Annotated in this window: 451 protein-coding genes, 4 pseudogenes and 2 riboswitches (1 of these 457 only partly in view); of the genes and pseudogenes, 253 read left to right on the forward strand and 202 right to left on the reverse strand. The window is 72.9% G+C overall.

Features of this window, described 5'->3' with window-relative positions:
- Positions 1-291: 291 nt before the first annotated feature.
- Positions 292-1899: a PucR family transcriptional regulator gene (locus tag ACIRVF_RS07325; protein ID WP_402815010.1), complete on the reverse strand. Its 1608-nt coding sequence runs from the start codon at positions 1897-1899 to the stop codon at positions 292-294.
- Between the two features lie 398 nt (positions 1900-2297).
- Between ACIRVF_RS07325 and ACIRVF_RS07330 the strand changes: the two genes are divergently transcribed.
- The 5 genes from ACIRVF_RS07330 to ACIRVF_RS07350 all read left to right on the forward strand — a co-directional run bounded on the left by ACIRVF_RS07330 (position 2298) and on the right by ACIRVF_RS07350 (position 9175).
- The gene (locus tag ACIRVF_RS07330) at positions 2298-3185 is read left to right on the forward strand and encodes an FAD binding domain-containing protein (RefSeq protein ID WP_402815013.1); all 888 of its coding nucleotides are present in this window, start codon (positions 2298-2300) and stop codon (positions 3183-3185) included.
- Complete coding sequence (locus tag ACIRVF_RS07335; protein WP_402815016.1) at positions 3182-3664, forward strand: (2Fe-2S)-binding protein; 483 nt, start codon at positions 3182-3184, stop codon at positions 3662-3664. The genes ACIRVF_RS07330 and ACIRVF_RS07335 overlap by 4 nt, the downstream gene beginning before the upstream one ends.
- Entirely contained in the window at positions 3664-6030 is a 2367-nt protein-coding gene (pucD, locus tag ACIRVF_RS07340) for a xanthine dehydrogenase subunit D (protein WP_402815018.1), read from the forward strand. The genes ACIRVF_RS07335 and pucD overlap by 1 nt, the downstream gene beginning before the upstream one ends.
- A 355-nt stretch (positions 6031-6385) precedes the next feature.
- On the forward strand, positions 6386-7870 hold the full coding sequence (locus ACIRVF_RS07345) for an NCS2 family permease (RefSeq protein WP_402815021.1): 1485 nt from the start codon (positions 6386-6388) through the stop codon (positions 7868-7870).
- Between the two features lie 120 nt (positions 7871-7990).
- On the forward strand, positions 7991-9175 hold the full coding sequence (locus ACIRVF_RS07350; RefSeq protein ID WP_402815023.1) for an XdhC family protein: 1185 nt from the start codon (positions 7991-7993) through the stop codon (positions 9173-9175).
- 17 nt (positions 9176-9192) lie between these two features.
- Here the strand turns inward: ACIRVF_RS07350 and ACIRVF_RS07355 are convergent, their stop codons facing one another.
- The 12 genes and pseudogenes from ACIRVF_RS07355 to ACIRVF_RS07410 form a co-directional block, all read right to left on the reverse strand.
- A complete protein-coding gene (locus tag ACIRVF_RS07355; RefSeq protein WP_402815026.1) occupies positions 9193-9816 on the reverse strand; it encodes a LysE family translocator in 624 nt (207 codons plus the stop codon).
- Between the two features lie 34 nt (positions 9817-9850).
- Complete coding sequence (locus tag ACIRVF_RS07360) at positions 9851-10153, reverse strand: type II toxin-antitoxin system VapB family antitoxin (protein ID WP_402815029.1); 303 nt, start codon at positions 10151-10153, stop codon at positions 9851-9853.
- Positions 10154-10251: 98 nt separating this feature from the next.
- Positions 10252-12000: an SDR family oxidoreductase gene (locus tag ACIRVF_RS07365; protein WP_402815030.1), complete on the reverse strand. Its 1749-nt coding sequence runs from the start codon at positions 11998-12000 to the stop codon at positions 10252-10254.
- A complete protein-coding gene (locus ACIRVF_RS07370) occupies positions 11997-14006 on the reverse strand; it encodes a M24 family metallopeptidase (protein WP_402815033.1) in 2010 nt (669 codons plus the stop codon). Before ACIRVF_RS07370 ends, ACIRVF_RS07365 begins: the two co-directional genes overlap by 4 nt.
- A 166-nt stretch (positions 14007-14172) precedes the next feature.
- Entirely contained in the window at positions 14173-15087 is a 915-nt protein-coding gene (locus tag ACIRVF_RS07375) for a metal-dependent hydrolase (RefSeq protein WP_402815034.1), read from the reverse strand.
- Between the two features lie 245 nt (positions 15088-15332).
- Entirely contained in the window at positions 15333-16112 is a 780-nt protein-coding gene (locus tag ACIRVF_RS07380) for an IclR family transcriptional regulator (RefSeq protein ID WP_402815037.1), read from the reverse strand.
- Between the two features lie 355 nt (positions 16113-16467).
- Complete coding sequence (locus tag ACIRVF_RS07385) at positions 16468-17928, reverse strand: catalase (RefSeq protein WP_402815040.1); 1461 nt, start codon at positions 17926-17928, stop codon at positions 16468-16470.
- Between the two features lie 297 nt (positions 17929-18225).
- Positions 18226-19317 (reverse strand): annotated as a pseudogene (gene alc / locus ACIRVF_RS07390) (allantoicase); the annotation flags it as partial.
- A gap of 57 nt (positions 19318-19374) precedes the next feature.
- Entirely contained in the window at positions 19375-20754 is a 1380-nt protein-coding gene (gene allB, locus ACIRVF_RS07395; RefSeq protein ID WP_402815042.1) for an allantoinase AllB, read from the reverse strand.
- Positions 20755-20922: 168 nt separating this feature from the next.
- Positions 20923-22065: a glycerate kinase gene (locus tag ACIRVF_RS07400; protein ID WP_402815045.1), complete on the reverse strand. Its 1143-nt coding sequence runs from the start codon at positions 22063-22065 to the stop codon at positions 20923-20925.
- A 498-nt stretch (positions 22066-22563) separates the two neighbouring features.
- Positions 22564-23457 carry a 2-hydroxy-3-oxopropionate reductase gene (locus tag ACIRVF_RS07405; protein ID WP_402815048.1) on the reverse strand — a complete coding sequence of 298 codons (894 nt, stop codon included), beginning with the start codon at positions 23455-23457 and terminating at the stop codon, positions 22564-22566.
- A gap of 83 nt (positions 23458-23540) precedes the next feature.
- Positions 23541-24383 (reverse strand): TIM barrel protein, encoded by an 843-nt coding sequence (locus ACIRVF_RS07410; RefSeq protein ID WP_402815051.1) that lies wholly within the window; start codon positions 24381-24383, stop codon positions 23541-23543.
- A 218-nt stretch (positions 24384-24601) separates the two neighbouring features.
- On the opposite strand from ACIRVF_RS07410, the gene ACIRVF_RS07415 reads away from it, so the two are divergent.
- The 7 genes from ACIRVF_RS07415 (at position 24602) to ACIRVF_RS07445 (ending at position 30772) form a co-directional block, all read left to right on the forward strand.
- Complete coding sequence (locus ACIRVF_RS07415; protein ID WP_402815750.1) at positions 24602-24847, forward strand: thiamine-binding protein; 246 nt, start codon at positions 24602-24604, stop codon at positions 24845-24847.
- Positions 24844-25227: a helix-turn-helix domain-containing protein gene (locus ACIRVF_RS07420; RefSeq protein WP_402815053.1), complete on the forward strand. Its 384-nt coding sequence runs from the start codon at positions 24844-24846 to the stop codon at positions 25225-25227. The genes ACIRVF_RS07415 and ACIRVF_RS07420 overlap by 4 nt, the downstream gene beginning before the upstream one ends.
- A gap of 224 nt (positions 25228-25451) precedes the next feature.
- On the forward strand, positions 25452-25946 hold the full coding sequence (gene uraD, locus ACIRVF_RS07425) for a 2-oxo-4-hydroxy-4-carboxy-5-ureidoimidazoline decarboxylase (RefSeq protein WP_402815056.1): 495 nt from the start codon (positions 25452-25454) through the stop codon (positions 25944-25946).
- 106 nt (positions 25947-26052) lie between these two features.
- Positions 26053-26388: a hydroxyisourate hydrolase gene (gene uraH / locus ACIRVF_RS07430; protein WP_030282979.1), complete on the forward strand. Its 336-nt coding sequence runs from the start codon at positions 26053-26055 to the stop codon at positions 26386-26388.
- Between the two features lie 30 nt (positions 26389-26418).
- On the forward strand, positions 26419-27339 hold the full coding sequence (pucL, locus tag ACIRVF_RS07435) for a factor-independent urate hydroxylase (RefSeq protein ID WP_402815059.1): 921 nt from the start codon (positions 26419-26421) through the stop codon (positions 27337-27339).
- 321 nt (positions 27340-27660) lie between these two features.
- The gene (locus ACIRVF_RS07440; RefSeq protein WP_402815060.1) at positions 27661-29175 is read left to right on the forward strand and encodes a nucleobase:cation symporter-2 family protein; all 1515 of its coding nucleotides are present in this window, start codon (positions 27661-27663) and stop codon (positions 29173-29175) included.
- Between the two features lie 211 nt (positions 29176-29386).
- The gene (locus ACIRVF_RS07445; protein WP_402815063.1) at positions 29387-30772 is read left to right on the forward strand and encodes an 8-oxoguanine deaminase; all 1386 of its coding nucleotides are present in this window, start codon (positions 29387-29389) and stop codon (positions 30770-30772) included.
- Positions 30773-31049: 277 nt separating this feature from the next.
- Here the strand turns inward: ACIRVF_RS07445 and ACIRVF_RS07450 are convergent, their stop codons facing one another.
- Positions 31050-31451, reverse strand: coding sequence for a gamma-glutamylcyclotransferase (locus ACIRVF_RS07450; RefSeq protein WP_402815065.1), 402 nt, complete (start codon positions 31449-31451; stop codon positions 31050-31052).
- A gap of 145 nt (positions 31452-31596) precedes the next feature.
- Positions 31597-33249: a malate synthase A gene (gene aceB, locus ACIRVF_RS07455; RefSeq protein ID WP_402815068.1), complete on the reverse strand. Its 1653-nt coding sequence runs from the start codon at positions 33247-33249 to the stop codon at positions 31597-31599.
- Positions 33250-33449: 200 nt separating this feature from the next.
- Between aceB and ACIRVF_RS07460 the strand changes: the two genes are divergently transcribed.
- Entirely contained in the window at positions 33450-34247 is a 798-nt protein-coding gene (locus ACIRVF_RS07460; protein ID WP_402815070.1) for an IclR family transcriptional regulator, read from the forward strand.
- Between the two features lie 186 nt (positions 34248-34433).
- Positions 34434-35018, forward strand: coding sequence for a hypothetical protein (locus ACIRVF_RS07465; protein ID WP_402815072.1), 585 nt, complete (start codon positions 34434-34436; stop codon positions 35016-35018).
- Between the two features lie 55 nt (positions 35019-35073).
- Here ACIRVF_RS07465 and ACIRVF_RS07470 read toward each other — a convergent pair whose 3' ends face one another.
- The gene (locus tag ACIRVF_RS07470) at positions 35074-36507 is read right to left on the reverse strand and encodes a hypothetical protein (RefSeq protein WP_402815074.1); all 1434 of its coding nucleotides are present in this window, start codon (positions 36505-36507) and stop codon (positions 35074-35076) included.
- 2 nt (positions 36508-36509) lie between these two features.
- Positions 36510-36631: riboswitch (cyclic di-AMP (ydaO/yuaA leader) on the reverse strand.
- A 255-nt stretch (positions 36632-36886) separates the two neighbouring features.
- Positions 36887-38185: an esterase/lipase family protein gene (locus ACIRVF_RS07475; protein ID WP_402815077.1), complete on the reverse strand. Its 1299-nt coding sequence runs from the start codon at positions 38183-38185 to the stop codon at positions 36887-36889.
- 224 nt (positions 38186-38409) lie between these two features.
- On the opposite strand from ACIRVF_RS07475, the gene ACIRVF_RS07480 reads away from it, so the two are divergent.
- Positions 38410-38739, forward strand: a complete 330-nt coding sequence (locus ACIRVF_RS07480) for a MoaF-related domain-containing protein (RefSeq protein WP_046386777.1) — start codon at positions 38410-38412, stop codon at positions 38737-38739.
- 76 nt (positions 38740-38815) lie between these two features.
- Here the strand turns inward: ACIRVF_RS07480 and ACIRVF_RS07485 are convergent, their stop codons facing one another.
- Positions 38816-39976 carry an alpha/beta hydrolase gene (locus ACIRVF_RS07485; RefSeq protein WP_402815080.1) on the reverse strand — a complete coding sequence of 387 codons (1161 nt, stop codon included), beginning with the start codon at positions 39974-39976 and terminating at the stop codon, positions 38816-38818.
- Positions 39977-40113: 137 nt separating this feature from the next.
- The gene (locus ACIRVF_RS07490; protein WP_402815082.1) at positions 40114-40743 is read right to left on the reverse strand and encodes a TetR/AcrR family transcriptional regulator; all 630 of its coding nucleotides are present in this window, start codon (positions 40741-40743) and stop codon (positions 40114-40116) included.
- A gap of 117 nt (positions 40744-40860) precedes the next feature.
- Here ACIRVF_RS07490 and ACIRVF_RS07495 point away from each other — a divergent pair, with 117 nt between their 5' ends.
- The gene (locus tag ACIRVF_RS07495; protein ID WP_402815085.1) at positions 40861-41625 is read left to right on the forward strand and encodes an SDR family NAD(P)-dependent oxidoreductase; all 765 of its coding nucleotides are present in this window, start codon (positions 40861-40863) and stop codon (positions 41623-41625) included.
- Between the two features lie 236 nt (positions 41626-41861).
- Here ACIRVF_RS07495 and ACIRVF_RS07500 read toward each other — a convergent pair whose 3' ends face one another.
- From ACIRVF_RS07500 to ACIRVF_RS07515, 4 genes are all read right to left on the reverse strand, one after another.
- Positions 41862-42827, reverse strand: coding sequence for a phosphotriesterase (locus ACIRVF_RS07500; RefSeq protein ID WP_402815088.1), 966 nt, complete (start codon positions 42825-42827; stop codon positions 41862-41864).
- On the reverse strand, positions 42824-43393 hold the full coding sequence (locus ACIRVF_RS07505; RefSeq protein WP_402815090.1) for a carboxymuconolactone decarboxylase family protein: 570 nt from the start codon (positions 43391-43393) through the stop codon (positions 42824-42826). Before ACIRVF_RS07505 ends, ACIRVF_RS07500 begins: the two co-directional genes overlap by 4 nt.
- 14 nt (positions 43394-43407) lie before the next feature.
- A complete protein-coding gene (locus ACIRVF_RS07510; protein ID WP_402815093.1) occupies positions 43408-44064 on the reverse strand; it encodes a DUF4865 family protein in 657 nt (218 codons plus the stop codon).
- Between the two features lie 80 nt (positions 44065-44144).
- On the reverse strand, positions 44145-44714 hold the full coding sequence (locus tag ACIRVF_RS07515) for a TetR/AcrR family transcriptional regulator (RefSeq protein ID WP_402815096.1): 570 nt from the start codon (positions 44712-44714) through the stop codon (positions 44145-44147).
- A gap of 288 nt (positions 44715-45002) precedes the next feature.
- Here ACIRVF_RS07515 and ACIRVF_RS07520 point away from each other — a divergent pair, with 288 nt between their 5' ends.
- Positions 45003-45995 carry an aldo/keto reductase gene (locus ACIRVF_RS07520; RefSeq protein ID WP_402815099.1) on the forward strand — a complete coding sequence of 331 codons (993 nt, stop codon included), beginning with the start codon at positions 45003-45005 and terminating at the stop codon, positions 45993-45995.
- Between the two features lie 157 nt (positions 45996-46152).
- On the opposite strand, the gene ACIRVF_RS07525 is transcribed toward ACIRVF_RS07520, so the two are convergent.
- The 5 genes from ACIRVF_RS07525 to ACIRVF_RS07545 form a co-directional block, all read right to left on the reverse strand.
- Positions 46153-46881, reverse strand: a complete 729-nt coding sequence (locus ACIRVF_RS07525; RefSeq protein WP_402815102.1) for a winged helix-turn-helix domain-containing protein — start codon at positions 46879-46881, stop codon at positions 46153-46155.
- Between the two features lie 810 nt (positions 46882-47691).
- A complete protein-coding gene (locus tag ACIRVF_RS07530; RefSeq protein ID WP_402815751.1) occupies positions 47692-48228 on the reverse strand; it encodes a GTP-binding protein in 537 nt (178 codons plus the stop codon).
- A 103-nt stretch (positions 48229-48331) separates the two neighbouring features.
- A complete protein-coding gene (locus tag ACIRVF_RS07535; protein WP_402815105.1) occupies positions 48332-48778 on the reverse strand; it encodes a DUF742 domain-containing protein in 447 nt (148 codons plus the stop codon).
- Positions 48779-48909: 131 nt separating this feature from the next.
- A complete protein-coding gene (locus ACIRVF_RS07540) occupies positions 48910-49329 on the reverse strand; it encodes a roadblock/LC7 domain-containing protein (protein ID WP_402815108.1) in 420 nt (139 codons plus the stop codon).
- Positions 49326-52385, reverse strand: a complete 3060-nt coding sequence (locus tag ACIRVF_RS07545) for a nitrate- and nitrite sensing domain-containing protein (protein ID WP_402815111.1) — start codon at positions 52383-52385, stop codon at positions 49326-49328. Before ACIRVF_RS07545 ends, ACIRVF_RS07540 begins: the two co-directional genes overlap by 4 nt.
- Before the next feature lie 501 nt (positions 52386-52886).
- Between ACIRVF_RS07545 and ACIRVF_RS07550 the strand changes: the two genes are divergently transcribed.
- The 3 genes from ACIRVF_RS07550 to ACIRVF_RS07560 all read left to right on the forward strand — a co-directional run bounded on the left by ACIRVF_RS07550 (position 52887) and on the right by ACIRVF_RS07560 (position 57499).
- Positions 52887-54713 (forward strand): AMP-dependent synthetase/ligase, encoded by a 1827-nt coding sequence (locus tag ACIRVF_RS07550; protein WP_402815113.1) that lies wholly within the window; start codon positions 52887-52889, stop codon positions 54711-54713.
- 261 nt (positions 54714-54974) lie between these two features.
- Complete coding sequence (locus ACIRVF_RS07555) at positions 54975-56141, forward strand: polysaccharide deacetylase family protein (protein ID WP_402815752.1); 1167 nt, start codon at positions 54975-54977, stop codon at positions 56139-56141.
- Between the two features lie 467 nt (positions 56142-56608).
- Positions 56609-57499: a nitroreductase/quinone reductase family protein gene (locus tag ACIRVF_RS07560; RefSeq protein WP_402815116.1), complete on the forward strand. Its 891-nt coding sequence runs from the start codon at positions 56609-56611 to the stop codon at positions 57497-57499.
- Between the two features lie 132 nt (positions 57500-57631).
- Here the strand turns inward: ACIRVF_RS07560 and ACIRVF_RS07565 are convergent, their stop codons facing one another.
- From ACIRVF_RS07565 to ACIRVF_RS07580, 4 genes are all read right to left on the reverse strand, one after another.
- Positions 57632-58429, reverse strand: coding sequence for an SGNH/GDSL hydrolase family protein (locus tag ACIRVF_RS07565; protein WP_402815118.1), 798 nt, complete (start codon positions 58427-58429; stop codon positions 57632-57634).
- A 148-nt stretch (positions 58430-58577) separates the two neighbouring features.
- Entirely contained in the window at positions 58578-59375 is a 798-nt protein-coding gene (locus ACIRVF_RS07570; protein ID WP_402815121.1) for an SGNH/GDSL hydrolase family protein, read from the reverse strand.
- Between the two features lie 323 nt (positions 59376-59698).
- Positions 59699-60337, reverse strand: coding sequence for a hypothetical protein (locus tag ACIRVF_RS07575; RefSeq protein ID WP_402815122.1), 639 nt, complete (start codon positions 60335-60337; stop codon positions 59699-59701).
- A 190-nt stretch (positions 60338-60527) separates the two neighbouring features.
- Entirely contained in the window at positions 60528-61448 is a 921-nt protein-coding gene (locus ACIRVF_RS07580) for a hypothetical protein (protein ID WP_402815125.1), read from the reverse strand.
- Positions 61449-62190: 742 nt separating this feature from the next.
- Here ACIRVF_RS07580 and ACIRVF_RS07585 point away from each other — a divergent pair.
- Positions 62191-63360 (forward strand): exonuclease SbcCD subunit D, encoded by a 1170-nt coding sequence (locus ACIRVF_RS07585; RefSeq protein WP_402815128.1) that lies wholly within the window; start codon positions 62191-62193, stop codon positions 63358-63360.
- Positions 63357-66401 carry an AAA family ATPase gene (locus tag ACIRVF_RS07590; protein ID WP_402815131.1) on the forward strand — a complete coding sequence of 1015 codons (3045 nt, stop codon included), beginning with the start codon at positions 63357-63359 and terminating at the stop codon, positions 66399-66401. The genes ACIRVF_RS07585 and ACIRVF_RS07590 overlap by 4 nt, the downstream gene beginning before the upstream one ends.
- Positions 66402-66452: 51 nt before the next feature.
- On the opposite strand, the gene ACIRVF_RS07595 is transcribed toward ACIRVF_RS07590, so the two are convergent.
- Positions 66453-66686 carry a hypothetical protein gene (locus ACIRVF_RS07595; RefSeq protein ID WP_402815134.1) on the reverse strand — a complete coding sequence of 78 codons (234 nt, stop codon included), beginning with the start codon at positions 66684-66686 and terminating at the stop codon, positions 66453-66455.
- A 147-nt stretch (positions 66687-66833) separates the two neighbouring features.
- Here ACIRVF_RS07595 and ACIRVF_RS07600 point away from each other — a divergent pair, with 147 nt between their 5' ends.
- Entirely contained in the window at positions 66834-67391 is a 558-nt protein-coding gene (locus ACIRVF_RS07600; RefSeq protein ID WP_402815137.1) for a DUF1990 family protein, read from the forward strand.
- A gap of 19 nt (positions 67392-67410) precedes the next feature.
- Here the strand turns inward: ACIRVF_RS07600 and ACIRVF_RS07605 are convergent, their stop codons facing one another.
- Together ACIRVF_RS07605 and ACIRVF_RS07610 are read right to left on the reverse strand one after the other, a co-directional pair.
- Positions 67411-67866: a YjbQ family protein gene (locus ACIRVF_RS07605; RefSeq protein WP_402815140.1), complete on the reverse strand. Its 456-nt coding sequence runs from the start codon at positions 67864-67866 to the stop codon at positions 67411-67413.
- Positions 67867-68078: 212 nt separating this feature from the next.
- The gene (locus tag ACIRVF_RS07610; protein ID WP_380609447.1) at positions 68079-68348 is read right to left on the reverse strand and encodes a hypothetical protein; all 270 of its coding nucleotides are present in this window, start codon (positions 68346-68348) and stop codon (positions 68079-68081) included.
- Between the two features lie 844 nt (positions 68349-69192).
- Here ACIRVF_RS07610 and ACIRVF_RS07615 point away from each other — a divergent pair.
- Positions 69193-71397: a CDP-glycerol glycerophosphotransferase family protein gene (locus ACIRVF_RS07615; protein ID WP_402815145.1), complete on the forward strand. Its 2205-nt coding sequence runs from the start codon at positions 69193-69195 to the stop codon at positions 71395-71397.
- 123 nt (positions 71398-71520) lie between these two features.
- Here ACIRVF_RS07615 and ACIRVF_RS07620 read toward each other — a convergent pair whose 3' ends face one another.
- Positions 71521-71733 (reverse strand): EF-hand domain-containing protein, encoded by a 213-nt coding sequence (locus ACIRVF_RS07620; protein WP_030283062.1) that lies wholly within the window; start codon positions 71731-71733, stop codon positions 71521-71523.
- A gap of 176 nt (positions 71734-71909) precedes the next feature.
- Between ACIRVF_RS07620 and ACIRVF_RS07625 the strand changes: the two genes are divergently transcribed.
- Positions 71910-72578: a lysophospholipid acyltransferase family protein gene (locus ACIRVF_RS07625; protein WP_402815148.1), complete on the forward strand. Its 669-nt coding sequence runs from the start codon at positions 71910-71912 to the stop codon at positions 72576-72578.
- Between the two features lie 94 nt (positions 72579-72672).
- Here ACIRVF_RS07625 and ACIRVF_RS07630 read toward each other — a convergent pair whose 3' ends face one another.
- Together ACIRVF_RS07630 and ACIRVF_RS07635 are read right to left on the reverse strand one after the other, a co-directional pair.
- A complete protein-coding gene (locus ACIRVF_RS07630; RefSeq protein ID WP_402815151.1) occupies positions 72673-74511 on the reverse strand; it encodes an ABC transporter ATP-binding protein in 1839 nt (612 codons plus the stop codon).
- Positions 74512-74678: 167 nt separating this feature from the next.
- Positions 74679-75452: an SDR family NAD(P)-dependent oxidoreductase gene (locus tag ACIRVF_RS07635; RefSeq protein WP_402815153.1), complete on the reverse strand. Its 774-nt coding sequence runs from the start codon at positions 75450-75452 to the stop codon at positions 74679-74681.
- Positions 75453-75556: 104 nt separating this feature from the next.
- Between ACIRVF_RS07635 and ACIRVF_RS07640 the strand changes: the two genes are divergently transcribed.
- A complete protein-coding gene (locus tag ACIRVF_RS07640) occupies positions 75557-76276 on the forward strand; it encodes a serine hydrolase domain-containing protein (protein WP_402815156.1) in 720 nt (239 codons plus the stop codon).
- On the opposite strand, the gene ACIRVF_RS07645 is transcribed toward ACIRVF_RS07640, so the two are convergent.
- Positions 76167-76847, reverse strand: a complete 681-nt coding sequence (locus ACIRVF_RS07645; RefSeq protein WP_402815159.1) for a LysE family translocator — start codon at positions 76845-76847, stop codon at positions 76167-76169. The two genes, ACIRVF_RS07640 and ACIRVF_RS07645, sit on opposite strands and share 110 nt — an antisense overlap.
- A gap of 97 nt (positions 76848-76944) precedes the next feature.
- Between ACIRVF_RS07645 and ACIRVF_RS07650 the strand changes: the two genes are divergently transcribed.
- Entirely contained in the window at positions 76945-78270 is a 1326-nt protein-coding gene (locus ACIRVF_RS07650; protein WP_402815162.1) for a PLP-dependent aminotransferase family protein, read from the forward strand.
- Between the two features lie 135 nt (positions 78271-78405).
- Here ACIRVF_RS07650 and ACIRVF_RS07655 read toward each other — a convergent pair whose 3' ends face one another.
- From ACIRVF_RS07655 to ACIRVF_RS07665, 3 genes are read right to left on the reverse strand one after another with little or no spacing between them, the layout of a single operon-like run.
- On the reverse strand, positions 78406-79311 hold the full coding sequence (locus ACIRVF_RS07655; RefSeq protein WP_402815165.1) for an SDR family oxidoreductase: 906 nt from the start codon (positions 79309-79311) through the stop codon (positions 78406-78408).
- Positions 79308-80321, reverse strand: coding sequence for an alpha/beta fold hydrolase (locus ACIRVF_RS07660; protein WP_402815168.1), 1014 nt, complete (start codon positions 80319-80321; stop codon positions 79308-79310). The genes ACIRVF_RS07655 and ACIRVF_RS07660 overlap by 4 nt, the downstream gene beginning before the upstream one ends.
- Positions 80318-81925: a flavin-containing monooxygenase gene (locus ACIRVF_RS07665; RefSeq protein WP_402815171.1), complete on the reverse strand. Its 1608-nt coding sequence runs from the start codon at positions 81923-81925 to the stop codon at positions 80318-80320. The genes ACIRVF_RS07660 and ACIRVF_RS07665 overlap by 4 nt, the downstream gene beginning before the upstream one ends.
- A gap of 236 nt (positions 81926-82161) precedes the next feature.
- On the opposite strand from ACIRVF_RS07665, the gene ACIRVF_RS07670 reads away from it, so the two are divergent.
- A complete protein-coding gene (locus tag ACIRVF_RS07670) occupies positions 82162-82938 on the forward strand; it encodes a MerR family transcriptional regulator (protein WP_402815174.1) in 777 nt (258 codons plus the stop codon).
- A 163-nt stretch (positions 82939-83101) separates the two neighbouring features.
- Positions 83102-84067 (forward strand): ABC transporter substrate-binding protein, encoded by a 966-nt coding sequence (locus tag ACIRVF_RS07675; protein WP_402815176.1) that lies wholly within the window; start codon positions 83102-83104, stop codon positions 84065-84067.
- A gap of 39 nt (positions 84068-84106) precedes the next feature.
- Here ACIRVF_RS07675 and ACIRVF_RS07680 read toward each other — a convergent pair whose 3' ends face one another.
- Entirely contained in the window at positions 84107-84772 is a 666-nt protein-coding gene (locus ACIRVF_RS07680; protein ID WP_402815178.1) for an NADPH-dependent F420 reductase, read from the reverse strand.
- Positions 84773-84870: 98 nt separating this feature from the next.
- Between ACIRVF_RS07680 and ACIRVF_RS07685 the strand changes: the two genes are divergently transcribed.
- Positions 84871-85299: a winged helix-turn-helix transcriptional regulator gene (locus ACIRVF_RS07685; protein WP_402815180.1), complete on the forward strand. Its 429-nt coding sequence runs from the start codon at positions 84871-84873 to the stop codon at positions 85297-85299.
- A gap of 373 nt (positions 85300-85672) precedes the next feature.
- Here the strand turns inward: ACIRVF_RS07685 and ACIRVF_RS07690 are convergent, their stop codons facing one another.
- From ACIRVF_RS07690 to ACIRVF_RS07710, 5 genes are all read right to left on the reverse strand, one after another.
- Complete coding sequence (locus ACIRVF_RS07690; RefSeq protein WP_402815183.1) at positions 85673-87313, reverse strand: M4 family metallopeptidase; 1641 nt, start codon at positions 87311-87313, stop codon at positions 85673-85675.
- 507 nt (positions 87314-87820) lie between these two features.
- The gene (locus ACIRVF_RS07695; RefSeq protein WP_402815185.1) at positions 87821-88087 is read right to left on the reverse strand and encodes a glutaredoxin domain-containing protein; all 267 of its coding nucleotides are present in this window, start codon (positions 88085-88087) and stop codon (positions 87821-87823) included.
- Entirely contained in the window at positions 88084-90057 is a 1974-nt protein-coding gene (locus ACIRVF_RS07700; protein WP_402815187.1) for a protein kinase, read from the reverse strand. Before ACIRVF_RS07700 ends, ACIRVF_RS07695 begins: the two co-directional genes overlap by 4 nt.
- Positions 90058-90161: 104 nt before the next feature.
- Entirely contained in the window at positions 90162-91085 is a 924-nt protein-coding gene (locus tag ACIRVF_RS07705; protein ID WP_402815189.1) for an alpha/beta fold hydrolase, read from the reverse strand.
- Positions 91086-91350: 265 nt separating this feature from the next.
- Positions 91351-92112 carry a dienelactone hydrolase family protein gene (locus ACIRVF_RS07710; protein WP_402815191.1) on the reverse strand — a complete coding sequence of 254 codons (762 nt, stop codon included), beginning with the start codon at positions 92110-92112 and terminating at the stop codon, positions 91351-91353.
- 92 nt (positions 92113-92204) lie between these two features.
- On the opposite strand from ACIRVF_RS07710, the gene ACIRVF_RS07715 reads away from it, so the two are divergent.
- Positions 92205-92570 (forward strand): DUF6191 domain-containing protein, encoded by a 366-nt coding sequence (locus ACIRVF_RS07715; RefSeq protein ID WP_402815193.1) that lies wholly within the window; start codon positions 92205-92207, stop codon positions 92568-92570.
- 32 nt (positions 92571-92602) lie between these two features.
- Here the strand turns inward: ACIRVF_RS07715 and ACIRVF_RS07720 are convergent, their stop codons facing one another.
- Complete coding sequence (locus ACIRVF_RS07720; RefSeq protein WP_402815195.1) at positions 92603-93511, reverse strand: iron-sulfur protein; 909 nt, start codon at positions 93509-93511, stop codon at positions 92603-92605.
- Positions 93512-93743: 232 nt separating this feature from the next.
- Between ACIRVF_RS07720 and ACIRVF_RS07725 the strand changes: the two genes are divergently transcribed.
- From ACIRVF_RS07725 to ACIRVF_RS07770, 10 genes are all read left to right on the forward strand, one after another.
- Complete coding sequence (locus tag ACIRVF_RS07725) at positions 93744-94709, forward strand: FecCD family ABC transporter permease (protein ID WP_402815753.1); 966 nt, start codon at positions 93744-93746, stop codon at positions 94707-94709.
- A gap of 80 nt (positions 94710-94789) precedes the next feature.
- On the forward strand, positions 94790-95803 hold the full coding sequence (locus ACIRVF_RS07730; protein ID WP_402815754.1) for a FecCD family ABC transporter permease: 1014 nt from the start codon (positions 94790-94792) through the stop codon (positions 95801-95803).
- A complete protein-coding gene (locus ACIRVF_RS07735; RefSeq protein ID WP_402815197.1) occupies positions 95803-96645 on the forward strand; it encodes an ABC transporter ATP-binding protein in 843 nt (280 codons plus the stop codon). Before ACIRVF_RS07730 ends, ACIRVF_RS07735 begins: the two co-directional genes overlap by 1 nt.
- Before the next feature lie 48 nt (positions 96646-96693).
- A complete protein-coding gene (locus tag ACIRVF_RS07740; protein WP_402815199.1) occupies positions 96694-97692 on the forward strand; it encodes an ABC transporter substrate-binding protein in 999 nt (332 codons plus the stop codon).
- 139 nt (positions 97693-97831) lie between these two features.
- The gene (locus ACIRVF_RS07745) at positions 97832-99031 is read left to right on the forward strand and encodes an acetyl-CoA carboxylase biotin carboxylase subunit family protein (protein WP_402815201.1); all 1200 of its coding nucleotides are present in this window, start codon (positions 97832-97834) and stop codon (positions 99029-99031) included.
- On the forward strand, positions 99028-100734 hold the full coding sequence (locus ACIRVF_RS07750; protein WP_402815203.1) for an IucA/IucC family protein: 1707 nt from the start codon (positions 99028-99030) through the stop codon (positions 100732-100734). The genes ACIRVF_RS07745 and ACIRVF_RS07750 overlap by 4 nt, the downstream gene beginning before the upstream one ends.
- Positions 100731-101918: an MFS transporter gene (locus ACIRVF_RS07755; RefSeq protein WP_402815205.1), complete on the forward strand. Its 1188-nt coding sequence runs from the start codon at positions 100731-100733 to the stop codon at positions 101916-101918. Before ACIRVF_RS07750 ends, ACIRVF_RS07755 begins: the two co-directional genes overlap by 4 nt.
- A complete protein-coding gene (locus tag ACIRVF_RS07760; protein ID WP_402815207.1) occupies positions 101915-103666 on the forward strand; it encodes an IucA/IucC family protein in 1752 nt (583 codons plus the stop codon). The genes ACIRVF_RS07755 and ACIRVF_RS07760 overlap by 4 nt, the downstream gene beginning before the upstream one ends.
- Positions 103663-104913, forward strand: a complete 1251-nt coding sequence (locus tag ACIRVF_RS07765; RefSeq protein WP_402815209.1) for a type III PLP-dependent enzyme — start codon at positions 103663-103665, stop codon at positions 104911-104913. Before ACIRVF_RS07760 ends, ACIRVF_RS07765 begins: the two co-directional genes overlap by 4 nt.
- Positions 104914-105073: 160 nt before the next feature.
- On the forward strand, positions 105074-105871 hold the full coding sequence (locus ACIRVF_RS07770; protein WP_402815755.1) for an inositol monophosphatase family protein: 798 nt from the start codon (positions 105074-105076) through the stop codon (positions 105869-105871).
- A gap of 119 nt (positions 105872-105990) precedes the next feature.
- Here the strand turns inward: ACIRVF_RS07770 and ACIRVF_RS07775 are convergent, their stop codons facing one another.
- The 7 genes from ACIRVF_RS07775 to ACIRVF_RS07805 form a co-directional block, all read right to left on the reverse strand.
- Positions 105991-107508, reverse strand: a complete 1518-nt coding sequence (locus ACIRVF_RS07775) for a pyridoxal phosphate-dependent decarboxylase family protein (RefSeq protein WP_402815211.1) — start codon at positions 107506-107508, stop codon at positions 105991-105993.
- Entirely contained in the window at positions 107505-109016 is a 1512-nt protein-coding gene (locus ACIRVF_RS07780; protein ID WP_402815213.1) for a diaminobutyrate--2-oxoglutarate transaminase, read from the reverse strand. Before ACIRVF_RS07780 ends, ACIRVF_RS07775 begins: the two co-directional genes overlap by 4 nt.
- Before the next feature lie 261 nt (positions 109017-109277).
- Positions 109278-110000: a response regulator gene (locus ACIRVF_RS07785; protein WP_402815214.1), complete on the reverse strand. Its 723-nt coding sequence runs from the start codon at positions 109998-110000 to the stop codon at positions 109278-109280.
- Complete coding sequence (locus tag ACIRVF_RS07790; RefSeq protein ID WP_402815216.1) at positions 109997-111769, reverse strand: ATP-binding protein; 1773 nt, start codon at positions 111767-111769, stop codon at positions 109997-109999. The genes ACIRVF_RS07785 and ACIRVF_RS07790 overlap by 4 nt, the downstream gene beginning before the upstream one ends.
- A 132-nt stretch (positions 111770-111901) precedes the next feature.
- Positions 111902-113479, reverse strand: a complete 1578-nt coding sequence (locus ACIRVF_RS07795; protein ID WP_402815218.1) for a recombinase family protein — start codon at positions 113477-113479, stop codon at positions 111902-111904.
- A gap of 84 nt (positions 113480-113563) precedes the next feature.
- Entirely contained in the window at positions 113564-113881 is a 318-nt protein-coding gene (locus ACIRVF_RS07800) for a hypothetical protein (protein ID WP_402815220.1), read from the reverse strand.
- A gap of 49 nt (positions 113882-113930) precedes the next feature.
- The gene (locus tag ACIRVF_RS07805) at positions 113931-114350 is read right to left on the reverse strand and encodes a transcriptional regulator (protein ID WP_402815222.1); all 420 of its coding nucleotides are present in this window, start codon (positions 114348-114350) and stop codon (positions 113931-113933) included.
- Positions 114351-114620: 270 nt separating this feature from the next.
- Here ACIRVF_RS07805 and ACIRVF_RS07810 point away from each other — a divergent pair, with 270 nt between their 5' ends.
- The 24 genes from ACIRVF_RS07810 to ACIRVF_RS07925 all read left to right on the forward strand — a co-directional run bounded on the left by ACIRVF_RS07810 (position 114621) and on the right by ACIRVF_RS07925 (position 127061).
- Complete coding sequence (locus ACIRVF_RS07810; RefSeq protein ID WP_402815224.1) at positions 114621-114857, forward strand: helix-turn-helix domain-containing protein; 237 nt, start codon at positions 114621-114623, stop codon at positions 114855-114857.
- A complete protein-coding gene (locus ACIRVF_RS07815; RefSeq protein ID WP_402815226.1) occupies positions 114854-115120 on the forward strand; it encodes a hypothetical protein in 267 nt (88 codons plus the stop codon). The genes ACIRVF_RS07810 and ACIRVF_RS07815 overlap by 4 nt, the downstream gene beginning before the upstream one ends.
- Before the next feature lie 127 nt (positions 115121-115247).
- Positions 115248-115787 (forward strand): hypothetical protein, encoded by a 540-nt coding sequence (locus ACIRVF_RS07820; protein WP_402815228.1) that lies wholly within the window; start codon positions 115248-115250, stop codon positions 115785-115787.
- A complete protein-coding gene (locus ACIRVF_RS07825; protein ID WP_402815230.1) occupies positions 115787-115975 on the forward strand; it encodes a hypothetical protein in 189 nt (62 codons plus the stop codon). The genes ACIRVF_RS07820 and ACIRVF_RS07825 overlap by 1 nt, the downstream gene beginning before the upstream one ends.
- Positions 115972-116352: a hypothetical protein gene (locus tag ACIRVF_RS07830; RefSeq protein WP_402815232.1), complete on the forward strand. Its 381-nt coding sequence runs from the start codon at positions 115972-115974 to the stop codon at positions 116350-116352. Before ACIRVF_RS07825 ends, ACIRVF_RS07830 begins: the two co-directional genes overlap by 4 nt.
- Positions 116352-116699, forward strand: coding sequence for a hypothetical protein (locus ACIRVF_RS07835; RefSeq protein ID WP_402815234.1), 348 nt, complete (start codon positions 116352-116354; stop codon positions 116697-116699). The genes ACIRVF_RS07830 and ACIRVF_RS07835 overlap by 1 nt, the downstream gene beginning before the upstream one ends.
- The gene (locus ACIRVF_RS07840) at positions 116699-116851 is read left to right on the forward strand and encodes a hypothetical protein (protein WP_402815236.1); all 153 of its coding nucleotides are present in this window, start codon (positions 116699-116701) and stop codon (positions 116849-116851) included. Before ACIRVF_RS07835 ends, ACIRVF_RS07840 begins: the two co-directional genes overlap by 1 nt.
- A complete protein-coding gene (locus tag ACIRVF_RS07845; RefSeq protein WP_402815237.1) occupies positions 116848-116988 on the forward strand; it encodes a hypothetical protein in 141 nt (46 codons plus the stop codon). The genes ACIRVF_RS07840 and ACIRVF_RS07845 overlap by 4 nt, the downstream gene beginning before the upstream one ends.
- Positions 116988-118031, forward strand: a complete 1044-nt coding sequence (locus ACIRVF_RS07850) for a YqaJ viral recombinase family protein (protein ID WP_402815239.1) — start codon at positions 116988-116990, stop codon at positions 118029-118031. Before ACIRVF_RS07845 ends, ACIRVF_RS07850 begins: the two co-directional genes overlap by 1 nt.
- Positions 118028-118813 (forward strand): hypothetical protein, encoded by a 786-nt coding sequence (locus tag ACIRVF_RS07855; protein ID WP_402815241.1) that lies wholly within the window; start codon positions 118028-118030, stop codon positions 118811-118813. The genes ACIRVF_RS07850 and ACIRVF_RS07855 overlap by 4 nt, the downstream gene beginning before the upstream one ends.
- Before the next feature lie 81 nt (positions 118814-118894).
- Positions 118895-119644, forward strand: coding sequence for an exonuclease domain-containing protein (locus ACIRVF_RS07860; RefSeq protein WP_402815243.1), 750 nt, complete (start codon positions 118895-118897; stop codon positions 119642-119644).
- A gap of 124 nt (positions 119645-119768) precedes the next feature.
- On the forward strand, positions 119769-119900 hold the full coding sequence (locus ACIRVF_RS07865) for a hypothetical protein (RefSeq protein WP_402815245.1): 132 nt from the start codon (positions 119769-119771) through the stop codon (positions 119898-119900).
- Complete coding sequence (locus ACIRVF_RS07870) at positions 119890-120357, forward strand: hypothetical protein (protein ID WP_402815247.1); 468 nt, start codon at positions 119890-119892, stop codon at positions 120355-120357. The genes ACIRVF_RS07865 and ACIRVF_RS07870 overlap by 11 nt, the downstream gene beginning before the upstream one ends.
- A gap of 112 nt (positions 120358-120469) precedes the next feature.
- Entirely contained in the window at positions 120470-120598 is a 129-nt protein-coding gene (locus tag ACIRVF_RS07875) for a hypothetical protein (protein ID WP_402815249.1), read from the forward strand.
- Positions 120591-121223 carry a hypothetical protein gene (locus tag ACIRVF_RS07880; RefSeq protein ID WP_402815251.1) on the forward strand — a complete coding sequence of 211 codons (633 nt, stop codon included), beginning with the start codon at positions 120591-120593 and terminating at the stop codon, positions 121221-121223. The genes ACIRVF_RS07875 and ACIRVF_RS07880 overlap by 8 nt, the downstream gene beginning before the upstream one ends.
- On the forward strand, positions 121220-121492 hold the full coding sequence (locus ACIRVF_RS07885; RefSeq protein WP_402815253.1) for a WhiB family transcriptional regulator: 273 nt from the start codon (positions 121220-121222) through the stop codon (positions 121490-121492). The genes ACIRVF_RS07880 and ACIRVF_RS07885 overlap by 4 nt, the downstream gene beginning before the upstream one ends.
- Positions 121493-121645: 153 nt before the next feature.
- Positions 121646-122122 carry a single-stranded DNA-binding protein gene (locus ACIRVF_RS07890; RefSeq protein WP_402815255.1) on the forward strand — a complete coding sequence of 159 codons (477 nt, stop codon included), beginning with the start codon at positions 121646-121648 and terminating at the stop codon, positions 122120-122122.
- A 55-nt stretch (positions 122123-122177) separates the two neighbouring features.
- Positions 122178-122543 (forward strand): hypothetical protein, encoded by a 366-nt coding sequence (locus ACIRVF_RS07895; RefSeq protein WP_402815257.1) that lies wholly within the window; start codon positions 122178-122180, stop codon positions 122541-122543.
- Positions 122544-122612: 69 nt separating this feature from the next.
- Positions 122613-123194, forward strand: coding sequence for a hypothetical protein (locus ACIRVF_RS07900; RefSeq protein WP_402815259.1), 582 nt, complete (start codon positions 122613-122615; stop codon positions 123192-123194).
- A complete protein-coding gene (locus ACIRVF_RS07905; protein WP_402815260.1) occupies positions 123191-124249 on the forward strand; it encodes a hypothetical protein in 1059 nt (352 codons plus the stop codon). Before ACIRVF_RS07900 ends, ACIRVF_RS07905 begins: the two co-directional genes overlap by 4 nt.
- A 64-nt stretch (positions 124250-124313) precedes the next feature.
- On the forward strand, positions 124314-125342 hold the full coding sequence (locus ACIRVF_RS07910; protein ID WP_402815262.1) for a hypothetical protein: 1029 nt from the start codon (positions 124314-124316) through the stop codon (positions 125340-125342).
- Positions 125339-126049, forward strand: a complete 711-nt coding sequence (locus ACIRVF_RS07915; protein WP_402815263.1) for a hypothetical protein — start codon at positions 125339-125341, stop codon at positions 126047-126049. Before ACIRVF_RS07910 ends, ACIRVF_RS07915 begins: the two co-directional genes overlap by 4 nt.
- A 275-nt stretch (positions 126050-126324) precedes the next feature.
- Positions 126325-126639 carry a hypothetical protein gene (locus ACIRVF_RS07920; protein WP_402815265.1) on the forward strand — a complete coding sequence of 105 codons (315 nt, stop codon included), beginning with the start codon at positions 126325-126327 and terminating at the stop codon, positions 126637-126639.
- Positions 126640-126659: 20 nt separating this feature from the next.
- Positions 126660-127061 carry an SLOG family protein gene (locus ACIRVF_RS07925; protein WP_402815267.1) on the forward strand — a complete coding sequence of 134 codons (402 nt, stop codon included), beginning with the start codon at positions 126660-126662 and terminating at the stop codon, positions 127059-127061.
- Between the two features lie 65 nt (positions 127062-127126).
- On the opposite strand, the gene ACIRVF_RS07930 is transcribed toward ACIRVF_RS07925, so the two are convergent.
- A complete protein-coding gene (locus tag ACIRVF_RS07930; RefSeq protein WP_402815269.1) occupies positions 127127-127360 on the reverse strand; it encodes a hypothetical protein in 234 nt (77 codons plus the stop codon).
- Positions 127361-127525: 165 nt separating this feature from the next.
- Between ACIRVF_RS07930 and ACIRVF_RS07935 the strand changes: the two genes are divergently transcribed.
- The 22 genes from ACIRVF_RS07935 (at position 127526) to ACIRVF_RS08040 (ending at position 136992) form a co-directional block, all read left to right on the forward strand.
- Positions 127526-127855 carry a DUF6011 domain-containing protein gene (locus tag ACIRVF_RS07935; RefSeq protein ID WP_402815271.1) on the forward strand — a complete coding sequence of 110 codons (330 nt, stop codon included), beginning with the start codon at positions 127526-127528 and terminating at the stop codon, positions 127853-127855.
- Between the two features lie 9 nt (positions 127856-127864).
- Positions 127865-128203 (forward strand): hypothetical protein, encoded by a 339-nt coding sequence (locus ACIRVF_RS07940; protein WP_402815273.1) that lies wholly within the window; start codon positions 127865-127867, stop codon positions 128201-128203.
- Between the two features lie 84 nt (positions 128204-128287).
- Positions 128288-128740 carry a hypothetical protein gene (locus tag ACIRVF_RS07945; RefSeq protein WP_402815275.1) on the forward strand — a complete coding sequence of 151 codons (453 nt, stop codon included), beginning with the start codon at positions 128288-128290 and terminating at the stop codon, positions 128738-128740.
- Between the two features lie 88 nt (positions 128741-128828).
- Positions 128829-129113 carry a hypothetical protein gene (locus ACIRVF_RS07950; RefSeq protein ID WP_402815277.1) on the forward strand — a complete coding sequence of 95 codons (285 nt, stop codon included), beginning with the start codon at positions 128829-128831 and terminating at the stop codon, positions 129111-129113.
- 44 nt (positions 129114-129157) lie between these two features.
- Entirely contained in the window at positions 129158-129694 is a 537-nt protein-coding gene (locus ACIRVF_RS07955) for a hypothetical protein (protein ID WP_402815279.1), read from the forward strand.
- A 188-nt stretch (positions 129695-129882) separates the two neighbouring features.
- The gene (locus ACIRVF_RS07960; protein ID WP_402815281.1) at positions 129883-130221 is read left to right on the forward strand and encodes a hypothetical protein; all 339 of its coding nucleotides are present in this window, start codon (positions 129883-129885) and stop codon (positions 130219-130221) included.
- Between the two features lie 62 nt (positions 130222-130283).
- Positions 130284-130466 carry a hypothetical protein gene (locus ACIRVF_RS07965; protein ID WP_402815283.1) on the forward strand — a complete coding sequence of 61 codons (183 nt, stop codon included), beginning with the start codon at positions 130284-130286 and terminating at the stop codon, positions 130464-130466.
- Positions 130467-130476: 10 nt separating this feature from the next.
- Positions 130477-130659: a hypothetical protein gene (locus ACIRVF_RS07970; RefSeq protein WP_402815285.1), complete on the forward strand. Its 183-nt coding sequence runs from the start codon at positions 130477-130479 to the stop codon at positions 130657-130659.
- Between the two features lie 10 nt (positions 130660-130669).
- Positions 130670-130909, forward strand: a complete 240-nt coding sequence (locus ACIRVF_RS07975) for a hypothetical protein (protein WP_402815287.1) — start codon at positions 130670-130672, stop codon at positions 130907-130909.
- The gene (locus ACIRVF_RS07980) at positions 130906-131145 is read left to right on the forward strand and encodes a hypothetical protein (RefSeq protein WP_402815289.1); all 240 of its coding nucleotides are present in this window, start codon (positions 130906-130908) and stop codon (positions 131143-131145) included. Before ACIRVF_RS07975 ends, ACIRVF_RS07980 begins: the two co-directional genes overlap by 4 nt.
- On the forward strand, positions 131142-131684 hold the full coding sequence (locus tag ACIRVF_RS07985; RefSeq protein WP_402815291.1) for a hypothetical protein: 543 nt from the start codon (positions 131142-131144) through the stop codon (positions 131682-131684). Before ACIRVF_RS07980 ends, ACIRVF_RS07985 begins: the two co-directional genes overlap by 4 nt.
- A gap of 104 nt (positions 131685-131788) precedes the next feature.
- Positions 131789-133510 carry a DNA cytosine methyltransferase gene (locus tag ACIRVF_RS07990; protein ID WP_402815293.1) on the forward strand — a complete coding sequence of 574 codons (1722 nt, stop codon included), beginning with the start codon at positions 131789-131791 and terminating at the stop codon, positions 133508-133510.
- Positions 133507-133689, forward strand: a complete 183-nt coding sequence (locus ACIRVF_RS07995; protein WP_402815295.1) for a hypothetical protein — start codon at positions 133507-133509, stop codon at positions 133687-133689. Before ACIRVF_RS07990 ends, ACIRVF_RS07995 begins: the two co-directional genes overlap by 4 nt.
- Positions 133690-133748: 59 nt before the next feature.
- On the forward strand, positions 133749-134018 hold the full coding sequence (locus ACIRVF_RS08000) for a hypothetical protein (RefSeq protein ID WP_402815297.1): 270 nt from the start codon (positions 133749-133751) through the stop codon (positions 134016-134018).
- On the forward strand, positions 134015-134695 hold the full coding sequence (locus ACIRVF_RS08005) for a hypothetical protein (RefSeq protein WP_402815299.1): 681 nt from the start codon (positions 134015-134017) through the stop codon (positions 134693-134695). The genes ACIRVF_RS08000 and ACIRVF_RS08005 overlap by 4 nt, the downstream gene beginning before the upstream one ends.
- Before the next feature lie 63 nt (positions 134696-134758).
- Entirely contained in the window at positions 134759-135031 is a 273-nt protein-coding gene (locus tag ACIRVF_RS08010; protein ID WP_402815301.1) for a hypothetical protein, read from the forward strand.
- Between the two features lie 88 nt (positions 135032-135119).
- Positions 135120-135311, forward strand: a complete 192-nt coding sequence (locus tag ACIRVF_RS08015; protein ID WP_402815303.1) for a hypothetical protein — start codon at positions 135120-135122, stop codon at positions 135309-135311.
- The gene (locus ACIRVF_RS08020; protein ID WP_402815305.1) at positions 135308-135460 is read left to right on the forward strand and encodes a hypothetical protein; all 153 of its coding nucleotides are present in this window, start codon (positions 135308-135310) and stop codon (positions 135458-135460) included. The genes ACIRVF_RS08015 and ACIRVF_RS08020 overlap by 4 nt, the downstream gene beginning before the upstream one ends.
- The gene (locus tag ACIRVF_RS08025; RefSeq protein ID WP_402815307.1) at positions 135457-136233 is read left to right on the forward strand and encodes a hypothetical protein; all 777 of its coding nucleotides are present in this window, start codon (positions 135457-135459) and stop codon (positions 136231-136233) included. The genes ACIRVF_RS08020 and ACIRVF_RS08025 overlap by 4 nt, the downstream gene beginning before the upstream one ends.
- Positions 136230-136379: a hypothetical protein gene (locus ACIRVF_RS08030; RefSeq protein ID WP_402815309.1), complete on the forward strand. Its 150-nt coding sequence runs from the start codon at positions 136230-136232 to the stop codon at positions 136377-136379. Before ACIRVF_RS08025 ends, ACIRVF_RS08030 begins: the two co-directional genes overlap by 4 nt.
- The gene (locus ACIRVF_RS08035; RefSeq protein ID WP_402815311.1) at positions 136376-136801 is read left to right on the forward strand and encodes a DUF6221 family protein; all 426 of its coding nucleotides are present in this window, start codon (positions 136376-136378) and stop codon (positions 136799-136801) included. The genes ACIRVF_RS08030 and ACIRVF_RS08035 overlap by 4 nt, the downstream gene beginning before the upstream one ends.
- Complete coding sequence (locus ACIRVF_RS08040) at positions 136798-136992, forward strand: hypothetical protein (protein WP_402815313.1); 195 nt, start codon at positions 136798-136800, stop codon at positions 136990-136992. The genes ACIRVF_RS08035 and ACIRVF_RS08040 overlap by 4 nt, the downstream gene beginning before the upstream one ends.
- A 160-nt stretch (positions 136993-137152) precedes the next feature.
- On the opposite strand, the gene ACIRVF_RS08045 is transcribed toward ACIRVF_RS08040, so the two are convergent.
- The 15 genes from ACIRVF_RS08045 to ACIRVF_RS08115 all read right to left on the reverse strand — a co-directional run bounded on the left by ACIRVF_RS08045 (position 137153) and on the right by ACIRVF_RS08115 (position 144258).
- Positions 137153-137485 (reverse strand): hypothetical protein, encoded by a 333-nt coding sequence (locus ACIRVF_RS08045; protein WP_402815315.1) that lies wholly within the window; start codon positions 137483-137485, stop codon positions 137153-137155.
- A 52-nt stretch (positions 137486-137537) separates the two neighbouring features.
- Positions 137538-137690 carry a hypothetical protein gene (locus ACIRVF_RS08050; RefSeq protein WP_402815317.1) on the reverse strand — a complete coding sequence of 51 codons (153 nt, stop codon included), beginning with the start codon at positions 137688-137690 and terminating at the stop codon, positions 137538-137540.
- Positions 137680-138855, reverse strand: a complete 1176-nt coding sequence (locus ACIRVF_RS08055; protein WP_402815319.1) for a radical SAM protein — start codon at positions 138853-138855, stop codon at positions 137680-137682. Before ACIRVF_RS08055 ends, ACIRVF_RS08050 begins: the two co-directional genes overlap by 11 nt.
- A gap of 212 nt (positions 138856-139067) precedes the next feature.
- Positions 139068-140321, reverse strand: a complete 1254-nt coding sequence (locus ACIRVF_RS08060; protein ID WP_402815321.1) for a transcriptional regulator — start codon at positions 140319-140321, stop codon at positions 139068-139070.
- 111 nt (positions 140322-140432) lie between these two features.
- Positions 140433-140831 (reverse strand): hypothetical protein, encoded by a 399-nt coding sequence (locus ACIRVF_RS08065; protein ID WP_402815322.1) that lies wholly within the window; start codon positions 140829-140831, stop codon positions 140433-140435.
- 20 nt (positions 140832-140851) lie between these two features.
- Complete coding sequence (locus ACIRVF_RS08070; protein ID WP_402815324.1) at positions 140852-141109, reverse strand: hypothetical protein; 258 nt, start codon at positions 141107-141109, stop codon at positions 140852-140854.
- Complete coding sequence (locus ACIRVF_RS08075; protein WP_402815326.1) at positions 141106-141537, reverse strand: hypothetical protein; 432 nt, start codon at positions 141535-141537, stop codon at positions 141106-141108. The genes ACIRVF_RS08070 and ACIRVF_RS08075 overlap by 4 nt, the downstream gene beginning before the upstream one ends.
- Positions 141530-141772, reverse strand: a complete 243-nt coding sequence (locus ACIRVF_RS08080) for a hypothetical protein (protein ID WP_402815328.1) — start codon at positions 141770-141772, stop codon at positions 141530-141532. Before ACIRVF_RS08080 ends, ACIRVF_RS08075 begins: the two co-directional genes overlap by 8 nt.
- On the reverse strand, positions 141769-142137 hold the full coding sequence (locus ACIRVF_RS08085; RefSeq protein WP_402815330.1) for a hypothetical protein: 369 nt from the start codon (positions 142135-142137) through the stop codon (positions 141769-141771). Before ACIRVF_RS08085 ends, ACIRVF_RS08080 begins: the two co-directional genes overlap by 4 nt.
- Positions 142134-142523 carry a DUF6205 family protein gene (locus ACIRVF_RS08090; RefSeq protein WP_402815332.1) on the reverse strand — a complete coding sequence of 130 codons (390 nt, stop codon included), beginning with the start codon at positions 142521-142523 and terminating at the stop codon, positions 142134-142136. Before ACIRVF_RS08090 ends, ACIRVF_RS08085 begins: the two co-directional genes overlap by 4 nt.
- Positions 142524-142691 (reverse strand): hypothetical protein, encoded by a 168-nt coding sequence (locus ACIRVF_RS08095; RefSeq protein ID WP_402815334.1) that lies wholly within the window; start codon positions 142689-142691, stop codon positions 142524-142526.
- The gene (locus ACIRVF_RS08100; protein ID WP_402815336.1) at positions 142688-142876 is read right to left on the reverse strand and encodes a hypothetical protein; all 189 of its coding nucleotides are present in this window, start codon (positions 142874-142876) and stop codon (positions 142688-142690) included. Before ACIRVF_RS08100 ends, ACIRVF_RS08095 begins: the two co-directional genes overlap by 4 nt.
- Positions 142873-143340 (reverse strand): hypothetical protein, encoded by a 468-nt coding sequence (locus tag ACIRVF_RS08105; protein ID WP_402815338.1) that lies wholly within the window; start codon positions 143338-143340, stop codon positions 142873-142875. The genes ACIRVF_RS08100 and ACIRVF_RS08105 overlap by 4 nt, the downstream gene beginning before the upstream one ends.
- Before the next feature lie 74 nt (positions 143341-143414).
- Entirely contained in the window at positions 143415-143621 is a 207-nt protein-coding gene (locus ACIRVF_RS08110) for a hypothetical protein (RefSeq protein WP_402815340.1), read from the reverse strand.
- A gap of 40 nt (positions 143622-143661) precedes the next feature.
- Positions 143662-144258 (reverse strand): hypothetical protein, encoded by a 597-nt coding sequence (locus ACIRVF_RS08115; RefSeq protein ID WP_402815342.1) that lies wholly within the window; start codon positions 144256-144258, stop codon positions 143662-143664.
- Between the two features lie 96 nt (positions 144259-144354).
- On the opposite strand from ACIRVF_RS08115, the gene ACIRVF_RS08120 reads away from it, so the two are divergent.
- On the forward strand, positions 144355-144543 hold the full coding sequence (locus tag ACIRVF_RS08120; protein WP_402815344.1) for a hypothetical protein: 189 nt from the start codon (positions 144355-144357) through the stop codon (positions 144541-144543).
- A 151-nt stretch (positions 144544-144694) separates the two neighbouring features.
- Here ACIRVF_RS08120 and ACIRVF_RS08125 read toward each other — a convergent pair whose 3' ends face one another.
- The 6 genes from ACIRVF_RS08125 to ACIRVF_RS08150 all read right to left on the reverse strand — a co-directional run bounded on the left by ACIRVF_RS08125 (position 144695) and on the right by ACIRVF_RS08150 (position 148923).
- Positions 144695-145489 carry a hypothetical protein gene (locus ACIRVF_RS08125; RefSeq protein ID WP_402815346.1) on the reverse strand — a complete coding sequence of 265 codons (795 nt, stop codon included), beginning with the start codon at positions 145487-145489 and terminating at the stop codon, positions 144695-144697.
- Between the two features lie 88 nt (positions 145490-145577).
- Complete coding sequence (locus tag ACIRVF_RS08130; protein ID WP_402815348.1) at positions 145578-146969, reverse strand: replicative DNA helicase; 1392 nt, start codon at positions 146967-146969, stop codon at positions 145578-145580.
- The gene (locus ACIRVF_RS08135) at positions 146966-148078 is read right to left on the reverse strand and encodes a MarR family transcriptional regulator (RefSeq protein ID WP_402815350.1); all 1113 of its coding nucleotides are present in this window, start codon (positions 148076-148078) and stop codon (positions 146966-146968) included. Before ACIRVF_RS08135 ends, ACIRVF_RS08130 begins: the two co-directional genes overlap by 4 nt.
- 94 nt (positions 148079-148172) lie before the next feature.
- The gene (locus ACIRVF_RS08140; RefSeq protein WP_402815352.1) at positions 148173-148370 is read right to left on the reverse strand and encodes a hypothetical protein; all 198 of its coding nucleotides are present in this window, start codon (positions 148368-148370) and stop codon (positions 148173-148175) included.
- A complete protein-coding gene (locus ACIRVF_RS08145; RefSeq protein WP_402815354.1) occupies positions 148367-148576 on the reverse strand; it encodes a hypothetical protein in 210 nt (69 codons plus the stop codon). The genes ACIRVF_RS08140 and ACIRVF_RS08145 overlap by 4 nt, the downstream gene beginning before the upstream one ends.
- Before the next feature lie 113 nt (positions 148577-148689).
- Positions 148690-148923, reverse strand: a complete 234-nt coding sequence (locus tag ACIRVF_RS08150; protein ID WP_360328148.1) for a helix-turn-helix transcriptional regulator — start codon at positions 148921-148923, stop codon at positions 148690-148692.
- Positions 148924-149088: 165 nt separating this feature from the next.
- Between ACIRVF_RS08150 and ACIRVF_RS08155 the strand changes: the two genes are divergently transcribed.
- Entirely contained in the window at positions 149089-149508 is a 420-nt protein-coding gene (locus ACIRVF_RS08155) for a helix-turn-helix transcriptional regulator (RefSeq protein ID WP_402815356.1), read from the forward strand.
- Positions 149509-149678: 170 nt separating this feature from the next.
- On the opposite strand, the gene ACIRVF_RS08160 is transcribed toward ACIRVF_RS08155, so the two are convergent.
- Positions 149679-149957 carry a helix-turn-helix domain-containing protein gene (locus tag ACIRVF_RS08160; RefSeq protein ID WP_402815358.1) on the reverse strand — a complete coding sequence of 93 codons (279 nt, stop codon included), beginning with the start codon at positions 149955-149957 and terminating at the stop codon, positions 149679-149681.
- A gap of 194 nt (positions 149958-150151) precedes the next feature.
- On the opposite strand from ACIRVF_RS08160, the gene ACIRVF_RS08165 reads away from it, so the two are divergent.
- The 38 genes from ACIRVF_RS08165 (at position 150152) to ACIRVF_RS08350 (ending at position 179557) form a co-directional block, all read left to right on the forward strand.
- Complete coding sequence (locus ACIRVF_RS08165; protein WP_402815359.1) at positions 150152-150304, forward strand: hypothetical protein; 153 nt, start codon at positions 150152-150154, stop codon at positions 150302-150304.
- Positions 150301-150471, forward strand: coding sequence for a hypothetical protein (locus ACIRVF_RS08170; RefSeq protein ID WP_402815361.1), 171 nt, complete (start codon positions 150301-150303; stop codon positions 150469-150471). The genes ACIRVF_RS08165 and ACIRVF_RS08170 overlap by 4 nt, the downstream gene beginning before the upstream one ends.
- Positions 150471-150629: a hypothetical protein gene (locus ACIRVF_RS08175; RefSeq protein ID WP_402815363.1), complete on the forward strand. Its 159-nt coding sequence runs from the start codon at positions 150471-150473 to the stop codon at positions 150627-150629. Before ACIRVF_RS08170 ends, ACIRVF_RS08175 begins: the two co-directional genes overlap by 1 nt.
- Before the next feature lie 81 nt (positions 150630-150710).
- The gene (locus ACIRVF_RS08180) at positions 150711-151820 is read left to right on the forward strand and encodes a hypothetical protein (RefSeq protein ID WP_402815365.1); all 1110 of its coding nucleotides are present in this window, start codon (positions 150711-150713) and stop codon (positions 151818-151820) included.
- Complete coding sequence (locus ACIRVF_RS08185; protein ID WP_402815367.1) at positions 151820-151984, forward strand: hypothetical protein; 165 nt, start codon at positions 151820-151822, stop codon at positions 151982-151984. The genes ACIRVF_RS08180 and ACIRVF_RS08185 overlap by 1 nt, the downstream gene beginning before the upstream one ends.
- Before the next feature lie 126 nt (positions 151985-152110).
- Complete coding sequence (locus ACIRVF_RS08190) at positions 152111-152791, forward strand: hypothetical protein (RefSeq protein ID WP_402815369.1); 681 nt, start codon at positions 152111-152113, stop codon at positions 152789-152791.
- Positions 152792-152811: 20 nt separating this feature from the next.
- Complete coding sequence (locus ACIRVF_RS08195) at positions 152812-153234, forward strand: hypothetical protein (protein WP_402815371.1); 423 nt, start codon at positions 152812-152814, stop codon at positions 153232-153234.
- A 56-nt stretch (positions 153235-153290) separates the two neighbouring features.
- Positions 153291-154073 carry a hypothetical protein gene (locus tag ACIRVF_RS08200; protein WP_402815373.1) on the forward strand — a complete coding sequence of 261 codons (783 nt, stop codon included), beginning with the start codon at positions 153291-153293 and terminating at the stop codon, positions 154071-154073.
- Positions 154055-154345, forward strand: a complete 291-nt coding sequence (locus tag ACIRVF_RS08205) for a hypothetical protein (protein ID WP_402815375.1) — start codon at positions 154055-154057, stop codon at positions 154343-154345. The genes ACIRVF_RS08200 and ACIRVF_RS08205 overlap by 19 nt, the downstream gene beginning before the upstream one ends.
- 121 nt (positions 154346-154466) lie before the next feature.
- Entirely contained in the window at positions 154467-154730 is a 264-nt protein-coding gene (locus tag ACIRVF_RS08210; protein ID WP_402815377.1) for a hypothetical protein, read from the forward strand.
- A 3-nt stretch (positions 154731-154733) separates the two neighbouring features.
- Positions 154734-154967 (forward strand): hypothetical protein, encoded by a 234-nt coding sequence (locus ACIRVF_RS08215; protein ID WP_402815378.1) that lies wholly within the window; start codon positions 154734-154736, stop codon positions 154965-154967.
- 72 nt (positions 154968-155039) lie between these two features.
- A complete protein-coding gene (locus ACIRVF_RS08220) occupies positions 155040-155234 on the forward strand; it encodes a hypothetical protein (RefSeq protein ID WP_402815380.1) in 195 nt (64 codons plus the stop codon).
- A gap of 574 nt (positions 155235-155808) precedes the next feature.
- Positions 155809-157494, forward strand: a complete 1686-nt coding sequence (locus ACIRVF_RS08225; protein ID WP_402815382.1) for a TROVE domain-containing protein — start codon at positions 155809-155811, stop codon at positions 157492-157494.
- Between the two features lie 57 nt (positions 157495-157551).
- Complete coding sequence (locus ACIRVF_RS08230) at positions 157552-157983, forward strand: DUF6221 family protein (RefSeq protein WP_402815384.1); 432 nt, start codon at positions 157552-157554, stop codon at positions 157981-157983.
- 28 nt (positions 157984-158011) lie between these two features.
- On the forward strand, positions 158012-158206 hold the full coding sequence (locus tag ACIRVF_RS08235; RefSeq protein WP_402815386.1) for a hypothetical protein: 195 nt from the start codon (positions 158012-158014) through the stop codon (positions 158204-158206).
- Positions 158207-158295: 89 nt separating this feature from the next.
- A complete protein-coding gene (locus tag ACIRVF_RS08240) occupies positions 158296-158994 on the forward strand; it encodes a hypothetical protein (RefSeq protein ID WP_402815388.1) in 699 nt (232 codons plus the stop codon).
- A gap of 449 nt (positions 158995-159443) precedes the next feature.
- The gene (locus tag ACIRVF_RS08245; RefSeq protein WP_402815390.1) at positions 159444-159650 is read left to right on the forward strand and encodes a hypothetical protein; all 207 of its coding nucleotides are present in this window, start codon (positions 159444-159446) and stop codon (positions 159648-159650) included.
- Positions 159651-159683: 33 nt separating this feature from the next.
- A complete protein-coding gene (locus ACIRVF_RS08250; RefSeq protein WP_402815391.1) occupies positions 159684-159989 on the forward strand; it encodes a hypothetical protein in 306 nt (101 codons plus the stop codon).
- A 2-nt stretch (positions 159990-159991) separates the two neighbouring features.
- Positions 159992-160561, forward strand: coding sequence for a hypothetical protein (locus tag ACIRVF_RS08255; protein ID WP_402815393.1), 570 nt, complete (start codon positions 159992-159994; stop codon positions 160559-160561).
- An 18-nt stretch (positions 160562-160579) separates the two neighbouring features.
- Positions 160580-162178: a hypothetical protein gene (locus ACIRVF_RS08260; RefSeq protein ID WP_402815395.1), complete on the forward strand. Its 1599-nt coding sequence runs from the start codon at positions 160580-160582 to the stop codon at positions 162176-162178.
- 18 nt (positions 162179-162196) lie between these two features.
- Positions 162197-164554 (forward strand): phage portal protein, encoded by a 2358-nt coding sequence (locus ACIRVF_RS08265; protein WP_402815397.1) that lies wholly within the window; start codon positions 162197-162199, stop codon positions 164552-164554.
- An 86-nt stretch (positions 164555-164640) separates the two neighbouring features.
- Positions 164641-165270 carry a phage minor head protein gene (locus tag ACIRVF_RS08270; protein ID WP_402815398.1) on the forward strand — a complete coding sequence of 210 codons (630 nt, stop codon included), beginning with the start codon at positions 164641-164643 and terminating at the stop codon, positions 165268-165270.
- A 10-nt stretch (positions 165271-165280) separates the two neighbouring features.
- Positions 165281-165658: an XkdF-like putative serine protease domain-containing protein gene (locus ACIRVF_RS08275; protein ID WP_402815400.1), complete on the forward strand. Its 378-nt coding sequence runs from the start codon at positions 165281-165283 to the stop codon at positions 165656-165658.
- Positions 165658-167238: a hypothetical protein gene (locus ACIRVF_RS08280; RefSeq protein WP_402815403.1), complete on the forward strand. Its 1581-nt coding sequence runs from the start codon at positions 165658-165660 to the stop codon at positions 167236-167238. Before ACIRVF_RS08275 ends, ACIRVF_RS08280 begins: the two co-directional genes overlap by 1 nt.
- An 82-nt stretch (positions 167239-167320) precedes the next feature.
- A complete protein-coding gene (locus tag ACIRVF_RS08285) occupies positions 167321-168820 on the forward strand; it encodes a hypothetical protein (RefSeq protein ID WP_402815405.1) in 1500 nt (499 codons plus the stop codon).
- A gap of 899 nt (positions 168821-169719) precedes the next feature.
- Complete coding sequence (locus tag ACIRVF_RS08290) at positions 169720-169932, forward strand: HNH endonuclease signature motif containing protein (protein WP_402815407.1); 213 nt, start codon at positions 169720-169722, stop codon at positions 169930-169932.
- Positions 169933-169995: 63 nt separating this feature from the next.
- The gene (locus ACIRVF_RS08295; protein ID WP_402815409.1) at positions 169996-170436 is read left to right on the forward strand and encodes a hypothetical protein; all 441 of its coding nucleotides are present in this window, start codon (positions 169996-169998) and stop codon (positions 170434-170436) included.
- 53 nt (positions 170437-170489) lie between these two features.
- Positions 170490-170840, forward strand: coding sequence for a hypothetical protein (locus ACIRVF_RS08300; RefSeq protein WP_402815411.1), 351 nt, complete (start codon positions 170490-170492; stop codon positions 170838-170840).
- A gap of 46 nt (positions 170841-170886) precedes the next feature.
- Positions 170887-171816, forward strand: coding sequence for a hypothetical protein (locus tag ACIRVF_RS08305; RefSeq protein ID WP_402815413.1), 930 nt, complete (start codon positions 170887-170889; stop codon positions 171814-171816).
- Positions 171817-171902: 86 nt separating this feature from the next.
- Positions 171903-172223: a hypothetical protein gene (locus ACIRVF_RS08310; RefSeq protein ID WP_402815415.1), complete on the forward strand. Its 321-nt coding sequence runs from the start codon at positions 171903-171905 to the stop codon at positions 172221-172223.
- A 10-nt stretch (positions 172224-172233) separates the two neighbouring features.
- Positions 172234-172611, forward strand: coding sequence for an HK97 gp10 family phage protein (locus ACIRVF_RS08315; protein ID WP_402815417.1), 378 nt, complete (start codon positions 172234-172236; stop codon positions 172609-172611).
- Positions 172612-172623: 12 nt separating this feature from the next.
- Entirely contained in the window at positions 172624-173124 is a 501-nt protein-coding gene (locus tag ACIRVF_RS08320; RefSeq protein WP_402815419.1) for a hypothetical protein, read from the forward strand.
- Between the two features lie 11 nt (positions 173125-173135).
- Positions 173136-173306 carry a hypothetical protein gene (locus ACIRVF_RS08325; RefSeq protein WP_402815421.1) on the forward strand — a complete coding sequence of 57 codons (171 nt, stop codon included), beginning with the start codon at positions 173136-173138 and terminating at the stop codon, positions 173304-173306.
- Complete coding sequence (locus ACIRVF_RS08330) at positions 173303-174016, forward strand: hypothetical protein (protein WP_402815423.1); 714 nt, start codon at positions 173303-173305, stop codon at positions 174014-174016. Before ACIRVF_RS08325 ends, ACIRVF_RS08330 begins: the two co-directional genes overlap by 4 nt.
- Before the next feature lie 82 nt (positions 174017-174098).
- On the forward strand, positions 174099-174689 hold the full coding sequence (locus tag ACIRVF_RS08335) for a hypothetical protein (protein WP_402815425.1): 591 nt from the start codon (positions 174099-174101) through the stop codon (positions 174687-174689).
- 129 nt (positions 174690-174818) lie between these two features.
- Complete coding sequence (locus ACIRVF_RS08340) at positions 174819-175118, forward strand: hypothetical protein (RefSeq protein WP_402815427.1); 300 nt, start codon at positions 174819-174821, stop codon at positions 175116-175118.
- A 26-nt stretch (positions 175119-175144) separates the two neighbouring features.
- Positions 175145-175432: a hypothetical protein gene (locus tag ACIRVF_RS08345; protein ID WP_402815429.1), complete on the forward strand. Its 288-nt coding sequence runs from the start codon at positions 175145-175147 to the stop codon at positions 175430-175432.
- A gap of 3 nt (positions 175433-175435) precedes the next feature.
- Complete coding sequence (locus ACIRVF_RS08350) at positions 175436-179557, forward strand: hypothetical protein (protein ID WP_402815431.1); 4122 nt, start codon at positions 175436-175438, stop codon at positions 179555-179557.
- A gap of 42 nt (positions 179558-179599) precedes the next feature.
- On the opposite strand, the gene ACIRVF_RS08355 is transcribed toward ACIRVF_RS08350, so the two are convergent.
- Positions 179600-179989 (reverse strand): hypothetical protein, encoded by a 390-nt coding sequence (locus tag ACIRVF_RS08355; protein WP_402815433.1) that lies wholly within the window; start codon positions 179987-179989, stop codon positions 179600-179602.
- Between the two features lie 372 nt (positions 179990-180361).
- Between ACIRVF_RS08355 and ACIRVF_RS08360 the strand changes: the two genes are divergently transcribed.
- The 11 genes from ACIRVF_RS08360 to ACIRVF_RS08410 all read left to right on the forward strand — a co-directional run bounded on the left by ACIRVF_RS08360 (position 180362) and on the right by ACIRVF_RS08410 (position 190092).
- Entirely contained in the window at positions 180362-181609 is a 1248-nt protein-coding gene (locus ACIRVF_RS08360) for a hypothetical protein (protein WP_402815435.1), read from the forward strand.
- A gap of 25 nt (positions 181610-181634) precedes the next feature.
- Positions 181635-182711, forward strand: coding sequence for a hypothetical protein (locus ACIRVF_RS08365; protein WP_402815437.1), 1077 nt, complete (start codon positions 181635-181637; stop codon positions 182709-182711).
- Positions 182708-183913 (forward strand): hypothetical protein, encoded by a 1206-nt coding sequence (locus ACIRVF_RS08370; protein ID WP_402815439.1) that lies wholly within the window; start codon positions 182708-182710, stop codon positions 183911-183913. Before ACIRVF_RS08365 ends, ACIRVF_RS08370 begins: the two co-directional genes overlap by 4 nt.
- Before the next feature lie 24 nt (positions 183914-183937).
- Entirely contained in the window at positions 183938-184243 is a 306-nt protein-coding gene (locus ACIRVF_RS08375; RefSeq protein ID WP_402815441.1) for a hypothetical protein, read from the forward strand.
- A gap of 16 nt (positions 184244-184259) precedes the next feature.
- Positions 184260-185429: a GDSL-type esterase/lipase family protein gene (locus ACIRVF_RS08380; RefSeq protein ID WP_402815443.1), complete on the forward strand. Its 1170-nt coding sequence runs from the start codon at positions 184260-184262 to the stop codon at positions 185427-185429.
- Between the two features lie 13 nt (positions 185430-185442).
- Positions 185443-186699, forward strand: coding sequence for a hypothetical protein (locus ACIRVF_RS08385; protein ID WP_402815445.1), 1257 nt, complete (start codon positions 185443-185445; stop codon positions 186697-186699).
- A 151-nt stretch (positions 186700-186850) separates the two neighbouring features.
- Positions 186851-187390 (forward strand): phospholipase D-like domain-containing protein, encoded by a 540-nt coding sequence (locus ACIRVF_RS08390; protein ID WP_402815447.1) that lies wholly within the window; start codon positions 186851-186853, stop codon positions 187388-187390.
- Positions 187387-187800 carry a DUF1003 domain-containing protein gene (locus ACIRVF_RS08395; protein WP_402815449.1) on the forward strand — a complete coding sequence of 138 codons (414 nt, stop codon included), beginning with the start codon at positions 187387-187389 and terminating at the stop codon, positions 187798-187800. Before ACIRVF_RS08390 ends, ACIRVF_RS08395 begins: the two co-directional genes overlap by 4 nt.
- Positions 187800-189452 carry a GH25 family lysozyme gene (locus ACIRVF_RS08400; protein WP_402815451.1) on the forward strand — a complete coding sequence of 551 codons (1653 nt, stop codon included), beginning with the start codon at positions 187800-187802 and terminating at the stop codon, positions 189450-189452. Before ACIRVF_RS08395 ends, ACIRVF_RS08400 begins: the two co-directional genes overlap by 1 nt.
- The gene (locus ACIRVF_RS08405; RefSeq protein WP_402815453.1) at positions 189452-189826 is read left to right on the forward strand and encodes a hypothetical protein; all 375 of its coding nucleotides are present in this window, start codon (positions 189452-189454) and stop codon (positions 189824-189826) included. The genes ACIRVF_RS08400 and ACIRVF_RS08405 overlap by 1 nt, the downstream gene beginning before the upstream one ends.
- Positions 189827-189852: 26 nt before the next feature.
- Positions 189853-190092: a hypothetical protein gene (locus ACIRVF_RS08410; RefSeq protein WP_402815455.1), complete on the forward strand. Its 240-nt coding sequence runs from the start codon at positions 189853-189855 to the stop codon at positions 190090-190092.
- Between the two features lie 53 nt (positions 190093-190145).
- Here the strand turns inward: ACIRVF_RS08410 and ACIRVF_RS08415 are convergent, their stop codons facing one another.
- The gene (locus ACIRVF_RS08415) at positions 190146-190676 is read right to left on the reverse strand and encodes a hypothetical protein (protein ID WP_402815456.1); all 531 of its coding nucleotides are present in this window, start codon (positions 190674-190676) and stop codon (positions 190146-190148) included.
- Positions 190677-190800: 124 nt separating this feature from the next.
- Here ACIRVF_RS08415 and ACIRVF_RS08420 point away from each other — a divergent pair, with 124 nt between their 5' ends.
- Positions 190801-190998: a hypothetical protein gene (locus ACIRVF_RS08420; RefSeq protein WP_402815458.1), complete on the forward strand. Its 198-nt coding sequence runs from the start codon at positions 190801-190803 to the stop codon at positions 190996-190998.
- Here ACIRVF_RS08420 and ACIRVF_RS08425 read toward each other — a convergent pair whose 3' ends face one another.
- Both ACIRVF_RS08425 and ACIRVF_RS08430 read right to left on the reverse strand, forming a co-directional pair.
- Positions 190999-191187 (reverse strand): hypothetical protein, encoded by a 189-nt coding sequence (locus ACIRVF_RS08425; protein ID WP_402815460.1) that lies wholly within the window; start codon positions 191185-191187, stop codon positions 190999-191001.
- Complete coding sequence (locus tag ACIRVF_RS08430; RefSeq protein WP_402815461.1) at positions 191166-191414, reverse strand: hypothetical protein; 249 nt, start codon at positions 191412-191414, stop codon at positions 191166-191168. Before ACIRVF_RS08430 ends, ACIRVF_RS08425 begins: the two co-directional genes overlap by 22 nt.
- A 57-nt stretch (positions 191415-191471) precedes the next feature.
- Here ACIRVF_RS08430 and ACIRVF_RS08435 point away from each other — a divergent pair, with 57 nt between their 5' ends.
- Positions 191472-192131, forward strand: coding sequence for an HAD family hydrolase (locus tag ACIRVF_RS08435; protein ID WP_402815463.1), 660 nt, complete (start codon positions 191472-191474; stop codon positions 192129-192131).
- On the opposite strand, the gene ACIRVF_RS08440 is transcribed toward ACIRVF_RS08435, so the two are convergent.
- Positions 192112-193377 (reverse strand): transcriptional regulator, encoded by a 1266-nt coding sequence (locus ACIRVF_RS08440; protein ID WP_402815465.1) that lies wholly within the window; start codon positions 193375-193377, stop codon positions 192112-192114. The genes ACIRVF_RS08435 and ACIRVF_RS08440 overlap by 20 nt on opposite strands.
- Positions 193378-193516: 139 nt before the next feature.
- On the opposite strand from ACIRVF_RS08440, the gene ACIRVF_RS08445 reads away from it, so the two are divergent.
- A complete protein-coding gene (locus ACIRVF_RS08445; protein ID WP_402815467.1) occupies positions 193517-193765 on the forward strand; it encodes a hypothetical protein in 249 nt (82 codons plus the stop codon).
- 195 nt (positions 193766-193960) lie between these two features.
- The gene (locus ACIRVF_RS08450) at positions 193961-194479 is read left to right on the forward strand and encodes a hypothetical protein (protein WP_402815469.1); all 519 of its coding nucleotides are present in this window, start codon (positions 193961-193963) and stop codon (positions 194477-194479) included.
- Positions 194480-195022: 543 nt separating this feature from the next.
- On the opposite strand, the gene ACIRVF_RS08455 is transcribed toward ACIRVF_RS08450, so the two are convergent.
- On the reverse strand, positions 195023-195265 hold the full coding sequence (locus tag ACIRVF_RS08455; RefSeq protein WP_402815471.1) for a helix-turn-helix domain-containing protein: 243 nt from the start codon (positions 195263-195265) through the stop codon (positions 195023-195025).
- Positions 195266-195455: 190 nt separating this feature from the next.
- On the opposite strand from ACIRVF_RS08455, the gene ACIRVF_RS08460 reads away from it, so the two are divergent.
- Together ACIRVF_RS08460 and ACIRVF_RS08465 are read left to right on the forward strand one after the other, a co-directional pair.
- Positions 195456-196586 carry a hypothetical protein gene (locus ACIRVF_RS08460; protein WP_402815472.1) on the forward strand — a complete coding sequence of 377 codons (1131 nt, stop codon included), beginning with the start codon at positions 195456-195458 and terminating at the stop codon, positions 196584-196586.
- Between the two features lie 408 nt (positions 196587-196994).
- Positions 196995-198407, forward strand: a complete 1413-nt coding sequence (locus tag ACIRVF_RS08465; RefSeq protein ID WP_402815474.1) for a cation:dicarboxylate symporter family transporter — start codon at positions 196995-196997, stop codon at positions 198405-198407.
- A 186-nt stretch (positions 198408-198593) separates the two neighbouring features.
- On the opposite strand, the gene ACIRVF_RS08470 is transcribed toward ACIRVF_RS08465, so the two are convergent.
- Positions 198594-199559, reverse strand: a complete 966-nt coding sequence (locus tag ACIRVF_RS08470) for a hypothetical protein (protein ID WP_402815476.1) — start codon at positions 199557-199559, stop codon at positions 198594-198596.
- Between the two features lie 91 nt (positions 199560-199650).
- A complete protein-coding gene (locus ACIRVF_RS08475; RefSeq protein ID WP_402815478.1) occupies positions 199651-200244 on the reverse strand; it encodes an RNA polymerase sigma factor in 594 nt (197 codons plus the stop codon).
- Between the two features lie 239 nt (positions 200245-200483).
- Between ACIRVF_RS08475 and ACIRVF_RS08480 the strand changes: the two genes are divergently transcribed.
- A complete protein-coding gene (locus ACIRVF_RS08480; protein ID WP_402815480.1) occupies positions 200484-200855 on the forward strand; it encodes a hypothetical protein in 372 nt (123 codons plus the stop codon).
- Positions 200856-200992: 137 nt separating this feature from the next.
- Here the strand turns inward: ACIRVF_RS08480 and ACIRVF_RS08485 are convergent, their stop codons facing one another.
- The 7 genes and pseudogenes from ACIRVF_RS08485 to ACIRVF_RS08515 form a co-directional block, all read right to left on the reverse strand.
- Positions 200993-201634: a GTP-binding protein gene (locus tag ACIRVF_RS08485; RefSeq protein ID WP_402815482.1), complete on the reverse strand. Its 642-nt coding sequence runs from the start codon at positions 201632-201634 to the stop codon at positions 200993-200995.
- Positions 201615-201962: a DUF742 domain-containing protein gene (locus tag ACIRVF_RS08490; protein ID WP_402815756.1), complete on the reverse strand. Its 348-nt coding sequence runs from the start codon at positions 201960-201962 to the stop codon at positions 201615-201617. Before ACIRVF_RS08490 ends, ACIRVF_RS08485 begins: the two co-directional genes overlap by 20 nt.
- A gap of 161 nt (positions 201963-202123) precedes the next feature.
- Positions 202124-202534 carry a roadblock/LC7 domain-containing protein gene (locus tag ACIRVF_RS08495; protein ID WP_402815483.1) on the reverse strand — a complete coding sequence of 137 codons (411 nt, stop codon included), beginning with the start codon at positions 202532-202534 and terminating at the stop codon, positions 202124-202126.
- The gene (locus ACIRVF_RS08500) at positions 202531-205422 is read right to left on the reverse strand and encodes a nitrate- and nitrite sensing domain-containing protein (protein WP_402815485.1); all 2892 of its coding nucleotides are present in this window, start codon (positions 205420-205422) and stop codon (positions 202531-202533) included. The genes ACIRVF_RS08495 and ACIRVF_RS08500 overlap by 4 nt, the downstream gene beginning before the upstream one ends.
- A gap of 294 nt (positions 205423-205716) precedes the next feature.
- A pseudogene (locus ACIRVF_RS08505) lies at positions 205717-206481 on the reverse strand (MHYT domain-containing protein); the annotation flags it as partial.
- Positions 206482-206758: 277 nt separating this feature from the next.
- Complete coding sequence (locus ACIRVF_RS08510; protein WP_402815487.1) at positions 206759-208123, reverse strand: cytochrome P450; 1365 nt, start codon at positions 208121-208123, stop codon at positions 206759-206761.
- Between the two features lie 104 nt (positions 208124-208227).
- The gene (locus ACIRVF_RS08515) at positions 208228-209295 is read right to left on the reverse strand and encodes an RNA ligase (ATP) (protein ID WP_402815489.1); all 1068 of its coding nucleotides are present in this window, start codon (positions 209293-209295) and stop codon (positions 208228-208230) included.
- 478 nt (positions 209296-209773) lie between these two features.
- On the opposite strand from ACIRVF_RS08515, the gene modA reads away from it, so the two are divergent.
- From modA to ACIRVF_RS08530, 3 genes are all read left to right on the forward strand, one after another.
- Complete coding sequence (gene modA / locus ACIRVF_RS08520) at positions 209774-210628, forward strand: molybdate ABC transporter substrate-binding protein (RefSeq protein WP_402815491.1); 855 nt, start codon at positions 209774-209776, stop codon at positions 210626-210628.
- Positions 210629-210750: 122 nt separating this feature from the next.
- The gene (locus tag ACIRVF_RS08525; RefSeq protein WP_402815757.1) at positions 210751-211617 is read left to right on the forward strand and encodes an ABC transporter permease; all 867 of its coding nucleotides are present in this window, start codon (positions 210751-210753) and stop codon (positions 211615-211617) included.
- Between the two features lie 44 nt (positions 211618-211661).
- Positions 211662-212810: an ABC transporter ATP-binding protein gene (locus ACIRVF_RS08530; RefSeq protein WP_402815493.1), complete on the forward strand. Its 1149-nt coding sequence runs from the start codon at positions 211662-211664 to the stop codon at positions 212808-212810.
- Positions 212811-212929: 119 nt separating this feature from the next.
- On the opposite strand, the gene ACIRVF_RS08535 is transcribed toward ACIRVF_RS08530, so the two are convergent.
- Together ACIRVF_RS08535 and ACIRVF_RS08540 are read right to left on the reverse strand one after the other, a co-directional pair.
- Entirely contained in the window at positions 212930-213541 is a 612-nt protein-coding gene (locus ACIRVF_RS08535) for a response regulator (protein WP_402815758.1), read from the reverse strand.
- A 92-nt stretch (positions 213542-213633) separates the two neighbouring features.
- A complete protein-coding gene (locus ACIRVF_RS08540; RefSeq protein WP_402815495.1) occupies positions 213634-214863 on the reverse strand; it encodes a sensor histidine kinase in 1230 nt (409 codons plus the stop codon).
- Positions 214864-215104: 241 nt separating this feature from the next.
- Here ACIRVF_RS08540 and ACIRVF_RS08545 point away from each other — a divergent pair, with 241 nt between their 5' ends.
- From ACIRVF_RS08545 to ACIRVF_RS08555, 3 genes are read left to right on the forward strand one after another with little or no spacing between them, the layout of a single operon-like run.
- Positions 215105-216022 carry an ATP-binding cassette domain-containing protein gene (locus ACIRVF_RS08545; protein WP_402815759.1) on the forward strand — a complete coding sequence of 306 codons (918 nt, stop codon included), beginning with the start codon at positions 215105-215107 and terminating at the stop codon, positions 216020-216022.
- Complete coding sequence (locus tag ACIRVF_RS08550; protein WP_402815497.1) at positions 216019-216759, forward strand: hypothetical protein; 741 nt, start codon at positions 216019-216021, stop codon at positions 216757-216759. Before ACIRVF_RS08545 ends, ACIRVF_RS08550 begins: the two co-directional genes overlap by 4 nt.
- A 23-nt stretch (positions 216760-216782) precedes the next feature.
- A complete protein-coding gene (locus ACIRVF_RS08555) occupies positions 216783-217529 on the forward strand; it encodes a hypothetical protein (RefSeq protein WP_402815499.1) in 747 nt (248 codons plus the stop codon).
- Between the two features lie 105 nt (positions 217530-217634).
- On the opposite strand, the gene ACIRVF_RS08560 is transcribed toward ACIRVF_RS08555, so the two are convergent.
- The 3 genes from ACIRVF_RS08560 to ACIRVF_RS08570 form a co-directional block, all read right to left on the reverse strand.
- Positions 217635-218363: an aminoacyl-tRNA hydrolase gene (locus ACIRVF_RS08560; protein ID WP_402815501.1), complete on the reverse strand. Its 729-nt coding sequence runs from the start codon at positions 218361-218363 to the stop codon at positions 217635-217637.
- A gap of 136 nt (positions 218364-218499) precedes the next feature.
- Positions 218500-219090, reverse strand: coding sequence for a hypothetical protein (locus ACIRVF_RS08565; protein WP_402815503.1), 591 nt, complete (start codon positions 219088-219090; stop codon positions 218500-218502).
- Between the two features lie 69 nt (positions 219091-219159).
- Entirely contained in the window at positions 219160-220089 is a 930-nt protein-coding gene (locus ACIRVF_RS08570) for a hypothetical protein (RefSeq protein WP_402815505.1), read from the reverse strand.
- 124 nt (positions 220090-220213) lie between these two features.
- Between ACIRVF_RS08570 and ACIRVF_RS08575 the strand changes: the two genes are divergently transcribed.
- Together ACIRVF_RS08575 and ACIRVF_RS08580 are read left to right on the forward strand one after the other, a co-directional pair.
- The gene (locus tag ACIRVF_RS08575; protein WP_402815507.1) at positions 220214-220585 is read left to right on the forward strand and encodes a YbjQ family protein; all 372 of its coding nucleotides are present in this window, start codon (positions 220214-220216) and stop codon (positions 220583-220585) included.
- A gap of 175 nt (positions 220586-220760) precedes the next feature.
- Entirely contained in the window at positions 220761-221888 is a 1128-nt protein-coding gene (locus ACIRVF_RS08580; RefSeq protein WP_402815509.1) for an NAD(P)-binding domain-containing protein, read from the forward strand.
- 176 nt (positions 221889-222064) lie between these two features.
- Here the strand turns inward: ACIRVF_RS08580 and paaE are convergent, their stop codons facing one another.
- The 9 genes from paaE to ACIRVF_RS08625 form a co-directional block, all read right to left on the reverse strand.
- Entirely contained in the window at positions 222065-223246 is a 1182-nt protein-coding gene (paaE, locus tag ACIRVF_RS08585) for a 1,2-phenylacetyl-CoA epoxidase subunit PaaE (RefSeq protein WP_402815511.1), read from the reverse strand.
- 2 nt (positions 223247-223248) lie between these two features.
- Positions 223249-223743, reverse strand: a complete 495-nt coding sequence (gene paaD, locus ACIRVF_RS08590; protein ID WP_402815760.1) for a 1,2-phenylacetyl-CoA epoxidase subunit PaaD — start codon at positions 223741-223743, stop codon at positions 223249-223251.
- 170 nt (positions 223744-223913) lie between these two features.
- Positions 223914-224849 (reverse strand): 1,2-phenylacetyl-CoA epoxidase subunit PaaC, encoded by a 936-nt coding sequence (gene paaC / locus ACIRVF_RS08595; RefSeq protein ID WP_402815513.1) that lies wholly within the window; start codon positions 224847-224849, stop codon positions 223914-223916.
- On the reverse strand, positions 224833-225126 hold the full coding sequence (paaB, locus tag ACIRVF_RS08600; RefSeq protein ID WP_030234269.1) for a 1,2-phenylacetyl-CoA epoxidase subunit PaaB: 294 nt from the start codon (positions 225124-225126) through the stop codon (positions 224833-224835). Before paaB ends, paaC begins: the two co-directional genes overlap by 17 nt.
- 2 nt (positions 225127-225128) lie before the next feature.
- On the reverse strand, positions 225129-226127 hold the full coding sequence (paaA, locus tag ACIRVF_RS08605) for a 1,2-phenylacetyl-CoA epoxidase subunit PaaA (protein ID WP_402815515.1): 999 nt from the start codon (positions 226125-226127) through the stop codon (positions 225129-225131).
- A 335-nt stretch (positions 226128-226462) separates the two neighbouring features.
- Positions 226463-227812, reverse strand: a complete 1350-nt coding sequence (locus tag ACIRVF_RS08610; protein WP_402815517.1) for a M20 family metallopeptidase — start codon at positions 227810-227812, stop codon at positions 226463-226465.
- A 649-nt stretch (positions 227813-228461) separates the two neighbouring features.
- The gene (locus ACIRVF_RS08615; RefSeq protein ID WP_402815518.1) at positions 228462-229121 is read right to left on the reverse strand and encodes a response regulator; all 660 of its coding nucleotides are present in this window, start codon (positions 229119-229121) and stop codon (positions 228462-228464) included.
- Positions 229118-229519 (reverse strand): ATP-binding protein, encoded by a 402-nt coding sequence (locus ACIRVF_RS08620; RefSeq protein ID WP_402815520.1) that lies wholly within the window; start codon positions 229517-229519, stop codon positions 229118-229120. The genes ACIRVF_RS08615 and ACIRVF_RS08620 overlap by 4 nt, the downstream gene beginning before the upstream one ends.
- The gene (locus ACIRVF_RS08625; protein WP_402815522.1) at positions 229468-230427 is read right to left on the reverse strand and encodes a sensor histidine kinase; all 960 of its coding nucleotides are present in this window, start codon (positions 230425-230427) and stop codon (positions 229468-229470) included. The genes ACIRVF_RS08620 and ACIRVF_RS08625 overlap by 52 nt, the downstream gene beginning before the upstream one ends.
- A 286-nt stretch (positions 230428-230713) precedes the next feature.
- On the opposite strand from ACIRVF_RS08625, the gene ACIRVF_RS08630 reads away from it, so the two are divergent.
- From ACIRVF_RS08630 to ACIRVF_RS08645, 4 genes are all read left to right on the forward strand, one after another.
- Positions 230714-231496 carry a class I SAM-dependent methyltransferase gene (locus tag ACIRVF_RS08630; RefSeq protein ID WP_402815524.1) on the forward strand — a complete coding sequence of 261 codons (783 nt, stop codon included), beginning with the start codon at positions 230714-230716 and terminating at the stop codon, positions 231494-231496.
- A gap of 224 nt (positions 231497-231720) precedes the next feature.
- Entirely contained in the window at positions 231721-232734 is a 1014-nt protein-coding gene (locus tag ACIRVF_RS08635) for an aldo/keto reductase (RefSeq protein WP_402815525.1), read from the forward strand.
- A gap of 84 nt (positions 232735-232818) precedes the next feature.
- Positions 232819-233406, forward strand: a complete 588-nt coding sequence (locus ACIRVF_RS08640; protein WP_402815527.1) for a TetR family transcriptional regulator — start codon at positions 232819-232821, stop codon at positions 233404-233406.
- Positions 233407-233605: 199 nt separating this feature from the next.
- On the forward strand, positions 233606-234511 hold the full coding sequence (locus ACIRVF_RS08645) for an ADP-ribosylglycohydrolase family protein (RefSeq protein WP_402815529.1): 906 nt from the start codon (positions 233606-233608) through the stop codon (positions 234509-234511).
- Positions 234512-234650: 139 nt separating this feature from the next.
- Here the strand turns inward: ACIRVF_RS08645 and ACIRVF_RS08650 are convergent, their stop codons facing one another.
- A complete protein-coding gene (locus ACIRVF_RS08650; RefSeq protein ID WP_402815531.1) occupies positions 234651-234917 on the reverse strand; it encodes a GlsB/YeaQ/YmgE family stress response membrane protein in 267 nt (88 codons plus the stop codon).
- 185 nt (positions 234918-235102) lie between these two features.
- Here ACIRVF_RS08650 and ACIRVF_RS08655 point away from each other — a divergent pair, with 185 nt between their 5' ends.
- Positions 235103-235513: a glycosyltransferase gene (locus ACIRVF_RS08655; RefSeq protein ID WP_402815533.1), complete on the forward strand. Its 411-nt coding sequence runs from the start codon at positions 235103-235105 to the stop codon at positions 235511-235513.
- A gap of 51 nt (positions 235514-235564) precedes the next feature.
- Here ACIRVF_RS08655 and ACIRVF_RS08660 read toward each other — a convergent pair whose 3' ends face one another.
- The 4 genes from ACIRVF_RS08660 to ACIRVF_RS08675 form a co-directional block, all read right to left on the reverse strand.
- Positions 235565-237160 carry an NCS1 family nucleobase:cation symporter-1 gene (locus ACIRVF_RS08660; RefSeq protein ID WP_402815535.1) on the reverse strand — a complete coding sequence of 532 codons (1596 nt, stop codon included), beginning with the start codon at positions 237158-237160 and terminating at the stop codon, positions 235565-235567.
- 27 nt (positions 237161-237187) lie between these two features.
- Positions 237188-238201, reverse strand: a complete 1014-nt coding sequence (locus tag ACIRVF_RS08665) for a TIGR03842 family LLM class F420-dependent oxidoreductase (RefSeq protein WP_402815537.1) — start codon at positions 238199-238201, stop codon at positions 237188-237190.
- Between the two features lie 113 nt (positions 238202-238314).
- Positions 238315-239745: a dihydropyrimidinase gene (gene hydA, locus ACIRVF_RS08670; RefSeq protein ID WP_402815539.1), complete on the reverse strand. Its 1431-nt coding sequence runs from the start codon at positions 239743-239745 to the stop codon at positions 238315-238317.
- An 11-nt stretch (positions 239746-239756) separates the two neighbouring features.
- Positions 239757-240599, reverse strand: coding sequence for a nitrilase-related carbon-nitrogen hydrolase (locus ACIRVF_RS08675; protein ID WP_402815540.1), 843 nt, complete (start codon positions 240597-240599; stop codon positions 239757-239759).
- A gap of 459 nt (positions 240600-241058) precedes the next feature.
- Between ACIRVF_RS08675 and ACIRVF_RS08680 the strand changes: the two genes are divergently transcribed.
- From ACIRVF_RS08680 to ACIRVF_RS08730, 11 genes are all read left to right on the forward strand, one after another.
- Entirely contained in the window at positions 241059-244175 is a 3117-nt protein-coding gene (locus ACIRVF_RS08680) for a hypothetical protein (RefSeq protein ID WP_402815542.1), read from the forward strand.
- Positions 244176-244330: 155 nt separating this feature from the next.
- The gene (locus ACIRVF_RS08685; protein ID WP_101948289.1) at positions 244331-244408 is read left to right on the forward strand and encodes a putative leader peptide; all 78 of its coding nucleotides are present in this window, start codon (positions 244331-244333) and stop codon (positions 244406-244408) included.
- A gap of 184 nt (positions 244409-244592) precedes the next feature.
- The gene (locus ACIRVF_RS08690; RefSeq protein ID WP_402815544.1) at positions 244593-245264 is read left to right on the forward strand and encodes a cysteine dioxygenase; all 672 of its coding nucleotides are present in this window, start codon (positions 244593-244595) and stop codon (positions 245262-245264) included.
- Positions 245258-245635: a rhodanese-like domain-containing protein gene (locus ACIRVF_RS08695; protein ID WP_402815546.1), complete on the forward strand. Its 378-nt coding sequence runs from the start codon at positions 245258-245260 to the stop codon at positions 245633-245635. The genes ACIRVF_RS08690 and ACIRVF_RS08695 overlap by 7 nt, the downstream gene beginning before the upstream one ends.
- Before the next feature lie 284 nt (positions 245636-245919).
- Complete coding sequence (locus ACIRVF_RS08700) at positions 245920-247104, forward strand: ABC transporter ATP-binding protein (protein ID WP_402815548.1); 1185 nt, start codon at positions 245920-245922, stop codon at positions 247102-247104.
- Entirely contained in the window at positions 247094-247762 is a 669-nt protein-coding gene (locus tag ACIRVF_RS08705; protein WP_402815550.1) for an ABC transporter permease, read from the forward strand. The genes ACIRVF_RS08700 and ACIRVF_RS08705 overlap by 11 nt, the downstream gene beginning before the upstream one ends.
- Entirely contained in the window at positions 247759-248436 is a 678-nt protein-coding gene (locus ACIRVF_RS08710) for an ABC transporter permease (RefSeq protein WP_402815552.1), read from the forward strand. Before ACIRVF_RS08705 ends, ACIRVF_RS08710 begins: the two co-directional genes overlap by 4 nt.
- Before the next feature lie 51 nt (positions 248437-248487).
- Positions 248488-249435 carry an ABC transporter substrate-binding protein gene (locus ACIRVF_RS08715; RefSeq protein ID WP_402815553.1) on the forward strand — a complete coding sequence of 316 codons (948 nt, stop codon included), beginning with the start codon at positions 248488-248490 and terminating at the stop codon, positions 249433-249435.
- Positions 249436-249635: 200 nt separating this feature from the next.
- On the forward strand, positions 249636-250202 hold the full coding sequence (locus tag ACIRVF_RS08720) for a hypothetical protein (protein ID WP_402815554.1): 567 nt from the start codon (positions 249636-249638) through the stop codon (positions 250200-250202).
- 188 nt (positions 250203-250390) lie between these two features.
- On the forward strand, positions 250391-250555 hold the full coding sequence (locus ACIRVF_RS08725; protein ID WP_402815555.1) for a hypothetical protein: 165 nt from the start codon (positions 250391-250393) through the stop codon (positions 250553-250555).
- A 437-nt stretch (positions 250556-250992) separates the two neighbouring features.
- Entirely contained in the window at positions 250993-253047 is a 2055-nt protein-coding gene (locus ACIRVF_RS08730; protein WP_402815556.1) for a glycosyl hydrolase family 18 protein, read from the forward strand.
- A gap of 163 nt (positions 253048-253210) precedes the next feature.
- Here the strand turns inward: ACIRVF_RS08730 and ACIRVF_RS08735 are convergent, their stop codons facing one another.
- The 6 genes from ACIRVF_RS08735 to ACIRVF_RS08760 all read right to left on the reverse strand — a co-directional run bounded on the left by ACIRVF_RS08735 (position 253211) and on the right by ACIRVF_RS08760 (position 259234).
- Positions 253211-254569 carry a Bcr/CflA family efflux MFS transporter gene (locus ACIRVF_RS08735; protein WP_402815557.1) on the reverse strand — a complete coding sequence of 453 codons (1359 nt, stop codon included), beginning with the start codon at positions 254567-254569 and terminating at the stop codon, positions 253211-253213.
- A 222-nt stretch (positions 254570-254791) separates the two neighbouring features.
- Positions 254792-255262, reverse strand: coding sequence for a hypothetical protein (locus ACIRVF_RS08740; RefSeq protein ID WP_402815558.1), 471 nt, complete (start codon positions 255260-255262; stop codon positions 254792-254794).
- 468 nt (positions 255263-255730) lie between these two features.
- Complete coding sequence (locus ACIRVF_RS08745) at positions 255731-256609, reverse strand: alkaline phosphatase family protein (protein WP_402815559.1); 879 nt, start codon at positions 256607-256609, stop codon at positions 255731-255733.
- Positions 256610-256772: 163 nt separating this feature from the next.
- Positions 256773-257576, reverse strand: coding sequence for an ATP-grasp domain-containing protein (locus ACIRVF_RS08750; RefSeq protein WP_402815560.1), 804 nt, complete (start codon positions 257574-257576; stop codon positions 256773-256775).
- A complete protein-coding gene (locus ACIRVF_RS08755; protein WP_402815561.1) occupies positions 257573-257950 on the reverse strand; it encodes a hypothetical protein in 378 nt (125 codons plus the stop codon). Before ACIRVF_RS08755 ends, ACIRVF_RS08750 begins: the two co-directional genes overlap by 4 nt.
- A 96-nt stretch (positions 257951-258046) precedes the next feature.
- Entirely contained in the window at positions 258047-259234 is a 1188-nt protein-coding gene (locus tag ACIRVF_RS08760; RefSeq protein ID WP_402815562.1) for an acyl-CoA dehydrogenase family protein, read from the reverse strand.
- A 141-nt stretch (positions 259235-259375) separates the two neighbouring features.
- Between ACIRVF_RS08760 and ACIRVF_RS08765 the strand changes: the two genes are divergently transcribed.
- A complete protein-coding gene (locus ACIRVF_RS08765) occupies positions 259376-259690 on the forward strand; it encodes a hypothetical protein (protein WP_380413341.1) in 315 nt (104 codons plus the stop codon).
- 98 nt (positions 259691-259788) lie between these two features.
- On the opposite strand, the gene ACIRVF_RS08770 is transcribed toward ACIRVF_RS08765, so the two are convergent.
- On the reverse strand, positions 259789-260097 hold the full coding sequence (locus tag ACIRVF_RS08770; protein ID WP_402815761.1) for an AzlD domain-containing protein: 309 nt from the start codon (positions 260095-260097) through the stop codon (positions 259789-259791).
- A complete protein-coding gene (locus tag ACIRVF_RS08775; protein WP_402815563.1) occupies positions 260097-260858 on the reverse strand; it encodes an AzlC family ABC transporter permease in 762 nt (253 codons plus the stop codon). Before ACIRVF_RS08775 ends, ACIRVF_RS08770 begins: the two co-directional genes overlap by 1 nt.
- Positions 260859-261023: 165 nt before the next feature.
- On the opposite strand from ACIRVF_RS08775, the gene ACIRVF_RS08780 reads away from it, so the two are divergent.
- On the forward strand, positions 261024-261614 hold the full coding sequence (locus ACIRVF_RS08780; RefSeq protein WP_402815564.1) for a helix-turn-helix domain-containing protein: 591 nt from the start codon (positions 261024-261026) through the stop codon (positions 261612-261614).
- 180 nt (positions 261615-261794) lie between these two features.
- On the opposite strand, the gene ACIRVF_RS08785 is transcribed toward ACIRVF_RS08780, so the two are convergent.
- Positions 261795-263765: a cholesterol oxidase substrate-binding domain-containing protein gene (locus ACIRVF_RS08785; protein ID WP_402815565.1), complete on the reverse strand. Its 1971-nt coding sequence runs from the start codon at positions 263763-263765 to the stop codon at positions 261795-261797.
- 359 nt (positions 263766-264124) lie between these two features.
- Here ACIRVF_RS08785 and ACIRVF_RS08790 point away from each other — a divergent pair, with 359 nt between their 5' ends.
- Together ACIRVF_RS08790 and ACIRVF_RS08795 are read left to right on the forward strand one after the other, a co-directional pair.
- Positions 264125-264877: a carbon-nitrogen hydrolase family protein gene (locus tag ACIRVF_RS08790; RefSeq protein ID WP_402815566.1), complete on the forward strand. Its 753-nt coding sequence runs from the start codon at positions 264125-264127 to the stop codon at positions 264875-264877.
- A gap of 223 nt (positions 264878-265100) precedes the next feature.
- Positions 265101-266507, forward strand: a complete 1407-nt coding sequence (locus tag ACIRVF_RS08795; protein ID WP_402815567.1) for a class II fumarate hydratase — start codon at positions 265101-265103, stop codon at positions 266505-266507.
- 90 nt (positions 266508-266597) lie between these two features.
- Here the strand turns inward: ACIRVF_RS08795 and ACIRVF_RS08800 are convergent, their stop codons facing one another.
- The gene (locus ACIRVF_RS08800; RefSeq protein WP_402815568.1) at positions 266598-267095 is read right to left on the reverse strand and encodes an SPW repeat protein; all 498 of its coding nucleotides are present in this window, start codon (positions 267093-267095) and stop codon (positions 266598-266600) included.
- A 186-nt stretch (positions 267096-267281) separates the two neighbouring features.
- On the opposite strand from ACIRVF_RS08800, the gene ACIRVF_RS08805 reads away from it, so the two are divergent.
- The 7 genes from ACIRVF_RS08805 (at position 267282) to fahA (ending at position 276461) form a co-directional block, all read left to right on the forward strand.
- Positions 267282-267884: a PadR family transcriptional regulator gene (locus ACIRVF_RS08805; RefSeq protein WP_402815569.1), complete on the forward strand. Its 603-nt coding sequence runs from the start codon at positions 267282-267284 to the stop codon at positions 267882-267884.
- Positions 267885-268068: 184 nt separating this feature from the next.
- The gene (locus tag ACIRVF_RS08810) at positions 268069-269769 is read left to right on the forward strand and encodes an acyl-CoA dehydrogenase family protein (protein WP_402815570.1); all 1701 of its coding nucleotides are present in this window, start codon (positions 268069-268071) and stop codon (positions 269767-269769) included.
- 357 nt (positions 269770-270126) lie between these two features.
- Positions 270127-271497, forward strand: a complete 1371-nt coding sequence (locus tag ACIRVF_RS08815) for a phosphoribosyltransferase family protein (RefSeq protein WP_402815762.1) — start codon at positions 270127-270129, stop codon at positions 271495-271497.
- Positions 271498-271766: 269 nt separating this feature from the next.
- Positions 271767-272981 carry a 4-hydroxyphenylpyruvate dioxygenase gene (gene hppD, locus ACIRVF_RS08820; RefSeq protein ID WP_402815571.1) on the forward strand — a complete coding sequence of 405 codons (1215 nt, stop codon included), beginning with the start codon at positions 271767-271769 and terminating at the stop codon, positions 272979-272981.
- Between the two features lie 137 nt (positions 272982-273118).
- Entirely contained in the window at positions 273119-274321 is a 1203-nt protein-coding gene (locus ACIRVF_RS08825) for a homogentisate 1,2-dioxygenase (RefSeq protein WP_402815572.1), read from the forward strand.
- A complete protein-coding gene (locus ACIRVF_RS08830; protein WP_402815573.1) occupies positions 274318-275244 on the forward strand; it encodes a hypothetical protein in 927 nt (308 codons plus the stop codon). Before ACIRVF_RS08825 ends, ACIRVF_RS08830 begins: the two co-directional genes overlap by 4 nt.
- The gene (gene fahA, locus ACIRVF_RS08835; RefSeq protein WP_402815574.1) at positions 275241-276461 is read left to right on the forward strand and encodes a fumarylacetoacetase; all 1221 of its coding nucleotides are present in this window, start codon (positions 275241-275243) and stop codon (positions 276459-276461) included. Before ACIRVF_RS08830 ends, fahA begins: the two co-directional genes overlap by 4 nt.
- A gap of 160 nt (positions 276462-276621) precedes the next feature.
- On the opposite strand, the gene ACIRVF_RS08840 is transcribed toward fahA, so the two are convergent.
- The gene (locus ACIRVF_RS08840; RefSeq protein WP_402815575.1) at positions 276622-277302 is read right to left on the reverse strand and encodes an SDR family oxidoreductase; all 681 of its coding nucleotides are present in this window, start codon (positions 277300-277302) and stop codon (positions 276622-276624) included.
- Between the two features lie 59 nt (positions 277303-277361).
- On the opposite strand from ACIRVF_RS08840, the gene ACIRVF_RS08845 reads away from it, so the two are divergent.
- The 3 genes from ACIRVF_RS08845 (at position 277362) to ACIRVF_RS08855 (ending at position 279734) form a co-directional block, all read left to right on the forward strand.
- Positions 277362-278429 carry an enoyl-CoA hydratase/isomerase family protein gene (locus tag ACIRVF_RS08845; RefSeq protein WP_402815576.1) on the forward strand — a complete coding sequence of 356 codons (1068 nt, stop codon included), beginning with the start codon at positions 277362-277364 and terminating at the stop codon, positions 278427-278429.
- A 98-nt stretch (positions 278430-278527) separates the two neighbouring features.
- The gene (locus ACIRVF_RS08850; RefSeq protein WP_402815577.1) at positions 278528-278872 is read left to right on the forward strand and encodes a GntR family transcriptional regulator; all 345 of its coding nucleotides are present in this window, start codon (positions 278528-278530) and stop codon (positions 278870-278872) included.
- Between the two features lie 76 nt (positions 278873-278948).
- A complete protein-coding gene (locus tag ACIRVF_RS08855) occupies positions 278949-279734 on the forward strand; it encodes an enoyl-CoA hydratase (RefSeq protein ID WP_402815578.1) in 786 nt (261 codons plus the stop codon).
- Positions 279735-279886: 152 nt separating this feature from the next.
- On the opposite strand, the gene ACIRVF_RS08860 is transcribed toward ACIRVF_RS08855, so the two are convergent.
- Positions 279887-281761, reverse strand: a complete 1875-nt coding sequence (locus tag ACIRVF_RS08860) for an NAD-binding protein (protein WP_402815579.1) — start codon at positions 281759-281761, stop codon at positions 279887-279889.
- Between the two features lie 148 nt (positions 281762-281909).
- Here ACIRVF_RS08860 and ACIRVF_RS08865 point away from each other — a divergent pair, with 148 nt between their 5' ends.
- Complete coding sequence (locus ACIRVF_RS08865; protein WP_402815580.1) at positions 281910-282509, forward strand: HdeD family acid-resistance protein; 600 nt, start codon at positions 281910-281912, stop codon at positions 282507-282509.
- A 51-nt stretch (positions 282510-282560) separates the two neighbouring features.
- Here the strand turns inward: ACIRVF_RS08865 and ACIRVF_RS08870 are convergent, their stop codons facing one another.
- The gene (locus ACIRVF_RS08870) at positions 282561-283199 is read right to left on the reverse strand and encodes a DUF6461 domain-containing protein (RefSeq protein WP_402815581.1); all 639 of its coding nucleotides are present in this window, start codon (positions 283197-283199) and stop codon (positions 282561-282563) included.
- Between the two features lie 117 nt (positions 283200-283316).
- Complete coding sequence (locus ACIRVF_RS08875; protein WP_402815582.1) at positions 283317-284759, reverse strand: CoA transferase; 1443 nt, start codon at positions 284757-284759, stop codon at positions 283317-283319.
- 197 nt (positions 284760-284956) lie between these two features.
- On the opposite strand from ACIRVF_RS08875, the gene ACIRVF_RS08880 reads away from it, so the two are divergent.
- Positions 284957-285649 (forward strand): N-acyl homoserine lactonase family protein, encoded by a 693-nt coding sequence (locus tag ACIRVF_RS08880; RefSeq protein ID WP_402815583.1) that lies wholly within the window; start codon positions 284957-284959, stop codon positions 285647-285649.
- A 68-nt stretch (positions 285650-285717) separates the two neighbouring features.
- On the opposite strand, the gene ACIRVF_RS08885 is transcribed toward ACIRVF_RS08880, so the two are convergent.
- Positions 285718-286977, reverse strand: coding sequence for a cytochrome P450 (locus tag ACIRVF_RS08885; RefSeq protein ID WP_402815584.1), 1260 nt, complete (start codon positions 286975-286977; stop codon positions 285718-285720).
- A gap of 226 nt (positions 286978-287203) precedes the next feature.
- Here ACIRVF_RS08885 and ACIRVF_RS08890 point away from each other — a divergent pair, with 226 nt between their 5' ends.
- Entirely contained in the window at positions 287204-288133 is a 930-nt protein-coding gene (locus tag ACIRVF_RS08890) for a hypothetical protein (RefSeq protein WP_402815585.1), read from the forward strand.
- Positions 288134-288464: 331 nt separating this feature from the next.
- Here ACIRVF_RS08890 and ACIRVF_RS08895 read toward each other — a convergent pair whose 3' ends face one another.
- A complete protein-coding gene (locus tag ACIRVF_RS08895; RefSeq protein ID WP_402815586.1) occupies positions 288465-288731 on the reverse strand; it encodes a zf-HC2 domain-containing protein in 267 nt (88 codons plus the stop codon).
- Positions 288732-288825: 94 nt separating this feature from the next.
- Here ACIRVF_RS08895 and ACIRVF_RS08900 point away from each other — a divergent pair, with 94 nt between their 5' ends.
- The 4 genes from ACIRVF_RS08900 (at position 288826) to ACIRVF_RS08915 (ending at position 293596) form a co-directional block, all read left to right on the forward strand.
- Positions 288826-289389, forward strand: coding sequence for a sigma-70 family RNA polymerase sigma factor (locus ACIRVF_RS08900; RefSeq protein WP_402815587.1), 564 nt, complete (start codon positions 288826-288828; stop codon positions 289387-289389).
- A gap of 320 nt (positions 289390-289709) precedes the next feature.
- Positions 289710-291005 (forward strand): MFS transporter, encoded by a 1296-nt coding sequence (locus tag ACIRVF_RS08905; RefSeq protein ID WP_402815588.1) that lies wholly within the window; start codon positions 289710-289712, stop codon positions 291003-291005.
- Between the two features lie 42 nt (positions 291006-291047).
- Complete coding sequence (locus ACIRVF_RS08910) at positions 291048-292508, forward strand: cytochrome P450 (RefSeq protein WP_402815589.1); 1461 nt, start codon at positions 291048-291050, stop codon at positions 292506-292508.
- Positions 292509-292609: 101 nt separating this feature from the next.
- Complete coding sequence (locus ACIRVF_RS08915; RefSeq protein WP_402815590.1) at positions 292610-293596, forward strand: L-tyrosine/L-tryptophan isonitrile synthase family protein; 987 nt, start codon at positions 292610-292612, stop codon at positions 293594-293596.
- Here the strand turns inward: ACIRVF_RS08915 and ACIRVF_RS08920 are convergent.
- Genes ACIRVF_RS08920 through ACIRVF_RS08930 form a run of 3 tightly spaced genes read right to left on the reverse strand, consistent with a single transcriptional unit; the run spans position 293581 to position 296591 of the window.
- Positions 293581-294423 carry an ABC transporter ATP-binding protein gene (locus ACIRVF_RS08920; protein ID WP_402815591.1) on the reverse strand — a complete coding sequence of 281 codons (843 nt, stop codon included), beginning with the start codon at positions 294421-294423 and terminating at the stop codon, positions 293581-293583. The two genes, ACIRVF_RS08915 and ACIRVF_RS08920, sit on opposite strands and share 16 nt — an antisense overlap.
- A complete protein-coding gene (locus ACIRVF_RS08925; protein ID WP_402815592.1) occupies positions 294420-295511 on the reverse strand; it encodes a FecCD family ABC transporter permease in 1092 nt (363 codons plus the stop codon). The genes ACIRVF_RS08920 and ACIRVF_RS08925 overlap by 4 nt, the downstream gene beginning before the upstream one ends.
- A 3-nt stretch (positions 295512-295514) precedes the next feature.
- Positions 295515-296591, reverse strand: a complete 1077-nt coding sequence (locus ACIRVF_RS08930; RefSeq protein ID WP_402815593.1) for an ABC transporter substrate-binding protein — start codon at positions 296589-296591, stop codon at positions 295515-295517.
- 153 nt (positions 296592-296744) lie between these two features.
- On the opposite strand from ACIRVF_RS08930, the gene ACIRVF_RS08935 reads away from it, so the two are divergent.
- Complete coding sequence (locus ACIRVF_RS08935) at positions 296745-297578, forward strand: helical backbone metal receptor (RefSeq protein ID WP_402815594.1); 834 nt, start codon at positions 296745-296747, stop codon at positions 297576-297578.
- A 57-nt stretch (positions 297579-297635) separates the two neighbouring features.
- Positions 297636-298658, forward strand: coding sequence for a transglycosylase SLT domain-containing protein (locus ACIRVF_RS08940; protein WP_402815595.1), 1023 nt, complete (start codon positions 297636-297638; stop codon positions 298656-298658).
- Between the two features lie 112 nt (positions 298659-298770).
- On the opposite strand, the gene ACIRVF_RS08945 is transcribed toward ACIRVF_RS08940, so the two are convergent.
- From ACIRVF_RS08945 to ACIRVF_RS08955, 3 genes are all read right to left on the reverse strand, one after another.
- On the reverse strand, positions 298771-301041 hold the full coding sequence (locus ACIRVF_RS08945) for a hypothetical protein (protein WP_402815596.1): 2271 nt from the start codon (positions 301039-301041) through the stop codon (positions 298771-298773).
- Between the two features lie 205 nt (positions 301042-301246).
- Positions 301247-302881: a lipase maturation factor family protein gene (locus tag ACIRVF_RS08950; RefSeq protein WP_402815763.1), complete on the reverse strand. Its 1635-nt coding sequence runs from the start codon at positions 302879-302881 to the stop codon at positions 301247-301249.
- Positions 302882-303196: 315 nt separating this feature from the next.
- A complete protein-coding gene (locus ACIRVF_RS08955) occupies positions 303197-304273 on the reverse strand; it encodes a GAF domain-containing protein (RefSeq protein WP_402815597.1) in 1077 nt (358 codons plus the stop codon).
- Between the two features lie 429 nt (positions 304274-304702).
- On the opposite strand from ACIRVF_RS08955, the gene ACIRVF_RS08960 reads away from it, so the two are divergent.
- The 5 genes from ACIRVF_RS08960 (at position 304703) to ACIRVF_RS08980 (ending at position 310147) form a co-directional block, all read left to right on the forward strand.
- A complete protein-coding gene (locus ACIRVF_RS08960) occupies positions 304703-306058 on the forward strand; it encodes an acyl-CoA dehydrogenase family protein (RefSeq protein WP_402815598.1) in 1356 nt (451 codons plus the stop codon).
- Positions 306059-306473: 415 nt separating this feature from the next.
- Positions 306474-308678, forward strand: a complete 2205-nt coding sequence (locus ACIRVF_RS08965) for an ATP-binding protein (protein ID WP_402815599.1) — start codon at positions 306474-306476, stop codon at positions 308676-308678.
- Complete coding sequence (locus ACIRVF_RS08970; protein WP_402815600.1) at positions 308678-309112, forward strand: roadblock/LC7 domain-containing protein; 435 nt, start codon at positions 308678-308680, stop codon at positions 309110-309112. The genes ACIRVF_RS08965 and ACIRVF_RS08970 overlap by 1 nt, the downstream gene beginning before the upstream one ends.
- Positions 309109-309492, forward strand: coding sequence for a DUF742 domain-containing protein (locus tag ACIRVF_RS08975; protein WP_402815601.1), 384 nt, complete (start codon positions 309109-309111; stop codon positions 309490-309492). Before ACIRVF_RS08970 ends, ACIRVF_RS08975 begins: the two co-directional genes overlap by 4 nt.
- A gap of 79 nt (positions 309493-309571) precedes the next feature.
- Positions 309572-310147 carry a GTP-binding protein gene (locus tag ACIRVF_RS08980; RefSeq protein WP_402815602.1) on the forward strand — a complete coding sequence of 192 codons (576 nt, stop codon included), beginning with the start codon at positions 309572-309574 and terminating at the stop codon, positions 310145-310147.
- 39 nt (positions 310148-310186) lie between these two features.
- On the opposite strand, the gene ACIRVF_RS08985 is transcribed toward ACIRVF_RS08980, so the two are convergent.
- The 6 genes from ACIRVF_RS08985 to ACIRVF_RS09010 form a co-directional block, all read right to left on the reverse strand.
- Positions 310187-310639, reverse strand: a complete 453-nt coding sequence (locus tag ACIRVF_RS08985) for a MarR family winged helix-turn-helix transcriptional regulator (protein WP_402815603.1) — start codon at positions 310637-310639, stop codon at positions 310187-310189.
- Positions 310640-310845: 206 nt separating this feature from the next.
- Entirely contained in the window at positions 310846-312918 is a 2073-nt protein-coding gene (locus ACIRVF_RS08990; protein ID WP_402815604.1) for a hypothetical protein, read from the reverse strand.
- Positions 312915-316649, reverse strand: coding sequence for a DUF5682 family protein (locus tag ACIRVF_RS08995; protein ID WP_402815605.1), 3735 nt, complete (start codon positions 316647-316649; stop codon positions 312915-312917). The genes ACIRVF_RS08990 and ACIRVF_RS08995 overlap by 4 nt, the downstream gene beginning before the upstream one ends.
- Positions 316650-316651: 2 nt before the next feature.
- On the reverse strand, positions 316652-317815 hold the full coding sequence (locus ACIRVF_RS09000; RefSeq protein WP_402815606.1) for an AAA family ATPase: 1164 nt from the start codon (positions 317813-317815) through the stop codon (positions 316652-316654).
- On the reverse strand, positions 317812-322881 hold the full coding sequence (locus ACIRVF_RS09005; RefSeq protein ID WP_402815607.1) for a hypothetical protein: 5070 nt from the start codon (positions 322879-322881) through the stop codon (positions 317812-317814). Before ACIRVF_RS09005 ends, ACIRVF_RS09000 begins: the two co-directional genes overlap by 4 nt.
- Positions 322878-323735, reverse strand: coding sequence for a DUF4132 domain-containing protein (locus ACIRVF_RS09010; RefSeq protein ID WP_402815608.1), 858 nt, complete (start codon positions 323733-323735; stop codon positions 322878-322880). The genes ACIRVF_RS09005 and ACIRVF_RS09010 overlap by 4 nt, the downstream gene beginning before the upstream one ends.
- Positions 323736-323890: 155 nt before the next feature.
- Between ACIRVF_RS09010 and ACIRVF_RS09015 the strand changes: the two are divergent.
- The 4 genes and pseudogenes from ACIRVF_RS09015 to ACIRVF_RS09030 all read left to right on the forward strand — a co-directional run.
- Positions 323891-324466 (forward strand): annotated as a pseudogene (locus ACIRVF_RS09015) (alpha/beta hydrolase); the annotation flags it as partial.
- A 39-nt stretch (positions 324467-324505) separates the two neighbouring features.
- On the forward strand, positions 324506-325321 hold the full coding sequence (locus ACIRVF_RS09020) for a Scr1 family TA system antitoxin-like transcriptional regulator (protein WP_402815609.1): 816 nt from the start codon (positions 324506-324508) through the stop codon (positions 325319-325321).
- Complete coding sequence (locus ACIRVF_RS09025) at positions 325318-325515, forward strand: DUF397 domain-containing protein (RefSeq protein WP_402815610.1); 198 nt, start codon at positions 325318-325320, stop codon at positions 325513-325515. Before ACIRVF_RS09020 ends, ACIRVF_RS09025 begins: the two co-directional genes overlap by 4 nt.
- 46 nt (positions 325516-325561) lie before the next feature.
- Positions 325562-325629, forward strand: a riboswitch (guanidine-III (ykkC-III) riboswitch).
- A gap of 12 nt (positions 325630-325641) precedes the next feature.
- Positions 325642-326499, forward strand: coding sequence for an MBL fold metallo-hydrolase (locus tag ACIRVF_RS09030; RefSeq protein ID WP_402815611.1), 858 nt, complete (start codon positions 325642-325644; stop codon positions 326497-326499).
- A gap of 6 nt (positions 326500-326505) precedes the next feature.
- Here the strand turns inward: ACIRVF_RS09030 and ACIRVF_RS09035 are convergent, their stop codons facing one another.
- From ACIRVF_RS09035 to ACIRVF_RS09045, 3 genes are all read right to left on the reverse strand, one after another.
- Positions 326506-327054, reverse strand: coding sequence for a Uma2 family endonuclease (locus tag ACIRVF_RS09035; RefSeq protein ID WP_355206288.1), 549 nt, complete (start codon positions 327052-327054; stop codon positions 326506-326508).
- A gap of 387 nt (positions 327055-327441) precedes the next feature.
- Positions 327442-327987 (reverse strand): GNAT family N-acetyltransferase, encoded by a 546-nt coding sequence (locus tag ACIRVF_RS09040; RefSeq protein WP_402815612.1) that lies wholly within the window; start codon positions 327985-327987, stop codon positions 327442-327444.
- 29 nt (positions 327988-328016) lie between these two features.
- Positions 328017-329150, reverse strand: a complete 1134-nt coding sequence (locus ACIRVF_RS09045; RefSeq protein WP_402815613.1) for a CapA family protein — start codon at positions 329148-329150, stop codon at positions 328017-328019.
- A 307-nt stretch (positions 329151-329457) separates the two neighbouring features.
- Here ACIRVF_RS09045 and ACIRVF_RS09050 point away from each other — a divergent pair, with 307 nt between their 5' ends.
- The 4 genes from ACIRVF_RS09050 (at position 329458) to ACIRVF_RS09065 (ending at position 333431) form a co-directional block, all read left to right on the forward strand.
- Positions 329458-330273, forward strand: a complete 816-nt coding sequence (locus tag ACIRVF_RS09050) for a universal stress protein (RefSeq protein WP_402815614.1) — start codon at positions 329458-329460, stop codon at positions 330271-330273.
- Positions 330274-330411: 138 nt separating this feature from the next.
- Entirely contained in the window at positions 330412-331641 is a 1230-nt protein-coding gene (locus ACIRVF_RS09055) for a M48 family metalloprotease (RefSeq protein ID WP_402815615.1), read from the forward strand.
- 68 nt (positions 331642-331709) lie between these two features.
- Positions 331710-332132 carry a MarR family winged helix-turn-helix transcriptional regulator gene (locus tag ACIRVF_RS09060; RefSeq protein WP_402815616.1) on the forward strand — a complete coding sequence of 141 codons (423 nt, stop codon included), beginning with the start codon at positions 331710-331712 and terminating at the stop codon, positions 332130-332132.
- Positions 332133-332285: 153 nt separating this feature from the next.
- Positions 332286-333431, forward strand: a complete 1146-nt coding sequence (locus ACIRVF_RS09065; RefSeq protein ID WP_402815617.1) for a PP2C family protein-serine/threonine phosphatase — start codon at positions 332286-332288, stop codon at positions 333429-333431.
- Between the two features lie 48 nt (positions 333432-333479).
- Here ACIRVF_RS09065 and ACIRVF_RS09070 read toward each other — a convergent pair whose 3' ends face one another.
- The 3 genes from ACIRVF_RS09070 to ACIRVF_RS09080 all read right to left on the reverse strand — a co-directional run bounded on the left by ACIRVF_RS09070 (position 333480) and on the right by ACIRVF_RS09080 (position 335868).
- On the reverse strand, positions 333480-333917 hold the full coding sequence (locus ACIRVF_RS09070; protein WP_402815618.1) for an SMI1/KNR4 family protein: 438 nt from the start codon (positions 333915-333917) through the stop codon (positions 333480-333482).
- A gap of 92 nt (positions 333918-334009) precedes the next feature.
- On the reverse strand, positions 334010-334786 hold the full coding sequence (locus tag ACIRVF_RS09075; RefSeq protein ID WP_402815619.1) for a GNAT family N-acetyltransferase: 777 nt from the start codon (positions 334784-334786) through the stop codon (positions 334010-334012).
- Positions 334787-334938: 152 nt separating this feature from the next.
- Positions 334939-335868 (reverse strand): NADP-dependent oxidoreductase, encoded by a 930-nt coding sequence (locus ACIRVF_RS09080; protein WP_402815620.1) that lies wholly within the window; start codon positions 335866-335868, stop codon positions 334939-334941.
- Between the two features lie 164 nt (positions 335869-336032).
- On the opposite strand from ACIRVF_RS09080, the gene ACIRVF_RS09085 reads away from it, so the two are divergent.
- From ACIRVF_RS09085 to ACIRVF_RS09095, 3 genes are read left to right on the forward strand one after another with little or no spacing between them, the layout of a single operon-like run.
- Complete coding sequence (locus ACIRVF_RS09085; RefSeq protein ID WP_402815621.1) at positions 336033-337367, forward strand: LuxR C-terminal-related transcriptional regulator; 1335 nt, start codon at positions 336033-336035, stop codon at positions 337365-337367.
- A 38-nt stretch (positions 337368-337405) separates the two neighbouring features.
- Positions 337406-338245 (forward strand): SDR family NAD(P)-dependent oxidoreductase, encoded by an 840-nt coding sequence (locus tag ACIRVF_RS09090; RefSeq protein ID WP_402815622.1) that lies wholly within the window; start codon positions 337406-337408, stop codon positions 338243-338245.
- 8 nt (positions 338246-338253) lie between these two features.
- On the forward strand, positions 338254-338739 hold the full coding sequence (locus ACIRVF_RS09095; protein WP_402815623.1) for a protein phosphatase: 486 nt from the start codon (positions 338254-338256) through the stop codon (positions 338737-338739).
- Here the strand turns inward: ACIRVF_RS09095 and ACIRVF_RS09100 are convergent.
- Genes ACIRVF_RS09100 through ACIRVF_RS09110 form a run of 3 tightly spaced genes read right to left on the reverse strand, consistent with a single transcriptional unit; the run spans position 338694 to position 340594 of the window.
- A complete protein-coding gene (locus tag ACIRVF_RS09100) occupies positions 338694-339047 on the reverse strand; it encodes a hypothetical protein (RefSeq protein ID WP_402815624.1) in 354 nt (117 codons plus the stop codon). The two genes, ACIRVF_RS09095 and ACIRVF_RS09100, sit on opposite strands and share 46 nt — an antisense overlap.
- 22 nt (positions 339048-339069) lie before the next feature.
- Positions 339070-339666 carry a DUF2867 domain-containing protein gene (locus ACIRVF_RS09105; protein WP_402815625.1) on the reverse strand — a complete coding sequence of 199 codons (597 nt, stop codon included), beginning with the start codon at positions 339664-339666 and terminating at the stop codon, positions 339070-339072.
- A gap of 25 nt (positions 339667-339691) precedes the next feature.
- Positions 339692-340594 (reverse strand): NmrA/HSCARG family protein, encoded by a 903-nt coding sequence (locus ACIRVF_RS09110; protein WP_402815626.1) that lies wholly within the window; start codon positions 340592-340594, stop codon positions 339692-339694.
- A 67-nt stretch (positions 340595-340661) separates the two neighbouring features.
- Here ACIRVF_RS09110 and ACIRVF_RS09115 point away from each other — a divergent pair, with 67 nt between their 5' ends.
- Entirely contained in the window at positions 340662-341144 is a 483-nt protein-coding gene (locus ACIRVF_RS09115) for a MarR family winged helix-turn-helix transcriptional regulator (RefSeq protein ID WP_402815627.1), read from the forward strand.
- On the opposite strand, the gene ACIRVF_RS09120 is transcribed toward ACIRVF_RS09115, so the two are convergent.
- The 10 genes from ACIRVF_RS09120 to ACIRVF_RS09165 form a co-directional block, all read right to left on the reverse strand.
- A complete protein-coding gene (locus ACIRVF_RS09120) occupies positions 341145-342095 on the reverse strand; it encodes an urease accessory protein UreD (RefSeq protein ID WP_402815628.1) in 951 nt (316 codons plus the stop codon).
- Positions 342092-342712, reverse strand: a complete 621-nt coding sequence (gene ureG / locus ACIRVF_RS09125) for an urease accessory protein UreG (RefSeq protein ID WP_402815629.1) — start codon at positions 342710-342712, stop codon at positions 342092-342094. Before ureG ends, ACIRVF_RS09120 begins: the two co-directional genes overlap by 4 nt.
- Before the next feature lie 26 nt (positions 342713-342738).
- Positions 342739-343443, reverse strand: a complete 705-nt coding sequence (locus tag ACIRVF_RS09130) for an urease accessory protein UreF (RefSeq protein WP_402815630.1) — start codon at positions 343441-343443, stop codon at positions 342739-342741.
- Positions 343440-345164 (reverse strand): urease subunit alpha, encoded by a 1725-nt coding sequence (ureC, locus tag ACIRVF_RS09135; RefSeq protein WP_402815631.1) that lies wholly within the window; start codon positions 345162-345164, stop codon positions 343440-343442. The genes ACIRVF_RS09130 and ureC overlap by 4 nt, the downstream gene beginning before the upstream one ends.
- The gene (locus ACIRVF_RS09140) at positions 345164-345592 is read right to left on the reverse strand and encodes an urease subunit beta (RefSeq protein WP_402815632.1); all 429 of its coding nucleotides are present in this window, start codon (positions 345590-345592) and stop codon (positions 345164-345166) included. The genes ureC and ACIRVF_RS09140 overlap by 1 nt, the downstream gene beginning before the upstream one ends.
- 23 nt (positions 345593-345615) lie before the next feature.
- Entirely contained in the window at positions 345616-346614 is a 999-nt protein-coding gene (locus ACIRVF_RS09145; protein ID WP_402815633.1) for a cobalamin biosynthesis protein CbiX, read from the reverse strand.
- Positions 346615-346617: 3 nt separating this feature from the next.
- Complete coding sequence (locus ACIRVF_RS09150) at positions 346618-346923, reverse strand: urease subunit gamma (protein WP_033349169.1); 306 nt, start codon at positions 346921-346923, stop codon at positions 346618-346620.
- 97 nt (positions 346924-347020) lie between these two features.
- Positions 347021-348013, reverse strand: coding sequence for an urea transporter (locus ACIRVF_RS09155; protein WP_402815634.1), 993 nt, complete (start codon positions 348011-348013; stop codon positions 347021-347023).
- Positions 348014-348435: 422 nt separating this feature from the next.
- Positions 348436-349227: an alpha/beta hydrolase gene (locus ACIRVF_RS09160; protein ID WP_402815635.1), complete on the reverse strand. Its 792-nt coding sequence runs from the start codon at positions 349225-349227 to the stop codon at positions 348436-348438.
- Between the two features lie 291 nt (positions 349228-349518).
- Positions 349519-350277 (reverse strand): alpha/beta fold hydrolase, encoded by a 759-nt coding sequence (locus ACIRVF_RS09165; RefSeq protein ID WP_402815636.1) that lies wholly within the window; start codon positions 350275-350277, stop codon positions 349519-349521.
- A gap of 94 nt (positions 350278-350371) precedes the next feature.
- On the opposite strand from ACIRVF_RS09165, the gene ACIRVF_RS09170 reads away from it, so the two are divergent.
- The 3 genes from ACIRVF_RS09170 to ACIRVF_RS09180 all read left to right on the forward strand — a co-directional run bounded on the left by ACIRVF_RS09170 (position 350372) and on the right by ACIRVF_RS09180 (position 352507).
- Positions 350372-350935, forward strand: a complete 564-nt coding sequence (locus ACIRVF_RS09170; RefSeq protein ID WP_402815637.1) for a GNAT family N-acetyltransferase — start codon at positions 350372-350374, stop codon at positions 350933-350935.
- 100 nt (positions 350936-351035) lie between these two features.
- Positions 351036-351569, forward strand: coding sequence for a SigE family RNA polymerase sigma factor (locus ACIRVF_RS09175; RefSeq protein WP_402815638.1), 534 nt, complete (start codon positions 351036-351038; stop codon positions 351567-351569).
- Positions 351566-352507 (forward strand): hypothetical protein, encoded by a 942-nt coding sequence (locus tag ACIRVF_RS09180; RefSeq protein ID WP_402815639.1) that lies wholly within the window; start codon positions 351566-351568, stop codon positions 352505-352507. The genes ACIRVF_RS09175 and ACIRVF_RS09180 overlap by 4 nt, the downstream gene beginning before the upstream one ends.
- A gap of 250 nt (positions 352508-352757) precedes the next feature.
- Here ACIRVF_RS09180 and ACIRVF_RS09185 read toward each other — a convergent pair whose 3' ends face one another.
- Both ACIRVF_RS09185 and ACIRVF_RS09190 read right to left on the reverse strand, forming a co-directional pair.
- Positions 352758-353963 carry a glycosyltransferase gene (locus ACIRVF_RS09185; RefSeq protein ID WP_402815640.1) on the reverse strand — a complete coding sequence of 402 codons (1206 nt, stop codon included), beginning with the start codon at positions 353961-353963 and terminating at the stop codon, positions 352758-352760.
- A gap of 168 nt (positions 353964-354131) precedes the next feature.
- The gene (locus ACIRVF_RS09190) at positions 354132-354944 is read right to left on the reverse strand and encodes a nucleotidyltransferase domain-containing protein (RefSeq protein WP_402815641.1); all 813 of its coding nucleotides are present in this window, start codon (positions 354942-354944) and stop codon (positions 354132-354134) included.
- A gap of 127 nt (positions 354945-355071) precedes the next feature.
- On the opposite strand from ACIRVF_RS09190, the gene ACIRVF_RS09195 reads away from it, so the two are divergent.
- Both ACIRVF_RS09195 and ACIRVF_RS09200 read left to right on the forward strand, forming a co-directional pair.
- The gene (locus ACIRVF_RS09195) at positions 355072-355542 is read left to right on the forward strand and encodes an HIT family protein (protein ID WP_402815642.1); all 471 of its coding nucleotides are present in this window, start codon (positions 355072-355074) and stop codon (positions 355540-355542) included.
- A gap of 197 nt (positions 355543-355739) precedes the next feature.
- Complete coding sequence (locus ACIRVF_RS09200) at positions 355740-356165, forward strand: DUF5959 family protein (protein WP_402815643.1); 426 nt, start codon at positions 355740-355742, stop codon at positions 356163-356165.
- A 185-nt stretch (positions 356166-356350) separates the two neighbouring features.
- Here ACIRVF_RS09200 and ACIRVF_RS09205 read toward each other — a convergent pair whose 3' ends face one another.
- Positions 356351-357304, reverse strand: a complete 954-nt coding sequence (locus ACIRVF_RS09205; RefSeq protein ID WP_402815644.1) for a LysR family transcriptional regulator — start codon at positions 357302-357304, stop codon at positions 356351-356353.
- 99 nt (positions 357305-357403) lie between these two features.
- Between ACIRVF_RS09205 and ACIRVF_RS09210 the strand changes: the two genes are divergently transcribed.
- From ACIRVF_RS09210 to ACIRVF_RS09225, 4 genes are all read left to right on the forward strand, one after another.
- Positions 357404-358294: an NAD-dependent epimerase/dehydratase family protein gene (locus tag ACIRVF_RS09210; protein ID WP_402815645.1), complete on the forward strand. Its 891-nt coding sequence runs from the start codon at positions 357404-357406 to the stop codon at positions 358292-358294.
- On the forward strand, positions 358291-359187 hold the full coding sequence (locus tag ACIRVF_RS09215) for an aldo/keto reductase (RefSeq protein ID WP_402815646.1): 897 nt from the start codon (positions 358291-358293) through the stop codon (positions 359185-359187). The genes ACIRVF_RS09210 and ACIRVF_RS09215 overlap by 4 nt, the downstream gene beginning before the upstream one ends.
- A gap of 166 nt (positions 359188-359353) precedes the next feature.
- A complete protein-coding gene (locus ACIRVF_RS09220; RefSeq protein WP_402815647.1) occupies positions 359354-359725 on the forward strand; it encodes a hypothetical protein in 372 nt (123 codons plus the stop codon).
- An 89-nt stretch (positions 359726-359814) separates the two neighbouring features.
- Entirely contained in the window at positions 359815-360777 is a 963-nt protein-coding gene (locus ACIRVF_RS09225) for an SDR family NAD(P)-dependent oxidoreductase (protein ID WP_402815648.1), read from the forward strand.
- 413 nt (positions 360778-361190) lie between these two features.
- On the opposite strand, the gene ACIRVF_RS09230 is transcribed toward ACIRVF_RS09225, so the two are convergent.
- On the reverse strand, positions 361191-361820 hold the full coding sequence (locus ACIRVF_RS09230; protein ID WP_402815649.1) for a hypothetical protein: 630 nt from the start codon (positions 361818-361820) through the stop codon (positions 361191-361193).
- A gap of 281 nt (positions 361821-362101) precedes the next feature.
- On the opposite strand from ACIRVF_RS09230, the gene ACIRVF_RS09235 reads away from it, so the two are divergent.
- Together ACIRVF_RS09235 and ACIRVF_RS09240 are read left to right on the forward strand one after the other, a co-directional pair.
- On the forward strand, positions 362102-362791 hold the full coding sequence (locus ACIRVF_RS09235) for an alpha/beta fold hydrolase (protein WP_402815650.1): 690 nt from the start codon (positions 362102-362104) through the stop codon (positions 362789-362791).
- 170 nt (positions 362792-362961) lie between these two features.
- Positions 362962-363345: a VOC family protein gene (locus tag ACIRVF_RS09240; RefSeq protein ID WP_402815651.1), complete on the forward strand. Its 384-nt coding sequence runs from the start codon at positions 362962-362964 to the stop codon at positions 363343-363345.
- Positions 363346-363721: 376 nt separating this feature from the next.
- On the opposite strand, the gene ACIRVF_RS09245 is transcribed toward ACIRVF_RS09240, so the two are convergent.
- The 4 genes and pseudogenes from ACIRVF_RS09245 to ACIRVF_RS09260 form a co-directional block, all read right to left on the reverse strand.
- Positions 363722-364213: a hypothetical protein gene (locus ACIRVF_RS09245; RefSeq protein WP_402815764.1), complete on the reverse strand. Its 492-nt coding sequence runs from the start codon at positions 364211-364213 to the stop codon at positions 363722-363724.
- 12 nt (positions 364214-364225) lie between these two features.
- Positions 364226-364642: pseudogene (locus ACIRVF_RS09250) on the reverse strand (peptidoglycan-binding protein); the annotation flags it as partial.
- 297 nt (positions 364643-364939) lie between these two features.
- Positions 364940-365425 (reverse strand): YbaK/EbsC family protein, encoded by a 486-nt coding sequence (locus ACIRVF_RS09255; protein ID WP_402815652.1) that lies wholly within the window; start codon positions 365423-365425, stop codon positions 364940-364942.
- Positions 365422-367227 carry a 2-isopropylmalate synthase gene (locus ACIRVF_RS09260; protein ID WP_402815653.1) on the reverse strand — a complete coding sequence of 602 codons (1806 nt, stop codon included), beginning with the start codon at positions 367225-367227 and terminating at the stop codon, positions 365422-365424. Before ACIRVF_RS09260 ends, ACIRVF_RS09255 begins: the two co-directional genes overlap by 4 nt.
- 169 nt (positions 367228-367396) lie before the next feature.
- Here ACIRVF_RS09260 and ACIRVF_RS09265 point away from each other — a divergent pair, with 169 nt between their 5' ends.
- The 6 genes from ACIRVF_RS09265 (at position 367397) to ACIRVF_RS09290 (ending at position 374091) form a co-directional block, all read left to right on the forward strand.
- Positions 367397-368083 (forward strand): FadR/GntR family transcriptional regulator, encoded by a 687-nt coding sequence (locus tag ACIRVF_RS09265; RefSeq protein WP_402815765.1) that lies wholly within the window; start codon positions 367397-367399, stop codon positions 368081-368083.
- Between the two features lie 431 nt (positions 368084-368514).
- On the forward strand, positions 368515-371331 hold the full coding sequence (locus ACIRVF_RS09270) for a nitrate- and nitrite sensing domain-containing protein (RefSeq protein WP_402815654.1): 2817 nt from the start codon (positions 368515-368517) through the stop codon (positions 371329-371331).
- Positions 371328-371774, forward strand: a complete 447-nt coding sequence (locus tag ACIRVF_RS09275; RefSeq protein ID WP_402815655.1) for a roadblock/LC7 domain-containing protein — start codon at positions 371328-371330, stop codon at positions 371772-371774. Before ACIRVF_RS09270 ends, ACIRVF_RS09275 begins: the two co-directional genes overlap by 4 nt.
- A 119-nt stretch (positions 371775-371893) precedes the next feature.
- Complete coding sequence (locus ACIRVF_RS09280; RefSeq protein WP_402815766.1) at positions 371894-372265, forward strand: DUF742 domain-containing protein; 372 nt, start codon at positions 371894-371896, stop codon at positions 372263-372265.
- A 57-nt stretch (positions 372266-372322) separates the two neighbouring features.
- Entirely contained in the window at positions 372323-372961 is a 639-nt protein-coding gene (locus tag ACIRVF_RS09285; protein WP_402815656.1) for a GTP-binding protein, read from the forward strand.
- Positions 372958-374091 (forward strand): FAD-dependent monooxygenase, encoded by a 1134-nt coding sequence (locus ACIRVF_RS09290; RefSeq protein WP_402815657.1) that lies wholly within the window; start codon positions 372958-372960, stop codon positions 374089-374091. The genes ACIRVF_RS09285 and ACIRVF_RS09290 overlap by 4 nt, the downstream gene beginning before the upstream one ends.
- A 174-nt stretch (positions 374092-374265) precedes the next feature.
- Here ACIRVF_RS09290 and ACIRVF_RS09295 read toward each other — a convergent pair whose 3' ends face one another.
- Together ACIRVF_RS09295 and ACIRVF_RS09300 are read right to left on the reverse strand one after the other, a co-directional pair.
- Entirely contained in the window at positions 374266-375027 is a 762-nt protein-coding gene (locus ACIRVF_RS09295; RefSeq protein ID WP_402815658.1) for a serine hydrolase, read from the reverse strand.
- Between the two features lie 133 nt (positions 375028-375160).
- Entirely contained in the window at positions 375161-375889 is a 729-nt protein-coding gene (locus ACIRVF_RS09300; protein ID WP_402815659.1) for a helix-turn-helix domain-containing protein, read from the reverse strand.
- A 242-nt stretch (positions 375890-376131) separates the two neighbouring features.
- Between ACIRVF_RS09300 and ACIRVF_RS09305 the strand changes: the two genes are divergently transcribed.
- On the forward strand, positions 376132-377361 hold the full coding sequence (locus ACIRVF_RS09305) for a serine hydrolase domain-containing protein (protein ID WP_402815660.1): 1230 nt from the start codon (positions 376132-376134) through the stop codon (positions 377359-377361).
- 154 nt (positions 377362-377515) lie between these two features.
- Here the strand turns inward: ACIRVF_RS09305 and ACIRVF_RS09310 are convergent, their stop codons facing one another.
- The 3 genes from ACIRVF_RS09310 to ACIRVF_RS09320 form a co-directional block, all read right to left on the reverse strand.
- On the reverse strand, positions 377516-379108 hold the full coding sequence (locus ACIRVF_RS09310; RefSeq protein ID WP_402815661.1) for a hypothetical protein: 1593 nt from the start codon (positions 379106-379108) through the stop codon (positions 377516-377518).
- Between the two features lie 79 nt (positions 379109-379187).
- On the reverse strand, positions 379188-379949 hold the full coding sequence (locus ACIRVF_RS09315) for a leucyl/phenylalanyl-tRNA--protein transferase (RefSeq protein WP_402815662.1): 762 nt from the start codon (positions 379947-379949) through the stop codon (positions 379188-379190).
- The gene (locus ACIRVF_RS09320) at positions 379946-383353 is read right to left on the reverse strand and encodes an amino acid adenylation domain-containing protein (RefSeq protein ID WP_402815663.1); all 3408 of its coding nucleotides are present in this window, start codon (positions 383351-383353) and stop codon (positions 379946-379948) included. Before ACIRVF_RS09320 ends, ACIRVF_RS09315 begins: the two co-directional genes overlap by 4 nt.
- Before the next feature lie 246 nt (positions 383354-383599).
- Between ACIRVF_RS09320 and ACIRVF_RS09325 the strand changes: the two genes are divergently transcribed.
- The 3 genes from ACIRVF_RS09325 (at position 383600) to ACIRVF_RS09335 (ending at position 387754) form a co-directional block, all read left to right on the forward strand.
- A complete protein-coding gene (locus ACIRVF_RS09325; protein ID WP_402815664.1) occupies positions 383600-386713 on the forward strand; it encodes a putative bifunctional diguanylate cyclase/phosphodiesterase in 3114 nt (1037 codons plus the stop codon).
- A 133-nt stretch (positions 386714-386846) separates the two neighbouring features.
- Positions 386847-387320, forward strand: a complete 474-nt coding sequence (locus ACIRVF_RS09330; RefSeq protein ID WP_402815665.1) for a hypothetical protein — start codon at positions 386847-386849, stop codon at positions 387318-387320.
- 92 nt (positions 387321-387412) lie between these two features.
- Positions 387413-387754 (forward strand): hypothetical protein, encoded by a 342-nt coding sequence (locus tag ACIRVF_RS09335; protein ID WP_402815666.1) that lies wholly within the window; start codon positions 387413-387415, stop codon positions 387752-387754.
- A gap of 123 nt (positions 387755-387877) precedes the next feature.
- Here the strand turns inward: ACIRVF_RS09335 and ACIRVF_RS09340 are convergent, their stop codons facing one another.
- Entirely contained in the window at positions 387878-388849 is a 972-nt protein-coding gene (locus ACIRVF_RS09340; protein ID WP_402815667.1) for a DUF4331 family protein, read from the reverse strand.
- Between the two features lie 193 nt (positions 388850-389042).
- Here ACIRVF_RS09340 and ACIRVF_RS09345 point away from each other — a divergent pair, with 193 nt between their 5' ends.
- Together ACIRVF_RS09345 and ACIRVF_RS09350 are read left to right on the forward strand one after the other, a co-directional pair.
- The gene (locus ACIRVF_RS09345) at positions 389043-389402 is read left to right on the forward strand and encodes a hypothetical protein (protein ID WP_402815668.1); all 360 of its coding nucleotides are present in this window, start codon (positions 389043-389045) and stop codon (positions 389400-389402) included.
- 202 nt (positions 389403-389604) lie between these two features.
- Positions 389605-390828, forward strand: coding sequence for an alpha/beta hydrolase family protein (locus ACIRVF_RS09350; protein ID WP_402815669.1), 1224 nt, complete (start codon positions 389605-389607; stop codon positions 390826-390828).
- 67 nt (positions 390829-390895) lie between these two features.
- On the opposite strand, the gene ACIRVF_RS09355 is transcribed toward ACIRVF_RS09350, so the two are convergent.
- Together ACIRVF_RS09355 and ACIRVF_RS09360 are read right to left on the reverse strand one after the other, a co-directional pair.
- Positions 390896-391636 carry a hypothetical protein gene (locus ACIRVF_RS09355; protein WP_402815670.1) on the reverse strand — a complete coding sequence of 247 codons (741 nt, stop codon included), beginning with the start codon at positions 391634-391636 and terminating at the stop codon, positions 390896-390898.
- A gap of 274 nt (positions 391637-391910) precedes the next feature.
- Positions 391911-393953: an FAD-dependent oxidoreductase gene (locus ACIRVF_RS09360; protein ID WP_402815671.1), complete on the reverse strand. Its 2043-nt coding sequence runs from the start codon at positions 393951-393953 to the stop codon at positions 391911-391913.
- Positions 393954-394167: 214 nt separating this feature from the next.
- Between ACIRVF_RS09360 and ACIRVF_RS09365 the strand changes: the two genes are divergently transcribed.
- Complete coding sequence (locus ACIRVF_RS09365) at positions 394168-395457, forward strand: monooxygenase (RefSeq protein ID WP_402815672.1); 1290 nt, start codon at positions 394168-394170, stop codon at positions 395455-395457.
- Between the two features lie 57 nt (positions 395458-395514).
- Here the strand turns inward: ACIRVF_RS09365 and ACIRVF_RS09370 are convergent, their stop codons facing one another.
- Positions 395515-396090 carry a TerD family protein gene (locus ACIRVF_RS09370; protein WP_355672404.1) on the reverse strand — a complete coding sequence of 192 codons (576 nt, stop codon included), beginning with the start codon at positions 396088-396090 and terminating at the stop codon, positions 395515-395517.
- Between the two features lie 252 nt (positions 396091-396342).
- Here ACIRVF_RS09370 and ACIRVF_RS09375 point away from each other — a divergent pair, with 252 nt between their 5' ends.
- The 3 genes from ACIRVF_RS09375 (at position 396343) to ACIRVF_RS09385 (ending at position 397278) form a co-directional block, all read left to right on the forward strand.
- On the forward strand, positions 396343-396636 hold the full coding sequence (locus ACIRVF_RS09375) for a hypothetical protein (RefSeq protein ID WP_402815673.1): 294 nt from the start codon (positions 396343-396345) through the stop codon (positions 396634-396636).
- A gap of 71 nt (positions 396637-396707) precedes the next feature.
- On the forward strand, positions 396708-396899 hold the full coding sequence (locus ACIRVF_RS09380) for a ribbon-helix-helix protein, CopG family (protein ID WP_402815674.1): 192 nt from the start codon (positions 396708-396710) through the stop codon (positions 396897-396899).
- A gap of 1 nt (position 396900) precedes the next feature.
- A complete protein-coding gene (locus ACIRVF_RS09385) occupies positions 396901-397278 on the forward strand; it encodes a VOC family protein (RefSeq protein ID WP_402815675.1) in 378 nt (125 codons plus the stop codon).
- Between the two features lie 106 nt (positions 397279-397384).
- Here the strand turns inward: ACIRVF_RS09385 and ACIRVF_RS09390 are convergent, their stop codons facing one another.
- Positions 397385-398941, reverse strand: a complete 1557-nt coding sequence (locus tag ACIRVF_RS09390) for a glycerol-3-phosphate dehydrogenase/oxidase (protein WP_402815676.1) — start codon at positions 398939-398941, stop codon at positions 397385-397387.
- Positions 398938-399528 carry a TetR/AcrR family transcriptional regulator gene (locus tag ACIRVF_RS09395; RefSeq protein ID WP_402815677.1) on the reverse strand — a complete coding sequence of 197 codons (591 nt, stop codon included), beginning with the start codon at positions 399526-399528 and terminating at the stop codon, positions 398938-398940. Before ACIRVF_RS09395 ends, ACIRVF_RS09390 begins: the two co-directional genes overlap by 4 nt.
- Before the next feature lie 20 nt (positions 399529-399548).
- On the opposite strand from ACIRVF_RS09395, the gene ACIRVF_RS09400 reads away from it, so the two are divergent.
- A complete protein-coding gene (locus tag ACIRVF_RS09400; protein ID WP_402815678.1) occupies positions 399549-401171 on the forward strand; it encodes an FAD-binding oxidoreductase in 1623 nt (540 codons plus the stop codon).
- Positions 401168-402076, forward strand: coding sequence for a diacylglycerol kinase (locus ACIRVF_RS09405; RefSeq protein ID WP_402815679.1), 909 nt, complete (start codon positions 401168-401170; stop codon positions 402074-402076). Before ACIRVF_RS09400 ends, ACIRVF_RS09405 begins: the two co-directional genes overlap by 4 nt.
- 263 nt (positions 402077-402339) lie before the next feature.
- On the opposite strand, the gene ACIRVF_RS09410 is transcribed toward ACIRVF_RS09405, so the two are convergent.
- From ACIRVF_RS09410 to ACIRVF_RS09420, 3 genes are read right to left on the reverse strand one after another with little or no spacing between them, the layout of a single operon-like run.
- Positions 402340-402798 carry a hypothetical protein gene (locus ACIRVF_RS09410; RefSeq protein ID WP_402815680.1) on the reverse strand — a complete coding sequence of 153 codons (459 nt, stop codon included), beginning with the start codon at positions 402796-402798 and terminating at the stop codon, positions 402340-402342.
- Between the two features lie 37 nt (positions 402799-402835).
- Positions 402836-403753 carry a DUF6891 domain-containing protein gene (locus tag ACIRVF_RS09415; RefSeq protein ID WP_402815767.1) on the reverse strand — a complete coding sequence of 306 codons (918 nt, stop codon included), beginning with the start codon at positions 403751-403753 and terminating at the stop codon, positions 402836-402838.
- 50 nt (positions 403754-403803) lie between these two features.
- A complete protein-coding gene (locus ACIRVF_RS09420; RefSeq protein ID WP_402815681.1) occupies positions 403804-404166 on the reverse strand; it encodes a DUF6193 family natural product biosynthesis protein in 363 nt (120 codons plus the stop codon).
- 292 nt (positions 404167-404458) lie between these two features.
- Between ACIRVF_RS09420 and ACIRVF_RS09425 the strand changes: the two genes are divergently transcribed.
- Together ACIRVF_RS09425 and ACIRVF_RS09430 are read left to right on the forward strand one after the other, a co-directional pair.
- Positions 404459-405628, forward strand: a complete 1170-nt coding sequence (locus tag ACIRVF_RS09425; RefSeq protein ID WP_402815682.1) for a Cmx/CmrA family chloramphenicol efflux MFS transporter — start codon at positions 404459-404461, stop codon at positions 405626-405628.
- 474 nt (positions 405629-406102) lie between these two features.
- A complete protein-coding gene (locus ACIRVF_RS09430) occupies positions 406103-406243 on the forward strand; it encodes a hypothetical protein (RefSeq protein WP_402815683.1) in 141 nt (46 codons plus the stop codon).
- On the opposite strand, the gene ACIRVF_RS09435 is transcribed toward ACIRVF_RS09430, so the two are convergent.
- Complete coding sequence (locus ACIRVF_RS09435) at positions 406212-406964, reverse strand: helix-turn-helix domain-containing protein (RefSeq protein ID WP_402815684.1); 753 nt, start codon at positions 406962-406964, stop codon at positions 406212-406214. The genes ACIRVF_RS09430 and ACIRVF_RS09435 overlap by 32 nt on opposite strands.
- Positions 406965-407050: 86 nt before the next feature.
- Here ACIRVF_RS09435 and ACIRVF_RS09440 point away from each other — a divergent pair, with 86 nt between their 5' ends.
- On the forward strand, positions 407051-407992 hold the full coding sequence (locus ACIRVF_RS09440) for an LLM class flavin-dependent oxidoreductase (RefSeq protein WP_402815685.1): 942 nt from the start codon (positions 407051-407053) through the stop codon (positions 407990-407992).
- Here ACIRVF_RS09440 and ACIRVF_RS09445 read toward each other — a convergent pair.
- The 7 genes from ACIRVF_RS09445 to ACIRVF_RS09475 all read right to left on the reverse strand — a co-directional run bounded on the left by ACIRVF_RS09445 (position 407970) and on the right by ACIRVF_RS09475 (position 415202).
- On the reverse strand, positions 407970-409328 hold the full coding sequence (locus tag ACIRVF_RS09445; RefSeq protein WP_402815686.1) for a DUF2252 domain-containing protein: 1359 nt from the start codon (positions 409326-409328) through the stop codon (positions 407970-407972). The genes ACIRVF_RS09440 and ACIRVF_RS09445 overlap by 23 nt on opposite strands.
- 121 nt (positions 409329-409449) lie before the next feature.
- Positions 409450-411018, reverse strand: a complete 1569-nt coding sequence (locus ACIRVF_RS09450; protein WP_402815687.1) for a multicopper oxidase family protein — start codon at positions 411016-411018, stop codon at positions 409450-409452.
- Positions 411015-411488 (reverse strand): hypothetical protein, encoded by a 474-nt coding sequence (locus ACIRVF_RS09455; protein WP_402815688.1) that lies wholly within the window; start codon positions 411486-411488, stop codon positions 411015-411017. The genes ACIRVF_RS09450 and ACIRVF_RS09455 overlap by 4 nt, the downstream gene beginning before the upstream one ends.
- Positions 411489-411745: 257 nt before the next feature.
- The gene (locus ACIRVF_RS09460) at positions 411746-412534 is read right to left on the reverse strand and encodes an aminotransferase class IV (protein WP_402815689.1); all 789 of its coding nucleotides are present in this window, start codon (positions 412532-412534) and stop codon (positions 411746-411748) included.
- On the reverse strand, positions 412527-413558 hold the full coding sequence (locus tag ACIRVF_RS09465; RefSeq protein WP_402815690.1) for a GNAT family N-acetyltransferase: 1032 nt from the start codon (positions 413556-413558) through the stop codon (positions 412527-412529). Before ACIRVF_RS09465 ends, ACIRVF_RS09460 begins: the two co-directional genes overlap by 8 nt.
- Before the next feature lie 131 nt (positions 413559-413689).
- A complete protein-coding gene (locus ACIRVF_RS09470; protein ID WP_402815691.1) occupies positions 413690-414262 on the reverse strand; it encodes a hypothetical protein in 573 nt (190 codons plus the stop codon).
- Entirely contained in the window at positions 414252-415202 is a 951-nt protein-coding gene (locus tag ACIRVF_RS09475; protein ID WP_402815692.1) for a DMT family transporter, read from the reverse strand. The genes ACIRVF_RS09470 and ACIRVF_RS09475 overlap by 11 nt, the downstream gene beginning before the upstream one ends.
- Positions 415203-415319: 117 nt before the next feature.
- On the opposite strand from ACIRVF_RS09475, the gene ACIRVF_RS09480 reads away from it, so the two are divergent.
- Together ACIRVF_RS09480 and ACIRVF_RS09485 are read left to right on the forward strand one after the other, a co-directional pair.
- Positions 415320-416198 (forward strand): LysR family transcriptional regulator, encoded by an 879-nt coding sequence (locus tag ACIRVF_RS09480; protein WP_402815693.1) that lies wholly within the window; start codon positions 415320-415322, stop codon positions 416196-416198.
- Between the two features lie 246 nt (positions 416199-416444).
- Positions 416445-417746, forward strand: coding sequence for a carbohydrate-binding protein (locus ACIRVF_RS09485; protein ID WP_402815694.1), 1302 nt, complete (start codon positions 416445-416447; stop codon positions 417744-417746).
- A gap of 92 nt (positions 417747-417838) precedes the next feature.
- Here ACIRVF_RS09485 and ACIRVF_RS09490 read toward each other — a convergent pair whose 3' ends face one another.
- From ACIRVF_RS09490 to ACIRVF_RS09500, 3 genes are read right to left on the reverse strand one after another with little or no spacing between them, the layout of a single operon-like run.
- Complete coding sequence (locus ACIRVF_RS09490) at positions 417839-420817, reverse strand: hypothetical protein (RefSeq protein WP_402815695.1); 2979 nt, start codon at positions 420815-420817, stop codon at positions 417839-417841.
- On the reverse strand, positions 420817-422703 hold the full coding sequence (locus tag ACIRVF_RS09495; protein WP_402815696.1) for an HSP90 family protein: 1887 nt from the start codon (positions 422701-422703) through the stop codon (positions 420817-420819). The genes ACIRVF_RS09490 and ACIRVF_RS09495 overlap by 1 nt, the downstream gene beginning before the upstream one ends.
- A 34-nt stretch (positions 422704-422737) precedes the next feature.
- Positions 422738-423754, reverse strand: coding sequence for a hypothetical protein (locus ACIRVF_RS09500; protein WP_402815697.1), 1017 nt, complete (start codon positions 423752-423754; stop codon positions 422738-422740).
- Between the two features lie 220 nt (positions 423755-423974).
- Between ACIRVF_RS09500 and ACIRVF_RS09505 the strand changes: the two genes are divergently transcribed.
- Positions 423975-424301 (forward strand): hypothetical protein, encoded by a 327-nt coding sequence (locus ACIRVF_RS09505; protein WP_402815698.1) that lies wholly within the window; start codon positions 423975-423977, stop codon positions 424299-424301.
- 11 nt (positions 424302-424312) lie between these two features.
- On the opposite strand, the gene ACIRVF_RS09510 is transcribed toward ACIRVF_RS09505, so the two are convergent.
- From ACIRVF_RS09510 to ACIRVF_RS09520, 3 genes are all read right to left on the reverse strand, one after another.
- Positions 424313-424849 carry a hypothetical protein gene (locus ACIRVF_RS09510; protein WP_402815699.1) on the reverse strand — a complete coding sequence of 179 codons (537 nt, stop codon included), beginning with the start codon at positions 424847-424849 and terminating at the stop codon, positions 424313-424315.
- A gap of 653 nt (positions 424850-425502) precedes the next feature.
- A complete protein-coding gene (locus tag ACIRVF_RS09515; RefSeq protein ID WP_033349113.1) occupies positions 425503-426945 on the reverse strand; it encodes a glyceraldehyde-3-phosphate dehydrogenase in 1443 nt (480 codons plus the stop codon).
- Positions 426946-427679: 734 nt separating this feature from the next.
- On the reverse strand, positions 427680-429035 hold the full coding sequence (locus ACIRVF_RS09520; protein ID WP_402815700.1) for a tetratricopeptide repeat protein: 1356 nt from the start codon (positions 429033-429035) through the stop codon (positions 427680-427682).
- A gap of 125 nt (positions 429036-429160) precedes the next feature.
- Here ACIRVF_RS09520 and ACIRVF_RS09525 point away from each other — a divergent pair, with 125 nt between their 5' ends.
- From ACIRVF_RS09525 to ACIRVF_RS09535, 3 genes are read left to right on the forward strand one after another with little or no spacing between them, the layout of a single operon-like run.
- A complete protein-coding gene (locus ACIRVF_RS09525) occupies positions 429161-430213 on the forward strand; it encodes an NAD-dependent epimerase/dehydratase family protein (protein WP_402815701.1) in 1053 nt (350 codons plus the stop codon).
- A 17-nt stretch (positions 430214-430230) separates the two neighbouring features.
- Positions 430231-431286 (forward strand): NAD-dependent epimerase/dehydratase family protein, encoded by a 1056-nt coding sequence (locus ACIRVF_RS09530; RefSeq protein ID WP_402815702.1) that lies wholly within the window; start codon positions 430231-430233, stop codon positions 431284-431286.
- Positions 431283-432422 (forward strand): DegT/DnrJ/EryC1/StrS family aminotransferase, encoded by a 1140-nt coding sequence (locus ACIRVF_RS09535; RefSeq protein ID WP_402815703.1) that lies wholly within the window; start codon positions 431283-431285, stop codon positions 432420-432422. The genes ACIRVF_RS09530 and ACIRVF_RS09535 overlap by 4 nt, the downstream gene beginning before the upstream one ends.
- 24 nt (positions 432423-432446) lie before the next feature.
- Here ACIRVF_RS09535 and ACIRVF_RS09540 read toward each other — a convergent pair whose 3' ends face one another.
- The gene (locus ACIRVF_RS09540) at positions 432447-433322 is read right to left on the reverse strand and encodes a glycosyltransferase family 2 protein (protein ID WP_402815704.1); all 876 of its coding nucleotides are present in this window, start codon (positions 433320-433322) and stop codon (positions 432447-432449) included.
- Between the two features lie 28 nt (positions 433323-433350).
- On the opposite strand from ACIRVF_RS09540, the gene ACIRVF_RS09545 reads away from it, so the two are divergent.
- The 4 genes from ACIRVF_RS09545 to ACIRVF_RS09560 all read left to right on the forward strand — a co-directional run bounded on the left by ACIRVF_RS09545 (position 433351) and on the right by ACIRVF_RS09560 (position 436264).
- Entirely contained in the window at positions 433351-434097 is a 747-nt protein-coding gene (locus ACIRVF_RS09545) for a hypothetical protein (RefSeq protein ID WP_402815705.1), read from the forward strand.
- A 9-nt stretch (positions 434098-434106) separates the two neighbouring features.
- On the forward strand, positions 434107-435441 hold the full coding sequence (locus ACIRVF_RS09550; RefSeq protein WP_402815706.1) for a hypothetical protein: 1335 nt from the start codon (positions 434107-434109) through the stop codon (positions 435439-435441).
- A 381-nt stretch (positions 435442-435822) separates the two neighbouring features.
- Positions 435823-436077: a Scr1 family TA system antitoxin-like transcriptional regulator gene (locus ACIRVF_RS09555; RefSeq protein ID WP_402815768.1), complete on the forward strand. Its 255-nt coding sequence runs from the start codon at positions 435823-435825 to the stop codon at positions 436075-436077.
- Positions 436070-436264, forward strand: coding sequence for a DUF397 domain-containing protein (locus tag ACIRVF_RS09560; RefSeq protein ID WP_402815707.1), 195 nt, complete (start codon positions 436070-436072; stop codon positions 436262-436264). The genes ACIRVF_RS09555 and ACIRVF_RS09560 overlap by 8 nt, the downstream gene beginning before the upstream one ends.
- Positions 436265-436312: 48 nt before the next feature.
- Here the strand turns inward: ACIRVF_RS09560 and ACIRVF_RS09565 are convergent, their stop codons facing one another.
- The 4 genes from ACIRVF_RS09565 to ACIRVF_RS09580 are packed head-to-tail and all read right to left on the reverse strand — an operon-like array spanning position 436313 to position 444600.
- Positions 436313-437698, reverse strand: coding sequence for a TIGR02679 family protein (locus tag ACIRVF_RS09565; protein ID WP_402815708.1), 1386 nt, complete (start codon positions 437696-437698; stop codon positions 436313-436315).
- Positions 437617-441732 carry a TIGR02680 family protein gene (locus ACIRVF_RS09570; protein ID WP_402815709.1) on the reverse strand — a complete coding sequence of 1372 codons (4116 nt, stop codon included), beginning with the start codon at positions 441730-441732 and terminating at the stop codon, positions 437617-437619. Before ACIRVF_RS09570 ends, ACIRVF_RS09565 begins: the two co-directional genes overlap by 82 nt.
- Complete coding sequence (locus tag ACIRVF_RS09575) at positions 441729-443003, reverse strand: TIGR02678 family protein (RefSeq protein ID WP_402815710.1); 1275 nt, start codon at positions 443001-443003, stop codon at positions 441729-441731. The genes ACIRVF_RS09570 and ACIRVF_RS09575 overlap by 4 nt, the downstream gene beginning before the upstream one ends.
- Entirely contained in the window at positions 442996-444600 is a 1605-nt protein-coding gene (locus ACIRVF_RS09580) for a TIGR02677 family protein (RefSeq protein WP_402815711.1), read from the reverse strand. Before ACIRVF_RS09580 ends, ACIRVF_RS09575 begins: the two co-directional genes overlap by 8 nt.
- A gap of 150 nt (positions 444601-444750) precedes the next feature.
- Between ACIRVF_RS09580 and ACIRVF_RS09585 the strand changes: the two genes are divergently transcribed.
- On the forward strand, positions 444751-445218 hold the full coding sequence (locus ACIRVF_RS09585) for a GreA/GreB family elongation factor (protein ID WP_402815712.1): 468 nt from the start codon (positions 444751-444753) through the stop codon (positions 445216-445218).
- Between the two features lie 257 nt (positions 445219-445475).
- Positions 445476-446330, forward strand: coding sequence for a formate dehydrogenase accessory sulfurtransferase FdhD (gene fdhD, locus ACIRVF_RS09590; protein ID WP_402815713.1), 855 nt, complete (start codon positions 445476-445478; stop codon positions 446328-446330).
- Positions 446331-446392: 62 nt separating this feature from the next.
- On the opposite strand, the gene ACIRVF_RS09595 is transcribed toward fdhD, so the two are convergent.
- A protein-coding gene (locus tag ACIRVF_RS09595) for a YhgE/Pip domain-containing protein (protein WP_402815714.1) crosses the window boundary here: on the reverse strand, positions 446393-446984 show its end. It continues 707 nt past the right edge of the window; only the last 592 of its 1299 coding nucleotides appear in the window; the start codon falls outside the window, past its right edge; it ends in the stop codon at positions 446393-446395.

Raw genomic sequence — 446984 nt, forward strand, 5'->3', positions numbered from 1 at the left:
TGACGGGTATAAGCCGGTCTCTGTGCCCGCGGTTCCCGCCGGGGGGGTTCCCTGCCCGCCCCGACCCGCCGGGGGCCCCGCCGGGGGGGGGGGGGGGGGCCCCTCGGCCGTTTCCGGCTTTGCCGGGATCTTCCCAGGAACTGTCCGGACACGATCAGGATCGACCGGGACCCGAGCGGCACCGACAGAAATCCACCAGACCGCCAGTCAGACCGCCAGTCAGACCGTCGGTCAGACCGTCGGCCGGACCGCCAGTCAGACCGCCGGTCGGGCCCCCGCCCGGCCCGGCGGTCAGGCCAGTTCCAGCGCCAGGTAGAAGTCCACCCGGTCCTCCAGCCGGGACAGGTCCCGGCCGGTCAGCTCCTCGATCCGGCCGATCCGGTAGCGCAGGGTGTTGACGTGGACGTGCAGCTGCCCGGCGCACCGGGTCCAGGAGCCGTCCGAGCGCAGGAAGGCCTCCAGGGTGCGGACCAGGTCCGCCTGGTGCTCGATGTCGTACGCGATCACCTTGTCCAGCAGCCGGCTGCGGAAGGCGCGGCGGACCTCGTCCGGGACGGCGGCCAGCAGCAGCACGTGCGAGGCCAGCTCCTCGGGGCCGGCCACGCAGACCCGGCCGACCCGGGCGGCGGCGATCCGGCGGGCGTGCCGGGCCTCCTCCAGGGCGCCGCGCAGGCCGCCGGCCTCGGAGGCGGGGGCGGAGACGCCGAGGGTGATCCGCCCCTCCGAGCCGAGCCCGGCCTCCAGCGGGGCGAGGAGTTCGCGCAGGGAGTCGGCGGGCACCGGGGTGTCCAGCACGGGCAGCACCACCACGGCGCCGTTGCCGGCACCGGCGACCAGGGCGCGGTCGGTGGTGCCGCCGAGCGCCTCCTCCAGGACGGCCCGCACCGTGCCCTCCGGCAGGCCGGTGCCCTCGGCGCTGAGCACCAGCCAGGAGGCCTCCTGCACATGGGTCCTGGGCTCGGGACTCTCGTAGCGGGCGGCCATCGCGGAGGACGCGTACAGGGTGCGGCTGATCTCGGCCGGGTCGGCGTCGCGGCGCAGCAGGGCGAGCAGTTCGTCGGCCAGCCGGCGGCGCAGCCGGCGGCCCTCGTCCCGGCGGTGGCGCTCGGCGGCGACCAGCCGGGCCAGGTTCTCGGCCAGCTGCTGGCGCTTGGTGGTCCACTCGGTGACGTCGCCGGCCACCGCGAGCACCCAGTCGGCCAGCAGCGAACCGGTCTGCGGCGCCTCGGGTCCGGCGGAGGCGCCGGCGGGCAGCAGCGAGTAGGCGCCGCCGGCCAGCCGGGCCCGGTGCGGGGGGCGGCGGCGCTGGCGCTGGGCGGCGAGGTGGGCGCGGACCAGCTGGTCGCGGTCCTCGGCGGTGAGCCGGTCGGCCGGGCCGGCGATCACCGCGCCGGTCGGGGCGAGCACCCAGCAGTCCAGGTCGAGGTCGCCGCCGAGCAGGTCCAGCACCGCGTCCAGTCCGCCGCCGCCGGCCGCCGAGACCAGCAGCCGGTGACGGTCGACCAGGGCGGCGAGGTCGGCGGCGCGGTCGGCGGAGACCTGACGGCCGATGAACTCGGTGACGGTGCCGAAGGCGATGTCGTCGGGGACGGCCAGCAGCGGCATCCGGTGGCGGCGGCAGGCCTCGACCAGGTCCTCGGGCACCGGGCCGACCTCGGCCTCGCCGGCCGCCAGGGCGACCGCGCCGCCGGCCGCGATGGTCCGGACGAACCGCTCGGAGTCGGCCGGACCGCTCCGCCAGAGCATGCCGGTGAGCACCAGCTCGCCACCGTGCAGGTAGCGGCCGGGGTCGTGCAGATCCGTGGTCATCACGCCGCTGACCTGCCGGTCCAGCTCCTCCTCGGCCGCGAGCAGGCGCAGTCGCGGGGCGCCGGGGGCGAGCAGGTCACGGACACGCATCCGCGGACTCCTAACGGGGGGTGGGCCAAAGGGGTGGGCCAGGGGCTGGAAACGGGATCTGGAAACGGGACAGGGGGCCGGATCGAGGGGGTGGGTGGAGGACGCGCGGTCCGGGGGTGACAGTGTGCCCGAACATCAGTGCTCGGCGTTACGTACCAGCGGGTCACCGGGTCACGGGGCCGTAGCCCGCGAATCACGACCGGATTACGGTCGTAGGTAGCACCCGGCGAACACCTGGGCTGCGGGATTCTCCTGCTTAGAGGAACGTACAGGATGCCGGGCGGGCTCACAGCCGGGGCTTCATGCCATCGGTGACTGCCAGTGGCCCCGGTCACAGGAGTTCACTGGGCGAAACGCCGCCGGACACCCGGTCGGCGAAGACTTGAGGAGACACCCGCATGGAGTTCCTTCGGCCCGCCACCTGGGACGAGGCTCTCGCGGCGAAGGCTGAGTACCCGACCGCGTTGCCCATCGCGGGCGGCACGGACGTCATGGTCGAGCTGAACTTCGACGTGCACCGGCCATCCGCGATTCTCGACCTGAACCGTGTCACCGAGCTCACCGAATGGACGAACGACGGCAGCGTCGTCCGGCTCGGCGCCTCCGTCCCGTACGCCCGGATCATCTCGGAGCTGTCCGCGCCGCTGCCCGGGCTCGCGCTGGCGGCCCACACCGTCGGCTCGCCGCAGATCCGCAACCGCGGCGGCGTCGGTGGCAACCTGGGCGCGGCCTCCCCGGCCGGTGACTCCCACCCGGCGCTGCTGGCGGCCGGGCGGGACGTGTACGTCGAGGCGGCCTCGGTGCGCGGCACCCGGCTGATCCCGATCGACGAGTTCTACGTCGGGGTCAAGCGCAACTGCCTGGAGGCGGACGAGCTGATCCGGGCCGTGCACGTGCCGGTCGCGGACGGCCCGCAGCAGTTCTCGAAGATCGGCACCCGCAACGCGATGGTGATCGCGGTGTGCGCCTTCGGCTTCGCCCTGCACCCGAAGAACGGGACCGTCGGCACCGGGATCGGTTCGGCTGCCCCCACGCCGCGCCGCGCCGTCGAGGCCGAGGAGTACCTCCGGGGAGTGCTCGCCGAGCGCGGGCTCTGGGAGAGCGGGGAGCTGCTGGGCACCGAGGTGGTCCAGCGCTTCGGCGAGCTGGTGAAGGCCGCCGCCTCCCCGATCGACGACGTCCGGGGCACCGCCGACTACCGGCGGCACGCGCTGGCCGTGATGGCCCGCCGCACCCTCACCTGGTGTTGGAACGACTACAGCAAGCAGATCAGGAGCGCGGCATGAGGGTCACGTTCACCGCCAACGGCAAGCCGGTCGAGGCCGACGACGTGTGGGAGGGCGAGAGCCTGCTCTACGTGCTGCGCGAGCGCGTCGGCCTGCCGGGTTCGAAGAACGCCTGTGAGCAGGGCGAGTGCGGTTCCTGCACCGTCTACCTGGACGGCGTTCCGGTCTGCTCCTGCCTGGTCGCGGCCGGCCAGGTGCAGGACCGAGAGGTGCGCACCGTCGAGGGCCTCGCCGAGGAGACCGGCGAGCTCGGCCTCGTCCAGCAGGCCTTCATCGACGCCGGGGCCGTCCAGTGCGGCTTCTGCACCCCGGGCCTGCTGGTGCAGACCGACGCCCTGCTGGAGAAGGACGCCCAGCCGAGCGACAACGACATCCGCGAGGCGCTGTCGGGCAACCTGTGCCGCTGCACCGGCTACGAGAAGATCATGGACGCGGTGCGGCTCGCCTCGGCCCGCAAGTGCGCCGGGGAGGCGTCGTAATGGCTACCCGCACCATCCAGGGTCAGAAGAACCTGCAGAACATCAACCAGGCCTCCAAGGACGGCATCGGCGGCTCGCCGCTGCGCCCGGACGGCAACCTGAAGGTCAAGGGCGAGTTCGCGTACTCCTCCGACCTGTGGCACGAGGACATGCTCTGGGGTATGGCGCTGCGCTCGCCGCACCCGCGGGCGAACATCCTCTCGGTGGACATCTCCGAGGCGCTCAAGGTGCCCGGCGTCTACGCCGTGCTGACCCACGAGGACATCCCCGGCTCCAAGTACTACGGCCTGGAGATCCAGGACCAGCCGGCCCTGGCCATCGACAAGATCCGGTACCACGGCGAGGCGATCGCGCTGGTCGCCGCCGACCACCCGGAGACGGCCCGGCGCGCGGTGAAGAAGATCAAGGTCGAGTACGAGGTGCTCACCCCGATCGTCACCGAGGAGCAGTGCCTGGACCCGGAGACCCACGGGTACGTCCACGAGCCGCACGAGTACAAGTCGCACGCGTACGGCAACATCTGCCACGAGCAGAAGCTGGTCTCCGGCCTCGGCGTGACCGACGAGGTGCGGGCGATGGCGGACGTCATCGTCAGCGGCGACTACGAGGTCGGCATGCAGGACCAGGCCTTCCTCGGCCCCGAGTCCGGCCTGGCCGTGCCCGCCGAGGACGGCGGCATCGACCTCTACATCGCCACCCAGTGGCTGCACGTGGACCGGGAGCAGATGGCCCCGGTGCTGGACCTGCCCGAGGAGAAGGTCCGGCTGACGCTGGCCGGCGTCGGCGGCGCCTTCGGCGGCCGCGAGGACATCTCGATGCAGATCCACGCCTGCCTGCTGGCCCTGCACACCAACAAGCCGGTCAAGATCGTCTACTCCCGCGACGAGTCCTTCTACGGCCACGTCCACCGCCACCCGGCGAGGATGCACTACGAGCACGGCGCCACCCGCGACGGCAAGCTGGTCTTCGCCGACTGCCGGATCGTGCTGGACGGCGGCGCGTACGCCTCGGCCTCCCCCGCCGTGGTCGGCAACGCGGCCTCGCTCGGGCACGGCCCGTACGTGATCCCGAACGTGAAGATGCACGCCATCGCGCTCTACAGCAACAACCCGTCCTGCGGGGCGATGCGCGGCTTCGGCGCGGTTCAGGCGGCGTTCGGCTACGAGTCGCAGATGGACAAGCTGGCCGCCGAACTCGGCATGGACCCGGTGGAGCTGCGGCAGCTGAACGCCATGTCGGAGGGCGACTTCATGCCCACCGGCCAGCAGATCGACTCCCCCGCACCGGTGGCCGAACTGCTGCGCCGCGCCAAGGAGATGCCGCTGCCGCCGCCGCTGGACACCGAGCACCTGGACGTCCGCGCGCTGCCCGGCGCGCTGTCCAACACCTCGCACGGCGAGGGCATCGTGCGCGGGGTCGGCTACTCGGTCGGCATCAAGAACGTCGGCTTCTCCGAGGGCTTCGACGACTACTCCACCGCCCGGGTGCGGCTGGAGGTCATCGGCGGCGAGCCGGTCGCCATGGTGCACACCGCGATGGCCGAGGTCGGCCAGGGCGGCGTCACCGTGCACGCCCAGATCGCCCGCACCGAGCTGGGCGTCGAGCAGGTCACCATCCACCCGGCCAACACCGAGGTGGGATCGGCCGGTTCGACCTCGGCCTCGCGCCAGACGTACATGACCGGCGGCGCCGTCAAGCTGGCCGCCGAGGCCGTCCGGCGGGCACTGGTCGAGAAGGGCCGGCGCCGCTACGGCTGGACCCACCAGGACATCACGCTGGCCGGCGGCAAGGTCGTCTCGGAGAGCGCCGGCGTGCTGGTGCCCATCGTGGACCTGCTCGGCGACGAGGCCATCGACCTCACCCGCGAGCACCACCACCGGCCCACCCAGGCCTTCGACAAGGAGACCGGCCAGGGCTTCGGCCACGTCCAGTACACCTTCTGCGCCAACCGCGCGGTGGTGGACGTGGACGTGGAACTGGGCCTGGTCAAGGTGGTCGAGCTCACCGCCGTCCAGGACGTCGGCAAGGCGCTCAACCCGCTCTCCGTGGTCGGCCAGATCCAGGGCGGCTGCACCCAGGCGCTCGGGCTCGCGGTGATGGAGGAGATCATCGTCCGGGACGGGAAGGTGCGCAACGCCTCCTTCACCGACTACCTGATCCCCACCATCCTGGACACCCCGCCGATCCCGGTGGACGTCCTCGAACTGCCCGACCCGCACGCCCCGTACGGGCTGCGCGGCGTCGGTGAGGCGCCGACCGTGTCGGCGACCCCCTCCATCGTGGCGGCCATCCGCAACGCGACCGGTCTCGCGCTCAACCGGATCCCGGTCCGGCCGGAGCACCTGACCACCGAACAGCCCGGCTGACGCCGGGAGTTCGAACCGACGGAACAGCCGGACGGCAGGAGCTGAACGGCAGGACCGAAGAGCACAACCGAAGAGCACAACCGGACAACAGATCCGAAACAGCACATCGATCAGCACGACCGAGCAGTACTTCCCGGGGCGGCGACGAGTCTTCCCCGCCGCCCCGGGGACCCCCACCCGCTGCCCTCCCACGCCGGGGTTCCGCAGTGGTGCGCACCACCCTCAACTGCACCGCTGGCACTCCCCCCGACGAGTGCCCCCCAGTGAGCCGATCCCGTCCCCCTGTGCCAACTCCGTTGACTGGCAGTCAGGTCGGCTCGCCCACCCCAACCCCCATTGACACTTGGGAGTGGACATGACCAGGATCCCCACGGAGCCCGGCACCACCGAAGCAGACAGACCCACCGAGGACGCGACCCACCCCTCGCCCTCGGTACCAGGACCGAAGGGCGCGCTGGACGCGTACTTCAAGATCTCTGCCCGCGGCTCGACCCTCGCCAACGAACTCCGCGGTGGCCTCACCACCTTCATGGCGATGGCGTACATCATCCTGCTCAACCCGCTGATCCTCAGCGGCGCGGACGTCACCGGCGTGAAGCTCGACCACGCCGCGCTGACCACCGCCACCGCCCTCGCGGCCGCCGTCACCACCATCCTGATGGGCCTGGTCGGCAACGTGCCGCTGGCCCTGGCCGCCGGACTCTCGGTCTCCGGCGCGGTCTCCGCGCTCGTCGTACCGCACACCACCTGGCCGCAGGCCATGGGCCTGTGCGTGATCTACGGCCTGCTGATCGTGCTGCTGGTGGTCTCCGGCCTGCGCGAGAAGATCATGAACGGCATCCCGCTGCCGCTCAAGCACGCGATCACCATCGGCATCGGCCTGTTCGTCACGATCATCGGCCTCTACAAGGCCGGTTTCGTGCACACCGGCGGCCCCACCCCGCTCTCGCTCGGCCCGTTCGGCGAACTCTCCGGCTGGCCCGTCCTGATCTTCTGCCTCACCCTGCTCACGATCTTCGTGCTGATGGCGCGCGGCGTGCGCGGGGCGATCCTGATCGGCATCGCCGGCGGCACCGTGGTCGCGATCGTCGTCAACAAGCTCGCCCACGTGCCCGCCAAGGCCTGGGCCAACTCCGTCCCGGTCTGGCCCGGCAGCCCCGTCGCCGCCCCCGACTTCGGCCTGTTCGGCCACGTCGACCTGTTCGGCGCCTTCGGCACCAAGGGCATGGGCGCGATCAGCGCCTCCGTCGCGGTGTTCACCCTGGTCCTGGCCGGCTTCTTCGACGCCATGGCGACCATCATCGGCGTCGGCACCGAGGCCGGACTGGCCGACAAGCAGGGCCGGATGCCCGGCCTGTCCAAGGCCCTGTTCATCGACGGCGCCGGCGGCGCGGTCGGCGGCCTGGCGGGCGCCTCCGGCCAGACCGTCTTCGTCGAGTCCGCGACCGGCGTCGGCGACGGCGCCCGGACCGGCCTCGCCTCCACCGTCACCGGCGCCCTGTTCGCGCTGATGCTGTTCTTCTCGCCGCTGGCCGGCATCGTCCCGGTCGAGGTCGCCTCCGCCGCCCTGGTGGTGATCGGCTCGATGATGATGAGCCAGGCCCGGCACATCGACTGGTCCGACCGCGAGGTCGCCATCCCGGCCTTCCTGACCTCCGTGCTGATGCCGTTCACCTACAGCATCACGGCGGGCGTCGCGGCCGGCGTGATCTCCTACTCGGTGATCAAGGCCGGACAGGGCAAGTGGCGCGAGCCCGGGCTGCTGATGTGGATCCTCACCGGGGTGTTCGTCCTGTACTTCGCGCTCAGCCCGATCAAGTCCTGGCTGGGCGTGCACTAGCCGGTCCTACGGCACCTCCGGCACCGCCGCCGCCTTTGTGCACCACCGCCGCCGTACGGGATCGTTTCCCGTACGGCGGCGTCTCCCGCTACTGTCGAAACCGTGTAAGGAGCCTCCGACATGCAGGACATCGCCGAGCAGTTGCAGGCCTGGCACGCGTCCGGGCGCTCCTTCGCCGTGGCCACCGTGGTCGGCGTCTCCGGCAGCGCCCCGCGCGACCCGGGGGCGGCCCTGGCCGTCGACGCCGCGGGCGAGGCGGTCGGCAGCGTCTCCGGCGGGTGCGTCGAGGGCGCGGTGTACGAGCTCTGCCAGGCGGCCGTCGAAACCGGCGAGCCCGTGCTGGAGCGCTTCGGCTACAGCGACGAGGACGCCTTCGCCGTCGGGCTGACCTGTGGCGGGATCCTCGACGTGTTCGTCCAGCCGGTCGTCCCCGGGGCCGACCCCGGAATGGACGCCGGCCTCGCCCACATCGCCGACGGCACGCCCGTCGCCCTCGCCCGGGTGATCGCCGGACCGGCCGGGATGATCGGCGCCACCATCGCCGTCACCGCCACCGGCCAGCACGGGGCGCTGTCCGTCGGACCGTCCACGGTGGGCGCCCTGGAACGCTCCCTGGTCGCGGAGGCCCGGGCCATGCTGGACGCCGGAAGCACCGGGCGGATCGTGCTCGCCCTCGACGGACGGCCCTGCGACGAACACGGGCAGGGCACGGTCACCTGCTTCGTCGAGTCCTACGTGCCCGCGCCGCGGATGCTGGTCTTCGGCGCCATCGACTTCGCCGCCGCCGTGGTGCGGATCGGCAAGTTCCTTGGCTACCACGTCACCGTCTGCGACGCCCGGCCCGTCTTCGCCACCACCCGGCGCTTCCCCGAGGCCGACGAGGTGGTCGTCGACTGGCCGCACCGCTACCTGGACTCCCAGCTCGGCCGGATCGACGGGCGCACCGTGCTGTGCGTGCTCACCCACGACGCCAAGTTCGACGTCCCCCTGCTGGAACGCGCCCTGCGGCTGCCGGTCGGCTACGTCGGCGCGATGGGCTCCCGGCGCACCCACCGCGACCGGCAGGCCAAGCTGCGCGACGCCGGACTCACCGACGCCGAGCTCGCCCGGCTGCGCTCCCCCATCGGGCTGGACCTCGGCTCCCGCACGCCGGAGGAGACCGCCGTCTCCGTCGCCGCCGAGATCATCGCCCACCGGCGCGGCGGCAGCTGCCTGCCGCTGAGCGCCGGGGACGGGCCGATCCACCACGACGCCGCGGCGCCCGTGGCGGAGCCGCGGGCCGCACGGCGGACCCACGCCGCCTGAGCCCCGGAGCGGCACCTTCAGTCGGCCAGCGCCAGCTTCAGCCCGAAGCCCACCACCACCGCGCCGGTCACCCGGTCCATCACCCGCCGGGCCGCCGGGCGGCGCAGCCAGCCCCGCAGCACCCGGGCGAAACCGACCAGCACGGTCGACCAGAGCAGGCCCTCCACGACGTGCACGCAGGTCAGCGCCACGCCGACGGCGAAGTGCGGGGCGCCAGCGGGGACGAACTGCGGCAGCACGGCCACGTAGAACACCCCGACCTTGGGGTTGAGCAGGTTGGTCAGCGTGCCGCGCCGCCAGCCGTGTCCGAAACCACCCTCGGCCGACTCCTCCTGCTCGGCCGCGGCCTCGGCGCCGCGCTTGCGCAGCATCCCGACACCCATCCAGACCAGGTAGGCGGCGCCTCCCCACCGCAGAACCTCGTACGCCACCTGCGAGGCGGTCAGCAGGGCCGTCACCCCGGCCGAGGTCAGCGTCCCCCAGATCAGCGTCCCGGTCTGGATGCCCAGCACCACTCCCCAGGCCTGCCGTCGCCGGCCGAGCGCGGAGGTCCGCAGGATCAGCGCGGTGTCGAGCCCGGGCGTGAGGGTGAGCAGCCCCACGACGAGGGCGAAGGACCACAGGGCGGTTGTCATCTCCATGGGCCCCGATGCTCCCACAGGCCCGATGAGCTGCTCAGTCCGCCGTCCCCTGGGGCACGACCCACTCGGTCGGCTGGCCGGTGACGGCGGCGATCATGTCGTAGTCGTCGTCGTAGTGCAGCACGGTCGCACCGTGGCGCTCGGCGGTGGCGGCGATGACGAGGTCCGCCACGGACAGCGCCCGCCGGTTGCCGGCGGCGGTGAGGAGGGCCTGCACCTCGATGGCCCGGACATCCTCAAGGGCTGCGTTGACAGTAGCGACCTTGGTCGTCGTGCCGAGGATCTCGGCGGCCTCGGCCAGGAGTGCGTCGTTGACGTCTATCACGGTGCGAGCCATGGCTGACCTCCCGAAGGACCACGGGTCTCTGATATCAAAATCAATGCTGGTCGATATCGCAGGCTTGAAACCGGGCCGATCGGGTGACATCCACCTGATCAGGTGACGTTGAGACGGGCGGCGAGGCGGAGGAGGCCGGGGCTGAGGCGGGAGAGGAGGCGGGCGGCCTTGGCCTCGGGGGTGACCGGGACGACGGGCTTGCCGGTGCGGACCGCGGTGAGGATGGCGGTGGCGACCTTCTCCGGGGGGAAACCGCGGCGGGCGTAGAGCTTGGCGGCGCGGGCCTGTTTGGCGGACTGCTCGGCCGCGGTGCTGGCGGAGAAGGTGGAGGTGCGGGTGATGTTGGTGTTGACGATGCCCGGGCAGATCGTGGAGACGCCGATGCCGTGGCCGACGAACTCGGCGCGCAGGCAGTCGGAGAGCATGAAGACCGCGGCCTTGCTGGTGGCGTAGGCGGTGAGCGCCTTCGAGGGCAGGTACGCGGCGGCCGAGGACACGTTGACGATGTGGCCGCCCTGGCCGCGGTCGGCCATCAGGGCGCCGAAGGCGCGGCAGCCGTGGATCACGCCCCACAGGTTGACGTCCAGGACGCGTTGCCACTCCTTCTCGGTGGTCTGCAGGAAGGTCCCGGAGTGGCCGATGCCGGCGTTGTTGACCAGCACGTCGGGCACACCGTGCTCGGCGGCGACGCGCTGGGCGAAGGCCTCCATCGCGGCGCCGTCGGAGACGTCCACCTGGTAGGCCTGCGCCTGCGGGCCGATCAGCGAGGCGAGTTCGGCGGTGCGCTCGGCGGCCGCGAGGTCGAGGTCGCAGACCACCACCCTGGCGCCGTCCTCGGCGAAGGCGAGCGCGGTGGCCCGGCCGATGCCGCTGCCGCCGCCGGTGACGACGACCAGGCGGCCGTCGCCGTCGGCCTCCCGGGACCGCCCCGCCTCGATCCGGGTGGTGAACTCGCGGACCATTCCGGCCACGGTGGCTCCCTTCTCCAGCAGCGCCGACCAGTGGCCGGCGTGCAGTGTGCGTCGGGTCAGATCGGGCACCCAGCGCTCCAGGCCCTCGGAGAGGTAGGTGCCGACGTAGCGGTCCCGGGTGAGGGTGATCAGCTGGACCGGGACCTCGGTCCGCCGCTCGCGTGGACTGCCCATGGTGGGGCGGAAGTTGGCCCGGTACAGCTCGATGCCGCGGACCGCGTCGCGGCGCAGGGTGCGCTGCGGGTGGTCGGCGCGCGGGGTGACGTGCTCCAGGTCGCGCAGCACCCGCGGCCAGGCCCGGGCGAGGCCGAGGCGCCAGGCGGCCGGGGCGAGGTAGGGAAGGTGGAAGGCGGTGATGTACCAGGAGTGCAGGCCCTGGTGGACCAGCTGCTTGAGGTGGCGCGGGGTGGGGCGGCGCAGCCGGTGGCGCAGCCAGAAGCCCATGTGGTCCAGGCTGGGGCCGGACAGGCTGGTGTAGGAGGCGATCCGCTGCCGGGCGCCGGGGTCGGTGACGGCCTCCCAGGACTGGATCGAGCCCCAGTCGTGGGCCACCAGGTGCACCGGCCGGTCGGGGCTGACGGCCTCGGCGACGGCGAACAGGTCGTCGGCGAGCCGCTCCAGGCGGTAGCCGTCGCGGTCCGCCGGGGCGGCCGACTCGCCTGCGCCGCGCACGTCGTAGCGGACCACGTGGTGGTCGCGGGCGAGGTCGGCGGCGATGTCGTCCCAGACGGTGTGGGTGTCCGGGTAGCCGTGCACCAGGAGGACGGTGGGGGCCTGCGGGTCGCCCTGCTCGAAGACGGCGAGCGGGAGGCCTCCGGAGTGGACGGTCCGGCGGCGGACGGCGGGCGTCGGTCCGGGCGTCGGTGCGGGCGTCATCGGGTGGCCTCCAGGGTGGTCCGCTCGGCGGTGGGCTCGGTGGTCGCGGCGGTCGCGGCGGTCCAGCGGCGGACGTGCGGGAGGTCGTCGTCGAGCCAGTAGGCGTCGTCCTCGGTGACCACCAGCAGTTCCTCGAACTTGATGCCCACGCCCCGGAACCCGATGTGCGGCTCGACCGCCCACAGGCCGGGGGTGGGCACGTGCCGGGACGACCGGCCGTCCGCCCACAGCGGCGAACGGCCGTGCAGGCGCTCGGAGATGAGCTCCCGGGCGAGGGTCTGCAGGGTGCGCACGCCGAAGCCGAACACGTTCACCCCGGCCGGGCCGCGCACGGTGGTGCGGGTGACCTGGTGGCCGATCACCCGGCCCGGGTAGACCTGGTGGCGGTTGTCGTAGCCGTGCGCGGCGATCTGCGCGTCCACCGCCGCGTACACCTCGTCGAGCGGCCGACGGGCACGCACCTCGGCGAGGATCAGCTCGCGGTACACCTTGAGGTCGGCGGCCAGCCGGTCCCAGACCCGGTTCTCGCCGATCTTGCCGCCGTAGCCGATGTCGGCGGTGTAACCGTCCACGATGGGCGCGCAGTCCAGCACGTACGGCATGCCCTCCTCCAGCCGGCGGTTCCCGGCGAAGAACTGCAGCGGGGTGTGGAAGTGCCGGAAGGCCGTGCGGTCGCCGAACCAGGCGAAGGGGACGTGGAAGAAGTCCTGGACCCCGGCGGCGACCAGGCGGCGGCGCAGTTCGGCGGTGGCCTGCCGCTCGGTGACGCCCGGTTCGATCCAGGCGGCGACCTGTTCGGCACAGTGGTAGGCGAGTTGCTGGGTCTCGCGGAAGCGGGCGAGGTCGCGCTCTGTGTACGGGAAGGCGGGCGCCGCTTTCACCGTCGGGGCCGTCGGGGGCATCGAGGGGCTCTCCTTCCAGATGTCGAGCACGAGGGTCTCACCCTCGGCGGCCCGGGAGACGCAGGGCAGCAGGGCGCCGGCGGCGCGCTGCTCGGGAGTGAGGCGGCGGTCCCGGTGGTCGGGCCGGCCGGCCAGCAGGCGCACCTCGCAGGTGCCGCAGAAGCCCTGGTGGCAGGAGTACGGGAGGTCGGGGCGGGCCTCGCGCAGCACGTCCAGGGCCGAGCGGTCGGCGGGGACGTCCAGGGTCGGGCCGTCGGCGCCGAGCCGCACGGCGAAGGGCTCGCCGTCGGTGACCGGGGCGGCGCCGAAGCGCTCGAAGTGCAGGGCGGTGGCGGGGGAACCGTCCAGTGACCGTTGGACGGCGGCGAGCATCGGGGCCGGGCCGCAGCAGTAGACGGCGGCGCCGCGCGGGGCGTGGGCGAGCAGCTCGGGGCCGGTGGGGACGCCGCCGTGCTCGTCGTCGGTGCGCAGCACGACGCGGTGCGGGTCGAGGGCGCGCAGCTCGTCCGTGTACGGGAGGGTGTCGGCGCTGCGGCCGACGTGCACCAGGCGCCAGTCGAGGCCGTGGCGCTGCGCCTCTCGGGCCATCGGGAGGAGCGGGGTGATGCCGATGCCTCCGGCGAGCAGGAGCACAGCGGGCTCGGCGCAGAAGGCGAAGCCGTTGCGCGGGCGACGGGCGGTCAGGCGGGCGCCCGGGTGCAGGGTGTCGTGGACCTCGACCGATCCGCCGCCGCCCTCGGGCAGTCGCCGGACGGCGATGCGGTACCGGTGGCGGTCGGCCGGGTCGCCGCTCAGCGAATAGTGGCGCTCCCGGCCGGAGGGCAGGGCGAGGCGCAGATGGGCGCCGGGCTGCCAGGGCGGCAGCGGGCCACCGGATGGGTCGGCGAAGGCCAATTCGACGACATCGGGAGCAAGTTGGCGGCGGGCGGCGATCACCAGCTGCAGCGGCGGGGTGGGGCGGCTGAGCGGACGCCGGGGGTTGCGGCGCAACAGGGGGGCGCCGAGGGCCGGGGAGTAGCGGTCACCGAAGGCGGTGAGCCGGCGGATGAAGGCGTCGGCGCGGGGGCGGCCGTAGAGATCGGGGGGTGGGGTGGACAGGTCCATCCGACGGGGTCCTTGGCGTGGGAGAGGGGACGGGCGGCGGGGTAACGGGCGGGGGAATGCGGGCGACGGGATTCGGATACCAGCGAACAGATGACGCCATCTGAAATCTGTTCACTGAAAGTTGTTCGCTGAAATCTGTTCGCTGAAAGTTGTCAGCTGTCAGCTGTCAGCCGTGCGCCGCCGCGCGGGCGGCCGGTGAGGTGGCGAGGTAGCCCAGCGCCTGACTGGAGGAACCTTCCTGGGTCGGGTGGTAGCCCGGCCGCAGGTAGCGCAGCCCGGAGCGGATGGAGCGGACCGGGTCGGGCAGCAGCCCGCGCTTGGCGATCCGGCTCGCCTCCCGCCAGGTGGGCTTGAGCCGCCCCTCCAGCGTCGGGTCGGCGGCGAGCAGGAAGCGGGCGCCGCGCACCCACAGGTGCACCAGCAGCGGCCCCGACAGCGCCATCCCGCGGACCCGCCGGAGGTAGCCCGGGTCCAGGTGGACCATCAGGTCGAAGGCGACGCTGCGGTGCTCGACCTCCTCCGCGCCGTGCCAGCGCAGCAGGTCCAGCATCGTCGGGTCGGCCTCGGCCCGGTCCAGCCCCGGGGAGTTGAGCGCCCAGTTGCCCAGGAAGGCGGTGAAGTGCTCGATCGCCGCGACGAAGGCGACCCGCTCGATGACGTTCTCCCGCCGCCGGGCGGCCGTGAGGCCGGGCTTGTCGCCCAGGACGCGCTGGAAGAGCCAGGAGACCTGCCGGACGTACGGACGGGGGTCGAGCCCCTGGCCGAGGAGGTGGTCGAGGACCTCCTGGTGGGCCTCGGCGTGGATGGCCTCCTGCCCGATGAAGCCGAGCACCTCCTCGCGCAGCTGCTCGTCCCGGATGAGCGGCAGCGCCTCCTTGAACACCTTGACGAACCAGCGCTCGCCCTCGGGCAGCAGCAGGTGCAGCACGTTGATCACGTGGGTTGCCATCGGCTCGTCCGGGATCCAGTGCAGCGGCAGCCGGGCCCAGTCGAAGTGGACGTCCCGGGGCTCCAGGACGAGGCTCTCGTGGACCCGCGCGGCGGGGGCGGCAAGGGCGGGGACGGGAGTGGAGCGGGGCATGGCAGGCCCTCCTGACCTGGCGGCGGCGGCTCGACTCCGGGAAACCTACTCGCCGGTAGAGACCGCGACAAGGGTTTGGACAACTCTTATCGACATCGAGTCTAATAAGTGACGCGCCCGGAGCAGGGCCCCGGCCCCCGGAACGGGCCGCCTCCGGAAACACCCGGGCCCCGCCGGACGTGACGCGTCCGGCGGGGCCCGTCAGGAGCGGCCTCGGCCTCGGAACACCGGGGCTCGACAGCCCCTCAGACCGCCATCGCCAGCATCAGCGGCGCCGCCCGGGACGCCAGCAGCTCGGCGGCGGCCTTCAGCTTGTGGATGTTGCCCACCGGCATCGAGGTGGCCAGGCAGCCGACCGTGCTGCCGGCCGTGATCGGCACCGCCGCGCAGACCGTGCCGAGCGCGTACTCCTGGATGTCCAGCACCGGCACCGTGGCCGGCTGGCGCTCCAGCCGGTGCATCAGCTGGTCGGCGTCGGTGACCGTGCGGGAGGTGAGCCGGGCGACCGGGTGCCGGGAGAGGTGGTCCCGCCGGCCGTCCGCGTCGAGCTGGCTGAGCAGGCACTTGCCGATCGCGCTGGCGTGCGCGGTGGCCCGGAAGTCGACCCACTCCTGCACGGCGGGCGCGTAGTCGGCCGCCGAGACCGCCTCGACCGTCAACTCGCCGTCGTGGTAACGGCCGAAGTACACCGCAGCACCCAACTCGTCCCGGAGTTCGGCGAGTTTGCGGTTCAGCCTGGCCTTGACGAGCTGTTCGCGGTTGTACTGCCCGAGCAGGGCGAAAGTGCCGCCGAGCACCCAACCGCCGTCCTGGCACTGGAGGTAGCCCTCGATCTCCAGGATCTCCGCGAGCCGCCGGACGGTCGGCAGTCCCAGCGAGGTCTCCCGCGCGAGGGCGACCAGGGTGGCGCCGTCGGGGTGCCGGTCGACGGCCTCCAGCAGTCTGAGGGCGTGCTGCAGGGAGGTGAACGGGCCCGTCGGGCCCTGGTCCAGCGCGGCGTGACGACCCGGGGCTGGTGTCGACATGTCGTCCCCTTCCGATGTCCCCCCACGGAGCGACCGCGGGCGGTCTCCAGCCTATCCACCCCGGGCCCCGGTCGACTGCCGTCCGTGAATATCCGTGAACATTCCGTGGAGCAACCGCCGGTCGCCTGGTAGAAGGGGCGCATCGGCCCGTACCGTCCGCGCCCCCGAGCCGCGCGGAAGGCGCCCCGACCCGCACGCCACGCCCCACGCCCCGGAACGCCCCCACGTCCCCGGAACGCCCGACGGGCCCCTCCCCCACTGCCCAGGGGGGAGAGGCCCTTCGTACGGCCGCCGGGGTGCGGGCACCGGCGGCCCCGAGGGTGCGGACAGGTCGTCCGGCGCAGGAACCGGGGCGTCAGCCCTCGTCGCCCGCGCGGAGCTTGGCGACGGCCGCTTCGAGCCGGGCGCCGTACTCCTCGTCGGCGGCGTGGAAGTGGGCGAGGTTCTTCTCGACCACGTCGTCCCGGGTGACCTGCGCGAGGAAGCCCGCGAGGTTGTTGATCAGGCGGGTCTTCTCCTCCTCCGACATCAGCCGGTAGAGCTCGCCGGCCTGGAAGAAGTCGTCGTCCTTGGTGTGGGCCGGCGTGGTGTAGGTGCCGGTGTGGCCGTCGAGCTTGAGCGGCGCGGCGAGCGCGTCGTCGGTCTGGGCCGGCCCGTCGTACGAGTTGGGCTCGTAGTTCTTGCCCCGGCCGGCCGGGTTGAGCGCGTTGTAGCCGTCGCGCCCGTAGTTGTTGACCTCGGTGGCGCGCGGGGCGTTCACCGGCAGCTGGGTGTGGTTGACGCCGAGGCGGTAGCGCTGGGCGTCGGCGTAGGCGAACAGGCGGCCCTGGAGCATCTTGTCCGGGGACGGGCCGATGCCGGGCACGAAGTTGTTCGGCGAGAACGCGGACTGCTCGACGTCGGCGAAGACGTTCTCCGGGTTCCGGTTGAGCACCAGGCGGCCGACCTTGACCAGCGGGTAGTCGGCGTGCGGCCACACCTTGGTGAGGTCGAAGGGGTTGAAGCGGTAGTCCGCGGCCTCGGCGACCGGCATCAGCTGGACGTAGAGGGTCCAGGACGGGAACACTCCGCGCTCGATGGCCTGGTGGAGGTCGCGCTGGTGCGAGTCCGCGTCGGCGCCGAGCACCTCGGCGGCCTGGTCGCTGTCCAGGCTGCGGATGCCCTGGTTGGTCTTGAAGTGGTACTTGACCCAGTAGGCCTCGCCCTCGGCGTTGACCCACTGGTAGGTGTGCGAGCCGTAGCCGTTCATGTGGCGGTACGAGGCCGGGATGCCGCGGTCGCCGAAGAGCCAGGTGATCTGGTGGGTCGAGGCCGGCGAGTGGGCCCAGAAGTCCCAGACGTTGTCCGCCTCCTGCACGCCGGTGTACGGGTCGCGCTTCTGCGAGTGGATGAAGTCGGGGAACTTGATCGGGTCCTTGATGAAGAACACCGGGGTGTTGTTGCCGACGAGGTCGTAGTTGCCCTCCTCGGTGTAGAACTTCACGGCGAAGCCGCGCGGGTCGCGCACCGCGTCGCCGGCGCCCAGGTTGCCGGCCACGGTGGAGAAGCGCAGGAAGACCTCGGTGCGCTTGCCGACCTCGGACAGGAAGGCCGCCCGGGTGTACTTCGACACCTCGTCGGTGACCTCGAAGTAGCCGTACGCGCCGGAGCCGCGGGCGTGCACGACGCGCTCCGGGATGCGCTCACGGTTGAACCGGGCCAGCTTCTCCAGCAGGTGCTGGTCCTGGAGCAGCAGCGGGCCGTACTCGCCGGCCGAGGCCGAGTTCTGGTTGTCGGCGACCGGGGCGCCGGACTCCGTGGTCAGGATCTTGGACATGGAGGGTCCTTCAGGTGTCGATAAGGCGGTGCGTGGAGAGGTTGAGCGGGCGCGCGGGCCGGCAGCGGGGTGTCAGCGGGGTTGTCAGACGCCCAGCAGGCGCCACAGTGCCGAGCGGCGGCGGGCGGAGTGCTCACCGTCCGGGCCGTCGGCCGGCTGGAGGCCGGCGACCGCGGCGGTGGCCGCCGCCGGGTCCGCCAGCGGGCGGGCGGCGGCCAGCGCGTCGGCCTCCTCGGCGGTCAGTCCGGCGTCGGCGAGGGCGGCCGCGGCCTCGGCGGCCGGGACCGCGTTGAACCAGCGCAGCGCGAGGGCCGCGCGGCCGGCCTCGGTGAGGCGGCCGGTGAGCCGGAGGCGGGCGAGCCCGCCGTCCGGGTAGACGTTGATCCGCACATGGGTCACCGGGCGGCCGACGTCGAGCCGGAAGCGGTGCCGGGTGTCGGGCTGGAGGCGGGTGCGGGGCAGGATCTCGAACCATTCGCCGTCGGCCGGTGGCTGTGAAGTCGCAGCCTGACCGGTCGAGGCGTCGAAGCCGATCAGGTCGGCCCAGCCGGGGGCGTTGGCGACGAAGTGGGTGGTGTCCACCTCGGCGGCCAGGACCTCGCCGCCCCCGGCCAGGGCGATCTGCACCCAGTCGTTGGCCTTGTCGCGCCGACGCCGGGTCTCCCAGCCGTCGCCCATGACGGAGGCGCGACCGGGAGCGTTCAGGTTGTGCGGGGAGGAGAAGTAGCGGTCGGACGCCGCCTCGGCCACGCCGCCGTACTCCTGGGCGGCCAGGTCGAAGGTGAGGCCGTCCAGTTCGCGCGGATCGGGCAGCACCTCGCCGTGCACCCGCAGCCGGGCGACGCCACCGTCCGGGAAGATGCTGAGCCGCACGTGGGTGTAGCGGGTGTCGTCCTGGACGGCGAACTCGTGGGCGGTGTCGCCCCGGAGCGGGGTGCGCGGCACGATGACGGTCCACTCGGCGTCCCGCAGTTCCTCGGGCGAGGGGTGCCCGGGTACGGAGGCGGCCTCGACCGAGGCGCTCTCCGGGTAGTTGCCGGTGAAGTGGGCGGTGTCGACGATCACGCCGCGGATCACGCCGCCGACGCCGAGCCGCACGATCGTCCAGTCGTGGTCCTGGTCGGTGGGGTGCGGCTGCTCGGCGGAGACGCCGCGGCGGCGCTTGGACTCCCAGCCGTCCATGATCTGGCCCTTGTGGCCGAAGGTGTGCGGGCGGAACTCGGCCGGCTTGGCCACCAGCAGGTTCTCGGCGTCCGCGAAGGTGTCCTCGTTGGTGGCGACGACGCCCGCGCCGAGCAGTCGGGAGGCCAGGTTGACCAGCTCGGTGAAGGGAGCGCTGGGGGTGTCGGCAGTGGTCACTGACTCTCCTCGGAAGACGTGTCGGTTCAGAAAGCGGTGTCGGCGCGGAGGCCACTGCGGCTCTTCGGCCCGGGGAGCGGCTCCGGCTCAGGAAGCGTGGTCGGGAAGGGACCCGGCGGGCCGGGTGAGCTGCCGGCCGAAGGGCTCGGCGCCGGTGTCCACCGCGCGGCCACGCAGCCAGGTGGTGCGGACGGCACCGGTCAGCGTCCGCCCCGCGTACGGGGTCACCGGGTTGCGGTGGTGCAACTCACCGGCGTGGACGGAGAATTCGCCGTCGGGGTCGAAGGCCACCAGGTCGGCGTCGCAGCCCGCCGCGATGGCGCCCTTGGTGCCGGTGAGGCCGACCAGTTCGGCCGGTCCGGCGGACATCCAGCGCACCACGTCGGAGAGGGTGTGGCCGCGGCGGCGGGCCTCGGTCCAGATGGCGGGCAGGCCCAGCTGCAGCGAGGCGATGCCGCCCCAGGCGGCCGCGAAGTCGCCGCTGCCGCCGTACTCGGGCAGCAGCTTGAGGTCGGGGGTGGACGGCGAGTGGTCGGAGACGACGGCGATGAACTCGCCGTCGGCCAGGGCCTGCCAGAGCGCTTCCCGGTTGGCCTCGTCGCGGATCGGCGGGCAGCACTTGAAGGCGGTGTCGCCGTCCGGCACCTGCTCGGCGGCGAGGGTCAGGTAGTGCGGGCAGGTCTCCGCGGTCACCCGTACGCCGTCCTCGCGCGCCCGGCGCAGCAGCGGCAGCACGGCGGCCGAGGAGACGTGCAGGATGTGCACCCGGGCGCCGGTGCGCCGGGCCGTGCGGAGCAGGTTGGCGACCGCCGCGGTCTCCGCGCCGGAGGGGCGGGAGGCGAGGAAGTCCCGGTAGTGGACGCCGGGTTGCTGGGGTGCGGCGGCGAGCACGGCCGGGTCCTCGGCGTGGATGATCGCCAGCGCCCCGATCCGGGCCTGCTCGGCCAGGGCGGCCTCCAGGTCGGCGGCCTCGACGTGCGGGAACTCGTCGACGCCGGACGGGGCGAGGAAGCTCTTGAAGCCGAACACGCCCGCGCCGTAAAGGGGTTCGAGGTCGGCGACGTTGCCGGGGACGGCCCCGCCCCAGAAGCCGAGGTCGACCCAGGTCTGGCCCTCGGCGGTCTTCCGCTTGACGGCCAGCCCGTCGAGGGTGGTGGTGGGCGGGATCGAGTTGAGCGGCATGTCGATGATCGTGGTGACGCCGCCGGCCGCGGCGGCCCGGGTGGCGGTGGCGAAGCCCTCCCACTCGGTGCGGCCGGGCTCGTTGACGTGCACGTGGGTGTCGACCAGGCCGGGCAGCAGGGCGGTGTCGCCGAGGTCGACGAGCTCGCTGTCGCCGACCACCAGCGATCCGTGGGCGGCGACCTGCTCGATCCTCCCGTCCCGGATCAGCACGTCCGCGGGGCGCTCTCCGGCGGGCAGCACGGCCCGGCGGGAGCGGATCACCGCTGGCTGGCTGAACGGCATGGGAACCTCCGAAACCTGGAACTGGGGGGATGTGGGTACGCGGGGCCACACCGGACCACGCGGCCCGGGGAGGCGCTCGCCGGGTGGTCGGAGTGGGTGGGAACCGAAGGATTGCCGGGAGCCTAGGGCCGCCTTCAACAAAACGTCAATGGAGGAACGTACGAGGGATCAGCCCGGCAGCAGCGCTCCGGCCAGCCGCTCCCCCGCCAGCTCGGCCAGCTCACCGGCCCTGGTCATGCTGTCTCCGGGCTGTTCGGCCAGGTCGGTGAGCGCGATCGCGGCGGTGAAGCCGGCCGCCCGCCACTCCGGCTCGGACAGCTCCAGTCGACCCGCCACGGCGGCCACCCGAACCCCCGCCCGAGCGGCCGCCGCGGCGACTCCGGCGGGGGCCTTGCCGTGGAGCGTCTGAGCGTCCAGGCAGCCCTCACCGGTGACGACGAGGCGTGCCCCACGCACGGCCTCGTCGAAACCCAGCAGTTCGAGCAGCAGCTCGATACCGGGTCGCATGGTGGCGCCGAGCAGGGCGAGGGCGGCGAAGCCCACCCCGCCCGCGGCCCCGGCGCCGGGGGCCTGCCGCACGTCCCGTCCGGTCGCCGCGGCGACCTGGTCGGCGAAACGGGTCAGCCCCGCCTCCAGGACCACCAGGTCGTCCCCGTCGGCGCCCTTCTGCGGGCCGTACACGGCGGTGGCGCCGCGCGGGCCAAGCAGCGGGTTGTCCACGTCGCAGGCGACCACGACCTCGACGCCGGTCAGCAGCTCGGCCAGCGGGCCGGGATCGATCCGCTCCAGACGGCGCAACGCGGCTCCGCCGGGCGGCAGTTCGACGTCGTCGGCGTCCCGCAGCCGGACCCCGAGCGCCTGCACCATGCCGGCGCCGCCGTCGGTGCAGGCACTGCCGCCGAGACCGAGGACGATCCGCTTGGCGCCCAGGGCCACCGCCCGGCCGATCAGCTGGCCGACGCCGTAGGAGCCGGCCGCGAGCGGGGCGGTCCGGCCGCCGGGCAGCCGGGCGAGTCCGGACGCCTGGGCCAGCTCGACCACGGCGGTGTCGCCGCGGACGGCGAGCGCGGCGTCCACCGGCAGGCCGGTCGGACCGGCGACCTTGGCCGGGACGCGGTCGAAGCCGGCCGCGAGCGCCGCGGCCAGGGTGCCCTCGCCGCCGTCGGCCACGGGCAGTTCGCGCACCTCGATGCCGGGCGCGGCGCGCCGGATGCCGGCGGCGATCCGGGCGGCGACCTCGGCGCCTTCGAGGGTGCCCTTGAACTTGTCCGGCGCTACGACCACGTGACCCTGGTGGGGGGTGGGGGGCATCGGTGGTCCTCACTTCCGTACGGGGTCTGGCGGTGGTTCGACAAGCATGTGTCCGGTGCCCGGGGAAGGCGACCCCCGCCCGGGTGGTGAGGCCCGGGCCGCGGGAGGTGGTGCGACCCCCTCCCCGCCGTTCCCCTCGTCCCGCTTCCGACGTACGAGGGGCTCCCCTCGGCGGGGAGGGGGCCAGGCGACACGCAGCAGGCACGACCGAAGTGCCCCCGGGGGAGGGTGTGCGCGTCACCGGCTTGGGTCGACCGGCGTGCGGGCGGATGAGCCCCTGCCCGCACGCCGGTCGGGTCTGGCCTCCTGGCGGCGCGGGCACGACCGGATCAGGTACACGCCGCCAGGAGGAGTCTGTCGGGGCTCCGGGCCCCTCCGGTCACCCGACCACTCGGGTCGGGTGACCTCTCGGACCACTCGACCTCGCGGGTCGGGTGATCTCGCGGACCACTCGACCTCGCGGGTCGGGTGATCTCACGCGTCAGGCGACCCGGCGGGTCACTTGACCTCGCGGCCGGAGAGCCGCTCGACGCCGCGCAGGAGCGCCGAGTGGTCGAGCGAGCCGTCGCCGTTGGCCCGGGCGGAGGCGACCAGCTGGGCCACCACGGCGCCGACCGGCAGCGCGGCGCCCACGGCGCGGGCGGCGTCGGTGACGATGCCCATGTCCTTGTGGTGGAGGTCGATCCGGAAGCCGGGCGCGAACTCGCGGTTCAGCATGTTCGCCTTCTTGCGGTTGAGCACGGTGGAGCCGGCCAGGCCGCCGCCGAGCACGTCCAGCGCGGCCGCGAGGTCGACGCCGGCGTTCTCCAGGAACACCACGGCCTCGGCGAGCACCTGGATGTTGACCGCGACGATCAGCTGGTTGGCGGCCTTGACGGTCTGGCCGGCGCCGTCGGGGCCGACGTGGACGACCGTGGTGCCCAGCGCGTCGAACAGCGGCTTGGCCTCGGCGAAGTCCGCCGCCTCGCCGCCGACCATGATCGACAGCACCGCCTCGATGGCGCCGGCCTCGCCGCCGGAGACCGGGGCGTCCAGGGTGCGCACGCCCTTCTCGCGGGCGGCCTTGCCGACCTTGATGGAGGTCTGCGGGGTGATCGAGGACATGTCGATCACCAGGGCGCCGGCGCGGACGTTCTCCAGGACGCCGCCCTCGCCGAGGATGACCGCCTCGACGTGCGGGTCGGCCGGGACCATGGTGATGACGACCTCGGCGTCCTTCACCGCGTCCGCGATGCTGGCGGCGCCGTGGCCGCCGGCCGCGACCACGGTGTCGATCGAGGCCTGGGAGAGGTCGAAGCCGGTCACGTGGTGGCCGGCCTTGACCAGGTTGACGGCCATGGGCTTGCCCATGATGCCGAGGCCGACGAAGGCAATCTTGCGGGAGGCGCTCATCGCGTCGGGTTCCTTACGTGTGCGGGTGGGAGGGGTGGCTTGCCGGCGGCCTTCGGACGCCGCCTCGCCTCGCGCTGCCGGGGCTACCGGGCCGCGCGCAGCTCACGCGGCAGCCAGCCGAAGCTGTCGGCGCTGACGCCGGGGGAGGGGCGGTACTCCAGGCCGATCGAGCCGGTGTAGCCCGCGGCGCTGAGCCGGGCGAACAGGTCCTCGAAGTCCAGCTCGCCGGTACCGGGCTCGTTGCGGCCCGGGTTGTCGGCGATCTGCACGTGACCGATCCGGTCGGCGTGGGTGTCGATGACCGCCGCCAGGTCCTCGCCGTTCTTGGCCAGGTGGTACAGGTCGCAGAGGAACCTGGCGTTCCCCAGTCCGGTGGCGGCGTTGACCTTGTCGACCACCTCGACCGCGGCGGCCGCGGAGACCAGCGGGTAGTCCGGCGACTCGGCCTTGTTGAGGGCCTCGATCAGCAGGACCGCGCCGATCCCGTGCGCCGCCTCGGCGGCGAGCACCAGGTTCTCCAGCGCGAGGGCGTCCTGCTCGGCCGGGTCGACGCCCTCGATCCGGTTGCCGTACAGCGCGTTGAGCGCGGTGGCACCGAGCGAGGCGGCGAGTTCCGCGGCGACCGGGACGTTGGCGCGGAACCGGTCCCGCTCGGACGGGACCGAGGCGGTGCCCCGGGCGCCCTGGCTCAGGTCGTCCAGGAAGTTGAGGCCGCTGAGCCGGACGCCCGCGTCGCCGAACGCCTTGCGCAGCGCGTCCAGTTCGGCCTGGCTCGGGTCGTGCTCGGCGCCGAAGGGCCACCAGAGCTCGGCGGCCGTGAAGCCGGCCGCCGCCGCGGCCGCGGGGCGCTCCAGCAGCGGGAGTTCGCCGAACAGGATCGACAGGTTGACCGTGAAGCCGTGCTTGGCAGCCGCCGTCACGTCCATCACCTCTCACTCTCTCTTCCTTCATCCGCAACTTCCACGATCCGGAAGAGGGATTCTGTGTGGTGGAAGCATCTCCGGCCCGGCGAGGGAGTGTCAAGGCTGCCGCAACATTTTGTTGAAGTAGCCCGGAAGGGGCCGCCACCAGTGCCCGCGGCTGTTCGATCGCCCAGCCCCTGCCCCCGCCCACCCCCGCTCGATACAGTGAGCACGTGCGATTGATGGTGGAGTTCACGACAGAACCGTTCGAACTGGACACGTTCCCGGAGCACGCCGCGGCGGCCCGCAAGGTCGTCGACGAGGCCGGCCTGGACGTGTCGGTCGGCCCCTTCGGGACCGGCGCCGAGGGCGAGGCCGAACAGGTCCTCGCCGCGGTGACCCGGCTGCTCCGGGAGACCCTGGACGCCGGGGCGACCCGGATCTCGGTCCAGGTCAGCCTGCTGGACGAGGAGGGCGGTACGCCGTGACCGAGCAGCACGTGGAACACCCGCTGGCCGCGGCGGTCAAGCCGCTGCTGGCCGCCGTCGGCGCCACGCCCGTCCCGCTGGACGAGGCGAAGGCCGAGGATGTCGTCCTGGAGTGGGAGGGCACCCCGGCCCTGGCCGTCCGGCTGCCGCACCTGAGCAGTGCGCTGGACCGACTGCTGGCCGAGATGACCCGGCAGTTCGACGGCCGCCCGCTGGCCGAGCTGGACCGCTGGGAGAAGCAGCGGGTCGTCGCCCTCCTGGAGGAGCGCGGCGCCTTCACCGTCCGCCACGGGGTCGAGACGGTCGCCTCGGCCCTGGGCGTCAGCCGCTTCACCGTGTACAACTACCTGAACCGCCAGGACGGCACGAAGCCCTCCTGAGCGGCCCCGGGCCGCCCCGGGCGGTCCGCCGAGCGGGTGACCCCGCCGGTGCCGAGCAGTCTGGATCGGCCCACGGCGGGGCACACTTGGCGAATCGCACACGAAAGGGCCCCGCACCGGGGGCCGGTTCAAAACGTAACCACCAACCGTTCAACAAACTGTTGACGGCTGGGTGGGGCCGATCTAGCTTTTCCGGGTGGCACCACTCTTCAGGAGGTCCACCCGTGACCAACCACCCCCACGCCCTTGACGCGGCCGATGCCGCGGAACTCGAAGGGATCCTGCTGGAGGTATGCTCCAGCCCCCGTTGGGCCGCCGCCGTCGCGGAGGCCAAGCCCTGGTCCAGCCGCGAGGCCCTGCTCGCCGCCAACGCGGCGGCGATGGCCGGACTGACCGACGCGGACCTGCGCGACGCGATGGCCGGACACGCCCGGATCGGACAGCCCAAGGCGGGCGACGCCACCTCCGAGCGCGAACAGGCCGGCATCCAGGGCGTGGACCAAGCGGTCCTCGACGAACTGCACGAGGCCAACGCCGCCTACGAGGCCAAGTTCGGCCACGTGTTCCTGATCTGCGCGACCGGCCGCACCGCGGCCACCATGCTCGCCGCCCTGCGCGAGCGCCTCCCCAACGATCCCGCCACCGAGGCGGAGATCGTCCGGGGCGAACTGCGCAAGATCAACGACATCCGGCTCAACCGCCTCCTCGACGCTTCCTGACGCAGCGTCAAGAATGCTTCGTGGGCGGCCCCGGACCGTCCGTGCGTCGCCTCTCCCTTCTCACCGACGCACCATCACCTCTGCCATCAGTAAGGTCACCTCACCCATGACTGGCATCTCCACCCACGTGCTCGACACCAGCCTCGGCCGCCCGGCCGAGGGTGTCCCGGTCGAGCTCGCACTGCACACCGAGGGTGGCTGGCAGGTGCTCGGCACCTCCGCCACGGACTCCGACGGCCGGGTCAAGGACCTGCCGGCCGTGGAGGCGGGCTCGGTCGTCCGGCTGCTCTTCGACACCGCCGCGTACTACGCGCGCAAGTCCGAGGAGCCGCCGTTCTTCCCCGAGGTCTCGATCGTCTTCACGGTCGCGCCCGCGCAGCACCACTACCACGTGCCGCTGCTGCTGAACCCGTTCGGATACTCGGTCTACCGCGGAAGCTAGTAGACCGACCTTGAAGCTTAGGAGCCTGTCATGGCCCACGTGCTCGGTCAGAACCAGTACGGCAAGGCGGAGAACCGCATCGTCCGGGTCTACCGCGACTCCACCCGGCACGAGATCAAGGACCTGAACGTCTCGGTCTCCCTCCAGGGCGACTTCGAGGACGTCCACCTCACCGGGTCCAACGCCAACTGCCTCCCCACCGACACCACCAAGAACACCGTCTACGCCTTCGCCAAGGAGTACGGCATCGACTCGGCCGAGGCCTTCGGCATCCTGCTGGCCCGGCACTTCGTCGACGACACCGAGCGCGGCGTCGTGCACAGCGCCCGGATCCGGATCGAGGAGTACGCCTGGGACCGGATCAAGACGCCGGACAGCTCGGCCCGCTTCATCGGCTCGGAGGAGGTCGGCCACTCCTTCGTCCGCAACGGCCAGGAGACCCGCACCACCGAGGTCGTCTACGACGGCGAGAAGGTCCAGGTCATCTCCGGCCTGAAGGACCTGATCGTGATGAACTCCACCAACTCGGAGTTCTGGGGCTACATCAAGGACAAGTACACCACCCTCCAGGAGGCGTACGACCGCATCCTCGCCACCCAGGTCACCGCCCGCTGGAAGTACGGCTACAGCGGTCGCGACGGCGAGGCCCAGCCCAACTGGAACCGCTCCTACACCCACGTGAAGCGGCACATGCTGGAGGCGTTCGCCGAGACCTACTCCTACTCGCTGCAGCAGACCCTGCACTCGATGGGCACCCGGGTCCTCAACAACCGCGCCGAGGTCGACGAGGTGCGCCTCGAACTGCCCAACAAGCACCACTTCCTGGTCGACCTGGAGCCCTTCGGGCTGAAGAACGAGAACGAGGTCTACTACGCCGCGGACCGCATGTACGGCCTGATCGAGGGCACCGTGCACCGCGAGGGCGTCGTACCGGTCATCCCGGTGGTCTGACCTCCCCCACCGCGCCACCCGCGCCACCGCTCCACCCCCGCTCCACCCCCGCTCCACCCAGCTCCACCCAGCTCGCCCCACGGACTCCGCCCGGAGTCGCCGCACCTCCGGTCCGCACGGACCGGTCGAGTCCTGGCGGATCGCACCACCCGCACCACCTGTTTCTCCACCCCCACCAACCGGAGTTCGTGTCTGCCTCACGGCGGCCGGCCCGGGGCACTGGAGAAGCGCCCCGAGGGATCCTTGCTCCGCCGTCCCGCCCTCGGGGGGTCTCCAGCGCCACGGGCGCGCCGGGAGCCACGGGCACAAGAGGGGCTCGACATGGCACCCAGCAACACCAGCAGTAACGACGGCGGTTCCACCCCAGCAAGAAACCCAGGTCCGGACGGCGCCTCAACACGCCTCCCCGGCAAGCCGTCCGGGTCCGGGACCCGTCCCGGTACCCACCCCGCTATCCACCCCGTGGACGAGGTGCTGCCCCCGGTGAAGCTGTTCTCCACCGGGCTCCAACACGTCGCCGCGATGTACGCGGGGGTCGTCGCACCCCCGCTCATCGTCGGCGCCGGCGTCGGACTGTCCGCCGCCGACCTCGCCCTGCTCATCTCGGCCAGCCTGTTCACCGCCGGACTGGCCACCCTGCTCCAGACCCTCGGCGTCTGGAAGATCGGCGCGCGGCTGCCGTTCGTGAACGGCGTGTCGTTCGCGGGCGTCGCGCCCATGATCGCCATCGCCAAGGGCTCCATCGAAAGGACAGGGGGACCGAAGGACGCCCTCCCGGTGATCTTCGGAGCGGTGATCGTCGCGGGGGCCCTGTGCTTCCTCGCGGCGCCGTACTTCTGCAAGCTCATCCGGTTCTTCCCACCGGTCGTCCAGGGCACCGTGATCACCCTCATCGGGGTGTCCCTGCTCCCGGTGGCGGTGAACTGGGCGCGCGGCGGCTCGCCGGGCGCCCCCGGGTACGGCTCCATGCGGGCCATCGGCCTCGCCGCGATCACCCTCGTCGCGGTGGTGCTCTGCAACCGGCTGCTGCGCGGCTTCTGGCAGCAGCTGTCCCTGCTCATCGGGCTGGCGTTCGGCACCCTGATCGCCTTCCCGCTGGGGCTGGCCGACTTCGGCGCGGTCCAGGACGCGAAGGTCTTCGCGCTTCCGTCCCCGTTCCACTTCGGCGCGCCCGCGTTCGACGCCGCCGCCATCGTCTCGATGTGCATCGTCATGGTGGTCTCGATGACCGAGTCCACCGCCGACATGCTCGCCCTCGGCAAGATCGTCGAGCGCGAGGCCGACGAACCCACCCTCGCCGCCGGCCTCCGGGCCGACGGACTGGCCACCGCGCTCAGCCCCGTCTTCAACGGCTTCGCCGCCAGCGCCTTCGCCCAGAACATCGGGCTGGTGGCGCTGACGAAGATCCGCAGCCGCTTCGTGGTCGCGGCCGGCGGAGGCATCCTGATCCTGCTCGGGCTCTTCCCGGTGCTCGGATCGGTCGTCTCCCTCGTGCCGCAGCCCGTCCTCGGCGGCGCCGGGATCGTGCTCTTCGGCACGGTCGCGGCGAGCGGTATCCGCACCCTCGCGGAGGCCGGCATGGAGTCCAGCGCCAACACCATCCTGGTGTCGGTCTCGCTCGGTGTCGGCATCATCCCGATCGCCGTGCCGAACTTCTACGACTCCTTCCCGGAGGCCGTCCGGACCCTGATGCACTCGGGGATATCCGCCGGCTGCGTGATGGCCGTCCTGCTCAACCTGCTCTTCCACCACGTCGGGACCACCCGCCGGTCAGGATCGGAATCCCTACCCGGCCAGGCCCCCGGCGCGACGGTGCCGACGGCGACACCGTCCTGACCGGTCCGGGCGGGGGGGGGGGGGCCCCCCCCCCCCGCCCCCCCCCGCCCCCCCCCCCCCCCCCACACACCCCCCCCCCCCCCCCCCCCCCCCCCCGGCCCCGCCCCCGGGCGCGCGGGGGCCGAGGGCGACCCCGTCCTCCCGGGCCGGGGGGGGGGCGCCCACCCTCGGGGGCGCGCCCTTCCTGGCCCTCCCCCATAGGAGTGACACCATGGCAGTCCAGCCCCCACCCGCCGACCAGCGGATCGTGATCGAGAACGTCGCGATCGCCACCGTCGACGCCGCCGACACCGAGTACGCCCGCGGCCACGTGGTCATCCTCGGCAACCGCATCGAGTCGGTCGGGGACGGCCCCGCCCCCAACTGGCTGGACAACGTGGTGCGCCGCATCAACGGCGAGGGCCACCTGATCACCCCGGGCCTGGTCAACACCCACCACCACTTCTACCAGTGGATCACCCGCGGGCTCGCCCAGGACGACATCCTCTTCGACTGGCTGGTCGCCCTCTACCCGACCTGGGCCCGGATCGACGAGAATCTCGTGCACGCCGCCAGCCAGGGCTCGGCCGCCGCCCTGCTCAAGTCCGGCTGCACCACCGCCTCGGACCACCACTACGTCTTCCCCAAGGACGGAGGCGACGTCCTCGGCGCCTCGATCGAGGCCGTCCAGGAGCTCGGCCTGCGCTTCACCGCGCTGCGCGGCTCGATGGACCGCAGCAAGAAGGACGGCGGACTGCCGCCGGACCACGCCGTCGAGGAGCTCGACGACATCCTGGCCGCCTCCGAAGCCGCCGTGGACCGCTACCACGACTCCTCCTTCGGCTCGATGCTGCACGTGGCGATCGCGCCCTGCTCGCCGTTCTCGGTCTCCACCGACCTGCTCCGCCAGTCCGCCGAACTCGCCCGCCGCAAGGGCGTCCGGCTGCACACCCACGGCTCGGAGACGGCCGAGGAGGAGCAGTTCTGCAAGGAGCTGTTCGGCATGGGGCCGACCGACTACTTCGAGTCGGTGGGCTGGCTCGGCGAGGACGTCTGGATGGCCCACTGCGTCCACATGAACGACTCCGACATCGCCAAGTTCGCCGAGACGGGTACGGGTGTCGCGCACTGCCCGTCCTCCAACGCCCGCCTGGCCGCCGGTATCGCCCGGGTGCCCGACATGCTCAAGGCCGGCGTACCGGTCGGGCTCGGCGTCGACGGCACCGCCTCCAACGAGTCCGGCGAGCTGGGCACCGAGCTGCGCAACGCGCTGCTGATCAACCGCCTCCACGGCTCCCCGACCGCGCTGACCGGGCGCCAGGCGCTGCGTCTCGGCACCATGGGCGGGGCCCGGGTGCTCGGACGGCAGAACGAGATCGGCTCGATCGAGGCCGGCAAGCTGGCCGACCTGGCGCTCTGGAAGATCGACGGCGTCATGCACTCCTCGATCGCCGACCCGGTCGCGGCCCTCACCTTCGGCGCGCTGCCGCCGCTGGCGGTGCTGTTCGTCAACGGCAACGCCGTGGTGGAGAAGGGCGAGCTGACCAGCGTCAACGAGGACCGGATCGCCCGGGCCTGTGCCCGCGCGGCCAAGGAACTCGCCGCCCGGCCGGTGTGACGGTCCGACACCGAAGACTCCGGGGCGCCCAGGGACGGTGCGTGACCCGGACTCCGTAGGCCCGGCAGGGTGTGCGGACTGCGGCCCCGAACCCACGGCGAGGGTTCGGGGCCGCGGCGTGGGCGGGAACAGACTTCAGCGAACAGAGTTCAACCAACAGATTTCAGCGAACAGATTTCAGCTGACAGACTTCAGCGAACAGATGACAACTTTCATCATCTGTTCGCTGAAGCCTGTTTGCCGGCCGTCCGGCTGTCTCCGTCGGGCCGGCAGGCCGTCAGGCCGTACGCCCCAGCGTCGCCAGGTAGGCGCGCCAGCCGCCGTGGTGGGTGATCTCGCGGTGCACCCCGCGCTCGACCTCGCCCCGGGCGAGCAGCATGGACAGGCACGGCGAGCCGTCCTCCAGCTCGATCACGCCGAGCTCCAGCTCCCGGGGCTCACCGGGCAGGATGACGTCCCGCAGACGCTCCAGGCTGATGTCGTACAGCTCGCCCTCGATCGCGCTGTCGACGCCCGGGTCGGCCAGCAGCCCCGGGCAGACGTCCGTACCGCCGCTGTGGTCGATCGAGAAGAAGCGGTAGCCGGGCGCGGTGCGGACCGGGCCGATCAGGGCGTCGGCGACCTTGCCGTGGAACGGTCCGCCGACCATCGCCTGGCCGTTGAAGAAGATGCGCGCCATCAGTGAACTCCTCACAAAGAAAAGACCGTTCCGCACGACGACGAGAGGACAGGTGGATTCGTCGCCGTACGGAACGGAGCAAACGGGGGCGGAACTGCTACAGCCCGGCAGGCGGCAGCGGTGGCGCCGGTGGATAGATTGGTGCTCAGCCCAGCAGGGGAAGCGCGGGGAGGGTCAGGAAGTCCGCGAACTCCTCGGCCAGGGCGACCTGTTCGAAGAGCTGGGCGGCCTCGCGCCAGCGCCCGGCCTGGTAGGCCTCGGCGCCGAGCTCGGCACGGAGCTCGGCCAGTTCGGTGGCGACCAGGCTTCGGACCAGTTCGGCGGTGGCCTTCTCGCCGGTGTCGGACAGCACGACCCCGTTGTGGATCCACTGCCAGATCTGCGAGCGCGAGATCTCGGCGGTGGCGGCGTCCTCCATCATGTTGAAGATGCCGACCGCCCCGAGCCCGCGCAGCCACGCCTCGATGTAGCGGATGCCGACCTGGACGGCGTTGTGCAGCCCGGCGTGGGTGCAGGTGCCGCCGGCGCCCGCGATGTCGAGCAGGTCGGCCGCGGTGACCGGCTCCGACGGGCCGGGGTTGTCCTTCTGGTGGGGCCGCTCGCCGAGCACCGCGTCGAAGGAGGCCCGGGCGACCGGGACGAGGTCCGGGTGGGCGACCCAGGAGCCGTCGAAGCCGTTGCCGGCCTCGCGGTCCTTGTCCGCCTTGACCTTCTCCAGCGCGGCCGCGTTGACCTCCGGGTCCTTGCGGCTGGGGATGAACGCGGCCATGCCGCCGATCGCGTGGGCACCCCGCTTGTGGCAGGTCCGCACCAGCAGCCGGGTGTAGGCGGCCATGAACGGCGAGGCCATGGTGACGCTGTTGCGGTCCGGCAGGATGAAGTGCTCACCGGCGTCGCGGAAGTTCTTGACGATCGAGAACAGGTAGTCCCAGCGCCCGGCGTTGAGGCCGGCCGCATGGTCGCGCAGCTCGTAGAGGATCTCGTCCATCTCGAAGGCCGCGGTGATGGTCTCGATCAGCACGGTGGCCCGGATGGTGCCGTGCGGGATGCCGAGTTGGGCCTGGACGTGGGTGAAGACGTCGTTCCAGAGCCGGGCTTCGAGGTGGCTCTCGGTCTTCGGCAGGTAGAAGTACGGGCCGGAGTTGGGGTCCTCGGCGCCCTTGGCGAGCAGCCGGGCCGCGTTGTGGAAGAAGTACAGGCCGAAGTCGACGAACGCGCCGGCCACCGGGACGCCGTCGACCAGCAGGTGGTTCTCGTCCAGGTGCCAGCCGCGCGGGCGGACCACGACGGTGGCGAGTTCGGCGGCGGGCTTGAGGGTGTAGGCCTTGCCGGCCGAGCTGGTGAAGTCGATCCGGCCCTCGAAGGCGTCGATCAGGTTGACCTGGCCGCTGACCACGTTCTCCCAGGTCGGGGAGGTGGCGTCCTCGAAGTCGGCGAGCCAGACCTTGGCTCCGGAGTTGAGCGCGTTGATGACCATCTTGCGGTCGGTGGGGCCGGTGATCTCGACCCGGCGGTCCCGGAGCGCGCGCGGCGCCTCGGCGACCTTCCAGTCCCCGGCCCGGACGTCGGCGGTCTCGGGGAGGAAGTCCAGCGTGCCGGTGCGGGCGATCTCGGCCCGTCGGGTCTTCCGCCTGGCCAGGAGCTCCTGCCGACGCCCTTCGAAGGCGCGATGGAGGCCGACGACGAAGGCGACCGCCTCCGGAGTGAGCACCTCCTCCGCCCGGTGGACGCGCGGACCGGCGACAGTGACGACCGGAGCGGCGGGGGAGGCGCCGACGGGCCCCTGATCTGCAGCCATGAGCAGGACACTCCTAAGACGGTTGAGCCTGGCAAGGGAGCTCCGGTGGGAGCTTCCTCGGGAACTTCCTCGATCGTTACCCGCCTGTCGGCGAGTTCGATTCTGTAAAGTGGAGACTAGTTTCCGCGATACAGAATTTCAACGGTTTGTTGAAGAGGTCGCCGGGACTCTACTCCTCCCCGACAGCGAAGGGAACGCCGGTGGTTGCGACCCCCGACACAGCATCGACGACAGGCGCCGACCGCGCGAGCGGCGGCGTGCAGTCCGTCGAGCGCGCCTTCCAACTCCTGGAGGCGCTGGCCGACTCCGGCGGGGTGGCCACCCTCAGCGAGCTCTCCAGCAGTTCCGGCCTCCCGATGCCGACCATCCACCGACTGGTACGTACCCTCGTCCAGCAGGGTTACGTCCGCCAGGACACCGCGCGCCGCTACACCCTCGGCCCCCGGCTGATCCGCCTCGGCGAGACGGCCGGACGCCTGCTCGGCAGCTGGGCCCGCCCCTACCTGGCCGAGCTCATGGAGGCCACCGGCGAGACCGCCAACCTGGCCGTGCTGGAGGGCGGCGAGGTGGTGTACGTCGGGCAGGTGCAGTCGCGGCGCTCGATGCGGATGTTCACCGAGGTCGGACGGCGGGTGCAGCCGCACTGCACCGGCGTCGGCAAGGCGCTGCTCGCCCAGCTCCCCGAGGACGAGGCGCGCGCGATCCTGGGCCCCAACCCGCTGCCCGCGCACACCGAGTACACCGTGACCGACCCGCAGGAGCTGATGGACCAGCTCGCCGAGGCGCGCGAGCGCGGGTACGTGGTCGACGACCAGGAGCAGGAGATCGGCGTCCGCTGCATCGCGCTCGCGGTACCGGGCGCGCCGACGCCCACCGCCCTGTCGGTGTCCGGCCCGGAGGCCCGGGTCCGGGCACTGGAGGAGCAGGCGGGGGCGTCCGCGCTGGTGCCGGTGATGCACCAGATCGCCTCCCGTCTCGGGCAGGTCCTCGCGCCCTGACGGTCCGTCAGTCGCCGTGACCGGCCTGCTGAGTGGGGAGGCCATCGGATCCCTCCCGCACCGTCCTCCGTTCGACGGACGCGTGGGCGGGTTGCGCCGGGCCCGCGGGGCCGGTGCCACCACCCTGGTGCGGACGCGGCCCGCGCCGGAGCGGGCCGCCGGAGCGCGAGGGAGCGGTGAGCGGCGATGGCACGCGGGCAGGACAGGCGCAGGGAGCTTCGGGTCGGATCCGGTGGGGCGGCGTTCACGGCGGGGACGGCGGCGGGTTGCGCGGTCGCCCTGCTGGCCGCGGGGCCGTCCTGGGCGGCCCCGCGCCCCGCGACCCGGCCGGAGCCGCGGGTCGCGTCGGTGGGAGCGGCCGCCGGGCGGTCCGACTCCGACCTGGAGGTGGTCCGGCAGGATCCGGCGGCCGCGCCGCCCGGCGGCACCACCACGATCCGCGCCTTCGTCGCGAACCGCGGCCCGGACACCACGGGCTCGCCGTTCACGGTGGTCGTCGCCCTGCCGCAGGGCGTGACGCCGCAGGGCCCGTACTTCCCCTCCGACTGCGCGGTACTGGGGGGCGGGCGTACGGTGCGCTGCGTCTTCGGGGCCGGGCTGAAGCAGGGGCGCAGCGCGACCGCGCTCGTCCCGGTGCGGATCTCCCCCGACGTGCCGCTGGGCGTGCTGGAGGGCGGGGCGGTCGAGGTGCACAGTCCGGACGACCGGGACGGAAGCAACAACCGGCAGCCGTTCGACATCGAGGTGGTCGAGACGGCTGCCGGTTCCTGAGAGCGGCTGGTCTGTGGGCTGCGTGCGCTCGGCCTCCGCGGTCAGCGGTCAGCGGTCAGCGGTAGACGCGCACGTAGTCGGCGGCGAAGGTGATCGGGGTGTTCCCCTGCGGCGCCGGGTGGTACTTGCCGGCACCGACGGAGAGGTTGAGGATCAGGTACGCCGAGAAGTCGGCGCCCACGCCCTTGCCGTCCGAGAACACCTTGACGCCGTTGACGTACCAGTCCACCGAGTCGGCGCCGTAGTAGGTGCCGATGGTGACCCACTGGTCCTTGGCGACGGCATTGGCGTCGGTGTAGTAGTCCGCGTTGCCGGGGTTGACGTGGTTGGTCAGCTCCAGCAGGTCCGGGTTGTCGGGGTGGTACTCGAAGGAGTCGACCTCCCCGTTGCCGTTCTTCCAGGTCCACAGGGCGGGCCAGGCGCCGGTGCCCGAGGGCAGCTTGACCCGGGTCTCGGCGTAGTCACCGGTCTTGACCTGGAAGCCCTCGGCGGAGCCCTCGGTGGTCAGGAAGCCGGTGTTCCAGGACTGCCGGCCGTTCTCCAGGGTGGGGCCGCCGGGGGTGGCGGTGAAGGTGGCGACGCCGTTCGCGACGCTGACGTTGTTCTTGTTCAACCAGTCGAGCTTGTTGTCGTCCGGGTTGTGGTTGCCGTACTTGTACGCGGTGCTCTTGTCGCCGACCCACCGTCGGCCCCAGTCGATCGGGCCGTTGAACTCGTCGGACCAGGTCAGCGACTTCCCGGCGATCGGGGAGGCCGGCGCCGGGGTGCTCGGGCTCGCGGTGGCGCTGGGGGTGGAGGTGGCGCTCGGGGCGGAGGTGGCGCTCGGGGCGGACGTGGCGCTCGGGGTGGAGGTGGCGCTCGGGTTCGCGGTCGGCGCCGTGGTGGGCGCGACGGTCGGCGCCGTGGTGGCGGTGGCCGTCGGGGCCGGCTCGGCAGTGGGGGCGGCGGCGGTCGGCGTGGTGGTGGGCGACGGCTTGGCGGTGGAGGTGGCCGTGGGGGCCGGGGTGGGCGTCGACGTCCCGGCGCGGGAGACCACCAGCTGCTGCGAGGGCAGGTTGTGCCAGCCGCCGCCGAGGTCCTGCCAGAAGCCGAACTGGGTGTAGGTCCCGGCGGGCAGGGTGCGCGCGCCGCTGGTGAAGGAGAACCCGCTCGGGCAGAGCTGCACGTTGCCGGCGTTGCCCGGGAAGTCCAGGTTGGTGCCGTGCGCGTCGCGGACGCCCACGCCGACGGTCCTGGCGACGAAGCAGGACGAGGAGTGCAGGCTCAGCGAGGCGGTGGTGGCCTTGCCCGCGACCATGGTGGCGGGGGCGAGCCGGTCCTGGGTGACGGTCGGGCCGGTGGTGGCCTGGGCACCGGCGACGGCCGGCAGCCCGAACAGGCCGGCGCCGCTGATGGCGAGTGCCCCGGTGGCGGCGAGGGCGGCGTTGCGTCCGCGGTGGGACGGACGGGCGTGGCGGGGCGCGCGACGGCGCCCGGCAGGCTGGGGCATGGGAGTCCTCTGCGACGCCTGCGAGGTGAGCTGTCGGATTCGGGCTGCAGTTGCCCGGCCGCCTGCGGAGCGGCTTCACCCCTAGCCGCAGCCCGCACGCTGGTGCGTACGGGCCGGGCGCTGACCTTGGTTCCCCCGCTCCCGTCCGCTGTCGTGCTCGGCTGCCCGCCGACGGGTGGACAGGAATCGGCGTCCCGGCGGCGGAGTCCGCGAGGGCGGACGACCCGTTGCAGGCTAGGCAGGCTGTGCGTGAACGGACAACTCCATCCGGCCGGTTGTCGCGCAGCTCACAGTGGTGTCGATCAACGACGCTGCGTGGCCGCCGAGTTGATCAATCCCGGCGCCGCGGCCGGGGGTTCGCGGGTCGAGGCCCGGAGGTTCAGCCGAGCCAGGCGGCCACCTGGCTCTCGGCCTCCGGCGACCAGGCCAGTTCCAGGTGGTTGAGCCCGCTGAGCAGCCGGGTGCCGCCGACGGTCGTGATGCCGGTGGTGTCCAGGGCGCTCGCGGTGAACACGATGCTGTCGCTGGGACCGCGGTTCTCGTCGAGCACGCCCGGGATGTCGGCCGAGCCGCCCGCGAGGAGATAGGTGGGCACCGGGGCCGGGGTCCCGGCCCGCTGGAGCGGGGCGATCAGCGAGCCCGCGTCGACGGCCGCCTGGATGCCCTGGCCGGAGGTGCAGAAGCCCTGGCCGCCGTAGTACGTGGTCCACCAGTCCTGGGCGGTGGTGTCCACCCCGTAGACGGCGTCCCAGCGGGCGAGCAGCTGTCGCTGGCCCGGATAGCAGTCGCTGCCACCGGTCGGCAGCACTCCCAGGCAGGGCTGGGCGGTGTACGTGCCGTAGCAGGTCATGTACAGGTGCGGGGACGGCGCGTTGGCGGTACCGCCGCAGGCCGGCCAGGTGGCCAGGTCGAAGTCCCAGCCGTGCGCGTAGACGTAGTCGAGCCCGCCGTTCGGCCCGCCGAGGGTGACCAGGCGGCGCACGTCGCCCGCGTACGGCCGCCCCCAGGAGGGGCGCACCGAGGACACGTACGCGCGGGCGGCGACCTCTCCCTTGCTCCAGGCCACCACGTCGACCTGGGGGACGCCGAGCCGGGCCCGGATCAGCGTGATCGCGTCACCGACTGCCTGGGCCTGGAGCAGGTTGTCGCCGTGCTTGTGGGCGAAGCCGACGGCGAACACCCGGTGGCCGCTCCCGGCCAGGTACTGGGCGAGGCCGGTGGACGGGCAGCTCGCGGCGCCGCAGGTGCCCCCCTCCCCCGGGTTCGCCCAGGCGCGGTCGGCGTTGTCGTTGGCGCCGTGGACCAGCAGGACGGGGGTGCCGGTGCCGCCGGCGTCCCAGCCGGAGGCGGAGTAGAGCAGGAAGCGGCCGGAGTACGGCTCGCCGGTGCCGAAGTAGGTGCGGCGGGGGCCGTCCTGATCGCCGCGGCCGTCGGCGGGGAACTGCTCGGTACGGAAGCCGGGGGTGGGGTCGAGGTAGCGCTCGACCTTGGCCCAGCCGTCGCCGGGGGCGGGGAAGGTGGCTTCGAGGGCGAGGGGGGCGGCGGCCGTCCCGGTGGCGGCCGCCGTCGCGGTGGCGGCCGCTCCGGCGGCGGGGGCGCCGAGGAGGAGGGCGGTGAGGGTGAGGAGAAGGGCCGAGAGGGCGGCGGGGACGCGCCGTCGGGTGGGGGTACGTCTCATGGGCGTGGACGGTAGGGCCGGCCCGCGGTCGCGCCCATGTGCCGGCCGCACACCGCGAGCGGCGCGACGGTGGCGGACCGCACCGTGGCGCGGGGCCGCCCGAGTCCGCCCGGTCGGATAAATTGGAACCCTGGCATTTTCCGCGGTGCACAAGTGCGCCGACTCCGGTGTTGCCCGGTCCGTACGGTCCGTCCCACGCTCCCGAGAAGAGGTTCCGCCCCACCATGACCGCGTCCCTGCCCGCCTTCGCCGGCCGTACCTACGTCTTCCGGGTCGACAACGGCGCGGCCTTCCGCAACACGTACTCGGCCGACGGCGCGCGGCTGCGCTGGGAGGGCCTCGGCGAGTCGGCGGGCCAGTGGGAGGACGTGCGGCTGCACGTCGCCGAAATCGCTCCGGGGATCTACTTCGTCAGCTGGACGGAGCAGAGCGGGATCACCGTCAGCCATGTGATGGACCTCAACGCACTGACCGTGCGGGCCTTCTGGACCTTCGAGGGCGAGGGCGGCCGGGTCGGCCAGCTGCACACCGGGACGCTGGAGCGGGTGGCCTGAGCGGTGTGACGACGCGACGAACCCCCCGGGGGCGGTCCCGGGGGTTCCGTGCGTTCCGGTCCGACGGAGTCGTCCGTCAGACGCTCTGGCCCGGCTGGCCCGGCTGGTCCGGGACCTTGAGGTGCTGGGACAGCCACTCCAGCGAGGAGGGCAGCAGTGCGCTCCAGGTCTCGAAGTTGTGGCCGCCGTTCTCCAGCATGCTGTACGAGACCTTCATCGGGCTGTGCACCGCGTCGATGAACGCCTCGGTGTCCTGCTTGTAGTTGCCGTCGCCCTTCTTGGTGCCGGCCAGCAGGAGCGAGACGTTCGGCTGCGGCAGGTTCTTCAGCCGCCACATCAGGTTGGCCTCGTCGCGGCGCTGCCTGCTCCCGCCGAAGAGGTCACCGGTGGTCGGGTCGTCGGCGGCCTCGTAGTACCCGGAGAGGGCGACGGCGGTCGGGAAGACGTCCGGGTGGCGCATGGCCAGCTTGACGGCGCAGTAGCCGCCGGTCGAGTTGCCCATGAAGGCCCAGGCCTTCGGGTCGGTCGAGACCCGGTAGCTCGCCTCGATCGCCGAGGGGACGTCCTTGGTGAAGTACGTGTCGGACTGGGCACCGCCCGGGATGTCCTCGCACTCGGTGTCCTGCGGCAGGGCGGGCGAGGGACGCACCAGGACCATGACGGTCGGCTGCATCCGGCCCTCCTGCAGCAGCTTGAGGGCGGCGCCCGGGTAGTTGAAGCGGGTGATCAGGTTCTCGGCGATTCCTGGGAATCCGGTGCTGACGATCACGGCCGGGAACTGCTTCTGCGCGTACTCCGGCTGGAAGTACTGCGGCGGCAGGTAGACGTACCCCTCGGTCGACAGCCGGCTCTCCTTGCCGTCGATCCGGACCTTGCGGATCTCGCCGGACCGGCTGGGCTCGCGGCCCATTGCGCCGCCGCCCTTCACCGAGGCCCGGCCGATGGTCTCGACCACAAGGCGCCCGGAGGCGTCCGCCTTGTTGTGGATCACCACCGGGCCGGTGCTGCCGGTGCCCAGCAGGTCGTCCCAACTGCTGTAGAACGCGAAGTAGTTGTTGGCCACCAGGCCGAGTGCGGCGAGCACCGCGACCTGGGTGGCGAGCAGCGCGCCTATTCGGCCGAGCACCGCCTGCCAGCTCTTCCTGGCGAGTCTGGGCCACAGCCAGACCGTGCCGACCATCATCACGACCGCAAGCAGTACGGCCAGTGCCAGCACTTTGTGGCTCGTCAGACCCATGTCCCAGTTGCTCCCACGCCTCGAACTCCGCGCCCCCTCCGCTCAGGGACATTCCAGGAGGTCACCCCGGTTCCCCCACCGGGGCGCGAGGACCAACCCTAGCGGGAGCTGTGAGGCAGCTGACCGGCGGCTGGGGGTCAGGTGAGGAGCCGCAGCCCCGCCGTGAGCTCGCGCATGCAGCGGGCAGCGAGGTCCTGCGGAGAACCCGGGCCGGCGACCGGGGCGTCCGAGCCGGCCCACTGCTCCAGGGCCACCCGGATCGCCGCCGTGGCCGCGGCGGCGGCCAGCCGGATCTCCAGCGGGTCGGCGCCGTCCGGGCAGCGGGCGGCCAGCACGGACCGCAGCCGCTCCTCCGCTCCGGCGTGGACGCGCTGCCAGGTGCCGTCCAGCCGCGGGTCGCGCAGCAGGCTGCGGGTCCAGTGCATGGCCTCGACGGCCTCGTCGTCGGCCGGGGTCAGCGACTCGACCGCCGAGCGCTCCAGCGCCTCCCGCAGCGGGAGGTCGGTCCGGCTCGCGGCCAGCAGGTCCACCCAGCGCTGTCCGCCCGCCGCCAGCAGCGGGGCGACGGCGTCCTCCTTGACCGAGAAGTAGCGGTAGAAGGTGCGCAGCGAGAGGCCCGCGGCCGCGGCGATCTCCTCGGCGGTGGTCGCCTCGGCGCCCTGCTCGGCGAAGAGCGCGGCGGCGGTGCGGGCGATCTCCAGCCGGGTGGCGTCACGGCGGCGCTGGGTCAGGGTCGGGCGTCCGGTCACGGGGATCAGCGTACGCATCCGCGTGCCGCCTCGGCACATTCCGCCGGGATGGCACATCGATGCTTTTTGGCACGACGTGCCAGGTAGGCGTACCGTGCCCCTGAGGCCGAAAGGCTGCGAACGAAGGAGACCACCATGGAGCGCTTCAGCGGACGGAACGTCCTGATCACCGGCGGCGGCTCTGGCATCGGCCAGGCCACCGTGCACCGGATCCTGGCCGAGGGCGGGAAGGTCGTCGCCGTCGACGTCAACGAGGACGGCCTGAAGAGGACGCTGGACCGCGCGACCACCGACGGCACCGCCGACCGCCTGACCCTCCGGGTGCTCGACATCGCGGACGAGGCCGCCGTCGTCACGGGCGTGGCCGAGGCGGTCGCGGCGCTGGGCGGTCTGGACGTCCTGGTCAACGCGGCCGGCATCCTCCGCTCCTCGCACACCCACGAGACCACCCTGGAGTTCTGGAACAAGCTCCTCGCGGTGAACCTGACCGGCACCTTCCTGATGACCCGCGAGACGCTCCCCGCGCTGCTCGCGACCGGCCGGGGCGTGGTGGTCAACTTCAGCTCCACCTCCGCGGCCTTCGCCCACCCCTACATGGCCGCCTACGCCGCGACCAAGGGCGGCATCCAGTCCTTCACCCACGCGATCGCCTCGGAGTACTCGAAGCAGGGCCTGCGCGCGGTCTGCGTCGCACCGGGCAGCATCGACAGCGGCATGACCAACAACCCGGGTCTGCCCGCCGACGCCGACTTCAGCCTGCTCGCCAAGCTCTCCCCCGCCCTCGGCCAGGGCTTCGCCGGCCCGGAGACGGTCGCCGGCGTGATCGCCATGCTGGCCTCCGACGACGGCGCCTTCGTCACCGGCACCGAGCTGCGCATCGACGGCGGCACCCATATGTGACCCCTCCGCCGGTCCGGTCGGGCGCGGGGCCTGTGCCGTCCCCTGTACGGCACAGGCCCCGCGGGCTCTCCCCGCCGCGGCGGTCCCCGTTCGGACCGCACGCGGCGGGCGCCGGGTGACCGCTCGCGGCCGACGGGGATCAGCCGCTGCCCGGCGGGCGTCCTCCTCGGATTCGAGCCCCGGTGGGCGGGCCCGCTCACAGGACGGGTCGGGGCGGCTTCCCGGCCGGACCCGTTCTAGGGGTTGCGCCAGTCCACGGCGAAGGCCGCCGCCGGGTTGGCGACCAGCAGTCGGTCGCGCAGCTCGGGCCCGAAGGTGCGGGCCAGCCGCGGGGCGAGGTCGGTGATCAGCCGGACCGGGCCGCCGAGCTCCCGGGCCGTACGGGTGGTGGTGTCGGCACCGAGCAGCAGCCGGTCGGCGAGGCCGGCCTCCACCAGGTCGGCGATGACGTCGAAGGCCTGGAGGTCGGCGGGGTGGCCGATCCGGGAGGGGCTGTCGAGGGCGAGGAACACGCCCTCGGCGGCGAGGCTGCGGTGCAGCGCCCGGTCGGTGAAGCGGGTCAGGTGACCGAGGACGATCCGGTCGGGGCGGACGCCGTGCCGCTCGTGGAGCCGGCGCAGGACGCCGTGCGGGTCGCCGTCCGGTTCGAGGTGGACGGCGATCGGGGCGCCGGTGGCGTGGTGCGCCTCGGCCGCGGCGGCCATCGTCCGGCGGGTGTGCCCGGTGAGCGGGCCCGCGTCGTCGGCGATCTTGATCAGGCCGGGTCGGACACCTTCCGGGGCGCCGGGGAGCCCGGTGGTGAGCTCGGTGACGAAGCGTTCGGCGAGGTCCGCGTACGGGGCGGTGAGGCTGAGGCCCTGGGGCGGGACGTCCGAAGCAGGGAAGCGGCCCGGGGCGTAGTGGGCGGTCTGGTGCGCGCCGGTGGCGGCGACGACGTGGACGCCGCTCGCGCGGGACAGCTCGGCAAGGGCGTCCGCGCCCCGGCCCATGCCCCACGGGGTCCACTGGACGAGGGTGCGGCCGCCGACCGTGGCGTAGGCGCGCAGCACGTCCGCGGCGGCGGCCGGGTCGTCCAGCTCCTGGCCGGGGAAGCGGGGGCTGCGGATGAACAGGTGGTCGTGGGAGTCGGTGACGCCCAGGCGGGCGGGGTCGATGTCGCCCAGGACCGTCCGTACCGTGCGGGTGGCGGGGGCGGTGGTCATGCGCGGGCCTCCGCCCGGGTGTCGGCCGCGGTGGGGGCTTCCGTCGTCGGGGTGTCGGTCGCCGTGAAGGTGGCGGTGGCGACCCGGAGGCCGGCCAGGGCCTTGGGTACGCCCACGTACGGGGCGAGGTGGACGATCACCTCGGTGATCTCCTCCCGCGTCATGCCGATCCGCAGGCTGTTGCGGACGTGGTCGGCGAGCTGGGGCTCGACGCCGCCCAGGGCGGTGAGCGCGGCCAGGTTGGCGATCTGGCGGTCGCGCAGGGCGAGGCCGGGGCGCTGGTAGGTGCCGCCGAACAGGCTGGTGACGATCCAGTCGGCGAAGCCGGGGGCCAGCCCGTCCAGGCCGCCTAGGGTGGCGGCGGCGACCGGGCCGGCGAGTTCGGCGAGCAGGGCGTAGCCGGCTTCGCGGTCGAGCGGGGCGGGGGTGAGGTCGGCGGGGCGCACGGCGGTGGGGGGCGTGGCGGTGCGGGGCACGGCGGTGGGGGGCGTGGCGGTGGGGGTCATCGTGGCGGGGGGCGTGGGAGCGGGGGGCGTGGTCGCCGTGGTCACGGTGGCGCGGGTCATGGCGGCTGGGCCTTTCACCAGTGGCGACCGGCCGGCAGCCGGTCGAGTTCGGGGCGGGACAGGTGCAGCACCTGGTACCGGGTGCCGGGCGCGTCCTCGGGGGCCGGTCCGTGCCAGAGGGCGAGGGTGAGCAGCTCCCAGCGGCTCGGGTCCACGGCGACGGCGGCGGTGTGCAGGGCGGACCGCCGGGGGCGTCCGGGAATCCCGGCGGGTCCGGCGGCGTCGGCGGGTCCGGCGGGTTCGGCGGGTTCGGTGAGCCGGGCGAGTTGGGTGAGTCCGGCGACGGCCTGTTCGACGGCCTCGGCCGGGTCCGCGGTCTCCGGGAGCCGTGCGGTGGCGCGGGTGGCGGTGGTCGGGGCGTCGGTCCGGGCGCCCTCGACCAGGCCGGCGCCGAGCCAGTGGTGAACGGCCGGGCGGCCGAAGTCGGCGCTCAGTCCACGGAATCCCGGGCCCCAGAGGAAGCCGTTCATGCCCTCGGCGGTGCGCCAGAGGTAGAACGGCGCGTACTGGTTGACCGGCGAACCGTCCTGGCCGCGCTCGCGGACCAGGTACGCCTTGAGGCCGAGCCCGGGGTGGGCGTCGAGCAGGTGCCCCTTGTCGGCCACGCGCTTGCGGATGATGCCCATGTCGTAGTCGGCGGGGAGGGTGATCTCGTACTGCATGGCGTGCACGGCGGAACTCCTGGACTCGGACGTCTGATGGCCCGCAACGGGCGCGGGGGTGCTGCGCGGTGGACGCCGGACGTCGTCCGTCAGGCCTGCCGGCGGTGGACTGCGAGCAGGCCGAGGGCACCGCGGACGGCCTGGTCGAAGGGCGCTGCGCTGTCCGCGGCGCGGGCCAGCACGTAGCCGCCCTGAACGACGGCGACCACGGCGGCGGCGGTGTCCGCCGGGTCGAGGCCGGGGGCGAACTCGCCGTGGGCCTGGCCCTCGGCGATCAGTTCGGCGATCCGGCCGCGCAGCCAGTCGAAGGTCTCCTCGACCGGGGCGCGCAGCTGCGGGTCGGCGACCACGTCCGGGTCCTGGGCCATCCGACCGATCCGGCAGCCGCGCAGCACCTCGCGGTCGCGGTTCAGGTAGGCAGCGATCCGGTCGTACGCGGTACCGGGGGCTGCGAGGTCGGCCTCGGCGGTGCCCCGCATCTGCTCGGCGCTGCGGCGCAGGGCGGCGGCGGCGAGGTCGGGCTTGCCGTTGAAGTGGTGGTACATGCTGCCCTGGCCGACGCCGGAGCGCTGCTGGATGGCCTTGGGGCTGGTGCCGACGTAGCCGCGCTCCCAGAGGAGGGCCTGGGTGCTCTCGATGAGACGGTCCTGGGTGCTCATGCGGATCACTGTACATACCAGTAGGTACAGAGGGGAAGGAGTTTCCAGGATCAGGAATGACCGACGCCGGAGGACTGAGGGCCGTGCGCCGCCCCCCGGCGGCCACGGCCCCTCGACCGTTCGTCATCCCCCTTGCCGGCATTGGGCATTCCGCCACGGCCGGTGGCGCGCGTCACGTCACGTACGGTGGCGGGCATCACGCGGGACAGGGGGTGCGCGGCGCGTTGCGCGGGCGGGCGGCCAGGGGAGTTCGCGCCGGACGCCGGGGCGGCTGGCAAGATGTCCGCCATGAGCTACCTCGCCGCGGATGACCGCTATGCCTCGATGACCTACCGGAAGGCCGGCCGCAGTGGCGTGCAGTTGCCCGCCGTCTCGCTGGGCCTCTGGCACAACTTCGGTGACACCCAACCGCTGGACGTACAGCGGGCGGTGCTGCGCCGGGCCTTCGACCGCGGCGTCACCCACTTCGACCTGGCGAACAACTACGGCCCGCCGTACGGCAGCGCGGAGCGCAACTTCGGCTACCTGTTCGCGCAGGACTTCCGGCCGTACCGCGACGAGCTCTTCATCGCGACCAAGGCAGGCTGGGACATGTGGCCCGGCCCGTACGGCAACGGCGGCAGCCGCAAGTACCTGCTGGCCAGCCTCGACCAGTCGCTCGGTCGGATGGGCCTGGACTACGTCGACGTCTTCTACTCGCACCGCTACGACCCGGACACCCCGATCGAGGAGACGATGGGGGCGCTGGACAGCGCGGTGCGCTCGGGCAAGGCGCTGTACGCCGCGATCTCCAACTACCCTGCGGAGCAGCACCGCGAGGCGGCGGCGATCCTGCGCGAGCTGGGCACGCCGGTGCTGTTGAACCAGTCGGCGTACTCGATCCTCGACCGGCGCGTGGAGGAGGCGGGCGTGCTGGACGCGGTGGGCGACACCCAGACCAGCCTGATCGCCTACTCCCCACTCGCCCAGGGCCTGTTGACGGACCGTTACCTTTCGGGCGAGGTGCCCGCCGGGTCGCGGATGTCGGTCGGGAAGTTCCTGACCGAGGAGGTGCTGACCGCTCCGAAGCTGGAGCAGCTGCGGGCGCTCAACAAGGTCGCCGAGGGGCGCGGGCAGAGCCTGGCGCAGCTGGCGCTGTGCTGGGTGCTGCGGGACCCGCGGGTGGTCTCGGTGATCATCGGGGCGAGCAGCGTGTCCCAGCTGGACCAGAACCTCGACGCGCTGGCCGGCGGGCCGCTGACGGAGGAGGAGCTGGCGGAGATCGACCGGCTGAGCGCCTGAGGGCGACCGGCGACGACCGACGGCGGACGGCGGACAGATGACAGCCGACAGGTTTCAGATTTCAGACAACAGATGACAGATAACAGCTGACAGATTCTGAAATCTGTCAGCTGTCAGCTGTTCTCTGTTGCCCGTCGGCCCGGATCCGGTCCTCCGGTCAGTGGACCGGCGTGTACTTGTAGCCGACCCGACGCACCGTCACGATCGACTCCCGGTAGGCCGGTCCGAGCTTGCGGCGCAGCCGGGCGACGTGAACGTCGACCGTGCGGCCGTCCCCGACGTGACCGTAGCCCCAGACCGCCGAGACCAGGTGATCCCGGGTGTGCACCCGCTGCGGGTGCTCGGTGAGGTGGGCCAGCAGCTCGAACTCCAGGTACGTGAGGTCGAGCAGCCGCCCGTCGACGTAGGCGTTGCGCCGCTCGGAGTCGACGGTGATGCCTCGTCCGGCCGGCCGTACCGACCGGACGGCGCCCGGTGCACCGGCGCCGGGCAGACCGACCGGCCCCGGCGCCGACGCCGGGTTCTCGGCCGGCACCAGCACCAGGTAGCCGATCATCGGGTGGCCCGCGGCCCCGCCGGGCTGCGCGGCGTACTGGGCGAGCAGTCCCTGCGGCAGCGCGCCCTGCGGTAGGGCGGCGACGACGGTCGCCCCCTCCGGCAGCGCGGCGAGCAGCGAGGCGGGGGCGGGCGGGAGGACCGCACCGGGCTGCGGCCCGGCGGCCGGGACCGGTCCCGGCCGGCCCGATCCGACCACCGGCGAGCCGGACGGCACGGGGACGGTCGGGACGGTGGACGGAATCGAGGAGACGGAGGGGACGGACCGGACCGCGCGCAGGTGCGGGGTCGCGGTGGGCAGGGGCAGGGTGGCCGTGGAGGAGGAAGACATGGTGTGCCGCTCATTTCGCGCGTGACGGACGGGGTGGAGTCGTCTGCGCGTCGACCGGGCGTACTGCCGGAGCTGGACCGGGTGAGTCGGGCTCAGCGGGCGGAGGGCCGGGACGCGCTGGGCGAGCCCGGACACGTCTGGTCGAAGAGGTGCGGCTGCCGGGACGGCCAGAACGGTTCGAGGTCGTGGCGACGACGTCGGCGGTCCGGGTCGGGACCGGTCCGACCGGTGCGACCGGTGGGACTGCTGAGGCGGACGGTGTTCACTGGTGGTTTCTCCGCGGAACGGGGCCGGTTGAGGCGGGCCGCGGGTGCACCTGACGGGCGATCCGCTGCGGCCTGGTCGACGGGTTCGGTGGTACGCCGGGCGGCGGCCGGGTGTGGGCCGGAGGTACCGGGGACGTACCGGGTCGGGGCTGGACCGGTCAGCGACAACAGGCGCTGCAGATCAGCGCGTGGTCGATGTAGCGGCGGGCGGTGAGCACCGGCATGACGGGACCGGGCACGGCTGCGATGCGTCGCTGGTCGACGGTCATCCCTGCTGCCCTCCCCCTTCGTCCTGCTTCGTTCCGACAGCCCGTGTGAGGGCACGGCCGGAACGGCTTCCGTCCACAGAGCCTTCCACGCCCGAGCCGGTCTAGGCAACCTTCCGAACGCCGAACGTCCGCCATGTGGACAGCTGGATGAGACACCGGGTGCACGGAGGGCCCCTGACCAGCGCAGATCCCACGGCCCCTCAGGTCGAGGCCCTGGCCGGCCCCTCAGGTCGATGACCGGCTCGGCCCCTCCGGCCGGCCCCTCAGGTCGAGACTCAGGCCCGTCGGCGGAGTGCGGCGGCGTGCTCGACCAGCGCCACCAGCATTTCCTTACCGTCCTCCCGAAGCCGCGCGTCGCACAGCACGACCGGGATCCCCGGGTCGAGGTCCAGCGCGTCCCGGACCTCGTCCGGCGCGAAACGCTCGGTGCCCTCGAAGCAGTTGACCGCGACCAGGAACGGGATGCCGCGCTGCTCGAAGAAGTCCACCGAGGGGAAGCAGTCGGCCAGTCGCCGGGTGTCGGCGAGCACCACGGCGCCGAGCGCGCCGCGCGCCAACTCGTCCCAGACGAACCAGAACCGGTCCTGCCCGGGCGTCCCGAACAGGTAGAGCGCGAGGCCGGGCCGCAGGTCGATCCGGCCGAAGTCCATCGCCACCGTGGTGGTGCGCTTGGCCTCGACGCCCGAGGTGTCGTCCACCGGGCGGCCCAGTTCGCTGAGCTCCTCCTCGGTGCGCAGCGGACGGATCTCGCTGACCGAGCCGACCAGCGTGGTCTTGCCCGCGCCGAACCCGCCCGCCACCAGGATCTTCACCGCGACGCCCGGACCGCCCCGCCAGCGCGGGTCGCCGGCACTCCCGGCCGGTTTCGGCGCGGCACCGCCGGGAGCGTTCCCGGATGTGCTCGGCGGGGCGGGGTCAGAGCGCACGGAGTCCATTGATCACGTCTCGCAGCAGGCGCTCGTCCGGCAGCTCGGCGAGCGGAACGGGTCGGGTGACGCTGATCAGGTCGGCGTCGTAGAGGTCGCCGAGCAGGACGCGCACCACGCTGACCGGCAGGTCGGTGTAGGAGCCGAGTTCGGCGACGGACAGCGGCTCGTGGCGGCACCAGGCCAGCAGGGTCTGGTGCTCCGGGTCGAGGACGTGCGCGGGCACGGCCCCCGCGTCCGGCCCGGGGTCCTTGGCGGTGACCAGCGAGATCAGGTCGAACAGGCCCTCCTCGACCGGCCGGGTGCGGCCCCGGGTCATCGAGTAGAGCCGCACCACCGGGCCGGCCTCGTCGTCGAACCACCGGTCGTCGACCGGGGTGCGCGGCTGGAACAGGTCGACCTCGGGTCCGTCCGGGGACCCCGGTGCCTGCTCCACGCCGTCCGCCCCGGCCGGACCCCCCGGTGTCACCGAGCCCTCCGGTGCCCCGGGGCCGTCCGGTGTCGCCGAGCCCTTCGGTGCCGCAGGGCCGTCCGGCCCGTCCGCCTTCGGATCCGCCATCGGACCGCTCAGCCCCTCGGCGCGGCGGTTTCGGTGCGCGGCTCGGCGGCCAGGTGCTCGCCGACCCGCTTGACCAGCAGGGCCATCTCGTAGGCGATCTGGCCGATGTCCGCCTCGGCCTCGCTCAGCACGGCCAGGCAGCTGCCGTCGCCGGCGGCCGTGATGAACAGGAACGCCTCGTCCAGCTCGACCATGGTCTGCCGGACGCCACCGACCTTGAAGTGCCCGCCGGCGCCCTTGGCCAGGCTGTGGAACCCGGCCGCGACGGCGGCGAGGTGCTCGGCGTCCTCCCGCTCAAGGTCGCGCGAGGCACCGGTGGCCAGTCCGTCGCTGGAGAGGATCACCGCGTGCCGCAGGGCCGCGACCCGGCCCACCAGGTCGTCCAGGAGCCAGTTGAGGTCCCCGGACGGCTGCGTCGAAGTGGTCATGAATCAGTTCCTTCCGCTGGAGCGGGTGGTGCGGGTACTGCCGGTGCTGAGGGTCCTGCGGGTCCTGCGGGTCCTGCGGGTGCTGCGGGTCTCACTTGAGGTACGGGCGAGCCGCCCGCAGGGTTCCGCCGCACCGGCTGGCCGGGCCGGATCCGGCGGGCGAGGGGTGCCCGGTCGGCGTCCTCGGGGGCGGGACCGGACAGCGCCGCCGGGGCCGGGGCCGGGCCGATCGCCCGCCGGGACTGGTCCGGCGGCTGCCAGGCCGGTACGGCCGTGGGGCGGGTGCCGGGCGCGGCCGGCCGGTTCGCCGCAGCCGGGGCGTCGGCGGCGGCACGGCCCGGAGCGTTGCCGTCCTGGTTCCGTGGGGCGGCGGTGGTTCCGCGTCCACGGGTGAAGCCGCGCTGGAACGAGGCGAAGGCGGCCCGGGCCTCCTCCGGCGAGCGTTCCCGGGCGTCCCGGGCGTCCGGGAGGTCGGCGGTCCCCTCGGCCGACGACCCGCCGGCGCGCTCCTCGGCCCCGGCACCACCGCGGAGCCGCTCCTTCGCCTGCTCCTTGAGCTGCGGCGCGAGGTTCGCCTGCCGGACCCGCCGGGGCAGACCGCCCGGAGTCCGGGCAGCCGACTCCACCGGAGCGGCCTCCACGGCGGCGGTTTCGGCCGCGACGGTTTCGGCCGCGACGGCGTCCACCGGAACGCGGCCCACGGGAGCGCGGTCCACCGGCGCGACGTCCACCTGCCCGCCGAGCGCCGCGGCCTCCGCCGCCTCCCGCCGGTGCCGCCCCGTTCCCGGCGCGTCCTCGGCATCCGGTCCGGGCGCTGGTACCAGGACCGGCCCGCCCTTGGGCCGCGCTGCCCGGCGCGGCAGCCCGTTGGCCGTACGCCCCGCCTCCGGCACGGACGGCCGCGGGCCGCCGCTCCCCCGGTGCCGCCCGCCCGCAACCGCCGAGCCCGCCGAGCCCGCCGCCGCATCCGCGCCGGAGGAAGGGACCGGGTTCGCTCCGGCGGGAGCTCCCGCCGGAGTGCCCGGTGCCGTGCCCGGGGCCGGGTCCGGCACCGCGACCAGGTCGCGCCGCCCCGCCGTGCGTCCCGCCGTGCGCCCCGCCGTCCGGCCGGCCGGACGGCGGGCGCCCGCAGCGGCGGCGGGCGGCTCCGGCAGGCCGTCCGGCGCTTCCGCCAGCAGCTCGCGCGGGATCAGCACCACGGCCGTCGTCCCGCCGTACGGTGAGGGCCGCAGGTGGACCCTGATGCCGTGCCGCCGGGCGAGCCGACTGACCACGAAGAGTCCCAGCCGGTCGGTGTCGGCGAGATCGAACTCCTGCTCCACGGCCAGGCGTTCGTTGATCTCGGCGAGCAGCTGTTCGCCCAGTCCGAGCCCGCGGTCGTCGATCTCCAGCGCGAAGCCGTGCGCCACCACCTCGCCCTGGACGGTGACTTGGGTGTTGGGCGGGGAGAACACCGCGGCGTTCTCGACGAGTTCCGCGATCAGGTGGGTCACGTCGGCGACGGCACTGCCGAGCAGGCCGGTGCCGGGGAACGGCCGGACGATCACCCGGGCGTAGTCCTCGACCTCGCCGACCGCCGCGCGGACCACGTCCACCATCCGGACCGGCTTGCGCCAGGCACGGCCGGGCGAGCCGCCGGCCAGGATGATCAGGCCCTCGGCGTGACGGCGCATGCGGGTGGTGAGGTGGTCGACCTTGAAGAGGTCCTCCAGCTCCGCCGGGTCCTCGGTGCGGCGCTCCATGGTGTCGAGCAGGGTGAGCTGGCGGTGCAGCAGCACCTGGCTTCGCCGGGCCAGGTTGACGAAGACGGCCGAGACGCCGCGGCGCAGTTCGGCCTGCTCGACGGCGGCCTCGACGGCGGCCCGCTGGACGGCGTTGATGGCCTGGCCGACCTGCCCGATCTCGGCCTGTCCGAAGTGCAGTTCGGGCGCCTCGGCGGCCACGTCGACCGCTTCGCCGCGGCGCAGCCGCAGCATGACGGCGGGCAGCCGGGTGGAGGCGAGTTCGTTGGCCGCGTTGCGCAGGTTGATCAGCTCACGGGCCAGGCCGCGGCCGATCCGGAAGGAGATCATCACCGACAGCACGACGGCGATCAGGCCGATGGCACCGGCGATGCCGCCGCGCCACAGGGCCGCGATCGCGGCGGAGCGGCCGCGATCGTCCAGGCCGGCGGCGATCCGGGAGTTGATGGAGGAGAGGTCGCCGAGCGAACGGTCGGCGGTCTCCCGCCAGTTGTCGACGTTGAGCGCCTGGACCACCCGCTCGGGGCCGCCGGCGCCGACGAAGTCCGCCTCGGCGCGGGCCAGCGCGGCCCAGGCCTCGCCGCCGCGCAGGGCGATGTAGTCGGCCTGGTCGGCGGGTTCGAGCTCGGCGATGTAGACGGTGAACAGCGCCTGCTGGTTGTGCAGGGCGTCCAGCGCGGTCTGGTACTGCTCGGGGGTGGGCTTGGTCGCGCCGGTGCGCAGGCCCTCCATCGCCGCGTCCTCCTGGGAGAGGTACTCGCGGGCACGCACCAGCTCGATCAGGATCGTCCCCTGGCGCGGCAGTTGACCGCTCTGCCGGGCGACGTAGGCGGACCGGAAACCGAACACCGGCCGGACCAGGTCGCTGTACTGCCCGAGCGCGAACTCCCAGTTGAGCGCCAGCCGGCCGACCTGGGCCCGGAGCGGGCCGATCTGGTCGGCGGCGGCGATGATCTGCATCAGGCGGGCCCGCTGGGCGGTGGAGAGCCGGTCGCCGGCCGCGTCCTTCTTCTGCCGCAGCACCGCGAGGCTGCGGTCGGTGGCTTCGGTGGCGCGGACGAAGGCGTCCCGGGCGACCGGCGAGTTCGGGTCGGCCAGGTGCTGGACGGCGGCGCGGCGCTCGTTCTGCAGGTCGCCCGCGTACTGGTCCACGGCCGTTCCGTAGTCCTTGTACGTACGGCTGATCGTCAGCTGGTTCCAGGCGTCCCCGGTGGTGGCGATCGTCGCGTACGCCCACAGGGCGATGAGCGCGACGATGGGCACCAGGAGCAGCGCGATGATCTTCGCGCGGATCGAGCTGCTGCGCAGACGCATGGAGTCCTCGGTCGGGAAGTGCCAGGCGCGGACGGGGAGCGGTACGGAGGGGTTCCGGGGTGCTGGGGAAGGCGGGTTCGGCGGGACTTGGGGAGGCCTGGGAGGGAAGCTGGGGAAGCCTCCCGGCCACAGGTCTGCGAGACTCTACTACGCCCTGACCACACGTTCGAGGGTCGAACCATTCCGCTTCTCCACCTTGCCCCGGACACGTCAGAAGCCGGTCCCCGTCCGGCCGGTACCACCGGCGCACCACTCGCGCGCCACCGGCGCTCCGTCGACCACCGGGCAGCAGCGCCCCCGGGCGGGCCTCCCCGGTTCCTCCGCAGTTGCGACACCATTCCCGCGGACCGGTGCCGATCTCGTCGCGCCACCGTCACAACCCTGGGCAGTGACAGGCCGATCCGATAGTTTCGCTCCACCCGCACGACCGGGCGCCGCCGCCCCGGTGCCCGTGCGCCGGGACCGGCGGACTGCGCCGCGAGACGCGAACTGGGGAGGACCGTGCGCGAGTTCACCACCCCTGCCCCGGCCGGGCCCGAGGCCACCGGAGGACTCGCCGACTCCCTCTACGACACCGCCGAACGCACCCCCGACCTGGTACAACTGTCCCGGCGAACCGGCGACGGCGACTGGCAGGACGTCACCGCCCGGGAGTTCCGCGACGAGGTCCTCGCCCTCGCCAAGGGCCTGCTGACCCACGGCGTGCGCTACGGCGACCGGGTCGCGCTGATGTCCCGCACCCGCTACGAGTGGACCCTGTTCGACTACGCGCTGTGGTCGATCGGCGCGATCACCGTCCCGGTCTACCCCACCGCCGCGCCCGAGCAGGTGCGCTGGATCCTCGCCGAAACCCAGGCGGTGGCCTGTCTGGTCGAGGACGAGGACGCCGCGATGACCGTCGGCGCGGTCTGCGACGCCCTGCCCGACCTGACCGGAATCTGGCAGCTCGACCGGGACTGCGTCGCCGCGATCACCGAGGACGGCCGGGACGTCCCCGACGCGCTGGTGCACCGCCAGCGGCTGGGCGTCGCGGCCGCCAACGTCGCCACCGTGGTGTACACCTCGGGCACCACCGGCCGCCCCAAGGGCTGCCTGATCACCCACGCCAACCTGGCCGCCGAGGCCGACTCGCTGCTGGCCGGCTGGGGCGAGGTGCTCCGCGACACCGGCGGCGGCCAGCCCGCCACCCTGCTGTTCCTGCCGCTGGCGCACGTCTACGGGCGGGCCGTGCAGATCGCGGCCGTCCGCGGCGGCTTCCGGATCGGCCACATCCCGGAGGTGTCCACCGACGCGCTGCTGCCCGCCCTGGCGAGCTTCCGGCCGAGCTTCCTGCACGCCGTCCCGTACGTCTTCGAGAAGATCTTCCAGCGGGCCAGGCGCGCTGCCGAGGAGGCCGGGCGCGGCGAACTCTTCGAGCAGGCCCGGCAGGTGGCCGTCGACTGGGCGGCCGCCCGGGAGCAGAAGTCCTTCGGCCGCGGGCCGGGACCGGGAGCGGCACTGCGGCTGCGCCACCTCGCCTACGAGCGGACCGTCTACCCCCGGCTCCGCGCCGTGCTCGGCGGCCGGGTGCGCACGGTGATGTGCGGGGGTTCCGGGCTGCGACGGGAGCTGGGCCTGTTCTTCACCGGCGCCGGACTGCAGTTGTACGAGGGCTACGGCCTCACCGAGACCACCGCCGCGATCACCGCCAATCCGGCCGGGCGGCAGAAGCTCGGCACCGTCGGTCAGCCGGTGCCGGGCGCCTCGGTGGCGATCGCAGACGACGGCGAGGTGTGGGTGCGCGGCGGCTCGGTCTTCGGCGGCTACCTCAACCACCCGCAGTGCACGGCCGAATCACTGGTCGAGGGCTGGTTCGGGACGGGCGACCTGGGCCGTCTGGACGAGGACGGCTACCTCACCATCACCGGTCGCAAGAAGGACCTGATCGTCACCAGCAGCGGGAAGAACCTCGCCCCGGCGGCACTTGAGGAGCGGGTCGAGGCCCATCCGCTGGTCTCCCAGTGCCTGGTGGTGGGTGACGACCGCCCGTACGTGGCGGCGCTGATCACGCTCGACCCGGCCGCGCTGGCGCACTGGCTGAAGACGCGCGGGCGCGAGCAGCTGGACGCCTGGACGGTGCTCACGGACGAACAGTTGCACGTCGAGATCCAGCGTGCGGTGGCGGCGGCGAACACCGCCGTCTCGCGGGCCGAGTCGATCCGCGCCTTCCGGCTGCTGCCACGGGAGTTCAGCCTGGAGCAGGGGCTGCTGACGCCCTCGCTCAAGCTGCGGCGGACGGCCATCGCGGAGTACTACGCGACGGACATCGAGGAGCTCTACCTCTCCTGAACTCTCTTGAACACGGCGGCCGGAACGGCCTTCTGACGTCACGTCTTGTCCCCATGACGGACGGATCGTTCGCTGCCCGGTTCACCTGCCGTTCCCTTGACGGGCCGATTGGTCCAGTCCATCGTTGCTCTTCGGTCCGCGTGCGGCGCACCGGCACCATCCGCTCCCGCCCCTCCGGGAGCGCCCCGGTTCCACGGTCCAGATTCCCGTTCGCGCCCTCCCCACGGGCGTGCCCCCACCTGCTGGAGTCCTCACGTGTCGATGTCCACGCGCCTGTCCGCGCTGGCCGCCTCCGTCGCGCTGCTCACCGCCCTCGCCGTTCCGGCGGCCTCCGCCGACCCGGGAGGCCTGGGCGGTGCTGGCAGTACGGGCGGTGCGGACGGCGTGGCCGGTTCCGGCGCCCCGACCGTCAACCTGACCACCAACCCCGGCTTCGAGCTGCCCTCCCCCGACCTCGCCGACTGGGACAGCATCCCCGGCTGGAGCTGCACGGGAGGCCCGGCCGAGGCGGCCGTCACCACCACCGCCGCCCACTCGGGCACCTCGGCGCTGACCGTCACCCCGGCGAACGCCGACTCCACCGGCGAGTGCGCGCAGACCGTCGCCGTCCAGCCCGACACCACGTACACCGCCTCGGCCTGGGTGCGCGGCGACTTCGTCCACCTGGGCGCCACCGGCACCGGCCACGACGTCGCCCCCGCCTGGACCGAGACCACCTCCGGCGGCTGGCAGCAACTGACCACCCGCTTCACCACCGGTCCGAGCGCCCACAGCATCCGGCTCTACGTGCACGGCTGGTACCAGCAGGGACCGTTCTCGGTGGACGACGTGCGGGTGGACGGCCCGGCCCCCGCCCCGGCGGTCGCGGCCGGTTCGATCCCGACCACCGACAAGGTCGTCTTCTTCACCGTGGACGACGGCTGGCAGCGCACGCCCGAGGCGGAACGGTTCATCGCCGAGCACCACCTGCCGATCACCGCCTTCCCGCTGCCCATGCCGGCCGGCACCGACCCGGACTTCTTCAAGCGGGTCACCGCCGTGCCCGGCTCCTCCGTCCAGGACCACAGCGTCTCGCACTCCGACCTCAGCAAACTCCCGCTGGAGCAGCAGCAGGTGGAGATCTGCGACGCGCGCGACGCGATGACCCGCCTGTTCGGCACCCCGCCCGTGGTGTTCCGCCCGCCGTTCTTCGCCTGGAACGCCGACACCCTGCGGGCCGCCGCCAACTGCGGCATCCGCACGGTGCTGACCGCGGACGCGGACTTCAGCTGGGGCGCCTCCAACATCTGGCACCCGGGACTGCTCCAGCCCGGCGACGTGGTCCTGATGCACTGGACCGACACCCTCGCCACCGACCTGCCCCGCGCCCTCGCGGCCGCCGAGGCCGCGGGTCTCAAGCCTGCCGGGCTGGTGGACCACCTGCGCTGACGGCCCGGCGGGCGGACGACCGCGGGTCGCGGATGACAGGTGACAGCTGACAGCTTTCATCGTCTGAAATCTGTCAGCTGTCATCCGTCATCTGTGATCTGTGACCTGTTCGCGGCTCGGCCGTTCACGCTCCGCCGTTCACGCTCGGCCGTTCACGCTCGGCCGTTCACGCTCGGCCGTTCGCGCTCCGCTGCTCACGCGCGCCCGTTCACCGGTGATCTTGCCCGTTGACAGAGCGTCCACGGCGTGACTCTAATGGGGACGTGCAGCGCGGCGTCGGCCACAGAGCAGTGGGCCGGCCGGCAGCCGAGCCAGCACCTGATATCCAAGGGGACGATGCGCGATGAGTACTTTCTCCGCTGCCCTGATCTGATGTAGGCGGTCACCGCGGTGTTCGCCGACTGTTTGCGTGCACCCGCGTGTGGCCGCGAATCCCCCGAATTCTCAGGAGACTTCACCACACACGCATGCCCATGTCCTTCAATCTGAACGTCATCGAGGAGTTCCGCGCGAACGGCGGCCGGGTCGGCGGCCCCTTCGAGGGCGGCGACCTGCTGTTGCTGACCACCACCGGAGTGCGCTCCGGTCGACCCCACACCGTGCCGCTGGGGTTCGTCCGATCCGAGGGGCTGCTCCTGGTCGTCGCCTCGGCGGCCGGGGCGCCGGAGCACCCGCAGTGGTACCGCAACCTGCTGGCTCATCCGGTGGTCCGGGTCGAACTCGGCACCGAGGCCTTCGACGCGATCGCCGTGCCCGCCGAAGGCGACCGCCGGAAGCGGCTGTTCGAGGCCGTCGTCCGAACGGCACCCGGGTACGGCGACTACCAGGCGCACACCGAGAGGGAGTTGCCGGTGGTCGTGCTGGAACGGCCGGAGGCGCCACCGGGCCTGCCTCGCGAGGTGCACAGCCTGGCCGACAAGCTGCTGGAGACGCACACCTGGTTGCGGGCCCAGCTGCGCCACGTCCGGGCCGAGGCGCAGGCGCACACCCCCGGCCGTGCGGCCGGACTCGGGCTCCAACTGCGCCAGCACTGCCTGGCGTTCTGCGCGGGGTTGACCCACCACCACACCGGGGAGGACTCCGCGATCTTCCCCGCCCTCGCGCGCAGCCGGCCCGAGCTCGCCGGAGTACTGGAGCGACTCGGCGAGCAGCACCGGGCGATCGGGCGGATCAAGGAGGAGCTGGTGGCTCTGCTCGACGGAATCGAGATCTCCGAGCCGGACCGGCTCGGGCTCGAACTGAACCGGATTTCAGCCGAGTTGGAGGCGCACCTCGACCACGAGGAGGCGGAGCTGCTGCCGGCGCTCGCCGGGATCCCCTTCCCGCCGGTGCTGCCGGGGCCGCCGACCGGGTCCTGACACGACGGCGCCGTCTGCCCCTCCCACGGCGAGGGAGGGGCAGACGGCGCCGGATGTCACGCCGGTTGTCACACCGGATGCCACGTCAGGGGTTCGGTGGGACGGTGCGACCCGGCCGGGACGGGCCCGGCCTCAGGACTGGCTGAAGACCGGGAGGTAGCCGTCGGCCTGGCCGGACGAGTTCGGGTGGTAGCTCTCGTCGATCGGCAGGGTGGTGCTGTGCAGCCAGGTGTCCAGCCCACCGCAGATCTCGTGCCCGGCGAAAGCGTCGCGCACGTCGGCGAAGGTGAAGCCGGCGTTGGCGACCTCCTTGGCGATGACGCCGTCGAGCGTGTCGGCGGCCTCGTTGATGGCGGCGCGCTTGGTGTCGCCGATGCCGAAGAGGCAGTAGCCGCCGATCTGGTAGAGGTGCGGGTAGCCCATCACCACGACGTGGGCGCGCGGCGACTTCGCCTTGACCGCCGAGTAGACCCGGTCCAGCTGGCCCGGCAGGGTGTTGGTCGCGTAGTTCTCGGCGGTGTTGACGGCGTTGAGGCAGTCGCTGTCGGAACCGAGCACGCAGGTCTGCATGGTGCTGGAGAACCCGGCGTCGTTGCCGCCGACCGTCAGGCTGACCAGCGTGGTGGAGCTGTTCAGGGCGGAGATCTGGCTGTTGAGGATGTCACCGGTTCTGGCGCCCGAACAGGCCACGAAGGAGAAGGAGGACGGGGAGTTCGCGTTCGACCACAGGTAGGCGTAGGCGTTGGTGCTGCGCTTGCAGCTGCCGCTGTCGCTCAGGTAGCTGCCGGCCCCGACGCCGGCCGAGTAGGAGTCCCCGAGCGCAACGTAGTTGACGCCGGCGGCGTTGGCCGACGACGCCGTGAAGAGCGTCGTCATGGCGAGGACGGCCGCTGTCGCGGCGACGGAGAGAGCACGAGCTGGGCGGAACATCGCACCTCCAGGTATGACGCGGTTCGCGAAGAGAGATACCAAGCGGTAGTCGAACGTGGAAGCTTGCTCGTCAAGCGATCTGACTGGCAGTCAGCGGCATCCGGCGGACGACCCGCCGGCGACCGGGCGACCGTCATGGCCGAGCCGCTCAGGAGCGGCTGAAGACCGGGAGGTAGCCGCCGGCCTGGCCGGACGAGTTCGGGTGGTAGCTCTCGTCGATCGGCAGGGTGGTGCTGTGCAGCCAGGTGTCCAGGCCGCCGCAGATCTCGTGCCCGGTGAAGGCGCTCCGCACGTCACCGAAGGTGAAGCCCGCGTTGGCGACCCGCTTGGCGATCACGCCGTCGAGCGCGTCGGCCGCGCCGTTGATCGCGGCGCGCTTGGTGTCACCGATGCCGAAGAGGCAGTCGCCGCCGACCTTGTACAGGTGCGGGTAGCCCATCACCACGACGTGGGCGCGCGGCGACTTCGCCTTGACCGCCGAGTACACCCGGTCCAGCTGGCCCGGCAGGGTGTTGGTCGCATAGCTCTTCGCCGCGTTGACGGCGTTGAGGCAGTCACTGTCGGAGCCCAGCACGCAGGTCTTCATGGTGTCCGCGAAGCCCGCGTCGTTGCCGCCGACCGTCAGGCTGACCAGCGTGGTGGAACTGTTCAGCGCAGAGATCTGACTGTTGAGGACATCCCCGGTTCTCGCGCCCGAACAGGCCGCGAAGGTGAAGGAGGACGGCTTGTGGGCGCTCTTCCACAGATAGGCGTAGGCGTTGGTGCTGCGTTTGCAGCTACCGCTGTCGCTCAGGTAGCTGTCGGCACCGACACCGGCCGAATAAGAGTCCCCGAGAGCAACGTAGTTGACGCCGGCCGCGTTGGCGGCTGACGCCGTGAAGAGCGTCGTCATGGTGAGACCGGCCGCTACGGCGGCGACGGACAGGGCGCGAGCAGGGCGGAGCATTGAACCTCCTGGTATGACGCGGGTCACAGAAGGGATACCAGGCGGTAGCCGAACGCGGAAGCGCTCATGCCAAGGACATTGACGGACGGTCTGATAGCGGAGACGTGAACTCGCTTTGACGGAACGTGAGTTCACGCAGGTGGGTGCGGGTGTATGTCGACGCGCGTCGGTCATCGCGTGTAGACAAAAAAGTTTCGAGAAGTCAGCTCCCCGTCAGCCGGCGGTCAGCACGCGGCCGCCGGTGCGTCAGCTCCCCGGCGCGGAAGGACACCTGCGCGGAGGAGTCTGCGCGGAGGAGCCGCGCGGTGTTCCGAGGGTGCGGTTCAGCGCCCCGGGGCGCGCCCGCCGCCCGGGTACACGGGGCCGGGGAAGACCGTGCAGCCCTCGACCGGCAGCTCCTCGATCGTCTCGTTCGCGGCGGCGGGCACACCGAGCCAGTGGACGGCCGTGGCGACCGCCGCCCGGGCCTGGCGCAGCCCGGGAGCACCCCAGCCCAGCAGCTCGACCGCGAGTCCGGGCGCGACCAGCAGCCGCCGGTAGTGCCGGCCCGAGGCCGGGTCGGCCTCGCTCGGCCCGACCGCCCGCAGCGCCGCCGCCATCCGGACCCGCGCGCACTCGTGCCCGCCGTTCGCCGAGCCCACCCGGTCGTAGAGGTAGCCGAGGTAGTACGGCCGGCCGATCACGGCCTGGGCCTCCTCGCCCGCCTCCCTGGCCAGCGCGGCCGCGGGGTCGCCGTCGTCCTCCGGCTCCAGCGAGCCGCCGGGCAGCGAGCAGATCCCGTCCCTGGGGTTCACCAGGGTCAGCACCCGTCCGTCCGGGGCGAAGAGCCACCCCCAGGACTGCTTGGTCGGCAGCCCGTCCGGCACCTGCTCGCCCGGCCGCCACGGCCAGCCCGCCGTGGGACGTCGGCGCACCTTCCCGAGCAACTCGGCGATCTCCGCCGTGAACTCGATCCGGCCCATGCCGCACGTCCCCCCTCTCGCTGTCGGGCTCGCCGGACCTGCGGAGCACGGTTCGGAACGGAGCGGCCGGAGCGGCGGCGTGGGGTACCGCGCGCTCCTGCTGTTGATCTTCTCCGATCTTCCCCGAACAGGCGGTCGATGAACAGTCCCCAGCGCCGCATGGTGGATGCGGTGGCCGCGAACGCCCTGATCACCCCAGCGGCCCACCCCCGCCCCCGGCATCCGGGAGGCCCGGCAGCCGGAACCCCGGCTGCGGGACCACGCCGGGCGGGAAGGGCAGCCCCCGCGCCGCGTCGTCGGCCAGCTCGTCGAACACCTCGTGGGCGGTCATCGGCCGCAGCCGCCCACCGGCCAGCGCCCAGCCCCGCACCCGCGGCCCCGGCCTCGCACCGCCGGGCGGCCCGCCCGAGGTCCCGTCGGGTGACCTCTCGGGCGGCCCTTCGGGCGGCGCGTCTCCGGACGTCGTGGCCGGATCGCCGTGCAGCAACAGCGCACCCTCGCCGCCGGAGGCCACCCCGGCCGCGAGCGTGACGCAGAACGCCTCCGCGTCCCGCCCGGCGGGGTGCAGGCGCCCCCGCTCCACGCAGACGTCCACCGCGGAGGTGAGCTCCTCGCCGTCCTCCGGACCGTGGCAGCGCAGCGTCAGCAGGTGGCAGCCCTCCCCCGCGCCCTCGGCCAGCGCCAGGTAGACGGAGGTCACGTACCGCATCACCGCCGCCATCCGCCGCTGCCCCGCCGGGTCGTCGCCCACCGCGCCCAGCAGCGCCGCGCAGGCCACGGACATCCGCACCCGCGCCCGGTGGTCGTCCAGCAGCACCGGCACGAGGTCCGCCAGCGGCTCCCCCGCGTAGACGAAGGGCTCCCCGGCCAGCTCCGGATCCCCCGCGTACGCGACCCGGGCGGCCGGGGCCCGGGGGTCGAGCCCGAGCGCCGAGCAGTAGTCCTCGAAGTCAGCCGCCTCCAGCACGCGCAGGTGCACCTCCAGCCCCTGCTGGTACAGGCCCGTCAACTGCTCCTCCACCCGCAGCAGGTACTCCTGGTGCCCGAGCGCGCCGAACAGCCCGTACTTCGCCAGCCCGGCGAAGTCGGCCGCCTCCACGGCCAGCGCCACCGCCACCGGCTGCGGCGGCGCGCCCCTGGCCCGGCCACCGCGTCGGCGCCCGCGGGCGCCGGCCCCACCGGATCCGCCGGCCCCACCGGCCCCACCGGATCCGACGGCCCCGACGGCCCCGACGGCCCGTCCGCCCGGCGGTCGTCCCCCTCCGGGCGGCGCCGCCCCGCCGGGCCCGCCGACCGGCAAGCCGCCGGCCCCGGCCCCGCGGCCGCCGGACAGCAACGCCCGCGGGCCCCGAGCCGCCCTCGGCGCCGTGAACGCCTGTGCCTCCCGCAACGACCGGCGCCGCACCACCACGACACCCAGCACCTCGTACACCGACTCCCGCACAGCCATGGGTTTCCTCCCGTTCACTCGACCGGCACGACAAAGCACGGAGCAACACGAACCAGCACCGACCGCCCCGACTCCCCGGAGCCGCCGACGCCACGGAACCTACACAGAGCCACTGACAATCGACCCCCAGTAATCGAATACCGGCGGCCGACGCCACTCCGAGGAACAAAGTTGGCCCCCGGCCCACCCGAACCGTCCCTGCCCACCCCCTCCCCATGCAGGAGCACAATGTGCCCCTCCTGATCGACGGTCCGTCAGCTGACGCCGACGCGGACCCGCCCCCTGCACCCCGGCCCCCACCCCGGCCCCCACCCCGGCGCCCCCAGCGCCCACCGGTCCCCGGCGCCCCCGTGACCACTGAGCCGTCCGGGATTGTCAGTAGCGGGCGTTAGGGTCGGGGACCATGCGACTGCTGCATACCTCCGACTGGCACCTCGGGCGCTCGTTCCACCGGGAGAGCCTGCACGACGCCCAGCGCGCCTTCCTGGACCACCTGGTGGCGGTGGTCCGGTCCGAGGGCGTGGACGCCGTGCTGGTCGCCGGGGACGTGTACGACCGGGCACTGCCCGGGCTGGACGCGGTCGCTCTCTTCGACGACGTGCTGCACCGGCTGGCCGCCCTCGGCGTGCCGACGGTCTTCATCAGCGGCAACCACGACTCGGCCCGCCGCCTCGGGGTCGGCGCCGGGCTGATCGGCCAGGCAGGGATCCACCTGCGGACGGACCCGGGCGAGTGCGCCGAGCCGGTGCTGCTGGCGGACGAGCACGGCCCGGTGGCGGTGTACGGGCTGCCGTACCTGGAGCCGACGCTGGTGCGCGAGCGGTTCGGGCTTGCCAGGGGCGGGCACGCGGCGGTGCTCGGCGCGGCGATGGACCGGGTCCGGGCCGACCTCGCGACGCGCCCCGACGGGACGAGGGCGGTGGTGCTGGCGCACGCCTTCGTCACCGGCGGCGCGCCGAGCGACAGCGAGCGGGACATCGCGGTCGGCGGGGTCGCCGCCGTGCCCGCCTCGGTGTTCGACGGGGTGCACTACGCCGCGCTCGGCCACCTGCACGGCTGCCAGACCCTCGCCCCGCACCTGCGCTACAGCGGCTCCCCGCTCGCCTACTCCTTCTCCGAGGCCCGCCAGCGCAAGACCATGTGGCTGGTCGACCTCGCCGCCGACGGCTCGGTGGCGGCCGAGCGGGTCGACTGCCCGCGACCCCGCCCGCTCGCGACCCTGCGCGGCACGCTGGAGGCCCTGCTCACCGACGAGGAGTACACCGAGCACGAGCAGTCCTGGGTGCAGGTCACGCTCACCGACGCGGCCCGTCCCGGCGAGCCGATGGAGAAGCTGCGCCGCCGCTTCCCCCACACCCTCCAACTGCTGTTCGACCCCGAGGACGGCGGGGCCGAACCGTCCCGGTCGTACGCGGCCCGGGTCAGCGGCCGGGACGACCTGGAGATCGCCGAGGGCTTCCTGCGGCACGTCCGCCCCGGTGCCGAGCCGGAGCCGGACGAGCTCGGCTGGCTGCGCGAGGGCTTCGAGCGCGTCCGCGAGGGTGCCGACCGGAAGGCTGACCTGCCCCGATGAGGCTGCACAGGCTCACCGTCACCGCCTTCGGCCCGTTCGCGGGCACCGAGACGGTGGACTTCGACGCGCTCGCCGCCGGCGGGCTGTTCCTGCTGCGCGGCGCGACGGGCGCGGGCAAGAGCAGCGTGCTGGACGCGGTCTGCTTCGCCCTGTACGGCGAGACGCCGAACGCCCGCCGGGCCAACCGGCTGCGCAGCGACCACGCCGACCCGGGGCGGCTGACCCAGGTGGAGCTGGAGCTGACGCTGGGCGGGCGGCGGCTGCAGATCACCCGGCTGCCGGAGCAGCGCCGGCCGAAGAAGGTCGGCACCGGCACCACGGTCGAGCGCCCGCAGACCCTGCTGCGTGAGTGGGCCGCCGACGCGGGCGACGGCACACCCGGCTGGCGGCCGGTCAGCAAGTCGCACCAGGAGGCCGGGGAGGAGATCCACCGGCTGATCGGCATGAGCCGGGAGCAGTTCTGCCAGGTGGTGCTGCTGCCCCAGGGCGACTTCGCCCGCTTCCTCAAGGGCGACTCGGAGGAGCGCGGCAAGCTGCTGCGCCGCCTGTTCGACACCGAGCGCTACGGACTGGTCGAGTCCTGGCTCGCCGAGCAGCGCCGCACCCAGGAGATCGCCGTCCAGTCCGGCCGGCGCCGGCTGCGCGACCTCGCCAGCAGGGCCGAGCAGGCGGCCGGGCCCGCGGCCGAGCCACCCGGGGACTGGGTGCCGGCCGAGGACGGCGACGCGGACCTGACGGCCGGGGTGCTCGGCTGGGCGGCGATCCTGCGCAGCGGCGCGGCCGAGCAGCTCGCCGTCGCCGAGGCGGCGCTCGCGGGTGCCGAGGCGGCGCAGCGGACGGCCCAGCACGGTCGCGAGGCCGCCGAGGAGCTGGCCGGGCGGCAGCGCCGGCACCGGGAGGCGCTGGCCGAGGCCGAGCGGCTGGCCGGGTTCGAGCAGGCCGCGGCCCGGGACCGTCGGCGCTTGGCTGCCGCGCAGGAGGCGGTCGGTGTGGAGTCGGCGCTGCGGCTGCGGGACGGCGCGGCCGAGGCGCTCGGCCGGGCGCGCCAGGCCGAGCGGCGGTGCCTGGAGGCACTCGCCCGGGCGGACGGCGACGGGCAGCTGCCGACCGGGGCCGGAGCCGACGCCGCCGAGCTGGCCGAGGTTGAGCTGCGGCTGCGCGCCGAGGTGGTCCGGCTGGAGGCGGCCCGGGAGGACGAGCGGCGCTGCGCCGAACTCGCCCGCGAACAGCGTGACCTGGCGCGGGACCGGCGCGGCGCCGAGGACCTGGCCGAGGAGGCCGAGGACTGGCTGGCCGAGTTCGACGGAGAACTGGGCCGCCTGGAGGAGCAGCAGACGCGGGCCCGGACGGCGAGCGCCCGGGTCGAGCAGCTGGACTCCCAGCGCCGCGAGTTGGCCTCCCGTCTGAACGCGGCCCGGGAGCGGGACGGTCTGCGGGCGCAGATCGCCGCCGCCGAGCCGAAGGTCGCCGAGCTGCGCACCGCCGCACTGGACGCCCGCGAGTTCAGCCTGGACCTGCGGGACCGCCGCCTGGCGGGCATGGCCGCCGAGCTGGCCGAACAGCTGCGCCCGCACGAGGCCTGCCGGGTCTGCGGTTCGCCGGAGCACCCGGCACCGGCCGAGGCCGCCGAGGGCGAGCGGGTGAGCGCCGAGGACGAAGAACGGGCCGGCCGGGCCCAGGCCGTCGCCGAGCGGCTCCGGGACGAGGCCGACCAGGCGCTGACCGCGCTGCGGGTGCGCGAGGCGGCCGCCGCCGGTGCGGCCGGGCCCGACAGCACCGAGGTGCTCGCACGATCGCTCGCCGAGCTGGAGCGCGAGCACCGCACCGCGCTGCACGAGGCGGAGGCGCTCGGCCGGGTCGGGCAGGAGATCGCCCGGCTGTCCGAGGATCGCGCACGCCGGCTGAGGGAGCTGAACGAGGCCAGGGAGCAGGCCGCCGTACTCACCGACCGGCTGGCGAAGCTGGACGAGGAGCGGCGCGAGCTGGGCGCCAGGGTCGCGGCCGCCCGGGGCGAGGCCGCCTCGGTGGCCGACCGGGCCGCGTCTCTGACCGGGCTCGCCGAGGCGGTCGCCGCGGCCGCCGCGGCCGTCCGGACGGTGTCGGAGGCCCGGGCCCGGTTCGACGCGGCGGAGGAGGAACTCGGCGGGGCCGCCGCCGCTTCCGGCTTCCCGGACGCCACGGCGGCGCTCGCGGTGCTGCTGCCTCGCGAGGAGCGGGAACGGCTGGAGGCCCGGCTGGAGCGGCACCGCGCGGAGTCGGCCGCCGTCCGGCACGAGCTGGCGCTGCCCGAACTGGTCGAGGCCGCGGCCCTGCCGCCGGTCGACCTGCCCGCCGCCGCGGCCGCGCTCTCCGCCGCCACCGACCGGCTCGGCCGGGCGCACGCGGTGCGGTCGGCGGCCCAGGAGCGTTGTGCGGCACTCGCCGGGATCGGGCGGCAGCTGGGCGACCTCGCCGCCGAGCTGGCCCCGGCCCTGGAGCGGTACGGGCGGATCAACCGGCTCGCCGCGCTGGCCGCCGGCACCTCCACCGAGAACCGGCTGCGGATGCGCCTGGAGTCGTACGTGCTGGCGGCCCGGCTGGAGCAGGTCGCGGCGGCGGCCAGCGACCGGCTGGTCCGGATGTCCGGGGGCCGCTACACCCTGGTCCACAGCGACGACCGGGGCACCGGCAACAAGCGCTCCGGCCTGGCCCTGCGGGTGGTCGACGCCTGGACGGGCACCGAGCGGGACACCGCGACGCTCTCCGGCGGCGAGAGCTTCTTCGCCTCGCTGTCCCTCGCCCTCGGTCTGGCCGACGTGGTCACCGACGAGGCGGGCGGGATGCCGTTGGACACCCTGTTCATCGACGAGGGCTTCGGCACCCTGGACGAGCAGTCCCTGGAGGAGGTGATGGACGTCCTCGACGGCCTGCGCGAGCGGGACCGCGCGGTCGGCATCGTCAGCCACGTCGCCGATCTGCGCAGCCGCATCCCCGCGCAGCTGCTGGTCCGCAAGGGGCGGCGCGGCTCCACCCTCGCCCTGGCCGGACGGGAGGACGCGTAGCGGCGGAAGAACGCCGTCGGTCCCGCCGGGCGCCCCGGGCCCCCGGGCGCCTCAGCCCGAACAGGCGATCCGCTGGGCCTGCTGCCAGGCGCAGGTCGGGCACAGGGTGCTGCCCGGCTGATCGGCGGGCAGCACCGTCGGTTCGCCGCACAGCACGCAGTCGGCACGCGGCCCGGTAGCGGCCGGATCCTCGCGCAGCGCCGCCTCCGCCGAGTCCGCGGGCGCCACCTCGCAGACCACCGCGTCCTCGTAGGAAGCGCCGTCGTTCGTCGCGGAATCGCTCATCCCGCCTTCCTACTCCCCGCCGCCACCCCACGGCAAGCCGCCCCCGGCCGGGCCGTTCACCGTACGGGCCCCGACCGTTCCCGGCCCCCGCCGCCCCCGCCGCCCCCGCCCGAAGCGCTCTCCCGGTCCCCGGCTACCGTGGCCGCCATGGTTGGCGATCTTCCACAGCGACTGCGAGCCGCCCGGGCCGCCGAGCCCACGTACTCGGAGGTCGGGGCCACCCGCCGCGGCCGACTGCCGGGCGGGTACGCGCACCTGCGGCGGCGGGTGCACCTCGGCCACGGGCCGGAGGTCCTGGAGCAGGCCGGGCGGTACGTCCTCGGGTGGGGCAGTCAGCTGGGGAGCGGGTTCGCGGTGTACCCCGGCGGCCCCGCCCGGGAGGGGGCCACCGTGCTGCTGCGGGTGAGCCTGCCGGGCACCCGGTGGCCACGGCTGGTGATCCCCTGCCGGGTGGCGTGGACGGTGGCCGAACCGGACCGGATCGGCTTCGCCTACGGGACGCTGCCCGGCCACCCGGAGTGCGGCGAGGAGTCGTTCCTGGTGTCGATGGACGCCGAGGGCGAGGTGTGGTTCGAGGTCGCCGCGTTCTCCCGGCTGTCCGCCTGGTACGCCCGGCTGGGCCGCCCGGTCGCGCTGCTCTGCCAGCACCTGGCGATCGAGCGCTACCTCGCCGCCGTGGCCGGCCACGTCGCCGGCGACCGCTGACCGCCGGCCGCGGCACCGCTCAGCCGAGGAAGGACAGCCGGACGGTGCGGCGCGGGTTGTCCCCGTTGGTGTCGATCAGCACCACCGACTGCCAGACGCCGAGCGCCAGTTGGCCACCGAGCACGGGCAGGGTGGCGTGCGGGGCGACCAGGCCGGGCACCACGTGGTCCCGTCCGTGTCCGGGGCTGCCGTGCCGGTGGCGCCAGCGGTCGTCGGCCGGGAGCAGGTCGCGCAGCGTGGCGAGGAAGTCCTCGTCACTGCCCGAGCCGGTCTCCAGGACGGCGATCCCGGCGGTGGCGTGCGGGACGAAGACGTTGAGCAGTCCGTCCCGCCCGGGCGCCCGCTCGTTGAGGAACGCGACGCAGCGGTCGGTGATGTCGAGCGCGACCTCGCGGTTGCCGGTGGTGATCTCCAGGGTGGTGCTGTGGAAGGCGCCGGTCGACCCGGCCGACGTGGAGTGGTTGTTGTCCGCCATGGCGCCATCCTGACCCAGGTCAGCGGGTCGGGCGTACTGCCTCGCCGACTGCCCCCGCCAAGGTACCGAGCTCGCATAGGGTGAGAGGTTCAGACCAAAGTGGCGGTCCCGGTCCCCGGATACACCGACGACCCGACGGACCGGATGGTCCGACGGGTCGTTCAGGGACCGGCCACTGGGCCCGGGGCACACCCCGCCCCCGGGACCGGGTGCTAGCCGCGCCCGCCGAAGAGGCTCCGCCGCAGCCGGCGCAGCGGCGCCAGCAGCGAGACGCGGGTGTGGCGACGGCGGGCCGCCGCCGGGGCGTCGGCGCCGCGCGGCGTCAGCTCCCTTATCAGCCCGAGCGCCTCGGCGGTGTCCACCGCCGAGAGCGCGGGCGCGCCGAGCACGGCCAGGTGTCGGTCGATCCGGCGGCCGGTCGCGCCGACACCGCACTGGATCGCCGGCACACGGGGCCGAGTCCGCACTTGCATGTGTTCCATCAGTTTTCCCACCCCTACGAGGCGCCAGGGCCGTGAGGCGAAGACTATCCGTGAGGGACGGCCTTCGCGCAACCGTCCTTGGTGTTGTGCCACCGTACCGTGCGACGCCAACTGACGATGCACCAGGGGCCGCCAGGGCGGTCACGACTAGGCATCAATGATGGTGCACGACCGGCCGTCCGTCATCGGGGCCGGGAAGTGCGGGCCCGGCACCCGCCCCCCGCGGTACGCGCCGGGCGCACGGGGACGGGCGCACGGCGCGCCCGCCGTGTCGACGAATCGCCTCCAGGGAGCACCGCCGGGAAGCCCGTGGCACCGCCGGCGCCGGCCCCCGCGCACCCCTCCCGAAGCCCGTTCCGCGGCCCCTCCCTCAGCCCGCCCCGGCCCCGCCCACCGCCCCGGCGCGACTCCGGCACGGCTTCCCATATAGGGGACAGCCGCCACATCGACAAAGCGATCACCGCGTCACCGTACGACTTCATGAAGTGAACGCATTCGGGGGATTGACTCACGTCAATCCTCCAAGCAATATCTGATGCACACGCCCGGGTGCCCGCACCGCACCCATGCGCGTGTTCGAGTGATGAACGACTCGATGAGTAACTCCGGCTCCTGCGGGCCACTGCCCGGCCACCTCGACGCTGCGGTGGCCAGGCCCGCACGGTGCCCGGACCGGCGGCCGGCCGTAGAGGGTCGGCCGGGCCGCCACCAGACTGCCGGTGCCGCCCCGCTCGGGGCCCGGCACCGGCGGTTCCGGGCCGGCCGCACGCCGATCGCACCGCCCGGCCTCCGCGGCCGGACGTCCCCGCAGGTCGCACCCCGTGGATCGGTAGACTCGGCCAGCGTGTCCCTCCTCCTCAGCATCGTGCTCCCGGTCCACGGCGTGGAGCGGTACCTCCCGCGCTGCCTCGACTCGATCCTCGGCGAGACCCCCGCCGCCGAGACCCGCTTCGAGGTGATCGCGGTCGACGACCTCTCCCCCGACGGCTCCGGCGCGATCCTGGACGCCTATGCCGCCCGCGACCCCCGGCTGCGCGTGATGCACCTCACCGAGAACCAGGGCCTCGGCGGCGCCCGGGCCGCGGCCCTGCCGCAGGTGCGCGGCGAGTACGTCTGGTTCGTGGACAGCGACGACTGGCTGCCCGAGCGGACGGTCGGCGTGATCCTCGACGAGCTGGCGCAGGAGCGCCGCCGCGAGGTACCCGCCGACGTGCTGCTCACCGACTTCACCCACGTCTATCCGGACGGCGGGAGCGAGCCCAACCCCTGGCGGCACGTGCTGGTCGGCTCCCCGCTGGTCGAGGGCTGCACCCTGGCCGAGCACCCGGCGCTGTTCCAGACCGTGATGTCGGTGTGGAACAAGGTGTTCCGCCGCGCGTTCCTGGAGGGCCTCGGCGTCGCCTTCGGCCGCGGCTACTACGAGGACATCTCGGTCACCTACCCCGCCCTGCTGGCCGCCGAGCGGCTGCGCTACCTGGACCGCCCCTGCTACTTCTACCGGCGCGGCCGGGACGGCGCGATCACCGCGACCCCCTCCCCCAAGCACGCCGACGTGTTCGCCCAGTACGACGCGATCTTCGCCTTCATCAACCGTTCCGACCGCCCCGGCAGGCCCGTCCCGGAGTCGCTGCGCACCCTGGTCTTCGACCGGACCGTCCGCCAGGCGCTGAACATCTACGACACCCCCGGGCTGGTCCCCGTCGCCCGGCGCAAGGACTACTTCCACCGGATCGCCCTGCACTTCGAGCGCCACCGCCCGGCGGACTACCGCTTCCCCGGCGGGGTGCGCGGCGTGCAGTACCGGCTGGCCGCCCGCGGTGCCCGGATCGCCTACGCCGAGCTGCGCCGGACCGGCCGGCTGCCGCGCGAACTCAAGCGCGGGGCGAGGGCGGTGGCGCCCGCGGTGAAGAAGGGCGTGCGCAGCGGCGCCCGGTTCACCGCGTACAACGCCTTCCGCCGGCTCCCGCTGGACGAGCACCTGGCGGTCTACGCCGCGTACTGGCACCGCGGTTACGCGTGCAGCCCGGCGGCGATCTACGAGAAGGCGAAGGAACTCGCCCCGCAGATCCGCGGCGTGTGGGTGGTGGAGAACCGCCGGCAGGCCGACACCATGCCGCCCGGCGTCCCGTACGTGATCGTCAACACACCCGCCTACCTCAAGGCGATGGCGACCGCCAAGTACTTCGTCAACAACGTCAACTTCCCGCGCACGATGGCGAAGCGCCAGGGCACGGTACACGTCCAGACCCAGCACGGCACCCCGCTCAAGGCGATGGGCATGGACCTGCGGGGCCGCCCCGAGGCGGCCGAGGGGATGGACTTCGACCGGCTCCAGGAGGCCATCGACCGCTGGGACTTCCTGGTCTCCTCCAACCCGCACACCAGCGAGCACTTCGCCCGGGCCTTCCCCGGCCGGTACGAGATGCTCGACACCGGCTACCCGCGCAACGACCGGCTGGCCAACGCCACCCCGGAGGAGGTCCGGGCGATGCGCGAGCGGCTCGGGCTGCGCCCGGGCACCACGGCGGTGCTGTACGCGCCGACGCACCGCGGCGGCAAGGGCGGCTACGTGCCGCTGCTGGACGTGGCGGAGCTGGCCCGGCGCCTCGGCCCGCGCTTCACGCTGCTGGTGCGCACCCACTACTTCCACACCGGCGGCCCGGGCGACCTGACGACCGGTGAGGACGCGGCGCGGATCGTCGACGTGTCGGCGCACCCGGTCGTGGAGGACCTCTACCTGGCGGCGGACGCACTGGTGACGGACTACTCGTCGATGATGTTCGACTACGCGGTGCTGGACCGGCCGGTGGTGATATTCGCCCCGGACTGGGAGGAGTACCAGCGCGAACGCGGCGTCTACTTCGACCTGTTCGCCGAGCCGCCGGGCGCCGTCACGGTGGACGTGGACGGGCTGGCGCGGGCGCTGCGCGCGGGCGATCCGGAGCCGGGGGCCCGGGAGCGGTTCCGGGCGAAGTTCTGCGTCTGGGACGACGGCGGGGCGGCGGAGCGGGTGGTGCGCCGGGTGTTCCCGGTGGGCCCGGCACGGTAGCGGACCGGCCTCCCGGCGGGGCCGGGGCCACCGACGGGCGGGGCCGGACCGCCGACGGGCGGGGCCGCCGATGGACGTGGCCGACGCCGCCGGTGGGGCGGCCCCGGCCACGTCCGCGCGGACTCAGCGCTGGCGGGCGGCCAGGAACTCCTCGAAGTCCAGGAAGCCCTGGTGACGGGTGTCCATCGCGTGGATCAGCGCCTCGGCCATCGAGATGGTGACGCTGTGGTCGCCCATCTCGTTGGCGGCCAGCGCGTACTCGGCAGCGGTGATCTTGCCGTCGCCGTTCTTGTCGAAACGGTCGAACATCTCCTTGATGGCCTCGACGCTCTCCATCGTTTCCTCCTGGGCACTGCGGGGTCTTGCTCGGTTGGGACGGCCGTACCCTACCCGGCCGTGGTGTGCGCCACGGTGTCCGGGAGTGGACGAGCGCCGGGGTGGGTGTCGTAGTCTGCGGGTCTGATTGCTGACCCGGGCTCCTCCCGGGCGGTCGTTCGTCCAGGGAGGGAACCGTGCTCGACCTCGCCACCAGGCTGGTGCTGAAACCCGTTTCGCGCGGGATCTGGCGCCCGGTCATCGAGGGCATCGAGAACGTGCCGCGCAAGGGCGGAGTGATCCTGGCCAGCAACCACCTGTCCTTCATCGACAGCGTGGTGATCCCGCTCACCGCCCCTCGCCGGGTGCACTTCCTCGCCAAGGCCGAGTACTTCACCGGTACCGGGCTCAAGGGCCGGGTCTCCAAGGGTTTCTTCGAGGCGATCGGCGCGGTGCCGGTCGAGCGCGGCACCTACCGTTCCGCGCAGGCCTCGCTGGAGTCGGCGCTGGAGATCCTGGAGGCCGGAAAGGCCTTCGGCATCTACCCCGAGGGCACCCGGTCGCTGGACGGCCGGCTCTACCGCGGCAAGACGGGCGTCGCCTGGCTGGCGCTGACCGCGGGCGTGCCGGTGGTGCCGGTGGCCCTGGAGGGCCCGGAGCACATCCTGCCGATCGGCAAGCGCGTCCCGCGGATCAAGAAGGTCACCGTCCGCTTCGGCGAGCCGCTGCACTTCGACGAGCTGCACGGGCAGGCCCGTTCGCTGAAGGCCCGTCGGCAGGTGACCGACGAGGTGATGGCGGCGATCCAGCGGCTCTCCGGCCAGGAGGTCGTGGAGAGCTACAACGAGATCCCGAAGGCGGCCTGACCGCCCTTCGGGCCGTTCAGGCGCGGCCGACGGCCCGCGCGGTCACGCGCCGCCGGTGTCCGACGGGGTCGGGCACGCCCGGGACCCCGCGGGGTCACGCGTGGCCGAGCGCCGCGGCTTCCGCCAGGGCCGCGGCCTCCGGTGCCTCCCGGCGCAGCAGCGCCGCGTACCGGCCGTCCAGCTCCACCAGCTCCTCGTGGGTGCCGAGTTCGACCACCTCACCGTGATCGAGCACGGCGATCTGGTCGGCGGAGCGGACGGTGGAGAGCCGGTGCGCGATGGTGATGGTGGTGCGGCCCGCGGCCAGGGTGTCCACGGCCTGCTGGACGGCGCGTTCGGTGCGGTTGTCGAGCGCGCTGGTGGCCTCGTCCAGGATGAGCACCGGGGGGTTGCGCAGGATGGTGCGGGCGAGCGCGAGGCGCTGCTTCTCGCCGCCGGAGAAGCGGTAGCCGCGTTCGCCGACCAGGGTGTCGTAGCCGTCCGGGAGGGCGGCGATGGTCTCGTGGATCTGTGCGGCCCGGGCGGCCTCGACCAGTTCGGCGTCGTCGGCGCCGGGCTTGGCGAAGCGCAGGTTGTCGGCGACCGAGGCGTGGAAGAGGTAGGTCTCCTGGGAGACCACGCCGACCGCGCGGGCCAGGGTGTCGAAGGACAGCTCGCGCACGTCCACGCCGTCCAGGGTGACCCGGCCGCCGGTGACGTCGTACAGCCGCGGCACCAGGTAGCTGAGGGTGGTCTTGCCGGAGCCGGTCTCGCCGACCACCGCCAGTGAGGTCCCGGCCGGGACCTTGAGTTCGACGCCGGCCAGGGTCGGGCGCTCCTGCTCGGGGTCGTAGCGGAAGTCGACGGCCTCGAAGCGGACCTCGCCGCGGATGTCGGTCAGCTCGACCGGCCGCGGCGGTTCGGCGATCTCCACCGGCAGGTCGAGGTACTCGAAGATGCGCTGGAAGAGCGCGAGTGAGGTCTGCACGTCCACGCCGGTGGAGAGCAGGCCGACGGTCGGGCGGAACAGGCCCTGCTGGAGGGTGACGAAGGCGACCAGGGTGCCGACCGAGACGATCGGGGCGCCCGCGGCCGAGGTCAGGCCGGCCGCCCAGTAGATCAGCGCGGGCATCGCGGCCATCACGATCATGATGGTGTTCATCCGCCAGCGTCCGGCCATGCTGGCCCGCACCTCCAGGTCGGCGAGCTGGTCGGACTGCTCGGTGAACTCCCGGGCGAGCGAGTGGGAGCGGCCCATGGTGCGGCCGAGCAGGATGCCGCTGACCGACAGCGACTCCTGGACCGCCGAGCTCATCGCGGCCAGCTGCTTCTGCCGTTCGGTGGTGATCTTCTTGCGCTCCCGGCCGACCCGCCGGCTGATCCAGACGAACAGCGGCAGCAGGAGCAGCGAGACGACGGTCAGCCGCCAGTCGAGGGCGACCATGGCGACGATCGAGGCGATCACCGCGGTGAGGTTGGAGACCAGGCTGGTCGCGGTGGAGGTCACCGTGGACTGCATGCCGCCGATGTCGTTGGCGATCCGGGACTGCACCTCGCCGGTGCGGGTGCGGGTGAAGAAGGCCAGTGACTGCCGCTGGAGGTGCCCGTAGACCGCCGTGCGCAGGTCGTGCATGACCCGCTGGCCGACGGTGGTGGAGATCAGCGTCTGCAGCACGTTGAAGATGCTGTTCACCACGGCGGTGAGGATCATCCCGAGCGCGAGCAGGCTGAGCAGCCCGGTGCGGCCCTGCGGGATGGCGGTGTCCAGCACGGCTCTGAGCAGGAACGGCGAGACCACGGACACCACGGCCGAGGCGGCGACCAGCAGTCCTACGGTGGTGAGGCGGCCCCGGTACGGGCGGAACAGTGCGAGGATGCGCCGCCACTGGGCCGGCGGGCGGGGGTCGCCCTCGGTGCGCTCGGGCGGGGTCCAGTCGATGGCGGCGGGCCTCAAGAACGGGCCTCCCTGGATCGGGCGCGCGGGGGCGTGGCCGCGGCGGCGGGCTTGGCGGTCGGTCGGGTGTCAGCATAGCGAGAGTAGCTCATAGTTAGGCAAGCTAATAGTGAGGGTTACTCTATTCCCGCGTCGCCGTGCCGCCCCGGGCCGACCGCCGTTGCGCCTCAGTTCGTCCGGTAGGTGCGCGCAGCCTTCGAGGACAGGCCGCCGAGCTTGCCGGACGGCAGCACCCGGGCGATCGCCACGGCGAGCTTGTAGCGCTTGCCCGGTACGGACACCGAACGGCCGCGGGCGAGGTCACGCATCGCCTCGTCCACCACCCGCTCGGCCGACAGCCAGGACCAGGACGGGATGTTGCCGGTGCCCATGCCCGCCCGCTGGTGGAACTCGGTCCGGGTGAAGCCGGGGCACAGCGCCATCATCCGCACGCCCGTCCCGCCGAGGTCGCGCAGCACGCCCTGGGTGAAGCTCACCACCCACGCCTTGCTCGCCCCGTAGGTGCCGCGCGGCAGGAAGGCCGCCACCGAGGCGACGTTCACGACCGCGCCCCGGCCGCGCTCGCGCATCCCCGGGAGGGCGGCCGTGGTCAGCCGCAGGATGGCCTCGATGTGCACCTTCAGCATGTCCAGCTCGTCCTGGAGCGGGACGGTCCCGAAGGCGCCCTTGTTGCCGAACCCGGCGTTGTTGATCAGGAGGTCCACCGGGCGCTCGGCGTCGGCGAGCCGGGCCTCGACGGCGGCGATGCCCTCGTCGGTGGCGAGGTCGGCGGTCAGCACCTCCGCCTCGGTGCCGTACCGGGCGTGCAGGTCCGCGCTCGCGCGCTCCAGGCGGTCGGTGTCCCGGGCCACCAGGACGAGGCGGTAGCCGCTGCGGGCGAGCCGGCGGGCGAAGGCGGCTCCGATGCCGGCGGTCGCGCCGGTGATCAAGGCTGTGGTCATGCCCCTGACCGTACCCACTCACCCGCAGCCAGGCCCACACCCAGGGCGACTCACCTGGTCAGCGGGCTGCGGGTGCCGGCCGTCCCGGCCTGGCCCGAACCCTGGTGCGCAGCCGACCCGGTAGCCGGTACGGCTACTCCAACTACGGGCTCGGCCTGCTCGGGCGCGTGCTCGCCGAGGCGGCCGGGCTGCCGTACGGGGAACTGCTCGCCGAGCGCGTGTGCGGACCGCTCGGGCTGCGGTCCACGACCTGCGCTCCGGATGCGCCGCGCCTGGCCGTCGGACACCGCCGCGGACGGCCGCTGCCGCCCTGGCGCATGCCCGGGCTGCCGGGCGCGGGCGCCCTGCGGACGTCCGGCGCCGACCTGCTGCGCCACCTCGGCGCCCACCCGCGTGGCGCCGAGGGCGCATTGGGGGCCGCGCTGCGGGACGTCCAGCGACCTCGACTGCGGCTGCCCCGCTCGGCCGACCGACTCGGCCTGGTCCGGATGCACCGCCGCTCGGGCGGCCGTGGCCTCTCCTTCCACTCCGGCGGGACCCGCGGATTCACCAGCTCCGTCGGCTTCTCGGCCCCGGGCCCGTCCGCCGTCGCCGTCCTGGCCAACACGGCACCGGCCAATGGACGGGCGCCTCGTCGATGCCGGGTACGACCTGCTGCGGGCCGCCGCCCGGGGCGGCTGAGGGCGCCGCCCGGGACAGTCCTGGACCGCCGCCCTAGACCGCCACCGCCTTGGCGCGGTCGGCGGCGATGCGGACCGCGAGGCCGGCCAGGACGGTGCCCATCACGTAGCGCTGGACGCGCAGCCAGGCCGGGCGGCGGTTGAGGAAGCCGGCGATGCTGCCCGCGCTCATCGCGATCAGTCCGTTCATGCCGACCGCGATCGCGATCTGGGTCAGGCCCAGCACCAGGCTCTGCGCCGCGACGTGGCCGCGCTCGGGCACCACGAACTGGGGCAGCAGCGAGATGTACATGACGGCGATCTTGGGGTTGAGCAGGCAGGTCAGGAAGCCCATCGTGAACAGGCGGCGGGGCGGGTCCGGGGGCAGTTGCTGCGGGGCGAAGACCGCCGTACCGCCGGGCTTGACCGCGTTCCAGGCCAGCCAGAGCAGGTAGCCGGCGCCGGCCAGCTTGATCGCGGTGTAGAGGACGGGCACCACCGAGAAGACCGCGGCCACCCCGGCCGTCACCGCGACCAGGTAGACCAGGAACCCGGCGGCGACGCCCGTCAGCGACACCAGTCCTGCGCGGCGGCCCTGGGATATCGAGCGCGAGACCAGGTAGATCATGTTCGGCCCCGGCGACAGCACCATGCCCAGCGCCACGGCCGCGATGCCGAGCACCGCGTGGCCGTCCACCGCGTCCAGGGCGTCCGCGGCGTTCATCAGCTCGTCCATGCGTCGAGGCTAGGGTGCGGGGTGATCTCGATGCAATGATGGCTTTGCGCTCGGTGCAATGTGTTCGGGTCCCAGGTATGTGAGGAGTTGGCTCCCGATGGACGACTACCGGCAGATCGCGGACGAGGTCGCCGCCGACATCACCGGTGGACGGCTGCGACCGGGCCAGCAGCTGCCCACCCAACGCGCCTTCGCCCGCAGCCGAGGCATCGCCGTCTCGACGGCGGGGCGGGTCTACCGCGAACTGGTCCGGCGTGGGCTGACCGTCGGCGAGGTCGGGCGCGGCACCTTCGTCCGGGCCGGGCGGTCCGCGGAGGACGGGCGGATCGCGCTCGCCGAACCGGCCGCAGCGCCCATCGACCTGGAGCTCAACTACCCGAGCGCGCCCGGGCAGGCGGAGTTGCTGGCCGGCGGACTGGCGCCGCTGCTACGGGCCGACGCGCTGGGCCAGGCGCTCCGGCCGGTCGGCGCGGCCGGGACGGACGCGGCGCGGCAGGCCTTCGCCCGGCTGCTCGCCACGGGCGAGGGCGGCTGGGAGATCGACGCGCGGGGGCTGCTGTTCGCGGGCAACGGCCGGCAGGCCGTCGCCGGGGCTCTCGCCGCGCTGGTGCCGCCCGGGCAGCGGCTGGGAGTCGAGGCGCTGACCTACCCGGTGGTGAAGGCGGTGGCAGGGCGTCTGGGCATCCGGCTGGTGCCGCTCGCGATGGACGAGCACGGGCTGCGGCCGGACGCCGTCGCGACGGCCCACCGGGCGGCGCCGCTGAGCGCCGTGTACGTCCAGCCCCGGTTGCAGAACCCGCTGGGTGTCAGCCTGCCGCCCGAACGGGCCGCCGCGCTGGCGGCGGAGCTGCGGCGGCTGGACCTGCCGGTGGTCGAGGACGCCATCTGGTCCTTCCTGCGCCCCGGACCGGCGCCGCTCGCCGCGCTCGTGCCCGAGCGGACGGTGCTGGTCGACAGCCTCTCCAAGCGGCTCGCGCCGGGACTGACCACCGGGTTCGCGGTCGTCCCGGACGGGCTGCGCGAACGCGTCGCGGGCGCGCTGCGGACCGGCGGGTGGACGCCGAGCGGCTTCGCGCTGGAGGCGGCGGTGCGCTGGATCGGGGACGGGACGCTGGCGGCGGTGACGGCGGCGAAGCGGACGGACGCGGCGGCCCGACAGGCGCTGGCCCGGGAGGCTCTCGCGGGCCAGCGGGTGCGGGCGGACCCGTGCTCGTACTACCTGTGGTGGGAACTGCCGGGCGCATGGCGGGCGGAGACCTTCGTCGCCGCGGCGGCGCGGGCGGGGATCTCGGTGACGCCCGCGTCAGCCTTCGCGGTGGATCCGCGGAGCACGCCGTCCGCGGTGCGGGTGGGGCTGGCCTCGCCGCCGCTGCCGGTTCTGGCGTGGGCACTGCGGGTGCTGACGGGGATCGCGAACAGCTGACAGCCGACGACTGACAGATGACAACTGACAGATTTCAGCTTTCGAAATCTGAAATCTGTTCGCTGTTATCTGTGAGCTGACATCTGCTCGCCGCCAGTCGTCAGTCATCAGCCGTCAGCCGTCAGCCGTCGCTCCTCACCCGTCCGTCCCCGACCGGCTTCCGCGCGCGGCCGTGTCCGCGGCGCCGCCGGCCCCGACGGCACGCAGGCGGGAGGCGGCGGTGGCCGCCAGCTGCGGGGCGAGCTTGGCCACGTCACGGGAGCCGACCACCGCGATCAGGCTGGGCAGCAGCCAGCGGACCGGCTGCATGCCGCGCAGCCAGGCCTGGGCGTACACGTGGGCGGACCGTCGGGCGATCCCGGCGACGATCCGGTCCACCGCGGGCTCCAGCGGATAGGTCTTGTTGGCCGGCCACGGCAGCCGGCCACGCATCTGCTTCAGCACGGTGTCCTCGTCGGCACCGCGCACCATGTCGGTGTCGGTCCAACTCAGGTACCCCACACCGACCTTGACCCCCTGGTAGGCGACCTCGGCACGGATCGAGTGGGCGAAGGCCTCCACCCCGGACTTGCTGGCGCAGTAGGCGCTCATCAGCGGTGCGGGCGTCAGCGCGGCGAGCGAGGCGATCTGCAGCAGGTAGCCGCGGCTCTCGACGAGCGCCGGCAGGAAGGCCCGCGCGGTGGCGACGCTGCCGAGCAGGTTGACCTCGATCACCCGGCTGAAAGCCCGGTGGTCGCTGTCGGCCAGCGGTCCGCCGATCGCGATCCCGGCGTTGGCGACCACGGTGTCGATCCGCCCGTAGTGCTCCTTGATCCGGCCGGCGGTCTCGTCGAGCGCTTCCAGGTCGGTGACGTCCACCTCCCAGGCGGTGGCGTCCGCGCCGCACTGCGCCGCGACGGCCTTCAGCTCCTCCGGCTCCAGGCCCAGCAGCGCGACCTTGGCGCCGCGCCGGGCCAGCTTGCGGGCCAGCGAGGCGCCGACCCCGCGGGCGGCACCGGTGACGACGACGACCTGCGCGGACAACGGCGGGATGGCGTTCATGCGGCAGTGGTCCTCTCGACGACGACAGCGGGGGCAGGGACTGAAGCGGGGGCTGAAGCGGGGACGGGAGCCGGGACGGAAGCAACCGCGGGGGCGGCGCCGCTCAGGTGCGCGGCGGCCATCCGGTGGATCTCGGCGGCGACCTCCTCCGGCCGCTCCAGCGGAGCCATGTGCCCGACGCCGGGCAGAAGCAACAACCCCTGGGGGTCCGCGAGTTCGGCGACGATCCGGTGGGCGTGCACCGGCGGGGTGAGCCGGTCCGCGGTGCCCACCACCACGGCGGTGGGCGCGCTGATCCGACCGAGGCCGGCCCGTACGTCCAGCCGGTCGAGCACCCCGGCCCAGTGGAAGCGGACCCCGGTGGGGCAGGCGTGCACGATCCGGGCCGTCGCCTCGACCTGTCCGGCGGGTGAAGTCGGCCCCATCGTCGCGTACTTGAGCGCCGCCCGGCTGACCGCCGAGACCGGGCCGAGCGGCAACCGGGAGCGCAGCAGCTGCCGGTGCAGGAAGCGCCGCAGGCCCGGGGCACGGAGGGCGTCCGGCAGGACGGTGAGTTCGGCGACCAGCTCGCTCGGGCCGGTGGAGATCAGGACGTTGGCAGCGGTGCGCTCGGCGACGTCGGGTCGGCCGCCGGCGGCCATGATGGTCATCCCGCCCATGCTGTGCCCGGCCAGCACCGCCCGCTCCCCCGCCGGAACGGTCCGGGCGAGCACGGCGGCCAGGTCCTCGGCGAGCGCCCGGGTGGAGTAGCGGGCCCGGCTGGGCGGGACCTCGCTGTGCCCGTGGCCGCGCTGGTCGTAGGCCACCACCCGGTAACGGTCGGCGAGTCGGCGGATCACCGGGGCCCAGAACGCGGTCGAGCAGGTCCAGCCGTGGGAGAGCACCACGGTGGGCGCTCCGGGCCGGCCGTGCACCTCGACGTGCAGCCGGATGCCGTCCGCCGAGCGGATGCTCAACTCCTCGACGGGCGTGGGCGGTACGTACTCGGCGGGGAGCTGGACGGAGCTCATGCGGTGGCCTCCTGGACGGTTCGGGCGGTGGTCGGGGCGGCGCGCATGATCAGCTCGTACTCGCCGAGGTCGACCTTGCGGGTGGCGCGCCGGAAGGAGGTCGTGGAGCCGGGCCAGAGCACGGTGTTCTTGCCGCTCGGGTCCAGGTACCAGCTGCGGCAGCCGCCGGTGGTCCAGACGGTGCGGTCCATCCGGTGCTGCAGTTCGAGGTTCCACTGCCGCTGGGCGCGGACGGTGGGCTGCATGGCGGCGGCGCCGATCGAGTGGAGCGTGGTCAACGCATCGACCATGTAGTTCAGTTGGGACTCGATCATGAGGATCATCGAGCTGTTGCCGAGGCCGGTGTTGGGGCCGATGACGAAGAAGAGGTTGGGGAAGCCGTGCACGGTCGAGCCGCGCAGCGCCTCCATGCCGTCCTTCCACTCCTCCGCCAGGCTCGTCCCGTTCGCCCCGAACACCCGGGCGCCGATGGGCATGTCGGTGACGTGGAAGCCGGTGCCGAACACGATGGCGTCCACCTCGTGCTCGCTGCCGTCGGCGGCGACCAGGGTGGAGCCGCGCAGCTCGCGCAGGCCGGCGGAGACGACCTCGGTGTTGGCGGCGGCGAGCGCCGGGTAGTACGTGTTGCTGAGCAGGATGCGCTTGCAGCCGATCCGGTAGTCCGGGGTGAGCCTGGCGCGCAGCTCCGGGTCGGGGACGCCCTGGGCGATGTGGCGTTCGGCGAGTTGCTGGACGAGGCGCAGCAGTCCGGGGCGGCGCACGAAGGCGTCCACCTGGAGCTCGCGGAGCGCGAACAGGGTGCCCCGGCGGATCTTGGCGGTGACCGGCAGCCTGCCGTGCAGCCACTTCTCCAGCTGGGTGATCTCCCGGTCGCGGCGCGGAAGGACCCAGGCCGGGGTGCGCTGGAAGACGGTCAGCTTTCCGGCCTTCGGCTGGATCGACGGGATGATCTGGGCGGCGGAGGCACCGGTGCCGACCATGGCGACGCGCTTGCCGGTCAGGTCGTAGTCGTGGTCCCAGCGGGAGGAGTGGAACACCTTGCCGGGGAAGGTGCTCAGGCCGGGCAGGTCGGGGATCTGGGGGTCGGCGAGCGGTCCGGCGGCGGAGACGAGGGCGTCGGCGGTCCACCGGCCGGCCGAGGTGGTGATCCGCCAGTGGGCCCGCTCGTTGTCCCAACGGGCCTCCAGAACTTCGGTGTTGAAGTGCAGGTGCGGGCGGAGCCCGAAGACGGTGGCGACCTTCTCCAGGTAGGCGCGGATGTCCGGCTGGCCCGAGAAGCTGCGCGGCCAGTCGGGGTTGGGCGCGAAGGAGAAGGAGTAGAGGTGCGAGGGCACGTCGCAGGCGCAGCCGGGGTAGCTGTTGTCGCGCCAGGTGCCGCCGACGGAGTCCGCGCGCTCCAGGACCACGAAGTCGGTGATCCCGGCGCGGCGCAGCCGGACGGCCGCTCCGAGGCCGCCGAAGCCGGAGCCGATCACCGCGACCCGCACGTGGGGTACGACCTCCGTCACGGCGCCGGTGTCCGCCGCGGCGCCGGTGTCGGTCGCGGCGCCGGTGTCGGTCGCCGCGGACGCGCCGGAGCGGGGGCGCTTGCTGCTGGATGCCATGCGGCCTCCTCCTGAAGGGTGGGGCGGTGGTCGTCACGCTCTTCCGGGGGTCGCGGCCCCGGAGCCTCCTGGACCGTCCTCGGAACCCTGCCAATCGCGCCAGTAATCACTGGCGCGATTGGCAGGGTAGCCCTTGCTGACACCGGATGGAAGAAGCGCGACGGCCCGGATTCACCGGAAGTCGCCCGAGCTACCGCAGGCTCCTCCGTCGGGGTGACGGACCTATGCTGATCGCCGTGGACAAGGTCAGAGCTGCTGCGGGCGACAGAAAACGCGAGTACCGGGTGGAGGAACTGGCCGAAGCGGCCGGGATCACCACCCGCACCCTGCGCTTCTACCGCGAGCGCAAACTGCTCCAGCCGCCCCGCAAGGAGGGCCGGATCGCCTGGTACGGCGAGGAGCACCTGGCCCGGCTGCGGATGATCGGCGAGCTGCTCGAACGCGGCCACACCCTCGGCGGGATCGCCGAACTGATCGGCGCCGGCGAGAGCGGCCGGGATGTCGCCGGGCTGATCGGACTGGAGGCCGCGATCGTCGCCCCGTGGTCGGACGAGACCCCGGTGCGGCTGGACTGGGAGGAGCTGAGGTCCGCGTTCGGGGACCAGCTCACCGAGGAGAACACCGCCGAGGCGATCGCCCAGGGCTACATCTCGATCGAGGACGACGGCATCACCCACGTCAGCCGGCGGCTGATGGACGCCACCACCGAGCTGGTCGCCGAGGGCGTACCGCTCGCGGCCGTACTGGACGCCAGCCGGCGAACCGGGGAGTACGTCGACGCCATCGCCGAGATCTTCATCGAGGTGGTCAGCGAGCACCTGCTCAGCGCGTTGTCCGGCGACGCCCCGCTGCCGCCCGGCGAGGCGGCCCGGCTCACCGAGCGCATCCTGCGGGTCCGGCCGCTCGCCCGTACGGTCGCCGACGCCCAGTTCACCCTGGCGATGGACCGCCGGGTGCGGGCCGAGTACGCCGAACTGCTGCGCCAGCGACGGGAGCACGGCTCCGAGGCGTAGCCGGGCTGCCGGGCGGGCAGGGTTCCGGCGCCCCCTTTCGGCGGTCGGCGGGCCACGCCCCACTCGTGGCGGGCGACCGCCCGCGGTGGTGTCCGTCCGCCGGGGTGACCGTCCGCCGGGGTGACCGTCCGCTGGAGGTGTCCGTCCGTTGGAGGAGGCGCCGGTGCCCCGAACACTCAGCCGCCGTGCCGCGCTCGGCCTCGCCGCCGGGCTCGCCCCGGGCCTCACCCTCGCCGGCTGCGGGTCCGGCTCCCCCGCGCCGGACGGCACTCCGTCCGGCGCGGGGGGCACCCGGACGGTCCGGCACGCGCGCGGGGAGAGCGCCGTACCGGCCCGGGCGAGCCGGGTGGTGGTGCTGGACACCGACGCCCTGGACTCGGCGGTCACCCTCGGGCTGAGCCCGGTCGGCGCCACCACGGTCAGCGAGGGCGCTCCGTTCCCCGGGTACCTGCCCACCGAGCGGCTGGCCGGGACGAAGGCGGTCGGCGCGATCGGCCGGCCCAGCCTGGAGGCGATCGCGGCGCTGCGGCCGGACCTCATCCTGAGCAACCAGGTCCGCGACGACAAGCGGTACGACCAGCTGTCCGAGATCGCGCCGACGGTGCTGTCCACGACCACCGGGCCGGCCTGGAAGGAGAACGTCCGGCTGCACGCGGAGGCGATGGGCCGCCAGGACGAGGCCGCGGCGGCGGACGCGGCGTACCGCTCGAAGCTCCGGGACGTGGTCACCGCGCTGGGCGGACCGGCCAGGGCGGCGGCCACCCGGGTCGAGATGGCCCGCTTCCTGGCCGGCGCGCCCACCCGGCTCTACCTCGACGACACCTTCGTCGGCTCGCTCTTCAAGGACCTCGGGCTCGGCCGCCCGGCCAACCAGGACAGGTCCGGGTTCTCGCTGGAGATCAGCCCGGAACAGGTGGACCAGGCGGCGGCGGACGTCATCTTCTACTCGGTGTACGGGGACGAGGCGAAGTCCGACCGCGGCAGGATCACCGGCGGCGCGCTGTGGAGGAACCTGGACGCCGTCCGCAACGGCCGGGTCTTCCGGGTGGACGACAACCTGTGGATGCTCGGCATCGGCTACACGGGGGCCGGGCTGATCCTGGACCGGATCCGGACGGACCTGGCGTGACGGCGGGCGTCATCCGCCACCCGGCCCTCCTGTGCCCCCCTATTTCACGTCGTCCACCGCCCCCGGCGCCAGCGCCGGCGAGGGAAAGAGGTGCCGGGCCTCACCGCCCGACCACCACACCCCGATCGCGAACACCGCCGTCGCCTCCAGCAGCCCGGCCCGGTCGAGGCCGCCGCAGTGCACCGGAACGCAGCCCATCGAGCCCACCAGCTCGGCGGTCAGGTCGGCGGCGACCCGGTCGTCCGCGCAGTACGGCACCCCGAGCGGCGCGCCCTCGAAGCCCGGCCGCGGCAGCGACCAGATGCTCTCGTGGCAGAGACCGAACACCTTCACCACCCGCGCCGCCGGAGCCGCCGAGGCGAGCTGCCGGGCGACGGAGTCCGTCGGCCCCGCCGTGGTCAGGGCCGGCCCGTCCGCGCCCGGAGCCATCGGTACGGTGCAGTCCAGCACCACCCGTCCGGCCAGTTCACCGGCCAGTGACCCGACCACCGGCACCGCCGCCCCGGCCGGCAGCGCGACCAGCACCGCCTCCCCGAAGCGCGCGGCCTCCGCCGCCTCGCCGCCGCCGAGCGCGCCGATCTCCGCGGCGCGCTTCCGGGCCGCCGCCGCGTCACGGCCGCCCACCCGCACCTCGTGCCCGGCCCGCACCCACGCCCCGCCGAGTGCGGCCGCCATGGAACCCGTACCGAGAATGCCGATCCGCATGGTCCATCCACTCCTCATCACGTCCGATGTCGTGCTCCGGACGCTAGACGGGCCGATGCACACCGCCCGGTAGGCAACGGATCGGGCAGGATGGACGCATGCGGACCGAGGACGTCATCGAGGACCGGACGGACGGCGACCCGGGCGGCGACACCGGCGGCGACCCGGGCGGCGGGCTGTTCGCCGCGGACTGCCGTGCCCGGCTGGCCTTCGAGGTGATCGCCAACCGCTGGGACAGCGTGGTGGTGTACGTCCTCGGCGAAGGCGGGCCGATGCGCCCCCGGGCGCTGCTCGACCGGATCGGCGGGCTCAGCCCGAAGGTGCTCAACGAGACGCTGCGCCGGCTGGAGTACAACGGCCTGGTGGAGCGCCGCCGTTACGCCGAGGCCCCGCCGCGCGTCGACTACACCCTGACCGGGGCGGGCACCGCCCTGCTCGGTCCGATCCGCGCCCTCGGCGCCTGGGCGGCCGTGCACGGCGACGCGGTCCTGGCCGCCCAGGACCGCCATGGCGACAGCGCGGGTTGATCCGCCCCGTACCGATCCGGGATGTCCTGATGTCCTGATGTCCTGACCGGTCCTGGACGAAGGGCGGCGGGGGGGGGGGGGGGGGGGCCCCCCCCGCCCCCCCCCCCCGGCCCCGCCCGGGGGGCCCCCCCCCCCCCGGCCCCCCCCCGGCGGCGGGCCGGGTGTTGCCCCCCCCGGCCCCGCGCGGGTTGGTCGGGCTGCCGGTGGGCCCTCCCGGGGCGCGCCGGTGGGGGGGGGGGGGCGCGGGGGCCCCCCACCCGCCCCCCCCCGCCGTCAGGTCCGGCCGTTCGGCACCCACAGTCCGGCCGGGCCCCGCTCGGGCGCGTTCCGGGCGGGCCCGCCCAACTCGGGCCCGGCCCGGTTCGGGCCCGAGTCAGTTGACGTTGACCGCGGTCCAGGTGGCCGCGACCGCGTTGTACTCGGCACTGTTCGCGCCGTACAGGTCCGACGCCGCGCTGAGGGTGGCCGCCCGGGCGCCCGCGTAGTCGGTCGTCGAGGTGAAGTACACGGTCAGCGCGCGGTACCAGATCTGCGCGGCCTTGTCCCGGCCGATGCCGGCGAGCGAGGAGCCGTCGGCCGTCGGGCTGTTGTAGTCGAACCCGTTGATCGACTTCGCGCCGCTGCCCTCGGACAGCAGGTAGAAGAAGTGGTTCGCCACGCCGGACGAGTAGTGCACGTCCAGGTTGCCGACGTTCGCGTCCCAGTAGTCCGCCGAGGATCCGTCCTTGCTCGGCTGGTCCATGTAGCGCAGCGGGCTGCCGTCGCCGCGCAGGTTGATCAGCTCGCCGATCCAGTAGTTCGGCGGGTTGGAGGGCAGGTTGGCGTACCACTCGACCATCGTGCCCATGATGTCCGAGGTGGCCTCGTTGAGGCCGCCGGACTCGCCCGAGTAGTTCAGGTTGGCGGTGGCCGCGGTGACGCCGTGGCTCATCTCGTGGCCGGCCACGTCGATCTCGGTGAGCGGCGCGCTGTTGTTGTTGCCGTCGCCGTACGACATGCAGAAGCAGTCGTCGCTCCAGAACGCGTTCACGTAGTTCGAGCCGTAGTGCACCCGGCTGAGGGCGCCGACGCCGTCGTTGCGGATGCCGTTGCGGCCGAAGGTGTTCTTGTAGAAGTCCCAGGTGGTGGCGGCGCCGAACTGGGCGTCCACGGCGGCGGATTCGCGGTTGTTGTTGGTGCCGTCACCGAAGCTGTTGTTCGGGTTGGCGAACAGCGACCCGCTGCCCGACTCGCCGTTGCTCATGTCCGTGGTGGACTGGCCGCCGCGGCTGGTGTCCTTGAGCTCGAACTGCCCGCCGTTCTCGTTGGTGTTGAGCGGGACCTGGCCGACGAAGATGCCCTTGCCGGTGCCGGCGGCGGTCTCGATCTTCTCGTGGGTGGAGAGCACCTGGCCGTTGGCCGCGTCGGTGACGAGGATCTGCGCGCTCGGGGTGCCGTCGGCGCGGGTGCCCTCGACCGTGGTCCGGTAGGCCAGTCGCGGGTTGCCGTCGGTGGCCCAGACGACCAGCTGGGCCTGGCCGGTCTGGTGGACGTTCACCAGCGGGGACTCGTCCGAGTCGATGGTCTGGCCGACGGTGGCCTTGACCGCGCCGGAGGCCTGGTCGGCGGCCTTGTCCGCCGGGATCTTCGGGGTCAGGCTCGGCAGCGCGAGCCGGGCGGAGACCGCCTTGTCGACCGACTTGACCGCGCCGTCGGCCTTCTGGTGCACGACCAGGTCGCCGCCGATGACCGGCAGGCCGCCGTAGGTGCGCTCGAAACGCAGGTGCCGGGTGCCGTCCTTGTCGACGACGGCGTCCTTGGCCACCAGCTTCTCCTGGCCGCCGAGGCCGAGCGCCTGGGCCAGCGGGGCGGACTGGCCGTTGGCCACCGCGAGCACGGCCTCGTGCTGCTGGGCGGCCTGCGCCTGCAGCGAGGGGGCCGCGGGGGCCGCCTGGGCGGTGGTGGCGACCTGGATCACACCGGTCAGCATGGCCGTGGCCGAGAGCACGGCGACAGCAGCGAGCTTTCGCTTCACGTACGAGTCCTTCCGGGAAACCGCGTGTGGGCGCGGTCGCACCGCGTCCCGGGGGCCGGGGTCGGCACCTGTGGGGCGGAACGGGCGCTGACGTGCTGGAACCCCGCGCGGTCGAGCGGCTCGCCACCGAGGGGTGGGGGTGGGGGGCTACCGCTGGGGGGTGATCAGAAGCATGACAATCCAGCAGGTGAATTGACAGGTCTGCCTCAGTTATTGGCCAGGTCCCGCCAGAAGGTAAAGGGATTCAAATGGCGGTCAAATCGGGGCAATCCAACCGGCCTTGCACTGGATTTCCGGTCGAACCAGGGCCGACCGCCTGCGCTGACGGCCGATCGACCGACAGGCATCGCCCCGCCGATCGGAATCGATCACCGGCCGATCGGCTTTTACATCTCTGTAGAAGTTTCCATACACACCCTTGACGCCCGGTTGGCGAGGTCCCGCCACCGACCCCCCTTGCCCGGCGGGCGGCGGTCTGCTAGCGCCGCCCGCCCGGTGAACGGCTGCTTACGCGCCGTATTCCCTTGCGGCGTCCAGCAGTTGGCGGAGCGAGGGGTTCACCATCGGACGGCCGGCCACGGTCACCGTCGGGACGGTCTCGTTGCCGTCGGCGACCGAGCGGACGAAGGCGGCGGCGTCCGGGTCCTTCCAGATGTTCACCCGGGTGAAGCGCCGGCTGTAGCGGAGCCGGGTGAAGAGCAGGCCGAAGCGCAGCTTCATGCAGTAGGAGCACAGGGGGCGCCAGTAGAGCACCACGCCCTCGTTCCGGGTCATTGCTGGAACCGCCATTCCTGGGCAGCGTTTCCGGGCGTGCACGTGACCATGGTGATCTCGTTGCCGGGCCCGTTGTCGGTCATGCAGGACTGGTTCTGGTAGTCGGCCAGCGTGTACGAGCCCGCGGTGCTGCCGTTGCGGACCGTCCACCTGGTGAGAAAGCTGAAGCCGTTGCTCAGCACGACCTTGCCGTCCATGGTCTGCACGAGCTGCGGGCCACCGTTGTTGCAGGCATTGAAGAGGATCCAGCTGCCGGGATCGGTCGAGCGCACCCAGCCGTACTGGTCGACACCGCCGAGGACGATCGGGTTGTCGCCGTTCAGGTTGTCGTTGCGCATCCCGATCGGACGGCCGTCCTTGACGCTGACGATGCGGGCCCAGCTGTTGCCACCGCAGGAGCCCGGCCGGGCCGGGGTCTGCGGGGCGGGCGGGTTGCCGCCGGAGGACGACCCGGCGGAAGTGCCGCCCGTAGAGCTGGAGTTGCCGGGCTTGGGCGGCGACTGGTCGGCCCCACCGCCGCCGCCACCCCCGGACTGGTTGGCCTGCCCACCCGCGGAGCTCCCCGAGGACCCGCCCGACGAGCCACCGTTCGAGCCGCCCGAGGAACCGCCGTTCGAACCCCCGCCGCCGTGGCCCTGGGCCGCGCCGTTCCCGCCGTTCCCGCCGTTCCCGCCCTGGGCCGGCACCACCGGTACGGGCGGCTGACCGCCCGACGGCAGGTCGGCGGCCGGGGTGCCCGACGGGGTGTCCGTCGGCTGCGCCGAGGCGGGCGTGGTGGCGGCCGGGCTGGTGGTGCCCGGGGTCGCCGGGACGGTCACCACCACGGTCGGCTGGGCGGCGGGCGGCGCCGCCGCGCCGGAGTCGCCGGGGCTGCGGTCGATCAGCAGCGCGGTCGCCGTACCCAGGGAGATGACGACCGGGACGACGATCGGCAGCAGCAGGGTGCGGCGCGAGCGGCGTCCACCCGGCTCGGTGGCCGCCTGCGGGTCCACCTTCACCAGCTGTTCGGGCGTGCCCGGAGCCCCCGCGGCCACGGCCGCCGCGCCCGCCCCCGGCCGCAGGTCGATCGTCCCGCTGTCCGCCGCCCGCCGCGGCGCCCCCGGCAGGCCGATCGCCACGCGGGCCGCCGCCGCCATCCCGGCGGCGCTCTCGAAGCGGTCCTCGGGCCGCTTGGCCAGGGCGGTGGCCACCAGCGCCCGCACCGCCGCCGGGAAGGTCTCCGGCAGTTCCGGCACCGGCTGGTTGACGTGCTTGAGCGCGACCTGCAGCGGTCCCTCCCCCAGGTACGGGACCTGGCCGGCCAGCAGCTCGTAGCAGACCACCCCGATCGAGTAGAGGTCGGAGGCCGGGCCGGTGGTCTCCCCCGAAGCCTGCTCGGGGGACATGTAGGCCGCGGTGCCGATGATCGCGTACGGCGCGGTGAGTTTGGTGCTGGCGACGGCCCGGGCGATGCCGAAATCGGTGATGACCACCCCGCCGTCCTCGCGCACCATCAGGTTGGAGGGCTTGATGTCGCGGTGCACGATCCCGCGCCGGTGGGCGGCGTGCAGGGCGTCCAGGGCGTCGGCGAGCAGGCCGAGGGCACGCTCGGCACTCATCGGGCCGTCCTCCTTGAGCACCCGGTCCAGCGGACGGCCCTCGATCAGGTCCATCACGATGTACGCGCAGCGCTCGTCACCGTCCGCGCCGTCCGCGCCGGCGTCATCGCCGCTTCCGCTCCCGCCGCCGCTCTCGCCGTAGTCGTGGACGTCCACGATGCCCGGGTGGTCGATCGCCGCGACCAGCTGGGCCTCGCGACGGAAGCGCTGGACGGAGGTGTCGTCCTCGAACAGGTCCGCACGCAGGATCTTGACGGCGACCGGTCGCGCCAGCACCTCGTCGTCGGCCCGCCAGACCGCGCCCATCCCCCCGCCGCCGATCTTCTCGACCAGCGTGTACCGTCCGCCGAGCACAGTGCCCGCGCTGCTCATCCGCCCGCCCCCAGGTGTCATGACCCTCCCCGCCGGGTCGTCGGCACACAGTGTGCCAGAGCGTGCCGCGGGCCCAGCAGGTGCTGTACGGCAGGGGGTTGGGCTCAATGTCCGGCGTTCCGGGCGATTCGGGCGGGGTCGGACACCTCCCGGACGGCTGCGGCGACCACGTCCGGCCGGTCGGCGTGGATGTAGTGGCCGGCGCCGGGCACCACGGTGTGGACGGCCCCGGCAGCACCGGCCGCGATCCCCGCCTGCGCGGCGGTGAACCGGGCGCGCAGCGCGCGGGGCAGGCCCTCGGTCGCACTCAGCACGGTGACCGGCACCCCGGGCAGCGGGGCGGCGGCGCGCCGACGGCGCAGCGCCGGGGCCGCGAGAGCGGTCAGCCGGTGCTCGGCGAGCACGGCCCGCCGCTGGTGGGGACGGGCGACGGCGGCCGCCCCGGCACGGCCGAGGGCGTCGCCCGGGGCGGGTGCGGCGGGTGCCAGTGCCGTCCGGAGCAGCGAGAGCCGGAGCAGCGCGGCCTCGGCGAGGGCGATGGCGCGTGGGCGGAACTCCTCGTGCGCCGGATCGACCAGGACCAGTCCGGCCACCAGTTCCGGCCGCTGCCGGGCGAGGAGTTGGACCAGCTGACCGCCCCAGCTGTGCCCCACCAGTACGGCCGGTCCGGCGTCCAGGTGCCGGATCAGGGCGGCCAGGTCCTCGACCTGCGCATCCAGCGTCGGGCGAGGGGCGCGGTCTGGTGCGCTGGCGCCGAGCCCGGCCCGGTCGTACGCCACGGCCCGGCCGAGCTCGGCGAGTTCGGGCAGCAGCGGGGCCCAGGTGAGCGAGCACTCGCCGCAGCCCGCGACCAGGACGATCGGCAGCCCCTCGGCCGGGCCCGTCTCCACCCAGCGCAACGCCCTTACGCCGCGGTGGAGTTCACCCGGCCGCACCCCGCCGGGAGTGCGCTCGGCCAGCGCCTCGGTGATGAGCGCCCGTACGCCGCCGGGCGCGCGGCCCGTCCGGCTGTTCCCCTTGTTCGGCATGTCCTGCTTCCCCCCGTGGCCTCGTCGACGGGCCCGTCGCTCCGGTGCGACCGGACACCCGGTCGCACCGGAGCCCGGTCGTTCGGCGCCCGGTCGTTCGGCGCTCCGCCGTTCGGCGCCCTGGCATCCCGACGCGCCGTCGTTCCCGCGCCCGGTCGACCGGGCGAGCGCGTCGCCCCTCCCGGCACCCCGGACGGCACCCGCGGGCCCGGCCCCACTCTACGGCCGGTGGATCGGGGACCAACAGCCCGTGTTCCGGCCGGGGTTACGCGGAGAGGGTGCGCTTCAGCAGGTCGAACAGGGCCGCCCAGTGCCGGGCGTCGCCGATCGCGTCGTAGCGGGTGGTGTCGGCCTGGGTGAAGCCGTGCCCGGCGCCCTCGTACACCTCGGCCTTGTGGCGGACGCCGGCCGCGGTCAGGGCCTCGTTCAGCCGGGCGACCTGCTCGGGCGGCATCGCGTCGTCCTGGTCGGCGTGGCCGAAGTACACCTCGGCGCTGATCCGTCGGGCGCCCAGGTGCGGGCTGTCCGGACGGTCCGTGGCGAGGTGGCCGCCGTGGAAGCAGGCCACGGCGGCGACCCGGTCCGGGTGGCTGGTGGCGGTGCGCAGGCCGAGGAAGGCACCGAGGCAGTAGCCGGTGACGCCGATCGGCCCGTCCTGGACCAGCGGGGAGCCGTCGAACCAGGCCAGGTAGGCGTTCGCGTCGCGGGCGGCCACGTCCGGCGCGGTGGCGGTGACGAGCAGCGGGCCGAGCTGGGCGTAGATGTCGGCGCACTGCTCGACGTCGATCAGCTCGGGCAGTTCGACCAGTGGCGCGCGGCCCTTGCGGTAGTAGACGTTGGGGACGAGGACGGTGTAGCCGGCCTCGGCGATCCGGTCGGCCATGGCCTCCAGGTGGGGCCGGAGGCCGAAGGCGTCCTGGTACAGCAGCACGCCGGGGTGGGGGCGGCCGTCGTCGGGGTGGGCGAGGTAGGCGTCGGCGGTGCCGTCCGGTGTCGGGATGTCCACGAGGGTTCCGCGCACGGTCATGGGTGAGAGCTCTCCTTAGGGTCCGTGGGCAGCCTAGCCGGTGGCCCGGAGATCGGGGAACGCCCGTGCGGCCGTGCCGCGTTGGGCTGGACATGGGGTTCATCGTGGGTGTCGGGTGCGTGGTCGCGGCGGTGATCGGGCTGGTGGTGCTGGCGAGTTGGCAGGTCCGGTCGGAGTCCTCGCCGCGCCGTCGGGAACGCGCGCCCGGGGTCGGAGTGGGCGGCGGCGGCGGACTGGACGAGCTGCACGCGCTGTTCAGCCCGTGCAAGCGGATCCAGGTGGAGCAGCGTCGGGAACAGGCGACGCGCCGGGACGACACCCAGGCCGGGGCGCCGCCGCACTTCGGGGTGGACCTTGAGCGGGGCGTGGCGGTGCTGCGGCGCGACGGGGGCAGCGGGGACGGCGGGGGCGCCGGGAGCAGCGGCGACGACGGGAGCAGCGGGGACGCGCGGACCTAGGAAGGGGCCGCTCGTCGGAAAGGGACCGCTCGTCAGAGCCGCCGCAGCCGCCGCAGCCGCTCCTCGTCGCCGGTGCGCGGGCAGGTCAGGCAGGCGAGGGCCTCGGGCTTGACGGCGTAGTAGAGGCAGCAGCCGAGCCGGGTGCGGGTGTGGTGGTCGCGGCCGTCCGGGGTGCGCAGCCGGCGGAAGTCGGCGGCGCCGGGCAGCGGCTGGGTGCCACCGGGCAGCAGGGCCCCGGCGGCGCTGACGGCGGCGTCCTCCTCGACAGCCCGCCCCTCAACGGCCCGCCCCTCAACGGGCCGCCCCTCGGCGACCGTGCCGTCCCCCGCCTCGACGGACGCGCCGGCCCGGGCGTCGAGCATCCGGCCGAGGTACCAGACGGCGGAGGCGAGGTCGTCGGTCACCATGCCCCAGAGCGCGCGATCGCGGCGCCGGGTCGGCCCCGCGAAGGCGGCGAGCACCGGTTCGAGGTGGGCGACCAGGGCGGCCCGCAGTTCGGCGCGCAGTTCGTCGTCGCCGGGGCGGGTGACGTGGCCGCGCGGACGCAGCGCCAGTTCGCCGGTGGGGGCGTGCAGCCAGAGGTCGCCGGAACCCAGGGCGGGGACCCGCCGGTTGAGGTGCCAGGGCCCGGCGATGAGCAGGCAGACGGACCAGACGTAGTGGTGGAGCAGTCGGGAGGCGGTGACGTGGGGGCGCGGCGCTCGGCCGTGCTCGGCGGCGATCCGGGACTCCTCACCGGCCAGGGCGGCGGCCAGGGCCCGTTCGTCGGTGGCGAGTTGGGCTCCGGACCACCAGTCGTCGGCGTTCGACGGGTCGGGTTCGGCGGAGTCGAGCAGACGCAGTCGGAGCGCCGGGCAGAGCCCGCGCAGCCGCTCGTAGTCGCCGGTCAGGGCGACGGACCGCCTCCGGAAGAGGGCGGGCAGGGGTGTTCCGGGGACCATCGGCGCTCCCGAGATCGACTCCGAGTGATCGATTAAGGTGAGCCTCACCTTACAATGCCTCAAGGGGTACACCAACCACCCTTCCGCGCGAACGGGCCACCCCGCTCACCCGGCGGACCCCGCCTTGACGAACTTAGGTAAACCTAACCTAAGATATCGACTCGTGCTGAGAACCGATCCGCCGACGACCACCGCTCCGGCCACGCCTCGTTCCTCGGCGGTCCAGCGGCCCCTGCTGCTGGTCGCCGGTGCCGGCGTGCTCGTGCTGTGCGCCGCCCTGAGCCTGGCGCTGGGCTCCCGATCCATCCCGCTGTCCACCGTCGTCGACGCCCTCACCGGCACCGCCCACGGTGGTGACGCCGACGTGGTGACGGGCCTTCGGGTCCCGCGTACGCTCATCGGACTGGCCGTCGGGGCCGCGCTCGGCGTCGCCGGGGCGGTCGCCCAGGGCGTCACCCGCAACCCGCTGGCGTCACCGATCACCCTCGGCATCAACTCCGGCGCGAGCCTCGCCGTGGTCGCCGCGATCTACGCGCTGAACCTCTCCCGCCCGTCCCAGTACGTCTGGTTCGCCTTCGCCGGAGCGGCCGTCGCCGCGGTCGCCGCGTATGCGATGTCCCGGCGCGGCGGTGACCTCGACCCGGTCCGGCTCGCGCTCGGCGGCACCGTGCTCACCGTGGTGCTCACCTCCTGGACCTCCGCGCTGATGCTGGCCAGTCACCGCACCCTGGACGAGGCCCGGTTCTGGCTGGCCGGCTCGATCGCGGGGCGGCACCTGGACACCCTCACCCCGGTGCTGCCGTTCCTGGTGCTCGGCCTGGTGGCCGCCTTCACGATCTCCCCCGCGCTCAACGCGCTGGCGCTGGGCGACGAGACCGCCCAGGCCCTGGGCGTGCCGGTGGCCCGGATCCGGGTGGTCGGCGGACTGGCCGTGGTGCTGCTCGCGGGCAGCGCGGTCGCCGTCTCCGGACCGGTGGCGTTCGTCGGACTGGCGGCGCCCCACCTGGTCCGTCCGCTGCTCGGCAACGACCACCGCTGGCTGCTGCCCGGCTGCCTGATCTCCGGGCCGCTGCTGCTGCTCGCCGCCGACGTGCTCGGCCGGCTCGTGGTGCAGCCCTCCGAGATCGAGGTCGGCATCGTGACCGCCTTCCTCGGCGCTCCGCTGCTCGCCGTGCTGGCCCGAAAGGTGGCCAAGTGACCGCGCCCACCACCCCGACCACCCCGACCACCCCGACGACCCCCACCACGCCCACCGCATCGGTCGGCCCGACCGCGCCGATGGGCGCGATCGCCCGCCGCCGGGCCGTGACCGCCACCTGGTCGCTGCTCGCCGTCGCACTGCTGGTGCTGCTGACCGGTGTCGCCCTCGGCACCGGCCAGGTGAGCATCTCCGCCTGGGACGCGCTGCGCGCCCTGTTCGGCCAGGGAGAGCCCGGCAACGTCCTGGTGGTGCAGCAGTTCCGGGCGCCGCGCGTGGTGTCCGCGCTGATCGCGGGTGCCGGACTGGCGATGGCCGGGGCGACGCTGCAGCGGCTCTTCCGCAACCCGCTGGCCGCCCCCGACACCATCGGCATCACCGGCGGCGCCTCCTTCGGCGCGGTGCTGATGCTCGCCACCGGCGCCTCGCAGCAGCTGATCCCGCTGGCCGCGGTCGGCGGCGGGCTGCTCGCCGCGCTGCTGCTCGGCGGCTTCGCCTGGCGCTCGAAGATGGCCGTCACCCGGCTGGTGCTGGTCGGCCTGGCGGTCCAGCAGGGCCTGGCCGCCGCCGTCAACCTGATGATCGTACGGTTCCCCGCCGAGCTGGCTTCCTCCGCGATGCAGTGGACCACCGGCTCGCTGTACGGACGCAACTGGACCGAGGTGTGGATCGGCGGCACCGCCATCGCGCTGACCGCCGGGGCCCTGCTGCTCTGCCAGCGGCGGCTCGCGGTCCTCGACCTCGGCGACGACTCGGCCGGCGGTCTCGGCCTCGACCCCGCCCGGGACCGCCTCCGGCTGCTGCTGCTCACCATCACGCTCGCCTCGCTGGCCGCCGCCCTCAGCGGGCCGGTCGCCTTCGTCGCGCTCGCCGTCCCCCATCTGGTCCGGCTGCTCGCCGGGCCGCCCACCCTCGGCACGCTCGGGCTCACCGCGCTCACCGGCGCCGTGCTGCTGCTCTCGGCCGACCTCCTCGTGCTCCACGTGATCCCCGTCCACGGCCTGCCGGTCGGTGCCGTCACCGCCACCCTCGGCGCGCCCTGGCTCCTGGTGCTGATGATCCGCCAGGGCCGGCTTCCCCAGAGGAGCAGCTGATGACCAGCGCCACCGACCTCAACCGGCTCGCCGCCCGCGGTCTCGGGCTGCGCTACGGCGACCGCACCATCGTCGAAGGGCTCGACCTCGAACTGCCCGGCGGCGCCGTCACCGCGATCGTCGGACCGAACGCCTGCGGCAAGTCGACCCTGCTGCGCGGCCTCGTCCGGCTGCTCGACCCGGCCGCCGGCACCGTCACCCTGGACGGCGCCGACATCCACCGGATGCCCGCCCGGACGCTCGCCAAGCGGATGGGCCTGCTGCCGCAGCAGCCGGTCACGCCCGAGGCCGTCACCGTCGAAGCTCTGGTGCGGCTCGGACGCTACCCGCACCAGCGGATGCTCAGCCCGTGGTCCAGGGCCGACCAGGCGGCGGTCGAGGAGGCGCTGGCCCGGACCGGCACCGCCGAACTGCGCGACCGGCAGGTCGACCGGCTGTCCGGCGGGCAGCGCCAGCGGGTGTGGATCGCGCTCGCGCTCGCCCAGGAGACCGACCTGCTGCTGCTCGACGAACCGACCACCTTCCTCGACCTGCGGCACCAGCTCGACGTGCTCGACCTGGTCGCCGACCTGCACGCCGAGGCCGGGCGCACCGTCGTCATGGTGCTGCACGACCTCGGGCAGGCCGCCCGGTACGCCGACCACCTGGTCGTGCTCAAGGAGGGGCGGCTCGCCGCGGCCGGTCCGCCCGCCGAGGTGCTGACGGCCGAACTCGTGGAGTCCGTGTTCGGTGTGCCGTGCCGGGTGGTGCCCGACCCGGAGACCGGGACTCCGCTGGTCGTACCGCGGGCGCGCGTCCGGACCGCGGCGGCCCCTGCCTCCTCGACCGCCGTTCCCGCCTGAACTTCCCTCCCCCGTCCCCCCGTTCGACCCAGATCCAAGGAAGCCCCGATGAACCGCCGACTCCCCGTCGCCGTCCTCGCCGTCACCCTCTCCGCCTCGCTCCTCGCCGCCTGCGGCAGCAACGGGGACACCACCGCGTCGGGCGGCGGCTCCGCGTCCTCCGGCACCTCGGCGGGCACCACCGCCGGGTTCCCGCGCAGCGTCAAGCACGCCGCCGGGACGGCCCAGATCAAGTCGCAGCCCAAGCGCGTGGTGGTGCTGGACAGCGGTGAGCTGGACGACGTCACGCTGCTCGGCATCACGCCGGTCGGCGCGGTGTCCCCGCACATGAAGACCGAGGGCGGGTTCCCGAACTACCTGAAGGACAAGATCAAGGACACCAAGGACGTCGGCCCGATGAACGAGCCGAACCTGGAGCTGATCGCCTCCCTCAAGCCCGACCTGATCCTGTCCTCCAAGGTCCGGCACGCCAAGGTGTACGACCAGCTGAACGCGATCGCGCCGACCGTGCTGGCCGAGACCACCGGCTTCCCGTGGAAGGAGAACCTGGCGCTGTACGCCCAGGCGCTCGGCAAGGAGGACGAGGCGAAGAAGGCGCTGGCCGACTACGAGGAGCGGGCGCACAAGCTGGGCGAGGAGATCAAGGCGAAGTACGCCGGGAAGATGCCGACCGCCTCGGTGGTCCGCTTCGTGGCCGGCCCGACCCGCCTGTACGCCAAGGCCTCCTACAGCGGTGTGGTGCTCAAGGACGTGGGCCTGGCCCGCCCGGCCTCGCAGGACGTGGACAAGAACATCGTCGAGGTCAGCGCGGAGCAGATCAGCCAGGCCGACGCCGACCTGGTGTTCGTCACCACGGCCGACGACCCGTCCAAGACCAAGGAGAGCGAGGTCCAGCAGACCCCGGTCTGGCAGGGCCTGAACGCCGTCAAGGAGAACAAGGTCTTCACCGTGCCGGACGAGACCTGGATGTCCGGCATCGGCGTCCAGGCCGCGGACGCGATGCTCGTCGACATCGCGAAGGCGACGGGCGTGGACGCTCCCAAGTAGCACGCCGAACGACTGACAACTGGCAACTGACAACTGACGGCGAACAGATAACAGATGACAGCTTTCGAAATCTGTCATCCGTCTTCTGTCATCTGTTCGCCGTCCTTCGTCCGTCAACCCCGCCCCCAAGGACACTCCCATGCGGCTCTACCTGCTCGCCCTCAACCCCACCGACTCGGTCACCCTCGGCTTCCTGCCCGCCGCCGCCCGGCTCGGGCTCGACGTCACCGTCCTCACCGACCACGTCGAGGCCCACCAACGCGCCTGCGCCGAAGCCGGGTTGGCGTGCGAGGTGGTGGAGTGCGACGTCCAGGACTTCCGCGAGGTGATCGGGCTGATATCCCAACGCCGGACACCCGCCGCGGTGTTCAGCAACAGCGACCACCTGCAGACCCAGACCGCGCTGGTCGCCGAGTACTTCGGCCTGCCCGGCAAGGACTGGAAGGCCGCCCTGCGGGCGAAGAACAAGGGCGAGCTGCGCCGCCACCTCGCCGAGTGCGGGCTGGACCGGGTCTGGTCCGCCGAACTGGCCCCCGGACAGGACCCGACCGGCCTCACCCCGCCGTACCCGTGCATCGTCAAGCCCCGCGAGGGCGTCGCCAGCGAGGACGTCACCCTGGTCGCCGACGCCGCCGAACTCGCCCGGCGGGTGGAGGAGATCCAGCGCCGCCGCCCCGGCGCCACCCTGGTGGTCGAGGAGTTCCTGACCGGCGAGCTGTGCACCCTGGAGACCCTCGGTGACGGCCGCGACCGGCACGTCCTCGGCGGCTTCCGTACCCGGCTCTCCCCGCCCCCGGACTTCATCGAGGAAGTGCTGACCTTCGTTCCGGAACACCCCCGGCCGGTGGTCGACCAGGTGCTCGACCAACTCGACGCCCTCGGCGTCGGACTCGGCGCCTGCCACACCGAGTTCGTCCTCCAGCCGGACGGCCGCGCCCGCATCATCGAGGTCAACTACCGCGCCATCGGCGACCAGTGCGACCTGATGCTCGCCGAGATCCTCCGGATCCCCTACTTCGAGCTGGTGCTGCGCACCCACCTCGGCGAGCCGCTGCCCGCCGACCTCGGCGCGCGCACCGACCAGCGGGCCCGCCACGAGCGCGTCTGCGCCGAATCGGCCGGCACCCTGACCGCCGCCCCCGAGCCCAGCTTCGAGCGACGGGCCGACGGCGTCGTGCTCTCCTACCGCCCGGTGCGCGAACTCGGCGCCCGCCACGAGCTCTACCGCACCAACCGCGACTACCTGGGCATCGTCTGGGCGGTCGGTCCGGACCAGGGCGCGGTGGACTCCGCCGTGGCCGAGTTCATCGCCGCCAACCGCTGGGAGATCGCCTCATGACCCCGGTCCAGGCCGCCGCCCCCGGCAGCGCGCCCGTCGACGGAACCGCCGCCGATCGGCTGACCGTGCGGGTCCTGTCCGCACTGCTGCGCGAGGACGTGCTGGGCCTGCGGGCCAACGGCGTCCTGGAGCAGCGGCCCGACGGCCCCTGGCTGAGCGACGGCACCCTTGCCCTCCCCGTCACCCTCGATGGCTTCCAGGCCGACCACGCCGCCCGGCTGCCGGAGTTGGAGGTGAACGGGACCCGCCTCACCGACCTGCCCGCCGTCCTCGCCCACCTGGCCGACCGCGCCGATCCGCTGGACCGCCCGGGCCACCTGGCCTTCGCCGAGGAGTGCCGGCAGACCCTCGCCACCATGGAGCTCCACGACCGGGTGCTGCCCGAGGTGCACACCGACCTCGCCGAGCGCTACGGCAAGGACGTGGCCGACTGGACCGGCCCGCGCGCCTCCCTCGGCTTCGAGGCGCTGGCCGCCTTCCTGGACCACCCGGTGTACCCGACCGCCCGCGGCCGCGCCGGCCTTACCGAGCCCCAACTGCACTCCTACGCGCCCGAGTTCCACCCAACCTTCAAGTTGCGCTGGCTCGCCGTCCCGGCCGGGCTCCTGACCGTACGCGGCGACGGCCCGCTGCCGGCCTGGTGGCCGAGCGCCGAACGGCTCGGCGTACCCGGCGAGTTCCTGACCGTCCCGGTCCATCCGCTCACCGCGGCGGAGGACTTCGGCCGGATCGCGCCGGGCGCGGTACTCGCCCCCGAGCCGTACCTCGACGTGCTGCCGACGCTGTCCATGCGCACCGTCGCCGTCGCCGAGGACCCGGCCTGCCACCTCAAACTGCCCCTGGCCACCGCAACTCTGGGCCTGCGCAACCGGCGCACCATCAAGCCGGTCACGCTCGTCAACGGAGCCGTCGGACAGCGCCTGGTGGAGGCCGTGGTCGCCCGCGAACCGCGCTTCACCGGGCGGGTGCTGCACGCCGACGAGCAGCGCTACGCCCACGCCGGCGACGAGCTGCTCGCCGTCCTGCTGCGCCGCTACCCGGCCGGCCTGGACGGCGCCGTCACCGTGCCGCTGGCGGCCCTGCTCGCCCAGGCCCCCGACGGGCGGCTGGTGATCGACCACCTGGCCGACCGCTTCCACCGCGGCTCCGTCCTCGCCCTGTACGAGGACCTGCTGCGGCTGCTGGTCGACTGGCAGACCACCCTGTTCGGCCACGGCATCGCCCTGGAGTCGCACCAGCAGAACACCTCACTCGTCCTCGACGGCTCCGGCCTGCGGCTGCTCTACAAGGACAACGACGGACCGCGGATCAACACCGCCCGGATCGGCGAACTGGCTCCCCTGGCAGCCGAGTTCCGCGACCCGCGGATCCTCGGAGACCGGGACCGCGCGCTCACCGACCTGTTCACCACCATCACCGGTCACCTGTGCACCGCCTCGCTCGCCTTCGGCCTCGCCGCGCACGGCCGGGTACCGCTGGAGCGGAGCCTGGATCTGCTGCGCAGCACCCTCGCCGAGGCCGTCGACCGCCTCGGCGAGGCCGGACAGCCGCTGCGCACCGACCTGTTGGACGCCGAACGGCTGCCGGTCAAGGCCATGGTGAGCGCCGGCACCCTGCTCAGCAAGGAGCGCAGCGGCGCCGCCGACATCAACAAGCACTACACCGACGGCCCCAACTACCTGCTGCCGAAGGACCGCTCATGACGACAGTGGAGCCGGTGACGCGCGTGGCCGGAGCGGTCGGACTGGACCGGCGCCAGGTGCACGCGGTGGCGGCCTGCTACTTCGTCGCCTCCTTCGCCGCCCTCGGCCTGCCGCCCTACCTGACCGAGATCCTCCCGGGCCTCGGCGACCACGACGGGCACTGGGCCGGCCTGCTCTACATCGTGCCGACCGTCTTCACGGCCCTCGGCGCGCCGCTGTGGGGCCGGCTGGCCGACCGCTTCGGCCAGAAGCGGCTGCTGCTGCGCGCCCAACTCGGCCTCACGGTCTCCTTCCTGCTCGCCGGGGCAGCCGACAGCCTGCCCGCCTTCACCGTCGCGCTGGTCCTCCAGGGCTTCCTCGGCGGCACCTTCTCCGCCACCAACGGCTACCTCGCGGCGGCCCTGGACGGCTCCCAACTGTCCAGGGCACTGACCCTGATGCAGGGCAGCGCCCGGGCCGCCCTGGTCGCGGCACCGATCCTGGTCGGCGCGCTGTCGCCGTGGATCGACCCGCACCGGCAGTACCTGGTGCTGGCCGTGCTGCCGCTGACCGCCGCCGTGCTGCTCACCTTCCTGCCGGAGCCGGTCAGTCCGGCCACCGCCCGAACCGGCGGTGACACCCCCGAGACCGCTCCGCCGGGCTCGCTCAGGCTGCTCTACACCTTCGAGTTCGCCTTCGTCTTCGCCACCATCATCTCCTTCCCGTACCTGATAACCCTGGTCCAGCAGCGGCTGCCGGGCGTCAACGGGACCGTCGCGGGCCTGCTGTTCGCGCTGCCGCACCTGGTCTACCTGGTCGGCGCCGGGCGGGTGCACGGCGCCGTCGAGGCACGCCCCCGGACCGGACTGGCCGTGGGCTTCGTCCTGGTCGCCCTCGGACTGGCCGGCCACGCCCCGGCCCACTCCCTGCTCACCTTCGCCCTCACCCGGGCGGTGCTCGGACTCGGCATGACCTTCGGCCTGGTCTGCCTCGCCGTCCTCGCCGCCGAAGCCGCCCGCGGCCGCGCACCCGGCCGGATGTTCGGCACCCGCGAAACCGTCTCCAAGTGCGGTGCCGTCGCCGCCGGACTCGCTGCCGCACTCGCCAACGGCAGCGGCGGCCCGGCCGCCCCGGTGGTCACCGGCACCGTCGCCGCACTGGCCGCCGCCCTGCTCGCCCTCCTGACCCGTAGGAGCCCCCGATGACCGCCCGGCCCGCCACCCTCCCCGCCGCCGCGCCCGACACGAACGCCCAACTTCCCGGCGCCGACGAGGCGGTGGCCCACACCCTGCTCAACTGCCTGCTGCGCGAGGTCTCCGCACCCGAGCACCAGACCGCCGTCGACGACGGCCGGCTGCTGCTGCGCCTGCCGCGCCGCGGCACCCTGCTGCGGGTCGCCCTGCGCCGCACCTCCCTGCTCGGCGCGCACCGCTTCACCGGCCCGGTGCACGAGGAAACCCAGGACGGCTGGCGCGAGGTGGGCTGGCGCGAGCTGGCCGGGTACGCCCAGGACGAACTGGAGCTGCGCACCGGCACGGTGAACGAGGAATTCCTCGACCAGGTGGCCTCCAGCCACCACGGCGTCGGTGCGGGCCTGGCCGAACGTCCGGCCGCCGGGCCGGACCGCTACCTGGAGTCCGAGCAGGCCCTGCTGTTCGGCCACCGCTTCCACCCGGCCCCCAAGTCCCGCTCCGCCGCCCGCGGTGACTGGCGCGACTACGCGCCCGAGTCGCGTGCGGCCTTCCCGCTGCGCCACCTCGCCGTCCGCGCCGAACTGCTGGCCGAGGAGTCCGCGGACGGGGCCGCCGGTACCGTACTCGACGGCCTCGGCGAGGTGCCGGACGGCTACCGGCTGCTGCCCGCCCACCCCTGGCAGTACCAACTCATCGGCGACCACCCGCTGTTGCGCGCTGCGCTGGCCCGCGGCGACGTCCTCGACCTCGGCCCGCGCGGCGAGGACTTCGCCGCCACCGCCTCGGTGCGCACCCTGTACGGCGCGGACGCCTTCCTCAAGTTCAGCCTCAACGTCCGCATCACCAACTGCCTGCGCAAGAACGCCGCCTACGAACTCACCGGCGCCGTCGCACTCACCCGGCTGCTCGACCCCGCGCTCACCGACCTCGCCCGGCGCTTCCCCGGGGCGGCGATGCTGCGCGAGCCCGCCTTCCGCACCCTCGCCCTGCCCGGCCCCGACGGCCACCCCGACCGGGCGCTGTACGAGGGCTTCGGCCTGATCCTGCGCGAGGGGTTCGGCGGCCTGCTGCGGCCCGGCGTGACCCCGCTGCTCGCCGCCGCCGTCGCCGACGAGCACCCGACCAGTTCTGCGCACATCTCCCTTCTGCTGGACGGCGGTTCGGACGGAACGGCGGCGCTCGACTGGTGGCGCCGGTACCTGCGGCTGCTCCTCCCGCCCGTGCTGGCCGCCTACTTCGACCACGGTGTGGTGCTGGAGCCGCACCTGCAGAACGTGCTGATCGGCGTGGACGCCGAGGGCCGTCCGACGCAGGTGCTCTTCCGCGACCTCGAAGGCACCAAGCTCGTCCCGGAGCGGAACGCCGACATCCTGGCTGCCCTGCCGCCCGAGGTGGCCGGACCGATGACGTACGACGCCGAGCGCGGCTGGGACCGGGTGGTCTACTGCCTGCTGGTCAACCACGTCGCCGAACTGCTCGCCGCCCTCGCCGACCGCCACCCCGACCTGGAGTGCGCGCTCTGGCAGACCGTCCGGGACGTCCTGGAGGAGTACGCCGCCGCGCACGGCCGCCCGCCCCGCCTGCGGGCGCTGCTGGCCGGCGTTCCGCTGCCCGCCAAGGCCAACCTGCTGACCCGCTGGGAGCGCAAGGCCGACCGCGAGGCCGGGTACGTCCGACTGCCGTCCCCGCTGGCCGGTTCGGTGCTCGCCGAGGCCGCCCGCATGACCGCCCACCGGCCCGCCGGGAGCACCACCCGATGACCACCACCGTGAAGGGCACTGTGAACAGCACCGCCAACAGCACCCTCGACAGCCCCGTCCACCGCCATGTCGCCTCGCTCGCGGCCGACGAACTTCCCGCTTATGTCTACGACTTGACCGCACTGCGCGAGCACGCCGCCGCCGTACGGGCCGCACTGCCCGAGCGGGTCGAGCTGTACTACGCCGCCAAGGCCAACCCGGAGGCGCCGCTGCTGACCGCGCTGCGCGACATCGTCGACGGCTACGAGGTGTCCAGCGGCGGGGAGTTGGCGCACGTGCGGACCACCGTTCCGGACGCACCGCTGGCCTTCGGCGGGCCGGGCAAGACCCCGTCCGAGATCGCCGCCGCCGTGGACGCCGGGGTGCACCGCTGGCACGTCGAGAGCGAGCAGGAGCTGCACCGGCTCGCCGCCGTGCTGGCGGAGCGGCCGGGGGCTGCGGTGGACGTCCTGCTGCGGGTCAACCTGCCGGTGGTGACCGACGCCCTGGACGCGGTGCCGCTGGCCATGGGCGGACGGCCGACCCCGTTCGGGCTCGACCCGGAGCAGGCCGAGGAGTGCGTCCGGCTGCTCACCGGGGGCGGCCCGCTCGGCCGGCAACTGCGCCTGCGCGGGGTGCACGCCCACCTGGCCAGCGGGCTGGCGGCGGCGGAGCAGCTGGCGGTCGCCGAGCAGATCGTCACCTGGTCGGCCGAGCTCGCCGAGCGGACCGGCTTCCCGCTCACCGAGGTCAACATCGGCGGCGGCATGGCGGTGGACTACGACGACCCGGCGCGGCGCTTCGACTGGACGGCCTTCGGCAAGGGCCTCGCCGAGCTCCTCGACGCCCGCCCCGGGCTCACCCTGCGGATCGAGCCCGGCCGCGCGCTGACGGCGTACTGCGGCTGGTACGCCACCGAGGTGCTGGACGTGAAGCGGAGCCACGGCGAGGACTTCGCGGTGGTCCGCGGCGGCACCCACCACCTGCGCACCCCCGCGACCCGCGGGCACTCCCAGCCCTTCGAGGTGCTCCCGGTGGACGCCTGGCCGCACCACTGGGCCCGCCCCGCCGTCGGCACCGGCCGGGCCACCCTGGCCGGGCAGCTGTGCACCCCGAAGGACGTGCTCGCCCGGGCGGCGGGCGACGCGGCCGGTCTGCGGGCGGCGGACCGGGTGCTGTTCGCGATGGCGGGCGCCTACGGGTGGAACATCTCGCACCACGAGTTCCTGATGCACCCCCGCCCGGGATTCCACTACCTGGGCGGCTGACGGCGAACAGCTGACAGGTTTCAGATGGCAACTAACAGATTTCAGCTGACAGAATTCGTCATCTGTCAGCTGAAATCTGTTTGCCGTCACCCGTCCGCCGACACCACGTTCGCGCACTCGTGCGAAAGTGGTAGTCGGCGAAGGGAGCGCGAACGTGCTGATGGACAAGGTGGCGGAGATACTCGCCGAGGCTTCGGCCCAGGCGGTGGAACCGCGCTTCCGGGCGTTGACCGCCGGCGAAGTGATGGAGAAGGCGCCGGGCGAGATCGTGACCATCGCCGACCGCGAGGCCGAGGCGATCATCGCCCGCCGCCTGCACGAGCTGCTCCCCGTCCCGGTGGTCGGCGAGGAGGCGGTGGCCGCCGAGCCGTCGCTCGCCGAGGCCATCCACGACGAGCCCGCCGTCTGGCTGGTCGACCCGGTGGACGGCACCTCCAACTTCGTCGCCGGCCGGCCCGACTACGCCGTGATGTGCTCCCTGGTCCGCACCGGCCGGACGGTCGCCTCGTGGATCTGGCAGCCCGCCACCGCGATCGGCTACCGCGCCGAACTGGGCTCCGGCGCCTGGCGCGACGGCGAACGCCTCTCCCGCCCGCCGGCACCGGCCGACGCCGGGGAGCTCACCGGCATCCTGAAGAGCCGCTTCCTCGCCCCGGACGACCGGCGCCGTCTGGAGTCCGGCTGCTCCGCCTTCGGCGAGATCTCCCCCGGCCGCAGCGCCGCCGGGATCGAGTACCCGGACGTCGTCGAGGGCCGGACCGACTTCATCTTCTACTGGCGCACCCTCCCCTGGGACCACGCCCCGGGATCGCTGCTGCTCACCGAGGCCGGCGGCGTCGCGGCTCGCCTGGACGGCACCCCCTACCAGCCCGAGGCCCCCGGCTGCGAGGACGGGCTGCTGGTCGCCGCCGACGCCGACACCTGGGAACGCACCCGCGGCATCCTGCTGAACGCCTGATCCCTCCCCGAGGCCGCGCCCCTGCCCACACCCCGAGGCCCGCGCCCCCGCCCCGCCCCCGTCCCGGGGCCCGCGCCCTTGCCCCGCGCACTGGGGCCACGCGCTGGGGCCACGAGCCGCTACCCCGCCCGCTCCCCGGCGACCTTGCGCCCCGCCCCGACCACCTCCCGCAGCAGCGCGCCCACCTCCCCCACCGTCGTGTGCGGATTGAGCAGCGTGAGCTTCAGCCGCACCCGCCCCGGCCCCTCCCCCGGCAGCTCGGTGCGCCCGACCACCGCGCGCCCGGTGCGCAGCAGCAGTCGGCGCAACTGCCCGTTCAGCTGGTCCACGGCGGCCTCGTCCGTCAGCCCGGGCGGCCGGTAGCGGAAGAGCAGGGCGGTGAGGACCGGCTCGGCGTGCAGTTCCAGCGAGGGTTCGGCGCGGACGCCGGCGGCCGCGGCCAGCGCCAGTTCGTGGCAGGTGTCCACCAGCCGGCCGAGCCCCTCCCGGCCGAGGGTGCGCAGGGTGACGGCGATTTTGACGGCGTCGGCCCGCCGGGTGGTGCGCAGCGAGCGGCCGAGCAGGCTGGGGTAGCCGGCCTGCTCGTCGTCGACCGGGTTGAGGTACTCGGCGCGCCGGGCGAGCGAAACGTACGTCTCCGCCCGGCGGACCAGGAAGATCCCGGCGGCCGACGGCTGCCAGCCGAGCTTGTGCCAGTCGAGGGAGACCGAGTCGGCGCGGGCGATGCCGTCGAGCAGCGGGGCGAGCCGGTCGGAGAGCAGTGCGCCGCCGCCGTACGCGGCGTCGACGTGCAGCCAGGCGCCGTAGCGCCCGGCCAGGTCGGCGGCGGCGTCCAACGGGTCGATCGCGCCGGTGTCGGTGGTCCCGGCGGTGGCGACGACGGCGACGGGGGTCCGCCCGGCCCAGCTGACCTCGGCCAGTGCTCGTTCCAACTCCTCGGGAGGCATCCGGAGTTGGCGGTCGACGGGGACGGCGACCACGGCTCGTTCGCCGAGGCCGAGCAGGGCGGCCGAGCGTTGGACGGAGAAGTGCGCGGCCTCCGAGGCGAGGATGCACGGCCGTACGCCCGGCGGGATCCCGTCCAGTTCCACGATGCCGTCGAGCTTCTGGTCCCGTGCCAGCATCAGGCCCATCAGGTTGGACTCGGTGCCGCCGGAGGTGAGCACCCCGGCGGCGCGGGCCGGATCGTAACCGACCAGCGCGGCGAGTTCGGCGATCAGCGCCGTCTCCAGGGCCGTCGCGGCGGGGGCCTGGTCCCAGGAGTCCTGGGAGGGGTTGAGCGCGCTGACCGCGAGGTCGGCAGCGGTCGCGACGGCGAGCGGCGGGCAGTGCAGGTGGGCGGCACAGGCCGGGTCGGCCGGGTCGGCCGCGCCGTAGGCGAGCAGTTCGGTGAGCCGGGCCAGCGCGCCGCGCCCGCTGGTTCCGGACAGCCCGTCCGCGACCAGGGCGGCGATCTCGGCCGGGCTCCCGGCGGGCAGCGGTCCGGAGCGCAGTGCGGTGCCGGTCTCCAGCGCGTCGAGGACGGTGGCCAGCAGCGGTCCGAGCGCCCGGGGACCCCCGGCGCCGCCCGCGAGCGCGTCCAACGGGACGTCCTCTCCGGGTAGCCCGGGCACCGGCCCGGACACGTCGGCGGTCATGCGCCGCCCCGGGCGGTCGGCGCGGCCCCCGACGGAGCCACGGCCGACGCCGACACCAACCCCGACCCCGATCCTGCACCCGACCCCGACCCCGACCCTGCCCCTGCGGCCGACCCCGCCCCGGACGCCGAGGCCGCCGCGATCGCGTCCGCCAGCCGGTCCAGCACCGCGGCGACCTGCTCGTCGGTGATGGTGAGCGGCGGCAGAAGCCGCAGCACCGCGTCGTGCCGCCCGCCGAGTTCGACGATCAGCCCGCGCGCCAGGCAGGCCTCCCGGACCCGTACGGCGAGCGCCGGGTCGGCCGGCCGGGCGCCGCAGACGTCGGGTTCGGCGGCCGGGTCGACCAGTTCGACGCCGATCATCAGCCCCCGCCCGCGGACGTCGCCGATCGCCGGCAGTTCCGCGGCGAGTTCGCGCAGCCGGGCGGTCATCCGGGCGCCGGCCGTGGCGGCCCGCTCGGCCAGTCCGTGCGCGGCGACGTACCGCAGGGTGGCGGCGCCGGCGGCCATCGCGAGGGTGTTGCCGCGGAAGGTGCCGGTGTGGGCGCCGGGCCGCCAGCCGTCGTAGTCCTCGCGGTAGACGACGACGGCGAGCGGAAGGCTGCCGCCGATGGCCTTGGAGAGCACCATCGCGTCCGGGACGATCCCGCTGTGCTCGACCGCCCACATCGCGCCGGTGCGCCCGACGCCGGTCTGCACCTCGTCCACGATCAGCGGGATGCCGCGTTCGGCGGTGATCCGGCGCATCTCGCGCAGCCAGCCGTCCGGTGCGGGGACGACCCCGCCCTCGCCCTGGACCGCCTCCAGGATCATCGCGGCGGGCGGCACCACGCCGCCCGAGGGGTCGTCCAGCAGCCGTTCCACGTAGGTCGCGCCGAGTTCGGCGCCTGTCTCGCCGCCGACACCGAACGGGCAGCGGTAGCCGTACGGGTAGGGCAGCCGCACCACCTCGCCGCCACCGGGCAGCGGCTCCTTGACGGCGACGTTGCCGGTGAGCGCGAGTGCGCCCGCGGTCATGCCGTGGTAGGCGCCGGTGAAGGCGAGCGAACCGGACCGTCCGGTGGCGGTCTGCATCAGTTTGAGCGCGGCCTCGACGGCGTCCGTACCGGCCGGTCCGCAGAAGTGCACCCGGGCGCGGGCGGCGAACTCGGCGGGCAGGCTCTCGAACAGCGCGCTGGTGAAGTCGTCCTTCTCGGCGGTGGCGAGGTCGAGCAGGTGCAGCGGGGCGCCGCTGTCGAGGGTGCGGCGGATCGCCTCCAGCACGACGGGGTGGTTGTGGCCGAGGGCGAGCGTCCCGGCTCCGGAGAGGCAGTCCAGGTAGCGGCGCCCGTCGGCGCCCTCGACGGTCATGCCGTGGGCCCGGACCGGGACGATCGGGAAGGAGCGGGCGTACGTCCGGGCGGCGGACTCGCGGACGCGCTGTCGGCGCAGGATGGCGTCACGGGAGGGCGGGGCCGCGCTGGCGGTGGCCCCGGAGGCGGCCGGGGAGGGTACGGCGGCGAGCGACAAGGCGAACCCCCAAAAGAAGTTAGGTAAGCCTAACTTTATCCCCCTTGACCTGGCGGAACGTCTCGGGGCACCCAGAACCACCCGAGCGAGTGAACCTCCCTCGGTACCACCCGCGCCACCCCGGCCAGCCCAACGACCGACCCGCCGAAAAGTCACACGCCCGACCGCTCCGGACCGCTCCGGACCGCTACCGACCGGTCCCGACCGGTCCCGACCACTGCCGACTGCTTCCGGCCGGTTCCGCCAGGGCGGGCCGGGACGTCACCTCCCCTTCCACCGGTAGCAGAGCTCCGGCCGCCCCACGCTCCCGTACTGCGGCTCGCGCACCGCCCGCCCGGTGTCCACCAGGTGTTCCAGGTAGCGCCGCGCGGTGATCCGGGACACCCCGGCGGCGGCACCGGCGGCCGCCGCCGACAGCCCGGTCGCGGCCTCCCGCAGCACCGAGGCGACGGTGTCCAGGGTGGGCGCGCTCAGTCCCTTGGGCAGCGAGCTGCGCTCGGGCGTGCGGAGCAGGGCCAACGCCTGGTCGACCTCGTCCTGGCCGGTCGCCTCCCCGGTGCGTCCGAGGCTGTCCCGGTAGCGGGCGTAGCGCTCCAGCCGGTCGTGCAGGGCCGCCGCGCTGAACGGTTTCAGCAGGTACTGGACGACGCCCGCCGAGACCGCCTGCCGGACCATGGCGAGGTCACGTGCCGAGGTCACCGCGATGACGTCGGTGCCGTGCCCGGCGGCGCGCAGCGTGCGGCACAGCTGGAGGCCGTGACCGTCCGGCAGGTAGAGGTCGAGCAGGGTGAGGTCGACGGGTGCTCCGGCGCCGCGCGCCCGCTCCAGGAAGCGCAGCGCGTCCGCGCAGCTGTGGACGGTGCCGACGGCGTGGAAGCCGGGCTCGCGCTCGACGTACAGGGTGTGCGCGGCGGCGGCCACCGGGTCGTCCTCCACGACCAGGACGGAGATCCCATTGCGGGCCCCGTCGGCGGCGCCGGTCACGCCGGGGCCCCTTCGCGCTCCCGCACCTGTCCGGCCAGCGGCAGCCGTACGGTGAGCACCGCGCCGCGCTCGCGCCCGACCTCGACGGTGCCGCCGTTGCGCCGGGCGGCCTGGGCGACCAGCGCCAGCCCGAGGCCGTGCCCGCGGCCGTCCTGCTTGGTGCTCCAGCCACGCCGGAACACGTCCTCGACGGCGGAGGGGTCGATGCCCGCCCCGGTGTCGGCGACCCGCAACAGCAGGCAGGCACCGTCCCGGGCGGCTCCTCCTCCGCCACCACCGTCACCGCCGATGCCGACACCGATGCCCCCGACGCCGATGCCGCCGACGCCGACGCCGGCGCCGTCCCGCGGATCCTCGATCCGCGCGGTGACGGTGACCTCCGGGGCGACCGGGCTGTGCGCGGACCCGGCGATCGCGGCGTCCACCGCGTTGTCGATCAGATTGCCGAGGACGGTGATCAGGTCGCGGGGGGCGAGCCCGGGCGGCAGCACTCCGTCGTCGATCCGACTGTCCTCGGTGAGGGTCAACTCCACGCCCCGCTCGGCGGCCTGGGCCGCCTTGCCGAGCAGCAGCGCGGCCAGCACCGGCTCGCTGACCGCGGCGACCACCCGGTCGGTGAGCTGCTGGGCGAGGGCGAGTTCGGCGGTGGCGAACTCCACCGCCTGTTCGTGGCGGCCGAGTTCGATCAGCGAGACGACGGCGTGCAGCCGGTTGGCGGCCTCGTGCGCCTGAGCGCCGAGCGCCTCGGTGAAGCCGCGCACCGAGTCCAACTCACCGCTGAGCGACTGCAGTTCGGTGTGGTCGCGAAGGGTCACCACCCGACCGAGACCGGTACCGATGGTGGAGGTGTTGAGCACCACGACCCGCTCGGCGGTCAGGTGAACCTCGTCCCGCACCGGCACCTCACCGAGCACGGCCGCCACCAGCGCCTCCGGCAGCCCCAGAGAGCCCACCGGGCGGCCGTCCAACTCACCCTCCAACCCGAGCAGTTCGCGGGCGGCGTCGTTGCACAGCACCACCCGGTGCGCCCGGTCGAGCAGGATCAGCCCCTCGCGCACCGAGTGCAGGGTCGCCTGGTGGTACTCGTAGAGGTGGCTGAGCTCGTCCGGTCCCATGCCGTGGGTGTGCCGCCGCAGCCGGGAGTTGGCGAGGTAGGTGCCCGCCCCGCCGAGCGCCAGGGCACCCACCGCGACCCCGACCAGGGCGAGCAGCGGCCCGCTCAGCTGGGCGGAGATCGACTCCAGGGTCAGCCCCACGCTGACCAGCGCGACCACCCGGTGCCGGTCGTCCCACACCGGGGTCACCACCCGCACGGACGGGCCGAGCGTTCCGGTGTACGTCTCGCTGCGGGTCCGGCCGGCCAGCGCCCAGTCGATGTGCCCGAGGTACGGCTTGCCGATCTGCTCCCGCAGCGGGTGGGTCCAGCGCACCCCGTCGGTGTCCATGACGGTGATGAAGGAGACCCCGGTGTCCTGACGCACCTGCTCGACGTACGGCTGGAGCACCGCGGTCGGGTCGGGTCCGCCGACGGCCGAGCGCACGGTCGGCGAGTCGGCGACGGCGTGGGCGACCGAGGTGACCTCGCGGCGGGCCGCGTCCTCGGTGCGCTCGGCGGTGAACAGGTACGCGAGCACCGCGCCGCCCGCGACCACGGCGGCGACGATGACCACCTGGACGACGAACAGCTGCCCGGCCAGGCTGCGGACCAGCCGGTGCGGCAGGGGGAACCACCGGTGACGCGAGCGGGTGGGGGCGGTGCTCACGGACATGCCTGCCAGTGTGCACCACGGCCCGGGCCGCCCCCAGGGGCCGGACCGCGTCCCCAGGGGCCGGACCGCGTCCGCAGGACCCCTGGCCGTTCCCGTCGCGCCGTGAACTCTATGAATGAAAACTTCTCCAAACTAGACGACGTCGAGGCCATCGCGGTGCGCCTCCCAGACTGGAACTACGTCCACGATGCCACCCGGCCTCAGCTCGATCCGGTCGATCAACCGCCTGAGCATGGCATTCGTGCGCTCGGGCGGCATGGAGTCCCACTCTGCCACGAGCCCAGCCGCGACTGGCGCTGCGGCGGCCTTCATGGAGGCCACCTGCGTTTCACCGGGAGTCTCGTCCAGATCCGCCAGCCGCGCGGATGCGGCCGCCTTCTCAGCCCGAAGATCGCTCAGTGTCGCGAGGTATTCACGCTCCAGCGTTCCATCGGGATCTTCTTCTTCGCTCATGGCGTAGACCCGCATGTGTTTCGCCACGGCCCGCTCCAGTCTCTCGACCTCGCTCTTGGCCGCGGCGCGCTTCTCCTCCAGAGTCGAGCTCAGTCGGCGCAGTCGCGACTCGGCGGCCGGCTCGCTGCCTGGATCGGCGTCAATCTCATCGGCGAACCGGGCCAGCCACTTCAGCACGCCGGACTCCACGTCTGCCGCGGGCGTCCGAACACCCTGGCACACCGAGGCGCCCTTCTGGTGCCTCGTGGTGCAGGAATAGGCTGCGTAAGGTCGCTGGCCCGCTACACGGAGCGCGGCGCCCTGGCAGAGTCCGCACCGGGTGAGCGCGCTGAGGGGGTACTTGGCTTTACGCGAGTGGGGGGCCGCGGTCTTGGTGAAGCCTCGCCTGGCCTGGTACATCTCCCAGAGCTCGTCGCTGATGATGGCGGGATGCTGCTTGGTCGGGTGCCTGATGAGCTTGTGGGCCGGGCAGTTACTCCGGTAGGGGATCTTGCAGGCGGGATCGTGGACGCGGAGGTAGCCGGCGGCGAAGCCGGAGTCCATGTAGAGGCAGACTGTCCGGTTGCTCCAGAGCGAGCCGAGCGCGTTCGGGATCCCGGCTTCGTTGAGGAGGGCCGCGAGATTCCCGAAGCCGGTCCCGGCGACGTAGCGCTCGTAGAGGTCCTTCACGACGTCTTGCAGGGCCGGGTCCGGCTCGTACCGCTCCTGCTGGATCGTGATCGTGCCGTCTGGGGCGTAGACCTTCCGGGGGTGCCAGATGTAGCCGAAGCGGCGCCCTCCCTTGTGCGGGAGTCCCTCGTCCCGGCGGAGCTGGTGGGTCTCCTTCCACTGTTCGCCGGCGCGGTCGGATTCGAAGGCGTTGAACTCCATGATCATGCCGCGTTGGAAGCGGCCGATCGCGGTGCGCGCGTCGACTTCCTCGGTCGCTGAGAGGAGTTGGCCGCCGACCTTTTCGACGCGGGCGAGGTTGGCGGGGACGCCGGTTCGGGTTCGCCCGAAGCGGGAGAACTTCCATACGGCGATCACGCGCGCTTCTCCCGATTCGACGCGTTCGATCGCCCGCATGATCTTTCGCTTGAAGTTACGCCCGGTTTTGTCGGGGTCCTCGACCCAGTCGATGATGCGGTGGTTGGTCCGCCGGGCCCAGTCCTGGATGGCCCTTCTCTGGATTTCGGGGGAGATCATCTCCTCGCGGGCCATGCTGACGCGGGTGTATCCGATGGCGGGGGTTGGCTCGTTGAGGTCGTGACCACTCATAGGGCTCTCCGAGGAAGTGCGAACGCCGCCCGGCAGCTGGCCGTTCAGGTCGGCTGCGAGCCGTCTCCGGTGCAGCTACAGATGCTACGAGCGGTCTCGGACAGCGGGGTTGGATTCCCCGTCTCCGTCGGATGTCCCGGTGAGCTGGCCGTCGCGCCACAACCCGATGGCCATGGCGAAGGCTTCGGCTTGGGTTTTTTCCCGGAGGGCTATGACCTCGGCGCGGCTCAGCCATCCGCGTGCCACGGAGGCTAGGAGCGGCACCAGCGTGACGGTCAGGAGGGCCAGGCTGGTGAGTTCGACCGGCCGGTCGCGTTCGAGGGCGCCGCACAGGGTTGCGGTCAGCCCGATGGCCGTCGCGAAGGCGAGCGCGGGGCGCCACTTCGGGAGGGTTGACGGCACGGCATACCACCTCTATCGCACAGGGTGCCCACCCGTTTGCGATCGGGGCCTACTTTAGCGGTTTCTTGTCGTCCGCGAACGTGTTTGCGACCGCTTCAACGCTTTTGACGAAGAGGTGGGCGCGCTCCGGGGGGATTCCGTACTTGGCGGCGACGGCGTAGAGGTCGATGTCGGTGGCCGGCGGTGGGGGTTGCTCGTCGGGCTGGGGCAGGTCTTCTTCGAGGAGTGTGCCGGAGCGGATGAGCATGTCGCGGAGGGTGACGCGGACGCCGCGGCTCTTGAGGACTTCGACGAGGCGGCGTTGGGTTTCGATGGCTGGGGCGGTGCCGCTGAGGGCTTTACCGATGACGGAGGGGTCGACGCCCATGTCGGTGGCGAGTGCGCTTCGGCCGCCGCGGTGTGGGGTGGTGTCGTAGCCGGCGGCGAGGGCGAGTTCGGCGAGCCAGGCGGGGAAGCTGGCGGTTGTCATGGGTGCCTCCGTCGTGGTGTTGCTCGCTCGGCACGCCAGGATAGCGATACCTCGGGGCTGGTCTACGCGCGTCTCGCGGGGTTGGAGTCGTGCGTGTGACCCCGGGCCGCCCACGACTCGCGCGACCACGGTCAAACGCTAGCAGCGACATCCCGGCGAGATAAGTCGAAACTTTGGCTTGCAAGCCAAATCGGCCAGGCGTACTTTGGTTGCCGAGCCAGCAAGTTGGCTCGTGAGACAAAGCCCCCTGTTCAGCAACGGAGGTGAACTATGTCCAGTTTTAAGCTCAACGTCACCGAGCTACGTCGCGCCGCGGAAGCCCGAGGTGACCGGCGCCAGAGTGACATCAGCAGGCGCACGGGCCTCCACGAGAGCGTCGTGTCGCGGCTCATGAATGGCCGAGACCTGTCGCTGTTCGCCCTCATGCGACTCTCCACCACCTACGGCGTCAACGCCACCCTCCTCGCGCAGGAGAACACGGACGTATGCGACGAGGCGGCGGCGTGACAACCCAGCGGGAAGACATCCGGCGGGAAGCCATATCGGCCGCAGCACTGATCTCCGGGCAGGCCCGCGCCGAGCGTGACGCCCGCACCCCCCGCGAAGCCGCAGAGGCCGCCTATTACCCGGGGCACCGGCTCGGCTCCGTCGAGGCGATCGAGGCGCTGATCGTCAGGCAGCGCGCCGAGGCCGAGGAGCAGTGGCGCAACGGCACCCACCCCTACCAGCTCCGCCGGCGCCAGGCCCCGGCCGGCCGGGCCGCCGCCTAGCCGCAGAGCACTGCCGTGCGCGGCCGGACGCTCGCCCGGCGACAAGACCAGGTCGGGCCGTCCCTCTGGCGCCAACCAGGGACGGCCCCGGCCCACCGATCAACTCATCACATGAAGGAGGCAGGCCGTGATCACACAGCCTACCCAACGTTTCACCCCGGTCATCTATCCGCCGATCCCCGCCCGCGTCCAGGTGCTGGCGGAGGTCACCGACCTGCCGCAGTGGTCGCCGCGGACCGAGGACCTGCTGGCGGACTACCAGCTCAGGCAGGCGCTGGGGGCGCTGGTCGCCCGGGTGCCGAACGCGGTGGTCACGGAGGCGGTCGTCTCGCCGGACCGCTCCGCCGTCGACCTGTCCGTGGCGTCGGTCGCCGACCTGAGCGTCTGGTACGACACGATCCCGCAGGCCGTGACGTCGGCCGCTTCGCGCTGCGAGCGCCGGATCGACGGTCAGCTGTACGCGCTCGGCGGGATGCAGTGGAAGGTGTCGTGGTCGGAGCTGGCCGGCCTGCCCGGCGTTCGCCTGACGGTGTCCGCTCTGAGCGGTGAGAACGAGGAACTGCCGGACACCCAACTGGTCCGGCATCTGTGCCCGTACGAGGCCCGTCTGCGGCAGATCCGCGTCCGCGAGGCGGCGGTCGCTCTCCAGATGGGCTGGGTGGCGTGATGACCGAGTACTCGCCGGAGGAGCGGTCGCCCGCGTTGGCGGCCGGCGAGAACTGGTCGGAGACGGACCCGGAGCTGTTGTTGATGGGCCGGTTCATCGACGACCACGGGGACCCGTCGGAGTGGTCGCAGGCGACGGCCGCCTTGTACGTGGCCGAACACAACAAGCTGATGGGAGAGGGCCGGTGAGCGCCCAGGACGGGATGCTGCATGCCCGCATCGACCCGATGTGGATGAGCGTGCTTCTCCGTAACCGGGAGGTCCGCTACGGGACGTTGCGGACGTTGGCGGAGGCGTGGGGCGAGGACCGGCAGCGGGTGATCGAGGCGCTCGATCTGCTCGCCGATGTTGTCGGGCAGGGCGGAGAGGCGTGGGACGCCGCGGTCTACGACGTCGAGGCGAACCTACAGATGGACGAGGCGGAGACCGTGCTGACGCACGTGGACGCCTATCGGCTGGCGGACGAGCTGCGCGCGGCAGCGCCGTTGACGATGTCCGCCCGCCAGGAGGCCCGTCGGCCGGCCGAGGTCATCGCGTTCCCCCACCAGCAGGGGGAGGTGGCGTGATGGCCGAGCTGTCCGAGATGGAGGTCGAGGAGCTGCTGTACGCGGTCGGTCTGCGCCGCGGGAGCAGCAAGAACCTGGCGCCGCACGGCACCTACAACGCTTACCTGCGACACCTGCGCCACCAGGACGAGCCGTGCGAGCCGTGCCGGAAGGCGAACGCCGAGTACAAGCGCAGCCGGCAAGGCCGCGCAACGCCCACGCCGGGTCTCCGCAAGCCGATCGCCCACGGCACCCTCGCGGGCTACCAGCAGCACCGGTACCGCAAGCAGGACGCGTGCGACGACTGCAAGCGGGCCGCACGCGACTACCAGCGGGCCCGTAAGTGTGGCCGGAAGGACGGTGCCTGATGGGGGTCTTCCTGATCGTCGCCGCGCTGGTCGGGTTCGGGTTGCTGGGCTGGTTCGACTGGTCGGCGCGTCGCCGGGTCCAGTCGGTCCGGGCGACCAAGGCGGAGCGGTTCCCGTACGCGACGTTCCACACCGAGGAGGACGGCCAGTGACCCGCCGTCTCCGCGCCCTCGCCAGCTTGCGCATCCGCCGCTGTGACTGGCCGTTCCGCGCGCTGGAGCTCGTCCGGCCCGACGGCCGTGGCTGGCTGCTCTTCCCCCTCACCCTCGACTTCCACTCGGAGGACTGATGACCGTGACCGAGCTGCCGGGGCCCACCGCCCCGGCCGCCGGGCGGCGCGTCACCCCGACCGCCCGGCTCATCCTCCCCGCCGACGCCGACCGTGACGCGTGGCTCCTCGCCCGCCGCAACGGCATCGGCTCCAGCGACATCGCCGCCATGCTCGGCCTGTCCAAGTACGGCAACGAGCTGACCGTGTACTACGACAAGCGAGGCGAACTGCCCCTCGACGACGAGGACTCCGAGCCCGCCTACTGGGGACGCAGTGTCGAGGAGAACATCGCCCGCCGCTGGGCCGCCAGCAACCGGACCTCGGTCCGCCGCATTGGTCTGGTTGCCAACGTCGACAGGCCGTGGCAGATGTGCACCCTCGACCGTCGCGTCAACACCTGCCCGATCGAGCCTGGCGTGGTGTGCGCGCTGGAGATCAAGCACCGCCACCAGATGAAGGCACCGTTGTTCCGCCGGGGCTGCCCGGATGACGTCCTCGCGCAGACCCTCCACCAGGCGGACGTATGCGGGTTCGAGCACATGCACGTTGGTGTGCTGATCGGCTCGTGCGACTACCGGCATTTCACCGTCCGCGTTGCCGACCACCAGCAGCTGGTGCTCGACCTGCGGGCCGCCGCCGCCGAGCTGTGGCAGCGCATCGTCGACGGCCGGCCGCCTGTGCTCGCCGCTGACGCCGATCCCGACCCGCTGATCGACCTGTACCGCCGCCTGCACCCCGACCGGTCCGGCGTGGTCCACATCGACCGCGACGGCGACGCCCAATCCGCCCTCGACGACTACCTGCAGGCCACCGCCGATGTCACTGCCGCGAAGAACCGGCAGAAGGCAGCGAAGGCCCGCATGCTCGCCGCGCTCGGCGCCGCCGAGATGGCCGTGATGGGCGACCGCCCCGCGTTCTCGATCGAGCAGCGCAGCAAGGAGACCGCGGACATCGCGGCCCTGCGTGAGCGGTGGCCCGAGGCGTACGCGGACTGTGTCGAGGACCGGCCGTACGACCAACTCACCATCCCCAACGATGTCCGGAAGAGGCACGCCGCATGACCCAACCCACGCTCGCCGAGCGGGCCGCCGTGAAGGCCGGCCGCGCCGAGCCCGCCCCGGCCACCGAACCGGAGACCGCTGTCCCGGCCGACACCACGGACACCCTGCTGAACGACCCCTGCATCCCCGAGCCCGGCCCCGACGGGCCCGACCAGGTCCCGGTGCACGTCGCCTGGTCCCGCGTCATGGGCACCGTTCGAGGCATCGGCAAGGGCGCCTGGTACGGCGACCCTGGAGCACGAGGCAGCTACCGATTCCGGGGCGTGGACGCCGCGCTCAACGCCTTCGGCCCGGCCTGCCGCCTACACGGCGTGCTCGTTCTCCCCGTCAAGACCGACGCCAGCTACCGAGACGTCAAGACCAGCACGGGCAAGAACAGCCGCGAGTGCACCGTCACCGTCACCTACCGCATCATCGGCCCGCGCGGCGATCACCTCGAAGTGCAGTCCGTTGGCGAGTCGATGGACTATGCCGACAAGGGCACCGCAAAGGCCCTCTCCACCAGCCTGCGCTCCCTGCTACTACTCGGCGGCCTGGTCCCGACCGACGACCCGGAACCCGATTCGGTGAACGTCGAGCGCGGTGAGGCACCGGTGCGGCCAGCCATCTCCTACCTGGACGAGATCACGGATCCGACCACCAGCGTCGGCCGACTCCGGCAGATCCATCACGAACTGCAGCAGAACCGCCAGGCCAACTCACTGGTGACGAACGAGGTCGGCGATGAGGAGCCGATCGGCGCGATGGTTATCCGAATCGGCAAGGAACGCGCCTCCAGCTGAGGCACCTAGCGGGGCCGTGCCCGCTCGTAACAGGCACGGTCCCGCTCCCCCAGTATCTCCAGCCTTCGATCGGAGACACCCGTGTACTTCCTCAAGGTCCGCCGCGGCGGATTCGACACCGAGACCACCGGCCCGTACCCCGAGGACGCGCGTATCGTCACCGCCGCCCTCGTCCTGCGAGGTGGTCACAACCAGGCGAGCGAGACCCGCACCTGGCTCATCAACCCCGGCGTGGCGATCCCTGACGAAGCGGCCGCCATCCACGGCATCACCACCGAACAGGCTGTGGCCCAGGGAAGGGACCCGAAGACCGCCCTGGAGGAGATCGCGAGTCTGCTCGCCGGGGCCCTCAACGCGGGCGTGCCCATCGTCGCGTTCAACCTGTCGTTCGACTGGAGCGTGCTGCACGCCGAGCTGATCCGCCACGGTCTCGCCCCGATGTGTGAGCGCCTCACCGCGACCCACCCGGCACTCATCGACCCGCACGTCATCGACAAGCACGTCGACCGCCACCGCCGCGGCACCGGCATGCGCAAGCTCAAGCCCACAGCCGAGCACTACGGCGTGCGCATCACCGACTGGCACACCGCCGAAGCTGACGCGCTCGCCGCCCTCTACATCGCCGAGGCCCAGTTCCAGCAGTTCGCGTGGCTGAACGCCCTGGGCCCGGCCGGCTTGCATGGGGCGCAGCAGGCATGGCGTGCCGAGCAGCAGGCCGGTCTGCAGGAGTGGTTCCGCACGAAGGCGACGGCGGAGCAGGGCGGGGCACCGGACAAGGTGATCGACGGCTCGTGGCCGCTCCTCCGGCTGCCGGTGGCGGTGGCGTCGTGAGCAAAAGGTACGCGACCGCGAGAGCCCTCTTCTCACCGCGGTTCAGTCGGCCGTTCTCCTCGGACACGCCCGCGGCGAGCAGCCCTCCCAGATCGCCGACCGGCTGCAGATCGGCGTACGCGACGTGCGGCTCCACCTGCGAGCCGTCCTCGTCGCCCTCAAGGCGGTCAACGCCACCCACGCCGTCGGCATCGCCTGCGCCCGCGGCCTGATCGACTCCAGCGACATCCTCCAGGGAGACACCCATGTTCGGTAGATCGCGGCGCCGCATAGCCGACCTCGAAGAGCGCAACACCTGGCTGGAAAGCCGGGTCCGGCAGCTCAACATGGCGCTCGGCGCCACCCGCAACGAGGCCACCGTCAGCTTCGGCCGGTCCGAGCGCTTCGCCGATGACATCAAGGCGGTCACGAACAAGCTGACCGTCGCCCAGCTCCAGAACGCGTCCCTCGTGGTGGGCAGCGCCACCTGGTCCGGTCTCGCCGTCGACCACGCCGAACGCCTCGGCCGCGCCCTTCGGGCCTGCGCCCGCTACCGGGCCGAGATCCGCCGGCTCCAGAACCTGCTGCGGCACGAACGCCAGGACACGACCGAGCGTGTCCGCAAACTCGAAGACCGCAACGCCGCCCTCCAGGACGTCAACGAGCAGCACTACCGGGAACTCGCCGAGAAGGCCGGCTCCACCGCCGCCACCGCGGGGCCGCTCGCCGCGTGACCCTCGCCCAGGTCCTCGCGCTCGCCTGGTGCGTCCACACCGGCATCCAAGGCCTCCAGCTCTACCACCACCTCCGCCCCCGCGAACACCGCGGCTCCGACGAAACCCCCCTGTGATCCGCATCCTCCGCCTCATCACCGGCGACCACGCCTGGGCCGGACTCGGCCTCGCCGTCCTGGCCACCACCGCGACCGCCTTCATCGTCCTCGCCGTCACCGCCTGGAGCACCCGAGATGACTGACACCGCGCTCCTCCCGCCCCCGGGAGGCACCCTCACCCACGGACCGACCGTCATCGGCCTCGACCTCGCCATCGGCAGCCAAAACTCCACCGGCACCGGCATCGCCTCCTCCCGCGGCTGGTGCGAAGCCGTCGGCTACCCCGACCGCAAGAAGAAAGGCCGGGAGCTCAGCAACCTCCCTCACCCCGAGCGGCTCCGCGCCCTCGTCGAACTGCGCGACCGCATCACCCAAGGCGTCGGCCACCCGGACCTCGTCGTCCTCGAACTCCCCGCGCCCTCCCGCACGGGAGGGGCCAGCCACGAACGCGCGTGGCTGTGGTGGGAGGTCTACCGCCGACTTCAGTCCAGCGGGATCCCGGTCGCTCTGCTCACTCCCAACCAGCGCGCCCTGTACGCCACCGGCAAGGGCACTGCCGCCAAGAGCGCAGTCGTCGACGCGGTCGCCCGCCGGTGGACCGCCTGGTCGACCGACGGCGACGACAACCTCGCCGACGCCGTGACGTTGATGGCCGCCGGTCGGGACTACCTCGACCACCCGATCACCGTCATGCCCGCCACCCACCGAGCCGCGTTGACCAAGGCCGTGTGGCCCGACGGGATCCGCGGCACGGGGGCAGTCCGATGAGGTGGGGAGCCCTCGGCGCCTGCTGTGACAAGGAAATCGACGGCGACCTCTTCTACCCCGTCTCCTACACCAGCCCCGAAGGCAGGGACCAAGTCGAGGAGGCCCGCAAGGTCTGCGGGCGCTGCCCCATCGCCGCCGCCTGCTTGCAGGACGCCCTCGACAGGGAGGGCCAGAAGGACACCAAGGGCCGGCACGGGATCTGCGGCGGGCTCACCCCCCGTGAGCGCTACCTCCTCAGCAAGACCCGGCGCTTCACGCCCGCAGCATGACCGTCCTGGCCTGGGGCGACCGCTCCCACTGGGCCACCCAGGCCAAACCCTGCAGGCACTGCGGCGACCTCACACACCTCCGCGATGAGGATCGCCGCCCCTCCCACAAGGTCTGCGCCGAGCAGGCCCTCACCCTCGACCCGAAGGACGGCCATGGCCGGAGAGACCCTGATCACCCTCGTCGGCAACCTCGTCGACGATCCTGAGCTGCGCTTCACCCAGTCCGGTGTCCCGGTGGCCAAGTTCCGCATCGCGTCGACGCCGCGGACGTTCGACCGCCAGACGAACGAGTGGAAGGACGGTGAGGCGCTCTTCCTCACCTGCAACGTCTGGCGACAGCCGGCGGAGAACGTCGCCGAGTCCCTGACCAAGGGCATGCGCGTCATCGTGCAGGGCCGGCTCAACCAGCGCTCGTACGAGAAGGACGGCCAGAAGCGCACCGTCTTCGAGATCGAGGTCGAGGAAGTCGGCCCATCCCTGCGGGGCGCCACGGCGAAGGTGACCCGTGCGAACCGCGGACAAGGCGGGGCGCAGCAGGCGGCTCGGAGCGACGACACGTGGGCTTCCTCGGCACCGCAGCGAAGCAGCTGGGGCGCGCCGCAGCCGAGCAGCTCGGAGCCCCCTTTCTGATCACCGTCGAACACGCATCCCCCCGACAAGTCGCCCTCACAGAAAGCAGCGCACCATGACCACGCCCGCCAGCACCTTCGATCTCGACGCCGCCAACAAGACCATCGGCAACGCCATGCTCGGCCTCATCAAGCTCATGCTCCCCGTGCCCGGCCAGGAGCCCCCGACCCCGGAGCACGGCCAGGAACTGATGAAGCAGATCACCGACGCCATGGCTACCGGCTCGCGCGCCTGCAGCGAAGTCAACCGCCTCCGCGAGGAGTTCGCTCACCTCCGCGACCGGCACCGCCCCCAGCCGACCACCGACCCCACCAAGCCCGGTGTCATCTGCTCCGCCTGCTCCATCCACGGCGCACTCATCCCCTGGCCCTGTGATCCCTGGACCACCGCCGAGAACTCCCTCTCTCACGGCCAGAGCTGACCTGCCCGGCCCGGCCGGACTACTCCGCCGGCCGGGCGCGTCTCACCCCGCCAACCGCAAGGAGTCACCGTGGAAGACGACTTCAACCTCCGTAAGCTGATCCGCGAGGTCCTCAACACCAGCACCATGCCAGACCCCCACGATGTCGCTCGTGAAGTCCTTCGCCGGATCCACGATGACGACCTCCGCACCGCCCTCAGTCAGTGCCTCAGCGACGTCGTTCGGGAGCAGATCCGCGCCGGTCGGAACGGAGACGGCGGCGGGCCGCCGCTGCCTCCCATGCCGACGCCGGCGGCCGGCCGCCCGCAGACCCCGACCGTGCGCCTGGTCGATCCGGCACCCATCAACACGGCCAAGGTGCCGCAGGCCCAACGGTCGGCCAAGGTTGCTGCCTACCGCGCCTTCGGCCAGCAGTGGCTACGCGAGCGCATGTACGTCTCTGGCGACCCACGCGGGTGGAAATTCATGGGCGACTGCACCTTCGACGACCTGATGTTCGCTGCTGCCCAGCGTCGCGACCAGGCCGCGAGGACGACGGCGGTGGCTGAGCGATGTGAGCGCCTGGCTGCTCTTCTCCACACCCACGGGGTCACGCTCGTCAAGGAGTTGCCCGCCGATGTCCTGAGCGGCATTGAGGACGTGGCCGCGTGAACGACCTAGACTTCACGGCAGGCGCTAACAGCGGCCACGACTTCTATGACTCCCAAGCTGGTGTCGCTGCTGTTGGTGCCGCAGACTTCCCCGGCGGCCATGGCCGCTGCGAGGCCCAGCCAGGGCACGCCGCCGGTGAGCACAACCCGCCAGCACCGGCCAGTGCCGAACCGACGCCCATGGGGTCTCCGCCGGTGCTGGCGCCCAATCCCTGGGCTAGCAGCAACAACACACTCCTCTCGCTTCTCGCCGATGTCCTCGACGATCTCGAACGCACCCGCATAGCCAACGAGAACCGGCTGCGCCAACTCACCCGCCAGGAGGCCGACTCTGACGGCGAAGTGCGAGGCTTCGGCTTTACCTTGGAGATGCCCCAGGTTGCCGCCGTTGACGATCTCGTCTCCGCTCTCGGCAAGTTGGAGCACGCCGCCACCCTCAACCTTCGTCGGGCCCTGCGAAAGCACCCGCTCGGCCCGTGGGTGAAAGCAACCGTCGGCGTGGGCGAGAAGCAGGGCGCCCGGCTCATAGCCGCCATTGGCGACCCGTACTGGAATACGCTGCACGACAGGCCGCGCCTCGTCTCTGAGCTGTGGGCGTACTGCGGTCTCCACGTTCTCCCCGTCGCCAGCCATGTGTTGCACGGCACCCGTGAGAAGGTCGCTGGCGACGGGGGCAAGCAGGGCGACCCCGGCCATTGCCGAGACGCCATCCAAAGATGGTCCGCCGGGGTCGCCCCCACTCGCGCCCGCGGCCAGAAAGCCAACTGGTCCGCCGCCGCGAAGATGCGCGTCTACCTGGTCGCCGAGTCCTGCATCAAGCAGGCCCGCAGCCCCTACCGATCCGTGTACGACGCCGGCCGCGCCAAGTACGCCGAGGCCACCCATGAGACCGAGTGCCGCCGGTGCGGGCCATCCGGCAATCCTGCCCGAATCGGCACAGCAATCTCCGCCGGGCACCAACACGCCCGTGCGATGCGCCTCGTCATGAAGGAGATCCTCAAGGACCTCTGGCGCGAATCCCGCCGCCTTCATGGTGCCCCCGACTCCCCCGCCTGATCCCTCGTGCGCCCTACACAGCGTTTCCACGCACCTGAACTGACCATCGGAAAGAAGCCGCTCCATGCCATGGTTCAAGATCGACGACGGGTTCCACTGCCACCCCAAGGTGCTGGCAGCGGGCACCGCGGCGGTCGGGCTCTACGTCCGGTGTGGGTCGTGGGCCGCCCAGCAGGCCAGCGAAGGAGTCGTCCCGAAAGCCGTGGCCCGCATGTACGGCACACCGCGCATGATCAAGGCGCTGGTTGACGCCGGCCTGTGGCACGCCCCTGGCTTCAACTGCGAGTCGTGCAAGGAGTGGCACCCGGTCGCTCCGAAGGACGCCTACCTGATCCATGAGTACCTGGCGTTCAATCCGTCGAAGGAGGCCGTCGCCACTGCCCGGGCGGCCAAGGCGGAGCGGCAGCGGCGGTGGCGCGAAGGCCGGCAGGGCAAGGCGTCCGACGCGAATTCGGAGGGCAACTCGCATCGAGTTGACGCGAATTTGGAAGGCAACTCGATGCGAGTTGGCGTCGAGTTGGACTCGACTTCGGGTGCTGACTCGGAACAAATTCCGGGCCAGTGCGACACGGACTCGCAGCTCAGCGGGCGTCCCGCCTCTGATGTAGACGCGTCTACACGAGCGTCGCGTGCACACCACGGAGACGCTGCCCCCGTCCCAGCCCGTCCCAGCCCGTCCCTTGTACCTCCTACGGAGGTACAGCTAGCTAGCTGCGACGGCGCCGAACACCTGCCGACGATCGGGCCCCAGCCTCGGATCCCCGCAGCAGTTCGCCCGCTGGCCGAAGCCCTCACCAGCGCCCAGATGGCCGTCGGCTGGGGCGAGGACACCAACTGGCTGATCATCGAGGCGCTCATCAAGCGGTGCGGCATCCCCATGCTCGTTGACCACGCCCGCGGCCAGTGGCAGCGCGCCAAGACCCGACCCCAGGGCGCCAATTACTTCATCCCCGGCTGGCGGGACCTGCTCGACGCCCCGCAAGCAGACCAGGCCTCCGCCACGCCGCCCCAGATCGGCCCCATGACCCGCAACCAGCAAAAGCGCAGCCTCCTCGACGAGGCCGCCGCCCGCATCGCCGGAGGCACCGAATGAACCCCGCCGAGATCGGCCCGTTCCTCAAGCGCGCCGCCCTTACCGACGACCGCATCCTCCCCAACGACCTCGAAGAAGCCATCGCCTCCACCGCCCTGTGGGCCGTCGCCCTCACCGACGTTCCCTTCGAGTTCGCCGTCAACGCCATCGCCGCCCACTACGCCCGCTGCCCCTGGCAGATCCGGCCCTCCGACATCGCCGACCAGTGGAAGACCCACGCCCGCCGAGTCGCCGAGCACCACATCGACCCGATCCCGGACACCGATGACCCGGCCGAGTATCGGCGCCAGATCGTCGCCGGCCGCCGCGAGGCAGCCATCGGCGGACCATCGCCCTTCCCCCGCGCAATCGCCGCCCTCGGCCCAGCCCCCGCCCCCGCCCGCGGCATGGCCGACCTCACCGAGGACGACGTCCGCGCCCTGCGTCAGCAGCAGGACCTCGCCCGGATGCTCAAGGACGGCAACGCCCGGGCGAAGGCCGAGTGTGAGCGCCGCAAGCGGCTTGTCCTCGGCTACGAAGACCTGGCCGAAGACCTCACCAAGCCTCCGCTGTCCTTCGCCCGGCCCGACCAGTGGAACGGCGGCCTCGGCAGCGGGCTCGACTCGAACGGCCGGCCCAACCGGTCGCCGACCTACCTGCAGCTGGCCCGGATCTGCGAGGAAGCCGAACGCCGGGCCGCTGGCCACGTCATCCGGTCGGCTGCCTGATCCGGCGGGACGTCGTGACTGTTGCGGCGTGTGTCGAACGGTCATGACGTGGCTGCTCGGCGACGGCTGACTGCTGCCCGGATTGCCAAAACGGCCTCAGAGGCCCCCCTAGGCGGCCTTGATGGCCCACAAGGGGAATCACCCCACCCGACCCCGCAAGGCCCGTTCTTGCCCCCTTTTCTCCCCGATTTGGAGCCATCATGGCGAACAGCGCCACCGTAGTTCCGAAACCGGCGGCCCCTGTGGCTGCTCCCCCGCCGTCGGCGTCCCGTCTCGTGGAGCTTCTCGACGCCGCCGAGCGACGGCGCCTGACGCCGGTCGAGGCGGCCGAGCTCCGGCGGGGTGTGGAGCACCTGAAGCGCTGCCTGTCGGGTGCTGGGGCGGAGTTGCGCCGACTGGTTGACGAGGCGGAGCGGGTGCGGGATGAGCACGCGCAGGAGTTGCTGATGGTGCGCCAGCCGGGCCTTGAGGCGTCGTGCCGGGTGTGCGGGGCGGCGGCGGGTGTGTGGTGCCGGCCGGTGCACGGCGGCGGTGTGATGCCGCGGACGTTGCATGTGGCGCGGCTGGTGGACGCGGGGGTGCTGTCGTGACGGGGCCTTCTCGGATTCTGGTGACCGGTTCGCGGGCCTGGTCGGATCGGGCGCGGGTGGAGTGGGCGCTCGGGGTGGCGTTCAGGGCGTTCCGGCCGATCGTGGTCGTGCACGGGGGCTGCCTGACCGGGGCGGACAAGTTCGCGGCCGAGTGGGCCGACCGGGCCGGGATCACCGTGGACCCGTTCGAGGCGGACTGGGACAACTGCGGGCCGGAGTGCCGGCCGGGTCATCGGCGTCGCCAGCGCGATGGGTCGGAGTTCTGTCCGGCGGCTGGTCCGCGGCGGAATCAGGCGATGGTGGACGCGGGGGCGCGGTTTGTCCTCGCTTTCCTGCTGCCGGGCAGTCGCGGGACCGAGGACTGTGCGCAGCGCGCAGAGGCGGCTGGCATACCGGTGCGGCGCTTCTGGGCTGAACGATGATCGGGTTCGGGCAGCACGAATGGCCGCTCGGCGCAGCGGGCCGGCGGCTTGCGGGGTGGGGCGGGTCAGTTCTGGGCGGCGGGCTTTTCGTCGGCGTCCTTCGGTGTGGACCAGGGGCCGGCTTCCGGGCGGGGTGGGAGCTTGGCGCCGGGGCGGCGGAGGTACCAGCGGATGAAGTCGCGGACGACTTCTGCGCGGCTTGCTTCCTGGCTCTTGGTGGCTTCGCCGAAGGGGAGCCATTCGTCGTCGGGGATGCGCATTTGTCGTGGCGGGGTGTGGGTGGCCTTTACGGGTGTCATGTGCGCAGGGTATCGGGGCGTAGCTACACGGGCAATGGGGCCAACTCTCGAAATGTAGCTACACGAGTTCCGCCGAAACGCTTGCCGTGTAGCTACACATAGGTCTACTGTGTAGCTACACGGAACGGCGAAGTGCCGAACCAAGCAACCCGCACGGAGGCCCCCATGAACGAGCACACCAACTGCCTCCGCTGCGGCCGCAAGCTCACCAGCAAGACCAGCATCGCCAAGGGCTACGGCCGGGGCTGCGCCGCCAAGGTCCGCCAGGCCGAGCAGGCCGCCGCCGACTACAGCCCCGCCCAGATCGAGTCCGCCCGCGAGCTCATCGAGGACGGAGCGATCGTCCAGATCCGCCCCCGCGTCTGCCGCTCCGTCAGCAGCGACGGCTCCGAGCTCTACCTCACCGCCGTCACCGGCCAGTGCAACTGCCCGGCCGGCCTTAAGGGGCGCCGCTGCTACCACGCCCTCGCCGTTTCCCTCCTCCTCGCCGCCTAGGAGCCTGCGATGACCGACGACGAACTCCGCGCCGCGTTCGAGAACGTCACCACGGACGACGAAGCCCGCACGGTGGTCGAACGGATCCTGGCCGACCAGCGGCGGGAGCAGGAGGAACGCAGCGCCGCCTCGCTGGCCAGCGAGGTCCACATCCGTAAGCGCATCGCCCGGAAGCGCGGCAACACCTTCTACCGGGTGAAGTACAGCGCCAGCGAGAACGGCTCTCAGACGCTGTGCGGTGCTCCGGCTGGCAACGACCGGACGTGGGCGGAGACCCGGTTCGCGAAGCACCTCGCGGACGTCACCTGCGAGGCCTGCAAGCAACTGCGTGCGGCCCTGCAGGCCTGACCGCACAGCACCCCATAACTGGCTTGGCGGCCGTGTCCACGCCGGCTGCCAAGCCCGCCAACCACTCACACGGAGGAGACTTCGATGACCAACACCACCGCCCTCGCCGAGCGTCTCGCGCGGACCGCCGCCGGAACGTGGGGTGAGGAAGCCGCGATCTGGCTGCTCACCGAGCATGGCCACTGGATCGAGGAACTCGACCGGCTCGGCCTGATCGGCGAGCAGCCCATGGCCGGTGGCGGCACCGCCACGCTCATCCGCTGGCGCCAGTTCACCGAGGATCTGCGGCCGGTCGGTACCGGGTCGGAGATCCAGGTGCTGAACATCGCCCGCGCACCGGCGTGGCCCGACGCGGCGACGACGTTCCGCAGCCTGGCCTCGCTGGACGAGACCAACCGCCGCCTGGTGCTGCACGCGATCGCCTGGGCCGCCGGCGGCCAGGGCTGGGCGAAGTCGCTGCGGCTGCTCGGTGACAAGGACGGCTGCGTGTGCCCGGCCGAGGCCGACTGGCACCAGTACGGGTGCCCGCACTTCTGATCCCGTGGCTGGCTCGGCGGCCGTGACTGTATCGGCCGCCGAGCCCACCAATCGCCGTCCGCGCACCTACCGCAGGAGGGACGCTCACATGACCCCCGTCCAGATGCTCGCCGCCGCGATCGTCTACGTCTGCACCCCCGGCCCGCACGACGGCTGGGACCACGACATCCAGGAGTTGCTGGACAAGCGAGACGCGGCCGCCGTCGCCGAGAAGGCCACCGAGCGGGGGAGCCGCGAACACCGGGAGGCCGCCGTCGCCCGGATCGGCGCGGAGTGTCGCCTCGCCCGGGCCTTGGACGTGCCGGCCCGAGTGGCCGAGCCCATCGACTACGACCCCTGGCCCATGGACCTGTTCGCCGACCTCACCGCCTAGGAACGCCTCATCCGACCACCTGCCTCGCTTCCTCGGAGCACGCCGTGACACCACGCTGCGAGAACGTCGCCCTCACCTACAAGTCCCGCCCCGGTGGCGGCGAAGAACTCGACGACATGATCCCCTGCACCGCCGACGCCACCACCACACGATGGATCAGCCGAGGCACCAGCCGCGAGAAACTCCTCAACTTCTGCCAGGAGCACGCCGAACAGGGCGACGCGTTCACGCAGAGGCTGCGGGACGGCCTGGTCCGGGCCTACGCCGACCGGGGCGAGGAGCCGATCGTCCACCACACCCAGACCCGGGTGCGCGTGATCGCGACCGGCCAGGTCGGCACCGTTGTTGGCCTCCCGTCCCAACACTGGGGCAACGAGTACTTCGTCCACATCGACGGCGCCTCGTATGACAAGGCCATCGAAGTCGCCGCGGCTGGTCTGGAGGCCGTCGACGAACCGCATGCGGCGCCGGCGGAGCGGTACAGCCGCCGGAGGCTGGCCCCCTCGCCGCCGCGCGAACTGCCCGCGCCCACGCAGGCCCCGCGCATGGTGACTATCCGTCCGGCTGCCGAACTTCTCTAACGCGCCCAGGAGGCCCAAATGAGTGACGCATCCGACGAGCAGACCGCTCTGGATGCCCTGAACGAGAGCTTCATGCGGAACGGAGCGTGCTGTCAGGACTGCATTGACCGGGTCCTCGGACCACTCCTTTCCGCCTACCGGTCCGCGATCTTGCGTACCGCCCGCGCCCAGCAGTGAGGAGCAGCATCGTGAACCCGAACCCATCCGACGCCGAGATCGAACTCCTCCTCGCCGCGTGCGGCCTGCGGCTTCCCCGCGAGTTGAAGCCCTGCGGCACGCAGGCCGCCTACCACCGGCACCTCGACAACGGCGAGACCCCGTGCGAGGCGTGCACGGTCGCGAATCGCGAGTACGGCCGGCAGTTGCGGAAGCGTCCGCACACCCGGCTGCGCCCGATCAAGCACGGAACGCCCGGTGGGGCCGATGCGCACCGCTACAGGGGCGAGGGTGCATGCGCGGCTTGCGCGGAGGCGTACCGGGCGGATCGCCGTCAGCGTGCTGCTGCTCGTCGAGCGGCTACGGCGTGACAGCCATGGCAACTACCGCTTGTCGCCGAACCATTGTTCATCCCGTCACCCAGGAGCACCTCATGGAACGCACCCACGACAGCGTCTTCGTCAAGGGTCAGCGCGTCATCGTGTGGAGCCGCGCCGGCGTCGAGACCGTTGCGACGGTCTTGTACCCGTACGGCGTGAGCATCGGGGTCAGGTACCCGGACGGCACCACGCACTGGCACTACCCGTGCACGATCTCTGCCCGCCCCGCCGCCTGAGGAGACCCCGATGCCCACCATCCTGCTCGACGCCCAGCCGCCCGCCAACATGCCGGTCTGGGCCCGCCTCCAGCTCATCGCCCGCGATCTGCCGTTCACCGACGTCGCCGAGTGGCACTACGAGCGGGCCGGCCTCATCTCGATCATCACCATCGACGGCGGCTGGACCGTCGTCACCCGACCCGCCGCCTGAGGAGACCACCGTGACCAGCAAGCCCGCCGAGTGGGTCCTGACGCCCGAGAACCTCTACCGCCTGTGGACGGCCATCGGCCACGGCAAGGTCCACAACCGTGTCGACGAGACCGGCCACGTCGTACCCGACGGCCTCACCATCTGGGCCCACAACGGCCTGCCGAGGACCTGGGCGCGCTACGGCGACACCATCACCCACCAGCCCGACGGCACCTGGACCGTCCAGCACGCCGAGGAGACCGCCCGATGACGAACCTGACCGCCGAGCAGTGGAACGACCGCTACCCGATCGGCACGCCCGTGACCGCCTACCCCGGCGTCCGGCCCGAGCACCGCGCCGTCGAGCTCTGCACCGTGCTGACGACCCGCACCCGAAGCCGTGCCTGGAACCTCGGCCACGGTGAGCCGGTCGTCGCCGTCGAGGGCTACGCGGGCGGCATCAGCCTCGAACACGTCGACCTGCGCATTGAGGAGGCCACCCGATGAGCACCCAGCCCGCTGACCGCCTCGCCAACGTCGAGTCCCTGATCGACGCCGCCGAGACCCGCCCGCTCACCGCGTGGGAGGCCGAGGAGGTTCGGTCCGCGCCTCGGGCCGTCCGCGGCGCCCAGCGCCTCGGCTTCCGCCGGGAGGCTCGCCTCCAGCGCTACCTCACCGCCTGGCGCTCCGCCCGCCTTCGCGCCACCAGGCTCCGCGAGCACCTCGACATCGCCGAGCACGGCCGCGACCGCGCCGTGGAGGCCGCCGAGCAGCTGCAGGCCCGGGTCCGGGAACTGGAGGCCAAGTTGGTCACCGAGCGCAAGGTGAACACCCACCTCACCGAGAAGCTCCAGGCCTGGCTCACCGCCTCCGACGAGTGGGCGGACGAGCGAGCCACGTTCCTCGCGGAGAACGAGCGGCTCCGCGCCGAACTGACTGCCCTCCGCCAGCCCGCCACCGTCGTCCTGCCTGCCAGCTTCATCACCAACGCCATGGCCCGCATCCCGGACGCCATACCGCCCAGCGGCCCCACGCGGCACGTCTGACCGCCCGCCAGCCCCGCGCCGGACCACCGGGGCCGACCGGCGCCCGCGAAGGCGCCCAAGGCCCCGCCACGACCACCACCTGACCAAGCGAGAGGAACCGCGCCGTGGGCAAGTCCACGACCATCCGCCGCACCGCCACACACCGGCCGGCCACCAAGCGCCGCCGCTTCCGCCACGACGAACTCATCGCAGTCGACCTGTTCTCCGGCTTCGGCGGCCTGACCCGTGGCATCGAAATGGCCGGCTTCACCACGATCATGGCCGCCAACCACAACGCCTACAAGGTCGAAGTCCACGAAGCGAACCACCCCAACGCCGAACACTGGATCGCCGACCTGGTCGACCCCGCAGCTGCGGACTACCACTCCGCCCGCGACCTCCCCGCAGCCGACCTCCTCGTCGCCGGCGTCTCATGCGTCAACCACTCGCAGGCCAACACCCAGAAGGCCTACGAGCAGCGCATGTCCCTCTTCGACCTCGACGACCCGGACTACGAGGCGCGGGTCACCAGGTCCGAGCGCGACCGAGCCACCGCGAACTGCGTGCTGCACTACGCAGCCCAGCACCACCCCCGTTTGATCCTCGTCGAGTGCACCACCGAGCTGACCTCGTGGGGCCCCGCGATCCCCGGCCGACCGAAGGTCGGAGACGGCTCCACCTACCGGTGGTGGCTCAAGCAGTTCGACCTGCTCGGCTACCGCCACAAGGTCCTGTACCTCAACTCGATGTTCTTCGGCGTGCCGCAGTCCCGCGACCGGGCCTACTGGGCGTTCTCGGACAAGTCCCTGCCCGAACCCGACCTCGACCACAGGCCTGTGGCACGGTGCCACCGCTGCGACAAGGACGTCGAGGCCGTGTGGTCGTGGAAGACGGGACTGCCGCCCACCGGATCGGTGCGCTACGGCAAGCAGTACGAGTACCGCTGCCCGAGCTGCCTGCGCCCGGTCGTCCCGCCGATGACGCCGTCGCTGGCCGCCCTCGACTTGAGCGTCCTCGGCACGCGCATCGGTGACCGGCCCAAGCCCCTCGCCGCGGCCACGATGGCCCGTGCAGAGCGGTGCCGACGGCGGTTCGCCGAGTTCCCCGCCGTCCTCATGCCGGCCAAGGCCGTGCACGGCAGCGAACGGCACCCGTGGCAACCCATGGCGACACAGACCAGCCAGCAGGAGACCGCGATCCTGTCGACCGGCACGGTGATAGCCGCGCACCGGCACAACGGCGACGGGCAGCACATCACCCTGCCGATGGACACCGTCACCACGACGCACGAGAAGGCGATCCTGCTGGCGGTCAACAACTTCCAGGGAGGCCCGCGGGGCGCTCACGAGCCTCTGCCGACGCAGGGCGGCTCGGAGACGCTCGGGCTTCTGTCTGCTGGTGTGGTGCCGTACCGGAAGAACACGCTGCCCGCGTTGCACGCCGAGGCCATGCCGACGGTCACCGCGGAGCAGATCCCCGGTCTGCTGTTCTCCGGCTGGTACAAGCAGAACGGTTCGACGGGGAACGAGACCGCCCCGCACCCCATGACCGACCCGCTCGGCACCCTGACGGCGCACGACACCACGGCGCTGCTCATGGCCGAGTGGCGGGCCGCGCTCGCCAACCTGCCGTTGGAGGACTGCTACTTCCGCATGATGCGGGAGTACGAGATCGGCCGCGGCTGCGGCTTCGACGTCAACTTCCCGGGCTACGAAGGCACATTCGTCGTGTGGGGCAGCGCGCGCGACCAGGTCGACGGCTTCGGAAACGCCGTAAGCCCGCAGGTTGGCGCCTGGATCGGATCCCGGCTGCGCGCCGTTCTCCACCCCGCCGGCGCCGCCGCGTGAGCTTCTACATGATCCCGATCGTCCACTGCGACGCGCCCGACTGCGAGAAGCCCGAGATCCACCACCCCGAGGCCCGCACCATCGCCGACGTCCGCCGCCTCCGCAAGGCCGACGGCTGGCGTCAGCGCCCCGGCGGCCGGGACATCTGCCCCGACTGCTGGACCGCCGGCCACCGCTGACCCACCCCCGGGCGGCCGGCACCTACCGGCCGCCCACCACACACACCACGGAGACCGACGTGACCCAGCCTGCCGACCTGCTCGCCGATCGCATCGCCAACGCCATCACCGCCGTCAATCGGCAGTGGGACGACATCCTCAGCCACACCGCCATCACCGCCCTCACCGCCGCAGTACTCGCCGCCGTCGAGCCCGAACTCGACGCCGCCCGCGACCAGGCCACCGCGGCCGCCCGCGACCGTGTCGCCGCGCTGGCCCAGGTACCCGGCGAGGACATGATCGGCTGCACGCGCCGCCAGATCCTCGCCGCCGCCGGCGGTGCCCGGTGACCAACACCCCGCGGCCCAGCCTCGCCGAGCGCATCGCCGACGCCGCCCGCGCCATCCGCATCCGCCCAGGCCACAACAGCCTCGCCATCATCAAGGCTGGCGGAACGGTGACGCTCTCGGGCAACGAGGCAGACCGCGTCGCCGACGCCGTGATGGCCGTCATCCAGCCCGAACTCGACCGCCGCGACGTCGAGATCGACCGCCTCACCACTGAGATCGCCGAGGGCATCGCCAACCAGACCATGCTCAAGGGCCTGAACGTTCAGGACGGCCGGGTCTGCCTGGAGATCGAGCCCGCCCGCGAGATGCTCCTCATCCTGGTCGCCTCGATGCGCGAGATGCTCGACGACGCCGGAGCCGAGAACTACCTCACCACCGAGGCCACGTTCCCTCCGGCGGTCAGCCTTGACCTCCAAGACGGCCAGCACCCAGAGGACTCGTACACCCTCACCGTCCAGCGCCGGCATCGGCCCACCGCCCACGACTTCCGGCGCCGGGCCGAGGCCGAACGAGATGAAGCGCGCGCCGAGATCGACCGGCTCCGCACCGCCGCCCAGTCCGCCGCCACCCTCCTCCGCTCCACCCACGACAAGGCCATCACCGGCCAGCCCCTCGACCTCGACACCCTCCGGCACGCCGCCAACGCCCTCAACCACACCACCGCCACGACCAGCTGACGCCCCCTGACGCCCGTCAACGCCGCCCGTGACCGCGGGCGGCCCAACCCCGAGGAGCACACCGTGGACGCTGACCCTCTCGCCGACGCCATCAACAACGGCATCGAGCACGCCCTGTGGCAAGACCTCGCCGACGCCCTCAACCGCCTCGAAGCGTTCGGCATCTGCCCCCTCGACGGCATCGCCGACCAACTCGGCGTCAACGCCATCACCATCCTCGACCCGCCCACCATGTGCGGCAGCAGCGCCCGCGGCACTGGCCACGCAGTCCGCTGGGACCCCGAGCTCACCGACTGGATTGTCACCGACCACACGCCCCCGGCCAGCCAACGGTGACGGTCAGCCCCTGGCTGGTCCTGGCCGGCGCCCTCTACGGCGCCGGCCTCACCGCCACCCTCCTCGCACTCCACCCCCGGAGACGCACATGAGCACCGCCCTCGTAGTCCTCGCCCTCGCCGGACCCGCCGCCATCGCCAGCATCTGGGCCGCCCACCGCATCAGCCGCGAATGGACCGCCGCCGCCCACGAGACCGACGTACTCGCCGACCTCGAAGGCCAGTTCGCCGCGGCCGACCAGTTCGCCGACCTCATCGCCCAACTGGAGCGCCAGCCGTGACCGCCGAGCACGCGCCGCGGCCCGGCCGCACCTGGGAGACCACCGTGGCCCGCGTCGAGGTGGCCGTTCCCGACGACGCACCCGACCCCCGCCCCAACCGCGCCACCCGCCGAGCCCTCGCCCGCACCGCCAGGAAGGCCGCCCGATGACCCCCACCGCCGAACAGCTCGACCACCTCATCGGCCACACCGACCACCGCCCGCTCACCGCCGACGAGCACGCCGCTCTCCGCGCCGGCGTCCGGCAGCTCCGCGACCTCGCGGGCAGGCTGGCGCTCGCCTACGTCGCCGACGCCAGCACCAGCGAGCAAGCCGAAGCCCGCATGGCAGCCATCCGGGCCCACGATGCGCTCAAGGCCGCCGGTCCGGTCCCGCCTCCGGCTGCGAACGCGAAGGCGAACGCGAACACCACCACCCATTACGGCGCCCCCTCCAGCGCCTACCACCAGCAGGTCGTAAAGCAGCTCGCCACCGCCGAGGACGAACTCGGCAAGCGCCGTACGCAGGTCGCCCGGCTCACCGAGCAGCTCGCCGAAACCCAGCAGCGGGCCGACCGGTACGAGCAGGCGTACGACTTTGAGGCGGCCAACACAGCCGTCGTCTTCCACGAGTACTACCGGCGTTGGCAGTCCACGATCGTCGAGGCCCGCAGGCAGGCCGCCCGCGCCGACCGCATCCTTGCCGCGGCCAAACGAGGCTGCGACGACCTGGGCGCCATGGCCCACGACGCGCTGAACCGCGCCGAGCAGGCCGAGGCCCGTGTCGCCGCCGTCCGGGAACTCCACCAACCCCGCGACCACGGCGGCTGGATCATCTGCACCGGCTGCTCCAAGCTCGGCCACGTCACCGCTCCGTGGCCCTGCCCGACCGTCGCCGCCCTCGACGAGGCCGCCGACAGCGTGCCGGACGAGGCCCGGCTGTGACCTGCCCCGACGACGAATGGGACGGCTGGGAGGACGCCCTGCTCGCCGACCTCGACCCCGACGACTGGGACCTCCTCCCGCCGCCCCGCCCCATCCGCGACGTGATCCGCGACCTCGCCGACTACCAGCCCAGGAGGGCGGCATGACCGACAAGCACCGGCAGCCCGAACAGCCGGGTACCGACATGGTGACCTGGCTGCACGCCGAGTTGGACCGCGTGGAACAGCTCGCCCGGGCGACGATCGTGCACCAGCCGTACGACGAATGGGACGCCGTCGGAGTCGACCGCGACGACGACAGCGCACGGTCCTGCTGGGAAGTCGCGCTAATCGCGCGGCCCGCGAGGCGCTCATCCTCCGCGCGGTCACTCATGGAGCACATCGCCCAGTGGGACCCGGCAGCGGTCCTGCGCCGAGTAGCCACCGACCGGCGAATCCTCGACCACCACCAGCCCGTCTGGAGGGATGCGTGCACCACCTGCGGCACGGCCGAGGAGTACCCCGTGCCGTGGCCGTGCCAGACGGTCCGACTGCTCGCTGAGGGCTACGGCTGGGAGGAGCCGCGGTGAGCCGCGAACTCCGCCACGTCGAGGTGACCGTCACCGTCCTCGACTGCGACCACCTCCCCGAGAAGGACGGCCGGCAGATGTACGCGGACGACGTCATGGACGAGATCCGGGATGTCGTCGCCGCCGCGCTCACCGGCTGGTACGAGCAGCGCGGACATGACCTCCTCGCCTGCGAGCCCGACCTCTTGTAGGCGCCTCGTTGCCGCCGGGCGGTTCGGTGGATGCGCCGGGATGCGCACCGAATGCGCCGCAGGTCAACGGCATGAAGCGGCCCCACCCGGATGCTCGGGTGAGGCCGTGATGCGTCGAAGCCGACGACTTGGCGTGGCCCAGTTGAGCGGGCGCAGGCTGTCATGGCAGGAGCCGGCTGGCTCCGAGGTGCCGGAGGATGCTGCTGGTGCGGGAGGACGCCTGGTTGCAGATGTCGACGGCGGCGGCCTGGATGTCGGGCACGTCATCGGAGACGGTGAGGTGCTTGCGGGCCTCGAAGGCGTGGCCGCGTCCGTCCAGGTCGATCACGACGTCCCAGAGATGGCCGTCGTTCACGCCGTCCGGGTAGGCGACCGTTTCCCCTTCCGCCGTCTGGGTAATCCGGCCGACCCGCCAGAGCCGTCGGCGCCCTTCGGTGACGATGGCTCCCAGCAGGTGGTTTTTCGGTCCGGTCACCAGGACGTAGTAGGGCACGGTCGCCTCCTCGGTTGTTGTCCCCCTGTCTATCGGTTCAGTGTCCCGTGGGTCACGTGGACTTGGAGAACCCGTTGTCGGCGTAGTTGGTGAAGTTGGTGGCTCCGGTGCCGGGGTCGGTGGAGATGTAGGTGTCCAGGACGGCGGTGACGTCGCGGGCGGGCTCCTGCTCGTCGGTCTTTTCGGGGGTCGGTTCAGCGGTCACGGAGTGCTCCTTGGGTGAGCGTGTCGATGGTGGTGATCAGGTCGTGGTCGGTGTCCGGGTCGGCGGTGTCGAGCACGGCCAGGACCAGGGCCTGGCGGGCTCCTTGGCAGTGCTGCGTCTCGGTGATGTCGAAGCGCCCGGTCTCGCAGTAGCGGTTCGAGCCGTAGCCGCCGTAGCAGGTGGCCCAGAACGGGCAGTCGTTCTTGCACATCGTGAGGCCGCGTTCGAAGTCGGCGACGTACGGGACGCGGTGGTGGCGGGTGAGGACTCCTTGGATCGTTTCGTGGCGGATGTTTCCGACGACGAAATCGTGGTGCTCCGGGGAGGCGACGCCGGCCAGTTCGGGGGAGACGAGGATGATGTCGCCGTTGAACATGACGGTGGGCAGCACGTCCCGTCCGGGAACGTTGCCCGGCCGCAGGTAGCGCGAGAGGCTGCCCAGTTCGCGGATGTTCGGTGCCTTCTCGGCGGAGCGGCAGTATCCGATGACGTCGCGCCAAAACTGCCGGGCGGCCCCCATGGTCACCATGGGGCGTTCGGTGTTGGCTCCTTCGGTCTCCTCCAGGTTGAAGCCGATCTGGCGGAAGCCGAAGCCGTCCAGGTAGGCGGTGATCTCCCGGCCCCGGTGGGCGGTTTCCGGGGTGATGACCGCGATGACGGAGGTGTCGACCCCTGCCGCGATCAGCCTCTGCGCGCCTGCGGTGATCTGATCGTGGACCGATCGGCCCGCGAGGTTGACGCGAGCGCTGGCGTCCTTGGGGCCGTCGATGCTGACGCCCACCTGGACGTCGTATTCGAGGAACAGCTCGCACCACGTGCTGTCGATCAGCGTGGCGTTGGTCTGGATGCTGTGCCGGAGCTTTCCGGCGGCGCGTAGCTGCTCGAACGGGGCGACGAGTTCGCGGAACCTCGCGGGACCCACCGCCGTGGGCTCGCTGCCGTGCCAGAGGACGACGACCTGGTGTTCGGCGTTCTGTAGGGCGATATCGGCGGCTACGGCGGCGGCAACGCCCGGTTGCATGGGGTGGCGTTCCTTGCGCAACGTCAGGTAGCAGAACGGGCAGTCGAGGTTGCAGAAGGTGTCGGGCTGGACGACCACCATGTGGTACTGGTCGGACACTCGCGTCGGGTCCGGCGGTGACGGGGTCGGCGCGATGAGCGTCAAGATCGTTCCTCCTTCCGTGTGTCCGGAGCAAGGTGCGGCGGCCCATCGGCGACGGGGGGCGCCGACGGACCGCCGCGGGGTGCCGCTCCACATGCCCCAGGGCCGAGGTGTCCCGGCTCATTCCTGCGGAGCGACCCGAACACGAAGTTACGCACCGTCAGCCGACGATCACAGTGCCGCAGCGTCTTCCAAAACGTCTTCCAGGGCGGACGTCAGGCTTCCCACTGGACCAGGACCTCGGCGGCCTCGGGCACTTCTCGGTACCGGCGCAGCGCACCGATGACAGCCTTGGAGCGGTCCTGCGCACGGGACGACGGGACGCCGGCAAGTACCTCGAACATGCGGTGAGCGGTCTTCGCGGCCTCCTCCGGCTCATTCGCGTCGGCCAGCGCCACAGACAGCCAGGAGGCATAGAGAGCGAACTCGCGGGCGTGGCTGGCGTCATAGGTCGCGAGCACCTTCCGCAGCAGGGGAACGGCCCGCAGCGGGCGGCGCAACTGGGTGTAGACGCGGGCCTGCATGACCTCCTGCTCGTCCCGGTTCACCCAGTACAGCCACAGCCGGGGGTCAGCCATGGCAGCCATCTCCTCGTCGGCCGCGTCGATCTGGTCCATGGCAGTATCGATCGCCGTCAGGGCGGCGCGCTGGTCTCCGGCGAGGGTGGAGACCCAGGCGACGCGAGCAGCGGTGAGGGATCGGGCGCGGACCGGTCCCCCCGCGGCCTCGTGCTCCGCGGCACGCACGAGGCCGAGGCCGCGTCGGATATCGCCGCGGTTGGCCTCCCAGTACCCCCACGACCCCAGCAGATGCGCGGCAAGGGGACCATCCCCGGCCTGCGTGGCCGCGGCCACTCCGGTGCGGAACAGTGGCACGGGGTCGGCCTTGCCTGCGGAGTCGGTCGCGACCCATCCGGCGAGCTGCGCGAGTTCGGCCACGCCGGTCAGCAGCTGGCGTCCGACGGCTTCGGTGTGGCTCGTGTCGTTGTGCAGGCGCACGGCCGAACGCAGTTCCCGAATGACGGTCTCCACCAGGTCTCCGCCGGCGAGCACGTCGTCCGCGAGGCGCAGCCCGTGGACGCGGCGAAGCAGGGCCTCGGCGTCGGCTGAGCCGACCGTGTTCCCGGTGCTGGTGCCGAGCGGCGAGAACTCGGTGTCGGCCGGCAACAGGCTGGCGATCACCTCGGCGGAGGAGACCGGGGCCTGCACCCGGAACCGGCGGGCGGCCTTCGTGGCGGCGCGGGCACGGCGCAGCCGCGCCTCGTCCAGCTCCAGCACCTTGGCCAGGTGGGGCAGATACTGGGGGCTCGGTGTGCGTCCTTCGTATTCGGTCTCCCATCGCCATACGTCGGTGCGGGTGGGGGTGTAGCCGCTGGTGTCGGCCAGCTTGCGTGCCACGTCCTCCTCGGACAGTCCAAGGAATCGGCGGCGGGTGGCGATCAGGTCTCCGATGCGTTCCTCGTAGCTCATGCTCGTCCCCCTGTTCTGGGCGCCCCTGCATGTGGGACCGTACCTGCCCGGACAACGTGCCGCAGGCGGTCCGGGAAACGCCCTTCTTCTTCGGTGTTGGGGTCGGCGGCGTCAGGCCCGGGCCGCGTCTGACTCCGGTACCGCGGTGAGCATCCTGTGGCCCTCGAAGCCGTCACGGGCGAACAGCTCGCCCTGCCCGGGTGGCGTCGGGATCGGCCGCGGGTCGGCCGGCCCGTCGTCTTCGTGCCGGTACTCGGTGCACGTGTACTGGCTGGCGATGGAGTAGCGGCCGTTCTCGTCGCGCGGGCCGTCGAGCCACTGGGCGGGGGTGCGGCCGACGAGGGCAAGGACGATGAGGGGGCAGCCGTTTCCTTCGTCGCCGTGGCGGGCGGGCCGGTCGTGGATGCAGGTCTCGCAGTTCGCGGCGAACCAGCCGTAGCCTTCGGTCCCGTTGGCGAAGGGGCGCTGGTCGCGGGACTCGTCGTAGAGCTGGTCGTGGTCGCTGTTCACTGCTGCTCCTTCCCGGTGTCCTACCGCGGGGCGAAGTCCAAGGTGGCGTGCCACATGTCGGCCGGGTCGAGGCAGTACTCGACCTCGGCGACCCGGTAGCGGGTGTCGCGGTTGCCGTTCTGCAGGAGCAGGTAGTCACCCTGCTGGATGCGGGCGCCGCCCGGGCCCCAGCCGGAGGCCTTGAGTTGCTGGCCGCCGTCGATGGTGCGGGTGATGGCGTAGTCGTGGCCCCAGATCCGCTTCCCGGGACCGTAGTCGTGCGTCGTCGCGGCTCTCATGCCTGGCCCCCGATCCGCGCACGGATTGCGGCCACCTCGGCCTCGCTGCAGGCGGATTCGATCTCGACGACGCGGCGCGCCACCTCGAAGGCCTCCTGCAAGGTGTAGCGGTAGGCGTTGGCGCGGCCGATGTCGCTGATGTACTGCCATCCGGAGCCGGCGGTCCAGCCGTCGGCCTCCGTCCAGGCTCGGCAGCCGCTGAAGGCGCCGTCGGTGACAGCCCACTTGTCGTGGTAGAGGTCTTCTCCGCGTTGGATGGTGATCTCGCCGTAGCCGCCGACGGTGTTGGTGAGCGGGAGGCGGAACTGCGAGGCGTACTGGAGGATGGCACTCGGGTGGTGGTTTCGGAGGTACTCGCGTGCGAGGTCGTGGTGCTGCTCGGGGATCAGGCTGAGGATCATCTCGACCGCCGCGTAGGGGTCACTCATCGTCCGGCCTCCGATCACCGGGTTCCGCCAGCATGGCGTTCTTCACGTACTGCACCTCGTTGAGGCGTTCACGGAGCCGTTGACGCCGCGCGGCCTGCCGGCGGCTGCATCCGTGGTCGGGCAGGGTCTCCAAGGTCCGAGTGGGGACCATGGTGTGGCAGTCGGAGCAGCGGATACGTCCGGTGCGCCGCCACTCGGCTTCCTCGGCGGCGATCTGCTCGCGGTCGGTGTTCACTGCTGCTCCTTCGTGGCTGCCTCGTAGCAGCCGTAGCAGTCGTCGCGGTTGCCGTTCTCGCAGGCGTGCTGGTCGAGCGGGGTTCCGGTGTCGGCGTGAAGCCGGTACTCGTCGAGCAGGTCTTCCAGCAGGTCATAGGCGAGCGTGCGGGCTGGGGTGCGGTCACGCTTGGCTTTGAGCCACTGTTCGACTTGATCCCCGCGTGCCGGCCGGGACAGCTTCTCGCGGTATGCGGCTTTGAGGGCGTGTTGGTGGCGGTCAATCAGTTCGTCGGCGCGCTCGCCGGCGAGGGTGCCGCGTACGCCGCGGAGCAGCGCGGTGCGCAGCTGCTCCTTCGCCTCCCGGAGCTCACCCATGGCGGTCACTGCTGCTCCTCGCTGTCGATCCAGGTGGTCTTCGGCACCTGCCGGATCACGGTGCGGTCGCGGACGATGTACCGCCACGGGTCGCCGCCGGGGTCTTGGGGCCGGGCTTCGATGGCGCCAGCGAACTGGTGCTCGGGGAAGCCGTCGATGATGGCCTGCAGTTCGGTGTGGATGTGGTGCCCGCCGTAGGCGCCGTACTCGGTGAGCGGGACGATGGCCTCGCCGATGACGGTGGTGACCTTGCCGGTCGGGGTGTGGTCGACGGTCTCGGCGGTGCCGATGCGGAGGTCGTTGAGCGGGCCCGCCGTGCTGTTCCTGATCTGCGCCCAGGTGAGGGGCGGGGCGATGGTGATGTGTCCGGTGAAGTACGAGTCATAGGCGCCCATTCAGGCCTCCGTGGTCGAGTTGTCGCAGCCGATCTGGTGGTCGCCGCCGGTGCCGTCACACACCGGGCATGCGTCGTTGCGCGACCATGCCTCGTGGCGCAGCGCTTCGAGCTCTTGCGGGTCGCGGCTCTTCATCCGCTCGATCAGGGCTTCGGCGTCAGTGGTCACTGCTGCTCCTTCGGGGGCCAGGTGCCGGCGTCGCGTTCGCGGGTGCGGCGGTCGAGGAGTTCTTCGAGGCGTGCGATGTCACGGTCGAGGCGGCGTCGCTGGGCGCGGGCTTTGCCGAGGCTTTCGCTGATGGATTCGGGCGCTGCGCTGGCTTCGTAGAGGGGCCAGTCCTTGATGATCGTCACGGCTGCTCCTCGGCCGGGCGGATCGCGACGCCTTGGCCGTCACAGGCCGAGCGCCCTTTTCCGGTCCGCGCTTCATACGCGGCCTCGAACGGCTTCTCGTGCTCGCGGATTGCGGCGACGACCAGGCTGGCGATGTCGCTGGTTCCGTGGTCGTACGAGTCGGCGTCCTCGGCCTTGCTCAGCGCCTCGAAGGTGCGGTCCAGTACGGGCGATCCGCCGACGCCGAGCCCGAAGCTGACGTAGACGCCGATCTCGTCGTCGGTCGGCCCGGGGTAGACGTCGATGTTGTAGGTCCGGGTGTCGCGGGTCGGGTTGTCCGGGTCGTTGTACTCGACGGAGCCGGTCATGTGGTCGGGGATGGTGTGCGGCGCCTCGGCGTCGAAGGGATGCATCTCGATGCCGATGCCGGCGGCTTCGAGTTCGGCGGAGGTGGTGATCAGGGCGTGGGCCTGGCGGAGTCTCACTGCTGCTCCTTGTGCTGCTCGTAGGCGGCGATGATGGCGGGCAGGTTGGTCACGGCTCGCTCCGGGTTTGGTGGTCAGCAGCCGACGCGGACGACGTCGATCTTGGCGTGTTCGCCGAAGTCGGCGCAGGTGGTGGCGAGGTGGCGGTGGCAGACCCACAGCCAGTTGCGGGGTGAGGTGTCGCCGTGTTCGCGGGCCCGCCAGTTGGGCCGGCGGGGGCAGTTGGTGCGGGTGCCGCCTCGGCAGGTGGGCGGGCAGGTGAGACCGGGCTTGTCGCTCATGTGGGGTCCGATCTTGTGGGCGGTGCAGGGTGATGGTTGATCAGACGAGCTGATTGGGGGCGATGCCGAAGAAGCGGTGCGGCAGGTTCTCGTCGGAGAAGACCCAGGCGTCGAATGCGACCGGGTCGCGCTGTTCCAGTTCGCCCATGAGCCAGCCGCGGACCATTGGGACCGCGGGGTCGGTGACGGGCATGCCGTCGGTGAGTGCGAGGTCATAGCAGAGCTGTTCGGTGGAGCGGGCGGCGATCTTGCGGCGCATGTCGGCCGCAGCGGTGGCGGCCCTCTGCTGGGCGGTCTCGGCGTCCTTCTCGTGGCCGGTCTCGTCCTGGTGGGCGTCGAGGAGTGTGGTGCTCTCGAAGACCTGACCGCAGGCGAGGCAGAAGTGGGTGCCGTCCTCGGTGGTGGCAACCGCTTTCATCGGGCAGCGGCGGGACCAGTCGGCCAGTCGAATGGTGGCGCGGTCACCGAGGAGGTTGCGGTCGCAGTCGATGGCGATGGTCTTGGCTGTGACCTTCCGGACCGTGCCGGTGCGCCAGACCTCGCCGAGGCCGCCGTATCCGTTGTCGTTGGTCCAGAAGCGGATGCGGTCGCCGGGCTGGAAGTCTTTGAAGGCGGCGAACTCAAAGTCCTCGGACATCGTCGATCATCCAATCTTTACAGATCAGGGGTGGTTGACCACCCATAGCTAAGCACCTTCTGGACAGGTGGTCAACCACCCTGCGATGATCTGGCCATGGCCAACATGCACAAGCACCCAGTCCGCGGACTCCGCGGCATCGAGCAGCAGCTCTGGGACGACTTCGAGCAGTCCGCCAAGGAGGTCGGCGCCGACCGCTCCGCCCTGCTCCGCCAGTTCATGGAATGGCACACCAGCCGCCCCGACGCCGAGCTGCCCAAGCGCCCCAAGCCGCCCACGCCCTGACCCGCACCGCCCCGCAGCCGCCGGCCGACGCCGCGCGGCGTTTCGCGCTGCCCGGCCGGCGGCGCGGATGTGGCCGCACCTCCGGCGGGACGGACGGGAAGAGTTCACCTCCAGCGGCCCCCTGCGGCCCCTGATGCCACCATGAACGGCCTCACGCGGCGTCACCCTCCCCCAGTGGCAACGCCGGCTGTTCGGCGCTTGCAGGGGCCCCCAGGGCAATCCACTGACCCCGGTACGCATCCACCCAGTGAGCACACTCCCCGCGGGCATGAAACCGAGCCGTACCCGCCGCAAGATCTGGCCGCCACAAGTTCGGCCCCGGGAACCGCACCGACTTCTGCCGCGAGCTGATCGCCTCGCCGCAGCCCATGCAGTTCCCCGCCGGAATCGCCAGCAGCCGCTCCGACTTCGCGAGCTGCGCACTCACCACCCGGTCCAGCTCCTCCTCCCGGCACGGCGGCAACTCGCCACACGACCGGCACACCGCGTAGTGCTCCGGCAGCACCGGCCAGTCATGCGACGCCGGCCCGATCATGTGTCGTTCCTCGCCCCCGCCGTCCGGAGTGAGGACCACGACCACGGGCCGGTCTCGCCACGTTTCCCTGGTCGGCTCGGGGCGGCTGCCGGGGTTGGCGGCCCACAGGTCGTGGTGCAGCCGCCAGTAGTGCTCGAACTTCTCCGGCCACAGGTCGTGCGGCTGCTCGCGGATCTCGACGATCCGGTAGGGCGCGCGGTCGCGGATGACCAGGGTGCCGGGCTGGAGGTGGACATTGTGTTCGCGGCGCCGCCGGTCATGCTCGGCTTCTTCGACGCGGCCGGCAACGGTGCTCGGCCCGTTGTTGCCGATACGGGTCTCGGACATGGGCCGCCAGTTCGGCGGGTCGATGTGGCCGCTACGAGTGGGCGTTCGAGAGCGCCAGCGGGCGGTGGGCAGGGAGTTGCTCATGGGCGAAACCTCCTGGTGTGTGATGAATTGTTCCAGTGTTGCGGGCGTGCGGGTAGCCCGCTGACGTGACGAAATGCGTTCAACTCGCCTATCGGGGCGGCGTTTGCGTCGTAAGGTTGCGCAGCGACGCGTACCGGCCCTCGAACTGCAGCCAGGTCTCCACGCCACGCTGCCCGTTCCGATTCTTCGCGATGATCACCATGACCTTGCCCGCGTTCGCCCCGGTGTCATTGCCCTCCTCGTCGAGCTCGCGGTGCAGCAGCAGCACCGTCGAGGCGTCCTGCTCGATCTGCGACGAGTCCTTGAAGTCCGACACCAGGGGCTGCCGGCCGACCGCGCCGCGGTTGAACTGCGCCAGCAGCAGCACCGGGACCTCGAACTCGTCGGCGATCTCCTTCATGCCGATCGAGATGTTCGCGACGTCCTGAGTGCGGTTCTTGCCCGCGTTCGGGCCGTGCGGCTTGACGATCTGCGCGTAGTCGACGACCACCAGGGCGGGCTTGCGGTCCTGGGAGACCATCCACCGGATCCGGGAGCGAATCTTCGGAATGGTGATGGACGGCGAGTCGTCGATGACGAAGTTCGCAGCCTCCTCGGAGGTCATGCGGTCGCTGATCCTCGCGATCTTCCGCCACTCCAAGTCATCGAGCTTGCGGCGCACCAGCTTGCTCAGCTCGATGTTCGCCTCCGACGACGTGATGCGCCCGAGCAGCTCGTTGCCGCCCATCTCGATCGAGAACACCACCACCGGCTGCCTGCGGCGGAACGCCACGTGCGCAGCCTGGTTGATCGCCAGCAAGCTCTTGCCGCCCGACGTGGCGGCGCCGACCACCGTGACCTCCTTCGGCTTGAACTGGATGTGCTCGTTCAGGTCCGGCCACGGCGTGTCCAACGCCGACGGGTCGTCCTCCTGCTCCAACTCGTCAACGAAACCCTCCCACCGCTCCGCCACCGACAGCTTCTCGACCTTGCCGCCGGCACCGTTGCCGAACAGCGCCTGCACCTCCGCCAGGACCGCCGCCGCGACCTCGTCCGGCGACGCCTCCGGCATCCGGGCCCGCACCGTGAGCCGGTGCCCGATCTCGTACATGCGGCGCAGCTGCCACACCTCGTGGACGATGTCGGCGTAGTCGACGCCGTTCGCCGCGGTCGGGACCGCCGAGACGCAGGTGTGCAGGTAGGTCTCGCCGCCAACCAGGAGCAGCTCGCCGCTGGTGCGCAGCGCCGCCGCCACTGTGATCGGGTCCGCCGCCACCCCTCCCGGGTTGTCGTGCAGGCGCAGCACCGTCTCGTAGATCTTCGCGTGGGCCGGGTGGTAGAACGCCTCGCCGTCGCCGAGGACCGGGGCGATCTCGTCAACGGCCCTGCGGGACAGCAGCATCGCCCCGATCACGGCCCGCTCGGCGGCCAGGTCCCGCGGTCTCGGGTCGGCGTCCTGCTCGCCCTCCGGCGGCTCATCGCCGTACGGGTCCGGGTTCATGCGGCGTCCTTCCGGGTCGCAGAGTCGGGGTGGCAGTCCGGGCACGGGCCGGTGTACGTGAAGCCGCGGTCGTCGGTGACCGCGCGGCGGCGGGTCTCCCGGTCGCAGTCCAGGTCTTCGCACCAGGCCGGCAGGTCGGTCAAAGGCGCGGGCACTGCAGGGCGGCGGCCGCTGGCCGGGGCGGTGACGGCGGAGCGCAGCGGCAAGTCGTCGATGCGCAGCGCCAGGACGCGGCTGAAGCTCTTGATTCCGTCCGGGTTCTTCGTCAGCTCCGCGACGAGGACCTGGCCGAGGTCCCAGCCTTGCTCGGCGGCGGCTTCCAGGAGCTTCGGAGCGAGCCGGGCCGCGGTACGGCGCCCGGCCGCCCACGGGGCGGGCAGCTGCTGGAGGAACAACTCGGCGGCCGCGGTCTCCTCGGCGGTGAAGCCCGCCTCCTCCTCCCCCGCCGGCGCAACCGGCTGCGTGAGGGGGTTGGGGGAGGAGGTATCCACCTCCTCCGGGGGGTGTGGGGGGAGAGCCTCCATTCGTTGGCTCCCAACGAATCGGCCCCGACGTGCGGAAACGCGACCCTCACCATTCGTCGGCTCCCAACGACTGGTGCCCCATTCGTTGACTCCCAACGAATGGCTCTGACCAGCTGATTCGTTGGCTCTCAACGAATGGTCCGTCTCCATCTGCTGGCTCCCAACGAATGGGCGCGAGCTGGGAAGTTGTCCGTCGACCGAGCCGACGTACTTCTGGTTGTTCGCGGGGTTGCGGTACACCGAGAACACCCAGTCGAGCTGACCCGAGACCGGGTTGTGGACGCGGTCCTGCTGGATGTGGCCGGCTGTCTTGAGGCGCTTCACGATGCCGCGCATCGCGTACTCGCTGATCTTCCAGCCTCGCTGCCGGCACTCGGCGGCGAGGGCCGCCACGCTCGACGGAGCGCCAGGGTTTCGCAGCAACAGGTGGGCGAGGACTCCGATGTCCTCCGGCTGAAGTCCGGGACCGTCGATGAGGTAGCGCGGGAAGACAACCTCTTCGGGTGCCTCCCAGGCCCTCTGGATCAGGCTTCCGGAGAATTCCGGGCCAGTCGGGACCCCGGATCCGGCAACGGTGGTGTTCACGTGGGATGGTCTCCGCGTGTCGTCGCCACGGCGTGGGTGGCGGTACAGGTGAGGGAGAGGAGGGCCGCCCAACACGGGGCGGCCCGTGGGCGTGTCAGCGGCCGAGAATCCGGTCGACCGTCCGCTGCGTCGACTCAGCCGGCAGCTCACCAGAAACGGTGTGGTAGCCGGTCTGCGGCTCGTAACGGGTCTCGACGTTCACGTAGCCGAGCGTGCGGGCGTCGTCGGCGGTGGCGGCGATCCGGGCCGCGGCGCCGTACGTGCTGTCGGGGAGGGCGGCGAGTTCGGTCACTGGGTCACCGCCGCGAAGTCGGGGGTGACGTCGAACAGGTCGCCGAACAGGTCGAGGAGGAGCTGCCAGGCGGAGGGCCGGTCGAGCTGTGCCTCGGAGTACGCGGCGACAATGCCCTCGGGGATGCGGTGGATGCGCAGCGGGCAGGCGGCATCATCGGGCAGGGCCGGCGTGAGCGCCACGGGGGTGGGCCGGGTCTTGGGCATGGCAGTGGAAGGTGCCATCATGGTGAGGCTCCAGTTCTGCGCCCTCGGCTTTCCGGGCTTGGCGGGCGCGTTGGTGTGGGGGCCCGGTGTTAGCGCACCGGGCCCTTCTTCGTTCAGGCCGCGAGGTTGGCCGGGGAGTCGAACGGGCGCAGCAGCGATTCGACGGTGACGCCGTAGCACGTTGCGAGTCGCATGACGTTCGTGACCGAGGGTTCGACGCGGCCGTTGACGAGGCGCGAGAGGGTGGCACGGGCCAGCCCTGAGCGCTTCGCGATGCGGTAGTCGGTGGTGTCTCCTGCGCGGGCGGCCACCTTGCGGAGGCTGTCGGCGTTCAGTCGGTGAGCCATGGGAGGGCCTTCCGGAGAAGTGTGGTCTCTGGTGCTTCCAGCCTAAGCACTAAGTGCCATTCACGCAACTAAAGCCGTGAACGGAATCTATGGAGCGGTGCCCGCGCGCCAGAGATTGCATCCATGCGACCATTTGCCCAACCGGAACAACCCACGGAGGCCGCCATGACCTCAGCCCCCCGCTTCGCCGCATGGCTCAAGCAAGCCATGCGCACCGCCGGCCTCGACGTCGACAGCCAGCGAGGAGGCGGCCGCGCCAGCCTCGCCGACGCATGCGACGTCTCACGCAGCACGGTCGGCCGCTGGCTCGACGGCGCGAGCATCCCAAGCCCGGAGCACTTCAAAGCCATCGCGCGCACCGTCGGGGTATCCGTCGCGGACCTCCTGATCGGCACGGGGATCATGGATCAGAGCGACATCGGCGCGCCCACCACCACGTCACCAGCCGCCGATCTCACGGCCGAGCTCGGCCAGCGCTGGGGCGTACCCGACGACCGGCTGCCGCTGCTGCGCACCTCCATCGAAGCCCTTGCGGCAGGCCTGGCGGCCACCAAGGACCAGTCGGCGCCGAACGACGGCGAGTAGCTACCCGCAGCGATCCTGCCGTGCGGGCGCTCAGAACCCGCGCGGCCGTCCGCTCCACCTCATCCGCCGCCTGGATGCGGCGCGAATGCGCATCGAATGCGCCGCAGGTCAACGGCATGACAACGGCCCCACCCGGGACGCTGGGTGGGGCCGTGATGCGCGAGGATGCGTCAGGCTGAAGACGGGTCGGCGGCCGACTTCTTCGGCCGGGTAGTACCCGATCCGGTGTAGCCGCGAAACACGTCCTGCACGGTGCTCAGCCTGATACCCAGACGGTCGGCGATCGCCCGGTAGGAGTGACCCTCGCCATGTAGACGCTCGATCAGTTCCTTGCGCTCCTGTGCCCATGCTCGGTTGCGCTTCACCTGGTCGGCCATGATCTGGCTCTTGGTGCGGACTCGCTCCTCCAGGTCGGGGATTCTCTCGACCGCTTCAAGGGCGTCGGTCACCTGCCGTACCTCCTCTTCGCCCATTTCGGCCCCTTCTCGTAGCGGCCGCTTGCCTTAACTGTAGGGGACCCCTACAGTGGAGGCAATGCGGCACTCACAGTGCTTGCAGCAACACAAAGGCCCCGGCCGGCGCTTGCGACGCCACATGGCCGGGGCCAGTCCCACCCTCCACCGTCAAGCACGAGGACAGGACCATGCCCGATCGTAGTGTCACCGCCGCCACCAGCGACACCACCCCGCCGCTGCCGTCCCGCGACACCAGCACGTCGACGTACCCCGGCAGCCCGCGCCACCACACCGTGCCGGCCACCACCCGCGCCCCGCAGCCCAATGGGAGCCCCCAGTGACCGGACCCGACGACCCCACCCAGGCCACCGCCGAGGACACCGCCGACCCGCGCGAACCCGAACCGTCCGCGCCCACCAGCTTCCTCGGCGCCCCCCACATCGGCCTCGACTGGTTCGACCCCACCGCGCGCCCCGCGGCGTGGCGCGCCTTCGGCGAGGACGCCTAATGGACGACGACCTCGTGCGGTGCAACGCCTGCCCCGACCGCGTCCCGCACCGCGACATCCGCGAACACGCCGGCCAGCCCTTCTGCCTGGACTGCATCGACAACGTCCGGCAGCGCGACGACAAGGCCCTCACCCGGCGACTCGCCTACGCCGCCTAACACCCTCCCGGACCGGCCGGGCCCGCCCCCCAGCACGGGCCCGGCCACCCCGCCACACCCCAATCCCCGGAGCGCACCACCATGACCACCACCCCGCCCGACGACACCGCCGACCCCATCGGCTGGACCGCGGCCATGAACCTCGTCCGCACCGCCGCCGCCCTCATGGCCGCCTGGTCGTTGTACGTCGTCGCCCGCCACTACGACGTCCCCATGCTCCTCGCCATCGCCGCCGGCCTCGTCTACGACGGCGTCGCCTACGTCTGCCTCAAGCTCGCCACCGACGCAGTCCGCGACGACCGCTCCGCCGCCGCGCCCGTCCTCGCCACCCTCGGCATGGTCGCCACCAGCATCTACCTCAACGTCGTCCACGCCCGCTTCACCGGTGGCGGCCGACCCGCCGAAGTCCTGTACGCCTCCCCCGCCGTCGCCTTCCTCATCGTCTCCGCCCTCTCCTGGGCCGCCGAACGAGCCGCCTGCCGAACCGCCCGAGGCGAAACCCCGATGCGCATGCCGGCCTACGGCTTCCTCGGCTGGACCCTCGCCGGCGGCAAGGCCTACCGGGCGCTCAAGAACCAGGCCGTCAGCCACGTGACCAGCGGCGCATCCGTGCCGCATCCGCCCGCATCCGCCGTCGAGCGCAAGGACCACCGCGCCCTGCTCCGCGAGAAGTTCAGCAAGATGGACCCCGCCGACGCCGTCGAGATCGCCGCCGCCTCCCACCCCGACATGAGCCACGCCGAGATCGCCGAGATGCTCGCCGTCTACGGCATCACCGTCTCCACCCTCGACGTCGCGCTGATCCTCGGCGAAGCCGCCGTCCCCACCATCACCCTCAACCGCGTCCCCCAGCCCCCGGTAGCGCCCGCTCCCGCCATCGGCGCCCAGATGCGCCCGAATACGGCACCGAATGCGCCGCAGGTCAAGGGCATGACCAAGGCCGACGCCATCACCACCATGGCCACGCACCTCGGCGGCCTCGACACCCCCGCCAAGGCCATCGCAACCGCCCTCGCACAGCAGGGCCGCCCCGCCGACACCGCCTACATCCGGCACCGGCTTTCCCTGGAGAAGAAGAAGGCGGCCAAGGCAGCTGCGGAGGCCAAGAAGAAGGCCGCCGAAGCCACCGCCCAGACCGAGCAGCAGCGCGCCGAGTACGAGCGGCGCCACGGAAACGGCGGGTACGCGTGATGTTCGGCCGCACCCCCAAACCCGCCACCTCCCGCCAGCAGCGCCGAGCCGCCGACGTCCGCGACGCCGACCGCAAGGGGAACGCCGCCATGGACGCCAAGTCCCGCCGGCGGACCGCCCTCGAAGCCGACCCGCCCCCGCGCTCCTGGTGGCGCTCCTCCTAACCCGCCCTGCCCGAACTGGAGAAAACACATGATCTGGGAACTGATCTGGCGGGGCCTGCTCCTGGTGGACGCGGGACTGACCTGGTACTTCATCCGCCAGCTGGCCCGCCGTGGGGGGTGGAACCGGTGACTGTCCCCCCGCCCCCGACCGCCCCGCCCACCATCGGCGCGCCCGACGCCCAGCCCGAACCCGAGTGGTGGCGCAAGAACGGCCCCTGGAACCCCAGCACCAGCAAGCCGGGGCCGGTCGACCTGGGCAAGCCCCGCCAGCCCGCCGACGACGCCGAGGAGCAGGCCGAGCAGCACAGCGAGCCCTGGGTCCGCCGAGTCCGCCACAACCTGCACGGCCTCATCAGCCAGACCCCGCAGGAGCAGGCCGCGAACGCCCGGCGCCGCCGCGAGGACACGTACCAGGAACAGGGCGAGACCCCGGAGGAACGCGAGGCCCGGCACCAGCGCGAACGCCGCTCCGCCGAACGCCACGCCTCCATCCTGTGGCGCCAGCCCCAGACCGAACGCGCCCGCCGCTTCCGGCGCTGGTGCATCCTCACCGCCGCCTCCGCGGCCGCCGGCTACCTCCTGCACCTGCCCCAAGCCCTCACCCACCTGCCGCTCCCGGTCGGCGTCGGCGCCGTCTTCCTCAGCTGGTTGCTCGACCACAAGATGCGCGGCGGCGGCCACGTCCGAGTCACCCAGGTCCGCGGCCCCGCCGTGCTCTACCTGTGCCTCGTCCGCGTCCCTCTGGCGTCCGCCCTCTTCGCCGTGCTCGGCCTCACCCCCCTCTTCGCCCTCACCACCCACCACTGACAGCAAAGGAGTCGAGCACCATGACCGAGCTCTTCGGAGCCTTCGGATCCGGCGGAATCTGCCTGGCCATCGCGGTGTGGGTGATCATCGGCCACCGAGGCAAGGGCAAGCTCGCCGAGAAGCACGAGGACCACCACACCGCCTGGTGGATGATCCTCTTCGGAGTCTTCGCCGCTGGCGCCGGCCAGGCCTTCAGCGCACCGAGCACGGTCGGCGGCGCACTCACCCACGCCTTCACCTCACAGAGCCAGGCGTTCGGCAACGTCGGCGTCGGTGCTGTCGCCGCGATCCTGACCATCATCCTGTTCGGCACCAAGCCCCGGCCGATCCTGGACAGCATCCTCGGCCCCACCCTGCCCAGCGTGTACGCCGCGGCTGGCGGGCTGTGGGCTCTTCCCCTTGCTGTGATCGGCTCCGTACTCAAGTCCCTGCTGGGTGCCTGATGAAGCACTACCTCGAAGGCGTCTCACTGACTGCCATCGGCCGGGGAAACCGGCGCATGCTGGCCCCGCTCAAGGCCCGCCACAAGGAGGCCAAGGCGAGCCACGCCGAGGCCCTGACGACATGGAAGGAACGCCGCGCCAAAGCCGGGGAGATCAAGGACCCCGAGCAGCGGGCCAAGGCCCTGGACGAGCTCAAGGGGGAGCGGCCCACCCATCCACTCCTGGTCGCCGCCGGAACCGCAGTGGTCGCGGCCGTCATCGTGTGGCCGATGCTCCACGGCCACCACGCGGCCATCCTCACCGGAGGACTGACCCTCTGGGTCCTCGCCGCCCTCGTCCTCGGCAACACCATCCCGCGCACCGAGTCGGCCAAGGGGACCGTCCCGGAGCAGGACGGTCACCCGGCAGCGCCCCAAGCGACCAAGGAGCCCGACGAGGCCGACGAGCAGACCGAGTTCCTCGCCCTCCTCCACGAGCTGATGCCCGGCACCGAACCCGGCAAGAACGACCGCATCCACCTCGTCCAGATCGCCGCCGCATGGACCGGCGAAGAGGGTGCTGACACCGCCCCCATCCGGGCCCTCCTCGCCACCCTCAACATCCCCATCACCGACTGCCGAGTACCCGGCCGCGGCCCCTCCAAGGGCATCTACCTCCGCGACGTACCCCCACTCCCCGACCCCGACCGCAAGCCCCTCGCGGGCGTTGTTGCCGGTCCTGACCAGCAACAACAACAGCAACAACGCTCGGAGGCCGCCGCCCAGACAGGGTTCTGGCCCAAGGCAGACCCGACCGATCCCGACCGCTCCACGATCATCGAATGGGAGAACGCGTCATGACCGTCATCGCCCGCTACCTGACCGTCGCCGGCTCCGGCATCTCGGACCGCGAGCTGACCGTCGACATCGTCGACGAGGCCCTCAAGCGGGGCCGCCTCAGCCTCATCTGCCGCGGCTGCACGTGGGACCACTGGCACGGAACCGGTAGCTACTACTCCGACACCGACGAGCAGACGGCCCAGCGAATCGCCGAGACGCTCCCGGCCGCCCGCAAGTCCGCGCAGGAGCACGCCGAGGTGTGCCGCGCGCTGCCCGTCGACGACAGCCGATGAGCCGCTCCATCCGTACCGCCGACCACCATGCAGAGAGGACCGCAGCGATGACCATCGCCGAGCAGCTCGCAGCAGCCGAAGCCCGCCTGTCCACCCACCAGCCGGCCTGACCCCTGCCCTGATGAGCCAACTGATCGAGAGGACCACCATGCAGTACACCCTCACCCCCGGCTACTACGACGTCGACAGCTACGGCTGGGAACTCGTCTCCGACGACCGCGAGATCAGCGAGGTCCACCCCACCTTCCACGCCCCCCAGGCCGACGACATCCGGGCCGCCCAGGCCTGGGCCGCCCAACTGCTCGGCCGGACCGTCACCTGGACCCGCGTCGAGGACCCCGGCCACGACGGCGCCTACGGCCACCACTACACGACGGAGGCCTGACCGATGCCGACCCACACCCTCACCTCAGGCAGCGTCGGCCCGGAACGGCGCTGGGGCTGGCTCCTCTCCACCGACGGCAGCCAGATCGGCTACCACGACGGGCCCTTCGACCCCGACCCGGACACCGACGCCCTCACCGCCCGGCTCTGGGCGGACGACCTAACCGGGGCCACCCGGTCCTGGACCCCCGGAACCTGGTCCGCCCACGGGCCGCGCAGCTACACCACCGAAGCCTGACCCCGCCCCGGGGCGGTCGCACCTCGGCCAGCCCACACCGTTCCGCCATCGAATGAACCAAGGAGAAGACAGATGACCAGCACCCAGCGCTACGAGGCCCAGGTCGACATCCGTACGACGTCCGGCGAGCAGGTCACCGTGCAGGCCGACGGCGTGGGCCCCGCCGGCGTCAGCGGCGACCAGCTCCTGTCCGGCGTCGAGGCCGCCGCCCAGGCCCAGTACCCCGGCGCCACCATCGAGGGCTCCCGGGTCCGCACGGCCCACTGACCACGCCCCGGGGCGGCCGCCACGCCTGCCAGCAAGCCGACCGCCCCGGGCCCTCCACCACCCATCACAGAGCAGGGAGACGCCCATCATGGCCTACGCCAACGGCAACGGACAGCAGCCCCAACCCACCCCCGCACCCGAACCGCCGACCGAACCCAACCGCTGACCAACCGACACGCCATCAACTGGGATGCGAAATCCCTCGTTCGGAGTACATTGGTCATCGCCTAGGTGCGCAGGCAACAGGTACTTCTGTCTCCAAAACACACCCCTGTTGCCGAACTCGATCTCTGGGCACACAACTTCATGCACCTCCCGGTGCGCAGGACCGCGGCTACTTCTTGGAATGAATCACGCCGCCGTCCGCATTGATCTCGGGAGGCACAGCATCCGGGATGCCCGGTGCGCAGGACACGGCTACTTCTCCTGTCAAGAGGGAGACGCGGGTTCGAATCCCGCCGCCAGCCTCACAGCTGGTGTCGTCTAGCGGCCCAGGACGCCTTGTCGCCGTATCCGCCCTCGATCTCGGGCATCCCGATGCTGAAGCCTCCCCTCCACAGTGAGGGGTTTTCTCTTGTCCCGCTTCAACACCCGCAGCACCCGGCCCGCCTCGACGTCGCCCGTGACCACCACCGGCGCGACCACCCGCACCGCCGAAGGCGCCACCGGCCACCTCCGCGACGACCGCAGCGAACTTTTCCTCCTCGCCGTCGCCAACACCGTCGGCACCGACACCTTCTACGAGAAGGCCGGCGACCGCGACGACCGCTACCGGCAGCTCGTCCGCAAGCTCGCCGTCGAAGACCCCGACTGGACCGCCAGCCTCCTGCGCTGGCTGCGCACCGAAGGCAACCTGCGCACCGCATCCCTCGTCGGCGCCGCCGAGTACGTCCACGCCCGCCTCGCCGCAGCCGGCAGCCGCACCCCCCGCCAGCACGAGACCCACGACCGTGCCGGTCAGTGGGAAGGCGACGCGCTGTCCTACAGCACCTCCACCAACCGGGCCGTCATCGCCTCCGTCCTCCAGCGCGCTGACGAGCCCGGTGAGCTCCTTGCCTACTGGACCAGCCAGTTCGGCCGCAACGTGCCGAAGCCGGTCAAGCGCGGCATCGAGGATGCGATCGGGCAGCTGTACACCGAGCGGGCGCTCCTCAAGTACGACAGCCCGTCGAAGGGTTTCCGGTTCGGTGACGTCCTCGAACTCACCCACCCCAGCCCCAAGGCAGCCTGGCAGGGCGACCTGTTCAAGCACGCCCTCGACCGTCGGCACAACCGCGACAATCCGATCCCCGAGGGTCTCGGCGTCCTGCACGCCCGGGCGTTCCTCGACACCATCCCCGCGGGGGAGCGCCGGGCCTACCTGAAGACCGCCGGGGCGCAGCTGGCGCTGAAGGACGCGGGCATGACGTGGGAGTCCCTCGCGGGCTGGCTGCAGGGACCGCTCGGCGCCACCGAGTGGGAAGCCGTGATCCCGTCGATGGGGTACATGGCGTTGCTGCGGAACCTGCGGAATTTCGACCAGGCTGGCGTCTCCGACGCCGTTGCCGAGCAGGTCGCGGGCCGCCTCGCCGACCCGGCCGAGGTGGCCCGCTCGCGCCAGTTCCCGTTCCGGTTCTGGGCCGCGCACAAGCACGTCACGTCGCTGCGCTGGGGCCACGCCCTGGAGAAGGCGCTGACGGCGTCGCTGTCGAACGTGCCTTCCCTGCCCGGCCGGACGCTGATCCTCGTCGACCGGTCGCCGTCGATGTTCCCCGGTTACCACTACTCGACGGCCAACACCTCGGACATCTCCCTGGCCGAGCAGGCCGCGCTGTTCGGGTCGGCGCTCGCCCTGCGGGCCTCCGACGCGACGCTGGTGGAGTTCGGCGGATCCAGCCGGCAGATCGGGGTGCCGCGAGGCGGAAGCGTGCTGCGGCTCATTCAGGCATTCGGGCAGGACGGCGGCACGGACATCCCGTCGGCGGTCGCCAAGCACTACCGCGGCCACGACCGCGTGCTGATCGTCACCGACGAGCAGACCCGGCCGGGCTACCTGCCGTCGAACATGTCCAGCTACGGCGGGGCGCGAGAGACCGCGATCGACGACCTGATCCCCAAGAACGTGCCCGTGTACATGTGGAACATGGCCGGGTACAAGGCCGGTGCCATGCGGTCCGGGTCGGGAAACCGGCACACCCTGGGCGGCCTCACGGACTCCGCGTTCGCGCTGATCCCGCTCCTGGACGCGGGCCGCAACGCGGACTGGCCCTGGACGAAGTAGCCGGAGCGCCCGCCCCAGGAACTACCCGGGGCGGGCGCTCCCGCGAGAGGATGAGGCATGACCGACGCCCTGGTGCAGTTTCTCCGCGCCCGTCTCGACGAGGATGAGCAGACGGCGCGCATCATCAGCTGTGGTGGCTTCGCGCCCGAGGTGTGGCGCGCCGAGCCAGTACGCAGCCGTCGGTGGATGCAGATCGTCCCATTCGAGCGCGGGCTACTCGAACCTCCCGGGTCCGAGTACCGTGCGAGCGACAGTCCGACCGTCCTCGTCGCCAACAACCGGGCCGAGTGGGCGCACATCGAACGGTGGGACCCGGCACGGGTAGTGGCCGAGGTCGACGCCAAGCGGCGCATCCTCGACGAGTGTGAGGGCGCGGTCAACCACGACAGCCGAGGCATGATGTCGATGGCCGACAGCGTCCTCAGCCTGCTCGCCCTGCCGTACGCCGACCACCCCGACTACCGGCCCGAATGGGCACCGGGCGCCTGACTTATCCCACCGCGCGAGAGAAGCCGCCATGCCCAAGCAGATCAAGCACACCGCCAGCAACAAGCACATGACCCTCGACGAACTCGGGGCGTTCGTCGCCGACGCCCTCCGCAGCGGCGCGAGCGGCAGTGAATCCGTCAGCGCACAGATCACCATGGGCGGCAAGCTCAAGAACGTCGCCACCGAGGTCGTAGCCGCGGCAGCGGCCGACTTCCAGAAGTAGCGGCCCGGTTGCCGGGTCACCGGACGGGCAAGGCACGCCCGGTAGGTGCCACACTGGGCTGATCACCCCGCCGCCCCGGGAGGACCAGCATGCACACCACCCCCACCGACATCGACCCCGACGCCCCCCGGTGCACGCACTGCCCCCGACTCCTCCGCCACGACGAACTCGACCGGCACGCCTGCCGCATCTGCGAGGACCGCGCAACCACCCAACTCCGCGCCCTGCCGGGCCTCTACGACCAGCTCGGCGACAAGCTCACCCCCGCCGCATCTGCGAGCAACACCGGCCGCATCACCGGCGCATCCGGTACTGCACCGCTCCCTGTCGCCCTCACCCCGCTCGACCTCCGGGGCCCCGGCGGAATCGTTTCCTCACTCCTCGGCATCGAGCAGCGCTGGCGCATACACCTCGACTGGGAGCCGCTCCCGTTCCGCGGCGACTACGAGCACAGCCTCGCCGGCTGCGTCACCATGCTCACCAACAACCTGCCGTGGGCGTGCGAGAACTACGCCGACATCGCCGCCGAGCTGAAGCTGATCAACGCGCTTCACTCCCGCGCCGAATCTACGGTCACCGGCCAGTGGGAGCAGCGAGTGCCGATCGGCTGCTGCCCTGCCGGGGCGGACGATGGCGGTCTCCCCTGCGGCGAGCGACTGAAGGTCTCGCCCTGGGCCCTGGAGATCAAATGCGGCGGATGCGGCACCACATGGCCGCGAACGAGCTGGCTGGCCCTCGGCGCAACCATGCGCGGCTCCGACACGCCGCCCATACGGAGCGCAGCTTGACAAGCCACCCGACCGAAGCGACTATCTGATCAACTAGAACATCTGTCGAAAGGGCCACCCAATTCGGGTGGCCCTTTTCGCGTTTCCGGCAAGGCGGTGCACCCGGTGGAGCCCATACTCGTCACCGCTCGTGAAGCCGCCTTGTGGACCGGTCGCCCCATCGGCACGATCTGGCGGTGGGCGTCGGAGGGACGAATCGCCCGCCACGAGACGCCGCGCGGCACCAGGTACGACCTTCGCGAGCTGCCGGCCGCCACCGACGCCGGCCCCGGGGCCGTCCCCGTGCTGCCCGAAGGTTGCCGCGCCGCCTGATCCCCGCGAACTCCCCGCCGTGTGCCGCCCGCGCGAGCCGGCCGGCGGGGACGGCCCGCCCTGAGGGCGGCGGGCCCGGCTCGCGGCCTGGCACCCCACCGTCCCGCCAGGCCGCGAGCCCCGAACCGGAGGTGCACTTGGACCCCAAGACGTGGCGCGCCCTCGACGCCCCGTTCACCGACCCCAGCCGCTGGGACCCGATCCCCGGCGTCTGCTCCCGCTGCGGCCGCCCCGCCTGGCTCGGCGAACGCCGCTGGTGGCACGACGGGCCGCCCTGCCGAGCCCGCCACACCGACCGCATCACCGCCCCCGTGACCGCCGAGTTCATCCCAGCCCCTCGCTGAACAGCCACCGCCCTCACTGCAAGGAGATCCCGTATGTCCATCGCCAACGACTTCCACGCCCTCGTCGTCAAGCTCCAGAACGAGGGCCACCACCTCGCCGACGAGGCCCACAAGCTCTGGGACCGTCTCCGCGGCGACGAGACCGCCCTCGCCACCGAAGTCGGCGCCGACACCCGGAAGATCGCCGTCGATGCCGGCCCGCTCGTCGCCGAGGTCAAGGCCGACGCCGCCTCCATCGGTGGTGACGTCGCCCAGGAGGCCAAGGCCATGGGCGCCGAAGCCGTCGCCGACGCCAAGGCCGCAGCCGCCGACATCCAGAAGCCCGCCCCGCAGGCCTGACCATGACCGCCGGCAACAAGCCCATCTGCGGAGCCAAGACCCGACAGGAAGAATCCGCCGAGTACTGCGGCCTGCGCGCCGGCTGGGGCACTTCGCATCCCGGGACGGGGAGATGCCGCCTCCACGGCGGCAACACCCCAGGTCAGAAGGTCAGGGCCGCGCAGGACATCGCCGAGCAGGAGGTCCGCGCCGTGCTCGCCGAACTCGATGTCCAACCCGTCGACGACCCCCTCACCGCCCTCATGCAGCTCGCCGGCCAGGTCGTCGCCTGGCAAACCGCCACCGCCACCCTCGTCAACCGCATCGGCGACGAGATCCGCTACGAAGGCGGCGCCGGCGCAGAACAGCTCCGCGCCGAAGTCCAGCTCTACGAACGAGCCATGGACCGGGCCAACGCCGTCCTCTCTTCGATCGCCAGGCTGAACATCGAGGAACGCCTCGCCACGATTTCCGAGGCCCAGGCCGAACGGATCCTCGGCGCGATCGACGCCGTCCTCGCCCACCTCGGCGTCACCGGCGTCCAGGCCGCGGAGGCCAAGACCATCGCGGCACGACACCTGCGTTCCGTGTAGGCCGCAAGGAGGTGGCCTGTGCGGGCCGACCCCCTCGTTCTCGCAGCCCGGAGGCTCGAAGAGCACGGTGCGCAGCATGCTCGGGTCGACGAGTACGCCGCCAACCCGGCGTTGTGGGCGCGGGAGAAGCTCGGCGAACACCTGTGGTCAAAGCAGGTCGCGATCGCCTCCTCGGTGCGGGACCACCGCCTGACCGCCGTGCAGAGTTGCCACGGCGTCGGCAAGTCGTTCGTCGCCTCGCGCCTGACCGCCTGGTGGCTCGACACCCATCCGGCCGGCGAGGCACGGGTGGTCACCACCGCCCCGACCGGCGACCAGGTCAAAGCCATTCTGTGGTCGGAGATCAACGCGGCGTTCTCCACCGCTGCGGCACGCGGCACCCCACTACCCGGGCGGATCAACGAGACGGACTGGAAGCTCGGCAAGCGGCTCATCGCCTTCGGCCGCAAACCGAGCGACTACAACCCGCACGCGTTCCAGGGCATCCACGCCAAATACGTCCTGGTCATCCTCGACGAGGCCTGCGGCATCAACAAACAGTTCTGGACCGCCGCAAACGCCATCGCCACGGGCGAGCACTGCCGGATCCTCGCGATCGGCAACCCGGACGACCCCGGCTCCCAGTTCGCGCGGGTCTGCGCCAACACGGACCGGTGGAACGTCATTCGGATCTCGGCGTTCGACACCCCGAACTTCACCAGCGAGTCTGTGCCGGCCGAGCTGCGACCGATGCTCGTCTCCAGTGCGTACGAAGCCGACATGCGCGCTGAGTTCGGCGAGCAGTCCCCCACCTACATCTCCAAAGTCCTCGGCGAGTTCCCCTCCGATGCCGAGGACGGCGTCGTCCGGCTGTCCGCGATCCGGGCCTGCGCGCTCCCCCCAGAGCAACCACTCAAGTACACGGACCTCGCCCCAGTCGAACTCGGCGTCGACCTTGGCGCCGGCGGCGACGAAACCGTCATCCGGGAACGCCGCGGCACGCGGGTTGGCCGAGAGTGGCGCAGCCGCGAGAAAGACCCCACCAAGGTCGTCCACGCGATCGTCGCCGCGATCCGCGAATCGAAGGCCACCAAGGTCAAAGTCGACAGCATCGGCATCGGCTGGGGCATCGTCGGGACACTCCGGGAGCGCCGGGCCCGCGGCGAGCACGATGCGGAGATCATCGGCGTCAACGTGTCCGAAGGCAGCAGTGAGCCGGCGAAGTTCGCCCGGCTTCGGTCGCAGATCTGGTGGCAGATCGGCCGCCAGCTGTCCGAAGACCGCGGCTGGGACCTTTCCGAACTCGACCCGGACGACCGGGAACGGCTCGTCTCCCAGCTCACCGCGCCGAAGTACTCGATCGACGCCGCCGGCCGGATCGTCGTGGAGCCGAAGGCCGAGACGAAGAAGCGCATCGGCCGCTCACCCGACAACGCCGATGCCCTGCTCCTGGCGTTCTTCGACGGCAGCGGCCTGGATGCGCACGCGTGGCTCGCCTACGGGCGCCGCAAGGCTGCGGAGGCTCAGCCGTCCGACGCCGAGATGAAAGACGCCCCGGGCCCTGCACCGGAGCCAGACGACCCCGCCGCAGCGCGCAAGAGAGCGCGCGATGCCGCGATCCGCCAACAGCGCCAATAACCCCTGACGGGAGGCGGCGTGGGCATCCGGGATCGCATCGCCAAGGCCTTCGGGGCCGGCAATCGGGTGCCCGCACAGATCGAGGCGGCCGAGCAGGCCGCCCAGATGACCTCCCAGACGCCGTTCGCGCCGGGCACCCCGCAGATGCCGTTCGACGGCTACTCGCGGCAGCCCCGCAGCCGGGACTTCCAGACCGGCGTCAACATCGCCGCCCGGCCCCGCCTCCACGAGCGCGTCTCCTTCCACACCCTGCGCGGGCTGATCGAGTCCTACGACGTCGCGCAGGCCTGCATCTGGCACCGGATCGACTCGATCCGAGCGCTCGACTGGTCCCTGACGCCGGCGCCGGGCTTCCACGGCGACGCCGAGGCGGCCATCGCCAAGGGAATGGCCGTCCTCGCCAAGCCCGACCGGCAGACACCGTTCGCGAACTGGTTGGCCACATGGCTGTACGACGTCCTGGCGTACGACGCGGGCACCCTGTACCGGCTGCGGAACCGCCGCGGTGACGCCATCGGCCTTCGAGTCGTGGACGGCACCACCATCGCCCCGCTGCTCGACTACTGGGGCAACATCCCCGAGCCGCCCGCCGAGGGCTACGTCCAGTACGTGCAGGGCCTCCCCTGGAACTGGCTCACCAGGAACGACCTCATCTACCAGCCGTTCCGGCCACGCGCCAACAGCCCGTACGGCACCGCCCCGCTGGAGACCGTGTTGTTGAATGCCAACACGGACCTGCGGTTCCAGGCCCACTTCTTGGCGAGGTTCACCGAGGGCAACGTGCCGGAGGCGTTTGCGTCCGCCCCCGAGACCTGGACCCCCGACCAGATCGAAGAATGGCAGTCCGTATGGGACGCCATGATGCTCGGCGACCAGGCCGCCAAGCACCAGATCAAATGGATGCCCGGCGGATCCGGCATCACCTGGAGCAACGAGAAGGACTTCTCCGACACCTTCTCCCTGTTCCTGATGCGCAAGACCTGCGCCGCCTACCACGTCGTCCCGTCGGACCTCGGGTTCACCGAGACCGTCAACCTGTCCTCCTCCGAGTCACAGGGAGACGTCCAGCACCGCGTCGGCGACCTCCCGCTGATCGCCTACATCCAGTCGGTCCTCAGCGGCTTCCTGCAGGACGACCTCGGTCTCCCGATTGCGTTCAGCTTCGACACCGGGCAGGAAAAGGAGGACCGCCTCCAGCTGGCGCAGACGTGGCAGGTCTACATCGAGACCGGCATGGCCTCCGCCGACGAGGCGCGCGAAGCCCTGCTGGGCCTGCCCGCCGACCCCACCCGGCCCACCCCCCGCTTCTTCAGCACCCCCCGCGTCGGCCCGATCCCGCTCCTCGCCATCGACGGCATCGCCGGCAAGGTCGACCCCGAGACGTACGGCCCGGCCAAGGACCAGCCCGTCCTGGCCCAGCCGTACGTGCCACCGCCCGGAACCGTGCCGGCCCCCGGCACCACCGACCAGGCCGCTTCCGCCGCCGCCGAGGATGCCTACCAGGCGCAGTACAACGAGCTCGTCCACGCCTCGGACGTGGCCAAGGACGCGGAGGCTGGCGGCGCAGTGACGGAACCGCCGGGCCCCACCGCGGGCATCAGCTCGGCCACCGGCATCACCGGCTACGACCTCGTACGCCCCATCGACGACGAGGAAGAAGAGGACGACCGGGCGCAGCTGGCCAAGCAGGAGCTGCGGGCGTTCCACCGGTTCGCCCGCACCCGACGCCGCGACGGCCACTGGCGTAACTTCACGTTCCAGCACCTCGACCCGTCCCAGGCCCGGCGCCTCAACCAGACGGGCCGCCTCGCCGTCCGCAAGGCAGCTGGCGAGGTCGCCGTCGCCGGGCTCGCGGTGCAGGCCGTTGACACCGGCCGGGTTCTGATGATCCAGCGGGCCCTCGACCCGGACGACCCCGCGGCTGGCATGTGGGAGTTCCCCGGCGGCCACCTCGAAGGCGCCGAGACGCCCCTTCAAGGCGCGTGGCGAGAGTGGGCCGAGGAGACGGGCTGCATCCCTCCCCCCGGATCCTCCGCAGGCTCGTGGGTCAGTGCGGACGGCATCTACCAGGGCCTCGTGTGGGTGGTCGACTCCGAGGACATGGTGCCCGTCGCCAGCGGCCGCGACCAGGTCGACAACCCCGACGACCCCGACGGCGACCACATCGAGGCGATCGCATGGTGGGACCCGGCGCTCCTTGCTGGCAACCCCGCGGTGCGGCGGGAGCTTCTGGCCAGCCTGCCCGACGTCCTTGCCGCACTCGGCCAGAACGAGCAGGCAGACGTGGCGAAGGCCGGTGATGCCGGCCCAAAAGCCCTGACGGCTGGCCCGGCTGGGAGCAGGATGAGCGCACCGCCCGCTACTGGGCGCCGCTGATCGCCGCCGCGCTCGGCACGGCGCTCACCGCGTCGGCATCCACCCGGCTTGCCCGTACCTTCAGTGCGGGCAACAGCGGTCGGGGCGTGGACCAGCAGGCCCTGACCGTGGCCGCCGTCACCTGGCTCGCCGGGCAGGGCATCACTGCCGGGCCCGCGCTCACGGATGCACTCACCGGCCTCTACACCGACGGCTACCTCGTCGGCACCGCGTCCGCCGCGGCCGTGACCGGCAGCGAGTCGGCCGGCCTCGACGGCTGGGCGCCCGGCGACCGGGCCGCGGCCCAAGACCGCATCGACAGCCACGGCGCAGGGCCGGCCCTCACGGTGCTGACCGCCGGGGCCGCAGCCGCCGCGGCGACGCTGACCGCGTCCCGCATCAAGGACGCGGCCAAGGCCCTCGCCGCCGGAGTCATGGCCGGTGATGCGCCGCGCACCATCGGCACAGCCATGCACGCGGCAATGACCGACCCAGACCGGGCCTACGCCGCCGTCATCACCGAAACCACCCGCGGCATCGCCGCCGGCACGGCCGACAACTACCGGCGAAACGGGATCGCACTCGGCCAGTGGCAGACCGAACCCGACGGCAACGTCTGCCCGGTCTGCGACGCCAACGCCGCCGCCGGACCGATCCCCATCGGCCACGCCTACCCCAGCGGCGACACCACACCTCCCGCCCACCCCCGGTGCCGCTGCGCCGTCCTCCCTGCCTAGGAGGTGCCCCGTGCCCGAGCAGCGCTACGTCCTGGGCATTGCGTACCAGGCAGGCCCGGACCCCCGCATTCAGCGCGGCGCCGACGGCGGCCGCGACTTCTTCACGCCAGCCGAGTTGGAGAAGGCCGCCTGGTCGTTCCTCCAGGACGGCGGCGCCCAGGTCGGCATCGGTCATGTCGACGGCACCACCGGCGCCGCGACGGTCGTCGAGTCGTACATCTGGCGCGGCCCGGACTGGGACCTCGGCGACGGCACCGTCGTGAAGGCCGGCGACTGGCTCGTCGGCGCGATCCTCGACGAGCCCGCCTGGCAGCTCTACAAGTCCGGCCGGATCACCGGCTTCTCGCCGCAGGGCATGGCGCGGCGCATCCCCAACCGGAGCAGCTGATGACCACACCCGACGACGAATTCACCGAGCTACGCGACGCGACCATCCCCCGGGTGGACCTGGTCGACAAGGCCGCCAACGGCACCACCTTCTTGATCGCCAAGCACGCCGCCGACAGCCGAGGCCTCATGGACCCCGGCTTCGTACGAGACCTGATCGGCAAGACCGCCGAGTCCCAGGAGGAGACCGTGACCATGACCGGCAGCCCCGGGGCCATCGCCAAACTCATGCACGAGGCCGCGCAGCGCGCCCGCGGCCGCGACGACGTCGCCAAGGACACCGGCATCGGCGCCGACCTCGACGACTCCGAAGACGGCCTCGACCCCACTATGGTGCTCGCCGCACCCGATGACGACGCGCCCGGCGACCCCAACGACCCCGGGTCCCCCGCCTGGGAGGCCATCGACGCCGCCACAGCCCAGAAGTGGACGAGCATCGCCGTCCGACTGCGGAACGCCCTCGGCGTGATGGCCGAACGGGAACTGCTGGAGGCAGCCAGCGCCGACCCCGACGATGCCGAAGCCGCGTGGGATCTCCAGGACGCGCAGTGCGCTCTGGACTACGTCATCGACACCCTCGCCTCCTTCGCCGTCGGCGAGCAGGCCGAGGCCGAACTCTGCGGCGAAGCCATGGCCCAGGTCGGCAAGGCCCTCGGCGGCTTCGACCCTGCCGCACTCGACACCGTCGAAGCCCTTGGCCAGGTCGCGAAGGCCGGCCGGGTCCTGTCCGCCGCGAACGAGACCGCGATCCGCACCGCCACCGAGCACCTCCAGCGGGTCCTGGCGTCACTGCCCGAAGCCCCGGTCGCCAAGACCGCCCACGAGGAGCCCGACATGGCCACACCCACCCCCTCCGAGAACGCCGCCGAGGTCGAGAAGACCGACGCGCCTGAGACCGACAGCGAGCCGTTGGCCAAGGCCGACGGCGACAAGCCGCCCGTGGTCGTCGTCTACGACCAGAAGGGCCGCCTCATCGGCATCGTCGACCCCGCGGACGTCACCCCGGTGGCCAACGCCGAGGCCGAGCCGGACGACATGGACACGGACTCCGACGACAGCTCCGACGACACCTCTGCCCCGGCCGCCGCCGACAACACGCCCGACCTCGAACCGCAGCCCGCGGCCGAGGCCGGCACCCCCGCCAACGCGCCGTCGCCCGACGACGATGCGGTCACCAAGACCAACCAGACCGACGACACCACCTTCTCGGAGATGTTCAAGAGCAGCCTCCTGGCTGCGGTCGAAAGCGTCCTGACCAAGCACAGCGCCGACCAGGAAGAGCGGATCGCCAAGACCGGCGATGCCGTCCTGGAGCTGGCGGACCTCGTCGAGACGCTCAAGGGCCGCGTCAGGGTGCTGGAGGAGCAGCCCGCCACCCCGAAGGTGTTCACCAACGGAGCGACCCCGCCGCGTGAGCAGCTGCGCGGCCAGGACCACGGCGCACCCGCGGCCGTCGACGTCGCCAAGGCCCGCCAGCTCAAGGGCGTCCTCTACCGAGGCACCGCTGTTGAGCAGAACCAGGCCGCCACCGACATGCAGACCGCCGCCATCGCCGCGCTCCAGGCGATCCACCAGCGGTAGCCCCACCCGCACCCACAGACCCCGCAGCCCCCGGACGAGCGCCAAGCGCCCCGGGGGCTTTCGCATGCCCAGGAGGCACCCCTTGAGCGCACCGCTCGCCAACGTCACCGAGGACACGCTCGCCGCCATCAGCAAGGCACAGACCAGCGGCATCCTCAACAACACCGGCATCTGGTCCTACGACCTCTCCGAGCTCGTCTCCCTCATCCCGGTCGTCACCCCGTTCCGCGACATCGTCGCCCGTGTGATGAGCCCCAACGGCAACCCCTACGCCGTGTGGCGCGCCATCATGAACCTCACCAACAGCCAGCCCTCGCCCGCGATGGGCTTCGACTACGCCGCCAACGAAGTCGCCTTCCAGGAGCAGGACTTCCAGGCCCGCTACAAGCCCACCGGGTTCGCCGGCCTCGTCACGCAGGACGCCTACGACCTGGCGCACGGCTACGGCGACCCGTTCGCCATCGCCACCTTCCAGGTCCTCAACCAGGTCCTCATCGGCGACGACCGGCAGCTCATGGGCGGCCAGTCGTTCCCGCTCGCCCGCCCCGCCGCCCCCACCCTGACCACGTCGACCAGCGGCGGCACCATCGCCGCGACCACCACCGTCTACGTCGGCGTCGCCGCCCGCACCGGAACCGGCTACTACTACGGCAACGGCAACAGCCAGGGCAACTCGGCGAGCATCGCCACCGGCGCCGGCAGCACCAACACCGTGTCCGCGACCGTCGCCTCGGTGCGCGGCGCGGTCTGCTACGACTGGTTCCAGAGTTCCAACGGGACGACCTGGTACTACTACACGACCACCACGGTCAACACGGTCACCATGACCAAGGTCATCAGCTCCAACCAGGCGCTGCCCGCGCTCACCGCGGCCCCCGACCTGTCCACCTCCTGGCAGGGCGCCGCCAACGCCTCCCCGACGTACAACGCCGCCGCCGACAACGGCTCTGCCGCGCCCGCCGAGTACGACGGCTTCCTCGCCTCCCTCGCCGGCGACTACAACGGCGCCGGCCAGTGGTCCCAGCCCGGAACCGGCACCCCGAACCCGTCGATCAACAACTCCCTGAACGGGGCGGCGCTCACCCTCACCGGCGGATCGATCACCGAGATCGAGAACCTGCTGTTCCTGCCGCTGTGGCAGCAGGTCAAGTGCTCCCCGACCGCGATCATGGTCAACGCGAGCCAGGCCCAGGAAATCGCCAACCTCATCCTCGGCTCGTCGTCGGCGACGACCTACTTGAACACCGACGCCTCCGGCCGTGTCTCCGTCACCGCCGGCGGCCGCGTCGGCGAGATCGTCAACGCCCCCGCGGGCGGCGTCACCGTGCCGATCGAGGTCCACACCTCCCTCCCGCCGGGCACCATCATCGCCCGCACCGACCGCGTCCCGTTCCCGCAGGCCAACATCAGCTCCGTGCTGGAGTACCGGGCCCTGCGCGACACCGCCCAGTTCGACTACGGCATCTCCCGCATCGCCAACACCGCAGGTGGCGGTCCGCGTCGTGAATTCGAAATTCGCAGTGTGGGTGCCTTCTTGAATAGGGCGCCAGTCGCAATGGCCTCCCTCCAAAACGTGGCCTGAACAGCGCAGTTGTACTGAGAAATTGCGCTAGTCGGAGCTCAACTCGGCGTATCCTGATAGGAATTCACCTCCTACTAAGGGGCGCCATGACGTTGGATCCCGACCGGACGTGCACCATCCCCGAATGCGGTGCCAAGAAGGTCGGCCGGGGATGGTGCGCGAGGCACTACGGCATCTGGCGCAGCTATGGGGATCCGCTTCATCCCGTTCGGCGGTACGTCCGTCAGGAAAGGGAGTGCACACACCAAGGGTGCAACTCCAGGCCCCAGCGCCGTGGCCTGTGCAACAAGCACGCCAAGCGCGAGGAGGCCCACGGTGAAACAACCGATCCGCGCGAGCGCCGCTTCTGGGCTCAGGTCAACAAGAGCGGCCCCATACCCAGGGAGCGCCCCGACCTTGGACCCTGCTGGGTCTGGACCGGGTACATCCATGCCGCCACAGGCTACGGCCAGTTCGGCGCCGGGACCGGCACACGCCTCCCTCACCGAATCGCCTACCAGTACCTGGTCGGTCCGATCCCCAAAGGCCGCCACCTCGACCACCTTTGCCACACGGCTGACCTCAAGTGCGCGGACAGCGTCCAGTGCCCACATCGACGGTGCTGCAACCCCGAGCACTTGGAGCCCGTCACCCCACGCGAGAACATTGCCCGCGGCAGAGGAGGCGACTCCTGGGGCTATGTACCTGAGCCCATACTTCAACGGCCCAAGCCTTTGACGCCTGAGCGCTGCACAGAGTGCGATGGCGATGAGCCGATCTACAAGCGGACCCTGTGCAGACCGTGCTACCGCAAGTGGCTCAGGGACCCCAGCGTCGAGCGGCCATCACAGCGGACCCCGGAACGGCGATTCTGGGCGAAGGTAGAGAAGACCGATTCGTGCTGGTTGTGGACGGCAAGCGTGCACAGCAAGACCGGCTATGGGCGCTTCGCTGCGAAGCATGGCCAGATGATCGACGCCCACAGGTACTCGTACTTCCTCGCCCACGGCGCCATACCCGGAGGCTTGGATGTGCATCACACCTGTCATGTTCGGCGCTGCGTCCGCCCCGAGCATCTGCGCGCTACGAGCCGCTCGGAGAACCTCTCAGAGCGCAAGGTCCGCCGCTACTGATAGCTCCCGGCCGAGGGCGCCCCGCCCTCGGCCCTCGTTTGCCCTGACACCGAGGAGGTCCGGATGCCGCCGGCACGTGCGGGTGTCCCCTACCCGAACTTCACCGCCACGCAGGAGCTGTTCCGCGCCGACGGGCTCACGCTGACCGGCAACTCGGACACCGTCTCCGCGAACATCACCAACCAGGTCAACAACGCTACCGGCGGCCTGATCGACGTCTCGTCGGTGTCCAACGGCCTCCTGGTCGTCAACGTCGCGAACGCCCCGACCGGCACCTCACCGGGGCTCGCTGTGTTCTTCGACGTCCGTGACGCGTTCGGGAACTGGGTCCTTACCTCGAATGCGACCGCGATCTCCGGTGCTGTTCTCAACTTCGCCGGCACGGTCGCGGGCAACATCTCGACCGGTTACAACCTGACCTACAACGGCAGGATCCGATGGGCCGTCAGCGGCACCGGGAGTCCGACGTTCACCGGCGTCAGTTTCAGCCTGTTCGGCCGCTGATCTACGCCGGTCCGGCGGCCGAACCCGTTCCTTCACCCTCAAGGAGAGCAGGCATGCGCCTCTACTCGCGTACGGGCGCAACCGCGCTCGACGACCCCCGCCACGGCCGCATTGAGGCCGACCCCGACCATGGCGGCTTCGACCTGCCGGAGGAACTGGCCGAGGAACTGCGCGGCTTCCCGGCCTGGGAAACCGACGTCGAGCGCCAGCAGCGCCTCGTCATCGAGGAGATCGAACGCCGCAAGGACCCGGCCACACTCCTCGACGCGGTGCAGCAACTGGTGCGGGCCGCACAGACGGTGAACGCGGCCAAGCAGGCCTCCACTGCCGACGAGACCCCGGCAAAGGCTTCCCGTGCCCGCAAGGCAAGTGCTGCTCGACCGGATGGATCCAGCGCCGAGTAGACAGTTCCGGTTCGACCCGCCACGCCACTCCTGGGGGTGATTGCGCATGGCCACGCCCTACATCACCCCCGGCATGCTCCTCGCGCAGCCGGCCGGGATCTCCTGGAAGGTGATCCCGACGCTGACGGCGGACACCCCGTCGCAGCTCGCCCAGATCCAGCAGGTCTGCTGGAGCGCGACCTCTGTCGTCGACTCCTACTGTCGGCAGCCACTGCGGTCGGTGGTCGTCACGGAGACGCACTCGGGTCCCGGCGGGCCGCGGGTCGCCGTCGACCGGCACACGCAGCTCGGCACACTGATCGCGAGGCACCGGCACCTGTCGGACGTCTGGGCGGTACTCGTCTCGCCGTCCCGATCGTTCCCCGCCGCCTGGGTACCGGTGCCCGCCGGTCAGTTCCGGCTCCGCACACCGGTGTCGTTCTCCGGCCCCGTTCCGGCGACGGGCCCGTCGGGCGGCAGTGTCATCGACGTGGCCCGCGGCTGGATCGACTGGCGCCAGGGCCGCCGCGGCTACCAGGTGCAGACCTCGTACTCGTCGGGGTGGGCGCACTCCGGCCTCACCGCAGCAGCTCCGATAGGGGCAACGGTGATCAGCGTGGATGACGTGACCGGCTGGGGCGGGCCGCACGGGGTGGCTGGGTTCTGCTACGACGGGGCCGCCACGGAGACCATTACCGTGAGCAGCGCCGCCGCCACCACGCCGACGATCCTGCCGAACACCACGACCGCAGTCCAGACCGGGCCTGGCACGATTCAGCTCGCGCAGCCGCTCACGCAGTCCCACCCCGTGGGAGCGGTGGTGTCGGCGCTTCCGGCGGACGTCATCCACGCTGCGGTGCTGGCCGCCACGGTGGAGGCGCTGGAGGGTATCGACGCCATCGCTACGCAATCCCTGTCCGGGCAACTGGCGGGCGGGACCGGGGCGCTGGCGACGGAGGTCGAGATGCTACTCGACGACTACCGCCGGGTCGTCTGATGGCCCGCCGGCGGCCCAGCTTCGGCGGTGGGGGAGCGACTGGAGCGACTGGAGTTCTACGGTTCTGGAACCGCACCGTCACCATCATGCGCGGCACCAGCGTCAACGCCTACGGCGATGCGACGGACGTGGGCGTGCCCACCTACACCGGTGTTCCCGCCGCCCTGGCGGAGACCGAGCAGACCGCCTTCGACGCGGCAACGCAGCGCCAGCAGATCATCCGCTCCATCACCTGCGTCGTGCCGAACTGGGCCGACGTACGGACCACGGACACCATCCGCGATGAGACGACCGGCCACTACTTCATGATCGAGAACATTCAGGAGCAGCCCGGCATCGGCTACTACCCGCCGCCGAAGACGCTGACGCTGCGCATGCGCTCCGGTGTCACCACCGGCTCCGACTGAGGAGGTGCCCGTGACCCGCGTCGAGACCGACGGTTCCTGGGAGGACGAAGTCGCCACTGCCGTGGCCCGGCTGTTCACGGAGAAGCTCGGCCCGGCAATCGCCGCTGACGCCGCCCGCTACTGCCCCGAGAACACCGGGGCGCTCGCCGCCAGCATCGAACACCACCTGGAAGGCACCGACCTGGTCGTCTCCGCGACCGGCGGCGCCGATGGCCGCACCTACGCCGCCTACGTCGAGCTCGGCACCGGCCCGCACGTCATCCGCCCCAACGGGAAGCAGGCCTTGCACTGGGAAGGCGCCGCCCACCCGGTCCGAGAAGTGCACCACCCCGGGACCCGGCCGCAGCCGTTCCTGCGCCCGGCCCTGCTCCAGCAGCGCGGCGAGTAACTGGAGTCCACGGTGACCACTCCTGTGCTGCCGCTGGACGGCACCGATGAGCTCGTCGCAGCCGCATGGATCGCCACCATCCCCGGGTTCACCTCGGCCATGGTCGGCACCACCCTGCCCCCCGACGTCAACGCCGACGGCAGCCCGGCCCCGTGGGTCGCCACCGGGTTCGTCACTGTGGCCGTGGTCGGCGGCGGCCCCGACCCACAGCTGCCGGTCAACCGGCCAGTGATTCAGCTCGACTGCTGGGCCACTGTCCCGGGTAGCAACAAGCCGCCTTGGAACCAGGCCGCGGCCCTGGCCGGCGCCATCCGCCGAGCCACCTGGGACCGGCGAGCCATCGCCCGGCCCCTTCAGATCAGCGCCAACGGGGTCGCCTACCCAACGGCGGCCGTGCAGAGCGCGTACCTGGCCACCGCCTTTCGCCGTCTCTACGACGACCAAGGCGACTACGCCCGGTACCAGGCGGACCTGGCGCTGTCCTGGGTGACCGTCAACGACCGTTTCTACTGAGCGAGGACGTCATGCCTCTGGTCCGCACGACCTTCTTCCCCGACCCTGTCGAGGTCCCCGATGACGAGGTGCAGGTGCTCCGTGCGCAGGGCCTCCTAGTCGAGGAGACCGCCCCGCAGCCCGCCGTGGATCCCGCACCCGCCAAGCAGGCGCCCAAGCCGAAGGAGGACGTCGTCGCATGACCCGTCTCAGCCTGACCGCGACCACCCAGCCGAAGACCGGCTCCGCATCGCCGCTCAACCTCACCTCGCTGCTGGGCGCCACGACGCTCGGCGCCAACACCGGGGTGTCCTTCACCAACACCGGCCGTGAGGTGCTGCACGTCCAACTCGGGCAGCTCACTGCACCCGCCGCACCCAGCGTGTCCACCGCGGCCACCGGCGGCACCGTCGCCGCCGGCACCTACCAGGTCGAGGTCTCCTACACCAACACGGCCGGCGAGACCGTCGCCTCCGCATCCTCCAGCGTCACGACCACCGGCTCGACCTCCACCATCACGGTCACCTCCCCGGCTGCCGCGGGCAACGCCACCGGCTGGTACGCCTACATCACCCAGGCCGGCGGTGCCAGCTACACCCGCCAGCAGACCGCCGGGTCCCCGACCGCGATCGGCACCAACCTGACGCTGACCGCCCCGCCCACCAACAGCGGCCTCGCCCCGCAGTCCAGCAACACCACCGCGGGCAGCAGCACTGTCATCGTCAACATCGGGACCACCATCGAAGGGCAGCCGGTCTCCCCGATCACGGCCTCCCTCGCCACAAACGCGACCAACATCGTCGGCCCGTTCCCCACGGACGAGAACCAGCCCGGCGGGGCGATGTTCGTGGACTTCGGCACCCCGGCAAGCGTCACCGGCGTCGCGCTGCTCCAGAACGCTGGCGTGTTCTAACCCGCGCTGCACCGCGCAGTTCCCGGCCCGCTTCGCGCGGGCCTTTCTCATGCCCGCACCCATCACGTAGGGGATGATCCCTGTGGCAGTGAATGCCGCCAACCTGGTCCTCGGACCGGCCCGCCTGTACGTCGCCGCCTTCGGCAGCACCGAACCCCTCGACTCCGCCGTCACTCCCAACGGCCCCACCACGCCGCCCGGCGCCCCCTGGACCGATGTCGGCGGCACCGACGGCGGCGTCACCTGGGAGGTCGACAACACCTACACGGGCCTCCAGGTCGACCAGATCACCATGGAGGTCGGCGCGCGGCTCACCGGCATGAAGATGACGGTGACCGCCAAGTTGGCCGAGATGACGCTGACCAACCTGCAGACGGCGCTCAACAACATCGGCACCCTGGCCACGAACAGCGGCTACTCGACGCTGGACATACCCGTCACCTCGGCGTCCACCCAGCCCAGCTACGCGGCCCTGATCATCGATGGCTGGGCGCCGATGCTCTCCACCGGCCAGCCAGCGCTGCGACGGGTCATCGTCCGCAAGGTGCTGTCGCAGGTAAAGGCGCAGCTCGCCTACGACAAGAAGACGCAGCAGTCCTACGACTGCACCTTCAGCGCGTACTACGTGAGCAGCAGCATCCCGCCGGTTCACATCGTCGACCAGACGGCGTGAGCAACTCCCTGACGTTTCCCGCCCGTAGGAGAGGACCCTGTGGCCGCTAAGGTGACCGCGAGCAAGAAGCCGTCCAGAGGGGCGCTCCCGCCCTCCGCGCCGTCAGCCTCCGCCGAGCCTGCTTTCGAGGTGCTGCGTCTCACGACCACGCCGCAGGTGGACGAACAGCGGGTGCCGCTGTTCTACATCGACGACGTCGAGTACACGATCCCGGCCCGGCCGCGAATGAACGTCGCCCTGCAGTACATGCACGTCGCCAAGGACCAGGGGGACGCCGTCGCCGCGGACTTTCTCCTCAGCAGTCTCCTCGGCGAGGAGGGCTACCGGGCGCTGCGCGAGTACGACCAGCTCACCCCGGAGCAGTTCCAGCACATCACTGACATCGCCACGCGGCAGACCATGGGCGCTCTGGAGCTCCCAAAAGCGTAGTCGACCGGATCGTCCAGGTCGGCTGGGTGCTGGACCATCTCGACGACCTAGCTTCGGACTTCAGCGTCTTCCATCGCATCGCGGACATCACGCTCCTCGACGGCCCGACGTTCTTTCGGCTCGCGTGGCGGATGCCCGCTTATGAGGGCGTGATGCGCGTCCGGGCCACCGCTCAGCAGGGCGACGGCGACACCGCGGGCATGCCACATATGGCGCCCGGCCGCTACGAGGAGATCAACCCCGGGACCCGTACAGCCCTGGCAGCCGATCCCGCCTTCGCAGGCCTGTTCAGCTACGGATCGCCCGGGGGGTGAATCGTGCCCGAAGGCTTCCGTATTGCCAGCGCGTTCGTGACGGTGTCCCCGGACGCCGAGGGGTTCCGCGAGGAGCTGCAGGCCAAGCTGGAGGAGGCCACTGCCGGGGCCCATGCCCGGGTGCGGGTTCAGCTCGACACCGGGGAGCTCGACGCCGGCGCCGAGAGGGCGCGGGCCACGGTCGACGAGCTCGGCGCGCGCACGGCCCGGCCGAGTGTGCGGCTGGAGGACGGCGAGGCCAGCGCGAAGATCGGCGAGATCCGCGAGCGCCTGGACGCCCTGTCTTCTACCGACCCGTCGCCACGGGTGCGCGCAGACATCTCCGACGCACAGGCCAAGGTCGAAGCGATCGAGGCGAAGATCGACCGGCTGAACTCGGTCATCGCCCGGCCTGCGGTCACCCCGCAGATGGCGTCGGCGCAGGCCCAGATCGACGCGGTGACGGCGAAGCTGGAGGAGCTGAGCACCAAGGAGGCGACCCCGAAGGTCACCGCCGACATCGCGAAGGCGCAGAGCCGGCTGGAGATCCTGCGCGCGCGCCTCGACGAGCTGCAGACCCGGGACGCGCAGATCCGCGTCCAGGCGTCGGCGGGCCTGACCCGGGCTATGGCGGACCTGGACCGTCTGCTGGCGAAGCTGGCCGAGCTCGACTCGAAAGAGGCCAAGGCTCGCCTCAACCTGGACGACGGCGAGTTCAACGCGAAGGTCGACCGGGCCGAGGCGCGCCTCAAGAAGCTGAACTCAGAGTCCGCGAAGCCCCACGTCGGCGGCTCCGGCGGCGAGGGCGGACTCGGCGGCCTGTCCGAGTACAAGATGCCGCTGGGGATCGTCGGGGGCATCACCAGCCTCCTGCCCAGCATCGGCGGCGCCGCCATGGGCGGCGGCCTGCTCGCGGGCGCGGGCGCGCTGTCGCTCGGTCCTGTCGCCAAGGCTCTGGGGGACGCTCACCAGGCCGCTTTGAACATCGGCATGTTGCCTCAGCAGACCGCTGCGATCCAGTTCTCGAACTCTGTGCAGCGGCAGGGGGCGCAGGAGCAGGTCACCACCGCCCGCATGCAGCAGGCGCAGGACGCGATCACCTCGGCCCGCAGTATCGAGTCCGCGCAGATGAACCTGGCGTCGGTGGAGCGTTCCGCTGCCGCGCAGCAGGTGCAGGCCCTGCAGTCGGTGGTGCAGGCCGAGCAGGGCGTCCAGCAGGCCAACTACGCGCTGTCCGAGGCGCAGTACAACTTGAACCAGGCGTGGGAGCGGGCGCGGGAGAACCTGCGGGAGCTGGACGACCAGCTCGCCGACAGCAAGCTGAGCGTGCAGGAGGCCCAGCTCGGCATCCAGCAGGCGATCTACCAGCAGAAGCTGGTCGACGAGAACGCCTACTCGACGCAGTTGGACCGGCAGCAGGCCGCGCTGGCGGTCGAGCAGGCCCAGCAGCGCCTCGTGGACGCGCAGGATCAGCTGACCGCCTCCCAGTACCGCGCGAACCTGGCTAACCAGGAGGGCATCGACGGCTCTCAGGAGATCATCAAGGCTAAGCAGGCCGTCGTCGCCGCACAGTACGGGCAGACCGACGCGCAGGCCCAGTACGCCATCGCGCAGCAGAGCTTGACGAACACGCAGCTCAACAACGCTTCCCAGATCAAGGAAGCGCAGATGCAGCTGACGGCGGCCGAGCAGGAAGCCGCCTACCAGCGACAGATGGACGCCCGCAGCGTCGCCTTGGCGGAGCGCAACGTCTCCAACGTGGTCCAGGAGCAGCAGCTCCAGTGGGCCGCGATGAAGGCGACGGAGAACGAGGCCGCCAACCAGCTCGCCAAGGACTTGTCGCGGATGACTCCGGCGATGCGGGCCGTGGTCGAGCAGATCCTGGGGATGAATGGCGCGCTGACCCGCATGAAGGAGGCCGCGCAGAACGCGGTCGCCCCGGGCTTGGCGCAGTTCGTCACGGGTCTGTCGCAGTCGATGCCCGCGCTGACGGCGGGCGTTGCGGCGATGGGCGCGGAGATCGGCAAAGTGTTCTCCACGGTCGGGTCGGCGCTGCAGTCGCAGGCCGGGCAGGACGTCCTCAAGGGGCTGATCGACAACGGCCTGAAGCTCGCCCAGACGGTTGCCCCGGCTGTCCAGAACCTCGTCGGTGCGCTCGCCAAGCTCGGGGCGCAGAAGGGCGCCGCTGACGGTCTGGGTGGCGCGGTCGCCGGCATCGCCAACGGGCTGACGGCCGTGGTGAAGGCGCTCGGCCCGTTCGTCGGACCACTGTCGTCCGGGCTGTCCACCCTGGGGCAGGCCTTGGCGCCGATCGGCACGCTACTGGGATCGGTGGTCGGGCAGGCTGCGCAGGCGCTCGCGCCTGCGCTCGCGGCTCTGCTGCCAGCCGTGACGACGCTGGCTGGCGCCCTCGGCGACGGGCTGAAGCCGATCTTTCAGGCGCTCGGGCCGTTGCTGCTGCCAGTGGCGCAGGCGATCACCGGCGTGGTCGAGGCGTTTTCCCCGCTGCTGCCGGTGGTGGGGCAGATCATTGGCCAGATCGGCCAGGATCTGACGCCTCTGTTCCAGGCGCTGGTGCCGGTTGTTCTGCAGCTCGCGCAGTTCCTGGCGAAGGATCTCCAGGTCGGGCTGGTTCAGACCCTTCAGGCGCTCCTGCCGGTGATACCGGCCGGTGTCAGGCTGATCGAGTCGCTGCTGCCGCTGGTCAGCTTGGTGCTCCGGCTCGGCGGGATCCTGGTCGAGTTCGCAGGCAAGCTGACAGGGCCCGTGATCGGCGCGATCGTCGAGGTGGTCGCGGCGATCCTCGGCTTCGTGAGCCACTGGCGCGAGGCGGTCGACTGGATCGAGCAGCAGGCCAGTCGGCTGTGGCACGGCGTCTTCGAGCCGATGTGGTCCGGCATCAAGCAGGGCGCCGTGGCCTTCGTCAATGAGCTCAAGCAGGTCTGGAACACCCTGGGTGCGATCTTCAAGGATCCCGTGGCCTTCCTGGTCAACACGGTGTACGACAACGGGATCGCCAAGTTGTGGAACCAGGTCACGGGCGCGCTCGGTATGCACAGCCTGGACCTGCCGATCATCACGGGTTTCGCCACGGGTGGCGTCGTGCCCGGCTATGCCCCCGGGCAGGACACCGTTCCGGCGATGCTCTCGCCCGGTGAGGGTGTGCTGGTGCCGGAGGCAGTGCAGGCGATCGGCCCGAGTGCCGTCCTAGCGCTGAACGCGGAGTATGGCGGCGGCCGGCAGTCCGTCGGCAACCACTTCTCGGGTGGCGGCATCCTCGGCGGCATCAAGGGCTTCGTCGGTGGTCTGATCGACAAGGGCTGGGACCTCGCGAAAATCACCGCAGCGATCGCCACGGGCAATGGCGAGGCCCTGACCAACGCGCTGGCCGCGCTCATCGGGACCCAGGGCGCCAGCGGCAACTACGCGAAGTTGATGCTCGGGATCCCGACGTCGCTGATCCACAGCATGGTTCAGGCGATCCTGGGCGCACACCACTCCGCTCCCAGCGGCGGCGGTGGCGGTGGCGGGGGCCCCATCCCCACCGGTGATCACCTGTCCATCATCGACGCGGCGCTCCAGGCCGCGGGCGTGCCCCCGCCGGGCACGCAGGATGAGTGGCGCGCTGGCCTCAACACGCTGATCGAGCGTGAGTCCGGCTGGAATCCCCGGGCCATCAACAACACCGACATCAACGCTCAGAACGGGGACCCGTCCCGCGGCCTGGCCCAGACGATCATGTCGACGTTCCTGTCGAACCACGCGCCCGGCACGAGCACCGACATCTACGACCCGGTCGCCAACGTTGCCGCAGCGATCCGCTACATCGTGGGCCGCTACGGCAGCATCAGCCGCGTCCAGCAGGCCAACCCCAGCCTGCCGCCCAAGGGCTACGACCAGGGCGGGTGGCTGATGCCCGGCACCATGCCGGTCAACGGGCTCGCCAGGCCCGAGGCCGTGCTCACCCCCGACCAGTCGGAGGCGTTCATCGCCTTGGCTCGACACCTTGCCGCGCAGGGCCCGCAAGCCGCCACGGCGGGGCGGCATGTCACGGTTGAGCAGCACTACCACGGCACTCAGCTGCCCACGGTGGAGCAGCAGGCTGACATGCAGCGGCGGCTCACGCTGGCGCTGAGCGGTGCCTGACCGGTGCGGGCGCCAGCGTGAGGCTGCTGGCCCCGTGCGCGGTCACGCCTTGGCGATCCGGGTGACCCCCATCCAGAGCTGCTCTACCTGGGCGGTGGTCAGGGTCGATCGGGGCGCGACGTTGACGTCGAACTTGATCGACCGCCCGGGCTGGATGGGTGCCGTTGTCGCGTCGACTCCAGGCCCGCCGGATGACCCGGTAGCGCTGCCGATTGCCTGGGTGACGTGGAAGGAGTACCTGACCGGCGCCTGGCAGGGGTTGGTGAACTCGAACGTCACGATGACCACATTCACGTCGGCGTGAGCATCGAGGAGTTGGGCCTCGTTGCCGGAGTCGTCGGCGGGGATTCCGCAGGGGTCGGCAGCGGTCTTCAGGATCTTGACGTCGTCGAGTGCGGGGGCCCCCTCCGCCGGCTTGTAGGGGAGCCGCACGGCGGGAATTGCTGTCTCCAGCTGCCCAGTCGGATCCGCTGCACGGCTCGATGTGGCGGCTGTCGTCGGGCTCGGCGATGGCGTCGCCGTCACTGTCGTCGGCGAGCTGGAGGCCGCAGTTACGGCCGCTGCGAGGGACGCCGGGGTTGGCGCCCCGGCCGATGGCGGGGCCGCGGGCGTTGCCGTGGTGGTGCTGGCGCACGCGGCGGTCAGCAGGACAGCGGCGAGAGCCGCATGGACGCGACGCACAGGACCCCTCCCAGGGGGTGTGGCGGTTTGGGTGCCGCCAGTGTGGCAGCGCCTAGATCACACCTCGTGGGGCTTTGCCCGACCGTGACCGATACCAGCGCAGGACACCGGGGGTGATGGCGGGTGGCGCAGGCCATCGCGGGGCAGCCGTACACGCTGAGTCTGAACTTCTACGACGAGACAACGGGAAAACTCGCGGACCCGACCTCGGTGCAGCTGGACATCACCTACGGGCAGCAGGTCGGCTTCGTCCCGGACACAGCCGGGCCATACACCTACCAGGGCGCCTCCACGGTGACATCCGCCCAGGTGTGGCGCACCGGCCCAGGTCAGTACTCCTGCGTGTGGAACGTGCCGGCCACCGCGGCGCAGGGCGTGTACGTCGCCAACTGGACCTGCGCTTACGGCGGTTCGACGTGGCTTGGCGTTGAGGACTTCAACGTCATGGGCGGCCTCCACGTGCCGGTGCCCGCCAGCGATGTGGGGTTCTGGACCGGTGGCCTGGTCTACGGCGGCCTGGACATCGAGTTCGGGACCGTGGATGCCAACGGCATCGCCTGGCTGTGGCAGAAGCTGGAGGGCTGGGACGGGCCCGACGTTCAGGGCGCAGGCGTCATCGCGCGTGCCGGCGACCATGGTGGCTGGGCCTCCCCTCAGTTCTATGCTCCCCGCACCTTGACCTGGACCGTCACCGCATCCGCGCCAACCCAGGCGTTGCGGGATCAGGCCCGTGCGCTGCTGCAGCAGGCCGTGCCGATCAGCGACCTGGCGATGCTGCGGGTCGATGAGCCGGTCCCGAAATTTGCGTGTGTGAGGCGGTCCGGGAAGCTCACCGAGGCCTACCCGACCCTGACGGATGTCACCTTCACCATCGGACTGGTCGCCCCGGACCCGCGCAAGTACGCCACCGCACAGCGGTCGTTGACGATCGGCCTGACGCCCTCCGGGGGCGGCGGCGGAATGGTCGCGCCGTTCACGGTGCCGTTCACCCTGGCAGCATCCGCGCCGCCAGGCGCGGCGGCCGCCACCAATGCGGGCTCGTTTCAGACTCCACCAGTGGCGGTCGTGTCGGGGCCCATCGCGGGGCCGACGCTCACGAACCTGGCCACCGGCCAGACAGTTTCCTGGTCCGGGCTGACGCTCAACGCCGGCGACACCTTCGTGGTGGATTTCCTCAACCGGCAGGGCTTCGTCAACCCGACCACGGCCTCAACGTCACCCGGCCTGCCGTCCACGGGCGGCACGTACTGGCCGTCCGACATCGCCTCGTCCTGGTGGCAACTCGGGCCCGGCACCAGCCAGATCGCCTTCGGCGGCTCAGCCGGATCCGGGGCCACGACCACGTACTACTGGCGGGATTCCTGGGTCTGAGCCCATCGCGCCGTGAGGAGAACCGATGGCAACCCAGATCACCACGTCCGTGCCGCTGTGGCTCACCGGAAAGACCTACGACGCCAACAGCGGCACCGACCTGCGCAACTCCGCTGTGACCGCCTACTTCTACGACCCCGGCATTGCAGGCGGCAGCAACATCGGCGTCCTGGGTGGCGTCGTCGGAGGTACCGGTCTCGCCGTGACCGCCGGCACCGGAATGGCCGTCAACGTGCAGCCCGGCTCGTTCGTCGTGCCGAACACGGCCACGCCGACAGCTGGCGGCTACGTCTCAACCCTCCCGTCGTCCGGGACTCTGACGGTCCAGACCGCGGACCCGTCCAACTCGCGGATCGACATCGTCGTCGCGTACGTGTCCGACGTCGGCACGTCGTCCAGCTTCGGCGCGGTCCAGATCATCACTGGCGTAGCGGCGCCGACTCCGTCCGTGCCCGCGGCACCGGCGAACTCCATCACCCTGGCGAAGGTCACCGTGCCGGCTGCCGCCAGCTCCATCACCAGCGGCATGATCGCCGATCAGCGGCCCTTCACCACCACGACCGGCGGCATCCTCGTCGCCCCGAAGGGCACCGTCACCGGCTACCCGGGACAGGTCGCCTGGGACAAGCCGAGCGGCAGCTTCTACCACAACAACAGCACGGGCGCCCAGCAGATGAAGGTACTCCCGTGGCCGCCCTTCATCTCCACACTGACCTACAACTTCAACTGGTACGGCGCCGAGACGACGGTCACCAGCGGCACCATCACGACCGACGGCGCCACCGACATCCAGGTCTTCTTCAAGTGGGCCGCGGTCTCCTCCAACAACCCCTCGACGCCCAACTTCAACGTCCAGTTCCGCATGTACATCGACAGCACGGTACTGGACAACTTTTTCACGCCCAACTGCCCCACGGACAACGGCATCTACGCCGGCGGGTCCTGGTCCTACTACACCAGCAGCGCAACCGGCGACACGCCATCTGCCGGGACCCACACCATCAAGGTCACGGCCCAGAACATGGTCGGCACGAGCAACTGGACGACGGTGGTCGGGCAGAACAGCCGCATCATCCTCCGGGTGCAGCCGGTCACACTGTGAGCACCTACACCTACGCCGCGACCGACCTGATCAGTGGAGCCGTCCTGGCAGACCGTCTGTCTCTGACCGTCCAGTCGTTCGGGATGCAGCTCAACGGGTCGGGCACCCTCACCGGCTCCCTCGCACTCAGCGAGGCATACGCGGTAAACGCCCCGGCAGTTGCGGCACTTGAATGCCGCCGGGCCGTCCTGTGGGTATTGCAGGACGGCTACCCCGTCTGGGCCGGGATCGTCTGGGACTGGCCCGACCAGGGTCGCAAACAGGGCACCCTCCCGATCTCGGCGCAGACCCTCGACACGCTGTGGTCGCACCGGCTGATCACGGACACGATCATCTACCAGCAGGTCGACCTGTTCCAGGCGTTCATCGACCTGGTCCGCTACGGCACGTCCAAGCAGTCCGGCTACATATCATCCGTGTCCCCGCCCGCGACCCGAACCCCCGCCTACCTGTCGATGGTCGCCCGAAACGGCGCCGTCTCCCGACTGGTACTCCCGCAAGGAGCGGCCGCCATGGCCGGGGTCCCGTGGACGGCGTCCTACACGTACTCCGACCTCGCCCAGGTCAGCAGCGCCTGGCAGGACATGTGCGCATCCGGCAACCTGGAGTACGCGTTCGTCCCCGGCATCGACTCCAGCGGCCAGTTGGCCGTCTTCCTGCGCCTCGCCTACCTGAGGATGGGCCGCCCAGCCCCATCCTCCGGCTACACCCTCACCTACCCGGGCAACTTGATCGACTACGGCTACCAGCGCACCGGCAGCCAGAGCAGCAACGTCATCTGGGCAACCGCACCGCCGAACGGCGCGGCACTGCAATGGCAGTCCGCCTACCCGCACGGCTCCGACACCCGGGACCTGTCCGCTGGCTACCCGCTGATGGAGTCGTCCATCTCATGGCAGGGATCCTGGGTGACCACGCAGGCGCAAATCAACGCCTTCGCGGACGGCGAGGTCCAGCTGCGTACCCAGGCGATGACCAACCCGGTCGTCACCATCGGCGGATCTGGCTACCCGCGGCTGCGCGACATCGTCCTCGGCGACACCACCACCCTGGTCGCCACCTCGCCGCTGCACCCGCCCACGTCCACCGGCGCCCCCGGGCTTCAGCAGCAGGTCCGGGTCGTCGGATGGACGTGCTACCCGCCTGGCCCGCAGCAGCCCGAGACCATTCAGCTGCAGACCTCCGGTGTCATCACCGGATAGCCCCCGAAGGGCCGGTGACCGCCGATGCCTCTGTACCCGCGCCCGCTGGAGCAGCGCTTCCCAGCCGAACTCCAGGCCATGCAACTGCGCTTGAGCCGCCTCGAAACCCGAACAGCGGGCATCGACTCCGGCTGGCCGCTCGCGGCGCTCCCCGCGGTCATCGACCCGGCCTACACCACAGGCCAGCCCAAGGCGTTCCTCAACGGGGCCACTACGCTCACCGGCCCCTACCAGCGGCTGTCGTCCTACACGCCCACCGCGGGCGACCACGTCCTCGCCGTGCCGGTCGGCGCGCAGCAGACCTACGTGATCCTCGGCAAACTGATCTGACCAGGAGAAACCCGCCTTGACCGCGAACGTGTACGGCATCGCCAGCACCGGCAAGGGGATCTACATCCCGCCCGGATGGGGCACGAACTGGAAAGCCAAGCTGACCGCCGCACAGGCCGGTACGGGAACGGCTGTGGCAGCTGCCATGGGCGGGTCCTCCACTCAGGGCTACTACGCCTCCGACCTGCGCTTCAAGGGCTGGTTCGGGCTGCTGCGGAGCTCGCTGCAGGCCATATGCGGTGCCGGCGGATCCGGGTTCCGTTCCTCGTCCATGACGGCGCTGTTCCAGTCCGCGAATGGCGTCCCGACGGCGGCCACGAGCGCCTACAACGCCGTGGGCAACCTGGCCACCCTCGGCGGCGCCTGGAGCGCCGGGGGCAACGCGTATGGCCCCGGCGGCTACTACGTCTACACGCAGGCGTCCGGCGCCACATGGACCCTGTCCGTGACAGGAACCACCATCAAGATCTTCACGGTCGACGGCGGTGGCAACCACGCCAACTGGACCTACTCGATCGACGGCGCCGCCGCGGTCACCGTGACCGACTCAGGCTCTGCCCAGGCCACAATCCGCACGACGGCCATCACCGGGCTGGCCACGGGGCCTCATCAGGTCGTCATCACCTACGCCGGCAACGGCAGCAACTTCCTGTCGGTGGTCGGCATCGCCGGGGAGAACACCGCCGGGGTCATCTTCAACGACTTCTCCCGCTACGGCAGCAGGGCAGGCGACTACGCCCTCGCCGACCAGACCCTCGCCACCCCGTTCAACGCCGGCGCGTCCTACCCGGCCGACCTGGCGATATTCGCCCACGGCCCCAACGACGCGGCGCACGGCGACACCGGCGACACGTGGGCCCGCAACACGCGGCTGCTCATGCAGAACGTCCGGGACGCCAATTCCAACGCCGAGCTGATGATCGTGCTGCCGAACGTCGGCAACTTCGACACCGCGAACTACCTCTACCAGGACTACGCGGGCCCCGCCCGTGGACTGGCAGAGGCGTTCGGCGCCGCGCTCGTCGACTTCTGGGCGATCGGCAACAACACCTGGAACTACTGGAATTCACTCGGCTACTGGGCCTCGGCGTCCAACCCCGGCGCCGCCGGCTCCGACACCGTCCACCCCTCCGACGCGGGCCACCAGTTCATCGCGAACACCCTGCTGCCGTACCTGACGGTCTGACAAGGAGGGGGCCATGACCTCCATTCCCACCCCGACCTACACGACCACCGGCAACGCGGTCTACACCGGCAACATCACCGCCCAGGGCGGCACCCTCGCCGTCACCAACTCCAGCACCCCCCACACGGCCGCCCTCAGCGTCGACGGTGCGATCACGGGACTCACCGAATCCCTGAGCGCCGGGGCATCCGGTGGCAACGTACTCCAGGTCACCAACACGACTTCCGCGCCGACCAGCGCGAATGTCAACATCACCTCGAACGCGGCAGCGGACAAGACGCTGGCTGTGCAGGTGGCAGGCGACACGCAGCCCAGGCTCACCGTGGACTCCAACGGAAAGCACGGCTGGGGCCCCGGCGGGTCAACCGCGACGGACACCACCCTCTACCGGTCCGCAGCAGGAACCCTGACCACGGACGGGTCCATGGCGGTCGGCGCCAACCTGTCGGCCGCAGGAACGTCGACCCTCACCGGGAACGTGACCGCCGGCGCCAACCTGTCCGTCGCCGGAACATCCACCCTCACCGGGGCCGCCACCACCACCGGAACCCTCGGCGTCGGCACCAACCTGTCGGTCGCAGGAACATCCGCCCTCACCGGGACGGTGACCGCCAGCGGCGCCGTCAACATCGGCACCAACCTGGCGGTCACGGGCACCTCCACGCTCACCGGCAACGTGACTGCCAGCGGAAGCCTGACCGTCGCGGGCTCCGCAACCGTCGCCGGCGTCCCCTTCCCGGCCGGGGTCTACTTCCCATCCGATCACGGCTTCGCGGCATGGACCTACGACCCGACCGGCGCGGTCAACACCACACAGACCAACAGCGGAACCCTCTATCTCGCCCGGGTGCCGATCAGGTTCGCCACCACGCTCACCAAGGCGTACCTCAGCATCGCCACGGCGGCGTCCGGAGTCACCGCCAACCAGAACTACGTCGGCCTCTACGACTCCGGCGGCACCCTGCGCGCATCCACAGCGGCCGGCTCCATCGACGCCAGCATCACCTCTCCCGGGCTTCTCACCGCGACGTTCAGCGCCTCGTACAGTGCCCCGGCGGGCATGTACTGGATCGCGTTCGTCAACAACGCCACCACACCCACCACCCTCGGGCGCACAGGCACGTTCCTGGCGACGCCGAACGCGAACCTCGCCGCATCGGCCTACCGCTTCGCCGTGAACGGCACCGGCCTGACGAACGCACCATCGACCATCACACCTGGCAGCAACACCCTCAGCGGCCTGATCACCATGTGGGCTGCTGTGGGCTGACAGCCCGGAGCAGCCCCCACGCAAGCACCCAAGCCGCGAGCTGCCGTGGATCCCCATGGCGTATCCCCTCGCGCCGCAGCGATGCACCCGACCTCCGCCCCCCCCCCCCCCGCAGGCACTGTGGGGGCTTCTTCATGCCCGGAGACCATCCATGGCCCTGCCCAACCTCGACGTGCTCGACAAGCACAAGGTCGGCGGCTTCCCACCCGGCTACCCGACGAACGTCCGCACCTGGTACTCACCGGTCGACGACGTCCACGCCGTCCTGGTAGACCTCATCAAGTCCGCAACCCAGAGCCTCGTCCTCGCCCAGTACGGCTTCGACGATGACGAAATCGCCGACCTCCTCAAGGAGAAGCTCGCCGACGAGCACGTCTTCGTGCAGCTCAGCCTGGACTCCTCGCAGGCCGGCGGCGTTCACGAGCGGGAGATCCTCGCCCGCGAGGCGTACCCGGCGTCCAGCATCGCGATCGGACGCTCCGAGAGGGGCGCCATCCAGCACATGAAGCTGCTGGTCGTCGACGGGCTCGACGTCGTCACTGGCTCGACGAACTGGTCGCATTCCGGTGAGGCTCTGCAGGACAACCAGCTCACCGTCATCCGTGATCCGCTGGTGGCCGCCGAGGCTCGGGCGCGGATCGATGCCGTTCACCACCACATGCTCAGCGCTGCCCAGGGAGCTGCCTCGTGAACGGCGGCTCGGCTGGGAACGATCAGCTGCATCGACACCCTGCGAATCAGGCCCGGCACGATGACCGAACCCTCGGCGACCGCATAGCCGACAGCCTCGCCTCGGGCATGGGCAGCTGGCGGTTCATCATCGGCCAGGCGGTGTTCACGGCGGGCTGGATCGCGGCGAACACGGTTCACGGGTGGTCCCGGTGGGACGAGTACCCGTTCGTTCTGCTCAACCTCGTCTACTCATTCCAGGCTGGCTTCACCGGCCCGATCCTCCTGCTCAGCCAGAACCGGCAAGCCGAACACGACCGGCTTCGAGCAGAGCACGACTACGACGTCAACGAGGAATCACTCGCCTGGAACAGGGCTATCGCTGCGCACCTCGGCGTGAACGAACCGGCAGGCGAAAAGGAGGACAGCTGATGGCGAATGCAATCGGCTACGACGTCAGCGACTTCCAGGACAGCATCCCCGCCGACGCCCAGTACGTCTTCGTGAAGGCGACGGAAGGTGGTCACACCGAGCAGTCTGGTTACTCGGCGAAGGTTGCTGCGGCCCGCGCCCGGGGCCTTCCGCTCGGCCACTACCACTTCATCCACTGTGAGAATCCGGTCGATCAAGAGGTGGAGCACTTCTGTCGGGTCGTCGGGCAGGTACCTGCTTCGGATCTGCTGGCGCTGGACTTCGAGCCGTACGGGCAGGGCGTGAGTGACGCGGCTTGCACGGCGGCGAAGAATCAGTGGCTTGCCGCTGTGAAGCAGCGCTACCCGAACAACCAGGTTGGCATGTACGTGAACCTGGATTGGTGGCACCGCACTGACGACGACTGCGGGGACTTCTTGTGGGTCGCAGACCCCGCCCACCCGGCCGGGCAGCCTGCGGTGCAGCACCCATGGAGGTTCCATCAGTACGTGCAGTCGCCGCTGGACGCGGATGTCTTCAACGGCAGCGTCGCCGATCTTCAGGCCTGGGTCGGCGATGCGACTTCGACGCCCGCGCCCGTTTCCGTGCCGAGCCAGACAGGGCCGTGGGTCTCCCCGGGCCGGGTGACGCGGGATCAGTGGGGCGCGGTGGCTCCGTCGGGCGCGTATACGCCGATGACCAACGCCGCAGGTGTGAAGATCCACTACCTGGGCAGCGCCTACACCTTCGGTGACCACTCCACGTGCGCCGCCTACATCCGGCGGATCCAGGCCTCCCACATGGCCGACCCCGTCCAGCACTGGGTGGACATCGCCTACAACGAGCTGGTGTGCGAGCACGGTTACCGGTTCGAGGGCCGCGGGCATGCCGTGCGGTCCGGTGCGAACGGTAACCAGACCCTCAACGCCCAGCACTACGCGATCTGCGCGCTGCTCGGATCGACCGGCTCCACGACGCCGACCGACGCCCAGCTGCAGGGTCTGCGCGACGCGATCGAGGACTACCAGCACAACGCAGCCGCCGGCTCCGAGATCAAGGGCCACCGGGACGGCTACTCCACCGACTGCCCCGGCGGCCCCCTGTACACGTGGGTCCAAGCCGGGGCCCCACGACCACAGGAGGACGACATGCCGTTCACCGAACAGCAAATCCGCCAGTTCATCAGGGAAGAAGCATCCGGACAGGTCGTCCGCGACGCCAACGCATACGCGGTCTTCTGGTGGCTGACCGCCGCACTCACCGGCAACCTCCCCGCGGGGGCAACCGGCGACTGGCAGACCATGCTCCAGACCGCTCACGACAACATGAACGCCGAGAGCGTCGCCGCCGCGGTGTGGAACCACCCGGTGCCCGACTGGGGGCTGGACTCTCAGGGCAACGCAGTTGCCCTCGGCACCAGCAAGTCCGTGTTCTGGCACGCCGTCTGGGGTGACGTCGACGCCGCGAAGCAGCAGGCCATGGGGGAGAAGATCCTCGCCGCGCAGTCGGCCGCGATCGCCGCGCTCGCCGCCCAGATCACGGCCCAGCATCCCAGCGTCGACACTGCCGCGGTCGTGGCGGCGGTGCAGCAGGCGATCGCCTCCGCGACGGTGCACGTCAAGGTGGACGTGGCTGGCGCCCCGGCCCCCGGCAATGGGCAGGTGGCCTCGTGATGACGAAGTTGTTCGGACGGGAACCGGCGCTGTGGGCGACTCTGGCCGCGGTTCTGGTCAAGATCGTCGCGGCGTTTGGGCTGCATTTTTCCGGCGATCAGCAGGCCCTCGTTAATGCCGTGGTGGCGGCCGGCGTCGGCCTGGCTGTGGCGGTGATGACGCGAGACGGGGTGTCCGCGGCAGCGATGGGTGCCGTGCAGGCGGTGCTCGCGCTTGCCGTGGGGCTCGGCCTGCATTGGAGCGCCGAGCAGCAGGCCACGGTGATGTCTCTGGTGGCGGCGGCGGTCGGCATGTGGACCCGCACTCAGGTCACTGCCCCGGTCCCGGCCGCCGCGCCCGTGCCGTCCAGTCCGCCGGCTGCGAGCCGCGAGTGACCGCCCCGACCCCTACCCCGACGACAGTGGACTTGCTGGTGGTGCTGACCCGACTTGAGACCAAGCTGGATACGGCCACCGCGGGGATCGCCGACCACGAGACACGGATCCGTGTGGTTGAGCAGTCCGCTGTCGTCGAGTCGGACATCGCCCAGTTGCGGGCTGACGTCGAGTCGTTGAAGCGGGCCCGCTGGCCGCTGCCGACGATCTCGGCCATCGCCGCTGTTGTCGCTGTCGTCGCCTCGGTGGTCCCGCTCATCCACTGAACCACCGCGCCCCCGCTCGGCCACGTGCCGGGCGGGGGCGCTTCGTCTTGCGGTCAGATGGCGGCCTGCAGCGCCTTTGCCTGGTCGGGCGTCAGCAGCTTCGACACCCTGACCAGCACCGGGCCGTGCACGTAGTCGTACTCCATCAGCGCGGGCATGCCCTTGACGATGCCCTGGATGTACTCGGAGCGGGCTTTCGCGTCGGCCTCTGTGGCGAAGACCTCGATGGCGCCGCCGCGGTTCACGGAGTCTTCCTTCTCGCCTTCGACGTCGGCGGCCTTGATCCGCGAGTCCGAGAAGGTCACCTTCGATGTGTACTGCCCGGGGCGGCCGAGGAGGTGGTTCGGGTCGTTGTCGGCGGTCACCTGCACGCCGGTCTTCACGGTCTTCACGGCCGCGGTGAGCTTCGCGAGGACGGCGGATGCATCGGCTGCCTGGTCGGCCGGCTGTGCCGGGCTGGCGGCTCCGGCTGGCTGGGTGGCGGCTGTGCCGGCGGCGGCCGGCTTGTCCGTGGTGCTGCTGGAGCAGGCGGCGGTTGCGGTGAGCAGGCCGACGGCGAGGAGGGTGAGGGTGGTGCGGCGCATGGTCCCCCCTGGGACGTGGTGCGGGTGGTGGGGGGACCGTATCGGCGCGACGGCGCTGCTTGGGAATGGTTTGGCCGATCTGTGACCAAACGACCCCGAACTGGTCGGCCGTACGGTGGGGGGCATGAATGAGGCCACGATGGTGTGCGAGGCCTGCGGGCAGGTTCGCCCGTGGACGCCCTATGGCCGGTGCAGCTGGGAGTGCTTCGACCAGCCACGGGCCACATCGGAGGAGATGCAGGCTGCGATCGATGCCGCCCCGGGGGCCCTGGCGTTCGTCATGGGGTTGGCGCCGGGCGAACGTGTCGACGACCCCGGGTGATCAGGGAGTGTCGCCGGTCCAGCGCCACACACCGGACTCGTCCGGGCGGTACCAGGACCGGCCGCCGGGCCCGTACGCGGAGTGCGGGCTGGCCAGGGCCGTGCCCGGGTCGGGGTCGGCCACGTTTACCACGGTGCTGTAGCCGTCCAGTGGGCCGCCGTGGAGCTCTACTGTCTGCCAGTTCTCCATGAGGCCATGATGCCGGAGGTCAGGCCGCCGCTTGCCCGCCGTCGAGGTGGGCCTTCGCGGCGTCCATGGCGGTGTGCGCGCAGGCTGAGCGCCGCGGTGACGTAGGCGTCCCGGGCTGCGTCCACGTCGCCGCCAGCCTCGCGGGTCGCGGTCATCGCCCGGTCGGCCTCGACCGCGGCGGCGTGGAGGGACAGCAGGTCATCGGGGAGCGGCAGCGGGTTGGGCATGCCGCCATCCTATTGGGGGACGCCGACAGGACGTCCTCCCACCACTAGGCTGCGGACATGATTCGTGCTGTGGTGTTCGATGTCGGTGAGTGCCTGGTCGATGAGACCCGGGAGTACGGCACCTGGGCCGACTGGCTGGGTGTGCCCAGGCACACGTTCGTGGCCCAGTTCGGTGCGGTGATCGCCCAGGGACGGGACTACCGGGAGACGTTCCAGGTGTTCCGGCCCGGCTTCGATCTGTACGAGGAGCGCGAGCGCCGCGCCCAAGCCGGCCAGCCGGAGCACTTCGGCGAGGAAGACCTCTACCCCGATGTCCGGCCCGCGTTCGCCCAGCTGCGAGCGGATGGCCTGTGGCTGGCCATCGCCGGGAACCAGACCACGAGGGCCGGCGGGATTCTGCGCGAGCTGTTCACGCGCGACGTGGACCTGATCGGGACCTCGGACGACTGGGGCGCGAGCAAGCCGGACCCCGCCTTCTTCGAGAGGGTCGCTGAGGCCACGCCGGCCGCGCCGGGCGAGATCCTGTACGTCGGCGACCGGCTCGACAACGACGTGCTGCCCGCCGCCCGGGCGGGGATGCGGACGGCGCTGATCCGGCGGGGCCCGTGGGGCTGGATCCAGCAGCACGACCCGGCCACCGCCGAGGCCACGTTCCGCATCGACTCGCTTGGGGAGCTTCCGGAGCTGATCGCCAAGTTCAACGCTGGAGCGAGCTGAGGGTCGCCGACCAGGAGTAGAGGCGGTCGTCTACACGCCGGACGGCCGCCGAGTCCTGCCACGGGTTGAGCGCCCGCCTGGCGTCCCGTACCCGCTCCATGCCGGTGGCGTACCAGGTCACGGCCAGCTGGTCGAGTGCCTGCTCCAGCAGAGCACACGCGAGGTCGGGCTCCCCGGCAGCGGCTTCGACAGCGGCCAGGTCCGCGAGGACGACTGTCCGCTGTTTTCCGTCGGTGTCGGGGAGGTCGGCGAGCGTCTGCTCCAAGGTGGTGCGAGCCTGGGGAATCAATCCGGCGACCAACTCGGTGTTGCCACGGAACGCGTGCAGGCGGACTGCCGAGAACCAGGTGAACCAGCCGGGCGAGACCACGTCGCTACCGGCGACGAGGACATCTTCGGCGTGGCGGAGCAGGGCGAGTGCCCCACGATGGTCGCCGCAGCGGGTGAGGCACTCAGCCTCGACCGCGTCGAGCCACGCAAGGACTTCAGCTGAGGCTGGCGCCCGTCGGGCGTAGGTGCGAGCGGCGTGCATGCGCTCGCGGGCGGCGTCGAGGCGGCCGTCCCAGCCGGGCACGAACGCCGAGTGGGCGAGAATCGCGGCGCCAAGGAGGTGGTCGTCGGCCTCGCCGGCCGCCTGGAGGGCGCGGACGAAGGTCGCGTCGGCGGCTGCGGGATGGCGCAGGTCGAAGAACTCGATGCGGCCGAGCAGCAGCAGGGACTCCGCGAGGGCCGCGGCCAAGACGCGGCGGGCTACGCCGGACGTCTCGCCGAGCAGTGCGGTGCCGAGGCCTGCGTGTTCGGCGACGGCCCGGTGGAGGGCGGCGGGAGCTACGGAGGCGTAGAGGCGGCGGTGGGCCTGGGTGACTATGGCGTAGTCAGCGCCTACGGTGCCGGGTTGTGTGCCTGCGGAGCCGTACGGTCGGGGGAGGGTGCCGCGAAGAGCGGTGGGTGCTGCGGCCGTTGTCGGCGGCGTTGGTGCGGCGGGCGCGGCCGGGCGGGCGCGGTCCCACGGGGCGCGGAAGCCGAGGTCCTCGACTGGCTGGTGGAGGACGTGCACGAGGAGTCGCTGATAGTCCTCGCCTGGCCAGGGTGGGGTTTTGGACTCCCACCGGCGGACCTGCCGGACGCTGACCTCGATGCCGCGCATGCCGAGTTGGCGGGCCGCTTCCGTGAGTGCGTCGGCGAGGGCCTGCTGCGTGGCATAGCCAGCGGCCTGCCGGGCTGCCTTGAGCGCAACGTTGGGCACGGTGTCCTCCGCACGAGCTGGTGATGTGCCAACAGTACGGTTCAAGAGGACAGTTCGGGGACCCGAGCGGCATATGACTGGGCCAGAAGTCCTCCCCGTGTCCTCCAAGAGTCCTCCGTGAGACCTTCAGGACGTCCGCTTGAGCGACGACGATTCACCCATGACGGACATGACGGTACTGGTCGAGTACCGACCGCTCGACGGTGAGCCCCGGGAAATCAGGGTGACGGGTGAGCAGTTGCACGCCCGGGCCTGCATCGTGGGCTCGTCGTGCTCTGGCGACGTTCTTGTTGACGCCGGCCACGTACACACAACTACCGGCGAGCGCTCTGCCCCGCTCGGCTGGGCCGTGGTCGCCCATCCCGAGTGCCTCGCGGACGAGTCATGAGTACCGCCGACCTCGCGAGCATCGACCCGCGCGGTCGCCGTCGGCTGCCCCACCGGGATTCCCAGCACCACGCCGCTGCCGCCGCGGCACGGATGCTGCTTGACGAACACCGCAGCACAGGCGGCCAGTGCGTGCGCTGCGACACCCCGTGGCCCTGCACCGTCGCGGCGGCCGCGCTGAATCAACCTTTCCACGATGCTGCAGGAGGACCAGGGCATGAAGGACGATGACCCGGTGACAGTCGCGGTGGACGGCCACCTGGACCGCACCACCCTCCCAGCGTTGGAGGCCCTGGACGTCCTGTGGCAGACGGTCCGCCGGCTGCCGGTGAGCGCGTACGAGCTGCAGGCGATGGAGTGGCTACTCGGCTCCGGCAGCACGGGCGACCTGGAGCGCATGATGGACGGTTCCGGGGTCGTCGACTGGCCCCTGGGGCTGGACGGCGGCGGCCAGGCGATCGTCCGTGTGTGGCACGGGGATGGCCTGACGCGAGCTCAGCGCGTTGGTGCCCGGTACACCGCCGAGCCGCTGCCGCCGGGGCCTCGCGGTGGCCGCTCGTGGGCCGTCCGCGACGCCGAGACCGGAGCGCTGGTGCAGGACGACGAGGGCACGCTGCGCAGGTTCTCCATGGAGTCGGGCGCCCAGGAGTGGATCCAGCGTCAGGGCTACATCGCCGGCTACCGGGGCTTGCCCGGGCGGGAAGTGGCTCGGTGAGCGCCGCCGGTGAGGCGCCGGTCGTGCCGGAGGGCGAGGAGCAGACCGAGCTGGGCCGGTGCACTGTTTGCGGGGCCTGGGTCCGCGGCCGATTCGTTCAGGACCTCACGGCCTACGTAGCCGAGGTCGAGCACTGCCCGCCTCCTGACGCCGACCCGCGCGCCGGCCAGTGACTGGATCGCGCCCCGAGCGTCCTGTGCCAGAGCCACGATGGTGACCCCCAGCAGCACGAGGAGGACAACGTGAGCGGAGCGGTGCCCCCGGGCGCCCAGGGCCGGTGGCGCGGTCAGCGCGGCCGCGCTTCCCGAGGCCCCACCCGGACGCCCCTGCATCCCCCCATGCCGCTGCCGGACGAGGTCCCGGCGGCCGAGGAGCACGAGGAGGAAGAGATGAGCGACGACGCTCAGCGGAAGTCGTCCGGCAACCCTGGGGGCATCGGCGGCCCGCCGCCGCCGGCGCCAGGGCCGTCCAGCCCGCCCCCACCAACACCGCCGCCGACCGAGTAGCGGCGCCCCTGGCGGGCCGTACTGGGGTACGGCCCGCCTATTCATCACGGAACAGCCTCCACAACGGCACGCCGATCGCTCGTGCAACAGCGCTCAGCTGATCCAGCGTGGGCGCCACGAGCCCGTTCTCGATACGGCCGATCGTTCGACGGTCCATTCGAACATGCTCACCCAGTTGCTCCTGCGTGAGATTCGCCTGCCTCCTGAGTGAGTACAGCCTCGCCCCCACATCCCGGCGGTCACGGAGCTGCTGGTCATTGGGGCGGTAGGGCGTGGGCACCCCTTGACCGTCACGGCTGCATGATCAAAAGTCTGTACCGATCACGGCGCCACTTTTCGATCACCAGTTCGGGTTAATATGCACGCCGCCCCACCAGCGAACTACCCTCAAACCCGCCCCAACCACCCTGGCTCCGCCCTCCTGACCCTCGACCCCACACAGGACGCCCCAGCCAGAAGGACCAAGCACCATGCCCCACCCCGACCCCCACACCGCCAACGACCGCCTCCGCGCCGCCACCCTCCAACTCGCCATGACCGGCCACGCCAGCGACTTCCGGCGCGTCGCCGAACTACTCCTCAAACCCGGTGCCCTCAACACCGACACCTACCGCGTCTACATCGCCCACGGCCCCGCCCCCCAACGCGACCACCTCCTCGACCGCTGCCAGGAAGCCGTCGGCTCCGACGCGTTCGTCGCCCGCTGCCTCGCCTACGACACCGACATCGTCATCATCGCCCCGCTGCCCCCACTCGACGTCACTGTCGGCTGGGACTCCACCGGCACGCGCCTCCGACACCTCATCAACCCCCACCACGACTGGCACCTCGGCGGCAGCGGCATCACCGACCTCAACCACATTTCCCAGGCCTACGCCGACGCCTCCAACGCCCTTCTCGGCGCCCGCTACACCACCGACCGGGCAGCCCTCTACAGCTCCGACCTGCGCCTCGCCTCCGTCGTCGACGACCGCGCACCGGCGTGGGCCGCGGCCCTCCTCGCCCCGCTGCTGAACCAGCCCGCGGCCCGCGCCGAACAGCTCCGCAAGACGATCCGCTTCGCCCTCGTCTTCAACCACACGGTCGCGGCCAACCTCCTCCTCACCAGCCGCAACGTCGTCGCACGGCGCATGCGCCACGTCAGCAAGCTCCTCAGCCTGGACCTCAACCGCATGCGGGACCGGGCCATCCTGGACCTGGCCATCGAGGTATGCATGCTGGCCGACTGCGGCATCGTCCCCACCGGCGACGTGCCGACGCTGCCCGACCTGCTGTCGACCACCGAGGTCCACAGCTGGGCCACCTCACTGCTGGGGCGACTCGACGCCGACTCCCGGCCCCTGCGTCGCAGCCTCCTCGCCTGGCTGACGCATGACGGGCATGTGGACGCTGCCGCGGGGGCGCTCGGCCTGCGGCCGGCGGCGGTGCGTCAGCACCTGCGGGCGGCGGAGACTCTGCTGCACCGTCGGCTTCTCGGCTCGCAGCCTCACGACCGGGAGGAGGCGATGGGGGTGGTCGGCAGCGGCGGTGTCTATCTGGCTGCCGTGGCGGTGGGCGAGATCGAGGTGGGGAAGTGGCCGGAGGCGAGGCCCCGGCTGTGATGATGGCCAGACAAGTGGTGCAGATGTTGTGCTCGGCCAGCAAAACAGGAGCACTTCTTCCGTTTCGCGCCACCGGCGAACGTCTTACCGTAGTCCTCTCCCAAATGGTCGGCGGCGCCCCAGAGGGCGTCAGCCGCCCCTGACCTGCCGCCCCCTGATGAGGCCTCCTGCCCACCCGTGCCTCATCTGGGGGCGGCATAGTCCAGCGTGACAGCACCTCCGGCCGCTACCTCACTGCGCCCCGACGAGGAGAGCCCGCCCCAAGCTCACATACACAACCCAGGAGGCCCGGTCGAAGTTCTTGGAGAACTTTATGAACGCAAACGTGACCTCCGTCACGCCCGACCCCCATAGTCGGAGCGGCCCACCACCCGGGGCCGCCAGGACTGCAGGGCGAAGGAGCCGCAGATGTCGATCACCGAGACCGCCACGGCGGGGGGACCCAGACGCAAGGATCGGACCCACTACCTCTACCTGGCGGTGATCGCCGCGGTGGTCGCGGGCGTGGTGGTCGGGTTGACCGCCCCCGGTTTCGCCGTGGAGCTGAAGCCGATCGGCACCGGGTTCGTCAATCTGATCAAGATGATGATCAGCCCGGTGATCTTCTGCACCATCGTGCTGGGCATCGGCTCGGTCACCAAGGCCGCGAAGGTCGGCAAGGTCGGCGGCCTCGCGATCGGCTACTTCCTCGTCATGTCGACCATCGCGCTGGCCATCGGCATGGTCGTCGGCAACCTGCTGGAACCGGGCGGCGGTCTGCACCTGACCGCCGCGCTCGCCAAGTCCGGCCACGCCCAGGCGGCCGCCGGCGGTGCCCAGTCGACCACCGACTTCCTGCTCGGGATGATCCCCGACACCCTGTTCTCGGCCCTCACCCAGGGCAAGGTGCTGCAGACCCTGCTGGTCGCGCTGCTGGCCGGCTTCGCACTGCAGGCGATGGGCCCGGTCGGTGCCCCGGTGCTGCGCGGGATCGAGCACCTCCAGCGGCTGGTGTTCCGGATCATGTCGATGATCATGTGGGTCGCGCCGGTCGGCGCCTTCGGGGCGATGGCGGCGGTGGTCGGGGCGACCGGCGTCGACGCGCTGAAGAGTCTCGCCGTGATCATGATCGGCTTCTACGTGACCTGCCTGCTCTTCGTCATCGTGGTGCTCGGCGCGCTGCTGCGCCTGGTCGCCGGGATCAACGTGTTCGCGCTGCTCAAGTACCTCGGACGCGAGTTCCTGCTGATCCTCTCGACCTCCTCCTCCGAGAGCGCGCTGCCCCGCCTGATCGCCAAGATGGAGCACCTCGGCGTCAGCCGCCCGGTCGTCGGCATCACCGTGCCGACCGGCTACAGCTTCAACCTGGACGGCACCGCGATCTACCTCACCATGTCCTCGATCTTCATCTCCGAGGCGATGGACAAGCCGATGTCGATCGGTGAGCAGCTCTCGCTGCTGGTGTTCATGGTGATCGCGAGCAAGGGCGCGGCCGGGGTCACCGGCGCCGGGCTGGCCACCCTCGCGGGCGGGCTGCAGTCGCACAAGCCGGCACTGGTGGACGGGGTCGGTCTGATCGTCGGCATCGACCGGTTCATGTCGGAGGCCCGCGCGCTCACCAACTTCGCGGGCAACGCAGTCGCGACCGTGCTGATCGGGCACTGGACCGGCGAACTGGACGCCGAGCGGGCCGGCCGGGTACTGAACGGCGCGCTGCCGTTCGACGAGCTGACACTGGTCGACAGCCACGGCACCGCCCGCCCCGCGCCGGAAGCCGAGCCCGCGCCGGGGAACGGCCCCGCGCCGGAGGCCGTCCCGGCCGCGGCGACAACCACCAGCTGAGCAACCACCAGCTGAGCAACCACGAGCTGAGCGACCACCCCGCACTCCCCCGGTCCGGCGCCGTCACCAACCCCGGAAAGGCGCCGGACCGGGGGTTCCCCGTTCGGCCCGTTCGGCCGGGGAGCACCGTGCGCTCCGGCCCCTGTCCGGGCCCCTCGTCCGGGGCCCGTCCCCGTCCACCGCGGTTCACTGCTCCTGCGAGCCGCTGACCGCCCAGGCCACCCCGCTGGCCGGATCCTCCAATGCCACGTGCAGGTGGCGCAGCCCGGCGGCCGGCTCGTGCCAGGTGAAACAGCGCATCCGGGCCACCAGGGCGTCCACCTCGGAGCGGTCCGGGCCGTTCGCGCCGGCCATCGCGCCCAGCGCGCGCCAGAGGCGCACCCGCCCGTGCGCACAACCGTGCGTCCGGCCCACCGCGGCGGCCTGCACCAGCGCCGGGTAGACGAGCGCGAACGGCAGGAACCCGCCGAGCACCCGCCGGGTCCGGGCCAGTACGGCGGCCGCCTGCGGAGCCGGGCCGCGGACGCAGACCACCTCCGCCCAGGGCACCAGTGCGGCGAGCTCGGCGAGGCCCCGGGTGACCCGCTGCCCGCCCGGCCGGGCCGCCGCCTGCGGAAGTCCGACCTCCCCCAGGCCCTCCCGGCTGGCCGGCAGGGTCAGCACCGCACTGCGCGCGCCCCCGCCCGGCAGGTACTCGCGCACCCGCGAGGCCTCGTCCCAACCCGCCTTCTCCCAGGGCTCCAGGCTCAGCGGCACACCCTCCGGGTCGGGCTCCGCCCCGTACGAGAGGTCCTCCCCGAGCAGCACCCGGGTATGGGCGACCAGACGGCGCACCGGCGCCGGACCGAGCAGCGGCGCCAGCCGCAGCCAGGAGTGGCGGGTCGCCAGCACCTCCCAGAGCGGACCGGCGTCGTGGTCGGCCACCCCGGCGACCGTCCCCTCGCCGCCGTCCGCGTCGAACAGCCGGACGGCCAGTTCGGGCGGCGCCGCATAGGCGATCAGGTGGCCGAGCGGCGCGGTCAGGGCCACCGCGGCCTCCTCCCCGGCCTGCGCGACGGCAGCCGCCCGGCCCTGCCGGTAGGCGGCGAGCAGCTCGGGCCAGCGACCGTCCTCGGCCAGGGCGCGGAGGCTGTGGTCCTCGTACGTGATCACGATTTTCAATGTACGGGCCGGGGTCGCGCATCAGCCGACTTGCCGTCGGCTCGGTGCGTCGGGCCGCCGGTCTCCGGGCGGCCGCCGGTCGTCAGGGGTCGTGCCGTCGCTCGTGCTCCAGGACGGCGCGCAGCCGGCGATGGGCGCGGCGGCGGGTGACGGCCAGGGTGCTGCGGTGCAGGCCGAGCAGTTCGGCGGCCTCGTCGACGGAGTAGCCGTCGAGGTCCACCAGCACCACGACGCGGGCCTGCTTGACGGTCAGGAAGCCGAGCAGCCGGACCACCTCCCAGCGCGCCTGGAGCTCGGCCATCCCGCCGTGCGGCGGATCGAGCGCGGCGCGGCCGGGCTCCACCGCCTCGGCCGGCTCGGGCACCTCGGACAGCACCACCCGGCGGCGCTCCCGACGCCACTGGTCGCGCAGGATGTTGGCCATGGTGGTGAACACATAGGCATACGGCTGCGGATGGCTGAGGAAGCGCTCGGGGCGGCGGGCGATCCGCAGGTACGCGTCGTGGACGATGTCGCCGGCGGCGAGCGGACTGCCGGTGAGCATCGCCGCGGCCTGGTGGAGTCTGGGCAGAAGATCCGTGAACACCCGGTTGAAATCGTTGGATTGGCGGTCCGTGGGCTCAGGGCCGAAGTCCTTGCGCCGTCCGCCCGCGTACCGTCCGCTGCATTCCGCCATGCCGTTCTCCCCGGAAATCGGCATTCCGAACGCCCGGTTGGGGCTGGCCCCAGCCCCAACCGGGCAGGTTGTGACACAGGTCACATCATAGGTCGTCCTCTCACCGTGCGCAGTCATTCGTGTGCAATTCGTCATCGGCCGGACGGGAGGCGGGAATTCACCCTCCGCAGACCGTCGACCCGGCCGGGGACACCGGGGGCATTCCGCCCGATGGAACACGTTGAGCGAGGGGAACCGCCATGCGAGGCTGCATCGCCAGGAAGATCGCCACGTTCGGGATGGCCGCCGCGGCCGCCCTGGGCGTGCTCGGGACCGCCACCCCGTCGGCCGCCGCGGCGCCGGCCGACGACCAGAGCATCACCCCGGGTGCGGCCGCGGCCTCGCCGCACGTCGCGGCCACACCCTACCGCTGCGTCATCACGGCCAACTACGGGTGGCGCTGGGAGGGTTACTGCAACGTCTACTCCGGCCAGCTGCGCACCATCACCTACTGCGCCAACGGCAGCTACTCCGTCGGCCTGTGGATCGGCGCCCGGCGGGAGGCCTGGGCGGTCTGGGGCAACTGCCCGGGGTCGACCTGGACGAAGATCGTGTTCCAGTGGCACAGCTGAGCAGGTAGCGGCAGCGGGAGCGACGACGAACAGCTGACAGCGGACAGATTTCGAAATCTGTCCGCTGTCAGCTGTTAGCTGTTCGCTGTTATCTGTTCGCTGTCATCTGTTCTCCGGCACGCGCCTGCCGTAAGCCGTCAGCGGACCGGCGAGACCTCCGCCAGCAGCCGGGCCGCATGCATCCGGCCGGCGTGCTCGACCAGGTTGATCAGCACCTCCTTGCCGGAGGCACGCTGCCGGGCGTCGCAGAGGACCACCGGCGTACCGGGGTCCAGGTCCAGCGCGCGGGCAACCTCCTCGGGGCCGTACTCGCGCGTCCCGGCGAAACGGTTCACCGCGACGACGAACGGAATGCCGCGGTGCTCGAAGAAGTCCACGGCCGGGAAGCAGTCGGTCAGCCGACGGGTGTCCGCCAGCACCACCGCACCGAGCGCGCCCTGCGCCAGTTCGTCCCAGAGGAACCAGAACCGGTCCTGGCCCGGGGTGCCGAACAGGTAGAGGGCCAGCCCCTCGCGGATGGTGATGCGGCCGAAGTCCATCGCCACGGTGGTGGTGGTCTTGCGTTCCACTCCGTCCAGGTCGTCCACCCCGCGCCCGGCCTCGGTCAGCCGTTCCTCGGTGCGCAGCGGGCGGATCTCGCTGACGGCACCGACCAGCGTCGTCTTGCCGACCCCGAAACCGCCCGCCACCAGGATCTTGAGCGCGAGCACGGAGTCGGCCGGGTCCACCGGGTCGGACGGCCAGCGGTCGGACGGGTGGTCAGAGTGCACGGAGCCCATGGAGGACCTCCTGGAGGATGCGCTCGTCGGGGAGCAGGGCGGGCGGGACGGGGCGGCTGACCCGGATGAGCCCGGCCGCCAGCAGGTCGCCGAGCAGCACCCGCACGACCCCCACCGGCAGGTCGAGGTCGGCGGCCAGTTCGGCCACGGACAGCGGAGTGCCCCGGCAGAGGCCGAGGATGCGCGCCTGCTCCGGGCCGACCGGCGGCTCGGGCGCCCCCGGTCCGAGCGCCGGGTCCGGGAGGTCGGACACCACCACGGCGATCAGGTCGAACTGCTGCTCACCGGCACCGGTCCGCCCCCCGGTCACGGTGTACGGGCGGACCAGCGGCCCGGCCTCGTCGTCGTACCAGCGGGCCCGGTGAGCAGCAGCGAGCGGATTCCGGGGCGGCCGACCGGGGTCGGCCCGCGGATGCTCCGGGTGCCGCTGGTGGTACGGATGGAACGCGGGCTCCGACCGGTACGGGCGGTCCGGGTGGGACACCGTCCTCACCCGCCGTGCACCGTACGGGGCGGGGCGCTCAGGTGCTCGCCGACCCGGCGGACCAGTCTGGCCATCTCGTACGCGATCAGCCCGAGATCGGCCCGGGCGCTGGCGAACACGGCGAGGCAGGTGCCCTCCCCGGCCGCGGCGACCAGCAGGTAGCCGCCCTCCAACTCGACCAGCGTCTGCCGGACTTCACCCGCGCCGAAGTGCCGGCCGGCGCCCTTGGCGAGGCTGTGGAAGCCGGAGGCGACGGCGGCCAGGTGCTCGCCGTCCTCGCGTTCCAGACCGGCCGAGGTGCCCATGGCCAGACCGTCTGCGGAGAGCATCACGGCGAAGCGGACCTCGGGGGAACGCTGCACCAACTCGTCGAGGAGCCAGTTCAGTTCCCCCGTGCGGTGGGTGGTGCCGATCACGGCCGGTCTCCTTCGGGTCGGACTTCGAGGTGGGCGTCGGGTCGGTGGTCGGATCGGACATCCGGTCGGTGGTCGGATCGGGGGTCGATTCGGTGGTCGAATCCGTGGCCAGGTCGGCAGTCGACGAGGCCCTCGGGTCGGGCGGAGGTTCGCTCATCGAATCGCCGGTCGGGTCGCAGGCCGCGCGCCCAGCCGCTCTGGAAGGCGGACATCGCCGCCCGCGCCGCCTCCGGGCTGCGGGTCGCGGGCCCCGCGCCCGCCCCGGTGGCGGCCGTACGGCGGCTGCGCGGGGCGGCGTCGGCCGGAGTCTCCCGCAGCTGCGGCACCAGGCTCGCCTGGCGCACCCGGCGCGGCAACTCCGCAGCGCCGTCCACCGATTGGCGCTCGCCCGGCGGCGGCGCGGTCGCCGTGCGGTGCGGCGGCGGCGAACCGGGCTGCGGGCGGGAGGCGGCACCCGGGTCCCCGTCCGCAGCCGGTCCGGCCGTCCGGGCGCCAGGGGCCCGGACGGGGGTGCGGCGCACCGGCCCGGGGGCTCCGCCCCGGGCGCCGAAGGGCAGCAGCGCCCCGCCCTCCGGCGACGGCCCACCCGCCGCCGAAAGCTCGATCTCCGTCTCCCCGCCTTCCCGGAAGGCCGGGGCCGGGTCGGGCTGAGGCCACGCCGCGGGGCCCGGAACGGGCGCCGCGATCGGAGCCGTAGCCGAAGCCACAGCCGGAGCCGGAGCCGACGTCACAGCGGGAGCCGCAGCCGGAGCCGGAGTCAGAGCGGGAGCCGGCGCCGGCGCCGCGCCCACCGCCGGTCCGTCCGGCACGTAAGCGGCATCCAACTCCGGTACCACGTCGAAGCTTTGCCCTCGCTCCTCCCGCCCGTCGGCCAGCAGCTCGGTGGGCAGCAGGACCACCGCAGTGGTTCCGCCGTACGCCGAGGTCACCAGCGAGACCCGTACGTCGTGCCGGCGGGCGAGCCGGCTGACCACGAACAGGCCGAGCCGGTCGCTGTCGAACAGGTCGGTCTGCTCGGCGGCGGCGATCCGCCGGTTGGCGGCCGCGAGCGCGCTGGGGCCCATCCCGAGGCCGCGGTCCTCGATCTCCAACGCGTAGCCGTTGCCGACCTGTTCGCCGCGGATGTGCACCCGGGTGTGCGGCGGGGAGAACCCGGTGGCGTTCTCCACCAGTTCGGCCACCAGGTGGGTCAGGTCGGCGACGGCGTGGCCGACGACGGCGGCACGCGGCAGCGGGTGCACCTCCACCCGGGCGTACTCCTCGACCTCCGAGACGGCCGCCCGGACCACGTCCACCAGCGGGACGGGCCGGCGCCAGGCCCGGCCGGGGGCGGCCCCGGAGAGGATGATCAGCCCCTCGGCGTGGCGGCGCATGCGGGTGGTGAGGTGGTCCAGCCGGAACAGGTCGGCGAGCTCGGACGGGTCCTCGGTGCGCCTCTCCATGGCGTCCAGCAGGGTGAGTTGCCGGTGCACCAGGACCTGACTGCGGCGCGCGAGGTTGACGAACACCCCGGACACCCCGGACAGCACCTCGGCCCGTTCCACCGCCGCCGTGACGGCCGCCCGCTGCACGGTGCCGAGCGCCCGGTGCACCTGGCCGATCTCGTCGTCGCGGCCCGCCGGACGCGGCGCCTCGGTCTCGATGTCCACCTCCTCGCCGGCATGCAACTTCCGCATGGTGGCCGGGAGTTTGCGACCGGCCAGGTCAAGTGCCGCATTGCGCAGGCCGGTCAGCTCGGTGACCAGGCCGCGGCCGATCTGTACCGAGATCACCAGCGAGGCGACCACCCCGAGCAGACCGAGCAGCACGGCCATCCCAGCCGGGGTGAACAGGCCCAGGGCGTAGGGGTTCTGGCGCTCGGCGGCGAGTCGCCCGGCCCGGTCCTCGATACCGCGCAGCCCGTCGGTGACACTCCCGGCCACCACCGCCCACCGGTCCGGTGGCACCGCGGCGACGGCGGCCCGGCCGTCGGCGGCGGTACGGACCTTCTCCTCGTAGCCGACCAGTTCGCGGTGGTCCGGCCCGGCCGCCAGGGCGAGCAACACGTTCCGGTCGGCGGAGCCCAGGTCGGCGGCCGCGCCCTGCTCGAACGTGCGCCGGGCGAAGGCAACTCCGGAGAACTCGCGCAGCTGGTCGTCGCCGAGCTCGCCGGAGAGCTGGGCGGAGCGCAGCAACGCGTCCTCGCGGGCGAGGAGTTCGCGGGAACGGGCCAGGTCCAGCAGCATCCGGGTGTCGGTACCGGCGTGACCGTCCTGCAGCGGCGCGACGGCACCGGACACGGCCAGCGCCCGGTCCACCGCCTCGCCGTACGCGGCGTACGCCTCGGACCAGCCGACGCTCCGGGCCAGCACCCTGCCGCGCAGCTCGGGCAGGGCGGCGAGGGAGTCGCCGAGGGCGTCCAGCCGGGCAGCGGCGTCGGCACCCAGGCCCTGGGCGTCGGCACGGTTGTAGCCCTCGCCGGGGTGGCGGGGGTCGGGGAACAGCGGGGCGAGCGCCCGGTCGGTGGCGGCGGCGGCCTCGCGCAGGGCGCTCTCCCGGCCGGCGGCGGGCACGGTGCCCGGGACGAGACCCGGCCCGGCCAGCAGCTGACCGGCGGCCGCGCGCTCGGCCTGCAGGCCGGCGACCGTGTCCGCGACGGGGGTGAGCACGGTGCGCTGGGCGTCGCGCAGGCGCAGCAGGTCCCAGACGCCCTGGGCGGTGGTGACGGTGGCGAAGCCCCAGAGGGCGATGACGGAGACGACCGGCACCATCAGCAGGGCGATGATCCGGGCGCGGACGGTCCGGGGGCGCAGCCCGCGCAGCCAGGGGCCGGGGCGCGGCGCACGGGCGGGCGGCCCGGCATGGGCACCCCGGCGGGTGCCGGGGGCGGTACCACGGTCTTCTCGCATGGGTGTGGGGCCTTTCGGGCGGGGCGTGCAGAGGCGGGGCTCGGGCCGGACGGGGCTCGGGCCAAGCGGGACTCGGGCTGGACGGGGCAAACGGCCGGGCTAGGGCAGACCGGATGGGCCGAGGCGGCACAGCCCTCAGGCGGCGCGGTCCCGGCCGTGCGGGCCGACGCCGTACGGACCGACGCCGTACGCGCCGACGCCGTGCGGGTCCCGGCCGTACGGGTCCCGGCCGTACGGGTCGCCGGGCGCCGCGTCCGGGTGGTCGGCTTCCGGGCCGTCGGCCGGCCCGGGGAACTCCTCGACGGCCGGCTCCCCCGCCGCCAGGTCACCGGCCCGCTGCTGGGCGGTCGGGGAGAGCGCCACGAACGCGGAGGCGAGGAAGAGGAACGAGCCGAGGCCGACCGCGAGCGGGAAGACGAACTCCATCGGGCTGGCGCCGCCGAGTTCGGTACGGGCGGGGTCCAGCTGGACGTGGACGGCGGCCATGCCGATGTAGTGCATGCAGCTGACGGCGAGCCCCATGCCGAGCGAGGCGGCGCCGGCCGCGTACAGGTTGCGGATGGTGACGGCGGCCCAGAGTGCGGCGGTGGCGGCGCCGATCGCGACCAGTACGGACAGGGCGACCGTTCCCGCGTCGTAGCGCAGCCCTCCGTGCATCCGGACGGCGGCCATGCCCAGGTAGTGCATCGCGGCGACGCCGACGCCGGTGGTGACGCCGCCGCCCAGCAGGGCGAGGCCGCGGTGCCGGCCGTAGCAGACCACGGTCAGGCCGAGGCCGGTGACCACCACCGCGACCAGCAGGCTCAGCACGGTCAGCAGCACGTTGTAGCGCAGCTCGGTGCCGTCGACGGCGAAGCCGAACATGGCGACGAAGTGCATCGTCCAGATCCCGGAGCCGATCGCGGCGGCGGCGGTGAGCAGCCAGTTCCGGCGGGTGGCACCGGTGGCGGCCAGTCCGCGCAGGGTGCAGCGCAGACCGAGGGCGGCGCCGGCGCAGGCCATGGCGTACGAGAGGACGGGTGTCAGCCAGCCGAAGCTGAAGTGGTTGAGGGTGCCCATGGGACCTCCGGTCGACCGGTCGGGCCCGGGGCAGTCAGCAGTGCGCCCGGGCACCCCCGGTCGGGCGGACTGCACGTGGCAGGCATATGCCAGTCACATGTGCGCTTCCGACCTGGGGTGCGTGGGACGCTATCGAGCGGCTGGAATCGCTCAGACGAAGATCTGAAAAGCTGCACACGCGGCCGGGGCGATGTGTTCGAATGAGCCGGTCGTGTGCCCGGAGGGCCGTCCGTCCGTCGGCGAACGACGACCGGCGGCGCCTGCCTTCCGCCGCCCGTCACCCCGCCGGCGAGACCCGCACCCGCATGGCGCCGACCGCCCGGAGGGTGATCCCCTGCGCGAGCGCCACCCGCCGGTCCACCACGTCCAGCTCGAAGTCCCGCAGCAGCACCCCGAGGGTCAGCACCGACTCCAGCATCGAGAAGTGCTGCCCGATGCACGCCCGCGGGCCGCCCCCGAACGGGAACCAGGCGTACCGATGGCGCGCCCTCTCCACCTCCGGCAGGAACCGGTCCGGGTCGAAGCGCTCCGGATCCACCCAGTGGTCCGGGTGCCGGTGGGTCACCAGTGGCGCGACCACGAGCTGCGCCCCCGCCGGGATGAGGTGGCCGTCGATGACCGTCTCCTCGACCGCCCGCCGCCCGAACAGCGGCGCCGCCGGGAAGAGCCGCATCGCTTCCTTGAGCACCCGGGTGATGTAGGGCAGCCGCTCCAGGTCCGCCGCCGTCGGCGCGCGCCCGGCCAGGACGGTCCGCGCCTCCTCCTGGGCGAGCTCGCGCTGCTCCGGGTGCTTGGCCAGCAGGTGCAGTGCGAAGGCCAGCGAGGTCGCCGTGGTCTCGTGCCCGGCGAGCAGGAACACCAGGACCTGGTCCCGGAGTTCGTCCGGATCCAGCCGCTCTCCGTCCTCGCCGCGCGCCCGCCCGAGCTGGGTCAGCAGGTCGTTGGCGTCCTCGTCGCCGCCCCCGCGGGCGGCCCGCTCGGCGATGATCCGGTCGCAGACCTCGTACAGTGCCCGCTGCGCCGCCAGGCCGCGCCGGTTGCTCGGCGTCGGCCAGGTGCGCGGGAGCCGGACCGGCGTGAAGCCGCGCTCCATGAGGTACGCGCCGAGCACCGGGAAACTGCGGTTCACCACCTCCACCGCCTCGTCCACGTCGGCGCCGAAGAGGATTCGCGCGACCGCGCGCAGCGCGAACCGCGACATCTCCTCCGCCGCGTCCACGACCCCGTCCGGCACCGCCCGCCACCGCTCGGTGAGCGCCTGCGCCTCCTGGGCGAGCGCGTCCGCGTAGCCGTCCACCCGGCGCCTGGTGAACAGCGGCTGGATGAGTCGCCGCTGCCGCTGGTAGACCTCGTCCTGGCTGGTCAGCAGCCCGTTGCCGACGCTGGTCCGCAGCTCGTCGTAGAAGTTGTTCTCCTTGCGGAAGTTCGCCGCCTCGCTGCCGAGCACCTGGTGGACGCCCTCCGGCGAGAACACCCCGTAGAACTCGACGCGCAGGCCGGGCGGCCCGGCCAGGAAGCGCACCACGTCGCCGTGGTCGCGCCGGGCCGCCAGGTAGGTGCGCAGCGGGCGTCGGGTGAGGTCGAAGAGCGAACCGACCAGGGGGTTCCCGGCCGGTCCGGGTATGGCGGGTGCGGTGGTCATCGGCACTCCTTCTGGACCTTCCGGCGTTCCGGATCGGCGCCGGCTGCGCTCGGTGACTCCCAACCTTACTGACGGGTACTCAGTGGAGGAAGCCGCTCAGCCGCTCACTCGTACTCGGTGCCGCCCTTGCGGGTCAGATAGGCGTCGCTGACCACCTTGGCGATCGCCCGCCCGCCGAGCAGCGGACTCCACCGCTCCACCACCGGCCGGACCACCACGCCCTCGCGCAGGTGGAGTTCGCGCCCGGAGTGGGCCTCCCTGCCCTGCGCGTACGCCAGCACCGTGGCGGTGTCGAACGGTCCGCGCCACAGTTCGGGCACCAACGGCAGTTCGCCGTCGAGGAGTTCGGCGGCCGGCAGCCAGCTCAGCTGCCCGTCCACCACGGCCGACACGTCGAACGCGGCGTACCCGGGGCGGTCGGTGCGCGCGGAGACCCCGTACGTGAGGTCCTGCACGCCCTCGCCGAACACCTCGCCGAAGATGCCGACCCGCTCGGCGCCCAGCCGTTCGGCCAGCCGGGCCGCCACCGCCGGGAGGTCGTACGCGCGCACTGCCCGCCAGTACAGGTTGCGCTCGTCCTCCACCAGCGCCAGGCCCTGCGCGCCGATCCCCTTGGAGGAGACCTGCACCTCACCGGTGGCGGCGGTGTAGGTGACCAGGCAGCAGCTGCCGTGCAGCTTCTCGGTCAGCACCACGGGCTCGCCGGACTCGAAGACGTCGGGGTGGCGCTTGAGGTTCTCGATGTCCACCCAGGGCAGCAGATCCGGCGCTCCGACCACCTCGCCGCTCATCGAAGTCGGCACCGGGGGCTGCCACTTGACGATCCCGAGCAGCTCGGCGAAGTCCTCGCCCCGCTCGGCGGCCCCGGCCAGGTCGGTCTCCGAGAGCGCCGCGGGCCGGCAGACGATGCCCTGCGACAGCTCTCCGCGCAGCCGTACCGCCTTCACCCGGTTCGCCGCGCCGCCGGCCAGCTTGCCGGTCAGTCCGAGCTCCCCGATCAACTCGTCCGGCAGGACGGCCTGTTCGGGGATGTAGACGGCGTGGTCACCGGTCCGGTACACGCCCTTCGCGACCACCGCCCGGTAGAGCCCGACCTGCGCCAGCTCCAGGGCGTCGGCGTTCGGGTGCTCCAGGATGACCAGCCTCTCGGCGGTGACTCGCAGCGTGGACATGGACGGACTCCTCCCCGTGGATCCGTGTGGATCGACCGTTGGGCCCGGCCGGCCGACGTTCGGCCGTGTCTCCGGGCTGCGACCACTCTGACCCCTTCTCCCGCCCGGGTGCGACGCATTTTCCGCCGGTTCCGGCCGGAGCCCTCGCGCCGCCCTCCCACCGCCCCGCACGCCTTCCTCGCCGCCCCGGACTCCAGCCGCCATCACCTCGCCCGCCCGCATCCACCGCCCGAACCGAAAGCGGAAGCAGAACCGGAACCGACACCGGCACCGGAACCGACACCGGCACCGGCACCGGAACCGTCCGTGCACGTTTGAGCCTTCGCACAGCGGCCCCGAGGCCCCCGCCCCGCCCCGCCTGTGCGAAGCGACAGGGGATTTATCGCTCGCATCTGCGGCACTATGATCGCCGTAATGGCCGCACCTGCGGCCACACCTCCGCGCCTCTTCCGGCGCGCTCCCTGGAGGGGAAGCACCGATGAACACCCGCAGCACCGCCACTGGCAGACTCGCCGTCGCCGTCGCGGCGGCCCTCGCCCTCAGCCTCGGGGTCACCGCCTGCGGCAGCAACGGCGGTAAGTCCTCCGGCTCCGGCTCCTCCACGGCGACCGCCACCACCGCGGGCGGCGACGCCGGCACCGGGAACGCCCCGAAGGCCAAGGGCGCCGTCACCGTGTTCGCCGCCGCCTCGCTCAAGGAGAGCTTCACCGAGCTCGGCAAGAAGTTCGAGGCCGCCAACCCCGGCACCAAGGTCACGTTCAACTTCGGCGGCAGCTCCGCGCTCGCCAGCAGCATCAACTCCGGTGCCCCGGCGGACGTGTTCGCCGCCGCCAGCCCGGCCACCATGAAGACCGTCACCGACGCGGGCGGTGCGAGCGGCGAGCCGAAGACCTTCGTCAGGAACACCCTCACCATCGCCGTACCCAAGGGCAACCCCAAGCACATCGCGGGCCTGAAGGACCTCACCGGTTCCGGCACGAAGGTCGCGCTGTGCGCGAAGGAGGTGCCCTGCGGCGCCGCCGCCCTCGCCGCGCTGAAGGCCGCCGGAGTCAACCTGACTCCGGTCACCCTTGAGCAGGACGTCAAGGGCGCGCTGACCAAGGTCGAGCTCGGCGAGGTCGACGCCTCGCTGGTGTACCGGACCGATGTGAAGGCCGATGCTGCGAAGATCGACGGCGTGGACTTCCCCGAGGCCGACAAGGCCGTGAACGACTACCCGATCTCCGCTCTCGCCAAGGCGCCGAACAAGGACGGCGCGGCCGCCTTCGTCGCCTACATCCAGTCGCCCGAGGCCAAGCAGGTGCTGACCGCGGCGGGCTTCCAGGCGCCGTGAAGGACCGCACCACCGCACCCGGCAGGGACGGCGGCGACGAAACCGGCCGGAGCCGTGCCACCGGCACCGGCCCGGACGGCGCCGCCGCTGCCACCGGGGCACCGTCCGGACCCGAGAAGGCCCTGCCGCACCACCGGGACCCGGGCCGCCCGGGCGCGCGCCGCCACCTCGGCAAACGCCGCCCCCAGGGCCCGCGCCGCCATCCTGCCCCGCGGCGCGTCCCGGTCACGCTGCTGCTCCCGGCACTGCTCGGGCTCGCGTTCCTGACCCTCCCGTTGGTCGGGCTCCTGGTCCGGGCGCCGTGGAGCGGCCTGTCCGAACAGCTCACCAGCAGCGCCGTCTGGGACGCCCTGCGGCTGTCACTGATCTGCGCAACGGCCGCCACCGCGATCTCGCTGGTCCTCGGCGTCCCGCTGGCCTGGCTGCTCGCCCGTACCGAACTGCCCGGACGCCGGCTGGTCCGGGCTCTGGTCACCCTGCCGCTGGTGCTGCCGCCGGTGGTGGGCGGCGTGGCGCTGCTGCTGGTGCTCGGGCGGCGCGGGATCGTCGGCTCCTGGCTGGACTCGGCCTTCGGCATCACCCTGCCCTTCACCACCACCGGGGTGGTGATCGCCGAGGCCTTCGTGGCGATGCCCTTCCTGGTGATCAGCGTCGAGGGCGCGCTGCGGGCCGCCGACCCCCGCTACGAGGAGGCCGCCGCGACGCTGGGCGCCTCCCGCCTGACCGCGTTCCGCCGGGTCACCCTGCCGATGATCGCCCCGGGGATCGCCGCCGGGGCCGTCCTGGCCTGGGCCCGGGCGCTCGGCGAGTTCGGTGCGACGATCACCTTCGCGGGGAACTTCCCGGGCCGCACCCAGACCATGCCGCTGGCCGTCTACCTCGCCATGGAGTCCGACCCGGAGGCCGCGATCGCGCTGTCGCTGATCCTGCTGGTGGTCTCCGTCGCCGTCCTCGTCGGACTGCGCGACCGCTGGATGTCGACCCCGTGACCCGGACCCCTGATCCGGACCTCGTGACCCAGGATGCCGAGCCGATGAACCCCCCGCACCGTACGAGCCCCGCGACGTCGGGCACCGTGACCCCGGGCACCGCGACCCCGGGCACCGCGACCCCGGGCGCCACCGCCGGGCCCGCCCTCGACGCCCGCCTTCGGATCGACCGCGCCGCCTTCGCCCTCGACCTGGCGCTCACCGCCGCCTCCGGTGAGGTGGTCGCGCTGCTCGGCCCGAACGGCGCCGGCAAGTCCACCGCCCTGCGCGCCCTGGCCGGACTGCTCCCGCTCACCGGCGGCCACCTCCGGCTGGACGGCCAGGTCCTGGAGGATCCGGCCCGGCGCCTCCACACCCCCGCCGAACAGCGGCCGGTCGGCGTGGTGTTCCAGGACTACCTGCTCTTCCCGCACCTCAGTGCGCTCGACAACGTCGCCTTCGGCCCGCGTTGCCAGGGCCGCCCCAGGCGCGAGGCCAGGGCCGAGGCGGCGGCGTGGCTGGAGCGGATGGGCATGGCCGAGCACGCCTCGGTGCGCCCGGGCCGGCTCTCCGGTGGTCAGGCCCAGCGGGTGGCGCTCGCCCGGGCGCTGGCCGTCCGCCCCCGGCTGCTCCTGCTGGACGAGCCGCTGGCCGCCCTGGACGCCCGCACCCGGCTCGACGTACGGGCCCAACTGCGGCGCCATCTGGCCGAGTTCGAGGCCGTGGCAGTGCTGGTGACGCACGACCCGCTGGACGCGATGGTGCTGGCCGACCGGCTGGTGGTGATCGAGGACGGCCACGAGGTGCAGACCGGCAGCCCGGCGGAGGTCGCGCGCCGGCCGCGCACCGACTACATCGCCCGGCTGGTCGGCCTCAACCTGTACCGGGGCCGGGCCGAGGGCACCCGGGTGACCCTGCCGGACGGGACCGTCCTGACCACCGCCGAGGAACTGTCCGGACCGGCGTTCGTGGCCTTCCCGCCCTCCGCCGTCACCCTGTACCGGGAGCGGCCGCAGTCCAGCGCCCGCAACCTGTGGCAGGCCGAGGTCACCGGCCTCGACCTGCACGGCGACCAGGTGCGCGCCGAACTCTCCGGCGCCCTGCCGATGGCCGCCGACCTCACCCCGGCCGCCGTCGCCGAACTGGGGCTGGCACCGGGCTCGGCGGTCTGGGCCTCGGTCAAGGCCACCCAGACCCACGCCTACCCGGCCTGACCCGCCGACCCGCCCTCACCGCACCACGCCGCACGCCGCAAGCCGCAAGCCGCAAGCCGCACCCCACCGCCCGACGCGCCCGCCCGCTCCCACAACTGCTCCGGCGGCTACTCCTACGGCTACTCCGACGGCTCGACGAACCCCGACTCGTACGCGGCGATCACCGCCTGGGTGCGGTCCCGCGCGCCGAGCTTCGCCAGCACACTGCTGACGTGCGTCTTCACCGTCTGCACGCCGAGGACCAGCTGCCCGGCGATCTCCCCGTTGCTGAGCCCGCGCGCCATCAGCCGCAGCACCTCGGCCTCGCGGCCGGTCAGGGCCGCCCGGTCCAGGGCCGCGCGGGCGGCGGGATTGCCGTGCCCGACGGCCAGGCGGCGGATCGCGGACGGGAACAGCAGCGACTCACCGGCCGCCGCCAGCCGTACGGCGTGGGCGATCTCGGCCGGGCGGGAGCGCTTGAGCAGGAAGCCGTCGGCGCCCGCGCGCAGCGCCTGGTAGACGTAGTCGTCGTTCTCGAAGGTGGTGACGACCAGGATCCGCGGCGGCCGCTCCCCCGGCGCGCCGGGGCGCAGCAGTTCGCGGGTGGCGGCCAGGCCGTCCAGGACGGGCATCCGGACGTCCATCAGCACCACGTGCGGGCGCAGCGCGCGGGCCAGGGCCACCGCCTCCGCGCCGTCGGACGCCTCGCCGACCACCCGCAGGTCGCCCTGGGCCTCCAGGACGGCCCGCATCCCGGCCCGGACCAGTTCCTCGTCGTCGGCGAGCAGGATGTCGGTCACGCCCGTGCCGCCCGCCGTCCGGCCACCGCCTGCAAGATCGTTCGTCACGAGCCCAAGCGTAGGGGCAGCCGGACGTCGAGCACCCACTCCCCGTCCCCGTCGGCGGGCGACCCCGTCGACGGCCCGACGGGGTCGGCCCGCCCGGCCGAGGCCGCGCCGCCGAGCAGCACGGCGCGCTCGCGGATCCCGCGCAGCCCCTTGCCGCCCCTGCGTCCGGCGCCGCCCCGACCCGGCGCCGTCACCAGGCGGTTGGCGCAGCGTAGCTCCAACTGCCCGTCCCGGACGGCGATCTGGACGTCGACCGGCTGACCGGGCGCGTACTTGAGCGCGTTGGTGACGCCCTCCTGGACGATCCGGTAGGACTCGCGCGAAAGCACCCCGGGCAGCACTCCGGGCGGCACCTCGATGCTCGCCTCGACCGGGCTTCCGGCCGCGCGGACCGTTTCGAACAGCGCGGGCAGCTGGTCGATGCCGGGCTGCTCGGTGGCCACCACGTTCCGCGGCGCGCCTCCCGCCGAAGCGCCGGGCGCCGAAGCCCCACCCGCCGGGGTTTCGCGCAGGAGGACGAGGGTGCGTTCGAGGTCCTCCATCGCCTGCCGCCCGGTCTCCTCGATCACCTCCAACGCCTTGGCGACGAAGGCAGGGTCACCGACCTCGCGCGCCGCTCCTGCATGAAGGACCGTCACCGTCAGCGCATGGCCGATGGAGTCGTGCAGCTCCCGGGCCAACCGGTTGCGCTCCAGCAGCCGTTCGGCCCGCAGCTCCGCCTCCGCCAGCCGCTCCGCCGGGGACGGCCCCAGCAGCCTGACGGCCATGGCGAGTTGGAGGCGTCCCGCCCAGACCACCAGCCAGCCGTAGCCGAGTGCCGACACCGGCACGAGCGGGAGGTACCGGAGGGCGTGCGGACCGGTCAGCAGGTCGAAGACCGGGGCGAGGCCGAAGACCGTCGCGAAGCCGACCGCCGAACCGAGCACCACCCGCCCGATCAACCAGGCCGCCGTGCGGCGCCGATCGGCCCAGGTGCCGGAGGGTTCGACGCCGATGTCCTCCTCGCGGTCGGGCACCAGCAGCAGCCGGGCCTGCACACCCTCCGCACGCCGCATCGCCGGGATGAGGGCGACCAGTGCGAGCAGCACGACGTCCAGCGAAACGGCCCGCGTCAGGATCTCACCGAGGCCGGTCCGGTACGTCCCCGGGTAGATCATCAGGATGACGCCCGCGAAGATCCACCCGACCAGCAGGTGCAGCAGCCGGGCGTAACTGGCACCGGCCACCAGCGGCGCGAACATTGTGGTCGCTCGGCTCCGGATCCGGAGCGCGGTCATTCTTGGCACCGCCCCATCCTGCCAGCTCAGCGGGCGACTCCGGCTCCCCCGCGGGGCCGCCGTCGCCTCCCTCCCGGGAGGGAGGCCGGTCCCCGCTGCGGCGGGATCCGCCCAGCCGGTCCGCTCCGGTCGAATGGAACCACCGTCCGGAGCACGGACGGCGACCAGCTACCAGGAGGGGAAGGCGACCGTGATCGAGATCCAGGGCCTGACCAAGGAGTACGACGGCCGGCGGGTCGTCGACGACCTGTCGTTCGAGGTCCGGCCCGGCGTGGTGACCGGCTTCCTGGGGCCGAACGGCGCCGGGAAGAGCACCGCCATGCGGCTGGTCCTCGGCCTGGACCGCGCCACCGCCGGGCACGCCCTGGTCAACGGCCGCCCGTACGGCGAACTCGCCGACCCGTTGCGGCAGGTGGGCGCGCTGCTGGACGCCCAGGCCCTGCACGGCGGGCGGACGGCCCAGGGCCATCTGCGCTGGCTCGCCGCGAGCAACGGCCTGCCCGCGCGGCGGGTCGGCGAGGTGCTCGCCCAGGTCGGACTGGCGGAGGCCGCCGGGCGACGGATCCGGGGCTTCTCCCTCGGGATGCGCCAGCGCCTCGGGGTGGCCGCCGCGCTGCTCGGCGACCCGCCGGTACTGCTGCTGGACGAACCGGTCAACGGCCTGGACCCGGAGGGCATCCGCTGGATCCGCACCCTGCTGCGCGAACTGGCCACCGAGGGAAGGGCAGTGCTGGTCTCCTCCCACCTGATGACCGAAATGGCGCTCACCGCAGACCACTTGGTGGTGATCGGCCGCGGCCGCCTGCTCGCGGACGCCGCCACCTCCGAGTTCATCGACCGCCACGGCCGCACCAGGATCCGGGTCCGGGCGGTGGACGGCGGCAAGTTGGCCGCACTGCTCGGCGGGACCGGCCACGGCTTCGACGCCGTCGAGGCCGAGGGCGGCGCCTGGGAGGTGACCGGCGCCGAACCCGAGCGGATCGCCGCCCTGGCCGCCGAGCACGGCGTGGTGCTGTACGAGATCGCGGTCCAACAGGATTCACTGGAGGAGGCGTTCATGCGCATGACGGCGGACAGCGTCGAGTACCGCGCGGAGGCCGTCGCATGACTTCCGTGACGCAGGCCCTCCGTGCCGAGCGGGTGAAGCTCACCACCCTCCGCTCGCTGTGGGTCACACCGCTGCTCGCCGTGCTGCTCACCGCCGGGGCCACCACGGCCGTCGGCGCGGCACTCGGCGGCAAGGAGCACAGCATCACCGACGACCCCGGCGTCGGCGTCTTCTACGGGCTCAACTTCGGCCAGGCGGCCGTGGTCGCCTTCGGAGTCCTGCTGATCGGGCAGGAGTTCAACACCCGGATGATCGACGTCTCCCGCGCCGCCGTCCCCCGGCTCGGCCGGCTGTACGGCGCCAAGCTGGCGCTGGCCGCCCTGATCGGCCTCGGCGCGGGGGCGGTCGGCACGGCCGGCGCCTATGCCGGGTACGCGGCCACCGTCCCCGCCGACTGGCACGGTCCGGCCTTCGCCCGCGCGGCCACGGCCGGGGTGCTGTACCCGGCGTTCCTGGCGGTGTTCTGCCTCGGAATGACCGCGGTGTTCGGCAACCTCACCGCCACCATGGGCCTGTTGACCCCGACCGTCTTCCTGCTCTCCCCGCTGCTCGGCGGTGTGCCCGGCCTGCGCGAGGTGTTCCAGTTCCTCCCCGACCGGGCCGGCCAGTACGCGCTGCACTACGCCGACGACCCGCAGCTCGCGTACGGACACTGGACCGGACTGGCGATCATGGCGCTGTGGACGGCACTTGCCGCGTACGGCGGGCTGCGCGCGATGCAGCGGCGTACCAAGTGACTGCGAGCGGAAGAGAGTTGAGCGTGAGCATCGGCAACGCCCTGCGCGCCGAACGGATCAAGTTCACCACGCTGCCATCGCAGTGGGCGGCACCGCTGACCGCCGTGGCGCTGACCGTCGGCGTCACCGCGGCCGTCAACGCCGCTTATGGAGCGAAGGACCACACTCCCGGTGAGGACCCGGCCGGCGGGATCTACTACGGCCTGTTGTTCGGCCACGTCGCCCTGGCCTGCCTCGGGATCCTGTTGGTCGGGCAGGAGTTCAACACCCGGATGATCAGCACCTCGCTCACCGCCGTCCCCCGGCGCGGCCGGCTGTACGGCGCAAAGCTCGCGATCGGCGCCGGGCTGGGCCTGCTGGTGGGACTGCTCTCCACGGTCGGCTGCTTCCTCGCCGTCGAAGCCACCGTCGGCCTGGACTTCTCCACCCCGGGGCTGGCCCGCAGCTTCCTGGCCGGCGTGCTCTACCACCCGATGATGGTGCTGATCTGCCTCGGACTGACCGCGATGCTGGGCAACTTCAGCGCGGCGCTCGGCCTGCTCACCCCGATGGTGTTCCTCGGCACCACCTGGCTGGCCGCGATCCCCGGCGTCCGCGAGGTCGGCCAGTTCCTGCCCGACCGGGCCGGCCTGTACGCGATGCGCACCCAGACGGAGGCGGGGATCCACTACGGCCACTGGACGGGCCTGATGATCATGGCGCTCTGGACGACCGCGGCTGTGCTGGGGGGCCTCCGCGCGATGCGGCGCTACCAGGCCTCGGGCGAGTAGGAGGTAACAGATAACAGCGAACAGATGACAGATTTCGAAATCTGTCATCTGTTCGCTGTTATCTGTTACCTGTTCGCTGTTTGTCGTTCCGCGCCTGCTGCCCCGTCACCGCAGCGCCGGGTGCTCCGCGATCACCGTGCAGCTGCCCGGCGCGATCTCGGTGAAGCCCGCGTCCTGGACCACCGGCAGCCCGCTGCGTACCAGTTCCTCCCACGCCTCCGGCGCAGCCGTTCGGACCGCGAGTGCGAAGCCCGACTCCGCCCACTCCTTGCGCTGCGCCTCGTCCAGCCGCCACCAGGCGAGCTGCGCCGCGTGCCCGGTCTGGGCCATCGTCTTGCCCGCGCTCATCTCCAGCTCCGGGTTCAGCCACAACACCGGCACCCCCGGCTCGGGCGCGCCGACCTCGGCGTTCTCCTCCAGATCCGTCCCGGAGACCTGCAGTTTGGCCAGTTCCTTCGGCCAGCCGTCCAGCGGGATCGGCGGGAACACCCGCACCTCCGCCTCCCGCCCCCGCACGGTGATGCCGGGCAGCTCCCCGGCCCGGCGCCACTCCCCGCCCCGGGCCCGTCGGACGACCTTGCGGATCCGGGCATCCTCCCAGGCCGCGACCCGCTCCGCCCACTCGCCGTCCACCTCGGTCACCCGGGGGTCGGCGAGCAGCGTCAGCACCGCCCGCGCCGAGGTCTCCAGCGCGTCCGTCCGCCCCGGCGGCGTCGCCCGCTCCACCCGGACGACCAACGGCAGCACGTACTGGGGCAGTGCGTCGCGGTCCGCGGAGTCGGGTACGTCGTCGGAGGCGGGAACGGCGGCCGGGGCATCGAACGGAGAAGTCACCCGTCCAGCATGCCAGCCCCGCCCCCACCGCCCCGGCCCGCCCCCGGCCCACCGCCCCGGCCCGATCCGGCCCGCCCCCGGCCCGATCCGGCCCAGTCCGAAATGCCCCAGCGACCGCGCCGCCCCGAGGGCCGAATCAGCGCAGCCGCTGCCGCAGCTCGTCCACCGCCGCCCGGATCCCCGCGCTGTACGCGTCCTCCGGCAGCGCGTCCAGGCTCCGCACCGCCCGTTCGAGCTGCTCGCGCGCGAGGTCGGGCTCGCCGAGCTTGAGGTGGTCGGAGGCCAGGTTGAGGTGCAGCGAGGGGTAGAACGCCCGGACCTGGAGGGCGGACTCGTACGTCGCGGCCCGCTCGGCGGTCAGAGAGTCGGCCGCCGCGAGGGCCCGCCGGTCCCACTCCAACTCGGCCCGGGGGTCGTCCTGGAGGTCGGCCAGATAGTGCGCCAGGACACAGCGGTGGAAGACGTCCCGTTCCCCCAGTTCCTCCCACAGGGCCTCGAAGCTGGCCCGCGCCTCGGCGGTCCGCCCGAGTTGCGCCGCGAGTACGCCGTCCAGCCCGAGCGCGATCCGACCCAGCGCCGGCTCCTCCGCACCGGACTGCTCCGCACCGGACTGCTCCGGGCCGGCGGAATCGGGCCCGGCGCCTCCTGGCCTCCCCGGCCCCGGCCCCGGCCCCGGCCCCGCCGACTCCCCCGAGGGCACACCTCTCATACCAGACACATCGGACATGCCCCGCAGCCTAGCCGCCCGCCCACCGCCCCGCCCGGACCGCGAGCCGCAGGAGGGCCCGACGTCCGCTCAGCGACGGTACCCGCGCTGCGGGTCCCGCTCCTCCGCGTCCTCGTACATCAGGAACCACCCCTCGGGATGCGTGGCCGCCAGCAGCAGTTCGGTGCGCTGCTCCGCGCCGAGCTCCGGGTCCCCGTCGTCCGGCCCGTACACGCCGAACAGTTCGTCGTGGCAGCCGTCCCAGTCGTAGTCGTACAGGTCGGCCGGAAGGTCGCCCATCATGTCGGCCACCGACTCGGGCTGGGAGCCGAGCAGCGTCCGGGCGTCCACCAGCGCCATCCGCAGCGCGAGCTCCTCGGCGAGGCAGCGCGGCAGCGGCCACTCGCCGAGGGCGAGGTCGTCGGCGAGGTCGTCGAAGGTGCGGGCCATCGCGCGCCGCCAGCCCCGGTGGAGCCGCCAAGTGCGTTGGGGCAGCCTGGCGAAGACCGTCCAGTCCACGTCCTCTCCGTCCACGACCGGATCGTCCCCGTGCTCGTCGAGGTCGTCGTAGGCAGCGTCGGCCAGGCCGAGCAGCTGGGCGTGGAGCAGGCAGGCGGTGCGCGGCGTGAGGGTCCAGTCCGCGCCCGCGCCGCCGTCCTCGTCCTCGCCGTCCAGCGGGAACAGGTCGGCGAAGTCCGGCGTGAAGTCCTCGGTGACACTGATCTCCAGCGTGCCGCCGATCGCCTCGACGCCGGGGATCGCGGCGACCAGCCGGTCGGGGTGCAGCAGCGCGCCGAGCGCCGCGTTGGCGTCCTCGGCGACCTCGCGCAGCAGTTCGCGGCGCTGGCCGGCCGGGTCGATGCCCTCGAAGTCCAGTTCCTCGACGGCCCTGATCGCGGCCGCGCGCAGCGCCGGCCAGTCGGTGATCCGCAGGCCCAGCACCACGGTCGCCTCGATCTCCGGCGCGCCGGAGTACTCCGCCGCGCCCGGCCCCTGCGGATGATCGCTTCGCTCGCCCATGGGGCTACGGTACGGCTTTTCCGCCGCCCGATCACCGGTCTGAACCAGCTTCCGGAGACCTTCTCGGCCACCTCCCCGCCGCGCCTCTGTCACTCGGACGCACCACCCCGGCAGGATGGGCCGCATGGCTGACATCAACGAGTTCGGCGGCGGGCAGGGCCCGAACGCCGACGTCCTGGTCGTGACCACCAACGACGTCCCCGGTTTCCGGGTCGACCACGTGATCGGCGAGGTCTTCGGACTGACCGTCCGCAGCCGGCACATCGGCAGCCAGGTCGGTGCCGGGCTGAAGTCCTTGATCGGCGGCGAGCTGCGCGGCCTGACGAAGACCCTGGTCGAGAGCCGCAACGAGGCCATGCAGCGGCTGATCGAGCAGGCCAAGGCGCGCGGCGGCAACGCCGTCCTGATGATGCGCTTCGACGTGACCGCGGCGGCGGACGTCGGCACCGAGGTGTGCGCGTACGGCACCGCCGCGGTGATCTCCCCGATCGGCTGAGGCCCACCGCCCCGCTCCCGCCGCCGGCTCCCACCGCCCCGCTCCCGCCGCCGGCTCCCACCGCCCGCCGCCCCCTCCCGCCGCCGGGGACAGCCGCCCGCCCGGCACCGCCGCCGGCCGCCGGCTCCCACCGCCCGCCGGGGAACAGCCGCCCGACCCCCGATGTTTCACGGGCGTGACTGTTTACGGTGCAACCAACGAGGCTGGACAGCGGCGCGTGGACGTCCTGGTGGTGGGCGCCGGGCAGGCGGGGCTGTCCGCCGCCTACCACCTCCGCCGCCGCGGCTTCGCCCCCTACCGGGAGGGTGTCGACGGCGGTTTCGTCGTCCTCGACGCCAACGCCACCCCCGGCGGCGCCTGGGCGCACCGCTCGCCGTCCCTGCGGATGGCCACCGTGCACGGCTTCCACGACCTCCCGGACGCCGAGCTCCCGGCACCCGACCCCGAGGCCCGCGCGCGCGAGGTGGTGCCGGGGTACTTCACGGCGTACGAGGCCCGGCACGCCCTCCCGGTCGTGCGCCCGGTCGCGGTTCGCGCCGTGCGCGCCGAGTCCGAGCGCCCCGACTCCCGGCTGCTGGTCGAGACCGACCGCGGCACCTGGTCCGCCCGCGCGCTGATCAACGCCACCGGCACCTGGACCCGCCCCTTCCTCCCGCACTACCCGGGCCACTTCGCGGGCCGCCAGCTGCACTACGCCGAGTACCGCGGCCCCGAGGAGTTCGCCGGGAAGCGCGTGCTGGTGGTGGGCGGCGGCGCCTCGGCGATCCAGGTGCTGTCGGAGGTCGCGGCGGTCGGCGAGACGATCTGGGTCACCCGCTCCGAACCCGTCTACCACGAGGGTCCGTTCACCCCCGAGTACGGTCGCGCGGTGGTCGCCAAGGTCGAGGAGCGGGTCCGTCAGGGGCTGCCGGTACGCAGCGTGGTGAGCGTGACCGGCCTCGGCCCCTCCGTCGCCTACCGCCGGGCACGGGAGTTGGGCGCGCTGCACCGCCGGCCGATGTTCGACCGGCTCACCGAGCACGGGGTGGCCTGGGGCGACGAGGAGTCGGCGGTGGACGCGATCGTCTGGGCGACCGGTTTCCGTCCCGAGGTCGGCCACCTCGCCCCGCTCGGCCTGCGCTCCCCCGGCGGCGGCATCGCGCTCACCGGCACCCGTGCCACCGCCGACCCGCGCGTCCACCTGGTCGGCTACGGCCCGTCCGCCAGCACCATCGGCGCCAACCGGGCCGGACGCGCCGCCGTCAACGATCTGGTCAAGCTGCTCGGGGACCCGGCCGAGCAGCCCGCCCCGGCCACGGTCTGACCGTCGGCGCCGGCCCGACCCACCGGAGCGGGAACGACCCGCTTCCGGCAGTCGCACCGGCTGGTCCGGCATCGCGGACGTCGGCGCCGCCCGCCGGGCTGCTCGGGCGGGAGCCGGCGACGTTCACGGACTTCTCAGCCGTCCGCCCACCGCACCGCCCGGCGGATGAAGGCCGCTCAGCGGTCGTAGTCCACGGTGACCCGGTCGGTGAGCGGGCGGGCCTGGCAGGTGAGGACGTAGCCGGCCGCCAGCTCCTTCTCCTCCAGGGCGAAGTTGCGGCGCATCTCCACCTCGCCCTCGGTGACCAGGGCCCGGCAGGTGCCGCAGACGCCGCCCTTGCAGGCGAACGGCAGGTCGGGCCGGGAGCGCTGGGCGCCGTCCAGGATCGAGCGGTCGCGCGGGAGGGTGAGGGTGCTGCCGCGCCCGTCGAGGACGACGGTCACCTCGCTGCGCTCGCCGGTCGCGCCCTCGGCGGCGCTGTCCGCGCGGTCCGTACGGTCCCAGTCCTCGTCGCGCTCGGCGAGCGGCTCGTCCTCGGCGTGGAACAGCTCCTGGTGCACCCGCTCTGCCGGCACCTCCAGTTCGGCGAGCAGCTCCTTCGCCCCGGCGACCATGCCGAACGGGCCGCAGAGCCACCAGTGGCCGACGCCGCCGACGTCCACCAGGGCCGTCAGCAGCGCCCGGACCCGCTCCGGGTCCAGCCGTCCGCTGAGCAGTTCGGCGTCCCTGGTCTCCCGGGAGAGCACGTGCACCAGCTGGAACCGGCCGAGGTAGCGGTCCTTCAGGTCGGCCAGCTCGTCCGCGAACATCACGGTGTCGCTGCGCCGGTTGCCGTAGAGCAGGGTGACGGTGGACCGGCGGTCGGCGGCCAGCACCGAGGCGGCGATCGACAGCATCGGGGTGATGCCGGAACCGGCCGCGAGCAGCACGTGGTCGGCGGAGACGCCGAGTTCGGGGGTGAACAGGCCGGACGGGGTCAGCACCTCGACCTCCTCGCCGGGCCGGGCCTCGCGCACCAGCCAGCGCGAGAACAGCCCGCCGGGCACCTCGCGGACGGCGATCCGCAGCGGCCCGCCGACGGGGGCGCAGATCGAGTACGAGCGGCGCTCGTCGGCGCCATCCACCACCTTGCGCAGGGTCAGGGTCTGCCCCGGCCGGAACGCGTAGGCGGCCGCCAGACCGTCCGGCACCGCGAAGGTCACCGCCACGGCGTCCTCGCACAGCCGCTCCACCCGCTCGATCCGCAGCGAGTGGAAGGTCGGACGCCGGGCCGGGCGGACGGCCTCCGTGGAAACCGCGGGATCGGCGGACGCCGTGGCATCCGTGGCTGCGGCGGGTGCGGGCGAGGCGGCGGGCATTCTCAGATCTCCTTGACGCGTTCGAACGGCTCACGACAGGCGCGGCAGCGCCAGAGCGCCTTGCAGGCGGTGGAGCCGAAGCGGGACAGCTCCTCGGTGTCGGTGCCGCCGCAGTGCGGGCAGGGCACGGGGGCAGCGGCTCCCGTGCGGGTGGGGCCGAGGGTGAGCGGAACGGGCCCGAGCGGAACGGGCCCGAGCGGCACGCGCCCCGGTCCGGGCGCCACGGCCGAGGTCGGGCGCGGCGGGGCGATGCCCGCCTCGGCGAGCTTGCGGCGGCCCTCGGCGGTGATCAGGTCGGTGGACCACGGCGGGTCCAGCCGCAGCCGCACCCGTACGTCCGGGTACCCGGCGGCGCGCAGCCGGCGGTCGACGTCGGCGGCCATCTCGGCGACGGCCGGGCAGCCGGAGTAGGTCGGGGTCAGCCAGGCGGTCACCGCGCCGCTGCCGCCGTCCACCTCGACCGCGGCCAGTACGCCCAGGTCGGCCAGGGTGAGCATCGGCAGCTCCGGATCCGGGACGGCCGCGGCTACCGACCAGGCCAGGTCGCGGGCACTGCCGGTGGAGCCGGCCGTCCCGGTCGAGCCCACGGTCCCGGTCGAGCCGACGGTCCCGGTGGTCGCCGGAGAGCCCATGATCCCGGCGGTGCCGACCGTCCCGGCCGTGCCGGTCACCACGTCGCCCCCGGGTGTGCGCGGGCCACCACCTGCAACTCGGCGAGCAGCGGGCCGAGCGCCTCGGTGTGCACCCCGTCCCGGCCGGCCCGGCCCAGCACGGTGGCCAGCGGCGGGACGTCCGGCACGGTCAGCCCGGCCTCGGCGATCACGGCGGCCAGCTCGCGCAGCACCGGCTCGCGCAGTGGCGCCGGGTCGACGCCGGCCCGCAGTTCCACCGGGTGCGCGGTGAACAGCTCCTCCAGCAGCGGCCAGACCGCGTCCAGCCCGGCCTGCATCCGCTCCGCCGAGTACGGCGTGCCGTCGCCGAGCCGCAGCGTCCAGGCGGTGGCGTACTCGCGGTGGTACGCCAGCTCCTTGACGCCCCGGGCGGCGACCGCGGCCACCACCGGGTCGGGGTGCGAGCCCAGCGCCTCGTACAGCGCGCCGCGGGCGGTGGAGAACAGCAGCAGCCGGGCGATCGAGTACGCGAAGTCGCCGTTCGGGGTCTCCACCAGCCGGACGTTGCGGAACTGGTGCTCCTCCCGCCAGTACGCCAGGTCGTCCTCGGTGCGGCCGGAGCCGTCCGCCTGGCCGGCCCGGGTGAGCAGCAGCCGGGCCTGGCCGAGCAGGTCGAGGCCGAGGTTGGCGAGCGCGACCTCCTCCTCCAGCTCGGGCGCCCGGGTGCACCACTCGATCAGCCGCTGCGCGAGGATCAGCGCGTCGTCGCCGAGCATCTGGCAGTAGGCGGCGAGGTCGTCGCCGTCCAGGCCGGCGGGCAGGGCGGTGTCCACGCCGAGCAACGGGTCGGCGAAGCCCGTCCCGTACGCCCAGCGGCCCTCGCCCTCGGGGCCGGGGGTGGCTCCGGCGAGGCTGAGGTAGACGTGGTCGTCCTCGGTGGTGGACGTGGTGTGGTCGTGCACGGTGGCTCCCCCGTCAGATGTGCGGGACATCCTCGGGGATGTCGTAGAAGGTCGGGTGGCGGTAGACCTTGTCACCGCTGGGCTCGAAGAACGGGTCGCGCTCGTCCGGGGTGGAGGCGGTGATCGCGTCCGAGCGGACCACCCAGAGGCTGACGCCCTCGTTGCGGCGGGTGTACAGGTCGCGGGCGGCGAGCAGGGCCATCCGGTCGTCGGAGGCGTGCAGCGAGCCGACGTGCACGTGGTTCAGGCCGCGCCGGGGGCGGACGAACACCTCGTACAGCGGCCAGCCGGCCTTGGACTCGGTCACGTTCAGTTCTCCTGTTCGGGGGTCGGCCGCTCGGCGGGTGCGGCTTGTTCGGCGGCGCGCTTGGCGGCGTAGGCGACGGCCGCCTCGCGCACCCAGGCGCCGTCCTCGTGCGCGGCCCGGCGGCGGTCGACCCGCTGGGCGTTGCACGGGCCCTGGCCTTGGATGACCCTGGTCAGCTCGGACCAGTCGGGCTCGCCGAAGTCCCAGCCGCCGCGCTCCTCGTTCCAGCGCAGCTCGGGGTCGGGGAGGGTGACGCCCAGGTGCTCGGCCTGCGGGACGGTCATGTCGACGAAGCGCTGGCGGAGCTCGTCGTTGGTGTGGCGCTTGATCCGCCAGGCCATCGAGCGGGCGGTGTTCGGCGATTCGGCGTCCGAGGGACCGAACATCATCAGCGACGGCCACCACCAGCGGTCGACCGCGTCCTGGACCATCCGGCGCTGGGACTCGGTGCCGCGCATCAGGGTCATCAGGAGCTCGTAGCCCTGGCGCTGGTGGAAGGACTCCTCCTTGCAGATCCGCACCATCGCGCGGGCGTACGGGCCGTAGCTGCAGCGGCAGAGCGGGACCTGGTTGCAGATCGCGGCGCCGTCCACCAGCCAGCCGATCACGCCGACGTCGGCGAAGGTGAGGGTGGGGTAGTTGAAGATCGAGGAGTACTTCTGGCGGCCGCTGATCAGCTTCTCGGTGAGTTCGGCCCGGTCGACGCCGAGGGTCTCGGCGGCCGCGTACAGGTAGAGGCCGTGGCCCGCCTCGTCCTGGGCCTTGGCCAGCAGGATGGCCTTGCGACGCAGCGAGGGGGCCCGGGTGAGCCAGTTGCCCTCGGGCTGCATGCCGATGATCTCGGAGTGGGCGTGCTGGGCGATCTGGCGGATCAGGGTGGCCCGGTAGGCGTCGGGCATCCAGTCCCTGGGCTCGATCCGCTGCTCGGCGGCGATCACCGCGTCGAACCGGTCCTCCGGCGTCTGCGCCGGGACCGCCTCGGCCACCTCTGCTGTCACCACGGTCCCCTCTCGTGTCCCTGCTCTGGCTCCCTGCGCCGGCTCGGCGCACCGACTCAGTGCACCGACTCCGTGCACTGGCGCCGGGGCGCCAACCGACTGACCGTTCGGTCGGTACCATTCTGCGCGGCGGGACGGAGGGATGGCAAGGGAGTGGGGAAACGGATAACAGCTGACAGAAACTGAAATCTGTCAGCTGTTATCCGTCATCTGTTATCTGTTCGCTGTCTTCTGTCCACTGCCTTGCGCTTCCTGCTTCCTGCCTCCCGCCTCCTGTCGCCTGTCAGCCGCCGGCCGTCAGCCCGCGTCCGCCGGCCACCCTCAGCCGGCCGCCCGGCTCACCCCTCCCCGCGGTCCCGCAGCCGGGGCAGCGGAACGGCCAGCAGCGCCGCCAGCAGGGCGATCCGCGGAGCGAGCTGGTCCAGCCGGATGTACTCGTGCCGGGCGTGCGCACCGGCGCCCACCGCGCCGAAGCCGTCCAGCGTAGGCAGACCGCGCGACCCCGGCAGATTGGTGTCCCCGGCCCCGCCCGCCGGGGCGCCGTCCACCTGCTGCCCGAGCACCGCCGCGAGCGAACGCACGTGCCGCAGCAGCGGGTTACCGGTCCGCTCGGGCCAGGCCGGACGACTGGACAGCACCTCCGTACGCACCCGGGCGCCCGGGCGCAGCGCCGTCAGCCGCGCGAGGTTGTCGAGCGTTCGACGCTGGGCCTCGACGGTGGAGAACCGCAGGCCGAGTTCGGCCTCGGCCCGTCCGGCGACCACGTTGGCCCGCGAACCCCCGTTGATCCGACCGGCGTTGAGTTCCGTACCGGGCTGGCCGGCGAGGCCGCGGACGAGCACCAGCTGGTCGACGAGCTCGTCCACCGCCGACACCCCGTCGTGGGCGTCGTTGCCCGCATGGGCCTCCCGACCGGTGACGGTGAGGCGCACCCGGGTACTGCCGCGCCGCGCGGTCTTCAGCCGCCCGTCCGGATGCGGTGGCTCCAGCCCCAGGACGGCAGCCGCGCCGCGCAGTTGGCGCTCGACCAGGCTCCGCCCGTCCGGACTGCCGACCTCCTCGTCGGACACCACGACCAGCCGCACGGTGCGGTGCGGCCGCTCCCCCAGGTCCGCGAGCAGCGCCAACGCGCCCTCCAGGACCGCGAGTCCACCCTTCATGTCGACCACTCCGGGCCCGGTGAGCCGCCCGTCCTGCTCGGTCACCGGCCAGTCCGCCAGAGTGCCGGCCGGCCAGACGGTGTCGTGGTGGCCGACGACCAGCAGGTGCGGCAGGGACTCGTCCCGCCCCTGCCACTCGATCACCAGGTGGTCACCGGCCGGACCGGGCTCACGGCGGGCGATGGCCCCGGTGGCGCGGAACCCGGCGGCCAACTCCTCAGCGAGCGCGTCGAGTCGGGGAGCGTCGCCACTCGGCGACTCCATCCGGGCCAGGTCCGCGCAGCGCCGCCGGACGGCACCCGCGAGGGTACGGGCCCGGGCGCTGAGCGCCTGCGGCAGTCCGGGCAGCGCGGCGGTGGTACCGGAGGCGACGGCGCCCGCGACAGGAGTGGCAGCCGGACCCGCCGCAGGACCGGCAGCGGCGGCCGGGACCTCGCCGTCGGCGGCGGCCGGGACCGCCACGGGTACGCGGTCGGGCTCCGCGGCAGCACCCGGCGCGGCCGGCGGCCCGACGATCTGGGGACTCAACGCTCGCCTCCGCGGCCGCAGCCGGTATTCAGCGGCCGGACCGGCCGACCGCTCCCGCCCGGGTACCAGGCCCGGCCGGAGCGCACCGGCCGGCCCGGAGGCCGGACGGCCCGTCGGAACGGCCCGTCTGGCCCAAGTGCGGTGGAACGGCTGGTCGGCGTGCTTGGCATTGCGTCCTCCTCGCTCGATCCGGTGCCCCGGTCCGCCCGGAGCCCCGTGCACGGCGGCTTCCTCGCGGCGGGCGCAGTGGCCGGACCGCCGCAGGGAAGCCGAGATGTGAGCCTAGAAGAACCGTTCGGTTCCCTGCGAGGTGGCCCTGTTCCCAGCGTGCCGGTACGGGCCCCGGCCTCGGTCACCCGTCGGAGGAAGCGGCGGGCGCTCGGCGCGCGGGCCTGGATCGGCGCGCGGGCGCGGTCGCCGGATCACGCCCATCTCCACCATGGACCCGCCGCCCGGGTTCGGCAGCGCAAACCGGCAAGGCACGGCATTTCCACGCCGGATGGGTGACAACGGCTCAGCGGGCGGTACCAACCGGAGGCACGCGACGGCTCAGGGAAGCCCGCACCGCGGCCCGAACCGACCTCCGGAGAACGTCCGAGTGAACACCGTCCGACGCTGCGCCCCGCCCTGCCCTCGCGAGCGCCCGCCCTCACGCACCGTCCCCGACCAGCCCCGCATCGCGCGCGAGCAGCGCGGCCTGGACCCGGTTGGCCACCGCGAGCGCGGTCAGGATCCGGCTGACGTGCGCCTTGACGGTGCTCTCCCGCATCCCCAGCACGCCCGCGATCTCGGCGTTGGACAGCCCGTCCGCGAGTTCGCGCAGCACGTCGGTCTCGCGCGGGGTGAGCTCGGCGATCCGGCTCCGGGCGGCCACCGCCCGGGGCGCGCCGACCCGGTGGTACCGGTCGATCAGCCGCCGCGCGGCCGCCGGGTGCAGCATCCCCTGCACAGGGGCGACCACGTGCACGGCCCGGGCGATCTCCGCGGGCGGGGTGTCCTTGAGCAGGAAGCCGTCCGCTCCGGCGGCGAGCGCCTGGTACACGTACTCGTCCAGGTCGAAGGTGGTGAGCGCGATCACCCGGGGGGCGTCGGGGAGTTGGCGCAGGCGGCGGGTGGCGGCGATCCCGTCGAGCCGGGGCATCCGGATGTCCATCAGCGCGACGTCGATCCGGTGGCCGCGGGCGAGCTCGACGGCCTGCAGTCCGTCGGCGGCCTCGGCGACCACGGTCAGCGCCGGGTCCTGGGCGAGGAGGTCGACCAGTCCGAGGCGTACCAGCGCGTCGTCGTCGACCACCATCGTGCGGATCATGCGGCGTCCTCCGGCTGCGGGGGCTGGGGGTGAGGAACCTGCGGGCGCGAGGACTGCGGACGCGGAGGCTGGGGGCGCGGAGGCTGGGGGCGCGGAGGCTGCGGACGGTCCGGCGCGGGCAGCCGGGCGGAGAGCCGGAAGCCGCCGCCGTCCGGGCCCGCGTCCAGGTGCCCGCCGAGTGCTCCGACCCGTTCGCCGAGCCCCACCAGCCCGTACCCGCCGCCGGTGCCCGGCCCGTTCGGCGGGGCGTCGCCGGGGCCGTTGCGGACCTCGACGGTGGTCGCCGGTGCGCCGTAGCCGACCCGGACGCTGACGGGCGCGGCGGGCGCGTGCTTGCGGGCGTTGTTCAGCGCCTCCTGGACAACCCGGTGGACGGCCAGCCGGTGGGTGGTCGGCACCGTCTCCGGGTCACCGGAAAGGGCGAGTTGGACATGCTGCCCGGCCTGGTTCGCCTCGTCGACCAGGTCGGTGAGGTCGCGCAGGGCGGGCGCCGGGACGCGCGCGGGCGGGGTGGGCACCGGCCCTGCGGGCACGAGCGGTCCCTCCCCGTCGGCGGGCCGCTCCGGGGTTCGGCCCGCAGGGCCCCGAGCACGTCGCGCAGGTCGTCGAGCGAGCGCGCGGCGGTGGTGCGCAGCAGTTCGAGCCGATGGGTGAGCCGGTCCTGATCGGCGAGGACGGTACCGGCCCGGGCCTGGTCGCGCAGCACTCCTGCGTGCAGCACCAGCAGGCTCAACCGGTGGGCCAGCACGTCGTGCATCTCCCGGGCGATCCGGGCGCGTTCGGCGGACCGGGCCTGCTCGGCCCGCAGCTCCCTCTCCCGGCGCAGGTTCTCGACCTGGGCGTGCAGGGCGCGGATCAGCGCCCGGCGACCGTGGAGCCACAGGCCGAAGGACAACACCGCTACCTGCAGGAGCAGTTGGGAGCCGGTGGTGCCCGCCCAGCCGGCCAAGGAGTCGGCCCTGGCCGCGCTGACCAGCACGATGACCGTGCCTGCGGCCACCGCCGGGCCGGTGCGGCCGAGGGAGGCGAGGTGGGCGACGCTGAACAGGCCGGGAAGGGCCCGGTTGAACAGGCTGCTGGTGAGCACGGGCAGGACGGCCGAGGCGGCCGGGTAGCGACGGGCGGACAGGAGCGAGAGCGCGGCGAGCGAGGCCACCACGGTCCGGTACGGGCGCAGCGGGCCGTCGGCGTGCAGCCACTGGAAGAGGCCCTCCTCGGCGGTGAGCACGAGGATGCCGAACATCAGCAGACTGTCCAGCCACGGCCGGCTGTCCGGGCCGTACCAGCCGAGCAGACCCGCGCACATCGAGCTCTCCCGTTCGCTCGAACCCAGCCCGTTTGAACCCTGCCCGTTGACGCCGGTTCGTGCCCGTCCGTACCCGCTCCTGTCCGTTCGCATCCCCTTCCCCTCGCGTCCGTTCGCATCCACTCGTGTCCACTCGTGTCCACTCGCATCCGCTCGCTCGATGCTACGGGCGGGCGCCGGTCCGGTGCCCCCTTCTCATGGGCAGCCACTCCCTCGACTTTCGTCGGGGGTCGGCGCCGCTCACCGGCCGGTTCCCGGGCGCCGCGGCCTCCCTAGCGTCGACGGCATGACGACCGAGCAGCTCCGCCCCGCCCCCGACTCCCCTCCGCAGCAACAGAGTTCGCGCCCCTCTCGGTACGGCGGGGACCGCCTGCTGTTCCTCGCCGAGGCGCTGCGCACCTTCCACGACACCGGTGCGCTGGCGCCGAGTGGGCCCGACCTGGTGAACGCGCTCGTGGCACCGGCCACCAGTCGCCCGAACAGGCCGATCTCGGTGCTGGAGGTCGGCGCCGGGACCGGCGTGGTGACCCGCCGGCTGGCCCGGGTGCTGCGCCCGGGCGACCGGCTGCACGTGGTCGAGGCGAACCCCCGGTTCGCCGACCGGCTGCGCGAGGACCCGGTCCTGGCCGCGCGCCACCCGGGGGTGGGGCTACGGCTGTCGGCGTGCCGGGTGGAGGACCTTCCGGAGGCGACCGAAGGCGCGGACCAGGACGGCCAGGGCGACCGGGGCAGCCAGGCCGGCTGGCACGGCCAGGACGGCGCGGGGCGGTACGACGTCATCGTGTCCGGGCTGCCGTTCACCAACTTCGAGCCGGCCCTGGTCCGGGACATCCTCGACCTCTACCTGCGACTACTGACTCCCGGGGGCGAGCTGACCTACTTCGGCTACCTCGGCACCACCACCGCGCGCACGCTCGCCTCGGGACCGCGCCGCGGAGCCCGCCACCGGGCGGTGGTGCGACTGCTGCGCCGCTTCGAGGCCATGTACGGACTGGGCGAACGCACGGTGTGGCGCAACCTGCCACCCGCCCGGGCGTACCTGCTGCGCTCACCCGGGCCGTACGCCTGACGCGGAAGCCGCCCCAGGCAGCGGAAGCGTCCGCGGCAGCAGAGGCACCTCCGCGACGGAAGCATCCCGGCGGCGAAAGCCGCCCGTCCCCGGCGATGCTCCGGTGCGAACAAATGACAAAAGACAGAAAACAGATTTTGAAATCTGTTCGCCGCCGTGCCATAGTGAGACCCGGGTCACATTGCCCTCCGCCACCCGGCGCCGCACTCGCCCCTGGAGTTCTCATGGCCTCGACCACCCGCCCCGCCCAGCGCCGCCTCGGCGCCTCCGGGCCGGTCACCTCCGCCCTCGGCCTCGGCTGCATGGGCATGTCCGACCTCTACGGCCCCGCCGACGAGGCCGAGAGCATCGCCACCGTTCACGCCGCGCTCGACGCCGGGATCACCCTCCTCGACACCGGCGACTTCTACGGCATGGGCCACAACGAGCTGCTGATCCACGAGGCCCTGCGCGGCCGCGACCGCGAGAGCGTGCAGATCAGCGTGAAGTTCGGCGCCCAGCGCGGCCCGGACGGCCAGTGGCTCGGCTACGACGGCAGTCCGGCCGCCACCAAGACCGCGCTCGCCTACACCCTGCGCCGCCTGCGCACCGACCACGTGGACGTCTACCGCCCGGCCCGACTCGACCCGAAGGTCCCGATCGAGGAGACCGTCGGCGCCATCGCGGACCTGGTCAAGGCCGGCTACGTCCGCCACATCGGCCTGTCCGAGGTCGGCGCCGACACCCTGCGCCGCGCCGCCGCCGTCCACCCGATCAGCGACCTGCAGATCGAGTACTCCCTGCTCACCCGCTCGATCGAGGCCGCCATCCTGCCCGCCGCGCGCGAACTGGGCATCGGCATCACCGCGTACGGCGTGCTCTCGCGCGGTTTGCTCAGCGGCCACTGGAGCCCGGACCGCTCGCTCGCCGGCACCGACTTCCGCGGCGACAGCCCGCGCTTCCAGGGCGACAACCTGGCCCACAACCTCGCACTGGTCGAGGCCCTGCGCACGGTCGCCGACGCGAAGGGGGCCAGCGTGGCCCAGGTGGCCATCGCCTGGGTCTCGTCCCGCGGCGAGGACGTCGTCCCGCTGGTCGGCGCCCGCCGCCGGGACCGGCTGGCCGAGGCCCTCGGCTCGCTGGACGTCACCCTGACCCCGGCCGACCTCGCCGCCATCGAGGCCGCCGTCCCCGCCGGTGCCGCCGCCGGCGACCGGTACGCTGCCGCGCAGATGGCGCGCCTGGACAGCGAACGCTGACCCGGCCCACACTGCCCCGGCCCCACGCCGACCAGCGGAAACCCTCAGCGCCACCCCGACCGCACGACCCTAAGGACGGCCCCCGTGACCACGGACACCGCACTCACCGCCGAGCAGATCCTCCTCGCGGCGGAGGAAGTCCTCCGGCGGTTCGGCCCGGCCAAGGCCACCGTCGTGGACGTCGCCCGGGAACTCGGCGTCAGCCACAGCAGCGTCTACCGCCACTTCCCCAGCAAGGCGGCCCTGCGCGAGGCGGTCACCCAGCGCTGGCTCAACCAGGCACAGGGGGAGCTGAAGTCCGTCATGCACGACGGCGGCAGCGCCACCCAGCGCCTCGAACGCTGGCTGACCATGCTGTTCGCGGCCAAGCGGAAGAAAGCTCTGGACGACCCGGAGCTGTTCGCCACCTACATGGTGCTCGTCGAGGAGAACAGCAGCACCGTCGAGGCGCACATCGACACGCTGGTCGGGCAGATCGCCGAGATCTTCCAGGAAGGCGTGGACGCCGGGGAGTTCAAGCTCGCCCACATCCTCAGCACCGCCCGCGCGGTCTTCGACGCCACCGCCCCCTTCCACGACCCCGCCTACGCGTCCACCTGGTCCGAGCCGACCGCGGACGAGCGTTTCAGGGCCGTCTGGAAGCTCGTCCTCGGCGGACTGAAGGCCAAGTAGCCGACCCGATCCGGCCCGCCGAATCGGATCGTCGAATCGTCGGGTCGACGGGTCGACGGGTCGACGAATCGTCCGGTCGACGGGTCGGATCGTCGGATCGAGTCATCGAGGCGCCGGCGACCGGAGCGTAATCCGGTCGCCGGCGCCTCGCCGCCTCCGGCAGACTGCCGCCCACAGTTGATCTCACCTGGAGGATGACATGCGTTCGGCCGGCCCGGTCCTGGACAGCCTTCGGGGGCTCGCGCTCGGCGACGCCTTCGGCGACCGGTGGTTCTCCGTCCCCGTCGACGAGGCCCCCGCCGACCTGGCCGCCCGCCTCACCCGCCCGGCGCCCTGGCACTGGACGGACGACACCGCGATGGCCCTCGTCCTGGTCCGCCACCTCGCCGTCCACGGCGAAGTCCGGCAGGACGCGCTGGCCCGGGAGTTCGCGGCCGAGTACGCCCGGGAGTACCAGCGCAAGTACGGCCCCTCCATGCACCGGGTACTGCGCGGGATCGGCACCGGCGGGGACTGGCGCGCCATCACCTCGGGCCAGTTCGAGGGCCAGGGCTCGTACGGGAACGGTGCCGCGATGCGGGTGGCCCCGCTGGGTGCCTGGTTCGCCGAGGACCTGGACGAGGTCACTCGGCAGGCCGAACTCCAGGCGTCCACCACCCACTTCCACCCGGAGGCGGTGGCCGGGGCGGTGGCGGTCGCGCTCGCCGCTGCACTCGCCGCCCGGAGCCGGGGCGAGCGGTCGCCCGGCCGGGCCGAGCTGCTCACCGAGGTCGCCGAGCGGCTGCCGGACAGCGACGTCCGCTCCGGACTGCGGACCGCCGCCCGGCTGCCGGAACACACCAGCATCCGGCATGCCGCCACCGTGCTCGGCTCGGGATCGCTGATCTCCGCCCCGGACACCGTCCCGTTCGCCCTCTGGTCCGCCGCCGGGCAACTGGACTCGCTGCCCGAGGCGATCTGGCAGACCCTGGAGGGCTGGGGCGACATGGACACCACCTGCGCCATCGCCTCCGGCGTGGTGGCCGCCCGCACCGGCCTCGCCGACGTCCCGGCCCCCTGGCTCACCGCCTGCGAGGACCTCCCCGACTGGGTCGCCGGGCTGTAGGCGCCGAGGCGAGTACGGCCTTCCGGGACACGCCGGACCGGAGCACGCCACCGCCCGCCCGCCGTGCGCGGATGGCGGCCCGTCCCCCCGGGCAGCCGCCCCAGGGCACCGGCCCGTACAACGTCTCCCGACGCCGCCGTCAGCGGCGCGAGTTGCCGAACAGCAGCCGGTAGACGATCAGCAGCACCAGCGCACCGCCGATCGCGGACACCCAGGTCGGCCCGTCGAAGAAGCGGGCGTTGATGGAGCGATGCATGAAGTGCGACGCGATCCAGCCTCCGACGAAGGAACCGGCGATCCCGATCAGGGTCGTCACGATCAGGCCGCCCGGGTCCCGCCCCGGCAGCAGCAGCTTGGCCAGGGCTCCGGCCACCAGACCCAGCACGATCCACGCGATGATGCTCATCCGACCCATCCCTCCCGTCCGTGGCGCGACGGCCCCGTCCCGCACGCCCTGCTCCGAAGGACGCCGTCCCCCATCGGCCCGGTTCCGGCCGGCCGAGCCGAGCGGTGCGATCCGGCCAGCCGGAACCGACCGGTCCGCGCGGGGCGCCCTTCCGGACCGGACGTAACCGCCGAAATATCGCGGCCATGCGCATCCTGATCGCCACCGCCGGCTCCCGGGGCGGCGTGGACACCTTCGCCGGTCTCGGCGTCCGCCTGCGGGCGGCCGGACATCAGGTGGCCGTCGCCACCCACGCCACCTCCGCCGACTCGGTACGGGCCGCCGGTCCGGAGTCCCGCCCGCTGCCGGGGGACCCGCGCACCGAACTCGCCTCCGACCAGGGCCGACGGCTGCTGCGGGCGGCCAGCGGGCCCGCCACCGTGCTGCAACTCCTTCGTCTCGCCCGGAGGTGGTTCATGCCCGCCCTTGGCGACGGCATCGCCGCCGCCACTGCTCTCGGCACCGACCTGCTGCTCACCACCAGTACCACCAGCGCGCTCGGCCGGGTCGCGGCCGAGGCGGCCGGCATCCCCACCATCACGGCGGCGAACAGCTGACAACTGACAACCGACGGATAACAGCTGACGGATAACAGATTTCATCATCTGTTATCCGTCAGCTGCTACCCCGACCCGGCCCCCGGCCCGGCCCCCGCCCCCGCCCGCCGCGCCAGTCCGCTGAGCCAGTCCGCTGAGCGCCAGGTACACCACCGAGGCGGAGGCGAAGCCGACCGCCCAGCCGTAGTCGGCGAGGGGCTTGAGGAAGGGGATCACCCCGTCGACCGGGAACGGGCCCTGCTTCGCGCCGCGGTCGTCGAGGGCGGAGTACGAGCCGCCGATCGCCAGCAGACCGCCGACCAGCAGAGCGGTGACCGCCCGCCAGTTCCAGCCGCCCGAGTACCAGTACGCGCCGAACGGCCGGTACAGCTCCACGAGTTGGAGGCGGGTGCGGCGCAGCACCCAGTAGTCGGCGATCAGCACCCCGGCGACCGTTCCGAGCAGGCCGCCGACCACGCCCAGCCAGACGTAGATGTAGACGTGCGGGTCGGCGGTCAGCTTCCAGGGGAAGATCGCGATCCCCACCACGCCGGTGATCAGCGCCCCCGTACGGAAGTTGATGAACCGGGGCACCAGGTTGGTCAGGTCGTAGGCCGGCGAGACGACGTTGGCGGCGATGTTCACCGAGAGCGTCGCGACCAGAACGGTCAGCAGCGCGAACAGCACGGCGGCCGGGCTCTCCATCTTGGCGGCGAGCTTGATCGGGTCCCACACCGGCTCGCCGTACACCGCCTCCGACCCGGAGGTGACCAGCACGGACAGCAGCGCGAAGAGCGTCATCGTCGTCGGAAGGCCGAGCGCCTGGCCGCGGATCTGGGCGCGCTGGGTGCCGCCGAAGCGGGTGAAGTCGGGGATGTTGAGCGACAGCGTCGACCAGAAACCGATCATCCCCATCAGCGACGGGAAGAAGACCTTCCAGAACCCGCCGCCCCAGCCCAGCCTGGACGGCTGGTCGAGCAGCGGCCCCAGGCCGCCCGCCTTCACCGCGATCCACCCCAGCAGGGCGAGCGCGCCGACGATGACGAACGGCGCCGCCCAGTTCTCGAAGCGCCGCAGCGCCTCCATCCCCCGGGCGATGATGACCATCTCGACCAGCCAGAACAGCAGGAAGGAGGCCCACTGCGTCCACGGGTATCCGCCGAACTCCGTGGCCGTGCGCCAGGATTCGCCGACCAGCTTGCCCGCCAGCAGGAAGATCCCCTCACCCCCGATCCAGGTCTGGATGCCGAACCAGGCGCAGGCCACCGCCGCCCGGATGAGCGCGGGCAGGTTGGCGCCGCGCAGTCCGAACGAGGCCCGGGCGAACACCGGGAACGGGATGCCGTACTTGGTGCCCGCATGCCCGGTGAGCAGCATCGGCGCGAGCACGATCAGGTTGGCGAGCGCGATGGTCAGCACCGCCTGCTTCCAGTCCATGCCGATCGCGACCAGGCCCGAAGCCAGCGTCCAGGACGGGATGTTGTGGGCCATGCCGACCCACAGGGCGAGGAAGTTGTACGTGGTCCAGGTGCGCCGCCGCACCGGGACCGGCCGGAGGTCCTCACTGGTGAAGCCGTTGGACGGCAACGCCCCGTCGACCGGGTCGAGTTCGACCCGGCCGTCGGGGTGCTGCCGCTGTCTTCCGCCGCCGGTCGCGGTGTCGGTCATGGGCAATTCCCGTCTGCCGCAGGGGGGTCAGAGGTGGGGGATGACGTCCGTTCCGTACGCGTCGATGGTGGGCTCGACCGCGTCGTGCATGGCGTAGACGGCGAACTGGTCGACGCCGAGCGAGCGGAGTTCGGCGAGCCGGGCGCGCTGGGTCTCCACCGGCCCGATCAGGCAGAAGCGGTCGACGATCTCGTCCGGGACGAAGGCCGTGTCGGGGTTCCCGGCGCGGCCGTGGTGGCTGTAGTCGTAGCCTTGGCGGTTCTTGATGTAGTCGGTGAGGGCGTCGGGCACCAGGCCGGAGTGTTCGCCGTAGTGGCTGACCAGGTCGGCGACGTGGTTGCCGACCATCCCACCGAACCAGCGGCACTGCTCGCGGGCGTGGGCGAGCGCGGCGGGCGAGTCGTCCGCCGTGACGTACGCGGGCGCGGCCACGCAGATGGTGACCGAGGCCGGGTCCCGACCCGCCTCGACCGCCGCCTCCCGGACCGCCTTGACCATGTACTCGGTGAGGTACGGATCGGCCAACTGCAGGATGAACCCGTCGGCCTGACGTCCCGTCAGGGAAAGGGCCTTGGGCCCGTACGCGCCCATCCAGATCGGCAGGGAGGCGCCGGGAGCGACCCACGGCAGGTGCATCTCGGTGCCGTCCACCTCGACGGTGCGCCCTTCGGCCAACTCCTTGACGGCGTGCATGGCTTGGGAGAGCCGGTCGAGGGTGGCGGGCCGGCGTCCGGCGACGCGCATGGCGGAGTCGCCGCGGCCGATGCCGCAGACCGTACGGTTGCCGTACATGTCGTTGAGCGTGGCGAACAGGGAGGCGGTGACCTCCCAGGTGCGGGTGGAGGGGTTGGTGACCATCGGGCCGACGGTCAGGCGCTCGGTCTCGGCGAGGATGCGGCTGTAGATGACGAAGGGCTCCTGCCACAGCACGCAGGAGTCGAAGGTCCAGCCGTGGCTGAACCCGGCCTGTTCGGCGCGGATCATCCGGTCGATGAGCAGGCGGGCGGGCGGGTCGGTCTGCAGGACGAGGCCGATGTCCATGGATGGCTCCGGGGAGGGGGTCGGGAGGGCGGCCCCGGGGTCGGCCCGCACGGCGCGCGGCACGGCCCCGGGCCCGGGCACGGGGGAAAGGACGGAGGACGCGGGGAGCGGGGTCAGGTCAGGTACTGGCAGGTGTCGCGGCGCAGGAAGGTGCCGTGCCCGGGCCGGCCGAGCCAGCGGCCGTCGTCCAGCACCACGGTGCCGCGTGAGAGCACCGTCCGCGCCCGGCCGGTGAGTCGGCGGCCCTCGTAGGCCGAGTAGTCCACGTTCATGTGGTGGGTGGCGGCGGAGACGGTCTGCACGGCGGTGGGGTCGTAGACGACGAGGTCGGCGTCCGCGCCCGGCGCGACGGTGCCCTTGCGCGGGTGCAGCCCGAACATCCGGGCCGGGGTGGTGCAGGCGATCTCGACCCAGCGGCGTCGGCTGATGTGCCCGTCCACCACGGCCTGGTGGAGCAGGTCCATCCGGTTCTCCACGCCCGGGAGGCCGTTGGGGATCTTCGAGAAGTCGCCGCGGCCGAGCTCCTTCTGCCCGACGTAGCAGAACGGGCAGTGGTCGGTGGAGACCACCTGGAGGTCGTTGGTGCGCAGGCCACGCCAGAGCGCCTCCTGGTGCTCGCGCGGCCGCAGCGGTGTGCTGCACACGTACTTGGCGCCCTCGAAGCCGTCCGCGCCCTGCTCGGCGAGGTTGTCGGTGGAGAGGAAGAGGTACTGGGGACAGGTCTCGCCGAAGACGTTGAGCCCGGTGTCGCGGGCCCGGGCGATCTCGTCGAGCGCGGAGGCGGCGGAGACGTGCACGACGTAGAGCGGGCTTCCGGCCACCTGGGCGAGCTTGATCGCCCGGTGGGTGGCCTCGGCCTCCAGCAGTTCGCGCCGGACCTCGCCGTGGAAGCGCGGGGCGGTGTGCCCGGCGGCGAGGGCCTGTTCGACCAGGACGTCGATGGCGATGCCGTTCTCGGCGTGCATCATGATCAGCCCGCCGTTGGCCGCCCCGCGCTGCATGGCCCGCAGGATGCGGCCGTCGTCGCTGTAGAAGACGCCGGGGTAGGCCATGAAGAGCTTGAAGGAGGTGGACTCACCGGAGTCGACCAGCGTGTCCATCTCCTTGAGGACGGCGTCGTTGACGTCCGAGACGATGGTGTGGAAGGCGTAGTCGATCGCGCAGTTGCCCTCGGCCTTGGCGTGCCAGGTGTCCAGGCCCTCGCGCAGCGCGCCGCCGACCGGCTGGACGGCGAAGTCGACGATGGTGGTGGTGCCGCCCCAGGCGGCGGCGCGGGTGCCGGTCTCGAAGGTGTCGGAGGCCGCGGTGCCGCCGAACGGCAGCTCCATGTGGGTGTGGGCGTCGACGCCGCCCGGGATGACGTAGTGGCCGTCGGCGTCGATGACGGTGTCGGCGGTCCAGGCCTCGGCGGCGGCGCTGCCGGTGGCGGCCAGGGCGGCGACGCGCTCGCCCTCGATCAGGACGTCGGCGTGGAGTTCCTCGGTGGCGGTGATGACGAGGCCGCCGCGGACGACGGTGCGCTGCTGCGGGTCGCGGGTGGTCATCGCGGTGCTCCTCAGGCCTCGGCGAGCGGTCCGTAGGCGTCGGGCCGGCGGTCGCGGTAGAACGCCCACTGCTGGCGGACCTGTTCGATCAGCCCGAGGTCGAGGTCGCGGACGACGAGTTCCTCCTCCTTGTCGGAGGCGACGTCGCCGACGAACTGCCCGCGCGGGTCGACGAAGTAGGAGGTCCCGTAGAAGTCGTTGTCACCGTACTCCTCGGTGCCGACCCGGTTGATGGCGGCGACGAAGTACTCGTTGGCGACGGCGGCGGCGGGCTGTTCGAGCTGCCACAGGTAGGCGGACAGGCCGCGGCTGGTGGCGGAGGGGTTGTAGACGATCTGCGCGCCGGCCAGGCCCAGGGCGCGCCAGCCCTCGGGGAAGTGCCGGTCGTAGCAGATGTAGACGCCGACCTTGCCGACGGCGGTGTCGAAGACGGGCCAGCCGAGGTTGCCGGGCTTGAAGTAGTACTTCTCCCAGAAGCCCCTGACCTGCGGGATGTGGTGCTTGCGGTACTTGCCGAGGTAGCTGCCGTCCGCGTCGATCACCGCGGCGGTGTTGTAGTACACCCCCGTCTGCTCCTCCTCGTAGACCGGAACGACGATCACCAGGCCGAGTTCGCGGGCGAGGTCCTGCATCCGGCGCACGGTCGGGCCGTCCGGGACGGCCTCGGCCCAGCGGTAGTGCTCGGGCTCCTGGACCTGACAGAAGTACGGGGAGTTGAAGACCTCCTGGAAGCCGATGATCCGGGCTCCCTGGGCGGCGGCCTCGCGGGCGTACCGCTCGTGGAGCGCGATCATGCTCTCCTGGTCACCGGTCCAGCGGGTCTGGACGAGCGCGGCACGGACGATCTGCGACATGGGTACCTCCGCAACTCCGCGTCCCGGCCGGATGGCCGGGCCCGCGGTCTGAGGGTTGACGGGGCGGGTCTCGCCCTGCGGATCCGCTCGGGAACCGCAGGGGTCCACAGGATGGGTCTACGTGCGTAGAAAGCGATCTGTAGACGGTAGGCCGGGCCTCGGTGGCCTGACAATACGTTGGCGGTAACGCGTCTGGGGCGATCTCGTTACGCGGACACGCGATCAGTCCTGAGTGGGATGAAACGCTCATCTACCCCGGACGCGACCTCCTTACTCATTCGAGTGAAAGCGGTCACCGGGAGTGCGGAACCGGCCACGGCAGGGTAAGACGCGCGTGAGCGCCTCGACGGACCGTCATCTGACGACTTGGAGGCGACACTTCGGGGACCAAAGGGATCGTTCGCGGATCAGGCGCAGGGGTCGGCGGTCGGCAGGAGGCCGAACCGGGGGGTGGTACGGATGGCAGCGGTCGAGGGGCACGAGGAACGTACGGCGGGCACCACGGCACCGACGGGCGCGTCGGCGCCGGACGGAACGGCCGGGGCGGCCGGGGCGGCCGGTACCTCCGGACCGGCCGGGACGGTCCCGACGCCCGGAGGCGCCGGCCCGGCGCGGCAGCCGCCGGCCCTGCCCGCCTGGGCGGGGCTGCTGCTCTCGCTCGCGGCCCTGCTGCCGCTCGCCCTCGGCCTCCTGCTGAGCCGGTCACCGGTGCCGCGGACCGGTCTGACCGCCCTGCAGCTGGCCGGTTCCCGGGCGGCCGCCGAGGCGGTCGCGGGCGAGCGCCCCTCCGCGTACCGGGCCGCCCTGCGCGCCGAACCCTGGCTGGTCGGCGGCTACGGGCTGACGCTGGCCGCCGCCGCACTGCTGGGCGGGTACGTGCTCGGGCGGCGGCTCCGGCTCGCCCCGGCGCTCGCGGTCGGGGCCGCGGGTCTGCTCGCCGCGGGCTGCGACCTCGCGGCGAACGTCCTGCTGCGCCTCGGACTCGACCACGGCCGCTCCGACACCCCGTTCGCGGTGGCGGCGGCGCTCGCCACCGTCGCCTGGCTGCTGCTCCTGCCCGCCGGAGTGGCCGGCGCGGGCCTGCTGGCGGTGACGGCCGCCCGGGCGGTGCGCGGCCTCCGGCCCCGGGCAGCGAAGCCCGCCGACGACGCCGACCCGCAGCGCCCGGCGCTGATCCCGCCCTGGCCGGTGGCCCCGCGGCACGGCCGGCCGCGGCGCGGAACTCAGCAGGACGCACCGGTCGTCGACGCCCCCGGCGCCCACACCCACTGGCGCGACGCCGGCCGGGTGCCGCCCGGCCGCGAACCCGCCGAGCTGGGCTTCTGCGCCTCCGGCGGCGGCATCCGCTCGGCCTGCGTCACGCTCGGCGCGCTGCAGGCGCTGCGCCCGTGGCTGAAACGCGCGCGCTACCTGGTCTCCGTCTCCGGCGGCGGCTACACCGTGGGCGCGCTGCAGCTCGCGCTCAGCGACTCCGCGCCCGGCAGCCCGGTGCACGCGGTCTCGGGTCTGACCGCCGACACCGTGATGGAACCCGGTTCCCCGGAGGAGGACCACCTCCGCCGCCACAGCAAGTACATCGCCGACGGCGCCGGCGAATGGCTGGTCGCCCTCGGGACGCTGCTGCGCGGCCTGCTGTCCGCGCTCACCCTGCTGCTGGCCGCCGTCCTGGTGCTCGGCCTCGGCCTCAGCCGCTTCTACCACGCCGTCCCGCTCACCGACCTGGACGCTCTGGCGGCCGCCGGCCTGCGCCACCCGGGCGCCGTACCGGGCGCCCTGGCGTTCCGGACGCCCGCGCTGGCCGCCCTCGGCGCACTGCTGGCGGCCGCCGCCGGGTGCTGGCTGCTGTGGCTGCTGGCCTTCCCGCCGCTCGGCTGGCAGGCGCTGCTGCCGCGCGCGCTGCGCCGGCTCAACTACGCCGCGCTCGCGCTGGCCGGACTGCTGGCCGTCGGCGTGCTGGCCGTGCCGGGCCTGGCCTGGGGCGCGATCCGGCTCCAGCAGGCGCTGGCGGCCGGCCCGCAGCTGACCGGCGCCGGGCTCAGCCTGACGGTCGTGCTCAGCTACGTCGCCCTGCTGCTCGGCATACTGTGGCGCGACCGCCGGGCGATCGGCCGGGGCGCGGGCGTCCTCGGCGGGGCGCTGCGCGGCGCGGGCCGCCTCGGCGGCGGGCTGGCCACCGACCTCCCCCAGTACCTCGTGGTGTGGGCGGCCCTCGCCGCACTGACGGCCGGCGCGCTGCTGGCCCTCGGCTGGGCGGTCGCCACCGGGTACGCCTGGCCGACGGCCGTCCAGGTGCTGCTACCGCTGGTGCTCGGCGCGGTCGGGCTCAATCTCGACCAGACCTGGATGAGCCTGCACCCGTTCTACCGGCTGCGCCTGGCCTCGGCGTTCGCCGTCCGCCGGGTCACCGAGGGCGGCCGCACGCTGGCCCGGCGGTACGACTTCCACCGGGAGCAGACCTGGCTGAGCCACTACGCCGCCCGGCACCCCGACTTCCCGCAGGTGATCTTCTCGGCCGCGGCCAACCTGTCCGGCAACTCCCGCACGCCGCCCGGCCGTCGGGCGGTCTCCTTCTCGCTCTCCCACGACTACGTGGGCGGTCCGGACGTCGGGTACGCCCGCACCGACCTGCTGGAACGGCGCACCCGTCGGCACATCGCCCGGGACCTCACCGTCCAGTCGGCGATGGCCGTCTCCGGTGCCGCCTTCTCCTCCGCGATGGGCCGCCAGTCCCGCGTCTACCAGGGGCTGTTCGCGGTGACCAACGCCCGGCTCGGGACGTGGCTGCCCAACCCGGCCCAGCTCGGCCCGGCCTGGTCCGGTACTCCCGACTGGCGCCGCGCCGGGGAGCCCGCCGTCCGTCGGCTCCCGTACCAACTGCGGGAGCTGACCGGCCGGTTCCCGGTGGACGACCGCTTCCTGCTCACCACCGACGGCGGGCACTACGAGAACCTCGGCCTGGTCGAACTGCTGCGGCACCGGGTGCGGACGGCGGTGAGCATCGACGCCAGCGGAGACTCCGGCTACGCGGGCAACCTCGCCGCCGCGATCACCCTGGCCCGGGAGGAGCTGGGCATCGTCATCACCCTGCACCGGCCGGAGCGGCTGATCCCCGGCAGCGCCACCGCCGACCGGGGCACGGACACCCCACCCCTGCAGGGGCTGGCGACCCAGCTCGCCGACCGGCTCTCGGCCCGGGGCGTGGTCACCGGGGACATCCACTACCCGGCCCTCGACGGCGAGCCGGACTCCGAACGGCAGGGCACGCTGATCGTCCTCCAGGCGGTGCTGACCGCCGACATGCCCTACGAGCTGCACTCCTACGCGGTGGCCAACCGGGCCTTCCCCAACGACGGCACCAGCGACCAGTGGTTCGACCACCAGCAGTTCGACGCCTACCAGACGCTCGGCCGCTACCTGGGCGAGCAGGCCGGGCCGGTGATCGAGCAGGCCCTCGCGGCCACTGCGGACGGCTCCGCGCCCTCCGTTCCCGCGCAGCCACCGGAGGGCCCGGCCCCGACGGTGCCCGGCCAGTCGGCGTCGACCCCACCGACGCCACGGCGTCCTGCGGAGGGGTGAGCCGGAGCCTCACCTCGCGGCCGGGCCCGCGAGCGGGCAGGCGGTCGAGCGGGCGGGCGAGCCGGGGAGTCAGGGAAGTCAGGGGAGTTAACAGGGCGCAACAGGCGGGCGCCCCGGCTTGACTTCGTCCGACCGGCTCGGAAAGGATCCGGTGCATGGACTCCGGCACCACTCTGGTTTGCCGCCTGCACGTCGATCTGCGACGCCAGGCGAGTTCCATCTGTGCCTGTTGACCTCGCTCCGCTCCGCCGGTCCCGCCCTGTGACCTCTGCCAGGGCCCGTACCGCGCACCCGCACCCGCAGTTCTGAACCCGCCCGCCCGGCGGCACCCGTGCGTGCCGTGACCGGTCGCTCCGCAGCCACGCCACCGGCCCGGGCGCACCCTGCCGACGTTCCCGCCGCACCCGAGGACGCCCCATGAGCCCGGACCTCGTCTCCGAGACCCCGCCGCACGCCCTGCACGCCCCGAGCACCCCCCAGACCCCGCAGACCCCCCAGACCCCGCAGACCCCCCAGACCCCGCAGACCCCGCAGACCCCCCAGACCCCGCAGACCCCCCAGACCCCGCGGACCCCGCGGACCCCGCACGACGCTGACGCCCCGCACAGCCCGAGCACCGCGGGCACCACGGGGACCGCGCTGAGCCCGAACGCCCTGCGGACCGTCGTCCGCGAGCTGGCCGAGCGGCCCGAGCAGTGGATCCACCTGGTCCGGCTCTCCACCGATGAGCGCTGGTACCAGCGGCTGGTCGCCGAGGACGACCACGAGGTCTGGCTGATCAGCTGGCTGCCCGGCCAGTCGACCGGCTTCCACGACCACGGCGGCTCGCGCGGCGCGTTCACCGTCGCCCTCGGCGAGCTGGAGGAGCTGTCCCTCGGCGGCCCGGACCAGGGCCTGCTGATCCGCCGGATCCCGGCCGGAACCGCCCGCGCCTTCGGCCCCGAGTACGTGCACGACGTCCGCAACACCGCCTCCGGCCCGGCCGTCACCCTGCACGCCTACTCACCCCCGCTCAGCTCGATGGCGCACTACGACCTGCGGGCCGGCGGGCTCGTCCGCACCTCGGAGGAAGGACCGGAGCAGTGGTGACCACGATCGACGACCTGGTGGAGCGGGCCCGCGAGGGAGTCCACCGCCCGCGCGCCCGGGAGGCCTACCAGGCCCAGCTGGACGGCGCGCTGCTGGTGGACATCCGTCCGGCGGCACAGCGGGCGGCCGAGGGCGAGATCCCCGGCGCACTGATCATCGAGCGCAACGTCCTGGAGTGGCGGCTCGACCCGACGGGCAGCCACCGCATCCCCGAGGCCTCGGGCTACGACGTCGAGGTGATCGTCGTCTGCTCCGAGGGCTACGCCTCCAGCCTGGCCGCGGCCTCGCTGCGCGAACTGGGGTTGCACCGGGCGACCGACCTGGACGGCGGATTCGTCGGCTGGGCGGCGGCGGGACTGCCGACCCGTTGACACCCGCTCCGGCGGCTGAGACGGCGTCACGCCGCGTGCCGGGCCGTAAATCAGGGACAGGAGATGATGCAGGTCATAGTCTGATCAGAGTTTCCGCCGGTCCGAAGCTGGGCAGCCACGCGGGCGGAAGAACGCCCGGGCGGTGCAACCGCCGCCAACCGAACAAAAGAGCCACGAGCCGAAAAGCCACGAGCCGAACGAGCTTCAAGAGCCAGACGAGCCGATCGACCGACGACAGACACAGGCGCCGCCTCGCAAGGGGCGCCCTGACGAGGAAACACTCAGTGATCAGATTCGAGGGCGCCGGCAAGCGCCACCCCGACGGCACCGTCGCGGTCGAGGGCCTGGACCTGGAGGTCCCGACCGGTCGGATAACCGTCCTGGTAGGACCGTCCGGCTGTGGCAAGACCACCCTGCTGCGCATGGTCAACCGGATGGTCGAGCCCACCTCGGGCCGGGTGCTGCTGGACGACACCGACGTCGCGAAGCTGGAGCCCGCCAAGCTGCGCCGCGGCATCGGGTACGTGATCCAGCAGGCCGGGCTGTTCCCGCACCGCAAGGTGATCGACAACATCGCCACCGTCCCGTACCTGCTCGGCTGGGACCGCAAGAAGGCCCGTGCCCGGGCCGCCGAACTGCTCGAACTGGTCGGACTCGCACCGGAGACCGCCAAGCGCTACCCGTTCCAGCTGTCCGGCGGCCAGCAGCAGCGGGTCGGCGTGGCCCGGGCGCTGGCCGCCGACCCGCCGGTACTGCTGATGGACGAACCGTTCAGCGCCGTCGACCCGGTGGTGCGGGCCGGGCTCCAGGAGGAGCTGCTGCGACTGCAGTCCGAGCTGCACAAGACGGTGCTGTTCGTCACCCACGACATCGAGGAGGCCGTCCGGCTCGGCGACCAGGTCGTGGTGCTGCGCGAGCACGGCCGGATCGCCCAGCTCGCCGACCCGCACACCCTACTGACCGCGCCCGCCGACGAGGGCGTGGCCGCCTTCCTCGGCCGCGACCGGGGCCTGCGCGGCCTCGGCCTGCGGCCCGCGAAGGCCGTCGAGCTGCGAGCGGTCGGCGACGGACTCCGCGAAGCCGGCTGGGAGTTGGCCCTGGACGACGAGCGCCGCCCGATCGGCTGGATCGACCGCGGCGCGGGCAGCACCGAGTTGCAACCCGCCGTCGGCTTCCGCCCGGACACCGACACCCTGCGCGCCGCCCTGGACGCCGCCGTGCTCTCCCCCGCCGGGGTCGCGGTCGCGCTGGACGCCGACGGGCGGGCGATCGGCACGGCGAGCCGCGAGGCAGTCCTCGCCGCGCTCACGCCGACCGACGGCGGACCCGTCAGCGTACGGAAGCCGGGCCCGGCCGAAGCAGCAGGAACGGCCGACGCAGTGGACCCGGCCGACGCGGTGGAAGCGGCCGACGCGGTGGGTACGGCGGACGCGGTGGGTACGGCGGACGGAGCCGACGGTGGACGATGAACCGATCGTCCGCTGGTACTGGATCGGGGACCACCTCGGCTACCTCGGCAACCTGCTCGGCGACCACGCCGTGATCGCCCTGGTCCCGGTGCTCATCGGCCTGCTGCTGGCCGTTCCGCTCGGCCTGGCCTGCGCCCGCTTCCCCCGGCTGTACCAGCCGCTGTCCGCCGTCTTCAACATCGTCTACGCGCTGCCCTCGCTGGCCGTCTTCGTCGTGCTGATCCCGTACACCGGGCTCGCCACCCAGGCGACGGTGATGATCCCGCTCACCTTCTACGCCCTCGCCGTCCTGCTGCCGACCACCGTGGACGGCCTGCGCGCCGTCCCGGACGCCGTCCGGCAGGCCGCCACCGCGATGGGGTACGGGCCGTGGCACCGGCTGACCGCCGTCGAACTGCCCGCCGCCGTGCCGTACCTGATCGCCGGGCTGCGGGTCGCCGCCGTGTCCAGCATCTCGCTGGCCAGCGTCGGCGCGCTGGTCGGGCGCGGCGGGCTCGGCTACCTGTTCATCGACGGCTTCCAGCGCACCTTCCCGACCCCGATCGTGGCCGGGATCGCACTGATCGCCGTCCTGGCGCTGGCCGTCGACCTGCTGCTGGTGGCCGCCCGCCGGCTGCTCGCGCCCTGGGCCGTCCGGGAGCAGGGGGCGGGCTCGTGAACTGGCTGAACTGGCTGAGCGACTTCTTCTCCGACCCGGACCGCCGCAGCGGCCCGGACTCGATCGTGCACCGGGTCTCCGAGCACCTGCTGCTCTCCGGTGAGGCCCTGCTCTACGCGGCGCTGCTCGCCGTCCCGCTCGGGCTGCTGATCGGCTACACCGGGCGTGGTGTCACCGCGGTCACCGCGCTCGCCGGGGCCGCCCGCGCGCTGCCGACCCTCGGCCTGGTGACGCTCGCGGTGCTGCTCGCCGGGGTCGGCGACAGCGCCGTACTGTTCCCGCTGGTCGCGCTGGCCGCGCCGCCGCTGCTGGTGGCTGCCGTCGAAGGGGTGCGCGGGACCGACCCGGACGTCCGGGACGCGGCGCGCGGGATCGGGCTGACCCACCCGCAGGTGCTCCTCCAGGTCTGCCTGCCCTCCGCCTCGCCGACCCTGTTGGCGGGCTTCCGCACCGCGACCGTCCAGGTGATCGCGACCGCCACGGTGGCCGCGTACGTCGGGCTGGGCGGCCTCGGCCGCTACGTCATCGACGGGCTGGCCACCCGGCAGTACGCGGTGACCGTGGGCGGTGCGCTGCTGGTGGTGCTGCTCGCGGTCGGCGCCCAGCTGTTCTTCGCCCTGCTCGCCCGGTTCGCGCTCCCGTCCGGGGTGCGCGCCCAGACCCGGGCCCGCTGAGGCCACTCCTCTCCCATCCGTTCCGGAAGGACAACTGTCACCATGTCGACAATGAAGAGAAGCAGGCGCGCCGTCCTGCTCGGCACCCTCGCCGCGCTGGCCCTGGGCGCCACCGCCTGCAGTTCCTCCGCGAGCAGCAGCAACCCGCTCGGCGGCGGGCCGAGCGCCACGGCCTCCGGGACCGGTTCCGCCGACAACGGAAGCGGCTCCGGCGGGACGGTGGTCGTCGGCTCGGCGAACTTCCCGGAGAACGTCCTGCTCGGCTCGATCTACTCCCAGGCGCTCAAGGCCAAGGGCGTCAAGGTCGAGGAGAAGTTCAACATCGGCAGCCGCGAGGTCCTCTACGGGCAGTTGCAGAGCGGCAACCTGACCGTCCTGCCCGAGTACAACGGCGCGCTGCTCGCCTACCTGGACGCCAAGAACACCGCCGTCACCACCCAGGACGTGAACGCGGCACTGGCCAAGGCGCTGCCCTCCTCGCTGGCGATCCTCGACTCCTCCCCTGCCGAGGACAAGGACTCGCTCAGCGTCACCCAGGAGACCGCCGACAAGTACAACCTCAAGAGCATCGCGGACCTCGCCGCCAAGGCCGGCGAGTTCACCATCGGCGGGCCGCCGGAGTTCAAGTCCCGCCGCGAGCAGCAGTTCAAGGACGTCTACGGGCTGACCTTCAAGGAGTGGAAGCCCACCGCCGACACCACCGCGAACGCGCTCAAGGACGGCGGCATCCAGGTCGGCAACGTGTTCACCACCGACCCGAAGATCGTCCAGTACAAGCTCGTCCCGCTGACCGACCCGAAGAACGTCTTCGGCGCGCAGAACATCACCCCGCTGGTCAACAAGGCGGGCGTGGACGCCACCGCGACGGCGGCGCTCAACGCGGTGTCGGCCAAGCTCGACACGGCCGGGCTGACGGGGCTGATGAAGCGCGTCTCGGTCGACAAGGAGGACCCGTCGACGGTGGCCAAGGACTGGCTCAAGGCCAATGGGCTCGCCTGACGGCCAACGGGCTACGGCCGCCGGGCCCGCCTGACGGCCTGACCGGCTGCGGCGGGCAACGAGCGGCGGGCAGCGGACGGCGGCGCGCGGAGGGGAGCCTTTCCGCGCGCCGTCGTTCGGCGTTCGCCGCGCCCGGGGCCGCGTGACGCCCGCCGCAGGGGACCTTCCCTTCCGCGCCGCGAACATGACAGTGTGACGCCATGCGCACTCGACTCCTCGCCGCCTCCCTCACGGCACTCGCCGCGGTGAGCCTCGCTGCCTGCTCCAGCTCCGGTTCGAGCTCCGCTTCGGGCTCCGCTCCGGGCTCGGACCGGGCCACCGCCGCAGCCGGCTCCCCCACCGTCGCCGCCACCACCGCCCCCGGCACCGGCACGGCCGGCTCGACCGGTTCGGCGCCCGCCGCAGCCGGCACGCCCGCGCCGTCCGACCCCTCGGCGCCCGGCGCGGACGGGTCGGCCCCGGCCAAGCCGGCCCCGCCCGCCGACGCCGGACTGCCCGCCAAGCCGGACTCCGACCTGACCGGCAAGGTGGTCGCCGCACTGAACGCGATCGACCCGGCGATCGTCGGCGGCAAGCCCGACCAGGCGGTGGAGCAGGCCCGCAAGCAGTGCCAGGCCATGTACCAGTTCCCCAAGGACACGGCGAAGCTGGTCGAGCTCGCCGACCAGCACTTCACCTCGCCCGACCACCCCCAGGGCTTCGGCCCGGGCACCTCGGCGAAGATCAACGACGCGCTGCGCGCCACCCTGTGCCCGCCGCAGCGCTGACGCCCTCCGCCGCACCCCCGAACCGCCCGGTGTCCTGAGCTCCGGGCAGCCGTGGCCGCGCCCCGCCCGCCGGGTGCGCGGCCATCGGCGTCCGTGGACGACGGTTCACCGAACTCCCGTACGAGAGGGGCGGGAGCCGGGCATGGTCGCGGGAAGGCCCCGTCCGCCACATCCTGGCGCTCCGCTTCGTGCTGACGCACGTCTCCTGCGAGCACCGCAGCGAACTCCCAGGTGACGAAGCCCGGTTGACCTGGCCCGTCGGCGAACTCGCGCCGCTGCGCCGCCACCAGGAGACCACCGCCCTGCGCATGGTCGAGGAGACGCTCGGCGACCTGCGTCGCCGCTCCGGCTGACGCCCTCGCCACAAGTCCGCGACGCCCACCCGCAGCGCGCCGACCCGCCTCCGCCACCACCCGCAGTGCCCCACCCACCGATCAGCCCCCTTCCGCCGACGGGGCCGTATGCTGACGAACTGTTAGGTCTCTTGACAGACCAGTGGTCTAGTCCAAACATAAGCATGTCGATCCGACCGGGATGCACTGTGGGGGTGTGACCACCGGCGGCTGAGGCACCGCCCTGCCCTGCTCCGCACCACCCCCGCTCCGTACGGCGCGCGCACGCTCGCACCCTCGCCCGCCTCCGCGCGAGTCGGTGGGTTCCGCACGCCCCCGTGTCCGCACCGAACGCTCCGGACCAGGGCCCGCGCGGCCGACCCCACACGGCCGCCGACGCCCCGGACCGCCCAGCACATCCCCAACGTCCAGACCCCACCACCTCCGTTGGAGAATCCATGCGTCTTCGCAGAACCGTCCAGGCCGCGTTGACGGCCTGTGCCACGCTGGCCGCCTCGGCCGGTCTGGTCTCCGCCGGGACGGGCTCCGCCCAGGCCGCCACCCCGCTCCCCAGCCGGGTCTTCGCGCCCTACTTCGAGTCCTGGACCGGCCAGAGCCCCGCCACCCTGGCCGCGCAGTCCGGCGCCAAGTACCTCACGATGGCCTTCCTGCAGGCCGCTACCAAGGGCTCCTGCACCCCCTACTGGAACGGCGACACCTCCAAGCCGGTCTCCTCCTCGACCTTCGGCGCCGACATCGCCACCATCCGCGCCAACGGCGGGGACGTGATCCCCTCCTTCGGTGGCTACACCGCCGACAACACCGGCACCGAACTGGCCGACAGCTGCACCGACGTCAACCAGATCGCGGCCGCCTACGAGAACCTGATCACCACCTACGACATCAGCCGGATCGACCTCGACATCGAGGACAACTCGCTGACCAACACGGCCGGCATCGACCGCCGCAACAAGGCGATCAAGACCGTGCAGGACTGGGCCGCCGCCAACGGGCGCACCGTCCAGTTCTCCTACACGCTGCCGACCACCACCAGCGGGCTGGCCGACAGCGGCCTCGCGGTGCTGCGCAACGCGGTCAGCAACAACGCGCGGATCGACGTCGTCAACATGATGACCTTCGACTACTACGACAACGCCACCCACGACATGGCGGCCGACACCCAGACCTCTGCGCAGGGCCTGTACAACCAGCTCGCCAGGCTCTACCCGTCCAAGACCCCGGCGCAGCTGTGGGGTTCGATCGGGATCACCGAGATGGTCGGCATCGACGACTTCGGCGCGGCCGAGACCTTCACGGTGGCCAACGCCACCACCGTGTACAACTGGGCGGTGTCGAAGGGCATCAACACGCTGTCGTTCTGGGCGCTCCAGCGCGACAACGGCAACTGCGCGGGCAAGGGCGGGGACGACTCCTGCTCGGGCATCAACCAGAACACCTGGGACTTCACCCACATCTTCGCCCCGTTCACGAGCGGCTCGACGGTGACCAACGACTTCTCGGTCGCGGTGAACCCGAACTCGGCGACGGTGAACGCCGGTTCATCCGCTTCGGCGGCCGTCGCCACGGCGGTCACGGGGGGTTCGGCGCAGAGCGTCAGCCTCTCGGTCAGCGGCGCCCCGGCCGGGGTCACCGCCACCGTCACCCCCGGCAGCGTCACCGCGGGCGGCAGCGCCACCCTCAATGTCACCACCACCTCCTCGGTGGCGCCCGGGAGTTACCCGCTGACGGTCACCGGGAGCGCGCCCTCCGGAAGCCACAGCAGCGTCTTCACCCTGAACGTCAAGGGCACCCAGCCCGGAAACGACTTCTCGGTCGCGGTGAACCCGAACTCCGGCACGGTGGCGGCCGGTTCGTCCGCCTCTGCGGCCATCGCGACGGCGGTCACGGGGGGTTCGGCGCAGAGCGTCAGCCTCTCGGTCAGCGGCGCCCCGGCCGGGGTCACCGCCACCGTCACCCCCGGCAGCGTCACCGCGGGCAACGGCGCGACCCTGAACATCGCCACCACCTCGGCCGCTGCGGCGGGCACCTACCCGCTGACGGTCACCGCCACCGCGCCCTCCGGCACCCACACCGCGACCTACTCGCTGACCGTCACCGGCACGGCCCCGTCGACCGGCCTGGTCAACGGCGGCCTGGAGACCGGCAGCCTGGCCCCGTGGACCTGCCAGAGCGGCGGCACCGTGGTCTCCACTCCGGTCCACTCCGGCTCGTACGCGCTGCAGGCCGCGGCCTCCGCGAGCCAGACCGGCGAGTGCACCCAGACCGTGACGCTGAAGTCCAACACCAGCTACACCCTGAGCGGTTGGGTACAGGGCAACTACGCCTACCTGGGCGTCAGCGGCGCTGCCACCGCGAGCACCTGGACCAACTCCTCGGGCTGGACCCAGCTGTCCGTCCCCTTCACCACCGGCGCCTCCGGCACCGTCACGGTGTATCTGCACGGCTGGTACGGGCAGGGCAGCGTGTACGGGGACGACTTCTCGATCGCCTGAGGGCGGGGACGGCCGAGGGCCGACAGCGCACAGGCGAACAGATCAGGGGCAAACAGATCACAGGTGACAGGTAACAGATAACGGATAACGGATAACGGATAACAGCTGACAGATTTCATCATCTGTCAGCTGTTATCCGTTCGTCGTCAGGCGTCCGCTCCCCTCACCCCGCCGCCTCCCGCAGCCGCCCCGGCCGGCACAACGTCAGGTACGCCGTCAGCGCCAGCGCCCCGCAGCCCAGCACCACCACTGCCAGCAGCACCGCCGACGGCCGTCCGCCGAGGCTGCTCAGCGGCGCCACCACCGCGCCGCACAGGAAATTGCCCGTCCCCAGCAGGGCCGAGGCCGTCCCGGCCCTCTGCGGCTCGACCAGGCTCAGCGCCTGCGCCGCCGTGTTCGGCAGCACCACCCCGAGGCTGCCCATCAGCACGAACAGGGGCGGGCAGAACCCGGCCAGCCCGAAGTCCCACACCGTGGTCAGCAGCACCAGCGCCACCCCGGCCGCGACCGCCGCCCCGAGCCCCGCCAGCATCAACGACCGCGCCGCGAAGCGCGGTGCCAGCACCCGCCCGTTCACCTGGGTCATCACCACGATGGACACCGAGTTCAGGCCGAACAGCAGGCTGTAGGTCTGCGGCGAGACCTGGTACACGTGCTGCAGCACCGTCGACGACCCGCTGATGTACCCGAACAGCGCACCGAAGGCTAGCGAGCTGGTCAACGCCAGCCCCAGGAAGGGCCGGTGGCGCAGCAGCCGCCCGATCGTGCGCAGTGCCGCGCCCACCCCGCCGCCGTTCCGGGCCCGCGGCGGCAACGTCTCCCGCAGCGCGCCGAACGCGGCCAGGGCGAGCAGCAGTCCCAGCCCCGTGAGCGCGCCGAAGGTGCCCCGCCAGGAGGTGAACCGCAGCAGCTGCGCCCCGATGATCGGGGCGAGGATCGGCGCCAGCCCGGATATCAGCGCGATCGAGGCGAGGAAGCGCAGCATCGCGACGCCCTGGAAGCGGTCCCTGGCGACGGCGCGCCCGATGACCAGTCCCGCCGACCCGGCGGCGCCCTGGACGAACCGGGCGGCGATCAGCACCGGGAGGTTCGGTGCGAGCACGCACACCACGCTGGACAGGGTGTAGACGACCAGCCCGGCGAGCAGCGGCGGGCGGCGCCCGAAACGGTCGCTGAGCGGCCCGAAGAGCAGTTGCCCGGCCGCGACCCCGAACATCGAGAAGGTCAGGGTGAGCTGGACGGCCGCCGGCTCGGCGGCCAGGTCGTCGGCGATCGCGGGCAGGCCGGGAAGGTAGAGGTCGGTGGTGAGGGGGCCGAGCGCGGCGAGGCCGCCGAGGACCGCGATCGTGGCCCGGCTGGCGGCGGGTGCCGGGCCGGCGGACGGGGTCGCGGCGCTGGTCGGGCCGGTGGCGCTGGTCGGGCCGGTGGCGCTGGTCGGGTCCGTGGCGCTGGTCGGGGCGGAAGCAGTCGAGGCGGAAGCGGTCGGCGTGTCATCGGCGGGGCCGACGGTCGGGCCGGGCATGGGTCTCCTCACGGACGCGGTGACGTGGTGTTCGTTCGCGATCCGTCCTATCGCAGCCCGGTGGGCGCGGACGACGGCAGGGGTGCACCGGGACGGATCCGTCCACCGGCCGATCCACAGCACGCGCACGGCGGCGGCCCGCCCGCACCTTCCGGTGCCCGGCGGGCCGTTCGTTCCCTGGTCAGGACGGCTGATCCGCGGTCAGCGCCCGAATCAGCACCCTCAGTGCTTGGTGACGTGCTCGGCCCGCAGGGCCGCCTGCAGCGTCGCGCCGTCCTGCCACGCGTAGAGCTGGTTGCCGGTGAGCGTCACATTGTAGTGCCCGCAGGTCCCGACGGCCTTGGACGCGATGCCCTCCGGGAACCAGCCCGCCTTGAGCGAGACCGGCAGCGGGTGCGGGCCCCGGGCCGCCACTCCGGTGCTGCAGCCGGCGGGCAGCCGCCCCTCGGGGAGCGTGGCCCGCAGCAGCCGGTCGTCGCCCGTGGTGGACATCAGGTACTTCACCGAGGAGGCGTTGTCGGGCAGCCAGGCCGGTACCGAACGGCGCTCGGCCTTGGCCTGCGAGCCGGTGTCGTACGAGGCCTGCTCCTGATGGCGCCCGTCGTACCACTCGGACACCCGCGGGCCGATTGCCACGGCTGCCACGGCGACGGCCATGCCGGTGCCCGCGACTCCCAGCGCGACCTTGCTCACGATGCCCTTCATTGCCTGACTGCCCTCTCCGTGTCCGTTTGCCGATGAGACCGTTGCCGGTCCGTCCGTTGCGTCCGTCGTCGTGCGTCCGTCGTCGTTGCGTCCGTCGTCGTTGCGTCCGCGGCCCTCCGCGGCCCGTCCGTGCGGGCGGTCCGCCGGTCGGGTGTAACCATGGTGGCCCGGGCCGCCCTGCCGGAGCGTCACCACGAGGTCGCGATCTTGCATCCGACCCACGGGGTACGGTCTCCACCTTCCGGCGTATGTCCACGGGCCCGATCCCCGAGGTACGTGCCGCTCCGGCGCCGAGGCCGACACGCCCGTCCCGCGTCCGCTCCGAGCCCCGATCGAGCCTGACTCAACCGGCGCTCCGCCGCAGCCCGGCGTGCTGCACCCGGGGCATCGGCGGGCAGCGGGGGTACGGAAGGGGCGGCGCGGAACCGGGCGTACGGGGCGGGTGACGAGCAGCCGTCAGACGGCGGCGGGCACCGGACGGGCGACCGGGAAGGGGCGGCCGTCGAGGGTCCAGTGCGGGTCGATCGGGCGCAGCAGCGAGGCGTATACCTGGGCGGCGACGTCGGGGTGGCGGATCTCGCCGGTCGGCGGGCCGGCCGGGATGCCGTGCCCGGCGCAGGCGACCCACGCGGTCCGCTCCTCGACGGTGCGTCCGCCGTGGCCGCCGGCATCGACGTGCCCGTGGTCGGTGACCACGATGACGGTCCACTGCTCCTCGGCGTGGGTCGCCCGGCCGCGGACGGCGTCGAGCAGGCGGCCGAGGCGCTCGTCGGCGGTGCGCATGGCGGCGCGGTACTCCTCTCCGCAGCCGAGGAAGTGGGCGGTCTCGTCCACGGCGCCGAGGTAGACGAAGGAGGCCTCGGGGTCGGCACTGCCGAGGACGTGGACGGCCTCGCGGGTGACCTCCTCGTCGACGGTCTCCCAGGCCTCGGGGGTGTCCTCGGCCGGCGCGATGTAGGAGAGCCGGCCGGGGGCGCGGAAGAGCGGGCCGCCGGACTCGTTGATCATCAGCGGGTCCCAGCCGGCCGCGACGAATGTGCGGCGGCGGTCGCCGCGGTTGAGGCGGGTGGCGAAGTCGGGGAAGACGTCCAGCCGGTTGCCGCCCAGGTGGTTGCCCCAGACGCCGTGCTTGGCGGGCTCGACGCCGGTCACGATGGTGGCCCAGCAGGGGCCGGACATGGTGGGCGTGGTGTCCGCGACGGTGACCGGCACCAGGAACCCGGCCTCGGCGACCTCCTGGAGGCGCGGCATCGGCACCTGCGCCAGGTAGTCGTGGCGGACTCCGTCGATCCCGACGACGAGCACGCGGGGGCGGGGCCACTGGGCTGCGGACATGGTGGGGCTTCCTTTCGGTCGTGCACACCCGGCCGCGCCCGCCGAGGGCGCCGCCGACCGCACCATGCTTCACGGCCCGCCGTACCGTTCGGCGTCCGGCCGTCGAACGGCGGGTGTCCGCGAGGTGTCGGGGGGCCGACCGGTCGCGGGAGCCCGCCCGTCGTCAGCCGATCGTACGGGCCGTCCGGACGAAGCGGCGGTCGGGCCCGGCGAGTTGGGCGGCCGGCCCGGCCGCGCGCAGCACGACGTCCAGGACCCGGTCCGGGTCGGCGGCGTAGCAGTGCGCGAACCAGGGCAGGTTGGCCTCGACCACGGCCCAGTGCTCGGCCGGGTCGTACGGGTCGGCGATCGGGCCGACGTCCAGGGCGACGGCGCTGGGCAGGGTGTCCCCGACGGCGTCCAGCAGACGGCGGGCGAAGGCGGTGGCGGCGGCGGTCAGCGGCGCCGGGTCGAGCCGGCCGAAGCGGGCGTAGCGGCTGCCGGTGAGGACCTCGCCGTCGAGCAGGAACAGCCGGTACTCGGCGGCGAAGGTCACCGGCTCGCTGACCAGGACCGGGGTGTCCGGGCCGATCCGCTCACCGGTGCGGGGCAGCCGGGAGCCGTCCGGGTAGACCGCGGGCGGGAGCGACTTGTCGGCCGGCGGCTTGACGAAGGCCGGGTGGCGCAGCGTCCAGGCCTCGGCGAGGGTGGTGAGTTCGATCCGGCGGCGGGTGAACTCCTGCGGCAGGCGGGCGAGCCAGTCGTCCTCGGGTTCGAGCAGGGCGAGGCCGAACGGCGCGGCGATCCGGGCCGCGGCGAGCGGGCCGCCGTACCAGTGGACCGGCCGCCCGGCGAGCGTCTCGACCGTGGCCGGGCCGGTCAGCACGGCGGTGGCCAGGCCGCGGCGGGCGGCAGCTCCGGTGAGCAGGGCGGTGGTGCTGGTCGACTGGGCGGAGGTGAGCAGGACGGGCGGGCGCACGGCGCTCACCGCTCCGGCCGGAACTCGTGGACGACCTCGATGCGCCCCACGATGTGCCGGTTGAACTCCTCCAACTCCTCGGCTGGTACCCAGAGTTCGAGGATCGTCCGGCCACCTGCCCGCTGCACGGGGTAGCGGGCGAGGAAGTCCGTCTCCACCTCGAAGCGGGTGACGTAGCCGACGCCGGAGGCGGGCACGTTCCAGTCGCGGGCGATCCGGATCGCGTAGTCCTCGTTGAGGACGGGGTAGAAGATCGGCTGCTCGGGAAGCCGGGGCGGCCAGGCACGCCGGTCGGCGGCCTCGACCAGGGCCAGCTCCTGCGGGCCGGTGGGGCGCCAGAGGGTGGTGGTCGGGGGCGGCGGCTGGACGGACTGGCTGGTCATGGCAGGGACGGTAGCCGGGCCGCGACGGGCCCGGCCACCGGATTTCGCCGGCCCTCCCACTCCGGTTCCACCATGGCGACGGAGCCGGACGGGCCGTCAGCGGTAGGCGGGTTCGCCGGTGATGGCCTCGCCGAGGACGAGGGTGTGGATCTCGCTGGTGCCCTCGTAGGTGAGCACGGACTCCAGGTTGTTGGCGTGCCGCAGCACCGGGTACTCGGTGGTGATGCCGTTGGCCCCGAGGACGGTACGGGCGCTGCGGGCGATCTCCAGCGCGGCGCGGACGTTGTTGAGCTTGCCGAAGCTGATGTGCGGCGCGCGGGCCTCGCCCCGCTCCTTCAGCCGGCCGATCCGCAGCGCCACCAGGTAGGCCTTCTCGACCTCCAGCATCATCTCGACCAGCTTCTGCTGGGTGAGCTGGAAGCCGGCGATCGGGCGGTCGAACTGGATCCGGGTCCTGGCGTAGTCGAGGGCGGCGGTGTAGCAGTCGCGGGCGGCGCCGACGGTGCCCCAGAGGATGCCGTAGCGCGCCTCGTTGAGCGAGGAGAGCGGGCCGCGCAGGCCGGTGACGCCGGGCAGTACGGCGTCGGCGGGCAGCACCACGTCGTCGAAGGCCAGCTCGCTGGTGACGGAGGCACGCAGGGAGAGCTTGCCGTGCACGTCGGTCGCGGTCAGGCCGCGGGTGCCGCGTTCGACCAGGAAGCCGCGCACGCCCTCCTCCGTCTGCGCCCAGACCACGGCGACGTCGGAGATGCTGCCGTTGGTGATCCACATCTTGGTGCCGGACAGCACCCAGTCGCCGTCCTTGCCGCCCTTGCGGACCGCCCGGGTGCGCATGTTCGCCGGGTCCGAGCCGAAGTCCGGTTCGGTCAGGCCGAAGCAGCCGATCAGCTCGCCGGCCGCCATTCCGGGCAGCCAGCGCTGCTTCTGCTCCTCCGAGCCGAAGGCGTGGATCGAGCGCATCGCGAGCGAGCCCTGGACGGAGACGAAGCTGCGCAGCCCGGAGTCGGCCGCCTCCAGTTCCATGCAGGCCGCCCCGTACGCCACGGCGCCGGCGCCCGCGCAGCCGTAACCGTCGAGGTGCATGCCGAGCACGCCGAGGGCGCCCAGTTCGGGGGCGAGTTCGCGGGCCGGGAAGACGCCGCGCTCGAACCAGTCGCCGATGTGCGGGCGGATCCGCTCCTCGGTGAACCGGCGGACGGTGTCGCGGATCAGCCGCTCCTCGTCGGAGAGGAGGTCGCCGACCGCCAGCAGGTCGGACGGGTCGATCCGGGTCGGCTTCGACATTGAAGCTCCTTGTAGTCTCGGCGGGACACCGGCGAGTATTCCGCAACCCTCCCGGGCTCGGACCGACGGGAACGAGTGAGGAAGGCGACATGTTGCGCCCGCGGGGACCGCCGGAACGGGACACGGAAGGGGAGGCGGGGCATGGCGCGTTGGGCCTTGGTCGTCGAGGAGACGGTGGGCGTCGGCAGGGACCGGACCTGGGGCAGCAAGGTGCTGGGCGAGGTCGAGGGCACCCGCGAGGAGGCCGTCGCGGAACTGCGGAAGATCGTCCCGACCTTCACGCCGGAGCACCCGATGAGCAGCCGGCGGCAGACGCTCCTCCGGGACGGGGACACCTACCTGCTGATCTCGCAGGGGAGCATGCGGGATTACCACTGCGTGTTCAAGGTGTGGGAGATGCTGTGGGACAGCAAGCGGCCCGAGGTGCAGGCGGAGCGGCTGGGCGAGGACGGGTGACGGTAGCGGGTGGCGGTAGGGGGCGACGGTAGCGGGTGGCGGCCGGCGGTTCTCGGCGGAGGAACGAGGGGTGACGGCGGGCGGCTGCCCGCCGTCGTTCAGACCACCCCGCACAGCCGCAGGACCGCCGTGGTCGCCGCACCGGCGACCACCACCGCCGGAAACGGCGCCCGGCGCCACGCGAGCAGCCCCGCGACCAGCACGCCCGCCGGTCGGGCCCACCCGACGAAGCCGTGCCCCTGGGTCAGCGCGCCGGTGGCCACCAGCGCGACCAGCAGCACCGCCGCCGCGACGGCCAGCAGGTGCCGGAGCCGGTCCGAGAGTGCCAGCCGGTGGCCGAGCAGCGGTCCGGCCACCCGGTAGGCGTACGTCCCGGCGGCCAGCAGCAGTACGGCGTACAGGGGCATCATCGGACTTCCTCCTTCACGGACGGGACGGCGGCCTCCGGTTCACCCGGCCGCGTCGCGGCCGCCTTTCCCGCCTCCTCGGTCTGCGGCGACGCCCCCGGCCGTCCGGCGAACAGCAGCCCGACCAGGGCGAAGAGCACCGGCAGCCCGGCCGGGACGAACGGGGTGACCGCGACGGCCACCGCCGCACCCGTCAGCGCCGCTGTACGCGTCCCGCGGTCCCTGAGCGAGGGCAGCACCAGCGCCAGCAGCACCGCCGGGAAGGCCGCGTCCAGGCCGAGCGCGTCGGTGTCCCCGATCAGCCCGCCGGCGAGGCCTCCGAGCAGCACGGCGAGGTTCCAGACCACGAAGAGGGCGACCCCGCAGATCCAGAAGGCCGCTCGGCGCCGACGCGGTTCGTGCTGCTGCAGCGCGAAGGCCGCGCTCTCGTCGGTGAGCAGCTGCGCCCCCAACAGCCGCTTCCACCAAGGTCCTTGGAGCACGTCGGCGACGGCGAACCCGAACGGCAGCAGCCGGGCGTTGAGCACCAGCCCGGTGACGACGGCCGCGAGCGCGCTCCCGCCCGACAGCACCACGCCGACGGCCGCGAACTGCGAGCCGCCCGCGAACACGAGGAGGGAGAGGGCCATCGGCACCCACAGCGGCAGGCCGCCGGACACGCTGATCGCGCCGAAGGAGGCGCCGACGAGCGCGTCGGCGACACAGACCAGGGTGATGTCGCGGAGGGTGGCGTGCTCCAGTGTTCGAAGTAGCGAACGCATGTCCACCAGAGTGAACCCGAGAGATGGGTTCGTCAAGGCGAACGGGACGACCGATAGACCGAACGAGCTTCGCCCCGCCATTGCGGGAGCCGGACCATGGCAGCATGAACGGCACCTGCAGTGGGGAAGCCGGCCGAAGGAGCCTGGGAAGAGTGAGTGGCGAGCATGAGTGACCGGACCGCCAGGCCCGAGGGCGCCAACGGCAACGGCGTGGAACTGATCGGCCAGATCGCCGCGTCCATCCGGCGCGAACGGGAACGGAGCGGGGTGTCGATGGCCGAGCTGGCCCGACGCGCCGGGATCGCCAAGTCGACGCTCTCGCAGCTGGAGTCGGGCGCCGGGAACCCCAGCGTGGAGACGCTCTGGGCACTCGGGGTGGCACTGAACGTGCCGTTCAGCCGGCTGGTCGACCCGCCGCGCCCGACCGTCAAGGTGCTGCGGGCCGGGGAGGGTCCGGTGACCCACTCCGAGCAGGCCAACTACGCGGCCACCGTGCTCTCGTCCTGCCCGCCGAACGCCCGGCGCGACATCTACCGGATCGAGGCCCAGCCCGGCGAGACCAGGGCCTCCGACCCGCACATGCCCGGCACCGTCGAGCATGTGATGATCGGCTCGGGCCGGGCCCTGGTGGGCCCGAGCGAGGCGCCGGTCGAGCTGGGCCCGGGCGACTACATCAGCTACCCGGGCGACGCCCCCCACGTGTTCCGCGCGTTGGCGGCGGACACCCTGGCGGTGATCGTGATGGAGCACATCTGACGCCCGCTGCTCGGCGCTCGGCACCCAACGCCCGCTGCTCGGCACCGAGCAGCGAACAGATGACAGGCAACCGATGGCAGGTAACAGATAACAGATGACAGCGAACAGATTTCATCATTTGTTCGCTGTCATCTGTTCGCTGTCACCTGTTCGCCGTGCGCCGTCGCCCCTCCGGAGCGCCTACTTCAGCAGCCCGTCGAGGAAGGGGTTGCCGAACACCCGGTGCGGGTCGTGGCGGTCCAGGACGGCGACCGCCTCGTCCCAGCCGGGTCCGCCTCCGGCGCGCAGGCTGTCGGGGATGACCCGCCCGATCAGGTCCTGGTCGGACCAGGCCGCGTCGGCGGTGTAGGCCCAGCCCTTGGACCACTCGACCCGCATGCCCGCCCGGGTGCCGTCGAAGGTGCGCAGCAGCCACTGCTCCAGATCCCGGGCGAAGCGCTCCAGCCCGGGCGTACCGGGGAAGGCCAGGACGTCGAGCCAGACCGCGGTGTCCCACTCCGGCCGGTCGGCCCGCGGTCGCAGCGCGGACAGCAGCGGCGGCCGGGCGCCCGGGACGCCGGAATAGGACGGGTCGTCCAGGCCGGTGACCCGGATCTCCACCGCGCCGTTCACCGGGAACTCGCCCCGGGCCTGGTACTCGGCGAGCAACTGCCGGTAATAGGCGGCGAATTCGCTGACCACCCACTGCAGGTCGGCGCGCTTGGTCAGGATGGCGTAGCCGTTGGCGGTGACCCGCAGCGTGGTGGGCCGCACGTACTGCAGCACGGTGCGTGAGGGACCCCAGAGGTCGGAGCGCAGGCCGCCGGCGAGCAGGTGGGTGATCAGGTCACCGGAGAGCAGGTCGTGCAGCACTCCGCCGGAGAGCAGCACGTCGGTGAGGTCGCCGGTGAGCGCCACCTTGGCGACGAGGTACTGGAGTTGGCCGAACAGCGGGGCCGATCCCCAGGCGCCGGAGACGATTTGGCCGGCCAGTCGGGCGACGGGTTCCGGAACGCTGTCCGAGAAGGGGTAGTTGTAGGGCTGGTCGACGGCCCGGGAGGCGAGCGGCTTGGTCGGGCTGACGGTCCAGGTCTTGAGCCACGGGTAGTCGGTGTAGGCGAACCAGATCGCCTCGACCCGGCCGTCGCGCTCGACGAACTCGGTGAGGGTGCGCGGGCCGTCGCCGCCGCCCAGCAGGCCACCGAGCAGTCCGCCGCCGCCCGTGGCGGTCCCGGGGCGGGCGAAGAGGTCTTTCGCCGGGATGTCCAGTCGGCTGACGCAGCGAAGCGGCCGGTCGGCACCGGCACGCAGCACGACCTCGGTGACGAAGGCCCGGCCCAGGTGCACCAGGAAGGCGGCGCTGTCGGCCTCGGCGCGGTCGAAGGTGCGCAGCGCGTAGCGGCCGGTGGCCGGGTCGAGGACGACAGCGGTGAGCCGTACCACCTGGTTGCTGACCGAGCCGTAGCCGTGCCCGTCCGGCCGTGGTTCGCCGCGTGCCGGGGTGGCGGTGCCGTGGCCGCCGATGGCGAGCACGCCGCCGACGGTGAGGTCGCCGGGCGCCGGGCAGGCCGCCAGGCCGAGGCCCCGGTCCGCCAGGTGGGCGAGCAGCGCCTCCATGGCGGCACCGGTCTGCGCCCGGACGGTGGTGGGCGAGTCGGCGCTGATGGCGGTGAGGTAGCGGCTGGTGTCCACGATCAGGACGCGGGCGCTGTCCGCGGTCCCGTTGGCGACGGTGAGCGGTGCCCAGGTGTGCCGGTAGCCGGAGGCGCGCAGCCGCCAGCCGTTGGCGTGCGCCCAGTCGGCGAGGGCCGGCACCTCTTCCGGAGTGCGCGGCGCGCAGGTCCACAGCTGGTCGGTCCGGATCTCTCCGGACCAGTTCTCGAAGACCCGTTGGTAGAGCTCGGTGCCGGCGGGCAGGCCGGGCGGCACCGGGGTGGCGGCCTGCGCGCTGTCCGGGCCGATGGTGCCGCGCAGCAGCCAGGCCGCGCCGCCGAACGCCGCAGAAGCGCCCAGCAGTTGGCGCCTGGTCAGCCCGCGTCCGGCGTCACGCCCGCTCCCCCGGCGGCCCGGCGCGCCGTTCACGTCGTTCGCGCCGTTCGCGCCGTTCACGCCGTTCGTGGGATTCGCGCCGGCCGCGCCGTTCGTACGGTGGTGGTCGTGTGCTGTGGTCATCCGGTCCGCCCCCCTGCGTCGGTTCCCCGGGCCGGGCCGCGGCGCTCCGGGGCGGTCGGTGTCCACCCGACCCGGTCAGGAGCGTACGAAGTGCCGTACGACCGTTTGAAGCGATCCGGCCAGGATCTCACTCGTTCGAGTGATCACGGCCCGAACGGCTGAAGAACGTCCACTCCGTCCGTGCCCCCGCAGTGGCAGGGCCGGGCGGGGGCGGCATCGTCGCTGGTCGCGCCGTCCCGGTGGGGGCCGGTGAGCGGTCGGCCGGCGCGGCGGCACCCGGGTCCGGACGCTTGCCCGGCTCTTCGGCGGCCGCATAGGTTGATCTTGACCACGGACCCCCAACGACCGGAGGCCCCGCCATGCCGTCGTCCGCACCGCTGACCGTCGCCGTCGCCCAGCCCCTCTGCGCCGAGCGCGGCCGCCCCGACACCCTGGCCGTGAACGTCGAACGGCACGCCGAGGCCGTCCGGGCCGCGGGGACCCGCCTGGTGGTGTTCCCCGAACTGTCGCTGACCGGCTACGACCTGGCCGCCCCCGCCGTGGACCCGGCCGACCCGCGGCTCGCCCCGCTGGTCGAGGCCTGCGCCGCCACCGGCACCCTGGCGCTGGCCGGCGCGCCGGCCGCGGAGGCCGACGGCCGCGAGTCCATCGCCACCCTGGCGGTCACCGGCGAGGGCGCCACCGTCGTCTACCGGAAGATGCGTCTGCACGGCGAGGGCGAGCCCGACCGCTTCACCGCCGGCGAGAAGCCCGTCGTACTGGAGCTGGACGGCGTGCGGCTCGGCCTCGCGGTCTGCGCCGACGTCGCCGACCCGACGCACGCCGAGGAGACCGTCCCGCTGGGCATCGACGCCTACGTCGCCTCCACGCTGTACGGCCCGGGCGCCGCGCAGGCCGAGCGCCGGGACGGCCACTGCCGGGACCGGGCCACCACGCACGGCGTCTGGGTCGTACTGTCCACCTCCGCCGGGCCCACCGGCGTGTTCCCGGACAGCTCGGGCGGCTCCGGGGTCTGGGCGCCCGACGGGTCGACGGTCGTCCAGGCGGGCACCGAACCGGGCGAGCTGGTCCGCGCCGAGTTGAACAGCGCCCGGCCGAACGCGCCTCGTTGAACCGCGCCTCGTTGAACCGCGCGGCCGGGTACGGCGCGGCCGGGTACGGCGCCGGATCCGGCCGCGCCGAGCACCCCCGGCCGTAACCGTGCTGCACCCCGTAGCCCTCCCCGTTCGGGGATCAGCGGCCCCGGGCGGAAATACCCGGGGCCCGTGCGCGGCTGTCGTGATCGGAAGACCGGTGACCGGGCCGACCGGGCCCGTACAGGAGGTGCAGCGCACGATGGGTGACGAGCGGGAGAAGCCGCAGGAGTACCGGATCGAGCACGACTCGATGGGCGAGGTACGGGTGCCGGCCGCCGCGAAATGGCAGGCGCAGACGCAGCGGGCGGTGGAGAACTTCCCGGTGTCCGGCCAGCGGCTGGAGCGCACGCACATCGCCGCGCTCGCGCGGATCAAGGCGGCCGCGGCGCGGGTGAACGCCCGCCTCGGGGTCCTGGACGAGGAGACGGCCGGGGCGATCGCGGCGGCGGCCGAGGAGGTCGCGGAGGGCCGTTGGGACGATCAGTTCCCGGTGGACGTCTTCCAGACCGGCTCGGGCACCTCGTCCAACATGAACGCCAACGAGGTGATCGCGACCCTGGCCGGCGAGCGGCTGGGGCGGCCGGTCCACCCGAACGACCAGGTGAACGCGAGCCAGTCGTCCAACGACGTGTTCCCGTCCTCGATCCACATCGCCGCCACCGCCGCCGCCACCCATGACCTGATCCCGGCGCTGGAGCACCTGGCGGAGGCGCTGGAGCGCAAGTCCGTCGAGTTCGCGCAGGTGGTCAAGTCGGGCCGCACCCACCTGATGGACGCCACGCCCGTCACGCTCGGCCAGGAGTTCGGCGGCTACGCGGCCCAGGTGCGGCACGGGCGGGAGCGGCTGCTGGCCACGCTCCCCCGGGTCGCCGAACTGCCGCTCGGCGGTACGGCGGTGGGCACCGGCATCAACACTCCGCCGGGCTTCCCGGCGGCCGTCATCGAGGAGGTGGCCCGCGCCACCGGCCTGCCGCTGACCGAGGCCCGCGACCACTTCGAGGCGCAGGGCGCGCGGGACGCGCTGGTCGAGCTGAGCGGCCAACTGCGCACGGTGGCGGTGGGGTTCACGAAGATCGCGAACGACCTGCGGTGGATGGGTTCCGGCCCGCGCACCGGGCTGGGCGAGATCAACCTGCCGGACCTGCAGCCCGGTTCGTCCATCATGCCGGGCAAGGTGAACCCGGTGCTGCCCGAGGTGGTGCTGATGGTCGCCGCCCAGGTGGTGGGCAACGACTCGACCGTGACCCTGGCCGGCGCGAGCGGCAACTTCGAGCTGAACGTGATGCTCCCGGTGATCGCCCGCAACGTGCTGGAGTCGGTGCGGCTGCTCGCCAACAGCGCCCGGCTGCTGGCGGACCGGACGGTGGACGGCATCACCGCGAACGTGGAGCGGGCCCGCGAGTACGCGGAGTCCTCGCCGTCGGTGGTGACGCCGCTGAACCGGTACATCGGGTACGAGGAGGCGGCGAAGGTCGCCAAGCAGGCGCTGGCCGAGCGGAAGACGATCCGTCAGGTGGTGCTGGAGCGCGGCTACGTGGAGCGGGGCGAGCTCACCGAGGAGCAGCTGGACCGGGCGCTGGACGTGCTGCGGATGACCCACCCGTAACCCGGTACCCGTCGGGACTTCCCTGGACACGTGCCGGGGCGCGGCGGCCGCACGTGCCCGCCGCGCCCCGGACGCGGGCTGCGGGGAAGATCAGCCCTTGGCGCGGCCTGCGCCGCCGACTCGTTCAGCCCGGCCGGCCCGGCCGAGCCGCATCGCTGCTCCGTTCGACGTGATCGTCGCCATCGAGAGCGCCGCGAGGCCGAGCAGGAACATCACCGCACCGACGATGACGCAGGTGACGATGTTCTTGCCGTGCGCGACGGAACCCGACACGAGCCAGGGAGAGATGATCGTCCAGACACCGAGCGCGGCGGCGGCCCAAGCCCGCGCGTGGGTGCGCTCGTAGGCCGACCCGTAGCCGGCCATCAGTACCGTGTAGGCCAGCCCGACGATCAGGCAGGTCACGGTCAGGGTGCTGAACGCGGTGAAGCCGACGATCCAAGGCGATGCCGCCAGGAAGAGACCGGCCAGTATGGCCAGGGCTTCGATGCCCTGGGCGCGGGGGGTCGAGGTGACCCGCTCGTAGTGTTCCCGGAGTTCGACGATGTCCGGGTGGTGCTCCATGCCCGTGGGCAAGTGGGTTGCCACCGATACCACCTCCTGTGGTTCCGGACCATGGAATGGGGCGTACCCCGTACCTATTGTGCCCTTCTCAAAGGTTTTACACCCGATTGTCCGCATTAGCCGATAACCATCCGATCACGCCGGTGACCTGCGTCTCAACACTCCCGAGGGACGTTGCCTATGCAACTCGTTGCATAGCAGGATGCGGGCATGGCACTGGAGCACGCGATCCTCGTCTCGCTGCTGGAGCAGCCCGGTTCCGGGTACGAACTGGCCCGGCGCTTCGACCGTTCCATCGGCCGCTTCTGGACCGCCACCCACCAGCAGATCTACCGGGTGCTGCGGCGGATGGAGGCGGACGGCTGGGTCGCCGCCGAGGAGGTCACGCAGGACGGCCGCCCGGACAAGAAGGTGTACTCGGCGGCCGGACCCGGACGGGCCGCGCTGGCCGACTGGCTGCGTGAACCGGTCGAGCCGGAGACCGTCCGGCACGAGCTCGCGGTCAAGATCCGGGCCGCCGCCTTCGACGACCCGGCCGCGCTGACCGCGCTGATCTCCGAGGTCGAACGGCACCGCGAGAGCCATGCCGCCCTGCTCGCCCGCTACCTGCACGGTGAGCAACGGGACTTCCCCGACCTCGACGCGCTGGACGTCCAGCAGGAGCTGCAGCACGTGGTGCTGCGCGGCGGCATCGAGTTCGAGCGGATGAACCTCGCTTGGCTGGACGACGTGCTCACCACCCTGCGCCGACTCGCGGACGGACGGGGGCGGGGAGCCGCAGACGGCGAACAGAAACCGACTGACAGAGTCTGAAATCTGTTATCTGAAATCTGTTCGCTGAAGTCTGTTCGCTGAAATCTGTCTTCTGTTCGCTGAACTCCGTCCTCGGCCCCGCCCGCTTCGCCGTGCCCTCACGCCTCGAAACGCTCGAACTCGAACCCGCACTCCTCCTCGAACTCCTCGAACTCCTCGAAACCCTCGACCCCAGGGAGCCCTGATGCTCTTCAACCCGCGCACCTACGACCCCGCGCAGTTCGACGAGCCGACCCGCCGTCTGCTGCGCGCGACCGTCGACTGGTTCGAGTCCCGCGGCAAGAAGGCGCTCATCGACACCTACATCGACCGTGCCTGGTACGCCGACTTCCTCGAATTCGCCGCACAGGAGGGCCTGTTCGCCGAGTTCCTGACCCCGTCCGCGGCGGACCCGGACAAGCGCTGGGACACCGCGCGGATCGCCGAGCTGAACGAGATCCTCGGCTTCTACGGCCTCGGCTACTGGTACACCTGGCAGGTCACCATCCTGGGCCTCGGCCCGGTCTGGCAGAGCGAGAACGAGGCCGTCCGGGCCCGCGCCGCCAAGCTCCTCGCCGAGGGCCACGTGATGGCCTTCGGCCTGTCCGAGCGCACCCACGGCGCCGACATCTACTCCACCGACATGATCCTCACCCCGGACGGCGAGGGCGGTTTCACCGCGACCGGCTCCAAGTACTACATCGGCAACGGCAACGTGGCCGGTCTGGTCTCGGTCTTCGGCCGCCGCTCGGACGTCGAGGGCCCCGAGGGCTACGTCTTCTTCGCCGCCGACAGCCGCCACGAGGCGTACCACCTGGTCAAGAACGTGGTGAACGCCCAGATGTACGTCAGCGAGTTCCGCCTGGAGGACTACCCGGTCCGGGCCGAGGACGTGCTGCACACCGGCCAGGCCGCCTTCGACGCCGCGCTGAACACCGTCAACGTCGGCAAGTTCAACCTCTGCACCGCCTCGGTCGGCATCTGCGAGCACGCGATGTACGAGGCCGTCACGCACGCCCACAACCGGGTGCTGTACGGCCGCAAGGTCACCGACTTCCCGCACGTGCGGCGGGAGTTGACCGACGCCTACGCCCGCCTGGTCGCGATGAAGCTGTTCAGCGCGCGGGCCGTCGACTACTTCCGCACCGCCTCCCCCGAGGACCGCCGCTACCTGCTCTTCAACCCGATGACCAAGATGAAGGTCACCACCGAGGGCGAGAAGGTCATCGACCTGATGTGGGACGTCATCGCGGCCAAGGGCTTCGAGGCGGACACCTACTTCGACAAGGCCGCCAAGGACATCCGCGGCCTGCCGAAGCTGGAGGGCACCGTCCACGTCAACCTGGCGCTGATCCTCAAGTTCATGGCCAACTACCTGTTCGCGCCCGCCGACTACGCTCCGGTGCCGACCCGGCTGGACGCCACCGACGACGTCTTCCTGTTCCAGCAGGGCCCGGCCCGCGGTCTCGGCGCGATCCGCTTCCACGACTGGCGCACCGCCTACGACAAGCACGCCCACCTGGCCAACGTCGCCCGCTTCCGCGAACAGGCCGACGGCTTCTGCGAGTTGCTGCTCAAGCACGCGCCGAGCAAGGAGCAGCAGGCGGACCTGGATTTCCTGCTGGAGATCGGCCAGCTGTTCGCGCTGATCGTCTACGGCCAGCTGGTGCTGGAGCAGGCCGAGCTGACCGGCCTGGACGCGGACGTCCTGGACCAGATCTTCGACGCGCTGGTCCGCGACTTCTCCGCGCACGCGACCGAACTGCACGGCAAGGCGTCCACCACCGAGGAACAGGCCGCCTGGGCGCTGGCGAACGTGCGCCGCCCGGTGGTCGACGCCGAGCGCGCCGCGAAGGTGTGGGCCCGGGTCGAGGCGCTCTCGGGCGCGTACGAGATGCAGCCGTAGGTCCGGCCGGCAAGACCCCGGGGGTGCCGGTCGGCGGACCGGCACCCCCGGACCACTTCAGCACCGGCGGGGGCTGCTCGTAGGCGGAGAGCCGGCGCACGGCCTCCAGTCCGGGGCCGTCGGGCAGGGACAGGTCCTGATCACCACACTGGGGCGGTGCCGGGCGACCACCTCCGGCACGTCGGCGACCCGTTCGGCCTCGGCCACCACGCAGACGCCCTCGGCGCTCTCCAGCGCCGCCTTGAGCCCCTCGCGGAAGAGGGGGTGATCGTCGACGATCAGTACCCGCACGGGCGCCGCAACGCCCCCGTACCGACCCGCCGCGACCGGCGTACGGTGGAACTGGGAGGCCGTGTCATGCACGTCACCGGAACCCATTTCACCGACCGCACCGAGGCGGGCCGCCGGCTGGCCGCCCGCCTCGCCCACCTCGCCGGCCCCGACACCGTGGTGGTCGCCCTGCCCCGCGGCGGGGTGCCGGTGGCCGCCGAGGTGGCGACGGCCCTCGACGCGCCGCTGGACATCTGCGTGATCCGCAAGCTCGGTGTGCCGTACCAGCCCGAGCTGGCCATGGGCGCGATCGGCGAGGACGGCGTCCGGGTGCTGAACGAGCAGGTCCTGCGGCTGGCCGGGGTCGGCGACGAGCAGCTGGCGCAGGTGGAGCGGCGCGAGCGCACCGAGCTGGCGCGCCGGGCCCGCCGCTACCGGGGTGACCGTCCGGCCTCCGACCTGCGCGGGCGCACGGTGATCGTGGTGGACGACGGCATCGCCACCGGCTCCACGGCCAGGGCGGCCTGCCGGATCGTCCGGGCGCGCGGCGCGGCCCGGGTGGTGCTCGCCGTGCCGGTGGCGCCCCGGGACTGGACGGACCGGCTGACCGAGGTCGCCGACGAGCTGGTCTGCGTCGACACGCCGTCCCCGTTCTTCGCGATCGGCGAGTTCTACGCCGACTTCTCGCAGACCGGCGACGAAGAGGTGCTGCGACTGCTGGCCGAGGCCCGGAGCCGGGAGGGGCACGGGGGCGGAGGGCCCGAGGGCGGAGGGCCCGGGGACCCGCCGGAGGACGTCGACCGCGAGCTGCTGCTGTCCGTCGCCGGGGTCCGCCTGGCGGGCCGGCTGACCGTGCCGGCCGGGGCTCGCGGGGTCGTGGTGTTCGCGCACGGCAGCGGCAGCGGCCGGCACAGCCCGCGCAACCGGCACGTCGCCCGGTACCTGAACCGGGTCGGGCTGGGCACCCTGCTGTTCGACCTGCTCACCGAGGCGGAGGAGCCGGACCGGCGCAAGGTGTTCGACGTCGGCCTGCTCGGCTCCCGGCTGACCGCCGTCGCGCGGGAGCTGGAGCGCACCGACGGGGCGCGCGGTCTGCCGCTCGGCCTCTTCGGTGCCAGCACCGGCGCGGCCGCCGCGCTGTACACCGCCGCCGAGCTGGGCCCGGCGGTGCGCGCCGTGGTCTCCCGGGGCGGGCGCCCGGACCTCGCCGGGCCCGACGTCCTGGGCCGGGTGGACGCCCCGACGCTGCTCGTGGTCGGTGCCCTGGACACCACCGTGCTCGACCTCAACCGGCAGGCGCGGGCCCGGCTGCGGGGCCGGAGCGAGCTGGCGGTGGTGCCGCACGCGAGCCACCTCTTCGAGGAGCCGGGCACCCTCGACCAGGCCGCTGAGCTGGCCGGGGACTGGTTCCTGCGCCACCTCCCGCCCACCGACGGCCCCCGTGCCGACGACCGCTAGTCACCGGTTGCGCAGATTTCGTGCGAGCACCGCCCTGGGGCAGCACATATTGTTCAGCCCGGGCCGGGAATTCCTGATCAGCTTGTACACATTGAGCAGTGAAAAATCGACCTGTTGCCCAACCCTCACGACAGGAGCAAGCTCTCCGCAACCGCACCGCCCACCCGTTCGCCGTGCGGCAGCGATCCACGCGATCCGACCGGAAGCCCCAAAGCCCCCGGAAACCCCCGGAAGCCTCAACGCCGAGGCCCTGAGTGGAGGAACGAGCGATGACCACGCAGTCCCACGCCCTTGAGCTGACCCCCGAGGAGCGCGAGGCCGGCCTCGACGCCGACCAGCTGCGCCGCCTCGTCGGACTCGTCGAGCACGACCAGGCCTCCGACCCCTTCCCGGTCACCGCTCAGGACGCGGTCGTGTTCGTGGTCGGCAACGCCACCCAGACGGCCCAGTTCTACCAGGTCGTGTTCGGCATGGAGCTGGTCGCGTACTCCGGCCCGGAGACCGGCCGCCGCGACCGCAAGTCCTACGTGCTGCGCTCCGGCTCCTGCCGCTTCGTGATCAAGGGCGGCGTCCAGCCGGACAGCCCGCTGCTGGACCACCACCGCCGTCACGGCGACGGCGTGGTCGACCTGGCCCTGGAGGTCCCGGACGTCGACAAGTGCATCGAGCACGCCCGTGCCAGCGGCGCCACCGTCCTGGAGGAGCCGAACGACGTCACGGACGAGAACGGCACCGTGCGCCGCGCGGCCATCGCCACCTACGGCGAGACCCGCCACACCCTGATCGACCGCTCCCGCTACAGCGGCCCGTACCTGCCGGGCTACGTCGTCGCCAAGAGCACCGTCACCCACCCGGAGGGCTCGCCCAAGCGCCTGTTCCAGGCCCTGGACCACGCCGTGGGCAACGTCGAGCTGGGCCGGATGGACGAGTGGGTCCAGTTCTACAACCGGGTCATGGGCTTCGTGAACATGGCCGAGTTCGTCGGCGACGACATCGCCACCGAGTACTCCGCCCTGATGTCCAAGGTCGTCGCCAGCGGCAACCACCGGGTGAAGTTCCCGCTCAACGAGCCGGCCATCGCCAAGAAGAAGTCCCAGATCGACGAGTACCTGGAGTTCTACACCGGCCCCGGCTGCCAGCACATGGCGCTCGCCACCAACGACATCCTCACCACCGTGGACGTGCTGCGCTCCCGCGGCGTGGAGTTCCTCAACACCCCGGACGCCTACTACGACGACCCGGAACTGCGCGAGCGCATCGGCAAGGTGCGGGTGCCGATCGAGGAGCTGAAGAAGCGCGGCATCCTGGTCGATCGCGACGAGGACGGCTACCTGCTGCAGATCTTCACCAAGCCGATCGGCGACCGTCCGACCGTCTTCTACGAGTTCATCGAGCGGCACGGTTCGCTGGGCTTCGGCAAGGGCAACTTCAAGGCGCTGTTCGAGTCCATCGAGCGCGAGCAGGACCGTCGCGGCAACCTGTAACGTCGGGAACCCCTGACAGGCGGTCGGGCACCCTGACGGACGGTCGGGACACCTGACGGGCGGTCGGCCAGCGGACGGTCGGCTCACGGTCGGCTCGCGGACGGTCGGCTCACGGACGGTCGAGGAGGAGCACGGAGATGGCGTACTACCGGCAGCTGGGCAACATCCCGCCCAAGCGGCACACCCAGCACCGCACACCCGAAGGCGGGCTGTACTACGAGGAGCTGATGGGCGAGGAGGGGTTCTCCTCCGACTCGTCGCTGCTCTACCACCGGGGCATCCCCTCGGCTGTGGTCGACGCGGCCCCCTGGGAGCTGCCCGACCAGTCCACGGTGCCCAACCATCCCCTGCTCCCCCGCCACCTCAAGCTGCACGAGCTGTTCGCGGACCAGGAGTGGAAGTCCGCGGACGGCGTCGGCAGCCGGCGCCTGGTCCTCGGCAACGGCGACGTGCGGATCTCGTACGTCGCCGCCGGGGCCCCCAGCGAGCTCTACCGCAACGGGCTCGGCGACGAGTGCGTGTACGTGGAGTCCGGCTCGGGCACGGTCGAGACGGTCTTCGGCTCGATCGAGGTCGGCCAGGGCGACTACGTGATCATCCCGCGCGCCACCACCCACCGCTGGGTGCCCTCCGGGGACGAGCCGCTGCGCGCCTACTGCATCGAGGCGAACAGCCACATCACCCCGGTCAAGCGGTACCTGTCCAAGTACGGACAGCTGCTGGAGCACGCGCCGTACTGCGAGCGGGACTTCCGCGGACCGGTCGGGCCGCTCGTGGTCGACACCCCCGGGGACGTCGACGTACTGGTCAAGCATCGTGGCCCCAACGGGGTTTCGGGCACCCGCTACACCGTGCCGCACCACCCGTTCGACGTGGTCGGCTGGGACGGCTGCCTCTACCCGTACGCCTTCAACATCCGGGACTTCGAGCCGATCACCGGGCGGATCCACCAGCCTCCGCCGGCCCACCAGGTGTTCGAGGGCAACGGCTTCGTGATCTGCAACTTCGTTCCCCGCAAGGTGGATTACCACCCGCTGTCCGTCCCGGTGCCGTACTACCACGCCAACGTGGACAGCGACGAGGTCATGTTCTACTGCGGCGGCGACTACGCGGCCCGCAAGGGCTCCGGCATCGGCCAGGGCTCGATCTCGCTGCACCCGGGCGGGCACACCCACGGGCCGCAGCCGGGCGCGTACGAGCGCAGCATCGGCGTGGACTTCTTCGACGAGCTGGCGGTCATGGTGGACACCTTCCGCCCGCTGGAACTCGGCGAGGGCGGACGGGCGAGCGAGGACTCCAACTACGCCTGGACGTGGGCGGGTCGGGGGCCCGGGCGATGAGTTCCGGCACTCCCGCGTTCCCGCCCTCGGGGCCGTCCAGGGGCTCCTCCGAGGGTTCCTCCGAGGGCTCCTCCGAAGGTGCCTTCACCGTCCCGGAGCTGTTCCGGGGGCTCTTCGACGACGCGGCGGTGTTCCCGCCGGGGAACCTGCCGGTCGTCGAGGCGGTGCCCGCGCACCGCGCCCACCGTACGGCCTGGTACGCCGACGCGGTCGGCCCGTTCCTCTGCGGGGCGGGCCGGTTGGGCGAACTGGCCGCAGCGGTGGAGGGCACCGGGCCGCTCAGGGTCGGGCTCGTGCTGCCGGGGGGCAGCGCCGAGCTCGGGCCGGCGCTCGCCGCCGCCGCACCCTTCGAGCTCGCCGGGGTCGAACTGGCCACCCGGGACGCCGCCGAGGCGGTCGCCGAGCTGGACCGGCTGCTGCCCCCGGACGTCCCCGCCGCCGTCGAACTCCCGCGCGAACTCCTGCGCGGGGACGGACTGGACGAGACGCTGGACGTCCTGGTCGACAGCGCCTACCGGGCGAAGTTCCGCACCGGCGGGGTCGTCGCGGAGGCGTTCCCGGACGAGGACGAGCTGGCCGCCTTCCTCACCGGCTGCGCCCGGCGCGGCCTGCCGTACAAGTGCACGGCCGGGCTGCACAACGCCGTCCGGCACACCGATCCGGAGACCGGCTTCGAGCACCACGGCTTCCTCAACGTGCTGCTGGCCGCCCAGGAGACCGACCGGGCCGCGGCCGCCGAGGTGCTGGCCGAGCGCGACGGCGAGGTGCTGGCCAAGGCCGTCCGCGCCCTGAGCGGGCACCAGGTTACGGTGATCCGCAACTCGTTCACCGCGTTCGGCACCTGCAGCGTCGCCGAGCCCCTGGACGACCTGGCCGCGCTCGGCCTGCTGTCGCCCAGTCCACTTGTCCAGGAGGACCGTTGAGCACCCCCCGCAGCTGGCTCACCAGCGCCCAGGACTCGCCGTTCGGCGTGCACAACCTGCCGCACGGCGTCTTCACCGCGGCCGACCGGCCCGGGCAGCGCCGGATCGGTGTGCGCATCGGGGACTTCGTGCTGGACGCCGGGACGGCAGCCCGCGCAGCCGGCGCGCCGTCCGTGCTGCTGGACGCGGACTCGCTCAACCCGCTGATGGCGGCCGGGCGTTCGGTCTGGACGCAGGTGCGGGCCGACCTCACCACCTGGCTGACGGACGAGTCCTTCCGCGAGGTGCTGTCGCCGGCGCTGCTGCCGGCCGGCGAGGTCGAGCTGCACCTGCCGTTCGAGGTCGCGGACTACGTCGACTTCTACGCCTCCGAGCACCACGCCACCAACCTGGGCCGGATCTTCCGCCCGGGCTCGGAGCCGCTCACCCCCAACTGGAAGCACCTGCCGATCGGTTACCACGGCCGGGCGGGCACGGTCGTGGTGTCCGGCACCCCGGTGGTGCGTCCGCACGGACAGCGCAAGGCGCCCGCCGACGCCGCGCCGACCTTCGGGCCGTCGCGTCGGCTGGACATCGAGGCCGAGGTCGGCTTCGTCGTCGGCACGCCGTCCGAGCTGGGCCGGCCGGTCACGCTGGAGGACTTCCGCGAGCACGTGTTCGGCGTCTGCCTGGTCAACGACTGGTCGGCGCGCGACATCCAGGCCTGGGAGTACGTGCCGCTCGGGCCGTTCCTGGGCAAGTCCTTCGCGACCTCGGTCTCGCCGTGGATCGTGCCGCTGGACGCCCTTCAGCACGCCCGGGTCACCCCGCCGCAGCGCGACGTCGAACCGCTGCCGTACCTGGACGACCGCGGCGGCGAGCCGTGGGGCCTGGACCTGGCGATGGAGGTCCGGCTGAACGGGCACCTCGTCTCGCGACCGCCGTTCGCCGGGATGTACTGGACGGCGCAGCAGCAGCTGACCCACATGACCGTGAACGGCGCCTCGCTGCGCACCGGCGACCTGTTCGCCTCGGGCACGGTCAGCGGGCCGGAGCCGGACACCCGCGGCGCGCTGATCGAGCTGACCTGGAACGGCGAGGAGCCGCTCAAGCTTCCGGACGGGACGACCCGGACCTTCCTGGAGGACGACGACGAGGTCGTCATCACGGCGACGGCCCCGGGGCCGGACGGCGCGGTGATCGGGTTCGGCGAGGTCTCGGGGCGGGTGCGGGGCTGACGGGGCCGACTCGTCGCCGGGCGTCGACTGACGACCTACGGCTGACGGCTGGCGGCTGGCGGCTGGCGGCTGACAAGTAACGACTAACGGATGACAGCTGACAGATTTCATCATCTGAAATCCGTCAGCTGTCATCCGTCTTCCCACCACCCGTCGACGCCTACAGCCCCGCGCCGCCCGTGGCGTCGATGACCCGCCCGGTGACCCACCGTGCGTCGTCCGAGGCGAGGAACGCCACGATGTCGGCGATGTCCTCCGGCCGCCCCACGCGGCCGAGCGCGGCGAGCGACGCCGCGTACACCTCCGCCTCCGGGTTGCCGTGCAGCCAGCCGGCGTTGACGTCGGTGTCCACCACGCCTGGCGCGACCGAGTTGGCCGTGATCCCGCGCGGGCCGAGCTGCTTGGCGAGGTTGAGCGTGAAGGTGTCCAGCGCGCCCTTGGTGGCGCCGTAGGCGATGATCTCCGGCATCGCGAGCCGGGCGGCACCGCTGGAGATGTTGATGATCCGCCCGCCGTCCCGCAGGCGCTCCAGTCCGTGCTGCACGACGAAGAACGGCGCCCTGACGTTCACCGCGAACACCTCGTCGAAGTCCTCCTCGGTCAGCGTCGCGAGGTCCGAACTGCGGCCGATCCCCGCGTTGTTCACGATGATGTCGACCCCGCCGCCGTCCGCGTGCGCCCCGACTGTCGCGTCGAAGGCGGCCCACAGCGCGCCCGCGTCGCCGTGCCGTCCGAGCCGGCCGCGCAGCGCGAAGGCCCGCCCGCCGTCGGCCCGGATCCCCTCGACCACCTCCCGCGCCGCCGCCTCGGTGATCGCGGTCCCGCGATCACGGCCACCCACGCGCCCCGGTACGGTGGAGAGCGGAAGGCGAGATCACCGAGGGAACGGGAGCGGTTCCGATGGGCGCAGAGCTGGCGGAGGTCCGGACGGTCCTGGACGGAGACGGCGACGGCGGTCTCGGACGGATCGTGCTGAACCGCCCGCGGGCGCTCAACTCGCTCACCCACGGCATGATCACCACCATCCGCGCCACCCTGGACGACTGGATCGCCGACGACCGGGTGCGCGCCGTCGTGCTGACCGGCGCCGGTGAACGCGGACTGTGCGCGGGCGCGGACCTGCGCGCGATGCACGACGAGGTCAGGGCCGGCGGGGCCGGCACCCGCGCCTTCTTCCGCGACGAGTACCGGCTCAACGCCCTGATCGCCCGCTACCCGAAGCCCTTCGTGGCGCTGATGGACGGCATCACCATGGGCGGCGGCATCGGGCTGTCCGCCCACAGCGCCCTGCGGGTCGTCACCGAGCGTTCCACGATCGCGATGCCCGAGACCCGGATCGGCCTCGTCCCGGACGTCGGCGGCAGTCGCCTGCTCGCCCGTGCACCGGGCGAGTTGGGCACCCACCTCGGCCTGACCTCCGCCTCCATGGGCCCCGCTGACGCCCTGCTGTGCGGCTTCGCGGACCACTTCGTCCCGTCCGCGCGCCTCCCCGAACTGCTCGACGCCCTCGCCCGCAGCACCGACCCGGCCGCGACCGTCGCCGCCCACGCCGAGCCCGCGCCGCCCGCCGGACTCGCCGGACTCGCCGGACAGCGTGACTGGATCGACGCCTGCTACGCGGCCGACACCGTCGAGGAGATCGTCGACCGGCTGCTCAACTCCGGTGTGCCGGAGGCCAAGGAGTCCGCCGAGCTGGTGCTCGGGAACTCCCCCACCGCCGTCAAGGTCACCCTCGCCGCACTGCGCCGGGCCCGTACGCTGAGCTCGCTGGAGGCCGTGCTCGACCAGGAGTACCGGATCTCCTGCGCCGCGCTGGACGGCCACGACCTGGTCGAGGGCATCCGCGCCCAGGTGATCGACAAGGACCGCAGTCCGCAGTGGTCGCCGCGCACGCTGGGCGACGTGACGGAGGCCGATGTCGCGCGCTTCTTCGCCCCGCGCGAGGGTGACGAGCTGTCTCTGGCCTGACCGGACCCCGGCCGATCCCGAAGGCGCCGGAAGCGGCAGGGCCCCCGCCGCAGGGCGGGAACGGCGATCCACTGTTCCGGGTCCCGCTCGGCGAGCAGGTGGGCCGGCTGCTGCTGGAGGACCTGCCCGGCGGCCGCCGGCAGCCCGGTGACCGGCTCGTCGAGCGGCGCGTGGCGGCCGAGTTGAGCGTCAGCCGGGTGCCGGTCCGCGAGGCGCTGCGCTCGCTCCGGACGGGCCGGCTGCTCACCGCCGAACCCACCCGGGCGCCCGGGTGCGCGAGATCGGCCCGGCCGAACTGCGCGAGGTCCACCAGGTGCGGGCGGCGCCGGCGCGACGCCGGCAGACCGGTGCGGCGGTGGCCGACCAACCGGTGGCCGACCGGGAGCCGGCTGGTGACCGGCGTCTCGCATGTCAAGACTGGCGCGAGGCGGGGCGCGTCGTAGATCGTTGGGTGGTCAGGGCGCGCCCGCGCGGCGCCGAGCAGTGGAATGGCCGAGCAGCGGATTGGAAGTAACGGCGATGACCGAGACCGAGACCTACGAGACGATCCTGGTCGAGCGCAAGGGCCGGGTCGGGCTGATCACGCTCAACCGGCCCAAGGCGCTCAACGCGCTGAACACCCAGCTGATGAACGAGGTCGTGGCGGCCGCCACCGCCTTCGACCGGGACCCGGAGATCGGCTGTCTGGTGATCACCGGTTCGGAGAAGGCCTTCGCGGCCGGAGCCGACATCAAGGAGATGCAGGACAACCGGTTCCCGGACGTCTACCTGGACGACTGGCTGGGCCCGTGGGACCGCATCGGCGCGCTGCGCAAGCCGGTCGTCGCGGCGGTGGCCGGGTTCGCGCTGGGCGGCGGCTGCGAGCTGGCGATGATGTGCGACATCCTGCTGGCCGCGGACACCGCGAAGTTCGGGCAGCCGGAGATCAAGCTCGGCGTACTGCCGGGCATCGGCGGCTCGCAGCGGCTGACCCGGGCGATCGGCAAGGCGAAGGCGATGGACCTGTGCCTGACCGGCCGGATGATGGACGCCGAGGAGGCCGAGCGGGCCGGTCTGGTCGCCCGGATCGTCCCGGCCGACCAGCTGCTGACCGAGGCGCTGGCCACCGCCGAGACCGTCGCCGCGATGTCCACCCCGGCGGCGATCATGCTCAAGGAGAGCGTCAACCGCTCCTTCGAGACCACGCTGGCCGAGGGCGTCCGCTTCGAGCGCCGGCTGTTCCACTCGGTGTTCGCAACGGCGGACCAGAAGGAGGGCATGGCGGCGTTCGCCGAGAAGCGGGCGGCGAAGTTCGAGAACCGCTGACGGGCGAGGGATGACACCTGACAGCTGACAGCTGACGGATTTCAGATGATGAAATCTGTCGGCTGTTATCTGTTGGCCGTTATCCGTCCGCTGTCATCCGCTACCCGTCCCGTCAGCCGTTCCGCGCGCCGGCCCCCGCCCCCGCCCTCCCGTCAGCCCTCCTCCACGAGCACCGTGTTCAGCCGGGCCAACCCGCTCCGGGTGGCGGCCACCACGATGCGGTCGCCCGGGGCCAGCCGCCGGGTTCGGTCCGCGAAGCCCCACTGCAGGTGGCTGCTGCGGGCGAAGCGGGCGGCGATCACCCGCACGCCGCCCGGGTCCTCCAGATCGTGCCGGTTCAGGCCGATGAGGCCACTGCCGTCCTCCACCGTCAGCTCGGCGATCAGCAGCACGTGCCGGAACACCGACAGCGTGCCGCGCACCTCGCTGCCCATCAGGGCGGCGGCGAAGGCGGGCGCGGCCAGGTAGGAGACCGAGCGGGAGGCCGCGTTGTCCAGCGTCCGGTAGAAGTGGCCGGCGAAGTCGTCGTCGAACAGCCGGACCACCACCCGGACGTCGGGGTTGCCGTGGCGGGCCTCCAGTGCCGCCTCCAGGTTGGTGGCGTCGTCGCCGCTGAGCGCGATCACCGCCCGGCTGTGCTTCAGCCGGGCCCGGCGCAGCTGGTCCTCGAACGGCCCGTCGCCCAGTACGACGGGAATGCCGAGCGCCCGGACGGCGGCGATGCCGCGGGCCTGCGGGTCGCGCTCCACGCAGACCACCGGCACCCCCATCTCGTGCAGCTGAGTGGCGACCCGGGTGCCGACGTTGCCCAGTCCGACCACGATCACGTGGTCCCGGGTGCCCGCGCTCGGGTTGCGCGGCAGCCCGCGCCGCCCGGAGCCGAGCACCTCGACCGCGATGGCGGTGGCGACCGGTGCGAAGGTGATCCCACAGATGGTGATCACCACCTGGGCGACTCGTTGCCAGACCCCGCCCGTGCCGGTCCCGGCGGCGATGTCGGCCTGCTGGTCGGGCTGGGCGGCGCCGGCCAGGTCGAGCAGGGAGATGTAGACGGTCCAGCCGAAGTCCCGGTTGAGGTACCAGAGCACGGCGAAGGCCATCAGCACCGCGGCGAGCGCGATGAGCAGCACCACCCGCAGCCGGGCGCTGGTGAGGAAGCGCATGGTGTCGAGGACCCGCCAGCGCAGCCGCCGTACCCAGCTGATCGGTTCCCGGGGCTCCATCCGCAGCGCCTGCAGTGCCGCGATCCCGCCCGGCGCCACCTCCGGCTCTGACTCGGCCTCGGCCTCCGGCTCGGCAGCGGTCTCGACAGCGGGCTCGGATTCGGCAGCGGGCTCCGGCACCGGTGCGCGGCGCAGCCTGCCCGGCCGGACCGGTCCGTCGTCGCCGAACTCCCGGGCGAGCCGGACGAACTGGGCCGAGTCGCCCTCCTGCTCCGGGAGCAGGCGGATCTTGCTGAGGTCCTGCCGGTCGATGTGGTCGGCGACCACGCAGATCCGGTCCGCGGTGATGGCGTCGTCGAACGCGATGTGCAGGTAGCGGCCGTCGATCTCGACCGAGTTGGGCCGGCCCAGAGCGGCGGCGGCGAAGGCCGGGGCGGCGGTGGCGGAGCCGGAGAGCGCGGCGCCGTTCCTGAGCAGCCGTTCGATGTTCTCGCCCAGGCGCTGGTTGAACATCCGGAACACGATCCGGATGTCCGGGTTGTGACCCTGGGCGCTGAGCGCGGCGTGGATGTTCTCCTGGTCGCTGCCCTCGACCAGGGCGAGGCCGCGGGCGGTGTCGATGGACACCGCGCGCAGCGCCTCCTCGGTGACGTTCGGGTACTCGACCACGGCCGCGACGCCCGTGATCTGCTCGATCTGTGGCGCGTGGTCGCGGGTGCGGTCGGCGACCAGGACGACGACCGGGACTTCGTAGTGCTCGACGAGCTCCAGGACCAGCCGGTGGGCCAGTGCGTTGCCCCCGCAGACGACGTAGTGCTGGCTGATCGGCTCGACCGGAGGGGTCCCCCACCCTTCAGAAGTCATACCGCCGGATGGTATCGACGACAGGTGGCCGGAGGATGTCGTTCCGGCAGCCTGGGTGACTCGAACGGACGTACCCACCGTGCGGGCCGACGGCGGTACGAAGAGGCTTGGGTTCATTCTCCACCCCCGACCCGAGGAGTACGCCGCCGTGGCCCCTCCGATCATCACCCCCGAAGGCTCCCCGGTTCAGGGCCCGCTCGGCCTGCTCGCCAAGGCCGCCTGGCAGGTCCTGCTGGCCGCCGGCGTGGCCTCGCTCGGCCTCGGGATCGTCGTCTTCGTGTGGCCGCGCGAAACACTGCTGGTGGTGGGTGTGCTGTTCGGCCTCTACCTGCTGGTCATCGGCGTCGTGCAGCTGGTCGCCGCGTTCGGCACCCACGCCACCACCGCGCTGCGGGTGCTGGCCTTCATCAGCGGCGCGATCTGCGTGCTGCTCGGGCTGCTCTGCTTCCGCAGCGCGGCGCAGTCGCTGCTGCTGCTCGCCCTCTGGATCGGGATCGGCTGGTTGTTCCGCGGCATCACCCAGCTCGCCGCCGCGATCTCCGACCCACTGATGCCCGCCCGCGGCTGGCAGGCCTTCGCCGGCGTGGCCAACACCCTGGCCGGCGTGCTGCTGATGGTCTGGCCGGTCGGGTCGATCGCCGCGCTGACCGTGCTGGCCGGCTGCTGGCTGGTGATCCTCGGCGTGGTGGAGATCGTGACCGCCGTCCAGGTGCGCGGCCGGGCCAAGCAGATCCCGGCCGGGGTCTGACGCGGCGCCATCGCCGCGTCAGACCGTCACCGTCCGGGCCCTGCCCCCCTACTACGGCCGGGAGGCGTAGCCGAGCCGGAAGGTGGCGGCCTCCAGCCGTTCCGGTCCGAGACGTACGTCGGTCAGCCGCTCGGCGAGCGCGAAGGCCGCCTCGGTGTGCAGCGCCTGGCGCTCGCCGTCCGGCCGGAAGCCGCAGGCGGTCAGCAGCTCGACGGTGCCGGGGGCGTCGGCGTCCGAGCCGTGCCGCTGGTCGGGGAAGAGCGGCTCGAACTGCAGCCGGCAGGAGCCGTGCTCCCACCAGTTGAAGTGGTCCACCGCGTTGGCGTTCCGGAAGTGCGAGACCAGCCGGGTGCCCTCGGCGAGCCGGGGGATGACCTCGTGCAGGCTGCCGAGGTAGCCGTACGGCTCGACGGCGAGCGCCCAGCCGTCGAGCTCGGTGACGGCGACGAGCAGCCGGTCCTCGTCCAGGTCGAAGAGCGCCTCGGCCTCCTCGTCCTCCCCGTCGTCGAAGGTCTCCCACGCCGCGATCACCGCCTCCAGGCCGGTCACCTCCCGGCCGGTCAGGGCGTCGAAGCGGCGGAGCAGTTCGTCGGTGCCGATCCCCTGGACCTGGGTGAGGCAGTAGGCCTCGTCCAGGACTGGGTAGCGCTGGTCGAACCAGGTGTAGTCGGTGGCGTGTGCGGCGGTCATGCCCAGGATGCTGCCAGACCCTTCTGACACCGCCCGCCGCACCCCCGGCCGTCCTGGCCGCGCCGCGCCGGCCCGCCGCCACTCCGCCGCTGCCCGGTCCGCCGCCCCGTCCGCCGATCAGAGCCAGACCGGCGCGTCCGTCCCCCAGCGCCCGGGCGGGCGTGCCCAGTCGGCGGGCGCGCCGTCGTAGCCGATCGGCGGCCGGGCGTACCGCAGCCGTCCGTACGCGGAGTCGGTCTCGGTGAGCCAGTGCGCCGCTTCGTACGGCTCGGTGTCCGGGCCCGGCGCGGCCGTCGGCTCGGGCGGGATGCCGTGCAGCAGCCACGCGGCCGTGCCGGCCAGGGAGAAGCGCAGGTGGCGGCCGCCGGGGCGGTGGGTGCGCTGCTCGGTGAGGGCGCGCAGGACGGCGGCGGCGAGCAGGTAGCCGGTGCCGTGGTCGAGGGCCTGGGCGGGCAGCGCACCGGGGCGGCCGTCGGGCGACGCCTCGTGGGCGGCGATGCCGACGCCGGCCTGGACCAGGCTGTCGAAGCCGCGGCGCCCGGACCGCGGGCCGGTCCAGCCCCAGGCGCAGAGCTGGGCGAGGATCAGGTCGGGACGGCGGGCGAACAGCGCTTCGGGGGCCAGGCCGTGGGCGTCGAGCGAACCGGGGCGGTAGGCGCTGACGACCACGTCGGCGGTGTCGAGCAGGCTCTCGAAGGTGGCCCGGTCGGCCGGGTCGGCGAGGTCCAGACGGGTGGATCGCTTGCCGAAGCCGGTGTCGGTGTGGGCGTCGTCGGCCTCGGGGAGCCGGGGTGAGTCGATCCGCAGCACATCGGCGCCGAGCAGGGCGAGCGTGCGGGTGGCGACCGGTCCGGAGATCACCCGGCTGAGGTCGAGGACCCGGATCCCGGCGGCGGGCCGGTCCACCGGGGCCGCGGGAAGTGGCCGGACGGGCGCGGCACCGACTTCCCGGCACTCCATCAAGGGGTGCACGGCCTTGCTCACCGGCGTGACCGCCACGGCGAGCGCCCCCGCCTCGTACGCGCGCTCCTGGACCTGCTCGGCCGGCAGCTTGTCGAGCGCCTCGGCGAGCTGCTCGGGCCCGGCGTCGGAGGCGAGGCCGAGAACGGCGAGCAGCCGGGCGCGGTGGTGCGGGTAGTTGGCGTGGGTGCGGACCCAGCCGTCGGCGGTGCGCCAGAAGCCGGACAGCGGGGCGAAGCTGACGGGTTTGCGGCCGTCGACCTCCAGGTGCCGCTCGCTGACGAAGGAGGTGGCGACCGCGCCCTCGTCCACCCGCACCGCGGGAACCGGCCCGCCGCCGCGGTGCGCGGCGAGTTCGGCGGCGGCCAGCGAGCAGGCGGCCACGGTCGCGCGGGCCAGTCGGCGCACCGGCAGGCCGGAGGGCAGGCCGTCCTGCGGGCCGTGGAAGCTCACCCGGTCCAGCAGTTCGGCCGGTCCGCCGAGGGCGGCCCAGACGTCGGCGGTGGGGCGGTCGGCGGTGGGGCGGTCGGCGGTGGGGCGGTCGGCGGGGCCGGCGGTGGGCCGGGTCGCGGCCTCGGGCGGTGTCGGACGATCGATCATGGCGGCATTGTGCTCCGCATCCGGACCGCTCGCCGTGACGCGGGCCACCGCCCCGCCCCTTCCCGCGAGTTGCCCGCTGACCGGCCCCTGCGGCAGCAGGTCCGAGGGACCGTCCGGGCGGTTGCCGACCGACGGGTAGGGTGCGAAGGAGCGGCCGTCGCGGCCGGTGCACGGGGGCTGAGTGACAAGGGGGAAGCATGCACACGATCCGCCGTCTCGACCTGGGATACATCGTCCGGCCGGCCTCCGAGGTGGGCGGCCCCGAGCCGCGGGTGGAGCCGGTGCTCGCGTACCTCGTCCGGGGACCGCAGGGGCTGCTGCTGTTCGACACCGGGATCGGAGCGGGCTCGCCGGAGACCGAGGCGCACTACCGCCCCGTCCGCCGCCCGCTGCCCCAGGCGCTCGCCGCGGCCGGCGTCTCGGTCTCGGACATCGACCTGGTGGTCAACTGCCACCTGCACTTCGACCACTGTGGCGGCAACCCGCTGTTCGCCGGGACTCCCGTCCTCGTCCAGTCGAGCGAGCTGGCCACCGCCCGGCGCGGTGACTACACCATCGACGGCCTGGTCGACTTCCCCGGCGCCGTCCACCGCGAGCTCGACGGCGAGACCGAGATCTGGCCCGGCGTCCGGGTGCTGCCCACCCCCGGGCACACCGACGGCCACCAGTCGCTGCTGGTCGAACGACTGGGCGACTGCACCGTGCTGCTGGCCGGGCAGGCGTACGACTTCGCCACCGAGTACGGGCAGGCGCTGCTCGCCCGGCAGGCCGTCCGCGAGGGGGTGGCCGCGCCGCTCCCCGGCTACCGGGCCTGGCTGGACCGGGTGGCGGAGTACGCGCCGCGCCGGGTGCTCTTCGCGCACGACCACGCGGTCTGGGAGCCCGCCTGACGGACCGCTGGGCCGCAGGCCTTTCAGAGAACTCGGGAGGTCGGCGCGTTCGGAGGCCGTCAGAGGGCTCAGAAGGTGAAACGCAGCGCGCCCACCCGGTGGTCGAAGCTGGACGGGACGAGCACCGGCTCGCCGAGCGACCGCACCTCGGGCAGCCGGGTGAACAGTTCGCGGAACAGCGCAGTCATCTCCTGCCGGGCCAGGTACGCGCCGAGGCAGTAGTGCGGGCCGCCGCCGCCGTAGCCGAGGTGGGGGTTGGGGGTGCGGCTGATGTCGAAGGCCTCGGGGTTGGGGAACACCGTCTCGTCCCGGTTCGCCGAGCCGTAGTACAGCGCGACCTTCTCCCCCGCCCGCAGCAGCGGACCGCCCAGGCCGCCGAGTTCGTGGTCGACGGCGACGGTGCGGCGGAACTGGACGATCGGGGTGGCGTGGCGGACGATCTCGTCCACCGCGCCGTCGACCCGTCCGTCCAGGTCGGCGAGCAGCAGCGCGCGCTGCTCGGGGTGGGCGGTCAGCAGGTGGAGACCGTGGGCGAGCGCGTTGCGGGTGGTCTCGACCCCGGCGACCAGCAGCAGGCTGAAGAATGCGCCCAGCTCGCGGCCGGTCAGCCGGCGGCCGTCCACGTCGGCGGTGACCAGCGCGGAGATCAGGTCCTCGGCGGGCCGGCGGCGGCGCTCGCGGCCGATCGCGGCCACGATGCCCTGCATCCGGGCGAGTGCCGCCAGCCCGCGCCCGGGCACCCGGATCCGGCCGCGCGGCGTCCGGGCCACGCCGGTGCCCTCGGAGGTGCGGTTGACCAGGTCGAGGATGGTGCGGCGGGGCCCCTCGGGGATGCCCATCATGGAGCAGATCACCTGGAACGGGAGCTCGGCGGCCACCGTGCCGACGAAGTCCTCGGGCCGGTCGCGTTCGACCTCGTCCACCAGGGCGGCGGCGATCCGGCGGACGTCCTCCTCGATCCGGCCGAGCAGGCGCGGGGTGAAGGCCCGGGAGACGATCCGGCGCAGTTGGGAGTGCCGGGGGTCATCCAGGTTGACCATCGAGTCGCCGAACAGCAGCCGGACCCACCGGGGCGGTTCCGGGGTGGTCACGCCGGGGCCGGAGCGGAAGACGGCGGGGGTCCGGCTCGCCTCGACCACGTCGGCGTGCCGGACCAGGGCGTGGAAGCCCCGGCCGGTGGCGCGGTCGCCGAAGTAGACCGGGGCGGGGCGGCGGCGCAGCTCCGCGAAGGCCGCGGCGCGGTCGGGTGGCGGCAACCGCCAGAAGCGGGGGTCGGCGAGGTCCGGGGTGTCCGCGGCCGGGGCCGGGACCTCCGTCGGAGTGTTCATGGCCGCGCCTCCTGCTTCCGATCGGATCGTCTTGACACGTACGTTCTGTGCTGGAGTGTGCACATGTAGTGAGCGGAAGGCGCGCGTGTCAAGCCGGTTGGGCGACCGGGTGGAACCGTGCTAAAAGCCGTTGATCGGTCGACCTGACGGGCCGGGCATGGTCTCACGGGCCGGATCCGGCCATGACCGGAGGGTGCGGTCCGGCCGGGAGGCGGTGGGTGCGACGATGAGTGCCATCGTGATGACCGACCGGATCCGCCTGCTGCGCGCCGCGGTCTTCGCCGCGCTGTGCGTGGCGATGGCCGCCACGGCGCACGTCACCATGGCCGGGGCCGGAGTGTCGCCGCCCGTGCTGCTCGGCGCGTTCGGGGCCGTCCTCGGCCTGACCTGGTTGCTGGCCGGGAAGCGGCGCGGAATCGGTGTGATCGGCGTCTGGATGGTCGCGGCGCAGAGCGCGCTGCACCTGCTGTTCCAACAGGCCGGGACGGTCGGCCGCGGGGGCGCCGGTCTCGCCCGGTTCGCCGGCACGGACTGGGCCGCCCTGCTGCTCTGCAACCCGGACCGGGCCGGCGGCGGGATCTCGCCCGTCGAGCTGGCGCGGATGGCGGGCATCGACCCGGACGTCGCGCCGGCCGGCGGCAGCCTGCGGCCCATGGCGGGGATGCACCACGGGGCGGCGGGACCGGTCGACGGGACGGCCGTGGACATGGGCCTGTCGGGGGCGACGGGCATGCCGGGGATGACCGGAATGCCGGGCATGCCCCCGGGCGTGCCGCACCAGATGTCCGGCGGAATGTCCGGCCACATCTCCGGTCAGATGGCCGGCGGGATGTCCGGAGGGATGTCCGGCGGGATGTCGCACGGCATGTCGGCCGGGATGGCACTCGCCCACGTCGTGGCGGCGCTCGCCTGTGCGCTGTTGCTCTGGCGCGGTGACGCCGCGCTGGTCCGGGTCTTCGAGCTGCTGGCCGCGCTCGGGACGGTGGTCGCGGGGGCGCTGCTGCTCCCGCTGCTGGCACTGTTCGCCCGCCCCCTCGGGTACCGGCCACCTGCCTCGCCCCGGCCCGCCGACCGGTCGGCCCGGCCGCTTCGGTCGGTCCTGCTCACTCATGCCGTCGTCCGGCGGGGGCCGCCGGCGTTCGCGCCCGCCTGCTGACGCGCCCGCCGCGCTCCTCCCCGTCCGGCCGGACTCCGGCCGCCCCTGGGACCTCCGCGTCGGGCAGGTCGCCCTGCCGCGCCGCCGCGCGCCGCGCCCAGCGCCGTCACGTCCAGTGCCGTCGCACCTCGCGCCGCCGTGCCGCCGTGCCGTCAGGGCCCGGGCCGCTGTCCGCGTCCGCCGACCTCCTCCGCGGGAGGTGCGGTGTGCCGCGCGGTCGGCCCATGGACGCCTGCGGTGCCGCCGTGCGCGGCGCCGTTCCCAGCCTTCCTCTCGGGACCTTCCCATGCCTCACTTCGACGGCGCACCGGTTCGCACCGGCGCCACCGTCCTACCGCTCCGCGGTCTGCGGCCCCTCCGGCGCGTGACCGACCGGGGCGTCCACACCCAGCCGGGCCGGCAGCCCGGCCGTCCACGCCTCCGACGGACCGTCGGCGGTGACCGCCGACACCTGGTCGCGCAGCCGCTCGGCCCGTTCCAGCCACTCCCGGCAGCCGGTACAACGCGTCAGGTGCTTGTCCAGCCGGATGCCGGGCAGACCGCTCGGTTCGCCGTCGAGCCGGGCGGACAGAGCGGTACGGAACTGCGCGCATCTCATACGACCATCGTCCCGCACGGCTGCCGGGCCGGGACCGGACGGGTCACCTCCGGGGAAGCTCGCGAGATCGGGATCGTCAGGGTCGGAGGCCGCCGTGGATGACGACCAGCTCACGGCGCTCGCACTGACCGCCCGGTCGGGGCGGGCCGCCGACGTCGAGGCCTTCGTCCGGGCCACCCAGCGGGACGTCTGGCGCTTCGTCGCCCACCTGACCGACGTGCAGTCCGCCGACGACCTCGCCCAGGAGACCTTCCTGCGGGCGCTGCGCGGCCTCCCGGCCTTCGCCGGGCGCTCCTCGGCCCGCACCTGGCTGCTGTCGATCGCCCGGCGCACCGTGATCGACCGCTACCGGATGGCCGCCGCCCGGCCGCGTTGCGCGGCGCTGCCGGACTGGCAGGAGGCGGCGGAATGGCAGGGCGGCGCCCCGGCGGCCGGGTTCGAGGACGGAATCGCCCTCGGGGACCTGCTCGAACGGGTACCGGCGCAGCGGCGGGAAGCCTTCGTGCTGACCCAGGTGGTCGGCCTGAGCTACGCCGAGGCGGCCGAGGTCGCCGGATGCCCGGTCGGCACCGTCCGTTCCCGGGTCGCCCGGGCGCGCGAGGAGCTGATAGCGCGCCTGCGGGCGGCCGAGGCCGGGGAACTCGCGACGGCGTGCTGAGCACCGGGGGCCGGAGGACAGACGACGGCTGACGGCTGACGGCTGACGGCTGACGGCTAACAGATGACAGCGAACGGATAACAGATTTCGAAAGCTGTCATCTGTCATCCGTTCGCTGAAAGTTGTTCGCCCGGGAAAATTCCCCCAAGTGTTCGGAACCAGGGCCCCCGCGCCTCCGACTGCTGTACCGGACGCCGCCGCCGAGGCGGCGCCCGGTACAACAGCGGGAGCGGAGGACCTTCGTGCGGGCGCGGAACCAGTCACGCATCTGCGACCTGACGACAAGTCAGCAAGGCCACGTCGACCGATGGAGCCTGGTCGTGGCTGCCGGGCTGCTCTCGTTCGTCGCGATGCTCGACATGAACGTGGTCAATCTGGCGCTCACCGACATCTCCTCCGGCCTGCACGTCTCCGCCGGTGTCGCCCAGTGGGCCGTTCTCGGCTACCAACTGCCCCTGGTCGCCCTACTGTTGCCGGCCGGGCGATGGCTGGACCAGGTCGGAACCCGGTCCGCGCTGCTGCTCGCGGTCAGCTGCTTCGCTACCTGCAGCGTGCTGGCCGCCCTTGCGCCGTGGGCGAGTTGGCTGATCACCGCACGCCTGCTCCAAGGCTCCTTCGGTGCCGTGCTGTTCGTCCTGATGCCGGTGCTCGCCGCGACGTCCGTCCGGCCCGAGCTGCGCGGGCGGGCGATGAGCGTGCCCGCGACGCTGGGACCGCTCGGGGCCGTCACCGGACCGGTGGTCGGCGGCCTGCTGCTGGACCACCTGGGCTGGCGGGCGATCTACCTGGTCAAGCTGCCGGTCTGCCTGGCCGCCGTCCTGATCGTGCACCGGAACGCCCCGCGAAGCGGCCGACTGCGCCTGCCCGACCGGGGTTCGCTGGGCGACGCCGCCCTGATCGGCGCCGCGGTCGCCGCCGTCCTGCTCGGACTCACCCTGGCACCGAAGGCCCCGCCGTGGCTGCTGCTCGCGCTGCCCGCCACGCCGCTGGTGCGGCTCTGGCTGCGCCGCCCGGGCGGCCGGCCGGTCGCGGAGGTGCTGCGGGCCGCCGGGACCGCCGGGGTGAACGCCTCGGTGCTCGCGCTCGCCGCCGGCTTCGCGGCCTGCCAGTACCTGCTCGTCCAGTACCTGCGCGGCCCGCGCGGTGAGAGCGCCACCGCCACCGCGCTGACCATGCTGGCCTTTCCGCTGGGCATGGTGCTGGCCGGACGGGTCGGCGGCCGACTGGCCGACCGTTGGGGCGCCCGGCCGACCGCGCTCGCCGGCGCCGTCCTCACCACCTGCGGTCTGGCACTGCTCGTCCCGGTGGACGCCGGCTGGTCCACCCTCGACGTCGCCGCGCGGCTCGCCCTGGCCGGTGCCGGGATGGGCCTCAACGGCGGCCCCACCCAGGCGCTGGTGATGACCGCCTCCCCGCCCGGGAGGCTCGCCACCGCCGGCTCCGCCGTCCAGCTCTCCCGCAGCCTCGGCTTCGCCCTCGGTCCGGCCCTGGCCACCGCCGCCGCCCTGGCGGGCGACCGGCCCGGCGCCGGGACCCGCGCGGGCACAGCCCTGGCCGCCCTGATCGCGGCCACCGCCGTGGTCCTGCTCGCCCGGTACCGCCGCCCGCAGTCCTGACAGCCGCCCGAGATCCCGCTCCCGCCCCTCTGGAGGACCCACATGACCGACCCCGTCCGCACCCCGCCCCCGGCGGAGGCCGAACCCGAACCCGAAACCCACACCGACGACCCGACCACGACCACGTTCACGACCACGGTCACGACCACGGCCACGATCACCGCCACAACCACGACCACGGCCGGACCCGCGACCGATCCCACGGCCGGAGCACCGCGCTGCCCGTACGGCCACGATCGGCTGCCCACCCCCGTCCCGCTGTACGGCCCGGACTACAAGACCGACCCGTACCCCCTCTACCGCCGGATGCGCGAGGCCGGACCGGTGCACCGGGTGGAGTTCCCGAGCGGCATCCACGCCTGGCTGGTCACCGGCTACCAGGCCGCCCACGCGACCCTCAACGACCCGCGGCTCGGCAAGAACCACGCCCTCGGCAACGACAACTGGCGTCGACTCGCCTCGATCATGCCGGAGCCCCAGCACTCCCAGCTCCAGGTCCACCTGCTGCACCAGGACCCGCCCAAGCACACCGCGATGCGCCGCCTGGTGCTGGACGCCTTCGCCCCGCGCCGGGTGGAGTCGCTGCGCCCCCGGCTGCAGGAGCTGGCCGACGCCCTGGTGGACGGGCTGCCCGCCACCGGCGGCGCCGATCTGGTGGCGGGCTTCGCGGCCCACTACCCCTTCCGGGTGCTGGCCGAAGTCATCGGCCTGCCCGCCGAGTTGGCGGCCCGCTTCGACCGCGACTGGGGCAAGGTGGTCCAGCCGGTCGGCCCCCAGGACCCGGGGCGTCCGGCGTACGAGGCGCGGCTGCGCGGCCTGCAGACGTACATCGCCGAGGTGGTCGCCCGCAAGCGCACCGACCACCTCGCCCCCGGCTTGGACGAGCGCGAGGACCTGCTCGGCCGGCTCGTGGCGGCCCACGACGCGGGCGAGTTGAGCCGCGAGGAACTGGACTCGATCGTGTTCCAGCTGCTGGTCGCCGGACAGGAGCCGGTCACCAACCAGATCACCACCATGCTGGTCACCCTGCTGCGCCACCCCGAACAACTCGCCGAACTGCGCGCGGGCCTCGACGATCCCGGCCGCCTGGCCCGCGCGGTGGAGGAACTGCTGCGCCACGACGCCGCGTTCGAGCTCACCACCTGGCGCTTCTTCGCCGAGGACAGCGACCTGTTCGGCACCACCGTTCCGGCGGGCGACTCGGTGATCGTCTCGCTGTGCGCCGCCAACCGCGACGAGGAGCAGTTCGCCGGGGCCGACCACCTCGACCTCGACCGCACGCCGAACACCCACCTCGCCTTCGGCCACGGCATCCACTACTGCCCCGGCGCGGCCCTGGCCCGGGCCGAACTCCAGATCGCCGTCGGCACCCTGCTCACCCGGCTGCCCGGGCTTCGCCCGGCCGTAGCGCCCGGGGACGGCCTGGACGAGCTCGCCTGGATCCCCGCCGTCCTGGCCCGGGGCGTCAACCGGCTGCCGGTCGCCTACGACCGGCGCGACTGAACACGACGAGCTCGCCGCCCGCCCGGCCGCCCGACCGGCCCCACCCCCGGCTCCGCCTGCCCGAAGCCCGTACGCCCGCCCGTCCATGGAGGAGATCCATCATGCCGCCCGTCGGCACCGCCCCCGCCACCGCCGCCACCCCCTTCGTCACCAGCATCACCGGCACCCCCGAGCAGCGGTCGACGGAGCGGCTCGCCGCCCGCGTCCTCGGGATGCTGCTCCCGCACCGCCGCGCCGCCGACCCGGAGTTCGACGCCCGCCCCGAGCACTTTCCCTTCCAGCTCGCGCAGTTGGCCGACTTCATCGACGCGGGCGCGCCGATCGTCTTCACCCTGCCGGGCTTCCCGTGCAAGTCGCCGAACCCGGCGAAAGTGCTCGGCCACCTGCCGGACGAGGGCGAGCGACTGTCCCTGACCTTCCTCGACGAGCTCTGCACCCGGATAGGCCGGATCCACCCGCCCGGCGCACGCATCCTGATCTGCTCGGACGGCCACATCTTCGGCGACCTGATCAACGTCCCCGACGACCACATCGACGAGTACTCGGACGAGTTGACCGCGATGATCGAGCGCGAGGGCCTGCGACACCTCGACACCTTCGACCTGCGGGCGGTGCTCGGCGACCTGCCGTACGACGAGAAGCGCGCCCGGGTGCACGAGCGCTACGCGCCGAGCGTCGAGGAACTGCGCGAGCAGGTGCTGACCGAGCAGGAGACCCTGCGGCTCTACCGCGGTATCACCCGCTTCCTCACCGAGGACAGCACGGGCTTCCCCGGTACCCGGTCCGCCCTGCAGCGCGAGTGCCGCCGCCGCGCCTACGCGGTGATCCAACGCAGCAGGGCGTGGGGTGAGTTGATCGCCGAGCGGCACCCCCGCGCGGTCCGGCTGTCCATCCACCCGCAGCCCGCCGGTGCGGCCAAGTTCGGCATCCGGCTGCTGGCGGCGGCCGACGCCTGGATGACGCCGTGGCACTCGGCCGTGCTCCACCGGCCGGACGGCCGCTGGGAGTTGCTCCGCAACGAGGAGGCCGCCCGGCTCGGCCGGCCGGTGGAGCGGAACGGCCGGCCGAGCCACTACGAGAGCAGCTGAGGCCTGACCGCCCCGGGCGGAGGGCCGGGCCGGCGGAGCGGCTCGGGGGCGGCGACGGCCGGGGAGCGGTGGTCGAAGGCGATCAACGGGTCGCCGGTGAGGGGGTGGTCGACCACCGCGGCGCGTACGCCGAAGACCTCGGCCAGCAGGTCGGCGGTCAGCACCTCGCGCGGCGCCCCGGAGGCCACCAGCGCGCCGCGGTGCAGCACGTGCAGCCGGTCGCAGACCGAGGCGGCGGCGTTGAGGTCGTGCAGCGCGACCAGTGTGGTGCGGCGCTGTTCCCGCAGCAGGGCGAGGAGTTCGACCTGGTGGCGGACGTCCAGGTGGTTGGTCGGCTCGTCGAGCACCAGGACGTCCGGCTGCTGGGCGAGCGCCCGGGCCAGCAGGACCCGTTGCCTTTCGCCGCCGGACAGTTGGGCGAACCGGCGCTCCGCGGCGTCGGCCATGCCGACCCGGCGCAGGGCCTCGGCGGTGATCCGGTGGTCCTCGGGATCGTCGGCCGCGAACGCCCGCTTGTACGGGGTGCGGCCCATCGCCACCACCTCGCGCACGCTCAACTCGAAATCGCCGCTGCGCTCCTGGGGCAGCGCGCCGATGTGCCGGGCGGACTGTGCGGGCCGCAGCGCCGCCAGGTCCTGCCCGGCCAGCAGCACCCGCCCGGCGCTCGGCCGCAGGTGCCGGTAGACCGTGCGCAGCAGGCTGGACTTGCCGCTGCCGTTGGGCCCGACCAGCCCGGCGATCTCCCCCTCCTCGGCGACCAGGTGGACCCCGGCCACCACCGTGCGCCCGGCCAGGGCGACGCTCAGGTCCTCGACGGCGATCCTCAACTGCGCTCCAGTCGTCGGTCCAGCAGGTAGAGCAGGGTGGGGGCGCCGAGTACGGCGGTGACCACGCCGATCGGCAGTTCCTGGCCGTCCAGGGCGGTGCGGGCCACGGTGTCGACCACGACCAGGAGCACCGCCCCGGTGAGGGCGGACAGCGGCAGCAGCCGCCGGTGGTCGCCACCGACGAGCAGCCGGCAGACGTGCGGCACCATCAGCCCGACGAAGCCGATCGCCCCGGAGACGGCGACCAGTACTCCGGTGAGCACACTGGTGACGACGAAGACCTCCCGGCGCAGCCGGGTGACGTCCACGCCGAGCCCGGCGGCCGTCTCGTCGCCCATCAGCATCGCGTTGAGGCCGCGGGCGCGGGCCTGGAGCAGGGCCGACCCGAGTGCCACCGCCACGGCGGGGACCGCGAGTTGGGCCCAGACGGCGCCGCCCAGGCTGCCCATCAGCCAGAACAGCACTCCCCGGGTCTGCTGCTCGTCGCTGGTCTGCAGGACGAGGTAGCTGGTGATGCCGCCGAGGAACTGGGCGATGCCGATGCCGGCCAGCACCAGCCGCAGTGGCGAGAAGCCGCCGCCGCGCCGGGCCATCAGCCAGACCAGGGAGAACGCGGCGAGCGCGCCGGCGAAGGCCGCCAGGGAGACGGTGAGGCCGAGCGCGCTGCCGAAGGAGAGTTCCAGGCCGAAGGCGGTGCCGAGGACGATGGTGGCGACCGCCCCGAGGGAGGCGCCGGAGGAGATGCCCAGCAGGTAGGGGTCGGCGAGCGGGTTGCGGACCAGGGCCTGGACGGCGGTGCCGACCAGGCCGAGTCCGGCACCCACCACGGCGGCCAACAGCGCTCGCGGAACGCGCAGTTGCCAGACGATGAGGTCGCGGGTGCCGGGTTGGGGCGCACGACCGGTGAGGTGGTGGACGACCACCGACCAGACCTCGCCGGGCGGGAGGTCCACCGGACCGAGCGAGACGGCGGCGGTCAGCGCGAGCAGCAGGGCGACGGCCAGCGCGGCGGCCAGCCGCCCGGCCCGCAGGGTGCGGGCCGGGCGGCCGGTCTCCCGGTCACGCGCGGCGTGAAGGGCCGAAGTCACCGTCTACTGCCCGCCCTTGACGAGCTCGGGGTGGACGGTGGCGGCGATCTGCCGGACGGCGTCGGCGTTGCGCACCCCCGCGATGGTGGTCACCTCGGAGCCGAGCCGCACGAAGTGCCCTTCCTGGACGGCCTTCAGGCCCTGGGTCGCCGGGAAGCCCCGCAGGAAGGCCTCGGCGTCGTCGTAGGCCTTGCGGGTGGCCTCCTCGCTGCCCCGGTTGCGCACGGCCAGCTGGATCCAGTCCGGGTTCTTGGCCACGACGTCCTCCCAGGAGCCGGGCTTGAAGTCGGCGTCGCAGTCGGCGAACACGTTGCGGGCCCCGGCCTGGGTGATGACGGCGTTGGCGACCTGCCGGCCGCAGACCGCGACCGGCTGCTTCGTCCCGGCGTCGAAGTCGAAGACGAAGTAGCCGGGCCGCTTGTCCTCCGGGACGCCGGCGAGTGCGGTGCGGACCTCGCCGACCCGCTTCTCCATCCCGGTGACGAGTTCCTCGGCGCGAGCGGCGGTGCCGGTGACGGCGCCGAGGCGGCGGATGTCCTCCTCGATCCCGGCGAGGTCGGTGCGCGGCGCCTTGGCGGCCTTCGGGGTGCCGGCGCAGGCGGTGGAGAGGAGGAAGACGTGCTGGATGCCGGCCGCCGCGAACTCCGCCTCGCTGGGACCGGTGGCTCCGCCGCCCATCATCGGCATCGCGCCGAAGGTGTCCACGTAGAGGTCGGCGCCGGAGCCGAGCAGCTTCTCCTTGGGAATCGCCTTGTCCCCGAGCACCGGCACCTTGGCGCCCTGTTCGGCCAGCGCCGACGGCAGGGTGCCCTTGCCGGGCGGGAAGCCGGTGCCGATCACCCGGTCGCCCGCACCGAGTTGGAGCAGCATCTCCAGGCTCGCCGCGTTGCTGGTGACGATCCTGGCCGGGGCCTTGGCCACGGTCGTCTCCTTGCCCGCGCAGTCGGTGACCGTGACGGGGAAGCCCCCCGCCGGTACGGGCCGGACGGTGACGGAGGCGCTGCCCCCGCCGCCGCTTCCGCAGGCCGTGGCGAACAGGGCGACGGCGGCCGCGATGCCGTAGACGACGCGAGGGCGCATGAGAACTCTCCTGGTGGGGTGACCGTGCCGGGGGTCCGCGCTGCGGACCCGGATCAGGTAGTCGGGCCGGGGTCGCGCCGGGTTCCCGGGGATCACCCTGCGATTCGCGGTCCTCCGACGGCCCACCCGGCGGAGCACGCATAGGGTGGCCGGATGGCCGATCCCACCGCCCCGCGCGACGACCTCGACCTGCCGGTACCGCTCGGTCCGCTCCCACCGCGCCGGGTGGTCTCGCTGGTGCCCTCGCTGACCGAGGCCGTCGCGGCCACCGCACCCGGTCTGCTGGTCGGCGCCACCGACTGGTGCAGCCACCCCGCCGACCTGGCCGTGGCCCGGATCGGCGGCACCAAGAACCCGGACCTCCCGGGGATCCTCGCGCTGGCCCCGGACCTGGTGATCGCCAACGACGAGGAGAACCGCCGCCCCGACCTGGACGCGCTGCGGGCCGCCGGGGTACCGGTGTGGGTCACCGACATCCGCACCCTGGACGGTGCCTTCCGCTCCCTGGACCGGCTGCTCACCGTGGCCTGCCGACTGCCGCGCCCGGCCTGGCTGGACCGGGCGGAAGCCGCCTGGCACGACGTACGGCCGACGGCGGCCACCGGGGACGTACGGCCGGCGGCGGACGGCCCGCGGGCGATCGTGCCGATCTGGCGCCGCCCCTGGATGGTGCTCGGCCGCGACACCTTCGCCGGGGACCTGCTGCACCGCCTCGGCCTGCGGCTCGTCCACGCCGACCACCCCGAGCGCTACCCGGCCGTGCCGCTGCCCGAACTGCTGGCGGTCCGACCGGAGTTGGCGGTGCTGCCGGACGAGCCGTACCGCTTCACCGCCGGGGACGGCCCGGAAGCGTTCCCCGGCATCCCGGTCGCGCTGGTCAGCGGACGGCACCTGACCTGGTACGGGCCCTCCCTCGTGACCGCTCCGTCCGTCCTCCGGCAGGCGGTCGACCACCCGTTCGTACCGGGCGGAGGGACCACATCGTAGGATGACCGCCACTCGCCGGGATCATCGGATTCCCGGGGGCAAGTGGGGGGACGAACCATGAAGTTGAGCACCACCCGGCGGACGACCGTCCTGGTCTCCGCCGTCGCCGTCTCGACCGCCGTCCTGGCGGGCTGCGGTACCCAGAGCGCCGACAAGCAACCGAACGCGGCGGCGAGCACCACGCTCACGGCCGCCGACGCCACACCCAGCGGGACGGCGAGCGCCGGCCCGTCCGCGAGCGCCACCCCGACGCCCACCGGCTCGGCGTCCGCCGGCGCCTCGCACAGCCCGAGCGCCGGCCCGAGCAAGTCGGCGAAGGCCACGCCCGGCGCCCAGGGCGGCAACGCCAGGAGCGGCGGCGGCAGCGCGGCCGGCGCACCCGCCACCCAGCCGCCGGTCGAGAAGCCCGCCATCCCCGCGCCGGTCCCCACCGCCAAGCCCGGCGCCGTGGCCCTCCCGCCGCCGCCCGCGCCGCCCGTCCCGCACGTGCCCCCGCTGCAGAGCGGCTGCCAGCCCAGCAAGCCCCAGCCCGACGAGCCCAAGGCGGCCGTCGGCGCGGCCCTCACCGCGGCGGCCGGGCAGTCCCGGGTGCTCACCCTCAGCTCGGGCGGTACCGACAAGCTCCCGCCGCTGCCGGCCAACCTGGTCAAGGCCATCGCCTGGCAGGAGAGCGGCTGGCAGTCCGGCATCCTGGCCTGCGACGGCGGCATCGGCACCATGCAGATCATGCAGAACACCGTCAGCTGGATGAACGGCAAGTACGGCACCAACTCCGACCCCAAGACGCTCAACGGGAACGTCCAGCTCGGCACCCAGCTGCTCGACTGGCTGGTCGCCTACTACGGCGACTCCTCCTTCGGCGGCAAGTACGACCTCTCACCCGACCCGGCCACCGGCAAGACCCCGCTGCTCGACCTGGTCATCTCGGCGTACAACGCGGGCGCCGGCAACGTGCACTACAACGCCGTCACCGACCCGACCACGGGCGAGGTCGTCGGCAGCCTGGACATCCCCAACCAGAAGTACGTCTCCAACGTGAAGGCGCTGATGGCCGGCCAGCCGTGGAACAAGGCCGGCTGACCCCTTTTCCCTTCGTGCTCCTGGTGGTTGCGGCCGCTACGGCCGCTGCATGACGCAGGGCCCGGAACGCGAGTGCGTCCCGGGCCCTGCGGCGTACGGCTGCCGGCCGGCGTCAGCCGCGCGCGGTGGTGACGGCGGCGCCCAGCGCCTCCTTGATCCGGGGGCCGAGACGGGCGAAGCCCAGCTCCTTCATGGCCGCGCGGAGCAGCTCCTCGTCGCTCCGCTCGGTTCCGTCGGCGTCGATCCATCGGACGACGGCGAGCAGTTCGTCGGCGGAGTAGGCGGTCACGGGGCGGCCGGGCGTGAAGTCCGGCTTCGCGGGACGGCCGGCGGGGGCCTCCACGACGGGGGCCTCGACGGCTTGGGCCTCGGTGACGGGCTCCTCCGCGGTGGACTCCTCCGCGGTGGACTCCTCCGCGGTGGACTCCTCCGTGATGGGCTCGTCGGCAGCGACGGAGGCCTCGACGACCGCCTCAGGCTCTGCGGCGGGCTCCTCTGCGTCGGCTGCGGGAAGCTCCTCGACGGCCTCGGGCTCCGTGACGGTGCCCTCGACCTCGGCGGCGGGAGCCTCCGTAGTGTCCTCCGACTCTGCGACGGGCTCCTCGACCTCAGCGGCGGTCTCCGCCTCGACGGTCACGGCCTCGACCGGTTCCGCAATCTCGACGGAGGGCTCCTCGGTGACGGCCTCGGGCTCCTCGACCTCGGCGGCCGGAGCCTCCTCGACGGCCTCCGCCTCGGTCACCGGCTCCGCCTCAACGGCAGGGGCCTCCACAGCGGCCTCGACCTCGACGGCCTCCGGCTCGGCCTCAACCGCGGCCTCGACCTCGGCGTCCGCCGTGGTTTCGAGCTCGACCTCGGCGACGGGCTCCTCGGCCTCGACCTCGTCGGCCTCCTCCGCCGACTCGTCCACCGCTGCGGCCTCGACCAGCGCGGCCGTCGCGGCGGCGACCAGGTCGTCGGCGGCCGGGGAGGGCGCCGGGAGGGACACCACGGTGGCCGGGGCTTCCTCCGTCACCTCCTCCACCGCAACCGCAACCGAACCCGGCTCGTTCTCGGCGGAGTCGACGTCCGAGCCCGACGCCGCCTCAACGGCCTCGGCCCCGCCCTCGGTCAGCTCGGCGTCCGACGTCTCGGCACCGCTCTCGACCTCGGTCTCAGCGTCGGCCTCGGTGTCAGCAGCCGTCTCGGCGGCCAGCTCCTCGGTGTCGGCCTCAGCTACCTCAGCGGCCTCAGCTACCTCAGCGGCCTCAACGGTCTCAGCGGTCTCGGCGGTCTCGGCGGTCTCGGCGGTCTCGGTGACCGGCTCCGCCGCCAGCCCGTCCCGCTGCCCACCGGCCAGCGCCTGACGCGCAGCGGCTTCGGCCTCAGCCTCGGCGTCGGCATCCACGTCGACGTCGACCTCGGCCTCCGTCTCCGCGACGACCGGCTCCGCCGCCAGCCCGTCCCGCTGCCCGCCCGCCAGCGCCTGGCGCGCCGCGTACGCGGCCTCGGCTGCGCGGCGGTCGGCCTTGGCGGCGGTGAGTTCGGCGAGCAGGTCGGCCAGGCCGGCCTCCTCAAGGGTGGCGCGCAGGCTGCGGATGGTGGGCAGGCGGTAGAGGGTGCCCTCGTCGGCGGCGAGGCGCTCGACCAGGTCGGCCAGTTCGGTGAAGGCGAGGCCGTCCAGGTCGTGGTCGGGCAGCAGGCGGGCGAGGCCGCGCAGGCCGGTGTTGATCGGTTCGAAGGCCTGGGCGGTGCGCTCGACGAGGTCGCCGTCGGCGGGCACGCTCGGGAGGCTGCCGGCGGGGGCGAGGGCGGCCCAGGCGCGGCGCTCGATCTCGGCGGAGGTCAGCGCCTCGTGCAGGTCCTCGCGGCGGACCTTGCGGTCGTGGGCGAGGGCCGCGGCCTGCTTGCGCAGCGAGCGGCCGCGCAGCCAGGAGAGCTTGACGCCGTTCTCGCGGCGCCAGGTGCTGTCGGCGGTGGCGGCGGCCAGGGCGACGAGGTCGGCGTCGTACGCGGCGGTGCTGAGGGTGGCGGAGGTGCGGTGCACGCGCTGGAGCATCTCGACCAGCAGCGCGGCCTTGGCGACGGTGTCGGGCTCGTCCAGCTTGGCCTCGGCGGCCAGGGCGGTGACGGCTTCCCAGGTCTGCTGCAGATCGCGGCCACGCAGTTCCGCGAGGGCGGTGGAGGCGGCGCGGGCGTCCTCCGGGGTGGCGACGGTGTCGACGGCCGCGTACCAGGCGTGGGTGTCGGCGCTGAGCGTGAAGGCCCCGAGTTCGGCGTAGCGGCCGAGGTCTTCGCGGAGGTCGGGCTCCGCAGCGGCGTCCTGGGGGTCCTTGACGTCTGCGGCGTCGGCGACGTCCGCCGGGTCGGCTGCGTCGGCGTTGCGCGAGTGAAGCACTGTCATGTGAGGTCCGGTTCTGGGCGACGACGGCGGGGCTGGCGGCGAGGGGGCGGCGGACCGGTTGCGCGGGGTGCCCCTGGGGCGGGACACGGGGGCACGCGGACGGGCTGCCGGTTGTGGAGGCCCAGAATACGGGTGCCCGTTCGAGCCTTGCACGCACCCACCGCCGGACGGGCCGGTGTCGTGTGCCATACCGCTCGCGTGGCCGCTACCCGGGAGGTCCGCCCGGGTGGTCCGGCCCTGGTCCGTACGGGTGGTCGGACGGCGGGGCGGACGGTCGACCCGGCCGTCCGCCCGGCTGTCCGCCCGGCCGTCCGCCCGGCTGTTCCGCCCGGCGCGGGCGCGGGCGCCGCAGCCGGTCCAGCGGGACGTCACGGACGCCGCGGGCCGGGCGGCCGAGCGGCGGACGGAAGCCGGCCCGCCCGAGGGTGGGCAGGTCGACCGGCGCGAGGTACTCGTGGAGCGCGGTGCGGTGCCACCACGCGCCGGTTTCCCGCAGTTCGCGCCATCCGGTGAACCGGTAGAGATAGAGGGTCGCCCGGACGTGGGTCGGTGGGGCGTCGGGGAAGGGGTTGTGGCGCAGCAGCCGCAGGGTCGCACGGTCGCCGGTCAGCAGGCGGGCGACGAAGGGCAGGAACCAGGGGCGGGCGTAGGCCGGGGAGATGCCGGCGAACCACATCAGCCAGTCCAGCCGCAGGTGGTAGGGGGCGTACTGGCGCGGGAGGCGGCGCACGTCGCCGGGCTTGCCCTTGAAGCCGTACTCGCGCCAGACGGTGTGCGGGGTGAGCACGGCTTCGTCGGTGCCCTCGACCACGACCTCCTGGCGGAGGCGGTTGACGCTGCCGAAGGCGCCGTAGGTGTTGACGAGGTGCAGCCGGTTGAAAGAGCGGTTCATCACCTGGCCGCGCGAGAGCATGTTCCGCACCGGCCAGTAGCTGAGCACCAGGACGGCCCCGGTCACGGCGGCCACGAGTGCCTGGTACCAGACGGGGGCGCCGGGGAAGTCGTGGGCGCGGCGCGGCAGTCCGAGGCGGGACGGTTCGACGGCGGCGAGGGCGAGGACGACGGTCAGCCAGTTGAGCCAGGCGAAGTTGCCGGAGGCGATCAGCCACAGCTGGGTGGCGACGACGGCGCAGGCCGCGTAGGTCGCGACCGGCTGCGGGAGCAGCAGGCCGATCGGGACGACGAGTTGGACGAGGTGGTTGGCCGCCGCCTCGACCCGGTGCAGCGGGTCGGGCAGGTGGTGGAAGAACCAGCTGAGCGGTCCGGGCATGGGCTGGGTCTCGTGGTGGTACCGCAGGCAGGTCAGGTCGCGCCAGCAGGTGTCGCCGCGCAGTTTGATCAGTCCGGCGCCGAACTCGACCCGGAAGACCAGCCAGCGCATCAGCCAGAGCACGGGGGTGGGCGGTGCGGTGTCGGCGTTGCCGAGGAAGACGGCCAGGGAGCCCGCTTCGAGCAGCAGCGACTCCCAGCCGAAGGAGTACCAGGTCTGCCCGACGTTGACGATGGAGAGGTAGAGCAGCCAGAGCGCCGCCCAGAGCAGGATCGAGGCCCAGAGCGGGACGGCGTCCGCGAGCCCGGCCGCGACGGCGGCGGACAGCGCGGCGCCGCTCCAGGCGACGGAGGCGAAGAAGCGGTCGCTGTAGTGGAGGTGGAAGATCCCGGGTGACTGGCGGAAGGGCACCCGGGCGGTGAAGCGGGGCACCGGCAGCATGCCGTCGGTGCCGATGAGGGGGCGGAACTGCGCGGCGGCGGCCAGGAATCCGATGAGGTAGAGGCCGGCGAGCAGGCGTTGGACGAGCAGTCGGCTCAGCCAGTAGTCGGGGGCGGCGAACCAGTCCATCCAGTCCATGCGGCCCATGCCTACCATCGGCGGCCGGCTGCGGGGCCCGGCCGGGGCGGGGTCGGCGGACGGTTCACCCGCTCGGCCCGGGCGGCGGGCGCGGGCACGGCGGGCGGCGGGTGCGGTCCCGGACGACAGAGTGGCGGGGAGCCTCTCCTCGGGGGTGAGAGGCGCCCCGCCACGGTGGCGGACGGTACGGACAGTACGGACGGTGGGGACGATGGGGACGGAACGGACGGAACTGCGGGTACGGACGGTGCGGACGGCTGGTGCCCCCGCGGGCCGCGCTGCCGCGCACGGGCGACGGTCGGCCGCTCAGCTCGGCAGGACGAGTCCGGACCCGCCGGCGACGCCCGGCCGGCCGGTCGGGGTGGCGGCGCCGCTCTGCTGGAGCCGGTCGACCAGCAGCGCGGCCAGCGTGCCGAGTTCCTCCTCGGTACGGGACTGGGCGGTGACGTCCATGCCGACGGTGAGGACGCCGTTGACCTGGCCGGTGCGCGCGATCCGCAGCGGGGTGCAGGTGAAGCTGAAGATCTGCTGGATGCGCTGCGCCTCGGGACGGCCGGACTGGACCCGGACGTCGTTGAGGACGGTGGCGCGGCCGGTGTGGTACGCCTCCGAGACGGCCTGCTGGAGGCCGGCCGCGCCGAGCTGCGGGTAGGCGGTGCCGATCGATCCGTACGCCACCGGGGCGCCGAAGGTGTCGGCGTGCTGGGCGTTGGCGTAGCGGATCTCCTGGCCGGGCCCGTCGGTCAGCATGATGGGGAACGGGGAACCGTCGAAGGCCGCGAACATCTCCTGCTGCTGGGCGAGGAGGTTGTCGCGCAGCCGGATCTCGGAGAGCAGCGCCTCGGCGAGGTGCTGGATGTCGCGCAGGCGCTCGCGCCCCCACTGCCGGGGTTCCCGGTCGAGGACGCAGACGGTGCCGATGACGGTGTTGGTGTCGTCGACGAGGGGGGCTCCGAGGTAGGCCCGGACGCCCAGTTCGTCCACGACGGGGTTCCCGGCGAACCGGGGGTAGGCGAGGATGTCGTCCAGCGCGAGGGGCGAACGCTGGGCGACGACGTGCGGGCAGAAGCCGTGGCTCATCGGCATCTGCCGGGTCGGAAGGTCGAAGGCGATGCCCCGATCCGCCCAGGAGGCGCCTTCTTCGGCCGCGACGTCGGCCGAGTTTGGCGGAATGTAGAGCCCCCGGAACATCTGGCGCTCGTCGTTGATGAAGTTGACCATCGCGATGGGAGCGCGGGTGATGCTGGCTGCCAGGTGGGCGAAGCGGTCGAAGGCCTCGTCCGCGGAGGGTTCGTTGAGACCCAGGCTGCGCAGCCTGCGGGTCCGCTCGGACTCCCCGGCAGCACCCGGGAACTGGCCTTGAGTGCTCATCACATCAGTCATGGCGCACATGTAATCAGACATCCGGGCGCCACGGTGTTATCGGGACCGATCGCCCCCCTTGCTGATGCACAGTCAAAGCGGCATGTGAGCGACCTCGCGGCACACCGCCGGAGCGGGGCAAGGTCAATCCCCACCCGACGCGGTGGTAAAACCCGTCGCCGACAGGACGGGCCGAATCCCGCCAATCCAAGATCAACTATGTGTGGGGCCCATGTGCACATATGACAATGAGCCCTGCCGAAGACACGGACGGTAGTTTCCCAGCCCCACGGGAGGCACCGGTCCAAGGTCCGCATGCACCGATGGCTTCGACGCGATCGGCACCGCCACACCTCCACACCCCCACCCTCATCTCGCCGGGGGAGCGGCCGGAGCGGCATCTACGGCGTGAACGGAGGCACGACACCCACCGGAACGAGAGGACCAAGCATGGCGATGGACTACTTCACCGACGAGCGACACGAGAGCCTCCGGGCGGAGGTCCGTGAGTTCGCGGAGAAGGAGGTGCGTCCTCAGGTGGCCAGAATGGAGGCCGACCGGGAGATCGAGTTCGAGCTCTCACGGGAGATCGCCCGCCGCGGCTGGATCGGCGTCACGATCCCGCGCGAGTTCGGCGGCCTGGGTCTGGGGCACCTGGCCAAGACCATCATCGTGGAGGAGCTGGCGCGGGTCAGCGGCGCGATGGGCGCGATGGCGCAGGCCTCGCAGCTCGGCGTCGCCAAGGTCATCCACTTCGGTTCGGACGCCCAGCGGCGCGCCTGGCTGCCGAAGTTCGCGTCCGGAGAATCCCTGCCGACGATCGCGGTCACCGAGCCGGAGTCCGGCGGCCACGTGCTCGGCATGGCCGGCACCGCCCGCCGCGAGGGCGACGAGTACGTGCTCAACGGCCGCAAGGTGTTCGTCGGCAACTCGCACATCGGCGACGTCCACGGGGTGGTCTTCCGCACCGACAAGGGCAGCAAGGGCCTGTCCGCCTTCCTGGTCGAGAGCGACCGGCCCGGCTTCCGCGCCGGCGCGATCGGTACCCAGGGCGGCCTCCACGGCTTCAGCTTCGGCGAACTCGTCTTCGAGGACTGCCGGATCCCGGTCGGCAACCGGCTCGCCGAGGAGGGCCAGGGCCTCGACGTCGCGTACTCCTCCTCCACCCTGTACGGGCGGCTCAACCTCGGCGCCGTCGCGCTCGGCATCCACGTCGCCGTGGTGGAGGACACCGTGCGCTACGCCGAGGAGCGGGCGCTCTACGGCAGGCCGATCAGCCAGCTGAACAGCATCGCGCTGAAGCTCGGCGAGATGCAGTCCCGGCTGATGACGGCCAAGCTGGCGGCCTACCACGCCTCGCACCTGCTCGACCACGGCAAGGCCTGCGACGCCGAGCTGATGAACGCCAAGCTCATCAACACCGAGTACGCGATGGACTCGGCGCGCCAGGCGATGGAGATCTTCGCCGCGCGCGGTACCCAGGAGGAGCACAACGTCATCCGCTACCTGCGGGACGCCACCCACATCTACGCCCCGGCCGGCACCTCGGACGTGCAGAAGCTGCGGCTCGGACAGGTGGCGGCGGGCACGTACGGCAAGCAGTGGTCGGCCGAGCTGTCCGACCTGGCGAGCTGGGCGTGGACCGAGCTCAACCAGCTGGAGTCCGAGGCCGCCTCGGCGTCCGCGCTCCCCACCGGCTTCGTGGGCCCCGCGGCCTCCGCGGGCCCCGCGACCTCGGTGACCTCCGCGGCGGACGGGCGGTACGAGCGGTACGGCCGGGTGGTGCCGCTCTCCGCGGCGAGCTGATCCACCGTGAGGAACCGCCGCCGGGACAGTGGCGAATCCTCGGCACGGTGGTGGTTTGACCTGTTCCTGACGGCTCCTCGGGAGGCCCGCCCGGCCTCCCGAGGAGCCGTCTCCGCTTGGCGGCACCCGCACTGACCTGCGGCGTTCCGTCGGCGAACACTCCGCTCGCGACCTGCCCGCACTGCCATCAGCCGTTCACATATCGTCAGTTGATGTTGCGATGAGGCCACCTGGGACTGATAGGTTTCCTGCCGTCGGCGGCCGCGCTGCACCACCACGCCCGGACGGTGACACCGCGTCACCGAGTCCGGCGACCCCGGCCACGGCGCCCTGAAGCCCGTCCGGGCCGCTCGGGCCGATCCGCCGTTCGGACCCGAGACCCGGCCTGCAACTCGGCCCTGCAACAAGGAATCAGATGCCAGGCATATCGGCCCCCCGCACGGGCCACCGCGCCGGCCGGTCCGGCTCCCTCCGCAGCTCGCTCCTCGCCCTCGTGCTGGTCCCCAGCCTGGGCCTCGCCGCCGCCTGGGGCTACGCCGCCTACCAGCTGCGCGACGCGGGGAACCGCACCGCGCTGGTGGCCGGCACCGCCGTCGTCGCGGTGGTGCTGCTGATCAGCCTGATCCGGGGCGTCCGGGCCGCCCGGACCCTGTCCGCCCGGCTGGCCGGGCTGCGCAGCGACACCCTCGCCCTCGCCCAGCAGGAGATCCCCGACGTCGTCGGGCGGCTGCGCGCCGGGGAGCCGGTGCCCACCCCGCCCACCTGGACGCCGTCGCGGCGGGTCGGCGACGAGGTCCAGCAGACCTCCGACGGGCTGGCCGCCGTCCGGCAGGCGGCCGTCGCCGCCATCGTCCACCAGGCCCAGGGCCGCGAGGGGACCAAGAAGGTCTTCCTCAACATCGCCCGCCGCACCCAGATCCTGATCCACCGGCAGATCAGCATGCTCGACGCGCTGGAGCGCGAGCACGAGGAACCCGAGCTGCTGCGCGAACTGTTCGCGGTCGACCACCTGGCCACCCGGATGCGGCGCAACGCCGAGAACCTGGTCATCCTCGGCGGCGCGCTGCCCGCCCGGCGCTGGCGCAACGCCGTGCCCATGGTCAACGTGCTGCGCAGCGCCGTCTCCGAGACCGAGAACTACGCCCGGGTCGTCGTCCAGGGCGTGCCGCGCGCCTCGCTCAGCGGACAGGCCGTCGCCGACGTGATCCACCTGGTCGCCGAGCTGATCGAGAACGGCACCACCTTCTCCCCGCCGTACACCCAGGTGCAGGTCTCCGCGCAGGAGGTCCCCAAGGGCCTGGCCGTCGAGGTGGAGGACCGCGGCCTCGGCATGACCGAGGAGGAGTACGAGCGGCTCAACGAGTACCTGGCCAACCCGCCCGAGCTCGACGTCTCCGCGCTCGGGGACGACCTGCGGCTCGGCCTCTTCGTGGTCGCGCGGCTGGCCGCCCGGCACGACATCCAGGTCACCCTGCGGCCCTCGCCGTACGGCGGCACCCGGGCCGTGGTGCTGGTGCCCTCGGTACTGCTGGAGCAGGCCGAACAGCCGGCCGCGGTGCCCGGGCTGCCGTCCGGCGCCCGGGTCACCCGGACCCCGGCGCCCGAGCCGCGGCCGTCGGACGGCGACCCGGACGACATCGACGGGGAGCTGTCGGGCGCGCTGGCGGGAGTGCTCAGCGGGCTGCTCGGCGGCGGGCCGGCCGGTCCCGAGGGGACTGCGACCGGCGCCGATGCGGCGGCGGCCGCGGCTGCTGATGACGCGGCTGCGGCTGCTGATGGCGCGGCGCCGGCGTCCTTCGCCTCCGGTGCGGACGGCGGCGGAGTGATCACCGGTGAGCTGCTCGGGCGGCCGGACGGCGTGGTCGGCGGGACCGCCCCCGAGAACGCCGGACTGCCGGTCGGCGCCGAGATCCCCGGACTGCCCGGCGCCGTGGTGGTCCCCCGGCCCGCGCTGCCGCGTCCGTACGACCTGCCGACCGACCCGTCGGCGGAACTCGTCGCCGGGCTCGCATCGGGAGGGGCGCCGGGAGTGGCTCCGGGAGTGGCATCGGGATCGGGAGCCGCGTCGGGACCCGTAACCGGGCCCGCCGGTGACGCCGGCGCCCATGGCGACGCGACCGGGTCGCTCGCGGACTCCGGGGCCGGGTTCGACGGAGTTCCCGCCGACCGGTCGACGCCCACCCACGAACGCCCGCAGGAGGACCACGTGGAGCACGGCCCGGACGGCGAGCTGCGCACCCCGCGGGTCCTGCCGCAGCGGGTCCGCAACGCCAGCCTCGCCGAGCAGCTCCGCGAGGCCAACGCGCCCGGCGGCATGATCCCGCCGTCGGCCGTGCCGGCCCCGCCGCAGTCACCGTCCGCCGCTCCGGCGCCGTACGGGGCCCAAGCGCCGTACGGGGCCCAGGCCGCCCCGGCCGGTCCGCGGTTCGGTGAGGCCGACGACCCCTCGCCGGCGCGGTCCCGCGCCACCATGGCCGCCATCCAGCGCGGCACCCGGAGCGCCCGCGCGGCCGGGTCCGCACCGGACGCGCCCGCCACCGCCCCCAACCCGGCCGCGGCCTCCGCCCCCGAGGAAGCCGCGGAAGCCTCCGCCGTTCAGGAAGCCAAGGAACAGCAGTGATGACGCAGCAGCAGACCGACACCCAGCGCGACCTCAACTGGCTGCTGGACCAGCTGGTGGCGCGGGTACCCGAGACCCGCCACGCCATCGTCCTCTCCGAGGACGGTCTGCTGGTCGGCACGTCCCAGGGCCTCGACCGGGCCGACGCCGAGCACCTGTCCGCCGTCGCCTCCGGCCTGCAGAGCCTGGCCCGCGGCGCCGGGCACCGCTTCAACGGCGGGCGGGTGCGCCAGACCGTCGTCGAGATGGACCAGCTGTTCCTGTTCGTCACCACCGCCGGGCAGGGCGCGCGGCTCGCCGTGCTCACCAGCGAGCAGGTGGACGCCGGGCTGATGGCCTACGAGATCAACATGCTGGTCAAGCAGGTCGGCCAGTACCTCACCGCGGCGCCGCGCAGCGACGCGGGCCAGGTCGGCGCGGGTGGCGGTGCGTGACCATCGCCGACGCCGACGAGGGCTGGTTCTACGACAAGGACGCCGGCCACCTGGTCCGCCCCTACGCGATCACCAACGGGCGCACCGGCCCGGTCCGTGACGGGTTCGCGCTGATCACCCTGGTGGTCACCGCCGACCCGCGCACCGACACCAGCCGGTTAACCCCCGAGCCGGCCGCGATCCTCGACATGTGCCGCGAACGCCCGCTGGCCGTCGCCGAGATCGCGGCCACCATGGACCTGCCGGTGAGCGTGGTCAAGGTGCTGCTGGACGACCTGGCGGAGGCCCGGCTGATCCTCACCCGGGCCCCGGTCCAGCTCGCCGAGGCGCCGGACATCTCGCTGATCCAGGCGGTGATCGAGGGCGTCCGCCGGCTCTGAAGGACGGCGACGGCCCGGATCCGCCCTCCCCCTCCCCCGCCCTCCTCGAAACTCCCAGTTCCCTTCCAGGAGACCCGAATTGACGACCCAGAGCCTGGTGCCGGGCGCGGTCAAGATCCTCGTCGCCGGCGGCTTCGGCGTCGGGAAGACCACCATGGTCGGCTCGGTCAGCGAGATCGAACCGCTGCAGACCGAGGAGCGGATGACCCGAGCCAGCATCGGGATCGACAGCCTCGAAGGCGTCCAGGACAAGTCCACCACCACGGTGGCGATGGACTTCGGCCGGATCACCGTCCGCGAGGACCTGGTGCTCTACCTCTTCGGCACCCCGGGGCAGTTCCGGTTCTGGTTCATGTGGGACGACCTCGCGCTCGGCGCCCTCGGCGCGATCGTCCTCGCGGACACCCGGCGGCTCGAATCCAGCTTCGCCGCCGTGGACTTCTTCGAGCAGCGCGGCATCCCGTTCGCCATCGGGGTCAACTGCTTCCACGGCCGCCGCGAGGCCACCCCGGAGGACGTGCGCCGCGCCCTCGACCTCGGGCCGGAGGTGCCGGTGGTGCTGTGCGACGTCCGGGAGCGGGCGTCCAGCAAGGAACTGCTGCTCGCCCTGCTCGACCGGGTGCACCGGGACGCACTGACCGCCGGACGGCGGTGAGGCCGCGCCGGGCCCGGCGGCAGTGACCCGGCGCCCGGGCTAGGACTTGGCCGGGGTGAGTTCGGCGAGCGCGTCCACCAGCGGGGCCAGCTCGGGGAGTTCGGCGGCCTGGGTCAGGGTCGCCTCCAGGGTGGCGTCGTGCACCGGGCGGGCGGCCTCCAGCAGGGCGCGGCCCTCCGGCGTCAGCTCGGTGTAGATGCCGCGCCGGTCGTCCGCGCAGAGGTAGCGGCCCAGCAGGCCGCGGTCCTCCAGGCGGCTGACCAGCCGGGTGGTCGCGCTGCTGCTCAGCGCTGCCGCGCGGGCCAGCTGCTGCATCCGCATGTGCCAGCCGTCCTGCCGGGACAGCGCCTCCAGCACCGTGTACTCGACCACCGAGAGCCTGTGCTCCGCCTGGAGCGCCTTCTCCAGCGCGGCATCGATCAACCCGTGCAGTGCGGCGAGCGTCCGCCAGCCACTGGCCCGAACCTCGGCCGCGTCGTCGCGGATGGACATGGCTCGCCTTCCCTTCGCCCTGCTCCGTGTGCCCTGTGGTGTCTCCTCTCCCACAAGTATGCCAGTTGGCGCCGATAACCGGTCTCTGCAAATACTTCGACTGGAGGAGCCGCTACAGGGCTCGGACGCGCCGGTCGGTGATCACGCAGCGCCAACGAGCCGATGGACGGCCGGACATGGCCACCGCGTTGTGCCGTCAGCTCCTCCTACAGCTGTGCGGTCTGCGGGGCCTCCTCGGTCGCGGTTCCGTCGGCTCCCCGGTCAGCGCTTCCGTCGGCTCCCCACGCGGCCGAGCAGAGCGCGGTGGCCAGCGCCTCGGTGTAGTCCGCGGCGGCCAGCCAGGCCGTGGCGAAGGCGTCGTGATCATCCGGGACGATCCGGCCGAACACGTCCCGCTGCTGGTCCACCGCGGCCGCCCGCAGGCCGTCCAGGAGCTGGGCGGCGGTGGCCAGCCCGGCGGCGCGCAGCAGGCTCCGGTCGGCCGCCGCCGTGGTCGCGCTCGGGGCGAGGGCGGACCTGCCGGTGGTCACCGTCTGCGCCACCCGGCGGCCGAGCACGTGCACGGGCGGGCCCTCCGGGGGTGCGGTGGGGAGTGGGGACGGGGCCCCTGCCGGGTGATCGGCCGGGGTGTCGGTGGGCTGGAAGTCGGGGGATCTGAGGTCGGCGGATCGGAGGTCGGCGGTCTGCAGGCGCTCCAGGCCGAGGTTGGCCCGGCCCGCCCGGTCGGCGGCGAGGGCGAGGCGCACGGGCCCGGGCCGGTCGGAGGCGGGCTGGTCGGAGGTGTCCGGGGGTGTGCCGAGTGCGAGCAGGCGCAGTTGCGGGCGGTCCGCCCGCTCCAGGCGGCCGATCAACCGGAGCCGCAGGCCGGGGGCGGTGGCGAGCAGGGCGAGGTTGCCCCGGAAGGCCAGGTCGGGGTGCTCGTGCCCCGGGCACAGCGCGATCACCAGATCGCTCCCGGCGGCACGGGCGAGCAGTTGGGGCGCTCCGCCGGGGCCGGTCGGGGCGGTGCCGAGAAGGGCGACGTCCAGGAACAGCAGGTCGCTCCCGGCCGGGCGGCTCTCGTACGGCAGTTCCTGCGCCGCGAGGGCCCGCGCCACCTGCGTGGCGGGCGGCTCGGACCACAGCCGGGCCACCGGCTCCGCCGTCCAGTCCGCCCCGGCCGCGCGGACCGCCCGTACGGAGGCTCCGGCGCCCAGCCGTCCGGTGGCCGACCGCGTCGCGCCCTGGACGGCCAGCCCGGCACGGCTGAACTCGCGGTGGCTGAGCGCGGTGTCCCCCAGCCGCACCGTACGGTTGCCCGCCCCGACGGCCAGCGGGGCGGCGGTCGCGGCGTCACCGTGCGGGGTCACCTCGGCGACCGTGCTGAGCCGGCCTCCTGCCTCCACCGCCCACGTCACCGCGCCCGCGTGGGTCGCGGTGAGCACCGGCTCGGTGAACAGCCCGTACAGCCGCAGGCCGCCCTCCTCGGCGTAGGCCTGGCGGGCGGTGCCGCGCAGCGCGGGGAGCGGGGTGGGGTCGGGGGCGGCGAGGGGCGCGCTGAGGGCCACGGTGAGACCGAGCAGCTCGCGCAGGGTCGACACCAGGTCCGCCAGCCGGTGGTCGGGCGCGCCGGAACGCGCCGCGCGCAGCCTGGTCACCACCGTGACCGCCGCAGTGGCCGGACGGTACAGCCCCGCCACGCGCGCCCGGTGCGCGGCGCGCAGCAGTTCGGCCTGGGAGACGGCGCCCGCACCGCTGACCCCGGCGGCCAGCAGGGAGCAGGCGGCCCGGTGGAGGTGCCGGGCGGCGGCGAGTTCGGGCGGGGTGAGGGCGGCGGGTTCGGGTCGGGATGCCGAATCCGGTTCTGCCGGGCCCTCGGGTACCGAGGCATCGGCGGCTCCGGCGGCTCCGGCGGTTCCGGCGGTTCCGGCTCCGGCTCCGGCTCCGGCGGTTCCGGCTCCGGGCGCGTCCGAGGGGTCGACGTCGGCCTCGGTCGGCTCCGCCAGCGGGCAGAGGGTGACGGCTGCGGCGCGGTGGACGCAGGCCGGGGCCAGCAGGCAGCCGCACCGGACGTCGGCCGGCCCGGCGACGACCCCGCCCGGGGCGTGCAGGACGAGCAGGGCCTCCTCGTCCACCTGCACCCGCCACTCGTCGCCCTCCCGGGACAGCGGCCGCTGCGCCAGCTTCGCCGCCGCGCCGTCCAGCCGTTTCTGCAGCCGGGCGCTCAGGCCGGACACCACCTCGGCGACCACCTCGGGCCGGACGCCCGGCCAGCCGTTCTCCTGCGTCGTCGCGTTCATCGCACCTTCTCCCCCACCCAGCGGGCCAGTTCCAGCGGGCTCAGCGCCGCCACGGGCATGCCGGCCGCGACCAGTTGCTCCGCGACCGCCTTCGAGTACCGGGCCGTCCCGGTGTCGTCCAGTGCCGCGCAGCCGAGCAGGTGCACGCCGGAGTCCACCAGCGCCCGGGTCTGGGCGAGCAGCCCGTTGACCGGGCCGCCCTCCTCGAAGTCGCTGACCACCGCGACCAGCGTCCTCGACGGCACCGTCACCAGCTCGCGCGCGTAGCGCAACCCGGTGGCGATGCTGGTACCGCCGCCGACCCGCACCTCCAGCAGCAGGCTCAGCGGATCCGCCACCCGCTCCGTCAGGTCGAGGACCTCGGTGGAGAAGGCGACGAAGTGAGTGCTCAGCGAAGGCACCCCGGCCAGGATCGAGGCGGTGAGCGCCGCCCAGACCGTGGACGCCTCCATCGACCCCGACACGTCGACCACCAGGATCAGTCGCCAGTCGTGGGCCTGCCGCGCCCTGGTCCGGAACACCGGGCGCTCCGGCACGATCAGCGTGCCGGAGCCGTCCGGGGCGGGACGGGCGGTGGAGAGGTTGGCCCGGATGGTCCGGTGCAGGTCCAGCCCGCCGCCAGGACGCCGGGAGGGGGGCGGCACGCTGATCCCGGTCAGCGCCGGGCGCAGGGCGGTCGCCAGCTCTCGGCTCAACTCGTCCACCAGCCGCCGTACCAGAGGGCGCAGCCGCGCCACCCGGGCCTCGGGCAGGCCTCCCGCGTGGTCCAGCACCGTCCGCAGCAGGTCGACGGACGGGCGGACGGCGGACGGGTCGATCGCCTCCAGGACGTCCGTGCGGCCGTGGGCGACGGCGGCCGCGAGCACCTCCTCCCGCAGGCCGGGGCCGAACAGCGCCTCCAGTTCCTCCGCCCACTCGCGCACCCCGGGGAAGGGTGCCTCGCGACCGCCCCGGTCACCGAGGCCCGGGCCGGATCCCTCGCCGTGCCCGCCGCCGTACAACTCGTCGAGCGCGGTGGCGAGTCGGGCGCTGCGGCCGGACAGGCCGGCGGTGCCGGGGCGGCCCAGCAGGAGGCGCCAGCGCTCGGCGGGGGCGAGGGTGTGGGGGCCGGTGCCCAGGGGCTGGGCGGTGAGTGCGGGCGTGGGCGTGGGTGCGGACGCTGGTTGAGGGGTGGGTGCGGACGCTGGTTGGGGGGTTGGGGTCTGGTCCGTGGGTGCCTGTGGCGCCAGCCCCCGACGGGCGAGGACCGCGCGGGCGGCCAGGTCCGCGCGGACCCAGCTCGCCACCACAGCGGGGTCGGTGGCCTCCGGCAGGGCGGCGACGCGGGTGCCGAGCCGCTCCTCGACCAGGGCCAGCAGCCGGTCACGGGCGGCCGGGCTCAACGTGTCGAAACCGCCGCGCAGCGCGGGCAGCCGGTCCAGGAAGGCGGTGTCGGACAGTGACGTCACCCGCTCCAGCACGGGTTCGAGCGCCTCGGGCGCGCTGTCGAACAACCCCTCGGCGGCGGTCAACAACCCGACCAGCGCCCGCCCGAGCGACTGCCGCGCCCGTACGTCGGTCGCCCCGTCCACCCAGGACGCGGCCCTGCCACCGAAGACCCCGGCCGGTTCCTGCCCGAGCAGCACCCGCACCGCCCCGGCCGCACCCCGCACCAACGGGCTGCCCCGCTCCGCGAGTTCGCCCAGCACGTGCGCGAGCCGCAGCCCGCCCAGCCGATCCGCCCGCCGCGCCAGCTCCACCAGTGCCCGCGCGTCCGCCGGCTCGTCCGACCCGCCCAACCCCTCCACCTGCCGCACCGCGGCGGCGGTCAGCAGCTCCACGGCGGCGTGGAGGGGGGCGGCGGGGCGCTCTTCGACAACGACACTGCTGGACCCGAGCGTTGGGTCTGCCCCGCCGGAGACGGCCGTCGGCTCGCTGGAGGGCACCGTTCCCTCGGTGAGGCCGGGGAAATGGCCGGCGGTGAGGCGGTCGAGGAGGGTGAGGGCGTCGAGGAGGTCGGGGAGGGTGGCGGTGGTGGGGAGGGAGGCGGTGAGTTGGGTGAGGCGGGTGGTGGTGAGATCGGGGAGGGCGCAGGAGGCGGCGGCGGCGAGGCCGTCGATGATCTCGCGGGGGGTGGGGTCGTCGCCGAGTCGGGTGCGGAGGGTGCCCTCGGCGGCTTGGGCCGGGGTGACGCCTCGGGTGCCGGCGACGGTGAGCATGGCGGCGACGGCCGGGGTCCAGTGCAGGCGCCAGCGGGTGCCGAGGGTTTCGGTGCCGCCCGGGCCGGTGGTGGCCAGGGGCTCGGCGTAGGGGACGCCGCAGGCCGTGAGCCGGTGGAGGAGGACCTCGCGGCGGCGGTCCAGGGGGCTGCGCAGCGGGTCGAGGCGCAGTTCGCGCGGGCCCGGGTCGGCGGGTCCCGGCAGGCCGAGCTCGGCGAGCAGGGTCTCGACGGCGGGGGCGAGTCCGCTGCGCGGGGCGGCGGGGGTGGGGCGCCCGGTGCGGGTGCCGACCAGGACCTGTTCCAGGGCGCGGGCCACGGCCCGTCCTCGGCCGAGGGGTTCGCCCTGGGCGAGGACGGTCTGGACGGCTTCGACGAGTTCGCCTCGGCCGGGGGCGGAGTGGCCGCGCAGCCGGGCGAGGTCGCCGGTGAGGCGGACGATCTCGCGGGCGTCGGCCGGGCCGGAGGGGTGGTCCTGGGTGCGCAGGGCGGCGCAGATCCGGACGGCGGTGGCGGTGAGCGCCTCGGTGAGGCGCTCCGGGTCGCCCCCGGCGTCGAGGACGGTGTGCTGCCACTCCGGGTCGCGGATGCCGGCGGGGTAGCCGGAGCGGGCGTCGAGCAGCGGGTAGGTGTAGGGGATCAGTGAGAGCACGTGCCCGGCGTCGTCGGGGCGGGGCGGCGCCTCGGGGGCGATCGGCCCGTCCAGCAGGGCGGGGGCGTGGAAGGAGCCGACGACCGCGGCGACCCGGCGTCCGTCGGCCGAGGCGGCCCGGATGCGGGCGCGCATCCAGGCCTCGCGGCGCAGGTCGTACGGGTCGACTCCGGGGCCGGTCTCGGCGTCGTGCCGCAGCGCCCAGCCGACCAGGAGGGCGGCGCGCCGGACGGCATCCGGGGTGGAGCCGGGGGCGGCGGTCTCGACCAGGCGGTCCCAGAGGTCCTCGTCGGAGTCGCGGCCGGTGAGACGGTGGCGCAGGGCGTCCGCCACCCCCGGAGCCCTCGGCCCCTCGCCCTGACGGCGGTCGCGGGCACCGTCCGCGCCGTCCGCGCCGTCCGCGCCGCCCGGACCGCCGGGGCCGGTGCGGTGGGCGAGCGGGAGGTCGCAGGCGATGGCCTCGACGCCGTTGCGCCGGGCCCAGCGCAACGCGACGAGCTCCGGGGAGAAGTCGGCGAAGGGGTAGAAGGCGAGCCGGCCGGAGTCGTCCGGGCCGGCCGGGGCGGCGGCGAGGGCGACCGGGGCGGCGGCGAGGGCGACCGGGGCCTCGGTGGCCTCGTCGGCGAGCCGGTCGAGCCAGGGCTGGAACTCGGCGGGCAGTTCGACCAGGACCGCCTCGGGACGGGCGGCGTCGAGCAGCGCGGGGAGGACCGCGCTGAGGGACGGCGCGTGGTGGCGCACGCCGATCAGGTAGGGCCCGGGACGGTCGGTGCCGGAGCCGGCCAGCCGGTCGGTCTCGGCGCGGACGTCGAGGTCGGTGGCAGGTCGTCCGCCGGCCCCGAGGGGGCCGTCCGGGGTGGGCTTCACCGCGCTGCTCGTCATCGTCAGGCCTCCAGCGCCGAGCGGAGGTCCCACAGGGTGCGCCAGGTGGCGGCGCCCTGCTCGGCGCGGCGACGGACCGGGCCGTCCCAGTAGCCGAGCAGCCGGGCCGCGTCCGCCGGGTCGTCCTTGCGCACGACGCCGAGGAGTTGGCCGGGGAGGCGGCCGAGGAGGTCGCCGCCGTCGGAGAGGTAGGCGGCGGTGACGCCGAGCGCGGTGGCGACGGAGACGGCTTCGGCGGTGCTCATCACGGTGGACGGGCGCTCGACGTCCCAGCCCTCGGTGGAGCGGCCGGTGCGCAGGTCGCGGAAGGCGGTGACCAGGGCTTCCAGGACGGCGTCGTCGACGGCGTAGCCGGCGCCGGCCCGGGCGACGGCGGCGGTGGACTGGCGCCGGACCAGTTCGACCTCGGCGGCGAGGCTGCTGATCGGGCCGACCGTCTCGAAGTTGAACCGCCGCTTGAGGGCGGCGGACATCTCGCTGACGCCCTTGTCCCGCAGGTTGGCGGTGGCGATCAGGGTGAAGCCCGCGGCGGCGTGCAGCTGTCCGTCCGGGGTACCGGCCAACTCGGGGACGGCGATGCGCCGTTCGGAGAGCAGGGAGACCAGGGCGTCCTGCACCTCGGGCAGGCAGCGGGTCACCTCCTCGACCCGGGCGACGGCGCCGGTGGTCATCGCGGTGAGCACCGGGGAGGGGACGAGGGCTTCGCGGCTGGGGCCCTTGGCGAGCAGCAGGGCGTAGTTCCAGCCGTACTTGAGCTGGTCCTCGGTGGTGCCGGCGGTGCCCTGGACGGTGAGCGCGCTGGTGCCGCAGACGGCGGCGGCGAGCAGCTCGGAGAGCATCGACTTGGCGGTGCCGGGCTCGCCGACGAGCAGCAGGCCGCGCTCCCCGGCGAGGGTGACCACACAGCGTTCGACCAGGGCGCGCTCGCCGACGAACTTGGGCTCGATCACCAGGCTGCGGCGACCGGCCTTGAGCTTCTCGCCGCCGCTGCCCATGACGAAGGTGACGGCGGCGCGCGGGGTGAGGCGCCAGCCGGGCGGGCGCGGGCCGCCGTCGTGGGCGGCCAGGAACTCCAGTTCGGCGGCGTACTTCTCCTCGGGCGGGACGATCTGCCGTACCGGGGAGTCGGTGGTGGCGGTCATGGCGGTGATGGCGGTGGTGGTCATCGGCGGGCCTTCCTGCGCTTGCCGGTCTGGAGCTCTTCGTAGCCGGGGGCGTCGCCGTCGACGGTGCGCTGCCACGCGAGGGCGAACAGCTCCGGGACGGGCAGGTGCGGCAGCGCCGGCTGGTGGGTGGGCAGTTCGTAGAGGGCGGCCTTCCAGGTCTCCACCGGCAGGGCGGGCGACTTGGCCTCCTGCCAGCCGCCGGGCAGGAAGAGGCTGCGGCCGGCCCGGGAGCGCTTGGCCTCCAGCACCAGGCCGGAGGCGGCCAGTTCGGCGCGGGCGCGCTTGAGCCGGGCGGGCTTCCAGCCCGTCCAGCGGGCGGTGTTGCGGTCGGTCGGGTCGGGCAGGGCGAGCAGTTGGAGGTGGAGCGCGGCCGCGTCCTCGCCGAGGCCGTGGGTGCGGGCCGCTTCGGTGACCAGCTCGGGGGCGGACAGCTGCGGGTTCTGCAGCCAGGCCGGGCCGTCGCCGGTGGCCGTCACCGCGGCGGCGGAGGCGGCCAGGCGCTCCGGTTCGCCGCGCAGGACGGACTGGATCGAGGCTCGCTCGGTGCCGAACCAGTAGCTGTCGGAGAGCCCGTCGAGCAGTTCGAGCAGCGGGTCGTCCGGGCCGGTGAGGGCGGCCGGGCGCAGCCAGACCCGCTCGAACTCGTTGTGGTACGGGGTGAGAACGAGCGCCGGACCGCAGCGGACCAGGCCGTCCGGGTCGGCACCGCCCTCGGCGGGCAGGCCGAAGTGGGGGCGCAGCACGGCGGCCAGCGAGGTGCCCTTGGCGGTGCGGACGAGGTCGAGGTCGAGCAGCAGCTCCGGATCGGCCAGCCGCTCGCGCAGCGCGGTGGCGGCCCGGGGCATCAGCGGGCGCAGCGGGCTGTCGGCGGGCAGGTGGTAGGCGAGCCAGCGCAGGGCGCGGATGGTGGTGTTCAGGGCGCCGGAGGCGGGGACGGCGGAGGCGTCCTCGGGGGCCAGTCGGGGGGTGCCGTGGCCCTCGTCGATGAGCCGGAAGGTGGTGGTGCCGGTCAGCCAGGGGGTGTGGCCGGGGTTGAGCACCGCCTCGATGGTGGTGATGGGCACGCCCTGGACGGTGGCCTGCGCGTCCTCGGGGAGGGTGACGAGGCGTCCGAAGTGGCGGATCCAGGCCTCGGCGCCGGCGGCGAGGTCGGGGCCCTCGGTCCACAGCCGCTTGGGGTCGTCGGCGGGCACCAGGGCGCCCCAGACCGCGGCGATGCCGTCGTGGTCGTGTCCGCGCAGCCAGTGCTGGGCGGCCTTGACCTCGGCGGGCTTGAGGCCGTACTCGGCGGGCAGCTGGGCGTTGCCCCACTGCAGGAGGCCGGGCGGCGGGCTGAGCAGCAGGGTGGCGCGGGCGGTGCCGATGCCGGTGAGTTCGGCGAAGGCGGCGGCACGGGCCTGGTCCCAGGGGACGGCCCGGCGCAGGACGGCGAGCCGCCAGAACTTGGCGGTCCAGGCGGCGCTGAGCCGCTCCTCGGTGCCGCGCTCCACGACGGTGGTGAAGTGGGCGACCGGGCCGAACTCGCCGCTCGGGTCGTGGTCGACGGCGAGCCAGTGCACCGTGCCGTCGGTGTACTGGCGGCGGTGGCCGAGGATGACCACGGTGCGGTCGCCGCGGCGCAGCACCTCTCCCGCGCGGTGGCCCGCCGGCCGGCTGTCCCTGGTGCTGTCGGCCGGTTCGGCGAGGACGATCTCGCGCAGGGTGGCGCCGCGCTCGGCGAGCGGGCCCTTGGTCAGTTCGCCGAGCAGCAGCACCAGCGAGGAGCGGTGGGCCGGATCGGTGAGCGGCGCGGCGGCGGCGTGGGCCAGGACGTCCAGTCGGCCGAGCAGGTGCAGCCAGCCGTGGTTGGCGTCGCCGCCCCGCACGGTGACGGTCGCCGGGGTGCTCCAGCCTTCGCCGCTAGCGGGGGGCGGATCGGCGAGGACGGCGCTGACGGCGCGCAGGTTGTTGAGCGTCCAGTAGCGGTCGGCGCTGCCCCAGCCGCCGAAGCCACCGGTTCCGGGCAGCACGGCGTCGACGGCGGCGCGCAGTTCGTGGTCGCGGCCGCGCTCGGGCCGGTACTCGGCGGCCTCGGCTTCGGCGGGCCGTTCGGCGTCGGGCTGCGGGAGGAACCGGGCCGCCCGGTCGAGCAGGTCGGCGGCGGCGCGGGCGAGACCGGCGACGCCGGCCAGCAGCAGCGGGTGGGTGACGCCGGGCAGGGCGGCGCCGACCGCCTCGACGGGGAGGCTGTTGCGGGCCTCGCCGCGCTGGGCGAGCGGGCGCCGGACGCCCTGGACGGTCAGCCACCGCTGTTCGTCCTCCGGGACGGGTTCGGTGTCGACGGGCCAGGCGAGGTCGATCAGTCGGGCGGCCTGCTCGGTGGTCAGGGCGCGCAGCACCCGGGAGCCGGCCTCGTCGCGGGGCCGCAGGGCGTGCCAGTGGTCGTACGGCGGGACGAGCGCCGTACCGGCGGCGGCGAGGCCGCCCGCCCGGCAGGAGTGCAGCTCGGTGGTGCGGTCCGAACGGTCGGCGAGGTCGGGCAGGTTGAGGGCGAGGTGCTCGCCGGTGCGGCTGACCACCGGGCCGTGCGCGCCGGGCAGGGCGAGCCGGCCGACCGGGAGGACGTGGGTGTCGTCGCGGCCGTTCAGTGGCAGGACGATGCGCTGCCCGTCGGCGGTGAAGGTGGTGGCGGCGCGGCCGGGCTCGGTGCGGACCCAGCTGCCGAGCACGGTGCCGTCGGTGCCGAGCGGGGTGCTCTCCAGGCCGGGCTGCAGCGGCAGCAGCCGGGTGCTGCCGAGGACGAGTCGGCCGGCCTCGGCGGTGGCGGCGATCAGGGGCGGCTCGGCGGTGCGGCCCAGTGCGCCGGTGGCCGGGTCGAGTTCGCGCAGGACGGGGCCGTCGTGGGCGTGCCGCACCGTCCAGTGGCCGGTGCCGTCGCCGAGGACGGGGTGCTCCTCGGGCAGCCGGGTGTCGCCGGGGTGGAGCGGGCGCGTGCCGGTGGTGCGGCCGCCGCCGGCCACGGGGAGGGACGGTGCCTCCGGGTGGCGTTCGCCGTAGTAGTAGCCGGCGATCCTCGGGCCCTCCAGCTCGAAGGTCTGTTCCGGTCGGCCGGACCAGTACGCCTGCTGCTTCCCCTCCTGGTACCAGACGACGAGGAGTTCGCCGTCGACGAAGCGCAGCCGGGGCCTGTTCCGGTTCCGGTTCCGGTCCGCCGTGGGCAGCCGCAGGGTGTGCTCCAGCACGATGCCCTGGGGGCCGACCACGAGGGCCCGGTCGTGGCGGGCGAGGATGAGGTACGGCCAGGCGTCCTCGACGGTCAGGTCGTCCAGGCCGCGCGGGCGGTGTCCGGGGGCGGTGTCCGGGAGGGCGTCGGGGGCGGGCGGGTCGGCGAGCCGGCCGAGCGCCTCCTCCAGGGCGGGCCAGCCGAGTTCGTCGAGGATGCCGGTGCCGAGGGCACGGGTGAGCAGCCCGGTGACGTCGAGCGCGGCGATCCGCTCGGCGGCGGCCGGGGCGACGGTGCGGATGGCGGTGCGGAACTGCGCCAGGGAGCGGACCAGGTCGTCGGCGCCGGCCAGGCCCCGGACGGTGGCGAGTTCGTCGGCGCGCTCCTCGGCCCACTCCGTGAACAGCTCGTTCAGCAGCGGCAGGACGGCGGCCCCGCGCTGGACGGCCGGCTCCCAGGCGGCCGGGGCGGCGCGGCGCAGCAGCGGCCGGAAGCGCTCGTCGGCCGCGACGGCCGCGAGGGCGGCGGCGTCCTGGCCGCTCTGGCCGACCCACTCGCGCAGGTCGAAGCCCAGGCCGGCCGGCGGGTCGGCGACCGGGACGCCCTCGGCGAGCAGCAGGTTCAGCAGGTCGAGTCGGGTGTGGCTGACCCGGATGCCGGTGAACAGGTCGACCGGGGTGGCGTCGGCGCGCAGCCGCTCGACCATCCGCCCGGCCAGGGCGAGGGTGGCCGGGCAGCTGGGGCGCCTGCGCCAGCCGCGGCCGAGGTGGTGGCACCAGCGCTGGAGCCAGGCGGCGGCGGGCTCGGCGCCCTCGGCTCGGGGGCCGGTGAGCAGTTCCTCCGCGCCGGTCTCGGCCAGGACGGCCAGCCAGGCGGTGTCGTGCGGCGCGGAGTCGGTGCCGGAGGCGGTCGGGTCGGGCAGCAGCTCCAGCAGGCGGGTTCGGACCGCGGCGTCGTTCCGGCCCAGGTCGATCAGCGCGCCGTGCCAGGACTTCCAGAACGCCGCGGGCGCCCGGTTGACCGCCGGGGAGTCCAGCAGCTCGGCGAGCAGCGCCCGTTCGTGCTCCGTGCGGTCCAGTCCGGCGGCCCGGAGCAGCACGCGGGCGTCCTCGGCGACCCCGGCGTAGGGGGCCATGCCGGCGGCGGAGCGCTCGGTGCACAGCTGGCGGAAGCGCTGCCAGGCGGTCAGCGGGTCGAGCCGCTGGGCGAGCTCCTTGACGTACTGGCGCAGGGACTTGACGGTGAGCGCGCCGGCCAGGGCGAACTCCAGGAAGACGGCGCGCAGCCGCTCCTCGTCCACGGCCAGGTTGTGGGTGCGCTCGGCCTCGCGGGCCTTGCCGAACCAGGCGGCGGCGTACGTCCGGTTGTCGTGGGCGAGGAAGATCCGGCCGACCTCCTCGCAGAAGGTGGGCAGGAAGTGCGGCACGGCGCGGCCGAGCCGGGTGGCGAGCGCGTCGAAGCCGTCCTTGGCGGCGCCGGGCTTGGAGCGGGCCTGGCGGGCCAGCCGCTCCAGGTCCTTGACCAGGGCGAGCGCGTGGTGCCCGTTGGCGGGGTCGTGGACCAGCGCCCAGGCCGGGAAGCCGAGGGCCTCCTGGCGGACCTGGCCGACCTCGGCGGGATCACCCTCGGGGGCGAGGCCGAGGAACTCCAGGGCGAGGTCCTCGGCGGGGCCGAGCGCACCGGGGACCAGCCGGACGATCCGGCGGCCGTCCAGGGCGGGGTGGGCGTAGCCGCGGGCGGTCAGCACGTCGGCGGCGCTGTCGGGGCGTCCGGCACCCGGCAGCGTGCCGGGCGGCAGGACGGCGCCGGCGTCGAGCAGCGCCTCGGGCGTCGCGGCGCCCGGGTTCGGGACGGTGGTGGTCATGCGGCGTCCTCCCCTTCGATCGTGCGGCCCGCGTACAGGGCGGCGGCCATCCTCATGCCCTCGGACCAGGCGACCGGTCCGACCTCGGCGAGCGGCAGGGCGCGGCCGTCGGGGCCGGCCCAGCTGAGCGCGCCCGTCTCACAGGCGTCGTACTCGTAGTAGTCGCCGACCCACACCCGGGCCTCGACGGTACGGCCGCCCTCGGTGATCGGCTGCACCGCGGAGCCGCCGCGGACCCGGCAGCCGAGCCGGGTGCAGCGCCCGACCAGTTCGCGCAGTTCGCGGTAGCGGCCGCCGGCGTAGGTGGTGACCTCGGTGCCGGCCGACGGTCCGTCGGGCCGGTGCCAGACCTCGCGGTAGAGCTGCTGGACGCGCTGGGAGACGCCGAGTTCGACGGCGAACTCGCGCAGGTCGTCGAGGTCCGGGAGGAGCACCGGGTGGGGTATCAGGACCTCGCCGTCGGTGAGGCGGACGGTGTCGCCGTCGAGGTCGACCAGGCCGAGCCCGCGTTCGGCGTCCGCGTCGCGCAGGAAGCCGGCGACGGCACCGTCCGGTCCGGTGACCACGACGTCCCGCAGGACGGACCGCCACGCGTCGTCGGGCCAGACGGCGGCGAGCACGGCGGCGGGCACCGGCAGCGAGCGCACCATCCACCGCTCGACGTCCTCCTGACAGCGGCGCTCGTGCGCGGCGAGCCATTCGGAGAGCTGCTTGAGCTGGGTGACCACCGGGTCGTCACCGAGCTTCGGCGGCAGCGTCTTGAGCGCGCGCCCCGCGGCGTTGCGGCACACCACCCTGCCGTCCTCGTCGAGCGCGACGCGGTACCCTCCCGCGTCCGTCTCCACCCATGCCACGGCCGTACTCCTCCCACCGGGAACCACCTGCTGATCACGTGCTGACCAGCGATGCGAGGAACGTAGCGAGCGGTACTGACAACTCGGCGGGCGGGGGGAGGCCGGCGCTGAGCAGCGGAGTTGAAACCACTCGAACGAGCGATCGATCCCCGACGGCGGGCGGCGCGATCCCGCCCACGGTGGCGCTGCTGGTGCACACCATGGGCCCGGGTCGACCGGGGAACCCCAGCTGCAACCCCGTCTTCGTCGACCTGCTCGCCGACCGCCTCCTCCCCTGGGCCGCTTCCGAGTTCGGCGTCACGACCGATCCGCGCGCCACCGTGATCGCGGGCCAGAGCGCGGGCGGGCTCACCGCTGCCTTCGCCGTGTACCGACGGCCCGAGCGGTTCGGCAACACACTCTCCCAGTCCGGCTCCTTCTGGTGGCCGGACGGCACCGAGTTCGACTCCGCCAGCGAGTGGCTCACCCGTCGCTTCGCCGCCGAACCACGGCGCGAGGCCCGCTTCCACCTCGAAGTCGGCCTCCAGGAACGGATGTCGCTCACCCAGAACCGGCACCTGCGCGATGTCCTCACCGCCCGGGGCTACGACGTCGGGTACCGCGAGTTCAACGGCGGCCACGACTACGCCTGCCGGCGCGGCGGCCTGGCCGACGGGCTGGCGCACCTGCTGGGATCACCCACATGGACGGTTTCGGTCGGTTCGCACACCCCCGAGCCATCGGATGCCTAACGTCGGGAGTCCACACCCGATGACCTTGGGGGGTCAGCGATGAACGCGTCCTCGTCCGCCACGCCGCCGCCGATGTCGTGGCAGTACTGCGGCGACCAGATCAAGCTCTGGCGCGCCCGCGCCGGAGTCAGCCGTGAGGATCTCGCGGCGGCGGCCGGGTACAGCTACGAGGGCCTGCGGTCGATGGAGGCAGGACGGCGGAAGCCCTCGCTGCACCTGTTGCAGGTGGCGGACGAGATGTGCGGCGCGAAGGGGATCCTGGTGGCGGGAGCACCGTTTCTGAAGCCGGAGAAGTACCCGCATTTCGCTGAGGATTTCATGCGATACGAGGCCGTCGCCGTCGTCCACAGCTCCTACGAGAACGAGCTCATCCCAGGCCTGCTTCAGACCGAGGAGACCGTCCGGTCACTCCTGCACGCACACTGGCCGCCCATGGACGACGAAACGGTGGAGGAACGCGTCGCTGCCCGTCTTCAGCGACAGGAACTGCTGAAGATCCAGACCAGGTCGTTCAACTTCCTGATCGAGGAGCACGTCCTGCGGCGCCCGCTCCACGGCATCGAGGAACATCAGCGCCAGCTCCTTCACCTCCTGAACATGGGCAAACCTCGCCATGTCGCGATCCAGGTAGTGCCGAGCGTAGGAGCCCACCCCGGCCTCAACGGGCCCTTCGTTCTGCTTGAGACGCCCGAGCATGAACGTCTCGCGTACGAGGAGGGTCAGACGATGGGCTTGCTCTTCTCGGAGCCCGACAAGGTCAACCAGCTTTCCCAGCGGCATGCAATGATCCTTCGGCAGGCTCTCAGCCCCGAGGCCTCGACAAAGTTCATCGGCAAGCTCGCGGAGGAACTATGAGCACCGAACTGGCCTGGTTCAAGTCCAGCCACAGCGGCACCGAAGGCGGAAACTGCGTAGAGATCGCTGTCAGCCCCGGCACCGTCCGCGTCCGCGACTCGAAGGACACAACCGGCCCCCAGCTCGCCTTCACTGCCGAGGCCTGGGCCGACTTCGTCGAGTTCACCCGAATCGATCCTCCCGCCGTGGGCTGACGCCACCGCACAGGCCGCCGTCGGCCGGTCCGTGCTAGCGTCCCCGGGGCAGCGCGTCGGCGCGCCGCCCCGGACGAGATGTGCGCCGTACCCGGCCCGCCAAGACGACGCACCCAGGGAGGCGTCATGGCTGCTGTCGGTACACCCATCGCCCGTCCGCTCGACGTGCGGTGGATCCACGGCTCGCCGTCCGCGAAGCACAACACGGACCCGGACATCCAGGTCCACGAGTACGACGAGCACACCGTCATCCTCCGGCAGAACAAGGCGGTCAACTACGAGGCGCCGTTCCTGTTCCTGCTCTTCGGGACGGACCGGGCCGTACTGATCGACACCGGGGCGACGGCGGAGCCCGAGTACTTCCCGCTGCGCGCCGTCGTCGACGAGCTGGTCACGCAACGGCTCGCCCACGGCCCCCGCGACGACTACCCGCTGCTGGTGCTCCACACCCACCCGCACGGCGACCACATCGCGGGCGACGGGCAGTTCGCCGACCGTCCCGACACCACCGTCGTCAGCGCGGAACTGGAGACCGCCTGGGCCTACTTCGGCTTCGACCGGGACGCCGAGACCATCGCCCGGGTCGACCTCGGCGGCGGCCGGGTACTGGAATGCCTGGCCACCCCGGGACACCACGAGGCGGCGGTCACCTACTACGACCCTTGGACCGGCTTCCTGCTCACCGGCGACACCGTCTACCCCGGCCGGCTCTACATCAACGACTGGCCCGCCTTCAGCCGCACCGTCGAGCGCCTGGTCGCCTTCGCCGAGAGCCGTCCCGTGACGCACGTCCTCGGCTGCCACATCGAGATGACCCGCACCCCCGGCGTCGACTACCCGATCCGCACCACCTACCAGCCCGACGAGCCCCCGCTCCAGCTCACCGTCGACCACCTGCACCGCATCCGCGCGGGCGTCGCCGAACTGGGCGACCGGCCGCGCCGATACCCGCTGGACGACCTCATCCTCTGGCCGAACGACTGAGGCGGCTCAGTCCCGGTAGGGGACGAGGCGCGACAGGTCCAGATCGAAGCCGAACGGCTCGGGGATGTGGATGGTCTCGCCGAACTCCCGCTCGCTCCTGGTGTGGTACCGGTCGCGGTTGGGCTCGGAGAACAGCGTCACCGTCTTCTGCCGCGGGTCCACGATCAGATAGAGCGGGAAGCCCATGCGAGGGTAGTCGCGGACCTTCCCGTTCCAGTCGTTGTCAGGGTTGGACGGCGAGACGATCTCGACCGCGATCAGCGCCAGTTCGGCGGGGATCTCGCGGCCCAGCTCGATGACGTCCTCGGGCAGGTAGGTGAGATCGGGGTTTCGAACGGAGCCGATCTCGGGCGACGAGAGGTCGCTGTTCCCGGTGGGGAAATAGCCCGAAGGACAGTGCGCCTCGAACTGGCGCTGGACGATCGCGAGGTTGAGCTGATGGATCGAAGACGGCGACGCCTGCATGACGATCACGTCGCCGGACAGCTCAACCTTGAAGCCATCCGGAAGGCTCCGTCGGGCCTCTTCGAGAAGACGATAGTGCTCGGGGTCCATGCGATCTCCTCCATTACTCCTGCCACCGTACGACAGTAGCGGCAGCCCGGGGGCCGACCCGCTGGCCCGAACGGGCGTTCGGCCTGGATGCTGACCCGCATGACCGGCGATCAACTTGGGTGGCTCATCGGCTCGGGCTTCGGGCTCGTCTTCGTCGAGGCCGATGCGGGTGCGCTGCCGACGGCGGCGGCCGTTCCGCTGCGGGTGGCGGGGCTGGCGGCGACGCGCCTCCGGACCTTTGAGGCGAGGGCCCGTACGGCCGTCAACTCGCCGCGTGCGCACGGAGGCCGCCGGCGCCTGGTTCAGGGGCGGGCGGCCTCGGGTTCCTCCTCAGATCCGCCGGGCGGGGCAACGTACCGTCAGGCTCAGACCGTCAAACTCACGCCGTCAGCCTCGCGCCATGAGCCTCGCGCCGCCCTCGGCAACGTAGATCCAGTCGAGGCCGTCGCACCCCGGTCCGTCCAGGTGCTCGGCCCTCCGCAGGCCGGCCCGCAGGGCGACGCCCTGGGAGGGCAGGTTGTCGGGGCGGACCCGGGCGATCAGCGGCAGCCCGGGGACGTTCGCGGCGGACCACCGGACCACGGCGGTGGCGGCCTCGGTGGCGAAGCCCCGGCCCCAGGCGGCGGGGGCGAAGCGGTAGAAGAGGTTGAGGACCGGTCGGCCCGCCAGCTCCATCGGCTTGACGCCGCAGAAGCCCAGCACCGGGGCGGCCCCGCGCGCACGGACCGTCCAGTAGCCGAAGCCGCGGGCCTGCCACAGGGCGTCCCAGCGGCCGTACCGCTCCTCGGCCTCCGAGCGCGTGGCGAGGGCGTCCGAGGGGTTGTGGAGGCAGGCCGCCGGGTCCCGGTGGACGGCGAGGACGGCGTCGACGTCGCCCTCGGTCGGGCGGCGCAGCGAGAGCCGTCGGGTGGTCAGTTCCTCGTGTCCGCTCACCCGTTGATAGTACGGGCGCCGGACGGACCTCAGTGCGCCGCCGGGGGCGGGGTGAGCCCGGCGCAGCCGCGCAGGCCGTCACGGCGCTTGAGGGCGGCCTCGGCGGCGGCGCCGGCGACGGGCTGGGGGATGCCCTTGTCGTCGATGGTGGCCGGGGCGAAGGCCTCGCCGGTGACCTTGCCGTCGCCGGAGAGGGTGAGGGTGGTGACGCCGGTCTCGTTGGAGAAGGCGTAGTTGGAGGTGCCGTACCAGAGGAAGTTGCCGAAGCCGTACCCGACGTAGGTGTTGCCGAGCATGCCGGAACCGACCATGGTGTGGGCGTGGGTGCCGACCACCGCGGACGCTCCGACGGCGGCGAGCTTCTTGGCGACGGTGGTCTGCGCGGCCGTCGGGCAGGCCTTGCCCTCCTCCCCCCAGTGCAGGTAGACGAGCACCACCGGGGCCTGCTGCTTGGCCGCCTGTACCGCCGACACCAGCGCAGGGACGTCCAGGGCCGAGGCGATGCCGGGCTTGTTGGCGCCGGCCCGCCACTTCTGGTTGGTGATGTCCTCGACCTGGCTGGCGGCCACCACCGCGACCTTCACACCGCGTACGGTCGTCACGTACGGGGCGTACGCCTCCTTGGCGTTGTGCCCGACGCCGAGCACCGGGATGGGCGAGGAGTCCTTGGCGGCCAGGGTGTCGGCGAGGCCGTCGGCACCGAAGTCCACGGCGTGGTTGTTGGCCATCGAGACGACGTCGACGCCGGAGTCCTTGAGGACGGACAGTGCCTGCGGCGAGGTACGGAAGGTGTACGTCTTCGGCTCCGGCGCGCCGCGCCCGGTGATCGCGGTCTCCAGGTTGAGCACGGACAGGTCGGCGTCGGCGAGGTTGCGGGAAATCGGGCCGAGGGCCGTCTCGGGCGGCTGGACGGACAGCCGGGACTGGGTGCGGCCCTCGAAGTGGACGTCCCCGGCGAAGGCGACGGTGATGGTGCCGTCCGGGCGGGGCGCCCCGCCCTTGGTGGGCGCTGGGGCGGCGGTGCCGGAGGGTGCGGCGGAGGAGGCGGGTGCGGCGGCGGGCGGGGCGGACCTCGCCGGAGCGGGCGCCGGGTCGTCCGGCCCGCAGGCGGCGACGGCGGTCAGCCCGACGAACACGGCGACGGCGGCCGCGGCACGGCGCATGAGTGGTTCCCCCCGGATGTCGATGCAAGAGCGGTCAGCCTACGCCACCGAATCACCACCACTTGAGCCCGCACCCGCAACATTCCGGACACAAGGACGCACGCGGAGCCCGTAGCGCGGAGCGGCGGCACAGAGCTGCGGCCCCGAGCCGGGCGGAAAGAGCACCCCCCACTGGGCCCGCCCGTCCCAATCCCCCGCCCCACCCGGCCACCGTGTCCCTGGCGCCCCGGCCGGCCGGCGCGCAGCGTGGAGGGGAGGCGGCAGGTCGCGCGGTGAGGTCGCGCCTGCGCGCCGGAGGAGGCACGTGATGGCCAGTGACCAACCCGCCCCCGGCGTCGGGCACCGGATCGTGGTCGGCATCGACGGATCGGAGCCGTCGAAGGCGGCGCTGCGCTGGGCGGTCAACCAGGCGGTCCTCACCGGAGCCACCGTGCACGCGGTGGCCGCCTGGGAGTACCCCTCGCTGTACGGCTGGTTCGCGCCGATGGTGGACGAGGGCTTCGAGCAGGCCGCCCGCCGCACGCTGACGGCCGAGGTCGACGAGGTCATCGGGCCGGAGCGCCCGGTGGTGATCCGGGAGAGCCTGGTGCTCGGGCACGCTGCCGAGGTGCTGCTGGAGGCCTCCGAGGACGCGGACCTGCTGGTGCTGGGCAGCCGCGGCCGGGGCACCTTCGCCCGGACCCTGCTCGGCTCGGTGTCCACCCGCTGCGCGGTGCACGGGGGCTGCCCGGTGGTGATCGTCCGCTCGGACGGTACGGCCTCCTCCCCTCCGCCCCCGGCGACCGCCGGCACGAGCACGGGCACGGGCACGAGCACGGCCACGAGCACACCAGCGAGCACGAGCACGGCCACGGCCGGGGCGCAGGCCCCGCAGGCCGTCCGGACCAAGGACTGGCAGCTCAGCCTGCACGTGGTCGAGGACCGGGACACCACCCGGGTGCACGCCGTGCTGGACGCCGACGGAAAGGTCCTGCACAGCGACGCGCTGTCCCGCCGCAACCCCCGCGACACCCCGGCCCCGGCGGTCGGCGACGACTTCGCGGTCGGCCGCGCCCTGGTCGACCTGGGCCACCAGCTGCTGCGCGCCGGCGTCCACGGCGCCACCGACCCGGCGGAGGAATGAGCGGCCTGAGTGGGCGCGGGCCCTGCGCGGTAGGAGATGCTGAACCGCGACGCCCGCCTGTCCCTCAGCCTGCCCCCTTCCGCTCAGCGCTCGCCCCTCGTCCCTCGTCCCTCGCGCCTCGCCGGAGCCCACCCGCCGATGAACACGCCCGACCCCGACACCGCCCACGACGCTTTCACCCCCGCCGAGCGCGCCCGCGGCCGCGCGCTGCGCCGCGCCCAGCTGCCCTGGGCGCTCGGCGGCCGCCTGGCGGGCCTGGCCCTGACCCTGGTGCTCGGCCTCACCCCGGCCGGTGCCGCGCTGGTGACGGCGACCGGCCGCTGGTTCGGCGGCTCCCGGACGGCCGAGGTGCTGGCCGGCGGCGCAGCCCTGGTGCTGCTGGGCCAGGCACTGCAGCTGCCCTTCGGCGCCGGGTCGCGGGCGGTCCGGGCCCGGTACGGGCTGGTGACCCAGGACTGGGCCGGCTGGGCGATGGACGCCGTCCGGTCGCTCGCGCTGACCCTGCTGCTCGTCCTCCCGCTGGTGCTCGGCCTGTTCGGTCTCACCGCCTGGTCGCCCCGGCACTGGTGGTTCCCGGCCGCGGGCGCGGCGGCGCTGCTGACAGCGGCCCTGTCCTTCCTCCACCCGCTGCTGATCGAGCCGGTGTTCAACCGCTTCTCGCCGATGCCCGAGGGCGAGCTGCGCTCCGCCCTGCTGGCCCTGGCCGAGCGGGACGGCGTGCGGGTCCGGGACGTCCTGGTGGCGGACGCCTCCCGGCGGACCACCGCGCTGAACGCGTACGTCTCCGGGTTCGGCGCGACCCGCCGGATCGTCGCGTACGACACGCTGCTGTCAGCGGCCGAGCCGCGCGAGGTGGAGCTGGTGGTGGCGCACGAGCTGGGGCACGTCAAGCACCGGGACGTGCCGGTCGGCACGGCGCTCGGGGCGGTGGGCGCAGCGGTGGCGGTGGCGGTGCTGGGCCTGCTGGCCGACTGGCAGCCGCTGCTGTCGGCCGCCGGCGCCTCGGACGCGTCCGATCCGCGGGCCCTGCCGCTGCTGGCCGCGTCGGCGGCGCTGATCGGTGCACTGTCGGGCCCGGTGCAGTGCGCGGTGAGCCGCCGGATCGAGGCCAGGGCGGATCGGCACGCGCTCGAACTGACCGGGGACGCCGAGCAGTTCGCCGCGATGCAGCGCAGACTGGCCGTGGTGAACGTCTCGGATGTCGACCCGCCGCGGGTGCTTGAGCTACTGTTCGCCACTCACCCGAGTGCGACCCGCCGGATCGCGGCGGCCCGCGCCTGGCAGGCCGACCGGGAACGGGCGGCGAACGCCTCGGCCGGCGGGCCCGCGGCGGAGACGCGCACCACTCCAGGCGAATCCGTTGTATAGTGCAACAAATTTGGGGTGCGCCCGTGTGCCCCGGACGGTGCAACCAGCCCCAAGGAGGTAGGAACGCCGTGCCCGGCCGCCAGTCGTCCATCGACACCATCCAGCGCGAGCTGACCGCCTTCGCCCGCCGTGCCCGTCACAAGGCCTCCCAGCTGCACCCCGACCTCTCGCTGGTCACCTACAGCATCCTCGACCTGATCACCGAGCGCGGCGGCTGCCGGGCCGCCGACGTGGCCGCGCACTTCATGCTCGACAAGTCGACCGTCAGCCGCCAGGTCACCGCCCTGGAGCGGCTCGGGCTGCTCCGCCGCGAGGCCGACCCGGACGACCAGCGCGGCCAGATCCTGCGCGCCACCGAGGCCGGGCTCACCCTGCTGCGGGACGCCAACGAGCAGCGCCGGATGGCCTTCACCACGCGCTTCACCGACTGGTCCGACGAGGACGTCGCCCGCTTCGCCGCGTACCTCGCCCGCTACGGCGAGGAGGGCTGACCAACCCGGGTCCGCTCGGGGTGCGCCCCGGGACCGCTCGGGGTGCGCCCCGGCACCACCACGGTGTACAGAGGAGGGGTGCCCCTCCGGCAGCATCCCGATGAGCCGCGTCCGCGCGCCCGCCCCCGCCCGTGGCGGCCCGATCCCCGCGTGATGACGGCGCTGCCGCTCGCACTGATCATCCTGATCACCGTCGTCGACGTGCTCTCCCCGCCGACGGTCCACCTCGGCCCGCTGCTGATCGTCGCCCCCGCCCTCACCGCCTCCTTCGCCGGGCCCCGGGCCACCGCCGGGGTCGCTCTGCTGGCCCTCGCCGCGCTCACCGTCATCGGCTCCCTCCGGGAGAGCCTGACCAGCATCAACATCCAGAGCCAGCTGGGCGCCCAGTTGATCGTCTCGGCGCTGATCGTCGGCCTTCGGGTGCTCCGCGAGCGACACGAACGCGAACTGGCCCGGGTGCGCTCCGTCTCCGAGGCCGCCCAGCGGGTGCTGCTGCGCCCGCTGCCGGACCGGATCGGGCCGCTGCACCTGGCCTCCGTCTACCTGGCCGCCGAGGCCGAGGCCCAGGTCGGCGGTGACCTGTACGCGGCCGCGCGGACCACCACCGGCACCCGGCTGCTGGTCGGCGACGTCCGCGGCAAGGGGCTCTCCTCGCTCGGCGACGCGGCCCTGCTGCTCGGGGCCTTCCGCGCCGCCGCCCACCTGCACACCGACCTGCCGAGCCTGGCGGCGTACCTGGACGGCAGCGTCTCCTGGGACCTCGCCCAGCTGGCCGAGGCCCGGCGCGTCGAAAGCCGGCACAGCGGCAGCCGCCGCGCCGTGCCCGGACACCCCGAACGGCCCCAACGCCCCTCCCCGTCCCCGCCCGAGGGCGCGCCGGACGAGGGCGGCGAGTCCTTCATCACCGCCGTCCTGCTCGACATCCCCGACGACGGCGAACTCGTCCACCTGATCGACTGCGGCCACCCGCCCCCGCTGCTGCTGCGCCCCGAGGGCCTCGCCACCCTCTCCACCCGGAACCCCGCACCGCCGCTCGGCCTCGGCGAGCTCGCCCCGGTCGCCTACGAGGTGCAGACCTTCCCGTTCCGCCCCGGCGACCGGCTGCTGATCTACACCGACGGCGTGATCGAGGCCCGGGACGCCCAGCGCCGCTTCTACCCGCTCACCGAACGGGTCACCGCCTGGCAGACCGAGCGCCCCGCCGTCCTGCTGCACCACCTGCGCCGCGACCTGCTCGCCCACGTCGGCCACCGGCTGGACGACGACGCGGCGATGGTCGTGGTCGAGCGGCTCCGGTAGCAGTCGCTCCCGCGTCGGAGGGAGACGGCGCCCGGGGACCGGAGCGGCCTACCCCTGGTACCAGTCGTCCCCGCCGGTGCGCAGCGAACGGCCGAGGTAGTCCCGCAGGTCGTTGGCCACCCACCGGCGGCTGTCGCTCTCGTGCTCCCAGACGAAGACGTCCGGCCGTTCGGGCTTCCGCACGAAGGCGAACAGGTCACCGCCGCCGTTGTCCCCGAAGAACAGGAAGGGGTCGAACGGCATGTACAGCCGGGCGAAGGACTCGTCGGACCGGAGGAGCAGGTTCTGCTCGACGATCCGCTCCAGGGCCCAGACGGTGTCCACCGAGCCGCGCCCGGTCACCCCGTCACTTTCGAGCAGCACCTGACCGAGCTCCGTCGGCAGCCGCCGCCCGAGCCGCTCCTCGGCCTCGGCGATCGCGGAAGCCGCCACCGGCGCCCTGAAGCCCGCCCCGGGAAAGATCTCCTGAACCGCTCGTCTCCACATGGCCGAGAGCCTAAGGCCCTTCCGGCCACCCTTCCGGCCACCCTTCCGGCCGCCGTTCCGGCCACCCTCCGGCCGCCGCCGGCCGCCGCCGGCTAGGGCCGGTACACGTACGGCGTCGTGGTGCTCAGCCGCACGAAGCCGAGCCGCTCCAGGATGGGCCGGCTCTGGCCGCTCGCGTCGACCTGGAGGTACTCGTAGCCGAGCTCGGCGGCGAGGCGGGCGCGGTGGGCAACCAGGGCGCGGTAGATGCCCCGGCCTCTCCAGGCGGGGACGGTGCCGCCGCCCCACAGGCCGGCGAACCCGGTGCCCGGGGTCAGCTCCATCCGGGCGGCGCTCACCGGCCGGTCGCCGGCCATCGCGACGACCAGGCTGAGGGTGTCCGAGTCGTGCCGCAGGTGGTCGAGGATGCGCTCGCGCAGGCTGGGCATCTCCCTCCCGAAGGCCTGCTCGTGGGCCTCGACCATCAGATCCACCCCGGCCGGGTCGGTCACGGCCTCCAGCCGGACGCCCTCGGGCAGCACCGGATCGGTGGGCAGGTCCTCGATCCGGGCGATCATCAGTGCCTCGTCCGGCTCGGCGGTGAACCCGGCCGCGAGCAGCCGCCGGCCGAGGTCGGCGGGGCGGTCATGGGCGTAGGTCTTCCACTCGAACTCCAGCCCCAGCTCGCTGAAGTGGCGCACCTGCGCGGCGATCACGGCGGCCGCCCCGGCCTCGTCCAGACCGGACCAGACGATGCCGTTCCAGGCGTGCTCCCCGCCCACCAGGCGCACCACGGCGCCGTCGTGCTCGACACGGACTCCGGGGCCGTCCGACCGCGCACCGCGCCGGATCCGCTGGTCGAACAGGGCGAGTACGTGATCACGGTCCATCCGGCCACCTCAGCACGTCCCATGGCTGCGCGCCAGCGGTTTTCCGTCCCCGCCCTCTCCCCCCGGCTCACGCCCTGGGCCTGCGGATCACCTCGCTCGGCGCCGCGCCCGGCGCCCGAGTCGTGCCCGCGGTCACCCCCGACGGCCCGACGTCAGACGGTGAGCACGATCTTCCCCCGCAGGTGCCCCTGCTCGCTGATCCGCTGCGCCTCCGCCGCCTCCGCCAGCGGCAGCACCCGGTGCAGCGGCAGCCGCAGGGTGCCCGCCTCGTGCAGGGCGAGCGCGGCCGCGTAGGCGCGCTCGTGGTACGACTCGCCCTCGCCCGTGCTGCCGTTGAAGCGGACGCCGTACCGCTCCGCGTTGGCGAAGTCCACGATCGTCAGCACCCGCTCCGCACTGCCCGTCAGGTCGATGGACAGCGGCAGCACGTCCCCCTTGCCGACCGCGTCCAGCGCCCGGTCCACGCCGTCCGGAGCGACCGCCCGCACCCGCTCGGCCAGTCCCTCGCCGTACGTCACCGGGATCGCGCCCAGCTCGCGCAGGTACGCGTGGTTGGCCTCGCTCGCGGTGCCGACCACGGTGATGCCGCGCGCCCGGGCGAACTGCAGCAGCACGGTGCCGACCCCGCCGGCCGCGCCGTGCACCAGCAGGGTCTCCCCCGGCCGTACGCCGAGGACCCCCAGCACCCGCTCGCTGGTCTCGGCCGCCACCGGGATCGCGGCGGCCTCCTCCCAGCTCAGCGTGGCGGGCTTGTGCGCCAGCAGGTCGGCGTCGAGCAGCGCGTGCTCGGCGTAACCGCCGCCCATCAGGCCGCCGAACACCTCGTCGCCGGGCGCGAATCCGGTCACGTCCGCGCCGACGGCCTCCACCACGCCGGACACCTCGTAGCCGGGGACGGCCGGGAAGACGGCCGGGAAGAGCGCGTCCAGCTCGCCGCTGCGCTGCTTGCGGTCGATCGGGTTGACGCCCACCGCGCGGACCGCGACCCGGACCTGGCCGGAGCCGGGGGCCGGCAGCTCGATGTCGATGGTGCGCAGCACGTCCGCGCCGCCGTACTCGGAGAAGGCGATCGCCTTGGTCATGGCAGGAATCCTCTGGGCTTTCCGGGAGTTCTCCCGGGAGACGGTTACTTCCGACGCCTTCCATGCTGCGGCGCCGCGGCCGGGCACCCGGCCGGTCTTTCGGAGGGTTCGACCTGGCCGAAGGGACAGGCCGCGGGCACCCGCCGAGGGATAGGGTCGACACCATGGACGAGACCTGGCAGGAGCAGTGGGGCCGCCCCGAGCATGCGCTGGCGCGGGCCGTGGAAGTGCTGCGCGCCCCCCGGCCCGAGCTGCTGCAACGGATCGGTGAGGTGATCGCCACCCTCGTGCCGTTCGAGGTGATCGCACAGCTCAACGGCATCTGCACGTTCTGCCCCACGCACGCCCACGGCCGGCCCGAACTGGCCGAGCGGATCACCGGCCTGGACCTCTCCCGGCTGGCCGAGCGCACCGCAGGGGCGAGCGCGACCGGCCGCCCCTGGCAGGGCGAGGCCGAACTCGCCGGAGCCACCCGGCCGGTGGCGGTGGTGACCGCCGCGAACGCCCCGGGCAGCGACAGCGCCGTCCTGGTCCTCGTCCGGACGCACTCCGACCCCGTGCCCGAGCCCGCGCTCGCCGTGCTCCAGCAGTTCTGGGAGCTGGCCGTCGCCCACTCCGACCACCGCGCCACCGACGCCGCCCCCACCCACGCGGCGGTCTCCCGGGCCGCCGCCAACACCCGCGCCCGGACGATCGCCGAGTTCACCGGCACCCACGGCGCGGCGCTCAGCGCCGTGCTCGCCCCGCTGCGCTCGACCGACCTGGACGACGCCGCCGCCCGCCGCGCCGCCACCGAACTCGCCGTCACCGCCCTGCTCGACCTGCGCCGCGCCGCCGACCTCGACCGCGCCCTCAGCGAGGAACCCGCGGACGCCGCCTTCGCCCGGCTCGGCCGCGAACTGCGCCCGCTGCTGCGGCACACCCGGGTCCGGCTCGACCTCGCGCCCCCGGCGGACGCCGCCCGGTCCGTCCCCGCGGACACCGCCCACACCGCCAGGGACGCCCTGCGGGTCGCCGTGATGCTGATGCTGGAGCAGGAGAACCCCACCCGGCTGCACGTGAGTTGGCAGTTCACCGCCGACTGCCGGCTGCGCGCGGTGGTGCGCGACGACGGCCTCGGCCTGCTCGCCGCCGACGCCCTCACCGTCCACCGCACCGCCGAGCGGATCGCCGCCCTCGGCGGCCGCTACGACGTCGAGTCCGTCCCCGGCTGGGGGACCACCGTGACCGTCGAACTGCCGCTCGGCCTGCGCTCGCCCGCCGACGCGACCGATCCCCTCGACGGGCTCCAGCCCCGCGAGCTGGAGGTCCTCGACCAGCTCGCGCAGGGCCGCCGCAACCGGGACATCGCCGCGGCGCTGCACATCAGCGAATCCACGGTGAAGTTCCATGTCGCCAACATCCTGGCCAAGTTGGGCGTCAGCTCGCGCGGCGAGGCGGCCGCCCTCGCCCACCGTGCCGGGATGCCCGGCCCCGCGCGCCTGCACGTGGCATCCTGAACCGGTTCCGCCCCGCACCTTCGGCCACAGGAGTCCCGATGACCCCGCCCAGCACGCCGCGGACCGTCCTCGTCACCGGCGCCACCGACGGCCTCGGCCGCGCCCTCGCCCACCGCCTGGCCGGCGAGGGCGACACCGTCCTGCTGCACGGGCGGGACCGGGCCCGGCTCGACCGCACGGCCCGGGAGATCGCCGAGGCCCAGGGCATCGAACGCCCCGTCACCCTGTGTGCGGACCTGGCCGACCTCGCCCAGGTCCGCGCCCTCGCCGCCGAGGTCCGTGCCACCACCGACCGGCTCGACGTGCTGGTCAACAACGCCGGTGTCGGCAGCGGCGAACCCGACGGCCGCACCCGCCGCACCAGCGCCGACGGCCACGAACTGCGCTTCGCCGTCAACCACCTGGCCGGTTTCCTGCTCAGCCTCGAACTGCTGCCACTGCTGCGCGCCTCCGCCCCCGCCCGGATCGTCAACGTCGCCTCGGCCGGGCAGCAGGCCGTCGACTTCGACGACCTCATGCTGGAACGCGGCTACGACGGCACCCGCGCGTACTGCCGCAGCAAGCTCGCCCAGATCGCCTGCGGCTTCGAACTCGCCGCGCGGGTGCCGGCCGCCGAGGTGACCGTCAACAGCCTCCATCCGTCGACGTACATGCCGACCAAGATGGTGCTGCAGGAGATCGGCTACAGCGTCGACAGCCTGGAGGACGGCGTCAGCGCCACCCACCGGCTGGTCACCGACCCGGCCCTCGCGGGCGTCACCGGCCGCTACTACGACCGCACGCGCGAGGCCCGGGCCGACCCCCAGGCCTACGACCTGCGGGCCCGGGCGGAGCTGTGGGACCGCAGCCTGGAGCTCGTCGGCCACGCCGGCATCTGAGAGGTGACATGACCGACCGACCGCCTCCGACCACCTGGGACCCGGCCGCCCCCGGCGTGCTCCGCCTCCCCTCCGGACGCCTCCTGCGCGGCCGGGGCGTCCGCAATCCGCTCCCGCCCGGCCCCTCCCCCGACTTCGGCATCTACCTGCTGGGGCGCGAGCCCGACCCCGTCCCCTGGGAGAGCCGCTGGGTCCGCTGGCCGGACTTCCGGCTGCCCGCCGACCGCGCGGACGCCGCCGACGCCTTCCGTCAGGCCTGGGAACGCTCCACCACCGAACGCGTCGAACTCGCCTGCGCGGGCGGCCGCGGCCGCACCGGCACGGCACTCGCCTGCATCGCGGTCCTGGACGGCGTGCCGCCGGAGCAGGCCGTCGCGTACGTCCGCGAGCACTACAGCCGGCACGCGGTCGAGACGCCCTGGCAGCGGAAGTTCGTCGAGCGGTCGGCTCAGGGGCCGGTCCGGTCCTGCGACCCACCGTCGGATTCCGTGTAGAGGGCCGCGCCCTTCTCCTCCGGCTGCCAGCCGGCGGCGAGACCCGCCCGGATCAGGTCGGCGATCCGGGCCGGCCTGACGGGCTCCAACTGGAGGACCTCGCGGACGCGTTCGGGTGGGGCCGTCAGCAGGATCCCGTAGTGCAGCCACGGGTCGTCGAAGCGGCGCGTGGTGACGAGCGGCCGGTACGGCCCGCCGGGGCGGTCGAGCCAGATGCGGATGTCCACGTGGGCGCCGTCCCGGGGGCGGACCACCCAGCGGTAGTCGCGGTCGTCGACACGGATGCGGCGCGGTGTCCGAGATCTCACCCGGTGACGATACGCCTGCGGCTCAGTGCTCGGCGGGCATCGCACGCTCCCGCCAGGCGCGTTCGAACTGGCGGGTCATGCCCGGGTAGACGATGCAGTGCCGGAACGGCGCGATGAAGCCCATGTACAGGCGACCGAGGCGGCCGTTGCACTTGACCAGGACGGCCATCCGCAGTTCGTGACGGCCGTCGGGGAGGGCGGTCCAGCCGAGGTGCATCAGGCCGTGGACGGTGCGGTTGGCGATCTCACCGAGGTACTCGGTGCCGGTCGCGTACACCGGGGTGAACGGCAGGCCGAGGCCGTCGGCGGGGTGGACGGTGTCGCACAGGTCCTGCGGGAGGCGGTCGCGCAGGGACGGGACGCGGGCGCCGAGGCCGGTGGCGGGGTCGTCCCAGTGGAGGAGGGCGCCGATCTTCCGGCGGATCGCGAACAGGACGCGGGTCGGGACGGACTGCGACGCCGGGTCGGGTGCGGCGCGCAGGGCGGCCAGCATGACCGGGAAGTCGTCGGGCCCGGCGCCCGGGGTGCGGAAGGACCAGACGTCCTCGATTCGGAAGTCCCGGGTGAACTCGTGGATCCGCCAGGGCTGTCGGGTGTGGGCTGAGCGTGGAAGCCGCATGGTGGTCACCCCCTCGTGAACGAGACTAGACCTCCTCACGCGGGCCGTCTCGGAGGGTCCAGGTCCGCCCGGCGGCCCAGTCCTCCAGCGTGCGCCAGTCGACGGTCGGGTGCTCGGCGTGCAGGGCGGCGGTGTCGATGTCGAGGCCGACCTCCTGGAAGTAGCGGAACATGGCGGCGAGATCCGCGGAGTAGGTCTCGACGACGGACAGCGGCACCTCCTCGCAGCGGACCGGGCGACCGCTGGCCGCGGCGATCGCCGCGGCGATCTGCTCGCCGGTGCACCACTGCGAGGCGATGTCGATGCGCCGGCCCGCGTAGGCGTCCGGGTGGGCGAGGACATGGGCGGCGAAGGCGCCGATGGACTCGGCGGCGATCACCGGGATCGGGACGCCGGGCGGCATGGGGAGGTGGAAGACGCCCTCGCGCAGGGATTCGAGGGTCCACTCGTTGGCGTAGTTGTCCAGGAAGGCGGCCGGGCCGATGACGGTCCAGGGCAGGCCGAGACCGGCGAGGTGCCGTTCGATGCGCTGCTTGGAGTCGAAGTGCGGGATGCCGGTGGAGCGGTCGGCGTTGGTGGCGGAGGTGAACACCACGTGCCGTACGCCGGCGGCGGCCGCCGCGTCGAGCAGGGCGCTGCCCTGGCGGACCTCGGTGTCGAGGTCCGTCCCGAACGGGGTGGACATGGCGAACAGCGCGCCGGCGCCGTCGAGGGCGGCCGCGAGCGAGGCCGGGTCGTCGAAGTCGGCGCGCACCGACTCGGCACCGAGCGAGGCGAGTTGGCGGGCGGCCGGGGCGCCCGGGTCCCGGGTGAGGGCGCGGACCGGGCGTCCGGCGCGGAGCAGGGCGCGGGCGGTCGCGCCGCCCTGGGCGCCGGTGGCACCGGTGACGGCGACGGGAAGCTGGGCACGATCAGTCATCTGCGTCATGCAGCAAATAGTGGGAGAGATTTCTGCGTGGAGCAACCTTTTTGTCGAGGCCGGTTACCCTGGCCCCATGACGCCCACCCGCGACGAACTGATGGCCAGGCTGTGGCCGGTCTCGCGCCGGTACCTGGCCTCCTACGTGCTGTTCAACCAGGCCGTCGCCGACCACCTCGGCATGCACCCGACCGACGTCCAGTGCCTCAACCTGCTCACCCTGGAGGACGGCCCCGTCACCACCGGCCGGATCGCCGAGCTGACCGGGCTCACCAGCGGCTCGGCGACCCGGCTGGTCGACCGGCTGGAGAAGGCCGGCCTGGTGACCCGGCAACGGGACGAAGCCGACCGCCGCCGGGTCCTGGTCGCCGTCCTCCCCGAGGCACTGACCCGCTTCGGGGAGGTGTGGCGCAGCCTCGGCAACGACTGGGCGGCCGTCTTCGCCGAGGACAGCGAGGACGAACTCGCCTTCCTGCTACGGCACATGAACCGAACGGTCGAGCTCAGCCACCGACAGATCGCCCGGCTCGCCGACCAGGGCCTCCAGGGCGGGTCCTAGCTAGGTCTTCCGCAGGTCCGGCGCCGGCACCCCGATCAACAGCCGGCGCACCGCGTCCCAGGCCGCCCGCAGCGCGGCCGCGCAGGCCCGGGTGTCGGAGTCGAGCAACCGCAGCCAGGCGCCGCTGTCCTGCGGCAGCACGCTGACCCCGTACAGCAGCCCGCGCTCCGCCAGGGCCTCGTGCAGCACGTCGGCGATCCGGGCCGCCGGCGCGAGCGGGCTGAGCACGTACAGGCTGGACATCACGTCGTGGCCGCCGAGCACGGCCGGGCCGGTCACACCGCCGTCCGAGGGCTCCAGCCGCACCGTGTCGAGGGCCACCAACTCCCCCTCCGGCCGACGGACTTCGAGGTCCGAGGCGAACACCCGGTAGGCGTTGCGCTCGCCCCGGGCGAGGCGGCCGGCCAGGACCGTCTCGCCCGCCAGCACCGTCGCTCCGGGGTCCACGGTGAGCACCGTGCGCTGGTAGAAGCGCGAGTCGACGAAGGGGATCACCGGCTCGGGCAGGTACTCCACGTAGGCGCCGGGCCCGGCCTCCAGGTTGACCAGTTGCGTCGCGTAGTCGTGCTCCATCCGGTAGACCTTGGTGGCCGCCTGGGTGGTCAGGTGGACGGCGGTGTCGGCGCCGCAGCGGATGTCGGTGCGCAGCCGGTCGGCCTGGAGGATGCCGCCGCCGGTGGACATCAGGAGGGTGACGGCGAGGTCGGGGCGGGCCGGGTCGAAGTAGAGCGGGCGCATGATCTGCAGCGGCGACTTCTGGTAGTGGCCGGTGAGTTCGGTGCGCCCGCCGATCCGCTCGAAGGCCAGTTCCAGCAGCCCGACCTTGCCGGGGCGTCCGACCGCGAGGGTGTCGGGCGTCCCGGCGTACCGGCGGACCTGCTGCGGGACGCGGGCCGGCTCGTAGTGCCGGGGGTCGAGCCGGGGCGGGGCGGCCTCCGGCGCGGCCGTCACGCCGGGACCTTCCGGAAGGTCTCCAGGAAGGTGGCGATGTCCTCCAGTCCCTCCCCCGTCAGGCAGTTGGTGAGCACCACCGGCCGGCCCTCGCGCACCCGCCGGGCGTCGGACTCCATGATGCCGAGGTCGGCCCGGACGTACTGGGCGATGTCGATCTTGTTGATCACCAGCAGCTCCGACTCGGTGATGCCCGGGCCGCGCTTGCGGGGCATCTTCTCGCCCTCGGCGGTGTCGAGGACGAACAGGAAGAGGTCGACCAGCACCGGGCTGAAGGTCAGGGTGAGGTTGTCGCCGCCGGACTCGAACAGCAGGGTGTCGACATCCGGGAAGCGCTCCAGCATCTCGGCCCCGGCGGCGAGGTTCATCGTCGGGTCGTCCCGTACGGCGGTGTGCGGGCAGGCGCCGGTCTCCACCCCGACCACCCGCTCGGGGTCGAGCACCCCGGCGAGCGTGCGGCGGACGTGCTGGGCGTCCTCCTGGGTGTAGATGTCGTTGGTGATGACCGCCGGGCGGTGGCCGCGCGCGATCAGCACCGGCACCAGCGCCTCGATCAGCGCCGTCTTGCCCGAGCCGACCGGTCCGCCGATGCCCACCCGGAGCACGTTGTCGGTCATGCGATTCCCTTCGATCGTAGGTGTGTTCAGCTCGCGAACAGCCGGGCCTCGGCCCGCTCGTGCCGCCCGGACATCGCGTCCGCGATCGGTACGCAGCCCCCGAGGTCGGCCGAATCCCGTACCAGTGCGGCCGCCACCACCTCCCGGATGACCGGGGCGGCGGCCCGCAGCACCACCTGCGCCCTGCGGTGGTCGGTCAGCCGCAGTCGCAGCGCGGCGCCGACGAAGCTGGTGCAGAAAGCGAACAGGTCGCCGGCGACGGCCTGTTCGACCGGCACGGCGGCCGAGGCGTACGCGACCCCGGCGGCCACCGCCTGGCAGCCGGGGGCGCGCTTGTCGGCGACCAGTTCCGCGTACCGCTCCAGCGGCTCGCCGCCCACCGACTCCCGGGCGATGTCCAGGAGTTGGCGGCCGGTCCGGGTGGCGGCGAGCCTCAGCTCGCGGTTGAGCTTGGTGGCGTGCAGCCGCTGGTCGATCTCGACCAGCGACTCCCAGTCGCTCTCCGACGCGGCCCGGTGGGCCAGCGCCAGCGCCGTCGCGTCGGACGGTCCGACGCTGTGCCGCAGCAGGTCGGCGAGCAGCTCGGGCACGGTGTCGGGAGTGACGGCCTTCGCCTGGGCGTAGCCCTCCAGGCCGTGCGAGAGGGTGTAGAAGCCGCTGGGGAAGGCGGAGTCGGTGAGCTGGAGGCTGACCAGCAGGGCGTCCAGCCCGTCTCCCGTGGGGCTGCTCACGTGAGGTAGAACAGGTGGTTGAGCGGCAGTTCGCGGGCCGGCTCGATGGTGGCGGGCTCGCCGTCCAGGGTGACCTTGTACGTCTCCGGGTCGACCGCGATCTTCGGCAGGGCGTCGTTGCGCAGCATGTGCTGCTTGCCTACCGAGCGGCAGTGCCGAACCGGCAGCACTCGGCTGTCCAGGCCCAGTTGGGCGGGAACGCCGAGGTCGACGGCGGCCTGGGACATGAAGCTGATCCGGGTGGCCTGCTTGGCCCGTCCGAGCGCGCCGTACATCGGGCGGTAGTAGACCGGCTGCGGGGTGGGCAGCGAGGCGTTCGGGTCTCCCATCAGCGCCCAGTTGATGATGCCGCCCTTGATGACCATCTTGGGCTTGGCGCCGAAGGAGTTGATCGGCCAGAGCACGATGTCGGCCAGCTTGCCGGGCTCCAGCGAGCCGATGTGATCGGCGGTGCCGGAGGCGATCGCCGGGTTGATGGTGAGCTTGGCGAGGTAGCGCAGCACCCGGAAGTTGTCGTTGCGCTCGCTGTCGCCGGCCAGCTTGCCGCGCTGCTCCTTGCAGTGGTGGGCGGTCTGGAAGGCGCGGGTGAAGGACTCCCCGATCCGGCCCATGGCCTGGGAATCGGAGGAGAAGATCGAGATGACGCCCTCGTCGTGCAGCACGGTCTCGGCGGCGATGGTCTCGGCGCGCACCCGGGAGTCGGCGAAGGAGACGTCCTCGGGGATGTCGTGGCTGAGGTGGTGGCAGACCATCACCATGTCCAGCAGCTCGTCCACCGAGTTGACGGTGTAGGGCAGGGTCGGGTTGGTGGAGGACGGCAGCACGTTGGGCTCGCCGGCGATCCGCATGATGTCGGGGGCGTGGCCGCCGCCCGCGCCCTCGGTGTGAAAGGTGTGGATGGTGCGGCCGTCGATGGCGGACAGGGTGTCCTCGAAGTAGCCGGACTCGTTGAGGGTGTCGGTGTGGATGGCCACCTGCACGTCGTACTCGTCGGCGACGCTCAGCGCGCTGTCGATCGCGGCCGGGGTGCTGCCCCAGTCCTCGTGCACCTTGAGGCCGCACACGCCCGCCTCGACCTGCTCGCGCAGCGCGCCCGGCAGCGAGCCGTTGCCCTTGCCGAGCAGGCCGACGTTCACCGGGAGGTCCTCGACCGCCTGGTACATCCGGCCGATGTTCCAGGGCCCGGGCGTGCAGGTGGTGCCGTTGGTGCCGTCGGACGGGCCGGTGCCGCCGCCGATCAGGGTGGTGATGCCGTTGCTCAGCGCCTCCTGCGCCTGCTGCGGGGCGATGAAGTGGATGTGGGTGTCGATGCCGCCGGCGGTGGCGATCAGGTGCTCGCCGGAGATCACCTCGGTGCCGGGGCCGATCACCAGCCTGGGGTGCACCCCGCTCTGGGTGTGCGGGTTGCCGGCCTTGCCGACGGCGGTGATGAAGCCGTCCTTGACGCCGATGTCGCCCTTGACGACACCGAGCACCGGGTCCAGCACGACGACGTTGGTGATGACCAGGTCGAGCGCCCCCTGCACGGAGGTGGCGGCCGGGTCCTGGGCCATGCCGTCGCGGATGCCCTTGCCACCGCCGTAGACGGCCTCGTCGCCGTAGTGGCCCTGGTTGAAGTCCTGCTCGACCTCGACCACCAGGTTGGTGTCGGCGAGGTGGAAGCGGTCACCGACGGTGGGGCCGAAGAGGTCGGTGTACTGCTTGCGGGACAGGATGGCCATCAGCGGTCGCCTTCGTTCCGGAAGCCCGCGAAGGGCTCGTCGTCCTTGTGGTCGAGGTTGGTGCCCTTGAAGCCGCGGGCGATCGCCCGGTCGATGGCGCGGGCGCGGGTGTCGCGCGCGGTGACGCCGCCGTCCACGAGGTTGCTGAAGCCCACCAGGCGGCGGTGGCCGCCGAACTCGGCGAGCGTGACGTCCTTGGTGTCGCCGGGCTCGAAGCGGACCGCGGTGCCGGCCGGGATGTCGAGGTGCTTGCCGAAGGCGGCGTTGCGGTCGAAGTCGAGGGCGCGGTTGGCCTCGAAGAAGTGGTAGTGGGAGCCGACCTGGATCGCCCGGTCGCCCGTGTTGCTGACCGTGATCGTGGCCTTGGCTCGGCCGGCGTTGATCTCCACCGGGTCGTCGCCGTACAGGTATGCGGCGCCACCAGACATGGTCGGGCTTCCTCTCTGCCGGTTCAGTGGGGGGCGTGTGCGGGGGTGCTTGAGGGGGTGGGGGTGTGAAGGTGACTGCTGCTGTGGTGATGGCCGTCGTGGTGGCCGTGGCCGTGGCCGTGGCGGCCGTGGTGGTCCTCGCCCGGGCCGTGGCTGTGGGCGTAGCCGTGACCGTGCTCGGCGTCGAGGCCGGCCAGGATGCCGTCCTCGCCATGGCCGAGCAGGTGCAGCGCCGCCGCCGTGCGGGCCGCGACCACGCCGGTGATCGCGGACGGCCGCAGCAGCGGGCCGCCGTCCCGAAGGCCGCCGTCCCGAAGGCCCAGGTCCCGAAGGCCTTCCGGCAGCGCCGGACCGAAGGAGGCCGGGACGGCCGTGATCCGGTCCGCGCCGAGCAGGCGGCAGCGTTCGACGCCCTCGGCCGGGCCGGGGTCGCCGCCCGCGAAGGCCACCTCGACCAGGCGGTGCCGCCCGTGCTGGCGGACCAGGCGGGCGATCCGGAACAGTTCGGCGTCCTCGAACGGGCCGGCCGCCGGGGCGGTGACGAGGATGGCCTCGCCGCTGTCGGCCGGGGCCGTGGTGGCGGAGGTCGGGGTGGCGGAGGTCGGGGTGGCGAAGGTCGGGGTGGCGGAGGTCGTGGCGACCGAGGTCCCGGAGGCGGAGCCCGCGGCGGCGCGCAGCCAGCCGATCAGGTGCTCGGCCGCGCCGAAGGGCGCGGTGAGCGCCAGCCGTCCGCGGCCCTCACCGGCGGCGAGCCAGTGCAGGGCGCGGGCGGTGTCGGCGACCAGTTTCGGGTCCCGTCCGAGGGTCATCGGTACGACGCAGACCGGCGCGTCCTCCCACCCCGCCAGGGCCGAGCGGACGGCTTCGGCGAGCGGCCGCCCGGCGGGTGCCGCGGCGTGGACGAGCGGGCCGTGCCCGGCGGGCGCGCCGTGGAGCGGGGTGACCAGGCCCGCCAGGTCGCGGCCGCCGTCGCTCTCGTGCCCGCCGGCCAGGACGACCACCGCAGGCTGAGGTGCGGTCACCGCTCAGGCACCCACCGGGTCGTGGCAGGAGACCAGCTTGGTGCCGTCCAGGAACGCGGCCTCGACCTGGAGCAGCGGCAGCATCTCGCGCACGCCGGGCATGACGTCCGCGTTGCTGACGACCTGCTTGCCGATCTCCATGCACTCGGCGACGGTGCGGCCGTCCCGGGCGCCCTCCATGATGGCCTCGCTGATCAGCGCGCAGGCCTCGCTGTAGTTGAGCTTGACGCCGCGGTCGCGGCGTTTGCGGGCCAGATCGGCCACGACGTAGATGTAGAGCTTGTCCATCTCACGCGGGGAGAGATTCACGGGAACCACTCCTCCTTTCCGAGAAACCGACGTCATGCAAGTCCGACGAAATGAAAGGCAGTTGGGCGGCGCAATACCGGGTTCGAGTGCCTGCGGATCAGACCCGGCGCAGCCGGGGAATCGCCGGTACCGCGGCCAGGAACAGCATGGTGGTCAGGACGAACGGCCACGTGAAGGCGTGGCCGCCGAACGGCTCGGTGATCGCGCCGAGTGCCGGGGTCAGCACGGTCGCGGCGGCCGCACCGAGCACGGCGTAGGCCGCGCTCCAGCGGTCAGGGACGACGAACACCCCGCACAGCGCCAGCGCCACCAGCACGCCGCTGTAGCCGAGCAGCCCCTGCCCGACGGACTCGCCCGGCGCACCGAGCGCCCAGGCGGTGAGCAGTCCGGTGGCACTGCCGACACAGGCCATCAGCCCGGCGAGCCGGCCGGCCGCGAACAGTCCGGCCAGGAACAGCAGGCCGACGTACCACTGGGGCATGAAGAAGATCTGGCCGATGTTCGCGAAGAACCCGCGCCAGAGCTGTTCCCAGCTCAGCCCGGCCTCCCCGGCGGCCGGTAAGGGCAGCTCGGCCGGACCGGGGCCCCCGTGCCACAGCCGACGGAAACGGGGTGTGGCCGCCGTGACGGCCGTCGCGACCAGGCAGAACGGCGCCGTCAGCGCGGGCAGACCCCGCCCCTCCAGCAGCGCCCCGAACCCCGCGGTCACCACCACGGCGACGGCGGCGCCGAGCACCGCGACCACGACCGTGGCGGGGTGGCCCGGGCCGAGGAACACCGCGCACCCGAGCGCCACCAGGCACCCGTTGTACCCGGTCAGCCCGGCCTCGACGGTGTCCCGTCGCAGCCCGAGACCGTACGCGACGACCGTGGAGACGGCGCTGCCGAGCAGGCCGTAGAGGCCGTACTGCCAGCCGGCGGCGAACAGTGCGGCGACGAAGAAGAGCCCGCACACGGCGGACGGCATGAAATCGACCTGGGCGACACCGCGCAGGACTTCGACGGCTAACTCGACGGATATCGGACGAGCGGCTGCGGAAGCCCCTTCCGGGGTCCCTTCCCCACCCATTTGTTGACCCATACGGCCCATACGGCGCACCAATTCCCCGGTACGGCCGAGGGGGCTCGGGAGATTGCTCGGGAGCCCGTTCGGCGATTCGTGGGGAACCGTACTCCTGCGGATTCGCGAGCGGGATGGGCACATGGCGTTACGTCAAATCGACCGAGGGTGACCACAGGGCCCCTGATCTGCAACATTCTGTTGAAACTTCGGTGTGGCGAAGTGGTTGAAGAGGGCAATTCTTTGCGAAGTTTTACTCACTGCGGACAATCACTGGAATGCGACCGCGCCAAGCAATCCACGACAAAATCCTGCCATCCCGGCAATACGGACACATGAAGCTGCGGGAATGCTGTGAGGATGCTGTGAGTCACGGGGTCCACGTGGCGGAAATGTGATCACTTCGGGTGCGGTCGCACCCGAATATGCGGCGGGGGCCTCCGCGCGGGCGGTCAGGCCGCTTCCGGGCCTGCGTGGGGTGTTGGTCCGGCCTGGCCCCCGGGGGTTCTCCGTCCGAGGTGCCCGAGCAGGAAGCGTTCCGCGGCGGCCGACTCGAACTCGGGCACCCCCAGGTGGCCCCCGGGATTGGCGTGCAGCGTCTTCTCCCGCGAACCCAGCGCGCCGTACAGCGCCAGCGCCGCCTCCCGCGGCTGGAGCTCGTCGTCCCACTGCAGGACGAACTGCACCGGTACGGCCACCCGCCCGGCCGGCTCCATCAGCGAGGTGTGGCCCGCCAGCCCGAACACGGCGGCGCCGATGCGGGGTTCGGCCGCCGCGAGCGGGACGCCGATCACCGTACCGAGCGACAACCCCCAGTACCCGACCGGCCCGAGGCCCCCGCCCGTCCCGTCCGGGCCCTCCAGTGCGTCCAGCACCGCCCGCCACTCGGGCACGGCCCGCTCCGCGAGCGCCGCCGTGTACCGCGCCACCCACGCGCTGATCGGCCGCCCGGCCGCCAGCAACTCCCCGATCTCGGTGACGAACCGCTCGTCCTGCGCGGTGCGCTCCCGCTCTCCGTGCCCGGGCGCGTCGAGCGCCACCGCCGCCCACCCGTACCGTGCCACGCACCGTCGGGCACGGTCCCGCGGCCCCAGCCTGTGCTGACCGCCACCGTGCCCCAGCAGCACCAACGGCCTTCCGCCGGGTGCCGATCCGGCCGGGTGCCAGAGCGCGCCGGGCACGCCGTCATGGACGAAGAGGCGTTCCGTGACGCCGTCCGCGCTGGTCTCCGAAGTGAAGTGCACCCACCCATCATGGCTCCCGACACACGTTCGAGTCCGGCCTTTTCCCGGCCTGGCCGATCCCCGCACGGCCTCCCGGGCCCTGCCCGGGCCCCGCATGGACTCCTCCTGGGCTCCACCTGGGCTCCATCTGGGCTCCACCGGCGGCGAACTCCCCGATGAGCGGCCGGACTTCGGCGGGCTGCTCTCCTCTGCGAGGCGCCCGGCAGCGGCCACTACGGCCGTCGTCGGCTCGCGCACCCCGACGGCGCGAAGCCCCGCGCCGGGAGGTCGGGCAGGGCGACTTGCCGGTGCTCAGACCCGCGGCGACGGCGCCCGCAGGAAGTCCATGAGGAGTGCGGTGACTTCGGCGGGGCGTTCCAGGCTGGGGAGATGGCCGGCCCAGGGGAGTTCGAGGTGGCGGGCGTTGGGGAGGACGGTGGGGAGTTCGGCGGCGATGTGGCGGAAGTCCGGGAGGTCGTGGGCGCCGGCGATCGCGAGGGTGGGGGCGGTGATTCGGGTGAGGTCGACCTCCTCCTTCCCGGGGCCGCCCGTGGCCTCCAGCTGTACGTCGAAGTTGTGGCGCTGCATCCGCCGGACGAACTCGCGGGTCTCTTCGTCGGCCTCCGAACCCAGCCAGGTACGGACGTTGAGTTCGACGGCGGCCTCGATGTCACCCGCCTCCAGCAGTTCGTCCTCCTGGGCGCCGAAGGCGAGCACGGCCTCCGAGGGTTCGTGGCCCGGTCGGCCGGCGCCGAGCAGGGCGAGTGCGGTGACCGCGTGGGGTCGCAGGGCGGCTGCGGTGAGGGCGATCCGGCCGCCGTACGAGGCGCCGATCACGGCGGTCGTCTCGATGCCCAGGTGGTCGAGGAGAGCGAGCACGTCGGCCGCGGCGCCGTAGGGCCCGTCGGGGAGCGGGGTGTCGCCGAAGCCGCGGAAGTCGCAGCGGACGACGCGGTGGCCGGCGTCGAGGAGTGCCTGCCACTGCGGGTCCCACATCCGCCGGTCGCACACCGAGGAGTGCAGCAGGAGAACAGCCGGTCCGGTACCTGCGTCGTCATGAGAGAGGATCATTCGGCGGATGGTAGCCAGCGGGGCCGGTCGGGCGCGAGGCGGTTCCGGCGGAATCCGATGGCGTGGCCGACGGCGGCGTGCCGAGAATGCCCGGATGCGCGAACTTGAGCTGTCCGACGGAGTGATCACGCTGTCCCCGCTGCGCCCGGAGGACGCGGCGGCCCATCTGGCCGGGGAGGACGAGGCGTTGGCGCGGTGGCTGGGTGGCGGTCCCAGCACTCCGGAGGGCGTCGCGGCGTACTTCCGGCACTGTCGCGAGGAGTGGGAGACGGCCGGTGCGCTGCGCGCGTTCGGGATCAGGGCGGACCAAGGGAACGAGGAGGACGACGCGGACGGCGGGGTCGGAGGCGGTGGGAACGGCGTACTGGCGGGGACGGTCGACCTCCGCTTCGAGCACAGCGACCTCGCCCCCGGCCAGGTGAACGTCGCCTACGGCCTCTACCCGTCCTGGCGTGGCCGGGGACTGGCCACCCGGGCCGTCCTGCTGGCCTCCGGCTACGCGGCGCGGGCCGGTGCCCGGGAGGCGGTGATCCGGGTGGAACCGGAGAACGCCGCGTCGGCAGCGGTGGCCCGTCGGGCGGGGTTCCGGCCTGCCGGGCGGGTGCGGGACGGGCACGGGACGCTGCACGACTGCTACCTCCGCGGTCTGGACCTCTGAAACCGGAAGCGGACCGGAAGCAGGCGGGGAACAGTCGGGGGACAGGGTGGAGTAAGCGCTTCCGGTACCTCCCGGGCTCTGGGTGGGTGAGGAGGTGCTCATGGGAGAAGCGAAGAGCGCTCGGGACGAAGGGTTCCAGTCGTTCATCGTCGCCGCCTGGCCCCGGCTGGTGCGGACGGCGTTCCTGCTGGCCGGGGAGCAGTACGCGGCCGAGGACCTGGTGCAGTCGGCCGCGGAGAAGGCGTGCGCGGCCTGGTCGAAGGTGCGCCGGGCGGACGATCCGTACGCCTACGTGCGGCGGATCCTGGTGAACCAGCACGCCCGCCGCTGGCGCCGTAGGCCGCCGGAGCTGCTGGTGGACGCGGTGCCGGACGCGGCGGGATCGGAGGACGGCTTCGCCCGCTCGGATCAGCGCGGGGCGCTGCTGGCCGCGCTCGCCACCCTGCCGCCGCGCCAGCGGGAGGCGGTGGTGCTGCGGTACTGGGAGGACCTGAGCGACAGCCAGACGGCGACGGCGATGGGCTGTTCGGTGGGCGCGGTGCGCAGCCACGCGGCGAAGGGCATCGGGCGGTTGCGGCAGGTGTCCGCGCTGGTGGAGCTGAAGGACAGGACCGAGATCGGAGGGGCGGTATGAGCACGAACGCGGACGAGGGCGCCGACCTGTGGGTCGGGCTGGGCCTGGCCGAGGCGGCATCGACGGCGAGGGTCGGCCCGGCGCCGGTGGCGGAGATCCTGGCGGGCGGGCGGCGGATCCGGCGCCGCCGTCGAACGGTGGTCGGCGCGCTGGCGCTGGCCTCGGCGGTGGTGCTGGCGGGCGGGGCGGTCACCGAGCTGCGGCCGGGGCCGGTCGCCTCCCACCCGCTGGTCCCGGCCGGCGCCGGTCACGGCTCCGGCACCGGCGGCCCGCCGACGACCGCAGCGAACCAGGCGACCCCGGCGACCCCGGCGACCCCGGCGACGACGGCCGCCGCTCCGCCCGTACGGGATCCGTTCACCCCGGTGCGGGCAGTGGTCGGTGAGGGCACCACGCCCGACGGCAAGCAGTGGAAGCTGTGGCGGGCGGTGTGGCCGACGGCCCCGAGGGAGCGGGCGTACGAGCAGGCGCTGGCGCTGTGGCAGGAGCGCAGCCCGTACGACTCGGCGGTCGACAAGCCGACGAAGGAGTTCGTCGACCAGTACTACGATCCCAACGCCGACGTCACCAACACCTACTTCACGGTGGACGGGGTCCGCCTGAGCCACGACGCCACGGGCACCAGCCCGGCGCCGGGCAAGCTGGACCCCCGCGCGGGCACGTACATCGCCGGCGGCCTGCTGGGCGCCCGGGGAAAGGGCGACACGGTGGCCCCGGATGAGATCGTCGGGCTGACCCTGGGCCCCGACATCGCCCGGGTGAAGGTGACGTGGACGGACGGCACGGTCACCGAGCCGCCGCTGGTCACGGTGGGCGACTCGCCGATGCGCGCGGCCGTGGTCGCCCGGCCGGCGGGCAAGACGGCCAGGCTCTGGGAGTACTTCGACAGGGACGGCCGTACGGTCCCCGACTCCGGGGAGCAGTTCCTGACCCGCTGACTTCACCTGCCGGTGCTCCGGTGGAGGGATGACGGGTCAGAGGACGCGGGCGCCGTGGGCGGTCCGGCCGAGGGCACCGCCGTGCGCCGTTCGCCTTCGGCCCGGCCCGGCTGACCCGCCTCGCCCTGCGTGCACGCGGCGGGGCCGGAGGAGTGGGAAGTCGGTAGCGCCGACCTCTTACTCCCACCGCTCCGCACCCGCGGTCCACGGCCCTCACTTCCCTCTGCGCCGGGCGCGGCGGGCGCGCGCGTCAGCCCAGCAGCAGCTTCGCCGCCAGCTCGGCGCCGTCGGTGCGGATCTCGCCCGCGACGGCCGCCGCACGCGCGGCGACGTCCGGCGCCAGGGCCCGCCCGAGGGCCGTGGTCAGCGACTCGACCGTCGGGACGGCCCCCTCGTGGGCGGCTCCGATGCCCAACTCGGCGACGCGCTCGACCCAGTACGGCTGGTCCACCATCTGCGGCACCACGACCTGCGGGGTGCCGGCCACCGCGGCCGCGGTGGTGGTGCCCGCGCCACCGTGGTGGACGACGGCGGCGACCCGCGGGAACAGTGCCTGCTGGTTGACCTCGCCGACGGCGAAGCAGTCGTCCGTGGCGTCGGCCGGAGCCAACTCCGCCCAGCCCCGCGCGAGCACGACGCGTCGTCCGTGCGCCCGGGCCGCCTCGACGACAACGCGGGCGGCGTCGGGGGCGCCGTGCAGGGGCATGCTGCCGAAGCCCACGTAGACCGGGGGCTCGCCCGCTTCCAGGAACGCCGACAGCTCGGCGGGCAGCGGCCTGCCGTCCGCCAGCAGCCAGGCACCGGTCTGCACGACCTCGCGGTCCGCGGACTGCGGCCAGGGGTCGAGCACCTGGTCGGTGGCCAGCCAGGGGCGGTCGGTGAGGACGTGGTCGCGCACATTGTCCACGGCCGGCAGTCCGACCGACGCCCGATGGGCGTTGGCCTGCTCCCCGAACAGCGCGTTCATGGTCCGGACGTTGTCCTCCCACAGCTCCCGGTTGCCGGTCAGTCCGGGCCGGTACGGCTGGTTCGGGTACTCGAACGGCCGGTGGTGCGGGGAGGGCAGCACGGTCGGCTGGAGGGCGACGTACGCGAAGCGGGCGCCCACCACCTCGGCCGCCGCCTGGGCACCGGCCACGGCCGGGAACAGGCCGGTGGCCACCACCGCGCCGCCCGGTTCGGCGGCCGAGGCGACCGCCTCGTGGAACCTCGCGACCAGCGCGGCCACCCGTCGGGGAAAGTCCCCCGGCGCCGGCGGCTTCCCCCCGACCAGCGCCCGCACCGAGTCCCCGACCGGCACCATCTCGACGCCGGCGGCGGCCAGCCGCTGCGCGAACTCCTCGTCCGGCGGAGCGCACACCCGCACCCGCGCGCCGAGCTCCCGCAGCTTCACCGCGAGACCCGCCAGCGGCTGGACGTCGCCGCGCGACCCGTACGTGGACAGCACCACTCGCATGTCGTCATTCCTCCCGTTCCACCCAAGGCCCGCCCTGGAGTTGACGATTGTGCGGGCGAACCGGGGCCTTGCGGCAAGGGCCCCCTTGCGCTACACGTTGAGACCGGCGGGAAGAGCATGTCGCCATCCGCTCGCCATCGCCTTTCATCCGACTCGGCCATCCGCTCGTCATCCGCGGAGTCCGGCCATCACCTCTCCGACCAGGACTCGCGCCCGGTCCACCGTCGCGGCCAGCGCCTCTGGCGACTCCCCTGTCGCGCCCAGCAGTTGACCCACTCGGGACTCGAAGTCCGCCGGTGCTCCCGGCAGTCGGGCCGCAACCGCCAGCGCACCCTTCTCGTTGAGGCACCAGCGCCGGTCCCGCGCGTACAGCGCCTGCACCAGCACGCCCACCGCCCGGGAGAGGCAGAGCGCGACGTACAGGATGTCGCCCCGGGCCGCGCCCTTCGCCGCGCCGCCGACCAGGAACTCCGCCTCCCACACCGCACCCGTCAGGGCCTCGCGCAGCGGCTCGGGGTACCGGGCGGTCTGCGCCTGAAGGGCCGCCAACTCGCCTGTCGGATCAGCCAGTACGCGACCGAGCGCGACCTCGCCGGGGTAGCAGGGCGACCAGAAGCCCAGCGGGTGCCCGGCCTGCACCCCGACCTCGTACCGGCCGGCCCGGCAGTCCGCCCACACCCGCTCGACCCGGTCGAGGTCCCGCAGGATCCAGTCCACGGCGACCCCGTCGACGCGCAGCCACGCCCCGCCGTTCACCCACGGGCCCCAGCCGCCCGGACCGGCCACCTCCACGCCCGGCCCGGCCAGCGCCCGCAGCGCGGCGAGGTCCGGCTCACCGCGGTAGTAGAGGCCGAGGTCCCAGTCGGACTCCGGCCGGTGCTCCCCGCGCGCCCGGCTTCCGCCGAGCATCACGCCCACCACGCCCGGCACGTCCGCGAGTCGGGCCGCCATGGTCTCGATGTGTTCGTCGATCGCCTGCATGACGGGAAGTCTGGCGCCCGGGCGGGCGCCGGGCCAGTGGATTCGGGCTCCACGGCGGGTCGGAGCGGTCGGCCGCACGAAGTCCGGCACCCGTTCCCTGCTGCCGCGATGCCATAACCTCTGGTCCGTGGCCAGGACATGGGCGGATTCGTGGGAAGCGGAATGGGCGGGCGAGGGGTGCGCCAAGTGCGCGCAGGGTCGCCCGGACGAGGACGAGTGGGGCGTCCGCTGGTACGCCGATTCGTTCGCCGACGCCTACCTGCTGAAGCGGCCGGCGAGCCCGGGGTACAGCGTGGTGGTGTTCCGGGGTCGGCACGTGCCCGATCCCGCACTGTTCACCGACGCGGAGGTCACGGGCTACTGGTCCGCGGTTCGGACTGTCGGCGCTGCGATTCATCGCGTCTACGCGCCCGCGCAGATCAACTACCAGTGCATGAACAACTCCGTGGCCCACGTGCACACCCACGTCCTGCCGCGCTACCTGGACGACTCGGGACCGCGCACCATGCTCCCGGACCAGGCGTTCACCGGCGCCCGCCCGCTCTCCCCGGCCGAACTGCTGGCGCAGCTGGCCCGCCTGAAAGCAGCACTGCGGTAGCATCCCGCGAGCACGCCGCCGACGAGCCGCCGCCGCTCGGTCAGGAACGGGGCAAAGGTTCCCTGCTCCGGCACCAGCTCCTCGTGGAACGCCTGACACCATGAACTCGACATGACCTCGACAGAGACCGAAGTCGCTGGCCAACTGACCGGACGTGCGCCAAGATCACCTCATCGTTGTGGGAGGCGATCTTGGCAATGGCTGGGCAGTTGGATCTGGCTCTGTTCCGTGATGACGAAGGCAACAGTGTTCGCATCACGGTACTCGGCCCTCTGCAAGGAGTGTCCGGAGGACTCCACGCGGAGATCGTCGTCGACACGCCGTTCGTGACCGGACGCGTGAAGCTCTCGTTGTGGCGGTCACGGCTGACTTCGTGGAGCGAGGCCCTGGATCGCCTTGAGGCCGGCGAGGACATCGCCTGGTTGCAAGCCCAGCGCGGTGCGTCCGTCCTCATCCAGCTCGACGGCGAGCGTGGCTGCCCCGAGGTGGTGGTTGAGGACGATCTCTTTTCGATGGTGACCGTGCGAGTGCCGATCGACCTGCCGCCCGACTGGATCGCGACCCATCGGCACCTGCTCAGCGCCGTACTCGCCGCTTGGGGTGACCACCTGTCCCAGGACTGAACAGAGCTTCCGCCGGCAAACGGGGGAGCGTCCGAGGCCGAGGAGCGCCTCGTGGGTGTCGTCGCTGCGGTTGCCGCCGGTTTGCGCGACGGCGGGCGGGAGCCCGGTCGCGTCGGCGATCAGGTGATGCTTGCTGCCGGTCCTGCCCCGGCCGACAGGTGCCCGGTGGTTCGTCAATCCCTCGGTCACCCAAAAAAGTTCGAACCCGGCACCGCCTCCTCGCCCCCTGCTGCTCCCCCGGTCAGCCGGGATGCCAGTTCCTCCGCCAGCCGCGCGACCCGTCCGCGGCGGCGGCGGGCGAGGGCCAGCCCGAGGTGGCGGCGAGGGCTGGGTTCGGCCAGTGGGAGGGCGACCAGTTCGGGGTGCCTGGCCAGGCCGATCTCCGGGATCAGCGCGATGCCGATCCCGGCGCGGACCAGGGACTGGGCGAACTCGTAGTCCGTCGCCGTGCACGAGATCCGCAGCTCGACGCCGGCCAGGTCGGCGTAGCGGGCGAGCTGGCCGGCGGACTTGCGGCAGCCCAGGATCCAGCGCTGGTCGGCGAGTTCGGCCAGATGCGGTGCCTCGGAGTGGGCCCGGTGGCGGGCGGCGGCGGGGTGGTGGCGCGGCAGCACGACGCGCAGTGGATCCTCGCCGAGGTGGGTCCAGTCCAGTCCGGAGCGGTCACCGGGCCGGGCGGGCGGCGGGCCTTCGAGGTGGTAGGCGAGGGCGAGGTCGGCGCGTCCCTCGCGGACGGCGGGCAGGCTGTCCTCCGGTTCCGCCTCCAGGATGGTCAGTTCCACCTCCGGGTGGTCGGCGGCGAAGCCGGCGAGCGCTGCCGGCAGCAGTCGTCGTCCGCCACTGGCGAAGGTGGCGACGGTCAGGGCGGTCCGCTCGGCGGTGAGCCGGGCGATGCGCTGCTGGGTGTCGGTGAGTTCGGCGGCGATGGCGTCGGCGGCCTCGACCAGCAGTCGGCCCGCGTCGGTGAGCGTGACGCCGCGGGTGGAGCGCTCCACCACGGGCGCGCCGAGGCCGCGTTCGAGTGCGGCAACCTGCTGGGAGACGGCCGAGGGGGTGCAGTGCAGCGCCAGGGCCGCCTGGTTGAAGCTGCCGCGGCGGGAGACTTCCCGTAGTACCGCCAGTCGCTGGACGTCGATCAACAGTTCTCCTAATGATGGGCCCTCGACCTCGACACTACTGCTGGCGACCGATCCCCGGCAGGCTGACCCCACCGGAAGCGATGGGAAGGGATCGAGGGCGTGGACGTGTGTGTGATCGGCGGAAGCCGTTACTTCGGCAGGCGGGTGGTCGAGGAACTCCGCGACGCGGGTGCGGCGGTGACCGTCGTCAACCGGGGCTCGACCCCCGCCCCGCACGGGGTGACCCACCTGCGGGCCGACCGCGACGACGAGGCCGCGCTGCGCGCCGCGCTCGCCGACCGGCAGTTCGACGCCGTCGTCGACCAGGTCTGCTACACGCCCGTCCAGGCGGCCGTCGCCGCCCGGGTGTTCGCCGACCGCACCCCGCGCTACGTGCTCACCTCCACCGTCGAGGTCTACGCCCACCTCGGCCGGCCCGACGGCCCGCCGCTCACCGAATCGGCGCTCGACCTGCCGGCCGAGCCGGTGGATCTGCGACTTCCCTGGAGTCACGGCCAGTTCGTTGCCGATCACTACGCCGAGGGCAAGCGCCAGGCGGAGGCACTGCTCACCCGGCAGGCAGTCTTCGACCTCGTCACCGTCCGTACGGCGCACGTCCTCGGCGGCGCCGACTTCACCGGCCGGCTGGCCCACTACGTGGACCGGATCGGACGCGGCCTGCCGGTGGCCGTCCACGCCGCACCGCAGCGCGCGTCCTTCGTCCACGAGGCGGAGATCGCCCGCTTCCTGGCCTGGGCCGCCGAGGCCGACTTCACCGGACCGGTCAACGCAGCCTCGCAAGGCTCCCTGGACGTACGGGAGTTGTGCGCAGCGGTGGGCCTGGTGACCGGCACCGAGCCCCGGCTGGCCACGGGAGGGGGCGAGCCTGCCTCCCCGTTCTCCTTCGACCGCTGCTACGCGATGGACACGGGGCGCTCGGCCCGCCTGGGCTTCCGCTTCTCCGCCGTCACCGACTGGCTGCCCCAGGCCGTCAAGGAGGTCCACGCGTGACCGCCGCCGGGGCGACCGCCCTCACCCGCACCATCGGTGGGTTCACCGTCAGCGCCGTCGGCCTCGGTGCGATGCCGCTGTCCGTCGAGGGCCGCCCCGACGAGGAGCAGGCGATCGCCACCGTCCACGCCGCCCTGGACTCGGGCGTGACGCTGATCGACACGGCCGACTCCTACCACTGGCACGCGGATGAGGTCGGCCACAACGAACACCTGGTCGCCCGCGCCCTGGCGGCTTACGGGCGCGGCGCGGACGGCGTCCTGGTGGCGACCAAGGGCGGCCGGGGCCGTCCCGGCGACGGCAGCTGGACGGTCGACGGCGACCCGCGTCACCTGCGGCGGGCCGCCCAGGCCTCGGCCGCCCGGCTCGGCGTCGAGGCAATCGGCCTCTACCAGCTGCACAAGCCGGACCCGGCCGTGCCGTTCGCCGAGTCCGTGGGCGCGCTGCAGGAGCTGGCCGAGGCGGGCACCATCCGGATGGTCGGCCTCTCCAACGTGGACTGCGAGCAGATCCGGACCGCACGGGAGATCCTCGGGCCGCGCCTCGTCTCCGTGCAGAACCGTTTCTCCCCTGCGTACACCGCCACCCGCGACACCCTCGACCTGTGCACCGGGCTCGGCCTCGCCTTCCTCCCCTGGAGCCCGCTCGGCGGCATCTCGCTCAGCGCCGTCGACGACCCGGGCAGCGACGCACCCGCGACGGACACCCCGTTCCACGCCCTGGCCCGCGCCCGGGGCGTCAGCCCGCAGCAGGTCTGCCTGGCCTGGCACCTGGCGCAGTCCCCGCTCCTCCTGCCGATCCCCGGCGCCCGCCGGCCCGCATCCATCCGCGACTCGGCGGCGGCGGCCGGGCTGGCGCTGTCGGCGGAGGAACTGGCGGGACTGCGGGTGTAGTTGCTGCGTCCGTAGTAACTACACCCGCAGCAACTACGCCTGTCGTTACGACACCTGTTGTTACAACAGGCGTCGTAACGACAGGCGTAGTACCCGCCGCCGCAGTGAACGCCCGCCCGGAAGATCAGATGGTGCTCCAACAGCCTGGGCGATGGTACTGACGCCCGTGCCCCACAACCTCGCGTTTCCCCTGCTCCGCACCCCCGACCTCGATGCGGTCTTCTCGCTCACCGACCGGCTCCTCTCCCTTGCCGAGGTGGCCGCCCACGGTGGCACCGTGCTCCGGGCCAAGGCGTCGAGCCGGGGTCACCTCCGGCAGTTGCTGGCAGCGGTTCCCGAGGCGAAGGTCCACGAGCAGATCAGGAAGGACGCGGAAACCCCCGGCGACGCCCCCCTGCCGTACGCGGACCTCTACACCGTCGACCTCGAACTCCCCACCCGGCAGCACGCGCGGAGGGCCGTGGCCTCGGCGCTCCGCGTCCACGACCGGATGTCGGCGGGATGTCGGCCTCCCGGCAGGGCTGGCAGTGATCTGTGAGCGGCGTGCAGGCGGCTGCCGGAATCATCGGTTCCGAGCCGCCCACGGGCAGCCGCAGCCGTCCTGACCAGTAAGGGAGTCCCGCCGCCATGTCGTCCGCATCCCCCACCTCACCCTGGAACGTCCGACGGCTGCCGCGCGCCGACGGCAGCGTCTTCCTGGTCACCGGCGGCAACGCCGGGATCGGGTACTTCGTCGCGGAGCAACTGGCGGCGACCGGGGCGACCGTCGTGCTCGGCAGCCGGAACCCCGCCAAGGCCGAGAACGCCATGGCCTCGATCCGGGCCCGCGTCCCCGGTGCGCAGCTGAGCGCCGTACGACTGGACGTCGCCGACCTCTCCTCGCTGCGGACGGTTCCGGACGCACTGGGGGTGGACCGCCTGGACGCCGTGGTCCACAACGCGGGCGTGGCGCTCGACGACCCGCCGCGCCAGGAGACCGGGGACGGTCACGAGCTGATGTTCGGCACGAACCACCTCGGGCACTTCGCCCTGACCCACTGGCTGATGCCGCTGCTGTCCGCCGCCCCGGCGGCCCGCGTCGTCACCATGGGCAGCTTCGCGGCGAAGTCCGAGCGCCTCGACCTGGACGACCTCCAGTCCCGTAAGGACTACCGGCCCAAGCGCACCTACGGACGCTCCAAGCTCGCCCAGATGCACTTCGGCCTCGAACTCGACCGCCGACTCCGCGCGGCCGGCAGCACCGCCGCCGGCACGGTGGCGAGCGTGGTGGTCCACCCCGGCGGCGCACTGGACTCCCTGACCCCCTCCCGCCCGCCGGTCCACGTGCGGACCACCACCGCACGTCTGGGGGCCGCACCCGCGGGCCTCCTCCTCCAGGGCAAGCACGCCGGCGCCTGGCCCGCCGTCCGGGCGGTACTCGACCCGGCCGTACGCGGCGGCCAGCTGTGGGGCCCACGCGCCTTCGGCCTGCGCGGCGAGCCCCACCTCGAACCGGTGTGGGCCAACCTCACCGACCCCACCGTCGCGGCCCGCCTGTGGGAGGCCAGCCGCGACCTGACCGGCACCGACCCGGGCACCCTCCCCGGGTAGCGCCCCGAGGCGGCGTACCTCAGGCCGAGGACGCGAAGGAGGCGTGGGGGGGGGGGGGGGGGGGCCGGCGCCCCCCCCCCCCCCCCCCCCCCCCCCCCCCCCCCCCCCCCCCCCCCCCCCCCCCCCCCCCACTCCACACCGGCGTCGCACCCTTGGGCGTGTGGGCTCCCGGGCGGTCCCTACACCCCACGCCCACGCGCCACTCCCACGCGCCACGCCCACGCCCACGCCCACGCGCCACGCCCGCACGCCACTCCCACGCCCACGCGCCACGCCCGCGCGGGCACCGGACCGGTGGTCGCCTCGATGGCCCGCCACGCCCGCCGTGTCACCCGCCGTGTCACCCGCCGCGGACCGGCCGCGTTCCTGAGCGTCCGGAACAGCTGCCGCCGTCACGTCCGACGAATCCCGCTTCAGTCCGCCTCAGCGGGACTGGTGGCGCGCCGTCGGGTTGGCCGCAGGAGCGCCGCCGTGGAGTCGGCGGCGCGGCGGCGACGACGGTAGTAGTGCACGGTGAGCAGCCCGAGCAGCGGCCCCCAGAGGGCGAGCGGCCAGTACGCGCCGTAGAAGACCACGGCCTGCCAGCCGTGGGTGCCCGCCCGTGGGTTGGCCTCGCCCGTGACCATGCGCCCGAGGCTGATCATGGTCATCGAGTAGGGCCAGAGCAGGGTGTTGGCGGTCGCGCCGAGGCCGGCCGGGATGACCGCGGCGAGGATGGGGACCGGTCGGCCGCCCAGCCGGGGGATCCACCGGGGCCACACCTCGCCCCACTCGCTGACCAGTCCGACCGCCAGGAACGCCAGGGCCTCGCTGACCAGACTCAACGCGATGACGTACCACCACTCGGCGCCGAACCAGTCCGGGGGTGGCCGGCCGTCGGCCGGGGCCTCCATCAGCGGTAGCCGCAGGTCGACGCTCAGGATCCGCCAGAGGCCGGCGGGTAGCGCGGTCAGGGAGGTCGCGTACGCGGCCCACACCGCCCAGCGGGGTACACCCGCCGCAGTGCGGCCGTGCAGCCTTGCCGGAGTGGCGCGAGTGGTCATGGGGAGTCCTCCTGGTCCGGGGTCCGGTCGGTGCGGTGCCTTGCCGATTCGAAGATCGCAGTCCGGCCGGGGCTCCACCTCCGCCCTGCGAACGGATCGGCTCCCCCTCCCGGGGGAGGTCGCGTCCCGGGGGAGGTCGCGGCTGCGGGCCGGGCGCAGCGAACGATCCGCCCCGCGGCGAGCCGGCACGAGACGCGCCGACGAACCGGGAGGACCGGCGGCTGTCACTGCGGCCGAGTAGGTTGCCAGCGGCGGGTTCCGGACGGCGGAGGTGGGGCACGGTGGCGACGTACGTACTGATCCACGGCGCGGCGGCCGACGCGTGGTACTGGGGGCCGCTGGCCGCCGAGTTGCGCGACCGGGGGCACGAGGTGGTGGCGCCGGACCTGCCCTGCGAGAACGAGTCGGCCGGCCTCGCGGAGTACGCGGACACGGTGGTCGAGGCGATCGGTGACCGGACGCGACTCGTCGTCGTCGCCCACTCGTTCGGTGGATTCACCGGCCCGCTGGTGTGCGACCGGGTGCCGGTGGACCTGCTGGTGATGCTCCAGGCGCAGGTCCCGGCACCGGGCGAGTCGCCGGGCCGGTGGTGGGACAACACCGGGTACGGGCCGGCGCGTCAGGAGGCCGACCGGCGCCGGGGCGTCCCCGAAGGCACCGAGGAGGACCCGGTCTCCTTCTACCTCCACGACACCCCGGCCGCCCTCGCCGCCGAACTGCTCGCCGACCACCAGCGGGACCAGGCCGCCACGCCGTTAGACCAGCCGTGGCCACTGACCGCCTGGCCCGAGGTGCCGACCAGGGCCCTGCTGTCCGCCGGTGACCGGTTCTTCCCGGTGGAGTTCATGCGGCGGGTGGTGGCCGATCGGCTCGGCTTCCGGCCCGACGAGATGCCCGGGGACCACATGCCGATGCTCGGACACCCGAGGGAACTGGCCGAGCGCCTGGAGGCCTACCGCACCGCCCGGTAGCCGCGACCGGGCGACGGGCGACGGGACGACAGCGAGCGCCCCCGAGGTGTTCGTCGGGTCCGGTGTCATCGCTCGGACGATCGCGTCCGGAAGGGCGATCGCGTCCGGAAGGGCGGTGGCGTCCGGAAAGGCGGTGGCGTCCGGAGCGGAAATCGGGAAGGCTCGGGCTCATGGTCTCGGTATTGCAGAACGTGGCGATCGACTGCACGGACGCCTATGAACTGGCCCTCTTCTGGAGCCGGGTGACCGGCCGTCCGCTGGACCCGGAGGACGGTCCGGGGGACCGGGAAGTCGCGGTGTCGCTGCCGGACGGGCCGGTCCTGTACTTCAACCAGGTGCCGGAACCGAAGACGGTCAAGAACCGCGTCCACCTGTGCCTGCGGCCGCAGACCTCGCGGGAGGAGGAGGTTGACCGACTGCTGGGGCTCGGGGCGTCGATGGTCAGCGATCTGCGGAACCCCGACGGCTCGGGGTGGGCGGTGCTCGCCGATCCGGAGGGCAACGAGTTCTGCGTGCTGCGCAGCGAGTCCGACCGGGCTGCGGTGTCTTCGTAGCGCTTGACGGTTCTGCCGGGCGGTTGCCCGGACACGGGCCGCCTGCGGTACCGCCATCCGGCTCCCGGTGGTACGAAGTTGAACGTCCGGGTCACCGCGGCGGGAGAGGTTACGGCCGATGCAGCGCCCCGCCTCTGGTCTTCGCCCGCACCCGGTCCCGCCGCGGGGCCTGGGAGTGGGCGGAGCGGTCGTCGGACGGACTCGAATCCGCCCGCCGGCCTTCCGTTCCACCCGCCGGCCGCCCGGTTCCGGTGCGAGCGGCTCGTCCGCCGGCTCGGCGATCCGGGTCGGCAGCACCGCAGCGGCATCCCCCGGAACGGGCGGCAGCCCGCAGCCATGACAACGGGCTGCGGGCTGCCGTCTCGACGGGCGGGCGTCAGTTCATGAAGGTGACGTCCCAGTGGCTGCCCTCGTTGGCGTAGATGTTGCCGGAGGGGGCGGTCCACAGGTCGGCGCCGTCACCGCGGGTGCCGCTGTGGGTGAAGGTGCCGTGGATGTAGTTGGTGAGGCAGCTCATCATGCCGAAGTCCAGCTTGTAGCCGTTGCCGTGGCTGTAGGTGCCGCCGGCGTGGCCGGTCTCGGTGCCACCGGTGATGTTCAGCGGGCAGCTGCCGACGGCGTGCTTCAGGTTGACGGCGCCGTCGACCGAGGCGCGGCGCAGGCCGTCGAAGGAGGTGCAGCTGCTGTTGGTGCGGTCGGAGCAGTTGCCCGAGGAGGACCAGGTGATGCCGGCGGCCGAGAGCATCGAGGCGGCCTGCGACTGGCTCAGGGTGTCGCCACCGGAGCCGCCCGAGCCGCCGGTGCTGCCGCCCCCGCCGAGCAGGGCGCCCCAGGTGGCCGGGCCGACGACGCCGTCGACCGGGTTCAGGCCGGCGGACTGCTGGAAGTCGCGCACCTTGGAGTCGGTGCCGGGGCCGAAGGCACCGTCCACGGCCAGGCCGGCGCCGTGGGCGTTCAGCTGGACCTGGAGCGCCTTGACGGCATCGCTGTTGTCGCCGCTGCGGACGGTGACGATCAGCTTGGACCAGGTGTCGGGGCCGACCACGCCGTCCACCGGGGTCAGGCCGTTGGCGCTCTGGAAGCTCTTGACCTTGCCTTCGGTCCCGGGACCGAAGGCGCCGTCGGCACCGGTCGCGAAGCCACGGGCGGACAGCAGGTACTGGACCGTGGTCACGTTGTCGCCGCGGTCGCCGTTGCGGACGATCGGCCAGCTCGCGGCCTGGGCGGCGGGGGCGACGAGCACGGCCGCGAGCAGCGCGGCGAACATCGCGGCGACGAGGGCCGGGATGCGTTTCATGACGGTTCCTCACTGGTGGGACTGAGCGCGGGAGAGGGACGGCGGAGGCACGGGCGCGGGAGCGTTGCCCGTCCGCCGCACCGGCCGCCGAGGGGAGACGCTAGGAGAGCCGGACGGCGTCCCTCTAGCGTTCCCGGCGTCCCTGGGACGGTGACCTCGCCCCAGGGACGTCCCGAACCCGCGACGGCCCTGAACCACGGCCCTGAACCACGGCCCTGAGTCACGCGCAGAACCGCAGCCCTGATCCGCAGCCCCGAACCGCAACTCCGGCCCACGCCCCGAAAAACGCGGAGCGGCTCAGTCCGTCGGCGCCACGGCGCTCTGCGCGCCGCCGGTGACCCGCAGCAGTTCCTCGTACGTCATCGGCACGACGGTGTGCGGGTGCCCGGCCGCCGCCCACAGCACCTCGTACTGCCGCAGCGCGGTGTCGACGACCGTGCGCAGCGGCGCCGGGTGGCCGGTGGGGGCGACACCGCCGATGGCCTGTCCGGTGGCCTCGCGGACCTGGGCGGCGGAGGCGCGGGCGATCTCGCCCGCGCCCAACTGCCGGGCCAGGAAGGCGGTGTCGACCCGGTGGGCGCCACTGGTCATCACCAGCAACGGCTCGCCGTCGCAGCTGAAGACCAGGCTGTTGGCGATCGCGCCGACCTCGCAGCCGAGGGCGGCGGCGGCCTCGGCGGCGGTCCGGGCGGAGTCGGGAAGGACGACGATCTCACCGGCGACGCCGGCCGCCGCCAGCGCCTCGGCGACCGCGAGGCTGCGCACGGGAAGGGATGGACTCATCGCCCCATCATGCCCTTCCTTCGCCCGGAGCCGGCCCGGCCCGAGGAGCCGGCCCGCCCGGAGGAGCCGGCCCGCCCGGAGAAGCCGGCCCGACCGGAGGAACCGGCCCGCCCACCTCCGGCCCGACCGGCGGCGCTCAGCACCGCCCGTACGCCCGCCGTGAGCACCGAGGCGTCCCGCCCGACGCCCCAGACCACCTCACCGTCGGCCCGGCCCTCCACGTACGCGACCGCGTCGGAGCTGCCGCCGACCTTGTGCTCGCTGAACGACAGGATCTCCACCCCCACCGCCGCCGCCACCGCGTCCACCGGCCCGGCGCCGGTGCCCCGGCGGCCGTCCACCTCGGCCCAGTCGTCGCCGACCCGCCACTCCCGCCCGGCCCCCGGATCCAGGTACTCGGCCCGGAACAGCCCGTACAGCTCCTCGCCGGTGACCTCCAGCCCGCTGTCGTCCGTCGCCTCCTGCACCACCCGGGCGAACTCGATCTGCAGCCGCCGGGGCAGTTCCAGTCCGGCGCCGGTCTGCAGCAGGTAGGCGATCCCGCCCTTGCCGGACTGGCTGTTGACCCGGATCACCGCCTCGTAGTCGCGCCCGAGGTCGGCCGGGTCGATCGGCAGGTACGGCACCGACCAGGGCGCCTCCCGCTCGGGCAGGCCGAGTTCGGCGGCGGTCGCGGCGTGCTGGGCGAAGCCCTTCTTGATGGCGTCCTGGTGGGTGCCGGAGAAGGCGGTGTGCACCAGGTCGCCGACGTACGGGTGCCGTTCGTGCACCGGCAACCGGTTGCAGTGTTCGACCGTGCGCCGGATCTCGTCGATGTCGGAGAGGTCGAGCATCGGGTCGACGCCCTGGGTGTGGAGGTTGAGCGCCAGGGTCACCAGGTCGACGTTGCCGGTGCGCTCGCCGTTGCCGAACAGGCAGCCCTCGACCCGCTGGGCGCCGGCCAGTACCGCGAGTTCGGCGCAGGCGACGCCGGTGCCGCGGTCGTTGTGGGGGTGGACGGAGAGGATCACCGCCTCCCGCCGGTCCAGGTGCCGGTCGACGTACTCGATCTGGTCGGCGTACACGTTGGGGGTGGCGATCTCGACGGTGGCCGGCAGGTTGTGGATCACCGGCCGGTCGGGGGAGGCGTCCCACAGCCCGGTGAGGCCGTTGCAGACCTCCAGCACGTAGTCCGGCTCGGTCAGGTTGAACACCTCGGGCGAGAACTGGAAGCGCAGGCCGTCCCGCCCCTCCCCCAGCCGGGCCATCCGCTCGGCCGCCGCCGTGATCAGCGCCCGCAGTTCGTCCCGGTCCTTGCCCAGGACGACGTCCCGCCACAGCGGCGCGGTGGCGGTGTAGAGGTGGACGACGACGTTCGGCAGGCCCTCGACGGCCTCGAAGGTGCGGTCGATGAGGTCGGCCCGGGCGGCGGTGAAGACGACGACGGTGACGTCCTCCGGCACCGCCCCGGGCTGCTCGGCGAGCCGGCGGACGAAGTCGAAGTCGGTGCGGCTGGCGGAGGGGTAGCCGACCTCGATCTCCTTGAAGCCCATGGCCAGGAACAGGTCGAACATCCGCTGTTTGCGCGCCGGGTCCATCGGTTCGGCGAGCGCCTGGTTGCCGTCCCGCAGGTCGACGGGCACCCACAGCGGGGCGCGCTCGATCCGGCGGCCGGGCCAGCGGCGCAGCAGCGCGGGGACGTGCACCCGCTCGTGGGCGGGGCGGTAGCGGTGGGAGGGCATGGCGCCGCCGCGCTGGGGGTTCCAGGCGGGGGCGTCGGCCGGGACGGGGCCGGCGGGGGCGTGCAGGGTCGGGAACCGCATCGGGATGTCCTCAACTCGGGTACCGGAGACCGGCAGGACGGCGCCCCGCAGTGGGGTGCCGGTCCGGTCACGCCCCGCTGCGGCCACCAAGAAGGAGAGCGCTCCACGGCTGCATGCCGGGTAGAGTAACCACGACAGAAGTACTCAGACAACCTGACAGGTGACGACGATGCCCCCGCTCCGCCCCTCCCCCCTCGCCGAACAGGCCGCCACCCTGATCGAGGAGCGGATCCGGTCCGGGGAGTGGCCGGTCGGCGGCAAGCTGCCCGGCGAGGTGGCGCTCGCCAAGGAACTGGGCGTCGGACGCTCGACCGTCCGGGAGGCGCTGCGCACGCTGGCCGCGGCCGGGATGGTGCACAGCCGCCAGGGCTCCGGGGTGTTCGTGACGGCCGACCGCCCGGCTGCCGGGGACTGGACCACCCGGCTGCGCGCCGCCGAGCTGGCGCACGTCTACGAGGTGCGCACGATGGTCGAGGTGCAGGCGGCCCGCCTGGCGGCCGAGCGCCGTACGGCGGCCGACCTCGCCGCCGTGGACGCCGCGCTGGCCGCGCGCCTGGCGGCCGGCGGGGCGGACGACACCGCCTTCGTGGACGCCGACATCGCGCTGCACACGGCGGTGGTGGCCGCCGCCCACAACCCCGTGCTGGACGACCTGTTCGCCCAGTTCGCCCCGGTCCTGCGGGAGCACCTGGTCGCCCTGGTGGGCCTGTTCGGCCTGCGCGAGGGCGATCCGAACCAGGGCTACGCCTCGCACGCCGAGCTCGTCCGGGCCCTGCACGACGGCGATCCGGCGGCGGCCGGGCGGGTGCTGGCGGCGGAGCTGGAGTCGACCCGGTCGCGGCTGCTCAGCCCCTGAGCACCGCGGCCGGAGCGCATCGGAGGACGGACCGGAGGGGGCGTCACACAGTTTTCACACGGCGGTCATCCGCCAGCCGCGAGCGGGACCGACACTGTGTCAGGCGAGGCGGAGCCAGACTGCTTCGGACACAAACGGTCAACGTGCAGGTGACATTGTGTCCGGTTCGTGCGCAAGTACGGCCGAGGCGGCGAACGGGCTTTCACTCCAATCACACGGTATGACTAATATCGCTACGTCAAAAGCCCGTGCCCGGACGGCCCGCGCCTCACCGGTCGGCCGCCAGCCCCAAGGAGTCTGCTCTGCGCGCGCGTGCGAATCGGCGGCCCCCGACGCCGACGGGCCCCCGCAGGCGTCCACGCCTGTCCCTGCGGTCGGCGCTGCTCGTCCTGGCCGTCGTCCCCAGTCTCGCCCTGGTCGCCCTCTGGGCCGTGACCAGCGGCGAAACCGTCTTCGACTTCCAGCGCCAGGCCGCCCAGGGCATGCTCGCCCAGAAGGCCGGCCAGCCGTCCAACATCGTCTACTACAACCTCCAGGAGGAGCGCCGGCTCAGCGCCGAGGCGCTCGCCCGGCCCGGCGCCAACACCGACCAGCTGCGCCGCCAGCGGCAGTCGACCGACGACGCGGTGCGCCAGTTCCAGGCCCTCTCCGGGGAGAGCACCGAGAACGCCCCCGACGACGTCCGCAGCGCCGTCGCCGAGGCCCGGCAGGCGATGGGCAGGCTCGCCGAGCAGCGCGCCGCCGTGGACAAGGGCTCGGTCGACCAGCAGACCGTCTTCACGTACTACACCGACCTGATCGCCGTCGACCTGCGGCTGTTCACCGCGCTCAGCCACGTCGACGCGGGCGAGGTCACCTGGGTGTCCAAGACCCTGGTCAACTCCTTCTGGGCCAAGGAGATGCTGGCGCGCGAGGACGCCGTGCTGGCCCGCGGCTGGCCCAGCGGCCGGCTCAGCACCGCCGACTACCAGCAGGTCCAGCAGCTGATCGGCGCCGAGGACCACCTGTTCACCGTCCAGGTCGTCCCCTATGTTCCGGACGGCGAGGCGACCGCCTGGCACGAGCTGATGAACGGCCCCGCCTGGCAGGCCAAGGCCTCCGTCGAGCAGCAGCTCACCCGGCCCACCGCCGCCGAGTCCAACGGCACGGTCAGACTGCCGGCCGCCCAGGACCAGTGGCGTCAGGCCGTCGACCAGCTCAATCCCCAGCTGGTCAAGGCGATCGAGACCCGCACCAGCGCCATCGTCGAGGTCGGCAAGGGCACCATCCTCGACCTGCTCACCCGCGTGGTGCTGACCACCGTCATCGGCCTGATCACCGTCGTCGCGGTGGTCGTCGCCTCCTGGCGGATCAGCCGCTCGCTGCGCCGCCGGATCAAGGAACTCCAGAGCCAGGCCGAGGAGATGGAGCGCACCCTGCCCGAGGTGGTCGACCGCCTCGGCCGCGGCGAACAGGTCGACGCCGGGACCGAGAGCCGAGAGGTCACCGCCGGCGAGCACGGCAACGGCACCGACGAACTCGCCCGCCTCGGCCAGGCCCTCAACCTGGCCCGCTCCGCCGCCCTGGAAGCCGCCGTCCGGCAGGCCGAACAGCACCGCGGCTTCGAACGCCTCCTCCAGCGCATCGCCCGCCGCACCCAGCTGCTGATCGGCCGCCAGCTGCGCAAGCTCGACGAGCTGGAGCGCAAGCACGAGGACCCGCAGGTCCTGGAGGGCCTGTTCGACCTCGACCACCTCACCGCCCGGCTGCGCCGCTACGAGGAGAACCTCGTCATCATGGCCGGCGGCCAGCCGCAGCGGCGCTGGCGCAAGCCCGTACCTCTGCTGGACGTGCTGCGCTCCGCCCAGGGCGAGGTGCAGGACTACCGGCGGATCGTGATCGACGTCGAGGGACACCCGTGGCTCTCCGAACGGGCCGTCGGACCGGTCGCCCACGTGCTCGCCGAACTGATGGAGAACGCCACCACGTTCTCCAAGCCGCCCACCCCGGTCGAGGTCCGGGCCGCCATGGTCGGACGCGGGCTCGCGGTCGAGATCGAGGACCGCGGCCTCGGCATGGACCCGGAACAGTACGACGCCGCCAACGAACTGATGAGCCGCCCGCCGCGCACCGACGTGCTCGCCCGGGCCGACGACATCCGGCTCGGCTTCTACGTGGTCGCCCGGCTCGCCGCGCTCACCGGCCTGAAGATCGAGTTCCGGCCGTCCGCCTTCGGCGGCACCCGGGTCGTCGTGCTCGTGCCGGACGAGCTGGTCATCGACGGCGACGCGGGGCTGCCGGACGCCGCGCCCGCCGAGCCGATCCCGCTGGTCCGGCGCTCACGCCGAGCGGTGCGCTCCGCCTCCGACGAGGCCCCGCCGCCGGTGGGGCCGCCCGCGCCGCCGGTCGCGCCGGTGGAGGCCTTCGGGCAGGCCGGGGCCTACGGGGGCGCCGGAGCCGTTGGAGGCGGCGGGCCGGTCGAGTGCGTCGCCGCGGCGTTCCAGGACCCGGCCTACCGGCAGGAGCAGCCGTACCGGGAAAAGCCGTACCAGGAGCAGCCGTACCAGCCCGGCTTCGCCGAGCAGCCGATCCAGCACAGCTCCCCCGCCGACCCGCCGCCGGTCCACTCGGCCACCCCGTTCGGGTGCGGCGCGCCCGCCCTCCCGGACACCCCGGCCGTCGCGCCGCACGGCGGGGGCGCCGCACCGGCCTCCGTCCCCGGCGCCCCCGCGCCGGACGCCCCCGCCCCGGCCTACCCGGACATCGCCTACGCCAGGGTCACCGAGGCCGAGGCCCCGTACGCCGACGAGCAGTACCGCCCGGCCGACCACTACCGGCTGGCCGAACGGCGCCGGGGGCGCGAGTACCCCTCCGCCGTCCCGGTGAGCCCGGTCGAGGGCGGACAGCCGCCGCTGCCGCAGCGCGTCCGGCAGGCCAGCCTGGCCGCCGAGCTGCGGGTGCCGCCGCCGGCCCGTCAGCAGTGGGTCGAGCCGGGCGCCGAACAGCCCGCCGCCGGCCCGCGCCACCAGGCCGCACAGCCCGACAACGGACGTCCCGTACGGCGCTCGGGCGCCACCATCGGCGCCTTCCAGCGCCAGTCCCGCGCCGCCCGGGCCCAGGACAGCGGCGAACACCCGCTGCCCGCCCCCACCACTGCGCCGGCTCCCCCCGCTCTGCCCGCCGGCCCCCCAGTCTCCGCGTCCGCCCCCTCCCCCTGGGCACTGCCCGCCGCGGAACCCCGAACCACACGAACGGATGACCAGTCATGAACCGCACGACCGCCACCCACCAGGACCTGGACTGGCTGCTGGACGGACTCGTCGACTCGGTGCCCGGGACCCGCAACGCCGTGCTGCTCTCCGACGACGGCCTCGTGGTCAGCCACTCCCGCAGCATCGAGCGGGCCGACGCCGAGCGCCTCGCCGCCGTGGCCACCGGACAGCAGTCGCTCGCCCGCGGCGTCGGCCAGCTGTTCGACGGCGGGCCGGTGCACCAGGTGATCGTCGAGCTCGCCGAGTGCTGGCTGTTCGTCATCGCCGCCGCCCAGGGCACCCACCTGGCCGTGGTCGCCTCCCAGGAGGTGGACGCCGAGGTGATGTCCGTCGCCATGCACACCCTGGTGCAGCAGGTCGGCCAGAAGCTCACCACCCCGGCCCGCGCCGAGGGCGCCCCCGCGTCCTTCGACGCCTTCGCCTCCCGGAACCGGGGCTGACCGGGATGGGCCCGTACGGCGGCGGCCCCGCCGGCGGTGAGGGGGACGCCTGGACGCGCGGCCGGGTGCCGCACTGGAGCGAGCTGGAGGAGCCGGACGCGGAGGACGAGACGGGCGTCATGGTGCGCCCGTACACCATCACCCGCGGCCGGACCGCCCCCGAGCGCGACGACCTCACCCTGATCACCGTGCTCACCACCGCCGAGGCCGAGGCCGACGCGGCCCTGGCGCGGGGCAGCCGCGCCGGTGCCCGCGGCCTCCAGCCCGAGCACCGGCTGATCCTCGACCGCTGCCGGCGCCCGGCGGCCGTCGCCGAGGTGGCGGCCGGCCTGGACCTCCCGGTCTCGGTCACCAAGATCCTGCTGGGCGACCTGGTCGCCCAGGGCCTGCTGAAGGCCCGGGCGCCGCTCTCGGTGGCCCGCGCCGCCGGGGGCGTGGATCTCGGCCTGCTCACGGCCGTACGCGAAGGACTCCGGAGACTGTCGACCTGACCGGCCGGTTTCGATTCCCTCCACCGGCCGAGTCGGTGGCCCCCAAGAGAAGGTCCGATGGCAACACCCAACCCCCGCAGCGCCGTTGACGAGCCCGCCGCCGCCCCGGCCGCCGTCAAGATCCTGATCGCGGGCGGCTTCGGCGTCGGCAAGACGACCCTGGTCGGCTCGGTCAGCGAGGTCACCCCGCTGCGCACCGAGGAGTACCTGACCACGGCCAGCGTCGGCGTCGACGACCTGGCCGGCGTCGACCAGAAGGACACCACCACCGTCGCCCTCGACTTCGGCCGGATCACCGTCAGCCCCGAGCTGGTGGTCTACCTGTTCGGCACGCCCGGGCAGGAACGTTTCTGGTTCATGTGGAACGACCTGGTCAATGGCGCCCTCGGCGGGATCGTCATCGCCGACACCCGGCGGCTGGACACCAGCTTCGCCTCGATCGACTTCTTCGAGAGCCGGGGCATCCCGTTCGTGGTCGCGATCAACTGCTTCCACGGCCACAACACCCGTACCCCGCAGGAGATCCGGGCCGCCCTCGATCTCGACCCCCAGGTCCCGATGCTGATCGGCGACGTGCGCGAGCGCGGCTTCGGCCGCGACCTGCTGCTCGCCCTGGTCGACCACCTGATGGACCTCGCCGCCGCCCCCGCCTCCTCTCCCGCCCCCGCCGGCCGAGCCGTTTTGGAGCCTTCATGACCACCCCCCTTCGCGTCCTCGTCCACGGCGGCGGCATCGGCGGCCTCACCGTCGCCACCGCCCTCGCCCGGCGCGGGCACCACGTCGAGGTCGCCGAGCTGCGCGACCGGCTGGAGGCCCTCGGCGTCGGCATCATCCAGCCCTCCAACGCCCTGCACGTGATGCGCGAGATCGGCGTGCTGGACGAGTGCCTGGCCGTCGGCTTCGAGTGGGAGGTGCTGACCATCTGCGACCCGGCCGGCACCACCCTCGCCCAGATCCCCCAGCCCCGGATGGGCGACGCCCCCTCCAACAACGGCATACCGCGCCCCGCCCTGGCCCGGGTGCTGGCCGACGCCGCCACCTCGGTCGGCGCCACCGTCCGCTTCGGAACCTCCGTCTCGGAGCTCACCGACGACGGCTCCGGGGTCGACGTCACCCTCACCGACGGCCACCGCGGCCGCTACGACCTGGTCGTCGGCTTCGACGGCATCGGCTCGCCGCTGCGCAGGCACCTGTACGGGGAGAAGTACGCGCCTGAGTACACCGGCTTCGCCAACTGGCGTGTCACGCTGCCGCGTTCGCCCGAGGTCAAGGGCGTGGTGATGTCCGCCGGGAACCTCCACGCCAAGGCGCTGCTCACCCCGATCAGCGAGGAACTCATGTACCTCGGCTCGGTGTTCGCCGAGCCCGAGGACTTCCGCCCGGACCCGGCGACCGCCCACGAGCAGCTCCACGAGCGGCTGGCCGGCTTCGGCGGCCCGATCGCCGAAGCCCTCGCCCAGATCACCGACCCGGCCGCGGTGGTCTACTCCCGCATCTCCCAGGTCACCGTCGAGGAGCCCTGGCACGTCGGCCGCGTCGTCCTCGCCGGCGACGCCGCCCACGCCTCCACCCCGCACCTCGCCCAGGGCGCCGCGATGGCCGTCGAGGACGCCCTCGTCCTGGCCCAGAGCCTGGACGCGGCCGAGGACGTCCCGGCGGCCCTCACCGCCTGGGAGGAGCGGCGCCGCCCGCGGGCCATGTGGGTGCAGGCGCTGTCCCGGGCGGTCCTCAAGCAGGAGACCGGCACCCCGACCACCCCGGAGGAGGACGAGCTGCTGAAGATCGGCATCCCCGGCGCGGCCCACGTCCTGGTCAAGCCGTACTGACGCCGGTGCCGTGATCCCGCCACCCCGCGCGGGAGTTCCCGGGCCGCCCGCACGGGCACGCGTTCGTCCACCACCGGATGGACAGCCTCGGGACGCACATCGAACTCGTCGACGCCGCCAGGAAGTCGGGCTTCCTGGCCACCTGGCACCCGGGCGGCGCGTCGATGCCGGGGATCAGCAAGGGCTGATGGCGCGGCGGCGCCTCCAGACCTCCGCCGAGATCCGCGCCAGCAGCCGGGCCGCCGGGTCGCCCCGGTCCGCACCGGAGGCGAGCGGGCCGGTGTAGCAGACGGCGATCAGGTAGGGCGGGCAGTCGCGCGGGTGGACCAGCCCCACGCAGTGCCGGGCGCCGGGCACCCAGCCGTTCTTGAACGCGATCCGGGTGCCCGGCGGCAGCCCGGCCGCGAGGTCCACCCGGAAGTCGTTGCGCTCCAGCAGGGCGAGGAGTTCGGGCTCGTCCGCGAGCGAGTGCAGCAGCCGGACCAGGTCGCGGGCGCTCACCCGGTTGTGCACGCCCGCGGCGCGCGCCGCCTGGTCCTCGATCCCCCGCGGGCTGGCACTGCGGGTGGCCCCCGCCCGGCGCCACACCTCGGCCACCGAACGCCGGTCGGTACGGGCCAGGCAGAGGTTGGTCGCCAGGTTGGAGGAGTGGGTGATCATCCGTTCGGCCAGCAGGCGCAGCGGCACGTGGGTGCCGAGCAGTTCCCAGGGCAGCGGATCGCTGTCCCAGTCGGGATCGTTGCCGAACTCCCCGCCCACGACGGACTCGAACCGGTTCACCACCGGCACCTCGGCATCGAGGTTCGCCCCGCTGCGGGTGAGTGCGGCGAGCACCGCGATCTTCATCGTGCTCGCGGCGTCGTGCAGTTCATCCGGCGCACGCATGAAGACCGGCTCCGCCTCGCCCGCCCAGGGGGCAACCACAACAGAGAGCATGGCGGAAGGGTAGGGCATTTCGGGCCGAAAGAACGCCAACGGCCGTTTGCGGGCCGCGCCGACGGCTCGGGACCGGAACTGGATCTGGCGGCACCGGCCCTGGCGCGGATTGACGCCGGATCCCGACCCGCCGTCAGGCCGGGTCCGGTTCGCCGGGGGACGCCCGCCGCTCCCACCGCTCCATCACCTGCCGGAGGGCCTCGCTCATGATCAGCAGGAACTCCGCGGAGGTGCCGAAGCGGGTGCCCGCCGGACTCGTGGCGCCGAGGACCTCCGCGCCGCGCCGGGACGCCGCGATCAGGGCATCGTTCATCCGCAGCGCGGCGAGGGTGGAGCGCCGCCAGATGTCGCCGTCCATGACGTAGCGCTCGCGGCGCTCACCGGGCGTCCGCTCACGCCTGATCATCCCCTGCTGTTCGAGGAAGTTGACGGCGGACGAGACCGATGCCGGGCTGACCCGGAGTCGCCCGACCAGTTCGGCGGCGGTGACGGCGCCGGAATCGGTGACGTACAGGCAGACGAGCACCCTGGACGCCATCCTGGGCAGCCCCTGCTGTTCGAGCAGGAGCGTGAAGAAGTCCGTGAACTCCTGGACCTCCCGGGGGTCGCGCCCGTCGCCGGCCCCGGGAACGACCGGCGCCGGAGGCCGGTCCGCCTGCTTCCGGCGCCGCGCGCGGTCCCGGGTGGCCTCCTGCGCTCCGTTCGCCCGGTACCCCTCGGGCCCGCCGTTGCGGGTGACCTCCCGCAGGACGGTCGAGGCGGGCCGCCCGAGGCGCCGCCCGATCTCGGCGTAGCCGAGCCCCTCGGCCAGCCCCTCGGCGATGAGTCCCCGGTCTTCGCCGGTGAGCCTGTGTCCGGGCATCGCTCCCCCTTCGGTCCACGCCGTTCCCGTTCCCCGGGCAGTATGCATTCACCGCCTCCCCATTGCAATGCTCGGCCCTGCAGCCATTGCGTTCGGCATCAAGCCCATTGCAATGAAAGCCCAACTTGCCTTATGCGGTGGGGATTACCAGCAAGCTCAACGCGTTGACGATTCACTGAACGCAATGTAGCTTCGGGAGCGTTCAGTGAATCCCGAACACTCACTCAGGGGGAGATCCAGCAATGGGAACCGACAGCGGCGGCTTCACCGTGGCAGGTCTGCGCAAGGTTCGCGACGTGCTCGCGCGTCACGTGGACTCCGGCCGGATCCCGGGCGTCGTCGCACTGGTCAGCCGCGGCGACGAGACGTACGTCGAAGCGCTCGGGACGATGAGCCACGACGGCGGGGCGCCGATGCGCCGGGACACGATCTTCCGGATGGCCTCGACGTCCAAGCCGCTCTCGGTGGCGGCCGCGATGGTCCTGCTGGACGAGTGCCGGCTGCGGCTGGACGACCTGGTGGAGCAGTGGCTGCCGGAGCTCGCCGACCGGCGGGTGCTGAAGCGGATCGACGCACCGCTGGACGACACCGTCCCGGCCAAGCGGCCGATCACCGTGCGGGACGTCCTGACCAGCACCTTCGGTCTCGGCATGGATCTGACCGCACTCGGCACCCCGATCATGGACGCGGTCTTCGAGCAGGGGATCACCCCCGACCTGCCGACGCCGATGCCCGAGCCGGACGAGTGGATCCGCCGCCTCGGCACGCTTCCGCTGATGCACCAGCCCGGGGAGCAGTGGCAGTACCACATCGCCAGCGACCTCCTCGGCGTGCTCGTCGCCCGGGTCACGGGCCGGCCCTTCGAGTCCTTCCTGCGCGAACGGATCCTCGATCCGCTGGGCATGGAGGACACCGGCTTCCACGTTCCCGCCGCCAAGATCGACCGGCTGCCGCCCCTCTACGCCCCCGACCCGCGGACCGGGGCGTTCACCGTGTGGGACGAACCCGCCGACGGACGCTGGAGCAAGCCGCCGGCGTTCCCCGGCGGTGGTGGCGGACTGGTGTCCACCGTCGACGACTACCACGCCTACTTCCGGATGCTGCTCGACCACGGCGTGCACGAGGGCGAGCGGATCCTGTCCCGGCCCGCCGTCCGGCTGATGACCACCAACCGCATGACGCCCGAACAGACCGCCGTCCGCCGCGCCCTGGCCGCCGACAACGTCCACATCTCGTACGGCCAGGGACAGCAGGGCGGTTGGGGTTTCGGCATGGCGGTGCGCACCTACCGCGGCGACTACGCCCCCGTCGGCCAGTTCGGCTGGGACGGCGGCAGCGGCACCTCGACGTACGCCGACCCGGAGAACGGGCTCGTCGGCATCGTGCTCACCCAGACCGGGATGTCCGTGCCGTCCTCGGCACGGCTGATCCACGACTTCTGGACCACGGTCTACCAGGCGATCGAGGACTGACCCGCCGAACTCGACGGCCGCCCACGCGGAACGCCCGGCCGGGAAACCCCGGCCGGGCGTTCTGCGGCAGCTCATCGCCGCCTGATCAAAGGAACCACGTGCTGCCACGACCCCTGGGAACCGCCGAGCGGCAGCCGGGACCCCGGGCGTCGCGTCAGCCGGCGGGCTTCGCCGCCGGGAAGGTGGCCGAACCTGCCAGGAGGGGCCATTCCTTGTGGAAGGGCGGGAAGGGGATCTGCTTCTCGAAGAGCGGGGTGCCGAAGATCTTCAGGTGGGCGGTCAGCGCACCGGTGAGGTCGACGCCGCCGACCAGCGACCAACTGCCCTGCGCCTGCGGCCCCTTGCCGGGCAGGTCGACCGCGAGGGAACCGCCGGCCCTGGCGCTCAGGTAGGGGGCGACGGCCGCCTCGACGCCGACGGTGTCGTACAGACCGACGCTGGCGTCGACGCCCAGGGCGGCCCGCACGGACGCCTTGCCGTTGAGACTGACGTGCACCGGCGAGACCTTGGTATCGGCGTTGGTGGCCGAGGTCCAGCCCTTGTCACCGGAGTAGTCGGCGCGCACGGCCCAGGTGCCGGTGGCGTCCTGCTCGGTCTCCAGGTGCACCTGCCCGTCCGCGCTGACCTCCAGGTAGCAGGTGAGGCCGAGGTTGACCACCACGGGCAGACCCGCCACGGTCAGTACCGGGCTGGCCTGCAGCTTGGCGAAGGGCACCCGGATCGGCGCCGCACCGGTGTTGCGGGCGACGTCGCCGGTGACCTTCCAGTGCGCCTCGGCGCCCAGGTCGAAACCGATCGAGGCGGTGCGCGGACTGGTGGCCTGCGCGCCGTGGTAGGCGAAGTGGACCGCCGGGTGCAGCTGGAGGGAGCCGGAGGCGTTCAGGCTCGCGCCCTCGGGCAGCGGGACAGGGGCGTTGACGTTCACGCCCAGGGTGCCGGAGGCATCGCCCTTCACGCCGTTGCCGTCGGCGCCGACGTTCCACTTGAGGTCCTTGACCAGCGGGGTCACCTGGATGCCGTGCACGTCGATCGGGAGCCGGCCGTCCGCCTCGGTACCACCGAGCAGCTCGGACAGGGTGGCCGGCCGGGTGGTGAGGTTGACGGTGCTGCCCGCCCCCGGCTTGACGCCGGTGACGGCGACCAGCGCGCCCTGCGGCGCGGCGGCGGTCGGCGGGCTGGCGATCAGCTGGCCGGGCTGGACCGCGGCCGCGGCGCTCGCGGCCGTGCTGGGGGAGGCGGTCGCGGAGGCGGTCGCGGAGGCGCTCTGAGAGGCGCTCGCGCCCGTGCTCGGGGAGGCACTCGCGGAGGCGGTCGGGGAAGCGCCGGGCGCGGCACTCGGGCCCGAGGCCGTCAGGACGGCCGTGCCCTTCCCCGGGTCGTACGCGGTGAGCTGGAGGGCCTTGGTCGCAGCCGTGACCGCGCCGCCGTCCTTGCCGGGACTGCCGATGGCGGCCTGCTTGTCGTCGGCCGGAGCGACCGCGACATTCGCGCTGCTGCCACTGCCGGGGGTCGGACGGCCGGAGGCCGGGACGCCGGCCCGGGCGCGCGGGGCGCCGGGGGTGGTCGCGGTGTCCGCCGGGCTGCCCCCGGCGGTGGTCGCGGCGGCGGTGGTGCCGGTGGCGGCGGCGGGTTCGCCGGCCGCCCGGGAGGTGCTGCCGGGGCTGGTGGGCCCGCACGCGGCCGTCCCGGCGAGGATGAGGGTGAGCAGGGCCGCGGGAGCGGCCCGGCCTATCGAGGGCTTGAACACGCAGCGTCATGTTACTGACGAGGAATAAGTTTGTCGAAGACGGGCCGGCCCGGGGCCGGAGGGGGCGGGAAACCGCAGGTCAGACCAGTCGTGCGACCGGCAGCCGGTCCGTGGGCAAGGTGCCCGCCGTAGGGGCCCCGGCCAGTTCGTCGAGGTAGCGGGAGCGGGCCATCGGCACCGCCCCGAGGCTGCGCACGTACGGCCCGTCCCACTGGGCGTCCAGCAGCCGCCCGCCCGCGGCGCCGAACCGCGCACCGAGGTCGGCGACGGCCACCCGGGCGGCGTCCGGCCGCCGGTGGAACATCGAGTCCAGGCTGAGCACCGGCCAGACGGCCACCCCGAACGCCCCGCCGATCAGTTCCTCGCCCTCCCACACCTCCACGCTGTGGGCCGCACCGCGCACGTTCAGCTCCATCAGCGCTACTTTCAACTCCTCTGTGAGCCAAACTGGTTGGCGCCCGTCGGCGCAGGCCGCGAGTACCGCGCCGAACGCGGCGTCCGCGGTGGTGAACCACTCCAGCGGGCCTCGGAGCCGGCGGGCGAGCCTGCGGGGCAGCCGCACCTCGCCGGGGCGCAGCACCGGCCGCGGGTCCGGCGACCACCACGCCAGCGCGTAGGGGTCCTCCGCGCCCGGCAGCAGGGCCACCTCCCCGGCGTCGACGGCGTCCCCGTGCAGCGCCTCGTTGTAGGCGCTCGCGTATTCGTCGGCCGCGGGCAGCGGGAACAGTCCGTGCCGGTAGGCCGTCAGCAGCTGCTCCGGTCCGAGCTCCCCGCCGAAGGCCACCGGCCGTTCGCCGTCCGCGGGCCGGAGGTCCAGCGCGTCGAAGCCGGTCACGGTCACAGGAACCCCTCGTCCGCCAGCCGCGCCAGGTAGTGGTCCAGCAACGCGCCGTCCACGCCTGGGAGTTCGATCCCGCTGCCCTCCAGCGCCGCATCCGCGTTGAGCCGGTCGAAGCGCGGGAACACCGGCTGGAAGTACAGCTCACTGATGGACAGGTCCACCCCGGGCGCCCGGTCGACGAAGAGCGGGACGAAGGGTGTGATCGGGTGCGTCGGGTGCCCGGCGGCGAACCGGACCAGCCGCTGCACCCACTCCCGGTAGGGGAGTTCGATGACCTGGCGGCCGCGAGCCCGGAGCCGGTCGGCCAGGTCGGGGAGCCCGGCCGGGTTCGGCGAGGTGAGGTGGTAGACCTCCCCGTCGGCGGGCGCGTGCGCGGCGATGTGGGCGACCGCACGGGTGAACCGGTCGGCCGGGACGAAGTCCAGCGGCAGCTGCACGTCCGGGCAGGTGCCGCTGTCGGCGAAGTACTTGATCAGCGCGCAGAGTTCGGTACCGGTGTTCATCACTCCGGCCGCCAGGTCCCCCGTCACGTCGTTGGTGCGCAGCACGGTGACCGGCAGTCCGCCCGCCGCCGCGTTGTGCAGCAGCTGCTCGGCGACCCACTTGCTCTCGACGTAGCCGACGCCCAGCCGTTCGGGGTGGGCGAGCGGAGTGCGCTCGGTGACCTCCCGGACGCCGGCCGCGCCGAATCCGGCCAGCACGGCGAGGGTGGAGAGGTAGTGCACCGGGATGCCCCGGCTGTGCCCGGCGAGCCGGACCACCTCCCGGGTGCCGCCGACGTTGGGTGCGCGCAACTGGTGGTACGGATAGAGGAAGTTGACCTCCCCACCGAGGTGGAACACGGCGTCCAGATGCTCCGCCAGCCAGGTGAAACGACGCTCCGTCAGGCCGAGCCGCTCGGCGGCGAGGTTGCCGACCAGGGGCACCACCCGGGCGTCCGCCAGGTCCCGTCGCAGGAAGCGCTGCCGGCTGGCGCGCAGCCGTTCCAGCGCGTGTTCCCGGTCGGGCGCGCGGACCAGGCAGTGGATCCGCGCCCGGGTGGTGGCGAGCAGGACGTCCAGCAGGTGGGCACCGCAGAAGCCGGTGGCGCCGGTGAGCAGGATTTCGGCGGGATCGGCCCGGGAGGGCGCTGGGCTCCAGGACTGGCCCACGGCGTGGGTGAGTTGGGCCTCGGCGTGCCAGTCGACGGCGGCCTCGCCCTGGGCGACGCCGGTGCGGGCGGCCTGCAGGGCGGCGGTGAAGTCGTGCAGCACGGGTGAACGAAGCAGCGCCCGGGTGAGGGTGCGGACGTGGCCGACGTCCAGGCCGAACATCATCCGGGCCCGGGCGAGCATCTCCATGGCGAGCAGCGAGGTGCCGCCGAGGGCGAAGAAGTCGTCTTCGGGGCCGACGTGTTCGGCGGCGAGGAGCTCCGCCCAGAGGTGCCCGACGGCCGCCTCCACGGCGCTGGGTCCGACGACGCCGGGTCCGACGACGCCGGGTCCGACGGCTCCGGGCCCGACGGCTCCGCCGGCCGCGGACGTCCGTGCCGGGGCCGTCCGCACCGGGGCCTGTGGCAGGGAACGCCGGTCGATCTTCCCCGCCGCGGTTAGCGGCATGGCCTCCAGCGGCACGAACTCGGCGGGGACGAGGTACTCCGGCAGCCGTTCCACCAGGAAGGCGCGCAGCAGTTCGGGCCGTACGGTGGCCTCCCCGAGCGTGTAGTACGCGGTGAGCACCCGGCTGCCGTCCGGCGCGCTGCCGTCGGCGGCGACCCGGGCCTGCCGCACCGCCGGGTGGTCGGCCAGCACGGCCTCGACCTCGGCCGGGTCGACCCGGTGCCCGCGCACCTTCACCTGGTCGTCGAAGCGCCCGAGGATCTCCAGTTGCCCGTCCGCCCGCCAGCGTCCGGCGTCGCCGGTACGGTACATCCGCTCGCCGGGCAGCGGCGCGTACGGGTCGGGCAGGAACGATTCGGCGGTGAGTCCGGCCTGCCGCCAGTAGCCGCGAGCGAGGCCCGGTCCCCCGAGGTGGATCTCGCCCCGCTCGCCGGGCCGCACCGGCCGCAGCCGTTCGTTCAGCACGTGCACCCGCACCCCCGGCAGCGGGCGGCCGATCGGCACCGGCGCGGTGGGGGCGTCCAGCAGCTCCGGAGCGACCTCGCAGTGGAGGGAGGTGACGGCCGCCTCGGTCACCCCGTACGCGTTCAGCAGGCGGACCCCCGGCAGCCGGTCCCGGCAGGCCCGGCAGTCGTCGGCGTGCACCACGTCCCCGCCGACCACCACCAGCCGCAGCCCGGTCGGGGCGGGCCCGCGGGGCGGCAACAGGTCGAGCACGTGGTGCCAGTACGCGGGCGTGAAGTCGGCGACCGCCAGGCCGAGCCGGGGAAGCCGCCGGACCAGTTCGGTGGGCGCCCAGGTGTCCCGGCCACCGAGGACGACGGTCGCGCCCGCGAGCAGCGTGGCGAACACCTGCTCCAGGGCGGTGTCGGCGCCGAGCGCGGCCAGCTGGAGCACCCGCTCACCGGGGACGAGGCCGTAGGCGCGGACGACCCGCTCCAGAGTGAACACCAGGGAACGGTGGGTGACGGGCACGCCCTTGGGGCGGCCGGTGGTGCCGGAGGTGTAGATGAGGTAAGCGAGGTCGTCGGGCGCGGAGGCGGTCTCCGGAACACCGTCCGGACCCTCGTCCGGACCCTTGTCCGGCCCGTCGTCCGGCCCTGAGGCGCCCTCCGGCACGGCGGCCGGGACGTCCGCCGAAGCCCCCTCCGAGGGTTCCACCACCGCCACCCCGTCGAACCCGGCGCCGTCCGTGACCGCCACCCGCGCCCCGCAGTCCGCCACCAGCCCCGCGAGCCGCCGCGGGGGGTGCGCCGGGTCCAGCGGCAGGAAGGCCGCGCCCGCCTTGAGCACCGCCAGCCAGGCCACCACCAGCTCCACGCCGCGCCGCAGGCACACCGGCACCACCTGATCCGGCCCCACCCCCCGGGCCCGCAGCACCGCGGCCAGCCGGTCGCTGCGCAGGTCCAGCTCGCGGTAGCTCAGCGTGGCGCGCTCCCCCACCACCGCGACCACCGCCGGATGGTGCGCGGCCCGGGCCCGGAACAGTCCGTGCACCGTCTCCGCGGACCCGGCCAGGGCGCCGCGGGCCGGCGCCTGCTGCCGGTCCCGCCCGGAGGGGTCCCGCTCCGTCCGGTCCCGATCCGACCGGTCCCGCCCGGACGGGCCCCGCCCCGTCCAGTTCCGCTCCACCCAGGCCCGGCACTGCGCCCGCCCGGTCGGCCCGTACACCTGCCGCCACCCGGCCGGCAGCGTCAAGTCACCGGGCCAGATCGCGTACTGACCGTCGTCGTTCCGTACCACGGCGTGACGCCCGGAGTTCACATCCGGGCGCACGCCCCTCGCGCTGTCGGCTGCGTCGTCCACCGGCTTGACCTCTTGCTGAAGCGGCAGAATGCTGGGAGGTGCGACATTCCCGACTATACGCACTCACGGCACACCGACAACGTCCGGCGCTCAGCCCGCCGGACGCCGCCGGTCCATGGGTGGAACGGTCCCGACAGACCCGTCCCCGACCGAATTCCCCCGCTCCTGCGGCGGGGTGGCGGTGCGGAGGAGGGAGCCTCGTTGACTCTCCGGCGACAACGCCTGATGGTGTGTTACCTGTGCTGGATGGTGCTGTTCACCGGCATCTACTTCGCCGACCCCGGGCTGCGGATCATCTGGTGGACGGGCATGGGCCTCGGCGGCGTCGCCGCCATCGTGGTCGGTGTCCGGCTCAACCACCCCCGCCACCCGCTGTTCTGGTACCTACTGGCGCTGGCCAACCTCAGCTTCACCACCGGTGAGGCGGTGCAGGCCCTCCAACTCGACATCCTGCACCTGCACAACCCGTTCCCCTCCGTCGCCGACGGCTTCTACCTCGCCGAGTTCGTGCTCTACGCCATCGGCCTGCTCGGCTTCATCCGCTGGCGCACGGCCCGTCAGGACCGCGCCGGACTGCTCGACGCCCTGATCATCACCCTCGGCCTGGCCCTGCTCGTCTGGATCTACCTGATCCTCCCGTACGCCCTGAACCCGGACCTCACCTGGTTCCAGAAGGCCGTCTCCATCGCCTACCCCCTCGGCGACGTGGTCGTGCTCGCCCTGCTGCTGCGGCTGTTGACGCCGCGCGGCGGCAACTCCCGCTCGCTGCAACTGCTCACCGTCGGCGCCCTCGGCCTGCTCACCTCCGACGTCCTCTACGGACTGATCCAGCTGCACGGCACCTGGCGGATCGGCACCGGCATCGAACTCGGCTGGGCCGCCTTCTACGCGGCCTGGGGCGCGGCCGCGCTGCACCCCTCGATGGTCGAGCTGACCAGGCCCGTCCCCACCCAGCAGCCCGACCTCTCCGCCGGCCGGCTCGCCCTGCTGACCATGGCCTCGCTGATCGCGCCCGCCATCCTGATCATCGAGTCGCTGGCCGGGAACACCGCCAACGCGGGCGTGATCGGCGCCTTCTCCGCCCTGCTCTACCTGCTGGTGCTGGCCCGGCTGGCCGTCGTGGTGGTCGCCCGCCGCCAGGCCGTGGCCCGCGAGCGGACGCTGCGCGAGGCGGGCGCCCGGCTGACCGCGGCCGTCACGGTGGCGGAGGTCGCGGACGCCGTCCAGTCCGCCGCCTCCACCCTGATGCCCGCCGAGCGCGGGCACGTCGCGCTGCTCGCGGTCACCGAGTCCGGGGTGCTGCACGTCCGGCGGGCGGGCAACGGCAAGGACGGCGAGGACCCCGACTCCGGCGTGAGCTCCGCAGCGCCCGAGGAGGACGAGGTCCTCGCCCGCCTCGCCGCCCACCGCGAGACCCGCCTGCTGCCCGTCGGCTCCGTCGACCTGCCCGCCCACCTCGGCGGCATGCCCGCCGCTCTGGTCTGCCCCCTCATGCTGGCCGAACGCCTCTCCGGCGACCCGCTGATCGGCGCACTCGTGGTCACCGGCACCGAGCAGGAACTGACCAGCCTCTGGGGCTCGCTGGAGATCCTGGCCGCCCAGGCCGCCCTGGCCGTCGAACGCCTGGTGCTGAGCCAGGAGATCACCCGGCGTGACAGCGAGCTGTACTTCCGCACCCTGGTGCAGAACGCCAGCGACGTCATCCTGATCCTCGACGCCGACGACGGCATCTGCTACGCCTCCTCCTCCGCCGAGCGCGTGCTCGGCCGTCCCGACCTCGACGGCACCCGGCTGACCGACCTCGTCCCGCCCGAGGACAGCCGGGAGGTCGGCAAGGCGCTGGCCCGGATGCGCGGCTCCGCCGACCCGCCCCGGGGCGACCAGCCGCGCGAGCACTGGCGGCTGCTGCGCCAGGACCGCACCCCGATCGAGGCCGAGGTCCGCTACACCGACCTGCGCGACGACCCGACGGTCGGCGGACTGGTGCTCACCCTGCGCGACGTGACCGAGCAGCGCCAGATGGAGCGCGAGCTGACCCACCGGGCCTTCCACGACTCGCTCACCGGCCTCGCCAACCGGGTGCTGTTCCAGGACCGGGTCGGCCACGCGCTCGCGCGCGGGGAGCGCAGCGGGGCCGTCACCGGGGTGCTGTTCATCGACCTGGACGACTTCAAGGTGGTCAACGACACCCAGGGCCACGCGGTGGGCGACGAACTGCTGGTCGCCGTCTCGCTGCGGATCTCCACCGCACTGCGCAGCTCGGACACCGCCGCCCGGCTCGGCGGCGACGAGTTCGCCGTCCTGGTCGAGGACGCGGTGTGCCCGACCGACGTGGACACCATCGCGGGCGTGGTGCTCTCGGTGTTCACGGAACCGTTCAAGCTCAGCGCGGGCGCCGTCCGGGTCAGCGCCAGCATCGGCGTGGCGACCACCGAGGACAGCGTGGACGCCGCCGAATTGCTCACCCACGCGGACCTCGCGCTCTACTCGGCGAAGGCGGCCGGCCGCCGCCAGTGGTGCCACTACCGACCGGCGCTGCAGGCGGGACTGGTGGAGCGGCACGAGCTGAACGAGAACCTGGACTCCGCCATCGCGGAATCGGCCTTCCAGTTGTACTACCAGCCGATCGTCGATCTGCGGACAGGTGACCTGGTGGCCTTCGAGGCCCTGGTCCGCTGGCCGCACGACCGGCGCGGCATGGTGCTGCCGGACGAGTTCATCGCCCTCGCCGAGGAGAGCGGCCAGATCGTCCCGCTCGGCGCCTGGGTCCTGGAACGCGCCGCCGAGGAGGCCGCCACCTGGCACGCCGCCAGCTCGGCCGCCCGCGCCGCCGCCGGACGCCCCCCGCTGCGGGTGAACGTCAACGTCTCCGCCCGCCAGTTCCGTGACGCCGGGTTCGTCGACGTGGTCCGCCGCTCCCTCGCCTCCTCCGGCATCGACCCGCGCACCCTCGTCCTGGAGCTCACCGAATCCGTCCTGATGCGCCGCGACGACCGGCTGCGCGCCGACATGGACACCCTCGGCGACCTCGGCATCGGCCTGGCCATCGACGACTTCGGCACCGGCTACTCCTCCCTCTCCTACCTGCGGGAGTTCCCGATCTCCCTGCTGAAGATCGACAAGTCCTTCATCGACGGACTCGGCAACTCCCCCCAGCAGTACGCCCTGGTCGAGGGCATCACCCGGATCGCCGACACCCTCGGCGTCCAGGTCATCGCCGAGGGCATCGAACACCCCGACCAGCGCGACCTGCTGGCCACCATGGGCTGCCCCCTCGGCCAGGGCTACCTCTTCGCCCACCCCATGGACGGCGCGCGGGCCCAGGCCCTGGTCCGCCGGGCGACGTACGAACCGGTGTAACAGGGCGCGACCGGCGCCACCGTTACGGAATCTTCATCCCCACCGGTCACCGGGACTCCGCGGGGAATGAGAGATTGTCATGGGGCTTTACCGAAACGGTCCCCAGTCATGGCAATCCCTTGAGAGAGTCCCGATGTCAACACCGGCCCAGGCCCCGCCCCGGGGCACCGCACAGAAGCGGCGCAGCCCGTGGGTGATCGCCTACTTCCTGATCGGGCTCGTGTGCGTCCTCGTCGCGGTCTCCACGGCGGCGTACGCGACCAGGGTCGACGACCTGATTCCGATCGTCCTCACCGGGGTCCCCGGGCTGGCCCTGACGCTGCGCGCCCCGATGTACGGAGTGTCGTTCGGACCGACCGGGCTGAAGTACTCCGGACTGCTCCGGGCCCGCTCGTACAGCTGGTCCGAGGTCGAGAAGGTGGAGCGCGCCACGGTCCCGGGCACGCTCTTCTCCTCCGAACTCCCCGAACTGGCACTGGCCGGCGGCAGGTCCGACCAGCTGCCGCTGCTGGCGGGGTACGGCCGGGGCTCGAAGGTGAACAAGAGGGTGGAAACCCTGGTGGCCGACCTGGAGAGGGCGCGGGCCGCCGCACGCGCCGGCGCCTGAGGTTCCGGGCCCGGGGGTCGAGTACCCGGCCCGAGGCCGACAGCAGTCCCACCGGCGAGGATCGCCAACTCGATGTGCCGTTCGAGGAGATCATGATGGCAGCGACGGAGACGTCCTGGTACGCGGTTCGGTGTGTGTTCCGGTGGGACGCCTCGGGTGGGCCGGTCTACGAGGAGCGGCTGACCCTGTGGCTGGCCGGATCGACGGACGAGGCCATCGGACGGGCGGAGGACGAGGCGCGCCGCTACGCGGATGACAACGGGCTGCAGTACCTGGAGTTCGCGCAGTCGTACCGGCTGGCCACCGACGGGCGACCGGGCGACGGGGATGAGGTGTTCTCGCTGTTGCGGGAGAGCCGGCTCGACGGGGACGCCTATGTGGACCGGTACTTCGACACCGGGCAGGAACGCCAGGGCGGCACCGGCGGAGAGTAGTTCCGGCATTCCAGCCGCGCCGTGCCGGCGCGCGGAGCGGAAGCCGACGCCTGAGCGGACGTGACCGGCCCGACGCGGGTTGTGATCGCGGCGGCGGGCCGGTCGGCTCGACCGCTGGAAGGCCTACTTGACGGGGTGCGGGTGCCCCAGGTGCGGAAAGGTCGGGAGCAGGTCGGTGTGCGGGCCGATGTGGTCGCTGGTGATCTTGCCGCCGGAGACCATGGTGAGCCGGGTCGAGGTCACGTCGTCCACCAGGGTGCGGCCGTTGGGGTAGCCGGCCGGGCGGGAGCGGTCGTAGCGGAGGATGTCCGGCAGGACCAGCTTCAGCGTCTCGGTGGCGGCCTCGGTGGTGTAGTCACCGGTGTGCTGGAGGACGGCCGTCCAGGCCTCGCGGTAGGTGTCCCAGTCGTCGGCGGGCTCGCCCGCGTTGTACGCGTCCTTCACCTCCTCGACGTTGAAGTACGCGGTGAGCGACGGGTGGGCGCCCCGGTCGACGGAGACCAGCTGGCCGTCCTGCCGCAGGCTCACCCGGCCCCAGACGCCGATGGTCGGGTCCGGACCGAGGTCGGCGTCCGGGACTTCGAGCGCGATGCCGAAGACGTTGGCGTCCGCCATCGCGTCCTTGCCGGTCCAGGTGAAGTCGTTGACGATGCCTTCGAGGTCGGCGAAGAACGGGTCGCTGCGCAGACCGACGGACAGTTTGCAGCCGTTCGCCTCGATCACGTCGGGCGCGTCGCCGAACGCCACCGGGGCGTCGGAGAAGAGCACGTCCCCGGTCGGTTCGTGCTTCCGGGCCGCGCTGCCGGTGGACCGGTGGACGGTGACGCGCTGCGCGCCGGAGCCACGCTCGGGGGCGGAGAAGGTGAACGAGTAGGCCACATCGGCCCGGTGGTCGCCGTCGTTGTCGACGTTGATCCGGTAGACGGCGTCGGGATGGAACTCGGCCGCCCGGGTGGGCGCGTACGGGTTGACGTTCATGATCAGGACGGTGCGGTCGGGCGCGTCGGCCGCCGGGAAGGCGAACAGGTCGGTCATGTCGAGGCGGGCGTCGCTGCGCGGGGAGCGGAGGTCGGGGCCGCTGAGGTGATGGGACATGGGATTTTTGGTAGCAGGCGGAGCCCGCCCCGGCCGCGCCGACACACCCGCCTCACCGCCGCGACGACCCGCTGGGTCCCGGCGACACGCCGCAGCTTCACCCGCACGAGTGATTGCGACGCTCCGCATACTGACCGACACTCGGAGTATTCGGAGAGCTCTTGAGGCTCTCCCGGCGCAAGGAGTTGCCGCTATGACCGCAACCGAATCCTCCGCCTCCGGGATCCCGCAGATCGCGGGCCACTCCCAGCCCACCATCCACAGCGAGAACCTCGCCATCGGCGGCAACGTCGGCGCCGTCTGGCGCGCCTGGTGGACGTGGACCCCGGCGCACGGGATCTTCAACCTCCAGCTCCCGTGGAACGTCATCGGGACCAACTCGACCGTCGTCATCACCGCCTCCGAGATCGACTCCAACGGGAACCGCTTCGTCGGCGCCGCCGCCTTCCAGGTGTCGAGCATCGCCCCCGGCAACGGCGTCGTGACCTTCAAGATCAACATCGACTGGGGCAGCTCGCTGCCGATGCGCACCGACGTCCTGGTCTTCAACTGATCTGACGCGCAAGGCCGGAGAACCCACCGGCACCCGAAGCCCGGGCCCGCGGAACCCACCGCGCACCCGGGCTTCCGCACGTCCCGGTACCACCGGGCGCGCATCAGCCCCGGGATGTAAACCCGTGGGCCAATGCGGGCGGCCAGGAGATCAACCGGCGGGCCGATGTCCGGCTTCCGGGCCGCGTGACAGCGTTCGGCGCATGGACACCACGCCGTTCACTAGCCCCAACGAACTGACCCGTCGTCGCATGCTGGGAGCCGCCCTGCTCTTGGGCGCCGCCGCCCCGCTCGGCCTGGCCTCCACCGCCCGGGCGGACGCCCCCTCCCCCGCCCCGACGCCCGCGCCCGGGTCCGGGCGGCTCACCCTGCCCGCGCCCACCGGCCCACACCGCGTCGGCACGGTCGCCCTGCACCTGCGCGACACCTCCCGGCCGGATCCGTTCGCCGGGCCCGGCCGCTACCGCGAGCTGATGGCGAGCGTCTGGTACCCCGCCAGGCAGGCCGACGAGCTGCCGCTCGCACCCTGGATGAGCGGCGGCGCCATGAAGGCCTACCTGGACGACTTGGGTTTCAAGCTCCCACCCTCCGCCACCCCGCTCACCGCGGCCCGACTGGGCGCGCCCGTCCACCGCACCGGGCACCGGCTGCCCGTCGTCGTCTACTCGCACGGCGCCCACGCCCACCGGGCCATCAACACCGTCACCGTCCAGGAACTCGCCAGCCACGGCTACCTCGTGGTCACCGTCGACCACACCTGGGACGCCTTCACCGAGTTCCCCGACGGCCGTGTCCTCACCCCCTGGGTCGAGGGCGCGCCCAATCTCGGCCCGCGGGACTACGCCGCGGACGCCCGCTTCGTACTGGACTGCGTCGAGGAGATCGCCGCCGGGTGCAACCCCGACGTCGACGGCAAGCCCCTGCCCGAGGGCCTGCTCGGCGCCCCCGACCCGCTCGACATCGGCATGTTCGGCTGGTCGAAGGGCGGCTCGGCCACCGCCGCCGCCATGATGGCCGACCGCCGGGTCCGGGCCGGCCTCGCCATCGACGGGCCGATGCAGGGGATCACCGTCACCGACCTCGACCGTCCGTTCCTGATGCTGACCGCCGAGTTCGGCCGCGACCAGGACCCCGCGGCCGTCACGTTCTGGAACCATCTGCGCGGCTGGCGGCTCAACATCCAGGCCGACGGCGTCCGCCACACCTCGTACTCCGACGCCTCGCCGCTGATGCCACAGGTGGCCGCGCTCCTCGGCCTTCCCGCGCAACAGGTCCAGCAGATGGTCGGCACCCTCCCCGCCGACCGCTCGGTCCGCATCCAGCAGGCCTACCCGCTCGCCTTCTTCGACCTCCACCTCCGCCACCGCCGCGGCTCCCTCCTCGACGGCCCGTCGCCGCGCTTCCCGGAGGTCAGGTTCCTGGCGTGACCCCCACAGCGGGCGGCCGCCACGGGGGTGCGGCCGCCCGTCTCCTTCCCACCCGGTGCCGCCGGCGTCAGACGGACATGTCCTGGGCGGCGGAGGCGGTGGGCGGGGTGGTGCTGCCCGCGGTGGTGCCGAGGGTGCGTTCGACCTTGGCGACGGCGGTGCGGTACTGCATCGAGGCGGCCTGGGCGTCGGCGGACTGGCGCTGGAAGAAGCCGTAGACCATGCCGACGGTGCCGAAGCGTTCGATACCGACGAAGGCGTTGAGCTGGACACCGGCGAGGGTGCCGTCGAGGCGGACGGCGGGGGCGTCCTGGCGGTCGCCGAGCGTGACGGGGGTGACGGTGAAGGTCACCGAGTCCTCGGTGCCGGCGTTGAAGGTGATGGTGTGGCAGTTCTTGAACGCGTCGGTGGAGGTGTTGAACTCGCTGGTGAGCCTGGACTGGTCCTCGGCCGTGAGGGACTCGGTCACCATCGGGTTGCCGTCGGGGCCGTCGAGTTCGGTCTCGGCGTGCGGGGTCGCGGGGCCGGGAGCGATGGGGTGCATGTTGATCAGGGCGCTGAGCGCGTCGCAGCCGGTGACCGGCGTCGGGTCGGGACTCGGGCTGGGGCTGGGGCTGGGGCTCTCGGTGGCCGGCGCCTCGGTGTAGTCCGGGCCGAGGTCGTCCTCGCCGAGCAGCGCCGACTTCAGCTGGTCGGCGGAGGGGAGCGGCGGAGCCGGGTCGGCGGCGGCGGATCCCGCCGGGCCCACGGTGGCCGCCGCGAGCAGGACCGCGGCCGTGAGGGCGCGGAGAGGCCTCGGGAGGGACATGCTGGCCCCCGGTCGAGAGTTCGGGCAGGGACAGGGCACCAGTCTCCCACCGGGGGCCGGGCGGGGCGCGCGGGCGGTCATCGTCGCAGGTCAGCGCCTACCTGCGGACGCACGACGCGGACGGACGACGTGCCCGCACGACGCGGACGGACGACGCGGACGGACGGCGCGGACGGACGGCGCGGACGCACGGCGCGGAAGGGGGCAGCGGCCGGGGCCCGCATCGCTCGGCTGCGGGCCCCGGTGCGCCGGGTAGCCCCCCGGCCACCCGACGTCAGATGGTCGCGGCCAGTTCTGTCCCCTGCTTGATGGCCCGCTTGGCGTCCAGTTCGGCCGCCACGTCCGCGCCGCCGATCACGTGCACGGACAGGCCGCGCTCGCGCAGCGCCCGGTCGAGGTCGCGGCGCGGTTCCTGGCCCGTGCAGAGCACCACCGTGTCCACGGGCAGGAGTTGGCGCTCGCCGTCGACGGTGAAGTGCAGCCCGGCGTCGTCGATCAGGTCGTACGTCGCGCCGGCGACCATGGTGACGCCGCGGTGCTTGAGCTCGGTGCGGTGGATCCAGCCGGTGGTCTTGCCGAGTCCGGCGCCGACCTTGCTGGTCTTGCGCTGCAGCAGGTGGACGCTGCGCGGGGGCTTCGGCCGCTCGGGTGCGCGCAGGCCGCCGCGCTCGCGGTACTCCGGGTCGATGCCCCACTTCGCCTGGAACACCGCCGGGTTGAGGCTCGCCTCGTCGCCCTGGTCGGTGAGGAACTCGGCCACGTCGAAGCCGATCCCGCCCGCGCCGAGGATGGCGACCCGCTCGCCGACGGGTGCGCCGTCGCGCAGCACGTCCAGGTAGCCGAGCACGCTGGGGTGGTCGATTCCCGGGATGTTGGCGGGAGTTCGCGGGGTGACGCCGGTCGCGAGGACGATCTCGTCGTGCCCCGCCCCGGCGAGCTGCTCGGTGGTCGCCAGGGCGCCGAGCCGCAGCGTGACGTCCAACTCGGCGAGCCGGGTGCGGAAGTAGCGCAGCGTCTCGTTGAACTCCTCCTTGCCGGGGATGCGCCGGGCGATGTTCAGCTGCCCGCCGACGCTCTCGGCGGCGTCGTACAGGGTGACGGCGTGGCCGCGTTCGGCGGCGGAGACGGCGAAGGCGAGGCCGGCCGGTCCGGCACCGACGACGCCGATGTCCTTGCGCGACTTGGTGGGTGCCAGGACGAGTTCGGTCTCGTGGCAGGCGCGCGGGTTGACCAGGCAGGAGGTGATCTGGAGGTTGAAGGTGTGGTCCAGGCAGGCCTGGTTGCAGCCGATGCAGGTGTTGATCGAGTCGGCGCGGTCCTCGCGCGCCTTGGCCACGAAGTCGGCGTCGGCGAGCAGCGGACGGGCCATCGAGACCAGGTCGGCGTTGCCATCGGCGAGCAACTGCTCGGCGACTTCCGGGGTGTTGATGCGGTTGGTGGTGACCAGCGGGATGCCGACCTTGCCCATGAGCCGCTCGGTGACCCAGGCGAAGGCGCCGCGCGGCACGGAGGTGGCGATGGTGGGAATGCGCGCCTCGTGCCAGCCGATGCCGGTGTTGATGATGCTGGCCCCGGCGGCCTCGACGGCCTGGGCGAGCTGGACGACCTCGTCCAGGGTGGAGCCTCCGGGAACCAGGTCGAGCATGGAGAGCCGGTAGACGATGATGAAGTCCTCGCCGACCCGCTCGCGGACCCGGCGGACGATCTCCACCGGGAAGCGCATCCGCCGCTCGTACGGCCCGCCCCACTCGTCCTCGCGGCGGTTGGTCGCGGCGACGATGAACTCGTTGATCAGGTAGCCCTCGGAGCCCATGATCTCGACGCCGTCATAGCCCGCGCGGCGGGCGAGTTCGGCGCAGCGGGCGAAGTCCTCGACGGTCTGCTCGACCTGCTCGGCGGTGAGTTCGTTGGGCACGAAGGGGCTGATCGGGGCCTGGAGGGCGCTGGGGGCGACCAGGTCGCGGTGGTAGGCGTAGCGGCCGAAGTGCAGGATCTGCAGGGCGATCTTCCCTCCGGCGGCGTGCACGGCGTCGGTGACCACCCGGTGCTCGTCGGCCTCCTCCTCGGTGGTCAGCATCGCGCCGCCCTCCCAGGGGCGCCCGGCCTCGTTGGGCGCGATGCCGCCGGTGACGATCAGGCCGACGCCACCGCGCGCGCGCTCCGCGTAGAAGGCGGCCATCCGCTCGTAGCCGCCGGGAGCCTCCTCCAGGCCGACGTGCATCGAGCCCATGATCACCCGGTTGGGCAGGGTGGTGAAGCCGAGGTCGAGCGGGCTGAGCAGGTGGGGGTAGCGGCTGCTGCCGGGGGTCGCACTCATCGACGTCTCCTGAGGGGGCGGCCGGTGGGAGGTGTCTCCCGGATTGTTACCGCAGAGTAGGGGACGCTCGCCGTGCTATGCAACTAGTTGCATAGGCTTCGCCCGGCGAGGATCCCGTACCGGCCGCGCCTCCCGGCCCGGCGGCGTATCGTCGTGCCGGACAGCGCCGCAATCACGGGCTCGGGGAGAGGGGGCGGCCGTGCGGGGTGGCTCGGTGGCCGTGGTCGGGGGCAGCATCGCCGGAAGCGCGTTCGCCGGGGCGGCGGCCCGGCTCGGCGCGGAACGGGTCGTGGTGCTGGAACGCAGCCCCGGCCGGCTGGAGGACCGCGGACTGGGGATCTGCACCCACAACGACCGCTTCGCCGAACTGGTCGACGCCGGCCATCTCGCCCCCGACACCCGCCGCCACCGGCTCACCGTGCGCAGCTGGGTCACCCGGGAGCCCGCCGGCCACGGCGACGGGCCGGGCGACGACCCCCGGGGGCGCGGGCGGCTGCTCTGGGCCCAGCCCTTCCCCTTCCACTCCCACCACTGGGCGGTGCTCTGGCAGGCCCTGCGCGAGAGCGCGCCCGCGGCGGTGGAGTACCGGCTGGGCACGACGGTCACGGCCGTCGGCAACGACGACGGTGGGACCGGTGACGGCGACGAGGGCGGCCGGGGCCACGGGAGCACCGGCGCCTGGGCCGAGGAGTCCGACGGCACCCGCACCCCGTACGACCTGGTGATCGGCGCGGACGGCTACCGGTCGGTGGTCCGCGCCGCCGTCTGCCCCCAGGCCGTGCCCGAGTACGCCGGGTACGTGTGCTGGCGCGGCAGCTTCGACTCCGCGCTGCTCGCCGAACTGCCGGGCGGCGCCGGGGTCTGGCCGGAGGAGGAGTGCATCACCGTCTGCTACCGCGGTGGCCAGGTGGTGATCTACCGCATCCCCGGGCTCACCCCCGGCACCACCCAGGTGAACTGGGTCTTCTACGCGCCCACCCCGGACTGGCTGCTACTGGACGGCCCGACCGCCGTCGCCGCGGGCGCCCTCACCGACCAACAGCTGGACGGCATGAGGGAGTTCGCCGAGCGGCAGCTGCCACCGTACTGGGCCGGCGTGATCGCGCTGACCCCGCGCGAGCGGACCCTGCTGCAGCCCGTGTACGACCTGGCGACCCCGCACCGCACCGCCGGGCGGCTGCTCATCGGCGGGGACGCGGCGACCGTCGTCCGCCCGCACAACACCAGCGGCGCGGTGAAGGCCCTCCAGGACGCGCACTCCTTCGAGCAGGCCGGACGGCGCCTCGGCGGCGGCTCGTGGTCGCCCCTGCTGGCCGCTTACGACCGCGAACGGACGGCGGCGGGCCTGGAGTTGGTGAACCTGGGCCGGACCCTGGGCCGGGCGCAGGTCACCGCGGCGCCGGACTGGGCGGCCATGGACGAGCCCGGGATGGCCGCCTGGTGGCGGGACCAGCTCACCGGCAGCGGCGGCTTCGGCGGGCACGCGATCGCGCGGAACAGGTGAGGCGGACACGCGAACGGGCGGACCGGCCGAGCCGGTCCGCCCGTTGAGCCGGGTGGCTCAGACGTTCACGCCGTAGTCGGTGGCGATGCCGCGCAGGCCGGAGGCGTAACCCTGGCCGATCGCACGGAACTTCCACTCGGCGCCGTTGCGGTACAGCTCGCCGAAGACCATCGCGGTCTCGGTCGAGGCGTCCTCGCTCAGGTCGTAGCGGGCGATCTCCTGCCCGTTGGCCTGGTTGACGATCCGGATGAAGGCGTTGCGGACCTGGCCGAAGTTCTGCAGCCGGGCGTCGGCGTCGTAGATCGAGACCGGGAAGACCACCTTGGCGACGTCGGCCGGCACCCGGGCCAGGTCGACCTTGATCTGCTCGTCGTCGCCGTCGCCGCCACCGGTCAGGTTGTCGCCGCTGTGCTCGACCGAACCCTCGGGGCTGCGAAGGTTGTTGAAGAAGACGAAGTGCTGGTCCGAGACCACCTTGCCGAGCGCGTTGCACAGCAGCGCACTGGCGTCCAGGTCGTAGTCGGCCCCGGTGGTGGTGCGCACGTCCCAGCCGAGGCCGACGATCACGGCGCTCAGACCGGGCGCCTCCTTGCTCAGCGAGACGTTGCCGCCCTTGGCCAGCGAAACTCCCACAATGCCCTCCTCGGATCTCTCCCTGCGGACGAATCTACAGCACTGTAGAGATCACGAGAATCCGCCTGCGGGCAGGGCCCGTCCCGGGGATTTCTCAGGGACGGGAGAGGGAACCGATCGCCCCCGGCCCGGATCCCGGATCCCGGCGCACACCGATCACCGTACCGCCGGGGCGCCGCGCGGGGTAGGGCCGCCCTAGACTGGCGGTGGATCCCTGGCCCGTCCCGTCCCGAGGCTTCGCGGGAGGTTCCCATGCGCCAGCGGTACAGCTTCCACCTCGACCGGAGCGGGCACTCGGTCACCGTGAACGTCCGCTCCGGCTGGATCACCGAGACCGAGCTGCTGGTGGACGGCAAGGAGTGCGCCTTCCACCGCGTCCACGGCCACGGCAGCTACCCGCTGACGCTGTCCGGGCAGTTCGCCGAGGAACCGCCGTGCCCGCTGTCCGTACGGCTGGACCGCACGGGCCTGCCGGAGCACCCGCTGACCTGCGTGCTGGAGGTCGCCGGCGCCGAGCACCCGATGCCCGAAAGCACCGCGCGCTGACACGTCACCCCTCCCTGCGGCTCCTCTCCATGGCTAGCTTGCTAGCAAACTAAGCTGCTAGCATCCTTGGTGTGGGAAACGAGGATGTGAAGCAGTTCAACGTGTACCTGCCGGTCGAGCTGATCAAGCAGGTCAAGTTCCGTGCCATCGAGGAGGAGCAGTCGCTCTCGGCGCTGGTCGCCGACGCGCTGCGCGCCTACCTCGCCACCCCCGCCCCCGAGCAGCCGTCCGACGAATCCGCTGAACCGACCGAGGAGGACTGAGATGACGACCCAAGGCATCGAAGCCGTGTTCATGGAGACCCACAACTGGGGCAAGGCCGCCAAGTTCTTCCAGAGCCTGGGCTACGAGCTGGAGTTCGAGACCGACCACAACTCCGGCCAGCTGCGCAACGGCTCCGGCCCCACCGTCTTCATCGCCGAGGTCCCCGCGGACCGGGAGACGCCGCTGCAGCTGGTGCTGAAGGTGGCCGACGCCGACGCGTTCGAGGCGGGCGACGGCGTGGAGGTGGTGACCCCGTTCGAGGACACCCACTTCGGGACCAGGCTGGCGACCGTCCGCGACCCCGACGGCCGCCTCTGGAGCCTCCAGGCACCGGCCGGGGACCGGCCCGCCCCGGAGCGGCCCGACCATGTCCAGTAGCACGACCGGCCGGGGCGGGGACGACGCGTTACTGCGCGCGCCCGCCCCGGCGGAGGCGCCGCCGCGACCGGGTGCCGTGCGCCGTAGCACGCCGCCGGGTTGACGGTCAGCCGCCAGTGGCTCCGGCCACCACCTCCCCGACCGCCTGCCGGGCCCGCTCGGCGTCCTCCGCCACCAGACCGATCCTGGTGCGGCGGTCGAGGACGTCGGAGGCGTCCAGCGCGCCCTCGTGGCTGAGCGCGTAGGCGACCTCCGCGCGGGTCACGTCCAGGCCCTCCACCAGCGGCGTCAACTCCCCCGCCGCCAGCACCTCGTGGGCCGCGCCGCCGTGCCGGGCGAGCAGCGAGGCGGGCACCCCGCCGGCCGGGGCCGGGCGGCTGTCACGGTGGCCGGGGGCGCCGACCAGCGGCAGCCGGGCCGTCCAGCAGGCCCGGGCGGGCAGACCGTGCAGCCGGACGGCGGCGTCCACCGCGTCCTCGGCCATCCGCCGGTAGGTGGTGAGCTTGCCGCCGACCACGGTGATCACCCCGGACGGGGACTCCAGCACCGCGTGCTCGCGCGAGATGTCGGCGGTACTGCCGCCCCCGGTGTCGATCAGCGGGCGGAGCCCCGCGTAGGCGCCGCGGACGTCCGCCCTGGTCAGAGCGGTGGCGAGGGCGGCGTTGACGGTGTCCAGGAGGAAGGACAGCTCGGCGTCGGTCGGCTGCGGCTCGTCCGGGACCGGGCCCGGGGCGTCCTCGTCGGTCAGCCCGATCGCCACCCGGCCGAGCTGCTGCGGCAGCGCGAAGACGAACCGGCTGGTGGAGCCGGGGACAGGCACGGTGAGCGCGGCCACCGGGTGGCCGAGCCTCGCGGCATCCACCAGCAGGTGGGTGCCGCGGCTGGGCCTCAGCTTGATCGAGGTGTCCACCTCGCCCGCCCACACCCCGGTGGCGTTGACGACCGCGCCCGCGGTGACGGTCAGCTCCTGGCCGCTCAGCGCGTCCACCAGCCGGGCGGACGTCCCGGTCACCTCCTGCGCCCGCACCCTGGTCAGCACGCTCGCCCCGTACTGCGCGGCGGTGCGCGCCAGGGCGACCACCAGCCGGGCGTCGTCGACGAGTTGGCCGTCATGGGCGACCAGCGCCCCGCGCAGCCCGTCCGTCCGCACGGCCGGGACCAGTTGGCGCGTCCGGGCCGCGTCGATCCGGCGCACCCGGGGCAGCAGGGCCCCCGGCGTCCCGGCGCTCAGCCGCAGCGCGTCCCCGGCGTGGAAGCCGGCCCGGATCAGCGAGGCCTGGCCCGGGCGCAGCAGGTCCGGGAGCAGCGGCACCAGTTGGGGCAGCGCGCGGATCAGGTGCGGGGCGGTGCGGGTCATCAGCACGTCACGCTCGACGGCGCTCTCCCGTGCCACCTTGACCCGCCCGGAGGCGAGGTAGCGCAGACCGCCGTGCACCAGCTTGGAGCTCCAGCGGCTGGTGCCGAAGGCGAGGTCACGGGCCTCGACCAGGACGGTCCGCAGGCCGCGGGCGGCGGCGTCCAGCGCCACCCCGGCGCCGGTGACGCCGCCGCCGATCACCAGCAGGTCGACGCGCGGGTCGTCGGCGAGCGCGTCGAGCTCGATCGCTCGGCGCCGGGCGTCGAGTCGGGCGGTTCCGGCGTACGGTCCTGCGGTGGGCGTCATGGCGCGAGGTATCCGTTCAGCGCTCTGGCCAGTTCACGCCGCCAGGCCGCCTCGGGCAGCAGGGAGGCGACCATGCGGTGCGACTGGACGGTGGACTGGGCGATCAGCAGGACCATCGCGGCCAGTTCGGCCGGCTCGCCGGCCCGGATCGATCCCCCGGCCTGCCCCTGCTCGATGCCGGTGCGCAGCGCCTCCAGCAGGCCGCGCTGGCTGGCGCCGAGCCGCTCGACCACGTACTGGAGCAGCAGGTCGGAGTCGTCGGAGTGGAGCAGCGCGCCGATCACCGGGTGGTCGCGCAGCCGTACGGCGACCTCGACGACCCGGTCCACGAAGGTCTCCCGGTCGTGCACCTCCAGCGAGGTGTCCTCCAGGGTGGCCAGGATCTCGCGGGTGAGCAGCGCGCCGATCACCGCCCGGACGTCCGGCCAGCGCCGGTAGACGGTCGGGCGGCTGACCCCGGCGCGGCGCGCGATCTCGGCCAACTGGGTGCGGCGGACGCCGAGGTGGACGATGAGGTCGGCGGCGGCGTCCAGGATCGCGTCGTCGGTGCTGCGCGGCGCTCCGGCCGTGGCGTTACTACTTGACATGATGTGTGAAACTGTAACGCATGGCACCTGAGACGCAAGCAGGGGCAGCCGACGCCGCGCTGCCGCTCCCCCCGATGAAGTGGGACGCCTGGGGCGACCCGGCCCTCGCCAAGGAGCTGTCCGCCGACATCAAGGGACTGCTCGCCGCCGCCCTCGGTGTCCCCGGCGACGCCGCCCCCGGGCCGAGCGCCGCCGAGGTCGTGCTGCGCCCCTCCCGGATCACCGCCGACGCCCTCAAGGCGCTGGCCGCCGCCGTCGGCGAGGCGCACGTCAGTGCTGCCGACGGCGACCGCCTGCCCCGGGCCGGCGGCAAGTCCACCCCCGACCTGCTGCGCCGCCGCAGCCGCGAGCCCCAGGACGCGCCGGACGCCGTGGTCGTGCCCGGCGACGAGGCCGAAATCGCCGCCGTCCTGGCCGTGTGCGCCGAACGCCGGATCGCCGTCGTGCCGTTCGGCGGCGGCACCAGCGTGGTCGGCGGCCTGGACCCCGAACGCGGTCCGTTCGAGGCCGTCGTCTCGCTCGACCTGCGCCGGCTCGACTCCCTCCACGCGCTCGACGAGACCTCCGGCGAGGCCGTCCTCGGCGCCGGACTCACCGGCCCCGCGGCGGAGGCGCTGCTCGCCGAACGCGGCTGGGAACTCGGCCACTACCCGCAGAGCTTCCGGTTCGCCACCATCGGCGGCTTCGCGGCCACCCGCTCCTCCGGCCAGGACTCCGCCGGCTACGGGCGCTTCGACGAGATGGTCCGCGGCCTGCGCGTGGTCACCCCCGCCGGGACGCTCGAACTCGGCCGCGGCCCCGCCTCCGCCGCCGGCCCCGACCTGCGCCAGCTCTTCCTCGGCTCCGAGGGCACCCTCGGCGTGATCACCGCCGTCCGCCTGCGGGTCCACCCGCTGCCCGCCGTCAAGGCCTACGAGGCGTGGAGCTTCCCCGACTTCGCCACCGGGACGGCGGCGCTGCGCGCCGTCGAGCAGCAGGGCACCGGCCCGACCGTCATCCGGCTCTCCGACGAGGCCGAGACCATGGTCAACCTCGCCATGACCGAGCAGATCGGCGGCTCCCCGGCGGTCAGCGGCTGCCTGGCCGTCACCGTCTTCGAGGGCGACGCCGAGCAGGTCGCCGCCCGGCACGACCTCACCCGCGAGGCGCTGCTCGCGGCCGGCGGCACCTCGCTCGGCGAGGCGCCCGCCCGGGCCTGGGAGCACGGCCGGTTCAGCGCCCCCTACCTGCGCGACTCGCTGCTCAACGCGGGCGCGCTGTGCGAAACCCTGGAGACGGCGGCCGGCTGGAGCGACCTCGCCCGGCTCCGCGCCGCCGTGACCGAGGCCCTGACCGGCGCCCTGCCCGGCGCGCTCGTCCTGTGCCACATCTCGCACGTCTACCCGACCGGCGCCTCGCTCTACTTCACCGTCGTCGCCGCCCTCGGCGAGGACCCGCTCACCCGGTGGGGCGCCGCCAAGCGGGCCGCCGGCGACGCCATCATCGGCGCGGGCGGCACCATCACCCACCACCACGCGGTCGGCGCCGACCACCGGCCCTGGATGACCGAGGAGGTCGGCGACCTGGGCGTGCGCATCCTGCGCGCCGTCAAGGCCGAGCTCGACCCGGCGGGCATCCTCAACCCCGGCAAGCTGATCCCGTGACCGGCCCGAGAACCGTCCGCAGGGTCGCCGTTCTCACCAACCCGGCGGCGGGCACCGGCCACGCCCAACCCGCCGCCCAGCGGGCCGTCGCCCGGCTGCGCGCCCTCGGCGTCGAGGTCGAACCGCAGGCCGGGCGCTCCGCCGACGACGCCGTCCGCCTCGCCCGCGAGGCGGCGGCCGACGGGGCGGACGCGGTGGTGGTGGTCGGCGGCGACGGCGTGATCAACCTCGCCCTCCAGGCCCTCGCCGGCGGCACCGTCCCGCTCGGCGTCATACCGGCCGGCACCGGCAACGACCACGCCCGCGAGTACGGGCTGCCGCTCGGCGACCCCGAGGCCGCCGCCGACGTCATCGCCGCCGGACGCACCCGCACCGTCGACCTCGGCCGGATCACCGGCCCGGACGGCGCCGTCCGCTGGTACGGCTCGGTCCTCGCCACCGGTTTCGACTCGCTGGTCAGTGACCGCGCCAACCGGCTGCGCTGGCCCCGCGGCCGGATGCGCTACAACCTCGCCATCCTCGCCGAGTTCGCCAACCTGCGGCCCCTGCCGTTCCGGATCACCCTCGCCGACGGCACCGTCATCGAACGCGAGCTCACCCTCGCCGCCGTCGGCAACACCCGCAGCTACGGCGGCGGAATGCTGATCTGCCCCGCGGCCCTTCCGGACGACGGCCTGCTCGACCTCACCCTGGTCGACGCGATGCCCCGCCTGCGGATCGCCCGCTTCTTCCCCACCCTCTTCAAGGGCACCCACATCGACCACCCCGAGGTCACCACGCTCCGCACCGAATCCCTGCGGATCGAGTCCCCGGGCATCACCGCCTACGCCGACGGGGAGTTCATCACCGCCCTCCCGGTCGAGGTCGCGGTCAGGCGGGAGGCACTGCGACTGCTGGTGCCCTGAGCCGGTCCCCGGGCGGCGGCGGCCGCTCGGGGGCCTCCGCCCCGCCCGGTCCGGGTGACCTCGGCGGGGCGTGAACCCCTACCGGCCCGGTGACCTCGGCGGGGGGATCCCCTACCGGCCCGGGCGCACCGCCTGCCGGCACACGTCGCCGCCCGGCTCCCCGGACTCGAAGCTGCCGGCCGCTTCGACCCACGGCGGAACCCCGGGCCCTGAGCCCCGTGCACGCGGTCGGAGAGCCCCCGTCACGCAGGACGGGGAGGAAGTCACAGGTGCGCCCTGATCTGCCGCACCGGGTGGCCGAGCGCGGCGCCCACCGCCGCCAACTGCGCTTCGGTGAACCAGGGTTGCGCGGGGTTCCAGACCTCCAGCTCGAACCGGGCGAAGCCGCACGGCCAGTCGTACTCCAGCGCGTCCAGCGTCGTCGCCGCCCCGCAGCAGGGCGCCGTCACGGCGAGCGTGGCGAAACCGTCCTCGGCGTGCTCCTCCAGCAGAGCGCCCCACCACCCCAGGGTGATCGAGCCGCCGCAGTGCGGGCAGCCGATCCGCTCCAGGTTCTCCCCGCAGTCGACCGCCGCCGTCCGCTCGTGCCAGGTGACCTCCAGCTCGGCGTCCTCGTCCTCCCCCAGCAGTTCGGCCAGCACCGCTCGCGCCCGCGCCGCGGCGACCGGCTCGGGCTGCCAGGAGGGGTCGGTCGGGATCACCGACAGCACGTCATCACTCATCGCCGACGACCTCCGCGACCCGTCCGCCCGCCCGGCCTCATCCGACCAGCCGGCGGCGCCAGAGCAGCGGCCGTATCTCGATCGCGTCCGACGGGTCGCCGCTCCAGACCGTCGGCAGGCCAACGGCCGTGAGGGCGGCGACGACCTCCGCGCCGACCGCAGTGGTGGTCGCGGGTGAGCCGTCGAAGCCCCCGTAGAGCAGGCTCAGACCGTGACCGGCGGCGGCGGACTCGGTGCACTGGGAGTGGAAGTAGACGAAGCCCCGGGCCTCCGGCTCCCCCGCCGCCCCGATCTCGGCCTGCCCGCAGGAGCGGCAGCAGGCGAAGTCCTCGCGCGCAGTGATGCCGCTCTCCTCCAGGGCGGTGAAGGCACGGGCGAGGCGCTCCGGATCCGTCTCGCCGACCCAGCCGCTCTGCACGCCGACCCGCTCCAGCCAGAGCCGGTCGGCGAGTTGCTCGGCCTGCGACCGGGAGAGCGGGCGGCGCTCGCCCGACACCAGGTACTCCTCCGCCTGCTCGGCGAGCTGGGCCCGGTTGGTGTAGCCGCAGGCCAGGGTCAGCCGCAGCTGGTCCTCCAACTGCCGCCGTTCGTCGGCCTCCAGCACCAGCGGGGGCACCGGCTCCGAATCCGGCCCGAAGTCCATCGGCGCCCACGCCAGCCCGTCGCCCCAGCCCGGGTCGTACCGCGCCCACCCCGTCATCGCCGCGACCACGGCCTCGGGCCCGTCCACCCGCACCTCGAAGTGCCGGGCGGCGGAGCCGTCGCGGTGCTCCAGCGTGTAGTCGCCACCGTCCTTGTGCCACACCTGGATGTAGACGTCCGGCAGGTCCGGTATCCGCTGCACGACGAGGAAGGAGTCGGCCCCCGCGCCTATGCGCCGGACCAGCCCCGCCAGTTCTGCGGCGGTCACCCTCAGGTGCCGCGCGTCGTTCGTCTGCACCGCGATCGCCAGCATGCCGTCACCCTCGCACACGCCACCGACAATCCGCCGGGCGCCCAGGCACTTCACGTCCGGTGCTCCCGCAACCAGCCGACCAGGTACGCAACGGCTTCCGCCGGGTCGTCCGTCTCCAACAGCACCGCGACGTCCCGCCCGTGCCGTTCGAGCACGGTGAAGCCGGTGCCCCAGGCCACGATGCCCGGAATTCCCTCGCTGCCCCACACCCGCCAGTCCGCCGAGTGGGAGACGCTCAGGCAGGCCATGGAGGTCCACGGGAACAGCACCCGCAGCACCGGCTCGGCAGCGGCCGTCTCGATCAGACGGCTCATGGCACGCGAGTGTTCGTCGCGCGACCCCGAGGACCGCGCACCGTCGATCTGCGCCTGCCACTCCTCGGTCACTGCGGCGGCGAACGTCGCGTCGTCCATGGCATCGAACCCCCCTGCGGGGAAGCCTAGGTGACGCACACCCCGGACGAACGGAAAACCGGGTGCTCCGGGGGCGGACGGTCCGGTAGCGTGCGGGGCATGTCGAGTCCTGAGGCGAACAGGGTGGGGGCTTTCGGTCACGCCGTCTGCCCCCTGGACCACTGATCCGCTCCTGACGATCCGACCGCGGGCCCGGGAAGGGCCGGTCGGGCGGGCAGGTGTGCCCGCGGGGCCGGCCGCGATGACGAGACGGACGTTCGTGTCCCGATTCCCGTCCTCCCGGAGCCTTTCGATGCCTCTTCCGCTCTATCTGCTCGCCCTGGCCGTCTTCGCCATGGGCACCTCGGAGTTCATGCTCGCCGGGCTGCTGCCGGCCCTCGCCACCGATCTCGGTGTCCCCCTCGGGGCCGCGGGCGGTCTCACCTCGGCGTTCGCGCTCGGGATGGTGGTCGGCGCCCCGCTGATGGCCGTCCTCGCGCGGAACCGGCCGGGGCGCGGCAGTCTGCTCGGGTTCGTCCTGCTGTTCGCGGCGGCCCACGTCGTGGGGGCGGTCACCGGCAGCTTCCCGGTCCTGCTGGGGAGCCGTCTCGTCGCCGCCCTCGCCGACGCGGGCTTCCTCGCCGTCGCCCTGAGCACCGCCACCGCGCTGGTCCCGCCGGACCGCAAGGGACGGGCGCTCGGCGTGCTGCTGTCGGGCACCACGCTGGCCACGGTCGCCGGGGTCCCCTGCGGGTCGGTGCTCGGCGCGCTGTTCGGCTGGCGCGCCGCCTTCTGGGCCGTGGCCGGGCTCTGCCTGCCCGCCGCCGTCGGCATCGCCAGGGGCCTGCCGGCGGTCCCGGCCACCCCCGGGACGGCCGGGACGGCGGGGGCGTCCGGCGCTTCCGCCCTGGGCGCCGAGTTCGGCCAGTTGCGTCGCCCCCGGCTGCTCCGCGCGATGCTGCTCGCCGCGCTGGTGAACGCGGCGACCTTCGGCGGCTTCACCTTCCTCGCCCCGGTCGTGACCGGGGCCACGGGACCGGGCGGGCCGTGGGTCCCGGTCGCCCTGGTGCTGTTCGGTGCCGGGTCCTTCGCCGGCGTGACGGCCGCCGGCCGGCTGGCGGACCGTCGCCCCGGCCTGGTCGTCACCGTGGCGGGGCCGCTGCTGCTGCTCGGCTGGCCGCTGCTCGCCCTCACCGCCGGCCGGCCGGCCACCCTGTTCGCCCTGGTGTTCCTGCTCGGCGCGCTGTCCTTCGCCGTCGGCGGCACGCTGATCACCCGGGTCCTGTACGAGGCGGCCGGCGCACCCACCCTCGCCGGCGCCTACGCGACGGCCGCCCTCAACGCGGGTGCCGCGGTGGGCCCGCTGGTCGCCGCGACGACGATCGGCACCGCGGCCGGCGCCCTCGGGCCCGCCTGCGCGGCCGGGGCCCTGGTCGCGGCGGCACTGCTGATCGCCGCCGTCCGGCCCTCGCCGACGGGCTGAGCCGGACCGGCCACCGAAGCCCGCCCCGGCCGGGCACCGCGGCCACCTGTTCCGGCCGGCCCCCTACGGCCTGCGGCCACCCGGCCGACCGCACAGGGAGTTCCGAACGGCCCATTCCCCCGCGGGAATTGCCCATCCGCTGCGCCCCTCCGAGGATGGGCGCAGCGTGACCGACAAGACCCAGGGAGTCGATGATGACCACCAGCGCCCAGCAACTCGCTGACCGCTACGCGGCGTTGTGGACGGAACCGGACGCCGGAGCGCGCCGGAAGGCGATCGAACGGCTGTGGACCGAGGATGGCGTGCACCTGGTGCACCCGCCGGAGGAGATCCGCACCGAGGCCGACCGGATCGGTTTCCCGGAGCCGGTGCTGGAGGCGCGCGGCCACCGGGAGCTGGAGTTCCGGGTCGCCCGGGCGTACCAGGAGTTCGTGGCGCCCGGCGAGTTCACCTTCCCGGGCCGGGCAGGACGCCGTGCGGCTGCGCGCCGTCGTCCGGTTCAGCTGGGAGATGGTGTCCGTCGCTACGGGCGAACTCGCGGGAGGTGGCGTGGAGTTCGTCGTCCTGGACGCCGACGGAAGGATCACCGCCGACTACCAGTTCCCCGGGCTCTGAGCAGCAGCTCGGCGGTCCGGGCGTCGGCGGGCAGAAAGGCCTCCAGCTTCAGTTCGGCGAGGGTGACATCGACTGCCGTGGCGAAGGTGGTCACCGTCGTCATCAGGTGCAGCTCGCCGAGCCCGGTCCGCAGTTCCAGTGGTACCGCGAATCCGAGGTGCTGCTCGTCCACCGCCGCGTCGGGCACGTAGGAGCTCAACTCATCGTGCAGCTCGCCCAGATGGCGGGTGCGCTCGACGATGTGCCGGGCCCAGGCGGCGAAGTTGAGGATGCGCGGCGCCAGCCCGTCCGGGTGCAGGGCGAGCCGGTAGGCGTTGGTCCCGGGCCCGACCAGGCGCGGGTCGGCGCCCGCCGTGATCACGTCCAGCGCCCCGTTCGCCGCCACCACGTCGCCGCGCCGGTCGACCACCAGCGCGGGGTACGGCAGGTGCCCGGCCAGCAGGTGGTCGATCGCCGCCCGGACGGGCGCCAGCCGCGGCCCGTCCAGTGGGCTCTCCGGGTAGGCGGGGGCGTAACCCGCCGCCAGCAGCAGCTCGTTGCGCTCCCGCAGCGTCAGGTCCAGCGACTCGGCGAGCCGCACCACCATGCCCCGGCCCGGGACGGACCGGCCGGACTCGATGAAGCTCAGGTGCCGCTGGGTGGTGCCCGCCCGGGTGGCGAGGTCGAGCTGGCTGAGCCGGCGGTCGGTGCGGCGTTCGCGAAGCGCCCGGGGGAAGTCCATCCTCCACTTCTACCCGGGCGCCGCCCACCCCGCCATTCCCCGCGGGGAATTGAGCCCGTACCGCACCGCGGCGAAGGATCGGCGGCATGGACATCGGAGTTTTCCTTCCCACCGGCCAGGACCAGTGGCAGCCCGCCGGCGACCCCCGCGACCTGATCGGCTTCGCCCGCCGGGCCGAACGGGCGGGCTTCGCCTCGCTGTTCGTCAACGACTCCCTGCTCACCCCGAGGATCGAGCCGCTGACCATGCTGGCGGCGGTCGCCCCGGCGACGGAGCGGATCCGGCTGGGCACCGGCGCGCTGCTGCCGGTGCTGCGCCGCCCGGTGCAGGCCGCGCAGGCGCTGGCCTCGGTGGACCTGCTCTCCGGTGGACGGTTGACGGTCGCGGTCGGCGCGGGCTTCCCGGGGCGCTTCGGGCAGCCGCTGCACGAGCTGTCCCAGGTGCCGTGGGAGCGCCGCTTCGCCCGGCTGGACGAGACGGTCGCCCTCTGGCGGGCGCTGTGGTCCGGGGCCACGCGGTTCCACGGCGAGTTCCACCACTTCCCAGAACTCCCGCCCGCCACCGCGCCGTTCACCCGACCCGGTCCACCGGTCTGGCTGGGCGGCGCGACCCCGGCCGCACTGGCCAGGACCGGGCGCCACTACGACGGCTGGCTGCCCTACCCGCCGGATCCGGCCGACTACGCGACCGGCCTGGCCGCCGTCCGCCGGGCCGCCCACGGGGCCGGGCGCGCCCGGGAGGCCGTCACCCCCGCGCTGTTCGTCAACATCCGGATCGACGAGGACCCGGAGGCGGCCCGCCGCGCCATGGGCGCCTACGTCGAGTCCAACTACGGCCTGCCGCTGGAGGAGGTGGCGCGGATCCAGGCGATCGCGATGGGCACCCCCGAGCAGGTCGCCGCCGCTCTGCACCGCTACCGCGAGGCGGGCGCCGAGCACGTCGTCGCCCGGCTCGGCGCAGTCGATCTCCGGGACCAGTACGAGCAGTTGGAGCGTCTTGCGGAGCTCACACGCCCCGGGTCGCGGTGATCCGCCCGGACCCGATCGCCTCGACCAGCTCCCGGTGGTCGGCCGCCGAACGGTCCGCGTAGCGCAGCGCGAAGTCGGCGACGGCCTCGGCGAAGGTGTCGGCGGCACCCAGGTAGCCGGCCAGGGCGAGGCGGTCGCCGGTGCGGGCGTGGGCCCGGGCGAGGGCGCGCCCGCACAGGTCGGCGTACGCGCGCAGGCCGGAGGGGGTCAGCATCCCGACCGCCACCGTGCCCTTCATGTCGCGCAGTTGGCGGCCGTAGAAGTGCCGCCCGGCGGGGCCGGTGGTCCACCCGAGGAAGATGTCGCCGGCGGCCTGCATCAGGTGCTGCCCGGTGACCACCCGCCGTCCGCCGTGGTGGACGGCGACCTCGGCGTCCACCCGGGTGGGCGGCAGGTGGTCCTCCAGCACCGACCGGCCGGCCTCCTTGAGCTGGAGGAACAGCGGGTCGCGGATGTCCCGGCCCTCCAGCAGGGCGATGTAGCAGCGGGTGCCGACGCTGCCCACACCGACCACCTTCATGGCGGCGTCCACGAAGCGGTAGCGGTCGAGCAGGACCCGCCGCTCCTCGGCCAGGCTGGCCCGGTAGTCGCTGAACACCTTTCCCAGGCCGCGCATTTCGCTCTCCGACAGCTCCTCGACCAGCGGCGGCGCGCTGATGATCCGCCGCCGCCCGTCCCGTTCCTCGGTGAGCTTGCGGAGGGCCTGCAGACCGGTGCGCCGCCGGGCGTGGGCGAGTTCGCCCTCGACGGCCTTGCGCCGCTTGGTCTTCCGGATCAGCGGGATCAGCTCGGCGGTGTCGATCCGGCTGTACCAGACGTCGAGTTCGCCGAGCCCGGCCAGCCTTCGCATCGCGCTCGCGTAGCCCTGGACGGCGGCCCGTGCGGCGCGCCGGGCACGCCCGTCGTCCTGGCCGCCGTCGCGGGCGGCGACCGCGACGCTGGCGGCGAGGCGCTTGACGTCCCATTCGAAGGGGCCGGGGTAGGTCTCGTCGAAGTCGTTGACGTCGAAGAGCAGCGCGCGCTCCGGCGAGGCGAACATCCCGAAGTTCACCAGGTGGGCGTCGCCGCAGAGTTGGACGGTCAGCCCGGTGTTCGGAACGGCCGCGAGGTCGGCGGCCATCACGGCGGCGGCGCCGCGCAGGTAGCTGAACGCGCTGTCGGCCATCCGCCCGTACCGGATCGGCAGCAGCCGGGCGACCCGGTCCGCGCCCTGCGCCTCCAGGACGCCGAGCGGGTCGGGCCGGTCCGCGGCGGGGATCCACCGGCCGTGCTCGGAGCGGGAGACGCGCTCCCGGGCGGCCCGCCCGGTGCGGCGGCGTTCGGCGGGGGTGGTCATGCGGCGGCTCCGTCCGTCACCAGGTGACCTTCGAGGGCTGCGGCTCCGCGCAGCGCTGGGACAAGGGTGCCGGAGGGCGCGGTGAACGCCCTCCGGTGTACGGCCGTCCGGGTGAGCCGGCTCACCCGACCGTGAAGTCGGCCATCATCGCCATGTCCTCGTGCTCCAGGTTGTGGCAGTGCATGATGTACGTCCCCGCGTAGTCGGTGAAGCGCACCAGCACCTCCACCGCCTCGGCCGGCCGCAGGTCGACGGTGTCCTTCCAGCCGGCGTCCCACGCCCCCGGGTCCTCGCCGTTGCGCCCGATCACCTGGAACTGGTTGAGGTGGAGGTGCACGGGGTGGTGCACGTCGCTGGAGAAGCGCCACCGTTCGACGCTCCCGAGGGCGGGGGTGGCGAGGCTGCGCCCGGGCTCGTACGGGTCGCCGTTGATGGTCCAGCCGTCGCTGCGGCTGCGCCGGAACTTGAAGTTGCGGGTCGCGACGGCGTCCGAGGCGTCCAACTCCTCGACGGCGGCCAGCTTGTCGGGCACCCTGGCGTCGTCGTTCACCGCCCGGGAGGAGACGTCGAAGCGCATCACCTCGGCGGTGCGGCCGCTGCCCAAGCGGTTGAGCAGGCGCACCTGGGTGCCGGGCCGGTAGCGGGAGAAGTCGATCACCACGTCGAAGCGCTCGGCGGGGGCGATCTCGATCGCGTCGTGGGTGACGGGGGCGGCGAGCAGGCCGCCGTCGGAGCCGATCTGGACCAGCGCGTCGCCGCCGGAGGGCTGGGGGTCCAGTTCGAGCCGGTAGGGCCGGGCGTTGGAGGCGTTGAGCAGCCGAAGCCGGTAGTGCGCCCGGTCGACGTCCAGGCGCGGCCAGGGCGCGCCGTTGACCAGGATGACGTCGCCGAGGACGCCGTTCATGTAGTCGTCGGTGACGCCGGGCACGGCGAGCGAGGCGTCGGTGGACGGGTAGCGGAAGGAGCCGTCGGCGGCGAAGGCGCGGTCGGCGAGCATCAGCGGGAGGTCGCGCTCGCCGCGCGGCAGCGGCAGGGCGCCCTCCTCGTCGTCGTGGATCAGGTGGAACCCGGCCAGGCCGCGCCAGATGCCGAGGCCGGTGAAGCCCATCCGGTGGTCGTGGTACCAGAGGGTGGCGGCGCGCTGTCTGCCCGGGTAGGTGTGGGTGCGCTCGCCGACCAGATCGTGGCCCGCCATGTGCCGCATCCCCGGCATGCCGTCCATCGACCCGGCGGCAGGGAGGGTGGATCCGACGGGCAGCAGCAGGTCGATCGGGTAGCCGTCGCTGTCGGCCGGGGTGTGCCCGCCGTGCAGGTGGACCACGGACGGCACCGGCAGCTGGTTGCGGTGCTTGACCACCGCGGCCCGGCCGGAGCGGGCGACCACGGTCGGCCCGGGGTAGGTGCCGCCGTAGGTCCAGGCCTCGGTCCTCACCCCGGGCAGGATCTCCAGCCGGGCGACCTGCTGGGTGATCTCGTAGTAGTCGTTGGTGCCGTCGGTGCGCACCGGCTTGAGCACCGGCGGCACCGGCAGCGGGACCTGGAAGGCCGCGGGCAGGTCGAGCTCGCTGCTGAGCAGCCGCCCGGGCTGGCCCTCGGTGAACAGTCGGGCCGCGGAGGGGGCGGCGACGGCGGCCAGCGCGCCCGCCCCGAGCACGGAGGCGCCGATGCCCAGGAACCGGCGGCGGTTCACCGCTTCACCTCCACCGGCCCGCCGGGGCGCGGCAGCACTCCGCCGCCGTCCGGCCCCTCCTCGCGCCGGCCCGCACGGGCGGGCAGCGGCAGCCGCCAGGCGCCGACCAGGCCGAACAGGATGCCGCTGACCAGCAGCACGCCGAGCGTGACGTGGACGCTGACCGCCCGCGCGTAGCCGACGCCGATCTGGCCGCTCACGGCCACGGCGAGCACGGCGGTGGTCCAGAGCGGCCAGAGCGGGCCGCGCCCGGCCCGGCGCACGAAGAAGGCCACCGGCAGCTGGACCACGACCACGGTGGCCAGCGTCATCCCGTTGCCCTCGTGGTCCCCGAGGGAGTCGTAGGTGCCGTCGAGGAAGCTACCGGCGAGCACGACCTGGAGCACGGCCAGCAGCGCCTGGGTGGTGGCGGTGATGCGCAGCAGGATCAGCGGCCAGCGGGGCGCGGAGGCGGCAGGTGGACTGCTCATGTCGGCGGCTACTCTCTGCTTCGGCGGGTCGGGCGGGTGGGCGGGGACGTAGCTGATAGCTCGTCATGATCAGCTACTTGCGGACCTCAGGGGCCGTTCCGCCATTCCATTGGGCCGTTCGGCACGGGGTTTGTCGCCCGTGCGAGTGATGCGCCTGAGCGGCCCTCCGGCCCGCGGCTCCGCCCGGTCTGCGGCCGCCGGCCGCCGGCCGCGCCGGGTCGCCGGGTCGCCGGGTCGCCGGGCCACCCCACCCGCCGCTACACCGGGTCGGCGGCGATCCCCAGGTAGGCGGCGCGCAGCTCGGCGAGCAGCGGGTGGGCAGGGTCGAAGGCGGTGCCGTCGACGGCGGCCAGCGGACGCAGGCCGACGCCCGCGTTGAGCGCGAAGGCCGCGTCGAAGCGCGCCAGGTCGGCGGCGCGGACCGGCTCGCGGGACTGCGGGCCGCCGTACGCCCCGGCGAGCAGCGACTCGGTGACGCCGGGCAGGCTGGGGCCCGCGGGCCGCACCAGCAGCCTCCCGGCCAGGAAGCCGACGTTCCAGGTCGCGCCCTCGGTCACCAGGCCGTCGTCGTCGGTGAGCAACGCGTCGTCGTAGCCGGCGAGTTGGGCGGCGCGGCGGTGGTGGATCAGGCCGAACAGGCCGACGTGCTTCAGTTCGGGCAGCTCACGCCGGTGGGCCACCGTCCGCACCCGCAGCGGGGCCGGCTCGGCGGCCGCGGCCGGGCGGGTGGTCACCAGCAGGGCCGGGGTGGCGGAGGCCGCGGGGCGTTCCAGGCCCAGCGCTGGGTCGTAGACGGTGACCCGGACGATCACCGGTGCGCCGTCGGCGGGCAGCACCGCGCGGATCCGCTCCCTGACCAGCGCCCGGTCCAGCTCGGCGGCGAACAGCGCTCGGCAGTCCCGGACCAGCCGGTCCAGGTGCAGCTCCAGGCCGCGGACGCCGCCCGCCTCGACCCGCAGCGTGGTGAAGTGCCCGTAGTTGAGCAGTCCCAGGGCGGCGAGCCGCGCCGGGTCGGCGGGCGCGCCGTCGATCTCGATCTCAGCCATCCCCCGAGTCTGCCAGCTGCGGGGACCCCGGCCGCACCGATTGCTCCGGCAGTGCGGCCGGCTCCGGTGGTACGGCCGGATCGGGCAGTGCGGCCGGCTCGGGCAGCGGCGCCGGACGGTACGGGCCAGGGCCGACGGCCGTACGGTCGGCCCGGGTGCGCGCGGTCCGCTCGAACTCCTCGATCCTGACCGCCAGCCCCTCCGGCTCACCCGCGTCCGCCCAGCGCCACGCCTCCGCCCACCACTGCGGTCCGCGCACCAGCGGACGGCCCGCCAGCGCCAGGTAGAGCGCCAGCGTCGAACGGGCGTACTCGTGCACCCAGCCGTCACAGGCCCGGTAGTCCGCGGTCTCGTCCAGCCGCAGCCAGCGGCCCTCCTGCCCGGCGGCCAGTATCGGCACCCAGCCGCGCTGCCGGTCCGCGACCAGCAGGAGCATCCGCCCGTCCTCCTCGTGCACCCGGTAGAGCGGGAGTTGGGGCATCCGGGCGAACGACAGCGACCGCTTCCAGCCCACCACCCACAGCCCCCGGCGCAGGTAGTAGCGGACGGCGGGCCGCCAGCTCCAGTGCGCCTCCAGCCGGAAGCCCGGCAGGCCCTCGGCGGTCGCCGCCGCGTACACCTCGTCCAGCGCGGCCGCCGCCAGCCCGCGGCCGCGCGCGTGCGGCCGCACGTAGAGGGAGGACACGGCGAGCTGGCTCGGGCCCTTGGTCCAGTTGTCCACCGCGACCGTCCCGACGACCTCGCCGCGCTCGCCGAGGATCCAGTACCGGCGCCGGTACAGCTCCCCGCCGGGCCACTCCCGGCCGCTCTCCCCCAGCCGCTCCCGCCAGCCCCGCTCGGCCGCCGGCACCAGCCCGTCCGGGTCCACCAGCCCGCCCAGCTCGCCCTCCACCAGCGACGCCAAGTCCCAGCGGGCGAAACGCCGTTCCTCCCCCTCGACGGCCGCGCGCAGCCGCACCCCCGCCGCCAACCGATCCTGCGCCCGCCCGACCGCCTCGTCCCACGACCTCACCACGGTGGCCACCCTAGCGCTCCTCCGGGCACGACCCGTAATCCCCCGGCCACCCAACGTCAGCCCGACCGGTTCGGCCCTCCGCCGCCGGCGCGCCCGACAGACGGCCACGGCTACGGCTACGGCTACGGCTACGGCTACGGCTACGGCCGGATGACGATCGTGCTGGACGTGCCGTCGCCCCAGACGGTGGTGTTCAGCATCATCCGGCCGTCCAGCGACGCCATCGTGAACTCCGGAACGTAGCGGTCGGTGAACAGCGTCGCGAACCCGCTCCGCAGCAGGCTGACCTCACTGCCCACCAGGTCCCAGCCGTCGATCAGCCGGACCCGGAACCACAGCGGGCCGGGCTCCTCCTCCGCCTCGTCCGAGTGCTCCGGCTCGTCCGAGTGCTCCGGCTCGTCCGAGTGCTCCGGCTCGTCCGAGCGCTCCGCCTCGCCTTCGGGCCCCGGGTCGAGCGCGAGCAGGAACTCGGCGTTCTCGTCGAGGAGTCCGTACTCCGTCGCCATCCGGTACCAGTCCGCATTGAGGCGGTCGGCCAGGTCCGGGGCATCCAGGTCCACGCTCTCGGAGTCGAAGCGCCCGTCTCCCGGCCGGACGTTCGCGGGCCCGTGGTACGGCGGCAACCCGGGCAGTTCGACCTCCCCGACGACCCGATGGATCAGACGCAGTCCGGCGGAAGCGAGCAGGTCGGCAGTCCCGGTGTCAGTGAGCATCACGCGAAACGGTAGCGAAGGGGCCGCCCCGCCGTCGCCCGGGATTCCGGTCGGCCGCCGGGCCCGGGGCCGTGCGGGGGCGGGTGAGGGCGACGGCGGCGACGACCAGCACGCCGCCGGCCAGGGCGTTCCAGCCCACCGGCTCGGCGAGCAGCGCGGCGCCGAGCGCGGTGGACCACAGGGGCATGACGTAGGTGACGGCCGAGGCGACGGCGGTGCCGGCCGTGCGGACCAGGCCGAGGTTGAGCAGGTACGCCAGGCCCGTGCCGAGGGCGCCGAGCACCAGCAGGGCGGCGGCGGCCGGGCCGCCCGGCCAGTGCGGGAGGCCCGCGGCGGACGGGGCGATCAGGGCCAACTCCACCGCCGCGCAGCTGATCTGGAGCGTGGAGAGGGTGGTGACCGTCCCCGGGCGCCCGGACAGGAAGCGGCGCAGGTAGGCGAAGCCCGCGCCGTAGCAGCAGGCGGCGGCGAGGCAGGCGAGGGCGCCGACGGTCTCGCCGGAGCCCAGGCCGCGCCAGACGCCCAGGACGGTGAGCACCCCGACGAAGCCGAGCGCGAGGCCGGAGAGCCGTCGGGCGCCGGGGCGGCGTTCCTCGGGAACGGTCAGTACCGCGAACAGCATGGTGAACAGCGGGGTGGTCGCGTTCATCACCCCGGCGAGCACCGAGCTGACCCTGGTCTCGCCGAACGAGAACAGGGTGAACGGCACGGTGTTGAGCAGCACCGCGACCACCGCCGAGTGCCCCCACAACGCCCGGTCGCGCGGGGCCCGCTCGCCGCGCAGCAACAGAACCGCCCACAGCGTGGTGGCGCCCAGCACGCTGCGCCACAGTGCGACCCACACCGGCGGGACGCCCGCGTCGACCGCCACCTTGATCAGGGCGAAGCTGGCGCCCCAGATCGCCGACAGTGCCACGAAGCCCGGCATCCAGCGCCGCACCCCGACCACCTCCCCGTCCGTTGCTCGTCCGTCCTCTTCCGCGTCCTGGACAGAGGGTGGCCCGGCCGCGGAACATGAGTCCAACAAGTGGCGGTGCGGGAAGGATGAGGAAGTCTCATGGCCTCGGACGTCAATCTCGCCCAGCTCAGGGCGCTGGTCGCGGTCGCCGACACCGGCGGCTTCGGCGCGGCCGCCGACGAGCTGGGCATCAGCCAGTCCGCCGTCTCGCACGCCGTCGCCGCGCTGGAGCGCTCGCTCGGCGCGCCCGTGCTGCGGCGCGGCACCCCGTGCCGGCCGACCCCGTTCGGCGAGCAGGTCCTGCCGCACGCCCGCACCGCGGTCGCCTCCGCCGCCGCGGTGCGCGCCATCGCCACCCGGCACTCCGGCGGCCTGACCGGCACCGTACGGCTGGCGGCGCCGACCACCGTCTGCCAGGCGCTGTTGCCGGGGTTGCTGCGGGACTGGAAGGCGGCGTACCCGCAGGTCACCGTGCGGGTCTTCGAGGGCGAGGACGCCGAGCTGCTCACCTGGCTGGAGGCCGGCACGGTGGACGCCGCGGTCCTGGTCGACGCCGACCGGCTGCCACCGGGGGCGGTCGCGCTCGGTGCCGACTCGATGCACGCGCTCCTGCGCCGGGACCATCCGCTCGCCGGTCAGGAGAGCGTCCATGTGGCCGAGTTGGAGGACGACGACTTCCTGCTCTCCGAAGGCGGCTGCGAACGCCACATCCGCGAGGCCTACCGCCGGGCCGGCACCCGGTTCACGCCCCGGCACCGCATCCGCGACCTCAACACCCTGATCGGCATGGTGCACGCGGGCGTCGGGGTCTCGGTGATGCCCGCGCTGGCGCTGACCATGCTGCCGCCCGACTGCGTCCTGGTCCCGATCCGGCCCGCCGTCCACCGGACCCTGACCCTCACCGGGCCGAGCGGCCGCCCCTGGTCCCCGACGGTCACCGGCCTGCTCGCCGGGGTGGGGGTGACCGTTCCGGTCTGAGCGGCGGCTCCCCGGCGAGTCGAGCCCGCCGCGCTCAGCCGCTCGGCCGCGCCCAGCCGTCCGAACCGTCAGGACGTGGACGGCTTGACCATTCCTGGGGTTGACCGCCGTTCCTCAACAGGTCTATACCAGTGGTGACCTTCGGCAACCACCTGCCGCCGGAGGTCCGTTCGGCCGTCCCGCCGCCCCCACACCCGGCGTGACCGGTCGACCCACCCCCACTGCCGTTTCCTGGAAAGGCCTCCGATGGAACGCGCTCTTCCCCCACACCCCGCCCCCACGACGCCCCGCAGACGCCGCTCCGGCCGGACCGCGCTCGCCGTGGCCGGCGTGCTCGGACTGGTCGCCGGCGGAGTCGCCGCACTGACCGCCACCGGGGCCGCCTCGGCCGCCACCGCCGCTGCCGCCGGCGGGCTGGGCAGCAACTGGTACGCCTCGGCGCCCTACCTGATGCCCGAGGACAACAGCCCGCCGGACGCCGCCGCCGTGATGGACGCGACCGGGCAGCGGGCCTTCCAGCTGGCCTTCATCCTCGCCCAGGGCAACAGCTGTTCGCCCGCCTGGGGCGGCACCTCCTCGATCGATTCCGACACCACCATGCCCGCCGTCATCCAGACCATCCGCGGCAAGGGCGGCGACGTCTCGGTGTCCGTCGGCGGTTACGGCGGCACCAAGCTGGGCCAGGTCTGCGGCACACCGGAGGCGACCGCGGCCGGCTACCAGCAGGTGATCACCAAGTACAACCTCAAGGCGATCGACTTCGACCTGGAGGAGCCGGAGTACGAGAACACCGCCGCGATCCACAACGAGATCGGCGCCGCCCGCATCCTCCAGCAGAACAACCCCGGCCTGTACGTCTCCATCACCACCGCCGGGACCACCGCGGGCACCGGCTGGTTCGGCACCCAGATGCTCAACGAGGCCAAGTCGCAGGGCTTCACGCCGAACAACTACTCGATCATGCCGTTCGACGGCGGCTTCAACGGCGCCGCCGCGCAGACCGACGCGCTGGTGAAGTTCAACCAGATCCTCCAGACCACCTTCGGCTGGAACGAGTCCACCGCGTACGCCCACGAGGGCGTGTCGATGATGAACGGCCGCACCGACGCCGCCGAGTACTTCCGCCAGGCCGACTTCCAGGCCGTACTGGACTTCGCCACCGCGCACGGCCTGGCCCGCTACACCTACTGGTCGGTGAACCGGGACCGCCAGTGCCCGGGCAACGTCGACCCCGGACTGTCCGGCTCCTGCTCCAGCGTCGCGCAGAACGACTGGGACTTCACCAAGTACACGGTGAAGTTCGCCGGGGCGACGCCGCCCACCACCCCGCCGACCACGCCCCCGACCACCCCGCCGACCGGCCCGGGCACGCCGACTGGCACCCCGGGCACCTGCACCGCCCCGGCGTGGAGCGCGAGCAGCACGTACACGGCGGGCGCCAAGGTCTCGTACAACGGCCACAACTACCACGCCAAGTGGTGGACCCTGAACGAGGTGCCGAGCGCCAGCGGCCAGTGGGGCGTCTGGGCCGACGACGGCCCCTGCTGACCCCGGCGAGCGAGTGAACAGGGGCGGGCGCTCACAACGCCCGCCCCTTCCACCGCACTCGGCGGCGAACCGCGCTCCGCGGCGAACCGCGCTCAGTCCGCCGCGAACCGCGCCCGCAGCTCGGCCAGCACCTGCGCCGCCTCGGGCAGCCCGGCCGCCTCGCAGCGGGCCGCCCCGGCGGTCAGCCGGTCCACCGCGGCCCGGGGTCGGCCCAGGTCGCCGCCCTCGATCAGCGCGGCCAGTCGGACGGCCTCCGCCCGCAGCGACTCGGAACGCAGCGACTCGGTCCGCAGCGACTCCGGCCGCGGCGACCCGGAGGACCGCGGTCCGCCCGCCGGCTCCCCGCCCCGCCCGTACACCGCGATCGCCCGCTCGACCTCGGCGAGCGCCTCCTCGTGCCGGTCGGCGATGGCCAGGCAGCGGGCCCGCTCGTAGTGCGAACCGCCTTGCAGGTACCAGTCGTCGTACTCCTGGCCGGCCCGCTCGGCCTCCTCGCCGAGCCCGTCCGACTCGGCCAGCAGCGCCAGCGCCGCCTCCAGCCCCTCGGCACCCCGGCTGCGCATTGTGAGCTGCGCCAACTCTCGCAGTGTGGCGGCCAGTTGGTCGACCTTGGGAGCCTTGCCGTGCGCCTGGCGGGCCCGCCCGAGGGCGGCCTCGGCGGCGTCCCAGCGGTCCGCCCGGGCGAGGGCCAGGGTGGCCTCGCAGGCGACCATGGTGTGGGTGTCCTGGTCCTCCCAGTCGGCGACCAGGTCGGCGAGCCGCAGGAACTCCTCGGCCGCGTCCCGGTGTTCGTCCAGATCGACCAGACCGCGGGCGAGGTCCAGCCGGGCCTGGGCGACCATCCGGACGTCCAGTTCCCCGGACGGCCCGGCAGAGGAGTCCAGCACCGATTCCAGCACGGCCACCGCGTCCGCCGCCCGACCGGTGCCGCGCAGCACGTCGGCCAGCTGCAGCCGCACCTGGGCCGCCTCCTCGACGGCCGCGGCGCCCTGCCGGTCGTAGCGCGCGGCGGCCTCCGACAGCGCCCGGACCGCCCCGCCGTAGTCCTGCACCTGCACGCTCGCGTGCCCGAGCATCATGTACGTCGGTGCGTACGGGTAGGAGTCCTCGCCCCAGCGCACGGCCTCGGCCAGCGCCCGGTGGAACACCTCGACGGCCTGGCCGGGCTCGCCCTGCTGCAGCAGCACCTGGCCCAGCAGCCCGAGCACCCGCGGGGTGTGCCAGGGCAGTTCGGCCACGTCCAACTGGGCCAGCACCTCGCGCAGTTCGGCCGTCGCCTCGGCCAGCCGCCCCTGCCGGGCGGCGGCGTCGGCGGTGTACTGGCGGGAGGTGGCGGCGCGGCGGGCGGAGCCCAGCTCGACGGCGGCCCGCCGGTATCCGCCGACGGCGGCCTCGAAGCGCGCGACGGTCTCCCCCGAGGGTTCGGGCAGCGCCTCGACCAGGTCGTGGTGGGCGGCGTAGGCGCGCGACTGCAGGACGATCAGGTAGTCGTCGTCGAGGATCCGACCCGCGGCGCGCAGGTCCTCGGCCTCGGCCAGCGCGGCGTCCAGCGCCGCCCAGTCGGCCACCGCGCCCTCGACGTCGCCGAGTTCGACGATCAGCGTCCGGGTGCGGGACATCAGCGCCGCCCCGGGCAGGCCGGCCCGCTCGTACAGCTCGGCGGCCTCCAGCAGGGCCGCCTTGCCCGCGGCGTGGTCGTCGCGTTGCAGGGCTTCGTGGGCGCGCTGCTCCGCGAGTTCGGCCAGCAGCCGCCCCTCGCCGCCGAGTTCGGCGCTGTCCGGGTGCACGAAGTCCGCGGCGCCGGCCCGCTCGGCGATCCGCCGCCAGAGCCGGTCGGAGTCCGGATGCCCGAGCACCTCCAGCTCGCGGGCCCGCAGTACCAGGGCGGTGAAGTCCTCCGGCTCCGGCTCGACCTCCCGGCGCGCCGCCGGAGCGACGGCCGGGGCCGGGGCGAGCTCCGGCGCGGCGGTGGCCCGCACGCCCAGGGCCAGCGGCTCGGCCAGCAGCGGCGCGGCGGCCAGCCGCGCGCGCCGGGCGGCGCCCACCGCGTCGGTGCCGTTGCGGGCGTCGAAGCGGGCGGCCAGCGCGTCGGCCTCGCCCCGCAGGTGGACCAGCAGGGTGTCGACCGTCCAGGCGGTGCCGGCCGGTCCACTGACCGCCAGCGAACCGTGCCCGGCCCCGGCCAGGGCGGCGATCAGCACCTCGACGCCGGTGAGGAACTCCAGCCGGGCACCGGGCTCGCCGGTCACCGCGAACAGGTCGCGGTTCTCGGCCAGCAGCTCCAGGCCGCGCGGCTCGTTGCCGGACAGCGCGCAGAACTCGATGTGCTGGCCGACCGCGGCCAGCATCGCGGCCTTGCCGCGGGCGTAGCGGTACCCGGCCAGGTGCGCGGAGCGGGCCTCGTCCGACCGGCCCCGGCGCAGCAGCGGCAGCAGCGCGGCCGCCTGGCTGAGGTAGGGCTCCTGCTCGCAGCCGCTGCGGCCGTCCAGCACCGGGGCGAGGATCTCCAGCGCGCGCTCGTCGTCCCCGGCCTCGACGAAGTGCCGGGCCCGGGCGCGGGTCTCGCAGGCGTGGCAGTCGCTCAGCTCGCTGCGCGGGCGGGCCGTCCACAGCTCGTAGGCGTCCTGGACGTCGACGCCGGTCTGCGCGGCCAGGTGGTAGCGCTGGGCGTAGTACGGCTGGAGGTCGAAGCCGGCCGCCCGGTAGCGGTCGCGCAGCTCGGTGTGCCAGCGCCGGATCGCGGCCAGCGGGACGTCCGGGTTGTCCAGCAGCGCGGTGGCCACCCACTTGAAGCGCCAGAACACCTGGCGTCGGGCCCATTCGCCGAAGCCGTCCGGGTCCTGGTCCCAGAGCTTGAGCACCCGGGCGAAGACCACCGGGCTCTTGCTGCGCTCTCCGTCGTACTCGTAGGCCTCCATGAGTTCGAGCAGGGCCATCGAGCGGACCCCGGTCTCCTCGAACTGCTCGGCGGCGTCGACGAGTTCCTCGGCCGTGACGGTGCGGGTCCGGCCGTACGGACGGGCGTCGTTCTCGCGCAGCGCGGCCATCACCGCGTCGGGGGTGTCCAGCATCACGCCTCCGTCTCACCGGCGCCGGCGGAACCCGAACCGGCCGCGCCCGCCGCCTCGTGGCCGAGCATGGCGTGGTCGAGCAGGCTGATGAAGGACCGGTTCAGCAGCGCGGACTCGCTGGCCTTCAGCGGGCGGCGGGTCATCAGCACGGCCTGCCCGTACAGCGCCTCGACGGCGGTCACCGCCAACTCGCGGTCGGTGACGGTGGCGGCGCGGCGCACCAACGGGTTGAGGTGGTTCAGCACCAGCTGGGCCCGGGGCACCTCGGCGCGCAGCGATCCCAGGATGTCCGCCCACAACCCGTCGGCCTCGTCGGCGAGTTGGGCACGGGTCCGCTCGTGCCTGGCCTCCCGGTTGTCGAGCAGCAGGGCGGGCGCGTTGGTCGGGTGGAAGCTGCGCAGGGCGACGTCGCAGTCGAAGCGGCCGACCACCTCGCGGGCGATCGCCAGGAAGGTGCCGGCGGCCAGTTCGGCGGCCGGGTCGACGGTGTCCAGGTGCGCGGTGACGGTGCCCGGGTCGAGGTCGGCGACCGAGACGCCCGGGCGGATCTCCGGCAGCCGGTGCACCAGGTCGCGGTCGTAGGTGTAGCCGCCGTTGACCACGCCGAGCCCGGCCGCGCCGGCGATCGGGGCGACCTGCCGGAACTCCTCGACCGTACGGGTCACCAGCACCACCGGGTGGCTGCGGGCGAACTCGTCCAGGGTGACGTTACCGTCGGTGGTCTCGAACGGCAGCCAGGGCAGCATCATCCGCAGCAACTCGTCGTCGTAGCGGGCGAGTTCCTTGACGGCCAGGTGGTGCACGGACAGGAAGCGGTGCAGCAGCGCCGGGTCGCTCGCGGACAGGCCGGTGAGCCAGTCGCGGATCCGGGCGCCGAGCGCGTCGCGGACGGCGGCCAGCGTCTCGTCGGCGTACAGGCCCTCGCGCGAGGCGGTCGGGCGCAGCCCGTCGGTGTCCACCACGCAGCGGACGAAGAACGCCCAGTCCGGCAGCAGTTCGTCGGCCTGGTCGGAGAGCAGCATGCCCTTGAGGTGCACCCGGTGGCCGTTGCGGCGCGAGGGCGGGGCGGCGTCCGGCAGAACGTAGGCGACGCCGCGCAGGCCGACCAGCGGGAGGTCCAGCTCGACGGTGTCCAGCGGGGTGAAGTCGAAGGTGGCGCGGCAGTACTCGGCGAGGGCGTCCCGCCGGGCCGGCGGGGAGCCGTGCCGGGCGGCCCACGGCGGGGTGCGGTTGACCTGGTGCGAGGTGCCGTTGGCGTCGACCACGGTGACGTCGTGGCGCAGCAGGCTGCCGAAGTCCCTGGCGAGGGAGAGCACCCGGGCGGAGCGGGTCCACTCGGCGGCGTCGGCGCGCGGGGCGAGGGTGACGGTGGTGCCGGGCTCGGGCTTGGCCGAGGCGGGCAGGGTGCGGATGGTGTAGCTGCCGTCGGAGCTGCCGCGCCACTCGATCACCGGCGCGTCCGGGCTCCCGGCGTGCCGGGTCACCACGGTGATCTCGTCGGCGACCACGAAGCAGGCCAGCAGGCCGATGCCGAACTGGCCGATGAAGTCGCCGCGGGCGGCGGCCAGTCCGGCGCCGTCCAGCCGGCCGTCGGCGTCGCGCTTGGAACTGCGGCCGATGGTGGCGAGGAAGGTGTGGACGTCCTTCTCGGTCAGGCCGATGCCGGTGTCGGTGACGGACAGCTCGTCGTCGGCGCGGACAGTGATGGCGGTGGGCGCCTCGGGGTCGAGGGCACGGCGCGCGGAGATCGCGTCCACGGCGTTCTGCAGCAGCTCGCGCAGGTAGACGCGCGGGCTGGAGTAGAGGTGGTGGGAGAGCAGGTCCACCAGTCCGCGCAGGTCCACCTGGAAGGTGTGCGCACTCGTCGGGTTGTCGGATGGGGACACCGGAGGCTCTTTCGGTCGCGGATGCGGAAGGGGGTCAGTTCGCGGCGCAGCGGTCGCGGTGGACGCGGAAGGCCCTGACCGGGTCGCCGGTCAGGTAGTGCCAGGGCGACTCGGTGACGAAGCCGTCCAGCGCGTCGAAGAGCAGCCGGGCCGTCTTCGGCTGGTCGGCGAGCGAGAAGGCCATCGCGAAGGTGTTGAAGCTCGCCTGCCAGCCGCGGACCGGCACGAAGTCCGGGTGCAGGACGGACCGGAACGCCGCCTCCTGCAGTTCGGCCACCACGGCGGGGCCGGACAGGTAGGCGTGGTCCTCGCCCTCCGGGAGGTCCAGCCAGCGCTCCAGGTGGGCCAGCGCGACCAGCTCGCCCAGCGGGCTGCCCTCGGGGGCACCCAGCATCGCGGAGCGGGCGAACCCGTGCATCGCCTCGTGCGAGCCGCCCCACTTCGCGCACAGCTGCTGCAGCCGCTGGCGGTGCGAGGCGAGGTGCCCGGGCGCCCTGCGCACGGCGGCCTCGAAGCGGCAGGTGGCGACCTCCGGGCCGAGCGAGGCGCCGCGCGCGCTGATCTGCAGGAAGTACCAGGGCGCGAGCCAGGACGGCTCCCGCTCGGCGACCTCCAGCAGCTGCTCCTCGGCGACGTCCAGCCGCTGGTGGAACAGCTTCCACTGCTCCTCGGTGACGTACTTGGCCTGGGCGCGGCTGCGCGCCTCCCAGGCCCAGCTGACGTGCCGGGCGCCGGACAGCAGCAGCGGCAGCGCGTCCTCAGGGGCGTCCGCCACCGCGCGGGCCGTCCACTCCTCGACCCCGGCGACCTCCGCGACCGCCCCGGCGAGCCAGGTCAGCTCGGCGCCGTCCGCCGCGGCCAGCGCGGGGCGCAGCGCCGTCCAGTCCCCGGCGGCGGCCCAGCCGAGCGCCGCACGGACGGCCTCGTCCCCGAAGGTCGGATCGAGCCTCGGCTCGACCGCCCGAACGGCCCGACGGCCCAGCCCGAACCCGCGCCGACCGGCCCGGTCCTGCCCGCCCTCCCCGCCCGAGCGGCGTCGGAACAGCGGCATGTGTGGCCCCCTCGAACATCATCGGCATCTGTCGCATGGCCCCCACTGCGGCCACCCCAGGTGAGTACATATCACGGGCGGCCGAGTCCGCTTCCCCCAGCCCAGGGCCCTCCGCGCCCAGCCCGCCAGCCCCCGGTCACCGGTGGCATCTTGCTGCCTGACAGTTATCTGACACCGCGCACCCCGCCGTCCGGGCCGGCCATCCGTCAGTCTTGGTCCCGTGCACGCCATTCGCTTCCACCTGCGCGCCCCGGACCGCCCCGACGGCCCCCCGACCGCGACCCCCGAGGCCGTCCACGACGGACTGGCCCGAAGCCTGCCCGCCCCGGCCCGGATCGAGCACGCCCGGATCCTGACCGGCCCCGGCACCGTCGACGGGATCGCCTTCGTCCTCGCCGACAACCTCCTCACCGCCGAGGCCGCCCTCACCGCCGCCTGCGCCGCCGTCACCGGCCGCACCGGACCGCTGCCCGGCTGGGACGTGCCGCACTGCGCCCTGGACACCCTGCTCGCCCTCGGCCTGCACGAACTCCCGGCCTGCCAGTGACCTGAACCCCGTCAGGCCGCGCCGAGCCCGGCGTCCGGCGTCCTCCCCGCCTGCGCCTGCTCGATCCGGTTCACCAGCATCACCGCGAACCGCCGCGCCGCCGCCGGGTCCGCCGGCCCGCCCTCCGTCGTCACACTCGCCACCACGGTGCCCGACCGGACCACGACGCTCACCCCGTCCCCCGCCGACAACGGCCCGACGAACACCTGGCTCTCACTCCCCAGCGCCGGTGCGTCGACCTTGTGGAACGGCCCGACGGGATACGACGCGTACGTCTCCTTCAACCGGTTCCTGGCCGCGTCCCGACTGGGCAGGGTCTCCACCAGGAACCGCGTCACCAGATCCCCCGACGAGAACCGCACCGACCCGCTCAGCGGCTTGCCCGTACACGGCGCCGACGCCGAACAGGTGACGGAGTGATCAGCGGTGTCGACCTTCCGCTTCTCCTCGTCCCACCCGACCATCACCTTGGCATCCGGCAGCACCTGCCCGACCACCTTGTCGTCCAGCAGCGCCCCCTCCAGATCCGCACTCGGCGCCGCAACCACGGGCGCCGCACTCCCCGTCCCCCCGGCAGTCGCAGCCCCACCCGGCGAGGCCGAGGCCACAGCGGACGCCGAACCCTCGCCCCCCGTCGGCACCGCAGCAGCACCACTCGTCACCGCCGCCCCCGCCGAACTCACCGGAACAGCCGAACTCCCCGCCCCCACAACCCCCTTGCCATCCCCCGACCCCCCGGACGAACACCCCACCAGCACCCCCGCCAGCACCCCGCCCGCCACCACGACACTGAACCGCCGACCACCCGTCCCCATGCGTCCACTCCCTTTACGCCTGTCCGTGACCCCTCAAGATAGCGACCACCCCGCACACGAACCGCCCCACCCCCACCCGCCTGACAAAGGCGAGAGGGACGCGCTGCGGGCGGAGGAGTTGACCGACAGAGCAATGGCCGCGGAAACGGGCCCGCCCCGCGCAGGCACCCCCTCCCCCGGGGGGGGGGGGGGGCCCCCCCCCCCCCCCCCCCCCACCCCCCCCCCCCCCCCCCCCCCCCCCCCCCCCCCGGGGGCGGCGCCGCCCCCGGCGTCACCCACCCTCCCGAAAGCCCCACCCCCAACAGCAACCCCCACAGCACCACACACACAAACGCCGAAGGGGCGGCAGCCAACCCCGGCCACCGCCCCACCGAACACCCGAAAGATCAGACCGCCGGAACCGGGAACGTCGGGTACTCAACCCCCGAGATGTACTGCACGACCCGCACGACCTGGCACGAGTAGCCGAACTCGTTGTCGTACCACAGGTACAGGATCGCGTTGTCCCCGTCGACCTTCGTCGCCCCCGCGTCCACGATCGAGGCGTGCCGCGACCCGATGAAGTCGCTGGACACCGCGTCGGGCGAGTCGATGAAGTCGATCTGCCGCTTCAGCGGCGAGGTCAGCGAGATGTTCCGCAGGTAGTCGAGGACCTCCTCGCGGTTGGTCTCCCGCTTCAGCTGCAGGTTGAGGATCGCGATGGACACGTCCGGCACCGGCACACGGATCGAGCTGCCGGTGATCTTCGCCTTGAGGTCCGGCAGGGCCTTGGCGACGGCCGAGGCGGCACCGGTCTCGGTGATCACCATGTTCAGCGGCGCCGAGCGGCCACGACGGTCGGCCTTGTGGTAGTTGTCCAGCAGGTTCTGGTCGTTGGTGAACGAGTGGACGGTCTCCACGTGGCCGCGCACGACGCCGTACTCGTCCTCCATCGCCTTCAGCGGCGGGACGATGGCGTTGGTGGTGCAGGAGGCGCAGGAGATGATCTGCTCGTCCGGCTTGATCATGTCGTGGTTGACGCCGTGCACGATGTTCGGCACGTCGCCCTTGCCCGGGGCGGTCAGCACGACCTTGGCGATGCCGGGGCGCAGGTGCTTGGACAGGCCCTCGCGGTCACGCCACTTACCGGTGTTGTCGATCAGGATCGCGTCCTTGATCCCGTACTCCGTGTAGTCGACCTCGCTCGGGTCGTTGGAGTAGATCACCGTGATCTCGTTGCCGTTGACGACGATCTTGTTGTTCGCCTCGTCGACGGTGATGGTGCCCTGGAACTGGCCGTGGATCGAGTCCCGGCGCAGCAGCGAGGCGCGCTTGACCAGGTCGTCGCCGCCGCCGTTGCGCACGACGATAGCCTTCAGCCGCAGGCCGTTGCCCGAGGCCTTCTCGATCAGCAGGCGGGCGACCAGCCGGCCGATGCGGCCGAACCCGTACAGCACGACGTCCTGCGCGGACCGGCGCTCCAGCTTGTTCTCACCGGTGGCACCGGCGACGGCGCGGGCGGTGAACTCCTCCACCGACAGGCCGTGGTCGTCCGCCCGGTAGGTCGAGGCGAGCATCCCGAGGTCGATCTGCGAGGGGCCGAGGTCCAGGGTGGTCAGCGCCTGCAGGAACGGCATCGTCTCGGTGACCGAGAGCTCCTCGCCCGCGATCTGCCGGGCGAAGCGGTGCGTCTTGAGGATGCTGACCACCGACTTGTTCACCAGGGAACGGCTGTGGAGCAGGACGGTCACGTCCTTCTCCCGGTGCAGCCGCCCGATGATCGGGATCATCGACTCCGCGATCTCCTCGCGGTTCTTCCAGTCCGTGAACACGTCGTCGTTGACAGTCACAAGTCCATCTTTCGAGCTGAGGGTGTTGCCCACATGGTAGCTTCGCCCGCCCGCGCCCCAGCGGCCGGTCCCCCCTTCCCCGACCTCGCCCGGGCCTCCCACCTGCGACTTCTTCCGCACCCCCGCCGACAAAGGTGATCGCCGCCACCCCGACCGACCCAGGTCTACTCGGGTAGAACATGCCCCGGTGGTTTCTCAAGTCGGCGGGCGGCGGTCCCGCACGCGCGGACGGCCCCCGCTGTGGATCGTGGAGCCGGTCCCCGCTCCGGCTCGCGACATCTGGCTTTCCGCCGGTTGACTCAGGCGCCCCCACCCGAGGCACTCGTCAACCGGTCGCGCAGGCGCTGCGCGCTGGGATCGGTGAAGTCGCCGAGGAGTGTCAGCACCTCAACCCTCGCCCCGAGCCGTCATCCGCGCCATCCCCCACCCCCGCGAGCTCGACGCCCGCGGCATCCCCATCACGTGCCGGCAATGCGCCGCGCGCCGCGACTGGCTCCTCCTGAACGTCCGCCATCAGGTCTTCGTCCGCTGCCGCTGCGCGGCCGCGTGGCACGAGCCCGACCTCTCCCGCGCCTAGTTCGACCAGCACTTCACCGAACCCGAACACGAATGGGACGACTTCGACAGCGCCATGAGGGCACTCGCGTTCGATGGCCTACTGGCTGGCACCTCTTGGGACTGATGAGCGAAGCCGCGCCGGCACGAGCAGCGGGCAGCGGCGGACTCACCTGGCGTCACAGGTACACGAGTTCGCCAGCTCTCTGCGCGAGTTCGGATGCGCCAGGGATCCCTCGCCTGCTGTAGACGGCCATGGTCGAGCGCACCGTCTTCAGCTCCTTCCTGTTCCGGTCGGACGCCACGCCGTCCATGAGGTCCAGGCACTGATCCCAGAGGATCACGGCCTCCTCGTGGCGGTGCTGGGCGGCCACGGACTTGGCGAGGTTCGCGAGGGTCAGACCACGAACCCGCTGGTACGTCTCGGGGACGCGGCCCTCCAACGCCGCACGGTAGTGCCGTTCGGCGGCCTGGTGGTCCTTCATCTCGGTCAAGGTCTTACCCGTGTGCGATGCCACGGTGGCCGCGACCGGGCCGGACGCGGCGGCGTAGGAGGGGACGCCGTCGTCGCCGGCGAGCATGGCGTCCTCGGCGGCCAGGAGCGCCCCGGCGGCGTCCTTGCTCTGGCCGCTCGCTCCGTACGCCCGCGCGGCCGTCACCAGCAGCAGGGCTTCTGTCTTCCGGTCGACCTTCCCCTGGGCGCGCGACAGCGCGGCCTCGGCCAGTTCGACGCAGTGCGTGGTCTGGTTCAGATCGAGGGCCTGGTGGGTGAGGGCTCGCATCATCCAGGCTCCGTGACCTGCGGGGTCGGACTCGCAGGCCAGCTGGTAGGCGAGGAGGTAGAACCTCTGTGCGGCGCCCTCGCGGCCGAGATCATGGCACTTCCATCCGACCAGGGTCGCCAGCTCAGCAGCCGCGCCGTACGCACTCCGGCGGACCTCCTCGGACGGGAACGTGGCCTGGAGCATCGGCACAACGGCGTCCGCCAGGTAGGACGACACAGTGGACAGCCCGTGGCCGCCGCCCAGCCTCTCGTCGGCGGTCCGGAACATCTCGGTGAGCTGCCGGACGGTGGAGACCTCTTCAGCTCCGACCCTGCGACCGCCCTTCGCAGTTCGCAGGGCAGCGGCGACGGCCTGGTGGTCATAGACGAGCGGAAGCCCCACGGCGGCGGTGCCGAAGGCGAGGGCGAGGAAGTCGCGACGGTGGAACATGACAAGTCTCCCGAGATCGGCAGCGGTTGCCAGAGGATCAGGGGTCATGACCTCCCCGATTGCGGGGAAGCCTAGACCGATCTCGGCGACCGTCACCTTCCGCTTCACCATTCTGGTCAAAGCCTCGGCAAGGTAGGTCGCGGTTCTGCCAGTTGGGGTTCCGCCGCGGACCCAGGAGAGCACGGCCGACCGTGAAGTGTGCAGGGTCTCGCCAGCCTCCGCGGCGACGGTGCGGACCGTTCTGGCCAGGGCTTCGTACGTACACCCGGCTTCCTCGATGACGCTCGCCAGCTGCCGGTTGGGCTCCTTACGCCCAGTCAACTCACACCCCCAGAACTGATCTTGAACAGATTGAACGGGATGAGCGGGCCATCACCGTACCGCCTGGACGTGGCCGGCTGTTCACTGAGTGCACAAACCCGCACTTCAGAGGAGGTCGATGCCTCATGGCCGACGTGTACTTCGACCCGCGCCTAAGCGAGTTGGCCGGGGCCAGCGTCCTGGTCACCGGGGGCGGTGGTCTGGTCGGCAGCCGCATCGTCGCCCAGCTCGCCGCCTGCGGAGCCAAGCCGACCGTCCTGGACAGGTTCGACGCCTACCCGCACCCGGTGCGAGACCTTTTCCGGGTGGACCAGCACGGCGCCCGAGTCGTCCTCGGCGACGTACGCGAGCGCGCCACCGTGAAGTGGCTCGCCGGCCACGCGGACTACGTGATCCACGCCGCCGCATACGCCGATGTCGCCGCCTGCACCCGCCGGCCCGACACCGCCTTCGCCGCGAATGTGCACGGCACCCAGACCGTCCTGGACGCGGTGATGGAGTCGTCGGTGAAGCGGCTGGTCTTCGTGTCCTCCGCCTCCGTATACGGCGACGGCACCCCCACAGAGGACAGTGTGGCGCGCTTCGCCGAGGATCAGCCGTTGACCCCGATCTCCGTGTACGCCAACACGAAGCTGTGGGGCGAGCACCAGGTGCGCCTGATGCTCGGCGGCAGCGGCAGCGAGTACTCGATCGTCCGGTACTTCTCCGTCTACGGCGACCCGCAGATCCCCAAGCCCGGCTCGCACTCCTGGATGGTCCCGTGGCTGGCCCTGTCCGCACACACGGGCAAGCCGATGCGGCTCAACGGCGGCGGACACCAGGTGCGCGACATGGTCCACGTCGAGGACATCGCGCACGCCACGATCCTCGCCCTCGTCACCGACCAGGCCGCTGGACAGACCATCAACATCGGCACCGGTATCCCCACCTCGGTCCGGCGGATCGCCGAGCTGGTCGCCGCCCACTACCCCCGCGCCGCTTTCATCGAGACGCCAATGCCCGAGGGCGACCCTCGCGGAGGCTACGCCGACACCCGCAGGGCCACCGACCTGCTCGGCTGGCGCCCCGCCATCACCCTCACCGAGGGCGTGAACCGCTACGTGAACTGGCTCAGGACCACGCCGGGCGCCGTCCCGGACTGGTTCAGCGCCCCGACCACTGCCGCTCTGGCCGCCTGAACGAAGGGATCGCCTCCATGCGCGTCGTGCTGCTCGGCGGAGCCGGATACATCGGCTCCGTCGCCTCTCACCACCTCGTCTCCCTCGGCCACCACGTCACCGTCGTGGACGGCCTGATCTACAACCGCCGGGACGACCCGAGCCAGCTCCTGCCCAACGCCGCCACGTTCGTCGGCGGGGACCTGCGCGACCCCGACCTGCTGGTTGAGGTCTGCGACGGCGCCGACGCCGTCGTGCACCTCGGCGGGATCGTCGGCGAGCCGGCCTGCCAGCTGGACGAGGAGCTGGCCGTCGAACTGAACTACGCCGCCCCGATGATCGCCGCCGAGGCCGCAGCCGGCGCAGGCGTCGGCCAGTACGTGTTCTTCTCCTCCTGCAGCGTCTACGGCAAGCACGAGGGCACCGTGGACGAGGACACCGAGCCGAACCCGCTGGGTTTCTACGCCAGGACCAAGGTCCTCGCCGAACGACGCCTCCCCGACGTACTCGCCGGAGTCTCCAAGTTCACGACCCTTCGGCTGGCGACCGTCCACGGCTCCTCGCCCCGCCAGCGTCTGGACTCCGTCGTCAACTCCATGGCTTCCCGCGCCGTCGCCACCGGCCGCATCCCGCTCAACGGCGGCGCACAGCGCCGACCCCTCGTCCACGTCGGTGACGTCGCCGAAGTCCTCGCCGGCGTCCTGGACGACAACCTGACCGGGGCGTGGAACGTCGGCAGCGACCAGGAGAACCACACCATCGCCGACATCGCCGAGACGGTCGCCGTCATCGTGCCCGGCTCGAAGATCCAGCGCGGGCCGGAGCGAGACGAAGCCGACGCCCGCGACTACCGCGTCAGCTTCGCCCGGCTCCAGCACCACATGCCCGGGGCGTGCTCCACCGCTCTCAAGGACGGCGTGCAGGAGATCGCCGACCTCCTCGCGGCCCGCACGATCACGGACCCGAACCAGCCCCAGTACGACAACCACCAGGGCCTGGTGGCGGCCTTCACCGCCGGCAAGGTGCGATCCCTGCGCTCCCCCGCGTGCCAGCGGTACCAGGCCGAGTACACCGCCACCTGGGGGAAGCAGTGACGACCGCCGCACCGTTCCTGCCGTGGAACCGGCCGTCCATCGGGGGCGAGGAGGAGGCCGAGGTGATCCACACCCTGCGCTCGGGCTGGCTCACGCATGGCCCGAAGGCAACCCGGTTCGAAGAAGTCGTGAAGACCGCACTCGGAGCCGAGGACGCGTTCGCCGTCTCCTCGTGCACCGCCGCCCTGCACCTGGCCTTCCTCGCCGCCGGCATCAAGCCGGGGGACGAGGTGATCACCCCGAGTCTCACCTTCTGCGCGGCCCCGAACGCCATCGTCCAGTCCGGCGGCACACCCGTGTTCACCGAGGTCGATCCGGTCACATTCAACATCGACCCCGAGGCGGCCGAGCAGGCGATCACCGCCAGGACGAAGGCCATCGTGGTCATGCACTACGGCGGCCACCCCTGCGACCTCCTGGCCTTCCGCAAGCTCGCCGACGACCACGGCCTGGTCCTGATCGAGGACGCCGCCCACGCTCTGCACGCCTCGCGCGATGGCCTGCGAGCGGGCAGCGTCGGTGACCTGGCGGTGTTCTCCTTCTACGCCAACAAGGTCATGACCACCGGCGAGGGCGGGATGATCGTCGGCCGCACGGACCTCGTCCAGGCCGCACGCCTCCTCGGCCGACACGGCATCGACTCCTCCGTGTGGCAGCGCCATGGCAAGCGCCGCACCGCCGACTACGAGGTCACCGTGCCGGGCCTGAAGTACACCATGCCGGACATCACGGCCGCGGTCGGGATCCAGCAGTTCCAGAAGCTGCCGGACTTCACCGCGCGCCGAGCCCAGATCGCCGCCTCCTACGACCGGTCCCTCGCCGGCCTTCCGGGGCTGCGGCTGCCGACCGTCCTGGACGGCGTCCGGCACGGCTGGTTCCTCTACCCCGTCCTGATCGAACCGGTCGGCGGCCGGAGCCGCGACACGGTGGCCGACATGCTCCTCGACGCCTATGGGATCGGCACCAGCGTGCACTTCAAGCCGGTCCACCGCCTCGCCGCATACCGGTACGTCGACTGCCACCTGCCCGTCACCGAGCAGATCGCCGCCCGGCAACTGTCCCTGCCGTGCTACCCGGCCATGACCAGCGCGGACGCGCAGCGCGTCATCGACGCGATCCACGCCGTCTGGTCCTGACCCACAACGCCGCTGGGCCGACTGTCAGATGACCGGCGGCCGGCCCAGCCTGGTCATCCGCCACACCGTGCTCCACCGCATCGGCCGACGCGGAGGACACGGCGTACGAACGCCCTCGAAGAAGCCGGACCACCACGCCTTGAGACCGGACAGCGGCGGCCGACGCACCACCGTGTACAGCGCCCAGGAGGTGAGGTAGACGGGCACCAGAACGGCAGGCAGGTGACGCTTCGCCAGCCACACCCGATTGCGTGCCGTCATCCGGTAGTAGGTGGCGTGCCGGGCCGGATCGGTGCGGGGATGCTGCAACACCAGATCGGACCGGTAGTCGATCTCCCATCCGGCATCGAGCGCACGCCAGGCGAAGTCCGTCTCCTCGTGCGCGTAGAAGAACTCGGCAGGGAACAGGCCCACCTGGTCGATCACGCTCATGCGGATCGCGTGCCCGCCACCCAGGAACGTGGTGACCGGACCGGACTGCAGCGGATCACTCGCGCCGAATCGGGGGACGTGGCGGCGCTGGGTATACCCGGTCTCGTCCGCGATCCGGAAGGACACCACACCGAGGCGCGGGTTCTGTTCGAAGGCTTCCCGGATCAACCGGAAGGTGTCGGTTCGGGGAAGCAGCCCGTCGTCATCCAGAACCACCAGGACGTCGACACCACCGAGTTCACGCAGGCGCTCAACACCAACATTCCGGCCGCCAGGGATGCCCAGGTTCTCGGGCAGTTCCACCCCCTCCACCCACGCCGGCAGTTCGGGCAGCTTCACGCCCTGGCCGAGCACCACGGTCCGCGTGCTGCCGCCGCCTTCCTGGGCGTCGACCGAGTCCAGGAGCGCACGAAGCTCCTTCGGCCGGTCGCCCATCGTCAGCACCACCACGCCCAGTGTGACGCCCATCGCACCCGATCCCATCGAGGAACCCTTCATGATCTCGCCGACACCGGAACCCGCCGATGTGCCGTTGCGCGTACTCGCCGAGACCCGCAGGCTCCCGGACCACCAGCACATGGACCAGCACACCCTGACCTGGATCGCCGGCAACCGGCCCGCCGGTCCCAGTGCCCCGGCCACGATGCCACACCGACCGGCCCTGCTGGTACCCGATGCCTCATGGTTCGCCAGCCCGCCCGTGATCGACTCCATCCACGGCGCGCTGCACAACGCCCGCGTTGGCCTCCTCGTCCAGTTCCTCGCCCAGCTTCGCAGTCTCCACCACGATCACGCCTTGGCCCTCGCCGCCGCAGCAGCCTGCCACGACTGCCGACGGCACCATGACCGCGACGACCCCGGCCACGGCGATCGCGCTGCACGCTGGCTCGCCAGCAACCTCGACACCGTGGCCCGCACCTTCGGCCACCTGGTCACCACCGAGACGATCACCGCAGTCGCCCTCCACGACGTCCCGCACGACGCCTTCACCGACACCCAGGCCAGCGCCTACCGGCAGAGTCCGCATCTGGTGGACCTCCTCAAGTCCGCCGACGCACTCGACCGCTACCGACTGCCCCTCCGCCGCTGGTGGCCTGACCCGAGCCGCCTCCGCATAGCCCTGCCGGCGTGGCTCCCGCCGGTCGCGTTCGACCTGGTGGTGCACAGCGAGCAGGCACGCCTCGACGGCGCCACTCACGGCGAAGCCCTGGGACACGCACTCCACACCGTCCTGCCCGAGTAGGAGGACCCGTTGCACGCCGACTGGGAATACGCCCACACCAGCTACAACGCGCCGGTCTCGCGCCCGTCACCCGCCGGGCTCGCGGAGAGCGAAGCCGACTGGGCTTGGCGACTGGAGACGGAGACCCCGAACGGTTGGCTTCTGCGGGACAACGCCATGCTCCGCAGCCTGGCCAGCGGCGCCCCGATCCACCTGCTTCACCTGACCCGCGACCTGGGTGCTGTCCGCAGCAGCGGGCACCTCTACGCCTCCACGGGCTGCCTGGTCGGCGCCATCTATGGATCACCTCTCACACCGACTCGTGGCGCCTTCCAGCCCCACAACCTCGGCTCCTACCTGCTGGAGAGCAGGGAGAACAGCACTCCGCTGATCATCGAGGTCACCCCCAGCGCTCCGGTGCCCGCCAAGGGCCTCGACTACCTGCGTCTCGGCGGCATCCACCTGAGGACGTACCAGGCGTACCGGCACTTCCTCACCGAGTCGGAGGACGACCAGGTGCTCCGGTCCGTCCTGGACCGCGTGCACGTCGCGGCCCCGTTCCTCGACACACTCCTGCGCAACGCGACCGGCGGCGCGGCACCGGACGAGTCGTTCATCGACGTCCTCGCCGCCACGGTCCCGGTCTTCCCGTACCTCGGGTACCTCTACTTCGAAATAGTCGCCGAGTACCTGATGCTCCACTCCGCCAGCCGGACAACCAAGGAGTACGCCCACCGAGGGGAGCTGAACAACCGCCTCTACAAGAAGCTCGCGTTCTCCGCAGTGCAGGACATGGGTGTTCTCTTCGACCTCGGCCGGTTCGCGCCGAACTGCGCGCGACTCCTCGAACTCGTCGAATGCATCGAGGTCGGCCTGGCATCCGGCCTGCCCAGCTACGTGCGGCACCGGATGTCCCACTTGTTCGCCGCCACAGCCCTGGCGCCGGACCAGGACGCCTCCGTCATCACCTTCCGTCGGGCGGACCTGGACACGCTGACGGACACCGCCCCTCATCTCCTCGGCCAGCTCATCTTCCGGGAGATCCGGATTGCCGACCGCTATCCACAGCTCTACCACTGCTTCGAACAGGCCAAGGCCTTGGAAGCGTGGAGCTACTGGAACTCCGAGCGCATCCCGACGCCGTTCAACGGCACGACTCCCAAAGGGGAGATCGGCATCAACCCGGCCTACCCGGACGCCAGCTTCGCGGTCTGGTCGGCCGAGACCTGCGAACGGGGACTCCTCCACCCGGTCGAACAGGTGGCCGCGGTGCCGGCCCCGCGCCTCGTGCCCTGGCTGATCGCTCCACTGCGGGACCGGACGGATGAGGAGCGATGGGTGAGGCGGCACATGGCCCCGGCGTGATGGCTCCTGCCGGGCTGTCGAGCGGCTGGCGGAGCACCCGCAGCGGCTGCCACGTGCCAGAAGTCACCGGCACAACCACCGCCCATTCGAAATCCTTCACCAGCTCAGCCATTCCACGGTCGGCCAACGCAACGGTCTCCGTCCATCCCCCCTGCGGCATGTCGGCGGCCGTCGCGCCGTACGGGAGATCGATCTCGGTCCAGCGGCCGAGGATCATGTCTTCCGCCTTCGCCGCGAGATGCCCCGGTAGCAGTTCCTTCGCGACCGGTGTCCAGCCGTGAAGGTCGTTTTGCCTGGTCAGTGGCACTTTCGTGACAAACCCGCAGGTCACTGGCTTGCGGGGATCAATAGCTCTCGGAGTGGTAGGACTCCAGGCGAAGAATCCGAGTAGTCCCGTTCGATGTCGGTGCGATGCCAAGCTCCAGCGAGAACTTCACCTGCGCCGAGGGAGTGATCCCCGAGCTGGATAGGGCGCAGGTGGACACGAGCCTTGGCGCCCGGATCTTCGACGCCCCAGCACACATGGCCAGGTTCCGATCCCTGCTCGCCCGGTTCGAGTCTCGCGCCCTCTCGGAGGAGGAGACCCGAGAGTTCATCGCATCCATCAAGAAGGAAATGGAAGGCAAGCGTGAATAGTTCTCCGTGGCAGAAGTCCAGCTACTCCGGTGCGAGCGACAACTGCGTCGAAGTGCGTCAGACCAGCGGACTGGTCGAGCTACGCGAGTCCGACGACGGCGAGGTCATAGTCCGCACCGCCCCGGGCAGGTTCGCCGTGTTCCTCCGAGCTGCCAAGGCAGGCGAGTTCGACCACCACGCCAGCTGACGCCGCAGGCCCTCTCCGTCTCCTGGCACGGCACGCCCAGCAGCTTCCTCAGCCCGGTCCTCCCGCAGCAGACGCTGAAGGACCAACGGGCCCGCGTCCCCGTGCGGTAGCAGCCGGGGACGCCAGGTCGGCGAGCAGGTCGTCCAGGACCAGCTCCTCCTCGATGCGTCGGCCGGAGGCGAGCAGTGCCGGGCCCAGGGCCGGGTCCCAGGGGGCGTCCGTGGGAGTTCCGGTGAGGGGCGCGGTGTCGGGATGGGTGTCCCGGGCGCTTCGGTAGTCGGCGACCGTGTAGCGCCACGGGATCCAGGGGACGTGGGCGAGCAGGCGGGTGGCGATCCTGAGGCCACCCCAGTCGAAGTCGCCGTGGTAGCGGAACGTCCATCCGGCCTCGGCGTAGTGCCTCAGCAGTCGCAGGGCGGCCGTACTGGGCTGGCCCTGGAGGCAGACCAGGGGGGCGCAGTCGGGGCCGAGCCGGTCGGCGGCGGCCAGCACGACGGCCGGGTTCTCGCACACGTACGCCGTACCGCCGTGCCGCGGGCGGGGAGGGTCGCGGACGAGTTGCCGGAGGGTCAGGACGGCCGGCTGTCCGACCGCCCCGAGCGCATCGAGGGCTTGCCCGGTGGCAGTGTCGGGGTCCCCGGGGAGATTGAGGGTGAGGACCTGCGAGGAGAGTTCGTCGAGCAGGAGCCCTGCCGCCGCCCAGGTGTCGCGTCGCGCCTGGGCTCCGTCGCCTGGCGGGGCTCCGGTGAGGGCCCGGATGGCGTCCAGGGTGAGGGTCGCGAGCGGGCCGTGGTCCAACGCGTGGGCGCTGCCGACGTGTTCGGCGGCGAAAGTGCTGAGCGAGCGCGGCGGCGACACGGGCAGGTGCGGCAACAGGCGGGCCAGGTCCGCGAGCAGGGGCGTCGCCGCCTCGGGGTGGGACGCCAGGCGCCGGACCAGGCCGGTGGCGTGAAGGGAGGAGTACCAGCCGGCGAGTTCGGGCCGGGCGGCCACCGTGGCGGCCAGCGGGCCGAAGGCACTGTCCCAGGCCCGCGCCAGTCGATCGGCCGTCTGCTGGCGCGGGACGACCGGTCCGGTGAGCGCGACGACCGCAGCGGCCAGGCCGTCCGGGCTGGCGCCGCTGGCACGCAGCACCCGGTCGACGGCGGCCAACGACACGGACAACGAACGACCCGGCCGAGGCGCGCGACCCAGGAGCCGGGCCACGGCGGCCCGTTCGGCGTCGGCAGCACCGCTGAGGGTGACCGTGCCGTCGAGCGACTGCCCCGCCTCCATCCGGCGGCGGGCGCGGTCGAGCAGCCAGGTGAGTTCGGGGGAGCCGATCAGGCGTCGAAGCCGGGGAAGGTCCGTGATCAGGAGAACACGCTCCCCTGCCGTGGACCGGGCACCTCGCCGTCGGCCACCCGCGCACGCCGGTGACCGTCCCACTCCCATCGGGTGACCAGGACGGCGGCGATCTCGTCGACCCGGGAGAGCTGGGCGATGGCCAGGCCCGGCACCTGCGGGTAGCAGCCCCATTCGCGTTCGGACGTCATCACCACGTCCAGGTCGAAGGCGGCCAGCAGGCCGAGCGACTTGGCGCGCGAGTCGTCGTCCACACCGGCGAAGGCCTCGTCCAGGGTGACCAGACGCGGCGCGTGCGGGTTCCCGGCCGAGGCGTAGTGCGAGGAGGCCGCGGCGAACAACGGGAGCGAGACGGAGAGTACCCGTTCACCGCCGGAGGCCGGGCCGGTGGCGGACTGCCACTTGCCGTGCTGGTGACGTTCGATGCCGAACTCGTGCCAGGACCGGTAGTCGAGGGCCGCAGTGAGGTGCTCCAGCCAGGTCCCGGACGGATTGTCGGTGCGGGCCCGCTCGATCTGCGCCTGGAGGAACTCGCCGAGCGCGGCCCGGTCAGCGGCCGTCCAGGCGTCGGAGGACTGACGCAGGAGACGTTCGCGCGCGGCGGCGAGGCCGGCGGGAGCGTTGCGGGCGAGCTTCCAGACGAGCCGCAGCAGCATGCCGGTGCTGGTCGGACGGCCGGTGAGTTCCCCGTTCATGCGCAGGACCTGTTGCTCGGCGGCGCTGACCAGCTCCTGGAGGGTCCCGGCGACCTCGGTGATCAGGTGGTTCTCCAGGATCTCCTGCTCCCGGGCGGAGAGCAGCTGCTGCCGGTCGGCGACCTCGGTGGTCAGAGCGGCGGCCAGCTCGGGAACCGAGCGCTCACGCCCCTGGAACACGATGTCGACGACCAGCCCCTCCTCCAGCATCCGGGCCGTCGCGGTGTGGCCGTGGCGGGCGAGGGCGTCGGAGAGGTCCTTGAGCTCCTCGGTGATCCGGCGCTGGACGCGTTCCCACGCCGGATCGGCGTCGTCGACGGACTCCAGCTCGCGCTCGACGGCCCGGGCCAGGCGGACCGCCGGCTCAGGGGCCCAGGAGTCAGCGGCATGTCCGGCGGCCAGGTCGGGCAGGGCGACGGCGAGCAAGCCGGTGGCGGCGAAGCGGCGCAACGCTTCGATCGCCTCGGCACGGGTACGGGCGGTGTCCTCGATCTCGGTACGGACCCGGTCACGGAGGGCATCCGCGGCGGCCCGGCGACCGGTCGCGTCGTTCTGCGCCCGGCGGGTGGCCCGCTCGTCCTCCTCACAGGCCCGCGATGCGGCCTTCACTTCGGCGAGTTGGCGCTGCAGCTCGGCAACGGCGGCACCGACGGTGGCGGCGAGCGTCTCATGGCGCTCTCCCGCCGTGACGGCTTCGCGCGCCGCGTCGCGGGCGCGCTCGGCCAGCTCGGCGGCGTGTTCCGCAGCGCGGCCGTGGTCGGCCTCCTCCGCCGCCAGTGCGCTGCGGGCGGCGCGGGCCTCCCGTACGGCGGGCCACAGGGCGGCCAGGGCCTCACGGTAGGCACCGAGGTCGTCCCGGGCCTCCCGCAGGCCGGCGCCCGTGGCCGGCAGGCCGAGTTCCTCGGCCAGGCCGTGCAGTTCGGCAGTGGACTGTTCGGCGACGGCCGCTGCCCCAGCGGCTTCCCGCTCGGCGTCTGCGCGGCGCTCGACGGCCCGGGCATGCTCACGGTGCGCGGCCACCGCGGTGGCGTGTGCACCGCGCAGGGCTGTGTCGTCCGGAAGGGCGGCCAGTTCTGCCGCCAGGGTGCGAAGCTCGGCCTCCAGACGCTCCGATCGGGCCGATGCGTCCTCCAACTGCGCCGCGATCCGGTCGAGTTCCGTATCGATGGCAGCCATTCGGGCACGCCGGGCCTGCTCCCGGGCCCCCTCGCCGAGATACTCGGCGGCAGGCTTCGACCAGGCCCCGGTCAGCGGGCCGAGACGGAAGCGCCCGTCCAGACCGATCCAGCTGCCGCTGCTGGGCACTTCCTCGTCCGGGTGCAGCAGTCCGATGCCGCCGAGCAGCCGGTGGAGCAGCTCGTCGGACAGCACGGCTGCCGCCGGGTCCGCGCGATCCACCGCGGGACGCAGCACGGCAGCGAGCGAAGAACCGTCCACCGGCGCACCGGCGGTCGCCAGAACGTCCCAGGTACCAGCGGCTGCCACCGTTCCGTCCGGGGCGACCCAGGCGTCCAGCAGGCCCGAGGCTTCCAGGGCGGCTTCCAGACCGGCCTCCTGTCGTTGCGCCAGGCCGTCCCTGAAATCGATCAGTTGCCACAGCGGTGCGCCCGAACGACCCTCCCTGGCCCCGGGTGAGCGGGTGTACGAGGCCTGTGGCCCGCGCCGGCCACCCGCCCGCAGCTCGGCCAGCTCGGCCCGGAGGCGATCGCGGTGGTCGGCCCCGTCCCGCTGCTCGGTCTCCAGCGCGACCCGGCGGCGGGCCAGATCGGCCCCGATCGTGGACGCGGCCTGCTGCGCGGCCGACCGGGACGGGTCGGTACCGGCCAGTGTCGCACTCCACTGGCCGAGTTCATCGAGTACGCCTTCGATGCCGTCGGGGCGAAGCAGCGCGCACGCGTCGAAGTACGAGCGGACGGCAGCGAGGTAGTCCCGGGCCGCCTGCACCGTGCCCTCCTCGGCCTCGGCCCGCAGCTCCGCCTGACGAGCCAGGTCGCCGTCCGCGTCCTCCAGTCGGCGGCGGGTCCGGTCCAACTCCCGAACCGCGTCCTGCGCGGTCTCAAGGTGCTGCTCGACCAGGCCGATCGAGCGCTGACGGCGGTCGATGAGATCGGCAGCACTCCGCTGCACCGCTTCGGGCGCCTCACCCGCCGCCAGCGGAAGGGCCACCCGGTCGGCGTGCCCCGGCCCCAGCCCGGCCGTCGACGCAGCGGCACCCGAGCGGTCCAGTGCGCCGTCCCGGGAACGCTCCGCGGCCTCCGTCCGCGATCGCGCTGCGCCCAGCTTGGTCGCGAACCGTGTCAGGTCGCCCTCGGCCCGGAGCCGATCCGCCTCGGCACGGTCGGCGTCCTTCGCCGTACGCTCGGCCAGGGCGGCAGCCTGCTCCAGCTCACGGGCGCTGCGCATCTCCGGACCGGCCCGGAGGGCCTCTTCCCTGGCACGCAGCCCGGTTCGCCGCCGGTCCAGTTCCTCCAGTCGCGTCTCGGCTTCGGCCAGTGCGGTCCCGGCCGCCTCGAAGTCCTGTTCAGCGGTGTTCAGTTCGGCGCGAAGCGCCTCGTAGCGGGAGTGCTGGACGCGGGGGGCACGGGCCTTCCGCCGGGCGGCGACCCGGGCATATCGGCGGTAGTGCTGGAGGAAGGCCCCCGCGGCGCGCTCAGCGGCCGCCATGACGGCGAGCTGTTCCTTCTCCTCGTCCAGCGAGCGGAAGGCCTCGGCCACGTCGGCGACCACGGCCTGGTCCATCGGCGGCAGCGATTCGGTCAGGGCCTGGGAGAGTGCCTTCTCGCTGGGCCGCTTGGACAGCTGGGGCTGGCGCAACTGGATCAGGAGATCGACCAGGGCCGCGTACCGCTGCTCGCCCAGGCCGAACAGCGCCTCGTCCACCGCGCGCCGGTACGCCCGCGCCGAGTCGTACAGCAGGCCCCGCTCCCCCAGGGCCTCGGCCAGCCGGTCCCGGCCGACGGCCGCGCCGGTGGAATCGACCAACCGCAGCTCCGGGCCGATGCGTTGCCCGGTCACGAAGTACCAGTGGCGGGCGATCCCCCGGCCACTGACCGCCTTCAGCCCGCAGCCGAGCGTGGTGTAGTGCGCGGTACCGTCCGGGTCGAGGCGGCCGAACTCGATCCAGGTGTAACCGAGCCGCTCGGAGTGCGGGTGCTCGCCGCCCAGCAGCAGGTTCCACTCCATCCGCTTCTTGGGGTCCGCGTCCGGCTCGACCCGGTGCGAGGACAGGTCACCGTCCAGCAGGAAGGGCAGGGTCAGGGCGAGCACCTTGGACTTGCCCGTGCCGTTGTTGCCGCGCAGGAGCAGCCGACCGTCGCGGAAGTGGAACTCCTCCTGGTCGTAGTAGAACAGGTCGACCAACCCGATCCGGAGCGGCTGCCAGCGGAGGCGCCCAGGTAGCGGCAGCAGCGTCTCGACGGTGGTGTTCATCGGTTCCTCGTGCCCTTCGTACGGCCTGGCGTCGCCTTCATGTTCTTCCGGGCAGCGCTCTGACCGGGTTCCAGCAGCACTGCCTCGCCGACCCGGTAGCGCTCCAGGGCTGGTCTGGGCCGCACCGAAGCGGCACCGTCCGGGCCCTCCGCACGTGCCAGGAGCCCGAGCGCGACCAGCCGTTCGACGGCTTGTCCGGCCAGTTCCGCCTCGGCTCCGGGGACGGTCGCGCTGCGCCGCCAGAAGCCGGCATGCGCCACCGCCCAGTCGGCCACCTGCTGATGCAGGTCGGCCAGCGTGACCGTACCGCCCTTGCCGGCGAGGTACTCGGCCACCAGCAGCGCCACGTGGCCGTCGGTGCCCGACTCCGGCATCCGCAGATCCGTCAGGTCGTCATCGGGGTCGACCATCGCCAGGCCTTCCGCTCTCACTTCCGGCACCAGGCCGGTGAGTTCACCGATGCGCCGGGTGAGCGCGCCACGCTGCGAGGTGAGGTAGGCACTCTCGTTCTCGGTCAGCCCATCCACGTACACCACCGGGTCGTCCAGCAACCGGCGGGTCAGGCTGTGTCTCAACGCCCGGTTCCGCAGCTCGTCGCTGTCCGGCAGCACCTCTGCGTTGAGTTCGGCCAGTCGCTCCTCGAAGCCCTCCGCGTGAACGGTGCTCGGGCCCCGCCGGGCGACGAGCAGAACGGCGAGCACTCGGCGGTCCACGTCGTACAGGGCGTCTCCGGCCGATTTCAGGAAGGCCTCCTCGTCGCCCGCGACCTTGCTCAGGACACCCCATTCCAGCAGCAGCCGAACCACGGCCACCAGATCGGTGCGCTGCTCCCGGTCGGACAGGGTGAACCGGACGCCGGCGGCATCGAGCGCCGGATCGGCGGCCGCCAGCACGACATGCTCGGCCAACCGCCCCAGTGCGACCTGCTGCTCGGCTCGCTCCAGCACCGCCAGGCACAGGCACACCAGGACGTAACGGCGTCGCGAGAACGGCAGGCCGGTGCGCTGGTCCCTGGCCGGGTGCGTCGAATCGTCGGCCCGACCGGGAATGCGGCGGAGCCGGGCCACCTCGGAGTCCACCAGGAGCCCCCAGCCGGTGTTCCGCTCGAACCAGGTGCGCAGTTCTGTGGCGTACTGCCGCACCAGGCGGAAGTCGTCGGCATGGGAACCGCCCGCCCGGAGCAGGGGACGGCGCAACAACGCGCGCGCGGCGCGCCGCACCTCTGCGGCACGCTGCGCGGCGAGGGCGTCGCCCAGACGGTCGTCACTCATGGTCGGCCCGCACCGGCTCGGGGTGCCGTGCCAGGTCGACGATCTCGACCAGGTGGTCCGGTCCCCGCAGCACGCCGTCGAGTGTGCGGATCTCGGCGATCCCGCCACCGCGAATCCTGGTCAGTCTGATCTCCATCGTCCCGTCGTTGGTGGTGGTCGAGACGGACTCCGCGCCCGGACGCCAGGCCGACAACGCGTCACCGAGCAACAGCAGGAACAGCCGGAACGCCTCCCGGTCGAGCACCTCCAGGTCGCCGAGCCGCACCTCACCACGGGTCGCCAGCCCGGCCCGAACCGCCACCGTCTGTTCGGCCTGCTTCCGGGCCAGCTCAGCCAGGTACGCCTTGGCCTCGCCGCGGTCCTGCACCGCTGCGCGGCGGCCGCGGCGTTCGTACGAGCCGGTACGACGCAGCTGCGGACTGATCCGCACGCCCGGCGCGTCCCGCCAGGACACGGAAGCGGACACCGGCTCGGCCTCGCGCTCTGCGAGTGCCTCGTGATCGATCGTGAGGTGCCTGGCTGAATGGAGCCCGAACGCCGACCGCCACAGCCGGTGCCGGCTGTCGTCGTCGGGCGCTTCGGCGAACCATCGGGCGAGTTCGCGGAAGTCCGCCGAACGATCCGAACGGCCGGCCCGACGCTCGTTCAACGCCTGGATGACACCCAGCAGTTGGGGAATCGCCTGGCGGGCGGCGGAACGCAGCAACTTGGCCTGGGACGAACGGCCCGGCACGCTGAGGAACCAGGCCCGCAGGCCGTCCCAGCGACCGGACCACCGCCGCTCCGCCGCTGCCAGTGCCTCGGTCGCCACGTCCGGTGCGGCGTCGGCGGCCTCACGCTCGGCGGCCAGCCTCAGCAGTGGCCCGATCCGCCCGTCCTGCTGGGTACCGAGTTCCTCCAGCAGCCCGGCGATCTCCGCACCCCGGGTCACCAGGTCCTCGATGAACCGCTCCAGGTAGTCGATCAGCCGCTGCTTGTACGCGAGGAACACCTCGACCTCGGCCTCGTGAAGGTCGACCGTCCGCTGGAGCGAGTTCATGAAGGCGCGGGCGTTGTCGGCCAGTCCCGAGAAGCGGTCCACCAGGGCAAGCATCGCGAGGTGTGTCACGGCCGGGTCCGGTTCGTCCCGGTCGGCCAGCGCCAACAGGGCTCGCAGCTGCACGACGATGTCGGCGAGGGCGACCGCCTGCAACTCACCACGCCGGCCGAGCGCCTCGTCGTACGCGCCCAGCGCCTCCTCGGCGGCCTCGCCCTCGCGAGTGAGCTGGTAGATGTACCGGGACCGGTAGAAGTCCTCCAGCGCCGTAACCCGGCCGGTGTCCGGATCAGCCCGCAGGTTCCCCCACCTGGCCAGCCGTTCCAGTGCGACGGCGACCGCTTCCAGCGGCGGCCGGCCCTCCGGCGGAAGACCCAGGTGGACGTCCTCGGGGCGCAGATGAACGGTGAACTCCTGCTTGGCCCGGACGAACACCCCCATCACCTGTCGGTAGAGCTCACAACTCTCCGTGGTGAGGTGCGCGAAAGGCCGGTACCTCTCGCCGGCTCGGTCCGGGACGCCGTCCCGCGGGCTCGAACTCGGGTCGTCGCCGCTGGTCATGGGCGCCATTGTGCCGGACGGCCGTATCTGCGCGAACCAGTTCACCGAAACCGGGGCGACTTCGCGGAGGATTTGCCGGGGGCGCGGCGGGGTGGGGTAATGAGAGACGGCCGGTGTTTCAACGTCCCGTGAGAGACCCGGGAGCCTGTGATGAGCGGTGGGCCGGAACCGATCAGTGCCGAGGGGCTGCGCGCGGTGCGCGAGGAGTTGGCACAGCTGCGGGTGGAGCGGGGGGAGGTGGCCGCGACGCTTCGGGGGGACGGTCCGGCGGGTGATTCCGCGGATGCCGCCGACGAACTTCAGCGGGCCTCCGACGTGACGCGGCTGGACCGGCGGATCGCCGAGCTGGAGGGCCGGCTGCGGGAGGCCGAGGTGGCCGGGGCACCGTCGACCGAGGTGATCGGGGTGGGTTCGACCGTCACCGTGCGGTTCTCGGACGGCGAGGAGGAGACCGTCGAGATCTCGGAGCTGGCGGAGGAGCGGGAAACGACCCTGGTGACCTACGACAGCCCGTTGGGGAAGGCGCTGTTGGGCCGCCGAGCCGGGGAGACGGTGAACTACGAGACGCCGGGCGGCGCGGCGAGCGCGGTCGTGCTGGCGGTGGGGAACGGCCGGTAGGCCACGGGCGGAATTCCCCGTCGGGGGGTGCTCGCCCGGCCTCCGACGGGCGCGGCCCGTCGGCTCACGGGAACCACCTCTTCGACGCCCGGGGGCGATGAACCACGGCGCGGCCGCGGTGGGCGTCATCAGCCTGGCGGTCGTCGCCGCCCCCGGCCCCCGCCACCTGCCGCCGCCACCTGCCCGAACCGCGCACCGTCGGCAGGAGGGAGGATTCATCCGTACCGACCGGATCGAACCCCGAGGAGCCGACGACGATGGGCCGAGTGACCGTTCCGCGCAGGATACTGCGACTGCGCCAGGGCACCCCCTCGCACCGCCCCGACACCCTCGCCGCCGAGGAGCCGATGGAGATCCGGGTCGGCGGCCGCCCGCTGACGGTGACCATGCGCACCCCCGGCAGCGACTTCGACCTGGCGGCCGGCTTCCTGGTGAGCGAGGGCGTGCTGCACTCCGCCGACCACCTGGCCGGGATCCGCTACTGCGCCGGGGCCACCGCCGACGGCGGCAACACCTACAACGTGGTGGACGTGGTGCTCGCCCCCGGCGTGCCCGCCCCGGACGCCTCGCTGGAGCGCAACTTCTACACCACCTCCTCCTGCGGCCTGTGCGGCAAGGCCAGCCTGGACGCGGTGCGCACCACCGCGCCGTGGAGCGTCGCCGAGGACGGGCTGCGGGTCACCCCCGAGCTGCTCTCAGCACTGCCCGACCGGCTGCGCGCCGCCCAGAAGGTCTTCGACAGCACCGGCGGCCTGCACGCGGCCGGACTGTTCGACGCCGAGGGCCGGCTGCTCTGCCTGCGCGAGGACGTGGGCCGGCACAACGCGGTGGACAAGGTGGTCGGCCACGCGCTGCGCGAGGGCCTGCTCCCGGCGCGCGGCACGGTGCTGATGGTCAGCGGCCGGGCCTCCTTCGAGCTGGTCCAGAAGGCCGTGATGGCCGGCATCCCGATGCTCGCCGCCGTCTCCGCGCCCTCCTCGCTGGCGGCGGACCTCGCCGAGGAGAGCGGGCTGACGCTGGTCGGCTTCCTGCGCGGCGACTCGATGAACGTCTACACCCGCACGGACCGGATCGACACCGGCCCGGAAGACGCCGCCCGGGACGGCGAGTAGCAGGTCGGGCCGACCGTAGCGGGCCGGGCCGGGCCGACCGTGGCCGTCGTCGGCCGGCCCGGTCAGTCGGAGGGCTGGGGTGTCCAGCGGTGCAGGCCCTTGCGGTCGTAGTAGCGGGTCATCCCGAAGCCGAAGGCCAGGGCCAGCACGACGCCGACGGCGATCATGGTCCAGCCGCGGGCCAGCCCGGCGTCGGAGCGCGCGTCGAAGAAGAGGATCGCCCGGATGCCGTCGCTCAGCTGCCGCATCGGCTCGAAGGCGCCGAGGAAGCGGTAGAAGCCGGGCACCGCCTGCAGCGGGACGGTCGCCCCGGAGGACGGCAGGGCCAGGGCGATGAAGACGAACATGGACACCAGCTGCCCGATCCCGCCGAACGCGGCGTTGATGGCCTGCACCCCGAGGCCGACGGCCAGGCTGGCGCAGTAGGCGAAGAGCCAGAGCATCCCCGTGTGCGGGGCGTCCATGCCAAGGATGCCGACCGTGCAGAGCAGCACCAGGGAGGTGGTGAGCAGCATGATCCCGGCGGTCATCACCATCTTGAGCACCAGGGTCTGGGTGCGGCTGATCGGCACGGTCGGACGGCGGGTGTGCCAGGGGCCGATCTCGCTGTCGCTGTAGCCGAGCGCGCCGTCGACGCCGTTGTGGATGATGTTG

This window comes from Kitasatospora sp. NPDC101157 (assembly GCF_044768255.1).
In the GTDB taxonomy this organism is placed as follows: domain Bacteria; phylum Actinomycetota; class Actinomycetes; order Streptomycetales; family Streptomycetaceae; genus Kitasatospora.

Coding starts and splice junctions, on each gene's coding strand:
- ACIRVF_RS07325 (WP_402815010.1), bottom strand. CDS start 1,899: ATGCGTGTCCGTGACCTGCTCGCCCCCGGCGCCCCGCGACTGCGCCTG.
- ACIRVF_RS07330 (WP_402815013.1), top strand. CDS start 2,298: ATGGAGTTCCTTCGGCCCGCCACCTGGGACGAGGCTCTCGCGGCGAAG.
- ACIRVF_RS07335 (WP_402815016.1), top strand. CDS start 3,182: ATGAGGGTCACGTTCACCGCCAACGGCAAGCCGGTCGAGGCCGACGAC.
- pucD (WP_402815018.1), top strand. CDS start 3,664: ATGGCTACCCGCACCATCCAGGGTCAGAAGAACCTGCAGAACATCAAC.
- ACIRVF_RS07345 (WP_402815021.1), top strand. CDS start 6,386: ATGACCAGGATCCCCACGGAGCCCGGCACCACCGAAGCAGACAGACCC.
- ACIRVF_RS07350 (WP_402815023.1), top strand. CDS start 7,991: ATGCAGGACATCGCCGAGCAGTTGCAGGCCTGGCACGCGTCCGGGCGC.
- ACIRVF_RS07355 (WP_402815026.1), bottom strand. CDS start 9,816: ATGGAGATGACAACCGCCCTGTGGTCCTTCGCCCTCGTCGTGGGGCTG.
- ACIRVF_RS07360 (WP_402815029.1), bottom strand. CDS start 10,153: ATGGCTCGCACCGTGATAGACGTCAACGACGCACTCCTGGCCGAGGCC.
- ACIRVF_RS07365 (WP_402815030.1), bottom strand. CDS start 12,000: ATGACGCCCGCACCGACGCCCGGACCGACGCCCGCCGTCCGCCGCCGG.
- ACIRVF_RS07370 (WP_402815033.1), bottom strand. CDS start 14,006: ATGGACCTGTCCACCCCACCCCCCGATCTCTACGGCCGCCCCCGCGCC.
- ACIRVF_RS07375 (WP_402815034.1), bottom strand. CDS start 15,087: ATGCCCCGCTCCACTCCCGTCCCCGCCCTTGCCGCCCCCGCCGCGCGG.
- ACIRVF_RS07380 (WP_402815037.1), bottom strand. CDS start 16,112: ATGTCGACACCAGCCCCGGGTCGTCACGCCGCGCTGGACCAGGGCCCG.
- ACIRVF_RS07385 (WP_402815040.1), bottom strand. CDS start 17,928: ATGTCCAAGATCCTGACCACGGAGTCCGGCGCCCCGGTCGCCGACAAC.
- allB (WP_402815042.1), bottom strand. CDS start 20,754: ATGCCGTTCAGCCAGCCAGCGGTGATCCGCTCCCGCCGGGCCGTGCTG.
- ACIRVF_RS07400 (WP_402815045.1), bottom strand. CDS start 22,065: ATGCCCCCCACCCCCCACCAGGGTCACGTGGTCGTAGCGCCGGACAAG.
- ACIRVF_RS07405 (WP_402815048.1), bottom strand. CDS start 23,457: ATGAGCGCCTCCCGCAAGATTGCCTTCGTCGGCCTCGGCATCATGGGC.
- ACIRVF_RS07410 (WP_402815051.1), bottom strand. CDS start 24,383: ATGGACGTGACGGCGGCTGCCAAGCACGGCTTCACGGTCAACCTGTCG.
- ACIRVF_RS07415 (WP_402815750.1), top strand. CDS start 24,602: ATGGTGGAGTTCACGACAGAACCGTTCGAACTGGACACGTTCCCGGAG.
- uraH (WP_030282979.1), top strand. CDS start 26,053: ATGACTGGCATCTCCACCCACGTGCTCGACACCAGCCTCGGCCGCCCG.
- pucL (WP_402815059.1), top strand. CDS start 26,419: ATGGCCCACGTGCTCGGTCAGAACCAGTACGGCAAGGCGGAGAACCGC.
- ACIRVF_RS07440 (WP_402815060.1), top strand. CDS start 27,661: ATGGCACCCAGCAACACCAGCAGTAACGACGGCGGTTCCACCCCAGCA.
- ACIRVF_RS07445 (WP_402815063.1), top strand. CDS start 29,387: ATGGCAGTCCAGCCCCCACCCGCCGACCAGCGGATCGTGATCGAGAAC.
- ACIRVF_RS07450 (WP_402815065.1), bottom strand. CDS start 31,451: ATGGCGCGCATCTTCTTCAACGGCCAGGCGATGGTCGGCGGACCGTTC.
- aceB (WP_402815068.1), bottom strand. CDS start 33,249: ATGGCTGCAGATCAGGGGCCCGTCGGCGCCTCCCCCGCCGCTCCGGTC.
- ACIRVF_RS07465 (WP_402815072.1), top strand. CDS start 34,434: ATGGCACGCGGGCAGGACAGGCGCAGGGAGCTTCGGGTCGGATCCGGT.
- ACIRVF_RS07470 (WP_402815074.1), bottom strand. CDS start 36,507: ATGCCCCAGCCTGCCGGGCGCCGTCGCGCGCCCCGCCACGCCCGTCCG.
- ACIRVF_RS07475 (WP_402815077.1), bottom strand. CDS start 38,185: ATGAGACGTACCCCCACCCGACGGCGCGTCCCCGCCGCCCTCTCGGCC.
- ACIRVF_RS07480 (WP_046386777.1), top strand. CDS start 38,410: ATGACCGCGTCCCTGCCCGCCTTCGCCGGCCGTACCTACGTCTTCCGG.
- ACIRVF_RS07485 (WP_402815080.1), bottom strand. CDS start 39,976: ATGGGTCTGACGAGCCACAAAGTGCTGGCACTGGCCGTACTGCTTGCG.
- ACIRVF_RS07490 (WP_402815082.1), bottom strand. CDS start 40,743: ATGCGTACGCTGATCCCCGTGACCGGACGCCCGACCCTGACCCAGCGC.
- ACIRVF_RS07495 (WP_402815085.1), top strand. CDS start 40,861: ATGGAGCGCTTCAGCGGACGGAACGTCCTGATCACCGGCGGCGGCTCT.
- ACIRVF_RS07500 (WP_402815088.1), bottom strand. CDS start 42,827: ATGACCACCGCCCCCGCCACCCGCACGGTACGGACGGTCCTGGGCGAC.
- ACIRVF_RS07505 (WP_402815090.1), bottom strand. CDS start 43,393: ATGACCCGCGCCACCGTGACCACGGCGACCACGCCCCCCGCTCCCACG.
- ACIRVF_RS07515 (WP_402815096.1), bottom strand. CDS start 44,714: ATGAGCACCCAGGACCGTCTCATCGAGAGCACCCAGGCCCTCCTCTGG.
- ACIRVF_RS07520 (WP_402815099.1), top strand. CDS start 45,003: ATGAGCTACCTCGCCGCGGATGACCGCTATGCCTCGATGACCTACCGG.
- ACIRVF_RS07525 (WP_402815102.1), bottom strand. CDS start 46,881: ATGTCTTCCTCCTCCACGGCCACCCTGCCCCTGCCCACCGCGACCCCG.
- ACIRVF_RS07540 (WP_402815108.1), bottom strand. CDS start 49,329: ATGACCACTTCGACGCAGCCGTCCGGGGACCTCAACTGGCTCCTGGAC.
- ACIRVF_RS07545 (WP_402815111.1), bottom strand. CDS start 52,385: ATGCGTCTGCGCAGCAGCTCGATCCGCGCGAAGATCATCGCGCTGCTC.
- ACIRVF_RS07555 (WP_402815752.1), top strand. CDS start 54,975: ATGTCCACGCGCCTGTCCGCGCTGGCCGCCTCCGTCGCGCTGCTCACC.
- ACIRVF_RS07560 (WP_402815116.1), top strand. CDS start 56,609: ATGCCCATGTCCTTCAATCTGAACGTCATCGAGGAGTTCCGCGCGAAC.
- ACIRVF_RS07565 (WP_402815118.1), bottom strand. CDS start 58,429: ATGTTCCGCCCAGCTCGTGCTCTCTCCGTCGCCGCGACAGCGGCCGTC.
- ACIRVF_RS07570 (WP_402815121.1), bottom strand. CDS start 59,375: ATGCTCCGCCCTGCTCGCGCCCTGTCCGTCGCCGCCGTAGCGGCCGGT.
- ACIRVF_RS07575 (WP_402815122.1), bottom strand. CDS start 60,337: ATGGGCCGGATCGAGTTCACGGCGGAGATCGCCGAGTTGCTCGGGAAG.
- ACIRVF_RS07585 (WP_402815128.1), top strand. CDS start 62,191: ATGCGACTGCTGCATACCTCCGACTGGCACCTCGGGCGCTCGTTCCAC.
- ACIRVF_RS07590 (WP_402815131.1), top strand. CDS start 63,357: ATGAGGCTGCACAGGCTCACCGTCACCGCCTTCGGCCCGTTCGCGGGC.
- ACIRVF_RS07595 (WP_402815134.1), bottom strand. CDS start 66,686: ATGAGCGATTCCGCGACGAACGACGGCGCTTCCTACGAGGACGCGGTG.
- ACIRVF_RS07600 (WP_402815137.1), top strand. CDS start 66,834: ATGGTTGGCGATCTTCCACAGCGACTGCGAGCCGCCCGGGCCGCCGAG.
- ACIRVF_RS07605 (WP_402815140.1), bottom strand. CDS start 67,866: ATGGCGGACAACAACCACTCCACGTCGGCCGGGTCGACCGGCGCCTTC.
- ACIRVF_RS07610 (WP_380609447.1), bottom strand. CDS start 68,348: ATGGAACACATGCAAGTGCGGACTCGGCCCCGTGTGCCGGCGATCCAG.
- ACIRVF_RS07620 (WP_030283062.1), bottom strand. CDS start 71,733: ATGGAGAGCGTCGAGGCCATCAAGGAGATGTTCGACCGTTTCGACAAG.
- ACIRVF_RS07635 (WP_402815153.1), bottom strand. CDS start 75,452: ATGACCACAGCCTTGATCACCGGCGCGACCGCCGGCATCGGAGCCGCC.
- ACIRVF_RS07645 (WP_402815159.1), bottom strand. CDS start 76,847: ATGGACGAGCTGATGAACGCCGCGGACGCCCTGGACGCGGTGGACGGC.
- ACIRVF_RS07650 (WP_402815162.1), top strand. CDS start 76,945: ATGGACGACTACCGGCAGATCGCGGACGAGGTCGCCGCCGACATCACC.
- ACIRVF_RS07655 (WP_402815165.1), bottom strand. CDS start 79,311: ATGAACGCCATCCCGCCGTTGTCCGCGCAGGTCGTCGTCGTCACCGGT.
- ACIRVF_RS07660 (WP_402815168.1), bottom strand. CDS start 80,321: ATGAGCTCCGTCCAGCTCCCCGCCGAGTACGTACCGCCCACGCCCGTC.
- ACIRVF_RS07665 (WP_402815171.1), bottom strand. CDS start 81,925: ATGGCATCCAGCAGCAAGCGCCCCCGCTCCGGCGCGTCCGCGGCGACC.
- ACIRVF_RS07680 (WP_402815178.1), bottom strand. CDS start 84,772: ATGCGGATCGGCATTCTCGGTACGGGTTCCATGGCGGCCGCACTCGGC.
- ACIRVF_RS07685 (WP_402815180.1), top strand. CDS start 84,871: ATGCGGACCGAGGACGTCATCGAGGACCGGACGGACGGCGACCCGGGC.
- ACIRVF_RS07695 (WP_402815185.1), bottom strand. CDS start 88,087: ATGACCCGGAACGAGGGCGTGGTGCTCTACTGGCGCCCCCTGTGCTCC.
- ACIRVF_RS07700 (WP_402815187.1), bottom strand. CDS start 90,057: ATGAGCAGCGCGGGCACTGTGCTCGGCGGACGGTACACGCTGGTCGAG.
- ACIRVF_RS07705 (WP_402815189.1), bottom strand. CDS start 91,085: ATGCCGAACAAGGGGAACAGCCGGACGGGCCGCGCGCCCGGCGGCGTA.
- ACIRVF_RS07710 (WP_402815191.1), bottom strand. CDS start 92,112: ATGACCGTGCGCGGAACCCTCGTGGACATCCCGACACCGGACGGCACC.
- ACIRVF_RS07715 (WP_402815193.1), top strand. CDS start 92,205: ATGGGGTTCATCGTGGGTGTCGGGTGCGTGGTCGCGGCGGTGATCGGG.
- ACIRVF_RS07720 (WP_402815195.1), bottom strand. CDS start 93,511: ATGGTCCCCGGAACACCCCTGCCCGCCCTCTTCCGGAGGCGGTCCGTC.
- ACIRVF_RS07730 (WP_402815754.1), top strand. CDS start 94,790: ATGGGCGCGATCGCCCGCCGCCGGGCCGTGACCGCCACCTGGTCGCTG.
- ACIRVF_RS07735 (WP_402815197.1), top strand. CDS start 95,803: ATGACCAGCGCCACCGACCTCAACCGGCTCGCCGCCCGCGGTCTCGGG.
- ACIRVF_RS07740 (WP_402815199.1), top strand. CDS start 96,694: ATGAACCGCCGACTCCCCGTCGCCGTCCTCGCCGTCACCCTCTCCGCC.
- ACIRVF_RS07745 (WP_402815201.1), top strand. CDS start 97,832: ATGCGGCTCTACCTGCTCGCCCTCAACCCCACCGACTCGGTCACCCTC.
- ACIRVF_RS07750 (WP_402815203.1), top strand. CDS start 99,028: ATGACCCCGGTCCAGGCCGCCGCCCCCGGCAGCGCGCCCGTCGACGGA.
- ACIRVF_RS07755 (WP_402815205.1), top strand. CDS start 100,731: ATGACGACAGTGGAGCCGGTGACGCGCGTGGCCGGAGCGGTCGGACTG.
- ACIRVF_RS07760 (WP_402815207.1), top strand. CDS start 101,915: ATGACCGCCCGGCCCGCCACCCTCCCCGCCGCCGCGCCCGACACGAAC.
- ACIRVF_RS07765 (WP_402815209.1), top strand. CDS start 103,663: ATGACCACCACCGTGAAGGGCACTGTGAACAGCACCGCCAACAGCACC.
- ACIRVF_RS07770 (WP_402815755.1), top strand. CDS start 105,074: ATGGACAAGGTGGCGGAGATACTCGCCGAGGCTTCGGCCCAGGCGGTG.
- ACIRVF_RS07775 (WP_402815211.1), bottom strand. CDS start 107,508: ATGACCGCCGACGTGTCCGGGCCGGTGCCCGGGCTACCCGGAGAGGAC.
- ACIRVF_RS07790 (WP_402815216.1), bottom strand. CDS start 111,769: ATGTCCGTGAGCACCGCCCCCACCCGCTCGCGTCACCGGTGGTTCCCC.
- ACIRVF_RS07795 (WP_402815218.1), bottom strand. CDS start 113,479: ATGAGTGGTCACGACCTCAACGAGCCAACCCCCGCCATCGGATACACC.
- ACIRVF_RS07805 (WP_402815222.1), bottom strand. CDS start 114,350: ATGACAACCGCCAGCTTCCCCGCCTGGCTCGCCGAACTCGCCCTCGCC.
- ACIRVF_RS07810 (WP_402815224.1), top strand. CDS start 114,621: ATGTCCAGTTTTAAGCTCAACGTCACCGAGCTACGTCGCGCCGCGGAA.
- ACIRVF_RS07825 (WP_402815230.1), top strand. CDS start 115,787: ATGACCGAGTACTCGCCGGAGGAGCGGTCGCCCGCGTTGGCGGCCGGC.
- ACIRVF_RS07835 (WP_402815234.1), top strand. CDS start 116,352: ATGGCCGAGCTGTCCGAGATGGAGGTCGAGGAGCTGCTGTACGCGGTC.
- ACIRVF_RS07840 (WP_402815236.1), top strand. CDS start 116,699: ATGGGGGTCTTCCTGATCGTCGCCGCGCTGGTCGGGTTCGGGTTGCTG.
- ACIRVF_RS07850 (WP_402815239.1), top strand. CDS start 116,988: ATGACCGTGACCGAGCTGCCGGGGCCCACCGCCCCGGCCGCCGGGCGG.
- ACIRVF_RS07855 (WP_402815241.1), top strand. CDS start 118,028: ATGACCCAACCCACGCTCGCCGAGCGGGCCGCCGTGAAGGCCGGCCGC.
- ACIRVF_RS07870 (WP_402815247.1), top strand. CDS start 119,890: ATGTTCGGTAGATCGCGGCGCCGCATAGCCGACCTCGAAGAGCGCAAC.
- ACIRVF_RS07880 (WP_402815251.1), top strand. CDS start 120,591: ATGACTGACACCGCGCTCCTCCCGCCCCCGGGAGGCACCCTCACCCAC.
- ACIRVF_RS07885 (WP_402815253.1), top strand. CDS start 121,220: ATGAGGTGGGGAGCCCTCGGCGCCTGCTGTGACAAGGAAATCGACGGC.
- ACIRVF_RS07890 (WP_402815255.1), top strand. CDS start 121,646: ATGGCCGGAGAGACCCTGATCACCCTCGTCGGCAACCTCGTCGACGAT.
- ACIRVF_RS07895 (WP_402815257.1), top strand. CDS start 122,178: ATGACCACGCCCGCCAGCACCTTCGATCTCGACGCCGCCAACAAGACC.
- ACIRVF_RS07910 (WP_402815262.1), top strand. CDS start 124,314: ATGCCATGGTTCAAGATCGACGACGGGTTCCACTGCCACCCCAAGGTG.
- ACIRVF_RS07915 (WP_402815263.1), top strand. CDS start 125,339: ATGAACCCCGCCGAGATCGGCCCGTTCCTCAAGCGCGCCGCCCTTACC.
- ACIRVF_RS07930 (WP_402815269.1), bottom strand. CDS start 127,360: ATGACACCCGTAAAGGCCACCCACACCCCGCCACGACAAATGCGCATC.
- ACIRVF_RS07935 (WP_402815271.1), top strand. CDS start 127,526: ATGAACGAGCACACCAACTGCCTCCGCTGCGGCCGCAAGCTCACCAGC.
- ACIRVF_RS07940 (WP_402815273.1), top strand. CDS start 127,865: ATGACCGACGACGAACTCCGCGCCGCGTTCGAGAACGTCACCACGGAC.
- ACIRVF_RS07945 (WP_402815275.1), top strand. CDS start 128,288: ATGACCAACACCACCGCCCTCGCCGAGCGTCTCGCGCGGACCGCCGCC.
- ACIRVF_RS07950 (WP_402815277.1), top strand. CDS start 128,829: ATGACCCCCGTCCAGATGCTCGCCGCCGCGATCGTCTACGTCTGCACC.
- ACIRVF_RS07965 (WP_402815283.1), top strand. CDS start 130,284: ATGGAACGCACCCACGACAGCGTCTTCGTCAAGGGTCAGCGCGTCATC.
- ACIRVF_RS07970 (WP_402815285.1), top strand. CDS start 130,477: ATGCCCACCATCCTGCTCGACGCCCAGCCGCCCGCCAACATGCCGGTC.
- ACIRVF_RS07980 (WP_402815289.1), top strand. CDS start 130,906: ATGACGAACCTGACCGCCGAGCAGTGGAACGACCGCTACCCGATCGGC.
- ACIRVF_RS07985 (WP_402815291.1), top strand. CDS start 131,142: ATGAGCACCCAGCCCGCTGACCGCCTCGCCAACGTCGAGTCCCTGATC.
- ACIRVF_RS08015 (WP_402815303.1), top strand. CDS start 135,120: ATGAGCACCGCCCTCGTAGTCCTCGCCCTCGCCGGACCCGCCGCCATC.
- ACIRVF_RS08025 (WP_402815307.1), top strand. CDS start 135,457: ATGACCCCCACCGCCGAACAGCTCGACCACCTCATCGGCCACACCGAC.
- ACIRVF_RS08035 (WP_402815311.1), top strand. CDS start 136,376: ATGACCGACAAGCACCGGCAGCCCGAACAGCCGGGTACCGACATGGTG.
- ACIRVF_RS08060 (WP_402815321.1), bottom strand. CDS start 140,321: ATGAGCTACGAGGAACGCATCGGAGACCTGATCGCCACCCGCCGCCGA.
- ACIRVF_RS08070 (WP_402815324.1), bottom strand. CDS start 141,109: ATGAGAGCCGCGACGACGCACGACTACGGTCCCGGGAAGCGGATCTGG.
- ACIRVF_RS08075 (WP_402815326.1), bottom strand. CDS start 141,537: ATGAGTGACCCCTACGCGGCGGTCGAGATGATCCTCAGCCTGATCCCC.
- ACIRVF_RS08090 (WP_402815332.1), bottom strand. CDS start 142,523: ATGGGCGCCTATGACTCGTACTTCACCGGACACATCACCATCGCCCCG.
- ACIRVF_RS08110 (WP_402815340.1), bottom strand. CDS start 143,621: ATGAGCGACAAGCCCGGTCTCACCTGCCCGCCCACCTGCCGAGGCGGC.
- ACIRVF_RS08115 (WP_402815342.1), bottom strand. CDS start 144,258: ATGTCCGAGGACTTTGAGTTCGCCGCCTTCAAAGACTTCCAGCCCGGC.
- ACIRVF_RS08120 (WP_402815344.1), top strand. CDS start 144,355: ATGGCCAACATGCACAAGCACCCAGTCCGCGGACTCCGCGGCATCGAG.
- ACIRVF_RS08125 (WP_402815346.1), bottom strand. CDS start 145,489: ATGAGCAACTCCCTGCCCACCGCCCGCTGGCGCTCTCGAACGCCCACT.
- ACIRVF_RS08130 (WP_402815348.1), bottom strand. CDS start 146,969: ATGAACCCGGACCCGTACGGCGATGAGCCGCCGGAGGGCGAGCAGGAC.
- ACIRVF_RS08145 (WP_402815354.1), bottom strand. CDS start 148,576: ATGCCCAAGACCCGGCCCACCCCCGTGGCGCTCACGCCGGCCCTGCCC.
- ACIRVF_RS08150 (WP_360328148.1), bottom strand. CDS start 148,923: ATGGCTCACCGACTGAACGCCGACAGCCTCCGCAAGGTGGCCGCCCGC.
- ACIRVF_RS08155 (WP_402815356.1), top strand. CDS start 149,089: ATGACCTCAGCCCCCCGCTTCGCCGCATGGCTCAAGCAAGCCATGCGC.
- ACIRVF_RS08165 (WP_402815359.1), top strand. CDS start 150,152: ATGCCCGATCGTAGTGTCACCGCCGCCACCAGCGACACCACCCCGCCG.
- ACIRVF_RS08175 (WP_402815363.1), top strand. CDS start 150,471: ATGGACGACGACCTCGTGCGGTGCAACGCCTGCCCCGACCGCGTCCCG.
- ACIRVF_RS08180 (WP_402815365.1), top strand. CDS start 150,711: ATGACCACCACCCCGCCCGACGACACCGCCGACCCCATCGGCTGGACC.
- ACIRVF_RS08185 (WP_402815367.1), top strand. CDS start 151,820: ATGTTCGGCCGCACCCCCAAACCCGCCACCTCCCGCCAGCAGCGCCGA.
- ACIRVF_RS08195 (WP_402815371.1), top strand. CDS start 152,812: ATGACCGAGCTCTTCGGAGCCTTCGGATCCGGCGGAATCTGCCTGGCC.
- ACIRVF_RS08200 (WP_402815373.1), top strand. CDS start 153,291: ATGCTGGCCCCGCTCAAGGCCCGCCACAAGGAGGCCAAGGCGAGCCAC.
- ACIRVF_RS08205 (WP_402815375.1), top strand. CDS start 154,055: ATGGGAGAACGCGTCATGACCGTCATCGCCCGCTACCTGACCGTCGCC.
- ACIRVF_RS08210 (WP_402815377.1), top strand. CDS start 154,467: ATGAGCCAACTGATCGAGAGGACCACCATGCAGTACACCCTCACCCCC.
- ACIRVF_RS08215 (WP_402815378.1), top strand. CDS start 154,734: ATGCCGACCCACACCCTCACCTCAGGCAGCGTCGGCCCGGAACGGCGC.
- ACIRVF_RS08220 (WP_402815380.1), top strand. CDS start 155,040: ATGACCAGCACCCAGCGCTACGAGGCCCAGGTCGACATCCGTACGACG.
- ACIRVF_RS08230 (WP_402815384.1), top strand. CDS start 157,552: ATGACCGACGCCCTGGTGCAGTTTCTCCGCGCCCGTCTCGACGAGGAT.
- ACIRVF_RS08235 (WP_402815386.1), top strand. CDS start 158,012: ATGCCCAAGCAGATCAAGCACACCGCCAGCAACAAGCACATGACCCTC.
- ACIRVF_RS08240 (WP_402815388.1), top strand. CDS start 158,296: ATGCACACCACCCCCACCGACATCGACCCCGACGCCCCCCGGTGCACG.
- ACIRVF_RS08250 (WP_402815391.1), top strand. CDS start 159,684: ATGTCCATCGCCAACGACTTCCACGCCCTCGTCGTCAAGCTCCAGAAC.
- ACIRVF_RS08255 (WP_402815393.1), top strand. CDS start 159,992: ATGACCGCCGGCAACAAGCCCATCTGCGGAGCCAAGACCCGACAGGAA.
- ACIRVF_RS08280 (WP_402815403.1), top strand. CDS start 165,658: ATGACCACACCCGACGACGAATTCACCGAGCTACGCGACGCGACCATC.
- ACIRVF_RS08295 (WP_402815409.1), top strand. CDS start 169,996: ATGCCGCCGGCACGTGCGGGTGTCCCCTACCCGAACTTCACCGCCACG.
- ACIRVF_RS08300 (WP_402815411.1), top strand. CDS start 170,490: ATGCGCCTCTACTCGCGTACGGGCGCAACCGCGCTCGACGACCCCCGC.
- ACIRVF_RS08305 (WP_402815413.1), top strand. CDS start 170,887: ATGGCCACGCCCTACATCACCCCCGGCATGCTCCTCGCGCAGCCGGCC.
- ACIRVF_RS08310 (WP_402815415.1), top strand. CDS start 171,903: ATGCGCGGCACCAGCGTCAACGCCTACGGCGATGCGACGGACGTGGGC.
- ACIRVF_RS08325 (WP_402815421.1), top strand. CDS start 173,136: ATGCCTCTGGTCCGCACGACCTTCTTCCCCGACCCTGTCGAGGTCCCC.
- ACIRVF_RS08330 (WP_402815423.1), top strand. CDS start 173,303: ATGACCCGTCTCAGCCTGACCGCGACCACCCAGCCGAAGACCGGCTCC.
- ACIRVF_RS08365 (WP_402815437.1), top strand. CDS start 181,635: ATGGCAACCCAGATCACCACGTCCGTGCCGCTGTGGCTCACCGGAAAG.
- ACIRVF_RS08375 (WP_402815441.1), top strand. CDS start 183,938: ATGCCTCTGTACCCGCGCCCGCTGGAGCAGCGCTTCCCAGCCGAACTC.
- ACIRVF_RS08385 (WP_402815445.1), top strand. CDS start 185,443: ATGACCTCCATTCCCACCCCGACCTACACGACCACCGGCAACGCGGTC.
- ACIRVF_RS08390 (WP_402815447.1), top strand. CDS start 186,851: ATGGCCCTGCCCAACCTCGACGTGCTCGACAAGCACAAGGTCGGCGGC.
- ACIRVF_RS08400 (WP_402815451.1), top strand. CDS start 187,800: ATGGCGAATGCAATCGGCTACGACGTCAGCGACTTCCAGGACAGCATC.
- ACIRVF_RS08405 (WP_402815453.1), top strand. CDS start 189,452: ATGACGAAGTTGTTCGGACGGGAACCGGCGCTGTGGGCGACTCTGGCC.
- ACIRVF_RS08415 (WP_402815456.1), bottom strand. CDS start 190,676: ATGCGCCGCACCACCCTCACCCTCCTCGCCGTCGGCCTGCTCACCGCA.
- ACIRVF_RS08420 (WP_402815458.1), top strand. CDS start 190,801: ATGAATGAGGCCACGATGGTGTGCGAGGCCTGCGGGCAGGTTCGCCCG.
- ACIRVF_RS08425 (WP_402815460.1), bottom strand. CDS start 191,187: ATGGAGAACTGGCAGACAGTAGAGCTCCACGGCGGCCCACTGGACGGC.
- ACIRVF_RS08430 (WP_402815461.1), bottom strand. CDS start 191,414: ATGCCCAACCCGCTGCCGCTCCCCGATGACCTGCTGTCCCTCCACGCC.
- ACIRVF_RS08435 (WP_402815463.1), top strand. CDS start 191,472: ATGATTCGTGCTGTGGTGTTCGATGTCGGTGAGTGCCTGGTCGATGAG.
- ACIRVF_RS08450 (WP_402815469.1), top strand. CDS start 193,961: ATGCTGCAGGAGGACCAGGGCATGAAGGACGATGACCCGGTGACAGTC.
- ACIRVF_RS08460 (WP_402815472.1), top strand. CDS start 195,456: ATGCCCCACCCCGACCCCCACACCGCCAACGACCGCCTCCGCGCCGCC.
- ACIRVF_RS08465 (WP_402815474.1), top strand. CDS start 196,995: ATGTCGATCACCGAGACCGCCACGGCGGGGGGACCCAGACGCAAGGAT.
- ACIRVF_RS08475 (WP_402815478.1), bottom strand. CDS start 200,244: ATGGCGGAATGCAGCGGACGGTACGCGGGCGGACGGCGCAAGGACTTC.
- ACIRVF_RS08480 (WP_402815480.1), top strand. CDS start 200,484: ATGCGAGGCTGCATCGCCAGGAAGATCGCCACGTTCGGGATGGCCGCC.
- ACIRVF_RS08485 (WP_402815482.1), bottom strand. CDS start 201,634: ATGGGCTCCGTGCACTCTGACCACCCGTCCGACCGCTGGCCGTCCGAC.
- ACIRVF_RS08500 (WP_402815485.1), bottom strand. CDS start 205,422: ATGCGAGAAGACCGTGGTACCGCCCCCGGCACCCGCCGGGGTGCCCAT.
- ACIRVF_RS08510 (WP_402815487.1), bottom strand. CDS start 208,123: ATGACCACCGCACCCGCCATACCCGGACCGGCCGGGAACCCCCTGGTC.
- ACIRVF_RS08515 (WP_402815489.1), bottom strand. CDS start 209,295: ATGTCCACGCTGCGAGTCACCGCCGAGAGGCTGGTCATCCTGGAGCAC.
- modA (WP_402815491.1), top strand. CDS start 209,774: ATGAACACCCGCAGCACCGCCACTGGCAGACTCGCCGTCGCCGTCGCG.
- ACIRVF_RS08530 (WP_402815493.1), top strand. CDS start 211,662: ATGAACCCCCCGCACCGTACGAGCCCCGCGACGTCGGGCACCGTGACC.
- ACIRVF_RS08535 (WP_402815758.1), bottom strand. CDS start 213,541: ATGCGGGCCGTCCTGGAGGCCCAGGGCGACCTGCGGGTGGTCGGCGAG.
- ACIRVF_RS08550 (WP_402815497.1), top strand. CDS start 216,019: ATGACTTCCGTGACGCAGGCCCTCCGTGCCGAGCGGGTGAAGCTCACC.
- ACIRVF_RS08565 (WP_402815503.1), bottom strand. CDS start 219,090: ATGTCCGATGTGTCTGGTATGAGAGGTGTGCCCTCGGGGGAGTCGGCG.
- ACIRVF_RS08570 (WP_402815505.1), bottom strand. CDS start 220,089: ATGGGCGAGCGAAGCGATCATCCGCAGGGGCCGGGCGCGGCGGAGTAC.
- ACIRVF_RS08575 (WP_402815507.1), top strand. CDS start 220,214: ATGGCTGACATCAACGAGTTCGGCGGCGGGCAGGGCCCGAACGCCGAC.
- paaE (WP_402815511.1), bottom strand. CDS start 223,246: ATGCCCGCCGCCTCGCCCGCACCCGCCGCAGCCACGGATGCCACGGCG.
- paaD (WP_402815760.1), bottom strand. CDS start 223,743: ATGCTCACCCTGGCCGACCTGGGCGTACTGGCCGCGGTCGAGGTGGAC.
- paaC (WP_402815513.1), bottom strand. CDS start 224,849: ATGTCCCGCACATCTGACGGGGGAGCCACCGTGCACGACCACACCACG.
- ACIRVF_RS08615 (WP_402815518.1), bottom strand. CDS start 229,121: ATGATCCGCACGATGGTGGTCGACGACGACGCGCTGGTACGCCTCGGA.
- ACIRVF_RS08625 (WP_402815522.1), bottom strand. CDS start 230,427: ATGTGCGCGGGTCTGCTCGGCTGGTACGGCCCGGACAGCCGGCCGTGG.
- ACIRVF_RS08630 (WP_402815524.1), top strand. CDS start 230,714: ATGACGACCGAGCAGCTCCGCCCCGCCCCCGACTCCCCTCCGCAGCAA.
- ACIRVF_RS08635 (WP_402815525.1), top strand. CDS start 231,721: ATGGCCTCGACCACCCGCCCCGCCCAGCGCCGCCTCGGCGCCTCCGGG.
- ACIRVF_RS08645 (WP_402815529.1), top strand. CDS start 233,606: ATGCGTTCGGCCGGCCCGGTCCTGGACAGCCTTCGGGGGCTCGCGCTC.
- ACIRVF_RS08650 (WP_402815531.1), bottom strand. CDS start 234,917: ATGAGCATCATCGCGTGGATCGTGCTGGGTCTGGTGGCCGGAGCCCTG.
- ACIRVF_RS08655 (WP_402815533.1), top strand. CDS start 235,103: ATGCGCATCCTGATCGCCACCGCCGGCTCCCGGGGCGGCGTGGACACC.
- ACIRVF_RS08660 (WP_402815535.1), bottom strand. CDS start 237,160: ATGACCGACACCGCGACCGGCGGCGGAAGACAGCGGCAGCACCCCGAC.
- ACIRVF_RS08665 (WP_402815537.1), bottom strand. CDS start 238,201: ATGGACATCGGCCTCGTCCTGCAGACCGACCCGCCCGCCCGCCTGCTC.
- hydA (WP_402815539.1), bottom strand. CDS start 239,745: ATGACCACCCGCGACCCGCAGCAGCGCACCGTCGTCCGCGGCGGCCTC.
- ACIRVF_RS08675 (WP_402815540.1), bottom strand. CDS start 240,599: ATGTCGCAGATCGTCCGTGCCGCGCTCGTCCAGACCCGCTGGACCGGT.
- ACIRVF_RS08680 (WP_402815542.1), top strand. CDS start 241,059: ATGGCAGCGGTCGAGGGGCACGAGGAACGTACGGCGGGCACCACGGCA.
- ACIRVF_RS08685 (WP_101948289.1), top strand. CDS start 244,331: ATGGACTCCGGCACCACTCTGGTTTGCCGCCTGCACGTCGATCTGCGA.
- ACIRVF_RS08690 (WP_402815544.1), top strand. CDS start 244,593: ATGAGCCCGGACCTCGTCTCCGAGACCCCGCCGCACGCCCTGCACGCC.
- ACIRVF_RS08715 (WP_402815553.1), top strand. CDS start 248,488: ATGAAGAGAAGCAGGCGCGCCGTCCTGCTCGGCACCCTCGCCGCGCTG.
- ACIRVF_RS08720 (WP_402815554.1), top strand. CDS start 249,636: ATGCGCACTCGACTCCTCGCCGCCTCCCTCACGGCACTCGCCGCGGTG.
- ACIRVF_RS08730 (WP_402815556.1), top strand. CDS start 250,993: ATGCGTCTTCGCAGAACCGTCCAGGCCGCGTTGACGGCCTGTGCCACG.
- ACIRVF_RS08735 (WP_402815557.1), bottom strand. CDS start 254,569: ATGCCCGGCCCGACCGTCGGCCCCGCCGATGACACGCCGACCGCTTCC.
- ACIRVF_RS08745 (WP_402815559.1), bottom strand. CDS start 256,609: ATGTCCGCAGCCCAGTGGCCCCGCCCCCGCGTGCTCGTCGTCGGGATC.
- ACIRVF_RS08755 (WP_402815561.1), bottom strand. CDS start 257,950: ATGACCAGCCAGTCCGTCCAGCCGCCGCCCCCGACCACCACCCTCTGG.
- ACIRVF_RS08760 (WP_402815562.1), bottom strand. CDS start 259,234: ATGTCGAAGCCGACCCGGATCGACCCGTCCGACCTGCTGGCGGTCGGC.
- ACIRVF_RS08765 (WP_380413341.1), top strand. CDS start 259,376: ATGGCGCGTTGGGCCTTGGTCGTCGAGGAGACGGTGGGCGTCGGCAGG.
- ACIRVF_RS08770 (WP_402815761.1), bottom strand. CDS start 260,097: ATGCCCCTGTACGCCGTACTGCTGCTGGCCGCCGGGACGTACGCCTAC.
- ACIRVF_RS08775 (WP_402815563.1), bottom strand. CDS start 260,858: ATGCGTTCGCTACTTCGAACACTGGAGCACGCCACCCTCCGCGACATC.
- ACIRVF_RS08780 (WP_402815564.1), top strand. CDS start 261,024: ATGAGTGACCGGACCGCCAGGCCCGAGGGCGCCAACGGCAACGGCGTG.
- ACIRVF_RS08785 (WP_402815565.1), bottom strand. CDS start 263,765: ATGACCACAGCACACGACCACCACCGTACGAACGGCGCGGCCGGCGCG.
- ACIRVF_RS08790 (WP_402815566.1), top strand. CDS start 264,125: ATGCCGTCGTCCGCACCGCTGACCGTCGCCGTCGCCCAGCCCCTCTGC.
- ACIRVF_RS08795 (WP_402815567.1), top strand. CDS start 265,101: ATGGGTGACGAGCGGGAGAAGCCGCAGGAGTACCGGATCGAGCACGAC.
- ACIRVF_RS08805 (WP_402815569.1), top strand. CDS start 267,282: ATGGCACTGGAGCACGCGATCCTCGTCTCGCTGCTGGAGCAGCCCGGT.
- ACIRVF_RS08810 (WP_402815570.1), top strand. CDS start 268,069: ATGCTCTTCAACCCGCGCACCTACGACCCCGCGCAGTTCGACGAGCCG.
- ACIRVF_RS08815 (WP_402815762.1), top strand. CDS start 270,127: ATGCACGTCACCGGAACCCATTTCACCGACCGCACCGAGGCGGGCCGC.
- hppD (WP_402815571.1), top strand. CDS start 271,767: ATGACCACGCAGTCCCACGCCCTTGAGCTGACCCCCGAGGAGCGCGAG.
- ACIRVF_RS08825 (WP_402815572.1), top strand. CDS start 273,119: ATGGCGTACTACCGGCAGCTGGGCAACATCCCGCCCAAGCGGCACACC.
- ACIRVF_RS08830 (WP_402815573.1), top strand. CDS start 274,318: ATGAGTTCCGGCACTCCCGCGTTCCCGCCCTCGGGGCCGTCCAGGGGC.
- ACIRVF_RS08845 (WP_402815576.1), top strand. CDS start 277,362: ATGGGCGCAGAGCTGGCGGAGGTCCGGACGGTCCTGGACGGAGACGGC.
- ACIRVF_RS08855 (WP_402815578.1), top strand. CDS start 278,949: ATGACCGAGACCGAGACCTACGAGACGATCCTGGTCGAGCGCAAGGGC.
- ACIRVF_RS08860 (WP_402815579.1), bottom strand. CDS start 281,761: ATGACTTCTGAAGGGTGGGGGACCCCTCCGGTCGAGCCGATCAGCCAG.
- ACIRVF_RS08870 (WP_402815581.1), bottom strand. CDS start 283,199: ATGACCGCCGCACACGCCACCGACTACACCTGGTTCGACCAGCGCTAC.
- ACIRVF_RS08875 (WP_402815582.1), bottom strand. CDS start 284,759: ATGATCGATCGTCCGACACCGCCCGAGGCCGCGACCCGGCCCACCGCC.
- ACIRVF_RS08880 (WP_402815583.1), top strand. CDS start 284,957: ATGCACACGATCCGCCGTCTCGACCTGGGATACATCGTCCGGCCGGCC.
- ACIRVF_RS08885 (WP_402815584.1), bottom strand. CDS start 286,977: ATGAACACTCCGACGGAGGTCCCGGCCCCGGCCGCGGACACCCCGGAC.
- ACIRVF_RS08890 (WP_402815585.1), top strand. CDS start 287,204: ATGAGTGCCATCGTGATGACCGACCGGATCCGCCTGCTGCGCGCCGCG.
- ACIRVF_RS08895 (WP_402815586.1), bottom strand. CDS start 288,731: ATGAGATGCGCGCAGTTCCGTACCGCTCTGTCCGCCCGGCTCGACGGC.
- ACIRVF_RS08910 (WP_402815589.1), top strand. CDS start 291,048: ATGACCGACCCCGTCCGCACCCCGCCCCCGGCGGAGGCCGAACCCGAA.
- ACIRVF_RS08915 (WP_402815590.1), top strand. CDS start 292,610: ATGCCGCCCGTCGGCACCGCCCCCGCCACCGCCGCCACCCCCTTCGTC.
- ACIRVF_RS08930 (WP_402815593.1), bottom strand. CDS start 296,591: ATGCGCCCTCGCGTCGTCTACGGCATCGCGGCCGCCGTCGCCCTGTTC.
- ACIRVF_RS08935 (WP_402815594.1), top strand. CDS start 296,745: ATGGCCGATCCCACCGCCCCGCGCGACGACCTCGACCTGCCGGTACCG.
- ACIRVF_RS08940 (WP_402815595.1), top strand. CDS start 297,636: ATGAAGTTGAGCACCACCCGGCGGACGACCGTCCTGGTCTCCGCCGTC.
- ACIRVF_RS08945 (WP_402815596.1), bottom strand. CDS start 301,041: ATGACAGTGCTTCACTCGCGCAACGCCGACGCAGCCGACCCGGCGGAC.
- ACIRVF_RS08950 (WP_402815763.1), bottom strand. CDS start 302,881: ATGGACTGGTTCGCCGCCCCCGACTACTGGCTGAGCCGACTGCTCGTC.
- ACIRVF_RS08955 (WP_402815597.1), bottom strand. CDS start 304,273: ATGACTGATGTGATGAGCACTCAAGGCCAGTTCCCGGGTGCTGCCGGG.
- ACIRVF_RS08960 (WP_402815598.1), top strand. CDS start 304,703: ATGGCGATGGACTACTTCACCGACGAGCGACACGAGAGCCTCCGGGCG.
- ACIRVF_RS08965 (WP_402815599.1), top strand. CDS start 306,474: ATGCCAGGCATATCGGCCCCCCGCACGGGCCACCGCGCCGGCCGGTCC.
- ACIRVF_RS08970 (WP_402815600.1), top strand. CDS start 308,678: ATGACGCAGCAGCAGACCGACACCCAGCGCGACCTCAACTGGCTGCTG.
- ACIRVF_RS08985 (WP_402815603.1), bottom strand. CDS start 310,639: ATGTCCATCCGCGACGACGCGGCCGAGGTTCGGGCCAGTGGCTGGCGG.
- ACIRVF_RS08990 (WP_402815604.1), bottom strand. CDS start 312,918: ATGAACGCGACGACGCAGGAGAACGGCTGGCCGGGCGTCCGGCCCGAG.
- ACIRVF_RS08995 (WP_402815605.1), bottom strand. CDS start 316,649: ATGACGAGCAGCGCGGTGAAGCCCACCCCGGACGGCCCCCTCGGGGCC.
- ACIRVF_RS09000 (WP_402815606.1), bottom strand. CDS start 317,815: ATGACCACCACCGCCATCACCGCCATGACCGCCACCACCGACTCCCCG.
- ACIRVF_RS09005 (WP_402815607.1), bottom strand. CDS start 322,881: ATGACCACCACCGTCCCGAACCCGGGCGCCGCGACGCCCGAGGCGCTG.
- ACIRVF_RS09020 (WP_402815609.1), top strand. CDS start 324,506: ATGAACGCGTCCTCGTCCGCCACGCCGCCGCCGATGTCGTGGCAGTAC.
- ACIRVF_RS09025 (WP_402815610.1), top strand. CDS start 325,318: ATGAGCACCGAACTGGCCTGGTTCAAGTCCAGCCACAGCGGCACCGAA.
- ACIRVF_RS09030 (WP_402815611.1), top strand. CDS start 325,642: ATGGCTGCTGTCGGTACACCCATCGCCCGTCCGCTCGACGTGCGGTGG.
- ACIRVF_RS09035 (WP_355206288.1), bottom strand. CDS start 327,054: ATGGACCCCGAGCACTATCGTCTTCTCGAAGAGGCCCGACGGAGCCTT.
- ACIRVF_RS09045 (WP_402815613.1), bottom strand. CDS start 329,150: ATGCGCCGTGCCGCGGCCGCCGTCGCCGTGTTCGTCGGGCTGACCGCC.
- ACIRVF_RS09050 (WP_402815614.1), top strand. CDS start 329,458: ATGGCCAGTGACCAACCCGCCCCCGGCGTCGGGCACCGGATCGTGGTC.
- ACIRVF_RS09055 (WP_402815615.1), top strand. CDS start 330,412: ATGAACACGCCCGACCCCGACACCGCCCACGACGCTTTCACCCCCGCC.
- ACIRVF_RS09065 (WP_402815617.1), top strand. CDS start 332,286: ATGACGGCGCTGCCGCTCGCACTGATCATCCTGATCACCGTCGTCGAC.
- ACIRVF_RS09070 (WP_402815618.1), bottom strand. CDS start 333,917: ATGTGGAGACGAGCGGTTCAGGAGATCTTTCCCGGGGCGGGCTTCAGG.
- ACIRVF_RS09075 (WP_402815619.1), bottom strand. CDS start 334,786: ATGGACCGTGATCACGTACTCGCCCTGTTCGACCAGCGGATCCGGCGC.
- ACIRVF_RS09080 (WP_402815620.1), bottom strand. CDS start 335,868: ATGACCAAGGCGATCGCCTTCTCCGAGTACGGCGGCGCGGACGTGCTG.
- ACIRVF_RS09085 (WP_402815621.1), top strand. CDS start 336,033: ATGGACGAGACCTGGCAGGAGCAGTGGGGCCGCCCCGAGCATGCGCTG.
- ACIRVF_RS09090 (WP_402815622.1), top strand. CDS start 337,406: ATGACCCCGCCCAGCACGCCGCGGACCGTCCTCGTCACCGGCGCCACC.
- ACIRVF_RS09095 (WP_402815623.1), top strand. CDS start 338,254: ATGACCGACCGACCGCCTCCGACCACCTGGGACCCGGCCGCCCCCGGC.
- ACIRVF_RS09105 (WP_402815625.1), bottom strand. CDS start 339,666: ATGCGGCTTCCACGCTCAGCCCACACCCGACAGCCCTGGCGGATCCAC.
- ACIRVF_RS09110 (WP_402815626.1), bottom strand. CDS start 340,594: ATGACGCAGATGACTGATCGTGCCCAGCTTCCCGTCGCCGTCACCGGT.
- ACIRVF_RS09115 (WP_402815627.1), top strand. CDS start 340,662: ATGACGCCCACCCGCGACGAACTGATGGCCAGGCTGTGGCCGGTCTCG.
- ureG (WP_402815629.1), bottom strand. CDS start 342,712: ATGACCGACAACGTGCTCCGGGTGGGCATCGGCGGACCGGTCGGCTCG.
- ureC (WP_402815631.1), bottom strand. CDS start 345,164: ATGGCCATCCTGTCCCGCAAGCAGTACACCGACCTCTTCGGCCCCACC.
- ACIRVF_RS09140 (WP_402815632.1), bottom strand. CDS start 345,592: ATGTCTGGTGGCGCCGCATACCTGTACGGCGACGACCCGGTGGAGATC.
- ACIRVF_RS09155 (WP_402815634.1), bottom strand. CDS start 348,013: ATGGGCCGTATGGGTCAACAAATGGGTGGGGAAGGGACCCCGGAAGGG.
- ACIRVF_RS09165 (WP_402815636.1), bottom strand. CDS start 350,277: ATGATCCTCTCTCATGACGACGCAGGTACCGGACCGGCTGTTCTCCTG.
- ACIRVF_RS09170 (WP_402815637.1), top strand. CDS start 350,372: ATGCGCGAACTTGAGCTGTCCGACGGAGTGATCACGCTGTCCCCGCTG.
- ACIRVF_RS09175 (WP_402815638.1), top strand. CDS start 351,036: ATGGGAGAAGCGAAGAGCGCTCGGGACGAAGGGTTCCAGTCGTTCATC.
- ACIRVF_RS09180 (WP_402815639.1), top strand. CDS start 351,566: ATGAGCACGAACGCGGACGAGGGCGCCGACCTGTGGGTCGGGCTGGGC.
- ACIRVF_RS09185 (WP_402815640.1), bottom strand. CDS start 353,963: ATGCGAGTGGTGCTGTCCACGTACGGGTCGCGCGGCGACGTCCAGCCG.
- ACIRVF_RS09190 (WP_402815641.1), bottom strand. CDS start 354,944: ATGCAGGCGATCGACGAACACATCGAGACCATGGCGGCCCGACTCGCG.
- ACIRVF_RS09200 (WP_402815643.1), top strand. CDS start 355,740: ATGGCTGGGCAGTTGGATCTGGCTCTGTTCCGTGATGACGAAGGCAAC.
- ACIRVF_RS09225 (WP_402815648.1), top strand. CDS start 359,815: ATGTCGTCCGCATCCCCCACCTCACCCTGGAACGTCCGACGGCTGCCG.
- ACIRVF_RS09230 (WP_402815649.1), bottom strand. CDS start 361,820: ATGACCACTCGCGCCACTCCGGCAAGGCTGCACGGCCGCACTGCGGCG.
- ACIRVF_RS09240 (WP_402815651.1), top strand. CDS start 362,962: ATGGTCTCGGTATTGCAGAACGTGGCGATCGACTGCACGGACGCCTAT.
- ACIRVF_RS09255 (WP_402815652.1), bottom strand. CDS start 365,425: ATGAGTCCATCCCTTCCCGTGCGCAGCCTCGCGGTCGCCGAGGCGCTG.
- ACIRVF_RS09260 (WP_402815653.1), bottom strand. CDS start 367,227: ATGCGGTTCCCGACCCTGCACGCCCCCGCCGGCCCCGTCCCGGCCGAC.
- ACIRVF_RS09265 (WP_402815765.1), top strand. CDS start 367,397: ATGCCCCCGCTCCGCCCCTCCCCCCTCGCCGAACAGGCCGCCACCCTG.
- ACIRVF_RS09275 (WP_402815655.1), top strand. CDS start 371,328: ATGAACCGCACGACCGCCACCCACCAGGACCTGGACTGGCTGCTGGAC.
- ACIRVF_RS09280 (WP_402815766.1), top strand. CDS start 371,894: ATGGTGCGCCCGTACACCATCACCCGCGGCCGGACCGCCCCCGAGCGC.
- ACIRVF_RS09285 (WP_402815656.1), top strand. CDS start 372,323: ATGGCAACACCCAACCCCCGCAGCGCCGTTGACGAGCCCGCCGCCGCC.
- ACIRVF_RS09290 (WP_402815657.1), top strand. CDS start 372,958: ATGACCACCCCCCTTCGCGTCCTCGTCCACGGCGGCGGCATCGGCGGC.
- ACIRVF_RS09295 (WP_402815658.1), bottom strand. CDS start 375,027: ATGCTCTCTGTTGTGGTTGCCCCCTGGGCGGGCGAGGCGGAGCCGGTC.
- ACIRVF_RS09300 (WP_402815659.1), bottom strand. CDS start 375,889: ATGCCCGGACACAGGCTCACCGGCGAAGACCGGGGACTCATCGCCGAG.
- ACIRVF_RS09305 (WP_402815660.1), top strand. CDS start 376,132: ATGGGAACCGACAGCGGCGGCTTCACCGTGGCAGGTCTGCGCAAGGTT.
- ACIRVF_RS09325 (WP_402815664.1), top strand. CDS start 383,600: ATGGTGCTGTTCACCGGCATCTACTTCGCCGACCCCGGGCTGCGGATC.
- ACIRVF_RS09330 (WP_402815665.1), top strand. CDS start 386,847: ATGTCAACACCGGCCCAGGCCCCGCCCCGGGGCACCGCACAGAAGCGG.
- ACIRVF_RS09335 (WP_402815666.1), top strand. CDS start 387,413: ATGATGGCAGCGACGGAGACGTCCTGGTACGCGGTTCGGTGTGTGTTC.
- ACIRVF_RS09340 (WP_402815667.1), bottom strand. CDS start 388,849: ATGTCCCATCACCTCAGCGGCCCCGACCTCCGCTCCCCGCGCAGCGAC.
- ACIRVF_RS09345 (WP_402815668.1), top strand. CDS start 389,043: ATGACCGCAACCGAATCCTCCGCCTCCGGGATCCCGCAGATCGCGGGC.
- ACIRVF_RS09350 (WP_402815669.1), top strand. CDS start 389,605: ATGGACACCACGCCGTTCACTAGCCCCAACGAACTGACCCGTCGTCGC.
- ACIRVF_RS09355 (WP_402815670.1), bottom strand. CDS start 391,636: ATGTCCCTCCCGAGGCCTCTCCGCGCCCTCACGGCCGCGGTCCTGCTC.
- ACIRVF_RS09360 (WP_402815671.1), bottom strand. CDS start 393,953: ATGAGTGCGACCCCCGGCAGCAGCCGCTACCCCCACCTGCTCAGCCCG.
- ACIRVF_RS09375 (WP_402815673.1), top strand. CDS start 396,343: ATGCGCCAGCGGTACAGCTTCCACCTCGACCGGAGCGGGCACTCGGTC.
- ACIRVF_RS09385 (WP_402815675.1), top strand. CDS start 396,901: ATGACGACCCAAGGCATCGAAGCCGTGTTCATGGAGACCCACAACTGG.
- ACIRVF_RS09390 (WP_402815676.1), bottom strand. CDS start 398,941: ATGACGCCCACCGCAGGACCGTACGCCGGAACCGCCCGACTCGACGCC.
- ACIRVF_RS09395 (WP_402815677.1), bottom strand. CDS start 399,528: ATGTCAAGTAGTAACGCCACGGCCGGAGCGCCGCGCAGCACCGACGAC.
- ACIRVF_RS09400 (WP_402815678.1), top strand. CDS start 399,549: ATGGCACCTGAGACGCAAGCAGGGGCAGCCGACGCCGCGCTGCCGCTC.
- ACIRVF_RS09410 (WP_402815680.1), bottom strand. CDS start 402,798: ATGAGTGATGACGTGCTGTCGGTGATCCCGACCGACCCCTCCTGGCAG.
- ACIRVF_RS09415 (WP_402815767.1), bottom strand. CDS start 403,753: ATGCTGGCGATCGCGGTGCAGACGAACGACGCGCGGCACCTGAGGGTG.
- ACIRVF_RS09420 (WP_402815681.1), bottom strand. CDS start 404,166: ATGGACGACGCGACGTTCGCCGCCGCAGTGACCGAGGAGTGGCAGGCG.
- ACIRVF_RS09425 (WP_402815682.1), top strand. CDS start 404,459: ATGCCTCTTCCGCTCTATCTGCTCGCCCTGGCCGTCTTCGCCATGGGC.
- ACIRVF_RS09435 (WP_402815684.1), bottom strand. CDS start 406,964: ATGGACTTCCCCCGGGCGCTTCGCGAACGCCGCACCGACCGCCGGCTC.
- ACIRVF_RS09440 (WP_402815685.1), top strand. CDS start 407,051: ATGGACATCGGAGTTTTCCTTCCCACCGGCCAGGACCAGTGGCAGCCC.
- ACIRVF_RS09445 (WP_402815686.1), bottom strand. CDS start 409,328: ATGACCACCCCCGCCGAACGCCGCCGCACCGGGCGGGCCGCCCGGGAG.
- ACIRVF_RS09455 (WP_402815688.1), bottom strand. CDS start 411,488: ATGAGCAGTCCACCTGCCGCCTCCGCGCCCCGCTGGCCGCTGATCCTG.
- ACIRVF_RS09460 (WP_402815689.1), bottom strand. CDS start 412,534: ATGGCTGAGATCGAGATCGACGGCGCGCCCGCCGACCCGGCGCGGCTC.
- ACIRVF_RS09470 (WP_402815691.1), bottom strand. CDS start 414,262: ATGCTCACTGACACCGGGACTGCCGACCTGCTCGCTTCCGCCGGACTG.
- ACIRVF_RS09480 (WP_402815693.1), top strand. CDS start 415,320: ATGGCCTCGGACGTCAATCTCGCCCAGCTCAGGGCGCTGGTCGCGGTC.
- ACIRVF_RS09485 (WP_402815694.1), top strand. CDS start 416,445: ATGGAACGCGCTCTTCCCCCACACCCCGCCCCCACGACGCCCCGCAGA.
- ACIRVF_RS09490 (WP_402815695.1), bottom strand. CDS start 420,817: ATGCTGGACACCCCCGACGCGGTGATGGCCGCGCTGCGCGAGAACGAC.
- ACIRVF_RS09500 (WP_402815697.1), bottom strand. CDS start 423,754: ATGCCGCTGTTCCGACGCCGCTCGGGCGGGGAGGGCGGGCAGGACCGG.
- ACIRVF_RS09525 (WP_402815701.1), top strand. CDS start 429,161: ATGGCCGACGTGTACTTCGACCCGCGCCTAAGCGAGTTGGCCGGGGCC.
- ACIRVF_RS09530 (WP_402815702.1), top strand. CDS start 430,231: ATGCGCGTCGTGCTGCTCGGCGGAGCCGGATACATCGGCTCCGTCGCC.
- ACIRVF_RS09540 (WP_402815704.1), bottom strand. CDS start 433,322: ATGGGCGTCACACTGGGCGTGGTGGTGCTGACGATGGGCGACCGGCCG.
- ACIRVF_RS09545 (WP_402815705.1), top strand. CDS start 433,351: ATGATCTCGCCGACACCGGAACCCGCCGATGTGCCGTTGCGCGTACTC.
- ACIRVF_RS09565 (WP_402815708.1), bottom strand. CDS start 437,698: ATGGGAGTGGGACGGTCACCGGCGTGCGCGGGTGGCCGACGGCGAGGT.
- ACIRVF_RS09570 (WP_402815709.1), bottom strand. CDS start 441,732: ATGAACACCACCGTCGAGACGCTGCTGCCGCTACCTGGGCGCCTCCGC.
- ACIRVF_RS09575 (WP_402815710.1), bottom strand. CDS start 443,003: ATGAGTGACGACCGTCTGGGCGACGCCCTCGCCGCGCAGCGTGCCGCA.
- ACIRVF_RS09580 (WP_402815711.1), bottom strand. CDS start 444,600: ATGACCAGCGGCGACGACCCGAGTTCGAGCCCGCGGGACGGCGTCCCG.
- ACIRVF_RS09585 (WP_402815712.1), top strand. CDS start 444,751: ATGAGCGGTGGGCCGGAACCGATCAGTGCCGAGGGGCTGCGCGCGGTG.
- fdhD (WP_402815713.1), top strand. CDS start 445,476: ATGGGCCGAGTGACCGTTCCGCGCAGGATACTGCGACTGCGCCAGGGC.